This window comes from Pseudomonas sp. N2-3-1-14, assembly GCF_041228395.1.
Classification (GTDB): domain Bacteria; phylum Pseudomonadota; class Gammaproteobacteria; order Pseudomonadales; family Pseudomonadaceae; genus Aquipseudomonas.
In genome coordinates, this window is the sequence record NZ_CP166199.1 from 2,219,287 (window position 1) to 2,680,659 (window position 461,373).

General features: G+C 61.2%; 382 protein-coding genes, 1 tRNA gene, 22 pseudogenes and 2 riboswitches (1 of these 407 only partly in view). Of the genes and pseudogenes, 209 read left to right on the forward strand and 196 right to left on the reverse strand.

The features are described from left to right. From AB5I78_RS10385 to AB5I78_RS10395, 3 genes are all read right to left on the reverse strand, one after another. A protein-coding gene (locus AB5I78_RS10385; protein ID WP_369303312.1) for a TonB-dependent siderophore receptor crosses the window boundary here: on the reverse strand, positions 1-2,390 show its 5' portion. 97 nt of this gene lie to the left of the window's left edge; the window shows 2,390 of its 2,487 coding nt (coding positions 1-2,390); it begins with the start codon at positions 2,388-2,390; the stop codon falls past the left edge of the window. A 105-nt stretch (positions 2,391-2,495) separates the two neighbouring features. Then, a complete protein-coding gene (locus AB5I78_RS10390) occupies positions 2,496-3,446 on the reverse strand; it encodes a FecR domain-containing protein (protein ID WP_369303313.1) in 951 nt (316 codons plus the stop codon). Then, positions 3,433-3,948 carry a sigma-70 family RNA polymerase sigma factor gene (locus tag AB5I78_RS10395; RefSeq protein ID WP_242201634.1) on the reverse strand — a complete coding sequence of 172 codons (516 nt, stop codon included), beginning with the start codon at positions 3,946-3,948 and terminating at the stop codon, positions 3,433-3,435. The genes AB5I78_RS10390 and AB5I78_RS10395 overlap by 14 nt, the downstream gene beginning before the upstream one ends. A gap of 171 nt (positions 3,949-4,119) precedes the next feature. Here AB5I78_RS10395 and AB5I78_RS10400 point away from each other — a divergent pair, with 171 nt between their 5' ends. Then, a complete protein-coding gene (locus AB5I78_RS10400; RefSeq protein WP_369303314.1) occupies positions 4,120-4,749 on the forward strand; it encodes a LysE family translocator in 630 nt (209 codons plus the stop codon). A gap of 9 nt (positions 4,750-4,758) precedes the next feature. On the opposite strand, the gene inhA is transcribed toward AB5I78_RS10400, so the two are convergent. Next, on the reverse strand, positions 4,759-5,439 hold the full coding sequence (gene inhA, locus AB5I78_RS10405; RefSeq protein ID WP_145163298.1) for an isonitrile hydratase: 681 nt from the start codon (positions 5,437-5,439) through the stop codon (positions 4,759-4,761). An 89-nt stretch (positions 5,440-5,528) separates the two neighbouring features. Between inhA and AB5I78_RS10410 the strand changes: the two genes are divergently transcribed. Next, on the forward strand, positions 5,529-6,497 hold the full coding sequence (locus AB5I78_RS10410; RefSeq protein ID WP_145163300.1) for a GlxA family transcriptional regulator: 969 nt from the start codon (positions 5,529-5,531) through the stop codon (positions 6,495-6,497). A gap of 140 nt (positions 6,498-6,637) precedes the next feature. Here the strand turns inward: AB5I78_RS10410 and AB5I78_RS10415 are convergent, their stop codons facing one another. From AB5I78_RS10415 to AB5I78_RS10435, 5 genes are all read right to left on the reverse strand, one after another. Beyond that, positions 6,638-7,543 carry an alpha/beta fold hydrolase gene (locus AB5I78_RS10415; protein ID WP_369303315.1) on the reverse strand — a complete coding sequence of 302 codons (906 nt, stop codon included), beginning with the start codon at positions 7,541-7,543 and terminating at the stop codon, positions 6,638-6,640. Between the two features lie 70 nt (positions 7,544-7,613). Further along, positions 7,614-8,195 (reverse strand): GNAT family N-acetyltransferase, encoded by a 582-nt coding sequence (locus tag AB5I78_RS10420; protein WP_369303317.1) that lies wholly within the window; start codon positions 8,193-8,195, stop codon positions 7,614-7,616. Beyond that, on the reverse strand, positions 8,192-8,671 hold the full coding sequence (locus AB5I78_RS10425) for a cysteine hydrolase family protein (RefSeq protein ID WP_369303318.1): 480 nt from the start codon (positions 8,669-8,671) through the stop codon (positions 8,192-8,194). Before AB5I78_RS10425 ends, AB5I78_RS10420 begins: the two co-directional genes overlap by 4 nt. Positions 8,672-8,913: 242 nt before the next feature. Next, the gene (locus AB5I78_RS10430; protein WP_369303319.1) at positions 8,914-10,740 is read right to left on the reverse strand and encodes a glycoside hydrolase family 15 protein; all 1,827 of its coding nucleotides are present in this window, start codon (positions 10,738-10,740) and stop codon (positions 8,914-8,916) included. Continuing rightward, complete coding sequence (locus tag AB5I78_RS10435; RefSeq protein WP_242201621.1) at positions 10,733-11,533, reverse strand: glucose 1-dehydrogenase; 801 nt, start codon at positions 11,531-11,533, stop codon at positions 10,733-10,735. The genes AB5I78_RS10430 and AB5I78_RS10435 overlap by 8 nt, the downstream gene beginning before the upstream one ends. Before the next feature lie 157 nt (positions 11,534-11,690). On the opposite strand from AB5I78_RS10435, the gene AB5I78_RS10440 reads away from it, so the two are divergent. The 11 genes from AB5I78_RS10440 to AB5I78_RS10490 all read left to right on the forward strand — a co-directional run bounded on the left by AB5I78_RS10440 (position 11,691) and on the right by AB5I78_RS10490 (position 23,347). Continuing rightward, positions 11,691-12,440 (forward strand): helix-turn-helix transcriptional regulator, encoded by a 750-nt coding sequence (locus AB5I78_RS10440; RefSeq protein ID WP_369303321.1) that lies wholly within the window; start codon positions 11,691-11,693, stop codon positions 12,438-12,440. 108 nt (positions 12,441-12,548) lie between these two features. Then, positions 12,549-14,000 (forward strand): efflux transporter outer membrane subunit, encoded by a 1,452-nt coding sequence (locus tag AB5I78_RS10445; protein WP_369303322.1) that lies wholly within the window; start codon positions 12,549-12,551, stop codon positions 13,998-14,000. Continuing rightward, positions 13,997-15,124: an HlyD family secretion protein gene (locus AB5I78_RS10450; protein WP_369303323.1), complete on the forward strand. Its 1,128-nt coding sequence runs from the start codon at positions 13,997-13,999 to the stop codon at positions 15,122-15,124. The genes AB5I78_RS10445 and AB5I78_RS10450 overlap by 4 nt, the downstream gene beginning before the upstream one ends. Then, on the forward strand, positions 15,114-16,634 hold the full coding sequence (locus AB5I78_RS10455; protein ID WP_369303324.1) for an MDR family MFS transporter: 1,521 nt from the start codon (positions 15,114-15,116) through the stop codon (positions 16,632-16,634). The genes AB5I78_RS10450 and AB5I78_RS10455 overlap by 11 nt, the downstream gene beginning before the upstream one ends. A gap of 94 nt (positions 16,635-16,728) precedes the next feature. Beyond that, complete coding sequence (locus AB5I78_RS10460) at positions 16,729-17,229, forward strand: sigma-70 family RNA polymerase sigma factor (RefSeq protein ID WP_242201612.1); 501 nt, start codon at positions 16,729-16,731, stop codon at positions 17,227-17,229. Positions 17,230-17,252: 23 nt separating this feature from the next. After that, positions 17,253-18,206 (forward strand): FecR domain-containing protein, encoded by a 954-nt coding sequence (locus AB5I78_RS10465; RefSeq protein WP_369303325.1) that lies wholly within the window; start codon positions 17,253-17,255, stop codon positions 18,204-18,206. A 97-nt stretch (positions 18,207-18,303) separates the two neighbouring features. Further along, positions 18,304-20,709 carry a TonB-dependent siderophore receptor gene (locus tag AB5I78_RS10470; protein WP_369303326.1) on the forward strand — a complete coding sequence of 802 codons (2,406 nt, stop codon included), beginning with the start codon at positions 18,304-18,306 and terminating at the stop codon, positions 20,707-20,709. 195 nt (positions 20,710-20,904) lie between these two features. Beyond that, positions 20,905-21,813, forward strand: coding sequence for a hypothetical protein (locus AB5I78_RS10475; RefSeq protein WP_369303327.1), 909 nt, complete (start codon positions 20,905-20,907; stop codon positions 21,811-21,813). A gap of 99 nt (positions 21,814-21,912) precedes the next feature. Continuing rightward, positions 21,913-22,260: a type III secretion protein gene (locus tag AB5I78_RS10480; protein WP_369303328.1), complete on the forward strand. Its 348-nt coding sequence runs from the start codon at positions 21,913-21,915 to the stop codon at positions 22,258-22,260. Positions 22,261-22,437: 177 nt separating this feature from the next. Beyond that, complete coding sequence (locus AB5I78_RS10485; RefSeq protein WP_242201602.1) at positions 22,438-22,800, forward strand: hypothetical protein; 363 nt, start codon at positions 22,438-22,440, stop codon at positions 22,798-22,800. Beyond that, complete coding sequence (locus AB5I78_RS10490; RefSeq protein ID WP_242201599.1) at positions 22,793-23,347, forward strand: type III secretion effector protein; 555 nt, start codon at positions 22,793-22,795, stop codon at positions 23,345-23,347. The genes AB5I78_RS10485 and AB5I78_RS10490 overlap by 8 nt, the downstream gene beginning before the upstream one ends. Before the next feature lie 26 nt (positions 23,348-23,373). Here AB5I78_RS10490 and AB5I78_RS10495 read toward each other — a convergent pair whose 3' ends face one another. Continuing rightward, positions 23,374-24,525 (reverse strand): MFS transporter, encoded by a 1,152-nt coding sequence (locus tag AB5I78_RS10495; protein WP_369303329.1) that lies wholly within the window; start codon positions 24,523-24,525, stop codon positions 23,374-23,376. A gap of 182 nt (positions 24,526-24,707) precedes the next feature. Between AB5I78_RS10495 and AB5I78_RS10500 the strand changes: the two genes are divergently transcribed. From AB5I78_RS10500 to AB5I78_RS10520, 5 genes are all read left to right on the forward strand, one after another. Beyond that, complete coding sequence (locus tag AB5I78_RS10500; RefSeq protein WP_369303331.1) at positions 24,708-25,694, forward strand: diaminopimelate epimerase; 987 nt, start codon at positions 24,708-24,710, stop codon at positions 25,692-25,694. 301 nt (positions 25,695-25,995) lie between these two features. Further along, positions 25,996-28,014 carry a type VI secretion system tip protein VgrG gene (locus tag AB5I78_RS10505; protein ID WP_369303332.1) on the forward strand — a complete coding sequence of 673 codons (2,019 nt, stop codon included), beginning with the start codon at positions 25,996-25,998 and terminating at the stop codon, positions 28,012-28,014. After that, positions 28,014-28,850, forward strand: a complete 837-nt coding sequence (locus AB5I78_RS10510) for a DUF4123 domain-containing protein (RefSeq protein WP_369303333.1) — start codon at positions 28,014-28,016, stop codon at positions 28,848-28,850. Before AB5I78_RS10505 ends, AB5I78_RS10510 begins: the two co-directional genes overlap by 1 nt. After that, the gene (locus AB5I78_RS10515) at positions 28,843-29,622 is read left to right on the forward strand and encodes a hypothetical protein (protein WP_262206265.1); all 780 of its coding nucleotides are present in this window, start codon (positions 28,843-28,845) and stop codon (positions 29,620-29,622) included. Before AB5I78_RS10510 ends, AB5I78_RS10515 begins: the two co-directional genes overlap by 8 nt. Positions 29,623-29,636: 14 nt before the next feature. Next, complete coding sequence (locus AB5I78_RS10520) at positions 29,637-31,793, forward strand: lipase family protein (RefSeq protein ID WP_369303334.1); 2,157 nt, start codon at positions 29,637-29,639, stop codon at positions 31,791-31,793. Positions 31,794-31,802: 9 nt separating this feature from the next. On the opposite strand, the gene codA is transcribed toward AB5I78_RS10520, so the two are convergent. The 5 genes from codA to AB5I78_RS10545 form a co-directional block, all read right to left on the reverse strand. Further along, positions 31,803-33,038: a cytosine deaminase gene (gene codA / locus AB5I78_RS10525; RefSeq protein WP_145163338.1), complete on the reverse strand. Its 1,236-nt coding sequence runs from the start codon at positions 33,036-33,038 to the stop codon at positions 31,803-31,805. A 27-nt stretch (positions 33,039-33,065) separates the two neighbouring features. Further along, entirely contained in the window at positions 33,066-34,283 is a 1,218-nt protein-coding gene (locus AB5I78_RS10530; protein ID WP_369303335.1) for a PucR family transcriptional regulator, read from the reverse strand. Then, positions 34,280-35,548 carry a cytosine permease gene (gene codB, locus AB5I78_RS10535; RefSeq protein ID WP_242201511.1) on the reverse strand — a complete coding sequence of 423 codons (1,269 nt, stop codon included), beginning with the start codon at positions 35,546-35,548 and terminating at the stop codon, positions 34,280-34,282. The genes AB5I78_RS10530 and codB overlap by 4 nt, the downstream gene beginning before the upstream one ends. A gap of 384 nt (positions 35,549-35,932) precedes the next feature. Further along, positions 35,933-36,289 (reverse strand): 6-carboxytetrahydropterin synthase QueD, encoded by a 357-nt coding sequence (gene queD / locus AB5I78_RS10540; RefSeq protein ID WP_003173033.1) that lies wholly within the window; start codon positions 36,287-36,289, stop codon positions 35,933-35,935. A gap of 76 nt (positions 36,290-36,365) precedes the next feature. After that, positions 36,366-37,445, reverse strand: coding sequence for a patatin-like phospholipase family protein (locus tag AB5I78_RS10545; protein WP_145163344.1), 1,080 nt, complete (start codon positions 37,443-37,445; stop codon positions 36,366-36,368). Positions 37,446-37,604: 159 nt separating this feature from the next. On the opposite strand from AB5I78_RS10545, the gene AB5I78_RS10550 reads away from it, so the two are divergent. Genes AB5I78_RS10550 through AB5I78_RS10565 form a run of 4 tightly spaced genes read left to right on the forward strand, consistent with a single transcriptional unit; the run spans position 37,605 to position 40,205 of the window. Continuing rightward, positions 37,605-37,907, forward strand: coding sequence for a PepSY domain-containing protein (locus AB5I78_RS10550; RefSeq protein ID WP_145163346.1), 303 nt, complete (start codon positions 37,605-37,607; stop codon positions 37,905-37,907). After that, positions 37,907-38,221, forward strand: coding sequence for a PepSY domain-containing protein (locus AB5I78_RS10555; RefSeq protein WP_145163348.1), 315 nt, complete (start codon positions 37,907-37,909; stop codon positions 38,219-38,221). Before AB5I78_RS10550 ends, AB5I78_RS10555 begins: the two co-directional genes overlap by 1 nt. Beyond that, positions 38,221-38,889, forward strand: a complete 669-nt coding sequence (locus tag AB5I78_RS10560; protein WP_106580083.1) for a response regulator transcription factor — start codon at positions 38,221-38,223, stop codon at positions 38,887-38,889. The genes AB5I78_RS10555 and AB5I78_RS10560 overlap by 1 nt, the downstream gene beginning before the upstream one ends. After that, positions 38,886-40,205, forward strand: coding sequence for a sensor histidine kinase (locus tag AB5I78_RS10565; protein ID WP_369303336.1), 1,320 nt, complete (start codon positions 38,886-38,888; stop codon positions 40,203-40,205). Before AB5I78_RS10560 ends, AB5I78_RS10565 begins: the two co-directional genes overlap by 4 nt. Before the next feature lie 146 nt (positions 40,206-40,351). On the opposite strand, the gene AB5I78_RS10570 is transcribed toward AB5I78_RS10565, so the two are convergent. Next, positions 40,352-41,107 carry a methyl-accepting chemotaxis protein gene (locus AB5I78_RS10570; RefSeq protein WP_370004744.1) on the reverse strand — a complete coding sequence of 252 codons (756 nt, stop codon included), beginning with the start codon at positions 41,105-41,107 and terminating at the stop codon, positions 40,352-40,354. Between the two features lie 102 nt (positions 41,108-41,209). Then, positions 41,210-42,499, reverse strand: a pseudogene (locus AB5I78_RS10575) (HAMP domain-containing protein); the annotation flags it as partial. A gap of 244 nt (positions 42,500-42,743) precedes the next feature. Here AB5I78_RS10575 and AB5I78_RS10580 point away from each other — a divergent pair. From AB5I78_RS10580 to AB5I78_RS10590, 3 genes and pseudogenes are all read left to right on the forward strand, one after another. Then, positions 42,744-44,063: a Na+/H+ antiporter family protein gene (locus AB5I78_RS10580; protein WP_178119720.1), complete on the forward strand. Its 1,320-nt coding sequence runs from the start codon at positions 42,744-42,746 to the stop codon at positions 44,061-44,063. Between the two features lie 102 nt (positions 44,064-44,165). Continuing rightward, positions 44,166-44,987 (forward strand): annotated as a pseudogene (locus tag AB5I78_RS10585) (cache domain-containing protein); the annotation flags it as partial. Positions 44,988-45,089: 102 nt separating this feature from the next. Then, complete coding sequence (locus AB5I78_RS10590) at positions 45,090-45,845, forward strand: methyl-accepting chemotaxis protein (RefSeq protein WP_370004746.1); 756 nt, start codon at positions 45,090-45,092, stop codon at positions 45,843-45,845. A 173-nt stretch (positions 45,846-46,018) separates the two neighbouring features. Here AB5I78_RS10590 and yegQ read toward each other — a convergent pair whose 3' ends face one another. Beyond that, entirely contained in the window at positions 46,019-47,332 is a 1,314-nt protein-coding gene (yegQ, locus tag AB5I78_RS10595; RefSeq protein ID WP_369303339.1) for a tRNA 5-hydroxyuridine modification protein YegQ, read from the reverse strand. Positions 47,333-47,683: 351 nt separating this feature from the next. Between yegQ and AB5I78_RS10600 the strand changes: the two genes are divergently transcribed. Beyond that, positions 47,684-48,751, forward strand: a complete 1,068-nt coding sequence (locus AB5I78_RS10600; protein WP_106580092.1) for an AI-2E family transporter — start codon at positions 47,684-47,686, stop codon at positions 48,749-48,751. A gap of 19 nt (positions 48,752-48,770) precedes the next feature. On the opposite strand, the gene AB5I78_RS10605 is transcribed toward AB5I78_RS10600, so the two are convergent. The 3 genes from AB5I78_RS10605 to AB5I78_RS10615 all read right to left on the reverse strand — a co-directional run bounded on the left by AB5I78_RS10605 (position 48,771) and on the right by AB5I78_RS10615 (position 49,827). Then, positions 48,771-48,953 (reverse strand): hypothetical protein, encoded by a 183-nt coding sequence (locus AB5I78_RS10605; RefSeq protein WP_106580093.1) that lies wholly within the window; start codon positions 48,951-48,953, stop codon positions 48,771-48,773. 91 nt (positions 48,954-49,044) lie between these two features. Further along, a complete protein-coding gene (locus AB5I78_RS10610) occupies positions 49,045-49,239 on the reverse strand; it encodes a hypothetical protein (RefSeq protein WP_145163363.1) in 195 nt (64 codons plus the stop codon). A gap of 234 nt (positions 49,240-49,473) precedes the next feature. Beyond that, the gene (locus AB5I78_RS10615) at positions 49,474-49,827 is read right to left on the reverse strand and encodes a hypothetical protein (RefSeq protein WP_053255424.1); all 354 of its coding nucleotides are present in this window, start codon (positions 49,825-49,827) and stop codon (positions 49,474-49,476) included. Between the two features lie 156 nt (positions 49,828-49,983). Between AB5I78_RS10615 and AB5I78_RS10620 the strand changes: the two genes are divergently transcribed. Continuing rightward, on the forward strand, positions 49,984-50,802 hold the full coding sequence (locus AB5I78_RS10620; RefSeq protein ID WP_369303340.1) for a shikimate 5-dehydrogenase: 819 nt from the start codon (positions 49,984-49,986) through the stop codon (positions 50,800-50,802). Between the two features lie 118 nt (positions 50,803-50,920). Here the strand turns inward: AB5I78_RS10620 and AB5I78_RS10625 are convergent, their stop codons facing one another. Further along, positions 50,921-51,571, reverse strand: a complete 651-nt coding sequence (locus AB5I78_RS10625) for a YceH family protein (RefSeq protein ID WP_369303341.1) — start codon at positions 51,569-51,571, stop codon at positions 50,921-50,923. A gap of 125 nt (positions 51,572-51,696) precedes the next feature. Between AB5I78_RS10625 and AB5I78_RS10630 the strand changes: the two genes are divergently transcribed. Beyond that, positions 51,697-52,206, forward strand: a complete 510-nt coding sequence (locus AB5I78_RS10630) for a DUF1993 family protein (RefSeq protein WP_053255427.1) — start codon at positions 51,697-51,699, stop codon at positions 52,204-52,206. 63 nt (positions 52,207-52,269) lie between these two features. On the opposite strand, the gene sstT is transcribed toward AB5I78_RS10630, so the two are convergent. Continuing rightward, positions 52,270-53,490, reverse strand: a complete 1,221-nt coding sequence (sstT, locus tag AB5I78_RS10635) for a serine/threonine transporter SstT (protein ID WP_106580097.1) — start codon at positions 53,488-53,490, stop codon at positions 52,270-52,272. Between the two features lie 239 nt (positions 53,491-53,729). Here sstT and AB5I78_RS10640 point away from each other — a divergent pair, with 239 nt between their 5' ends. Continuing rightward, positions 53,730-54,887: an MFS transporter gene (locus AB5I78_RS10640; protein WP_369303342.1), complete on the forward strand. Its 1,158-nt coding sequence runs from the start codon at positions 53,730-53,732 to the stop codon at positions 54,885-54,887. A 4-nt stretch (positions 54,888-54,891) separates the two neighbouring features. On the opposite strand, the gene nhaR is transcribed toward AB5I78_RS10640, so the two are convergent. Continuing rightward, positions 54,892-55,794 carry a transcriptional activator NhaR gene (gene nhaR / locus AB5I78_RS10645; RefSeq protein ID WP_145163373.1) on the reverse strand — a complete coding sequence of 301 codons (903 nt, stop codon included), beginning with the start codon at positions 55,792-55,794 and terminating at the stop codon, positions 54,892-54,894. A 134-nt stretch (positions 55,795-55,928) separates the two neighbouring features. On the opposite strand from nhaR, the gene AB5I78_RS10650 reads away from it, so the two are divergent. The 4 genes from AB5I78_RS10650 to mnmH all read left to right on the forward strand — a co-directional run bounded on the left by AB5I78_RS10650 (position 55,929) and on the right by mnmH (position 59,190). After that, positions 55,929-56,180: a hypothetical protein gene (locus AB5I78_RS10650; RefSeq protein WP_145163375.1), complete on the forward strand. Its 252-nt coding sequence runs from the start codon at positions 55,929-55,931 to the stop codon at positions 56,178-56,180. A gap of 27 nt (positions 56,181-56,207) precedes the next feature. Beyond that, positions 56,208-56,957: a TerC family protein gene (locus AB5I78_RS10655; protein WP_106580101.1), complete on the forward strand. Its 750-nt coding sequence runs from the start codon at positions 56,208-56,210 to the stop codon at positions 56,955-56,957. 95 nt (positions 56,958-57,052) lie between these two features. Next, positions 57,053-58,087, forward strand: a complete 1,035-nt coding sequence (gene selD, locus AB5I78_RS10660) for a selenide, water dikinase SelD (protein WP_369303343.1) — start codon at positions 57,053-57,055, stop codon at positions 58,085-58,087. Beyond that, positions 58,087-59,190, forward strand: coding sequence for a tRNA 2-selenouridine(34) synthase MnmH (gene mnmH, locus AB5I78_RS10665; protein WP_369303344.1), 1,104 nt, complete (start codon positions 58,087-58,089; stop codon positions 59,188-59,190). The genes selD and mnmH overlap by 1 nt, the downstream gene beginning before the upstream one ends. Before the next feature lie 129 nt (positions 59,191-59,319). Here mnmH and AB5I78_RS10670 read toward each other — a convergent pair whose 3' ends face one another. Further along, positions 59,320-60,375 carry a permease gene (locus AB5I78_RS10670; RefSeq protein ID WP_145163381.1) on the reverse strand — a complete coding sequence of 352 codons (1,056 nt, stop codon included), beginning with the start codon at positions 60,373-60,375 and terminating at the stop codon, positions 59,320-59,322. A 58-nt stretch (positions 60,376-60,433) separates the two neighbouring features. Then, positions 60,434-61,135, reverse strand: a complete 702-nt coding sequence (locus tag AB5I78_RS10675; RefSeq protein WP_145163383.1) for a histidine phosphatase family protein — start codon at positions 61,133-61,135, stop codon at positions 60,434-60,436. A 251-nt stretch (positions 61,136-61,386) separates the two neighbouring features. On the opposite strand from AB5I78_RS10675, the gene AB5I78_RS10680 reads away from it, so the two are divergent. From AB5I78_RS10680 to hemB, 3 genes are all read left to right on the forward strand, one after another. After that, positions 61,387-62,085 carry a glutathione S-transferase N-terminal domain-containing protein gene (locus tag AB5I78_RS10680; RefSeq protein WP_145163385.1) on the forward strand — a complete coding sequence of 233 codons (699 nt, stop codon included), beginning with the start codon at positions 61,387-61,389 and terminating at the stop codon, positions 62,083-62,085. Between the two features lie 17 nt (positions 62,086-62,102). Next, on the forward strand, positions 62,103-62,945 hold the full coding sequence (locus AB5I78_RS10685) for a PhzF family phenazine biosynthesis protein (protein ID WP_369303345.1): 843 nt from the start codon (positions 62,103-62,105) through the stop codon (positions 62,943-62,945). Positions 62,946-63,061: 116 nt separating this feature from the next. Next, a complete protein-coding gene (gene hemB / locus AB5I78_RS10690; protein WP_242200833.1) occupies positions 63,062-64,036 on the forward strand; it encodes a porphobilinogen synthase in 975 nt (324 codons plus the stop codon). 127 nt (positions 64,037-64,163) lie between these two features. On the opposite strand, the gene AB5I78_RS10695 is transcribed toward hemB, so the two are convergent. The 3 genes from AB5I78_RS10695 to AB5I78_RS10705 all read right to left on the reverse strand — a co-directional run bounded on the left by AB5I78_RS10695 (position 64,164) and on the right by AB5I78_RS10705 (position 70,117). Next, entirely contained in the window at positions 64,164-64,511 is a 348-nt protein-coding gene (locus tag AB5I78_RS10695) for a hypothetical protein (RefSeq protein WP_369303347.1), read from the reverse strand. A 16-nt stretch (positions 64,512-64,527) separates the two neighbouring features. Further along, on the reverse strand, positions 64,528-69,318 hold the full coding sequence (locus AB5I78_RS10700; RefSeq protein ID WP_370004477.1) for an RHS repeat-associated core domain-containing protein: 4,791 nt from the start codon (positions 69,316-69,318) through the stop codon (positions 64,528-64,530). Positions 69,319-69,502: 184 nt separating this feature from the next. Further along, positions 69,503-70,117, reverse strand: a complete 615-nt coding sequence (locus tag AB5I78_RS10705; RefSeq protein WP_262206243.1) for a LysE family translocator — start codon at positions 70,115-70,117, stop codon at positions 69,503-69,505. Positions 70,118-70,263: 146 nt separating this feature from the next. On the opposite strand from AB5I78_RS10705, the gene AB5I78_RS10710 reads away from it, so the two are divergent. Then, the gene (locus AB5I78_RS10710) at positions 70,264-71,349 is read left to right on the forward strand and encodes a DUF1615 domain-containing protein (protein WP_369302734.1); all 1,086 of its coding nucleotides are present in this window, start codon (positions 70,264-70,266) and stop codon (positions 71,347-71,349) included. 222 nt (positions 71,350-71,571) lie between these two features. Here the strand turns inward: AB5I78_RS10710 and AB5I78_RS10715 are convergent, their stop codons facing one another. Genes AB5I78_RS10715 through AB5I78_RS10725 form a run of 3 tightly spaced genes read right to left on the reverse strand, consistent with a single transcriptional unit; the run spans position 71,572 to position 74,154 of the window. Then, positions 71,572-72,753 carry an acetyl-CoA C-acetyltransferase gene (locus tag AB5I78_RS10715; RefSeq protein WP_369302733.1) on the reverse strand — a complete coding sequence of 394 codons (1,182 nt, stop codon included), beginning with the start codon at positions 72,751-72,753 and terminating at the stop codon, positions 71,572-71,574. A gap of 11 nt (positions 72,754-72,764) precedes the next feature. Further along, the gene (locus tag AB5I78_RS10720; RefSeq protein ID WP_017135011.1) at positions 72,765-73,424 is read right to left on the reverse strand and encodes a CoA transferase subunit B; all 660 of its coding nucleotides are present in this window, start codon (positions 73,422-73,424) and stop codon (positions 72,765-72,767) included. Between the two features lie 31 nt (positions 73,425-73,455). Beyond that, entirely contained in the window at positions 73,456-74,154 is a 699-nt protein-coding gene (locus AB5I78_RS10725) for a CoA transferase subunit A (RefSeq protein ID WP_058425579.1), read from the reverse strand. A 188-nt stretch (positions 74,155-74,342) separates the two neighbouring features. Here AB5I78_RS10725 and AB5I78_RS10730 point away from each other — a divergent pair, with 188 nt between their 5' ends. Then, on the forward strand, positions 74,343-75,245 hold the full coding sequence (locus AB5I78_RS10730) for a LysR family transcriptional regulator (protein WP_145163403.1): 903 nt from the start codon (positions 74,343-74,345) through the stop codon (positions 75,243-75,245). A gap of 122 nt (positions 75,246-75,367) precedes the next feature. Here AB5I78_RS10730 and AB5I78_RS10735 read toward each other — a convergent pair whose 3' ends face one another. The 6 genes from AB5I78_RS10735 to AB5I78_RS10760 form a co-directional block, all read right to left on the reverse strand. Continuing rightward, positions 75,368-75,697, reverse strand: a complete 330-nt coding sequence (locus AB5I78_RS10735) for a hypothetical protein (protein ID WP_242200819.1) — start codon at positions 75,695-75,697, stop codon at positions 75,368-75,370. A gap of 610 nt (positions 75,698-76,307) precedes the next feature. After that, the gene (locus AB5I78_RS10740; protein WP_369302729.1) at positions 76,308-77,156 is read right to left on the reverse strand and encodes an NAD-dependent protein deacetylase; all 849 of its coding nucleotides are present in this window, start codon (positions 77,154-77,156) and stop codon (positions 76,308-76,310) included. 8 nt (positions 77,157-77,164) lie between these two features. After that, complete coding sequence (locus AB5I78_RS10745; RefSeq protein WP_145163407.1) at positions 77,165-77,605, reverse strand: CBS domain-containing protein; 441 nt, start codon at positions 77,603-77,605, stop codon at positions 77,165-77,167. Positions 77,606-77,737: 132 nt separating this feature from the next. Next, a complete protein-coding gene (locus tag AB5I78_RS10750; RefSeq protein ID WP_369302728.1) occupies positions 77,738-79,687 on the reverse strand; it encodes a DNA topoisomerase III in 1,950 nt (649 codons plus the stop codon). Between the two features lie 224 nt (positions 79,688-79,911). Continuing rightward, positions 79,912-81,534, reverse strand: a complete 1,623-nt coding sequence (locus AB5I78_RS10755; protein WP_369302727.1) for an MFS transporter — start codon at positions 81,532-81,534, stop codon at positions 79,912-79,914. Positions 81,535-81,636: 102 nt separating this feature from the next. Then, the gene (locus AB5I78_RS10760; protein ID WP_369302726.1) at positions 81,637-83,283 is read right to left on the reverse strand and encodes a GMC family oxidoreductase; all 1,647 of its coding nucleotides are present in this window, start codon (positions 83,281-83,283) and stop codon (positions 81,637-81,639) included. A 155-nt stretch (positions 83,284-83,438) separates the two neighbouring features. Here AB5I78_RS10760 and AB5I78_RS10765 point away from each other — a divergent pair, with 155 nt between their 5' ends. Then, positions 83,439-84,332 (forward strand): LysR family transcriptional regulator, encoded by an 894-nt coding sequence (locus tag AB5I78_RS10765; protein ID WP_145163415.1) that lies wholly within the window; start codon positions 83,439-83,441, stop codon positions 84,330-84,332. A 179-nt stretch (positions 84,333-84,511) separates the two neighbouring features. Here the strand turns inward: AB5I78_RS10765 and AB5I78_RS10770 are convergent, their stop codons facing one another. The 4 genes from AB5I78_RS10770 to AB5I78_RS10785 all read right to left on the reverse strand — a co-directional run bounded on the left by AB5I78_RS10770 (position 84,512) and on the right by AB5I78_RS10785 (position 89,560). Then, complete coding sequence (locus AB5I78_RS10770; RefSeq protein ID WP_369302731.1) at positions 84,512-86,371, reverse strand: DUF3857 domain-containing transglutaminase family protein; 1,860 nt, start codon at positions 86,369-86,371, stop codon at positions 84,512-84,514. A gap of 156 nt (positions 86,372-86,527) precedes the next feature. Beyond that, on the reverse strand, positions 86,528-87,628 hold the full coding sequence (locus AB5I78_RS10775; RefSeq protein WP_369302725.1) for a DNA alkylation repair protein: 1,101 nt from the start codon (positions 87,626-87,628) through the stop codon (positions 86,528-86,530). A gap of 16 nt (positions 87,629-87,644) precedes the next feature. Next, entirely contained in the window at positions 87,645-88,991 is a 1,347-nt protein-coding gene (locus tag AB5I78_RS10780) for a glutamine synthetase family protein (RefSeq protein ID WP_262206233.1), read from the reverse strand. Between the two features lie 11 nt (positions 88,992-89,002). After that, complete coding sequence (locus tag AB5I78_RS10785) at positions 89,003-89,560, reverse strand: helix-turn-helix domain-containing protein (protein WP_369302724.1); 558 nt, start codon at positions 89,558-89,560, stop codon at positions 89,003-89,005. Here AB5I78_RS10785 and AB5I78_RS10790 point away from each other — a divergent pair. The 3 genes from AB5I78_RS10790 to AB5I78_RS10800 all read left to right on the forward strand — a co-directional run bounded on the left by AB5I78_RS10790 (position 89,559) and on the right by AB5I78_RS10800 (position 91,635). Then, positions 89,559-89,966 carry a DUF4440 domain-containing protein gene (locus AB5I78_RS10790; RefSeq protein WP_369302723.1) on the forward strand — a complete coding sequence of 136 codons (408 nt, stop codon included), beginning with the start codon at positions 89,559-89,561 and terminating at the stop codon, positions 89,964-89,966. The genes AB5I78_RS10785 and AB5I78_RS10790 overlap by 2 nt on opposite strands. 90 nt (positions 89,967-90,056) lie before the next feature. Continuing rightward, positions 90,057-90,365: an RcnB family protein gene (locus AB5I78_RS10795; RefSeq protein ID WP_106579940.1), complete on the forward strand. Its 309-nt coding sequence runs from the start codon at positions 90,057-90,059 to the stop codon at positions 90,363-90,365. Between the two features lie 76 nt (positions 90,366-90,441). Then, positions 90,442-91,635 carry an MFS transporter gene (locus AB5I78_RS10800; RefSeq protein ID WP_369302722.1) on the forward strand — a complete coding sequence of 398 codons (1,194 nt, stop codon included), beginning with the start codon at positions 90,442-90,444 and terminating at the stop codon, positions 91,633-91,635. On the opposite strand, the gene AB5I78_RS10805 is transcribed toward AB5I78_RS10800, so the two are convergent. From AB5I78_RS10805 to AB5I78_RS10815, 3 genes are all read right to left on the reverse strand, one after another. Beyond that, entirely contained in the window at positions 91,598-91,870 is a 273-nt protein-coding gene (locus AB5I78_RS10805; protein ID WP_145163427.1) for a DUF1652 domain-containing protein, read from the reverse strand. The two genes, AB5I78_RS10800 and AB5I78_RS10805, sit on opposite strands and share 38 nt — an antisense overlap. 14 nt (positions 91,871-91,884) lie before the next feature. Then, positions 91,885-92,136, reverse strand: coding sequence for a CsbD family protein (locus AB5I78_RS10810; RefSeq protein ID WP_145163429.1), 252 nt, complete (start codon positions 92,134-92,136; stop codon positions 91,885-91,887). A 131-nt stretch (positions 92,137-92,267) separates the two neighbouring features. Beyond that, positions 92,268-93,764, reverse strand: a complete 1,497-nt coding sequence (locus tag AB5I78_RS10815) for a PAS domain S-box protein (protein ID WP_242200794.1) — start codon at positions 93,762-93,764, stop codon at positions 92,268-92,270. A 172-nt stretch (positions 93,765-93,936) separates the two neighbouring features. On the opposite strand from AB5I78_RS10815, the gene AB5I78_RS10820 reads away from it, so the two are divergent. The 11 genes from AB5I78_RS10820 (at position 93,937) to AB5I78_RS10870 (ending at position 109,395) form a co-directional block, all read left to right on the forward strand. After that, a complete protein-coding gene (locus tag AB5I78_RS10820) occupies positions 93,937-94,905 on the forward strand; it encodes a hypothetical protein (protein ID WP_106579945.1) in 969 nt (322 codons plus the stop codon). Positions 94,906-94,947: 42 nt separating this feature from the next. After that, positions 94,948-95,151: a hypothetical protein gene (locus tag AB5I78_RS10825; protein ID WP_369302732.1), complete on the forward strand. Its 204-nt coding sequence runs from the start codon at positions 94,948-94,950 to the stop codon at positions 95,149-95,151. Next, positions 95,114-95,224, forward strand: a complete 111-nt coding sequence (locus AB5I78_RS10830) for an AraC family transcriptional regulator (RefSeq protein ID WP_369302721.1) — start codon at positions 95,114-95,116, stop codon at positions 95,222-95,224. Before AB5I78_RS10825 ends, AB5I78_RS10830 begins: the two co-directional genes overlap by 38 nt. 324 nt (positions 95,225-95,548) lie before the next feature. Then, on the forward strand, positions 95,549-96,169 hold the full coding sequence (locus AB5I78_RS10835) for a hypothetical protein (RefSeq protein WP_145163433.1): 621 nt from the start codon (positions 95,549-95,551) through the stop codon (positions 96,167-96,169). 146 nt (positions 96,170-96,315) lie between these two features. Continuing rightward, positions 96,316-102,015: a dermonecrotic toxin domain-containing protein gene (locus AB5I78_RS10840; RefSeq protein WP_369302720.1), complete on the forward strand. Its 5,700-nt coding sequence runs from the start codon at positions 96,316-96,318 to the stop codon at positions 102,013-102,015. Between the two features lie 120 nt (positions 102,016-102,135). Beyond that, entirely contained in the window at positions 102,136-102,480 is a 345-nt protein-coding gene (locus tag AB5I78_RS10845; RefSeq protein ID WP_145163437.1) for an FKBP-type peptidyl-prolyl cis-trans isomerase, read from the forward strand. A 12-nt stretch (positions 102,481-102,492) separates the two neighbouring features. Further along, positions 102,493-103,095, forward strand: a complete 603-nt coding sequence (locus tag AB5I78_RS10850) for a GNAT family N-acetyltransferase (protein WP_369302719.1) — start codon at positions 102,493-102,495, stop codon at positions 103,093-103,095. Positions 103,096-103,567: 472 nt separating this feature from the next. Beyond that, positions 103,568-104,284 (forward strand): MgtC/SapB family protein, encoded by a 717-nt coding sequence (locus tag AB5I78_RS10855; RefSeq protein ID WP_119735498.1) that lies wholly within the window; start codon positions 103,568-103,570, stop codon positions 104,282-104,284. Positions 104,285-104,585: 301 nt separating this feature from the next. Further along, entirely contained in the window at positions 104,586-105,212 is a 627-nt protein-coding gene (locus tag AB5I78_RS10860; protein ID WP_106579958.1) for a response regulator transcription factor, read from the forward strand. Positions 105,213-105,218: 6 nt separating this feature from the next. Next, a complete protein-coding gene (locus AB5I78_RS10865; RefSeq protein WP_369302718.1) occupies positions 105,219-108,848 on the forward strand; it encodes a transporter substrate-binding domain-containing protein in 3,630 nt (1,209 codons plus the stop codon). Between the two features lie 124 nt (positions 108,849-108,972). Next, on the forward strand, positions 108,973-109,395 hold the full coding sequence (locus AB5I78_RS10870) for a chemotaxis protein CheY (protein ID WP_369302717.1): 423 nt from the start codon (positions 108,973-108,975) through the stop codon (positions 109,393-109,395). Here AB5I78_RS10870 and dkgB read toward each other — a convergent pair. Then, on the reverse strand, positions 109,392-110,210 hold the full coding sequence (dkgB, locus tag AB5I78_RS10875; RefSeq protein WP_369302716.1) for a 2,5-didehydrogluconate reductase DkgB: 819 nt from the start codon (positions 110,208-110,210) through the stop codon (positions 109,392-109,394). The two genes, AB5I78_RS10870 and dkgB, sit on opposite strands and share 4 nt — an antisense overlap. Positions 110,211-110,404: 194 nt before the next feature. Between dkgB and AB5I78_RS10880 the strand changes: the two genes are divergently transcribed. From AB5I78_RS10880 to AB5I78_RS10895, 4 genes and pseudogenes are all read left to right on the forward strand, one after another. Beyond that, the gene (locus AB5I78_RS10880) at positions 110,405-110,800 is read left to right on the forward strand and encodes a carboxymuconolactone decarboxylase family protein (RefSeq protein WP_106579962.1); all 396 of its coding nucleotides are present in this window, start codon (positions 110,405-110,407) and stop codon (positions 110,798-110,800) included. Positions 110,801-110,902: 102 nt separating this feature from the next. Beyond that, positions 110,903-111,690: pseudogene (locus AB5I78_RS10885) on the forward strand (ABC transporter substrate-binding protein); the annotation flags it as partial. 34 nt (positions 111,691-111,724) lie between these two features. Beyond that, positions 111,725-111,913 (forward strand): annotated as a pseudogene (locus AB5I78_RS10890) (ABC transporter); the annotation flags it as partial. 3 nt (positions 111,914-111,916) lie between these two features. After that, positions 111,917-112,045: pseudogene (locus AB5I78_RS10895) on the forward strand (flavodoxin family protein); the annotation flags it as partial. A 234-nt stretch (positions 112,046-112,279) separates the two neighbouring features. On the opposite strand, the gene AB5I78_RS10900 reads toward AB5I78_RS10895, so the two are convergent. Then, complete coding sequence (locus tag AB5I78_RS10900) at positions 112,280-113,359, reverse strand: 3-deoxy-7-phosphoheptulonate synthase (protein ID WP_369302715.1); 1,080 nt, start codon at positions 113,357-113,359, stop codon at positions 112,280-112,282. A gap of 618 nt (positions 113,360-113,977) precedes the next feature. On the opposite strand from AB5I78_RS10900, the gene AB5I78_RS10905 reads away from it, so the two are divergent. Beyond that, positions 113,978-114,727: a carbon-nitrogen hydrolase family protein gene (locus AB5I78_RS10905; RefSeq protein ID WP_369302714.1), complete on the forward strand. Its 750-nt coding sequence runs from the start codon at positions 113,978-113,980 to the stop codon at positions 114,725-114,727. Continuing rightward, on the forward strand, positions 114,728-115,174 hold the full coding sequence (locus AB5I78_RS10910; RefSeq protein WP_369302713.1) for a GNAT family N-acetyltransferase: 447 nt from the start codon (positions 114,728-114,730) through the stop codon (positions 115,172-115,174). It begins immediately after the preceding gene. 34 nt (positions 115,175-115,208) lie between these two features. Here AB5I78_RS10910 and AB5I78_RS10915 read toward each other — a convergent pair whose 3' ends face one another. Beyond that, the gene (locus tag AB5I78_RS10915; RefSeq protein WP_106579986.1) at positions 115,209-115,448 is read right to left on the reverse strand and encodes a DNA-binding protein; all 240 of its coding nucleotides are present in this window, start codon (positions 115,446-115,448) and stop codon (positions 115,209-115,211) included. Between the two features lie 81 nt (positions 115,449-115,529). Between AB5I78_RS10915 and AB5I78_RS10920 the strand changes: the two genes are divergently transcribed. The 5 genes from AB5I78_RS10920 to AB5I78_RS10940 all read left to right on the forward strand — a co-directional run bounded on the left by AB5I78_RS10920 (position 115,530) and on the right by AB5I78_RS10940 (position 119,245). Then, on the forward strand, positions 115,530-115,895 hold the full coding sequence (locus AB5I78_RS10920; protein ID WP_145163455.1) for a helix-turn-helix domain-containing protein: 366 nt from the start codon (positions 115,530-115,532) through the stop codon (positions 115,893-115,895). Between the two features lie 151 nt (positions 115,896-116,046). Beyond that, positions 116,047-116,688, forward strand: coding sequence for a UvrY/SirA/GacA family response regulator transcription factor (gene uvrY / locus AB5I78_RS10925; RefSeq protein ID WP_003190387.1), 642 nt, complete (start codon positions 116,047-116,049; stop codon positions 116,686-116,688). A gap of 1 nt (position 116,689) precedes the next feature. Beyond that, a complete protein-coding gene (gene uvrC / locus AB5I78_RS10930; RefSeq protein WP_145163457.1) occupies positions 116,690-118,513 on the forward strand; it encodes an excinuclease ABC subunit UvrC in 1,824 nt (607 codons plus the stop codon). Positions 118,514-118,545: 32 nt separating this feature from the next. Then, positions 118,546-119,106, forward strand: a complete 561-nt coding sequence (gene pgsA / locus AB5I78_RS10935; RefSeq protein WP_003232771.1) for a CDP-diacylglycerol--glycerol-3-phosphate 3-phosphatidyltransferase — start codon at positions 118,546-118,548, stop codon at positions 119,104-119,106. A gap of 63 nt (positions 119,107-119,169) precedes the next feature. Continuing rightward, positions 119,170-119,245 (forward strand) — tRNA-Gly (locus AB5I78_RS10940). A 128-nt stretch (positions 119,246-119,373) separates the two neighbouring features. Here AB5I78_RS10940 and AB5I78_RS10945 read toward each other — a convergent pair. The 5 genes and pseudogenes from AB5I78_RS10945 to AB5I78_RS10965 all read right to left on the reverse strand — a co-directional run bounded on the left by AB5I78_RS10945 (position 119,374) and on the right by AB5I78_RS10965 (position 122,457). Further along, a complete protein-coding gene (locus AB5I78_RS10945; protein ID WP_369302712.1) occupies positions 119,374-119,676 on the reverse strand; it encodes a YciI family protein in 303 nt (100 codons plus the stop codon). Between the two features lie 31 nt (positions 119,677-119,707). After that, positions 119,708-120,673 carry a TIGR00366 family protein gene (locus tag AB5I78_RS10950; RefSeq protein ID WP_370004493.1) on the reverse strand — a complete coding sequence of 322 codons (966 nt, stop codon included), beginning with the start codon at positions 120,671-120,673 and terminating at the stop codon, positions 119,708-119,710. Between the two features lie 16 nt (positions 120,674-120,689). Then, a pseudogene (locus tag AB5I78_RS10955) lies at positions 120,690-120,881 on the reverse strand (MFS transporter); the annotation flags it as partial. A 252-nt stretch (positions 120,882-121,133) separates the two neighbouring features. Further along, a pseudogene (locus AB5I78_RS10960) lies at positions 121,134-121,268 on the reverse strand (muconate cycloisomerase); the annotation flags it as partial. Between the two features lie 148 nt (positions 121,269-121,416). Continuing rightward, positions 121,417-122,457 carry a zinc-dependent alcohol dehydrogenase family protein gene (locus AB5I78_RS10965; protein WP_369302710.1) on the reverse strand — a complete coding sequence of 347 codons (1,041 nt, stop codon included), beginning with the start codon at positions 122,455-122,457 and terminating at the stop codon, positions 121,417-121,419. 184 nt (positions 122,458-122,641) lie between these two features. Between AB5I78_RS10965 and AB5I78_RS10970 the strand changes: the two genes are divergently transcribed. Further along, positions 122,642-123,124, forward strand: a complete 483-nt coding sequence (locus AB5I78_RS10970) for an Lrp/AsnC family transcriptional regulator (protein WP_242200169.1) — start codon at positions 122,642-122,644, stop codon at positions 123,122-123,124. A gap of 242 nt (positions 123,125-123,366) precedes the next feature. Here the strand turns inward: AB5I78_RS10970 and AB5I78_RS10975 are convergent, their stop codons facing one another. Both AB5I78_RS10975 and baeS read right to left on the reverse strand, forming a co-directional pair. Next, the gene (locus AB5I78_RS10975) at positions 123,367-124,050 is read right to left on the reverse strand and encodes a response regulator (protein ID WP_262206215.1); all 684 of its coding nucleotides are present in this window, start codon (positions 124,048-124,050) and stop codon (positions 123,367-123,369) included. A gap of 3 nt (positions 124,051-124,053) precedes the next feature. Next, the gene (baeS, locus tag AB5I78_RS10980; protein WP_369302709.1) at positions 124,054-125,439 is read right to left on the reverse strand and encodes a sensor histidine kinase efflux regulator BaeS; all 1,386 of its coding nucleotides are present in this window, start codon (positions 125,437-125,439) and stop codon (positions 124,054-124,056) included. Positions 125,440-125,584: 145 nt separating this feature from the next. Here baeS and AB5I78_RS10985 point away from each other — a divergent pair. The 4 genes and pseudogenes from AB5I78_RS10985 to AB5I78_RS11000 all read left to right on the forward strand — a co-directional run bounded on the left by AB5I78_RS10985 (position 125,585) and on the right by AB5I78_RS11000 (position 132,082). Continuing rightward, positions 125,585-126,767, forward strand: a pseudogene (locus tag AB5I78_RS10985) (efflux RND transporter periplasmic adaptor subunit). Positions 126,768-126,769: 2 nt separating this feature from the next. After that, positions 126,770-129,903, forward strand: a pseudogene (locus AB5I78_RS10990) (efflux RND transporter permease subunit). Beyond that, a complete protein-coding gene (locus tag AB5I78_RS10995) occupies positions 129,900-131,294 on the forward strand; it encodes an efflux transporter outer membrane subunit (RefSeq protein WP_369302706.1) in 1,395 nt (464 codons plus the stop codon). The pseudogene AB5I78_RS10990 and the gene AB5I78_RS10995 overlap by 4 nt, the downstream one beginning before the upstream one ends. Before the next feature lie 86 nt (positions 131,295-131,380). Next, positions 131,381-132,082 (forward strand): VacJ family lipoprotein, encoded by a 702-nt coding sequence (locus AB5I78_RS11000; RefSeq protein WP_315975597.1) that lies wholly within the window; start codon positions 131,381-131,383, stop codon positions 132,080-132,082. A gap of 45 nt (positions 132,083-132,127) precedes the next feature. On the opposite strand, the gene AB5I78_RS11005 is transcribed toward AB5I78_RS11000, so the two are convergent. The 12 genes and pseudogenes from AB5I78_RS11005 to AB5I78_RS11060 form a co-directional block, all read right to left on the reverse strand. After that, positions 132,128-133,663 carry a diguanylate cyclase gene (locus tag AB5I78_RS11005; protein WP_369302705.1) on the reverse strand — a complete coding sequence of 512 codons (1,536 nt, stop codon included), beginning with the start codon at positions 133,661-133,663 and terminating at the stop codon, positions 132,128-132,130. 184 nt (positions 133,664-133,847) lie between these two features. Beyond that, positions 133,848-134,049 (reverse strand): annotated as a pseudogene (locus AB5I78_RS11010) (alcohol dehydrogenase catalytic domain-containing protein); the annotation flags it as partial. A gap of 88 nt (positions 134,050-134,137) precedes the next feature. Continuing rightward, positions 134,138-135,778 (reverse strand): AMP-binding protein, encoded by a 1,641-nt coding sequence (locus AB5I78_RS11015; RefSeq protein ID WP_369302704.1) that lies wholly within the window; start codon positions 135,776-135,778, stop codon positions 134,138-134,140. Positions 135,779-135,856: 78 nt separating this feature from the next. Then, a pseudogene (locus AB5I78_RS11020) lies at positions 135,857-136,141 on the reverse strand (methyl-accepting chemotaxis protein); the annotation flags it as partial. Continuing rightward, positions 136,127-137,140: pseudogene (locus AB5I78_RS11025) on the reverse strand (PAS domain-containing protein); the annotation flags it as partial. The pseudogenes AB5I78_RS11020 and AB5I78_RS11025, both read right to left, overlap by 15 nt. A 28-nt stretch (positions 137,141-137,168) precedes the next feature. Next, entirely contained in the window at positions 137,169-138,419 is a 1,251-nt protein-coding gene (locus AB5I78_RS11030) for a GTP-binding protein (protein WP_369302701.1), read from the reverse strand. Continuing rightward, positions 138,416-139,078, reverse strand: a complete 663-nt coding sequence (nthB, locus tag AB5I78_RS11035; RefSeq protein ID WP_369302700.1) for a nitrile hydratase subunit beta — start codon at positions 139,076-139,078, stop codon at positions 138,416-138,418. Before nthB ends, AB5I78_RS11030 begins: the two co-directional genes overlap by 4 nt. A 41-nt stretch (positions 139,079-139,119) precedes the next feature. After that, positions 139,120-139,713, reverse strand: coding sequence for a nitrile hydratase subunit alpha (gene nthA, locus AB5I78_RS11040; protein ID WP_145163493.1), 594 nt, complete (start codon positions 139,711-139,713; stop codon positions 139,120-139,122). Between the two features lie 85 nt (positions 139,714-139,798). Next, positions 139,799-141,313 (reverse strand): amidase, encoded by a 1,515-nt coding sequence (locus AB5I78_RS11045; protein ID WP_262206208.1) that lies wholly within the window; start codon positions 141,311-141,313, stop codon positions 139,799-139,801. Positions 141,314-141,503: 190 nt separating this feature from the next. Continuing rightward, positions 141,504-142,370, reverse strand: a complete 867-nt coding sequence (locus AB5I78_RS11050; RefSeq protein ID WP_369302699.1) for a transporter — start codon at positions 142,368-142,370, stop codon at positions 141,504-141,506. Positions 142,371-142,453: 83 nt separating this feature from the next. Further along, complete coding sequence (locus tag AB5I78_RS11055; protein ID WP_369302698.1) at positions 142,454-143,512, reverse strand: phenylacetaldoxime dehydratase family protein; 1,059 nt, start codon at positions 143,510-143,512, stop codon at positions 142,454-142,456. A gap of 42 nt (positions 143,513-143,554) precedes the next feature. After that, positions 143,555-143,716, reverse strand: a complete 162-nt coding sequence (locus AB5I78_RS11060; protein ID WP_369302697.1) for a hypothetical protein — start codon at positions 143,714-143,716, stop codon at positions 143,555-143,557. 359 nt (positions 143,717-144,075) lie between these two features. Here AB5I78_RS11060 and AB5I78_RS11065 point away from each other — a divergent pair, with 359 nt between their 5' ends. Continuing rightward, positions 144,076-145,011 (forward strand): helix-turn-helix domain-containing protein, encoded by a 936-nt coding sequence (locus AB5I78_RS11065; protein ID WP_369302696.1) that lies wholly within the window; start codon positions 144,076-144,078, stop codon positions 145,009-145,011. A 27-nt stretch (positions 145,012-145,038) separates the two neighbouring features. Here the strand turns inward: AB5I78_RS11065 and AB5I78_RS11070 are convergent, their stop codons facing one another. The 12 genes from AB5I78_RS11070 to AB5I78_RS11125 all read right to left on the reverse strand — a co-directional run bounded on the left by AB5I78_RS11070 (position 145,039) and on the right by AB5I78_RS11125 (position 159,560). Further along, positions 145,039-146,022: a helix-turn-helix domain-containing protein gene (locus AB5I78_RS11070; RefSeq protein WP_145163502.1), complete on the reverse strand. Its 984-nt coding sequence runs from the start codon at positions 146,020-146,022 to the stop codon at positions 145,039-145,041. A 72-nt stretch (positions 146,023-146,094) separates the two neighbouring features. Continuing rightward, positions 146,095-147,573: an aldehyde dehydrogenase family protein gene (locus AB5I78_RS11075; protein WP_369302695.1), complete on the reverse strand. Its 1,479-nt coding sequence runs from the start codon at positions 147,571-147,573 to the stop codon at positions 146,095-146,097. 72 nt (positions 147,574-147,645) lie between these two features. Further along, the gene (locus AB5I78_RS11080) at positions 147,646-148,494 is read right to left on the reverse strand and encodes a VOC family protein (RefSeq protein ID WP_145163506.1); all 849 of its coding nucleotides are present in this window, start codon (positions 148,492-148,494) and stop codon (positions 147,646-147,648) included. A 22-nt stretch (positions 148,495-148,516) separates the two neighbouring features. Continuing rightward, positions 148,517-150,163 carry a bifunctional 3-(3-hydroxy-phenyl)propionate/3-hydroxycinnamic acid hydroxylase gene (locus AB5I78_RS11085; RefSeq protein WP_369302694.1) on the reverse strand — a complete coding sequence of 549 codons (1,647 nt, stop codon included), beginning with the start codon at positions 150,161-150,163 and terminating at the stop codon, positions 148,517-148,519. Between the two features lie 21 nt (positions 150,164-150,184). Continuing rightward, positions 150,185-151,006, reverse strand: coding sequence for an IclR family transcriptional regulator (locus tag AB5I78_RS11090; RefSeq protein WP_369302693.1), 822 nt, complete (start codon positions 151,004-151,006; stop codon positions 150,185-150,187). Positions 151,007-151,009: 3 nt separating this feature from the next. Next, positions 151,010-151,861 carry a fumarylacetoacetate hydrolase family protein gene (locus tag AB5I78_RS11095; RefSeq protein ID WP_369302692.1) on the reverse strand — a complete coding sequence of 284 codons (852 nt, stop codon included), beginning with the start codon at positions 151,859-151,861 and terminating at the stop codon, positions 151,010-151,012. A 232-nt stretch (positions 151,862-152,093) separates the two neighbouring features. Next, the gene (locus AB5I78_RS11100) at positions 152,094-153,539 is read right to left on the reverse strand and encodes a carotenoid oxygenase family protein (protein ID WP_369302691.1); all 1,446 of its coding nucleotides are present in this window, start codon (positions 153,537-153,539) and stop codon (positions 152,094-152,096) included. Positions 153,540-153,574: 35 nt separating this feature from the next. Continuing rightward, positions 153,575-154,756: an MFS transporter gene (locus tag AB5I78_RS11105; RefSeq protein ID WP_369302690.1), complete on the reverse strand. Its 1,182-nt coding sequence runs from the start codon at positions 154,754-154,756 to the stop codon at positions 153,575-153,577. A gap of 15 nt (positions 154,757-154,771) precedes the next feature. Beyond that, on the reverse strand, positions 154,772-155,764 hold the full coding sequence (locus AB5I78_RS11110) for a transporter (RefSeq protein WP_145163518.1): 993 nt from the start codon (positions 155,762-155,764) through the stop codon (positions 154,772-154,774). 348 nt (positions 155,765-156,112) lie between these two features. Beyond that, complete coding sequence (locus AB5I78_RS11115) at positions 156,113-157,423, reverse strand: MFS transporter (protein WP_369302689.1); 1,311 nt, start codon at positions 157,421-157,423, stop codon at positions 156,113-156,115. A gap of 117 nt (positions 157,424-157,540) precedes the next feature. Further along, positions 157,541-158,794, reverse strand: a complete 1,254-nt coding sequence (locus AB5I78_RS11120) for an enolase C-terminal domain-like protein (RefSeq protein WP_242200137.1) — start codon at positions 158,792-158,794, stop codon at positions 157,541-157,543. Between the two features lie 28 nt (positions 158,795-158,822). Continuing rightward, entirely contained in the window at positions 158,823-159,560 is a 738-nt protein-coding gene (locus tag AB5I78_RS11125) for a FadR/GntR family transcriptional regulator (RefSeq protein WP_369302688.1), read from the reverse strand. Positions 159,561-159,812: 252 nt separating this feature from the next. Here AB5I78_RS11125 and AB5I78_RS11130 point away from each other — a divergent pair, with 252 nt between their 5' ends. The 7 genes and pseudogenes from AB5I78_RS11130 (at position 159,813) to AB5I78_RS11160 (ending at position 165,273) form a co-directional block, all read left to right on the forward strand. After that, on the forward strand, positions 159,813-160,580 hold the full coding sequence (locus AB5I78_RS11130; protein WP_369302687.1) for an SDR family oxidoreductase: 768 nt from the start codon (positions 159,813-159,815) through the stop codon (positions 160,578-160,580). A 157-nt stretch (positions 160,581-160,737) separates the two neighbouring features. After that, a pseudogene (locus AB5I78_RS11135) lies at positions 160,738-162,035 on the forward strand (MFS transporter). Between the two features lie 11 nt (positions 162,036-162,046). Next, positions 162,047-163,099 carry an L-idonate 5-dehydrogenase gene (idnD, locus tag AB5I78_RS11140; RefSeq protein ID WP_262206191.1) on the forward strand — a complete coding sequence of 351 codons (1,053 nt, stop codon included), beginning with the start codon at positions 162,047-162,049 and terminating at the stop codon, positions 163,097-163,099. 70 nt (positions 163,100-163,169) lie between these two features. Beyond that, complete coding sequence (locus AB5I78_RS11145; RefSeq protein ID WP_369302685.1) at positions 163,170-164,123, forward strand: sugar kinase; 954 nt, start codon at positions 163,170-163,172, stop codon at positions 164,121-164,123. Positions 164,124-164,252: 129 nt separating this feature from the next. Then, positions 164,253-164,552, forward strand: coding sequence for a hypothetical protein (locus AB5I78_RS11150; protein ID WP_262206187.1), 300 nt, complete (start codon positions 164,253-164,255; stop codon positions 164,550-164,552). Positions 164,553-164,594: 42 nt separating this feature from the next. Then, positions 164,595-164,750, forward strand: a pseudogene (locus AB5I78_RS11155) (DUF4113 domain-containing protein); the annotation flags it as partial. 157 nt (positions 164,751-164,907) lie between these two features. Then, on the forward strand, positions 164,908-165,273 hold the full coding sequence (locus tag AB5I78_RS11160; protein ID WP_106579992.1) for a histone-like nucleoid-structuring protein, MvaT/MvaU family: 366 nt from the start codon (positions 164,908-164,910) through the stop codon (positions 165,271-165,273). Between the two features lie 45 nt (positions 165,274-165,318). Here the strand turns inward: AB5I78_RS11160 and AB5I78_RS11165 are convergent, their stop codons facing one another. Beyond that, positions 165,319-165,459 (reverse strand): DUF2256 domain-containing protein, encoded by a 141-nt coding sequence (locus AB5I78_RS11165; protein ID WP_369302684.1) that lies wholly within the window; start codon positions 165,457-165,459, stop codon positions 165,319-165,321. Between the two features lie 228 nt (positions 165,460-165,687). Between AB5I78_RS11165 and AB5I78_RS11170 the strand changes: the two genes are divergently transcribed. Together AB5I78_RS11170 and AB5I78_RS11175 are read left to right on the forward strand one after the other, a co-directional pair. Continuing rightward, positions 165,688-166,098 carry a phosphate-starvation-inducible PsiE family protein gene (locus tag AB5I78_RS11170; protein ID WP_124528285.1) on the forward strand — a complete coding sequence of 137 codons (411 nt, stop codon included), beginning with the start codon at positions 165,688-165,690 and terminating at the stop codon, positions 166,096-166,098. A 243-nt stretch (positions 166,099-166,341) separates the two neighbouring features. After that, on the forward strand, positions 166,342-166,800 hold the full coding sequence (locus AB5I78_RS11175) for an Hsp20 family protein (protein ID WP_145163542.1): 459 nt from the start codon (positions 166,342-166,344) through the stop codon (positions 166,798-166,800). A 60-nt stretch (positions 166,801-166,860) separates the two neighbouring features. Here AB5I78_RS11175 and AB5I78_RS11180 read toward each other — a convergent pair whose 3' ends face one another. Next, positions 166,861-167,625: an OBAP family protein gene (locus tag AB5I78_RS11180; RefSeq protein WP_242200124.1), complete on the reverse strand. Its 765-nt coding sequence runs from the start codon at positions 167,623-167,625 to the stop codon at positions 166,861-166,863. Between the two features lie 142 nt (positions 167,626-167,767). After that, positions 167,768-168,442: an HAD family phosphatase gene (locus AB5I78_RS11185; protein WP_145163545.1), complete on the reverse strand. Its 675-nt coding sequence runs from the start codon at positions 168,440-168,442 to the stop codon at positions 167,768-167,770. A gap of 435 nt (positions 168,443-168,877) precedes the next feature. Here AB5I78_RS11185 and AB5I78_RS11190 point away from each other — a divergent pair, with 435 nt between their 5' ends. The 4 genes from AB5I78_RS11190 (at position 168,878) to AB5I78_RS11205 (ending at position 171,726) form a co-directional block, all read left to right on the forward strand. Continuing rightward, positions 168,878-169,159, forward strand: coding sequence for a hypothetical protein (locus AB5I78_RS11190; protein WP_178119717.1), 282 nt, complete (start codon positions 168,878-168,880; stop codon positions 169,157-169,159). Between the two features lie 449 nt (positions 169,160-169,608). Continuing rightward, positions 169,609-170,454, forward strand: coding sequence for a DNA/RNA non-specific endonuclease (locus AB5I78_RS11195; protein ID WP_369302683.1), 846 nt, complete (start codon positions 169,609-169,611; stop codon positions 170,452-170,454). Between the two features lie 156 nt (positions 170,455-170,610). After that, on the forward strand, positions 170,611-171,537 hold the full coding sequence (locus AB5I78_RS11200; RefSeq protein WP_262206179.1) for an NADP-dependent oxidoreductase: 927 nt from the start codon (positions 170,611-170,613) through the stop codon (positions 171,535-171,537). 9 nt (positions 171,538-171,546) lie between these two features. Continuing rightward, positions 171,547-171,726 carry a hypothetical protein gene (locus tag AB5I78_RS11205; RefSeq protein WP_369302682.1) on the forward strand — a complete coding sequence of 60 codons (180 nt, stop codon included), beginning with the start codon at positions 171,547-171,549 and terminating at the stop codon, positions 171,724-171,726. 41 nt (positions 171,727-171,767) lie between these two features. On the opposite strand, the gene AB5I78_RS11210 is transcribed toward AB5I78_RS11205, so the two are convergent. The 4 genes from AB5I78_RS11210 to AB5I78_RS11225 form a co-directional block, all read right to left on the reverse strand. Then, on the reverse strand, positions 171,768-172,007 hold the full coding sequence (locus AB5I78_RS11210; RefSeq protein WP_145163554.1) for a hypothetical protein: 240 nt from the start codon (positions 172,005-172,007) through the stop codon (positions 171,768-171,770). Beyond that, positions 172,004-172,261 (reverse strand): DUF6555 family protein, encoded by a 258-nt coding sequence (locus AB5I78_RS11215; protein ID WP_145163556.1) that lies wholly within the window; start codon positions 172,259-172,261, stop codon positions 172,004-172,006. Before AB5I78_RS11215 ends, AB5I78_RS11210 begins: the two co-directional genes overlap by 4 nt. A gap of 101 nt (positions 172,262-172,362) precedes the next feature. Continuing rightward, positions 172,363-172,644 (reverse strand): hypothetical protein, encoded by a 282-nt coding sequence (locus AB5I78_RS11220; protein WP_145163558.1) that lies wholly within the window; start codon positions 172,642-172,644, stop codon positions 172,363-172,365. A gap of 59 nt (positions 172,645-172,703) precedes the next feature. Next, positions 172,704-173,246 carry a cupin gene (locus AB5I78_RS11225; protein WP_369302681.1) on the reverse strand — a complete coding sequence of 181 codons (543 nt, stop codon included), beginning with the start codon at positions 173,244-173,246 and terminating at the stop codon, positions 172,704-172,706. A 169-nt stretch (positions 173,247-173,415) separates the two neighbouring features. Between AB5I78_RS11225 and AB5I78_RS11230 the strand changes: the two genes are divergently transcribed. Both AB5I78_RS11230 and AB5I78_RS11235 read left to right on the forward strand, forming a co-directional pair. Next, on the forward strand, positions 173,416-174,126 hold the full coding sequence (locus tag AB5I78_RS11230; RefSeq protein WP_369302680.1) for a glycosyltransferase family 2 protein: 711 nt from the start codon (positions 173,416-173,418) through the stop codon (positions 174,124-174,126). Positions 174,127-174,162: 36 nt separating this feature from the next. After that, positions 174,163-174,378: a hypothetical protein gene (locus AB5I78_RS11235; RefSeq protein WP_106580020.1), complete on the forward strand. Its 216-nt coding sequence runs from the start codon at positions 174,163-174,165 to the stop codon at positions 174,376-174,378. A gap of 6 nt (positions 174,379-174,384) precedes the next feature. On the opposite strand, the gene AB5I78_RS11240 is transcribed toward AB5I78_RS11235, so the two are convergent. Then, a complete protein-coding gene (locus AB5I78_RS11240; RefSeq protein ID WP_262206176.1) occupies positions 174,385-174,621 on the reverse strand; it encodes a hypothetical protein in 237 nt (78 codons plus the stop codon). Between the two features lie 226 nt (positions 174,622-174,847). On the opposite strand from AB5I78_RS11240, the gene AB5I78_RS11245 reads away from it, so the two are divergent. From AB5I78_RS11245 to AB5I78_RS11255, 3 genes are all read left to right on the forward strand, one after another. Next, complete coding sequence (locus tag AB5I78_RS11245) at positions 174,848-174,997, forward strand: hypothetical protein (protein ID WP_177410134.1); 150 nt, start codon at positions 174,848-174,850, stop codon at positions 174,995-174,997. Between the two features lie 72 nt (positions 174,998-175,069). Further along, positions 175,070-175,303 carry a hypothetical protein gene (locus tag AB5I78_RS11250; RefSeq protein ID WP_369302679.1) on the forward strand — a complete coding sequence of 78 codons (234 nt, stop codon included), beginning with the start codon at positions 175,070-175,072 and terminating at the stop codon, positions 175,301-175,303. A gap of 472 nt (positions 175,304-175,775) precedes the next feature. Next, positions 175,776-176,552, forward strand: a complete 777-nt coding sequence (locus AB5I78_RS11255; RefSeq protein ID WP_369302678.1) for an ABC transporter substrate-binding protein — start codon at positions 175,776-175,778, stop codon at positions 176,550-176,552. Positions 176,553-176,611: 59 nt separating this feature from the next. Here AB5I78_RS11255 and AB5I78_RS11260 read toward each other — a convergent pair whose 3' ends face one another. The 3 genes from AB5I78_RS11260 to AB5I78_RS11270 are packed head-to-tail and all read right to left on the reverse strand — an operon-like array spanning position 176,612 to position 179,340. After that, entirely contained in the window at positions 176,612-177,238 is a 627-nt protein-coding gene (locus AB5I78_RS11260; protein ID WP_119735466.1) for a transcriptional regulator, read from the reverse strand. Continuing rightward, a complete protein-coding gene (locus AB5I78_RS11265) occupies positions 177,238-178,371 on the reverse strand; it encodes an NAD(P)/FAD-dependent oxidoreductase (protein WP_369302677.1) in 1,134 nt (377 codons plus the stop codon). The genes AB5I78_RS11260 and AB5I78_RS11265 overlap by 1 nt, the downstream gene beginning before the upstream one ends. Positions 178,372-178,392: 21 nt before the next feature. Next, positions 178,393-179,340: an ornithine cyclodeaminase family protein gene (locus tag AB5I78_RS11270; protein WP_369302676.1), complete on the reverse strand. Its 948-nt coding sequence runs from the start codon at positions 179,338-179,340 to the stop codon at positions 178,393-178,395. Positions 179,341-179,564: 224 nt separating this feature from the next. On the opposite strand from AB5I78_RS11270, the gene AB5I78_RS11275 reads away from it, so the two are divergent. The 7 genes and pseudogenes from AB5I78_RS11275 to AB5I78_RS11305 all read left to right on the forward strand — a co-directional run bounded on the left by AB5I78_RS11275 (position 179,565) and on the right by AB5I78_RS11305 (position 203,514). Beyond that, positions 179,565-181,286 carry a ShlB/FhaC/HecB family hemolysin secretion/activation protein gene (locus AB5I78_RS11275; protein ID WP_369302675.1) on the forward strand — a complete coding sequence of 574 codons (1,722 nt, stop codon included), beginning with the start codon at positions 179,565-179,567 and terminating at the stop codon, positions 181,284-181,286. 33 nt (positions 181,287-181,319) lie between these two features. After that, complete coding sequence (locus AB5I78_RS11280; protein WP_369302674.1) at positions 181,320-200,051, forward strand: hemagglutinin repeat-containing protein; 18,732 nt, start codon at positions 181,320-181,322, stop codon at positions 200,049-200,051. 1 nt (position 200,052) lies between these two features. Next, positions 200,053-200,250, forward strand: coding sequence for a hypothetical protein (locus AB5I78_RS11285; RefSeq protein WP_145163576.1), 198 nt, complete (start codon positions 200,053-200,055; stop codon positions 200,248-200,250). Positions 200,251-201,124: 874 nt separating this feature from the next. Further along, positions 201,125-201,508, forward strand: a complete 384-nt coding sequence (locus AB5I78_RS11290) for a hypothetical protein (RefSeq protein WP_145163578.1) — start codon at positions 201,125-201,127, stop codon at positions 201,506-201,508. Between the two features lie 361 nt (positions 201,509-201,869). Then, positions 201,870-202,472: a hypothetical protein gene (locus AB5I78_RS11295; RefSeq protein WP_369302673.1), complete on the forward strand. Its 603-nt coding sequence runs from the start codon at positions 201,870-201,872 to the stop codon at positions 202,470-202,472. A 499-nt stretch (positions 202,473-202,971) separates the two neighbouring features. After that, positions 202,972-203,118: pseudogene (locus AB5I78_RS11300) on the forward strand (EndoU domain-containing protein); the annotation flags it as partial. A 9-nt stretch (positions 203,119-203,127) separates the two neighbouring features. Then, on the forward strand, positions 203,128-203,514 hold the full coding sequence (locus tag AB5I78_RS11305; protein ID WP_178119718.1) for a DUF5376 family protein: 387 nt from the start codon (positions 203,128-203,130) through the stop codon (positions 203,512-203,514). A 116-nt stretch (positions 203,515-203,630) separates the two neighbouring features. On the opposite strand, the gene AB5I78_RS11310 is transcribed toward AB5I78_RS11305, so the two are convergent. Beyond that, positions 203,631-203,924, reverse strand: coding sequence for a hypothetical protein (locus tag AB5I78_RS11310; protein WP_369302672.1), 294 nt, complete (start codon positions 203,922-203,924; stop codon positions 203,631-203,633). Between the two features lie 485 nt (positions 203,925-204,409). Here AB5I78_RS11310 and AB5I78_RS11315 point away from each other — a divergent pair, with 485 nt between their 5' ends. From AB5I78_RS11315 to AB5I78_RS11325, 3 genes are all read left to right on the forward strand, one after another. After that, a complete protein-coding gene (locus AB5I78_RS11315) occupies positions 204,410-205,399 on the forward strand; it encodes a hypothetical protein (protein ID WP_369302671.1) in 990 nt (329 codons plus the stop codon). Between the two features lie 2 nt (positions 205,400-205,401). Next, on the forward strand, positions 205,402-205,764 hold the full coding sequence (locus AB5I78_RS11320; protein WP_369302670.1) for a hypothetical protein: 363 nt from the start codon (positions 205,402-205,404) through the stop codon (positions 205,762-205,764). A 186-nt stretch (positions 205,765-205,950) separates the two neighbouring features. After that, positions 205,951-206,313 (forward strand): hypothetical protein, encoded by a 363-nt coding sequence (locus AB5I78_RS11325; protein WP_242200109.1) that lies wholly within the window; start codon positions 205,951-205,953, stop codon positions 206,311-206,313. A 59-nt stretch (positions 206,314-206,372) separates the two neighbouring features. Here AB5I78_RS11325 and AB5I78_RS11330 read toward each other — a convergent pair whose 3' ends face one another. The 3 genes from AB5I78_RS11330 to AB5I78_RS11340 are packed head-to-tail and all read right to left on the reverse strand — an operon-like array spanning position 206,373 to position 210,434. After that, positions 206,373-207,713 (reverse strand): cytochrome c, encoded by a 1,341-nt coding sequence (locus tag AB5I78_RS11330; protein ID WP_369302669.1) that lies wholly within the window; start codon positions 207,711-207,713, stop codon positions 206,373-206,375. A gap of 16 nt (positions 207,714-207,729) precedes the next feature. Beyond that, the gene (locus AB5I78_RS11335; RefSeq protein ID WP_369302668.1) at positions 207,730-209,967 is read right to left on the reverse strand and encodes a molybdopterin cofactor-binding domain-containing protein; all 2,238 of its coding nucleotides are present in this window, start codon (positions 209,965-209,967) and stop codon (positions 207,730-207,732) included. Then, on the reverse strand, positions 209,967-210,434 hold the full coding sequence (locus AB5I78_RS11340) for a (2Fe-2S)-binding protein (protein WP_106580615.1): 468 nt from the start codon (positions 210,432-210,434) through the stop codon (positions 209,967-209,969). Before AB5I78_RS11340 ends, AB5I78_RS11335 begins: the two co-directional genes overlap by 1 nt. 270 nt (positions 210,435-210,704) lie before the next feature. Here AB5I78_RS11340 and AB5I78_RS11345 point away from each other — a divergent pair, with 270 nt between their 5' ends. The 3 genes from AB5I78_RS11345 (at position 210,705) to AB5I78_RS11355 (ending at position 212,643) form a co-directional block, all read left to right on the forward strand. Beyond that, positions 210,705-211,445 (forward strand): hypothetical protein, encoded by a 741-nt coding sequence (locus AB5I78_RS11345; RefSeq protein WP_262206160.1) that lies wholly within the window; start codon positions 210,705-210,707, stop codon positions 211,443-211,445. A gap of 131 nt (positions 211,446-211,576) precedes the next feature. After that, entirely contained in the window at positions 211,577-211,867 is a 291-nt protein-coding gene (locus tag AB5I78_RS11350; protein ID WP_369302667.1) for a hypothetical protein, read from the forward strand. Positions 211,868-212,133: 266 nt separating this feature from the next. Beyond that, a complete protein-coding gene (locus AB5I78_RS11355) occupies positions 212,134-212,643 on the forward strand; it encodes a hypothetical protein (protein WP_369302666.1) in 510 nt (169 codons plus the stop codon). Between the two features lie 49 nt (positions 212,644-212,692). Here the strand turns inward: AB5I78_RS11355 and AB5I78_RS11360 are convergent, their stop codons facing one another. Both AB5I78_RS11360 and AB5I78_RS11365 read right to left on the reverse strand, forming a co-directional pair. Beyond that, positions 212,693-213,319, reverse strand: a complete 627-nt coding sequence (locus AB5I78_RS11360; RefSeq protein ID WP_369302665.1) for a helix-turn-helix domain-containing protein — start codon at positions 213,317-213,319, stop codon at positions 212,693-212,695. Positions 213,320-213,324: 5 nt separating this feature from the next. Beyond that, positions 213,325-213,483, reverse strand: coding sequence for a hypothetical protein (locus AB5I78_RS11365; RefSeq protein ID WP_369302664.1), 159 nt, complete (start codon positions 213,481-213,483; stop codon positions 213,325-213,327). Positions 213,484-213,743: 260 nt separating this feature from the next. Between AB5I78_RS11365 and AB5I78_RS11370 the strand changes: the two genes are divergently transcribed. The 3 genes from AB5I78_RS11370 to AB5I78_RS11380 all read left to right on the forward strand — a co-directional run bounded on the left by AB5I78_RS11370 (position 213,744) and on the right by AB5I78_RS11380 (position 217,654). Then, positions 213,744-215,861, forward strand: a complete 2,118-nt coding sequence (locus AB5I78_RS11370) for a TonB-dependent receptor family protein (RefSeq protein ID WP_369302663.1) — start codon at positions 213,744-213,746, stop codon at positions 215,859-215,861. 321 nt (positions 215,862-216,182) lie between these two features. Then, the gene (locus AB5I78_RS11375; protein WP_369302662.1) at positions 216,183-216,725 is read left to right on the forward strand and encodes a sigma-70 family RNA polymerase sigma factor; all 543 of its coding nucleotides are present in this window, start codon (positions 216,183-216,185) and stop codon (positions 216,723-216,725) included. Then, a complete protein-coding gene (locus tag AB5I78_RS11380; RefSeq protein ID WP_369302661.1) occupies positions 216,722-217,654 on the forward strand; it encodes a FecR domain-containing protein in 933 nt (310 codons plus the stop codon). Before AB5I78_RS11375 ends, AB5I78_RS11380 begins: the two co-directional genes overlap by 4 nt. Position 217,655: 1 nt before the next feature. Here AB5I78_RS11380 and AB5I78_RS11385 read toward each other — a convergent pair whose 3' ends face one another. Continuing rightward, the gene (locus AB5I78_RS11385; protein ID WP_369302660.1) at positions 217,656-219,488 is read right to left on the reverse strand and encodes a sigma-54-dependent Fis family transcriptional regulator; all 1,833 of its coding nucleotides are present in this window, start codon (positions 219,486-219,488) and stop codon (positions 217,656-217,658) included. 366 nt (positions 219,489-219,854) lie between these two features. Between AB5I78_RS11385 and AB5I78_RS11390 the strand changes: the two are divergent. From AB5I78_RS11390 to AB5I78_RS11415, 6 genes and pseudogenes are all read left to right on the forward strand, one after another. Next, positions 219,855-220,948: pseudogene (locus AB5I78_RS11390) on the forward strand (ABC transporter ATP-binding protein). Further along, positions 220,948-222,045 (forward strand): ABC transporter ATP-binding protein, encoded by a 1,098-nt coding sequence (locus AB5I78_RS11395; RefSeq protein WP_369302659.1) that lies wholly within the window; start codon positions 220,948-220,950, stop codon positions 222,043-222,045. Before AB5I78_RS11390 ends, AB5I78_RS11395 begins: the two are co-directional and overlap by 1 nt. After that, the gene (locus AB5I78_RS11400) at positions 222,042-222,908 is read left to right on the forward strand and encodes a carbohydrate ABC transporter permease (protein WP_017137728.1); all 867 of its coding nucleotides are present in this window, start codon (positions 222,042-222,044) and stop codon (positions 222,906-222,908) included. Before AB5I78_RS11395 ends, AB5I78_RS11400 begins: the two co-directional genes overlap by 4 nt. A 10-nt stretch (positions 222,909-222,918) precedes the next feature. Continuing rightward, complete coding sequence (locus tag AB5I78_RS11405) at positions 222,919-223,719, forward strand: carbohydrate ABC transporter permease (RefSeq protein WP_369302658.1); 801 nt, start codon at positions 222,919-222,921, stop codon at positions 223,717-223,719. A 10-nt stretch (positions 223,720-223,729) separates the two neighbouring features. Next, the gene (locus AB5I78_RS11410; RefSeq protein WP_106580628.1) at positions 223,730-224,002 is read left to right on the forward strand and encodes a DUF2160 domain-containing protein; all 273 of its coding nucleotides are present in this window, start codon (positions 223,730-223,732) and stop codon (positions 224,000-224,002) included. A gap of 32 nt (positions 224,003-224,034) precedes the next feature. Further along, positions 224,035-225,777 (forward strand): ABC transporter substrate-binding protein, encoded by a 1,743-nt coding sequence (locus AB5I78_RS11415; protein WP_145163614.1) that lies wholly within the window; start codon positions 224,035-224,037, stop codon positions 225,775-225,777. Positions 225,778-226,018: 241 nt separating this feature from the next. Here the strand turns inward: AB5I78_RS11415 and AB5I78_RS11420 are convergent. Beyond that, a pseudogene (locus tag AB5I78_RS11420) lies at positions 226,019-226,281 on the reverse strand (AraC family transcriptional regulator); the annotation flags it as partial. Between the two features lie 216 nt (positions 226,282-226,497). Here AB5I78_RS11420 and AB5I78_RS11425 point away from each other — a divergent pair. From AB5I78_RS11425 to AB5I78_RS11435, 3 genes are all read left to right on the forward strand, one after another. Next, positions 226,498-227,877 (forward strand): iron-containing redox enzyme family protein, encoded by a 1,380-nt coding sequence (locus tag AB5I78_RS11425; RefSeq protein WP_369302657.1) that lies wholly within the window; start codon positions 226,498-226,500, stop codon positions 227,875-227,877. A gap of 12 nt (positions 227,878-227,889) precedes the next feature. Beyond that, positions 227,890-228,834 carry a methyltransferase gene (locus AB5I78_RS11430; RefSeq protein WP_369302656.1) on the forward strand — a complete coding sequence of 315 codons (945 nt, stop codon included), beginning with the start codon at positions 227,890-227,892 and terminating at the stop codon, positions 228,832-228,834. Between the two features lie 125 nt (positions 228,835-228,959). Beyond that, positions 228,960-230,204, forward strand: a complete 1,245-nt coding sequence (locus tag AB5I78_RS11435; RefSeq protein WP_242200077.1) for a zinc-dependent alcohol dehydrogenase — start codon at positions 228,960-228,962, stop codon at positions 230,202-230,204. 49 nt (positions 230,205-230,253) lie between these two features. Here AB5I78_RS11435 and AB5I78_RS11440 read toward each other — a convergent pair whose 3' ends face one another. Next, entirely contained in the window at positions 230,254-230,685 is a 432-nt protein-coding gene (locus AB5I78_RS11440) for a hypothetical protein (RefSeq protein ID WP_369302655.1), read from the reverse strand. A 355-nt stretch (positions 230,686-231,040) separates the two neighbouring features. Between AB5I78_RS11440 and AB5I78_RS11445 the strand changes: the two are divergent. Then, positions 231,041-232,053 (forward strand): annotated as a pseudogene (locus tag AB5I78_RS11445) (ABC transporter substrate-binding protein). A 1,025-nt stretch (positions 232,054-233,078) separates the two neighbouring features. Here AB5I78_RS11445 and AB5I78_RS11450 read toward each other — a convergent pair. Beyond that, positions 233,079-233,867 carry a helix-turn-helix domain-containing protein gene (locus AB5I78_RS11450; protein ID WP_145163626.1) on the reverse strand — a complete coding sequence of 263 codons (789 nt, stop codon included), beginning with the start codon at positions 233,865-233,867 and terminating at the stop codon, positions 233,079-233,081. Between the two features lie 85 nt (positions 233,868-233,952). On the opposite strand from AB5I78_RS11450, the gene AB5I78_RS11455 reads away from it, so the two are divergent. The 5 genes and pseudogenes from AB5I78_RS11455 to AB5I78_RS11475 all read left to right on the forward strand — a co-directional run bounded on the left by AB5I78_RS11455 (position 233,953) and on the right by AB5I78_RS11475 (position 237,383). Then, on the forward strand, positions 233,953-234,951 hold the full coding sequence (locus AB5I78_RS11455; protein ID WP_262207756.1) for a bile acid:sodium symporter family protein: 999 nt from the start codon (positions 233,953-233,955) through the stop codon (positions 234,949-234,951). A gap of 86 nt (positions 234,952-235,037) precedes the next feature. Then, on the forward strand, positions 235,038-235,400 hold the full coding sequence (locus tag AB5I78_RS11460; protein ID WP_369303444.1) for a type 1 fimbrial protein: 363 nt from the start codon (positions 235,038-235,040) through the stop codon (positions 235,398-235,400). A 111-nt stretch (positions 235,401-235,511) separates the two neighbouring features. Then, positions 235,512-236,699: a sugar transporter gene (locus AB5I78_RS11465; protein ID WP_369303445.1), complete on the forward strand. Its 1,188-nt coding sequence runs from the start codon at positions 235,512-235,514 to the stop codon at positions 236,697-236,699. Positions 236,700-236,808: 109 nt separating this feature from the next. Further along, positions 236,809-236,934: pseudogene (locus AB5I78_RS11470) on the forward strand (aquaporin); the annotation flags it as partial. An 89-nt stretch (positions 236,935-237,023) separates the two neighbouring features. Beyond that, positions 237,024-237,383, forward strand: a complete 360-nt coding sequence (locus AB5I78_RS11475; RefSeq protein ID WP_262207762.1) for a lysozyme inhibitor LprI family protein — start codon at positions 237,024-237,026, stop codon at positions 237,381-237,383. A 79-nt stretch (positions 237,384-237,462) separates the two neighbouring features. Here the strand turns inward: AB5I78_RS11475 and tal are convergent, their stop codons facing one another. Continuing rightward, complete coding sequence (gene tal / locus AB5I78_RS11480; protein WP_369303446.1) at positions 237,463-238,386, reverse strand: transaldolase; 924 nt, start codon at positions 238,384-238,386, stop codon at positions 237,463-237,465. A gap of 244 nt (positions 238,387-238,630) precedes the next feature. After that, positions 238,631-239,575: an aliphatic sulfonate ABC transporter substrate-binding protein gene (locus AB5I78_RS11485; RefSeq protein ID WP_369303447.1), complete on the reverse strand. Its 945-nt coding sequence runs from the start codon at positions 239,573-239,575 to the stop codon at positions 238,631-238,633. Positions 239,576-239,820: 245 nt separating this feature from the next. Here AB5I78_RS11485 and AB5I78_RS11490 point away from each other — a divergent pair, with 245 nt between their 5' ends. Together AB5I78_RS11490 and AB5I78_RS11495 are read left to right on the forward strand one after the other, a co-directional pair. Next, the gene (locus AB5I78_RS11490) at positions 239,821-240,759 is read left to right on the forward strand and encodes an aliphatic sulfonate ABC transporter substrate-binding protein (RefSeq protein WP_369303448.1); all 939 of its coding nucleotides are present in this window, start codon (positions 239,821-239,823) and stop codon (positions 240,757-240,759) included. Further along, positions 240,756-242,081: an LLM class flavin-dependent oxidoreductase gene (locus AB5I78_RS11495; RefSeq protein WP_242200054.1), complete on the forward strand. Its 1,326-nt coding sequence runs from the start codon at positions 240,756-240,758 to the stop codon at positions 242,079-242,081. Before AB5I78_RS11490 ends, AB5I78_RS11495 begins: the two co-directional genes overlap by 4 nt. A gap of 423 nt (positions 242,082-242,504) precedes the next feature. Here the strand turns inward: AB5I78_RS11495 and AB5I78_RS11500 are convergent, their stop codons facing one another. After that, positions 242,505-243,368 (reverse strand): LysR family transcriptional regulator, encoded by an 864-nt coding sequence (locus AB5I78_RS11500; protein ID WP_369303449.1) that lies wholly within the window; start codon positions 243,366-243,368, stop codon positions 242,505-242,507. 102 nt (positions 243,369-243,470) lie between these two features. Between AB5I78_RS11500 and AB5I78_RS11505 the strand changes: the two genes are divergently transcribed. Further along, entirely contained in the window at positions 243,471-244,469 is a 999-nt protein-coding gene (locus AB5I78_RS11505; protein WP_369303450.1) for a quinone oxidoreductase, read from the forward strand. 62 nt (positions 244,470-244,531) lie between these two features. On the opposite strand, the gene AB5I78_RS11510 is transcribed toward AB5I78_RS11505, so the two are convergent. Then, positions 244,532-244,879 (reverse strand): hypothetical protein, encoded by a 348-nt coding sequence (locus tag AB5I78_RS11510; protein WP_369303451.1) that lies wholly within the window; start codon positions 244,877-244,879, stop codon positions 244,532-244,534. Positions 244,880-245,026: 147 nt separating this feature from the next. Continuing rightward, positions 245,027-245,749, reverse strand: a complete 723-nt coding sequence (locus tag AB5I78_RS11515; RefSeq protein WP_369303452.1) for a pirin family protein — start codon at positions 245,747-245,749, stop codon at positions 245,027-245,029. Between the two features lie 180 nt (positions 245,750-245,929). On the opposite strand from AB5I78_RS11515, the gene AB5I78_RS11520 reads away from it, so the two are divergent. Together AB5I78_RS11520 and AB5I78_RS11525 are read left to right on the forward strand one after the other, a co-directional pair. Next, positions 245,930-246,880 (forward strand): GlxA family transcriptional regulator, encoded by a 951-nt coding sequence (locus AB5I78_RS11520; RefSeq protein WP_369303453.1) that lies wholly within the window; start codon positions 245,930-245,932, stop codon positions 246,878-246,880. A 95-nt stretch (positions 246,881-246,975) separates the two neighbouring features. Continuing rightward, on the forward strand, positions 246,976-248,475 hold the full coding sequence (locus AB5I78_RS11525) for a winged helix-turn-helix domain-containing protein (protein ID WP_369303454.1): 1,500 nt from the start codon (positions 246,976-246,978) through the stop codon (positions 248,473-248,475). Here the strand turns inward: AB5I78_RS11525 and AB5I78_RS11530 are convergent. Both AB5I78_RS11530 and AB5I78_RS11535 read right to left on the reverse strand, forming a co-directional pair. Beyond that, positions 248,422-251,184 (reverse strand): winged helix-turn-helix domain-containing protein, encoded by a 2,763-nt coding sequence (locus AB5I78_RS11530; RefSeq protein ID WP_369303455.1) that lies wholly within the window; start codon positions 251,182-251,184, stop codon positions 248,422-248,424. The genes AB5I78_RS11525 and AB5I78_RS11530 overlap by 54 nt on opposite strands. Before the next feature lie 58 nt (positions 251,185-251,242). After that, a complete protein-coding gene (locus tag AB5I78_RS11535; RefSeq protein ID WP_145163655.1) occupies positions 251,243-251,641 on the reverse strand; it encodes a helix-turn-helix domain-containing protein in 399 nt (132 codons plus the stop codon). Positions 251,642-251,845: 204 nt separating this feature from the next. Between AB5I78_RS11535 and AB5I78_RS11540 the strand changes: the two genes are divergently transcribed. From AB5I78_RS11540 to AB5I78_RS11560, 5 genes are all read left to right on the forward strand, one after another. Continuing rightward, on the forward strand, positions 251,846-252,754 hold the full coding sequence (locus AB5I78_RS11540; protein WP_106580719.1) for a LysR family transcriptional regulator: 909 nt from the start codon (positions 251,846-251,848) through the stop codon (positions 252,752-252,754). A 1,432-nt stretch (positions 252,755-254,186) separates the two neighbouring features. Beyond that, positions 254,187-254,777: an antibiotic biosynthesis monooxygenase gene (locus AB5I78_RS11545; protein ID WP_369303468.1), complete on the forward strand. Its 591-nt coding sequence runs from the start codon at positions 254,187-254,189 to the stop codon at positions 254,775-254,777. Then, on the forward strand, positions 254,774-256,612 hold the full coding sequence (locus AB5I78_RS11550; protein WP_369303469.1) for an amidohydrolase: 1,839 nt from the start codon (positions 254,774-254,776) through the stop codon (positions 256,610-256,612). The genes AB5I78_RS11545 and AB5I78_RS11550 overlap by 4 nt, the downstream gene beginning before the upstream one ends. Positions 256,613-256,647: 35 nt before the next feature. After that, positions 256,648-257,265: an isochorismate family cysteine hydrolase YcaC gene (gene ycaC, locus AB5I78_RS11555; protein WP_145166221.1), complete on the forward strand. Its 618-nt coding sequence runs from the start codon at positions 256,648-256,650 to the stop codon at positions 257,263-257,265. Positions 257,266-257,385: 120 nt separating this feature from the next. Beyond that, positions 257,386-258,273 carry a LysR family transcriptional regulator gene (locus tag AB5I78_RS11560; protein WP_369303470.1) on the forward strand — a complete coding sequence of 296 codons (888 nt, stop codon included), beginning with the start codon at positions 257,386-257,388 and terminating at the stop codon, positions 258,271-258,273. A 135-nt stretch (positions 258,274-258,408) separates the two neighbouring features. Here AB5I78_RS11560 and AB5I78_RS11565 read toward each other — a convergent pair whose 3' ends face one another. The 7 genes from AB5I78_RS11565 to AB5I78_RS11595 form a co-directional block, all read right to left on the reverse strand. Then, positions 258,409-259,356 carry a D-isomer specific 2-hydroxyacid dehydrogenase family protein gene (locus AB5I78_RS11565; RefSeq protein ID WP_369303471.1) on the reverse strand — a complete coding sequence of 316 codons (948 nt, stop codon included), beginning with the start codon at positions 259,354-259,356 and terminating at the stop codon, positions 258,409-258,411. 13 nt (positions 259,357-259,369) lie between these two features. Then, on the reverse strand, positions 259,370-260,542 hold the full coding sequence (locus AB5I78_RS11570) for an acyl-CoA dehydrogenase family protein (RefSeq protein ID WP_369303472.1): 1,173 nt from the start codon (positions 260,540-260,542) through the stop codon (positions 259,370-259,372). Positions 260,543-260,685: 143 nt separating this feature from the next. Next, positions 260,686-260,811, reverse strand: a complete 126-nt coding sequence (locus AB5I78_RS11575; protein WP_369303473.1) for a hypothetical protein — start codon at positions 260,809-260,811, stop codon at positions 260,686-260,688. Continuing rightward, positions 260,808-262,172 (reverse strand): LLM class flavin-dependent oxidoreductase, encoded by a 1,365-nt coding sequence (locus AB5I78_RS11580; RefSeq protein ID WP_369303474.1) that lies wholly within the window; start codon positions 262,170-262,172, stop codon positions 260,808-260,810. Before AB5I78_RS11580 ends, AB5I78_RS11575 begins: the two co-directional genes overlap by 4 nt. A gap of 14 nt (positions 262,173-262,186) precedes the next feature. Then, complete coding sequence (locus AB5I78_RS11585) at positions 262,187-263,161, reverse strand: ABC transporter substrate-binding protein (RefSeq protein WP_369303475.1); 975 nt, start codon at positions 263,159-263,161, stop codon at positions 262,187-262,189. A 99-nt stretch (positions 263,162-263,260) separates the two neighbouring features. Next, positions 263,261-264,844 carry a rhodanese-related sulfurtransferase gene (locus AB5I78_RS11590; protein ID WP_242197872.1) on the reverse strand — a complete coding sequence of 528 codons (1,584 nt, stop codon included), beginning with the start codon at positions 264,842-264,844 and terminating at the stop codon, positions 263,261-263,263. After that, complete coding sequence (locus tag AB5I78_RS11595) at positions 264,841-265,452, reverse strand: cysteine dioxygenase (RefSeq protein WP_262207699.1); 612 nt, start codon at positions 265,450-265,452, stop codon at positions 264,841-264,843. Before AB5I78_RS11595 ends, AB5I78_RS11590 begins: the two co-directional genes overlap by 4 nt. A gap of 225 nt (positions 265,453-265,677) precedes the next feature. Here AB5I78_RS11595 and AB5I78_RS11600 point away from each other — a divergent pair, with 225 nt between their 5' ends. Both AB5I78_RS11600 and AB5I78_RS11605 read left to right on the forward strand, forming a co-directional pair. Beyond that, complete coding sequence (locus AB5I78_RS11600) at positions 265,678-266,583, forward strand: LysR family transcriptional regulator (RefSeq protein WP_124417080.1); 906 nt, start codon at positions 265,678-265,680, stop codon at positions 266,581-266,583. Positions 266,584-266,706: 123 nt separating this feature from the next. Then, positions 266,707-267,501 (forward strand): class II aldolase/adducin family protein, encoded by a 795-nt coding sequence (locus tag AB5I78_RS11605; protein WP_369303476.1) that lies wholly within the window; start codon positions 266,707-266,709, stop codon positions 267,499-267,501. Positions 267,502-268,476: 975 nt separating this feature from the next. Here the strand turns inward: AB5I78_RS11605 and AB5I78_RS11610 are convergent. The 3 genes from AB5I78_RS11610 to AB5I78_RS11620 all read right to left on the reverse strand — a co-directional run bounded on the left by AB5I78_RS11610 (position 268,477) and on the right by AB5I78_RS11620 (position 271,776). Continuing rightward, positions 268,477-269,559 (reverse strand): LLM class flavin-dependent oxidoreductase, encoded by a 1,083-nt coding sequence (locus tag AB5I78_RS11610; RefSeq protein ID WP_369303348.1) that lies wholly within the window; start codon positions 269,557-269,559, stop codon positions 268,477-268,479. Between the two features lie 175 nt (positions 269,560-269,734). Continuing rightward, positions 269,735-271,039, reverse strand: coding sequence for an ATP-binding protein (locus AB5I78_RS11615; RefSeq protein WP_369303349.1), 1,305 nt, complete (start codon positions 271,037-271,039; stop codon positions 269,735-269,737). Continuing rightward, a complete protein-coding gene (locus tag AB5I78_RS11620) occupies positions 271,036-271,776 on the reverse strand; it encodes a response regulator (protein ID WP_369303350.1) in 741 nt (246 codons plus the stop codon). Before AB5I78_RS11620 ends, AB5I78_RS11615 begins: the two co-directional genes overlap by 4 nt. A 248-nt stretch (positions 271,777-272,024) precedes the next feature. On the opposite strand from AB5I78_RS11620, the gene AB5I78_RS11625 reads away from it, so the two are divergent. From AB5I78_RS11625 to AB5I78_RS11645, 5 genes are read left to right on the forward strand one after another with little or no spacing between them, the layout of a single operon-like run. Then, entirely contained in the window at positions 272,025-273,056 is a 1,032-nt protein-coding gene (locus tag AB5I78_RS11625; RefSeq protein ID WP_369303351.1) for an isopenicillin N synthase family dioxygenase, read from the forward strand. A 13-nt stretch (positions 273,057-273,069) separates the two neighbouring features. After that, positions 273,070-273,864: a MetQ/NlpA family ABC transporter substrate-binding protein gene (locus AB5I78_RS11630; RefSeq protein WP_369303352.1), complete on the forward strand. Its 795-nt coding sequence runs from the start codon at positions 273,070-273,072 to the stop codon at positions 273,862-273,864. Next, positions 273,861-274,607 (forward strand): methionine ABC transporter ATP-binding protein, encoded by a 747-nt coding sequence (locus tag AB5I78_RS11635; RefSeq protein WP_369303353.1) that lies wholly within the window; start codon positions 273,861-273,863, stop codon positions 274,605-274,607. Before AB5I78_RS11630 ends, AB5I78_RS11635 begins: the two co-directional genes overlap by 4 nt. Further along, a complete protein-coding gene (locus tag AB5I78_RS11640) occupies positions 274,604-275,272 on the forward strand; it encodes a methionine ABC transporter permease (protein ID WP_369303354.1) in 669 nt (222 codons plus the stop codon). The genes AB5I78_RS11635 and AB5I78_RS11640 overlap by 4 nt, the downstream gene beginning before the upstream one ends. Before the next feature lie 41 nt (positions 275,273-275,313). Then, a complete protein-coding gene (locus tag AB5I78_RS11645) occupies positions 275,314-275,481 on the forward strand; it encodes a sigma 54-interacting transcriptional regulator (RefSeq protein ID WP_369303355.1) in 168 nt (55 codons plus the stop codon). On the opposite strand, the gene AB5I78_RS11650 is transcribed toward AB5I78_RS11645, so the two are convergent. Next, the gene (locus AB5I78_RS11650) at positions 275,440-276,852 is read right to left on the reverse strand and encodes a PLP-dependent aminotransferase family protein (RefSeq protein ID WP_369303356.1); all 1,413 of its coding nucleotides are present in this window, start codon (positions 276,850-276,852) and stop codon (positions 275,440-275,442) included. The genes AB5I78_RS11645 and AB5I78_RS11650 overlap by 42 nt on opposite strands. 136 nt (positions 276,853-276,988) lie before the next feature. On the opposite strand from AB5I78_RS11650, the gene AB5I78_RS11655 reads away from it, so the two are divergent. From AB5I78_RS11655 to AB5I78_RS11670, 4 genes are all read left to right on the forward strand, one after another. Then, on the forward strand, positions 276,989-277,828 hold the full coding sequence (locus tag AB5I78_RS11655) for a sugar phosphate isomerase/epimerase family protein (protein WP_369303357.1): 840 nt from the start codon (positions 276,989-276,991) through the stop codon (positions 277,826-277,828). Next, positions 277,825-278,457: a LysE family translocator gene (locus AB5I78_RS11660; protein WP_369303358.1), complete on the forward strand. Its 633-nt coding sequence runs from the start codon at positions 277,825-277,827 to the stop codon at positions 278,455-278,457. Before AB5I78_RS11655 ends, AB5I78_RS11660 begins: the two co-directional genes overlap by 4 nt. Positions 278,458-278,546: 89 nt before the next feature. Then, entirely contained in the window at positions 278,547-279,605 is a 1,059-nt protein-coding gene (locus AB5I78_RS11665) for a diguanylate cyclase (protein WP_145165811.1), read from the forward strand. A 48-nt stretch (positions 279,606-279,653) separates the two neighbouring features. After that, on the forward strand, positions 279,654-280,883 hold the full coding sequence (locus tag AB5I78_RS11670; RefSeq protein WP_369303359.1) for a M20/M25/M40 family metallo-hydrolase: 1,230 nt from the start codon (positions 279,654-279,656) through the stop codon (positions 280,881-280,883). A gap of 969 nt (positions 280,884-281,852) precedes the next feature. Here AB5I78_RS11670 and AB5I78_RS11675 read toward each other — a convergent pair. The 3 genes from AB5I78_RS11675 to AB5I78_RS11685 all read right to left on the reverse strand — a co-directional run bounded on the left by AB5I78_RS11675 (position 281,853) and on the right by AB5I78_RS11685 (position 286,503). Next, the gene (locus tag AB5I78_RS11675) at positions 281,853-282,200 is read right to left on the reverse strand and encodes a hypothetical protein (protein WP_369303360.1); all 348 of its coding nucleotides are present in this window, start codon (positions 282,198-282,200) and stop codon (positions 281,853-281,855) included. A gap of 110 nt (positions 282,201-282,310) precedes the next feature. Continuing rightward, positions 282,311-285,394, reverse strand: coding sequence for an efflux RND transporter permease subunit (locus tag AB5I78_RS11680; protein WP_369303361.1), 3,084 nt, complete (start codon positions 285,392-285,394; stop codon positions 282,311-282,313). Between the two features lie 2 nt (positions 285,395-285,396). Further along, positions 285,397-286,503, reverse strand: a complete 1,107-nt coding sequence (locus tag AB5I78_RS11685) for an efflux RND transporter periplasmic adaptor subunit (RefSeq protein ID WP_262209066.1) — start codon at positions 286,501-286,503, stop codon at positions 285,397-285,399. Positions 286,504-286,603: 100 nt separating this feature from the next. On the opposite strand from AB5I78_RS11685, the gene AB5I78_RS11690 reads away from it, so the two are divergent. From AB5I78_RS11690 to AB5I78_RS11700, 3 genes are all read left to right on the forward strand, one after another. After that, positions 286,604-287,809 carry a multidrug effflux MFS transporter gene (locus tag AB5I78_RS11690; RefSeq protein ID WP_369303362.1) on the forward strand — a complete coding sequence of 402 codons (1,206 nt, stop codon included), beginning with the start codon at positions 286,604-286,606 and terminating at the stop codon, positions 287,807-287,809. A 76-nt stretch (positions 287,810-287,885) separates the two neighbouring features. After that, positions 287,886-288,752: a pirin family protein gene (locus tag AB5I78_RS11695; protein WP_369303363.1), complete on the forward strand. Its 867-nt coding sequence runs from the start codon at positions 287,886-287,888 to the stop codon at positions 288,750-288,752. 135 nt (positions 288,753-288,887) lie between these two features. Beyond that, a complete protein-coding gene (locus AB5I78_RS11700) occupies positions 288,888-290,333 on the forward strand; it encodes a mechanosensitive ion channel domain-containing protein (RefSeq protein WP_369303364.1) in 1,446 nt (481 codons plus the stop codon). Positions 290,334-290,337: 4 nt separating this feature from the next. On the opposite strand, the gene AB5I78_RS11705 is transcribed toward AB5I78_RS11700, so the two are convergent. Continuing rightward, positions 290,338-290,775 carry an Rrf2 family transcriptional regulator gene (locus AB5I78_RS11705; protein WP_119735419.1) on the reverse strand — a complete coding sequence of 146 codons (438 nt, stop codon included), beginning with the start codon at positions 290,773-290,775 and terminating at the stop codon, positions 290,338-290,340. Positions 290,776-290,919: 144 nt separating this feature from the next. Between AB5I78_RS11705 and AB5I78_RS11710 the strand changes: the two genes are divergently transcribed. Both AB5I78_RS11710 and AB5I78_RS11715 read left to right on the forward strand, forming a co-directional pair. Continuing rightward, positions 290,920-291,804 carry an NAD(P)/FAD-dependent oxidoreductase gene (locus tag AB5I78_RS11710; protein WP_369303366.1) on the forward strand — a complete coding sequence of 295 codons (885 nt, stop codon included), beginning with the start codon at positions 290,920-290,922 and terminating at the stop codon, positions 291,802-291,804. A 33-nt stretch (positions 291,805-291,837) separates the two neighbouring features. Further along, a pseudogene (locus AB5I78_RS11715) lies at positions 291,838-291,975 on the forward strand (winged helix-turn-helix transcriptional regulator); the annotation flags it as partial. On the opposite strand, the gene AB5I78_RS11720 reads toward AB5I78_RS11715, so the two are convergent. Beyond that, complete coding sequence (locus AB5I78_RS11720; RefSeq protein ID WP_369303367.1) at positions 291,972-292,559, reverse strand: TetR/AcrR family transcriptional regulator; 588 nt, start codon at positions 292,557-292,559, stop codon at positions 291,972-291,974. The pseudogene AB5I78_RS11715 and the gene AB5I78_RS11720 overlap by 4 nt on opposite strands. A gap of 232 nt (positions 292,560-292,791) precedes the next feature. Here AB5I78_RS11720 and AB5I78_RS11725 point away from each other — a divergent pair, with 232 nt between their 5' ends. After that, positions 292,792-293,379, forward strand: a complete 588-nt coding sequence (locus AB5I78_RS11725; protein ID WP_145165802.1) for a LysE family translocator — start codon at positions 292,792-292,794, stop codon at positions 293,377-293,379. Here AB5I78_RS11725 and AB5I78_RS11730 read toward each other — a convergent pair. Then, positions 293,321-294,214 carry an AraC family transcriptional regulator gene (locus AB5I78_RS11730; RefSeq protein ID WP_262209076.1) on the reverse strand — a complete coding sequence of 298 codons (894 nt, stop codon included), beginning with the start codon at positions 294,212-294,214 and terminating at the stop codon, positions 293,321-293,323. The genes AB5I78_RS11725 and AB5I78_RS11730 overlap by 59 nt on opposite strands. A 154-nt stretch (positions 294,215-294,368) precedes the next feature. Here AB5I78_RS11730 and AB5I78_RS11735 point away from each other — a divergent pair, with 154 nt between their 5' ends. Together AB5I78_RS11735 and AB5I78_RS11740 are read left to right on the forward strand one after the other, a co-directional pair. Further along, positions 294,369-294,908: an N-acetyltransferase family protein gene (locus tag AB5I78_RS11735; protein ID WP_369303368.1), complete on the forward strand. Its 540-nt coding sequence runs from the start codon at positions 294,369-294,371 to the stop codon at positions 294,906-294,908. Between the two features lie 3 nt (positions 294,909-294,911). Next, complete coding sequence (locus tag AB5I78_RS11740) at positions 294,912-295,409, forward strand: hypothetical protein (RefSeq protein WP_369303369.1); 498 nt, start codon at positions 294,912-294,914, stop codon at positions 295,407-295,409. Here AB5I78_RS11740 and AB5I78_RS11745 read toward each other — a convergent pair. The 5 genes from AB5I78_RS11745 to AB5I78_RS11765 form a co-directional block, all read right to left on the reverse strand. After that, complete coding sequence (locus AB5I78_RS11745; protein WP_369303370.1) at positions 295,396-295,821, reverse strand: GNAT family N-acetyltransferase; 426 nt, start codon at positions 295,819-295,821, stop codon at positions 295,396-295,398. The two genes, AB5I78_RS11740 and AB5I78_RS11745, sit on opposite strands and share 14 nt — an antisense overlap. 18 nt (positions 295,822-295,839) lie before the next feature. Beyond that, entirely contained in the window at positions 295,840-296,331 is a 492-nt protein-coding gene (locus tag AB5I78_RS11750) for a GNAT family N-acetyltransferase (RefSeq protein ID WP_369303371.1), read from the reverse strand. 276 nt (positions 296,332-296,607) lie between these two features. Next, the gene (locus AB5I78_RS11755; protein WP_200625150.1) at positions 296,608-296,901 is read right to left on the reverse strand and encodes a fructose-bisphosphate aldolase; all 294 of its coding nucleotides are present in this window, start codon (positions 296,899-296,901) and stop codon (positions 296,608-296,610) included. Positions 296,902-297,449: 548 nt separating this feature from the next. Next, entirely contained in the window at positions 297,450-298,841 is a 1,392-nt protein-coding gene (locus tag AB5I78_RS11760) for an MFS transporter (RefSeq protein ID WP_369303372.1), read from the reverse strand. A gap of 99 nt (positions 298,842-298,940) precedes the next feature. Further along, positions 298,941-299,993 carry a Gfo/Idh/MocA family protein gene (locus tag AB5I78_RS11765; RefSeq protein WP_369303373.1) on the reverse strand — a complete coding sequence of 351 codons (1,053 nt, stop codon included), beginning with the start codon at positions 299,991-299,993 and terminating at the stop codon, positions 298,941-298,943. A 134-nt stretch (positions 299,994-300,127) separates the two neighbouring features. Between AB5I78_RS11765 and AB5I78_RS11770 the strand changes: the two genes are divergently transcribed. The 4 genes from AB5I78_RS11770 to AB5I78_RS11785 all read left to right on the forward strand — a co-directional run bounded on the left by AB5I78_RS11770 (position 300,128) and on the right by AB5I78_RS11785 (position 303,563). After that, positions 300,128-301,045 carry a LysR family transcriptional regulator gene (locus AB5I78_RS11770; protein WP_369303374.1) on the forward strand — a complete coding sequence of 306 codons (918 nt, stop codon included), beginning with the start codon at positions 300,128-300,130 and terminating at the stop codon, positions 301,043-301,045. 446 nt (positions 301,046-301,491) lie between these two features. After that, positions 301,492-302,187 (forward strand): hypothetical protein, encoded by a 696-nt coding sequence (locus tag AB5I78_RS11775; RefSeq protein ID WP_369303375.1) that lies wholly within the window; start codon positions 301,492-301,494, stop codon positions 302,185-302,187. Positions 302,188-302,204: 17 nt separating this feature from the next. Beyond that, positions 302,205-302,828: an SMI1/KNR4 family protein gene (locus AB5I78_RS11780; RefSeq protein ID WP_262209089.1), complete on the forward strand. Its 624-nt coding sequence runs from the start codon at positions 302,205-302,207 to the stop codon at positions 302,826-302,828. 330 nt (positions 302,829-303,158) lie between these two features. Beyond that, positions 303,159-303,563: a hypothetical protein gene (locus tag AB5I78_RS11785; protein WP_369303376.1), complete on the forward strand. Its 405-nt coding sequence runs from the start codon at positions 303,159-303,161 to the stop codon at positions 303,561-303,563. Positions 303,564-303,732: 169 nt separating this feature from the next. Here AB5I78_RS11785 and AB5I78_RS11790 read toward each other — a convergent pair whose 3' ends face one another. From AB5I78_RS11790 to AB5I78_RS11800, 3 genes are all read right to left on the reverse strand, one after another. Next, positions 303,733-304,110 carry a response regulator gene (locus AB5I78_RS11790; RefSeq protein WP_145165790.1) on the reverse strand — a complete coding sequence of 126 codons (378 nt, stop codon included), beginning with the start codon at positions 304,108-304,110 and terminating at the stop codon, positions 303,733-303,735. Positions 304,111-304,133: 23 nt separating this feature from the next. Then, the gene (locus AB5I78_RS11795; protein ID WP_262209092.1) at positions 304,134-305,573 is read right to left on the reverse strand and encodes an ATPase domain-containing protein; all 1,440 of its coding nucleotides are present in this window, start codon (positions 305,571-305,573) and stop codon (positions 304,134-304,136) included. 403 nt (positions 305,574-305,976) lie between these two features. Further along, positions 305,977-307,392, reverse strand: a complete 1,416-nt coding sequence (locus AB5I78_RS11800; protein WP_262209094.1) for a cytosine permease — start codon at positions 307,390-307,392, stop codon at positions 305,977-305,979. Between the two features lie 250 nt (positions 307,393-307,642). Here AB5I78_RS11800 and AB5I78_RS11805 point away from each other — a divergent pair, with 250 nt between their 5' ends. Beyond that, positions 307,643-308,554, forward strand: coding sequence for a LysR substrate-binding domain-containing protein (locus tag AB5I78_RS11805; RefSeq protein WP_145165787.1), 912 nt, complete (start codon positions 307,643-307,645; stop codon positions 308,552-308,554). Here AB5I78_RS11805 and AB5I78_RS11810 read toward each other — a convergent pair. Genes AB5I78_RS11810 through AB5I78_RS11820 form a run of 3 tightly spaced genes read right to left on the reverse strand, consistent with a single transcriptional unit; the run spans position 308,551 to position 311,802 of the window. Then, a complete protein-coding gene (locus AB5I78_RS11810; RefSeq protein ID WP_369303377.1) occupies positions 308,551-309,480 on the reverse strand; it encodes a PfkB family carbohydrate kinase in 930 nt (309 codons plus the stop codon). The two genes, AB5I78_RS11805 and AB5I78_RS11810, sit on opposite strands and share 4 nt — an antisense overlap. Continuing rightward, positions 309,470-310,456, reverse strand: a complete 987-nt coding sequence (locus tag AB5I78_RS11815) for a dihydrodipicolinate synthase family protein (RefSeq protein WP_369303378.1) — start codon at positions 310,454-310,456, stop codon at positions 309,470-309,472. Before AB5I78_RS11815 ends, AB5I78_RS11810 begins: the two co-directional genes overlap by 11 nt. Positions 310,457-310,479: 23 nt before the next feature. Next, positions 310,480-311,802 (reverse strand): MFS transporter, encoded by a 1,323-nt coding sequence (locus AB5I78_RS11820; RefSeq protein ID WP_179677771.1) that lies wholly within the window; start codon positions 311,800-311,802, stop codon positions 310,480-310,482. Positions 311,803-312,107: 305 nt separating this feature from the next. On the opposite strand from AB5I78_RS11820, the gene AB5I78_RS11825 reads away from it, so the two are divergent. Then, positions 312,108-313,184, forward strand: a complete 1,077-nt coding sequence (locus AB5I78_RS11825; protein WP_369303379.1) for a LacI family DNA-binding transcriptional regulator — start codon at positions 312,108-312,110, stop codon at positions 313,182-313,184. Positions 313,185-313,255: 71 nt separating this feature from the next. On the opposite strand, the gene argE is transcribed toward AB5I78_RS11825, so the two are convergent. From argE to AB5I78_RS11845, 4 genes are read right to left on the reverse strand one after another with little or no spacing between them, the layout of a single operon-like run. Further along, positions 313,256-314,401: an acetylornithine deacetylase gene (gene argE, locus AB5I78_RS11830; RefSeq protein WP_369303381.1), complete on the reverse strand. Its 1,146-nt coding sequence runs from the start codon at positions 314,399-314,401 to the stop codon at positions 313,256-313,258. Next, positions 314,398-315,075: a DUF1028 domain-containing protein gene (locus AB5I78_RS11835; protein WP_369303382.1), complete on the reverse strand. Its 678-nt coding sequence runs from the start codon at positions 315,073-315,075 to the stop codon at positions 314,398-314,400. Before AB5I78_RS11835 ends, argE begins: the two co-directional genes overlap by 4 nt. A 10-nt stretch (positions 315,076-315,085) precedes the next feature. Continuing rightward, positions 315,086-315,496, reverse strand: a complete 411-nt coding sequence (locus tag AB5I78_RS11840; protein ID WP_010171793.1) for a RidA family protein — start codon at positions 315,494-315,496, stop codon at positions 315,086-315,088. Positions 315,497-315,519: 23 nt separating this feature from the next. After that, positions 315,520-316,851, reverse strand: a complete 1,332-nt coding sequence (locus AB5I78_RS11845) for a flavin-containing monooxygenase (RefSeq protein ID WP_370004549.1) — start codon at positions 316,849-316,851, stop codon at positions 315,520-315,522. Between the two features lie 205 nt (positions 316,852-317,056). Between AB5I78_RS11845 and AB5I78_RS11850 the strand changes: the two genes are divergently transcribed. After that, a complete protein-coding gene (locus AB5I78_RS11850; RefSeq protein WP_145165779.1) occupies positions 317,057-317,491 on the forward strand; it encodes a GNAT family N-acetyltransferase in 435 nt (144 codons plus the stop codon). On the opposite strand, the gene AB5I78_RS11855 is transcribed toward AB5I78_RS11850, so the two are convergent. Then, positions 317,488-318,090, reverse strand: coding sequence for a response regulator transcription factor (locus AB5I78_RS11855; protein WP_145165778.1), 603 nt, complete (start codon positions 318,088-318,090; stop codon positions 317,488-317,490). The genes AB5I78_RS11850 and AB5I78_RS11855 overlap by 4 nt on opposite strands. Positions 318,091-318,204: 114 nt before the next feature. Here AB5I78_RS11855 and AB5I78_RS11860 point away from each other — a divergent pair, with 114 nt between their 5' ends. Then, positions 318,205-319,818, forward strand: a complete 1,614-nt coding sequence (locus AB5I78_RS11860; RefSeq protein WP_369303384.1) for a hybrid sensor histidine kinase/response regulator — start codon at positions 318,205-318,207, stop codon at positions 319,816-319,818. Here the strand turns inward: AB5I78_RS11860 and AB5I78_RS11865 are convergent. Beyond that, a complete protein-coding gene (locus AB5I78_RS11865; RefSeq protein ID WP_106580162.1) occupies positions 319,808-320,143 on the reverse strand; it encodes a hypothetical protein in 336 nt (111 codons plus the stop codon). The two genes, AB5I78_RS11860 and AB5I78_RS11865, sit on opposite strands and share 11 nt — an antisense overlap. Positions 320,144-320,319: 176 nt before the next feature. On the opposite strand from AB5I78_RS11865, the gene AB5I78_RS11870 reads away from it, so the two are divergent. Further along, on the forward strand, positions 320,320-320,811 hold the full coding sequence (locus AB5I78_RS11870) for a GNAT family N-acetyltransferase (protein WP_369303386.1): 492 nt from the start codon (positions 320,320-320,322) through the stop codon (positions 320,809-320,811). Between the two features lie 517 nt (positions 320,812-321,328). On the opposite strand, the gene AB5I78_RS11875 is transcribed toward AB5I78_RS11870, so the two are convergent. Next, a complete protein-coding gene (locus tag AB5I78_RS11875; protein WP_369303387.1) occupies positions 321,329-321,814 on the reverse strand; it encodes an HIT family protein in 486 nt (161 codons plus the stop codon). Between the two features lie 140 nt (positions 321,815-321,954). On the opposite strand from AB5I78_RS11875, the gene AB5I78_RS11880 reads away from it, so the two are divergent. Beyond that, positions 321,955-322,284, forward strand: coding sequence for a DHCW motif cupin fold protein (locus tag AB5I78_RS11880; protein WP_369303388.1), 330 nt, complete (start codon positions 321,955-321,957; stop codon positions 322,282-322,284). A gap of 3 nt (positions 322,285-322,287) precedes the next feature. Here AB5I78_RS11880 and AB5I78_RS11885 read toward each other — a convergent pair whose 3' ends face one another. From AB5I78_RS11885 to AB5I78_RS11895, 3 genes are all read right to left on the reverse strand, one after another. Beyond that, on the reverse strand, positions 322,288-322,431 hold the full coding sequence (locus AB5I78_RS11885; protein ID WP_369303390.1) for a hypothetical protein: 144 nt from the start codon (positions 322,429-322,431) through the stop codon (positions 322,288-322,290). Between the two features lie 300 nt (positions 322,432-322,731). After that, the gene (locus AB5I78_RS11890; protein ID WP_145165772.1) at positions 322,732-323,199 is read right to left on the reverse strand and encodes a copper chaperone PCu(A)C; all 468 of its coding nucleotides are present in this window, start codon (positions 323,197-323,199) and stop codon (positions 322,732-322,734) included. Next, on the reverse strand, positions 323,199-323,807 hold the full coding sequence (locus AB5I78_RS11895) for an SCO family protein (RefSeq protein ID WP_119735385.1): 609 nt from the start codon (positions 323,805-323,807) through the stop codon (positions 323,199-323,201). Before AB5I78_RS11895 ends, AB5I78_RS11890 begins: the two co-directional genes overlap by 1 nt. Positions 323,808-323,986: 179 nt before the next feature. On the opposite strand from AB5I78_RS11895, the gene AB5I78_RS11900 reads away from it, so the two are divergent. Both AB5I78_RS11900 and AB5I78_RS11905 read left to right on the forward strand, forming a co-directional pair. Continuing rightward, a complete protein-coding gene (locus AB5I78_RS11900; RefSeq protein ID WP_262209123.1) occupies positions 323,987-324,370 on the forward strand; it encodes a DUF2946 domain-containing protein in 384 nt (127 codons plus the stop codon). A gap of 62 nt (positions 324,371-324,432) precedes the next feature. Next, complete coding sequence (locus AB5I78_RS11905) at positions 324,433-324,978, forward strand: putative natural product biosynthesis protein (protein ID WP_145165770.1); 546 nt, start codon at positions 324,433-324,435, stop codon at positions 324,976-324,978. A gap of 92 nt (positions 324,979-325,070) precedes the next feature. Here the strand turns inward: AB5I78_RS11905 and AB5I78_RS11910 are convergent, their stop codons facing one another. The 4 genes and pseudogenes from AB5I78_RS11910 to AB5I78_RS11925 all read right to left on the reverse strand — a co-directional run bounded on the left by AB5I78_RS11910 (position 325,071) and on the right by AB5I78_RS11925 (position 326,928). Beyond that, positions 325,071-325,364 carry a hypothetical protein gene (locus AB5I78_RS11910; protein ID WP_369303393.1) on the reverse strand — a complete coding sequence of 98 codons (294 nt, stop codon included), beginning with the start codon at positions 325,362-325,364 and terminating at the stop codon, positions 325,071-325,073. A gap of 59 nt (positions 325,365-325,423) precedes the next feature. Further along, positions 325,424-325,534, reverse strand: a pseudogene (locus tag AB5I78_RS11915) (KGG domain-containing protein); the annotation flags it as partial. 170 nt (positions 325,535-325,704) lie between these two features. Continuing rightward, positions 325,705-326,181, reverse strand: a complete 477-nt coding sequence (locus AB5I78_RS11920; RefSeq protein WP_242197699.1) for a hemerythrin domain-containing protein — start codon at positions 326,179-326,181, stop codon at positions 325,705-325,707. A gap of 189 nt (positions 326,182-326,370) precedes the next feature. Further along, positions 326,371-326,928 carry an ATP-dependent Clp protease proteolytic subunit gene (locus AB5I78_RS11925; RefSeq protein WP_145165767.1) on the reverse strand — a complete coding sequence of 186 codons (558 nt, stop codon included), beginning with the start codon at positions 326,926-326,928 and terminating at the stop codon, positions 326,371-326,373. A gap of 161 nt (positions 326,929-327,089) precedes the next feature. Here AB5I78_RS11925 and AB5I78_RS11930 point away from each other — a divergent pair, with 161 nt between their 5' ends. Beyond that, the gene (locus AB5I78_RS11930) at positions 327,090-327,296 is read left to right on the forward strand and encodes a PLD nuclease N-terminal domain-containing protein (protein WP_106580146.1); all 207 of its coding nucleotides are present in this window, start codon (positions 327,090-327,092) and stop codon (positions 327,294-327,296) included. A 60-nt stretch (positions 327,297-327,356) separates the two neighbouring features. Here AB5I78_RS11930 and AB5I78_RS11935 read toward each other — a convergent pair whose 3' ends face one another. Both AB5I78_RS11935 and AB5I78_RS11940 read right to left on the reverse strand, forming a co-directional pair. Beyond that, positions 327,357-327,917, reverse strand: a complete 561-nt coding sequence (locus tag AB5I78_RS11935) for a type 1 glutamine amidotransferase domain-containing protein (protein WP_369303394.1) — start codon at positions 327,915-327,917, stop codon at positions 327,357-327,359. 29 nt (positions 327,918-327,946) lie between these two features. Further along, positions 327,947-328,450: a DUF4142 domain-containing protein gene (locus AB5I78_RS11940; protein ID WP_369303395.1), complete on the reverse strand. Its 504-nt coding sequence runs from the start codon at positions 328,448-328,450 to the stop codon at positions 327,947-327,949. A gap of 202 nt (positions 328,451-328,652) precedes the next feature. On the opposite strand from AB5I78_RS11940, the gene AB5I78_RS11945 reads away from it, so the two are divergent. From AB5I78_RS11945 to AB5I78_RS11955, 3 genes are read left to right on the forward strand one after another with little or no spacing between them, the layout of a single operon-like run. Continuing rightward, on the forward strand, positions 328,653-328,865 hold the full coding sequence (locus AB5I78_RS11945) for a hypothetical protein (protein ID WP_119735379.1): 213 nt from the start codon (positions 328,653-328,655) through the stop codon (positions 328,863-328,865). 2 nt (positions 328,866-328,867) lie between these two features. Beyond that, the gene (locus tag AB5I78_RS11950; RefSeq protein ID WP_145165764.1) at positions 328,868-329,299 is read left to right on the forward strand and encodes a DNA methylase; all 432 of its coding nucleotides are present in this window, start codon (positions 328,868-328,870) and stop codon (positions 329,297-329,299) included. Continuing rightward, complete coding sequence (locus AB5I78_RS11955) at positions 329,296-330,024, forward strand: DUF72 domain-containing protein (protein WP_369303396.1); 729 nt, start codon at positions 329,296-329,298, stop codon at positions 330,022-330,024. Before AB5I78_RS11950 ends, AB5I78_RS11955 begins: the two co-directional genes overlap by 4 nt. Here AB5I78_RS11955 and AB5I78_RS11960 read toward each other — a convergent pair. After that, positions 329,989-330,774 (reverse strand): DeoR/GlpR family DNA-binding transcription regulator, encoded by a 786-nt coding sequence (locus AB5I78_RS11960; RefSeq protein ID WP_242197690.1) that lies wholly within the window; start codon positions 330,772-330,774, stop codon positions 329,989-329,991. The genes AB5I78_RS11955 and AB5I78_RS11960 overlap by 36 nt on opposite strands. A gap of 121 nt (positions 330,775-330,895) precedes the next feature. On the opposite strand from AB5I78_RS11960, the gene AB5I78_RS11965 reads away from it, so the two are divergent. After that, positions 330,896-332,056 (forward strand): alpha-hydroxy acid oxidase, encoded by a 1,161-nt coding sequence (locus tag AB5I78_RS11965; RefSeq protein ID WP_262209133.1) that lies wholly within the window; start codon positions 330,896-330,898, stop codon positions 332,054-332,056. 192 nt (positions 332,057-332,248) lie between these two features. On the opposite strand, the gene AB5I78_RS11970 is transcribed toward AB5I78_RS11965, so the two are convergent. Further along, positions 332,249-333,175 (reverse strand): alpha/beta hydrolase, encoded by a 927-nt coding sequence (locus tag AB5I78_RS11970; RefSeq protein WP_106580139.1) that lies wholly within the window; start codon positions 333,173-333,175, stop codon positions 332,249-332,251. Positions 333,176-333,314: 139 nt separating this feature from the next. On the opposite strand from AB5I78_RS11970, the pseudogene AB5I78_RS11975 reads away from it, so the two are divergent. The 3 genes and pseudogenes from AB5I78_RS11975 to AB5I78_RS11985 form a co-directional block, all read left to right on the forward strand. After that, positions 333,315-333,497: pseudogene (locus tag AB5I78_RS11975) on the forward strand (short-chain dehydrogenase); the annotation flags it as partial. Positions 333,498-333,593: 96 nt separating this feature from the next. After that, complete coding sequence (locus tag AB5I78_RS11980) at positions 333,594-334,181, forward strand: NUDIX domain-containing protein (protein ID WP_369303397.1); 588 nt, start codon at positions 333,594-333,596, stop codon at positions 334,179-334,181. A 3-nt stretch (positions 334,182-334,184) separates the two neighbouring features. Next, positions 334,185-334,466, forward strand: a complete 282-nt coding sequence (locus AB5I78_RS11985; RefSeq protein WP_370004559.1) for a hypothetical protein — start codon at positions 334,185-334,187, stop codon at positions 334,464-334,466. Between the two features lie 97 nt (positions 334,467-334,563). Here the strand turns inward: AB5I78_RS11985 and AB5I78_RS11990 are convergent, their stop codons facing one another. After that, the gene (locus AB5I78_RS11990) at positions 334,564-334,878 is read right to left on the reverse strand and encodes an SCP2 sterol-binding domain-containing protein (protein WP_016969749.1); all 315 of its coding nucleotides are present in this window, start codon (positions 334,876-334,878) and stop codon (positions 334,564-334,566) included. A 56-nt stretch (positions 334,879-334,934) separates the two neighbouring features. Then, positions 334,935-335,645, reverse strand: coding sequence for a histidine phosphatase family protein (locus AB5I78_RS11995; RefSeq protein WP_145165760.1), 711 nt, complete (start codon positions 335,643-335,645; stop codon positions 334,935-334,937). Positions 335,646-335,838: 193 nt separating this feature from the next. On the opposite strand from AB5I78_RS11995, the gene sohB reads away from it, so the two are divergent. Further along, positions 335,839-336,864, forward strand: coding sequence for a protease SohB (sohB, locus tag AB5I78_RS12000; RefSeq protein ID WP_369303398.1), 1,026 nt, complete (start codon positions 335,839-335,841; stop codon positions 336,862-336,864). A gap of 63 nt (positions 336,865-336,927) precedes the next feature. Here the strand turns inward: sohB and AB5I78_RS12005 are convergent, their stop codons facing one another. Then, complete coding sequence (locus AB5I78_RS12005) at positions 336,928-337,203, reverse strand: DAK2 domain-containing protein (RefSeq protein WP_370004750.1); 276 nt, start codon at positions 337,201-337,203, stop codon at positions 336,928-336,930. Positions 337,204-337,870: 667 nt separating this feature from the next. On the opposite strand from AB5I78_RS12005, the gene AB5I78_RS12010 reads away from it, so the two are divergent. Beyond that, positions 337,871-339,436, forward strand: a complete 1,566-nt coding sequence (locus AB5I78_RS12010; protein WP_242197678.1) for a TerC family protein — start codon at positions 337,871-337,873, stop codon at positions 339,434-339,436. On the opposite strand, the gene AB5I78_RS12015 is transcribed toward AB5I78_RS12010, so the two are convergent. Together AB5I78_RS12015 and AB5I78_RS12020 are read right to left on the reverse strand one after the other, a co-directional pair. Then, positions 339,417-339,749, reverse strand: a complete 333-nt coding sequence (locus AB5I78_RS12015; RefSeq protein WP_145165757.1) for a co-chaperone YbbN — start codon at positions 339,747-339,749, stop codon at positions 339,417-339,419. The genes AB5I78_RS12010 and AB5I78_RS12015 overlap by 20 nt on opposite strands. A gap of 96 nt (positions 339,750-339,845) precedes the next feature. Beyond that, entirely contained in the window at positions 339,846-340,094 is a 249-nt protein-coding gene (locus tag AB5I78_RS12020; protein ID WP_369303399.1) for a hypothetical protein, read from the reverse strand. A 571-nt stretch (positions 340,095-340,665) separates the two neighbouring features. Here AB5I78_RS12020 and AB5I78_RS12025 point away from each other — a divergent pair. The 8 genes from AB5I78_RS12025 (at position 340,666) to AB5I78_RS12060 (ending at position 347,211) form a co-directional block, all read left to right on the forward strand. Next, positions 340,666-341,514 carry a transporter substrate-binding domain-containing protein gene (locus tag AB5I78_RS12025; RefSeq protein WP_065929539.1) on the forward strand — a complete coding sequence of 283 codons (849 nt, stop codon included), beginning with the start codon at positions 340,666-340,668 and terminating at the stop codon, positions 341,512-341,514. Between the two features lie 52 nt (positions 341,515-341,566). Then, entirely contained in the window at positions 341,567-342,229 is a 663-nt protein-coding gene (locus tag AB5I78_RS12030) for an amino acid ABC transporter permease (RefSeq protein ID WP_106580127.1), read from the forward strand. An 11-nt stretch (positions 342,230-342,240) separates the two neighbouring features. After that, entirely contained in the window at positions 342,241-342,903 is a 663-nt protein-coding gene (locus AB5I78_RS12035) for an amino acid ABC transporter permease (RefSeq protein WP_122541442.1), read from the forward strand. Beyond that, the gene (locus AB5I78_RS12040) at positions 342,900-343,682 is read left to right on the forward strand and encodes an amino acid ABC transporter ATP-binding protein (protein ID WP_119735365.1); all 783 of its coding nucleotides are present in this window, start codon (positions 342,900-342,902) and stop codon (positions 343,680-343,682) included. The genes AB5I78_RS12035 and AB5I78_RS12040 overlap by 4 nt, the downstream gene beginning before the upstream one ends. A gap of 14 nt (positions 343,683-343,696) precedes the next feature. Next, positions 343,697-344,086, forward strand: a complete 390-nt coding sequence (locus tag AB5I78_RS12045; protein ID WP_078742925.1) for a RidA family protein — start codon at positions 343,697-343,699, stop codon at positions 344,084-344,086. 106 nt (positions 344,087-344,192) lie between these two features. Beyond that, entirely contained in the window at positions 344,193-344,957 is a 765-nt protein-coding gene (locus AB5I78_RS12050; protein WP_145165755.1) for an IclR family transcriptional regulator, read from the forward strand. Positions 344,958-344,965: 8 nt separating this feature from the next. After that, entirely contained in the window at positions 344,966-346,174 is a 1,209-nt protein-coding gene (locus AB5I78_RS12055; RefSeq protein ID WP_145165754.1) for an amino acid deaminase, read from the forward strand. Positions 346,175-346,302: 128 nt separating this feature from the next. Next, positions 346,303-347,211 (forward strand): sugar kinase, encoded by a 909-nt coding sequence (locus AB5I78_RS12060; RefSeq protein ID WP_369303400.1) that lies wholly within the window; start codon positions 346,303-346,305, stop codon positions 347,209-347,211. Between the two features lie 128 nt (positions 347,212-347,339). On the opposite strand, the gene AB5I78_RS12065 is transcribed toward AB5I78_RS12060, so the two are convergent. The 18 genes from AB5I78_RS12065 to gloB all read right to left on the reverse strand — a co-directional run bounded on the left by AB5I78_RS12065 (position 347,340) and on the right by gloB (position 373,579). Beyond that, positions 347,340-347,615 carry a peptidylprolyl isomerase gene (locus AB5I78_RS12065; RefSeq protein ID WP_106580121.1) on the reverse strand — a complete coding sequence of 92 codons (276 nt, stop codon included), beginning with the start codon at positions 347,613-347,615 and terminating at the stop codon, positions 347,340-347,342. A 50-nt stretch (positions 347,616-347,665) separates the two neighbouring features. Next, complete coding sequence (locus tag AB5I78_RS12070; protein WP_145165752.1) at positions 347,666-350,203, reverse strand: PAS domain-containing sensor histidine kinase; 2,538 nt, start codon at positions 350,201-350,203, stop codon at positions 347,666-347,668. Positions 350,204-350,343: 140 nt separating this feature from the next. Next, positions 350,344-352,299 (reverse strand): acetoacetate--CoA ligase, encoded by a 1,956-nt coding sequence (locus AB5I78_RS12075; RefSeq protein ID WP_369303401.1) that lies wholly within the window; start codon positions 352,297-352,299, stop codon positions 350,344-350,346. 97 nt (positions 352,300-352,396) lie between these two features. Continuing rightward, positions 352,397-353,170 carry a 3-hydroxybutyrate dehydrogenase gene (locus tag AB5I78_RS12080; RefSeq protein ID WP_369303402.1) on the reverse strand — a complete coding sequence of 258 codons (774 nt, stop codon included), beginning with the start codon at positions 353,168-353,170 and terminating at the stop codon, positions 352,397-352,399. A gap of 7 nt (positions 353,171-353,177) precedes the next feature. After that, positions 353,178-354,569, reverse strand: coding sequence for a GntP family permease (locus tag AB5I78_RS12085; protein WP_145165749.1), 1,392 nt, complete (start codon positions 354,567-354,569; stop codon positions 353,178-353,180). Positions 354,570-354,857: 288 nt separating this feature from the next. Then, the gene (locus tag AB5I78_RS12090; protein WP_369303403.1) at positions 354,858-356,264 is read right to left on the reverse strand and encodes a sigma-54 interaction domain-containing protein; all 1,407 of its coding nucleotides are present in this window, start codon (positions 356,262-356,264) and stop codon (positions 354,858-354,860) included. A gap of 145 nt (positions 356,265-356,409) precedes the next feature. Beyond that, complete coding sequence (locus tag AB5I78_RS12095; RefSeq protein WP_369303404.1) at positions 356,410-357,981, reverse strand: ABC transporter ATP-binding protein; 1,572 nt, start codon at positions 357,979-357,981, stop codon at positions 356,410-356,412. A gap of 10 nt (positions 357,982-357,991) precedes the next feature. Then, positions 357,992-359,014 carry an ABC transporter permease gene (locus AB5I78_RS12100; protein ID WP_178119753.1) on the reverse strand — a complete coding sequence of 341 codons (1,023 nt, stop codon included), beginning with the start codon at positions 359,012-359,014 and terminating at the stop codon, positions 357,992-357,994. Beyond that, positions 359,014-360,072, reverse strand: coding sequence for a microcin C ABC transporter permease YejB (locus tag AB5I78_RS12105; RefSeq protein ID WP_262209148.1), 1,059 nt, complete (start codon positions 360,070-360,072; stop codon positions 359,014-359,016). Before AB5I78_RS12105 ends, AB5I78_RS12100 begins: the two co-directional genes overlap by 1 nt. Continuing rightward, the gene (locus tag AB5I78_RS12110) at positions 360,072-361,934 is read right to left on the reverse strand and encodes an extracellular solute-binding protein (protein ID WP_369303405.1); all 1,863 of its coding nucleotides are present in this window, start codon (positions 361,932-361,934) and stop codon (positions 360,072-360,074) included. The genes AB5I78_RS12105 and AB5I78_RS12110 overlap by 1 nt, the downstream gene beginning before the upstream one ends. A gap of 130 nt (positions 361,935-362,064) precedes the next feature. Next, positions 362,065-362,346 carry a peptidylprolyl isomerase gene (locus AB5I78_RS12115; RefSeq protein ID WP_010210937.1) on the reverse strand — a complete coding sequence of 94 codons (282 nt, stop codon included), beginning with the start codon at positions 362,344-362,346 and terminating at the stop codon, positions 362,065-362,067. A gap of 1,348 nt (positions 362,347-363,694) precedes the next feature. Continuing rightward, on the reverse strand, positions 363,695-365,308 hold the full coding sequence (locus AB5I78_RS12120) for an ABC transporter ATP-binding protein (protein ID WP_369303223.1): 1,614 nt from the start codon (positions 365,306-365,308) through the stop codon (positions 363,695-363,697). A 1-nt stretch (position 365,309) separates the two neighbouring features. After that, positions 365,310-366,329 (reverse strand): ABC transporter permease, encoded by a 1,020-nt coding sequence (locus AB5I78_RS12125; protein ID WP_106578708.1) that lies wholly within the window; start codon positions 366,327-366,329, stop codon positions 365,310-365,312. A 1-nt stretch (position 366,330) separates the two neighbouring features. Continuing rightward, positions 366,331-367,404 carry a microcin C ABC transporter permease YejB gene (locus tag AB5I78_RS12130; protein WP_119741592.1) on the reverse strand — a complete coding sequence of 358 codons (1,074 nt, stop codon included), beginning with the start codon at positions 367,402-367,404 and terminating at the stop codon, positions 366,331-366,333. Further along, positions 367,405-369,237 (reverse strand): extracellular solute-binding protein, encoded by a 1,833-nt coding sequence (locus AB5I78_RS12135; protein WP_369303224.1) that lies wholly within the window; start codon positions 369,235-369,237, stop codon positions 367,405-367,407. Continuing rightward, positions 369,234-371,063 (reverse strand): extracellular solute-binding protein, encoded by a 1,830-nt coding sequence (locus AB5I78_RS12140; RefSeq protein ID WP_145165965.1) that lies wholly within the window; start codon positions 371,061-371,063, stop codon positions 369,234-369,236. Before AB5I78_RS12140 ends, AB5I78_RS12135 begins: the two co-directional genes overlap by 4 nt. A gap of 237 nt (positions 371,064-371,300) precedes the next feature. After that, the gene (locus tag AB5I78_RS12145; protein ID WP_145165966.1) at positions 371,301-372,713 is read right to left on the reverse strand and encodes a transglycosylase SLT domain-containing protein; all 1,413 of its coding nucleotides are present in this window, start codon (positions 372,711-372,713) and stop codon (positions 371,301-371,303) included. 98 nt (positions 372,714-372,811) lie between these two features. Further along, positions 372,812-373,579, reverse strand: coding sequence for a hydroxyacylglutathione hydrolase (gene gloB, locus AB5I78_RS12150; RefSeq protein ID WP_369303225.1), 768 nt, complete (start codon positions 373,577-373,579; stop codon positions 372,812-372,814). A 65-nt stretch (positions 373,580-373,644) separates the two neighbouring features. Here gloB and AB5I78_RS12155 point away from each other — a divergent pair, with 65 nt between their 5' ends. The 5 genes from AB5I78_RS12155 to AB5I78_RS12175 all read left to right on the forward strand — a co-directional run bounded on the left by AB5I78_RS12155 (position 373,645) and on the right by AB5I78_RS12175 (position 378,810). Beyond that, complete coding sequence (locus tag AB5I78_RS12155; protein ID WP_242197634.1) at positions 373,645-374,403, forward strand: class I SAM-dependent methyltransferase; 759 nt, start codon at positions 373,645-373,647, stop codon at positions 374,401-374,403. Between the two features lie 84 nt (positions 374,404-374,487). Next, entirely contained in the window at positions 374,488-374,940 is a 453-nt protein-coding gene (gene rnhA / locus AB5I78_RS12160) for a ribonuclease HI (protein ID WP_029291380.1), read from the forward strand. 79 nt (positions 374,941-375,019) lie between these two features. Continuing rightward, positions 375,020-375,760, forward strand: coding sequence for a DNA polymerase III subunit epsilon (dnaQ, locus tag AB5I78_RS12165; RefSeq protein ID WP_369303254.1), 741 nt, complete (start codon positions 375,020-375,022; stop codon positions 375,758-375,760). Positions 375,761-375,963: 203 nt separating this feature from the next. Beyond that, on the forward strand, positions 375,964-378,219 hold the full coding sequence (locus AB5I78_RS12170; RefSeq protein ID WP_145165970.1) for an Orn/Lys/Arg decarboxylase N-terminal domain-containing protein: 2,256 nt from the start codon (positions 375,964-375,966) through the stop codon (positions 378,217-378,219). 9 nt (positions 378,220-378,228) lie between these two features. Beyond that, the gene (locus tag AB5I78_RS12175) at positions 378,229-378,810 is read left to right on the forward strand and encodes a GNAT family N-acetyltransferase (RefSeq protein WP_119741603.1); all 582 of its coding nucleotides are present in this window, start codon (positions 378,229-378,231) and stop codon (positions 378,808-378,810) included. Here AB5I78_RS12175 and AB5I78_RS12180 read toward each other — a convergent pair. Continuing rightward, positions 378,807-379,700: a LysR substrate-binding domain-containing protein gene (locus AB5I78_RS12180; protein WP_145165971.1), complete on the reverse strand. Its 894-nt coding sequence runs from the start codon at positions 379,698-379,700 to the stop codon at positions 378,807-378,809. The two genes, AB5I78_RS12175 and AB5I78_RS12180, sit on opposite strands and share 4 nt — an antisense overlap. A 156-nt stretch (positions 379,701-379,856) precedes the next feature. On the opposite strand from AB5I78_RS12180, the gene gspG reads away from it, so the two are divergent. Both gspG and AB5I78_RS12190 read left to right on the forward strand, forming a co-directional pair. Further along, positions 379,857-380,306: a type II secretion system major pseudopilin GspG gene (gspG, locus tag AB5I78_RS12185; RefSeq protein ID WP_369303226.1), complete on the forward strand. Its 450-nt coding sequence runs from the start codon at positions 379,857-379,859 to the stop codon at positions 380,304-380,306. An 85-nt stretch (positions 380,307-380,391) separates the two neighbouring features. Further along, positions 380,392-380,736 carry a hypothetical protein gene (locus tag AB5I78_RS12190; protein WP_145165973.1) on the forward strand — a complete coding sequence of 115 codons (345 nt, stop codon included), beginning with the start codon at positions 380,392-380,394 and terminating at the stop codon, positions 380,734-380,736. Between the two features lie 60 nt (positions 380,737-380,796). On the opposite strand, the gene AB5I78_RS12195 is transcribed toward AB5I78_RS12190, so the two are convergent. Further along, a complete protein-coding gene (locus AB5I78_RS12195) occupies positions 380,797-381,033 on the reverse strand; it encodes a hypothetical protein (RefSeq protein WP_106578721.1) in 237 nt (78 codons plus the stop codon). 227 nt (positions 381,034-381,260) lie between these two features. Between AB5I78_RS12195 and AB5I78_RS12200 the strand changes: the two genes are divergently transcribed. Further along, positions 381,261-381,818: an NADPH-dependent FMN reductase gene (locus AB5I78_RS12200; protein ID WP_369303227.1), complete on the forward strand. Its 558-nt coding sequence runs from the start codon at positions 381,261-381,263 to the stop codon at positions 381,816-381,818. Between the two features lie 107 nt (positions 381,819-381,925). On the opposite strand, the gene AB5I78_RS12205 is transcribed toward AB5I78_RS12200, so the two are convergent. Beyond that, positions 381,926-382,555, reverse strand: coding sequence for an FMN-dependent NADH-azoreductase (locus tag AB5I78_RS12205; protein ID WP_369303228.1), 630 nt, complete (start codon positions 382,553-382,555; stop codon positions 381,926-381,928). A gap of 94 nt (positions 382,556-382,649) precedes the next feature. Between AB5I78_RS12205 and AB5I78_RS12210 the strand changes: the two genes are divergently transcribed. Continuing rightward, positions 382,650-383,504 carry a LysR substrate-binding domain-containing protein gene (locus AB5I78_RS12210; RefSeq protein ID WP_369303255.1) on the forward strand — a complete coding sequence of 285 codons (855 nt, stop codon included), beginning with the start codon at positions 382,650-382,652 and terminating at the stop codon, positions 383,502-383,504. A 19-nt stretch (positions 383,505-383,523) separates the two neighbouring features. Here the strand turns inward: AB5I78_RS12210 and poxB are convergent, their stop codons facing one another. The 3 genes from poxB to AB5I78_RS12225 form a co-directional block, all read right to left on the reverse strand. Further along, complete coding sequence (gene poxB, locus AB5I78_RS12215) at positions 383,524-385,248, reverse strand: ubiquinone-dependent pyruvate dehydrogenase (protein WP_369303229.1); 1,725 nt, start codon at positions 385,246-385,248, stop codon at positions 383,524-383,526. 246 nt (positions 385,249-385,494) lie between these two features. Next, positions 385,495-385,989 (reverse strand): DUF934 domain-containing protein, encoded by a 495-nt coding sequence (locus AB5I78_RS12220; protein ID WP_145165977.1) that lies wholly within the window; start codon positions 385,987-385,989, stop codon positions 385,495-385,497. Next, positions 385,973-387,631: a nitrite/sulfite reductase gene (locus AB5I78_RS12225; protein WP_017136919.1), complete on the reverse strand. Its 1,659-nt coding sequence runs from the start codon at positions 387,629-387,631 to the stop codon at positions 385,973-385,975. Before AB5I78_RS12225 ends, AB5I78_RS12220 begins: the two co-directional genes overlap by 17 nt. A gap of 423 nt (positions 387,632-388,054) precedes the next feature. On the opposite strand from AB5I78_RS12225, the gene AB5I78_RS12230 reads away from it, so the two are divergent. Continuing rightward, positions 388,055-389,134, forward strand: coding sequence for an ABC transporter substrate-binding protein (locus AB5I78_RS12230; RefSeq protein WP_369303230.1), 1,080 nt, complete (start codon positions 388,055-388,057; stop codon positions 389,132-389,134). A 6-nt stretch (positions 389,135-389,140) separates the two neighbouring features. Here AB5I78_RS12230 and AB5I78_RS12235 read toward each other — a convergent pair whose 3' ends face one another. After that, entirely contained in the window at positions 389,141-389,356 is a 216-nt protein-coding gene (locus tag AB5I78_RS12235) for a DUF2970 domain-containing protein (RefSeq protein ID WP_145165989.1), read from the reverse strand. 141 nt (positions 389,357-389,497) lie between these two features. Between AB5I78_RS12235 and AB5I78_RS12240 the strand changes: the two genes are divergently transcribed. After that, positions 389,498-396,484, forward strand: coding sequence for a dermonecrotic toxin domain-containing protein (locus AB5I78_RS12240; RefSeq protein WP_369303231.1), 6,987 nt, complete (start codon positions 389,498-389,500; stop codon positions 396,482-396,484). Positions 396,485-396,488: 4 nt separating this feature from the next. On the opposite strand, the gene metH is transcribed toward AB5I78_RS12240, so the two are convergent. Further along, positions 396,489-400,199 carry a methionine synthase gene (metH, locus tag AB5I78_RS12245; protein WP_145165981.1) on the reverse strand — a complete coding sequence of 1,237 codons (3,711 nt, stop codon included), beginning with the start codon at positions 400,197-400,199 and terminating at the stop codon, positions 396,489-396,491. A 165-nt stretch (positions 400,200-400,364) separates the two neighbouring features. Here metH and AB5I78_RS12250 point away from each other — a divergent pair, with 165 nt between their 5' ends. From AB5I78_RS12250 to nfuA, 3 genes are all read left to right on the forward strand, one after another. Beyond that, positions 400,365-402,671, forward strand: coding sequence for a fatty acid cis/trans isomerase (locus tag AB5I78_RS12250; protein WP_369303232.1), 2,307 nt, complete (start codon positions 400,365-400,367; stop codon positions 402,669-402,671). Positions 402,672-402,735: 64 nt separating this feature from the next. Continuing rightward, positions 402,736-403,758 (forward strand): acyltransferase, encoded by a 1,023-nt coding sequence (locus AB5I78_RS12255; protein ID WP_242197609.1) that lies wholly within the window; start codon positions 402,736-402,738, stop codon positions 403,756-403,758. 59 nt (positions 403,759-403,817) lie between these two features. Further along, complete coding sequence (gene nfuA, locus AB5I78_RS12260; RefSeq protein ID WP_017136914.1) at positions 403,818-404,402, forward strand: Fe-S biogenesis protein NfuA; 585 nt, start codon at positions 403,818-403,820, stop codon at positions 404,400-404,402. Between the two features lie 195 nt (positions 404,403-404,597). Here the strand turns inward: nfuA and cobM are convergent, their stop codons facing one another. From cobM to AB5I78_RS12280, 4 genes are all read right to left on the reverse strand, one after another. Then, on the reverse strand, positions 404,598-405,344 hold the full coding sequence (cobM, locus tag AB5I78_RS12265; protein WP_369303233.1) for a precorrin-4 C(11)-methyltransferase: 747 nt from the start codon (positions 405,342-405,344) through the stop codon (positions 404,598-404,600). 69 nt (positions 405,345-405,413) lie between these two features. Beyond that, a complete protein-coding gene (locus tag AB5I78_RS12270) occupies positions 405,414-405,806 on the reverse strand; it encodes a cobalamin biosynthesis protein (protein ID WP_262206479.1) in 393 nt (130 codons plus the stop codon). Then, positions 405,803-406,510 (reverse strand): CbtA family protein, encoded by a 708-nt coding sequence (locus AB5I78_RS12275; protein WP_369303234.1) that lies wholly within the window; start codon positions 406,508-406,510, stop codon positions 405,803-405,805. The genes AB5I78_RS12270 and AB5I78_RS12275 overlap by 4 nt, the downstream gene beginning before the upstream one ends. Positions 406,511-406,521: 11 nt before the next feature. Next, complete coding sequence (locus AB5I78_RS12280; RefSeq protein ID WP_032875937.1) at positions 406,522-406,710, reverse strand: CbtB-domain containing protein; 189 nt, start codon at positions 406,708-406,710, stop codon at positions 406,522-406,524. Between the two features lie 97 nt (positions 406,711-406,807). After that, a riboswitch (cobalamin riboswitch) is annotated at positions 406,808-407,015 on the reverse strand. Between the two features lie 897 nt (positions 407,016-407,912). After that, positions 407,913-408,117: riboswitch (cobalamin riboswitch) on the forward strand. A 92-nt stretch (positions 408,118-408,209) separates the two neighbouring features. On the opposite strand from AB5I78_RS12280, the gene cobW reads away from it, so the two are divergent. From cobW to AB5I78_RS12320, 8 genes are all read left to right on the forward strand, one after another. Continuing rightward, positions 408,210-409,277, forward strand: a complete 1,068-nt coding sequence (cobW, locus tag AB5I78_RS12285) for a cobalamin biosynthesis protein CobW (protein ID WP_106580323.1) — start codon at positions 408,210-408,212, stop codon at positions 409,275-409,277. Between the two features lie 3 nt (positions 409,278-409,280). Then, a complete protein-coding gene (gene cobN, locus AB5I78_RS12290; RefSeq protein WP_369303235.1) occupies positions 409,281-413,042 on the forward strand; it encodes a cobaltochelatase subunit CobN in 3,762 nt (1,253 codons plus the stop codon). 311 nt (positions 413,043-413,353) lie between these two features. Beyond that, on the forward strand, positions 413,354-414,352 hold the full coding sequence (locus AB5I78_RS12295) for an ATP-binding protein (RefSeq protein ID WP_106580321.1): 999 nt from the start codon (positions 413,354-413,356) through the stop codon (positions 414,350-414,352). A gap of 53 nt (positions 414,353-414,405) precedes the next feature. Further along, positions 414,406-415,008, forward strand: coding sequence for a VWA domain-containing protein (locus AB5I78_RS12300; RefSeq protein WP_369303257.1), 603 nt, complete (start codon positions 414,406-414,408; stop codon positions 415,006-415,008). Between the two features lie 218 nt (positions 415,009-415,226). Further along, positions 415,227-428,132 carry an amino acid adenylation domain-containing protein gene (locus AB5I78_RS12305; protein WP_369303236.1) on the forward strand — a complete coding sequence of 4,302 codons (12,906 nt, stop codon included), beginning with the start codon at positions 415,227-415,229 and terminating at the stop codon, positions 428,130-428,132. Continuing rightward, entirely contained in the window at positions 428,129-439,453 is an 11,325-nt protein-coding gene (locus AB5I78_RS12310; RefSeq protein ID WP_369303237.1) for an amino acid adenylation domain-containing protein, read from the forward strand. Before AB5I78_RS12305 ends, AB5I78_RS12310 begins: the two co-directional genes overlap by 4 nt. A gap of 524 nt (positions 439,454-439,977) precedes the next feature. After that, positions 439,978-441,129 carry a macrolide transporter subunit MacA gene (macA, locus tag AB5I78_RS12315; protein WP_242197590.1) on the forward strand — a complete coding sequence of 384 codons (1,152 nt, stop codon included), beginning with the start codon at positions 439,978-439,980 and terminating at the stop codon, positions 441,127-441,129. A gap of 3 nt (positions 441,130-441,132) precedes the next feature. Next, complete coding sequence (locus tag AB5I78_RS12320; protein WP_106580317.1) at positions 441,133-443,091, forward strand: MacB family efflux pump subunit; 1,959 nt, start codon at positions 441,133-441,135, stop codon at positions 443,089-443,091. Between the two features lie 56 nt (positions 443,092-443,147). Here the strand turns inward: AB5I78_RS12320 and AB5I78_RS12325 are convergent, their stop codons facing one another. Together AB5I78_RS12325 and AB5I78_RS12330 are read right to left on the reverse strand one after the other, a co-directional pair. Next, positions 443,148-443,825, reverse strand: a complete 678-nt coding sequence (locus AB5I78_RS12325; protein ID WP_262210235.1) for a response regulator transcription factor — start codon at positions 443,823-443,825, stop codon at positions 443,148-443,150. 232 nt (positions 443,826-444,057) lie between these two features. Further along, positions 444,058-445,305 (reverse strand): methionine gamma-lyase, encoded by a 1,248-nt coding sequence (locus AB5I78_RS12330; protein WP_369303238.1) that lies wholly within the window; start codon positions 445,303-445,305, stop codon positions 444,058-444,060. Positions 445,306-445,428: 123 nt separating this feature from the next. On the opposite strand from AB5I78_RS12330, the gene AB5I78_RS12335 reads away from it, so the two are divergent. Together AB5I78_RS12335 and AB5I78_RS12340 are read left to right on the forward strand one after the other, a co-directional pair. Further along, positions 445,429-445,899 carry an Lrp/AsnC family transcriptional regulator gene (locus tag AB5I78_RS12335; RefSeq protein ID WP_145164653.1) on the forward strand — a complete coding sequence of 157 codons (471 nt, stop codon included), beginning with the start codon at positions 445,429-445,431 and terminating at the stop codon, positions 445,897-445,899. Positions 445,900-446,021: 122 nt separating this feature from the next. Then, positions 446,022-446,459 carry a carboxymuconolactone decarboxylase family protein gene (locus AB5I78_RS12340; protein ID WP_369303239.1) on the forward strand — a complete coding sequence of 146 codons (438 nt, stop codon included), beginning with the start codon at positions 446,022-446,024 and terminating at the stop codon, positions 446,457-446,459. A 4-nt stretch (positions 446,460-446,463) separates the two neighbouring features. Here the strand turns inward: AB5I78_RS12340 and AB5I78_RS12345 are convergent, their stop codons facing one another. After that, positions 446,464-447,234 (reverse strand): helix-turn-helix transcriptional regulator, encoded by a 771-nt coding sequence (locus AB5I78_RS12345; RefSeq protein ID WP_369303240.1) that lies wholly within the window; start codon positions 447,232-447,234, stop codon positions 446,464-446,466. Positions 447,235-447,331: 97 nt separating this feature from the next. On the opposite strand from AB5I78_RS12345, the gene AB5I78_RS12350 reads away from it, so the two are divergent. Further along, positions 447,332-448,462, forward strand: coding sequence for an MFS transporter (locus AB5I78_RS12350; protein ID WP_369303241.1), 1,131 nt, complete (start codon positions 447,332-447,334; stop codon positions 448,460-448,462). Here the strand turns inward: AB5I78_RS12350 and AB5I78_RS12355 are convergent. Together AB5I78_RS12355 and AB5I78_RS12360 are read right to left on the reverse strand one after the other, a co-directional pair. Then, complete coding sequence (locus tag AB5I78_RS12355) at positions 448,452-450,611, reverse strand: TonB-dependent siderophore receptor (protein WP_369303242.1); 2,160 nt, start codon at positions 450,609-450,611, stop codon at positions 448,452-448,454. The genes AB5I78_RS12350 and AB5I78_RS12355 overlap by 11 nt on opposite strands. Positions 450,612-450,709: 98 nt before the next feature. Continuing rightward, complete coding sequence (locus AB5I78_RS12360) at positions 450,710-451,606, reverse strand: helix-turn-helix domain-containing protein (protein ID WP_369303243.1); 897 nt, start codon at positions 451,604-451,606, stop codon at positions 450,710-450,712. A 139-nt stretch (positions 451,607-451,745) separates the two neighbouring features. Here AB5I78_RS12360 and AB5I78_RS12365 point away from each other — a divergent pair, with 139 nt between their 5' ends. The 3 genes from AB5I78_RS12365 to AB5I78_RS12375 are packed head-to-tail and all read left to right on the forward strand — an operon-like array spanning position 451,746 to position 455,508. Then, on the forward strand, positions 451,746-453,104 hold the full coding sequence (locus AB5I78_RS12365; protein WP_145164641.1) for a glutamine synthetase family protein: 1,359 nt from the start codon (positions 451,746-451,748) through the stop codon (positions 453,102-453,104). Between the two features lie 23 nt (positions 453,105-453,127). Continuing rightward, positions 453,128-454,216: a polyamine ABC transporter substrate-binding protein gene (locus AB5I78_RS12370; RefSeq protein WP_145164639.1), complete on the forward strand. Its 1,089-nt coding sequence runs from the start codon at positions 453,128-453,130 to the stop codon at positions 454,214-454,216. Then, positions 454,213-455,508: an NAD(P)/FAD-dependent oxidoreductase gene (locus tag AB5I78_RS12375; protein WP_369303244.1), complete on the forward strand. Its 1,296-nt coding sequence runs from the start codon at positions 454,213-454,215 to the stop codon at positions 455,506-455,508. Before AB5I78_RS12370 ends, AB5I78_RS12375 begins: the two co-directional genes overlap by 4 nt. Before the next feature lie 118 nt (positions 455,509-455,626). Here the strand turns inward: AB5I78_RS12375 and AB5I78_RS12380 are convergent, their stop codons facing one another. Further along, on the reverse strand, positions 455,627-456,520 hold the full coding sequence (locus AB5I78_RS12380) for a LysR substrate-binding domain-containing protein (RefSeq protein WP_145164635.1): 894 nt from the start codon (positions 456,518-456,520) through the stop codon (positions 455,627-455,629). 113 nt (positions 456,521-456,633) lie between these two features. Between AB5I78_RS12380 and AB5I78_RS12385 the strand changes: the two genes are divergently transcribed. The 3 genes from AB5I78_RS12385 to AB5I78_RS12395 are packed head-to-tail and all read left to right on the forward strand — an operon-like array spanning position 456,634 to position 458,892. Then, positions 456,634-457,638 carry an aldo/keto reductase gene (locus tag AB5I78_RS12385; RefSeq protein WP_262206303.1) on the forward strand — a complete coding sequence of 335 codons (1,005 nt, stop codon included), beginning with the start codon at positions 456,634-456,636 and terminating at the stop codon, positions 457,636-457,638. A gap of 16 nt (positions 457,639-457,654) precedes the next feature. Continuing rightward, positions 457,655-458,452 (forward strand): SDR family NAD(P)-dependent oxidoreductase, encoded by a 798-nt coding sequence (locus tag AB5I78_RS12390; RefSeq protein ID WP_145164631.1) that lies wholly within the window; start codon positions 457,655-457,657, stop codon positions 458,450-458,452. Positions 458,453-458,481: 29 nt separating this feature from the next. Next, on the forward strand, positions 458,482-458,892 hold the full coding sequence (locus AB5I78_RS12395; RefSeq protein ID WP_369303245.1) for an SRPBCC family protein: 411 nt from the start codon (positions 458,482-458,484) through the stop codon (positions 458,890-458,892). Positions 458,893-459,018: 126 nt separating this feature from the next. Here the strand turns inward: AB5I78_RS12395 and AB5I78_RS12400 are convergent, their stop codons facing one another. Continuing rightward, entirely contained in the window at positions 459,019-460,413 is a 1,395-nt protein-coding gene (locus AB5I78_RS12400) for a HAMP domain-containing sensor histidine kinase (protein WP_242197549.1), read from the reverse strand. Next, positions 460,391-461,074, reverse strand: coding sequence for a response regulator transcription factor (locus AB5I78_RS12405; RefSeq protein WP_003219726.1), 684 nt, complete (start codon positions 461,072-461,074; stop codon positions 460,391-460,393). The genes AB5I78_RS12400 and AB5I78_RS12405 overlap by 23 nt, the downstream gene beginning before the upstream one ends. Positions 461,075-461,373: the final 299 nt, after the last annotated feature.

Sequence of the window (461,373 nt, forward strand, 5' to 3'; positions counted from 1 at the left end):
AAAACATTGTTACCGTTGAGCGCCACGGTCCAGGTGTCGTCTACGCGATAGGCCAGGCGCGCACTCCACACCGCATAACCGGCCTGTTCGAGCTTGATGCCTTGCACGCGGTAGTTGCTGCTCTGGGCGTTGACGCCGGTGCCCACGCTCCATTTCGACAGCGCGCCATCCAGTTGGTAGTCACCCCACATGCGCAGCATATGCCGGGGCACGTAGCTGTTGGACACGCCACCTTCCACGGCGCTGTCGATGTTCTTCAGGGTTTTGGTCTGGGTATAGGTGTAGCCGCCAAACACCTGCAGGCGCTCGAGCAATTCACCACTGACTTCGGCTTCTACACCCTGGGCGCGGGTCTTGCCGGTGTCGCTGTAGCAATAACCGTCGGAGGACGTCGGGCAGACGCTGAGGTAGTCGGTTTCAGCCGTGTTTTTCTGCACGGCGCGAAACAGCGCAAGGGAGCTGTTGAGGCGCCCCTCGAACCATTCGCCCTTGATCCCCAGCTCGTAGTTGTCACCGATCTGCGGCTTGAGTGCCGCGCCGTCGACCGTGGCGTAGGAACTTTGTGGCTGGAAGATATCGGCGTAGCTGGCGTACACCGAGAGGTGTTCGTCGAGGTCATAAATCAGTGCGGCAAACGGTGTGACTTCGCCGGTTTCCCGGGTGCGCGCGTCCTGCACGGCCCATTCGCCCCAGGCCAGGTTGTTGGACTGGCGGCGGTTCTCATACCAGCTCACGCGGCTGCCGACGATAAATAACAACGGTTCGGCCAGGCGCAGGCGCAACGTGGCGTAGGTGCCGTATTGGGTGGCGGTTTCCTTGACCGTGCCGCCGCGGTACATGTTGGGCCAGAAGGTATCGTTGGCGGGTTCCGCAAGGTGGTGGTCGGGCTGGTAGATGTTCACGCGCGTCGGCAGGTTCTGGATTGCATACACATCATCCTGGGTGCCCCGGCTGCCGTTGGCGCCAATGATCAGTTCGTGTTCGAGGCCGAAGGCTTCGAACTTGCCGTCCAGGTAGGCGTCAAGGCCGAAGTCGCGGTGGTCGTAATCCATCAAGGCTGCGTAGGAGTTGGCCGTCGGTGCCGGGTTGCCATAGGCGATGGTGCCTTCGCTGGCGGCGTATTTGATGTCTTGCAGGTTGCGGCTGTGCACGGCCGCCACGTTGAGTGTCCAGTCATCGCTGAAGTGGTGGGTGAGGTCGGCGAAGAACGTGGCGCGCTGGCTTTGCCAGTCGTTCCAGGATTGGCCCAGGCAGGTGGAGCGGCTGAGCTTGGCGCTTTTGCCGTCGCTGTAGCGCGGCAAGCCGCCCCAGCAGGGCGAGGCATCAACGTCTTCATAGCTGGCGCCGACGCCCAGGGTGGTGTCGGCGTCGAGGTCGAAATCCAGTGCCGCGTAGACCGCCTGGTCCTGGCGCTTGGCGATATCCATATACGACCCGCGCGTTTGCTGGCTGACGGCCGCGCGGCCGCGCACGGTGCCACTGTCATTCAGTGCGCCGCCGGTGTCGAGGTCGGCGCGGTAGTTGTCCCAGGTGCCGGCGGACAGCGACAGGCTGGTGGTGGGTTTGGCTTGGGGCCGCTTGCGCACAAAATTCACCGCGCCGCTGGCGGTGCCGGCGCCCTTGAGCATGCCGGCTGCACCCTTGAGCACTTCCACCCGGTCATAAATCGCCATGTTGGCGGTAAAGCTGTCGGCCTGTACGTAGTCCTTGCCCATGTCCAGAGGCACGCCGTCGTACTGGTACTGGCCGAGCATCTTGAAACCCCGGGAGTAGAAATACTTGCCGCCCATGGGCGACTCATAGGTGGTGATGCCCGGTGTGCGCTCCATGACGTCATCGATGGTGGTGACGTTCTGATCGTCCATCAATTGACGGGTCATCACACTGACCGATTGCGGGGTTTCTCGCAGGCTGTGTTCGCCTTTGCCGATCGTCACCGCACCGGTGGTGTAGGCGCCGGTGCCGTCGGTTGTGGCCCCTGCGCGGGCGCCGGTGACGGTGGTGGCGCTCAGGTTGAGCGCGCCGGATTCGGCCATTTGCGGCAGCAACAGCCAGGTGCTTGCACCCTGGCGCTGAGCTTGCAGGTGTTGCCCGCGCAGCAGCTGGTTCAACGCTTGCTCGCGGTCAAGGTTGCCGGTCAGGCCCTGGCTGGACTTGCCGGCGACGCTGGTGGCGTCGTACGACAGGCTGATGCCGGCCTGGCGGGCGAACTGGTCCAGCGCGTTGGCCAGGGCGCCTGGAGCGATGTGCCAATCGCGCGCCTGATTATCGACGGCAGGTGTGTCGGCCATCACGGCCGAGGGCAGGCCACCTCCGCTGAGGCAGGCGCCGAGCACGGCGGCCTGCACCGTGCGCTTGAGGGAAGAACGTTGGGAGGGAAACGCTTGCATGACCGCGGAATGCTCCTGAAGGAAGTGGACAGAACCGGCCTGTTGATCGGCCTTTCCTTACAGGTCGAGCGGCAATGAGCATTCACCTCATTTATTTTTCAGTACTTACACGCGAGGGGCGACGGTGACCCAGTAGCGGCTGCGGTAGTGAATGCTCACCGGCAACGATTGCGCCACCAGGCTCAACACCTGATCGGTGTCGTCCAGTTGGTACGTGCCCGACACGCGCAGGCTGGCTACCGCTTCGCTGCAACGCACCAGGCCGTTGCGGTAGCGGCTCAGTTCGGCGAGGAAGTCGTCCAGGCGCATGTTGTGGGCGCTGATCACACCTTCGCTCCAGGCCCAGGGATCCAGGCCGTTGGCAATCGATGGGCGAATGCCGTGGCGGTCGAACAGTATGTGTTCACCTGCTTTGACGATGTGGCGGGCGTTGGATGAATGCTTGTCGACATACACCGCCACGGCGCCTTGCTGCACATCGAGCAAGGTGCCTTGAGAGGCCTCGCGCAGCAGAAACCGCGTGTCGAGGGCGCGCAGAAAACCATCGCGAGTCTGTACCCACAACGGCCGGCTGTCGGCACTGCTATTGACCCGTATCTCGCCCTGAAGCAGCTGCACCTGACGCCGCTCGGCAGTGAAGGCGGTGTCGATCGCGCTGGCGCTGTTGAGCTGCACCTGGCTGCCATCGCTCAACGTGACCCAGCGCCGTTCGCCGGTGGCCGTGCGGTAGTCGGCCAGCAAGGCGGGCAGGGGTGTGTAGTCGCGACCGAGCCAGGCCAGCCCGGCGGCGCCAGCCATCAGCCCCAACACTTTCAAACCTTCCCGGCGACTGATGCGTCGGCGCGCGCCATCCAGCGCATGGTGGCCGACGCGAGCGGGAACCTGGGCAAATTCATCATGCATGCTCGCTACGCGTTGCCACACCCGCTGATGCTCGGCGCTGGTCTGCAACCACTGCTCGAACGCGGCGGTGCTGGCGTCATCGGCGACGTTGAAACGCAGCTTTATCATCCACTGGATAGCCTGGTCGAGCAGGCGCGGGTCAACGTTCGGCATACCGCAACCGGTAGCAGGCGTGCAGCGCTTTGGACAGGTCGCGCTCAACGGTGGCTTTGGACACGCCCAGGCGCAAGGCGATTTGCGCACACGTCAGGCCATCCAGTTGCGCCAGCAAAAAGGCTTCGCGTACGCGTGGCTTGAGCTGGTCGAGCAAGCGGTCGATGCGCTCCAGGCTGTCGAGGATCAAAAGCCGGGTCTCCTCTGACGGCACTTGCAGTTCCGGGAAGTGCGCGAGGCTCTCAAGGTAGGCGCGTTCCAGTTCGCGGCGCCGGTATTGGTCGATCATCAGACTGCGCGCGATGCTGCTCAGGTAAGCGCGCGGCTGCTGCAAGGTTTGCTGTTTGCGCGCGATGAGCAGGCGCATGAAGGTTTCCTGCGCCAGGTCGGCAGCGTGTTCACGGCAGCCGGTGCGCCGGCTTAACCAGCCGCGCAGCCACGAATGATGAGCCTGGTAGAGCTGGCCGAGGGTGGCAGGGTCCAGAGGGGGGTCGCTCGACATGGGCATCCTGCGCAACAGTCTCAATTGATAATGTTTCGCATTCTAGACGCTGGTTGTGGTCACGAGCAATCGCCCGGTGCCGTCATAAGCAAAGAATGTATCCAGCACAATTTTTTGTGCGCGCAAGGCTGGCCGATTAGCCTGCAGGCTTTTACGGCGCAGGGCTTGAGCATGATCGATCTTTCAACCTTGTTGGTGTTTTCAGGGGCAGTGGTGTTGCTGCTGCTATCGCCGGGGCCGAACATGGCGTTTGTTATCAGCCATGGCGTGAGTTATGGCTGGCGCGGTGGCGTGGCCTCGAGCCTGGGGATTTGCGTCGCGGACCTGCTGCTGACCGCGTTGACCGCCACCGGTGTCACGGCACTGGTCGCCAGTTGGCCGCCGTCGTTTGATGTGATTCGTTATGCCGGCGTCATTTACCTGCTGTGGCTGGTGTTCAAGACCTTGCAGAAAAGCCCGAGCCTGGACGCTGCCCAGGTGAAGCGCGTGCGCCTGGGCCGTGTGTTCGCACAGGCCATGCTCAACAGCCTGCTCAACCCCAAGGCACTGTTGTTTTTCATGGTGTTTTTGCCTCAGTTCGTCAGGCCGCAGGCCGGTTCCATCACGCTGCAACTGCTGATGCTGGGCGGCGTTCTGACGCTGATTGCCGGTGTATTTCACGCGATGCTGGGGATTTTTGGCGGCGCGCTCAGGCGCTTTTTTGCCGGCCGCGCACAGAGCGCCAGGCTCCAGAAATGGGGCCTGGCGACGGTGCTCATGCTGCTGGCCGCGCGGCTGGCGCTGATGTCTCGGCCAGCTTGACAGGGCACCTCAACCCAACCGAGCTGCCGCCCGTGCCACGACCTCGCCGCGCACGCGACGCGATTCGGCCGTACGCTTCCTGGCTTCTTCCAGTACGTGCGCGGGCGCGGTCTGCGGGCTGCCCGAATCGAACGGCGGGGCGGGCGCGTATTCGATCTGCAACTGCACCAGTTGCGCCGCGGCCTCGCTGTAGAGTTCGGCGGCCAGGGTTAGGGCAAAGTCGATTCCTGCCGTAATCCCGCCACCGGTCAGCAGGTTGCCGTCACGCACCACGCGCGCTTGCACCGCAATGGCGCCGAGTGGGGCGAGCAGGTCGTGATAGGCCCAGTGCGTGGTGGCCCTGCGACCGCGCAGTAAACCCGCCGCGCCGAGTACCAGCGAACCGGTGCACACCGAGGTCACGTAGCGTGCGGTCTGTGCCTGGGCTTTGAGGAAATCCAGGGTTTGCGGGTCTTCCATCAAGGCGCCGACGCCGGCACCGCCGGGCACGCAAATCACGTCCAGGCGCGGGCAGTCGGCGTACGTCATGGTCGGCGTAAACACCATGCCGGTGCTGGAGGTGACCGGCGCCAGGTCTTTCCACACCAGATGCAGTTGCACATCCGGCAGCGAACCCAGCACGTCGTAGGGGCCGGTGAGGTCCAATTGCTGGATACCGGGGAACAACACAAAGCCAATCTGCAAGGTCATCGATGAAGCTCCGATAAAGGGGTGGACGGCCTCACTCTAGAGGCCTAGGCTTTGGCGCATACGCCATTGAGCCCACAGATTACGCCAACATGACCCGAACCATTCACGTACTCGCCTTCAATAACGCCCAGGTGCTCGACGTGACCGGGCCATTACAGGTGTTCGCCACCACCAATGACCTGGCGCGCCAGCGCGGCCAGCCCTTGCCTTACGCGGTGTCGGTGATTGCCGCCCAGGCGGAACCGGTGATGACCTCTGCGGGCCTGGCCTTGGTGGCCGAGCCGCTGCCTGCGGCCGACGCGCCGTGCGACACGCTGGTGATCGCCGGCGGCTGGGGCGTGTATGGCGCCGCCGAAGATGCCGCGCTGGTCGATTGGGTCACGCAAAAAGCCCGGCACACCCGACGCATGACCTCGGTGTGCACCGGGGCTTTCCTGCTCGCCGCCAGCGGTTTGCTCGATGGTTGCCGCGTGGCCACCCACTGGACACGCTGCGAGGAACTGGCGCGCAAATTTCCGTCGCTGACGGTGGAGGCCAATCCGATTTTCATCCAGCAAGGCTCGGTGTGGACGTCCGCCGGCGTGACGGCCGGTATCGACCTGTGCCTGGCCCTGGTGGAAGAAGACCTGGGCCGCGCCGTGGCTCTGGAAGCGGCGCGGCACTTGGTGGTGTTCCTTAAACGCCCCGGTGGGCAAGCGCAATACAGCGTGGCGTTGTCCCTGCAAAAGGGCGACAGCCGCTTTGCCGACTTGCACGCCTGGATGGCCGAAAACCTCACCCTCGATCTGAATATTCCCACCTTGGCCGCCCAGGCCGGCATGAGCGAACGCAGCTTCGTGCGGCACTACCGCGCCGAAACCGGCCAGACCCCGGCGCGCGCAGTCGAACTGATCCGTGTAGAAACTGCGCGTCGGCAGTTGGCCGACAGCACGGCGTCGATCAAACGTATCGCGGTGCAGTGCGGTTTTGGCTGCGAGGAAACCCTGCGGCGCAGTTTCCTGCGGGCACTGGAAGTCACGCCCCAGGCTTACCGTGAGCGCTTCTGCGCACCGACTTGAACAAAAACGTACACATTTTGCAGCGGGCTGGGCCTGTACATTTCCCACGGCATCATCGAAGCGGCGGCACGGTTTGGGCAAAAAGCGTGGAGGGGCAGGGCAGCGTGTTCAGTTTCAGGATCAAAGCTGCCCGGTAACGTTCAGGCCCGATCCAGCAATTCACAGATTGCCCTGAGGGTGGCCTGTGGCGCTTCCTGAGGAATGTTGTGGCCCACACCGGACAAGACTTCGCGTCGATAAAAACCGCTGAAATGTTCCTCGTCGTCATCCACCGCCGGGGCCGGGCCTACGCCGTCATCAGCGCCGCACAGCGAAATCGTCGGCACCGAAATCGGCGGCTGCGCGGCCAGTGCCTGCTCGATCGCCTCCAGCGCCGGGTCGCCCGGCGCGTAGGTGAAACGGTGGCGATAGGAATGAATCACCACGTCGACAAAGTCCGGGTTGTCAAACGACGGCGCCGTGCGGCCATACAGCCTCGGCCCCTCAGCCCAGGTCGGCGACCACAGCCGCCACAACAACTCGCAGAACTCACGGCGATTGGCGCTCAGGCCGTCCACGCCACGCTGGGTGTGAAAGTAAAACTGGTACCACAACCGATGCTCCGTTTCCGGCGCGCTCGGTTCAAGCGACTTGGCAATGTCCTGGATGTTGTAGCCATCCCCGGTCACCAACCCGCGCACTCGGTGCGGCCATAGAGCGGCGACGATACACGCGGCGCGTCCGCCCCAGTCGTAACCGGCGAGCGTGGCCTGCGCGAGGCCAAGGGCATCCATGAAATCCAGCAGGTCCTTGGCCAACGCCGCCTGTTGGCCGGAGCGCATCACCTGCGCGTTGATAAACCGCGTCGGGCCATAACCGCGCAGGTAAGGCACCAACACCCGACAACCGCGTTCGGCCAGGGCCGGCGCGATCTCATCGTAGCCCCGCGGGTCGTAAGGGAAACCATGCAGCAGGATCACCGGTTGGCCGTCTTCGGGGCCGTGGGCTTCGTAGGCGATTTCCAGCATCGGCGTACGGACATATAGCAGCGGGGCGAGCGTAGTCATGAGGGGCACTTATCGACTGGCCAAAGTAGCGGCCACTCTAGCTCAAACCCGTGACGGTACGGGGTGTAAATCAAGGCAGTCGTCTGACTTGTCCAGCCCGACCTGGCGCAACCCGATGCAATGCCTGCGTCAACAACCCCAACACCATCAGATCATGCCGCTGGCCATTCCAGAACCCGGCTTCTCGCAACGTCCCTTCGGCGATGAAGCCCAGGCGTTCCAACAACGCCAGTGACGCGGTGTTTTGCGGATGCACCAAGGCTTCAACCCGATGCAAGTGCATGTGCGCGATGCCCCAATCGAGCATCGCCCGCAACGCTTCGCTCATCAAGCCCTGGCCACGGGCGGCGGGCGCCAGTTCACAGGACAGGGCGCAGCTGTGCCAGGCGCGATTCCATTTGAACAGGCCGCAACTGCCGATCAGTTCGCCGTCCCGTTCAATCCCCCAGCGTGTGCCGGGGTTGGGCTGGGTGCGCCACTGGGCGAAGGTGTCGATCAGCGCGTAGGCCTGGGCGAGGTCGATCATCGGGTCGGCGCCAAACCAGCGCATGTTGATGGTGTCGCGGTGGATGGCAAACAGGGCCGGTGCGTCGGTTGCGCGCAGTTCGCGCAGGCGCAGGCGCTGGGTGGCAAGCGTCGGGAATGGGTTCATGAGCCGGTCGTCGCCATCACCTGAGCCCGATCAATCACGCATCCAAAATGGTGCCGCCACAAATCCACGCCCAGTGTTCCCGACCGGTCCAGCGACGAGCCCACGGTCAAATCGCTGATCAGCGTCGGCTGCAAGCCGGCGTCAAATAACGCGAACCCGGCCGCCAGCACGCACGTATCGGTTTGAATGCCACACACCAGCACGCGCTCCGGCGCCAGGCTTTTCAGGTAGACCAGCGTTTCGGGTGTCGGCGCATAGCCGTGTTTGATGAAGATGCGCTCGGCTGCGATCAGGCTGTCGTCATCCGGCGCGGGTTGCCAGCCCAGTTGGCGGGCAAAGGGGGTGATGCTTTCGTCGTGGCGCTCCACAGTGGCCACCGAGGGTAGGCGCCCGAGCAGGGCGTTGATGCCATCGACCAGCCACGCGGGTGGATTGAAGGAAGGTTGCACGTCGATGATCAACAATACCTGGCGCATGAGGTTCCTGAACGCAGCTCGGGGGATGCCCATTGTGCACGCTGTGGGGTTCAGCGAGGCGCCTCAGATCAAAATCAACAGCTGGAGGCTGAACCCGATCACCTGTGGGAGCGGGCTTGCTCGCGAATGCGATGTGTCAGCCTCTGCATGCAGTCACTGACACTCCCGCTTCTCGACAAACCCGTTCGCACAGGTGGCCCTCAGTGTCAGGTAGATAGGCCTCTGCTGCGCGTCAAGCCTGCTCACGGTTGCCAGGTGGTCTTTTCCCCGCTGAGCTTGCGGTCCAGGAAGGTCGCCGCGCTGATCAGCGCCAAATGGCTCAACGCCTGCGGCGTATTGCCCAGGTGATGCGCCTGGCTGTCGAACTCTTCGGCGTACAAGCCCAACGGGTTGGCGTAGCGCAGCAGTTGTTCGAATTCCAGGTGGGCCTTCTCCACTTGCCCGGCGCGCGCCAGGCATTCGACGTACCAGAACGAACACGCGGCGAATGCGCCTTCGGTGCCTTGCAACCCGTCGATCTGGCTGTCGTCGTTGCGGTAGCGGTAGACCATGCCGTCACGCACCAGGCTTTTCTGGATTGCTTCCAGCGTCGACAGCCAGCGTGGGTCGGTCGCCGCAACGAAGCGCACCAGCGGCATCAGCAGCATCGAACCATCCAGCGCAGTACTGCCGATGTGCTGCACGAAATGCCCGCGCTCTTCATTCCAGAAGTTGCTCCAGATATCCGCGTAGATCGCCTGGCGTGTCTGGTCCCAACGCGCAAACGGGGCGGGCAGCGAGCGCTTGGAGGCCAACCGGATTGCACGGTCCAGCGCCACCCAGCACATCAGGCGCGAATGCAGGAAGTGATGCTGCTCACCGCGCATTTCCCAGATGCCCACGTCTTGCTGGTTCCAGATTTCGCACACCTGATCTGCTACTTCCACGGTGTGTTTCCAGCCTTCATGGGAAATCGCTTCACCGTATTTGTTGACCAGATACACCGCATCCATCAGCTCGCCGTAGATATCCAGCTGGACCTGGTCAAACGCTTCATTGCCGATGCGCACGGGCTTGGCGCCGCCGTGGCCGCTGAAGTGATCAAGCGTGGCTTCCGGCAGTTCCTGGCGCCCATCGATACCGTAAAGAATATTGATTTTGGTCGCCTGACCGCAGCAGTCACTGACGCGGCCTTTCAGCCAGCGCATGTAGGCATTGGCCTCTTCGATGAAGCCCAGACGCATGAAGGCGTAAACGGTAAACGAGGCGTCGCGGATCCACGTGTAGCGGTAGTCCCAATTGCGTTCGCCGCCGGGGGTTTCCGGCAGGCCAAATGTCGCGGCGGCGATGATTGCGCCGTGCTTGCGTGAGGTCAGCAGCTTCAAGGCGAGTGCCGAGCGGTTGACCATTTCGCGCCAGCGCCCACGGTAATTCGACTGCGCGATCCAGCCGCGCCAGAATTTCAAGGTGTGCGCCAGCGCCAGGTCGGTGCAGCCGTTGTTGACGCGGGGGTCATCCTGGCCGCCGAGCACGAACTCAGCGCCTTCTTCCTGGCCCAGGGTGAAGCTGGCCACGGCGGCATCATCTTCGATCTGCATCGCGTGGCTGCCCGCCAGCCGCAGGCCAGGCAGGCCGTCGGCGGTAAAAGACACGATACCGTCGGCGAGGCTGGCCTGGGTTGGCGTGCGCGCATAGTCGTGGCGCACGGCGCAGCGCAGCTGGATGTTTGCGCTGCCGCTGACCACGCGCACGCGGCGAATCAGCAGCGGCAGGTCGTCGATTTCTTCACTGATGACCAGCAGGTCGGTGATTTCCACCACGGCTTCATCGCTCAGCCAGCGGGTTTGCAGCACGTTGGTATCGGGCAGGTAGATTTGTTCACGCCGTGCGTTTTTCAGTTCGGGTGAAAGTTGAAAAACACCTGCCTCAGGCGTGTCGAGCAGCGAACAGAAGATTGACGGGCTGTCGAATTCCGGCCAGCAGAAAAAGTCGATGCTGCCGCGGTCATTCACCAAGGCCGCGCTGCGCATGTCGCCAATAATGCCGTGGGCATCGATGGCGCTTTGGGGTTCGTTCTTGAAATCAACCATTGCCACGAAACTCCGGATAAAGGCTCATGCCACCGTCAATGAACAGGGTGCTGCCGACCACGTAGTCGGACGCGTCGCTGGCCAGCCACACCACCGCGTTGGCCACGTCTTCGACGTCGCCGACGCGGCCATAGGGAATTAACTTCAACAGCTCTTTTTCTGCCGCACCCTCGGTGGCTGCGCGGTTGATCGCCGTACGAATGGCGCCCGGCGCAATGCCATTGATGCGGATGCGTTGTTCGCTGACTTCCTGGGCGAGGGTGCGCATCAGCATCTCCACGCCGCCCTTGGAGGCGGCGTAATTCACATGCCCGGCCCAGGGAATGATCTGGTGCACCGAACTCATGTGGATGATTTTGCCGGCGGCACGCGACACGCCTTCGCGCACGCCCTGGCGATTGAAAATCCGCACGGCGGCGCGGGCACACAGGAACTGGCCGGTCAGGTTGACGCCGATCACGGTGTTCCAATCGTCGAGGGTCATGTCGACCAGGTTGGCGTCTTTTTGCAGGCCGGAGTTGGCCACCAGAATGTCCAGGTGGCCGAAGGCATCGAGGGTCTGGGCGAATAAACGTTCTACGTCGGCTTCCTTGGACACATCGCCACCGATGGCAATCGCCTGGCCGCCGTTGGCGTTGATCTGCGCGGCAAGGGCTTCGGCCGGCGCCGCCTGCGAGTTGTAATTGAGCACCACGGCCGCACCGGCCTCGGCCAATGCCTTGGCGGCGCCTGCACCAATGCCGGAACTGGCGCCGGTGACCAGGGCCACTTGTTGCTGCAACGAGATCTGCATAGCCCACCCACCGTTTTAAGAGAGTCTTTGCAGCTGACTGGCGGCGCGGGGCGGAAGTTCACCGGTTGTCTCAAATGCGACGATGGCTGTCTGTTTCGCTCGTTTTTGCCAGCGTGCTTTTCGCTAGACTCAAGGCCCGTTGATGCGAGCGCCGCCTATGACTGCCCAATTGCCGCCCAGGCCATGGCTTGAAGCCTATGCCGACAATTACCGTCATGATGAGGTGGTGCTCCCGCATTGCCATGCCCAGGCGCAACTGATTCATGGGGTGGCGGGGGTGATGGTGGTCAGTACCGCGCAGGGCAGTTGGCTGGTGCCGTCCGGGCATGCGCTGTGGGTGCCGGCCGGTACGCCGCATGAAATCCGCATGGCCGGTGACGTGCACATGCGCACGTTGTTCCTGGCGCCGGATGCGGAGCCCGGGTTGGGGCGGGTGTGCCAGGTGATTGAAGTGTCTGCGCTGCTGCGCGAATTGATCGTCGCGGCGGCCTTGATTGCAGGGCAGAACACCCCGCGCATGCTCGCGTTGATCGAGCTGATCCGCATGGAGTTGCTCAGCGCGCCCGTGGTGGCCATGCATGTGCCGGTGCCGGCGGAGGCGCGCCTGGCCAAGCTGTGCACGCATTTTATCCGCCACCCAGCCGATGACAGCAGCCTGGAGTCGTGGGCCGACCTGTTGAACATGAGCGCGCGTACCCTGAGTCGGATTTTTCAGCGTGAGCTGGGCATGAGCTTTGGCGAGTGGCGCCAGCGTGCGCGGCTCGCCCTGAGCCTCAAACTGTTGGCCCAGGGCGTGCCCATTCTGGAGGTGGCGCTGGAGCACGGTTACCAGAGCCCGAGCGCGTTCAGCGCGATGTTTCGCCGGGCCATGGGTTACCCGCCGAGCCATTTCCGGCCAGGGCCTTGAGCCACACTGCGCAGTTGTCCGTTCAGCGACGATAGATGGCCTGAGCGCGGGCGAATCCCCAAGGTGAGACGCTTACGCTGCAAGGCCCTTTCCTGAACGAGCCTTGTGATGCCCAGCTCTGTTTTTGACCGCCTCCACCGCTTGGCCATTGTGGGTTTGATCAGCGCGCTGACCGGGTGCAGCAACGCGCCTTCGACGCGGGTTACGGCGCAGCCTGCAGCAACCTTATCCCTGGAAACCGCCGAGCCGCTGCCGGCGCGTTGGTGGCAGTTGTACCGTGACCCGCAACTGGATGCCTTGGTGGAACGGGCACTGCGCGAGAACAAAAACCTTGAGGCCGCCGGCGCGCATGTCGATGCGATGCTGGCGCTGTTGCAGCAGGTCGAAGGTGAGCGCCGCCCGTCCACCGAGTTGTCCTATGGCCTGGCGTATGGCCGCAGCCGCGATGACCAGACCTTGGCCCAGGCGACGGGCCAGTCGGCGGGCGGGCAGTGGAGCCACACCCCTGAGTTTGCCTTGAGTTATACGCTGGACCTGTGGGGCGCCGTGCGCTACCGCATTGCTGCGGCGCGTGCCGATGCACAAACCGCACGTGCGGTGGAGGATGAATTGCGGGTGACCGTGGCGGCGCAGATCGCCCGGGCCTATGCGCAGGCCTGCGTCTATACGCATCAGGCCCAGGTGCAGCGTGATTCGGTGCGCCTGTTGGCGCGCAGCCTCGACGTCACTCAGCGTTTGCAAAAGGCCGGCGCCGCCAATGAGCTGGAGGTGGCACGCCTGCAAGGCCTGCTGGAGGAAACCCGCGCGCCGTTGGCGCTGTTCACTGCGCGGCGCCAAAGCGCGCTGTATGAACTGGCGGTGCTCAGTGGTCAGCCGCCGGAACAGGTCAGCGCTCACAGCTGTAAGCAAGGCCCGCGATTGCAGGCGCCATTGCCGGTCGGCGATGGCTGGGCGCTGGTGCAACGCCGTCCCGATATCCGCCGCGCCCAGGCCCAGGTGCGTGCGGCCACCTCGGCCATCGGCCTGGCCCGCGCGCAGGTGTATCCACAAATTACCTTTGGCGCGATGCTCGGCTCGTCGGCCGCCAGCCTGGGCAAACTGGGGGACGCCAACGCCGTGGTGTATGGCATCGGCCCCTTGCTGTCCTGGCAGTTTCCCAACCGGCAGATCGCCTTTGCGCGGGTCACCCAGCGGCAGGCCGAAGCGCATCAGGCGCTGGCGCAATTCGACGCCACCGTGCTCGACGCGCTAAAGCAGGTGGAGCAAGCGTTGGTGCTTTACCAAGGCGAACAGCAGCGCCGCCAAGCCCTGGTCGCCGCCCTGGGGCAAAGCCGGCGGGCGTTCGACCTGGCCAACCGCAGCTTCCTGGCCGGTGGCCTGGATGCGCTGCAGTTGCTGGACAGCGAGCGCAATCGCGTCAGCCTCGAAACACGCCTGGCCCAGGCCGACCTGCACCTGATCAACCGCCAGATCGACCTGTTCCAGGCGCTGGGCGGCGGTTGGCAGCGTCCTGATCAATCCCCTTCCTTACCCGTAGCCACCCTTGGAGCCCGCCGATGAATCAGGCCGTTGAAGTCATCCCGCCCACGTTGATGCAACGTCACCGCCGCACGTTGGTGGTGACGGCGTCGGTGGCTGCATTACTGGGCATCGCCGTGTTTGGCAGCTATTGGTGGAAAACGGGGCAGTTCCTCGAAGAGACCGACGATGCCTATGTGCGTGCCGATTGGGTCGCCGTCAGCCCACGGGTTGCCGGCTATATAAGCCAGGTGCTGGTGGACGACAACCAGTGGGTCAAGGCCGGAGACGTGTTGGTGCGTATCGATGAGCGCGATTTTATCGAGCGTCTCAACAGTGCCCAGGCGCAGTTGCAGCAAGCTGAAGCGGCGGTCACCGCGCAACAGGCCAACCTGCAGACCCTTGACGCGCAATCCGGCGAGCAACAACAACGTATTGTTCAGGCCCAGGCCGCGCTGGCCAGCGGTGAGGCTGAAGCACAACGCGCGCGCCTTGATTACCAGCGCTATCGCGACCTGGTGGCGCAGCAGGTCGCCAGTGCCCAGCACCTGGAAACGGTGAGTGCCAGCCAGGCCCAGGCGCAGGCGGCGCTGGCCCAGGCACGTGCTCAGGTGCTGCGTCAGCAGGCGCAGTTGCAGGTGCTGAAGGCGCGCCGCCAACAGGCCCAGGCCCAACTGCAAGAACGTCAGGCCCATGTCGGCGAAGTTCGCGCCGCCGTGGGCTTGGCGCGTAACGCGCTGGAGGACACGGCGATTCGTGCGCCGTTTGACGGCGTGGTGGGCCAGCGCAAGGCGCGCCGCCAGCAATACGCACTGCCGGGTTTGCCGCTGCTGGCCGTGGTGCCGGTCGCGCAGGCGTATGTGAGCGCCAACTTCAAGGAAACCCAGCTGCAGCGCATGGCGCCTGGGCAATCGGTGGACATTGCCGTGGACAGCTTCGCCGGCCGGCACTGGCGGGGCGAGGTGGAAAGCATCGCCCCAGGCTCCGGCGCAGTGTTTGCGTTATTGCCGCCCGACAATGCCACCGGCAACTTCACCAAGATCGTCCAGCGTTTTCCCGTGCGGATCCGCCTGCTCCCGCAGGAAAGTGACGGCCCACGCATCCTGCCGGGCATGTCGGTGATTGCCACAGTCGACACGCGTGGGGCGCCTGCTCATGGCGGTTGATGTGCGGTCACCGCAGGTGTCGTTGCGCGCGTGGGTGGCGGTGATCGGCGGGCTGTTCGGCTGCTTCATGGCCGGGATGAACGTGCACGTCACCAGCGCCGCGTTGCCGGAAATCGAAGGCGCTTTGGGCGCGACGTTCGAGGAGGGTTCCTGGATCTCCACCGCGTACCTGGTGGCGGAAATCATCATGATCCCGCTCACTGCGTGGCTGGTGCAGGTGTTTTCACTGCGCCGGGTGATGCTTTTAGGCTCGGGCGTGTTTCTGCTGGCCTCGGTGGCGTGCTCGCTGGCGCCGAACCTGCAAGCCATGATCATCATTCGGGTGATACAGGGCGCGGCCGGCGCGGTGCTGATCCCATTGTCTTTCCAACTAATCATCACCGAGCTGCCGCCCAGCAAAGTGCCATTGGGCATGGCCCTGTTCAGCCTGGCCAATAGCGTGGCCCAGGCTGCGGGCCCGTCGATGGGCGGCTGGCTGACGGACGTGTATTCGTGGCGCTGGATCTTCTACCTGCAATTGTTCCCCGGGATTGCGCTGCTCGCGGCGGTGGCCTGGTCGATTGATCGCCAGCCCATGCACCTCAAGCTGTTGCGCCAGGGCGACTGGTGGGGCATCGCCTGCATGGTGATGGGCCTGGGTGCGCTGCAAATCGTGCTGGAGGAGGGCGGGCGCAAGGACTGGTTCGGTTCGCCGTTTATTGTGTGGATGAGTGTATTGGCCGTGGTCGGGCTGCTCGGGTTTATCGCGCGCCAACTGTGGGGCGCGCATGCGTTTATCAACCTGCGCCTGTTGGGGCATTACAACTTCGGCGTGGCCAGTGTGGCGATGTTTGTGTTCGGCGCGAGCACATTCGGCCTGGTGTTTCTGGTGCCCAACTACCTGTCGCAATTGCAAGGCTACAACGCACGGGAGATTGGGCTGAGCCTGATCCTCTACGGGCTGGTGCAACTGGTGATGGCGCCGTTTTTGCCGCGATTGATGAAATGGTTGAGCGCCAAGCTGCTGGTGGCGTCGGGCTTCGCGATCATGGCATTGGGATGCTGGATGGGCGCGCACCTGTCCGACGACAGCGCGAGCAATGTGATCGTGCCGTCGATTGTGGTGCGCGGCGTCGGTCAGCCGCTGATCATGGTGGCCTTGTCGGTGCTGGCCGTGCAGGGGCTGGCGAAGGCCGAGGCGGGGTCGGCCTCGGCGGTGTTTTCGATGCTGCGCAACTTGGGCGGCGCCGTCGGTACGGCGCTGTTGGCGCAACTGGTGGTGGTGCGCGAGCGCGTGCATTCAGCGCGGATCAATGAGTCGGTGACGCTGTTCGACTCGGCCCTGCAACAACGCCTGCCGGACGCGGGCGTGTTGCAAGCGCAGTTGCCGGACCATCAAGCGACGTTGCAACTGCTCGACCAGAGCATTCATCACCAGGCGTTTCTGATGGCCTACAGCGATGCGTTTTATCTGGCCGGTGTGGCATTGGCGTTGTGTGCGCTCGCCGCGCTGATGCTGCGGCGCGGGTGACATACGCCGAGAACGGCGCGGGACGACGGGAAGCAATTGCTCCACTTAATAGGAAGCATTACTATTCACGCCCCGCCTCCCCAGTGCTCACTCGATGACTCCTCAGCCGCCCCGCAGAACAGGCTTTTTCGAGCACTACGAAGAGTTGATCGGAACCTGGACACGCCGCCTGAGAAACCGTCAGCAGGCCGAGGACTTGGCCCACGACACCTTCGTGCGGGTGCTTGAGTCGCGTTCCAGCGAGGTTGAGCAACCGCGCGCCTATTTGCATCAAACCGCGCGCAACATCGCCGTTGATGCCTATCGCCGCGAAGACCGGCGTGAGGCGCTGGCGCTGGAAGCCATTGATCAGCGTTCGCCGCACAGCGGCGATCCGGAGCATTTCATGCACGCGATCCAGTTGGCGGACTCCATCGAGCGGGCCCTGGCCGAGTTGCCGCTCAACTGCCGCAAGGTATTTATCTGGCAGAAAATCGAGGGCCTGACCCAGCAGGAAATCGCCGTGCGCCTGGGCCTGTCTAAAAACATGGTGGAAAAGTATATGATCCGCACCTTGCGACATCTGCGTGACCGCCTGGATGCGATGGCCCCATGACCCGCTTTGACACAGGACCTTCCATGATGGATAGCCGCGCTCGCGACGAAGCCGCGCAATGGTTTGTACGCCTGCAAGAGGCCGACTTGAGCAGCGCAGAACGCCAGCGCTTCGACGCTTGGCGCAACGAGCGCCCCGAGCATCAATACGAATTCGATGTGCTGCAAGGAATGTGGAGCGCCGCGGACCTGCTGCCCAAGGCGCGTTTGCAGGCGTTGTGTGAGGCGCCGGTCGAGCGGCCCCGACGCCGCGCCGTTGTGCGTTATGCCGTCGCCGCCAGTGTGGTGGCGATTGCCCTGGGCCTCGGGCTGTTCAGCGGGTTGGATCAGCCCACACCCTACAGTGCGCAATTCAGTACGCGCGTGGGTGAGCATCGCCAAGTGGCCTTGCCGGACGGCTCGGTCATGGACCTGAACAGCCGCAGCGTGGTCGCGGTGCACTACGAAAAGGGCCGGCGCGGAGTAGAGATCAAGCAAGGCGAAGCGATGTTCAGCGTCGAGCATGACACCCGTCGCCCGTTCATCGTGGTCGCCGGGGCAGGGCACGTGACGGTCACCGGCACACGGTTCGATGTGCGCCGTGACGACGACCAGACCCGCGTGGTGGTCGAGGCCGGCACCGTCAAGGTACAGGGGCGCTCGACGGATCAGAGGGTCACGCTCACTGCAGGCCGCGGCACGCATATCGATTCCCAGGGGCAGGTCGCAGCGGCTTACGCGGTGAATGCCGATGAACTGACCGCCTGGCGCAGCGGAAAACTGGTGTTCAACAACGCCACCCTCGGCGAAGTGGCCCGTGAAGTATCGCGCTATCGTGAACAGCCCTTGCGGGTCAGCACGGCGGCGGTGAGCAACCTGCGCTTGACCAGTGTGTTCAACGCCCGCGACACCGACGCCTTGCTCAAAGCCTTGCCGCACATACTGCCGGTTGCCCTGCGCAGCTTGCCCGATGGCAGCCAGGAAATTATTTCCCGCTGAGATTCAGGTTTTTTCCGAGTTTTTCGTCTTCTCCTGCAACTGCAACTGGTTTGCATTAACAGCCGCACACTCTTGCGATCACAGGACTAGGTTCGACGTGAAAAAACTGACCGTCTACAACAATAAAATTTCCCGCTGGGCGCCCCTGGCGCTGGCGCTTGCCGTCAGTGCCGCGCTGCCTGCGGCCTATGCTGGCGACGGCATCCACATCCGCGCCCAGCCTTTGGGCGCAGCGTTGAGCCAGTTGGGCCAGCAGACTTCCCTGCAAGTGTTTTTCAACCCGGACATGGTCGCCGGCAAGCAAGCGCCTGCGGTGGACGGTAACCTCTCGCCCGAACAAGCCCTGCGCCAGCTGCTGCAGGGCAGCGGCCTGGATTACCAGATCGACGCCGGCTCTGTGACCCTGCGCCCGCAAAGCACCGGCACCGGTGAAGCGGGCTCGCCGCTGGAGCTGGGCGTCACTGACATCAAGGTGGTCGGCGACTGGTTGGGCGATGCGAACGCTGCCGTCGTGCAGAACCACCCTGGCGCGCGCACGGTGGTGCGCCGTGAAGCCATGGTTGAGCAGGGCGCAATGAACGTCGGTGACGTGCTGCGCCGCATCCCTGGCGTGCAGGTGCAGGAATCCAACGGCACCGGTGGCAGTGATATTTCCCTGAACGTCGGTGTTCGTGGCCTGACGTCGCGCCTGTCGCCACGCTCCACCGTGCTGATCGACGGCGTACCGGCGGCGTTCGCCCCGTATGGCCAGCCTCAACTGTCGATGGCGCCGATTTCCGCCGGCAACCTGGACAGCATCGACGTGGTACGCGGCGCCGGTTCCGTGCGTTATGGGCCGCAGAACGTCGGCGGTGTGATCAACTTCGTCACCCGCGCCATTCCCGAGACGTTCTCCGGGGAAGTCGGCACCACTTTGCAGACGGCTGAACACGGTGGCTGGAAACACGTCGACAACGCCTTTGTGGGTGGCACCGCCGACAACGGGATTGGCGTCGCGTTGCTCTATACCGGCGTCAACGGCAACGGTTACCGCGACAGCAACAACGCCAATGACATCGACGACGTGATCCTCAAGACGCACTGGGCGCCGACCGATCAAGACGATTTCTCGCTTAATTTCCACTACTACGACGCCAGCGCCGACATGCCCGGCGGCTTGACCCAGAAGCAATTCGACGCCAATCCGTACCAGTCGGTGCGCGACTACGACAACTTCAGCGGCCGCCGCAAGGACGTGTCGTTCAAGTACATCCGGCAGATCGATGACCGTACCCAGGCCGAAGTGCTGACCTACTACACCGACAGCTTCCGTGGCAGCAACATCGCCAACCGTGACCTGAAAACCATCGGCTCCTACCCGCGCACCTACTACACCTTCGGCATCGAGCCGCGTGTGTCGCATGTGTTCGACGTGGGCCCCAGCACTCAGGAAGTCAGTCTCGGTTACCGCTACCTGAAAGAAGGCATGCATGAGCAAGCCAGCAGCTTGAACCTGGTCGACAATGTGCCGACGCCGGGTGGCCAAAACGATGGACATGTTTATCAGGACCGCACCGGCGGCACCGTCGCCAATGCGTTCTATCTCGATAACAAAATCGATATCGGCAAATGGACCGTCACCCCGGGTATCCGCTTTGAAAACATCGAAACCCGTTGGCATGATCGCCCGGTGGTCGCCCTGAACGGCGTGCGCACTGTGGAGAAAAATCGCAAGATCGAGAGCAACGAGCCCTTGCCGGCGTTGAGCGTGATGTACCACATCTCTGATGCCTGGAAGCTGTTCGCCAACTACGAAACCTCGTTCGGCAGCCTGCAGTATGCGCAGATCGGGCAGGGCGGCCGGGTCAACCAGACGGCCGATGGCCTGAACCCGGAAAAAGCCAAGACCTACGAGGTCGGCACGCGCTACAACGACAGCGTGTGGGGCGGCGAAGTGACGTTGTTCTACATCGACTTCTCGGACGAGTTGCAATACGTCAGCAACGACGTGGGCTGGACCAACCTGGGCGCCACCAAGCACCAGGGCATCGAAACATCGGCCCACTACGACCTGTCGAACCTCGACCCGCGCCTGGACGGCCTCACCGCCAGCGCCGGTTTCACCTACACCAAGGCCACCTCTGAAGGCGATGTACCGTTCAAGGGCCGCGACTTGCCGCTGTATTCGCGTGAAGTGGCAACGGCGGGCCTGCGTTACGACATCAATCACTGGACCCATAACCTGGACGTCTATGCCCAGTCCGGGCAACGAGCGCCGGGCACTGGCACTACCTACATCACCCAGGGCACTGCCGATGGCCAGTACGGCAATATTCCTGGTTATGTGTCGGTCAACGTGCGCAGCGGCTATGACTTTGGTGCGCAACTGTCGAACCTGAAACTGGGCGTGGGCGTGAAAAACGTTTTCGACCAACAACATTACACGCGCTCGAGCGACAACAACGCCGGGTTGTACCTTGGCGAACCACGTACCTTCTTCGTACAGGCAAGCGTCGGGTTCTGACCTGCCGCTGACACGAAAAATCGCAGCCCTGGGGCTGCGATTTTTTTTGCGCCTTTCCTACAGGTAGTTAAGCGACCTGCTGCCGGGTCAGGAACCTATTCCGACAGAGGCGCCACACAGGGGGAAACCTGAACGACTTCGACGTCACGCTGGCGTGGCAGGTTGGTAATCGATCCCCTTGCACTGGAGGCACTTATGTCGGTATCGGCTCTCGATACGTCTGTTTCTGTTTCATCAACCACTGACACGGCGCTGGCTGATTCCAAGCCCGAAGCCAGGGCCAACCGCTCGTTTTCTGTTGCGCCGTCCTACGACAGCCACAGTGCCGGGAACGTCAGTTATAACCTGTCGGTCAACGTTTCCGGGCCGGTGTTTGGCGCTCATCAGCAAGCAGCCCAGGGTCACACTGATCATCATCATTGGGCGCCGGCGATGACTCACTCTGCCTCGCAACAGGGTTTCATGCAGCAGTTTCAACACGCAATGGGCCATTGGTTTGGTCGTCAGCGCGCCGACGCGCATGCTCATCATAACGGCGTACCGCCAACGCCTGTGCCGTTTGGGTCGGGTAAACCAGACCTCGTCTACGCCCATAAAAGTAATGACCAACTGGCGCAGTTGCTGCTGAACAACTTCGCGGCGTTCACCGGATCAAGTCACTCCAAAACCCTGAGTGCTCGCACCCTTAAAGACATGGCGGCAAAACAGCTGGGCAGTGATCCCAAACTGAATGAAAACATTCGCACAGCCAGAGAGGTATTGCGACGTACCGGCATGATGGACGCCCTTGGCAGTCGAACCGACCTGCACGCCCTGGCTAAACTCATTCGTGACGACAACCCTTTCAAATACAAGGATGACAAACAAATAGCCCAGGAAATGCTCAACCATTTCAATCAATTGAAAGATTACGTTGGGCACGAAATCAACATCAAAGACCTTCAGACACTGGGCAAAACCCCCATGACGGGCATCCCTTCGATCGACCATTTAATCCAACTGAGTAAAGCGTTTACCGGCCGCGGCGATTCGCTGAAGAAAATGGACGCAGACGCGGATGGCCGGATCAACGTGTTTGAAATTCTGGTCGCACTGTCCCGCTGATTGAGTACGCGCGATGCAATCGGCGCGGCGAACGCTTCGTGGCGCTTGCTGCGTTGAATGGCCCCAACGGCTTGGCGCACTCGGTGGTCTTTTCAGAACATGAATCAGGACCTGGATATGACTTCAACTTCGTTTCAACCCTGCCCAAGGGGTGGCCTCGACACCTTCGCCAAGGGCGCCGACGTTGAGCGCTCAACATCAGTGGCGGGGCAAGAGCTGCCGAATGACGTTCTGCCTGCGGCCCCGCCGAACGGGTACGCGGCAGAAGTGCAGCGCATGAAAGCGTTCGCGGGGCAGTGCAAGTTCCGGGCACCGGTCGCCGATGATTTCGCCCGCGGCATGCTTGCGCCTGGGGAGGCGAGCCGCAACGAAAGCAAATGGTCGGGCGCCTGGGCTGTGTTGATCAATGGCCTGAAAACTGTCTGGCGTGGGAGAACGTCGGGTTGACCCAACGCCTCAGGGTTTTTACATGCTGTTATTGGTATTCAGCCGCTGCCCGGAACTATCGTGCCCAACTCGCCACACATCGGTTGCTTGCTCCTACGCAATTAACCCACTGATCCGGAACACCTCGGTGTTGAATTTCAGGCAAGCGCAGATCAGCAAAAGGTCGGGAGATGACGTATGACAATTGAGGGTGCATTACCGCGCATGCTGCCAACGGCCATGGGCGGCCCGCAGGTTCGCTGGCCTTCGCCGCCGCCTGTGGCACAGCCGTTTTGCGAGGATCAATCGGTTGCGCAAGACCTGCCGCCGCCGCGGCGGCACGGCTTGCGCGCAACCTTGCCGTCGTTGCGGCACCAGGCGCTGCAGAACGCGCCAGCGGCTCGCGCAGACACCACGCTTCCGGGCCCGAGCTTCACCGATAGACAGTTGGCGCTCGAGTTGCGAAAGAACTTTGACGTGTTTGAAAACTACAGCGAGGGGGGTTGTGTGACGCCGTCTTCGCTGCGCCAATTTGCAGCCGAAAAGCGTGAGGGTGAATGACGTGCGCGACCGCATGATCCTGGTGGTCAGGGAAATTCTCAAGCGCCCGCTGCTGAGCGACGCGATCATCGATTGCGACGGCTATATCACCCGCGACAGCCTGGAAGCCGCGTGCGCATTGCGCGGCAACAGTTCACCCAACGCCTTCAGCCAGGACCCTTTCCATGGCCAGGGCAATGCCAGCGTCGTGCAGGCGCTGCAAGGTCACTTCAAACAGTTGAGGGACACGCTCAAGGACCGCACCGTGTTCTTTGAAACCTTTGAGTACGTGGATATTTCGCTGCTCAAAGTGGTGATGAATGACCCCGATGACAGCGACTCACTGGGCAGGCCGATTCTTGAACCCACCACCGGATTGCCCAGAAAGAAATACAGTGAACACTGTGTGTACACGGCAAAAAACATCATCGAGCGCCCAGGTTTATTGCGCGCGTTGCAGCGCGCCAGTAACCAGCGCTTGTTTGGCCGCTCCAGGCACGAGGGCTGGCTGTGCAACAAAAGCCTGGAGCGCTGGCTGGAACAGCACCAGATGCACAAGGCCCGGTAGCGTCCAGGCCGTGTGTGGCAGGCGATTTACACCTTGAGAACTTTGCCGCTGATGGCCACGCCGGCCAGCAACATCGCGACCAGCACAAAGGCGATGCTCAAGCTGCTGCCGTGGGCGATAAAGCCGATCATGGCCGGGCCGGCTAGAATGCCGGCATAGCCCAGGGTCGTAATGGCCGGTACCGCGATGTGTTCCGGCATGACTTTTTGCTTGCCGACGGCGGTGTACAGCACTGGCACGATGTTCGAGCAACCGGCGCCCACCAACGCATACCCCAGAAGCGCGGTTTCCCAGGCCGGGAAAAGCGTGGCGAGCAGCATGCCGGCGGTGGCCAGCGAGCCGCCGATGATAATCACACGGGTGGCGCCCAGCCGCCGCACAATGGCATCGCCGGTCAAGCGTCCCGCGGTCATGGTCAAGGCAAATGCCGCATAGCCGAGGCCGGCATAAGCCTCATCCAGGCCGCGCTCGGCGCTGAGGAACACGGCACTCCAATCCAGCACCGCGCCTTCAGCCAAAAATACGATGAAACACAGGCAGCCAATAAACAGCACCACCCCGTGAGGCACTGCAAATGCCGGGCCCGAGCTTTCGCTGCCGTAGGGCAACAGATGTGGCCCGGCCTTGAGCAGCGCCACCGCCATGATCACGATCACCACCAGGGTTGCCTGCAACGGCGACAGGCCCAGGCCGAGCAACCCGGAGACCCCCGCCGCGCCGACGATGCCGCCAAGGCTGAACAAGCCGTGAAAGCCCGACATCATGGTTTTGCCGCTGGCGCGCTCAACGATGACGGCTTGCAGGTTGACCGTCGAATCCACGGTGCCCAGGCCGGCGCCAAACAGAAACAGCCCGGCCATCAGCAGCGGGATCGAGCTGACCGTCGCGAGCATCGGCAGGGCCAGGCAGATCATGATCGTGCCGCCCGTCAGCACGCGTCGGCAGCCGTAACGTGAGGCCAGCGCACCGGCCACCGGCATAGCGATGATCGAACCCACTCCCAGGCACAACAGCAGCAGACCCAGCGTGCCCTCGTTGAGTTGCGCGCGTGCCTTGGCATACGGCACCAGCGGCGCCCAGGCGGCGATGCCGAAGCCGGCGATGAAAAAAGCGATACGGGTCGACATTTGTTCCAGTCGCCCGGGAACCACGGGCGCTGGAGTGGGAATGGCAGTCATGAAAAATCCTTGGTTTTGCATTCAGCGAACGATGTCCGGCGCGACATCCTTGCATATCAGGCGCTCTCGAGCGAGCCGGGTTCCCTGCGGATGACCCGGTCGACAGTTCTGTAATACGCTGCCGCCCACTGTGCAGGCAATTGGACGGACAAGCCGATGAAGATTTTCACGCGGGTGGCAAAATGACCCAGTTCTATGACGCGCGGGGCAATATCTATGCGGTGGTCAGCCCGGCCTATCTGCGCAGCCGCGGTGTTGATGTGCCCGAGCGTGCTGACTTGGCGGCGCACACTCGCAAAGACTGGGCAACGTCGGCAATCACTTCCGAATGCGGCTGGGGCGCGTTGCCCCGACCCGCCAATGCGAAGGCGCACCGTTGCGATGGTTTGCTGGTCGGGCCATTTCAAACCGCGCCGCCGTTCGACCTGCTGATCGTCAATACGGATGGCTCCCTCGCCGAACGCAGCGGCAACGGTCTGACTATTTTTGCGCAGGCGTTGGCCGATCAGGGCTTGATGGTTCAGGCGTGTGAATTGCGCGTGCACCATGACCAGCCGGCCACGGCGTCGCCTGTTGCAACCCGCGTGGAGTCGGCGTTGTACGAAGAGGTGGCAGGTTTCTGGCTGGCATTGGGGCTACCAATGTTCGGCCCCGACGCAGTGGCTGCTACGGGTGTTGATGCGGTTGCGGTCAGGGAGCGTGAGTTCAGTCACGTGGCCGCGCTGGCTGCAGTGAACCCGCAATGGGCCTGCAGTCAGTTTGTACGTGTGGGCAACCCTCATTGCGTGACGCTCGTCGAGCATGCCAGCGCGTTACCCGACAATCAGTCGATGCAACAGCCGGAACTGTTCGGGTTGTTGCAGGCGATTGCCTTCGCACCGCCGCTTGGGCGTGGTCAACCGTGTCGTGCCGGAATCAATCTGCAATGGGCTGCCCGATCTTCGGACAATCACGTGATCGCGCGGGTGTTTGAGCGGGGAGAGGGGCCCACCGCGTCCTCGGGGACCAGCGCCAGTGCCGTGGCGTGCGCGGCATGGCGAGCAGGTTGGGTCACGGACGGCGTAGTGGCCGTGGTCATGCCAGGTGGCACAGCACCCGTACGGTTGCAGAGCCAGGGTGAAACAGTGCTGAGCGTCAGTCTATTCGGGACTGCAAGGGCTCAAACCTGATCGTGATAGAGCAGCTGATAGCTTGGGTGAGTGTCAGCTGTTTCTTTATTAGTTAGTTATGCTTGTAAAGTTAGTGTGGGAATTTTCTTGTTGTCTGTAGTTGCGTTATTAATGCGCTGTCATGTTTCGTAAAAGACACTTCCGACCCCTATGTACGAAACTTCTTTTTTGTTTTTGAACGGCCGCATTTCGCCTGAAATCGCTAAGCTTCACTGCGTTAAGGCGCTTTTTCCCAGCCGTTCGATCAACATCCGACGGGAGAAAGCCTTTCAGTCAACGCTTTGATGATGGGTAACTACGGATGGTGAGTGCGTTAATGTCGTCACGTTTCAAATTGATACTTCCAGAGGTTGCCAGCGACTTTCAAGTGCTCGCTTTTAAAGGCAATGAAGTTATTGACCAGCCTTATTTCATTCAACTGCAGCTCGTCAGTGAAAACGCCTCGCTGGACCTTGAGGCGCTGCTCCATCAGCCTGCCTATCTTGACTTCGGCGCGGCGGACGCAGGACTGCACGGGCAAATCCACGCCATCGGCCGCGATGATCCGGGCGCGCGGCTGACCCGTTATCACCTCACCCTGGCTCCCCGGCTGGCATGCCTGGCCCACCGGCGTGACCAGCGGATTTTCCAGCAGCGCAGCGTGCCGCAGATCATCGCTGCGGTGCTCGAGCATCACGGCATCCTTGCCGACGCCTATTGCTTCGAACTCGGCCCGGTGGTCTATCCGCCACGCACGTTCTGCGTGCAGTACGCCGAAACCGACCTGCACTTCATTCAGCGCCTGTGTGAGGAAGAGGGCATTCACTACCATTTTCGCCACAGCACCAACAATCACGTGCTGGTGTTTGGGGACGACCAGACGGTGTTTCGGCGCTTGCCTGTGCAGCGCTATTGTCCAGTGCGTGACCACGTCGACGAATCGGGGATGATCCAGGGTTTCGAGGTTCGTCTGGAAACTCGCACTCGGCATACGGCTCGTCGCGATCATGATTTCGAGCACCCGTTGTTGCGCCTGCACGACACGGCAGGCGCTGCCTCGGCGCAACCTTTGGAGGATTATCGCTACCCTGGCGGCTTCGGTGACCGTGCACGGGGCAAACAATTGGCGCGTCGAAGCCTGGAACGCCATCAAAGCGACCGGCATCACGCGCTGGGCCGCAGTGAACAAGCTGCCTTGAGCTGCGGCCATTTCCTCGAACTGCGCGATCACCCCGATCCGGCCTGCAACGATCTTTGGTTGATCACGTCAGTGCGTCATGAGGGTTATCAACCCCAGGTACTTGAGGAAGCGCTGGTTGAGACGGACGTATTTCAGGGCTACCGCAACCGGTTCACCGCAACACCCTGGCGCGCGCCTTATCGGCCGCGCCTGAAGCACCCGAAGCCGACCATCAATGGCAGCCAGACCGCCACGGTGACAGGGCCGGCGGGCGAGGAGGTGTACTGCGATGCCTATGGCCGGGTGAAGGTACGGTTTCATTGGGATCGCCTGGAAAACGCCGATGACAAAAGCAGCTGCTGGGTACGGGTAGCGTCCGGTTGGGCGGGGGATGGCTTTGGCGCAATGATGATTCCGCGCGTGGGCATGGAGGTGCTGGTGACCTTCCTGGAGGGCGACCCCGACCGGCCATTGATCAACGGCTGCCTGCCCAATGCGCTGCACATGCCGACCTATCCTTTGCCGCAGCACGGCACCCGCAGTGTCTTGCGCAGCCGCAGTTCGCCAGGCGGCGGTGGAGCCAACGAACTGCACCTTGAAGATCGCCGTGGCGAGGAGCTCATCTACCTGCGCGCCCAGCGTGATCTGGAGCAGCGAGTGGGTCACGACAGCCGCTTGGAGGTCGTCGGAGAGCGCCACGAAATCATCCGGGGACTGAGCACGGCTCACCTGCAAAGCGGCGAGCGTCGTCATATCGAGGGTGATCGCAATGTCGAGCTCAAAGCGCATGATCACCTGGACGTGCAGGGCGACAGTCAGACACGGGTAGGGCGTTTGCTGGTCATTGAAGCCGGGCAACAGATCCATCTCAAGGCAGGCGCCAGCCTGGTCATCGATGCGGGCGCGCAACTGAGCCTCAGGGCCGGGGGCGAGTATGTGCTGGTTCAGGCCGGCGGTATTTTCACCAGCAAACCCATTACCGTCGGCGGCTCGCCACCCCCGAATTCATCCGCGAGCGCCTTTTCAGCAACAGCCAGGCCGAAAATGGCGGTCGCACAAGGCGTCGTCATGGGGTTGGCCCGGCAGTTGGGGGCAGATTTTTGTCCTGTGTGCGAGCAATGCCGCGAAGGCCAGTGCGACATCAAGCGGAGGGCTGCTTGATGCAGAGCATGCCTGGCCGCTGGATGGCCCAACAGCAACAAGCGGGCCGCCGACTGTGTCTGATCCTTGACGGCAACCATGATGCACGCCAGCCGCTGCTGGCGGCCCGTCATCTGTCGCAGTATTGCAGTCTTTACGGTGAGAGCGCCGTGGCCGAACTGGCAGCGGTTGGTCCGGTGATTCTGCTATTGGATCAGGCAAGTGAGCCTGCGCTGTTCGACCTGCTGCAGCACCCGCAGGCCGACTGGGGTTGGTTGGCAAGCCTGCCCGACGACGACCTGGCCGGTGTGGTCCGACATTGGCGCGAGCGCATGCTGGTAGGGCTCGAGGGTGGCCAGGCGTTGTATCGCTTTCACGACAACCGAACGCTGGCTCGCGTGTTGGCTCATCTGCCGAGTGAGCACTGGCCAGTGTTCCTCGGCCCGCTGATCAGCGTGTGCTACTGGCACGAGGGCCAGTGGCACCACAGCGATAATCCGGCCCCCGGTGAGTATCCGGTGCCAGTTGCGGCACCCTGGCTCAACACCCCCAACCCCCATACGGCGGCCATCCTGCACGCCAATGTCCTGCGCTACCTGCTGACCGAGCACAGCGAAGACCTCGCCGCGCTGGTTGAATTCCAGGACCCTCGAATCTGGTTATCCCAGGTATTGGAACAGGCCCGTGCGTGGCAATGGCGTGAGCCGCAACAGCTTGAATTCCTGGTAGTGCGCAGGTTGGAAGAGGCAACGCGAACCTGCGTGATTCAGTGGCAGCCACTGCACGCAGAAACGCCTGGAGACCACTTCGAACGAGTGTCCGCGCAGTGGCGCAGGTTGGGAGGCAAGCATGAATAAGCGCCTGCGTGGTGCATTGGTCGGGCTTGGTGCGGTGTGGCTTTCGGGGTGTGCGGTGGGGCCGGTCAATCACTTTACGTTGGAGGTGGATTTGCCTGCGGAGTTTGAACTTAAAACTGCCGCTAATTACAGTCCAGCCTCGGGCGAGACCTGCACGCTGCCGACACGTCGCGGCAACCGACCAGAACGAAAGGTCTTTTTTGCTGACTTCAAACCTGTGGCCAGCCGTGTGAGTTATGAGCTGCCGCTGAGTGAAACCATCGAGGGGTGTCGTTCAGTGTTGCACAGCGTTCAGTTTGGTTTTTATGCGAAGTGGGGAAAGCGAGATTCGGACATAGGCGGTGACACCGCGAGTATCGCTATTCAAGATCGCTTACCTGCACATTTTCCTAAGATGCCTGAGGCTGGGGTTCAGGAGTTTCAAGGGCAATGCAGGTGGTATTTCCGGACGGTGGGCCCTCTGCATGCAATCAGAAAAATTCTGCAGTGCAATTCGTTGGACAAAATGGGGCTGCCGCAGGAAACGAAGGCTGGTGGTGGTGCGCAACGCGATCAACTGGAAGGGAAAAAACTTCGATTGGTACTGATTGTTACCGATGACGAATTACCCGCTTTTGACCGCAGATGGATAGAGGTTCCAGGCGGATGGAAGCGTTGCAAAGGTAAAAGTTTTGACGATCAGATTGCCGCCTGCGACAGCAATGTCACAGATTTCAAACCTATAAAAATGCCGGATGGACGTCTATGTGATGTCTACCCAACGTGCAGTTAACAAGGAGTGGACTCATGAAACAGGAAGCATGGAAGCAGCCATTTTTCAGCGGCAACATGCCTGCTTGCGCATTGAAAGGACATTGGGCGAGCATTTGCCTGGTAGACGAAACTGGAAGTGGAAAAGCCTATGGGGGACTTCGATACAGCATTTACGACACTGCAGGGCGGCAGTACGACGGTAGGTTAAATGCAGAGGGGTTCGCAAAGTTACAAGGCTTTTACTGTGGTCCAGTGGTTCTCAGGTTTGATGATTTGTATGCTGGAGCGGAAACGCCATATCACCAATTGCGAACGCGCGTTGCGTACCAACTTCCTATAACCGAACTTCAAATCCGTGCCGAAAAGACCCGGTTTTCTACCAGCGATGGTCAACGTATTGAAGTCAATCCGGCGCAGTCCCGAGCTGACCGGTTTTATCAGGTTGAAGTACGGGACCTGGTCCGCCATGTTGCCCATCTTCCTCCGTTGACTTCCAGAACTAATCGGCCTGAACGTCATGCTTTGAAAATGATGGCCGACCTCGGGTTCGGTCCGCCCCTACCGACTTTGTCAGGTGTTGTGTTATTCCCCAATCAAAACACCGTGCTTGAAGTCAGACCTTTACGGGCCCTGCGTCCCATGCTGTCTATCGAAGACAACTTCTGTGCTTTGAACCTGTATCAGCTCGCTCTGATGTCTGCCTTGAGTTACTGCGATTTTGGCCAGCAACCACCGAATAAGCCGGTCGATGAAGTGTGTTTTCCGTTGGATCCAAGCATTGGAAATCTGTTTGCTGAAAAACTGTCGGTCTTTGAGAACGCCTGGCGAGTTGATCCCGCACAAGTACAGCGTTTCTATCCGATGTATGAAGAGGTTCCCTACTCTAGACGTTTCGAGATCATTCCGTTCGATCCTGGGCAGTATCCACAAAACCGTCTGGGGTTGGAGGGCGAGCAGGAACACCCTGAGAGCCTGCATTTTTTTAACGATGAGAAATATGGTACCGACACTCAAGCCTTCATCACACACCACGATGAGGTGGTTCTGATCTCAGTAAGAGGTACTGTCAGTGGTGCCGATATCTTGCGGGATGCAAACGCCCATCAGGTGGATTTTGCCGAAGGTGTCGGTCAGGCTCACGAAGGGTTCTACCTTGCTTATCGAGCAATGCGTAGTTTCGTGCTGCATTACCTCGACCAGTTTTACGATGGCCAACGCATCGTAATCTGCGGCCACAGCCTCGGCGGCGCCATCGCCTTGCTCCTGGCAGAAGGATTGCGACGAATCCCCGACACTCGCTACAACATTCTCCTCTACACCTATGGCGCACCCCGCGCCGCCGACGCCGAGTTCACCGAAGGCGCGTCAGCCCTGGTCCACCATCGCATCGTCAACCACAACGACCCGGTGCCCAGCGTGCCGGCCACGTGGATGAACACCACCGCAAAACTCTGGGTTCCAGGCGCGGTGGCATTGTTCAGCGCACCCGGTCCGGGTGGGCTTCTGTTTGCCGCCGGCCTGGTGCGTGTGGGTGGCAATCCCTATCAGCATCACGGTGAACAGCAGCACTTCATGCCGATCAAGCTGGCCGATGGCACGCATTCTTCGGTGTTATGGAAGCCTGGTTGCGAGTCCATCCTGCAGGCCGGTTGTAACCATGCCTTGCAGCTTCAAGGCGATATGCCCAGCCGCGCCAACGTGCTGAAACAACTGTTTCAGGCCAGCCAGCACTTCATGACGGCCAGCTACATCCCTGCGGCCTGGGCCACATTGCGTCGCTGGCAACAAACCGTGGATAGCCAAGGGCCTCTGGTCACGCACAGAGAGTTTGAGTTGCTCGACCATGCGCTTGAGAGCATGACTGCGCAGTTACGCGACAAGAACCGTGAGCTTGACCGTCGCCGCCCCACAAACCAGCGTGGCTATGGGCACGAACATAGCCAGGCGTTGAACGCAGAAATTGACCGGTTGCGCACCAGTCGCCAACGGTTGGAGTCTTTGCGCTGGCGGCGCCTGGACGCGCGCGACGTGTATGGCAGTCACGCCAATCGCGCGCACCTGCAACCCAGCCTGAAGCGTTGGTTCAGCCACCGTGAAAACCGTGAGCTGGCGCAAGTTGCCAGTATTCCTGCGCCGATTCATGACGGTTCAGGCAAGGTGCATCCGCTCGACCTCGACTCCATTGTGTAGCCACACCGTTTACAAAAACTCCACCTGCGCCGGTTGCCGTTTCATCAGAACTTTGCCATTGCGGATTGAGTACAGCGGCAGGCCCTGGCTGCGAATAACTTCGTAGTCGCTGTTTGCCGACAAGATCAGCAAGTTGGCCGGGCGCCCGGGCTCCAGGCCATAACGCTCGCCCAGGGCCATGGCCTTGGCACTGTTGTCGGTGACCAGGTCCAGGGCACTTTGCAGATTGCGGTAGCCGAGCATATGGCAAATGTGCAAACCGGCTTCCAGGACCCGCAGGATGTTGCCGTTGCCCAGGGGGTACCAGGGGTCGACGATCGAGTCCTGGCCAAAGCACACGTTCATGCCGGCTTCGAGCAGTTCGTTGACGCGGGTCACGCCGCGGCGTTTCGGGAAGCTGTCGAAGCGGCCTTGCAGGTGAATGCTTTCGGTGGGGCAGGACACGAAGCTGATGCCTGAGTGCCCCAGCAGGCGAAACAGTTTGGCGCAATACGCATTGTCATAGGAGCCCATCGCCGTGGTGTGGCTGGCGGTAACGCGTGCACCCATGTCGCGGCTGCGGGCTTCTTCGGCCAGCACTTCGAGAAAGCGCGAGTGAGGGTCATCGGTTTCGTCGCAGTGCACGTCCACCAGGCAACCCGTGCGTTCGGCCAGGTCCATGAGGAATTTCACCGAGCTCACGCCTTGGTCGCGGGTGTATTCAAAGTGGGGAATGCCGCCGACCACGTCGGCGCCCAGGCGAATGGCTTCCTCCATCAACTCGCGGCCATTGCGGTAGGACTCGATGCCTTCCTGGGGGAAGGCGACGATTTGCAGGTCGATCAGGTGCGAGCTGTCTTCGCGTACCTCAAGCATGGCTTTGAGTGCCGTGAGCTCGGGGTCAGTGACGTCGACGTGGGTGCGGACATGCTGAATGCCGTGGGCGGCCAGGGTCTGGATGGTTTTCTTGGCGCGAGTCTTGGTGTCTTCCTGGGTGATCGTGGCTTTACGCTCGCCCCAGCACTCGATGCCTTCGAACAGCGTACCGCTCATGTTCCAGCGCGGTTCACCAGCCGTAAGGGTGGCGTCGAGGTGAATGTGCGGTTCAACAAAAGGCGGTATGACCAGGTTGCCGGCGGCGTCCAAATCGCCGGCGCCTAAAGCAGGTGCCTCGGTTTGCGAAGTGATGCTGGCGATCCGGCCGTGTTCCAGGTGCAGATCATGCAGGCCTTCACGGTTGCGCAGGCGGGCGTTGATGATATGCATGGGCAAGTTCCTCTTGGCTAAAGACAATCAGGCAGTCAGCCGCCAGATCATCAGGGCAATTCCGATGTCCAGGCGGTCATATGAGTTGCCCAGCGTCAGCCCGCTCAGGGCTTCGATACGCTGGACGCGGTGCGTCACCGTGTTGCGGTGCAGGGCCAGGCGCTGCGCGGCGGCCACAAGGTTACCATTCTCGTGAAACCAGGCTTCCAGGGTCGGCATCAGGCAGGGGCCATGGTGGCGGTCGTGGCGCAACAACGGGCCCAGGCGTTCATTGAGAAACTGGTCGAGCAGGGCGCGATCACGCACGCCACTGAGCAGTTTCAACACGCCCAGTTCGTCATACACACAAAGCCCGGCGCGGTCGCTGAAGCGCCGCGCCGCCGCCAATGCCTGGCGTGCTTCATCCTGCGCCTGAGCCAGGCGCGCGGGTGGGTGTGCAGCGGCGCTGAGGCCGATAAACAGTTTCAAAGGGGCCAGCCGCAGGTTCAAGGGGTTAAGCCAGGCAGCCAATTGTTGGCGATTGGCCAACGCTTGCACGGCATCGGTGGCCGGCAGCAGCAATGTCCAGTGCCCAGCCCTGCCCACTATCGGCAACGCGGCATGATGCTGCGCCGAGAACTGGCGCAATCGACGGGCGATACCGTCGTGCTGCCGGGCCAACTGCGCTTCTGCCTGCGCGGTATCACCCTGGGCAAATAATGCCTCGCCACCCTCCAGTTGCAACTGGACAATCTGCCAATGCCCGGCCAGCGACATGCCCAGTTGCGCGGCCCGATGCAGCAACACTTCAAGGGACTGATAATCACCGGCGAGCAAGCGTTCCAGCACGTCGTGTCGCGAACGGCCCAGTTGCTCGGACTGGATCAGCGCCGAACCAATCGCTTGGGTCACCAGCACCATTTTCAGCGAGTAAGGCTGCTCGATCAGCGGCATCCCGGCCGTTTCGGCGGCGTCCAACAGGCGCTGGGGGATCGCCTGAATATAGGCCGGCCCTGTGAGAATCACCAAACCGGCAACCTGACGCTGGCACGCTTCCTCCAGCAAGCGCAGGAGGTTGGGTTCATCGCGTGGGTGATTGATGCCGGTGACGAACACCAGCTCGCCGCCCAGCACCCACTCGGCAATCCCGCTGTTTTCCGCGACATACGGCCAGCGCACCGCGTTATCCAGGCCGCTGTCACCTGCGCGCAGGCGCATCGATTCAAGGCCGGGCAGGGCCAGTACATCAGCGACGGTAAGGCTCATGCCGGGGCATCAGCCAGCGGGGCACGCACACGCAGCACGGCGGTCAGCACGATGTAGGTCAGCGACGCGGCGACAATCCCCACCAGTGGCGCCACCCACGGCGAGTGGAACGCCAGCACCGTGCCCACCGCGTACGCCACCAGCCCAGGCCAATTGAATGCCGGCAGGCGCGTCTCGGCCAGACGCGGGTACTGGCCGCGATAGCGATAAAAGAAGTCTGCCATTATCACGCCGCCAATCGGTGGGATCACCGTGCCCAGCAAAATCAGGTAGGGCACCAGCATGTCGTACATGCCGAGCAGCGCCAGCAGGGTGCCGATGACCGCCCCGGCCAGGGTCACGGTCTTGCGGCGGCGGGTCCGCAGCAAGTTGCAGCCGGCGACGGCAAAGTTGTAAATGGTGTTGTCCTGGGTGCTCCAGATATTGAGCAGCAACATGGCCATGGCCGCCATGGCGAAGCCTTGCAGCAACAACACTTCCACCACGTCTGGCTGCTGATAGACGATGGCGCCATAGGCCCCGATCAGTACCATCAAACCATTGCCGATAAAAAAACCGATCAGGCTGGCCAGCACCGCGACCTTGGCTGAACGGGAAAACCGCGTCCAGTTGGTGGCCTGGGTCGCGCCGCTGACAAAGGTGCCGAACACCAGCGTGATCGCGGTGGACAAATCCAGCTCGCCCGTCGGCACGACTGCCAGCAGGCCGTCCAGCCCGCCGACTTTTATCGTGGCGACCCACATCGACAGAAACAGCAAGATGCCCATGGCCGGCACCGCGATGTAGGACAGCACCTCCAGCCCGCGATATCCCACGTACGCCGTGGCGCAGAACACCATGCCGAACAGCACCATCAGGCCCAATACGCTGCCCTGGCTCAGCTCGAAATACTTGCCCAACACCACGGCGGCGGTGGCCGTGCCCCAGGCGTACCAGCCGATCTGGGTGAAGCCGAGGATCAAGTCGCTGAGCTTGCTGCCGACCTCGCCAAAGCAGAAGCGGCCCATCAACACTGAATTCAAGCCACTCTTGAACGCGATGTAACCCAGGCCCGCGGCGTAAATGCCCAGCAACAGGTTACCGAGGGCCACAACGCCAAGCATGTCGGTAAAACTGAAGGCTACGCCCAGCTTGCCGCCGGCAAACATGGTCGCGGTGAAAAACGTGAACCCCAGCAGCACCATGGCGGTGGACGCCAGGCCCTTGCGCGCATGCATCGGCACTTCGCTGAGGGGGTAATCGTTGCCTGGTTCTTGCTGAGTCATGGCCCTGCTCCCTGAATGAGTGACGCAGGCCTGTTGCACCGCGCGTGCCAAATCGGCAGAAGTGACAGGCGCACGGAAGATGCTGTGCACCGTGCACAGTATTTATAGCCATATTGGGGAGAATCGCAGGGAACAGTGGTCTTTGTGCCCAGTCAGGCACGAAAGCGGTGCAGCGGTGATACAAATTGGATCAGCATCTTGCGCCGTGGCTTGGTCGTGGACACGCGGCGCGAGCCATGCGCTATGGCGCGACGGTTTCCAAGCTCGCAAGCCGTGTGCGCGGCCAATCTCGAACCGCGTAGCACAGCCCTCCGGCATCGGCCGGGGACGGCGGCCGGCGCATAAAAAAACCACCGCAAGGGTGGTTTTTTTCACCGCGTGGGCTTACTCGCCGCGGTAGATGCAGCCGCTGGTGCAGGTCTCATGGATGCGAATCGCGCTGAGTTCCGGCAGCAAAGGTTTGAGCTCATTCCAGATCCATTTGGCCAGCACCTCGCTGGTTGGGTTTTCCAGGCCTGGGATGTCATTGAGGTAGTTGTGGTCGAGGCGTTCATAGAGCGGCTTGAAAATCGCCTTGATCTCCGAGAAGTCGCGAATCCAGCCGGTATGCGGATCGAGGTCGCCGCTCAGGTGGATCGCCACCTTGAACGAATGCCCATGCAGGCGCCCGCATTTATGGCCGTCCGGTACGTGGGGCAGGCGGTGGGCGGACTCGAAGGTAAACTCTTTGAAGATTTCCACAGTATTTTCAGCTCGGTCAGGTATCTGGCAGGCGGCGAGTTTAACAGCTTGATCCTTCGCCGCGCATACCGCTTGGTCATAGCGCCAGCAAGTGCTCGCCCAATGTGCCGTTATCCGCCAGGTCGAGGAACTCATCGCCTAACCGTCGGCTCTCGCTCATCGCGGTTTGCCAGTACTTGTTGCGGCTCGGGTCATCGCCCATGAAGCGCTTGAAGTCGCTGCGGTCCGGCAGTTTGCCGTGGGGCAGGCGGGCGAGGTAGTCCCTGGACGGGGCCAGCAGCAACACATCCTGCAAACCCTGTTGATTACTGCGCCGCCACGGCAGGCCCTTGTCGAACCAGCCGGGGATGACCCGGTCGGTGAAGTGCGGATACAGCACGATGTCATCGCCGTGGTAGGGCAGGTCGAGGTGATAGTCGAGCAGGCCGCCATCGCGGTAAGTGCCGGCGCCCGCGCCGGGCAGGTCGCGTACGCCTTGCATCACCATGGGGATCGAGCCGGACGCCAGCAGTGCCTGGCGCAAGTTGCGCAGGTCCAGGTCGAGGAAGCGCGACGGGAAGTCCTTCAGCGGATGCACCGGCGGCGCCTGGCGCGGGTCGTGGATGATCAGCCGTTCGAAGTGCCGCGCCAGCCGCGCACGGCCGCGCAGGTTGTCGGCAATGACCGACGACAGGCCCAGACCGAGCCGACCGCGATGGTCATCGGCGAGCAGGCCGTGGCTTTTGACCACCATGATGTTCAGGCGATAGTCGGGGTTGTCCAGCACCCGCGCGTCGCGGCCTGCGAGCAGGTCATCGAGCATGCGCTGGCAGCTGCGGCTGACCTCGGCCATGGTCACGCCCTTGGCAAAGCGTTGTTCGTTGTACAGGCGGCCGAGGTCGAGCAGGCCTTGCACCGGGTCGGGCAGGCAGGCGCTGGCAAACCGCCAGGAGCCGATGGAGGCGCCGATCAGCGCACGCTCGCGTGGCGCGCGCGGCAGCCAGTCGCCGAACAAGGCCAGGTCCAGGCCCTGAATGCCCAGTGCCTTGGGGCCGCCGGCCGCGCCGGGCAGGATACCGACATCCGCAGGTTTGAGGCCTTGTTCGCGAATGCGCGCAAAGGCGCGTTTACCGGCCTTGAGCGTCAACGCGGGAAATTTGATGTGGATGGCTGTCATACCAGTCTCTTTTCAAGCGAGCGGGGCAGTATAGGAAAACTCGCGGGTGATGGGTAAAGAGGACGATTGAAAAATGCCATGGTGGCAATTCAGTTTCAGTTAAGTTGCAGCGGGTACGTTGGCCTGCGTAGGAAAAACATCCTGAAACGGAGATTTGCCATGAAGCGCCTCACAGCGCTGGTCGCCGCCGGTATCATCGCCTGCACCTCGGCGCAGGCCCGGGCAGTGGACCCTGACAAGCCACTGACAGTGCCCGGCACTGTTACAATTGTCGCCTTTGATCAGCTGGAAGCCACGGCCCTGGCACTGCACCCGGGTTCGACCCTGCTGGACACCGACCTGGACGAGGCCTACGGCAAGTACTTGTACCAAGTCGAACTGGAAGATGCCGACGGCATCGAGTGGGAAGTCGAATTGGACGCGCTCAGCGGGCACGTGCTCAAGAATCATCAGGAAACGTAATGAAGGTATATCGACGCGCCAGCGGTTTGATGGTGCTGGTGCTCCTGGCTTTTTGTTCCAGCCTGGCGGCCCGCGACCTCAACCAGGATGAAGCCTTGGCACTGCGCCAGCAGGGCGTGATCCTGCCGCTGGAGCAACTGTTGCAACAGGCCATGTCGCGCTACCCCGGCTCCCGGTTGCTGGAAGCCGAGCTTGAAAAAAAACACGGCCAATATGCCTATGAAGTGGAGCTGGTGACCACCGAAGGCGTGGTGCGCGAGATCAAGCTGGATGCCACCACCGGCGTGCTGCTCAAAGATAAGGAAGACGACTGATGCGCCTGCTTCTGGTGGAAGACAACGTTCCCTTGGCCGATGAACTGCTGGCCGGCCTGCAGCGCCAGGGCTATGCCGTCGATTGGCTGGCCGATGGTCGCGATGCCGCCTATCAGGGCCGCAGCGAACCCTATGACCTGATCATTCTCGACCTGGGCTTGCCCGGCCTGCCGGGGTTGGACGTGTTGGCGCAATGGCGCGCAGCCGCCCTGGCCACGCCAGTGCTGGTTCTCACCGCCCGCGACTCCTGGGCCGAACGCATCGAGGGGCTCAAGGCCGGTGCCGACGATTACCTGAGCAAACCCTTTCACCCCGAAGAACTGCACTTGCGTGTCCAGGCGTTGTTGCGCCGCTCCCATGGCCACGCCAACCAGCCCACCTTGCAAGCCGCCGGGTTGCACCTGGATGAAGGCCGCCAGTGTGTACTGCGCGACGGCGAAGAAATCCAGCTGACCGCCGCCGAATTCCGCCTGCTGCGCTACTTCATGCTGCACCCGGAACAGATCCTGTCGAAAAGCCACTTGGCCGAGCATCTTTATGACGGCGAGACCGAGCGCGACTCCAACGTGCTGGAAGTTCACGTCAACCACCTGCGTCGCAAGCTGGGCCGTAGCGTGATTGAGACCCGGCGCGGCCAGGGTTACCGCTTTGGCGCCAGCCCTGCATGAGGTCGATTCAGCGGCGCCTGAGCCTGGGGCTGATCAGCGTGATGGTGGTTGTCGGCGTGGTATTGGCGCAAACCAGCCTGTGGTTGTTCGAGGCCGGCTTGCAGCGCTACCTGGAAGCGGGCTTGCGCAACGACAGCGAAAACCTGCTGGTGGCGCTGGTGCGCGGGCCGAACGGTGTGCAACTGGATGAACAACGTTTGTCGCCGGCCTATCAGCGGCCGTTTTCCGGGCATTATTTCCGTATCGATTTCGCCGACACTCACTGGCGTTCCCGTTCGTTGTGGGACCAGGAGTTGCCCCGGCTGCCGGAAGCCGGGCTCAAGGGCAACCTGCAGCTGGGCCCGGAAGGCCAGCAACTGCTGGTGTTGCGCGCGGACTACAAGCGTTTTGGCCAGTCGATTTCCATCAGCGTGGCCCAGGACTACACGCCAGTGCGGGAAAGTTTCCGTCTGATGCGTCAGATCGGCCTGGTGATGGGCCTTGCGGCATTGCTGCTGGTGCTGGTCCTGCAACGGGTCACGGTGCGCCGCGCCTTGCGCCCGCTGGAAACCGCCCGCGAACAGATCGCTCAACTGCAACAAGGCCAGCGCTCACAGCTCGACACTCAAGTGCCGCTGGAACTGGAACCACTGGTGGCGCAGATCAACCACCTGCTGGCTCACACCGAAGACAGCCTCAAGCGCTCGCGCAACGCGTTGGGCAACTTGGGGCATGCGCTGAAAACACCGTTGGCCGTGCTTTTAAGCGTGGCTTCCAGTGAACAGCTCAAGGCCCATCCCGAACTGGGCAAGCTCTTGCGCGAACAGCTGGAGCAAGTGCAGCAACGCCTGAATCGCGAACTCAATCGCGCACGCCTTGCCGGTGAAACCTTGCCGGGTGCCTTGTTCGACTGCGAAAAGGAGCTGCCGGGCCTGCTCGCCACATTGAACATGATCCACGGTGAACACCTGGACTTGAGTTACCACGTCACGCCCGGCCTGCAATTGCCCTGGGACCGCGAAGACCTGCTGGAACTGCTCGGCAACCTGCTGGACAACGCCTGCAAATGGGCGGATGCGGAAATACGCTTGAGCATCAGCGAAACGCCGCACAGCTATTTGCTGGCCGTTGAAGATGACGGGCCGGGCATTCCGCAGAGTCAGCGCGACCAAGTGTTCAGCCGGGGCACGCGCCTGGATGAGCAGATCGACGGCCATGGCCTGGGGCTGGGGATTGTGCGGGATATCGTCGAGGTGTGGGGCGGGGTGTTGCAGTTGCAGGAGAGTGAGCTGGGTGGCTTGAGGGTGCTGATCGAATTGCCCAAACGCCAGGCCTGATAGACCACAAAATATAAAATGTGGGAGCGGGCTTGCTCGCGAATGCGGAGTGTCAGCCGACAAATTCGGCAACTGACACACTGCATTCGCGAGCAAGCCCGCTCCCACATTGGACCTGCTCAAGGGTCAGAATCTGTGCAACTCACTCACACCCGAAACTGATCCATCAACCCCTGCTGCTGATTCGCCAGGCTGTTCAGCGCTTGGCTCACTCGCGCCGATTCATTTGCCTGCTCCGACAGCGACTCGGTCACGTCCCGGATCGTCGCCACGTTGCTGTTGATCTCCTCGGCCACCGCGCTTTGCTCTTCGGCGGCGCTGGCGATTTGCAGGTTCATGTCGCTGATCACCGTGACTGCCTCGCCAATCTGGCGCAGCGCGGTGACCGCCTGGCCGACCTGCTCGACACTGCCCTGGGCCTGGCGATAGCTGTTGCCCATGGAGCCGACCACATCGGTGGTGCCGTTTTGCAGCAGTTCGATCACCACACGGGTTTCTTCCACCGATTCCTGGGTGCGCCGTGCCAGGTTGCGTACTTCGTCGGCAACCACGGCAAATCCACGGCCGGCCTCACCCGCGCGGGCGGCTTCGATGGCGGCGTTGAGTGCCAGCAGGTTGGTTTGCTCGGCAATGCCTCGAATCACTTCCAGCACCGAACCGATTTTCTCGCTATTGGCCGCCAAGCCTTCGACCTGAGCCATGGCGGTGCTCATGTCCGCCGCCAGGTGCCCGATGTTGGTGGTGGTGCGGTCGATCACGGTCAAGCCCTCGCGGGTGGCCTGGTCGGCGTCGCGCGCGGCTTGTGCGGCTTGGGCGGCGCTGCGGGCCACGTCCTGGGCGGTGGCGCTCATTTCGTGGGAGGCGGTGGCCACCTGATCCACCTGGCGGTATTGCTGTTCCATTCCGGCGCTGGTCTCAGTGGCAATTGCGGCGGACTGGTCGGCCGTGCCGCGGGCGTCCTGCACTGAGCGTTTGACCTGGGCAATGATCGGTTGCAGTTTGTCGAGGAAGCGGTTGAACCAGCCGGCCAGTTGGCCCAGTTCATCCTGCTTGTCGTAGGCCAGGCGACGGGTCAGGTCGCCTTCGCCGCTGGCGATGTCTTCCAGCATGCGCGCCACGCCAAGGATCGGCCGGGTCACGCTGCGCGCCATCAGCCACACCAGAATCAAGCCGACCACGGCGGCGAGCAGGCCCAGGCTCAGTTCCAGCAGGGTGCCGCGAGTGTTATCGGCATCCAGTTGCGCCTTGAGCGCTTCGGCGGGGCCCACCAGGACTTTTTCCGGCACATCCAGCAACACCCCCCATGGCTTGCCGCCGGGAATCGGTGCGAACGGCGCCAATACCTTGAGTTGATGGTTGTTGCGCACGCTGCGGATTTGCGTACTGGCCGCCAGCGCGTTGATCAATTGCGCGCCGCTGGCCGTGTCGACTTTATCCAGGCGCTGGCTGAGTTTGCTCGCATCCGGGCTGTAGCCGGCGAGCAAACCGGTGGGGCTGAGGATGCTGACTTGCGTCTGGCCGTCATACAGCTTCTGGCTGGCCTGCTGGCTCACGGCCTGCAGGCTGTTGAGGTTGATGTCCACCGACAGCGAGGCGATGACTTTGCCGTTGACCATCAGCGGAAACACGATGCTGGTCATCAGCACGTTTTGCCCGTCGATCACATAAAAGTACGGCTCGATCACGCAAGGTTTCAGGGTGGTGCGCGGGCAGGTGAACCAGGCGTTGGCTTTCTCGCCGCTGGGGCCGACGCTGGTGTCGGACATGTCGCTTTCGGGCAGTGACATGGAGGTCAATTTGCCTGGCGTCGGTTGCGACCAGTACAGGGCAAAACGGCCTTTGTCATTGCTGCCCAGTTCCGCCTGATTGGCGAACAGCTCATCCTTGCCGTCCAGCGCATTGGCTTCAAACACCAGCGACAACCCGAGCAGGTCCGGGTTGGCCTGCAGCGCGGCCTTGACCTGGCGGGTCAAGTCTTCGCGGGTGTCGAAGGCGTCGAGGAAGCGTTTTTCCGCCTGTTCGCGCAAAAACAATACCTGACGGGCAAAACCATGGCCGTACTGGTAGGCGTCCATGAATTGCTGGCGAATGCCCAGCGCCTGCACTTCACCCTGGGCCTCGATGCGCGCCTGGGCGGACTCGTCGAGCATCTGCATGCTCGAGGCTTTGACCTGCTGCGAGCTGTGCTCCATGCGATACAGCGACAGACCCACCAGCAGGGTCACGATCCCCAGCAGGCACAGGCCGGCGAGCAGGGTGATTTTCCATTGAATGGACAGCTGTCTGAGGAACATCGAGGAGCATCCTTAACCTGAAAATACAGAGAGCCTCTGTATCGGCCGCTTTTGATGCTTCTTTATTATTTAAACGTTCAATTGAGCGCTGAAAACGACGCCGTTTTTTGACATGCGCGCCCGCCTGCTGCAAAGTGCGCGCCCTCTAATAAGACCTCCTAAAGCCTGCACGCTGGCAGCCAACCCCATGGCCGCCCGGGTGCGGGCATGCCTGTTTTTATGTTTCTGTCTTGAGGTAACCATGATTAACGCAGTCATCGCCGCGGTCGGCACCATGCTGGTGCTCAGCTTGTCCCGCGTGCATGTGGTCATCGCCATCATCGTCGGCGCCCTGGTGGGTGGCTTGACCGGTGGCCTGGGCATCGAAGCCACGCTCAAGGCCTTCAATGGCGGCTTGGGCGGCGGGGCGACCGTGGCGTTGTCCTACGCCTTGCTCGGCGCTTTCGCGGTGGCGATTGCCAAGTCCGGCCTGGCCCATGCACTGGCAGACAAGGCGCTGATGCTGGTCGATCGTCAGGAAGCCAGCGGCGGCAGCCACGTCAAATGGTTGCTGATCGGTCTGTTGTGGGTCGTGGCGATTGCTTCGCAGAACATCCTGCCAATCCACATCGCGTTTATTCCGCTGCTGGTGCCGCCGTTGTTGTACGTGCTGACCAAGCTGCAATTGGACCGCCGCCTGATCGCCTGTGTGATGACCTTCGGCCTGATCACGCCGTATATGTTCCTGCCGGTGGGCTTCGGCAACATCTTCCTCAACCAGATCCTGCTGGCCAACGTGGCCAAGAGCGGCGTCGACATCAGCCAGGTCAACGTCACCCACGCCATGGGGTTGCCGGCGCTGGGCATGGTGGTTGGCCTGCTGGTGGCAGTGTTTGTCAGCTATCGCAAAAAGCGCGTGTACGACCTGGAAAAAATCGAGCGCGTCGAGCAAGTGGCTGTGCAGTACAACCCGCTGACCCTGCTGGTGGCCGGGCTGGCGATTGCCTCGGCGTTCATCATTCAGCTGTGGCTGGACTCGATGATCATTGGCGCCCTGGCCGGGTTCCTGATCTTTTCGGTGTCGGGCATCGTGCGCTGGCGCGAAACCGACGACCTGTTCACCGAAGGCATGAAGATGATGGCCATGATCGGCTTCATCATGATCGCCTCCTCGGGGTTTGCCGAAGTACTCAAGGCCACGGGTGACGTGCGTTCGCTGGTAGAAACCTCGGCGGCCTTCATCGGCCATAGCCGTGGAGTGGGCGCGTTGCTGATGTTGCTGGTGGGGCTGCTGGTGACCATGGGCATCGGCTCGTCGTTTTCCACGGTGCCGATCCTCGCCGCGATTTTTGTGCCGCTGTGTGTGCAACTGGGCTTCAGCCCGTTGGCAATTGTGTGCATCGTCGGCACCGCAGGCGCACTGGGCGATGCGGGCTCGCCGGCTTCGGACTCGACCCTCGGCCCGACTTCCGGCCTGAACATCGACGGCCAGCACCACCATATCTGGGACACCGTGGTGCCGACGTTCCTGCACTACAACATCCCGTTGCTGGCATTCGGCTGGCTCGCTGCGATGACCCTTTGATGATTTGAAACACCTCCCGCGCCACGGGTTTCCAGTGGCCTACAGATCCGTTGCAATTGGCCGATAGCCTCTCCAGGTCGCCACTAATAAGAGAGAAAAGCCATGCGTCTGAGTCTGAAGGCCAAAGTCCTGTCCCTCGCCGTAGTGCCGGTGTTGCTGTTTGCCGTGGTCATCAGCCTGACCACCGTGTGGATCCTCCAGGGCCAGGCACACAACGAGGTGGATGAAACCCGCCAGCGCCTGCTCAGCGACGCCAAGGCCACCCTGCAAAGTTATGTCGAGGTGGCCATGACCACCATCAAACCGCTCTACGACGCCGCCGCCCCTGGCGACACCGCCGCGCGGGCCGAGGTGGTCAAGTTGCTGTCCAACACCCGCTACGGCAAGGACGGCTACTTCTTCGGCTACGACTCCGAGACCATCCGCCTGTTCAAGGGCAACAGCCCCGACGGCGTGGGCAAAAGCTTCAAGGACAACCGCGACCCCAACGGCGTCTACGTCAACCGCGACCTGGTCAAGGTCGGCAAGGACGGCACCCACTACCTGCAATACAGCTCGACCCAGCCGGGGCAGACCGAGTTGGTGCCCAAGCTTGGCTACACCGAATACCTGCCCAAGTGGGACATGGTGATTGGCACCTCGGTCAACCTCGACGGTATCGAAGCCCAGGTGGCCGTGGTTGAGGCCAAGGTTGAGAAACGCATGGAAGGCGTGTTGCTGAGCATCCTCGGTGTGGCCGTGGTGGTGTTGCTGGTGATTGCCGCCGTGGGCATGGTGACCGCCAATACCATCCTGCGGCCGTTGAACTTGATGAAAGCCAACCTCGACGATATCGCGGCGGGCGAGGGCGACTTGACCCGCCGCCTGGCCATCACCAGCCAGGATGAACTGGGCGATCTGGCGGGTGCGTTCAACCGCTTTGTCGACAAGATCCACGGCCTGGTGCGCCAGATCACCGAGATGACCTCGCAACTCACCGGGTTGGTCGGGCAGGTGTCCGAGCAAGCCCAGCGCTCGGAAACCGCGATGGAGCGCCAGCGTCACGAAACGGACCAAGTGGCCACCGCCATTAATCAGATGTCCTCCGCCGCCCATGAAGTTGCGCGCAGCGCTCAGGGCGCCGCCGTCGCCGCGCAACAGACCGACGCCGAGGGCCAGGCCGCCAAGCGCGTGGTGGACGGCAGCATCGCGCAGATTCATGCGCTGGTGAATGACATTCGCAGCAGTGGTGTGTCGCTCGACAGCTTGCAACAGGACGTTTCGTCGATTGTCAGCGTGCTGGGCGTGATCCGTTCGATCGCCGAACAGACCAACCTGCTGGCACTCAACGCCGCCATCGAAGCCGCGCGGGCAGGCGAGGCCGGGCGTGGTTTTGCGGTGGTCGCCGATGAAGTGCGAGCGTTGGCCAGCCGCACTCAAACCAGCACCCAGGAAATCCAGGGCATGATCGACCGCCTGCAAAAAGGTACCGAAGCCGCCGTGGACGCGATGCGCCGTTCCAGCGATGCCGGCGACGGCACCTCGGCCCAGGCCAACCAGGCCGGCGCCTCACTGGACACCATGGCGCAGCTGATCGGCACCATCAACTCGATGAACGCGCAGATTGCCAGCGCCGCCGAAGAGCAAACTGCCGTGGCCGAAGAGATCAACCGCAGCGTGCATCAGATCGCCGTGGCGGTCGACAGTGTGGCTGATGAAACCCAACTGGGCGCCCAGACCTCTCGCAGCCTGGCGGATTTGGGCCAGCGCCTGGGGCAGTTGGTCGGTCAGTTCAGGATCTGATCTTTCATGGATTTAACCTATGTTTAACTGACGTACATACGAATATACCTCTCACACGCGGGGCCGCCGCCACGGTGATCGATGGCGTGTGCCGGGACGTCAGCCAAGCGTAGGGCGATGGTTATCCGACGTTCACCAAAGGCCGCTAGATGCGTATTCTGCGTGGCGACGCGTTAGAGGTCGCGCATCAGCAGGCCGAAACGCAGGTCCATTGCGGCCGGGAGCGGCACGTACACGGTGTGCCCGTCGCCCGGCGCGACCTCAATGGCTTCACCCTTGGCGTTGTGCAGCACGGCCAGGTCGAAGTGAAAATTCCCGGCGGGCGTCATCAATTCCAGATGATTGCCCACGGCAAAGCGGTTCTTCACCATGACCTCGGCCAGCTCGCCACGGCGCTCGCCGGTCAACTCCCCGACAAACTGCTGACGTTCCGACACCGAGCTGCCGTGCTGGTAATTCTGGTACTCGTCATGCACGTGGCGGCGCAGGAAACCTTCGGTGTAGCCGCGCTGGGCGAGTGATTCCAAATCGGTCATCAGCCGCCGGTCAAAGGCGCGACCGGTCACCGCATCGTCGATGGCCTGGCGATACACCTGGGTGGTGCGTGCGCAGTAGAAGTGCGATTTGGTACGGCCTTCAATCTTCAGCGAATGCACGCCCATGTGGGTCAGGCGCTCCACGTGCTGCACCGCGCGCAGGTCCTTGGCGTTCATGATGTATGTGCCGTGTTCATCCTCGAACGCGGGCATTTGCTCATCCGGGCGATTGGCTTCCTGCAGCAGGAACACTTGATCGGTGGGCGCGCCGATGCCCAGGGTTGGCTGACACGTTTGGACGATGTCGCCCGTAGCGTTTTCCACCGCTGGCGTGGCCTGATACTTCCAGCGACACGCGTTGGTGCAGGTGCCTTGGTTAGCGTCGCGCTTGTTCAGGTAGCCCGACAGCAGGCAGCGTCCGGAATAGGCCATGCACAGGGCGCCGTGCACGAACACTTCCAGCTCCATGGTCGGCACGTGTTGGCGGATTTCGTCGATCTCTTCCAGTGACAGCTCGCGCGACAGAATCACCCGGCTGACGCCTTGTTGCTGCCAGAACTCGACGCTGGCCCAGTTCACCGTGTTGGCCTGCACCGACAGATGAATGGGCATCTGCGGAAAATGCCGGCGTACCAGCATGATCAGCCCAGGGTCGGACATGATCAGCGCATCCGGGCCCATGCCGATCACGGGGGCCAGGTCCTTGAGGAAGGTTTTCAGCTTGGCGTTGTGCGGCGCGATGTTCACCACCACGTAGAAGCGTTTGCCCTGCGTGTGGGCTTCCTGGATGCCGAGCGCCAGGTTGGCGTGGTCGAATTCATTGTTGCGCACACGCAGGCTGTAACGCGGCTGGCCGGCGTAGACCGCATCGGCGCCGTAAGCGAAGGCGTAGCGCATGTTTTTCAGGGTGCCGGCGGGGGCGAGCAGTTCGGGGGCGATGACAGATGGCATGGGTTCGCGTCGCAAAAGGTCGCGAGGGTAGTGGAGCTTGATCTGGGATTTATTGATCCAGATCGTCCTTTGTTGATTTTGTATCGTGGTGTATCGGCAGGTGGGTTTCGACATAGGCGCGATACGTCGGGGGATTCCAATGGTGCATCCCCACAGCCACTTCGGCGAAGGCCGCTAGGACGCTCAGGAGCAGATGATTCAGACGCTGTTGAGTGAAGCAAAGGCGCAGGCTCCCGGGCAATGAGTGATGCGGTCTATGCTTGTGCGATAAGCGATGGCACTCCCAGCATTCGCAGCGGACTAAGCAACAGGGCCTGCACGGGGCCTTGGCTTTTCTGACATGGACCGGACATGAATCAAACCAACCTGCAATTCAAAACCCTGCTGTTGCTGCTGGCCCTGGTGACCATCGCTTTTATCTGGATATTGCTGCCGTTCTACGGTGCGGTGTTCTGGGCGGTGATCCTCGGCATTATCTTTGCCCCGATGCAGCGGCGCCTGCAACAGCGGTTCGGCTGGAACCGCAACCTGACGTCCCTGGCGACGCTGACGGTGTGCCTGATCATTGCGATTTTGCCGGTGATCATTACCAGTGTGCTGCTGGTGCAAGAGGGCGCGACCCTGTACAAAAATATCGAAAGCGGCAAGTTGGATGTGGCCGGGTACATCGAGCAATTCAAGAACGTCCTGCCGCCATACTTCCAGCACCTGCTGGACCGTTTTGGCATGGGCAACCTGGAAGGCTTGCGCGAAAAGATCGTTAAGAGTGCGATGCAGGGCAGCCAGTTCTTTGCGACCCAGGCGTTCAGCTTTGGCCAGGGCACGTTTGATTTCCTGGTGAGCTTTTTCATCATGCTGTATCTGCTGTTTTTTCTGCTGCGCGACGGTCCGGAGCTGGTGCGCAAAGTGCGCACGGCGGTGCCGCTGGCCGAGCCGCAAAAGCGCCGTTTGCAGCTCAAGTTCAATCGCGTGGTGCGGGCCACGGTCAAAGGCAACGTGCTGGTGGCCGTCACTCAAGGCGCGCTGGGCGGTTTGATTTTCTGGTTTCTGGATATCCCCAGCGCGTTGCTCTGGGCGGTGTTGATGGCGTTTCTGTCGCTGCTGCCAGCCGTGGGCGCGGGGATTGTGTGGGGCCCGGTGGCCATCTACTTCCTGTTGAGCGGTTCGATCTGGCAGGGCGTGGTGCTGGCGGTGTTCGGCGTCTTCGTGATCGGCTTGGTGGACAACGTGCTGCGCCCGATCCTGGTGGGCAAGGACACCAAGATGCCGGATTACCTGATCCTGATCTCGACCCTGGGCGGGCTGTCGGTGTTTGGCCTGAACGGGTTTGTGATCGGGCCGCTGGTGGCGGCGTTGTTTATGTCGAGCTGGGCGCTGTTTGTCGAAAGCAAACCGCGGGTCAAGCTGCCGCTGCCTTAGCGGTTACAGACGGCGAGCTTCAGGCGTGCAGCCTGAAGCTCGACGCCTGTTGAAGCTGCTTTTCGGCGGCCGATAACGACGTGAGCGGGCCGCTGATGGGCTCGCCATCGCGCACCAGGTACCAGCAAGCCAGCAGCCCCAGCTTGCGAAGGGGGGCGGGAACGGCGCTGCCGATAACGGACATGATCTGAACAGTGGGCATAGAGACCTCCAATTGCTATGGAGGCCACCTTACGGCGCTGCGGGCCGAAGGAAAAATCAACCGGCTCGATAGTCGTCATCAACACAAGACGTCAATCCACCACTTGATCGAGCATGATCACCACTTCCTGCTCACTGAGCAGCCCTTTGTGCACCAGGTTTTCCGCCAACAACGCCAGGAACTTCGCGCTGCGATGGCCTTCAAGGTGCTTGAGCTCTGTGAGTGCGCTGTAGACCTTGCTGGACGTGCACAGGCCGGCGGTGCGGTGCGGGTTTTGCGTGGGCATGGTCAGTCGTCCTTAATTGTTATTGGCTGGACAGAATCAATAGTGAGAGGGCTTGGTGACACAAACATGACAGCGCAAGCCAGGTTCGAGCAAGTAGACATTAGCCATAATGATGTGCGATTACGCCTCGAGCATTGTCCTCACAGCGACCTTTGCAGGGTAAATCCGGACCTTTGAGGCAAAAAAAAGGCCCCGCGTGTAAGCGGGGCCTGATCCTGTGATGTCAATTGCGTGTTACCAGCCGCGGCCGTAATAGCCATGGGGAGGGCCGTAGTAACCGCGTGGTGGGCCGTAATAAACCGGCGCCGGGCGATAATAAACCTGCTGTTGCACATACACCGGTGGCGGCGGAGCGTAGTAGACCGGAGGAGGCGCGGCATACACCGGTTGCGGCTGAACGTAAACCGGTTGCTGCACATAGACCGGCTGGGATTGGCTGGCAACCACCGAGCCGACAACGGCTGCGCCGACTAAAGCACCCAATACGGCCGGGCCACCCCAACCACCACCGTGGGCGGAGGCTTGGCCTGCCATAGCGAGTGCGCCGATAAGCAAGGCGATTTTGGGGATTTTACGGATCATGGTCATTCCTCGGTTAGCCCCTGCGCTTGTGGTCTGCAATCAATAGACTCAAGGATTGTCGCGGGGATACTTTTAAGACAACGTATTTCTGAAAAACAGCACAGCCGATAGGTAAAGGTTGTGTAAGGTCTGTACCCAATTGCTTACTCAAAGGAGTTTTCCATGCAGATGCACCCCAACAAGGACACCCAACTGTGCATGTCATTGTCGGCGCGTCCCGGGAATTTTGGCTTGCGTTTCCATAACCATCTGTATGAACAGCTGGGTCTGAACTTCTACTATAAGGCCTTCAGCAGCCAGGATTTACCCGGCGCGATCGGCGGTATACGCGCACTGGGCGTTCGCGGTTGCGGCGTTTCCATGCCATTCAAGGAAGCCAGCCTTGCGTTGGTCGATGAGCTCGACGACTCGGTCAAGGCCATCGCCTCCCTCAACACCATCGTCAACACCGACGGCCATCTCAAGGCCTACAACACCGACTACATCGCCGTCGAACAACTGCTGAAAAAGCACGCGGTACCGAAGGAATCCACCTTTGCCCTGCGCGGCAGCGGCGGAATGGCCAAAGCCGTGGCGAGTGCCTTGCGCGACGGTGGTTACGCCCATGGCGTGATTGTGGCGCGTAACGAAGCGGCCGGTCGGGCCCTGGCCCAAAGCCTGGGGTATAAATGGCAGGCAGAGCTGGGTGACTTGCGCCCGCAGATGTTGGTCAACGTGACACCGATCGGCATGACCGGTGGGGCAGAGGCGGATCAACTGGCGTTTGAAGCAGAAGCTGTGGATGCCGCCGATACCGTCTTCGATGTCGTGGCGATTCCCGCCGAAACGCCGCTGATCGTGCGCGGTCGGGCCAAAGGCAAGCGAGTGATTACCGGGCTCGAAGTGATCGCGATCCAGGCGTTGGAGCAATTTGTGCTGTACACCGGCGTGCGGCCCACGGATGAACAGTTTCAAGCCGCAGTGGCCTTCGCCCGAGCCTGAAAACCACTGGAGCTAATGTGGGAGCGGGCTTGCTCGCGAATACGGTGTGTCAGTCGACGAATGTGCCAACTGAACCACCGCCTTCGCGAGCAAGCCCGCTCCCAAATTGTTGATCGAGTTATGCCTGTTCCAGTTGTGCCAGGCGTTCTTCAAGCGCTGCGATTCTGGATTCAAGCTCTTCGATACGATCCAGAGAAACCGCCCCCGTCGACCGCTCCACCGGATTGCCCCGTGCCGCCAGAATCACCTCAATATCCGCCGGATCCCCCAGCGCGTGGGTATAACGGTCTTCCCGCTGCCCGGCCTGACGCGGCACCAGCACCGCCAGCCCGCGCGCAATCAAACGCTCCAGCTGGTGCACGACTTGCTCGGCGTCTTCAAAGTCATGCATGCGCCCGCTGCGAGTCAGCAGTTCATTGACCGTCTGCGGCCCGCGCAGAAACAGCAGCCCGATCAGTATCACCTGGGCCGGCACCAGCTCCAGTGCCTTGTCCACGCGATGCTCCCAGCGGTCGGCACGGCTGCCCATCACCAGGCGGGTAAAACCCTGGCCTTCCAGCGCGCGCAGGCTTTGGCCGACCTGGCCCTGGCTGAGGTTCGTCACCGGTTCGCGGCTGGTCTTCTGGTTGCACGCCAGCACCAGGGCGTTAAGGGTCAGCGGGTAGGTTTCCGGGTTGGTCGCCTGTTTTTCGATCAGGCAGCCCAGGATGCGGATTTCCGTGCTGTTCAGGCGCGGCTCAGGGGTCTCGGTGTCGTGCTCGGCGGTCATCGCGCTTTCCCTATGCAGTGAACCCACTAGCCTAATCCTGAAAAAATAAAAGACAAGCGGCACGCGCGGCTGGCATGTCTATAATCGCCGCTGGTTCCAAACCCTGCCATTACCGTGAGACTGTCATGACTATTTCCCTGTACGCCGCCTCCATCCCGGTCTTCAAGCAAATGCTCAACGCCTTGAGCGATGTGCTGAACAAGGCCGAAGCCCACGCCACCGCCAAGAACATCGAGCCAAACGCCTTGCTGCAAGCGCGCCTGTTTCCGGACATGTTCCAGCTGGTGCGCCAGGTCCAGATCGCTGTCGACTTCGCCAAAGGCGTTTCCGCGCGTCTGGCCGAGATCGAAGTGCCGAAGTACGAAGACAGCGAAGTGACCTTTGCCGACCTGCAAGCACTGATCGCCAAGGTGCTGGCATTTGTCGACACCATCAAGCCTGAGCAAATCGACGGCAAGGAAGGCATCGAGATCATCACCCGCCCAGGCACGCCGAAAGAGAAGCGCTTCAGCGGCCAGTCCTACCTGCTGACCTACGGCCTGCCGCAGTTCTTCTTCCACGTCACTACCGCTTACGCTCTGCTGCGTCACAACGGTGTGGAAGTGGGCAAGCGTGATTACATGGGCGCTTTCTAAGCCCATAAAAAAAGCCCGGGGTTGTTCTTGATCGAACGCCCCGGGCTTTTTCATGCCTGACGGTTAAGCCAATTGCTCATCCTTGCCCAGGCACGCCGCAGCAGTAAACAGCACATCGGTGGACGAGTTGAGTGCGGTTTCCGCCGAGTCCTGCAGCACGCCGATGATGAAACCGACGGCCACCACCTGCATGGCAACTTCGCTGGGAATACCAAACAGGCTGCACGCCAGTGGAATCAATAGCAGCGAGCCGCCGGCCACACCCGACGCACCACAGGCACAGATCGCCGCGACCACGCTGAGCAGCACGGCGGTCGGCAGGTCGACGGCAATGCCGAGGGTGTGAACCGCTGCGAGTGTCAGCACGGTGATGGTGATTGCCGCACCGGCCATATTGATGGTGGCACCCAGCGGAATTGACACCGAGTAGGTGTCTTCATGCAAGCCCAGGCGTTTACTCAGCGCCAGGTTCACCGGAATATTCGCCGCCGAACTGCGCGTGAAGAAAGCGGTGATGCCGCTCTCACGCAGGCACATCAGCACCAGCGGGTAGGGGTTGCGGCGCAGTTTCCAGAACACGATGGCCGGGTTGACCACCAGCGCCACGAACAGCATGCAGCCGATCAGCACCATCAGCAGGTGGACGTAGCCGAGCAGGGCGCCGAAGCCGGAGGTGGCCAGGGTTGAGGCCACCAGGCCGAAGATGCCAAGCGGTGCGAAGCGAATCACCATGCGCACGATCAGCGTCACGCCGTTGGACAAATCCTCCAGCACGGTGCGGGTGGTTTCACCCGCGTGACGAATCGCGATGCCCATGCCGATGGCCCAGGCCAAAATGCCGATGAAGTTGGCGTTCATCAGTGCGCTGACCGGGTTATCCACCACGCTGAGCAGCAGGCTTTGCAGCACCTCGCCGATGCCGCCGGGCGCACTGACGCTGGCATCGTGGGTGGCGAGCACCAGCATCGAGGGGAACAACGTGCTGGCAATCACTGCGACCACGGCGGCAGCGAACGTGCCCAGCAGGTACAGGAACAGGATCGGCTTGATATGGGTTTCCTGGCCGTGTTTATGACTGGCAATCGATGCCATCACCAACACGAAGACCAGAATCGGCGCCACGGCCTTGAGCGCGGCGACAAACACCTTGCCGATAAAACCGGTGGCCTTGGCCGCCTCTGGCGCGAACAACGCCAGAAGGATACCGGCGACCAGGCCGAGGATGATTTGCGTGACCAGGCTGACGCGAGCCAGTCGTTGCAGCAGGGAAGGGGCAGCAGTCATAAACACATGTCTCTATTTTTTTGAAGGCACAGCGGCGCACGCAGAACGGGCTGTAGGACGCGGGGCGCGGAGTCTAGCACGCTGTACAAAGTGTTCCGTGCGATGCGGCATTCGGTCACCCGCGGCGGCGGGCCTTGGCTAAATCCCGACATACTCTGTTAACATTCCCGCCTCTCACCTTTCCTATCCGTCAGCGAGCCCTTCGGGCTGTCGTTGATGTCGTCGTTTCTGGAGTTTTCATGCTGTTTCCCATCCTGCTGCTGTCGGCCGCCGGCTTTACCGTGCTGACCACAGAATTCATTATCGTCGGCCTATTGCCGTCCATTGCCCGGGACTTGGATGTCAGTGTCTCCCAGGCCGGGCTGCTGGTGACCTTGTTTGCCTTTACCGTGGCGGCGTTTGGTCCGTTTCTTACGGCGTACTTCGCGCGCTTTGGGCGCAAGCGTCTGTTCATCAGCATTCTGATCATGTTTGGCGTGGCCAATACGGTGGCCGCGCTGGCGCCGAATATTTGGGTAATGGCAGTGGCACGGTTGATCCCCGCGTTGGGGCTGCCGGTGTTCTGGGCCCTGGCCAGTGAAACCGCAGTGGATATCGTCGGCCCGGAATACGCCGGGCGCGCCATCGAAAAGATTGGCTTTGGCATCGTCTGCGCCACCGTGTTCGGCATTCCAGTGGGCACGTTGATTTCGGACATGTTCGGCTGGCGCACCGCGTTCGCGATCCTCGCCGTGGTGGCGTTGGCCAAGGCTTTGCTGCTGTTTATCTACTTGCCGGTGACTAAGCCGAAAAACGATCAAGTCACCCTGCGCTCGCAGTTCAAGATCCTGCGCAACCCGGTGATGCAGGGCCATATTTTGTTATCGATCCTGGTGTTCAGCGGCATGTTCACTGCTTACACCTACTTGGCCGACATCCTCGAGCGCCTGGCCGGGTTCGACGGCACCCTGGTGGGCTGGTGCCTGATGGGCTTTGGCGCGGTCGGCCTGCTCGGCAACTCCCTGGGCGGGCGCGCGGTGGATCGCCACCCATTGATCGCCTCCATGGTGTTCTGCGGGTTCATGATCGCCGGCATGGTGGCCTTGGTTCCGGCGATTCATTCAACGATTGGCCTGGCAGCGGCGATGGCCGTGTGGGGCGTGACCCAGGCGGCGATGTTCCTGGTCAGCCATGTGCGGTTGATGAAGGCCGCGCCCCATGCCCCGGCGTTTGCCGCGTCGTTGAATATTGCTGGCGCCAACCTTGGGATCGGCTTGGGCGCGATGGTCGGCGGGCATGTGATCGACACCTTTGGCCTTGGCAGCCTGGGTTTTGCGGCGTCCGGTTTTATTCTGGTGTCGATCTTGCTGGCGCTGTGGCTGATGACCGTCAAGCAGCCGCTCGCATCCAACGCCTGAACCCTCAGGGCAGGGCGGTAAACAGCTCGCGTCTCGCCCCTTCGGTAATCGCCACAATGCCGGGGTGCTTGATTTTACGTTCCACCGAGATCGCGTAAAACGACTCGGTGACCGCATCGGTCTGGCCGATCAGCGCCACGCCATACTGGCGCACCACCTCATCGGCAATCACGCTGGGGGCAATAAAAATGCCGCTGCCGGATTGCCCGAATGCCTGCATCAAGGCGCTGTCGTCGAACTCGCCGATGATCTTCGGTTGGATCTGCTGCTCGGCAAACCAGCGCTGCAAACGGCTGCGCACCACCGTCTCGGCTCCCGGAATCAACAGCGGCGCGCCCTGCAAGCTTTGTGGGAAATCGCCGCCATACCTGTCAGCCAATGCCTGGGTGGCGAAAAAACTGATACCGCATTCGCCCAGCTTCTGGCTGTAGCCCTTGATGTCCAGGTGTGTGGGCATGGGGCTGTCGGAAATCACCAGGTCCAGGCGCTGGATCGCCAGGTCGGCCAGCAGGCGGTCAAGTTTGTCTTCGCGGCAGGTGATGCGGATTGGCTCGCTCAGCTCCATGGTCGGCGCGATCAGCCGGTACACGATGGATTTAGGCACCACGTCCGCGACTCCGACCCGAAACAGGATCTGCTGTTCGTTGGGCTCTGCGCGCAACAGCGCCTCCAGCTCATTACCGGTCTGGAACATTTGCTCGGCGTAGGGCAGGGCGCGGCGCCCGGCCTCAGTCAGTTCCAACTGACGCCCGACGCGCTGAAACAGCGCGATACCGAAGGTTTGCTCAAGCAGACTGATCTGACCGCTGATGGTCTGCGGCGTGAGGTTCAATTGCTCACAGGCGCGCACGATGCTGCCGGTCTTGGCCACCACCCAGAAGTAATGCAGTTGTCGGTAATTGAGCATCACGGTCTACACTTCGTAAAAAACGAAGTATATGTCAAAAAAATACGAATTTTCCTGAACTGTCCGCCTGCATAGAATGCCTCGCTATCGAGGGGCCACCATTTGGACCCGCTGGTTCTAACGAGGAATACATGATGAAACTCAATTCCCTGGGCGCCGCATCGTTGCTTGCGCTTTCATTGGTAGTGGTCAGCGGTTGTGATCAGGTTGAAAAGAGCGCCCAGCAAGTGCTGGGCAAGGCCACCGAATCTGCCAAGCAAGCCATCGATGAAACCCACAAGGCTGCCGAACAAGCATTGAGTGAAGCGACGCAAGGCTTGATCAGCCCGGAAAAAAACCAGGAACAGAACGAAAAAGAATCTGAATCGGGCAGCAAAGAAGCTTAATTTCCCGCACAACGTCAGGACTGACCTATGGATTACCTCTTACAACTGGCCGCCAGCCCCACCGCCTGGATCGCGCTGGCCACCTTGATCGTGATGGAAATCGTGCTGGGCATCGATAACCTGATCTTTATCTCGATTCTCACCAACAAATTACCCGAGAAGCATCGGGCCAAGGCACGCCGTATCGGTATCAGCATGGCGTTGGTACTGCGCTTGGGCCTGTTGAGTACCATCGCGTTTATCGTGCAGTTGACGGCGCCGGTGTTCGAAATCTTCGGCCAGGCGTTTTCGTGGAAGGACATGATCCTGATCGCCGGTGGCCTGTTCCTGGTGTGGAAGGCGACCACCGAAATCCATCACAGCATGGACCCGGAGCCCGAGGCGAAAGAAACCGTCAGCAATGCCGTGACCATTGGCTTTGCCGCGGCCATCGGCCAGATCCTGCTGCTCGACCTGGTGTTCTCCATCGACAGCATCATCACCGCCGTGGGCATGACCGAGCACTTGCCGATCATGATCATTGCGGTGGTGGTTTCGGTGATCGTGATGCTGGTGGCGGCCGAACCGCTGGCCAAGTTCATCAACGACAACCCGACTGTGGTCATGCTGGCCCTGGGCTTTTTGATCATGATCGGCATGACGCTGATCGCCGAAGGCTTCGGCGCCCATGTGCCAAAAGGCTACGTGTATGCGGCCATGGCGTTCTCGGCAGCGATTGAGTGCTTGAACATTGCACGACGCAATCGCCACCAGCGTTTGCTCGCCGCGAGGCAGTAACGCCAGAAACACACAAAGCCGGCTGAGCGCACAAGCGCCCAGCCGGCTTTTTGCTGTCTGATAGAATCCGCGCACTTGTTACCTTGAGGTCCACCATGAACGAGCCGATTCGCCTTACCCAGTACAGCCACGGCGCGGGTTGCGGCTGCAAGATTTCACCGCAGGTGCTGGAGGTGATCCTTGCCGGCAGCGGCGCGCAGAACCTCGACCCCAACCTGTGGGTCGGCAACGCCTCGCGCGACGACGCGGCGGTGTACGCCATCGACGACGAGCGCGGCGTGGTCTCCACCACTGATTTTTTCATGCCGATTGTCGATGACCCCTTCGACTTCGGCCGTATCGCCGCCACCAACGCGATCAGCGACATCTACGCCATGGGCGGCGACCCGTTGATGGCCATCGCCATTCTGGGTTGGCCGGTGAATGTACTGGCGCCGGAAGTTGCCCGCGAAGTCATCCGTGGCGGCCGTTCGGTGTGCGACGCCGCCGGTATTCCGTTGGCCGGCGGGCACTCCATCGATGCGCCGGAGCCGATCTTTGGCCTGGCCGTCACCGGCATCGTGCAAAAACGCCACATGAAGCGTAACGACACCGCCACTGCCGGCTGCAAGCTGTACCTGACCAAGCCTCTGGGCATCGGTATCCTGACCACCGCCGAAAAGAAGGGCAAGCTGCGCGAAGCGGATATCGGCCTGGCCCGTGACTGGATGTGCACGCTCAACAAACCTGGCAGCCGGTTCGGCAAGTTGGCCGGCGTAACCGCGATGACCGATGTCACCGGTTTCGGTCTGTTGGGTCACCTGGTGGAAATGGCTGACGGCAGTGGTCTCACGGCGCGCATCGAATACCAAAAGGTCCCACGCCTGGGCGGGATCGAGGACTACCTCGATCAGGGCTGCATGCCCGGTGGCACCTTGCGCAACTTCGACAGTTATTCGAGCAAGCTCGGGCGCCTGCAGGAACTGCACAAGCGCGTACTGTGCGATCCGCAAACCAGCGGCGGCTTGCTGATTGCCGTTAGCCCTGAAGGCGACGCCGAATTCCACACCGTGGCCGCCGAACTGGGCCTGAGCCTTGAGCCCATCGGCGAACTGGTTGAGCGACAGACCCACGCGGTAGAGGTGTTTTGATGGCAACTGACATCACCGACTACCGCGACATCTTCCTCAACGACCGGCCAATGATGGATACCCGCGCGCCGATCGAGTTCACCAAAGGCGCATTCCCCGGAGTGGTCAACCTGCCGTTGATGACCGACGACGAGCGCCAGCGGGTCGGTACCTGTTACAAACAGCAAGGCCAGCAAGCCGCTATCGTGCTGGGGCATGAACTGGTGTCCGGGGCGATCAAGGCCGAGCGTATTGAACAGTGGGCGCAGTTTGCCAAGGCCAACCCTGAGGGCTATTTGTACTGCTTTCGTGGTGGGCTGCGTTCGCAGATCGTGCAGCAATGGTTGAAGACCGAAGCCGGTATCGAGTACCCGCGAGTCGGCGGTGGCTACAAGGCCATGCGTACTTTCCTGCTGGAAACGCTGGAGCAGGCGACTGCGCAGTGTGATTTTGTACTGCTTGGCGGTATGACCGGCACCGGCAAGACCGAAGTGCTCGGCCAATTGCGCAACGCATTGGACCTGGAAGGCCACGCCAACCATCGCGGCTCCAGCTTTGGCAAGCGCGCCACCGCGCAGCCGTCCAACATCGACTTCGAAAACCGCTTGGCTGTGGACCTGCTGAAAAAGCGCGCGAGGGGTATCGAGCAATTCGTGGTCGAGGACGAAAGCCGCATGATCGGCAGTTGTGCGCTGCCGTTACCCTTGCACCAGAGCATGCAGACGTTTTCGATGGTGTGGTTGGAAGACAGCGTTGAAGGCCGCGTAGAAAGAATCCTGCGTGATTATGTGGTCGACCTCTGCGCTGAGTTCATTCAAGTATTTGGCGAAAACGGCCAGGCACTGTTCGCCGAGCGCCTGACCCAGAGCCTGGCCAATATCCATAAACGCCTGGGTGGCGAGCGCTTCCAGCGGCTGCAGGCGATCTTGCAGGATGCCCTGGCGGAACAGGCCCGCAGTGGTGCCGTGGACCTGCACCGGGTGTGGATCGAGGGTTTGCTGCGCGAGTATTACGACCCGATGTATGCCTTCCAGCGAGAACGCAAAGGCGCGCGGGTCGAGTTTGCGGGCGAGCAGAGCGCCGTGGTGGAGTACTTGCGCGAGCGCAGTGGCAAGTCAGAATAATCAGCGGTGGCTAAGGGCCTCTTCGCGAGCAAGCCCGCTTCCACATTTGACCGCGTTTATCCTGTAGGAACGTGGTCGAGATGTGGGAGCGGGCTTGCTCGCGAAAGCGCCCTGAACCTCACCCGAACTCTACAGGATGACCGCCCCGATCAACCCGCACATCACGCCCACCACCATAGTCAGCACGGCCACCGTCACCAGCACCCGCGCATCGAAATCCTTGCGCAGCATCAACAGGGACGGCAGGCTCACGCTCGGCAGTGTCATCAGCAAGGCCACGGCCGGGCCGGTGCCCATGCCCAGGGTCATCATGGTTTGTACGATAGGGATTTCGGCGGCCGTAGGAATCACGAACAGCGTGCCGACGATTGCCAGTGGCACCAGCCACATCAGGCTGTTTGCCATGGCCCCATCGACATGGGGAAACAGCCAGACCCGCGCGGCGCCCAGTACCAGCACGGCAATGATGTAGATCGGGATCGTGCTCCAGAACAGCTGCCACAGGGTACGCAACCAACGGCTCAGGAACGGTTGCGATTCGCTCAGGCTGGCGTCGGCGACCGCGTTCAATGCGGCTTCGGGCACTTGATCGGGCCGGGCAATCCGCTGTGCCACCAACGACACCCCGACCACCAGCACAATCCCCGCCACCAGCCGCAATGCGGTAAAGCCCCAGCCCAATACAAAGCCCATGAACACCAGCGTTGCCGGGTTCAACACCGGGTTAGCGATCCAGAACGCCAACGCCGCACCCACCGACACGTTTTGGCGGCGCATGCCCGCCGCCACAGGTGCTGCGCAGCAACTGCACATCATCCCCGGCAGGGCGAACAGTCCACCACGCAGGGTCGAACCCAGCCCGGCGCGGCCAAACAGGCGCAGCAGCCAGTCACGGGGAATCAACACTTGCAGCAGCGAACCCAGAATTACCGCCAGCACGGCAGCTTTCCAGATCGCCAGGAAATACACCTGGGCGTAGGCCAGCGCGGCCGTCAGGGGCGCGGTTTGCTGGTCATTGAGAATCGAGGCGCCGATGCTGTGGTTATCCGCCGCGACGAATGCCTTGAGGTAGTAGGGCGACCACTTCACGTAGTAGAGGCCAATGCAGGCCACCAGCAGGAACAGCGCTGGTTTCCACCAGAACGACCAGCCCCGGTTGGGCTGGGTGGAGACGAGGTTGGGCATGGTGCTGATCCGCAGATGATTCAATAGCGACGCATCATACGCTTGTGCCGCGCCGGCTTCAGATATCTGCGCTGACCTGAGTTGCATCCGGGCATGTCTGCTGGCCGTTATCCAGGCCTTGCTTGTAGTTGCGGCTCAGCAGCGACGCCTTGCCGTTGTGCCAGGTCAACGTCAGTACATACAGCGTGTCGAAGTCACTGCCCGACCAGTCTTCGGTGATGGTGTGTTTTTCGCCCGAAGCCTCACTGGCCACTTTGTTGATCAGCTCCGGCAGGTAGCCGTGCGACCAGGCGGTGTAGATGATCGCGTTGTGATACTTGTCTTCCACCAGTTCGTCGGCGAGGGCGCTGGTGTCGTTGGCCGAGAATTTGATGTTCACTGGCAGGCCCAGCTTGATCGCGCTGGGGCTGATGGTCATCAGCGGCCGAATGTAACTGTAGGAATTATCGTGCTCGCCTTCCTCGACATTACGCGTCGGGTTGGGCGCAAACACGAAGTTTGCTTTGCCGAATTTCTCCGGCAGCACGGTGGCCAGGTTCATCGCGCGGTTCAGGCCCTGGCAATTGAGCTGGCCGAGGCCGCCGACGGGTTTTTCGCCGTGGCGCAGGAATACCAGGGTTTGCACGCCATCCACCGGGCCGGCGCTGCTGATGCGCGACTCCAGGCTCAGGCCGATGGCGCCGCCTGCCAACAGCAGCGGCAGCATGATGTACGAATAACGTTTAAGGCGTTGCGCAAGGCACAGAGGCTTGATTGTCATTAGGTTCGAGTCTTCAGTGCATCGGATTAAGGCGGACAAGCCGGGACCCAGCGACGCATCCGGCGTCCTGCGGTTTTTCCGTGTCGTTGTAACAGGGTGTCTCCTTTCACCGTAATGGCGCACTTAAGAGTGCGTATCGGCATTTTGGTTCGCCTGCGCGCACGATAGCGTGGTTATGTTGCGCAATGATGACCCATGCAGGACGGCGTTGGGGTGGCTATCATGGGGGCTTTCCGCCTGGGGATTTCCCGATGAATGCACTCGCCGCTTTCCCGATCAACAGCAAATGGCCCGCCCAGCATCCGGAGCGTTTGCAGCTGTATTCGCTGCCCACGCCCAACGGCGTCAAGGTGTCGATCATGCTTGAAGAGCTGGGCCTACCCTACGAGGCGCACAAGGTCAATTTCGAGACCCAGGACCAGTTGTCCCCGGAATTTCTGTCTCTGAACCCCAATAACAAGATTCCCGCGATCATCGACCCCAATGGCCCGAGCGGTCAGCCTTTGGCGTTGTTCGAATCCGGTGCGATCCTGATTTATCTGGCGGAAAAAACCAGCCAGCTGCTTTCCGAAGACCCGGCCACCCGCTATGAAACCCTTCAATGGCTGATGTTCCAGATGGCCGGTATCGGCCCGATGTTCGGCCAGGTCGGTTTCTTCAACAAATTTGCCGGCAAGGCCTACGACGATAAACGTCCGCGTGATCGCTACGTCGCCGAGTCCCGGCGATTACTCGAAGTGCTGGAAAAACGCCTGCTGGGCCGCACCTGGATCATGGGTGACGAGTACAGCATCGCCGACATCGCCACCTTTCCGTGGATTCGCAACCTGATCGGCTTCTATGAGTCCGGCGATCTGGTCGGCATCGCCGACTTTCCTAATGTGCTGCGCGCGCTGGACGGCTTTGTCGCACGTCCGGCGGTAATTCGTGGCTTGAACGTACCTGCGTGACCCTAGAGTGTCGAAGTATGCCGACCTTTGATTTCAAGCAACTGGATGTGTTCAGCAGCGTTTCGCTCAAAGGCAACCCACTGGCGGTGGTGCTGGGCGCTGACAGCCTCACTGACCAGCAGATGGCCGATTTTGCTAACTGGACCAACCTGAGCGAGACCACGTTTTTGCTGACGCCGCGTGATCCTCGGGCTGACTATCGGGTAAGAATTTTCACCACGCTCACAGAGCTGCCGTTCGCCGGGCACCCGACGCTGGGCAGTTGCCATGCCTGGCTGCAGGCGGGCGGCGTACCGAAGGGCGACGAGATCATCCAGGAGTGCGACATCGGCCTGGTGCGTGTCCGTCGTGAAGGCGGCGAGTTGGCGTTCATTGCGCCACCGTTGTTGCGCACCGGTCCGGTGGATGCACCTCTGCTTGAGCGCGTGCGCCTGGGGTTGGGCCTGGCGCCCGAAGCCATCGTGAGCAGTCAATGGGTCGACAATGGCGCGGGCTGGCTGGCGGTGATGTTGGCCGATCGCGACCAAGTGCTTGCTTTGCAGCCGGACTACTCGCAACTGCATGGTCTGGCGATTGGCGTCATTGCAGCTTGTGACCCGGCGCGCGACGCCGTGGACACGCACTTCGAAGTCCGCGGCTTTATCGCCGGCGACGGCGCTCAGGAAGACCCCGCCACTGGCAGCCTGAATGCCGGCATTGCCCAATGGTTGTTGAGCGAGGGGCTGGCGCCCGACTGTTACGTGGTCAGCCAAGGCACGGTCATGGGGCGCGCCGGGCGTATACGCGTCGAGCGCCACGACGATGAAATCTGGGTCGGTGGTGCGGTCGCAGTGTGCATCGACGGGCGAGTACAGCTCTAGATCAATGAATTGTTACGGGCTGCGCAATACACTATTGGCCCCTTGGCGTTTGTGCTGCCGGGGCCAAGGGGCATAAGCTTTCGCCCCAACTATTTCTGCCGCTATTCAGGACAGCCATGACCAGCCAGTTCCCCCAAGCCCGTCCACGCCGCCTGCGCCGCTCTGCGGAGCTGCGTGGCTTGTTCCAGGAAACCGAATTCACCCTCAACGATTTGGTACTGCCGATTTTCGTCGAAGAAGAAATCGACGACTTTGTGCCGATCACCAGCATGCCGGGTGTGCAGCGTATTCCTGAAAAGAAACTGGCCGCTGAGATCGAGCGCTATGCCCGCGCCGGGATCAAGTCAGTGATGACGTTCGGCGTGTCCCACCACCTGGACGCCAACGGCAGCGACACTTGGAAAGAACGCGGCCTGGTCTCGCGCATGTCCTCGATCATCAAGGACGCCGTGCCGGAAATGATCGTGATGTCCGACACCTGCTTCTGCGAATACACCGACCACGGCCACTGCGGCGTGATGCACGGCGCCCACGTCGACAACGACGCGACCCTGGTCAACCTCGGCAAACAAGCCGTGGCCGCCGCCCGCGCCGGTGCTGATGTGATCGCACCGTCTGCCGCGATGGACGGCCAGGTCCAGGCAATTCGCCGCGCCCTGGACGACGCTGGCTTCACGCATATTCCGATCATGGCCTACTCCACCAAATTCGCCTCGGCCCTCTACGGCCCGTTCCGCGAAGCCGGCGGCAGCGCGCTCAAAGGCGACCGCAAAAGCTACCAGATGAACCCCATGAACCGCCGCGAAGCCGTGCGCGAATCGCTGCTCGATGAGCAGGAAGGCGCAGACGCGCTGATGGTCAAGCCAGCCGGCGCCTACCTCGACATCATCCGCGACATCCGCGAAGCCTCGCGTTTGCCGGTGGCGGCGTATCAGGTGAGTGGTGAGTACGCGATGATCAAGTTTGGTGCCCAGGCAGGGGCGATTGATGAGGCGCGGGTGGTGCGCGAGACGTTGGGGTCCATCAAGCGCGCGGGGGCGGATTTGATTTTTACTTACTTTGCGATGGATTTGGCGTTGGCGGGGATTTAATTCCGGTCGGTGACCCTGTGGCGAGCGGGTTTGTTCGTCACGGGCCTGGGATTGCTGTAAAGCACCGCGCTGGCAAACAATGAGCGTTGCGAGATGATGTTGAGGTTATAAAAAACAATCGAGGCTTTCAATGTGTGCTTCTGTAATCCGTAAGACGGTTCAAGAGTATCTGCATGAACGCTCTTTGATCGTATACAGGTGTGCTGAAGTAAGTTGCCATCGTTTTAAATACAGAATCGAAGCTGTCGTTGATAGATAAGTAGTGGTCGATCGAATCGATAAACCACTCCTGTTCAATCTTTGTATATGACAAAAACTCAGGTTTGGTCAACTCATCAAATAGCTCTGAAAGCTCCTTTTCATTATTTATATCTTTTGATGCAATAAGCTTTTCTCTTTCTAGATCGTCAGTATTTTCAATATCATAGGTAAATAATAAGCCGCGAATTATTGACATGCTGGGTTCTTTTTTCACACTTTTCATGGTTTTCTCACTCCGTATATGCTGTTTTAGGGTTGCCTTGGCTGTTGAGTATTACTCGGGCGTTGCGCTTTTGGCCATACTGCATGCCATCGGCGGAATATCCATCGCCAATTACCCTCCCCATGTTCATGGGTCTCAATGATGCGGCATGACCGTTTCTTCTGAAAATGAGCTGTGCTCTAAATATAGCGTTCAATTGATCCTTATGACTGAGATATCGAGTCGCGGCAGGTGGATATTTAGGCTGACCTATATTCGGACCTGATGTATAGACTTCGATAATTCCTGTTGTCGGGTTTCTTGCTGTTTGGAGTCTTTCCAGTTGAGATTCGAGTGTTGTCTGGGCGCCGTGTTTTTCCAAGAAATGCGCGCCTGGTGTCAATTTCTCTAGCTCATCCAATCGCCTGTACGCGTTTGCCTCTGTAAGTTCATCAATCCTCGCCTGTCGCTCTGCACGCGACATTTGTGGTGTTGCTGGCTCTGCGTGGTTAACGCCTACCGGCGGCTTTTTGTCGATAATACTTGGCGCGCAGCCATCCCCGCCGGGGCATGTATTCAATCCCAGTGGATCGACCCACCCCGTAGGGTTCGGCGCGTACCGGTACGCGTTGATCCCACCCGCCAGCTTCACCGGGTCGGGCGTCAGGTAACGACCAATATCTGGATTGTAGTAGCGATGGCGGTTGTAGTGCAGTCCGCTTTCCGGGTCGAAGTATTGACCCTGGAAACGTAGCGGGTTGTCGATTTTGTTGATGTCTAGGCGGCTGATCTGGCCATAGGCGCGGTAGTGCGCGGACCAGACGATTTCTCCGTCGGGGGCGGTGAGTTCCTGCGGGGTGCCGAGGTGGTCAAGTTGGTAGTGGTAAGGCTGGGTATCTTTTGGGCCGAAGCCTTCCAGCAATGCTAACGGCCGAAAGCTGTCCGGCTCGTAGAGGTAACTGCGATGACGATCCGCGTAATGTTCCGCAACCAGCTTGTCGCCTTGCCAGAAAAACTCCGTGGTTAGGTCGTCGACGGTTTTGCTGATGCGCCGACCAAACGGGTCGTAGCAGTAGCTCGCGGTTTGGCCATTGGGTTGAGTGATACCAATCAACCGATGCTGGCAGTCGTAGCGGTACTCGGTAACGAGTTGCTGACCCTTACCGCGCCTTTGTCGGATCAGATTGCCGAACGCGTCATAGTCGTAATGATGATCGCCCTGCATCACCAACCGATTCCCCGCCACGATGTCCGGACCGGGGCGGTCCTGCATCAGCAGGTTGCCCGCCGGGTCGTGGCCAAAGCGCTCTTGCACGTCTTGCGAGTGATCGGCCCGGGTCAGACGGGCGAGGGGGTCGTAGTGGTAGTGGTGATCGCCTTTGCGCGTATCTAGCAGGCGGGTCAGGTTGCCGGATTTGTCGTAGTCGTAGTGGCGGCGGTAGAGCTTGTGTTCCTCTTGACTCACCGCGTGGGCGTGTAGACGGTTTTGGTCGTCATAGTCGAAATGGCTGAGCAGTTGGCCTTGTTGGCGCTGGCGTTCTTTTCCGTTGTTGAACAGGTGAGAGGTGAGGGTTTTGCCGTTCAGCTCGACGGTGGCGAGGTGGCCGCCTTTGTCGTGGTTGAAGGTGAGGCGGTTGTTGTCCGGCAGGCGCAGGGTTTTCAGTTGGCTGCAGGCGTCGTAGCCGTAGCGTAAGGTGCCCCAGCCCTGGTGGTCGGCGGTGAGGCGGTTTTGGCTGTCGTATTCGTAGGCTAGCGCCCAGTGGCCGTCGTCGACGCTGAGGAGGTTGCCTTGGCGGTCGTAGGCGTAATCGATCACTCCACTGTCTGGGAGGGTTTTTCGTACGAGGCGGCCGGAAGGATCTCGCTCATAGCGGGTGACTAACTGACTGCCATCGTCGCCGTGTTCGGTCTTTTCCAGCAGGTTGCCGTTGAGGTCATACACGTACGCCGTGCGCTGACCGTCGAAACCAATTTCCTGCTGGATCAGCCCGTTGGGGTGGTAATCAAGTCGGTAGGTCTCGCCGACTTCGTTTTCGATCTCGGTCAGCAGCAGCCGGGCGTTGTCGTAGCGGTATTTAACCTGGGAGCCATCGGCATTGAGGCGGCGGCTGACCAGGTGCAAACCGTCGGCATATTCGTAGCGGGTGACATGCCCCAATTCGTCACGTTCGGAGGTGATTTTTCCGTAGGGGTTGTAGCTGTATTCTCGCGCTGCACCGCCTGGAAGTACGACACGAACCAATCGGCCCACCCCGTCCCATTGATACTGCGTCAGCGCGCCATGCTCATCCTCGCGCGCAACTTGCCGCCCTAGATCGTCATAGCGATAACGCTTAACCCCACCATTTGGCAGCTGTTCCTCAACAAGCTGCCCACGCTCATTCCAAACCAGCCGATGACACCCGTTATCCGGATACCAAACCCCAATCAGCTGCCCGTATTTGTCGTAGGTATAGTCCGTAATGTGGCCGTCAGGATCTGTCTGACGCGTAACATCGCCTTGGTCATTACGCTCATACTTCCAAACCGCTCCACCCCGCCGTACAACCCGTACGAACCCGTTGTCATGCTCGTAGGATGTCGGTTCATCCTCCCCCGGAAACAACGCCACCAAACGTCCGGCGTCGTCATACTGATACGCCGTCACCGCCCCCAGCGGGTCCTGCTCAACCGTCAGCCGACCCTTGTCGTCGTAGGATTTGAAATGCTCCGCACCGTCCGGATCAATGCGCTGCACCAGCCGCGCGCGCTGGTCGTGGACATACACTTCCTGACTGCCATCAGCGTTGTGAACCGTAACCCTGCCGTTGTCATCCCAGACATAGCGCGTGTCCATCTGCGAAAAGCTGGCCCAATGCCGAACACAGCGCGCCGCCTTGCCAGACCGTTCCCACGCCCACAAGAAACTCGCGCCACCGGCCAGCTGCCGCTCAAGAATGACGTGCTGATCGTCGTACCGATAAACCTCACTTTCACCTACAGCATTGGTCGCGGAAACCAGTCGCCCAGCGTCGTCATAGGCGTAGGAAACGACGTTCTGCTCCGTCACCCACACATACGGGTCACGGCCTTTGGCGCGATGAACCTGATAGTCCACGGCCACAATGCGCCCGAGTTCGTAGCGCAAAAACAGCGACCGACCCGCGCCGTTATCCAGCCGCTCAATGCGCCCCACGCGATCACGAGAAATCAGCAGCCGGTTGTCATACGCATCACTGATCGCCGTCAGTACACCATCGCGAAAGTGATAAAAGCGTGATGCCTGAGCCAGCACCAACTCATCGGGCAGGGCACCCAAATAGATCGCCGCTTCGGCCAAGCTGTTGGTGATTGCCGATCGAGCGGCGGTAGGCAAGGGCAGGGCAGTCGACCGATTCTCATGATCCGTCCAAACCACCGAATCACCCGTCACCACCAGCCTTTGCGCCAGCGCATGACTCCAGCCAAACCCCAACCCGCAATCCACTTCCACCGCACTGGTGCGATACAACCGCGTCCACTCAAACGGCAAAATCCCGTCCAGCGCGCCATCGGTAAGGGTCAGCAATTCTTCGCCGGTGACCATCGACACCGGGCAGCCATTGGTGGCGGTTTTGTCGGCAGGCGCCGCCGCATCTCCCTGGGGATTCTTCGCAGCAACAGGCACATCATCGACGTGTTCCTGGCGCACCAACGCGGTCTGCTGTTTCTTGGTACGAACCGCCGGCACTGGGTTGGAAACCAACTGATCCCCAGCCTTCAACGGTGCAACCGGCACCGTCTTGATTGGGGTTGCGGCACTCCGTCCCAGCAACGGCTTAACCACCTTGGCATGCGGCTCCAACCGGGGCATCACCAGCTTTTTAGCCAGCAACTCCAACAACTCCGACGTCCGCTCAGACTTGATATGCCCCAGCACCTTCGTACCCAGGCGCACCGCCACACCCACGCCTGCTGTCGCCCAAATCAGCAGCAGGTTGATCAACACCTCGCCAGTGATTTCCCCCATCAATTCATGCATTTCTTTCGGCGGCAGCATGCGCATCCAGCTGACCATTGCCGACACGTAAATGAACAACAATGGCTCATCGCTGAGCACCAGCAGGCCGTCGGCGATTGCGTCGTTGCCGAGCTTCAGCAGTTCATCAAGTTCAGTTTGGGAGATGTATTGCAGCAACTTCTCGCTGCTGGGCTTGATGTCCGCCAGTAAATCAACCAGTTGAGTTATGTTGTCCCACAGGCTGTAAAGCGCTTTGCCCATGCCACTTAGAAACGCCGTTTCCACCATCCTGCGCTGGTCTTGCGCGATAGCGTCCGTAAAGTCTTTCCAACGTGCCTCAAGCGTGCTGTTCCATTCGTCGCGCAGGCGCGCTTCCAGTTCCGCGATCACCGACTGATAAGACGCATACAGCGCCTTGACGTGATCCTTGGAAACGTTGGGATAAAAACTGATTCGGTACTGCTGGTTGCGATCACACTCGGTGATTTCAAGAATGCCGCTGGGGCCGATGGTTTTGTGGATCGGCTCGCCCAGCGGGCCACCGTTGGGGTTGACGCGTTGCAGTATCACCGGCGTATCGCCGATGGGCACAAACTGCGTGCTTTGGAACATGTGCACCAGGGTCAACGTGCCGTTGGCCTGGCAGGTGGCGACGGTGCTGCTGGGAAAAATGGAGGGGGCTATGGGCGCGACCAGCGTCACTTCATCGCCAACCTTGAACACCTGCTCGACATCCAGCGCCGAAAAGCTCCAGAAGCTTAAAGCCCAGTCGTCAAAGGTGTTCAGGCAGCCCCGGAAATCACGTAAGACGCCTTCAACATCCGGCGCTTTGACGTCCATGGGCCTCAGGGCCAGCCGGCCAATAGCCGGGTTCAAGCGACAGCCCCGTCAATACGTGTTCCAACACAAAAAACCATCTGCAATCCCTCGCGCTGTGTGATCAGGCGAAGGACTTTGCCGAGGTTTTTAGGTGGTATCTGTAGAGCTTATCCGGGTGTTGCGTGGGATGTTTCGGTAGTCCTTGTCAGCGCTGCGCAAATGCCAGGTTCAAGCCCAATCCTGCAAAGGCTGCCGCAAAACTTCGGCGCAGCCAGTTCTGCACGCGCGGCGATTCGATCACGGCGCGGCGAAAGCCATTGGCCAACAAGCCATAGATGACGAAAACCGCAAACGTCATCGCCATGAATACCGCGCTCAGTACCAGCATTTGCACGGCGGGCGAGATGTTGCCTGGGGTAACGAACTGGGGCAGAAAGGCCAGGAAGAAAATCGTCAGTTTGGGGTTGAGGATGTTCAACAGGAAACCACGGATCATCAGGCTGCGCGCTGTGGTTGCAGTCGGTGCGTCATTCATCGCGAAGGCCGAGCGATCACGCCAGGTGGCGTAGGCTAGGTAGAGCAAGTAGGCAACGCCCGCATACCTGAGCACTTCGAACGCCAACGCGCTGGTGTGCAGCAGGGCGGAGAGGCCGAGCACCGATGCCAGCAAGTGGGGCAGGATACCTGCGGTACAACCCAGCGCAGCAAATACGCTGGCGCGCTTGCCGGCGGTGAGGCCGGTGGAGACGGTAAAGATCACACCGGTGCCGGGGATCAGCACGACGATCAGGCAGGTGACGAGGAAGTTCACACTGAGCATGGCATTCAAACTCCTTGTAGGAATGGTCGATGACAGATCCTGTCACGTTAGTTTGTGATTGGCGAGTACGGCAGGTCGGCGAACCCCGGTTAGACTTACCTGTCGATATCCGCAATGCCCGGCCCGTCGTTACTCAAGGAAGCCCCATGTATTCAAGCCGCCTGATCCTGTGCCTCACCACGTTGCTGGTGCTGGCCGGTTGCTCCACTTCACGCAGTCCGCAACAGCCGGAGCGTAGCGAGGCCGAGGTGAAAGCGCAGATCGTGCGCCTGCTGCCGGCGACGGTGCCGGACCGTGGTGGCTGGGCGCAAGACATCTACACCGCCTTCGACACTCAGAAAATCTACCCCAGCACCGAAAATATCTGTGCCGTGCTGGCAGTCACCGAGCAAGAGTCCACCTATCAGGTCGACCCGCCGGTGCCAAACATGGGCAAGATCGCCCAGGATGAAATCCTGCGCCGTGCCGGCAAGGTCCATGTGCCGGCCTTTGTGGTGCGCAGCGCACTGCAATTGCGCTCGCCTACCGGCAAGTCCTACGCCGAGCGTTTGAGTGCTGCACGCACGGAGAAGGACCTGAGTGGAATCTTTGACGATTTCATCAGCGTGGTGCCTCTGGGTAATACCTTATTTGGCGGTTTCAACCCGGTGCATACCGCAGGCCCGATGCAAGTCAGCATCGACTTTGCACAGAAACAGGCCCGGGGTTATCCCTACACAGTGGACGGCACGATTCGCCGTGAAGTCTTCACGCGGCGCGGCGGCATGTATTTCGGCATCGCCCACTTGCTGGGCTACCCGGTCAGTTATGACCAGCCGCTGTACCGCTTTGCTGACTTCAACGCCGGTTGGTACGCCAGCCGCAACGCTGCGTTCCAGGCTGCCGTCAGTCGCATTACTGGCACCGAGCTGGCGTTGGATGGCGACTTGATTCGCTATGGCTCATTGTTGCCGGGCACCACTGAGTTGGCGGTGCGCTCCCTGGGGGCCAAGTTGGACATGCGCAATCCGACCATCCGTAGCCAGTTGGAGAAGGGTGAGCAATTGGACTTTGAGGAGACCACCCTCTACAAACGCGTATTCGCGCTGGCTGATAAAGCGGCCGGCAAGCCAATGCCACGGGCGATACTGCCGGGCATCGTGCTGAAAAGCCCGAAGATCACCCGCAACCTGACCACCGCGTGGTTCGCCAAGCGCGTGGATGACCGGTATCAGCGCTGCATGAAGCGCTGATTATTGTCGCTGGCGGGCGTGTCGTGGCGAGCGGCTTGTTGTGGCGAGCGGGCTTTCTGTGGCGAGCGGGCTGGCCCCGCGTTGGGCTGCGAAGCAGCCCCCAGTCAAGCAGAACGCGGTATGTCAGTCATCACTCGGTGCCTGGTTCTGGGGCCGCTTCGCAGCCCAACGCGGGGCAAGCCCGCTCGCCACAACGGGCCTTTTCTCATGTTGCTCTTTGAATCAGTTGCGCTCGAGGGCGAGGGCTACGCCCTGGCCGCCACCGATGCACAGCGTCGCCAGGCCTTTCTTGGCGTCGCGCTTGATCATTTCATGCAGCAAGGTCACCAGCACGCGGCAACCCGAGGCACCGATCGGATGGCCGATGGCGATGGCACCGCCATTGACGTTGACCTTCTCGGCGTCCCACTCCAGCTCTTTGCCCACCGCCAAAGATTGCGCGGCGAAAGCTTCGTTGGCTTCGATCAGGTCAAGGTCGCCCAGGCTCCAGCCGGCTTTGTCCAGGCAGCGGCGAGTGGCTGACACCGGGCCGATGCCCATGATGGCTGGATCGACGCCGGCGTTGGCGTAGCTGGCGATACGCGCCAACACAGGCAGGCCGAGGGCTTTGGCCTTATCTGCACTCATCAACAACACTGCAGCGGCGCCGTCGTTGAGGCTGGACGCGTTGCCGGCAGTGACGCTGCCGTCTTTCTTGAATGCAGGTTTGAGTTTGGCCAGGGATTCGGCGGTGGTACCGGGGCGCGGTTGTTCATCCACGGCGAAGGCCACTGGGTCGCCTTTGCGCTGGGGGATCAGGACCGGGGTGATCTCATCCACAAACCGACCGGCTTCAATAGCCGCAGCGGCTTTCTGCTGGGAAGCGGCGGCGAACGCGTCCTGGGCTTCACGGCTGATGCCGTACTTGTCCACCAGGTTCTCGGCGGTGATGCCCATGTGGTAGTCGTTGAACGCATCCCACAGGCCGTCGGTGATCATGCTGTCGATCATCTTGGCGTGACCCATGCGCAAACCGGTGCGCGCAGCAGGCAATACGTACGGCGCCAGGCTCATGTTCTCCATGCCGCCGGCAATGATGACCTCGGCGTCGCCGCAACGAATCGCCTGGGCGCCCAGGTGCAGGGCCTTGAGGCCCGAGCCGCAGACCTTGTTCAGGGTCAGCGCTGGTACTGCGTGGGGCAGCCCGGCGAGGATCGACGCCTGACGCGCCGGGTTCTGACCGCTGCCGGCGGTGAGTACCTGGCCGAGGATGACTTCATCCACTTGCGCCGGGTCCAGGCCGGTCTGCTCCAGCAGGCGACGGATCACGGCCGCGCCCAGTTCCGGTGCCGGGATACTGGCCAGCGAACCTTGAAAGCTGCCCACGGCGGTGCGGGTGGCAGCAACAATCACTACGTCTTGCATGGAATCTGTCCTCACTGGAAGTGCATTTCTGGAACGTGGTCCGGGACGATCAGTTTACCGGCGGTCTTGCTCACAATCTCTTCAACGCTGACGCCAGGTGCGCGTTCCTTGAGGACAAAAGCGCCATTTTCGATCTCGAGGTAAGCCAGGTCCGTCAATACACGCTTGATGCACTTGGCGCCGGTCAGCGGCAGGCTGCACTGGCTGAGCAACTTGGACTCACCGTCCTTGGACGCGTGGGTCATGATCACGATGATGTTTTCTGCACCGGCCACCAGGTCCATGGCGCCGCCCATGCCTTTGACCAATTTGCCGGGAATCATCCACGAGGCGATGTTGCCTTGGACGTCCACTTCAAACGCACCAAGCACGGTAAGGTCGACGTGGCCGCCGCGAATCATCGCGAAGGACTCGGCAGAGGAGAAGATCGAGGCGCCGATGCGTGCCGTCACGGTCTGCTTGCCGGCGTTGATCATGTCGGCATCGATGGTTTCTTCGGTCGGAAAAGGGCCCATGCCGAGCAGGCCGTTTTCCGATTGCAGCATCACTTCCATGCCTTCGGGAATGTAGTTGGCCACCAGGGTCGGAATACCGATGCCGAGGTTGACGTAGAAACCGTCCTGCATTTCGCGTGCGACGCGTTGAGCCATTTGTTCGCGGGTAAGAGCCATTGTTTGTCTCCTTATTATTTGGGCTGGCGGATTATTTGCGGACAGTGCGCTGTTCGATGCGTTTCTCGAAGGTGCCGCAGATGATCCGGTCGACGTAGATGCCTGGGGTGTGGATCTGCGCCGGGTCCAGCTCGCCCGGTTCGACGATTTCTTCAACTTCGACCACGGTGATCTTGCCGGCGGTGGCGGCCAGCGGGTTGAAGTTCTGGGCGGTGTGGCGGTAGATGACGTTGCCGAAATGGTCGGCTTTCCAGCCTTTGACGATGGCGAAGTCACCGGTGATGGACTCTTCCATCAGGTAGGGGCGGCCATTGAATTCGCGGGTTTCCTTGCCTTCGGCGACGGGGGTGCCGACGCCGGTGGCGGTGAAGAAGGCCGGGATGCCGGCACCGCCTGCGCGCATTTTTTCTGCCAGGGTGCCTTGGGGCGTCAATACCACTTCGATTTCGCCGCTGAGCAGTTGCTTCTCGAACAGGGCGTTTTCACCGACGTAGGACGCGATCACTTTGCTGATCTGCTTTTGCTCCAGCAGCACGCCGAGGCCAAAACCATCGACGCCGCAGTTATTGGAGACCACCGTCAAGTCGCGGGTGCCTTTGCGCTTGATCTCGGCGATGAGGTTTTCCGGAATGCCGCACAGACCAAAACCACCGGAGAGCACGGTCATGCCGTCTTCCAGGCCTGCCAGTGCTTCTTCATAGGACGCCACGCGTTTATCGAAACCTGCCATATGCACCTCTTTTATTGTGTGTGGGCCAGCCAATGACACGAGTGTTGCGCCGACGGATTGATTTGTTAAGTTGTTTTTTAAGGTTGATTGGTTTGAAAAACAGCATAATCGGCGTTATGCCGCATACTTAAAGCATAGACATGCGGCAACCTCACTTGCAGCATTTGACTGGCAGCGTGGAGCTTCCTATGACCGTTAAACAGATGCGTGCCTTTCTCGCCGTGGCCCAGAGCCTGAGTTTCGCCGCTGCTTGCGAGCGCCTGCACCTCTCTCAATCGGCACTGAGCCTGACCATCAAAGGGCTGGAGGAGGGTTTAGGTGGGCGCTTGTTCAGCCGCAATACGCGCAATGTTGCGCTGACGCCTGAGGGTGAGTCGTTGCTACCTCTGGCGCGTCGCTTGATCGCCGATTGGGACAACGCCGAGGACGAGCTGCGCCAGCGTTTCACCCTCCAGCGTGGCCGGGTCACCGTGGCGGCGATGCCGTCGTTTGCGGGCAACTTGCTGCCACCGATCCTGAAGATATTCCGTGCTCGTTACCCGCAGGTGAACGTGACGGTGCATGACCTGATCAACGAGCAGGTGCTCGAGATGGTACGTGACCGTCAGGTGGAATTGGGCGTGGCGTTCGAGCCGTCCGAGGGTTCGTCACTGGCGTTCACCCCGTTGTACCTGGACCGGTTTATTGCGGTAGTGCCCGGAGATTCACCGTTGGCCCAGCGAAGCGAAATCGATTGGCAAACCTTGCTGGAGCAACCGTTCATTACCCTGCAGCGGCCTTCCACGGTACGGGTGATGCTCGAGGAGCACCTGGGCGCGTTGCAAATGAAATTGCCGGTGGCGCTGGAGAGCCATCAATTGGCGACGGTGGGCAAGATGGTCGCCAATGGCCTTGGCGTCAGCGCCGTACCGGCCTTGTGCGCGAAACAGATGGAAGAGGCGGGCGCCCATTGCATCACGTTGAGCGATCCGGTGATCGAGCGACCGATTGGTGTGTTGACCAAGCCGGGCCATGAATTGTCGGCAGCTGCGCAGGTCTTGTTCGATATCTTTCGCGATGAAGCCGCTAAAGGCCGATTCCCATCGTTTTGATTACGACGCAAAACAAATGTGGGCGCTGGCTCGTCGGCGATGGCTATTTAAAACTCAACATTAACGTTGAATATTAAACCGCTATTGCCGACGGGCCAGCGCCCACAGTGGTCGAGTATTACTTAGTAGTAGCGGTCGATTACTTTAACGTTCGAGCTGTCTTTGAAAGATGCCCAGGCAGTGTTAAGTGTGTCGAATACCTGTTCGATAAAGTTTTGATCCGCAGCCGCCTTCTTGCCGACATAACCCTGGCCGCGGCGGTACATTTTCAGGCGCGCCGCCAGGTTACGGTTATTTTTATCGAACTCTTCCTCAAGGGTGTGGGGCGCCACGCAGTCGATATGGACTTGACCCGATTTTTCGACCCACAGGATATGGTCGTCGAGTGTGTCTTTCTGCGCTGCGAACATCTCAGCCAATTCATCGATAGTTGGTTGGTTGTTCAGATTCATAATGTAAGCCCCTTGACCAGTTGGCGATCTATCAGTTGATTCCGTTAAAACTGCTTAGTTGTCTCCGGCTCAGAAAGCCGGGCGTCAGTGACTGTCTGCCGAATACGGGCAGGGTCTTGAACCTGATGCATGTAGTTTTGCTGATGAGCGGCTACGCAATGGTTTCATCGCGAAGACAAGCAGCGTTTTAGCTTCTTGTACCGATCCTTGCGGGCCGGTCAGCTTCATCAATCTGCCTTGTGGGCAGTGCACATCCGGAAAAAACAGCTCGGCGGTCAGACGAGCTTGTTCAAAACACGTGTTACCAACGCTCCCGATCCGGGAGACGTCTCGATAATGCAAGGGTAAAAAGGTTACGTCAACGGTTATGTAGTGATTTTTTTCGAGCACTACATAAATCATTGTAGGGACGGGGGAATGCGGAAAAACGTGACTTGGGCGTCATTTTTTGTGCGGTTGGTCGAAGGGGCGAGGTCATCAATTCAGTATGGAAACCTGTGGGAGCGGGCTTGCTCGCGAAGTCGATGGGTCAGCCGGAACGCTTTTGACTGACGCACCGTCTTCGCGAGCAAGCCCGCTCCCACATACAGTCCTGTTCGCATTGTTGGTGCTACTGGCTCAATCGCTCGACCAGCAACGGCAGCAACCGCTCGCAGGATGCCTCGATCTTCACCTGCAACAACTCATCCCCGCGTGTCTTGCCCAGGTTGATGGCAATCACCGGCTTGCCTTGCTCCACCGTCGCCTTGCACAGGCGAAACGCCGAATAAGCCATCAGCGAAGAGCCCACCACCAGTAACCCCTCAGCCTGCTGTACCGCGGCCATTGCTTTGGCCGCCGTGGCCTGGGCGACGTTCTCACCAAAAAACACCACATCGGGCTTCAGCCGTTGGCCGTTGCAGTGCGGGCAGTGAGGGACTTGAAAGCGTTCTTCAAAGGCAGGATCGAGCAGCGTATCGCCGTCGGGCGCTTGCACGGCATCGATGCCGGCCAGGTAGGGGTTCTGATCTTCCATCACCCGCTGGATCACATCGCGCTCGCTGCGCTGCTGGCAATCCAGGCACAGCACTCGATGCAGGCTTCCATGCAGCTCGATCACATCATGGCTACCGGCCTGGTCATGCAAGGTATCGACGTTCTGCGTAATCAGCCCGCTGATGCGTTCGCGTTTTTGCAGCGTGGCCAGCGCCAGGTGAGCCTTGTTCGGCTGCGCGACCCGCACCCGTGGCCAACCCAGCATCGCCCGCGCCCAGTAGCGGCGCCGCGCTTGCGGCGTGGCCAGGAATTCCTGGTACATCATCGGCGCCTTGCCCCGGCGCACGCCTTCGCTGTCGCGATAATCAGGAATGCCCGACGACGTGCTGATGCCCGCACCGGTCAGCACCACAAAGCGCCGTTCGGCCATCGCCCGGTGCAGGGTATCGAGGTGGTCTTCTTGATGTTCCAGCGTGTCGAGCATGGGGTCCCCTATTCGCCGCGGATGTACTGCTCCAGTTGTTTGATCAGATCAGCCTGCTCGGCAATGGCTTCCTTGACCAGGTCACCGATGGACAACAGGCCGATCAGCTTCCCATCTTCGACCACGGGCAGGTGGCGCAGGTGACCGTCCGTCATGATGTTCATGCACTTGTCGACGCTCTGGTGAGTATCGACGGTAATCACTGGCGAGCTCATGATTTCACTCACGGCAGTGGTCGCGGAGGAGCGGCCCTTGAGGATCAGCTTACGCGCGTAATCCCGTTCACTGATCACCCCCACGACTTTGCCTTCGTCCACAACCGGCAAGGCGCCGACGTTTTTGGCAGCCATCTGGATCAATGCCTCCATCACCGTCTGGTGCGACTTGATGGTGTGGACCTCCTGGTTCTTCTGGTCCTTGGCTTTGAGCACTTGTGCGACGGTTTTCATGGCGGCCACTCCGGTGTTGTTGTTAGGAAGTCAGCAGGTCCCTTACAGAATCCTAGACGGGCTACGGGGCTGCAAGGTCCAAAGCGGCGTTAAACCCGTCGAAAAACGTCATTCGCTGGATTTTTTCGTCTTTCACCCGGCATTTGTCGGCTTTTTCCCCCGCTTGGTACCGACCGTTGTCTTGCGTGGCGCCGTCTTGCGCTTCTTTTTCCATGGCGTGGCGCCTCGGCCTGCCGGGCTGGCCGGGCCGGTGATGGTCATGCGCATACCATTGCAGCGCGCCACTTGCTTGCTCATCCACGCCGCCTGCTTGGCGACGAATTCTTCCAGGCTCATTTCACCGCTTTGCACCATGTCCAGCGCCTGTTCCCAGATCGCAGTGGTGCCCGGGTCGGCAATGGCTCGCGGTACGGCGTCGATCAGGCTGAATGCGGCCGGAGTGGCCGAGAGTGCCTTACCGTTTTTGACCAGGTAACCACGGTCCAGCAGCCCCTGGATAATTCCGGCGCGGGTGGCCTCGGTGCCGATGCCGGTGGTGTCCTTGAGTTTTTGCTTGAGCAGCGGGTCTTCCACCAGCTTGGCGACGTTTTTCATCGCCTTGATCAGGTCGCCTTCGGTGAAGGGTTTGGGCGGCTGGGTCCACAGGTCTTTGAGATTGACCTTGGCCACCGCGTAGTCCTGGCCCTGCACCAGCGTCGGCAAGGCTTGCGGCGCGGGTGCCTCGCGCCCTTTTGCCGGGGCCAGTGCTTCGGGCAATGCGCGTTTCCAGCCTGGCTCGATGACAACCTTGCCGACTGCGCGCAACGCTTGGCCTGCGCAGTCGAAATCCGCCTGGGTGCGATCGTATTCATGGTTAGGCAGGAACTGCGCCAGGTAACGTGCGCGAATCAGGGTGTAGACCGCACGGTATTTACCAGTGAGCTGCCCCACATCTTTACCGGCCCCGGTGGGAATGATGCCGTGGTGCGCGCTGACCTTGGCGTCATTCCAGGCCCGCGAGCGGCGCAGGGGATCGATGTGCGGCATCAGCTCGTTTACTGCCGGGTCCGCACGCCCCAGCGCAGCTAAAATCTTCGGCGCGTCGCCGTGCTGGCTCAACGGCAGGTAGCCGCAATCACTGCGTGGGTAGGTGATGACCTTGTGGGTTTCGTAGAGTGACTGGGCGATATCCAGGGTTTCCTGGGCACCGAGCCCCAGTTTTTTGGAACAGATTTCCTGCAGGGTACCCAGATCGAAGGGCAGGGGCGCCACCTCGCGCATGCGCTCGGTGCGCAACTTCACCAGCCGCGCAGCGGCGGCGTTGCGCATGGCATCGGCAGCGTCGCGGGCCAACTGTGGGTTAAGGCAGCGGCCCTGGTCGTCACACGCATCATCCGTGGCGCGCCATTGGGCGGTGAAGGTCATGCGCTCATGGCGCAGATCGACATCGATGGCCCAATAAGCCACCGGCACAAAGTCAGCGATGCTGCGGTCGCGGTCCACTACCAGGCGCAAGGTTGGTGTCTGCACCCGGCCCACCGGCAACACGCCTTGATAGCCGGATTGGCGCCCGAGCAAGGTAAACAGACGGCTCATGTTCATGCCGATCAGCCAGTCGGCGCGCGAGCGACCCAGCGCCGAGTGATACAGGCTGAAGGTTTCGGCGCCCGGCTTGAGCGCGGCCAGGGCTTTGCGAATGGAGGCGTCATCCAGCGCCGACAGCCATAGCCGCTGGATCGGGCCGCGATAACGGCAATGCTCGACCAGCTCCCGGGCGATCATCTCGCCCTCACGGTCGGCGTCGGTGGCGATCACCAGGTCCTGGGCTTCTCCCAGTAAACGCTTGACCGCCTTGTACTGGCTGGCGGTCTTGGGCTTGACCTGCATCTTCCATTTTTCCGGGACGATCGGCAGATCGGCCAGCACCCAGCGCTTGTATTTGGCGTCGTAGGCATCGGGCGGGGCGGTTTCCAGCAGGTGACCGATGCACCAGGTGACTGTGACCCCATTGCCCAGCCAGCAACCGTCGCCGCGCCGGCTGGCGCCGAGCACGGCCGCGATATCTTTGGCCTGGGAGGGTTTTTCACAGAGGTACAGCCGCATGGTCATCACGTCAGATCGGGTTGATGCCTTGCAGGATGCTGAGTCAGAGGGATTTGAGCAACTATTATCTGTATGGATGTACAGCAAAGTGTGTGAGTGCCACAACACGAAAGTGGGAGCGGGCTTGCCCGCGAAAGCGGTGGCTCAGTCAACGAATGTGTCGACTGGCACACCGCCTTCGCGGGCAAGCCCGCTCCCACAAGGGGTCTTAGGCGTCTTGAAGATCAGTTGTTATTGATGTCCACATTTCGGGTTTCTTTGAGGCAGAACAACCCCACGATCAGACTCACGCCAGTCACCACCACCGGGTACCACAGGCCATAGAAAATGTCGCCGGTGTACACCACCAGGGCAAATGACACAGTCGGCAGGAAGCCGCCAAACCAGCCGTTACCGATGTGATAGGGCAGCGACATCGAGGTGTAGCGGATACGCGTCGGGAACAGTTCCACCATCAACGCTGCCAATGGGCCGTAGCACATGGCGGCGATCAGGATCAGCACCACGATCAGCACCACCACCATGACCTTGTTGACCTGAGCCACATCCGCCGAAGACGGGTAGCCGGCGAGTGTCACCGCACCGCGCAGGGCCGCTTCGTCGAAACCGTCGATGCGCACGTCACCCACGCTTACCTGCACCGGGCTGCCGGCCGGGGCCGCAGAACTGCTGTACGGCAAGCCTTGCTTGACCAGGAAGGTCTTGACCTTGTCGCACGGGCTGTCAAAACGCGCCTTGCCCACCGGGTCGAACTGAAAGGTGCACGTGGCCGGGTCGGCCAGCACGGTAATCGGCGCCTGATGGCTGGCCTGGTCCATCGCCGGGTTGGTGTAATGCGCCAGGCCCTTGAAGATCGGGAAGTACAGGGCGGTAGCCAGCAGCAGACCGAGCATCAGCACCGGTTTGCGCCCGATTTTGTCCGACAGCCAGCCAAACAGAATAAAGAACGGCGCGCCGATCACCACGCTGATAATCAGCAGCATGTTGGCCAGCGCCGGGTCCATTTTCAGGAATTGGGTGAGGAAGAACAGCACATAGAACTGCGCCGCGTAGAACGTCACTGCTTGCCCGCCGTTGATGCTGAACAGCGCGATCAGCACCACCTTGAGGTTTTCCCATTTGCCGAACGACTCGCGGATCGGCGACTTGCTCGCCTTGCCTTCCTCCTTCATTTTCAGAAACGCCGGCGACTCGTGCAGGCTCATGCGGATCCAGGTGGAAATGCCCAGCAGCACGATGGAAAACAGGAACGGAATCCGCCAGCCCCACACTTCAAACTGGTCACCGGTGAAGTAACGGCAAGCCAGCACCACCAGCAGCGACAGCAGCAGGCCGAGGGTGGCGGTGGATTGAATCCAGCTGGTGTGCAGGCCGCGTTTGCCGGCCGGCGCGTGCTCGGCCACATAGGTGGCTGCGCCGCCGTACTCACCGCCCAACGCCAGGCCTTGCAACATGCGCAGCACGATCAGGATGACCGGCGCGGCAATGCCGATGCTGGCGTAGGTCGGCAGCAGCCCGACACAAAACGTGGCCACGCCCATCAGGATGATGGTGACGAGAAAGGTGTACTTGCGTCCGATCATGTCACCCAGGCGACCAAACACCAGCGCGCCGAACGGCCGCACCACGAAGCCGGCCGCAAAGGCCATCAAGGCAAAGATGAACGCCGTGGTGTCATTGACCCCGGCAAAGAACTGTTTGCTGATCACGGCCGCCAGAGCGCCGTAGAGGAAAAAGTCATACCACTCGAACACCGTCCCCAGAGACGAGGCGAAGATGACTTTTCTTGATTCGCTGCCGGTGCTCGCACGAACGGCCGAGCCCAGGGGTTGAGCATGTTCTGACATCGGGTAACCCTCACAGTGATTATTTATTGTTGTTCCACTGTCGGCGCCAACCTCGGCGCCGGTTGTCTCTGTGCAGGCGCCGGCCAGCCGGACGCCTGCAGGTCACGCGGGTGTGGTCATTTCTCTTTCCGGGGCAAGATTCCTTGTGTTCGGCGAAAGGATCAACTGCGCAGCCTTCTCCGCAATCATCAGTGTAGGTGAGCAGGTGTTACCCGACGTGATGCGTGGCATCACCGAGGCATCGGCGATGCGCAAACCCGGCACGCCATGTACGCGCAGTTGGGCATCGACCACGGCGTCTTTGTCGCTGCCCATGCGGCAGGTGCCCACCGGATGGAAAATCGTCGTGCCGATACGCGCGGCGGCTTCGTGCAGTTCCGCTTCGGTCTGCAATGCATCGCCCGGCAGGTATTCCACCGGCTTGAACTGGCTCAAGGCTGGCGCGGCGACGATGCGGCGGGTCAGGCGAATCGCGTCGGCGGCCACGCGCAAATCCTGCGGATGGCTGAGGTAGTTGGGCCGAATCAACGGCGCATCTGCCGGGTTGGCCGAACGGATGTCGATACGGCCGCGGCTTTGCGGGCGCAGGTCGCAGACCGAGGCGGTAAACGCCGGGAATGCGTGCAAGGGTTCGCCAAAACGCTCCAGTGACAGCGGCTGCACATGGTATTCAAGGTTGGCCGAGGTCTGTTCCGGACCGGAGCGGGCAAACGCGCCGAGCTGACTGGGCGCCATCGACAGCGGGCCGCTGCGGTCATACAGGTAGCGCAGGCCCATGCCCATTTTGCCCAACAGGGTGCCCGCGATCTGGTTCAGGGTGCGCGCGTTTTCCAGCTTGTAGATCAGGCGCAGTTGCAGGTGATCCTGCAGGTTGCCGCCCACGCCGGGCAGCTCATGCACCACGTCGATGCCCAATGGTTTGAGCACATGGGAAGGGCCGATCCCCGAGCGTTGCAGGATGCCCGGCGAGCCCACGGAACCGGCGCACAGCACGATTTCCTTGCGCGCTTTCCAGCTCATCTGCTGGCCGTTCTGACGCCCGAGCACCTGGGAGGCACGGCCGTTTTCCAGCACCACGCGGTCCACTTCGACCTCGGTCAGCACGGTGAGATTGGGCCGCTGGCGGATCGGCTTGAGAAACGCCTTGGCCGCATTCCAGCGCACGCCGGCCTTCTGATTGACCTGGAAGTAGCCGCAGCCCTCGTTATCGCCCCGGTTGAAATCGCTGATCGGCGCGATGCCGCTTTGCGCCGCAGCATCGCGAAAGGCATCCAGGATCGGCCAGTGCAGGCGCTGTTGCTCAACGCGCCACTCACCGCCGTCGCTGTGAAATTCCGAACCGCCGGCGAAGTGGTTTTCGCTTTGCTTGAACAGTGGCAGCACGTCTTTCCAGGCCCAGCCCGGGTTACCCTCGGCTGCCCAGCCGTCGTAGTCCTGGGCCTGACCGCGCATGTAGATCATGCCGTTGATCGACGAGCAGCCGCCCAGCACCTTGCCGCGCGGGTAACTCAACGCACGGCCTTGCAGACCTTCCTGGGCTTCGGTCTTGAAGCACCAGTCGGTACGCGGGTTACCGATGCAAAACAGGTAGCCGACGGGAATATGAATCCAGGGGTAATTGTCGCGGCCGCCAGCTTCGAGCAGCAGCACGCGGTGGGCGGGGTTGGCGGACAGTCGATTGGCCAGCAGGCAGCCTGCGGGGCCGGCGCCTACTACCACGTAATCGTATTCAGCAGCTGCAATGGGCATCTGAGGTCTCGCTTGTTTTTCTTATTGGCTCCATCCTAGTTGTTAGTTTTCGTCTTAAAAATGTTAGTTTTTACCCAGCTGCTGTGCGTTTTTAAACAGTGCCTATAGCCACTGCGATGAGCGCAGCTGCTGACTGTCCACGCAAGGGAGGCGATATGTTCGACTGGAATGACCTGCGGTTTTTTCTCGAATTGCAACGCAGCGGCCGCTTGCTCACCGCGGCCCAGCGCCTGAAAACCACGCACGCCACTGTCGCCCGGCATATCGAGGCCATCGAAAAGAGCCTGGGGACTGCGCTTTTTGTGCAGCACGCGCAGGGCTACGAGCTGACGCCGTCCGGTGAAGCCTTGCTCAAACACGCCGAGGCCATGGAAAACGTCGCGTTGCTGGCCGAAGACGAACTCACCCATTCCGCTGCGCCCCTGGGCAAGATCCGCCTCGGCGTGGCCGAAGGGTTGGGCGTGATGTTTCTTGCCAGCCGCATGGGTGGGCTGTTTGACCGTTACCCAGGCTTGGAAGTCGAACTGGTGGCCGTGCCGCGCTTCGTCAGCATTCTCAACCGGGAAGCGGAAATCAGCATTCACCTCGAACGCCCCAGCGTCGACCAGCTTGTCACGCGCAAACTCACCGACTACCGCCTCGCGCTGTACGCCAGCCGCGCGTATCTGGACCGCAACCCGCCGATTGAAAAGCGCGAAGACCTCGCCGTGCATGCATGGATCGATTACGTCGATGACCTGCTGTTCAGCCAGGAACTCAAATTTCTCAGCAGCTTCTGCCGCAACCCCAAAGTGGTGTTCCACAGCACCAGCGTGATCGCCCAGCACCAGGCGGCGCGCTCGGGGTTGGGCATCGCTGTGTTGCCGTGCTTTATGGCGGCGGGTGACCCGGACCTGGTGGCGCTGCTGCCGGCGGAGGGCATTCAGCGCAGCTACTGGATCAGCTCGCGCCGGGAGCTGCACAAGTCAGTGCGGCTGCGGGTGTTGTGGGATTACGTGGTGGAGTTGTGCGCAAGGGAGCAGGGGTTGCTGCTCGGCGAATCCAGCTGAAGAAACCGGATCAGCCTGCAACACGGCATCCCTCAGATGGCATGAAATCCAAATGTGGGCGCTGGCTTGCCTGCGATGCAGACGCCTCGGTAGATCAGGCATAACCAGTTGCTGCCATCGCAGGCAAGCCAGCTCCCACACAAGCCAGCTCCCACATTGAATTTGCGTTTACGTTGCCTTCAGAGCTTCATCACCTGATGCACCTGCTCGGCACACGCCCGCGCCTCGTCAATCATTTTGCCAAACGCTTCGCTGGCGACCTCGGCGTGGGTCAGCCAATGCGTTTTCTGGCTCAGGCGATAGTGATACCGCAGCCCGTCGTCCGTACGCTTGCCGTCCAGGTCCAGGTCGTACCAAGGCGAGCGCACCTGGCAGCCGGGGATGGCTTTTTCCATCTTGCCGCCGGTCAGCGTGAAGCTGTAGTCGTAGGTCTGCGGGTTGCCCAGGTACAGGTCGGCCTGTTGATGGTGACGGCGGTAGTTGATGAAGCCATCCCAGCGCCCTTTGAGTGACTCATCGGTATAGACGTAGTCATTCGCGAGTTTTTCCAGGGCATGCTGGTCGTTCAGCGTGGCGCGGACGGTGTAGCCGTCGTGCACCACAAAGGTCGTGGGTTGGCGGGTGATCTGGCAGTCGCTGATCTCGTTGCCAAAATGCGCGCAGAGGTTCTGGTCGGTGGCGGTGGTGCCTTGTTGGCGGTCAGCCACGCTCATTTGCATCAGCGGCAGGCGGCCGAAGGTGATGGTCGCCTGGGTGGCACCATTGCCCTTTTTGTCAAAGTGCACCTGTTTGTCCAGACGCAGAGTGGTTTCGGGGCGCTCCAGCGGGATCTGTTCTTCGCGCACCTGGCCCTGAGCGTTGTTGACCAGCACCCAGCGGTCCTGGATGTCGGGCAAGGTCTGGCCTGGGGCAAACACCGGGTTGGTTGGGTCGAGCCACCAGACCTGGCCGTCCACTTCGGCGCGCACGATCGCGTGGTTCGGTGCGTTGGTGCCGGGGATCAACAAGGCGTACGCCACGTCGCCGCGGCTGACCCAGGCGGTTTCAGCCTTGATGCCGCTGGCCTTGAGCATCGCCGTCAGCAGGATCGCGAGGTCTTTGCAATCGCCGTAGCCGTGCTGCTCGATTTCCGCGAGGTTGAACGGCACGTAGCCACGCTCTGTCGCGCGCCAGTCGCCCAGGTAGCGGTAGTGATCGTTGATGTGCTGCATCAGCGCGGCGACCTGTTCCGCCGGCGCCAGGCCACTGGCCGCGGCCACAGCGGCGGCGGCTTGCGCAGGCAGCCTGGCGGCAAGTATCTGGTTGTAGCGCTGGGCAAAATCACCGAAGTACGCCTGGCGATCCAAGGTGCTGCCCACTTCCAGGCGCGGAATGCGCTGTAGCGCAGCGCTGGACGATTCGTTGATGTAGTTGAGGTAGGTCGGGGCTTTTTGCACCACGTCCAACGTCTTGCCATTGGCCGACGGGGTTACGGTGAAACCGTCGAACAGCTCACTGCGCCACTGAATCGGCCGTTCGGCGGTAAAGCGCGCCTTGACGTGGTCGCGACGGAACGCGCTGGGGCCGAAGGTGAGGGCATAGTGAAACTGACTCACCAGCGGTTTGGCCGCGCGATGTTCGCGCACGGTGTAGCGAATCTGTGTGCCCACGCGCAGGTTCGGGAAGGCCAGGGAGGTCTGCTTGTCGCGGCTGAAACCCTGGTCCGGGTTGGGCGCGGTGCGGGTGTCGATTTGTGCGGCGTCCAGTGCGACCGGCTTGGCACCTGGCTGGGTGGACTGCGCGCTGATGACCTCGAAGGTGTCGCCTTCGGCGTAATCGAAGTCAATGCGCGAGAGCATTTCGCGGCCGTTGGGTGTGAGGATCGTGTAGTGCTGGGTGGTGGTGCAGTCGGTGCTGGCGTCGCGGTTGAAGTGGCAATGCAGCTCGGTGTCACTGGCCAGCGGGGCTTCGGCCATGGGTTGCAGGGCGGCGTTAACAGAATGGGTAACCAGCCCCAGGCTGATGACAATCAAAGAGCGGTGAAACGAAAAACGGTGCAAACGGTGCATTGGCGCCTCGGGTGACACATTGAAACAACTGCCCAACGGGCAGTGAGAAGGCGCCGGATGATAATGGATCGCAACAACAAAAACCAGGATTGTTCGACAATTTATCTGGCTGAAAGGCCCGTACTAGAGCCTTTTGCTTGATTTGGGTCAAGGTTTGCGCAGTTCAAACTCCGCGCTGCCGAGCTGCTCGCCGTTGACCAGCACACGCACCCGATGCGTGCCCGGGTAGTGCTTGCGCGTGGTCAGTTCACGAATAGGGTGTTCGCGCCGAATGTTGTGGTGTTCGCCCGCGTCCAAGGTGAATGCCTTGAGCTTGAACACCTTGGCCGCACTGTGGCCGGCGCTTTTTACATAGTCGATGGCGTAATCCACCACCAGTTTTTGTGGGGCGGCCGCGGTGGATTCGAGGCTGAATGACAGCGTGATCCGTTCCCCCATGTTGATCACGGCTGGCGTGACGGCCAGGTGATGCATCTTCACCTCGGCCTTGGCCCCGGCGCCGATGATCGTCAGTGCGCGGGTGTTGCCTTGCTTGATCAGGTTGCGTAAGGCGTGGCGAGCGATCCAGGCGGTGTGCGGGTTGTCCAGGTTCCAGCCTTCGATCAGACCGAGTACCCATTCCGGATGGTCCTTGGTGATGTCGTTGAGGTGGTTGGCCACCGACTTGCGCACGTACAGGCTGCTGTCGGCGTTGAGGTTGTCGAGGATCGGCGCGCACAGTTCGGGGTTGGCCTGCACCTCGGCCAGGCGAAAAGACCACGGCAGGCGAGGGCGCGAGCCTTCGCTGGCCAGGCGGCGCACGTGTTCGTTGGCATCCAGCGACCATTGCTGCATGACCGCCAGGGTGCGCTGGAAGTCGTTCAGCAAGAAAGGGCGGATGGCAAATTCGGCAGAGCCAAAAGTGGTGAAGTATTTCAGCGCGGCCATGGACCGCCTGAAGTCACCCTGGCCGTAAGTTGCCACGTAGTGCGGCAGGCACAGGCAGACAAACGCGCTGTTCAGGCGCGGGGCAAGGGCGTAAAGCAGCTTGAGCGTTTGCGCGTAATCCAGCGCGATCACGGCGTGCAGGCTTTCGCTGACCCGCGCCATGCGCTGCATCACCGACAACTCGGCAAGCCCGGCACTGGCGTGCTTGAGAAAACCCTTGGCGTCGAACGCCGGGTACACCGCCGACATCTCGCGGGCGATGTGCTGCAGGCGTTCGGCGTTGAAGATTTCCTTGAGCGCTGGCGCGCTTTGCTCGGGCATCGGTGGTTCCTGGGGGTTAGAGAAACCAGCGGTATTCCCGCGCGTTGATCTCGTGTTGAAAAGCCAGATGGTCCTGGCGTTTGTTCTCGCAATACACGTCGACAAATTCTGCGCCGAGCTTATCGCGCACCACCGGCTGATGTTGCATGGCGCGCACGGCGTCGAGCATCTCAAGGGGAAATTCGGTGCCGCTGAGGCGGTCTTCGTTCAAGGGCGCGATGGGTTCCTGCCTGGCTTCAAGGCCATGCTCAAGCCCTGCCAGGATCGCCGCCAGAACCAGATACGGGTTGGCATCCGCACTGGCCAGGCGGTGCTCGATGCGCAGGTTGCGCGGGTCTGACTCGGGAATGCGCACGCACGCATCGCGGTCTTCAAAGCCCCAGCTGGCACGGGTCGCTGCGTTGACGGTGCCACCCAGGCGGCGGAAGGCGTTGTGGTTGGGCGAGAAGATCGGCATGCAGTGCGGCAGCAATTCCAGGCACCCGGCCACGGCATGGCGCAGCGGTTGTTGCTGGTGCGCGGCGAGCAGATTATTGCCCGCCGCGTCGTAGAGGCTGACATGCACATGCATGCCGCTGCCGGGAAATTGCAGGTAAGGCTTGGCCATGAAGCTGGCACGGTAACCGTGCTTGAGTGCCACGCCACGCGTGCTGCGGCAGAACAGGGCGGCCCAGTCGGCGGCACGCAGGCCGTCATCGAGGTGGCCGAAATTGATTTCGAACTGGCCCGGGCCGATTTCGGCGGTGATCACCGTGATGTCGATGCCCTGGTCCTTGGCGGTTTGCGCCATGTCGTCGAGCACCTCGCTGAAGCGCGACAGCCGCTCGATATGCAAGTTGGGCTGGTCATCGGCGTCCTCGCTCAGCGGGTCGCGGGCGAATTGCGGCAGGCCGTTGTCGAGTTTTTTGTCGAACAGGTAGAACTCCAATTCGAAGGCCACCACCGGATGAATGCCCTTGTGCTGCAGGCGTTCGAGCACCTTGGCCAGCACTTCGCGCGGTTCGAACTCGATCGGCGCCTCGGTGCCGTCCGAGGTGATCAGCATCTGCCCCAGCGGCTGCGACTCCCAACTCACCGGCTTGAGCGTGCCTGGCACCAGACGGCGGTTGGCGTCCGGATCGCCGTCGTGGAAGCAATAATCACCAATCTTGAACAGCCCGCCCTGCGCGCCGAGCAGCACGGCGTTTTGCGGCAGCTTCAGCGGGCTGCCGGCGGCGACTTTTTCCAGCATGTCCACCGGGTAGCGCTTGCCGTAGAAATGCCCCGGAATGTCCAGGGCGATCAGGTCGACATAACGCACCTCGGGGTGGTTCTGGCGAAAGCTCCGTACTTCGGCCAGCAACGTGGAAGACTGGTTTTTCACGGGTGTTGCTCCTAGTTGTAAACCCACAGCACGCGGGCGGGCAGGTCAGTCAGGTTGGCGTAACGGCAATGGGCGAAACTGGCCAGGTGGAAGCTGTCGCCAGCGCCAAGGGTGACCGCGTCCGGCTCGCCTTCCACCCACAGCGTCAACTCGCCCTCCAGCACAAAACCGGCCTGCTCGGCGCGGTCGCTCATGGTGTGTTCACCGCTGTTGGCACCGGGCGCGAGCAGGCTGTCGAGCATCGAAAAGGCGCCGTTCATGCTCGGCGAGACCAGAATGTCGGTGATGCCGTTGGCGTAATACACCGTGCGCCGCTCGTTGGGGCGCGTGACCCAGTCCACCGCCTTGGGTTTGGGCAGGCTGTAGAAGTACGTGGTGGGCACGTCGAGGGCGTGGCTGATGGCGGTCAAGTCCGCCACGGTGGGGCGCGACAGTCCACGTTCGACCTGTGACAGGAAACCCACCGAGCGCTCGATTTTTTGCGCAAGTTGCGCCAGGGTGAGTTTCTTGTGTTTGCGCAGGTCGTGGATCAGCGCGGCCAGGGTGGCGAGTTCTTGTTGTTGGGTCATGAAATTTATGTCGAGAAATTTCATGAAAAATTACAGGATTAATTTCATGGGGGCAAGGCTGATGGATCTTGAAGCGCATCTGTTTTCGTTAGAGCAGGCGCTGCAGCAGAGCACTACACGCAGCGATGCCGCGCAGCTTGAACGTTTGCTGGCGGATGACTTTGTCGAATTTGGCGCCAGTGGCAATGTCTGGGGCAGTAAGGCCGAAGTGATTGCCGGGTTGCAGGATGAGGCTATCAGTGCGCGCCGCATGATGGAGTTTGCGGTGAAAGCACTCAGTGACAGGGTGGCGCTGGTGACTTATCGCGGTTACCGCGACGGCGTCGGGGAATCGTTGCGCAGTTCAGTGTGGCGGCAGGAAGAAGGGCAGTGGCGGATGGTGTTCCATCAAGGCACGCCGGTGTAACCCCTCGCCACAAGGATTGAAGGCGGGCTGAATGATTCCGCGCGCCTGCGGTCCGAACCTGGGTACGCATCATTCATTGAAGGAGCACCCATGAAGTCCAAAACCCTAGCTGCTTGCCTGTTGCTGACCGCGGGCCTGTCCACCGCCAGCTTTGTCGTGCAGGCCGGTGATACCCCGCAGGAAACGGTGAAGCCTTCGAGCATCAACGCACGCGATTTGAAAGAAGGCGACCGCGCCCCGGACATGCTGATGCGCAAGGAGTCGGCGGTCAGCGACTGGAAGAAACGCGGCCTCAAGCAACCCGAAGAAGACAGCCAATGGGCCCGCGTGGGTGACAAGTTCGTGCTGCTCAAAACCACCAACGGCACGATTCTCGAGATCACGCCCGTCAAGAAATGACCGGTCTTTTTTGCCTGCTCTTGCGTTAAGGTAACCGACCCTACAGGTCGCGTTACCTCAAACGGATGAGAGCAGGATGCTTGCCACCATAAGAAACTACCCGCGCACCGTTAACCTGTTGCTGTCCGCCACGTTACTGCTGACGTTGGCCAAGGCCATTACCTTTCCCTACCTGGTGATTTACCTCACCCGTCACTTCGGCCTCGACATCACTCATGTCGGGTTGGTGATCGGCAGTTCGCTGATTGTCGGCTCATTGCTCAGCGTGTATGGCGGCTTTCTGGTGGACCGCGTGAACAGCTACAGGCTGTTGTTGGGCTTGAGCGCGCTGTTTGTGCTGGGGTTTATCGGCACCGTCGTGGCTCAGGGCATTTGGCTGTTCTACAGCTGCCTGATCCTGATCAACCTGGCCTATGCCGTCATCGACATCGCCATCAAGGCCGGCTTCGCCAGCTTGCTGCCCGAAGACGCGCGCAGCGAAGTGTTTTCCATCAAGTACACCCTGACCAATATCGGCTATGCCGTCGGCCCGTTTTTTGGCGCGATGGTGGCCAAGGTGGATATCAGCTTGCCTTTCGTTCTCTCGGCGCTGCTGGGCCTGGGGTTTTTCCTGCTGTACTGGCGCTGGGGTGATCGCAGCCTGGCCAGCGTCGATGCCACGCACAAACCGCTGGCGTTTCTCGCCGTCGGCCGCGTGCTGCTCAGCGACCATCGCCTGGTGTGTTTCACCTTCGGTGGCGTGCTCAGTGCAGTGGTGTTCGGTCAGTTCACGGCGTATCTGTCGCAGTACCTGGTGACAACCACCACCGCGCAATATACCTACACCGTGATCAGCGCCGTGCTCACCACCAACGCCGTCCTGGTGATTGCCCTGCAGTATGTGATTGGCCGGCGCATTTCGCACCGCCACCTGAGCCAGTGGCTGATCGCTGGCCTGGGCATGTTTATGCTGGGTGTGATTGGGTTTGCCTTGGCCACCAGCGTGCTGTGGTGGGTGCTGGCGATGGCGGTGTTTACCGTGGGGGAGATCATCGTGTTTCCGGCCGAGTACATGTTTATCGACCGAATTGCCCCTGACCACCTGCGCGGCATGTATTACGGGGCACAGAACCTGTCCAACCTGGGCGCCGCGCTGGGGCCGGTGTTGTGTGGGCTGGTGTTGGCCAGCCTGCCGGCCCACTACATGTTTTACATGCTGGGGGCGTTTACCGTCGGTGGCGGGGTGTTCTATTTCATGGGTGCGTCGCTAAAGGCAAATCATCCAACGTAAGCTTGCCGACGTTGTTGCTTTGCAATTCGTAGCGCAACTCTTCCACCATCTTTTCCACTTCCTGCGGGGTCTGCAGCCGGTTGGTGCTGATCCCGGTCACCACCAGGTCGACCCGGCCGGTTTGGGCGTCGAACACCTTGAGGGTCAACGAAGCATCCCGGCACAAGGTGAACTCGCAGGTCAGAGGCGACAGGCCTTCTTCGATGCAATTACGCAATTGAGAAAGGGTGAACATCTTGCTCAGGCTCCTCAACGACGGCGCAGCAGCAGGCCTACCAGCAGGCCTGCACCGGCGACAACGGCGACGGTAGCCAGCGGTTTATTGCGGGCGAAATCACTGACTGTATCCAGCGCGTCGCCATAGGTCTGCTGCAGTTGCCCGGCGGCCTGGCGCGCAACGCCTTCGGCTTGCAACTGCTCATCACCGGTCAGGTCGCCAAGAAAACCCTGGGCCTTGCCTGCAACTTTCTCGACGGCGCCTTTGACTTGTTCGCTTTTCATAGTGCATTCCTTCAAGAGATCAAACCAATACGGCACGGGACTCAAAGCCCTGTGCCCACCCTTCAAGGTTAAGCACCTCGTTATGCGCAAATAAGGCGAATTTGCACCGGTCTTACTAGTGCATTTGCACTTTATTTTTTGCTTTTTACCCGTAATTCCCCGGCAAACAGCCCGCGTTCACGGGCCCACACGATCGCCGCACTGCGGCTATGCACCCCCAGCTTGGAGTACACCGTGGCCACATGGTTACGCACGGTGTTCGGCGCCAGTTTCAGGCGCGAGGCAATCTCCTTGTCGGCCAGGCCTTCGCAGATCAAACCCAGCACATCGCGTTCACGGGCCGTCAGGTCGGTGAAGGCCACGTTTGGCAAATTGGGGCTGTTGACGCTCTTGGCGTTGGCCAGTTTCTCGATCAGCGTCTGGCTGAACCAGGAGGCGTCCTGCATCACTTCCTCGATGGCCGCCACCAGCTCCAGCTCTGAGCGTTTGCGTTCGGTGATGTTCATCATCACCAGCAAATAGCACGGCACATCCTGGATCAGCACGGTGTCGGCGGAGACCACGCAATCGATCACCTCGCTGCCTTTTTTGCGCACCTTGAGGTCCAGGCCGTCGAGGTTGCCGGCTTTTTCCAGCGTCGCAAACAGTTGCGCGCCTGCCTGGGGACTGTCGATGAAGTGAATCTCGTCGATGGTCTTGCCGATCAGCTCTTCACTGGTGTAGCCCGTGATGTTCATGAACGCTTCGTTGATATCCACCACCTGCCGGTTGGCGGCGCTGCACACCAGGGTCGGCACCGGCGTCAGACGGAACGATTTGGCAAAGCGCTCCTCGCTCTGGCGCAGGGCAATTTCCGCCTTGCGCCTTGGCTCCAGGTCGGTGAAGGAAAACAGCATGCAGTCTTCCTCGTTCATGTCCAGCGGCTGGCCCGCGACGATCACCAGCTTGCTGCCGCCTTCGGGCAGGCGCAGCTCGGCCTGCATCTGCGGGATGGTTGCACCTTCGCCCAGGCGCTGGACGGCCAGGTCCTTGCGCTCGGCCTGCTCCAGCACGTCCAGTTCATACACCGAGCGACCGATGACCTGATCGCGGCTGTAGCCGGTCATTTCCAGAAAACCCTGGTTGACCTTGATATAGCGCAGGTCGCTCAAGCGGCAGATCACGGCGGGCGCCGGGTTGGCGTTGAAGGTTTTCTCGAAGCGCTGCTCGGCGCTGGCCCACTCGGTGGCGTCGCTGAGGATCAGCACCAGCAGCTCGGGTTCGCCCTGAGTGTCGGTCAGTACCAGGCTGCGCAAGCGGTGCACCCAGCTGCGGTTTTCGTCGGCGGCGGGGGTGACTTCCACCACCACATCGCTGAACTCTTCACCGGCGGCCACGCGGCTGAGCGGGTAGCTGTCCAGCGGCAGCGGATGGTTGTTGCGATAGCGCAGCGCGAACCGCTTGGCGTATTGCGCAGTATTGACACCCAACGCCTCGACCTCGCTGACCCCGTGCATGGTCAACGCCGCTTCGTTGGCCCAGAGGATGGTCTGGTCAACCTCGGCCAGGATCACGCCGTCGGACAGTCCGGAGATGATCTGCTGCAATTGGCGGCGGTTGGTTTCTTTGGCAAGAACGTCCTGGGTCATGGTCTCTCCGGGGTATGGGCGCATGGCAGTTACGACACTCGGGCTTGAGGATAGTGCAGAGAAATTGCCCGGCGCGGGGTGCGAATGCACCAGAAGGCCTGGTGCATTTGCGCGAGGACGGCCGTCCCTGCGCTCGCCAGACTAAAACGGTCAACCACTCAAAGGATTAATCATGACCACTGTCTATGAAACCAATCGTTCACCGTTTCGCGTGTCCTGGAGTTCTGTGCTGGCCGGTAGTGCAATTGCCCTGGTGACCTACCTGGTGCTCAGCGTGCTGGGCACGGCCATCGGCGCGAGCGCGGTCGACCCGATGCAAGCCGGTAACCCGTTGCGTGGCTTCGGCACGGGCGCCGGGATCTGGCTGTTCGTGTCGACGCTGGTCGCCATTGCCGTCGGTGCGTTTGTGGCGGGGCGTACCGCGCCGGATCGCGGCGGCCTGCATGGCGTGCTGACCTGGACGCTGACCACGCTCTTCACCACCTGGCTGCTGGCGGCGCTGGCCTCAAGCGTGGTGGGCACGGCAGGCAATGTTGTCGGCAAAGGCCTGTCGGCTGCCGGCAGCGGCATCGCCGCCGCAGCGCCAGGCATCAGCGACAGCGTCAAGCAGCAACTGGACGAGCAGGGCATCCACCTGGATTGGAACAGCCTGCAAGGCCAACTCGACACCTTGCTCAAGCAAAGTGGCAAGCCTGAACTGGACCCGGCCAACGTCGAGCAGAAAACCGACCAGGCTGCCGCCGATGGCAAGCAGACGGCCACGGATGCCGCGACCAACCCGGCCCAGGCCGGTGATCAGCTCAAGCAGTGGTTCGAGCGCGTGAAAGCCTCCGGTGAACCTGCGTTGAATGCGGCGGATAAAGACGCGCTGGTCAACATCGTTGCGGCCCGTACCGGCAAGAGCAAAGAGCAGGCCACGCAAATCGTCGACAACTATGCGCAGGCTTATCAGCAAGCCATGCAAAAGGTCGATGAGCTCAAGCAACAGGCCGAGCAGAAGGCCCGTGAAGCAGGCGAAGTCGCCGCCAAACAGCTCTCGCGTGCAGCCTGGAGCACCCTGGCCATGCTGCTGTTGGGCGCGGCCCTGAGCTTCTTCGTCGGCCGCACGGCGTTGACCACACGCCGCGTACCTTTGGCTTAACCGTGTCAGCGGCAGGGACGCCGCTTTTCACTGACACCAAACATGCGAGTGTCAGCGCTCCATTCCCGTGCAGTGCCTGAGCATGGCGTGTTGGGCTTCAAGGACGAAGACAGCGGGCGCAGCACGTCGGTGCTCGACCGCCAGTTCGTGTGCGTGCCGCCGCAACGCAGCCATTCTTCCTCATCACTCACTGCTGCGGCATACGCGCATGTCGGTTCTGGAGAACGCCAACAGCGTCGGCTATGAATCGCCGTCGCACCTGGCCCATGTGTTTCGGTGTGTGCTGGGTAGGTCGCCGGATGAGTGGCGGCGCTGCTGACATGCCTGGGTCACACTCGCCCCCACAGTTGATTGGGTTCCTTCAGTTCGATTGCCAATCTTTCATGGCCCGATTCCGCGCATGATCCGGCCGTCGCAGATTTCCCTGCGGTTTCGCCGGGACGCGGCGGGGCAGGTTCAAGGGTGCTGGCTGGGTGGGCCGGTGGAATTTGCCGAGGCGCATTCGTGAACATTCGCGACGACATCACTGCTGTGGGCCAGGTGTAGTCCGCTCCCACAGGTTAAAGGGCGAAGCCGATAACCTATGTGCCTGAATGAATGCGTAAAATAGCGGCCTTTTACGCGAATCACGCAAAGGTGCCCCTTGAGCGCAGGCAAAGCCGTCGGACTGTTACTCCTCACCTCAATGCTGGCGGCGTGCGGCACCTCGCCGCCACGCACGCCGAATGACCTGTGCGGCATCTTCCGTGAAAAGGGCGACTGGTACGACGCCGCCAAAGTCACGCAAAAGCGCTGGGGTGTGCCGATCCAGGTGCCGTTCGCGATCATGTACCAGGAGTCCGGTTTCCATCAGGATGCCCTGGCGCCGCGCAAATACCTGCTGTGGATCATCCCCTGGGGCCGCGTCTCTACTGCCGCCGGCTATGCCCAGGCCAAGGATGAAGTGTGGAACGACTACCGCAAAAGCACGGGCCGCAGCGGCGCCAGTCGCCAGGACTTCGACGACGCTATCGATTTTGTCGGTTGGTACATGGACAAGACCTACACCATCAACGGCGTGTACAAATACGACGCCTACGGCCAGTACCTGAACTATCACGAAGGCTGGGGCGGTTACCGCCAGCGCACTTACGCCGCCAAAGCCTGGCTGCCGCCGGTGGCCAGCAAAGTGCAGGCGCGCTCGCAGATGTATGCGGCGCAATATGCAGGCTGCAAGGATGATTTGGGGCGGGGCTTCTGGAGCCGGTTCTGGCATTGGCTGTAAAGCACGCCGCGGCCCTGCCACTCAGATAAGGCTCAACGATATCGTCGTGGCGCGGGAACACGCGCCCTCGCCACTATCTATCTAACACCGCGCGTACCGGCCGTTCTCCATGCTGATGCCTCTTTCATCGTATGGAGCCACGACCAATGAGCACCGCCGTTTCTGCCACACCCGTTCCTTCTTTCAGCGAGATCAAGGGTTACCTCAACCAGATCGGCCATCACGTGTTCGAGCAGCCGGCGCCGCTGTTGCCCGAGCAACCTGTCGGCGCCGAGCAGGCGTATTTGCAGCGTTTGCACCGCACGCTACGAAGCCACTGCGAGGCGCTCGCCGCCACGCTGCGTGCGCTGTATCAGCCCCTGGAAACCGCCGACCTGCAGCATGCCGACGGCAAGGCATTGCTGGCGCGTCTGCGGCGCGAGTTGAACGCTCAAGTGCAAGCGATGCAAGGGCACAGCGTGATCAACGGCAAGGGGCTGCGCAGTTTCCTCAGCAACGAAGCAGGCATTACCGCGTTGGAACAGGAGGCACAGCGTGACCTCAACGACCGGCTGCTGCACCCGGAGATGGCGCGCCAGATCACGCAAATCTCGCTGGGCCCGGCGTTTCGTCCCGGCCTGTATGCGCTGACTTTTACCTACCAGGCGCGGCGCATTGAGTTCGCCGGGGCGTTTGTGCTGACCACGCTCAAGCATCCGCGGGTGAGCACGCTGACCGGCGGCGAATCGGTGGGCAACGTGCTGATGTTCAACCCGCTGCGCGGGATCGAATCTTTCAACTCGCTGGAAGAACTCGACCGTTACCTGCTGAACGCCATGGACAACGCGGCGTGGCGCAGCGAAATCATGGCGTTGCTGCCCAGACGCTACCAAGCCCTGGGCCCGGCCGGCGTCTGGCCGCTGGCGCTGGAACCGATCGACGCTGAGCCGCTGTTCGAGCACACGGTTGACGCGTTGACGGCCAAGCGTGAGCAGGATATCGACTGGGCGCTCGACCTGGTGGGGAACCCGGGGCGCACGGCACGCGAGGTGGTGGCTGACCTTGATCTGGCGATCCAGACGACGCTGCCCGACCTCGGTCCGCGCCTGGCATTGCACGCCCAGCGCTTGCTTGACCGCTGCTTGCGCTACAGCGCCCCGGATTGGTATCGCAGCGCCAATACTGCGCAACGAACCCTGCTGGCCCAATTGCTGGCCAGCTATAACCAGGCGCGCGCGACGATGCTCGACCTGCTGGGCCCGGCCGCCACGCCGTCGGCGCTGGCGCGTTATCAGGTGGTCGAGCACTTGGCCGACGAGCTGCAAATCCACGACCTGGACCCCGATCTGCTGCAGGTCAGCACCGGGCGTAGCGTAGCGGGTGTGGGCGACTACGAGCAGCAACAAAGCCTGACCCTGCTGGCCTTGCGCGGGTTGCACAAGGGCGATGAGGCGCCAGGGTCGGACTTCCTCACCAGAACCACGCTGACCTATGGCCAGACGCCGCTGAACGCTGAGTATCAGGACCTGACGCCGGCCTACCTGGCGAGTTTGCTGGGCCGCCTGCAACCGCGCCTGGCGTTTGCCACGGTGCTAAAAGAAAGCCACAGCAGCCCGGTGGTCAAGCAGGCGATCGAATCGATGTTCGACCACCGGCTCAACGCCCTGGCGTACACGGCAGTGTTGCAACACCATTTGAGCGAGGCCGACTACGCATTGATTCAGGCTCTGCGTGAGGGCCGCGGCGAAAACCTCAGCGCCGCTACCGTGTCGCTGCACGAGGCACAGCTCAATGGGTTGTGGCTGCTGCGTCAGACGGACGCCAAGGGTGAAGTCAAACGCCTGTTGCTGTGCACGCCCGAGGCCCCCAGCGCGACGCAGTTCCAGGCGTTTGACACCGAGGCCAGCTGCAAGGCGTACCTGCTTGGCTGGTGCACCCAGCCCGCCATGAAGGGGTATGTCCTCAGTACACTGTCGCTGCGTTTTCGCCCCTCCATGCAACGGATTCTCACGGGCCTGAGCCTCAAACCGCATGCACAGGAGTACCACGAGGTCAGGTTCACCTTTGTTGCCGATTACGCCGCCGGTCTAAAAGCCCTGGCGCAACACATGCTGGCTACGATGGGCGACGATCTCACGTTCGCCACGCCGCTGTGGTTCAGTTCGGCCAGCCAGGCGCAGCGCCAGACGCTCACCGGCCTGGCGCAGGACACCGAGGGCGCCTTGCGCACTTACCATGCCGATCCGCACGGCCAGGCGCTGTTCCCGACCTTTGCGAGCTTTGTGCATGAACAGGCCAGAATTCGCCTGAACGCGCTGCTCGGGCGTGCCGCGCAGGACGTCGACCCCAATACGGTCCACGTCCATTACCCCCAGGCGTTTCCCGGGCTTACGACGCCGGACTCCGTCACGTACACCCGATTGCTGCGCGACGGTTATCACGACAGCGTGGGGTTTCTGGACCCCAAGTTTGAAACCTCGGCGACCTTTACCGGCCCAGCCGGCGTCGACCTCAGCCGCTTGACGCCTGAAGCGGTGTCGCGCTCGGTGCGGGGCGTGTGGATCGGCCAGCGCTATGTCGACCACGTGCGCAACACCCTGCAAAGCCCCAGCAGCCCCGGCTATGTGTTCCGACGTAACGCAACGCTGGCCATCAGCCAATTGCAGATGCGCAACGCTGCCCTCGAATCACGCTTGCAAGGCCATATCTCCCAGGCTGACCTGGACTGGCTGAACACCTGCCTGCAGAGCCTGGGCAATGCCTCCGACCAGGTGCGCGAAAGTTACCAGGTGCACCGGCTGTTTGTGGACGGCGAATGGGTGATCGACACCTTCCTGTTCAAGCGCGGGCATGACCCGGTGCTGCTCTACACGCCGAATGCGCCGGATGGCGTCACCTTTCGCCACGCGCGGCTGTTCAACTATGTGTTGAAACACGTGGATGGCATGGTCGGTTACCTCGCCGAGCGGGTGGGCGCGCAGGCAAAGGCCCGCGTGCATGGGTTTCTGGAGAACGCCAGAAAGCAACTGCCGCAGACCCTAAACCGCAGCCATCCCAGCCCTGGCCGGTATGACCCGATCAGTCGCGAGACGGTAGTGCTCAACCTTCGCCAGGCGCTGTACGACGCCAAGCTGCAGCGCAAGATAGACGACGTCGAGGCAACCTCCGTCAACCGTGCGCACATGATCATGGACCTGGTGTGGAGCGTTATCGAACCCCTCGTTGCCATCGCCACCGCGCCTTACCCGGTGCTGAGCCTGAGCCTGGGCATGTCGCTGGCTTTCAAGGATGGGATGCTCGCCCTGCACGCGTACAACCAGGGGCAGATGGGTGAAGCCTTCGGGCACTACCTTGGCTACCTGCTCAATAGCGCCGGCGCGGTATTCACTGATTTGCGCCCGGCGCTGATCAGCCCGTTGGGCAAGCCGATACGTCCGCTGCTGCATACCGCGCCGCAGGAACAAGCGTTGTCGTTGATCAAACAACTGGAGGCGCCAACGCCGGCCTTCGATGATCTGCAAGCGGTGATGTTCCAAGGCCAGGCGTTATGGACCCGCAAAACGCCCGACGCTCTGGGGCGTTTCCTGCTGCTCAGGCAGGATGCTGCAACCGGGAAATTGCAGTCCACCGGCCGGCTGGTCCATCGTAATACTCAAGGCCAGTGGATGCGTGCCGGTGTTGCGGGTGGCGCACCCAAATATGAAAAACTGCCCGTCGCCGTCAGCCCGCTGGAGCGTTACGAAACCCCGCAGGCGTTGTTGAAAGACCTGGAGCATGTGGTGACCCCTGGCGCCGTGGAGGCGGCCTTCGCGCGCATCGCCGACCCGTATGGCGAGCAGATCGCCAGGGACATCATGGGCAAGCAGCTGTTCCACCTGCGCGCGCCGTATGGCACGGCAGTGGACAACCTGACCCGTGACGCCAACGCTTACTTTGATGCCTTGGCCCCGATTGTTCCCCGGGCCGATGTACTGAGTGTTGAGCCTGACGCCCTGCATGAAGTCATCCTGCAAAAGCTGCTCAGTGAAAGCAAAGGGCTGGTGATCGGCGCGAGCGTGGATTCGATTGCCAGCAAGCAGTTCCTGATCGACACCCTGCAAGCCTTGCACGACCACGGCGTGCGGCGTCTGTACATCGAGTACCTGCCCGCCGATGTGTTTCGGGCCAAGCTGGAAACACGCCACACCGCCAAGGCGTCGAAGAGCCTCGACACGCACCTCAAGAGCGTCGATAAAGCGTTGGGCATGCCCAAGGACAGCGCCTATTCCTATCAGGCGCTGGTGCAGGCGGCGTCTGACCACGGCATTGAGGTGAGGGCGCTGGATGCATCCACCTCCTACTATCTGGACGATGCATTGGCGGGGGGCAGCACCTCGGTGCTCACGCCTCGCGAGAACCGTCTGCGCAACTTCTATTCCCACAAGGTGATCGCCGCCGACGTGGCGGCCAACCCTGACGACGCTTGGGTGGCACTGGTGGATCACCGACGCATGAATACCCATGAGCAAGTCCCCGGCCTGGCCGACCTGCACGGCGCCGTGAGCCTGCGTGTCGAGGATGTCAGCGTCGGCACGCCGGTCGGGGTGTGGAAAGACACGCCCGGCTCGATTCCCGATGATGCGTTGGCCAAGGCTGATTTCAAGCTCACCCTGCAGACCGCTTACACCCAACCCCAGGCGCAGGCGTTGCCGCCCCCGTCGCAGCACCGCTACAGCGTGTTCGAGATGCCCTCTGCGCTGCGTGAAGCATTGCGCACGCTGAAAGATTCGCCAAAGGGTCTGGATTCGCGGTATTTCCCCGGCAACCCGGCGCTTCGACCGGCCTACACGGCCTTCCAGCGGACTCGCGAACGTCTCGACGCGGCGGCCGGCGCGCATTTCAAAGACCACGTGCCACCCGCTGCGGCGCCGCAGCCACAGCTGTCACCCGGCCTCACCGCGCGTGAGTTCTTCGAGCGCGCCTATGCCCATTCAAACGGGGTATTGATCGGCGAGGCGCACAGCATGCAATCGAGCAAGGCGCTGTTGATCAAGGAACTGAAGACCATGAAGGTCAAGACGCTCTATGTTGAGCACCTGCTGACGGACCTGCATCAGGCGGACCTTGATGCCTTGTACCAAGGCAGTCCGATGTCCAAGGCGCTCAAGGACTATCTGCGGATACAGGACCGTGGGCATATGTTGGGCTATAAAGGGCCGCACACTTACACCGCGGTGATCGAAACTGCCGCCAAGTACAAGATTCGCGTGCGTGCGCTGGATTGCTTCGCCAGTTACTGCGTCGATGGCATGCCGGATAAAGGAACGTCGCGCACGGCGATGTTCAGCTATTTTGCCAATGAGGTCATCACCCAGGATCAAGCTGCACATGGCCCGCATCGCTGGGTGGCGTTGATGGGCAACACCCACACCGACACGTTCCTGGGCGTGCCTGGCCTGGCAAGGTTGCAGGGCGCCATCAGCCTGCATGTCAACGATGTGGCGCCCGGCCAGCCTGTTGGCTTGCGGGCGGGAAAATGGGAGGCGGCCAACAGGCCCCTGCGCCCTGATGAATGGGTGGCCATGCGCAGTGACTTTGCCCTTGATGTGGCGGTGGCCGGCCGCAAGCCGCCGGAGGCGTTCAAGCCCGCCGACCGCTCACGCCTCACGCACGCCGGGCATTTTTTGATCGAGCGCCCGGCGCCCGACCAGACGCTGCTGGTGCATCGTTCGCGCAGCGGCGACATTGTCACCACGCCGATTCAAGTGGACGAGCGCGGGCACTTCTTTATTGATCGGTGGGAGCCGCTCCAGCACGAGCGCTATCTTTATCAATTTCATTTGATCGAGGCGCTGCAACTCCACATGGGCTTGCGCCCGGCGCCTTGAATGGCTGCGAGCGGGCAGGGGGGCATTGCTGTCCGCACTCCGTTGGGCCGTGCGCAGGTGCTTGCCAAACGCCGGTGATTCTGGGAAAACGCCCACCTTCTGGTATTCAACGAGCATCCCATGAGCAACCAAGACCTTCAGATCACTGACATCCGCCTGGGCGACGGTAAAACCGTGGTCAAGGGCGCACTGATCACCACTCAATACACCGGCACCCTGGAAGACGGTACGGTGTTCGATTCGTCCTGGGAACGCGGCAAGCCGTTTCAGTGTGTGATCGGCACCGGGCGCGTGATCAAAGGCTGGGACCAGGGCTTGATGGGCATGCGCGTCGGCGGTGTACGCACATTGTGTGTACCGGCGCACCTGGCGTATGGCGAGCGTTCGATGGGCGCGCACATCAAACCCAACAGCAACCTGCGCTTTGAAATCGAGTTGCTGGAAGTGCTGACGCGCGATGACTGAAGGAAAGTGAACATGGACGTTGATGTTGAGGCGTTGCCGGGCTGCTCCGTCGCGGGCATCCGGGTGGTTGAATTGCTGGGCAGAGACGCGGCTGAGCTGCAGCATTTTTTCGAACAGGCGCCGGCCTATTTCATCGCGGTCAATGGCGAGCCGGCCGGGCCGACTGAAGCGCGCGAAGAACTGCAGGGCTATTTGCCGGCAGGGTGGCGCTGCAGCCGGATGTACTGGCTGGGTTACCGCGATGCGCAGGATCAGTTGGTCGCCGTGGTGAACATTGCCGCGGATTTGCTCGCTGCCGGGGTTTGGCATATCGGATTGCTGCTGGTGCATACGCGTTTGCACGGCACCGGGCTTGCGCGACAGTTGCATGCCGATCTCGAATCCTGGGCTGCGAGCAAAGGCGCCCAATGGCTGCGGCTGACGGTGGTGGTCGGCAACACCAGGGCCGAGCGGTTCTGGCCCAAGCTTGGGTATGTGCCGGTGCGCACCCGCGAGGGAATTACGATGGGGCGGCAGGTGAATACGGTGTCGATTCAGCTCAAGGCATTGGCGGGTGGGCGGATGGATGAATACCTGGAAAAGGTCGAGCGTGATCGGCCGGGTACGCCGTCATAACCGATGTACATAGACCTGATCTGCAGTGACCATTTCCCTCCCACCTTTGATCGGGATGACGCCTGGAAAACGCTTCCTGAACTCGCGCTGAAGAAGCGGCCTGTTGGTCATCGGTAAACTTTCCTACGGTTTACTCACGCGAAAACGCGGCGTAAACTCCGCGCGTTTTCATCAATAGCGGAGACCCTCAGTGGGTACTTGTTCGAGTGACAGTTGTCGGCCGGTTTCAGTAACCGGCACATCCTTGGCAAGATAACGCGCATTCTTCCTGTGCCGTTGTCTCGCCTGAAAAAAGCGAGAAGCGGCATTCCGGCAGCGGCCAGTCCTGGCACCTGCCTGCATCCCTCTCATCGACGCTGACCAGCACCTGAAAGCATTCAGGCTGCTACGGACGCGCCTGCCTTTTACGGTGGGCGGGCCAAGGGTATCTGTATCCGTCAGTTTGGCTGGCAATAAACAGGGAGGATTTCCTATGCAAGCAATCAACAACATCAACCTCAATTCCTTGGTCGATACTGTCGTCAGCCTCAGCGCGGCGTTTATCCTCGGTGGCTTGATCGGCTTCGAGCGTCAGTACCGCCAGCGCACGGCGGGTTTACGCACCAATGTGCTGGTGGCCGTGGGTGCGGCGATTTTTGTCGACATGGCCAACCGGCTGGGCGGCGCTGAAGGCGCGGTTCGGGTGGTCGCGTACGTGGTCTCGGGCATCGGCTTTCTGGGGGCTGGCGTGATCATGCGCGAAGAAGGCAACGTGCGCGGGCTCAACACTGCCGCCACCCTGTGGGCCTCGGCAGCCGTGGGCGCTTGTGCGGGCGCCGACCTGATCCTCGAAGCGCTGCTGGGCACGCTGTTTGTACTGGCGGCCAACACGCTGCTGCGCCCGATCGTCAACAACATCAACCGTCAGCCTCTGGACGTGGTGTCGGCAGAGGTGACCAACATCCTCTATGTCATCGCGCGGCGCAGCCAGCAACAGGCGGTGATGGTGTTGCTCGAAGCCGAGCTGGCGCGCTGCAACTACCCGGCGAGCGACGTTGACGTCCGGCCGTTTGGCAGTGAAGAGGTGGAGATCGAGGCCACCCTGGTCGCGACCTCGGTAGACGGCGACGAACTGGATGCGCTGGTAGCGCGTATTTCCACATCGACCCTGGTGGTGCAGGCGTTCTGGAGCCCGAGCACTACTGATTAACCGGCGCACCTCACGCATGACCAGGCGCTGGCTTGGTCATGTTTCGTGAGGAAAAGTCCTACATACGCTTGGGACTATCCCTTCGGATGAAACGTCATTTCGTTGCTAAGGTTGCGCGCTTGCAGCTAGCCGGCGGCATCGGTTTGGCTGTACGTGTTCGGCCGGCTTCAATCGAAGGGACCAGGAACAGCCTGGTTATTGTCCTGAGTAGGTGCAGCACCGCTGGTCGGCACTGTCATTTCTCACAGGTACCTGTGTCCCGTGTGATGTGTAAGGGTACTTATCCTCTCAGGGGAGTTTTATGACTAAAGCGCTAATAGTTGATGATCATCCGTTTATCCGTAAAACCGTCCGGCATCTGCTGACGCTGGAAGGTTTCACCGAAATCGATGAAGCGGGCAACGGTGCGGACGCTGTGCAGAAGGCCAGAGAGGGGCGTCCGGCGTTGATCATTCTTGATTTGGCGATCCCGAAGCTGGGGGGGCTTGAGGTGATCAGTCGGGTCAAGGCGTTGGGCCTGCCGTGCAAGATTCTGGTACTGACCTCGTACCTTCCGGAGTTTTTTTCGGCGCGTTGCATGCGTGCCGGCGCCATGGGGTTCGTGGCCAAGACCGGTGAGCTGGATGAGCTGCAAAAGGCTATCAAAGCGGTGATGTCCAACTACAGTTGCTTCCCCAGTTTGCCGAGCAGTTCGGTGCGCCGTGACGATCTGCAGTCCACGGAGCAGGAACTGGTGCAAGCCCTGTCAGATCGCGAGTTGGCAGTGTTGCAGATGCTGGCCCTGGGCTTGGGCAATAACGAAATTGCCAATCAGATGTTACTCAGCCACAAGACCATCAGCACCTACAAGACGCGACTCAAGGAGAAGCTGCGCATGTCGTCTGTGGTCCACATGGCCAAGTTTGCACAGCGTAATCATCTGATCTGATCAGACATGATCCTTGCGCCGATGCGACGGTTCATCATCACGCTGTTGATGGGCTTGCTGCCGATGATGGCCAGTGCCCTTGATCAGCCGCAAAATCTGCGCCTGCTGGGGCACTCCAGCCTCAATGGTCACTCCGTAACGCTGGGCGAGGCTGACTGGCAGTGGTTGCGGGGGCGGCGTGTGTTGTTGATGGGGGTTTCCGCGCCCGACTACGGGCCCTTCGAACTGACCAACAACAACGACGAAATCGAAGGCATCACGGCGGACTATGCCGGGTTGCTCGCCCAGGCGCTGAACATCAGCGTTGAGGTGCGGCGCTACGATACCCGCGATGAAGTGCTCGAAGCCCTCAAGCAAGGCGCCATTGATCTGCTTGGGACGTCCAATGGTTTTGAGGCGGGCGACCCGCAATTGGTGCTTTCGCGTTCCTACGCCAATGACCAGCCGGTGCTGGTTACCCGCACCGGCGACAGCCAATCGTTGAGTGTCGGCCTCGCAGGCAAGCGCATCGCGATGCTCTATCACTACATGCCGCCCGACGTGGTAGAGGCTTTTTACCCCAAGGCTCACGTGGAGTTGTTTCCGTCTATTTTCGAAGCCATTGGCGCCGTCGCGTTCGGTCGCGCCGATGTCTACCTGGGCGATGCCATCTCTGCCAATTACCAGATCAACCGCAACCACTTGAACAATGTGCAAATGGCGGATTTTTCCACGTTGGAATCCAATTCCTTCGCCTTTGCCGTGCTCAGGGACAACACTCGCTTGCTGCGCATTATCAACACTGCGCTGAGGGCGATCCCGGCGAACGAACAGATGGAAATATTGCGTCGCTGGAACGGTGACAACCTGGGCCTGCTCGGTGCCGAGCGGTTGCACCTGAGCACCAGTGAGCAGCGTTGGCTGGAGAAACACCCGCGGGTCAGGGTGGTGGCGTCCGAGCAGATGCTGCCGTTGGCGTCCTTTACGGCGCAAGGGCGACTGGAGGGCTTGAGTGCCGATGTTCTGTCGCGGATCAGCTTGCGTACCGGCTTGAAGTTCGATGTCGTTTCCGGCGGCTCGATGCCTCAGCAGATTGACGCGGTCAGTACAGGCCGGGCCGACATGATGGCGGTGGTGACCCCCAGTATCGAAGGCTCTGATCAGGTGCGCTTTACCCGGCCTTACCTGACCAACCCGGTGGTGCTGGTCACCCGCAATGACGACCCCGGCACGATGACCCTGGAGGACATGGTCGGCAAGCGCCTCGCGATCAGCAGTGGCAATGCTGTGCGCGATGTCATCCACCGCGATTACCCAGGGATTAACTTTGTGGCGGCGCGCAACCCCACCGAAGCCATGGCGCTGGTGGCCAACGGGGCTGCCGAAGGGGCGGTCAACTCATTGATCAATGCGCGTTACCTGATCGCCCAGCAGTACCGCGACCGCTTGCGCGTGACCAGTACCGTCGGCGCCGAGCCGGCACGCATGACGTTCGGGGTCAATCGTGGCCAGTTGGAGTTGTACTCGATACTCGACAAAGCGTTGCTGAGTATCCCTCCGCAGGAGATGGATGAGCTGGTCAGCCAATGGCGCACGGATGTGATCATCGAGGACCATTGGTTGCGTCACCGCAGTGCGATCATTCAAGGCTTTGGCCTGGCGGCGTTGTTGCTGCTGATCACTTCCGGCTGGGCTATTTACCTGCGCAGCCTGATCCGCAAACGCGCGCAGGCGGAACGGGCCTTGAGCGACCAGATGCGTTTTATGGGCGTATTGATCGACGGCACGCCCTATCCGATTTACGTGCGCGACCGCCAGGGCCGGCTGATGGCGTGCAACAGCGCTTATCTGGACGTGTTCGGCTTCAAGTCCGACGCAGTGATCGGCAAGACGGTGATAGAAGCCGACAGCGGCAACCCTGCGCAGTCGCGGTCCTTCCATGAGGATTACCTGCGGTTGATGGAACGCGGCGAGCCGCAGATCAATGACCGGCTACTCACGTTGCCAGGTGGCAAGGTGCTGACCATTTACCACTGGATGCTGCCGTACCGCGATGGGGACGAAAACGTGGTGGGCATGATTGCCGGTTGGGTGGATGTGAGCGAACGCCAACGTTTATTGGGCCAGTTGCAGGAAGCCAAGGAAGACGCCGATGCCGCCAACCGCGCCAAGACCACGTTTCTGGCCACCATGAGCCATGAGATTCGCACGCCGATGAACGCGGTGATCGGCATGATTGAACTGGCGCTCGCCAATGCCGAGCAGGGGCGCGTCGACCGCGATGCCCTGGAGGTCGCCTCGGTTGCGTCGCGCGGCATGCTCGAGCTGATTGGCGATATTCTGGATATTTCCCGGATCGAATCCGGTCACTTGTCGCTGACCCTGGCGCCGGCCAATCTGCATGAACTGCTCACCTCGGTGGCGCGGGTGTTCGAGGGGCTGGCGCGGACCAAAGGCCTGGCGTTGCAGGTGGAACTCGACCCGCTGATTGATTATCCGGTGCTGATCGACTCCTTGCGGTTCAAGCAGGTGGTGTCCAACCTGCTGAGCAATGCAATCAAGTTCACGGCCCAGGGCCAAGTACGTCTGGGCGGGCGCAGTGCACCGGGGTCTGACACTGGCTATCTGGAACTGGTGTTATGGGTGGAAGACACCGGCATCGGCATCAGCAGTGAAGACCAGCAGCGTCTGTTCAACCCGTTTTTCCAGGGTAGCAACACCGAACAATCAGCGCGCAGCGGCTCGGGGCTGGGGCTGGTGATCAGCCGCAGTCTGTGTGAAATGCTGGGCGGCACGTTGCAGTTGAGCAGTGTGCCCGGGCAGGGCACGCGAGTGGACATGACGTTGACGTTGGCCAGGGCCACCGCAGTGCCGGTCGAGCGTGCTGGGCCGGCGCCTGTGGTCCGACCGGGCCGTGTATTGAGCATCTTGGTGGTGGACGACTACCCGGCCAATCGCTTGCTGCTGGCGCGCCAACTGCGCTTTCTGGGGCATCGCATCACCCTGGCCGAAGACGGTGTGCAAGGGCTTGAATGCTGGCAAGCCGAGCAACCGGACGTGGTGATCACCGATTGCAACATGCCCCTCAAGAATGGCTACGCCCTGGCGCGCGATATCCGCGCGCAGGAGCGTGCGCAAGGCTTGGTACCGTGCTTGCTGCTGGGCTTTACCGCTAACGCGCAACCGGAGGAAACCGAGCGCTGCCGACAGGCAGGCATGGATACCTGTTTGTTCAAACCTGCCGGCCTTGAGGACTTGCGCTCGGCACTGGCCGCGCTTGCGACCAGCCCTGGGGTATCTGAGGTTGAGCGGACATTTGATGTGAGCGCCCTGATCACGCTGACGGGTGACGATGACGCGGCGCTCAATGAACTGTTGATACCGTTGCTCGAAAGCCTTGAGGCAGACCGCGCGCTGCTGCCGGTGCTGCACCGCCAGTTGAATTTTCACGAACTGCATGACCTCGCCCACCGCGCCAAGGGCGGCGCACGGCTGGTCAAGGCGCAGACGCTGATAACCCGTTGTGAAAGGCTTGAGGAAGTGTGTCAGCGCCAGGAGCGCGACGCACTGGGCATGGCGGTTGAAGCGGTAGGCGAAGCCCTCGACGATCTGCATCGGCGCTTGAGCAGCTTTACGCTCGGTGCTGAGCGCGGTTGAGCGCCGTTCAGTGGATTTGGGAGAACTCCTACATGAAGGAGGAACATACCTGATTTTGTCTTCGGGATATGTCTGGAAAATGGGCCACGCTCACTGACGAGCACAGCCTGCCCAGGGGTTTGCCATGCCGAACAAAGCACTGACCATCCTGATTGCCGATGAACAGCACCTGCAGCGGCTGTACATCGAAAAAATGCTCAACCAGCTGGGGTACCACCGGATTGTTCCGGTGCAAACCCTTGAAGAAGTCCAGATTCTTACCGCCATCCCGGCCGAGCCATTCGACGTACTGATCATTAATGCGGGGTTGACCGCCCAGGCCGACGGGCCGCAGCCCCAGGTGCATCATGTACTGGTCTACGACCACCAAACCCTGGATATTCCAGGCGGTGTACCGCCGACGCTGCTGGTCCGGCTGCCGGGCATGCCGGACACCGTCAACCTCGAGCACTTCATGGACATCATCGACCCACCCGAGGCCCACCGTGGCCTGCGGGTATTGCCGTGGCTGCGGGAGTTATCCCGCACGCCGGCGGCCGGGGTTTAGTCCCACTTCGGGGCGATGCCTTTAGGGCTGGTCAGGCGATGGCCGCGCTCCAGGCCGGCGATCTGTGCCATGTCGGCAGCGCTCAAAGTGAGTTGCAGGGCCTTGAGGTTGCTGTCCAGATTGGCACGTTTGGTGGACGACGGAATCACCGCATAGCCCAATTGCATGGCCCACGCGAGGGTCACTTGCGCCGCCGTGGCCTGGTGGCGTTCGGCGATCTGCTGGATTACCGGGTCTTTGAGCACTTCGCCGTAGGCCAGGGTCATGTACGACGTAATCTGAATACCGTGGGCGATGGCGAAATCCACCACCTTCTGGTTTTGCAGGTAGGGATGCAGTTCGATTTGGTTGGTGGCGATGTTTTCGGCGCCCACCGCGGCAATCGCCTGCTTCATCAGGTCGATGGTGAAGTTGGAAATACCGATTTGGCGCGTCAGGCCCAGGCGCTTGGCTTCCAGCAACTGGCCCATGAATTGGGCGACAGGCACCTGGTCTTCCGGCGACGGCCAGTGGATCAGGGTCAGGTCCAGGTAGTCGGTTTTCAGTTTGCGCAGGCTTTCACGCAGGCTGGGAATCAACTGGCCTTCGGCGAAATTGGCAATCCAGATCTTGCTGGTAATGAACAGTTCGTCACGCGGCACGCCGCTGTCGGCAATGGCTTGGCCGACATCCGCTTCGTTCTCGTAGATCTGCGCGGTATCGATGACGCGGTAGCCCAGTTCCAGGCCCGTGCTCACAGAGTCGATTACCACTTGGCCTTGCAGGCGGAAGGTGCCAAGGCCGAAGGCGGGAACGTTTTGCGTAGGGATAGACATCTGTAACTCCTGAAGGGGTGTGAACAATGGAGTCGAGTATCCCCTCGACGTTCCTTCGGAAAAACCGCCGAACCCGAAAAGGACTTTTTACCAGAAGTCACGAGTCTCGCCCGCAATAAAAAATGCGGCTTCACTTGCCACAGACAGCTGCCGCACGGTATTCCAGAACACCCACTGTCAGCCCGGAACATGCCATGACCCAACACTTGACCGAATACGCCGACGCCAGCCCCGAGGTGCGCGCGGTGTATGACGACATCATGCAGACGCGCAAGGTTGACCAGGTGAATAACTTCTGGAAATGCCTGGCCGCCCACCCGCCGACCCTGCGCCGCACCTGGGAAAGCCTCAAGGAAATCATGGCCCCCGGCGCACTGGATCCGCTGACCAAGGAGTTGCTCTACGTGGCCGTCAGCGTGACCAACAATTGCCCGTATTGCATCGCCTCCCACACGGCTGCCGCGCGCAAGGCCGGTATGACTGACGCGATGTTCGGCGAGTTGCAGGCGGTGGTCGGCATGGCCAATCAAACCAACCGCCTGGCCACCGGTTATCGCGTGCCGGTCGATGAGGTATTCAAGTGGCCGTGACATCGCTCAGCGGTCGAACCACGCCGTCCATTAGCGCAAGCGGCTCAAAACCTTGGCGGCGTAATCACCCAGATGACTCGCGTCTCTACCTTGCCCGGGTTCGGGCAAGTCGATGTGATCAATAAAGTCGACCTGAAAACCGTGGCGTTGCTCAAGCGCAACCCAGGTTTGGTGATTGAAGAAACCAAGGGCGCCCAGCACTACACCTTCCCGATGCTGTGCGACAGCAACGAGTTCAACAACAACGGCATTCGCATGGCCATGAAGCACGCGATCAACCGCGAAACCCTGCTGGCGTCGGTGCTGCACGGTTATGGCCTAGTGGGCAATGACCACCCTATCCAGCCAGGCAGCCGCTTTATCAACGCTGCGCTGGAGCAGCGCCGCTACGACCCGGACAAGTCGCGCTTCTACCTGCGCAAGGCCGGGGTGGAGTCGCTCAAGGTGCGCCTGCAAGCTTGCGACGCTGCCTTACACCGGCGCGGTGGACGCCTCGGTACTGTTCAAGGAACAGGCGCGCCAGGCCGGTATCGACATTGACGTGGTGCGCGAGCCGGCCGACGGCTACTTCTCCAATGTGTGGATGAAGCAGCCGTTCACCACCTCGTTCTGGTACAGCAGCCTGACCGCCGACCGCATGTTCAGCATCGGCTACGCCAAAGGCGCGGCCTGGAACGAAACCCTCTGGGACAACGCGCGCTTTAACCAACGGCTCACGGCGGCCCGTGGCGAGATGAACGCGCCGCTGCGCCAAGAGATGTACAACGAAATGCAGGCCCTGTGCCGGGACGATGGCGGCGCGTTCGAACCGCCTCAGCCACGGGCCGCTGACCGCGCCGTATGGTGAATTGGATGGGCTGCGGCTGATCGAGCGGTGGTGGCAGGCCTAGGGATCGACCAGCCAATGAACATCCAGTGTGGGAGCTGGCTTGCCTGTTCATCACCCACGACGTCGCCACGGTGCGCGCGATTGCCGATGAGGTGGTGGAGATGCAGCGGGGCAGGGTGGTTGACCAGGGCAGCTGCAGCGCGATTTTTACTCCGCCTTACCAGGACTACACCGGCCTGCTGTTTTCATCGGAACCGGAAATGGACCCGGGCTGGCTCGATCATTTCAGTGACTTGTACGCCATGCAGTGGAGCCCGGTGGCGTCGGCGGCGGATTTTTCCACGCGCGAGAACCCTGACTATCTGGTGTATGCCCTGGAGCAACGGCTGGGGGTGAAGAAGCAATCGATTGCAGCGGCGGGATTTTCTGCTGGGGTATGCGCAGAAACTGCAAGGGCTGGCGAGTGAGCAGCCCTTGGTGTTTGCGAAACTGGCGCAGTTTGATGAGGCGTTGTATCCACTTTCCCGACCCAAACACCGTACAAGTGTGGGAGGGGGCTTGCCCCCGAATGCGGTCTATCAGTGCCAGGTTTTCTGACTGATCCACCGCCTTCGCAGGCAAGCCAGCTCCCACATTTTGATCTCCATCCGTCAGTCAGCTTTGTGGTGTTCCCGCAACCGCTCAGCCGCACCACGCAACAGCTGCTCGGTGCCACTCCAGCCCAGGCAACCGTCGGTCACCGACACGCCGTATTTCATCGACGCGCTCAACGGCTGGCAACCTTCGAACAGATGGCTTTCGAGCATCATGCCGATCAGCGAGGTGTCGCCTTGCAGGCGTTGTTCCAGCACGTCGTTGAACACTGCCGGCTGACGCAACGGGTCTTTGCCGCTGTTGGCGTGGCTGCAATCGACCATGATCCGCGCCGCGACTTTGGACTTGGCCAAATCGTGTTTTACCTGGGCCACACTTTGCGCATCGTAGTTTGGCCCACGGTGGCCGCCGCGCAGCACCAGGTGCGTGTCGGGGTTGCCTGGGGTCTGGATGATTGCCGGATGGCCCTGGCTGTCGACGCCGAAGTGGCGGTGCGGGTGTGACGCCGAGCGCATAGCGTCACAGGCAATCGCGACGCCGCCGTCGGTGCCGTTCTTGAAGCCTACCGGCATGCCCAGGCCGCTGGCCATTTCGCGGTGGATCTGCGATTCGGTGGTGCGTGCGCCAATGGCGACCCAGCTGAGCAGGTCATCGAAGTAGCCGGCGGCCATGGGTTGCAGCAGCTCGGTGGCGACCGGCAGGCCCAGGCGCAGCATTTCACGCATCAGTTCGCGCGACAGGGTCAGGCCTGCGGCCATGTCATCGCTGCCGTCCAGGTGCGGGTCGTAGGCCAGGCCTTTCCAGCCGATGGTGGTGCGCGGTTTTTCCACGTAGGCGCGGATCACCAGCAGCATCTGGTCGCTGACTTCAAGCGCGAGTTTCTTCAGATTGCGTGCGTATTCCATGGCCGATTCGGGGTCGTGGATCGAGCACGGGCCGACAATCACCAGCAAACGGGCGTCTTCACCGTTGAGGATGGCGCGCACGGCTTGGCGATGGGCGTAGATCTGTTCGTTGAGGAACGGGCTGAGGGGCAACTGGTGCTTGAGTTCAAGCGAGCTGGGCAGGCGCTGGGTCAGGGCTTCATTGGCGCTGGACAGGTTGGCAACAGGCAAGGCGGCGGTAGCAGAGTTCATATTCAAGGCTTCCTGGGCAAGCGGCGGGCGATTCCCGCGCGCTCTGCCCTACTGGGGTGTTCGACAATTGGCCGTATTGGCTACGTGTGTTGGCTTGCCACCAATAGGTGACCGATCGGAGGCGGCAGGCTGTCCCGAACGGAGCTTGCTAAATCGCCATGCAGTGGAGGTGTCGTAGCGGTAATAGGTGGCGTAGTTCATGTCGTGAGTCCTTTTAGTGTTCGGTGTGAAGCAAAATGAGTAAGGGCTGAAAAAACAAAACCCCGGTCGGGGAGCCGACCGGGGGTTAGATTTCTCTGGCAGGCGACCCCTTGAGTAGTGGGCGCCGATTTCAGGTATCAGGCGCGCCAGTGGCTAAACCAATACCCAAAATAAAAGCTGACCAGTGCGCTCAAACCGTTCACGCGGGTAGCCGACACCGAGCGCGAGGCGCTGGCAGCAGGGCAAACCTGAGTGTGGGTGAGTTGCAACATGGTGTGTCTCCAAATGATGCGGGGAGCTTACTAGAGGCACGCGGGTGGATTCAATCAGTAATTTCTATCGCCTGAGGTACTTACGGCTATGGGGTGAGTATCGATATGCTGCTGACACTTAGATATTGATGGCTTGGACGCGACCATGACTGCCTTGACCCTTGCTGCCGCTCAGACCACTTCAATCGCAGGCGATGTGCCGGCCAATATCCAGCGGCACCTGGCGTTCATGCAGGCGGCGGCGGAGCACGGTGTGCAGTTGCTGGTGTTTCCAGAGCTGTCTCTGACCGGCTATGAGCCGGCGCTGGCCGCTGAACTGGCGATTGCGCCAGAGGATGCACGGCTTGCGCCACTGCGTGAGAAGGCGCAGGCGCTGCAGTTGACGGCGGTGGTGGGGATGCCGATCCGTTTGGCGCCCGAGGCGGGCGTGTTGATCGGCGCGCTGGTGTTGGCGGCGGACGGGTCGCTGGCGGTGTACACCAAGCAGCATTTGCATCCGGGTGAAGACGTGGCGTTTGTCGCAGGGCAGGGCGGTGCCGCCCTCGAATGGGCGAATGACCGTATTGCGCTGGCGGTTTGTGCAGACTTTTCCCACGCCAGCCATCCACGTGAGGCCGCGCAGGCCGGCGCCAACGTGTACGCCGCCGGCGTGTTGATCAGCGAGGGTGGCTACACCGCGGACAGCGCGCTGCTCCAGGGTTATGCCGCCGAGCATCGCATGCTGGTGTTGATGGCCAACCATGGCGGGCCTTCAGGCGGCTGGGCCTGCGCAGGGCGCAGCGCCGTCTGGGCCGCGGACGGCAAGGTGCTGGCCGCCGCACCGGGCACTGGCGACGCGTTGGTGCTTGCCCGCCGCGATGGCGGCCACTGGTCTGGCCACGTGGTTGCGCTGTAAATGACGTTTCACCTGCGCGCCGCGACTGTCGATGACTTGCCATTCGCGCGGAGGCTGACCCACCAAGCCATGGGGGGTTACTACCTGCAATACGGTCTTGTGTGGTCTGACTATGGCTTTGACGTGGGCTGGGGCAGCCGCGAGAACTGGATGATCTGCAAGGACGACGCAGTGCTGGGGTTTATCAGCCTGAGCCGTGACAACAGTGCTCTGTACATTCGCGAATTGCACTTATCCGAAAACTACCGCAAGCAGGGCGCAGGCAGCTGGGTTCTCGAGCAGATGGCGCTCAAGGCGCGCGCACAGGGGCTGGGTCTTTTACGCTTGACGGTGTTCAAAACCAATCCGGCGCGCAGGTTGTATCAGCGCCTGGGGTTGAGCATCGTTGGGGAAGAGGGTTGCTTCTGGCGCATGGAGCGCGAGTGTCGGGCAGGTCCATCGGACTAAACAGGCACGTCTTGCCACTAGGCGCAGACTGCAGTCAGGAAACGATTTCCGGGTCGCGGTTCAGGGCTACCGGCTCATCCACGATAATCCCTTCTTTCATGCCCAACAGGACCGCCACCTTGTGGGCTTCCCCACGCCGTCCTTTTTTACGCCCGGCGAGCACTTGATAGGTTGTGGCCGGATCAACGCCGTGCTCACGGGCAAACGCTTGAACTGACTTCCCTTGATGTTCCAGCCAGGCCTTGGCTTGTGCAGCAGTGCGAATACCGGGCATAGTTCAAAACCGTTCAAGTTTGTTTAAAACGAGATGAGTGTGTCACCTCTTGGGGTGTGCCAGACAGGATCATACATCCAAATGAGTGGAATCGGTTCGCGTTTAAGACAGGAAAGAGAACGTCTTGGCCTGTCGCAGAAAGTTTTTGGTGAAATCGGCGGCGTCGAGGCAAATGCCCAAGGCAAATACGAAAGCGGCGGCCGCGCACCCAAGGCGGACTACCTGTCACGCGTGGCTCAGCGTGGTGTAGATGTTTTATATGTGCTGACGGGAAGCCCGACGCCTATGCAGCTGGAAAACCTCAGTCAGTTGGAAGAAAAAATCCTGGAAAATTACCGGGTCATGCTCAAGGAAGATCAGGACGCTATCCGCCGACTGACCTCCACACTGGCGGAACACTCCGTGTCGCAGAACGGAAAACACAAGTCGGCTCTCACGCAAAGCTGACCTTTTGCTCAGTAAAATCGGCTGTCCGGCGCAAGTCGGGCACCGATAGCGTGCGTAAACTCTATATATATGACGCTTGCAGCTAGGTCTGCGCCATGGTTTTTTGCTAAGGTGTTCAGCAACCTATAAGACCATATCGCGAGGTGTCTGCTTGATTAGGGTGCTAGTAGTCGATGACCATGATCTCGTTCGTACAGGCATTACACGAATGCTGGCTGACATCGATGGCCTGCAAGTAGTCGGTCAGGCCGAGTCAGGGGAGGAGTCCCTGATCAAGGCCCGGGAGTTGAAACCCGATGTGGTTTTGATGGACGTCAAGATGCCTGGGATCGGCGGTCTTGGTGCCACTACCAAATTGTTGCGCAGCCATCCGGACATTAAAGTCGTGGTGGTGACCGTGTGCGAGGAAGACCCTTTTCCTACACGTCTGCTACAGGCAGGCGCGGCCGGTTACCTGACCAAAGGCGCAGGCCTGGCGGAGATGGTGCAAGCCATTCGCCTGGTATTTGCCGGCCAGCGTTATATCAGCCCGCAGATTGCCCAACAGTTGGCTATCAAATCTTTCCAGCCCACCAGCGACTCGCCGTTTGATGCGCTGTCGGAGCGGGAGATCCAGATCGCCTTGATGATCGTCGGCTGCCAGAAAGTGCAGACGATTTCCGACAAGCTCTGCCTGTCGCCCAAAACCGTTAACACCTACCGCTATCGCATTTTCGAGAAGCTCGCCATCAGCAGTGATGTTGAATTGACCCTGCTCGCGGTGCGCCACGGCATGGTGGACGCCAGCGCCTGACATGACCACACCGTTTGATCCAAGTGCCTTTCTCTCAACGTGCAGTGGCCGCCCCGGCGTGTACCGCATGTTCGACAGCGAGGCGCGCCTGCTTTATGTGGGCAAAGCCAAGAACCTGAAAAACCGTCTGGCGAGCTACTTTCGCAAGACCGGCCTGGCGACGAAAACCGCTGCCTTGGTGGCGCGCATCGCCCAGGTTGAAACCACCATCACCGCCAATGAAACCGAAGCGCTGCTGCTTGAGCAGACGCTGATCAAGGAGTGGCGGCCGCCCTACAACATTCTGCTGCGCGACGATAAATCCTATCCCTACGTGTTTTTATCCGACGGCGACTTCCCGCGGCTGAGCATTCACCGCGGCGCGAAGAAGCAGAAGGGCAAGTATTTCGGGCCGTACCCCAGCGCCGGTGCAATCCGCGAAAGCCTGAGCCTGCTGCAAAAGACCTTTTTTGTGCGCCAGTGCGAAGACAGCTTCTACAAGAACCGCACACGGCCTTGCCTGCAGTACCAGATCAAGCGCTGCAAGGCGCCTTGTGTCGGCCTGGTTGATCCGGCGGAGTACGCCGAGGATGTGCGCCATTCGGTGATGTTCCTCGAAGGGCGCAGCAATGCGCTCACCGATGAGCTCTCCGGCGCCATGGAGCAGGCTGCCAGCACGCTGGATTTCGAGCGGGCCGCTGAATTGCGCGACCAGATCTCTCTGTTGCGCCGTGTTCAGGACCAGCAAAGCATGGAGGGCGGCAACGGGGACGTCGATGTGATCGCCGCGTTCGTCAACCCGGGCGGCGCCTGTGTGCATTTGATCAGCGTGCGTGGCGGGCGAGTGCTGGGCAGCAAGAACTTCTTCCCGCAAACCGGGATCGACGAGGAAGTGGCTGAAGTCATGGCCGCCTTTCTTGGTCAGTACTACGTCAGCAGCCCCGAGCGCGATTTGCCCTCGGAGTTGATCGTCAACGTGGTGCATGAAGACTTCCCCACACTGATCGAGGCCATCCACGAGCTGCGCGGCCGTGAGCTGGACATCAGCCACCGCGTGCGCGGTACCCGTGCCCGTTGGCAGCAATTGGCGGTCACAAACGCCGAGCAGGCCCTGAGTGCGCGTCTGGCCAATCGGCAGCATGTGGCCGCACGCTTCGACGCCTTGGCTGAAGTGCTTAACCTGGACGAGCCGCCGCAACGGCTGGAGTGCTACGACATCAGCCACTCCAGCGGCGAAGCCACTGTGGCGTCCTGTGTGGTGTTCGGGCCGGAAGGGCCGATCAAATCCGATTACCGGCGCTACAACATTGAAGGCGTTACCGCCGGCGATGACTATGCTGCGATGCACCAGGCCCTGACGCGACGCTTCAGCAAGTTGAAGGACGGCGAGGGCAAACTGCCGGATATTCTTCTGGTGGACGGCGGCAAGGGCCAGTTGTCCATGGCCCGTGACGTGCTCAACGAACTGGCCGTGCCCGACCTGATCCTGCTCGGCGTGGCTAAGGGCGCCACGCGCAAGGCCGGCTTCGAGACGTTGTACTTGAATGATGCCGCCCATGAGTTCACCTTGAAGGGCGACTCACCCGCGCTGCACCTGATTCAACAGATCCGTGACGAGGCCCACCGTTTTGCCATTACTGGCCACCGTGCCCGTCGCGGCAAAACCCGTCGAACCTCAACCCTGGAAGGGGTGGCGGGCGTTGGCCCGACACGCCGGCGCGACCTGCTTAAACATTTTGGTGGCTTGCAGGAGCTGTCCCGTGCCAGCATTGACGAAATAGCCAAAGCACCCGGTATCAGTAAAAAGCTCGCTGAGTTGATTTATGCAAACCTGCACAGCGAATAGAATGCCTTCTCACCTCGTAGCCAGTTGTGCCGATGAATATCCCTAATCTGATTACCGTTCTACGCGTCCTGCTCATTCCGATTTTCATTTTGTTGTTCTATTTGCCGTACGAATGGAGCTATGCCGCCTCCAGTTCAGTGTTTGCCTTTGCAGCCGCGACCGACTGGCTTGACGGCTACCTGGCGCGTCGCCTGGAACAGAGCACGCCCTTTGGCGCATTCCTTGATCCGGTGGCCGACAAACTGATGGTGGCCGTGGCCCTGGTCCTGTTGGTGCAGGAGCACGGCAACCTGTGGCTGACGCTGCCGGCCGCCGTGATCATCGGCCGCGAGATCGTCGTCTCGGCCCTGCGCGAATGGATGGCCGAAATCGGCGCGCGCGCCCACGTGGCGGTCTCCAACATGGGCAAATGGAAAACCGCTGCGCAAATGCTCGCGTTGGTGATCCTGCTGGCCAATCCGTCGGACTTCTCCTTCTGGGTGCTCACCGGCTACGCCTTGCTGCTGATCGCCGCGGGCCTGACGTTGTGGTCCATGCTTCAGTATTTGCGTGCTGCCTGGCCACATCTGCGCACCACCGTTGAAAAGAAATAAAACTTTTTTGAATCAAGGGGTTGACGGGGGTTCTGGATTCTATAGAATGCACACCACCAAGACGCGGGAATAGCTCAGTTGGTAGAGCACGACCTTGCCAAGGTCGGGGTCGCGAGTTCGAGTCTCGTTTCCCGCTCCAAACACAAAGAAAAAGCCACTCTTACGAGTGGCTTTTTTTTGCCTGGGATTTACGCATACGTCGGCGCTTGGCCCGCTATTTGTCGTGCCTGGCCAAGCACTGTCCAGGGGCACCTGATGGTGCCGTGGTCACTCGGTCAGCAGGTTTTTGCCGAGCACGTAGCTTTTTCGCCAACGAGTGATCTGTACGTTGAGAAACAGCCCTGCCTGGTAGAACGGGTCGCCCTCGATAAACGCCTGTGCCTGTTCGCGGGTATCCAGTTCGACGATGTAGAACCCACCGCCCAGGTCGCTGGCATCGTCATGCAACTTGGCGCCACACGCGATCAACAGCGCCGCGTGGCGGTCCAGGTACGCCAGGTGGCTGGGCCGGTGGCGGCTGCGGACCGCCTGGCTGCCAGGCTTGTCCCATGTTTCGATTACAAATGGCATACGCAGACTCCTGAAAATGATGACTCGGGATTCACGGGTGGCCCAGGCATCCCCACAGCAGGACGGTGCAAATGTAGATGGCACCGACCCAGAACATACAGATCACGGTGTAGCCCATCACATCCTTGAGTTTCAGCCGTGACAGGGCGAGGGCCGGGAGGATCCAGAACGGCTGCACCAGGTCGTTCCAGGCGTTGCCCAGCATCACCGCCATGGAGGTCTGGGCCAGTGAGCTGTTCAGGGCACGGGCAGCTTCGATCATGAAAGGGCCCTGAATCGCCCAGTGGCCGCCGCCGGAAGGGGCGAAGAAGTTGATCAGGAACGAGCTGAGCAAGCCCCAGAAGGGCAAGGTCTGCTGGTTGGCCACGTCGACAAAGACCCTGGAGACACTGTCCACCAGGCCCGAACCGGCCATGATCGCCATGATCCCGGCGTAGAAGGGGTACTGGAGAATGATCCCGGTAATGGTCTTGATGCCCTCATTGAGCTTGGCTATGTACTGGGCCGGGGTGCGCAGCAGCAGGATGCCGAGGAACAGGATCAGAAAGTTGACCTTGTTCAGATCGAGGTTGGCTCCGCGCAAAAAACTCACGGCGACGTAGCCCAGACCCAACAGGCCCACCGCCAGGCTCAGCAGCCTACTGTTGTTGAGCCGAGTGGCCACGGTGTTGTCGGCGAACAGCCCGTCCACGCTCTGGCCGCTTTCATCCTTGGCGATGTACTGGCTGGCGTCGATCTCGGTCACCTGTTCCCCCTGCCGGGGGTGCAGGGCTGCATTGAGCAGAGGCAACGTCACCAACACCACCAGAGCTGTGAGCAAGATCGGCCAGGAAAAAATCGTTTCGCCCAGGCCTATCAGGCCCATGCTTTTCTGCATCGGATGCCCGGGAGTGGAGATAAGGACCGGGATGGTCGCCGACAACCCCAGGCCGTAGTCCCAGATCGCTGCCGGCGACGCCGCAAGCCACCGAGGCGGCGGCAAAGCCAAGCATGCCAAGCATGAAAATCCGCCGTGGCCCGTACCTGTCCCCTAAACGCCCGCCGAGGATCAGGAACAGCGCAAAGGCTGCGGCGTAGATCGACACTGACGCCTGCATCAGGCCATCGCTGGCTTTCAGGTCGGCCTTGATAAAGGGCAGGGCGATATTGACGATGAAGTAATCCAGGGGCGGCAGGAACGATCCACCAGCAGGATCACCAGGCATACCCAGCGTCTGGCCCCGGTCTGGGTTACGGGCGGCTCCGGTGTCAGCATTGGCGCGCCTGCTGTCCGATGTTTTCCCGAGCGCTGGCGCCCAGCTCAAGCAGGCTCAGGTCCATGGGGCTCAATGGCTCGAAGAACGCTCGCCCCGGATGAGCGCCCAGGCGTTGCTCGACTTCGGCATGCAGGGCTGGGTCGTCCAGGCCGAACCAGTCGGCGCTGCCCAGTTTGAGCGTCGCTCCCTGGTGTTTTCGTCGATGCCGTCGCTGCAGCGGATCCGCAGGATCACGGTAGTTTGGGTTTCGATGGTATGCATCGCCAGCCGGTGTGGCCTGAGGGTCGGCAGCTCGACGAGGTGAGCTTCGACCCGTTCAATAGAGATGGGGTGCATGGAGGCGGTCATTCCTTGAGCTGCGTGTTGATGGGGTCCTGATGAACTGGATGGTGTTGCTTTGGTTGGGAGAGGTCAAATACCCCAGGAGGTGGTGACCAATACTTAATGGGTATTGTGGCCTGGGTACTGTTGCGTCCTGCCTGAGCTAGAACTCGGTCACAACCGTTACGCCGGCCGTCTCGAAGCGATCCATGTTCATCAACGCGTCGATGGACTGCTCCAGGCTGATGGTTTTACCCACGAGTTTTTCCGGGGCGAGTTTTCCGCCGGTGATCATCTGGACCATGGCGTCATAACGATGGGCTTGCATGCCGTGGCTTCCGTAGATCTCAAGCTCGTGCGCGATGACTTTGCTCATGGGGATCGCCGGTGTGGCGTGGTCGGCGAGCATCAGGCCTACCTGGACGTGTTTGCCTCGACGGCGCAGGTTGTTGATGGAGTTGAAGCACGTGGTGGGATGGCCCAGTGCATCCAGTGAGACGTGGGCGCCACCCTGGGTGATTTCCAGCACGGCTTCGGTGACGTCCGCAACGGCTTGTGCGTTCACGGTTGCAACGGCACCGAGCGAGCGCGCCAGTTCGAGTTTTTCCTGGGAAATATCGATGGCGATGACGTTCGCGCCGAGGGCGTTGGCGATCATCACTGCGGACAGGCCGACGCCTCCGCAGCCGTGCACCGCAACCCACTGTCCGGCGCTGACTTTGCCTTGGTCAACGACGGCGCGGAATGATGTGGCGAAGCGACAACCCAGGCTTGCAGCGGTGGCAAAGTCCATGCTCTCAGGGAGTGCCACGACGTTCAGGTCGGCCTGATGGATACCGACGTATTCAGCAAACGAACCCCAGTGGGTAAAGCCCGGTTGAAACTGCGTAGTGCAGACCTGCTGGTTACCGCTGTTGCACTCGGGACACGCGCCACACCCGCCGACGAAGGGCACCGTCACACGGTCGCCGACCTTCCACCGGGTAATGTCGCGGCCAACCTCGGCCACGATGCCGGCAAGCTCATGCCCGGGAACATGCGGCAACTGGATGTCCGGATCATGGCCTTTCCAGCCGTGCCAGTCGCTGCGGCAAACCCCCGTGCCCCTCACCTGTATCACCACACCGTGACGCTCCGGCGTCGGGTCTTCGACGTCCATCAAGCGCGGCGGTTTGGAAAAGGCTTCGTAGACAACTGCTTTCATGAAAGTAACCTCTACCTGGATAGACACGGCGCTGTATTCGATGGCTTTCTTGCGCGGGGCTGCTCGAATCAGCGGTGATCCATTATGTGCAAATGGGGTGAAATTGCTTTTCAGATTGCGATTGATAGTTTGCGCCAAATGAAATTAATCTCCGTGAGCTGGCACATAATTGAAAGGATCAACCATGCTCGAGCGTTTGGATAAGGTGGACATTGCAATATCAGAGCGATTGCAGCGAGATGGGCGACTGTCGAATGTCAAATTGGCGGAGCAACTTTCCCTCAGCGAAGCATCCTGTTGGCGTAAACAAAAGCGCCTTGAGGAATGCGGGGTGATTGAGGGGTATCAAGCCATCCTGAATCGCAGAAAGCTGGGCCTGGGGGTGATGGCTTTTGTTCAGATTTCCTGCAGTGATCACAGTGAAGAGGCCACGGAAAAGTTTGAAAAAATCATCGCCTCGGCGCCTCAGGTACTCAGTTGTCACAACACAACGGGCGAGGCGGATTTTTTACTTCAAGTCGTCGCCAGGGATTTGGACAGCTACAGCAGATTCGTCGAAAAGGTGCTGCGAAAGCTCCCGGGCGTTTTGAGTATTCGCTCGAACCTGTCGCTGCGAGAAATGAAGACCACGCAGCGTTTTCCGCTGGCCGAACTCCTGAGTATCTGAGGGCCTGCGGCGCCCGGCCTCGCCTGCGCGCACAGCCCTACGACGCGAAAGTTGAATACCCAGGTAAACGGCGATAGCCGGGAAATCAGATGCTTCTTTGACGTCTTGGAGCCGGTATTGCTCGAAGCCCTATGCGTTGAAAATGTCGAAGATTAAATCGTCGGCGCGCGATCCGAAATGGACGCACCGAGGGGCTTGCCCAGACATCGCATTCACGCCAAGGCCGTCTCTTCGACGGGACCTCAGGCGTCGGCAAGCTGAAACCGATAGCCCACTCCATACAATGACTCGATGGGCGTTTCTCCAGGGCACGCCTGCTCCAGCTTGCGTCGCAGGTTGCGGATATGGCTGTCCACCGTACGGTCGGTGACCACGCGGTGGTCGGAGTAGATCTTGTCCAGCAGTTGGTCGCGGGAAAACACCCGCCCGGCGGAGCGTGCAAAGGTGCTGAGCAGTCGCAGCTCAAGGGGGGTGAGGTCCAGCGCGATACCGTCGAGTGAGGCGCGGTACTGCGTTTCGTCGATCAGCAGGCGCGGTGGGGCGCTGGTCAGCAGTTGGGGACCGCGGCGCAGGATGGCCTTGATCCGGGCAACCACTTCGCGCGGGCTGAAAGGCTTGCAGATGTAGTCGTCGGCGCCCAGGTCCAGCCCCAGCAGGCGGTCCACCTCTTCGACGCGGGCGGTGATCATGATGATGGGCACGGCACTGAACACCCGCAGGTCCTGGCAAACTTGCATACCGTCACGGCCGGGCAGCATCAGGTCGAGCAGGATCAGGCGTGGTGTGTGGGCGCGCACGGTCGGCACCACCTGCAAGCCGTTGTCCAGGCACAGGGTCGGATAGCCTGCCGCGACCACATAATCCTGCATCAATGCGGCCAGCTTCGGTTCGTCTTCGACAATCAGGATCGGGCTTTCGTCGTTCATGAGTCAAATGTTCCTTGGCAGGCGCAGGGTCAGCCAAAGCCCCCCAAGCGGGGAGTGCGCGGCGTCAAGGCTGCCGCCGTGGGCGAGGGCGATGCTGTGACAAATCGCCAGCCCCAGGCCGGCCCCGCCACTGCTACGGTTGCGCGACGATTCGCCACGATAGAAGCGCTCGAACAGGCGCGGCAGTTGTTCGGCCGAAACACCAGGGCCGGAGTCGAGGAGCTCGAGGCACACCTCGGCGCGATCCTGGGAGGCGCGGATGTGTATGACCCCCCCCGGATCGGTGTAGCGCACGGCGTTCTCCAACAGGTTGGAAAACAATTGCTGCAAGCGATTGGCGTCGGCGAACAGCTCCAGCGGTTGGGATGGCAAGTCCAATTCGACGCGCAGGTACCGGGTATTCAAACGCTCCTGAAACATCGACACGCTGGCTTGCAACAAGTGATCCAATGAACACACGCTCTTGCGGTAGGTCAGTGCGCCGATATCCGCCAGGGACAACTCATACAGGTCATCCACCAGTTTGCTGAGCATGCTGACCTCGCCTTGCAACGACTTCATCGAGCCTGGGTTCAGGGTGCGTACGCCATCCTCGATGGCCTCCAGCTCGCCACGCATTACCGACAGCGGGGTGCGCAGCTCGTGCGAAACGTCGGCCATGAACTCGCGACGCATCTGTTCATTGCGCTCCAGGGTGTAGGCGAGCTGGTTGAAATCACGGGCCAATCGGCCCACTTCGTCATTGGAGGCCACCGCCACCCGACTGCTGTAGTCACCGCTGGCCAGACGGTGGGTCGCTGCGGCCACCCGTTTGACCGGTTCCAGCAGCGTTCGGGCGATCCACCAGGCAATCAGCATCGCCAGCAGCAGCGAAAACGCGCCCATGACCAAACTGGTGCGTAACTGGTATTGCTGGAACCGTTCGCCGCCGGCTTCGGTTACGCTCTGGAACGGGGTCACGGCCAGCCAGCCCACGGTTTCGTCGCCCACGACAACCGGGCGCAACAGCGCGTCGTCGCCAATATCCGGGTAACCGTTCACGCGTTTTTTGTGTTTATCCAACAAGGCGATGCGAAATAGCGCGCCTGTCAGGTCGGAGGCCAAAGGCGTGCGCAGGTCGTTCTTCGCCGGATCCTCGCCAAGTTCGGGCCGCATGATGTCGAACCAGCGGTCCGGCTGGTTGCGCAGGAACTCCCAATTGCCTTCGCGCGCGTAGGCGCTGGCCAGGCGCGGCAGCACGGGCGCCATGCGCTCCAGCGCCTGCTCATTGAGGTACCCGAGAAAGCCCCGCCCGAAGCTCCAGCTGGTCGCCAGGCCCATGCTCAGGATGACCAGCAACACACCGGCCAGTACCGCAATAAACAGCTTGGTGGAGATACTCAACTTCATGGAGGCGGGCCGTCGGGAATGGATGGTGACCATTTAGGCCCTGGCGAGCGAAAGATTCAACCCGGCGGGGCAATCTTCAATTTTCCTGCACATTTGCCTCGCAGCATGGCGCTGACTCAAGTCATCCCGTCTTGCAGAGGCTGCTATGTCGACGAAAATAATCGCCAAATTCCTGGTCACCGCCGCGGTGCTCCTGTCCTTGATCATTTTGGTCATGCTGGGCGGCTGCTCCGGCGGCGAGCCACTTCCTGAGGCGGTCACACCCAAGGTCTCGGTGATCAGCATAAAACCCCAGAGCCAAGTGCTGACCACCGAGCTGGCGGGGCGCACCCAGGCCTTCATGGTGGCGCAGATTCGTCCGCAAGTCGGTGGCATCGTCCAGCGGCGGCTGTTTGTCGAGGGCGCGGATGTCAAGGCCGGGCAAGCGTTGTACCAATTGGATGCGGCGCCCTACAACGCCGCGCTGGCGCAGGCCCAGGCGAGCCTGGCCAAGTACCGCGCCACGCTTAAATCGGCGCAGGCCACCGCCAGGCGCGACGCCGAACTGGTGAAGATCAATGCCATCAGCCAGCAAGACAACGAGGACGCGCAGGCGACGTTGCTCACCGCGGCCGCCGACGTGCAAGTCGCCGCAGCTGAAGTCGAGACCGCCCGGATTAACCTGGCTTACACACGTATTACCTCGCCGGTCAGCGGGCGCATTGAAACGTCCACTGTGACCCCGGGGCGCTGGTGGTGGCTGATCAGGACAGCGCGTTGACCACGGTGCAACAACTCGATCCGATCTATGTGGATGTCACCCAATCGACTACGGAACTGCTGCGGCTCAAGCGTGACCTGGCCAGCGGGCCTTGCAGTCCAACGGCGAAGGGCAGGCACGGATCAGTCTGAAGCTGGACGATGGCACCGCCTACAACCATGAGGGGCGGCTCAAGGTCAGCGGCGTCAGTGTCAACGAGGGCACGGGCACCGTGACCCTTCGCGCAGAGTTCGCCAACCCGGACCACCTGCTGCTGCCGGGCATGTATGTGCGCGCGGTGCTGGAGCAGGCGCGCAATGATCAGGCCATTCTGATTCCGCAAAAAGCGGTAAACCGCAGCGCCAGTGGTGTGACCACCGCGTTGCTGGTGGTTGACGGCAAGGTTGAACAACGCGAGCTGACCATCGATCGCGCGGTGGGTAACCAGTGGTGGGTCACCGCGGGCCTGAACGCGGGGGACCAGTTGATCGTCGAAGGCGGGCAAAAGGTTCGTGTCGGCGCCGCCGTAAACGCGCAAGACGCCACTACCCAGGCGGCTACGACGCCGACTCCTGTGAAGGCGGGTTGAACATGGCGCACTTTTTTATTGATCGACCGATCTTCGCCTGGGTGATCGCCATCGTGATCATGCTCGGTGGTGGCTTGTCCATCAGCCAGTTGCCGTTGGAGCAGTACCCGGACATCGCGCCGCCCACGGTCACGATTTCTGCCACCTACACCGGGCCTCGGCCAAGACCGTGGAGGACTCGGTGACCCAGGTCATCGAACAGCAGATGAAAGGCCTGGATAACCTGACCTATATGTCGGCCACCAGCAGTTCGGCAGGCAGTGCCAGCATCAGTTTGACCTTTACTGCCGGCACCGACCCGGACGTCGCCCAGATGCAGGTGCAGAACAAGCTGCAACAAGCGGAGTCGAGACTGCCGCAAACGGTACAAAGCGAAGGCCTGACCGTGACCAAGGGCGGCTCGGATTTCTTGATGATTGTCGCCCTGGCATCGGATGACCCCAGTGTCACCGGTACCCAGATCGGCGACTACATTTCCACCACCTTGCTGGACTCCATCAGCCGAATAGACGGCGTTGGCGATGTGCAGACGTTGGGGTCGGGCTACGCCATGCGTATCTGGCTGGATCCCGCCCTGTTGGAAAAGTACGCGTTGATGCCCTCGGACGTCAGCAGTGCACTGGAGGCGCAGAACACTGAAGTTTCCGCCGGGCAGCTCGGCGCCTTGCCGGCGATCAAGGGGCAGCAGTTGAACGCCACGATCAGCGCCCGCAGCAAACTGCAGACCGTTGAAGAGTTTCGTAATGTCGTCGTCAAGTCCAACAGTGATGGAGCTGTCGTTCTGCTGGGCGACGTCGCAACCCTGGAGTTGGGCAGTGAAAGCTACGACATCAGTTCGGCCCTCAACGGCAAACCCGCTGCGGCCATGGGTGTGCAACTGGCGGCTGGCGCCAATGCGCTGAATGTCGGTGAGGCAGTCAAGGCCAAGCTCAAGGAGATGGAGCCGTTCTACCCGACAGAAATGCAGCTTAAAAACGTGATTGCCTACGACACCACGCCGTTTGTCAGCCTGTCCATCGAGGAAGTGGTCAAGGCCCTGGGCGAGGCCATCGTGCTGGTGGTGCTGATCATGTTCCTGTTCCTGCAGAGCCTGCGCGCAACGCTGATACCGGCGATTACTGTGCCGGTGGTGCTGCTGGGCACGTTCGGTGTGCTGGCGTTGTTCGGCTATTCGATCAACACCTTGACCATGTTTGCCATGGTCCTGGCGATCGGTTTGCTGGTGGACGACGCCATTGTGGTGGTGGAAAACGTCGAGCGGTTGATGGGCGAGGGGCTGTCGCCGGTGGCCGCCACGCGGCAATCGATGAGTGAAATCAGCAGTGCACTGGTCGGTATCACCCTGGTGCTGAGTGCAGTGTTTATTCCCATGGCGTTTTTCGGTGGTTCCACCGGGATTATCTATCGGCAGTTTTCGGTGACCATTGTCTCGGCCATGGTCCTGTCGGTGCTGGTGGCGATGACCCTGACACCCGCGCTCTGCGCGTCGTTGCTCAAGGCGCGTGGCGGCCAGGCGCATACGGCTCAGCGCGGGTTCTTCGGCTGGTTCAACCGCACCTTTGAACGGGCCAGTGCCGGTTATGAGCGCTGGGTGGGGGCGGTGTTGCGCCGTTGGGGACGCAGCCTGCTGCTTTACGGCGTGGTGCTGGTGGTCATGGCGGTGGGCTACATGAGCCTGGCCACGTCGTTCCTGCCGGATGAAGACCAGGGGATCCTCCTGGCACAGATCCAGTTACCGGTCGGCGCGACGGACAGCCGCACACAGGCCGTGATCAAGCAGTTCGAAGACTACATCCTGAAACAGCCCGAAGTCGAAGCGATGATCAGCATCAGCGGGCTGGGGATGGGCGGCAACAGCCAGAATACCGCACGGGCGTTTATTCGCCTCAAGGACTGGTCCGAACGCGGTGGCTCTGGTGAGGGTGCAGCCGCCATTGCCCAGCGGGCGACCATGGCGCTGTCGAGCATCGGCGATGCCGATGCGTTTGTCATGCAGCCGCCGACCGTGCGCGGCCTGGGCCAGAGCTCGGGGTTCGACCTGCAACTCAAGGACCTCGGTGGCCTGGGCCATGATGCGTTAGTGGCGGCTCGCGAGCAGTTCCTGGAGTTGGCCAGGAAAGACCCCCGCTTGCTGGGCGTGCGCAGCAACGGCCTGGACGATGCGCCGCAGCTCAAGGTCAGCATTGACGACCGCAAGGCCGGGGCCTTGAGCTTGAGTACCAGTGACATCAACACCACATTGTCGACGGCGCTTGGCGGTACTTACGTAAACGACTTCCTCAACCAGGGCCGGGTGAAAAAAGTCTATGTACAGGGCCAGGCAAACTCGCGCATGCAGGCGGCGGACCTTGATCACTGGTTTGTGCGCAACAGCAACAATGAAATGGTGCCGTTTTCGTCCTTCGCCAGCAGCTCCTGGAGTTACGGCTCGCCGTTGCTGGAACGCTACAACGGTAACGCCTCCCTGGAAATCGTGGGTGATCCTGCGCCAGGGGTGAGCTCCGGGGACGCGATGAACGCGGTGGAAGCGATTGTCCGGCAATTGCCCCAGGGCATCGGCTACGAGTGGACCGGGCAGTCCTATCAACTGCGCCTGTCGGGCTCCCAGGCGCCGCTGCTCTACGGCGTCTCCGTGTTGTTTGTATTCCTGTGCCTGGCCGCGCTCTATGAGAGTTGGTCGGTGCCGTTTTCGGTGATCCTGGTGGTGCCCCTGGGGGTGATCGGTGCGGTGCTGGCGACCCGTGTCGCCGGGTTGAGCAACGACGTGTATTTCCAGGTCGGGTTGTTGACCACCGTGGGCCTGGCCGCGAAAAACGCGATCCTGATCGTTGAGTTTGCCAAGCACTTGCAAGAGCAGGGCAACAGCGTGATCGACGCGACGCTGATCGCCGTGCGCCAACGCCTGCGGCCGATCCTGATGACCTCCCTGGCGTTCATGTTCGGCGTGTTGCCGCTGGCCTTGAGTACGGGCGCAGGCTCCGCCGGGCGCCAGGCCATCGGGACCGGGGTGCTGGGCGGCATGTTCAGCGCGACGGTGCTGGGGATTTTCTTTGTGCCGCTGTTTTTCGTGCTGATCCGCCGCCGTTTTGGCCGCGTGCACAGCGCTAACCAATCTGCCCCGACAGGTGATGCATGATCAAGTCACACTGGCCTTTGCTGGCCGCCATGGCCCTGGGCGGTTGCGTCAACCTGGCACCGCAGTATGAGCGTCCCGCTGCACCGGTGTCCGAGCAATGGCTGCCAGCAGCCAGCCTGCCAACAGGGCAGGCTGGGGCTGATATCAAATGGCAGCAGTTCTTTACCGACAGCCGCCTGGCGCAGTTGCAGGTATTGGCGCTGGCCAATAACCGCGACTTGCGTTTGGCCAGCCTGAACGTTGAGAAGGCCCAGGCGCAGTACCGCATCAAGCGTGCGGACCTGTTTCCCACTGTCGACGCGAGCGTCAGCGGCACCCATAGCCGTACACCGGGGTCGCTGTCCAACTCCGGCGCGGCGGCTACCACTCACGATTACAGCGCTCAATTGGGGCTGAGCAGTTATGAGCTGGACGTGTTTGGCCGGGTTCGCAACCTGCGGGATGAGGCGCTGGAAGACTACCTGGCGCTGACGGAAACCCGGCGCAGCACGCAAATCAGTCTGGTGGCCGAAGTGGCCACGGCCTGGCTGACCCTGGCCGCCGACAACGAACGGCTGCTGCTGGCCCAGCAAACCTTGACCAGCCAGTTGGCCACCTACGACCTGACCCAGCGCAGCTACACCTTGGGCGGCGCTTCTGCGTTGTCCGTGGCGCAAGCCCAGACCACGGTCGAGTCGGCACGGGGCGATGTGGCGTCCTACGAGAGCCAGATCCTGCAGGACCGCAATGCCTTGCGCCTGTTGGTCGGCAGTGATCTGCCCGAGGCGCTCTTGCCGGGGACGCACCTGGAATCGGCGGCGGTGCTGGTGGAGATTCCGGCGGGCCTGCCCTCCAGCTTGCTGCAACAACGCCCGGACGTGCTCTCGGCCGAACATACGCTCAAGTCCGCCAACATCGATATTGGCGCGGCCCGTGCGGCGTTTTACCCGAGCATCAGCCTGACCGCCAACGCCGGCTCGTCCAGTGCGGCATTGGCCGGCCTGTTCAAGTCCGGCAGCGGTGCCTGGACCTTTGCCCCGAGCATCAGCGTGCCGATTTTTGACGGCGGGAGTAACCGCGCGACCCTGGATTCGGCCAAGGTAGAACGCGAGATCCAGGTGCAGACCTATCAGCAAACCCTGCAGACCGCCTTCCGCGAAGTGGCCGATGCGTTGGCGGTGCGCAGCACCCTGGATCGCCGTATCGCCGCGCAACAGGCGCTGACCGACGCCAGCCGCAAAAGCTTCGAACTCTCGGATGCCTTGTATCGGGGCGGCTCGCAAAGCTACCTCGAAGCCCTGGATGCGCAACGCTCGCTCTACAGCGCACAGCAGGACCTGATCACGCTGCGCCTGACCGAGCAGAGTAATCGCATCACGTTGTACAAAGTGCTGGGGGGCGGTTGGAATTAATGGCCCTGCCACGTGCACACATCACCGCAGCGAAGGAACGGCTTGCGCGCATCAAATCAGATGACTTCTTTGAGTGGGGAATAACCATGTGTGCCTTTCGTTCCAGTGTAAGCCGTTGCGTCCAGGTGCTTGCCTGCGCCTGCTTCATCACAATCTCACCGCCTTCGCGTGCGGACGCCGACGCAGATCCATGGGAAGGTATTAACCGACCTATTTTCTCATTCAACGACACGTTGGATACCTATGCACTCAAACCACTCGCCCAGGCCTACCAATTCGTCACTCCCCGGGTTGCTCAAGACGGCATTCATCATTTTTTCAATAATCTGGGGGAGGTCAAAAATCTGTCCAATAACTTACTTCAAGCCAAGTTTCATAGTGCCGGCGTGGATACGAGTCGCTTTTTACTCAACAGCACGATTGGCCTGGCGGGGTTGTTTGACGTCGCGACGCCCATGGGGCTGCAGCGCAGTGACGAAGATTTCGGTCAAACCCTCGGTTACTGGGGGGTAAATAGCGGCCCTTACCTGGTACTGCCGCTCCTGGGGCCAAGCACACTGCGCGATGCGCCTGCCATCCTTCCCGATGCCTACACCAATCCGGTCCGCTACATCGGCGACGTTCCTACCCGTAATAGCCTTTACGGCGTGAGCCTGATCGACGGACGGGCTCAATATCTGACGTCCGAAAAGCTCATTACGGGCGATAAGTACAACTTCATTCGAAGTGTCTATTTGCAAACCCGAGCGTTCAAGATCAACGGGGGAGCCGTAAAGGACGACTTTTGATCGGGACGTGACCCACCAGGTCGTGATAACCCTGCATCCGGCTTGTTACGCATTGGCAAGCTGGACTTGATCACGACCCTTTGATTTAGCACTGTACATAGCGCTGTCCGCGCGCCGCATGAAAGCATCAAATGACTCCGATGGCACCCACGCCGCGACGCCGAAGCTACACGTTACCTGGCCCGCCTCCTCAAAGGGCAGGGCGCTGACGAGGGCTCGAAGCTTTTCCGCCAGCCGCTTTGTGTCGTGCAGTTCGCTACCCGGGCAGATCAAGGCAAACTCTTCGCCACCTGTTCTGCACAGTAGATCGGATTTGCGCGTTGCCGAACGTATTCGTGTACACAATGCCTTCAGCACGTTGTCACCGCATTGATGCCCTCTGCTGTCGTTGATGCGTTTGAAGTGATCAACGTCGAACATGATCAGCGATAGAGGCTGGTAGTGGGTGTTAGCTTCAATGAGCAGGCGTTCCATCAGCTCTTCGAAGTGCCTGCGGTTATACACGCCCGTCAGGTGGTCGGTAATGTTCAATAAACGCAGGGCTTGCGTGCGCTCTTCAACAAGAGACAGGGCCCGCGCGCGCTGCGTGATCAGCAAGTACACCATCAACGTCATCAGCAGCGTCAATCCTGTTCCGAACACGGCAATCAGACTGATAAACGATGCGTGACTGTTGGAGCTCAAAAATGCTGCGGTTGGCCGAAACCGCATCAAGTAGTGTTGGTCGGCTACTTTCAACACGCGCTGAGCGTAAAGCGGCGATGGTGCAGCTGGCGATAAGCTCTGATAAATGTTGTCTTCCTGATGCTGTGTGTCGGTCAATGACAGCGTCACGTTCAGTCGTTGCAGACTGGGTAACGGAATGCTTTGTTCCATCAAGGAGGCCAAGCGCATTGTCGAGACGATGAAGCCCTGCAAACCTTCATCGTTCACTGGCGCCTCGGAGGACTCTTTGAATACGGGAGCGACAAAGAAAACCCCGGCCTGGCCATTGCTCATTTTCAACGGTTCCGACACGACCATTTGATGTGTTTCTCGTGCCTTCTTCAACAGGGCCTCGCGATCCGGGCGGGCGATGACATCCATGCCAGGGGTAACCTTCACGTCATCGCGCTTCGATAAATAGAGCAAGACCATGTGTTCCGGGCGGCGGGTGAGGGGGGCTTCGGCACCGGTGATTGGATTGATCTCATGATACGCAAAGTCACTCGTACCATTGAGCAGCGCCTTGGTGTGAAACACTTGTAGATCCTGCTCGAGAATCCTCGGTACCCAACCGTACGTTTCGCCCTCTTCGACGAGAGGCGTGACGAACCCCATAAACTCCTTTTCCGTGACATCGTCGGCGTTGATGAAGAAACGCCTGACGGTGTCCAGTTTCAAGTCTTGAACAGTAAAACGTCGCTGCAAGCGACTGAATCGTTCGTCAACCTCCAGTTGGAACGCAACGGCAACGGTGCGCTGCTCTGACCCGTGGTAAAGAATCAGTACCAAGCTCGTTACGGCCACCCCAGCCAGGCACACAAGAATGCAGAGGGTCACGTCGGATGCTTTAAGGGCGCTCTTACGAAAAGGCATCATTTCGTGTTCCTTACTCATCGCCAAAACGAACTGCAACCGCCTGAAGGGCTTTCTCGATTATCGGCACACCTGCCAATATCTTTATAGATCAGGTGCGGCAATACGGCGTTTATAGAGTAAGCGAGGAGCCCACACACCTGTACATTGCCGGTGGCAGGTGAATGAGTCTAGAACGCGGTCACGCCGGCTGTGCGACGAGGTTCAGGTCGGCCTGGTGTATACCGACGTACTCGGCAAACGACCCCCAATGAGTGAAGCCCGGTTGAAACTGGGTAGTGCAGACTTGCGGGTTACCGCTGTTGCACTCGCGACACGCGCCACATCAGCCTGCAAAGGGCGACCGTCACACGGTCGCCGACCTTCCACCGGGTGATGTCCCTGACAACTCCAGGGCTCTGCGCTGGAATTCCGTGCGGCTTAGCACAACACTCGCGCCGTGCTGTACACACGTAGCCGCTCCCGACGGCCCTGGCCTTATTTGTCGAGCGCCTGCTGCCTTGCCATTTCCTGGCTGCGCAGAATGAACCGCTGCAGTTTGCCACTCGGTGTCTTGGGCAGTTGTTCAACGAACTCGATTTCCCGTGGGTACGCATGTGCGGCCAGGCGCTGTCGCACATGCAGGCGCAAGACTTCTGCCAACTCGGCGCTTGGCAGGTACTGACGGTTCAGTACGACAAACGCCTTGATCAGCTCGGTGCGTTGCGGGTCGGGTTTGCCGATGACGGCGGTTTCAACCACCGCCGGGTGTTCAATCAGCGCACTTTCCACATCGAAAGGCCCGACGCGATAACCGGACGTGGTGATCACGTCGTCGTTACGGCCGACGAAGCTGATACTGCCGTCGTCATTGAGCTCCACGATATCGCCGCTCAAGTAATAGCGGTCGACAAAGGCCTTGGTGTGCATACCGAAGTAGCCGTTGAACCAGCACAGGGGCGAGCGCTCGCGATCCACCGCCAGCACGCCTGGCCGGCCAGTCGGCAATTCGCGATGTGCGTCATCCAGCACGACAATCCGGTACCCCGCAACCGCATAACCGGCCGAGCCCTCACGTACCGGGTGGCGCAAGCCGTGGTGATTGCACAGCACCATGCCGATTTCAGTCTGGCCGTAGTGGTCGTGGATGACCACACCGAGTTCTTCGGCAAACCACCGAATGACTTGCGGGTTGAGCGGTTCGCCGGCGCTGCTGATGACACGCAGGTGGCCACGCACGGCGTCGGCGAACTCAGCCCCTGCTGCGATCAGCAGACGATAAGCCGTCGGCGAGCCGGCCAGGTTGCTGATCGCATACTTGGCGATGATCCGGCAGGTACTGTCCACCGCAAAAGGGCCGTCATAGAACAGCGTGGCACGGCCACACGCCAGCGGGCCGGTCACTGCGTAGTACAAACCATAGGCCCAGCCGGGGTCGGCGAGATTCCAGAAATGGTCGTCCTCTCGCAGGTCAATCGAATCACGCATATAGCCCTTGAAAGCCAGAATGGCGCTTAACGGTACCTCCAGCGGCTTGGCCGGCCCTGTGGTACCCGACGTGCACATCAGCAGGAACGGTGCGCTGGCGTCCAGCAACTCAGGCGTGCAATCCGCCTGTTGACGACTCAGGGCGGCCCAGAAGTCGTAATCACCCGGGTGCCGTGGATCAGCGCCGGTCACGATGATAGGGGGGCAGTCAGTGACCTCGTCGAGCTTGGGGCGATTATGGGCATCGGTCACGATCCAGCGTGCCTCGGAGCAGCCCAACCGCTGCTCGATCGCCTTTGGGCCGAATGCAGTGAAGAGCGGTTGGTAGACCGCGCCGATGCGCCAGGTACCCAAAATGGCAATCAACAGTTCAACCGTGCGTGGCATCAGGCCTGCTACACGTTCGCCCGGCTTGACCCCTTGCTCTCGCAGAAAGTTGCCGAAGCGCGCAGCCTGTGCCTGCAGTTCGCTGAAGGTGTAGTGCGTGGCGTGGCCATCCCGGGTTTCGCAATACAACGCCACGGCATCACCGTCGGCGTGCCGATCGCAGCATTCGATGCATGCGTTCAAGGCGGCCAGCTCGCCGTGCAAATCCTGGGCGGCCAGTTGTAGATAATCGAAAGATCTCACTGCTGAGTCGTAATCGCGCATAACGTACCTGATTATTATTGTTGGAATATGCCCTGTGTGCACTGGCCCAGTGCACGCGCTTTCAAGGTGTTAGCTGTCCATCATTTCGGCTGCTTGCTGTGTGGCCTGGCTGGTTCGGGTGGCCAGCTTGCGCACTTCATCGGCGACCACGGCAAACCCGCGCCCGGCCTCGCCTGCGCGCGCCGCCTCAATGGCGGCGTTCAACGCCAACAGGTTGGTTTGGCTGGCAATGCCCTGGATGGTGGCGACAATCTGGGTCAACTTGCTGAGGGTTTCCTGCATCACCCGATGTTGTTCCGCCTGAGCCTCACGCATCGTGCTTTCTTCATGGTGGGCATGGATATCGGTGATGGCGCCCACCACTCTTTGCGGTGAACCGTCCTGTGCGCGGCGCGTTTGCCCCCGGCCGCGAAACCAGCGGTAAGCGCCACTTTTATGTTTGAGTCGATAATCCACATCAAACGGGGTCTTGCCGCTGCGGTCATCAACGTGGGCGACAAACGCTGCGATTGCCCGCGCGCTGTCCTCGGGATGCAGGCGCGAGGTCCAGCTTTCCAGGGTGTTGGGGAATTCTTCAACCGTGCTGCACCCCAGCAGCCGGCGCATTTGCGAAGACCACCAAATGGTATTTGTCGGGTTCGCAGGGTCGCCAGCCACGACCTCGATGTCCCAGAGCCCGTCATGCAGCATCTCCCGGGAAATGTCGAAACGTGTGGCCGCCAGTTCGAGCGCTTCGGTGTGCAGGTGCTGGTCGTGAATGTCACGCAGGATCCCACCGATGGCGAGCGGTACGCCTTGCGTATCGCGACATGAATCGCCGCTGATCCTGCACCATCGATAGTCACCGTCTGATGCGGACTTCATCCGCACCTCGAGCGCAAAGGGCGTCCGCCCGTTGCGGTCGGCAAGATGCCTGGCAAGCGCCTCCAGGTGCGGTTGCCGATCAGCCGGGTGTAGCTGTTCGCTCCAACGGCCAAGCTGATCAATACCTTGGGCCTGGATCGATGCAGACCCCGTCCACTCCATCCTGGACTCCGCCGCGGGTGCGGCGGCGCCCTCCAGGTCCAGCGACCAGAACAGTTCATCTGCGCCTCGGGTGATCAGTGCCCAGCGTGCTTGCAACTGGCGCAAATGTTTGTCGCGGTCAGCCAGGCGCTCGTCCAATTGGCTGACGTGCAAGGTCAGTGCGCGCGTTTGCTCCTTCAGGGCTTGTCGCTCCTGCAGCAGTTGCTCGACGCCTGCAAGGATGCGGCGCAATAACGGGTGGTTCGACGATAACGGCGTGCTCGCCTGGTCAGGCTGCTCCAGCCTGTCGGCAAGTGGCGCCAGTACCCAGCGGGTGGTTCGGCTGAAAAAAAGCATGGAACACCTCTACCTCGATCAAATGGGTTCAGCCTGCAAGCGAGGGCGTCGGGCATGTCGACAAGGCCCGGGCGTCAAAGGCTGTCGCCCCCGGCAGGGCTTGCCAGGCCGACGGGCCGGCGGCGATTTCCCGAGCACTCAGCAGGCAGTGGTCGAGTTCGCGCTGCAACGTGTGGGTATCCAGATCCTGGCCGATGAAGACCAGCTCTTGCCGGCAATCCCCGACAATGCTGTCCCACTTGGCCATGATGCTTTGCAACCGATATTCATCCCGCGGCCATTGCGACGGCTCGATGAAGTTCCACCAGTGGCCGACATAGTCCCACTGGAACTGCTTGCCGCTCTGCACCAGCAGGCCGGTTTCCCGGTGTCGGCTGGCGAGCCAGAAGTAACCTTTGCTGCGCAGCAGACGCCCGTTGCACCAGGGCCGCTGGAGAAAGTCGAACAATCGCTTTGGGTGAAAAGGCGCGCGCTCGCGGTACACCCAGGACGTCACGCCATAGGTGTCCGACTCGGAGGCCGGTGCGTCGCCGGCCTCCATTTTCTTCATCCAGCCCGGCGACGCCGCAAGGCTGGGCAGATCAAACAGATGGGTATCGAGGATGCTGGATAACTCAACGTTACCCTCAACCATCGGCACGATCCGCGCGGTCGGGTTAAGGCCGGCGAGGATCGCGTGCACGGCCTGGTAGCCAGGCTCATCGAGCAGGTCCAGTTTGTTGACGAGAATGACGTTGGCATACTCCACCTGCTCGATCAGAAGGTCCGCCAGAGGGCGCTTGGGTGTGTCCTCCTGCGCGTCGTCGCGTGCCACGGTGTCCGGCGACGCCAGCAACGCCTGAAAACGACTGCCATCGACCACCGTCACCAGCGTATCGAGCCGTGCCAGTTCGCTGAGGCTGAAGCCCTGTGCGTCCAGGAAAGCGAACGTCTCCGCCACGGGCATGGGCTCGGAGATCCCGGTGGATTCAATCAGCAGGTAATCGAAACGCTGCTGGCGTGCCAGGGCACTGATCTGTTCGAGCAGATCGGCGCGCAGCGTGCAGCAGATGCAACCATTGCTCATCTCGATCAACTCATCGCGGCCACGGTGCAGTGATACGTCGCGCTGCACCTCTTCGGCATCGATGTTGACTTCGCTCATGTCATTGACGATGACCGCCACCCGCAGGCCTTCGCGATTGCGCAGGATATGGTTGAGCAGGGTGGTTTTGCCGGCGCCGAGGAAGCCGGAAAGTACCGTTACCGGCAGTCGGCCCGCCTGGGCGCCGTCAATCATGTGTTCACCGCAGGTTGGCTTGCGGCCTTATCCAGGTAGCTTTCGAACAGGTCGACCACCACCAAACCCTCATCTGCGGCGTCCCCCCACAGGTCCTGAGTGCGAAACTCGACGTGGTAGGTGGGCTGATGCGCCGCGCTCAGGTCGCCATGGCCAATCGCGTCCGGGAATGGCCACTGCGCGGATGTGCGGTGCAGGACCACGCCTTCTTTGCCACGCACATAGGCGGGCATGCGGGTATGCCCGGCCACATACTCGTCTCGCACGAGCACTCGGTCGCCCACCTCAAAGTGCGCTCGACCGGTGATCGCCGGGCGACCTTCAGCATGAGCGGGATTCGCCAGCTTGAAGTGAGCACCCAGGGCCTGATCGAGTTCCGCCTGGGTGATGACGCCTGTTTCGACCAGCAGGGTGGCGGTCGCGATGACATAGCGTTCGTAGTACTGGGTGCCGACATGTTGACGAACATCCAGGCGTTCGACGGCGTGGCGTATTTCGTCCACGCTGAACTTTTTCAAGTGATCGGCACCGACAAACATCAGGCTGTAGGCCAGGTGCTCCCAGTCCTGCTTGAACACCTGTTTGTAGCTCAGGCTGTTGATGGTATGAGGGACCTTGCCAAAGCCTTGAAAACCACCGAGATCGTGAAAACCATCCATCGTGAATACCTCTGAAAAGTGAAAGAAACAAAGCGCCCCGGTTACGCTACGTGCGGTAGCGCCACGCCGATAAGGACATCCTTGGTGATCAATTTTCGAAGCGCTTCTTCATCCATGGATTCGCTCCCCTGCGGCCGCACAGGCAGCACCAGGTAGCGGCTTTCGGCGCTGGTGTCCCACACCTTGATGGTGACCGAGGCCGGCAGGTGCGTGCCCAATTCCCGCAGGACGGTGCGCCCTTCGCGAACCAGCCGCGCACGGAATTCGAAGCCCTTGTACCACTCCGGCGGCAAGCCGAGCACAGGCCAGTTGGTGCAGGAGCACAGGCTGCACACAATCACGTTTTTCACGCTGGGCGTGTCTTCCAGGGCAACGATGTATTCACCCTGCGGGCCGGTGTAGCCAAACTGGGCGCACGCTGCGGTGCCGTCCTTGAGCAGCAGTTCACGAAACTGCGGGTCCACCCAGGCCTTGGCCACAATCCGAGCACCATTTTCCGGGCTCCATTCGTGCGCCATCAGCTGTGTCATGTGCTCGATGTAACCGTCGGGGATCAGGTCCTTTTGCTTGAGCACTTGCAGTAACGCCTGTGCTCGTTCACCCGGGGTTGACGTGTTTTTTTCAGGTGTGGTCATGAGTTGATTCCTCATCGTTGATCTTCCAGGCAGCGCCTGACGGCTTATTCTTTTTGCGCTGCTTCTTTTGGCGCTGCAGGACCGGCTAAGAGTTTTTCCAGTCAACAGACGCTTCGAACGCCGCGGCAGCCTGGTAAATCGTGCCTTCGGCATAGTGCTTGCCCACCAGCATGAGCCCGACAGGTAAGCCGTCTACCAGGCCGCAGGGAATCGACATGGCCGGATGGCCGGTGATGTCCTGGGCGGAGGCGTTGCCGATCATTTCCAGGGCTCGGGCCACATACTCGGTGATCGAGCAACCCGGCTCCGGGTGGGGCTGGGCAATGATCGGCACGGTAGGCATCACCAGCAGGTCATAGCGCGCCAATGCCGCGTCATAAGCGGAGCGTGCCAGGCGCCTGAGGTTTTGCGCCTTGGCGTAGAAACGGCCGTTGTAGCGCTCGACACCGTATTGACCGACGAACATGCACAGCTTGAGAGAGGCCGACAGGTCATTGGCCTGATCGCGCCATCCGGCTTGCTTGTCCAGCAACCCGACGTCATACAGCCCTTGCCAGTTAAAGCCGGCCCCATTGCCGTGCATCATCTGCATCGTCAGGCCCTCACAGCCGATGGGGTGCCACAGCGAACCGGCAATCTTGTGTTCCGGTACCGACACCTCCTCGACCTGCGCGCCCAGCTGCGAAAACCGTGCGATGGCATTGCGTACAGACGAAGCCACGCGCGGGTCCTGGTTGGCCAGTTCGAAGCCTTCGCGCAGGATGCCGATCCTGAGACCGCTCACGCCGCGCTCCAGGTAATCGCTGTACGTGTCGACCTGCGGGGCGGCTTGTCGCGGATCGAGCCCGTCCGCGCCGGCCATCACCTCCAGCATCAAGGCGTTGTCGCGCACATTGGCGGTGATGGGGCCGGCATGATCGATGGTCGCTTCGATGGCCATGATTCCGGTGTAAGGCACCAGGCCGTGGGTCGGCTTCATGCCGTAGGTGCCGCAGAATGCGGAAGGAATCCGGATGGAGCCGCCCTGGTCGCCGCCGACTGCCAGGTCGACCTCGCCCGCGGCAACCAGCGCCGCGCTGCCGGAAGACGATCCACCCGAGGCAAACCCATGGCGATAAGGGTTGTGCACCGGTGCGGGGTCGGAGGTGTGACTGCCACCGGACAGGCAGTAATGCTCGCACGTGGCCTTGCCGAGGATGGTTGCGCCCGCATCCAGCAATCGGGTGACGACGGTGGCGTCGAACGCTGGAACGTGGCCCTCCAGCGGCTTGGCACCATTCATCATGGGCACGCCAGCCAGTGAAATATTGTCCTTGAGCGCGACCGTTTTACCGGCCAGTTTGCCTTCACGGGCGCCGCTGACTTCCGTGCGCAAGTACCAGGCGTTCAATGGGTTGTGTGCGGCCGATGGGCGATAGCCCGAGCTGCGTTCGTAACGTACAGGCGGGATAAAGTCGGGCAACTCGTCAATCAGGTCGTAAGCGTCGAAGCTTGACTGCATAAGAAGCAAGTATTCATCAGCTTGCTCGGGGCTGAGCTGCATGTGCAGGCTGCTCGCGATATCCAATAGCTGCTCAAGGGTGGGGCGAACGATTGCCATGGTGGGGCGGTCCTTATCGTCAGTGGCCGAAGAGCACTGTGTACTCGTCAATAATCAGTGGGCTTGGTGTTCAAGATAGTCCGCGCCTGCGGTCGCAGGCTTGGTTGAAAAAGACATCGACTTGGCTGAGCCGGACAGCCCTGCGCCAAGGCAGCAGAGGTCTGCGATGGCTGTCCGGTGGACGCTTGCGTCAAAAGATGCGGGCGTAACGCAGGTTCATGCGAAAGTCTTCCTTGGCGCCATAGTCCACCGAGAGATCCTTGCCCAACTGCAGTTGGATCTGGTCCTTGGGGGTGACGAATTTGGTGGCCGTCAGACGGAAGTTGGTTGTGCCCAACTCGTTATCCTGATTGACGTGCTCGACGTTCGTCTCGCCTCCCCAGGTGCGCCCGACGCCGATAGCAAATGCGGTGGTGGCGTCCGGCATGTAACGGCCCATGATCTGTGCTGCGTAGGAAACGTCTTGCTTCATACGGTCGGCATTTGCACCATAATCAGTGTTGTCGCCATACCAGGTAGCGCCGCCGACCAGGTCCATTGCCCATTGTTCTGTGAAGTGCTTGACGTAGGCACTCTGCAGTTCGAACTTCCAGCGGTTCTCACCGATATTCAGCGCGTCATTCTTGTCGTAGGTGCCGGTGGGTACGTACAGATAGGGAGCGACACTGAGGGTGTCGCGGGCTTCGTTGAGCCGCCACTTGACCGGCGCGGTCAGGATCAAGTCGCCGACGCCACGGGTACTGCCCAGCGTCGAGGCATCACCTGCACTGGAGACGTGCCCGAACGGCAAAAGGAATTGCGGGTCGATGGTGACCGTGTCACTGAGCGCGTAGACATGGAGCAGGCGCAGAATGCCGACGTCTGAGCTCAACCTGTAGTCAGAGCTGACCTTGTGCCCGTTGGCGTAGGCCGAGTCCGTGGTGGAGTGCTGGTAATAAATCGCACCGATGGTCGCGCCGACCGGGTATTGCTCATAGTCGCCAGGGGCTACTTCACCGGCGTTCGCGTGAAGTACGGGCAACAGGGTGGAGAGTGTCAGCAGGCGAATCTTATTCATCTTTTATTCCTCGCACAGGGAGACCGGGCCACCCGGGGAGGGTGGCAAGGAAGCCGAAATTGGGCTGTAAGCGCCGATGGCGCTCAGGCGGTTGGCGACAGCGCGTCGCGCAACATGCCGGTCTGCGAGTGACAGTTGATGTACTCGAATACCTGGCTCTTGGCGTCTGACACGGACACTTCGTGGTACAGCCGTAACTTTTTCAAACCCGCGGCCACGCGGAAGAACGTCACGAAAATACGCAGGTGGGTAGGGTGGGATTCGGCCCAGCGTTCGAGTTTTTCCACCGAGCGCCAATGGCCGATGTTGTAGCTCAGGTCGAGAAAGTTGCCGTCCATGTCGATATTGCGCACGAACCTGTTGCTGTAGCAGCCCAGGGGTTGGCCGTTGTCACGCAGGAAGTCCATGCCGTCCTGCAAGGTCGGCAAAATTTCGTCGAGGTACAGCGAGCGTTCGTCCGCCTCGGCATCCGCCCAATCCTGGCCTGAACGAATCAGGGTGAGGTTGTCATGCCCCAGCACCACGACCCGGCCGCCTTTGGCAGGGTCACCCGCGACCACTTTCAGCTCAGTGGTGGGCTTCATCCAGTCGGTCTGGGAGATCGGGAAGCGGTCGCGCATCGAGCCCCAGTAACCGTGTTCTTCGATCTCGCCACTGGTGGTATCCATGACTGCGCCGACACCGGGCAAGTTTTCCTGGAAGGCGTACAAGGTCTCGAACTGCTCGGCGCGCGGGGCGGTGATTTCGCGGAAATAGCCCAGGCCGTCACTGAGCCGATCCGGCGAACTCCACCAGTCATTGACCTGGGATGAGCGCAACCAGCGACAGTGGGCGCCAGGGTCTTTCCAGTACCCGACCACAATCAAATTATCAAAACCGCTGCTGTCGGTGTGGTGGGTCAAATCATGGGTTTGCGGGCCATCGGCCAGGCTGAAGCTGCCGACGATATGGCGCATTGCCTGCAATGCAGCCTTGCGCTGGACCTCGCCACGATATTGCACGCCGAGATAGGCCATCACCACCTGTTCCAGCTGTTCGTCAGCGCGCGCGACCCACATCGGGAACGGCGGTTGATACTCGTCGGGCACGCGGCGGGACAGGGTGCGTGGGCATTTGAGATGTGTGTCGATTGCAGATTCCATGTTGAGCTCCTCGTTATTTTCGTTCAGGCCTACGGGTGGGCGTCAGCGCTTCGGCGGCAGGTCGCGCTTGGCGACCTGCCATCGGTGCAGCAGCGTCATGGCCCCCCATTCAATCAACCAATAAGCCGACTCTTCAGGTGCGAGGTCGCGCCTTTGCAGAAGCCAGGAGGAATCAGCCATTCGTTGTGAATAGGGTCGATGCATGGCATGCCTCATCAGCGGTGGGGTGAGCTGCTGTGAGGTGGAAATTAGGCTGGGCGGCGAGGGCGCGCTTTGTTCGACGAGACAACCGTTTGGTTGGAAAAGACAATGCTGAACTGCAATTGCACCTGTGGTCCGCGTTGGTGCACGTGAGCCAACCGCGTGACGTGCGGTGCTTCTAAATGGGGATGACGGCGAAGGCGATAGCACCGAAGCCTGGCGAACGTCTCGATGGAAATCGCACGGCGGCACCTGAAGAGGCCTGCGGCTGCGCTTGGCCTGCTAATTGCTTTTGAAGGCTGGATATTGGCCGCAAATCAAACCTATCAAGCGTCAATTGCATCGTTGTTGAGGTCAGTGCCATGAACCCAAGCACGCAGTATTCGACCCTTGCCGTAGCGGCGCCCCGTCGCTTTGATTACTGGAAAGAGGTGGTTTGCCGCCATTGCCTGTCGGCAGATAGCAAACCCTTGTCCCAGAGCAGTTTTGACGGAGCGCTTGCCATCAACACTGTCGGCGATCTGGACATCTGTTCGTTGTCATCGCCGCTGCATTACTGGGAACGCTCCGAGCGGCACCTGCGCAGCGGACCGGCTGAAGACTTATGGTTGGGCTTCTCCCGAAATGGCCATGGACAAATTGAGCAAGGCGGAAGAAAAGCCAACCTGGCAACCGGAAATTTGTTTCTTTATGACGCAACTCAAGCGTTTCGATTCAGCTTCGGTGGTACCGAAAACCACCTGGTCCGTATTCCGCGAGCCTTGTTGACCGAGCGTCTGCCACGGATCGCCGATTACACGGCGATGGTCCTCGACGACCGGCGCCCCGGCGTCATTCCACTGCGTGAAATGTTGCGACAGGCTGCGAGCGCACCGACGTCGTTGCAGGATGAGCACATCTCGAATCTTTATTCAGGCGCATTGATTGACCTGCTGGTGATCAGCCTGGAACTCCAGGACCTGAAGACAACCCACCAGGAGCTGGACCTCTACGGCCGCATCATGAAGTACATTCAACGGCACCTGACCGAGCCGGACCTGTCGATTGAAGTCATCGCGCAAGCCCACAATGTGTCCACGCGAACCGTTACGCGCGCCTTCGCGCGGTACCAGAAAACCCCGGTTGCAGAGATTTGGAAAGAGCGTCTGAATGCCAGCCGTGAGGCGATCGAGCGCGGCCAGGTGCGCAGCGTGTCCCAGGCGGCGCTGGACTTCGGGTTTTCTGACTTCTCCCATTTCAGCCACGCGTTTCGCAAGGCCTTTGGTGTTGCGCCCAATACCCTCTTGCGTCGAAGTTGAGGCGCTTGATGCGCAAACGGCTGGCGACTAACCCCGGCTTTCGCTGGCCGTTTCCCGGAACAATCGGGGCGACATGCCAAATGTCGATTTGAAGTGCCGGCTGAAGTGCGAGCTGCTGCCATAGCCCCACGCATAGGCGATCTCGGTCAGTGAACGATGGGCTTGTTCGCGGTTGCGCAGGTCCTCGGCGCAACGGGACAGCCGACGCTGCCAGATGTATTCGCTGACACTGCACCCCAACTCATCCTGAAACGCGCGGTGCAAACTGCGCACCGAGCACTGCTCTGCGTTGGCGATGCGTTCGGTGCTCAGGTCGCGGTCAGCCAGGTGGCGTTCGATATAGGCCTTGAGGCGGTTCTGCTTGAAGAAGCGGAAGTCATGTTCGAGTTGTTTTTCGTCCTGCTTGTTCTTCAGTGCGTTGTCCAGCAGCCCGGCGATACTGTCGCCGATCAGTGCGGCCGAGTGGCTGTTGAGCAACGGATAGTGCTGGTAGGCGTCGCTGATCAGGTGCATCAGCATGCGGCCCAGCCCATTGCGGGCGTTCAGGTGCATGTCGCCGGGGTGTTTCAGTTGCCCGTTGGCGCCCTGGAACAGTAGCAGAAAGTGCTCGCAGCCCTGGGGGCTCGTGACGCTAAAGGGTTTGCCGCAATCGACCAGCAGCATTTCGTCCGGCGCGACGGTGCTGTGTTGCTGGCCTTGGTCGAAATGACTGACCCCGGCGATTTGCAGGATCAGCATGCGCGGCGTGTCGAGCACGTCGAGCGCCTGGCTCAGGTGGCGGGAGTAACGATGGGCGCTGGCGGTCATGCGGCAAAAACGCAGTTGGCCCAGGTCACCGTATTCCAGCCGGCCCTGGAAGTTGCCGTCCTGCAACGGGTCGATGCTGGTGGATTCCAGGCGCTTTATATACTCCGGCGTGCGGCCCAGGTGATCACTCATGAACTCTTTCCACTTCATCAGCCGGTCAGAACAAACGACCTGTTCGGTGGACACACAGGCTAGATTATTCATTGTTTCGCCCTTTTTATTTTTGGTGTTGGCTGACCGGGCGAAGGCTGAGCCTTGCCCGATCCTGGCACGCGATCAGAACGGGTAGTGATGGCCCCCGGCTTGCCAGGTGACCCAATGTGCACGGGTAAATTCGTCCAGAGCGTAGTGGCCGTTGAAGCGCCCAAGGCCGGAGTTCTTTTCGCCGCCAAAAGGAGCATTCGGCTGATCATCGACGGTAATGTCGTTGATATGGGTCATGCCCGCCACAATCCCACGGGCAAAACTCAAGCCGCGCGCCATGTCACGGGTAAACACCGCACTCGACAGACCGTACTCGCTTGCGTTGGCCAACTCCAGGGCATGCGCCTGATTTTCTGCCACCATCAGCGGCAACAACGGCCCGAAGGTTTCATCCCGGGCCAGGGCCTGGTCGGGGCCCACTTCGCCGAACACATGGGCCGGCAGCACCAGGCCGCGCGCCTGGCCGCCGCACAATTGCTTAAGGCCGGCGCGCTCGGCGGCGTCGATTTTACCCAGCAGGCCATCGAGCTGGCTCTGGTTGACCACCGGCCCGATCACCGTGTCGGCCAGGGCCGGGTCACCGGTCTTGAGGTTGCGCACGCGCTCGACCACCAGCGCCGCGAAGTCGGCATACAGCGAGCGGTCGACAATGACCCGGTTGACGCTCATGCAGATCTGGCCCTGGTGCAGGAAGCGCCCGACCACTGCGGCATGTGCCGCTATCTCGATGTCCGCATCCGCCAGCACCACCAGCGGCGCGTTACCGCCCAGCTCCAGCGCCACGCGCTTGATGTGCTTGCCGCCGGTGGCGATACGTCCGACATTGCGGCCCACATCCGTGGAGCCGGTGAAGGAGATCAGGCTCGGTATCGGGTGCTCGACGAACGCATCGCCTATCTCCGAACCTGCGCCGACCACCACGTTCAGCGAGCCCGCCGGGAAACCGGCTTCTTCGAACAGATGGGCAATCAGCAGGCCGCCGGTGACCGCCGTATCGCTGGCCGGCTTGAGTACCACGGTATTGCCCAGCGCGAGTGCCGGGACCACTGAGCGCATGCTCAGGTACAGCGGGAAGTTCCAGGGGCTGATCACACCGACCACCCCCAGAGGCTCGCGGAACACGAAGCTCTGTTCGCCAGGCTTGTAGCTGGTCAGGATCCGGCCCTCGACCTGCATCGGCAGCGTTGCGCACTCGCGCACCAGGCTGAGGGTGAATTGCCATTCCATGCCCGCCTTGATACGGGTGCTGCCGGACTCACGGATCAGCCAGTCGATGATTTCTTCGCGACGGTTCTGGATGACCTGGGCGAGTTTTTCCAACTGCGCGCTGCGTTGGGTCGGTTGCAGCGCTGCCCAATCGGTTTGCGCGCGCCGGGCGGCCTGGTAGGCGTCGTCCAGGTCGGCCACCGAGGCCAGGGGCATTTCCAGCAAGGACTCGCCGTTGAAGGGGTTGCGGTCGTCCAGGCGTCGTGCAGAACGACCTGCGCGCCAGGTGCCGTTGATGTACTGGTCGCCGTTGATGGCGTAGGGCGCGATGATTGGAGTTGTCATTGTCTTACCTTAGAGGCAGGTAGCCGCGTCAATTTAAGGGGAGGAGAGGGCAGGCCCTGTGGTTGAACGTATTCAGCTTCGGATCCAGGCGCGCCCCCAGGAATTGAGGGTGTATTCCTCTTGTGGCCAGACCCCGGGTGGACGGCTGGCTTCGGTGATTTCCAGCTCGGCCGAGAACTCCAGGCGGTTGCGGTCAGCGTCGACCACCATGAAGAACAGATTGTTGCCGGGACCGTGGCGACCCGGGCCGAAGAACAGGGTGATGCGTTCCTTGGCGAAACGGTCGCCCCAGTCGCGAATGTCGTTCCATTCATTGGTTTCGTAGCAATGGTGGTCCCATTCGTTTTTCGAGCCGCGGAAAAACGCCAGCGAATGGTGCTCATCGTCCGAGCGCAGGAAACAGGTGGTGAGCTGGCCGCTTTGCTCGTCCACGACATTGTCCGAGACGGTAAAGCCCACTGTGTTGACGTAGAAGTCGATCATCGCTTCCAGTTCGGTGGTCTGGAACACCACGTGCTGCAGGCGTCCCGGCATGCCCTTGGGGTTGGCCGTGGATGCGTTGCGGGCGACGCCAAAGACGGTTTGCCGTCCCTGGGGATCACGGATTTGAAAGGCGCCCGCTTCCAGCAACGGCGAGTCGAGCGGTTCGACGCTGCACCCTTTGCCTACCAGGCGCGCGTGCAACTCGCTCAAGCGCGGCTGGCTGCCCAGGTCGTACGCCGCGGCGAGCAGGCCGCTGTGGTCGGCGGGCGAAATCAGCATGGCGCGCTGGGGCCCCTGGAGCAGCCAACTGCCGTCGGCTTGCGCCAGGCCGTCCATGTCCAGCAGACGCCGATAGAACTCGACTTGCTGCTGGGGATCTTTGCTTGCCAGGTGCAGATAGCACAGGCGTGCGGGTGTGGAAGTCTGCAAGGTTTGCATAAACACCTCTGGGGCTGAAGGTTCAGGGGTAGACGGGCGCCATGCGTGGCTCAGCCGCGCAGTTGTTCGTCAGGGTGATGCCGAACAGCGTCTGCAATGATTCGGCGGTCTGGTCTTGGGTGGCCATGTCGAAGATGGCGGCGATATAGCGATCCGGGCGTAGCAGCAAAAACTGTTGGCTGTCGCCGAGCACGCCCTTGAGCGCCTCTTCACGGTCTTGCAGCACGGTGCAGCCCGGGAGCGATGGCAGTGTCTGCCAGTGCGCGGGCAGGATCAGGATGCGCTTGGCTTCCAGGTGGTCCCAAAGACCGTGGTGCAGTTGGTCAAGACGCTGGTGGGCAGGGTCGCCATATTGAATAAGCGCAAAACCGTCCCCGAGGCTTGCGTCCAGCAGGTGGGCATGGCCTTGGGCGTCGGTCAGCAATGGTTGAGGAAACATTTGCCCACAGGCCAGCTTTCCCGCCTTGCCTTCGGGCAGCACCAGGCCTTTGGTAAACCGCGGTTTGGGTTTGAAGCGCATTTGCAGGAAATAATCGCGCAGCGGTGGCACCAGGCCTATCAATGCGAAGGCGGCGCTGATCAAACGAGCCCGCAGTACGGTGGCCGGGGCCATGACCACGCCCAGGTTCAGGGCCAGCTTGATCAAGGCCCAGGCATGGTCGCGCCGTTCGCTTTCGTAGGACAGCAGGGCGGTCGCGGCCATTTTTCCCTTGATGACGCCGATCAGCTTCCAGCCAAGATTGTGGGCATCGCGAACGCCGCTGTTCATCCCTTGCCCGGCGTAGGGCGGGGTCAAGTGTGCGGCATCGCCGGCCAGAAAGACGCGGCCCACCTGCCAACGCTCGGCAACGCGGGCATGAAAGGTGTAGACCGTCTTGCGCACGATGGACACCGGGGCATCCCCCTTGAACGGACGAAGCAGTGTGTGCAGGCTCTCGGGGCTCAGTGCCTGCGCATCGGCTTCCCCAGGCTTGAGCTGGAACTCGAAGCGCCGTGTGCGGTGCGGGCCGGGTACTTCCACGACCGGGCGTCTGGCATCGCAGTACACGCGGGTCTGCCAGAACGGGTCGTCGTCCTGGTCGGTATCGACCACCAGCCAGCGTGAGGCGAAGCTGGACCCGACCATCTCGATCCCCAGTTGCTTGCGCACCGGGCTGCGCCCGCCGTCGCAGGCGACCAGGTAGCTGGCCTTGACGTCGAGCAGTTGGCCATCGGCGTCCATGATCAAGGCACGCACGCCGTGCTGATCTTGAGTGAACTCCAGCAGTTCGTGACTGAAGCGTGCTGTCAGGCTCGCAAAACGCTCAAGGCCGTTCTTCAGCGTGCTTTCAAACAACGGCTGGCGAAAGGCGTTACGTTTGGGAAACCCATACACCTTGCCGGTGGGCTCGACCTTGCCAAAGCAACGACCGCCCGGGCGGGTAAAGTAGTGCACGCCGTAGCCGGGCACCACGTCGCGCAGTACGGCGTCATCCAGCCCGATCGCCTGCATGGTGCGCAGGGATTCATCGTCGATCGAGACGGCGCGGGGTTCGGTCACGGTACCGGCCTTGCGGTCGATGATCAGCGTGTCGACATTGGCCTGGCCGAGCAGGTTGGCCAGGGTCAGCCCGGTGGGGCCGGCACCGATGATCAGGACTTGAGTGCTGAAGCTGTTGAGGGTTGTCATTGTTATTCCCTTCCAAAGGTTTCAGTCCGGCTGTCGGGGGGCGTGGGTGAGCGCCGCCATGCGTTGCGAAAGCGCCTGCGCGAGGCTGAGCATCTGTGCCCCTTGTTGCGCTTCCAGGGTGTTGTCGCGCTCTTCGATCGGACGAACGCAGCTGATGCTGCCAACCACCTTGCCGTCGCTGTCGAGGATCGGCGCCGCCAGGCCGTAGACACCGGGATCAATTTCAGCCGCGCTGGCGACATACCCCTGGCGGCGTAGTTGCTGCAGTGAGCGGCGGAACTGTTCCCAGGTGTGGCCCAGGTTGCTGGCGCGGACTTCGTCGGGGTTTTCCAGGAACAGTTGGTTGTGCTGGCGCGAAGTCATGTTGGCGAGGATCGCTTTCGAGGTGGCGCCGAGGAACAGCGGCCTGGGTGAACCACGGGAATAGCTGACCTCACTGAACAACTCGCCCTGTTGGTGGATGCACACCACCTGGTCCTTGAACAGCCGGCAGATCAGCCACACTTGCTGCTCGCTCCAGCGCGGCAGGTCCTGCTCCAGGGACTGTGCCGCGCGCACCAAGGGGTCGCTGAGGCGCAATTGGCGGTCCCAGGTGATAATCCGCGCGCCCAGCGCGTAACGTCCGGCCTCGACTTGAAACAACAGGCTCGCCTCGGCCAGTTCGCGAACGTAGCGGTAGATGGTCGAGCGGGTATAACCGAGCTCCGCGCCCATTACGTCGACCGCCCAGATCGGGCTGGCTTCGGTGAATAAATCCAGGACCCGCAGCATGCGTTCCAGGCTCGAGCCTTTGTTATCGGCGTCCTGTTCCGGCGGGGCTTGTGATTCAGACACTGGCTTCATGGCTTACTGCTCGTCGGCGATGCTGTTGTGCAGGATGCCGATACCGGATATCTCGACCTCGACGGTATCGCCAGGCTTCATCCAGACCGGCGGTTCGCGGAAGGCGCCGACACCACCGGTGGTACCGCTGACAATCACATCGCCGGGCGCCAGTTCGGTGAAGGTTGAGCAGTACTCGATCAATTGGCGCACGTCGAAAATCATGTCGCTGGTGCGGGTGTGTTGCATCACTTCGCCGTTCAGGCGCGTGGTCAATTCCAGGTCCTGGGGGTCGCCGATTTCATCGCCGGTCACCAGCCAAGGACCGAAACCGCCGGTGTTCGGAAAATTCTTGCCAGGCACGAACTGGATCGTGTGCTTCTGCCAGTCGCGGACGCTGCCATCGTTGTAGCAGGCATAGCCGGCCACATAGTCCAATGCATCCGTCGCTTTGACGTGCCGTGCGGTTTTGCCGATGACCACCGCCAGCTCGCCTTCGAAATCCAGTTTGTGCGAAGCCTTGGGGCGAATGATCGGTTGCAGGTGGGCCACCTGGCTGTCGGCGAAACGCGTGAAAATCATCGGGTAAGTCGGCATTTCACGGCCGGTTTCACGCACGTGGGTGGCGTAGTTGATGCCGATGCACAGCACTTTGCCGGGGTTCGCGATAACCGGCAGGAACGTCACGTCTGCCACTGCCACGCGTGGCAGTGGCGCGAGCACGGCTTGGGTCAGTTCTCCCAGGCGGTTGGCGGCAATCGCCTGCTTGAGGTCGGCGCCAAAGGTGGCCTTGACCGATTCCAGGTCAATTATCTGATCACCGTCAACCACACCGTAAGTCGTGCGGCCTTGAACAACGAAGCTTGCGAATTTCATGAAGCGTCCTCTCGGAAAGGGGAACGGGAGCGGGGCAGTAATGGGGTTAATCTAGGCTTGTGCATTAATCCTGTAAAGTGGGATTTATGCATAAATCTCGTATTGCGGAATAAGTGTGGGTTTTGTGTTCGATCATCGAATCGAGATTTCCAACGCCAAGCAACCCGTGCCATTCCAGGGGGTGGATGGCGACGGGTGTGGCTATTGGAGGAGAGGGGAATGCCAGGCCGACTTAACGTGGCACCCAGCAGCCGTGCAGCGACATGCGCATGCGAAACGGGATTTTGATGCGTGCGATAGGGCCCGCTGACATGTCAGCCGAGTCCAGTACCACCAGTTCGCTGCGGCCTTCGGCAATCAGGTTGAGCAGGCAGACCACGTAGCCATCACCTTCCGGTGCCTCAGCCGAGCGTGGAATGAAAATGGGCTCCTGAAAGCATCCGCTGTCACCGGGGAACCAGGCATCGGTGACGCCGGTTGTGAGGTTGAGGTGCGCCAGCAGGTTGAAGAATTGAAACGGCATCGGCCCGTTCGACGGGTTATAGGGCCGCTGCGGATCGAAGGCGAGCAAGAACCCGTGTTCATACTGGCGTCCGATGTAGCGGTCATCGCAGCGGGGAAACTCGCAGGGGTAGTCCGTCAGTGCCTGGGGTTGCAGTTCATCCTGCGAGCTGTGGAGGTCGAACACCCAGCGCATCAGGCTGGCTGCCAGGGTTTCCGGCGGTGGTACGAAGCCGTCCGCTTGGGGGAAGAAATAGAAAATATTGCCGCCGGTGACCGGCATGTCCAGGTAGATTTTTCCGTCTTTGTCGAAGGCATTCAGGGTATGGCCCTGGAAGCCGTCCTTGGGGCCCTTGAACCAGCGCACGTCCCGCGCGTGCCCATGGCGGGGCACCACGGCAAACAGCTGGGGCAGATCGGGCTGCCACTGGAAATGCTGGCCGCCGTTTTTCATGCGTTCGACGTCCACCGTCAAGGGGATCAGTGGGAACACCACGTAATGCTCGGTGACCGCGAAGTCGTGGACCATCGCGGCGTAGGGCGCCTGGAACCAGATCTCATGCAGCAGTTTCCCCTGCGGCGAAATCTCGAAATAGGCCATGTCGGGTGTGCCGTCGCCTTTGGCTTCGTAACTGAAGGCCAGCAGGTTTCCGGTGACCGGGTCGAGCTTGGGATGGGCCGTGAAGCTCGCAGCGTCGATTTGCCCGTCGAAATTCCACTCGCCGAGGGTCTCCAGCGTCTGCGGGTCCAGCGCCCAGGGCATGGCATCCTCCTTGAGTGCCAGCAGAACGTTGTTGTGCGCGATCACCGAGGTGTTGGCGGTGGTGTTGTTTTTTGCCGCGAGCGGGTCGTTGGTGTAGGCGTTGCGGTACACACCATTGAGCGAACGTCCTTCACGGCGTTGAGCGACCAATCGGTCGGTCAACACGTAGCGGCGGCGCAGCGAGACCTTGCCATCGGCAAAGTAAAAGCCGCTGACCAGGGCGTCGCCGTTGAAGAATATGTCGGTGCCCAGCATGGGCGGGTACTGCGGGTCCGGTGACACCTGGTAAAAGGTGCCACGGATCGCCTCGGGGATCGCGCCTTCGACCTCAAGGTCATACACCTCGCCTTCGACGCGGCTGGGTGTGTACAGCGCCCCGGAAAATTCGGGGGTGTTGGGGAATGGAGTATTCATCGCTTCATCTCATGGATCGGTTTCGTTAATGACATTCAGGCCGATTGCGTCGAGAGCGCCTGCCCACAAGGCTTCACGCCTCGACGGAAGCGAGCCACCACCAGGCACGAGATGATCAAGGCCAGCACATAAGCGCAGGCGGCCAGCCAGCCCACCGCGCGAAAGTGCCCATCACCCACCACCAGCGCGGCGCCAAAGGGGCCAAGCCCTTGGCCGACGAAAATCGCGGCGTTGCCCAGGCCCGCCAATCGACCGGAGGGGTCCAGTTCGGCGGCCATCGAAAGCAGGTACGGCAAGCTGAAAAACCACACCATATGAATCAGGCAAGCCGTGGTGGCGAACGCAACGGTACTGTCGCCGTAGACCATGATCAGCGTCGCCAGCAAGGCGGTGCCAAAACTCAACAGTTGCGGGAACAACAAACCCAGGCGTCGTCCGATCATCCCGGAGAGTCCCGCCCCCAGGGCGCCGGCCAGGATGCTGCCACCGAGGATGGCGCCGATCTGCTGGGGCTCCAGTCCCAGACTCTTGCCGATTCGCTCCTGATACACCCACAGGGCGGAATGCCCGAAAAACAGCAGCGCAAACAGTGCGATCAGCAGCATGGAGGTCAGCCCGAACGGCCGGGCTGCACCGTGGGCAATGCGATGGGCGTCTGAGTAGTGCCTGGGTATTCTCCAGCAACCCAGTGCGGCAAGCAGGCTGGTGATGGCCAGCAGGAAAAAGGCACCTTGCACGCCAAACGCCTGCAAGAGCAGGGGCATGGACGTCACCAGCAGCATGCCCCAGAGCAGGTTGCCGATATTGATCACGGCAAATGTCGCGTCTTTTGACCTGCGCAGTGCAGCGGTTGCATACACCACCGCCATGACCGCGCCACCGCTGGCACCGCAGACCACCCTGAAAACCACCAGCCACGCCTGGCTGTGAAGCTGGGTGCTGACCAGGTTGCCGGCGGCCAATATCAACAAGGCAACCAGCGCAAAGCGGCGGCGGTCGACACGTGCCATCAGCAGCGCACATACGCCGCAGGCGATGGCCATCGCGATCAGCTCAGCGGCGAAAATCACGCCGATGGCATTGAGCGGCACACCCAGCTGATCAATCAACGCGCCACCCAGGATCGGCTGGATCTGCAGCGTGCCCAGGGAAATGACCATCATCAGGCAAATAGCGCCCAGTGATTTCTTGCTGTCGATGGAGTTGAGCGCATTCATCAAACATCACCTCAGTCAGAACTTGTGAACGTAGCGAACCTGCACGGCGTAATCGGTTTTGCTGCGGTTTTCCACGCCGGTCTCTTTATAGGTATTGAGCCAGAAGGCCTTGTCCTCGGTTATTTTCCAGAACAGGCCGGGGCCGATGCCGAGCACCTTCTCGCGAGAATTGCTCAGGCGATCGCCGTTGGCCTGGTCATCCGAAATCTGCCTGAAGTAATAGCCGTTGATCCCGACCGAGACCTTCGGGAACACCTCGTACGAGGCCGTGAAGTTGGCCCAGGCCGACTGCCCTGCCTGGGTGTCGCGCACCGGTCGCCCTTCATAGAACTGTGCCGAACTGCTGGCCGGGTCGTCGTTCTTGAAGTTGTACAGGTAGTTCAAGCGCCAACTCACTTCCCAACGCGGTGCCGGCATCAAGGTGGCGGCCCAGTAGGGGTTGAAGGAGAAGTAATTGGAGCCGGGGTTCAAGTCCTTGTGTTTGTCGTACTTGCCGGTGGGCAGGATCGTATCGAAGGCCACGCGCTGCACGAACACGGGCCGGCCCTCGGCGTTGACGATCGGGTCGAACTGGATCTGCGGGCCGACGGTGACGTCACCCAGACCGACCCCGTTGTCCTTGAGCTTGACACCGTTGTCGCCAAAGTCGCCGTCCAGGGAGACCACCGGGACCAACAGGCTCCAGCCCAGGTGCGCGCCGCCACCGATGGTGTTGGGTGAGTAATAGCTGAATTGGTTGATCAGGGTAATGACATTGATTTTCGGGTTATCGAAGTTGCGGTTGTCTTTGCCGGCATTGTCACGAATGCTGCTGGACGTACTGAACTTCAGGTAGGTCTGATGCGTCAGCCCGGGTGGCCCGGCGAAGCCGTCGTAGAAGCTGGTGCCGCCCAGGTTGATACCGCTGGGCTGGCTGACGGAAGGCGGAGGTGGGCCCTCAGCAGCCTGGGCGGCAAGTGATACGAAGCTGAAAGCCAGGCACGCTGGCAAGGATGCGTTCAGTTTCATTGACGTCGCTCTATTATTGGAGTTGTGAGCTGGGGTTGCTTCCCCTGGCGCTTCAACTTTAATTCTTGAGCTTTGCTGTTGCTTGAACGCAGCGGTCAGAGTTGACTGAGAGCGCCAGGTTGATGGCGCTGTGGTTTGTGGCGCGCGTGACGCCTGGTGTGCCTTATGGCATTCAGGAGGGCAGTGATAACAACCAGGCGCTGACTGTTTTGAACGCCGCAAGGCACAGCGCTCGATGCGCTCCACTGGGACCGACTTCGCCCAAAGCAGGGCCGACACCGGAAGTTCGAGGCCCCGGGCTCGCTATCGTTATCCTGGGGCCATCCGATCATTTCAGCGGTGGTCTTATTACCTGCGGTTCTCGCTTACCACCACTAACCCCATGATGACGGCCGCCGCCAGCATGCCTGCGGTCATGAAAATATAGGCCGCTCCCGGATTGCCTGTCAGGCCGATGAGGTAGCCGACGATCCACGAGCCGAGAAATGCGCCCAGCGCGCCACAGGCATTGATCAGCCCGATGGCGCCACCGAATACGTTGGCCGGCAGCAACTCCGGAATCAACGCAAAGAAGGGGCCGTAAGGTGCGTACATCGCCGCCGCCGCAATGGTCAGCAGGCTGAATGACAGCCAGAAGTGCGTCGAACCCAGCAAGTAAGAACCCAGAAAGGCCAAGGCGCCGAGGGCCAGCAGCGGCCAGACGAACAGTTTACGCTGCCCGGTTTTGTCCGAGGCCCAAGAGACCGCCAGCATGGTCACTACTGCGGCCACGTAAGGCACAGCACTCAGCCAGCCGGTGGTGACGATGTCAGACGCCGAGGCCTGCTTGATGATCGACGGCAGCCACATGATGAAGCCGTACACGCCGATGCTCCACAGTGCATGCACCAGACACAGCTTGATCACCAAGGGTGAGGTGAATGCCTGACGGTAGTTGCGCATCACCTTCATGTTTTTTTGTTCGTCGGCCAGTGTGGCGGCCAGTCGGTCTTTCTCCTCGCGGGTCAGCCAACTGACTTCCTCGGGTTTATCCCGCGCCAGACGCCACCAGACAAACGCCCAGAGCACCGCCGGTGCGCCTTCGATAATGAACATTTCTCGCCAGCCCCAGGCGTGGATCAGGTAGCCGGAAACCACCGACATCCATAACACGGTGATCGGGTTGCCGAGGATCAGAAAGGTATTGGCGCGTGAGCGTTCCTTGCGGGTGAACCAGTTGCTGATGAAGATCAGCATCGCCGGCATCACTGCCGCCTCCACCACCCCGAGTGAGAATCGAATGATCATCAGCATCGGGATATTGGTCACCAGGCCCGTGGCCATGGCGCAGAAGCCCCACAGGATCAGGCTGCAGAACACCAGTTTGCGCACGCTGTAGCGTTGGGCATAGATGGCGCCGGGCACCTGGAAGAAGAAATAGCCTAGAAAGAACAGCGAACCGATCAGCGAGGACGTGCCCTTGCTGATGTTCAGGTCTTGCTCGATGCCGGAGGCGGCGGCGAAGCCGTAGTTGGCCCGATCGAGGTAGGCCAGGCTGTAAGTGATGAAGATCAGCGGGATCAGGTAGAGCCAGCGTTTGATCGCAAAGCGCTCGGACTTGGACCCGCGGGTGGCACGGGCGTCTCCTGCCGAGAGAGCAGTCTCTTTGATGGTGTTCATGAATAGCCCTTCATTATTGTTGTAATCGAGGGTGTTGCATTCAGGTGCAGCGGATCAGCGCCGGGGCCTTGGCGCAGACGCCAGGCGAGGGGTGACCGACGTCGCCCCCGGGACCTTTCAGGGACGCGCCGCCGTGCCGTCCGGCAGGCGTGCATTGGTCCAGCTTGGAATGCCGCCCTGGCACGGATAGCGCTTGGCTTTCTCCTCGTCGATGTCCACGCCGATACCCGGCCGGTCACTGAGGTAGGCGTAGCCACGGTCGATTTCCGGGCAGCCAGGGAAGACGTCCAGCAGATTGTCGTTGAGCGGGGTCCATTCCTGGATGCCGAAGTTGGTGGTGCTCAGGTCCAGGTGCAGGTTGGCGGCCACGCCGACCGGCGAGATATCGCCCGGGCCATGCCACGCCGTGCGCACACCGTGGAACTCGGCGAAGGTGGCGATTTTTTTCGCCGGTGTAATGCCGCCGACCGTGCTGACATGGCAACGGATAAAGTCGATCAGGTTGTTCTGGATCAGTGGCTTGAATTCGTTGACGTTGGTGAACAGTTCACCCATGGAAATCGGGGTCGAACTCTGTGTGCGCAGGGTTTTCAACCACTCGATGTTTTCCGGTGCAACAGGGTCTTCGAGGAAAAACAACTGGTGTTGTTCGAGGTTCTTCGCCAATTGCACGGCGGCGATCGGCGACACGCGTTCATGCACGTCGTGAATGAACTCGACACCGAAACCCAGCTTGTCGCGCAGGTGATCGAACAGTTTGGGCACGGCACGCAAGTAGGCATCCGGATCGAAGTAGATACCGTGGGTCTTGTTGCGCGGTGAGATTTTCGGTTGGATGTTTTTCGCCCTGGCCAGCTTGCCGGCGATCAGCTTCAGGTCTTCGGTGCCGGAGCCTCCGTACATGCCCATCTGGCAGCGCACGTGCTGATAGCCTTCTTCCATGGCTGCGCGAATGCTGTCTTCCACTGCGACTTCATCTTCACCGTCACAGTGGCGGTACAACGGCACGCCATCGCGGCAGCGGCCGCCGAGCATCTGGTAGACCGGCAACCCGGCGACTTTGCCCTTGATGTCCCACAGCGCCATGTCCACACCGGACAGTGCATTGTTCATGATCGGCCCGGAGCGCCAGTAACCGCTGACGGCCGCCGACTGCCAGATGTCTTCGGTGCGCAGCGCATCCTTGCCGATCAGGAAGGGTTTCATGTACTGCTCGATGGCCGCCTCGACCGCGAAGATACGCTGGGTAAACGTTGCACAGCCCAGGCCGTAGAGCCCCGGCTGGTTGGTTTCCACTTTTACCACCACCAGATCAATGCCGCCTGGCGCGGTGAGAATCGTTTTTACATTTGTGATTGTTATGGATTCCATCTCGCTCTCCCATTGAGCTGTCGTTTGCTTATGTCTTGAATCCGTCGCCGGCATTGCTGCGTGACTCGATGAGCCGTGCCTCGTTGATCGCGTCTACGTTGTTGGCCATCGCCTCGTTGAGGGTCTCGGCCGCAGCCACGGCGTCATGGTTTTTAATCGCCATGTAGACCTTGATGTGCGCATTGACACTTTCCAGGGTGATCCCCAGTACGCGATTCAACTCTTCGAGGTAATACAGGTAGATGTGCCGGATCGAATCCATGGCATGGATGAAGATCTTGTTGTGCGAGGCCTTGACGATGGCGTAGTGGAAGTCAAAGTCGGCCTGGGAATAGCGCATGTAATCGTCCTTGTTCACCAGCATCCGGTTCAGGGCCGCTTCCAGCAGGGCGATGTCGTCGCTGGTGGCGTGCTTGACTGCCAGTTCCATGCAGCGAAACTCCACGGCCTCGCGAAACACCCGCATGTCTTCGAATTCTTCCTGGGACAGATGCATGATCGGCTGGCTGTCATTGAGCACGCCGTGCTGCTCAAGGTCCTTGATGACGAAGGTGCCCTTGCCCTGATGCGTTACCACGATGCCCAGGCCGCGCAACCGCTGGACCGCGCTGCGCACACTGACCCGACTCACGTCGAAGGTGGCGATCAGCTCGGATTCGGAGGGCAGCTTGCTGCCGGGCGGCCAGAGACCCTCCAGAATGTTGTGCTTCATCTGCTCGTAAACAGCGTTGACGGTGTTTTGCGTTTTGACGATTTCACGGTTCATTTTTGTGGTTTTCAACTCGTCACATAAGTTTGATTCTTTTAGCACCTTCCGCCAATAAATCTAAGAAGTAAATACATTGAAGGGGAGAAAATGGATTTTTTTCTTGATTATTGCGCCGATTCGAGATCAGGATATCCTCAGGTTGTCCCATGAGTTCGTATTTTTACGGCCAACTTATTAGTTAAGTTGTGGCGTCGCCAGGCGTATCGGGGCTTTGTTCCAAGAATAAAAACGCTGAACACCGAGGAAATCATGTCATCACTTTTCGATTTGAGCGGACGCACCGCACTGATAACCGGTTCCACTCGCGGCCTGGGTTTCTCCTACGCACTTGGGCTTGCAGAGGCGGGTGCCACGGTGATCCTCAATGGCACCGACGCGGCGCGTCTGGAAGACGCCGTCGGCCAGCTCACTGCCAAGGGGCATCGCGCCACGGGTCATCTGTTCAATGTCGCGGATGAAGCGGCGGTGGAGGCGATGTTCCGCGAACTCGACAGCCAGGGCGTGCTGGTCGATATCGTGATCAACAACGCAGGTATCCAGCACCGTCAGCCGATGCTCGAGTTGGCGCTGGCCGATTGGCAGCGAGTGTTGGACGTCAACTTGACCAGTGCCTTCATCGTTGGCCGGGCGGTGGCCAAGCGTCTGGTGGCCGCTGGGCGTGGCGGCAAGATCATCAACATCGGCTCCCTGACCAGCGAAGCGGCCCGCGCCACGGTTGCGCCTTATACGGCTGCCAAGGGTGGCATCAAGATGCTGACCAAGGCCATGGCCGCTGAATGGGCGCAGTTCAATATCCAGTGCAACGCCATCGGGCCGGGTTACATCCTGACCGAAATGAACGCGGCCCTGGTGGACAATCCGGACTTCGATCATTGGGTTAAAAGCAGCAACCCGACCCAACGCTGGGGGCGCCCCGATGAGTTGATCGGCACGGCGGTCTACCTCTCATCCCAGGCCTCTAACTATGTGAGCGGCCAAATTATTTATGTCGATGGAGGCTGGCTGGCCACGCTCTGATCGGGGCCGTTCGATAAGGCGAGCATTGCCTGTTCGCCATGCCCGCGGGCGCAAGCACTTACCTGATAAATACAAATAAATAGGTAGAGCGATGAAACCCACACGCGCAAGACTTTCGGTCTTGGCCATGCTGTTTGTGGTCACGGCAATCAACTATATGGACCGCGCCAACCTGTCGGTGGCCGGCTCGGCGATTCAAGGCCAGTTCGCCTTGTCGCCGACCCAGTTGGGCCTGCTGTTTTCGATGTTCACCTGGTTCTACGCCATGAGCCAGGTGCCTGTCGGCTACGTACTCGACCGCGTGGGGCCACGACGCTTGTACGGCAGCGCGATTATCCTGTGGAGTGTGTTCACATTTGTCATGGGCTTCGCTTCCCATCATATGTTCGCCACCGCGTCGGCGTCGTTTGTGATGCTGCTGGTCTGCCGCGCGCTGATCGGCGTCGCTGAAGCCCCATCGTTTCCTTCCAACACCAAGATCATCGCCAACTGGTTCCCCGACCATGAGCGGGCGCGAGCCACTGCGGTCTATTCGAGCGCGCAGTACATTGGCCTGGCGGTGCTGACGCCGGTGCTGTCTTACATCGTCGCCACCTGGGCTGGGAAGCGTCCTTCTACCTCTCTGGGGCAGTGGGCATCGTCTTCGGCATCTATTGGCTGATCGCCTATCGCGATCCCCAGGACAGCACCAAAGCTAATCAGGCAGAACTGGACATGATCCGCGACGGTGGTGGCTATGGTTCGGCGAACCAGCGAGGCAACAGCACCAGGGTCAACTGGCCGGACGTACGCCACGTGCTGCGTCAGCCGACGGTGTGGGGGTTGTTTATCGCTCAGTTCGCCGCGTCCTCGACCCTGTATTTCTTCCTCACCTGGTTCATCGTTTATCTGGAAAAAGGCCTGGGCCTGTCGATTGCCACCGCCGGGATCGGCGCCATGTTCCCGTATCTGATGGCCATGTGCGGCGTGCTGTGTGGCGGCGTACTCAGCGATATGCTGCTCAAGCGCGGTCATTCGCGCACCAAGGCGCGCAAGATTCCGGTGATGTGCGGGCTGGCGGTGACGACCAGCATTTGCCTGGTGAATTTTTTCGAAGACCAGCCGGTGATTGCCATCGCGATTCTGTCCGTGGCGTTCTTCGCCAATGCCTTCTCCAATCTTGGCTGGGTGGTGTGCAGTGACGTCATTCCACGGCACCTGATCGGCACGCTGGGTGGTTTTTTGAATATCTTCGGCAATTTGTCGGGGATCATCAGCCCGATTGTTATCGGGGTGATTCTGGAGCGCACCCACAGCTTTCAGTACGCCATGTTTTACATCGCCGCCGTGGCATTGATGGGGCTGCTCGCTTACACCTTTCTGGTGGGCAAGATCGAAGTCGTCGCGCTGCCAAACAAGCAATCCAAATCCGCACCTGAATCCGACCGCCCGCTGGGCAAACCTTCCCAGGCATGAGGTAAATCGCAATGGCCATTCAAACAATCGAAAACCGCGCCTGTGTCGCCTACGGGATCAAGGACGTACGCCATACATCGCTGCCCCTGGCGTACTCCGACGAGGAGCAGGTCCTGGTCAAGGTCAGCCGCGGCGGGATCTGCGGCTCCGATATTCATTATTACCAGCATGCCAAGGCGGGCATGTCGATCCTCAAGAACCCGCTGGTGCTGGGGCACGAGTTCATCGGGGTGATTGCCGCCGTGCCCACGGGCAGCACGCTGAAGGTGGGGCAGCGGATTGCAGTCAACCCGTCGCAGCCGTGCAACCGCTGCGCACTGTGCCTGGAGGGCAAACAGAATGTCTGCCGCAGCATGAAGTTCATGGGCAGCGCGCAATTCAACCCCCATGTGAACGGTGGTTTTTCCGACTACGTTGCGGTGACTGAGCAGCAATGCGTGCCGTACGCCGACAGCTCCAAAGACAGCGTGATGGTGTTCGCCGAGCCGTTGGCTGTCGCCATTCACGCGGTGCATCAGGCCGGTGACCTGGTGGGCAAAAAGGTCCTGGTCACCGGCTCCGGCCCGATCGGGTGCCTGGTGATGGCGGCCGCGCTCAAGGCGGGTGCCGCCGAAGTGGTTGCCACCGACATGAGCGAGCGCTGCCGCGAACTGGCCCTGCAAATGGGCGCGACGCTCGCCGTGGACCCGACCGACACCGCACGCACCGCGCCATGGGCCGAGGAGGGTGGGTACTTCGATGTCTGCTTCGAAGCCTCCGGTTCACCGGCAGCCATCGCCTCCACGGCAGCGTTCACGCGTCCCAAAGGCACGGTGGTGCAAGTGGGCATGGGCCACAACACGGTCGAGATGCCGCTGGGCCTGCTGCTGGTCAAAGAAATCAAATTGGTCGGCTCGTTCCGTTTTATCGACGAATTCACCACATCGGTGCGTTGGCTGGAGAGCGGCCGTATCGATCCGCTGCCGCTGCTGTCCGCTGAGTTCAATCAGCACCAGGTGGTTGAGGCACTGGAGCTGGCCGGCGACAAAAGCAAAGCGGCGAAGGTGCAACTGATCTTCGCTTGAACACCGTTTTACGCCTCGGCCCTTCCCGTGCGAGGGGCTGTTTATGAACCGCATCGGATAATTGAACGTCATGACTTTCATTGCGCCGCCCCAAGCGACTCTGCGTATTGCCCTGATCGGCGAATGCATGATCGAACTGCAACAACGCTCTGACGGCCAGCTAAACCAGAGCTTTGGCGGCGATACTTTGAACACGGCCGTCTATTTGCGTCGCCTGGCCGCTGCCAAATGGCAGGTGTCTTATGTCACGGCGCTGGGCGATGACAGTTTCAGCGATGCCATGTGCGCCGCCTGGGCCAGTGAGGGGCTGGACCTGTCGCTGGTGCAGCATCTGCCGGGACGCCTGCCGGGGTTGTATTGCATCCAGACTGACGCCCAGGGCGAAAGGCGTTTTTTGTATTGGCGCAACGAAGCCGCCGTCCGCGAGTGTTTTACCCAGGCTGCGGCTGCGCAAGTATTGACGGCGCTGGACGACTATCGCGTGTTCTATCTGAGCGGCATCACACTGGCCGTGCTCGGTGAAGCGGGACTTGATCGCGTGTTGCCGCGATTGATCGCGGCGCGCGCGCGCGGCGCCAAACTGGTATTCGACAATAACTACCGGCCCCGCCTGTGGCGCGACCGTCAGCAGGCGACAGAGACCTATCAACGCCTGCTGCCTCATCTGGATCTGGCCTTGTTGACCCTTGACGATGAGCAGGCCCTGTTCGAGGAGGCCGACGTCGAGTCGATCTTCAAACGCTACCGGCAAATGGGGGTGAATGAGGTGGTGATCAAGCGCGGTGCGCAGAGCTGCCTGCTTCAGTACCAGGGGGCGTTGCACGAAGTCGCTGCGACCAGGGTTGCCAGGGTGATTGATTCTACCGCCGCCGGTGATGCGTTCAGTGCCGCTTACCTGGCCTGTCGGCTGCAAGGAGGCATACCGCAGCAAGCAGCTGCCGAAGGTCATCGACTGGCCGGGCGAGTCATTCAGTACCCGGGGGCAATAATTGCACGGGAGGCAATGCCTGGATTTACGCAATAGACGCCTCGGCGTGTTTTTTCGTTTGGCGCGTGGTTGACCACCACTGGTGCGGTTGAACGGCCGACGCCGGGAACGACCCACTACGCCTGCAAGTCTACCTGTATCTACTCATCGGTAAGGTACAGCGCAATGGATAAGACAATCACCGTGGATCAACTGGCGACGGCCGACCTTGGATCAATCAACGAGATATGGCTGGGCGAGACGCATACCCAGCTGTGCCTATGGCGTGGTGAACAAGTCTTCACTCACGAAATGATGAGCGAGGGCACGCACGACCAGAATGTCCAACGCCTGTGCTTGCAGTTGGTCAACCCTGACGATCAGGCGGCAGTGGCCAGCGTTGAGTTGATCGTGCGCGAACGGTTGAAAAAGATGGGGAAGGAAGGCGAGTTTTATCCGGCTGAGGAGGCGGACACTCACCAATAGTCAGTATTTGGCGTTTGCATTATGGTCACTACGCAGAAGGTCATGGGCGTTCTGGATGCAATCAACGGCCGGTGGAGCAGGGGGACGATGGGCTTGGCCGGCGTGCCTATCGAACCGGATTGGGGCATGCGAAGAGACATGATGAGCCAACGTTTCACGACCCGTGTCGATCAGCTTTGGACTGTTTACTGCCGGTAGATACGGTCCAGGCACGGGATTTCTATTCTCCCGGTAGCTGAACTTACTCTTTCTATGGGATTCAATTCATGACCCCGGACGCGTGTCGACAGGTTTACCAGTTCATGCACATGTCTTTTTTGGTGTAACGTAACAACACATCTAGAAGAGGTTTCCCATGTCTAAACTCGCAGAATTTCGTCAACTCGAAAAACACCTGGCTGAGCAACTTCAAGCGCTCGAAGCGCTTAAAGGCGACGCCGGTCTAAAGAAAGAAATTGAATTTGAAACCAAGCTTCGCGATTTGCTCGCAAAGTATGGCTATAGCCTCAAAGACGTGATCAACCTGCTCGATCCACAATCCAAGGGCCGCGCTACTGCACCGGCGCCAAAAACAGGCACCCGCAAAGCTCGTCAGGTAAAGGTTTATAAAAACCCGCACACTGGAGAAACCATTGAAACCAAAGGTGGTAATCACAAAGGCTTGAAAGAGTGGAAAAGCAAGCACGGCGCTGACACGGTTGAGTCCTGGCTGACCAAGTAAACTTCGCTTGAACACAAAAAGGGCTTAAAGAGCCCTTTTTTTTATTCAGGTTTTAAGTGATTTGCCGCGTCTGCAGCGCTCCGAGCAATAGCGTACTTCGTCCCAGCAACGGGCCCATTTCTTTCGCCATGTGAAAGGAAGCCCACAGGTAGCACAGGTTTTGACTGGAAGCTCTGACTTTTTCAATAGGCGTCCTTGATATTAAATTCGTATGCCCCTACCTGATCAACCCGTGAAACGGTGCGCATCTCAAGAGTCCCGAAACTCAAGACAATAGCTATCTTTTCATGAACTTACTTCGAGCGTCTTACATAAGTCCTCCAAGACAAGAGGAGAGAGGTCGTGTCTAAGCTTCATCCAGAAAATCGTGAGAATAACTCGACATTCAAAAACTTTAAAATCCAGTGGGCGTTGATGAGCGCCTATGAACGCTTCGAGCAACTGGTGGTGCTGACGCTGAGCCTGATCATAGCGCTGGTGATCGTTATCGCCGTGTTGCAACTCTGCAGGAATGTAGTGCCCCTTCTGATAGGGGGAGCCATTGATCCGCTGGATCACAACGCATTCCAGGCACTATTCGGCTCCATTTTCACGGTATTGATTGCCTTGGAATTCAAGCATTCGATAGTGCGACCCGCCCTCAGGCGAAACAGCGTCGTGCAGGTCAGAACGGTACTGATGATTGCGTTGCTGGCCCTGAGCCGAAAATTTGTCATCCTCGATTCGGCCGTCACTCCGGCTTCGACCATCGCGGCGCTAGGTTTCGCGACGCTGGTACTGGGCCTGCTTTGCTGGCTTTTGCGACACCGCGACCTCTCTGAGTAGCATGCGCCGCCCTCAATCAGCTGTCGCATTCGCTCGCTGCGGGCGCGTTCTGGCGAGAGAAAATCGCTTCAGACCTGCGCCTGCGCGGCACGCTGCGCAAGGCTTTCACCCTAGATTTTGAGTTGGAAAATTTTTTTCGAGATGCCCTTGAAAATGTTTTGGTAGTACCTATTTTCGGTTTTACGCGATGCCGCAAACGGGTCGCGTCTTAAATCACTTGGAGAAAACTCAGGAGATTTTGCTATGGCTACTACTCTCTCTTTGGCCCCTCTGTTTCGTCAGTCTGTGGGTTTTGATCGCTTCAACGACCTGTTTGAATCGGCGCTTCGTAGCGAGGCCGGTAACACCTATCCACCTCATAACGTCGAGAAACACGGTGATGATCAATACCGCATCGTGATTGCAGTGGCGGGTCTTACTGAGGAGGACATAGACATTCAGGTTGAAAATGGCGTATTGAACGTTTCTGGTGGAAAACGTGAAAACGACGAGAAGGTGACTTACCTTCACCAAGGGATTGCGCAGCGGGCGTTCCGCTTGTCCTTCCGGCTGGCTGACCATATCGAGGTGCAGGGTGCATCGCTCACCCATGGTCTGTTGGCAATCGAGCTGCTTCGAGTGATTCCCGAAGAAGCCAAGCCAAAACGCATCCAGATCGGTACCGCCGGCAAGCCAGACCAGCGTCAAGTAAGCCTGCAATAATTCCCTTTAAGGCGCTCTTCGGAGCGCCTTTTTCTTATTGGCGTTTAATGCGCGATGAAGTCAGTGCTGATGCGGCGTGTTCGTCGGATCAACGATCTGGAAAACCTTGCCCTGACGCCACCCATCCGCGCCTGGCGCAACGGCCGGGGCCGGTATGTCCACTCGCGCGTTCTTCTTTTGCGCGCTATCGACGCCGAATCGACGATCCCGATCTGCAACCATCTGGGGGTCTGCCTGCCCATCTGCTGTGAAACCCATCATGAGCTGGGGCACGCCCAGGGGCAGGTCTTTATTGAGGTCGGTATGCCAGGTATGCCACGTCTTGCCATAGGTATGGACGAGCTTTTCCATCAATGCATGCTCGGCTACTTCAGGGATGCCAGGCGCTATGAGCTGACCTGATTTCACTTCGTGAACATGACTGTGCCAAAGCGCTTGCTCGGCTTTGGGCAGACCGGCAAACAATTGTTCGCTGATGATGTACTCGACCCCCATCAGTTTGGCGTCCTTGCGATTGCCATCGTAGATCACACACTGGATGACTTCCTCGTTGAGGATGGCGCAGTAATGGTGGGCCTCCATCTGGGCATTCATATGGCCGTTATAAAAATGGAAGCCATCCAGGTAGGCATTCAATGCGTCTATCGGCGGGCGTGATTGAAGCAGTGCGGCGCCTGCATCCAGAGACTGCGTAGTGGGCGATTTGGTATCCCCCGGCGCGACGACGTTAGAGGGCGAGTTGTTGCCCGCACAGGCGGCGAGCAATGGAGCCAGCACCGCCGCGCACAGCGTGTTGATCCCATAGGGTTTGCAGATTGCGCTCATTGGAGAGTCCCTTCAGTCGATTTCATTGTGTGCCTGCCGTGCTGCTTGAATAGCTTTTCGGCACACCATTCGATTACAGCGCTTTGGATATCCATCGGGCAGCGTCATACGGCTGTTAAAAACCTGGATGGGTCGTGGGAAATCACGGCCTGGAGGCGACTTCCTCTAAATGCTGCAAAAGATCTTGCGGGTCCTCGTACACCCTCAGCGCTCCGGCTCTTTCAAGCTCGCTGATATCGTAGCCACCGGAAAGCAAGCCGACGCCTGTCGCCTTGCAGCGCCTTGCCGCAAGCATGTCCCATATGGCATCTCCCACTACCACACAATCCTCAATCGGCACGTTGAGCTTGCGCGCTGCGGCAAGGAAAAGATCTGGATCCGGCTTGCCGTATTTAACATCGTCGCGGGTGATTATATTGATCTCGTTAATATCCAAGCCAAGCGCTTCTAAATTGATCTTGGCAGTAGACAAACCGCCGCTGGTGGCGATGCACCACTGTTTATTTTCTTCAGTCAGTGTTTTTAATAACTCGACTGAACCTGGAAGTGCCGTTATCTGGCCTTTGAGGGCCTCGTAGGCAGCGGCATGTTTCTTACTTAACGTCGCGCCTTGCGCTGCAGTAATGGTTACACCCGTTTCACGCGACAGGGTCTTTAACATGAGCCCTCCGCTCATGCCGATCTTGCGATGAATACGCCACATAGCCAGCGGGATGCCCTCGGAATCAAGAGCCTCTTTCCACGCCGCCACGTTTTGGTAAACGCTGTCGGTGAGCGTGCCATCGAGGTCGAATATAAAAGATGTTTGAGGTCGCATGGCGTGTCTCCAGGTTGATAGCTGTAATGTTCGTGACGGGTAGTTCGTTGGCGGTTTGAGATTAAGCGGTCATTGTTTTTTCAATTCGTTCATTATCAGCGGGCCCGCTGTAACGCGACCCCATTGCCTATCTCCCGTCAATCAAAGCTTGGCGCATACCGTTCTGAAACGTGAGGCCGCCACGCGTTCATTATTTCGTCGGCGACGGGTGGGTGTTCACGCCACACCGGCTGCCAACCAAAAGGGATTGCTCGCCGTTGTGCCGTACGGTCCCGATACAAGATTGCTGAAAACCTGGATCTGCAAAGACGACACCCAATCGGTCAGCCGATTTCGACATAGCAAAAATTTGAACCGCCGCTGAACACGCTTACCTAACGATTAGCTTGTGACGAATTGCACAGGCGATTTGCCAATATCGGCATACTCCGAGAGGTGGGCAACGTGGCTAAAGACGAGAAGAAAAGCAAAGGTGACGCTTCGAAAGCCAGCAAGGAATTGAAAGACAAAAAGTCCTCACCCGCAAAAAAATCCGCAGCAGCATCGGCTCTTTCAAAGTCTTCCGAGAAGAAAGACAAGAAAAAAGAGGCCGAACCGAAGAAATCTGTAAAAGCCGAACCAAAGAAGTCTGTAAAAAAAGCGGATAGCAAGCCAGAAAAGGCGAAGAAGTCAGAAAAATCCGAGAAGTCAGAGAAGTCGCCGAAAAAGAAAAAGTGATACCTGCTAGGGCTTTATGCCCTAGCTTCTTCACGCGGGTTTGTCTTCGATAAAGGCGGCGGCTCAAAAGGCCGCGCGCCAATCCCGAGTTGCCATCCCATCACGCAGGGCTCCCTGCAAAAAACGGCCTGCGTTGCAGCGTCCGTTTAATGAACGCCATCAACCCATCCACGGCAGTCGATAACAGGATGACCAGCCGAAAATCCCGCCTGCATCGCTATTCACCTCTGAGCCCATCGCCTCGATGGCCACCTTGTTTTTTGCTAGGCCGCGTTGAATGACCTCAACGCCTGGTAAGGCAATGTCGAATCCGTTTTTTCAAACGACCTGAAAGCCTTCCTCATATTGAAATGTTTAAAGTGGTTTAATGTTTATGTCGACCCGCGATGGAATCGCAACGGTCGGCTTTCCATTGACCTCTGTCATTGATTCACCCAAGGAGCTACACCATGCAAGGAAGTATGAAGTTCAAGCACCTCGCGTTTCTGTTGATCCCGCTCGTTGCCGCCTGTACCACACCGGATAGAAACCGCGAATCGGCAGTCATTGCCCAGCCTCAGCCACAGCAGGCGTTGCAGTTCGACAACTGCGCGGTGGGCTGTCCGGCCGGCGGCAGCCCTCTGACGTTGAACCGTCAGGCCTACACGCTGAACAACAACGGCTCGACCAAGTTTGCCAACTGGGTCTCGTACAAAATCACCAAGGACACCCCGGCGAGCGGACGCCCGCGCGATTGGAAGACGGATCCGGACATTCCGGCCGGGGAAACGCTCGACCCGGTGGATTACAACGGCGCGAATGTCGCGCTCAAAGTCGACCGTGGCCATCAGGCCAACCTCGCCTCCATGGCGGGCGTGCCTGACTGGCAGACGCTCAATTATTTGTCCAACATCACCCCGCAGAAGTCCGACCTCAACCAGGGGCCCTGGGCGCATCTTGAAGATCAGGAGCGCAACCTCAGCAAGCAGGCGGGCGTCGACCAGGTGTATGTCACCACCGGGCCGCTGTATGAGCATTTTGTCGGCACGCTGCCGGGCACAAACAAAGTGCACACCATTCCCAGTGGCTACTGGAAAATCATCTTTGTCGGCAGCTCGCCCGAAAACGGTGTGTACGCATCGTTTGTGATGAACCAGGAGACGCCCAAAGGCGCCAACTTCTGCGACTACCAGGTCACCGTGAACCAAATCGAAGAGCGTTCGGGGCTGACCTTCTGGAGCAATTTGCCGCAGCCGGTGCAGGCTGCGCTGAAGGCGAAGCAGGGCCAGTTGCCGGGCCGTATCGGCTGTAAATAACCCTCACACAAAGCGCCTATGCGGAGCAAAACGCGTAGGCGCTTTCGCAGGGCAGACCGAACCGTTGGTCTGCATAAACCAACACCCACTGAACCCCGGGTTGCCGACAGTCCTCCACACCCCTGTGTGTTCTGAAAAGACAATGAGGGGTGTGGCATGAAAGCAATCAGGATTGAGCGGTTCGGCGGCCCCGAGGTCATGCAGCTACGCGATGTCGAAGTGCCGGAACCGAAAACGGGCGAAGTGCTCGTGAAGAATTTTTTTGTGGGTATCAACCCGGTGGACTACAAGATTCGCCAGGGCCAATACCCCGAGGTCAAGCAAGACAAACTGCCGTTGACCCTGGGCCGCGAAGTGGCCGGTGTGGTCGAGAAGGTCGGGCAGGGTGTAAGTGATTTCAAACCGGGCGACCGGGTCTTTGCAATGATCGGCGCCGATGGCGGCTACGCCGAATACGCCCGCGTGCCTGCCGCGCATCTGGCGCGCATTCCGGCCGCGCTCGATTGGCCGGTCGCCGCCGGTGTGCCACTGGCGGGCCATACCGCCTGGCAGGCGTTGGTGGAGCATGGCCACATCGAGCAGGGGCAAAAGGTCCTGATCCACGGTGGCACCGGCGGTGTGGGGCACTTCGCCGTTCAATTTGCCAAGGTCAAGGGCGCGCAGGTCTACGCCACGGCATCCACCGACAGCCTGGCGTTTTTGCGTGAGCTGGGCGTGGACCGTGCGATTGACTACAAGACCGAGCGTTTCGAAGACATCTGCCAGGACTTTGACCTGGTCATCGACTTGATTGGCGGCGATACGCAAGCGCGCTCATGGCAGGTGCTGGGCGAGGGCGGGCGGCTGGTGTCGACCCTGACCCAGCCCGATGCCCATCATCCGCAGGCCGCGGGCAAGACCGGTACGCGGTTTACGGCGGCGCCGCGCGGCGAAGAGTTGACCGAGATTGCCGGGTTGATCGAGGCGGGCAATGTGCAGGTCTATATCGCCAGGCAGTTTGAGCTGGCGGCGGCAGTAGAGGCATTAGACTTTCTGGCCAACGGGCATGTGCACGGCAAGGTTGTCCTGCACGTGAGCGATTGAGGAGGCTGCATGGGCGATCAGTTGAAGCGACCTGAAGGCGCCCCTACCGGGCAGAAAGTACGCCCCGAGACGGCGAAACGAAATGACAAATCAGAAGACCCGAATGTCGCCCGGCCCTGGGAGCCTGATGTCAATCAAGGCGCGGTTGCCCTCGGCGGCCCGTCGAAGGATCCAGAGTCGGGTGTATGAGGCCAGCAAGCCAGCCCTGCCGTGACAGGGCTGGCGGCTGACTAGTTGCGCATCGCCCGCTGTATTCGCATCCATTCTTGATGCGCGGCGGCGCGTTGTCTGTCGGCGGTCTGCTTGGCCTGGCTGAAGCGTGCCCAGGTCGCCGTGTCACCGCTGTAGGATTCGATGATGTTGTAGGCCGCCGCTTCGAGTCGATCGGCTTCGAAAAACATCTCGGTGGTGTGCGCGATTTGGTCATCCCACGCCTGTCTCGTGGAGTATTGAAGGGTTTGACGGGTCATTGCGTGAGTTCCTCCATCCATTGAATCTCTGCCGCGCTGTTCCAGCGCACGTGAGTAATTCCATATTGCTCGGCCATCGGCTTGGAAACGCGCTTGAGCGTGTTCTGGCCAAATTTGGGTATCACTGCGACGCCGGCGTCGCAGCTGGCCCAGTGCCAGGCCTGGGCGTTGTCCATCTGCGGCGCGCGAACGATGAAAGACTTCGGCACCCCGTGAAGCTGATACTCGATGGTAAATAGATCGCTCGCTTTCATGAGGCCTCCTGTTGCTCATGAAGTACAGATATTTGGCGTCAAAGAAGATTCAAAAAAGTTGTCTGACAATTCGATGGCCGTGCTGGTGACACCCGCACGTGTCAGTCGTCCACGGTAAAGGTCACCCAACCTGGGCCGTCATTCGCTCTTTCGATTTCCATAATGACGCCGCCAATCGAGGTGCCATCCGGCAGGTTTACCGCGACAAAGTTGGGGTGACCGGGCCATTGCAGGGGCTTGTCGAAGCTCAGGCGCGCAATCGTCGGCTTGCCGCTGCTGGTCAATTGGATGTTCACCGACTCATTGAGGTGTTCGTCTGAGCCGGTTCCCAGGTGGCGTGATGCAGTAATGACGCTGGCAATACCTTGATAATCATAGGACATAACGGGCTACCTTCTGTGGTGACTGCGAATTCAACAGTGTCGATTTTTGACCCTGCTGTTCATTCGATAGTTGCGCGCAAGGCAGACCAATGTGCACACACGGCGCCCGCGTCACCCTGAACCGGGTCTTGCTGTGGAAACGCCAGGCCGGCAATGCTCTGCAGCTGCGCGTCGCTCGGTGCCTCGCGGCCTATATCTGCGTGCTGGCCGGGCGGGTAGGCGCCAACCACCTGAAAGTCTTCACTGCAACCGAGATTGCAATGACCGGTACCGGCGGGAAGCAGCAACACGTCGCCTTGCGTCACCGACACCACGTGGCCATTGGGGCCGCCGAGCATCAGGCGAGCATGACCACGGGCGACGCCCAACACCTCATGCCCTTCGCAATGGTAGTGATGGTAGTCGTAGACCCCGTCCCGCCATTGTGGCGGCCAGCCGTTTGCCGAAAACGTCTGTTCAAACAGCGCCGCCGGATCACGTCCTGTTACGGGGATGGCGTTTGGGTAAATGATCACCGGCAAGCGCGGGTTGTTCGGCACCCAGCCGTTGCGTTCGAGCAGCAAGGTTTTGACCCTGCCCGCAGATGGATGCGCGTCTTTCATGCCGTGTTCTCCTGCACGCAATAACAGTGCAAAGCCGCTGAGCGCCAGTGTGGCGCGCCGATAAACTATCTGAGCGGCCACGGCCTAAGGACGTTCCAGAAACTTTAAACCTTCGTGATAAGCGAGGTGTCGATAGCTGGAGACACTTCGCCAGGTAGAGGGAACGTCAATGATAGGGATTGTGATACCTGCCCATAACGAGCAAAGGCACATCAGTGATTGCCTGGCTTCGGTGCTGCTTGCCATTGAACATCCGGCATTGCAAAACCAGCGCGTCGAGGTCCTCGTGGTGCTGGACGACTGCTCGGACCAAACCGGCGCGCGGGCAACCGCACTGGGCGTGGCAACGCTTGACGTCTGCTTTAGAAACGTTGGCCAGGCCAGGGCGGTCGGCGCAGAGCAACTGCTGGAGGCCGGTGCCCAATGGCTGGCCTTCACCGATGCCGATACGCTCGTGCCGCAGGATTGGCTGGTGCGCCAGCTCGCGTTCGGCACCGATGCGGTGTGTGGCACCGTCGAAGTGGACAGCTGGAGCGAGTACGACGAAGTCGCACGCTCTCGATACCTCGCCCTCTACCAATTTGTCGAAAACCATCGGCATATCCATGGCGCCAACCTGGGCCTGAGTGCAGACGCCTATCGCAACGCCGGCGGGTTTCAGCATTTGGTTGCCCACGAGGACGTGCGCCTGGTGGCTGACCTGGAAAGGACCGGCGCGCGGATTGCGTGGACGGCCACAAACCCGGTGATCACCAGTGCGCGGCGTGATTACAAATGTCGCGGCGGGTTCGGCGAATACCTGGCTTCGCTCATGCCTGGCACGGGCCACGTGGTGAGCGAGCCCTGCGCGAGTGCAAACGTCACGCTTGGGGCCGGGTGACCTCGGGTGCTTATCGACTGGGTGCAATGGCCCGCGATGGTCGTGACGGTGATCTCGGCCTGGTTCATCGGCTCTCAACGGCCTCGCCGGCGCATGTTCGCGTTTTGGGGCTTCATCCTCAGCAACGCCTTATGGGTGGCTTGGGGCTGGCACGCGAATGCCTATGCGTTGATCGTGCTTGAGTGCACGCTGCTGGGCATGAACGCGCGCGGCTTCAGGAAAAATCTGCGCACACACCGGGCGTCTGAATGACCCGGATTACTGATTCTGGAAGTTCTTTTTAAACCCGCGCAGGTTCATCAAGCCCAGGCAGATCTGCAGCACGATCAGCGCATAGGCATCAGCGTAAGCGCCCCAGACAACCCACAGAACATTGCTCAAACAAAAGCACACGAACCCCGCCATTCTGCGAGAGGGGCGCTGAGAGCCGATCAGCCATGCCGCTAGAACCGTCACCAGCATTGCTGGCCACTGCACCCAATCCAGATTACTCAAACCCGCTCCCTTAATTGCCAGACCTTTAAATAGGAAGAGGGCAGGTGAGATGAATGATTCAGTTTTTTTAACCCGCGTAACGTCCTAACCACTCGTCAGCTATTGAGCCTAATAGTTGAACGAGCGCGGCTGCGCTCCGGCCAGATAAATCATGTGTGGACCGATAACAGTCTGACGCCTGGCAAGGCCTTGCGCTTTCACCCCCCTCACTAACAGGTAAACGATGATGAAGACGTTATATAGATGCTTGGGGCTGTGCAGTGTGTTGATGCTGCACGGCTGTTTTGACAGCGCCAATAACACCACCAAGGACAACACCAGCGGTAGCAAGTCCTCGGTGCAGATGCAGGAAGGCAAGTCACAGGAAAGTCAGTAAATTCCGTGAGGGTCCAGGCTGTCGCGAGCAGCCTGGACTGCACCGCTTACAATGATAAAAAGGGTGATCGCGATGAATTGCCTCATTTGTGTGAGGGTGGCCGAACGGTTTTCCTGTGAAGGCCCCTGGGAAGAACGCGACTGCCCGGACTGCGGGCGTTATCGGGTGGCAGACGAACTGATCCTGGCGTTGATGGACAACGGCCAGATCTTCGATATTGCCAAGACGCGTGACTGGCTGCACAGCCGGCGTGCCGAGGGCACTACACCGTGCATTCAATTGCATGAGGCGCTGCTTGTGTTGTGAGGGCCACGGGCTTTAGCCGCTGTGGTCATGCCCCGTATCGCAGTCTGATTACAGGCTGCTTTGCCGTGCCCGCCGGAGCAGGTCGCGCGCGTGGTCCACATGCAACAGCAGGTTCATAGGCCTCTCATCGATGATGATTTGCGCCACGATCAGCCCATTGTTCATCGGCGCAGTCACCCGCCAGTACCTGCCAGCCACCCACGTGCCACCTCAGCACATCCAGCAGCTACAGGTCAGTTTGAGTGCCAGCTGCACTTGCAGCGCGCGGCGTTATTGTGCGCAACCCCGTGCATTTCCATAGGAGGTCTTGCTTAGGAACGATGGAGGCGGGCGTTTTTTTACCTGAGGGAAGGCGGATTGACGTTCGATACGAAAAAGTCCAGTATGGAATTATAAGTACAAAAAAATGCGTCAACCCTGCTTTTATTTCTTCACGCTTGCCAAACCAACAATAACTTGCGAGACCTCAATCATGAAGAAACACACGCTTATCACCGCCCTGGCCCTCAGCCTGCTCGCTTCCAGCCATGTGCTGGCGGCTGAAAAAACCTTGCGCATCGGCATTGAGGCGGCGTACCCACCGTTCGCTTCCAAGACCCAGGATGGCAAGATCGTCGGGTTCGACTACGACATCGGCAACGCCTTGTGCGCGCAGATGAACGTCAAATGCGTGTGGGTCGAGGGCGAATTCGACGGTCTGATTCCTTCCCTCAAAGTGAAGAAAATCGACATGGCCCTGTCGTCCATGACCATCAATGAAGACCGCAAGAAGTCGGTGGACTTCACCCACAAATACTATTTCACCTCCTCACGCCTGGTGATGAAGGACGGCGCAGCCGTGGATGACCAGTACGCCAGCCTCAAGGGCAAGACCGTCGGTGTGCAGCGCGCCACGACCACCGACCGTTATGCCACCGAGGTGTTCGAGCCCAAGGGCATCAACGTCAAGCGCTACAGCAACAACGAAGAAATCTACATGGACCTGGCGTCGGGGCGCCTCGATGCGATCTTTGCCGACACCATCCCGCTGAGCGATTTTCTGTCGATGCCACGTGGCAAGGGCTATGCCTTTGTCGGCCCTGAACTCAAGGACCCGAAATACGTGGGCGAGGGCGCCGGGATTGCGGTACGCAAAGGCAATACCGAACTGGTCGGCGAGCTGAACGCGGCCATCGACGGTATCCGCGCCAATGGCGAGTACCAGAAGATTTCACAGCAGTATTTCAAGTCCGACATCTACGGCGACTGACGCCTCAAGCCGGCGTGCCGACTCCCCGCAGGGGCCGGCACGCCGGCTCGTGCGACGGGTCAGCCCTTCAATTCCTTGAGGTGTTTGTAAACCGTCGCCCGTCCCATGCCCAGCACATTCGCCACATAGTTCGACGCGCTCTTGCCCTTGAACGCGCCTTCGGCATGCAGCGCCAATACCAGCTCGCGCTTGTGGTCGCGCGTCAGCAAATTCAGGCTCAACTGGCGTTCGCGCATCCACGCATGCAGGAAGGTGTTGATCCGTTCCTGCCAGTCGTCACGAAACAGCGAGTCCGGCTGCGGGATCAGCTTGCTCGGCGACAGAAACAGGTCCAGCGCCGCCTTCGCGTTTTCGAACAGCGAGATATTCAGGTTGATGCACAGCACGGCAAGCCGGCGCCCTGTGTGGTCGTGCAGCACGGTGCTCAGGCTGCGGATTTTCTGACCGTCCCAGTTGAGCTTTTCGTACGGGCCGATGTTCACTTCGCTGACGTCATCGCTGAGCATGTCCTCCAGCGACGAGTCGTCACCGATAGCGCGTTTGGACAGGTTGTTGGCGATGTAATCGACCTTTTGCGTGCGCAAGTCATGCAGCACCACTTCGGCATGGGGGAAGAACAGCGTGGCGATCGCATCGGCGATCGCGCGAAAATTCTGCATGACTTTTTCTTGCTCGGCGGTGTTCATCAATGCGGCTCCAGGCGGACGGGCGAGAGCATACCAGCGTCCAGGCCGAACCGCGTCAGTGGCTCCGGCAACGGGTTACCGCGCACCAGGGCCGCGCTCGCCTGGCCCATGGCCGGTGACGTCTGGATGCCATAGCCGCCTTGCGCCGCCACCCAGAACAGCCCCGGAACCTGCGGATCAAACCCCGAGAGCAAATCACCGTCGTGGACAAAGCTGCGCAGGCCGGCCCAGGTGCGGGTCGGGCGGCGGATGGTCAGGGTGGTGGCTTCTTCGATCTGGTAAATGCCCATGGCAATGTCCAGCTCCTCAGGCTGCACATCCTGTGGCTCGACCGGGTCGGCGTTGGCCGGTGAACCCAGGAACATCCCGGCGTCGGGTTTCATGTAGAAGGCTTCGTCCAGCGCCACCAGCATCGGCCAGTGATGGGTGTCCACACCCTCGGGCCCGGCGAAGATGAACGCCGAGCGGCGCTTGGGTTGCAGGCCGATGGGCGCCGCGCCGGCCAGCCCGCCGATATGATCAGCCCAGGCGCCGGCGGCGTTGATGATGACTGGGGCGGTGTAGGTCGCGTCCTGGGTGCGCACATGCCACAAGCCGTCGGCATCACGGCTCAAGCCCAGTACGTGGCTGTCGGTGCGCACGTCGCCGTGGTTGCGACGGATGCCGCGCAAATAGCCCTGGTGCAGGGCGTCGGTATCGATGTCGCTGGCGGTAGGGTCAAAGATCGCGCCATGGACTTTCTCCCGCTGCAGGATTGGCAAGCGTGCACAAGCCTCGTCGGCACTCAGCCGCTCGACTTGCGGCACGGTGGCCTTGGCGCTCAGGTATTGGCTGTTGAGTTCCACCGGGTCGCCAATGAAATCCACGGTCATTTCACCGCGGGGCGTCAGCAGTGGATGTTCGCAAAAGCCAGGCGGCGGGTTGTCGAAAAATTCACGGCTCGCCAGGGTCAGCGCGCGCACTTGCGGGGTGCCATAGGCGGCGGTGTAGAGGGCGGCCGAGCGCCCGGTGGAGTGATAGGCCGGGTGGTTTTCGCGCTCCAGTACCAGCACCTTGCCGTGCTGCGCCAGCCAGAAACCGGTAGAGGCGCCAGCAATGCCGCCGCCGATAATGATGAAGTCTGCAGAGTTCATGATCGTTTCCTCAAAAGGCGGTTAGCGCTGGATCTGATACAGGGCATTGGCCAGTGCAATGTCTTCCAGGCCCAGGCCGATGGAGCGGAAAAACACATGGCGGTCGTAGTCCGGGCGCTGCGCCATGTCGCTGAGCAGCTCAGGCAAGTCGCCGACGATGGTGCGCTTGTCCCAACCGTGCCGTTCGCCGGCGATCAGCATTTCACCGGCCGCGCCTGGGGTGGTCTGGCGATAGTCGCAGAACACGTGCATGTGCTCCAGGCATTCGGGCGGCACTTCATGGGCGCGCGGCGCGTTGGTGCTGATGGAGGTGATCAGCGTGGGTTTGCGTAAGCGTGTCGGGTCGATCACAGGTGTTGCCGAGGAGGTGCAGAGCAGGATGACGTCGGCGTCTTCCAGGGCGGCGTCACAGCTCGTGGCGAGGGTCAGTCGCGGGTCCAGGCCCTTGAGGTGGGTGAGGGTGTCGGCATTCGCGCGACCAAGGCGCGGCGAATACAGGCTGATGTGCTGCCAGTCGCGCAGGTTCTGCACATAGCGCACGTGCGCCTGCGCAACCTTGCCGCTGCCGATAATCGCCAGGCGCCGCGCGGCCGCCGGTGCCAGCGCATCCACCGCCAGCGCGGTGGTGGCTGCGGTGCGCGCGGTGGTTAGTTCGGCGGCATCGCAAAGCAACAGAGGCTGGCCGGTGCGCATCGACATCAACAGCGTCCATGCGGTCACCAGCGGCCCTTGCTCACGCACGATGTAGGGCGAGGTCTTGACCCCGTACACCCCGTCTTCGGCCAGCACGCCCAAGTAGTTGATAAAGTCGCCGGCGCCCTGAGGGAACTCCACCAGCTGTTGCGCCGGCTGTACCGCAAGCCCTGCGGCCAGGTCGCGAAACAGCTTGCGCAGGATGTGAGGCACATCGATTTGCGCAAGTAATTCGTGGGCCTGGGCTTGGTTGATCACGTGAGGCGTGCTGGGCATGGCTATCTCCTCGGATAAACTGATTTGTCCATTATGGACTTATAATTCTGTTGAGCAATATCCGTATCAAAAAAGCTACAGCGCTGCCTCCCGGTAAGTTGTGATACGCACTGAATCAATGCATCAGGACTGATACAAATGGGTACATTTAATTGACGCCAGCATTTCGCCATCCTATTATCGCCGCCGATTAGTGGCTCAGTGCCATATAGAGGGATCTAGAAATGTGGCGTTTGGAACGTCGGACAGGGCTTGGCCTGCTGTCCGCTTTTTTTTGCCTGGGCGTTGCCGGATTAGCGCAAGCTGCCCCCCCGCAGGCCACCCCGGGCATCACCGACCTGATTCGCGACCGCCAGGACCGGCTGCTCGAAGACCAGCAGCGGCGCCTCGAAGAACTCAAAGACTTGCCCGGCAAATCCGCCGCGCCTGCAACGCCGACCGCGCCCGTGGATACCCGTTGCTTCCCGATCAAAACCATTGAACTCGCCGGCGCCGATGCGCTGCCCGAAGGTGAGCGTGACGCGCTGATCAAGCCCTATATCGGCGAATGCCTGGGCGTGCCGCAGCTTAATGAAGTGCTCAAGGTCATCACCGACCGTTACTTGGCCAGAGGCTTGGTGACCAGCCGTGCCTACCTGCCACAGCAGGACCTTTCCAGCGGCAACCTCAAGATCCAGGTAGTCGAAGGCAAGCTCGAAAGTTTGAAGGGCGTCGAAGGCAGCGGCATCACCGACCGCCAGTTGGCGATGAGTTTCCCAGGCAAGACCGGCGAGTTGCTCAACCTGCGCGAAATCGAACAGATGGTCGACCAGCTCAACCGCCTGCCGTCGAACCAGGCGCAGATGGAGTTGGCGCCAGGAAAGGCCGTGGGTGGTAGCGACGTTCTGGTCAAAAACACTCCGCAGAAACCGTGGCGTGTCGGCTTGTCGCGCCATAACGGCGGCCAGCGCAGCACCGGCGAGCAACAGTGGGGTGCGAGCCTGGATTGGGACAACCCGCTGGGGTTGGCCGACCAACTGTCGCTGCGCGGCGGCCATGATGCGATCAGCGATCACCAGAAAACCTCGCGCAACTCGATGCTCAATTACAGCCTGCCGTTTGGCTGGTGGAACCTCACGTACACCTACAGCGAGAGCGAATACCGCTCCCAGGCCCAGGCGAATAATTTCAAGTTCAAGCAGACCGGCGACAGCCAGAACCACCAGTTGCGCCTGGAGCGCGTCATCTATCGTGACGCGCTGAGCAAAACCTCCCTGAGCACTGGCGTGGCCTACCTGCGCACCAACAACTTCATCGAAGACAGCAAGCTCGCCCTGAGCAGCAACCGCCTCAGCGAAGCGCAGTTCGGCATCAACCATGGTCGGCGGATTGGCAGCTCGTTCCTCAACATCGACCTGGGCATGCAGGACGGCATCGGCGCCTTCGACGCCCAGGCCAACCACCACCCAAAACCGGGCCAGGCCGATGCGCGCTACCGCAAATACACCGCCACGGTGAGCTACTTGTACCCATTCCAGCTGTGGGGCGAGTCGCTGAGCTTCAGCAGCTTGATGACCGGCCAGCACAGTGAAGACGTGTTATTCAGCCCACAGCGCATGAGCCTGGGCGGGCAATCGTCGATTCGCGGCTACAAAGACCAGATGCTCGCCGGTGACAGCGGCGGCTACTGGCGCAACGACCTGCGCTGGAGCCGCCCGGTGACCTGGGCCTGGCTGCAGCCGGTGTTCAGCGAATACGGCACCAGCCTCGGCTACGACCAGGGCGTGATCAGCCACGGCCGCTACAACGCCGAGCAGCATGGGCGCATGAGCAGCAATTCTCTGGACCTGTTTGCCCGTGGCAAGAACGTCGCGGCCAGCGTGACCTTTGCTCACTCCTTGGAACGACCGGCTGCGATCACGGAACGTGAAGCGCCGATCTATTTCCGCCTGGATTTTTTCCTTTAAATTTTTAACCGCCCTCGGGCATTGAGACATGACATGGACGTTCGCCAGTTCGCCTTCCTCGCGCGCCAGCCTTCTGCTGCCGTAAAAAGCCGCTCCCACTTCCTGGGGCTGCCTAAACGTGGGTTAGCGTTGATCCTGGCCAACGCGATGTTCTGGCAGCCGCTGCTGGCCCAGGCCGACGGCATCGTGGTCAGCGCGCCGGGCACCACGCTCGGGCAAGCGGGCAATGGCGTGCCCATCGTCAACATCGCCGCGCCAAACGGCAGCGGGCTGTCGCACAACCAATTCCATGACTACAACGTCGGCGCCAATGGCGTCATTCTCAACAACGCCACCGACCGCACCCAGTCCACCCAACTGGGCGGCATCATCGTCGGCAACCCGAACCTGCGCGGCACCGCCGCCAACATCATCCTCAACGAAGTCAACGGCGGCAGCCCCAGCCAACTGCGTGGCTATACCGAAGTGGCGGGGCAGTCGGCCCATGTCATCGTTGCCAACCCGTACGGCATCAGCTGCAACGGTTGCGGCTTTATCAACACCCCACAAGCCACGCTGACCACTGGTAAAGCGGTGATCGAAAACGGCCAGATCAGCCGCTACCAGGTCGACCAAGGCAACGTCGCCATCGAAGGTGCCGGCTTGAACGCCAGCAACGTCGACCAGTTCGAAATCATCACCCGCGCCACCACGATCAACGCGCAGATCCAGGCGAAAAAACTCACCATCGTCGCCGGTCGCAACGACGTCGATGCGCGCACTTTGAACGCCACGGCGCGTGCGGCGGATGGCAGCCAGACGCCGGATCTGGCGATTGACTCCTCGGCGCTGGGTGGCATGTACGTGGGCGCTGTCAAGCTGATCGGCACCGAGGCCGGTGTGGGCGTGCGGCTGTCGGGTGACATGGTTGCCGGCGGCGATATTCAGATTGATGCGGCGGGCAATGTGGTGATGGGCCAGACCACCGCAGGCACTGCTGTCGCTGTCAAAGCGGCCAGCCTGGAAGCCAAGGGGGCGGTCTACGCCGGTACTGATCTGTCGGTAAAAACTCAAGGCGCACTGACCAGCCAACAAACCCTGGCTGCCAAGGACAGCATCGCATTGGACGCCGGTGGCCGATTGACCAACAACGGGATCATCGAAGCAGGCGTCAACACCGATAACAGCCGCAATGCCCAGGGCGATTTGCGCTTGACTGCGCAGGCCATCGACAACACCGGCAAAACCGTGATCGCCAGCCGCGACCTCAGCGTCAACACCGGTGAACTCGCCAACCAGGGCGGCACCCTGAGTACCCAACGCAATGCGCAATTGACTGCGACAAACCTGGACAATCAGAACCAAGGCCGGATCCTTAGCGCTGGCAGCTTGGGCTTGAACGCCAGTCAGTTGCTCAACAGCCAGGGCGGCCTGGTGACCAGCACCGGGCCGCTGACGGCCACGGTCGGCCAGTTGACCAACCGCAACGCAGAGCTGTCGAGTCTTGGCCAGGCCAGCTTGCAAGTGGCAACGCTGGATAACGTCGCCGGTCTGGTGTCGGCCGGCCAAACCTTGAGTGTGAAGGCGAGCGGTGCCATCAATAGCCAGGGCGGGCGAATCGCTGCACGCCAAGCCGTGCAATTGCAGGCCGCTTCACTGGACAACAGCCAAAAGGGCGTGCTCACCAGCCAAGGCACGCTGGGTGTTGAACTGAGTGGCACCCTGGCTAACCAGCAGCAGGGACGGATCGAGTCCACCGGTGGTGCGCAGGTCAAGGTCGGTGCGTTGGATAACCAGCAGGGCGGTGTGCTCACCAGCAGCCAGACCCTGGATCTGACGGCAGGTGCGGTCAATAACAGTGGCGCAGGCCAGATCGCCAGCGCCCAGGGCTTGAACGCGAATCTCGGCAGCCTTGATCAACAGGAGGGCGGCCGCTTTTACAGCAACACCGACCTGAACCTCAACCTCAACCAGGGCCATCTGGATAACCGCAGCGGGCTGATCAATGCCACCGGGCAATTGACCCTCGACAACCTCAACAGCGTAGACAACCGCCAGGGCGAAATCTCCAGTGCGCGGGCCTTTACCGTTGCGGCGCGTACCGTCGATAACGCTGCCGGCAACTTGCTCAGCGACCAGGGGCTGACCCTGCAGATTGCGCAGACCTTGAATAACAGTGCGGGATTGATTGCAGCTACCGGCTTGCAGATCGATGTCGCCAGCCTGGTCAATGACCAGAACGGCAGCGTGAGCAGTCGCGGTACGCTGAACGCCCGTGTGGCGGGCATGCTGGATAACCGTGGCGGTAGTCTCAGCGGCGCCGGTGCAAGCCAACTCAGTGTGGGCAACCTGAACAATGGCGGTGGTCGTCTGTCCAGCCAAGCCAGTTTGAGCCTGGACCTCAATCGCGGTCATCTGGATAACCAGGGCGGCGTGATCAGCGCGCCCGGTCAGTTGTTGCTGAACCACTTCAACAGCGTCGATAACCGCAACGGAGAAATCTCCAGCGCCACCGGCTTCACGCTGCAAGCTGACACTTTGGATAACCGCAGTGGCAAGGTCTTGAGTGAGCAGTCGCTGACCCTGGCCGTTGCTCAGGCCTTGAGCAATGCGGCAGGTCGGGTGAGTGCGGCGTCGTTGCAGGTGCAAGCTGGCAGTCTCGACAACAGCAGCGGCCACTTAGTGGCTCGCGACAGCTTGAATCTGGGCGTTGGTGCAGCACTGCTCAACCACAGCGGGGAGATCCTGAGCCGTGATGTACGGCTCACGGCAGGTGCGTTGGATAATGCCCAAGGTCGGGTGCAGGGCGACAATCTGCTGAAGATCGACAGCGGCGCACTGAGCAATCGCAATGGCACGCTTGCCAGCGGCCAAACCCTGGAACTGACCGCCGCCAGCCTGGACAACAGCCTTGGTAAACTCACCAGCAACGCCGTACTGACCGCTGCGATCGCCGGCAACCTACTTAACCAGAGCGGGCTGTTTACCGCCGGCGCGAACCTCCAACTGAGCAGCGCCGACTTTAGCAATCAGGGCGGCCAGCTAAGCGCCGGCGGCACCCTGCAACTGCGTGCCGGGCTGGTGGATAACAGCGCGGGCGGGCGCATCAATGGCAAGGCCCTGAGCGCCAGCGTGACCGGCCTGGACCAGCACAATGATGGCCGTCTCTACAGTCAGGGCAACGTGAGCCTGGACCTTAACCGTGGCCATTTGAATAACCAGGGTGGCGTGATCAACGCGCCCGGCTCGCTACTCTTGAGCAACCTCAGCAGCGTCGACAACCAAGCTGGGGAAATCTCCAGCGCCAGCGGTTTCAGCCTGCAAGCGGACAGCCTGGATAACACCCGCGGCAAGGTCTTGAGCGAGCAGGCGCTGACCCTGCGTATCGCCCGTGCACTGCAGAACGCCAAAGGCCTGGTCTCGGCCGCAAGCCTGGACGCCCGCACCGCAAGCCTGAGCAACCAGGACGGCACACTGCGTGCCCGTGATGGCTTTAACCTGAGCGTCGACGGCCTGCTGGACAACCGCAGCGGCAAGTTGCTGGCCAGTGATCTTTCGTTGGCGGCAGGCGGTCTGGACAACAGCAACGGTCAGGCTCAAGGCGACCACACCCTGGCGATCAACAGCGGGGCGCTGACCAATCAGCACGGCACCCTGGCCGCGGGCAGCCACTTCACGCTCACTGCAGCGAGCCTGGACAACACCGAAGGTAAGCTCACCAGCGACGGCGCTTTGACCGCCGCAATTTCCGGGCACTTGCTTAACCAGGTCGGCCTGTTGGCGGCCACTGGCAACCTCAGCCTGAACCTGGGCAGCCTCGATAACCAACGCCAGGGACGCATCAGCAGCAAAGCCGACCTGACCCTGGCCGGCAACACCCTCGATAACCGCGCCGGCAACCTCGTGGCGGTCGGTGTGTTGAAACTCAACGCAACCACCCTGGATAACCGTCAGGGCAGCGTGTACGCGAACAATCAGCTCCACCTGTTGCTGGGCGATGCCCTGAACAACCAACAAGGGACCTTGCGCGGTGACGCCAAGCTGGACCTGCACGCCGGCCAGGTGGACAACAGCGATGGCGGACGTATCAGCGGTGGCCAGTCGCTGAGCGCCAGCGTGACCGGGCTGGATCAGCACAATGACGGCCGGCTGTTCGGCCAGGGCGATGTAAGCCTGGACCTCAATCGCGGCCACCTGAACAATCAGGGCGGTGCCATCACCGCACCGGGTCAGTTGCTGCTGAGCAACCTCAACAGCGTCGCCAACCAAGGGGGTGAAATCTCCAGCAGTCGTGCGTTTACCCTGGTTGCCGAGACACTGGACAACAGCAACGCCAAGGTCCTCAGTGAACAGGCGCTGACCCTGCGCATTGCCCGCGCGCTGGACAACACCAAGGGCCTGGTGTCGGCAAAGACGCTGGAACTGCATGCCGGCAGCCTGAGTAACCTGGGTGGCACGGTCAGTGCCACCGAAGGCGTAGCGCTGCAGGTCGACGGTGCGCTGGATAACCGCAACGGCAAGCTGCTCGCGCGCACCGCCTCGGTCAATGCAGGCTCCCTGGACAATCGCCAAGGCTTGCTCCAGGGCGATGCCACGCTGAACCTCAACAGCCTGGGCGCCGTGGATAACCGTCAGGGCACGCTGTTTGGTGCGCAAACGTTCGACATCGCCGCCGCGAGCCTGGATAACAGCGGCGGCAAGTTGACCAGTGATGCTCGGTTGACGGCGCGCATTGTCGGGCAGTTGCTCAACCAGACCGGTCAGTTAACAGCGGGTGCCAACCTGCAACTGGCTGCCGCCAGCCTCGACAACAGCGCCAAGGGCAACATCTACGCCAAGGACCATCTGCAGCTCTCGTTCAGCGGCGAGTTGAACAATGCGCAAGGCACGCTCAACAGCGACGGCACTCTCGCTCTCACCGCAGGGCAGGTAGACAACAGCGCCGGCGGGCGCATCACCAGCCAGCAGCAACTCACCGCATCCGTTACCGGCCTTGACCAACACGGCGACGGGCGCCTCTACAGCCAGGCGGGCGTAAGCCTGGACCTGAACCACGGCTACCTGAACAACCAAGGCGGCTTGATCCATGCTCCGGGCGCGTTACTGCTGAGTAACCTTGCCAGCGTGGATAACCAGGGCGGGGAAATGTCCAGCACCCAGGCGCTGACGTTCACCGCCGATAACCTGGATAACCGTCGCGGCAAGTTGCTCAGTGAACAAGGGCTGGTGGTGCGTATCAGCAAGGCTCTTGACAATACCAAGGGCCTGGTTTCCGCCACCGGGCTGGATCTGCGGGCGAACAGCCTGGTGAATGCCGAAGGTGCCCTCAAGGTTCGCGACGGCCTTACCGCCTACGTCGAATCGGCACTGGACAACCAGCAAGGCGAAATCCTCGGCGCCACCACTACCCTGACTGGCGCGTCACTGGATAACAGCCATGGCCTGATCCAGGGCGACAAGCTGCTCACCCTTAATCACTCGGGCTCGGTATCTAACCGCAATGGCCGCCTTGTCACGGGCCAGGCGTTGAACTTGACGGCTGCGAGCCTGGACAACACCCAGGGCACGCTTACCAGCGACGGCACCCTGAACGCCTTGATTAGCGGGCAGTTGCTCAACCAGGCCGGGTTATTTGCCGCCAGCAGCCAATTGCAATTAACCGCCGCCAGCCTGGATAACCAGGCCAAAGGCCGTCTAACCGGCAAGAGCGACCTGAGCCTGACCGTCGGCCAATTCGACAACCGCGGCGGCAGCGTTGTGGCGACGCAGCAGCTGCAGCTTAATGGCACGACGCTGGATAACCGCGGCGGCGGCCTGCTCAACTCGGGCAAGGCCATGACCCTCGAGGTGGACGCCCTGGACAACCGCGCCGGGGAAGTCTCCAGCGTCACCGACCTGACGCTCGCCGGCAGCCAGTTTGACAACAGCGCGGGCGGCCACTTGCTGGCCAACGGCGAGATGCAACTGACCTTGCAGCGCCTGGATAACCAACTCAAAGGTATCATTTCCGGGCAGCGATCGATCAACCTGAACGCCGCGCAACTGGATAACAGCGGCGAGGGCAGCCTGTACGCCAAGGGCAACCTGTCCATGGCATTGAGCGGTTACCTGAACAACCAGCAAGGTGCTCTGCGCAGCGACGGCGGCTTGAGCGTACACGCGGCCAGCCTCAACAATGACCGCGGGCGCATCAGCAGTGCCGCGCCATTGGTACTGGCAACCACAGATGCAATCAGCAACCAAAAGGGCGAGTTGCTCAGTGCCGTCGCCTTGACCTTGACCAGTGCCAGCCTCGACAACCAGGGTGGCAAGATCATCGGTGACGGTGCCGTGCAGGTCACCACCGGCGCCTTCAACAACCAGCAAAGCGGACGCCTCACCAGCGCCGACCGCCTCGACCTGGCAGCCGGGCAGGTGGACAACCGTGGAGAGGGCCGCATCGCCAGCGCCAGAGCCCTCACCGCTAGCCTCTCCGGTCTCGACCAACGGAACGGCGGCGAGCTTTACAGCCTCAGCGCCCTGACCCTGGACATGAACAAGGGCCATCTGAACAACGCCGGTGGCTTGATCAATGCGCCTGGCCCGCTGGTGCTCAAGAACCTGTCGAGTGTCGCCAACCAGGGCGGCGAGATCTCCAGCAAACAAGCCTTCAGCCTGGCGGCACAAAGCCTGGATAACACCGGGGGCAAACTGCTGAGTGACCAGGCCCTGAGCCTCAAGATCGAGCAGGCGCTGATCAACCTCAAAGGCCAGATTTCAGCGGCCGGGCTCACGGCGCAAGCGGCGAGCCTGGATAACAGCGATGGGGAGTTCAGCAGTACCAGGGACCTGACCCTGACGTTGGCCGGTGAGTTGCTGAACGTCGACGGCGAAGTTTCCAGCGCTGGCGCCAGCGTGGTCAACGCCATCACCTTGAACAACCGCAATGGTCAGGTCATGGGCGATGTGAGCCTCGACCTCACGACCCTGGGCGCGTTGACCAACCAGGGCGGCACCGTGGGCGCCGGCCAGCGCTTGCAGGTCGCTTCGGCGAGCCTGGACAACAGCCAGGCCGGTAGCCTGGTCAGCGACGGCAGCCTGACAGTGGACGTTGCCGGCTTGCTGGACAACCAGGCCAAAGGCAGTGTGTTGGCCAAAGGGATCGTGGATATTCAGGCGGCAAGCCTGGATAACCGTGGCGGGCGTGTTTCCGGGCAAAACCTGCTGACCGTTCGCGGCAACAGCCTGGATAACCGCACTGGCGTGATCCGCGCCAATCAGGACTTGAACCTGCACCTCGGCCAGTTGGACAACCGTGAGGGCGTGCTCAACAGCAAGCAGGCCCTGGGCGTTACCGGCCAGTCGCTGAGCAACCAAGGCGGCTTGATCAGCGCCGTGGGGCCGGTGCATTTGAGCCTGGATAACGTCAATAACGGCAAAGGCCGTATCGCCAGTCAGAGCGACCTGGACGCCACCCTCGGCGTGTTGAACCAGCAAGGTGGCGAGCTGGTTGCCCAAGGCAATCTGACCCTTCGCGGCACCACCCTCGATAACCGCGACGGCGGTTTGGTAGGGGCCACAAAAGCGCTGAAACTCAAGGTCGACAGCGTGGATAACCGCGCCGGTGAAATCTCCAGCCAGATAGACGCCGAGCTCAGCGGCCAGTCCCTGGACAACAGCGGCGGCAAGCTGCTGGCCGGGACCACCCTCCAATTGACCGTGGCCCAAGTGATCAACCAGGCCAAGGGGCTGGTGTTCGCCCAAGAGGCGCGGTTTACCGGTACGCGTCTGGACAACGCCCAAGGCACCTTTGCCAGCCAACGTGCGCTGACAATTCAGCTGGCAGCGGGGCTGGACAACACCCATGGCAGGCTCAGCAGCGAAGGCACCCTGACGCTGGGTGGTCAACGCATCGACAACACCGGCGGCAGTATTTCCAGCGCCGGCACATTGGGCATCACCAGCGCCAGTGATTTGCTCAACCAGGGCGGTATCGTCGAAACCGCCCAAGGCCTCATGCTGACTAGCACCCGCCTTGACAACAGTCAGCAGGGCCTGCTCAAAAGCCAGGGCGCCGCGACCCTCAACACCGGGCTGTTCGACAACACGCTGGGCGGCCGCCTGATCAGTGCCGACCGCCTTGACCTCACGGCCACCCAGCTCAACAACGGTGGCCGCATCGCCAGCGCCGGCACCCTGAGCGCCAGCCTTGCCAGCCTTACCCAACAGGGCGGCGAGCTGTTCAGTAACGCGCAACTGAACCTGGACATGAACCACGGCGAGGTGAACAACGCCGGTTTGATCAACGCGCCGATCCTGGTGCTGAAAAACCTCGGCAACCTCAACAACCAGAACGGCGAGATCTCCAGCCAGAACGCCTTCACCCTGGCCGCCCGCAACCTCGACAACAGCAACGGCAAGCTGATCAGCAACCAGGCGCTGACCCTGCGCGTCGAGCAGGCCCTGGCCAACGTCAAAGGCCTTGTCAGTAGCGCCAGCCTCATCAGCCGCAGTACAAGCCTGGACAACACCGACGGTCTGCTCAGCAGCCGTGGCGGCCTGGATATCAGCGCCAGCGACCTGATCGATAACCAGCGCGGCACATTGATTGGCGACGGCGCCTTGCTGCTGACCGCCGCGAACCTGGACAACCGTGGCGGCGAGATCGCCGGCAACGCCGAACTGGCCGTCAACGTCAACCGCCTCGACAACCGCAAAGGCCAATTGATCGGCACCCAGACCCTGCACGTCAGCGGCGCCAGCCTTGATAACCGGGGCGGTCTGGTAGGCGCCACAAAAGCGCTGAAACTCGACGTAGGCACCCTCGATAACCGCGCCGGCGAACTGACCAGCAACGCGGACCTCAGCATAACCGGCCAGCGCCTGGACAACAGCGACAGCGGGCAGGTGTTCGCGGCCAGCGGCCTGAACCTGGCGGTCGAGCAATTGCTCAACCGCCAGGGCGGCAAACTCAGTGGCCAGCGCCTGTTGCTGACGGGCACCGGCCTGGACAACACCGGTGGCAAAATCCTCAGCCAGCAACCGTTGCAGCTGACGCTGGGCGGTGACCTGGACAACAGCCAGGGCCTGCTGAGCAGTGAAGGCACCCTCGACGTCAAGGCACGCAGCCTCACTAACACCCAGGGCAGCCTCTCCAGTGCCCAGGGGCTGAATGTCGGCGTCGCTGGCCAGTTGAACAACCAGAACGGTGAACTGGTCACCGACGGCGCCTTGGTACTGAGCAGCGCCAGTTTAGGCAACCAGCAAGGCAGCATCAGCGGCAAGGGCGCGGTGGCGGTCAGCACCGGCGTTTTGAATAACCAGAGCGGCCGCCTCAACAGCGGCGACACCCTGAACCTGACGGCCAGCCAAGTGAACAACGGCGGCAGCATCGGCAGCGCCAAGGCCCTGACCGCCAGCGTCACCGGCCTTGACCAGCAGGGCGGCAAGCTCTTCAGTAATAGCAGCCTGAGCCTCGACCTGAACAACGGTCAGTTGAACAATCAGGGCGGGCTGATCAACACGGTTGGTCCATTGCTGCTCAATAACCTTACGACCGTCAGCAACCAGAACGGTGAAATCTCCAGCGCCCAAGCTTTCACCCTGGCTGCGCAAAGCCTGGACAACAGCAACGGCAAACTGCTGAGCAACCAGGCCCTGACCCTGCGCCTGAACCAGGCCCTAGCCAACGTCAAAGGCCTGATCGGCGCCGCCAGCCTCAACGCGCACGCAGGCGCCGTGGACAACCGGGGCGGCACCTTGACCAGTCGCAGCGACCTGCAACTGACCAGCGACGGCCTGCTCAACAACCAGGACCAAGGCCTGATCAGCGCCACTCAAATGCTGACCCTGCACAGCGCCAACCTGAACAACCAGAACGGCAGCCTGCTCGGTGCAGCGGGCGTCACCCTCAGTGCCATGGCCCTGGACAACAGCGCTGCCGGCCTGATCAACAGCCAGGGCAGCCTCAACCTGAGCGCCGCCAGCCTTAACACCGGCAGCGGCGGTGAGGTTTCCGCCAAAGGCGCGATGGACCTGAACCTCAGCGCACTGGCACTGGCCGGCGGCCGCGTGGTGGGCGAACAGCGCGTGATCCTTGACCTGAACAACAGCGACCTGGACAACCGCAACGGCCTGATCCTCGCCAAAGGCCCGCTGACCCTCAACCGTCTGCGCGCCTTCAACAACCAGAACGGCGAACTGTCCAGCCAGCAAGACCTGGCCCTGAACACCGGCACCCTGGACAACGGCGGCGGCAAGTTGATCAGCAGCCAGGTGCTGACGGTCAACGCGGCCAACCTGATCAACCAGAACGGCCTCATCTCAGGTTGGCAGGGCCTGAACGTCGGCGGTGGCAGCCTCGACAACCGCAACAACGGCACCTTGTCCAGCCGCAACGGCGCGGTGGATGTGCGCCTTTCCGGCGAGATGCTCAATGGCGGTGCCGGTGCACTGGTCAGCCAAGGTGCATTGAGCGTCAGTGCCGCCAGCCTCGACAACAGCGGCGGTATTCTCTCCAGCGGCGCGGGGCAAAGCCTCGTCGTCAGCGGTTTGCTGAACAACGCCAACGGTGGCCTGATCGACAGCGGCACCGACCTTGACGTGCAAGCCGCCACCCTGGGCAACCAGGCCGGCACCGTCAATGCGCAGCAAACGCTGGCCGTCACCGGCACAGATCTGCACAACCAGAGCGGCACACTGGCCAGCAATGGCCGCCTGACCCTGAGCCTGCTGGGCACCCTCGACAACACCAATGGCAAGCTGGCCAGCGCTGGCGCATTGCTGTTGCAACGCGCGGTTCAGGTCAACAACCAGGGCGGCCAGATCGCCAGCCAAGGCCTGCTGACCCTGCTCGCCGGCGGTATCGATAACCGCCAGCGCGGCACCATCGCCGGCAAGGACCGCCTGGCAATCACCAGCACCGGCCTGCTGCAAAACGACGCCGACGGCTTGATCTACAGCCAGGGTGCCGACCTGCAGGTGAAGGCCGTTGGCCTGAGCAACCGTGCGGGTGTGGTGCAGGGGCAGAGCGGTTTAAGCCTGGACGTCAGCGGCGACCTTGATAACGAAGGCGGCAAGCTGCTGGCGCAGACCGGTGACGTGAGCGTCAAGGCCAACACCCTGAATAACCAGGCGGGCACACTGGCCAGCCTCAAGGGCCTGCTGGATGCCAACGTCGGTGACAGGCTGCTCAACGGCTATAGCCTGGGCAACAAGGCTGGCGTGATTCAAGGCCAGCGTTTGAACCTGGTGGCCGGCAGTGTCGACAACCAGCACGGCCGCATCGCAGCGCAAAATGGCGACGCAGTGGTCAACGCCAACTATTTCGCCAATGCCTATGGCGGCTTGTACGCCAAAGACCTGCTACGCGTCAGTGGGGTAGGACTGGATAACAGCTCAGGCCAAGTGGCGGCGAATCTAATTGAGCTGGGGCTCAGCGGCCAACTCAGCAACCATGCGGGGATTATCGAAAGCGACACCCTGCTCAACGTGCGCGCCAACAACGTTGATAACCAGGGCGGCCAATTGCGCGCCATGGGCGGCAGCGGCAAGACCGATTTCCAGATCGCAGGCCTGTTCGACAATCGCAATGGCCGCCTCGAGAGCCGTACCAGCGACCTGACCCTGAATGCCGCAGGCTTCCAGAACCAGGGCGGCAGTTTGCTGCACAGCGGAACAGGGACCTTTGATATTGCCACCGCCAACCTTATCGATGCCGGTGGCAACGTGGTGACGCGAGGTGGCCTGACCCTGGCCGCCGACCACTGGACCAACAGCAGTGTGATCCAGGCCGGGCGCTTGACGGTGAACGTCAATACTTTGAATCAGACCGCCAGCGGGCAGTTGCTGGCGTCTGACAGTCTTGTCGGCAGTGGCGGTAACTGGAACAACGATGGCTTGATCGCCAGCGATGGCACGGCGCAATTAACGCTGGCCGGCAGCTATGGCGGTAATGGGCGTTACAGCAGCGTGGGTAACCTGGGCCTGAGTGCCGGGTCAGTGAACCTGAGCACGGCGGCGAGTGTTGCCGGCGGACAAGACAGCACGATCAACGTCGGCGGGCAGCTCACTAACGCCGGGCGCCTGACTTCCGCTAACACCATGGCCCTCACAGCCGCAGAGGTCAGCAATACGGGCACGCTGGCCACGGGTGCCAACCTGACCCTCAGCACCAACACCCTGGTTAACAGCAAGGGTTTGATCACCAGCGGCGGCGACATGCAGTTGCTGGCCAATAGCTTCACCAACGCCTATGCCGATGTCTATGGGCTGGGTGACGTACTGATTGGCAAAGACACGAACCAGACCAAAGCCGATCTGCTGGATAACCGTTCAGGCACTATCGAGAGCGCTAAGAACCTGACGATCAATGCCATGACCGTCAATAACGTCAGGGACGTGCTGGAGTATTCGGCACATGAAAAAAGCTCGGTGAAGATCACCGAACTTGATTGCAACCTGATCCCGGGCGCCGGTTGTGACTTCCGTAGCAAAGGCCGTCGAAACGGCCTGTGGCAGATCGATGAAATCGATAGCTTGAACGTTACCCGCAGCAGCGTGGCTTCGGGGCTTAGCAGTGGCGCTGACATGCAGATCAACGCCCAGACCCTCAACAACCTGAGCAGCACCATTGCCGCGACGGGCAACCTCACCGCCAACGCGACCACCATCAATAACCAGGGCGTGCAAGCCCAGGCGATCAAGACCACTCGGACCTACTGGAACTTTGTCTCGCAGATTTTCCAGGCCTTGCCGGCGGCTGCCAACTTCAACGCTAAAAATAGCCCCACGCCATCGGCGACCGTCGAGGCAGACCTCAGCTATTTCCTGAGCCTCATGGGCGGCGGCAAGCTCTCGCAAACCATCACCACCCTTAAAAGCGATGGCCAGTCCTACGATGCAATCATCCAGGCCGGTGGCAACGTTGCGCTTAATGCCGCCCAGAACATCAACAACAGTGTGGTTCGTCCTTACTATGCCTATGTAGCGGCGGGCCGCACCAAGACTGACACAGGCGCGGGTAGCGGCTACTCGACAGCGATCGCCATCAACTCGCAGTTGCCACCTGATTTGGCTCAACAGCAAGTCAACCCCATCGCGCTTCCGGGCTTCAGCCTGCCTACCGGCCAGAACGGTTTGTTCCGACTGAGCGGGCAGGGCGCCAGCAGCGGGCAGGCCGCTCAAGCCAATGCAGGGCCGCAAAGCTGGACCCTTGGCGCTGCGAGCGTCGGTTTGGCGCAACGCCAGCAAAACCTTCCCGAAACCCAAGGTCGGACGATCCAGTTGGAGGAGGTCACCCAACTCGCCGCCAACAACCGCCAGGTCTCGGTGACGGCCCGCGAGGCCAGTGGAATCAATGCCAGTGCCAGCGCCATCAACGTTGCCGGCGTGGGCAGCGCCGACGTAGGAACGCTGCAACCTGGCCGCACCAGCGGTGGCACGATCAGCCATGTCGATGGCATCGATGCCCAGAACGCCGTTGACGGCTCCCGGCCAGCGGTCGATGTGTCGCGTCCGAACGTCGACCTTTCTGGCCTGACACCCGCCGAGCGTGATGCCCGAATTGTGCTGACCACACCCGATGGCACACCGTCTGGCAGCGCTCGCCCCGACCTGAACGTACCGGGCCTGTCGACCGTGGATCGCGATACCCGCGTTGTGGCCATTGCGCCGGGGAGCTCACGCCCCGACCTCAGCCTGCCAGGCCTGACGCCGCTGGCCCACGATGCACAGGTTGCCGTCGGCACACCACCGCCGTCCGTGGTGGTTCCGGTAGCGCCGGTGCCGCATGAGACCCAACCGGTCATCAGCCCGGTTGAACAACCCGCTGCCGCGAGCACCGGCAGCCGACCTGCCGTGGTCGTCGTCCAGCCCGCCGAAGCACAACCGACACCGGTGGCCAGCCAGACCGTCAACCGGGTGCAGGGCCTGCCAGACAAAAGTGCGGTTTCACAGCCGCATAAATACTTGATCGAAACCAACCCGGCACTCACCGACATGAAGCAATTCATGAGCTCGGACTACCTGCTGTCCGGCCTGGGCTACAACCCGGACGAGAGCGCCAAGCGTCTGGGCGACGGTTTCTACGAACAACGCCTGATCCAGCAAGCCGTGGTCGCGCGCACCGGCCAACGCTTTCTCGACGGGCAAACCACCGACGAAAAACTGTTCAAGCACCTGATGGACAACGCCATCGCCAGCAAGCAAACGCTGAACCTGGCCGTGGGGGTAAACCTGACTTCCGAGCAAGTGGCAGCGTTGACCCACGACATCGTCTGGCTGGAAAAGAGCGTGGTCAACGGCGAAGAAGTGCTGGTGCCGGTGCTGTACCTGGCCAACGCCAACAACCGCCTGGCACCCACCGGCGCACTGATTGCGGGCAACGATGTCAGCCTGATCGCCGGGCAAGACCTGAACAACGTCGGCACCCTGCGCGCTAGCAACAACCTGTCGGCCAAGGCCGGCAATGACCTGATCAACAGCGGCCTGATCGAAGCAGGTAACCGCCTGGACCTGCTGGCAGGCAATAACATCGTCAACAAGGCCGGCGGCATCATCGCCGGCCGCGACGTGACCATGACCGCCGTGAATGGCGACGTGATCAACGAACGCACCATCACTGGCCACGACAGCAGCGACGGCCTGATCAGTGAACACAGCGACTTCCTCAACAGCGCGGCGCGTATCGAAGCGGCCAACGACCTGAGCATCAGGGCCGGACGCGACTTCTCCAACCAGGGCAGCGTGCTGCAAAGCGGACGCGACACCACGATCCAGGCCGGGCGTGACCTGAGTTTCGGGTCGGTGGAGCAGGTGAACAGCAACGCCAACACCAGCGCGCGCAACAACAGTAGCTCAGTGACGCAGAACGGTTCATCGGTGACGGCGGGTCGCGACCTGTCAGCGGTGGCGGGCCGGGATTTGACTGCGATTGCCAGCCGGATTGATGCCAAGCGGGATGTGGCAATGTCGGCTATCGAGAACCTGAGCCTGGTTTCGGCGGCGGATGAGCAGCATTCGGCGTTGAACCTGAAGAAGGTGAAGGCGCAGGAAGATCATGTGAGTCAGGTCTCGACCACGCTGAGTGCGGGTGGGGATGTTTCGCTGAGTGCTGGTAAGGACTTGGCACTGAGTGCCAGCCGTGTCCAGGGTGGCGCAAATGTCGCTCTGGAAGCACAGCGTGACCTGAACATCCTCTCGGCACTCGACGAAGACGCTTCGTTCTACTCGAAAAAGAGCAAAGGTTCGTTTGGTCGCAGCAAAAGCGAGCAACGCGAGAGTTATGACAGCACCAACGTGGCCTCCGTCGTTGAAGCCGGCAAAGACCTGACCATCAATGCCAGCAAAAAAGCCGATGGTGGCATGAACATAGAAGGCGGGCGTGACGTAACCGTGATCGGCAGCCAGTTGAAGGCCGGCGGCGACATGCTGCTGGGCGCCACGGGCGATATCGCCGTGCTGTCGGGTGTCGAGGAGCATGGCTCGTACAGCCAGAAGAGCAAGTCCGGATTCCTCGGGCTTTCAAAAAGCGGCAAGAGTCAGTTGATAACCACCGCCAGCCAAGTGGGTAGTGAGTTGGAAGCGGGCCATGACGTGGTGGTGGCTGCGGGTAATGACGTGCGGTTGCGGGCCAGTGAGATCAGTGCCGCGAACGACACGGAGTTGCGCGCAGGTCTGGTGAACAGCACCGGCGACATCAACTTGGTTTCGGCAAATGACACCGCTTACAGCCGTAGCGAGGAATACAAAAAGAAATTTGGTTATGTGGAGAGGCCGACTTCGGTAGCGATCTCTTCGGCGAAAAAGGCTGGACGTGAAGCGCAGAGCAGTACCAGCGTGGGCAGCCAGGTCAATGCTGAACGTGACGCCACCTTGCAGGCCGAACGCGACATCAACCTGATAGGCAGCGGCATCAGTGCCGGGCGCAACGTCAGCCTGAACGCCGGGCGCGACGTCAACGTGGTCGAGGCTCAGAGCACCAGCAGCGAACGAAGCTGGGAGAAGAAAAAACAGACTGGCTCCAGTATTTCCAGCAATGGCAATGGCTTCAGCGTTTTTGCAGGCACCGAAGGCACCACGAAAAATAACCGATTGGAGCATGAGGTCGCGTCAGGCAGCCATATCAGTGCCGGCCAGGACGTTGCGATCAACGCCAAACGCGATATCAATCAGCGAGGCTCCGACCTTGATGCAACCAATGATATTGACCTGACGGCCGGGAGAAATATCAACATCGATGCCGCCCGTGAAAGCACCCTCACCGAGCAACTGCGACAAAAAGAGAGCAATGGCCTGGGGGCTTCGATCAACCATAACTACGCCAATACCAAGGAAGCGGTGAGCGGTGCGGGCAAGGGCGAGGACAATGTCAGCAAAGGTTCGAGCACGCTCAAGGCCGTGGATTCGGTCGGCCAGTTTGTTAATGGCCCGACGGGTGATGCCAAGTTTGGTAATAGCAAACAGAGCAATAGCCAACAAGTGGTCGAGCAGACCAACAGGTCCTCGACGCTCAATGCTGGCAAAGACCTGAATCTCAACGCCGGCAACGACGTCGTGGTGAAGGGTAGCCAATTGGACGCCGGTCGCGACATCAATATTAAAGGGCGCGACGTGACCCTTGATATCGCCAAAGGCAGCGTCAGTGAGGAAACCACCAACACCCAGAGTTGGGGCGGTATTCATGGCGGCACCAGTGGCGGGATCAAGGTCGGTGTCGGTGGCAGTTATGGCACCGCTACGGGCGACAGTGCCCAGGGCACCTCTACGCCTACGCAACTTGATGCTGGTCGCGATATCAACCTCAAGGCAAGTAATGACCTCAACCTGATTGGTACACAGGCCAAGGCGCAACGAGATATTGAGCTGAATGCCGGCAAGGATTTGAATATCCGTTCGGCGCATAACGACAGCACCAGCGAGAACAATCGCCACAGTGGCGGCGGGGAGGCGGGTCTTACCTTTGGCTCCGATGGCATCGGCGTTTATGTCAGTGTGAGTTTGGGCAAAGGCAACCTGGAACGAGAAGGCCAACGTCAACAAGAGGCATACCTCTACGCAGGCGACCGCCTGGGGTTCAACAGCGGTAAGGACACCAACATCGGCGGTGCCAACCTACGGGGTGATGAAGTAGTAGGCCGTGTCGGCGGCAACCTCAACGTTTCCTCGGTGGCCGATACCGGCAAGGTCAACGGCAAAGAGTTTGACATCAGTGTTACGGCCACGATCGGCCCGGGAGCGGGTGTCAGCGGCTCGGTCGGCTATGGCCAAACCACCGGCAAGACCGACTGGGTTGAAGAACAAACCAGCATCACCGGCAAAAACAAAGTCGATATCCGTACCGAGAACCATACCCAGGTCGACGGTGCTGTCATCGCTGCCGACAACGGCAACCTTAAACTGGACACCGGTACGCTGGGCTTCAGCGATATCGCCGGGCAGGATAAAGAGCACGGTTACTACCTTAACGTGGGCGGGACTTACAAAGCCGGTAGCAATGACAGTAAAGGCAGCACCGTACAAGACAGTAGCCAGACAGGTAAGGGCAAGGAAGGCAAAACGGGTTGGAGCGTTGAAGGCTGGAATTACGAAAAAGAACGAGAGCAGATTGTCCGTGCCACGGTGGGCGCAGGTGAAATTGTCGTACGCAAGGATGCCGAAACGGGCACTGACTCCACGAACGGTTTGAACCGGGACGTGAGCAAGGCTTATGAGATCACTAAGGATGAGGAAAAGCGCACAGATCTGTATGCAAGCAGTTCCTCGATTGAGGCTGTACTCAAGCCGGGAGAAACGCTGAAGCAATGGTCTGACGGTTTACTGAACTACGACAAAACAGCCCTGGACAACTTTAACAAGGCGGCAGGGGCACTGAATGCGGTGGTCAATCGCGTGGATACCATGTTGGGCCGCCCCATGGATGCTCGCGCAGAAGCCATGGCCGGTAAAGACCTGGCGGAAAGCACGCTCGAAGCGCTGATACTTTCAGGAATGAAACCCAAAGCTGCTATGGCGAAGATGGGAGACCCTGAGTTTATTGATAGCGTTCTCAGGAGCGTGGCGTCGTTAAACGGTATCGAACCTCGCGTTCTTGAGGATGCCAAGCAACTGATTGAATCGAGTACACAGGCGTCTGACCCCAAGGCGTTAGTATTGCCAACGCAGGAAGTCAACCCATCAGGGATTAGTGAGCTTCACGATGTCATCGTTAAACTGGGTGCGATACAGGCTTATAAAAACGCTAACCCAGAAAGTGCGGAAGCTCTCGCCTATGTAATGGCTGCGGCTCAAGGCCCGAAAGGGGTTGCCCAATTTATTGTCATGAAAGCTGTTGAGGGGACAGCGGCGGGGCAAGTAATATCAGAAAATATGGACAAGGCAAGCGCCTTCGTAGGGAAACAGGTCGCCGAAGTTATAGAAGGCTATGAATTAAATCCCACGTTTCAAGATGAAAAATATCTGATCGGCGGTGGCGAGCTGCTTGCCAGTGTTTTGTTTGGGGTGATGCCTGCACGCAAAGGCAAGGGCGGGAAGGAATCAGATTCAAAGGGGCCTCGACCCCTTGCGGAACCTGTCTATAAGACGAATAAGGAGGCTAAGCAGGCTGCGGAAGCTTTAGGGTACAAAAAAATTAATGAAACAGTGCACGGTGGGCAGGCTGTTTTTAAGCGAGGTAATCGATATATTACTAGAGATCTAGACGGCCATAACGGCGGTGCTTGGAAAGCAGCTAAGTCGGTTAAGGATCTTGGCTCTAGAGAAACAAGATCCGGAACGTTTGATGTGAATATGGAGCGCATAGGTGATTGATATGAATGAATCTAAAGTCCCAGATTGGATTACGCGCGGGAAAACTATTTCTCAACTAATTAAAGAGTTGAAAACCTTTGAAAATCAAAATCTCATGGTTGAAATTTCCGTTGACGGGGGGGCGACTAAGAAACCAATAAGTCTCGTCGGAAAAGAGGATGGTGTGTGTGTCTTATTAAATTGCGAGTCTGAGGAATAGTCAAAGTTTAATGTTGTGGGGCGGCCAGCAATAACATGAAGCTGGAGAAAAGGGGACATGGAGAAAAGGGGGCAGATTTATTTGATTTTTCGATTGTTTTCGAATAAATAAATCGGTCCCCTTTTTCGGTGTTCAGTATCCGTTGCAAGGGCAAACTCCCGATTCTTATACGAAGCTTGGAAATGGGCATGTTGTTGTCTACGGTCCTGAGGGGTGTGCACTATATAATGTGTCTAGCTCTCGGGTTAAGGTGGTCATTTGAACAGGCTGGTTGAGACCGAATCTAGTATGTTGGAACAAAGTACATCGCGTAGAGACGTTGAACGATACAGAAATATTTTTCCAATAAGTCAGTTCTTTTCAAAGTGGGAGGATGCACCGGGCCGATCCGTATTCAAAGTGGGCCTGTCGGAAGAAGATTATCGTCTTTGTCATTTATTTGCTGAACAGATCACTAGATATTGGAAGCGCGCGTTATCAGATGCCTTTCCAGAGAAGGTATTTCAGTTTGAAATTGCTGACGATCTTCTCGATGAATATGGCGTCTGTCTGACATTCTGGCAGTTGTAGTTTAAAGAACGCACAGGATGCGTAGAAATATGGGGCAGGCCACGGTTTTGTAAGGGTAATCAAAATTGCTCTTTGAAACATGTGAGTGGTGTCTGACTCCTATTTCTTACTATTTCTTACTGGTGACTTGTAGGTGACTTCGACTCAAGCCTGATTTGGGTTTACTGGTAAAGGTGTTTTGTCCCCTATTTTTCTGGGCAACCTGACATGCATCCTAAGCCCCACTATCATGTGCGAGAGGTGGAGCTAAAACAAAATGTCAAAGGTGCCAGGCCTGCGCGCATCCAGATTACTAGGAGGGAATATGCGGTCACTTGAAATTAGCTTTGAGGGCATTGAGAAACTTTCCATTATTCCAGATTTTGATTTCTATAATCTAAATCTTGTGCTGGGGCTCAGCTTGCAGCGAGAAAATATGGGGCGCGCAGTTGTTACTTACAAGGTTACCCTGAAGATGCTTTATGAGTCCGAGCAGTCGGCGTTTGAAGTTGTTTTAGGGTTTACAGGGGTTCGTCGTTTAGCAGTTCCTGATGTGTGTGGGAGTTTGTACTTGAGCGAAGTTGAAGTGGATGACGTCTCAGCTGATCAGCTTGAAGGAGTTAAATATAGTCTGAAAGACTATGGAGGCACAGGGTTTGAAGTGCTTGCTCGGGAATTTTCAGTTGTCAGCTGCAAGCAACACTTGTGAAACGAGAGTTAAGCGCGAAACGGGGGCAGATCACAGTTCTGTAAAGGTAATCAGCATTGCTCTTTGAAGCATGTGAATGATGGTCTGACCCCTATTTCTTCCCAACCACCGTAAGATATCTTGAGGATAAGTTAGGTGTGAAGATCGGCGAGTTCACTGATTTTTGTAAAAATAAGGCTGGCGCTTGCGCGGAGGTATCTGCCGCAGACTCGCTTGTCAGGCAAGGGGTGGATCCCGCTAGCATAAGGTTTACTGAGGCAGTTCGCACTCGAGAGGTCTGGGGGAAGGATTGTATTCCTGAAGGGGCGATAATTTCACCTTGTGAAAATTGCAGTGTAAGTTGGCCTCGAGGAGATCTATAATGATTGTTTTAAATGAAAGTTGGCGACCTGGATTTGGAACAATATTTACGTGGTTTGCCATAGATAAAAATGGAAGGATCGCTGTAATGGTGAATAATTGTTACGGAGAACTGCCGCAAATTTTGTTAAGGCTCGAAAATGTAGATGCTCAACTTGATAGGCTATCTGAGTTTGTTTGGGGCGAGTCTTCTGAGTTCTTAAGTTGTTTTCCCGATAAATGCGGTGAACTTAAGGTTGACCTTTATTCTGCCTGGCGATATCAGAAAAAATTCTCGAAGGAACGTTTGGTTGAGTACCTGGAGTCTGACCTGTTGGAATCAAAGTCCTTTGCAGAGGCAAATCTATCAGTCAATAAAGGCTTTTATGTCTATCATGGCGTAGAGGGCGATGATGTCGGTGTGGACTATCCTATTGGCTATGAAGGGCAGACTGTAATGGGTGACTATTTCAGGTATTTGGTTCCTACAATATTCGGTGGCATTGATGATATTCCGGAGCCTTTACGTCAGGTGTTGGTGAAGTCTGATAGTTTTGACTTTGCGAGTGATCAGTTGTTGAGGAATGATCAAGTGAGCTATCACTTTTCTCGTATGCTCTACTAGGACCGGAAAAGGGGATGGATTTGAGTGTCACTTACTTGATTTTTTTCGGGTGTCCATTTTTCCTAACCTCGGCTCTTCCGCCGAACGCGTCTGTATCAGTATTGAGTAAGGCTAAGGCCTTCGTTTTATGGTGCGAAGCTCAATCCGTCCCGGCCGGTTTCCGATATGTTTCCTGGCGATCAACTTGAGTAAAACCTGCACACCTTTCGCCTTATTCGTCAGTGCCGTACTGCCTAATCGCAAAGAATAATTGAAGTCTATGTTTGAAGCTAAGCTCACGTGGCAAACAATCAGCTAATAGGGCTAAATTGGCCATTTTAAAGAAAAGGGGACAGATTTATTTAATCGGGAAAACGGGTCAGGAAAACGGGGTCAGACCACGGTTTTGTAAAGGTAATCAAAATTGCTCTTCGAAACATGTGAATAGTGGTCTGACCCCTATTTCTTCTATTTCTTCTCTTAAATAAATCTGTACCTTTTTCAATAGTTTCCCGATTCTTGGACCGCAGATCGAATAAAAGTTGAAGTGGATGGAGCCTTCCACAATAGAACAGTTGTCGGAAATAAGTGGACCGAAATAACCCCTAGCGGTGTCCAAGTCGAGGGATATATGAGTCCGAAAACTACCGTCTATCCAAAGCTTTAGGTGCATAAAATGAAATTGCATTTTTCATGGGAAGAGTCAGCAGGAGCTCTGTCGCCGGTTTGTAATTCAAACATGGTCAACAGAGATGGCGTTAGCCCGTTAGCGTGCCTCTTAACTGATGATGGCGGGCAATTATTTTTAGACACTGTGCCGTGGTTGGATGAGGGACTGGATAGAACAAGATTAGTTAAGGAGGATAAGGTTGATTTTGTAGACTGGAGTCGCGATGCCTGGGGGGCTGAATTGACTAAAGAACATATAAAAATCTATTCGCTCCATGATGAAAGTTACTTCGAGCTAATTGCTATCGACTCATTTGAAATAGCACTATTAGAGTGGTTGGACTTTATTAAACTGAAACCAGCGGTGGGAATAATTCAGGAGGTTGAAATCTAAACTGCCATTTGGCAGTTGGAGTTGACAGGAAAACGGGGTCAGACCACGGTTTTGTAAAGGTAATCAAAATTGCTCTTTGAAACATGTGAATGGTGGTCTGACCCCTATTCTATTTCTTATTTGGTGGGGTTCAGGCACTCGATGGAGCGGTCTACGGTGGTCTTGGCCATTTCCAGCAAATGCCACACCGCCAGAATTTTCACCCGCTCGGGGCTGGGCAGTAGCTCACTGCAATTGAGTGTTGTGGCCGAAGCGCTGTCGAGCAAGCTGGAAGTGTAGAGCAGGGCGTCTTCGAAGCTCAGGTCTTCGATTTGAACGCCTTGGGCTGGCAGGTAATGGTCGATGGCGCGGTTGAAGGCGGCGCGGTCTTTAGTGGCGTTGCGGGGTGGATCGGGGACGACTTTTTTCATTTTGCAGCTCCTGGGTGATCAAGGAACCGACACATTTCGCGACTAAACGTAGGGTGGCGGCTGTACGCAGGTTAGTCGACCGGTCAGGAGCATCCGGCGCGCCCGAGGGCGCCCTGCGCACAGCCACCATTAAAATTTATGGGACGATGCGCCTACTCCTAAATCCGAGCGACTAGACCCGATCACTGATAAGCAGTGACGGACCGCAGACTAGCCATCGATTCGAGCAGGCACAAGGCGGCAGGAATTGTCTAGGAAACGTCCTGCAATTTAAAGAGACACGCCCTGCTGGCCCTTCAAAAACCATGACTGAATGCCACTAACCCGCCCATCAACGGTGGTGGTGAATGGCTTTTTGTTGGTGCTTTTCCCCTGCGACGTAGGCAGCTTCTGAAATATCGCTCAGCCTACCCAGGCTTGTGTGCGGGGCGTATCCGCTTGCTTATATTCCGACGCCAACTTCATTGCATCCAGGGATGTGAGGCATGGCGCAGGGCTATATCAACGACCGCACCACGGACTACAACGGCTTGAAATTCCGGTTGATGGGCAGTGCCCCTAGTCGGCAGCGTTCCGACCATTTCGACGTGCTGAACAGGCACCTGCGGCCTGGGCTGGTGATGCCTGGGCAGTTGGTGATCGTTCCCGACCCCTACAGCGTGACCTGTTCGATGGAAGAGGCCTGGCTGGTACGCCGGGCCGAGGCAATTCGTCGTGAGTTGGACGCTGGCGCCGGACCCCAAGTGGTCAATAACTATGACCTGCTACAGAGTTTTTTGGGGTACGGCTCGTTGGGCGTGGGCAGCGCGACGTCAGCGTGGGCCCGGCATCTGGATGAAGTGGCGCAGACACTGGAGGCGATTGAGCAGCTGCATCAGCGCCTGAAAAACACTGGTTTGGACCGTGAGGCGTTTCTTCGCCAGCGTAAGGCGTTGTTCGGGCTGCTGGACACCCAGCTGCACGGTGCGGCGCGATTTGGCACCGGATTGCAGGGCAATCAGGCGCTGAAGAAGGTGTTGGGGATTTCTACCAAAAGCTATCTGCAAAAGGGCGAGATCGCCGGGTATGCGCAGCGGATGCGGGATATTGCGCAAACGTCGAAATGGTTGGGCAAGGGCTCGTATGTGGGATTGGCACTGGACGTGGGCGTGGCAGGGCTGGAAATCAAGGAGGCGTGTGTGGCGGGGCGGGAGGCGCAGTGTCGGCGGGCGAAATATGTGGAGACGGGGAAATTGATGGGAGGGGTGGCGGGGGCTTATGGCGCAGGGAAGCTGGGTGCAACATTAGCCCGTAGCGGCTGTAGGGTTCTTTTGGGCATCGCGGCTAAAGGTAACGGTGCGCTGGCCTGCGCAGTGATCGGCGGCGCTGCGGGCGGGTATGCGGGAGGAAACGTATTCGGCACTGGCGGTGCGTTTCTGGGCGGGAAGATCGAAGAGATCGACGGTGATTTGATCTTTCAACCAGAGGGCGCTTAAGCATGGATTTTCAACTCATCCTGGCAATCTTTTTATTTGCAGGGGCGTTTGTTGGCGCGGGACTCACTTTATATGCTGAGTGCACAAAGCTCGAAGCCCTGGAAAGCTACTTCAGCCAGAACAAAGTGATCTGCGACAACAAACGCTTTTGGGGCAGAAATCAGCATATCGACAGGTTTCATCGCATGCTCGTGATCAATGGCCTGTTGGGAATGCCTAAATTTCACATCAAAAGAGGGGAGGTAACCGAGGCTGAACTGGCATCCGTGCCCTTGTCCCTCAAACGTTGGGCGTTGTGGCCGTATCGTTTTGGAATGGTATGGTTTGCCGGCTGTATGCTTTGGTCCATTTTGTATGGCTGGTAGCCCGGGACGCACGGCGGTCCGGGCTGCATTCTCACGGGTGCTTGACACTGGCGTCGCGGCTAAAGAAAACGGTGCGCTGGCCTGCGCAGTGATCGGCAACGTATTCGGCACTGGCGGTGCGTTTCTGGGCGGGAAGATCGGAGAGATCGACGGTGATTTGATCTTTCAACCAGAGGGCGCTTAAGCATGGATTTTCAACTCATCCTTGCAATTTTTATGTGTGCAGGTGTGTTCGTGTTCTCGGGGCTCACTCTATACGCTGAGTACACAAAGCTCGAAGCCCTGGAAAGCTACTTCAGCGAGAACAAGGTGATCTGCGACAACAAACGCTTTTGGGGCAGAAATAAGCACATCGACAGGTTTCATCGCATGCTCCTGATCACTGAACTGTTGGGAATGCCTAAATTTCATATCAACAGAGGGGAAGTAACCGAGGCTGAACTGGCGGCCGTTCCTTTGTCCCTCAAACGCTGGGCGTTGTGGCCGTATTATTTTGGGATGATAGTGGCTGCCAGCGGTGTCCTCTGGACCCTTTTGTACGGTTGGTAGGCCGGGGGACGCACCGCGCCCCGGGCTGCATTCCCACGCGGGAGCGTGGGAGCCCTCTCTCAGCGCATATGCAAAATAATCGGGCTGCTGCTCGCCGGGTCCGTATGCCCGCGCAGCTTGTTCACCGCCGCTGCATCGACCGCACCGCCGTTGTTGCCCCACGTACCCCGCACGTAAGTCAGCACCTGCGCAATTTCCTCATCCGACAATTGCTCCCTGAACGCTGGCATCCGGTAAGCATCCGGCACACCGGCGGTGACGATCCGTTGTGAGCCATTGAGCGTGATGTTGATCGCCGAGGCATTTTCCTTGGCCAGTGCCGAAGTCGCGCCTGCCAGCGGTGGCATCCACTCGGGCTGGCCCTTGCCATTCAGGCCATGGCAGGAAGCGCAGCGCGTCGCGTAGGTGTGGGCGCCCGGTACGTCCGCGACCGCGTTGACCGCCTGATACTGCCACGGCGAACCGTCCCGCTGCGGGTCGCCAGGCAGTGACTTGAGGTAGCGGGCGATGGCGTTCAAATCTTCATCGCTCATGAATTGCGTCGAGTTGTTGAACGCTTCGGTCATCGAGCCATACACCACCGCATGCTGGTTGCGCCCGGTCTTGAGGAACCGCACGATCTCGTCCTCGCTCCAGCGGCCCAGCCCGGTGTTGTGGTCCTGGCGCAGGCTCGGTGCATACCAGCCGTCGAGCAGGCCGCCGGCCAGGTAGGGCGCGCCGGACTCGTCCAGTGCTTTCTCGTTAAAGGCCAGGCCGCGCGGCGTGTGGCAACTGCCGCAGTGCCCCGGGCCTTGGACGATGTAGGCGCCACGGTTCCACAGCGCGTCCTGGGCGGGTTTGGCCGCGTAGGTGGCGTTGGGTGCGAACACGCCGTTCCACAGGGCGATGGGCCAGCGCATGTTCAGCGGCCAGGGAATGCCGCTTTCGATGTTGGGCTGATTGGCCGGCTCCACGCCTTGCATGAAAAACGCGTACAGCGCACGCATGTCGTCATCGCTGAGCTTGGCGTAAGACGGGTAGGGCATGGCCGGGTAAAGCCTGCGCCCACCCGGCGCGACGCCGTGGCGCACCGCGCGGTCGAAGTCGGCCGGCGTGTAGGCGCCAATGCCGGTGTTGCGGTCAGGCGTGATGTTGGTGGCGTGAATTGCCCCCAACGGCGTGGCCATCTCCAGGCCGCCAGCGAACGGCGCCTTGCCCGGCAAACTGTGGCAGGCCACGCAGTCACTGACGCGGGCGACGTACTCGCCGCGGCTGACCAGTGCCGGGTCGGCTTTGGCGGCAGGTTGTTGATCAAAAGGCGAGGCGGGCTCGCGGGTCACGTACCAGGCCAGTACGCCTGCGGCGACCGCGCCGGCCAGCACCAGCCAGCCTGCGGTTCTAGCCAATCGTTGGTTGTTCATGCGCGTTCCTTGTCGGTCAGGCGAAAGTGTATCGGCTCAAAGGCAGGCTACGAATGCGCTCGCCGGTCAGGTGCGCGACTGCATTGGCCACAGCCGGCGCCACTGCAGGTAACGGCGGTTCGCCGATGCCGCCCATCTTTTCGCCACTCTCGACAATCTTCACGTGCACCTGAGCCATGCGCGACAGCGGCAGGATCGGGTACAGGTCGTAGTTGCGCGCCCGTGGTTTGCCGTCCACGTACACCGCTTCCTCCAGCAAGGTTTGCGACAAGCCCAGGGCCACCGCGCCATTCACTTGCGCTTCAACAATCGCCGGGTTGACGATGCTGCCCGGGTCGATGGCTTCCCAGATGTGGTGCACCTTGACCTGGCTGTTTTCGATCGACACTTCGGCGACCACCGCAGCGTGGGAGCCGAACGGTGAGGCCATGGCCACGCCGCGTGCACGGCGGCTGCCGTCCTCTGCGGTGTAGGGGCCACGCTTCCAGCCGCCGGACAACTCGCCCACCGCCTGTAGCAGCGTGGTCAGCCGCGGGTTATCGCGCAGCAAATGCAGGCGCAGCTCGTAGGGGTCTTGGCCGCCTTTGTCGGCCAGCTCATCGAGGAACGCTTCATAGAAGAAGTCATTCAGCGAATTGCCCACCGAGCGCCAGTAGCCGAGCATGGTCGGGCCTTTGACGTAGATCTGCGCGATGCGTTTGTTGGGGATCGCATAGCTTTTGCCCGACAGCCCTTCGAGGGCCGTGGGGTCGATTTTGTCGCCCTGTTTGCCGGCGATGGCTTCGCTGGGACCTTCGGTGGCACTCACCGCTTCAATGGCCACCGGCAACCCTTGTGCGTCCAGCGCGGCGCGGAACTTGACCACAGCGACCGGGCGCAGCACGTCGCGTAGAAACTCCTCTTCACGGCTCCAGATCAGCTTGACCGGGCGACCGACTGCCTTGGCCAGCGCGATGGCCTGCGGGTAAGGGTTTGCCGAGTCATACAAAAAGTGCCGGCCGAAAAAACCGCCCAGCAGCGGTGAGTGCAGGGTGATCTTCGCCGGGTCGAGGCCGGTGCGTTTGGCGATATCGGCGCGGAACATATCCGGCGCCTGGTTCGGCAGCCACACCTCCAGCGTGCCGTCGGGGTTGAAGCGTGCCAGGGCCGACGGCGGCTCCAGCTGGGCGTGGTTGACGTACTGGTTATGGTAAGTGGCTTCGACTTTGGTTTTGGCGTTGGCCAGCGCGCCGGCTACATCACCTTCATTTTCATCGTCGCGGGTGGGGCCTTGCTGGGCGGCGAGGAAGTCACGGTACTTGTCGCTGGAAAAATCCGCCGGCATCGCGCGTACGGTCGAATCTGCAGCGGCTTCCAGCCATTCGACCTGGATCGCCTCCACCGCGCGCTTGGCGTGCCACCAGCGCTCGGCCACCACGGCCACGGCGCCGGGCAGTTGATGCACCGAGTGGACGCCCTTCATGGCTTCGACCTGTGCCTGATTGCGCAGGCTGCCCACGGTCATGCCCAGGCGCGGCGCGTGCTGGACGGCGGCGTGGAGCATGCCGTCAACTTTCAAGTCGATGCTGTATTGCGCCTTGCCGGTGGATTTGTCGTAGGCATCCAGGCGTTTCACCGGTTTACCGATCCAGCGGAATTGGCTCGGGTCGCGCAGGGTGATGGTGGCCGGGTCGGGCACCGGCATGTCCAGGGCGCGCCCGGCCAGCTCACCGTAGCCCAGCGAGCGGCCGGAGGCGGCATGCACCACGCGGCCGGGTGTTGTGGTCAGTTGCGCGACCGGCACACCAAGCTGCTCGGCGCCGGCCTGCAGCAACATCGCGCGGGCCAGGGCGCCGAGGCGGCGCATGGTCGGGTAACTCATGCGCACCGACATGCTGCCGCCGGTGATGCGCATGCCGTTTTCCATCACCACATACGCATCGCCGGGCGGCGCGGCCTCGACAATGAAGGTGGCGGGGTCGGCGTCCAGCTCTTCACCGACAATCTGCGCCATGGCGGTGTGAGTGCCCTGGCCGCCTTCCATGAAGGGGCTGAGCAACCGCACGGTGCCATCAGGGCGAATCTCTAAAAATGCCGGCACCTGGGTGCCGCGTTCTGCTGCGTTGGGCGTGGCGGCGTAGGCCCTGGGCGTGCCCAGCGGCAGGCCGAAGCCAATGACCAGCGCGCCCACGGCGGTGCTGGCCAGGAAGCGGCGCCGGGACAGGTTGATCGGTTCGCCCAATGGCGTGTCGAGGACGGCGTTGCGCGTGTTCATCAGGCGCTCTCCTGCCGGGCAGGCTGAACGGCCAGGTCATGCACCGCTGTGCGAATGGCGTTGTAGGTGCCGCAGCGGCACAGGTTGATCATCGCCGCCTCGATCTGCGCATCGCTGGGCGCCGGGGTGTGCTTGAGCAGCGCAGTGGCGGCCATCACTTGCCCGGACTGGCAGTAACCGCACTGCGCCACCTGATGCTCGACCCAGGCCGCGACCACGCGCTTGCCCACGTCATCGGCTTCGATCGCCTCGATGGTGGTGATCTCGTGGCCAACCACACCCGCCACTGGCGTGACGCACGAGCGCACCACGTTGCCGTCCACCAGCACCGAGCAGGCGCCGCACTGGGCCAGGCCGCAGCCGTATTTGGTGCCGGTCAGCCCCAGGTCATCACGGATCACCCAGAGCAGCGGCGTATCGGCGTCGGCATCGACCTCGTAGGATTTCTGGTTGATACGTAATTGCATGGTTCACCTGCTGATCATCGGTTGGTGTGGCTTTTTTTATAAGTTGCCCATCGTTGCACTCTAGACCACGGCGCAACAGCTATCGATCCAGTCATCGACAACTCGGAGGATCAGGCAAGAATTCGACAGGATTGCACCACTGTGCATGCTTTTAGCCTGTAGGCCTTTGCTGATCCAGGCCGGTGCGCCGCACTTTTTTTCATTCTTCTGATCTATCCCTGTCACGACCGCGCTCATTCTGCGCGTGGACAGCAGCCAGACCCGGTGCCGATGGATCGAACGTCAATTGCTTTTATCACCCGCTGGCCGCTGCTGATCGCAGCGGTGTTTATGCTCTGTGCCACCGGCTGCAGCCAGCAACAGGGCCGCGATATCGCCAGGCAGTTGCGCGATGGCAAGCCCGATGAGTTTTTTCAGACCAGCGTCGACCGCATGGCAACCCTGAGCATGCGCGACAACCTGCAAAGCCTGTACGTGCTGATGAACAAGCTCTACCTGCGCAACCCCAACCAGTGGCGCCAATCGGGTTATACCGATGCCGTGAGTGCCGCGCGGGAAATTCGCCGGGCCATCGAGAACCGGCAACCGCTGCCTGCCCTGGGGGACCGTCGGGACCTGGTGGCATTGAGCTATTCGCTGAGCCCGGAGTTTCGCGGCGACCGGGTCGGGGCGTTTATCTATGCCATCGGCAGCATGCTGGTGACTGCACACGGTGGGCGCACGCAGTTTTATGTCACCGACTCGATCAACCCGCAATTTGTCAGCAATGCCGCGCGCAATATCGAGAAAGCCACCTGGCTGCTCAGCCAGCGTCAGGACGCCAATGGCGTATTGCTGCTGTTCTCCAATGAAATCTCGGAGGAGGGCAGCAACCTCAGTTTCGCCGTTGAGTTCGGCAAAGTGGTTGCGCGCCTCGACCTGCTTGCCCAGATGCTTGACGAGCGTTACCGGCGCGTTGCACTCAATTACGCGCAGAGCTTGCTGCTGATGAATTTTTTGCCCGTGCAGTGATGCGGGGACCGATCATGCGGTGCGGCATTTCCCTTTCATATGTGGGAAACGGCCTATCTTGCCCCCCTTTGCTTGAAACATACCCACGGTCGGCAATAGCCTCGGACTTTTCTTAACGATGAGTGCCTACCTTGGGAAAGCGCAAAACGGTTTGGCCTACTGATCGCGAAATCCGCCTGCGATTTATCCTGTTTGCCGTGATCGATGTGGCAAGTGCTCAAGGCGTCCCCGCTGACGTGCTATTGCCCGCCCACAAACTGCTGCGCGACGCGCCGACAGAGGCGCAGTTGCGTGACGCGCTCGCGAATGTTCTGGCGTGTGACGAAATGCTTGGGTTCAGATTTGCGCAGGGCACGGAGGCGGATGATTTGCTGCGCTCGCTGGCGCCGACGGCCGATGAGACCGGTGCGGGGTTTATTTGAAGCGGGTTAGATCGTTTATTTCCTTACGATAGGTCTCAAGAGCCTAATCGCATATCTACAGCGACGTTTATCTGCCTATACAAGAGGCCAACGACGTCGCGGCGTCGCTTGCTCTGTCATCACAGCGTGCGCAGCTGTTGCGCTCAACGAAGCTTGTCCCCGAACAGCCAATTCTGCTGCTCTGCCGCCGTCTTGCGCCGCTGCCCGGCGTCTCTAGAATCGGCGCCAGAGCTTAGCCATTTCCTGTCGATTACGGAGTTTCGAACATGATGAATGCAATGCAGATGCCGATGAACACCTCCATGCCAATGATGCCGATGATGATGGGCATGCCGATGATGATGGCCACCATGCAGTGCGAAATGGCCGGCGACGCCATGATGTGCACCATGAAGCCCGCAGCCGGTATGGACATGGCTCAGTTCAAGACTAACGCCGAAATGATGGCGATGATGATGAACTGCGGCATGCCGATGATGATGCAGTGCGCCAACCTGTCGATGATGTGCCTGTCGGCCGACGCCATGAAGATGAACATGGAAATGCCGAACATGATGCCGATGATGGCCATGGGCATGTCGATGCCGATGATGAAGTGCATGATGGAATGCACCCTGATGGGCGACAGCCTGCAGTGCAAAATGATGCCGATGCCGGGCATGAGCATGGCCATGATGGAAAACTGCTGCATGCTGATGAACAAGCTGATGAATGACTGCGCCATGCCGATGATGATGAGCTGCAATGGCATGCCGATGATGTGCTGCACCTGCTGATAGCACCCGCAGAATAAAAAACGCCCCGATGAATCGGGGCGTTTTGCATTCAGTCCAGGCGTTCCGGGTAGGTGATCACCAAAAACGCCACCGCCTCGCTGTCCGCCGGGTTGCGGTAGCGGTGGGGCTGGTCGGCGTAGAACAGGATCGAATCGCCGGTGGAGAGCAGGTAGCGTTCGTCGTTGACGCTGACTTCCAGCACGCCCTGAGCCACCACCAGGTTTTCCTGGATGCCCGGGCCATGGCCTTCCGAGACTTCCTCGCCGAGGGCGCGAAGGCGGATCTCGTAGAATTCGGACTGGCGGGCCGTGTCGTAGGGGAACAACGCGCGGCTGACAAACGCACCATCGGCGCTCACCAGGCGTTTGCTCTGCTGCGCCGGCAACACCTCGACGCCTTCAAAAGCGCGGTCTTCCAGAAAGGCCGCCACTGACACCTTCAACCCCTTGGCAATTTTGCACAGCACCTTGATCGACGGCACGCTGCGGCCCGACTCGATCTGCGCCAGCATTGCCCGGCTGACGCCGCAGGCGCGCGCCAGGCCGTCCAGCGACAGGTGGCGTTTGCTGCGCAGGCGCTGCAGGTTCTGCGCGACACACAGGCTGGTGTCGTCGTCATCGGTGCCAGGTTTTGGAAGCGGTTCGGGTGACTCGGCAAGTACCTGCAGAAAATTCATCGGCCTTACGCCCGGCGCGTATCACTGGAGGGCGCCGCCTGGGCGGTCAACACAGCAAGCCCGGCGCGTGCCGCGTACATCGCCCACATCAGCTCGGCCGCTGCACGTGCCTGGCGGCGCTTACGGTGGAGGGTGAAGTCGATGACGGTGGCAGATGTTTGCATGGGCGCGATCTCTTGGGGCCTGGTGATTCACGTAGGTGACTCAGTGGCTCCACAGTACTGCGTGGCGGTTATTTCCTTAAATACTGAGTTTGCATGTGTTAATTCGATTTTGGACTTAACCAACACGGGCCGTCCGAAGCTGTTGTGGGAAGGGTCTGGTCCGTTAATAAGGCGTGACTTGGTAAGCCTGCGTGGCTTCCCACCCCTGTTCGCGTGCTCGGCCCAGGCCTGTCTCGCCCCCAAATTCCAAGGATCTGCCCATGCTGTTGCGCCAACCTCCGCTCCTTTTTGCCGCCTTGACCCTCAGTTCACTGGTGCAGGCCGAAGACCTGCAACTGGCACCGATCGAGGTCACCAGCAGCGAGGTCAGCGCAGGCGAAGTAGCCCAGGCGCAACTCAAAAGCGTGCCCGGTGGCACCAACTACATCGACATGAGCAGCGTGCAGCAGGGCCGGGTCAGCACCAATGAAGACGTGTTCAAGTACCAGGCCGGGGTGTACGCCAAGGCGGCCAACAATGAAGGCGTGAAGCTTTCGATACGCGGTTCGGGCTTGAACCGCAGCCCCGGTTCGCACGCCTCTGGCCTGTATGAAATGTTCGACGGTTTGCCGCTGACCGGCCCAGGCGGCACACCCTACGAACTCAAGGACCCACTGTGGCAAAGCCGCGTCGAAGTGCTGCGCGGCGCCAATGGCTTTGACCAGGGCGCGCTGGCTTTGGGCGGGTCGGTGAATTACGTCACCCGCACGGGTTACGACGCACCCAAACTGCAGGTGCGTTATGAAGCAGGCAGTCGCGGTTATGCCCAGCGCGAGATCAGCTCCGGCCAGGTGCTGGGCGATGCCGACTATTACATCAGCCTCACCGACTCCGAATCCGATGGCTACCAGCACCAGAGCGCCGGTACCGGCAAGGGCATCGCCGCCAACTTCGGCTACCGTTTCAATCCGGACCTGGAAACGCGCTTCTATTTTCGCTACCGCGAAACCACCAACGAAACCCCCGGCAAGCTAACGCGTGAGCAGATCAGCCACGATCCGACGGCCGCCAACAGCCTCAACGCCGCCCGCGATTCCAAGCGTTTGCAGCCCGGTTCGACCTGGATCGCCAACAAGACCACCTTGCAATTGGATGACAATTCCCGCGTCGAGGTCGGGCTGGCCTATCACGACTATCCGATGGACTTGCGCGAGGGCACCAATCGCCTGAAAGTCGCCTACACAGACGTCAGTGGCACGCTCAATTACATCCGCCAGGACCTGCTGTTCGGCCACGACAGCAAGACCACGGTAGGGCTGCGCAGCACCCAGGCGATGCCGAATAACGGTGCCTCGGAATACGTGCGCACGCCTGCCGGTAATACGGCTATTTACGCGCCCGGCACCAAGACCCGCGACTACAGCTATCTCGGCGCTGACACCGTGCTGCATGTCGGCAACGACTTGGAACTGGTTCCGGACCTATGGCTGACCACCGGCCTGGCCGCGATCTACACCCGCCGCGAAACCCAAGTCACTTATCCAGAAGGTCAGGCGCCGTTGAGCCAGCACGACTGGGATTACGCCCCGCGTATCGGCCTGCGCTATGACTTCAACGCGCAATTGCAGGTGTATGGCAACCTGAGTCGCTCGGTCGAGCCACCGCACGCGTGGTCGATGATCTGGGGTTCCAATAAATACTTTCCCACCGGCAGCGGCCCGGCCACCGGCTTGCAGCGTGAAGGCGTGAGCCTGCGCAATCAGACCGCTACCACTGTGGAAGTCGGCGGCCGTGGCGAACAGTGGTTCGGCCAGTGGGACCTGGCGCTGTACCGCTCAGAAGTGCGCCACGAACTGCTTACCGTCGAAACGCAGGCGCAAACCGCCACCACCAACGCGATTGTCGCCGAAGCCAACGCCAGCCCCACCGTGCACCAGGGTGTGGAACTGAGCCTGCTCAGCCCGCTGTGGGACGGCGGCGGCAATGGCCAACTGGCCTTGCGCCAGGCCTACACGTTCAGCGACTTCCACTACCGCGACGACGACCGCTTCGGCGACAACACCCTGCCGGGCATCCCCAAGCATTACTACCAGGCGCAACTGCGCTACAGCCACCCGACGGGGTTCTACACCAGCCTCAACACCGAGCATTCCTCGCGCGTGGCGGTGGACTACGCCAATTCCTACTACGCGGCGGCCTACACCACCCTCGGCGCCACCTTCGGCTACGACGCGCCCAAGCAGGATTGGCAAGCCTGGGTCGATGTGCGCAACCTCACCAACCGGCGCTACGCCAATACGGTCACGCCGGGCTATGACGACAAGGGCCTGGATGTGGCACGGTCCACACCGGCAGACGGGCGAGGCATTTATACCGGCGTGTCGTGGAGTTGGCGTTAAGCAACACTTGTATGACGAGCGTGCTTCTTGTGGCGAGCGGGCTTGCCCCGCGTTGGGCTGCGCAGCAGCCCCAAAACCAGCGACCGCGTTCTACCTGCCAAAACGCGGTGGGCCTACTGGGGCCGCTGCGCGCCCCAACGCGGGGCAAGCCCGCTCGCCACAGGAAGTCCGCTCGCCACAACAAGTGCGCTCGCCATAACTACCAGCAAGTAACGCCCGAAAACAGCACTGGCGCAGACCTGAGCCCCCCTTGCCCTCATACCGTTTTGCTGGCATTGTTCGCGCAATTGGTAATATTTCCCATTTGAGAAGTTTTTGCGCATGCATGACATTCCGGCCGCGCCGGGCGATGGCGCCCGTCAGCAGACCCTCACGGCAATGTACCGCGAGCACCACGGCTGGTTGCACGGCTGGCTGCGCAAAAAACTCGGGTGTTCGCAGCACGCCGCCGACCTGGCCCACGACGCGTTCATCCGCGTCCTGATGCTGGCCGAACCCCACAACATCAAGGAACCGCGGGCCTTTCTCGCCACCACCGCCGGGCGTTTGCTGATTGATGGCGCGCGGCGCCGACGCATCGAAAAGGCCTACATGCAAGCCCTGGTGATTGAGTGCGAAGACGCCGGCATGCCCGATCCGGCGGCAATCCACGTGGCGTTGCAGGCCCTGGAGCGCATCGCCGAGATGCTCGCCGGCTTGCCCGCCAAGACCCGCGAAGCCTTTCTGTTAAGCCGCCTCGACGGGCTGACGTACAGCGAAATCGCGTGCTGCCTGGACGTGTCGCCCAGTACCGTCAAAAACTACATTTCCACGGCGCTGGTGCATTGCTACCACAGCCTGCACGCGGCGGACCCGCTGTCGTGAGCACTGAACACATCATCCAGCAAGCGGCGAACTGGCTGACACGCCTGCACGACGAAGACGTCAGCGACGCCGACCGCCAGGCCTTCAACACCTGGTGCCAGGCCGACCCGCGCCATGCCGTCGCCATCGACCGCATGCGTGCGCTGTGGGGCAATTTCGACGCCGTGCCCGCGCGCCCGGCGCGTATCGCCCTTAACCGTGCCTTCGCCCCACGACGCTCGCGTGGCGCACAGGTGCTGGGTTTACTCGGCGTATTACTCTGCGGCTGGGTCGGTCTGGAGCGCGCGCCGGTGTGGATGGCCGACCAGCGCACCGGTGTCGGTGAACGCCGTCAGGTCGCGCTCGAGGACGGCAGCCGCTTGCAGCTCAACAGCAATTCGGCCGTGGACGTGAAATTCGACGGCCACCAACGCGTGATCCAGTTGCTGCAGGGCGAGCTATGGGTCGAGGTGGCCAAGGATGCGCAACGGCCGTTCGTGGTGCGCACCGATCAAGGCACGGCCACCGCCCTGGGCACCCGCTACCTGGTCAAGCGCGCCGCGGACGGCACCACCGTGGTCACGGTGATCGAGTCCAGCGTGGCGGTCAAAGGCGAGGGCGCAGAGGGCGTCAAGGTCGCAGCCGGCCAGCGCGCGGTGCTTGACCATGGCCGCGCCCAGTCGCCGCAGGCGATTGGCAACACCGACCCGGACGCCTGGACGCGTGGCCTGCTCAAGGTCAATGACCAGCCCTTGAGCGATGTGCTGCAGACCCTCGCCAGCTACCGCCATGGCCTGGTGCGGTTTGACCCACAGGCCCTGCAAAACCTGCGGGTGTCCGGTGTGTTCAAGCTCGACGACACCGCGGCGGCGCTCGCGGCACTGGCCGATAACCTGCCGATCAAGGTGGAGTACTTCACGGACTTGCTGGTGGTGGTCAAACCGCGTTAAGTCAAGGTTCATGCTGGCGCAGGCGCTTGTACAACGTGTTGCGGCTGACGCCCAACTCCCGCGCCAGGTGGGAAATATTGCCGCCAGCGGCCTTCAAGCGTTGCGTGAGGTCGATGCCATCTTCCACACCCTGGCTGGCAGGCAACGGCGCTGGCACGTTCAAATCCACAAAAAAATCATCCGGCAGGTGCTCGGGGCGCACCGGTTGTTCTTCGGCCATGGCCAGCGCTACCTGCAGCACGCTGCTGACCTGGCGCAAATTGCCCGGCCACGGGTGTTGCTCGAACAACGCCAGCACCTCGGCACTCAGCCCGGCCCATTGAGTTGGCTCGCGGTGCTGCTGCCACAACTGCTGGAACAGCGCCTGCTTGTCGGTACGCTCACGCAACGGCGGCAGCTCCAGGGTCAGCCCGCCGATGCGGTAGTACAAATCCTCGCGAAAGCGCCCGGCCTGCACCCATTCGCGCAACGCGCGGTTGGTGGCGGAGATGATCCGCAAGTCCACCGGGAACAGCTCGCTGCTGCCCACCGGCTGCACGCAGCGCTCCTGCAGCACCCGCAGCAAACGGGCCTGGGTCGGCAGCGGCATATCGCCGATCTCATCCAGAAACAACGTGCCTTTGTCCGCCTTGCGAATCAGGCCGATGCTGCCTTTCTGATTGGCGCCGGTGAAGGCGCCTTTTTCATAGCCAAACAGCTCTGACTCGACCAACTCCGCCGGAATCGCCGCACAGTTCACCGCGATAAACGCCTGCGCGCTGCGCGAGCTGGCCTGGTGCAGGGCTTTGACGAACACCTCTTTGCCGACGCCGGTCTCGCCGTGGATCAGCAGCGGAATGTCTTTTTCCAGCAGACGCTCGGCCTGGCGCACGGCTTTTTCTACACGCGCGTCGCCAAAGTGCAGGGTGTTGAGGCTGATCGAGGTCGGCTTCAGCTCGGCAGGCTTGCCCGGCTTGGGCTCACTGAAGACCCGCGCCTGTATCGGCATCTTCTTCGGCCGCTTCAATAAACACTGAAACCGATTGCGTCCCGCCGCCTGCAGCGAGAACGGCAAGCCTTCCGGCTGGTTCAGCAACTCCAGCAACGAGACCTTGAACAAACTGTCGATCAGCACCCGCGACAAACTGATGCCCAGCAAGTTGTCCGCACGGCGGTTGGCCGACAGCACTTGCCCGCTCTCATCAAAAATCAGCAGCCCGGCCCACTGGCTGTCGAGGTTGTTCAGGCCGGTGTTGAAGGTCAGCTGGAAATGCTCATCGCGAAACACGTTGAGGATCAGCCGGTTTTCCACGGTCTGGCTCATCATCTTGACCATGCCCAGGGTGTGGGAGGGCGGTAGATAGCTGTCGCTGGACACATCCAGCACCGCGATGATTTCGCGCTGGGCATCAAAGATCGGCGCCGCCGAGCCGGTCATGAAGCGGTTGGCCTTGAGGAAATGTTCGTCGTGCTCGATATGCACCGCCTGGGCACAGGCCAACGCGGTGCCGATCGCATTGGTGCCGCTGCTGCGCTCCCTCCAGCTGGCGCCGGCGCTGAAACCGCGCGCCAGTTTCGGCTCGATAAAGCGCTGGGTGCCCCACGAGGTCAGGACCTGGCCCTGGTTATCGGCCAGCATGATCAGGCAATTGGAATTGCTCAGGATGTTTTCGTAGTAGGGCAGCACTTCCTGGTGGGTGGTCTGCACCAGTGAATGCTGGCTCTCCAGCAATTGGCTGATGCCCTCGGCGGGCAGTTGGTCAAAGCTGGGCGTGCTCTGGTGGTCCAGGCCAAACGCGCGGCAGCGACGCCAGGAATCCTGGATGAGGGTGTCGTGAGCCAAGGGTTCGGCCATGGAGGCGACCTTCTTTTTTATTGTTATTGGGCGTGCACAATCTGGCTGAAGAAACAGGGTCGAAATGTGGGAGCGGGCTTGCCCGCGAATGCGGTGGGTCAGTCAATACAGATGCCGACTGTTCTACCGTCATCGCGGGCAAGCCCACTCCTACCTTTGATTCGCGTCGCCCATCAATTGTTGTTCACAACTGTTCATTGTCAACCCCGCGCCTGTTCAGTTGTTCAGCCCCAGGTGTTCACCTGTGTTCATGCTCGAGCGGCGTATTCGGCCCATGTCCTTACAGATCAATCACCTGCCAGTTCTGGCACGAAACTCGCTCTGAGTCGTTGCCAGATTCATTCCAATAATAAAAAAGGGCGTGTCATGTCATTGACCCTGGAACATGTCTCCCGCGTCGTCGAAGGCCAGACCTGGATCGACGACGCCAACCTGCGTTTCGAAGCCGGTTCCTTCAACGTCTTGCTGGGCCGCACCCTGTCCGGCAAGACCAGCCTGATGCGCCTGATGGCCGGCCTGGACAAGCCCGACAGTGGCCGCATCCTGATGAATGGCGTGGACGTCACCCACAAGCCGGTGCGCCTGCGTAACGTGTCGATGGTCTACCAGCAGTTCATCAACTACCCGACCATGACCGTGTTCGAGAACATCGCCTCGCCGCTGCGCCAGGCCGGTGTGTCCAACGAGCTGATCCACAGCAAGGTGCTCGAAACCGCGAAAATGCTGCGCATCGAGAAATTCCTCCAGCGCCATCCGTTGGAGCTGTCCGGTGGCCAGCAGCAACGCACGGCCATGGCCCGCGCGCTGGTCAAAGACGCTGAGTTGATCCTGTTTGATGAACCGCTGGTGAACCTGGACTACAAACTGCGCGAAGAACTGCGTCAGGAAATGCGCGAGCTGTTCAAGGCCCGCCACACCATCGCCCTCTACGCTACCACCGAACCCAATGAAGCCCTCGCCCTTGGCGGCACCACCACGATTCTGCATGAGGGCCGGGTGATCCAGAGCGGCAAGGCTGCCGAGGTGTACCACCAGCCGCAGACCGTGCTGGCCGCCGAATTGTTTTCCGAGCCGCCGATCAACCTGATGCCGGGGCGGATCAGCGGCAATGAAGTCAGCTTCGCCAATTTTGTGCACTTCCCGCTCAACGTCGACCTGCGCCCCATCGGCGAGGGCGAGTTCCGCTTTGGCGTGCGCCCCAGCCATATCAGCCTGGTGCCGAGCAACGACGATGACCTGGAACTGGCCGTGACCGTGGAAGTGGCCGAAATCAGCGGCTCGGAAACCTTCCTGCACGTGCGCAGTGAGCATTTCCTGCTGGTGCTGCACCTGCCGGGCGTGCACGAGTACGACGTCGATGCGCCGATCCGCGTGTACATCCCCACCCATAAACTGTTTGTGTTCGATGGCCAGGGCCGCTTGGTCCAGGCCCCGGGCGCCGCGTAGCGAGGGTTGCCTGATGGCCGAGATCCATTTGCAGAACCTCGCGCACAGCTACAGCCCTACACCCGCCGGCCCTGAAGACTACGCGATTCGGGAAATGAACCACGTGTGGGAGCAGGGCGGCGCCTACGCCTTGCTCGGGCCGTCCGGGTGCGGCAAGTCGACCTTGCTGAATATCATCTCCGGCCTGCTCAACCCTTCGGAAGGCCAGGTGCTGTTCGACCACAGGGTGGTCAACGAACTCACCCCGGAACGCCGCAACATCGCCCAGGTGTTCCAGTTCCCGGTGGTGTACGACACCATGACGGTGTTCGACAACCTGGCCTTTCCGCTGCGCAACCAAGGCATGCCCGAGGCGAAAATTCACAGCAAGGTGCAGGAAATTGCCGAAGTCCTCGACCTGCAAACCCTGTTGAGCAAAAAGGCGCGCAACCTCACCGCCGATGAAAAGCAGAAAGTCTCCATGGGCCGGGGCCTGGTGCGTGACGACGTGTCGGCAATCCTGTTCGACGAACCGCTGACGGTGATCGACCCGCACCTGAAGTGGAAACTGCGGCGCAAGCTCAAGCAGATCCACGAGCAGTTCAATATCACCATGGTCTACGTGACCCACGACCAGCTTGAAGCCTCGACCTTTGCCGACAAGATCGCGGTGATGTACGGCGGGCAGATCGTGCAGTTCGGCACGCCGCGCGAGTTGTTTGAGCGGCCCAGCCATACGTTTGTCGGCTATTTCATTGGCAGCCCCGGCATGAACCTGATTGAAGTGCAGGCCGAGGCGGGCGGGGTGCGGTTTGCCGGCACGCTGCTGCCGTTGCCCGAGGCGATGCAGCAGCGCATCCGCGACGGCGACTTCAAAAAACTGCAGGTGGGCATCCGTCCGGAATTTATCCACGTGTGGGACGAGTACAACCCTGACGCGCTGCAGGCCGATGTCACGCATGTCGAAGACCTTGGCACCTACAAGATCATGACCCTCAACCTCGACGGCGCGCCGTTGAAGGTGCGCCTGGCCGAAGACAAACCGGTGCCTCAGGGCAGCGCCTCGATCAGCTTCCCGGCGCAGTGGCTGATGGTCTACGCCGATGACTACCTGCTGGAGGTGCAGCCATGAACAAGGTGCAGAACAACAAGGCCTGGTGGCTGGTGTTGCCGGTGTTCCTGTTGGTGGCGTTCAGTGCGGTGATCCCGATGATGACCGTGGTCAACTACTCGGTGCAGGACATCTTCGACCAGTCCAGCCGCTACTTTGTCGGCGCCGACTGGTACAAGCAGGTGCTGCTCGACCCGCGCTTGCATGACTCCTTGCTGCGCCAGTTCATCTACTCGGCCTGCGTGCTGCTGATTGAAATCCCGCTGGGTATCGCCATTGCCCTGACCATGCCGACCAAGGGCCGCTGGTCGTCGCTGGTGCTGATCATTCTGGCGATTCCGCTGCTGATTCCGTGGAACGTGGTGGGCACCATCTGGCAGATCTTCGGCCGTGCCGACATCGGCTTGCTCGGTTCAACCCTCAACGCCATGGGCATCAACTACAACTACGCGGCCAACACCATGGACGCCTGGGTCACGGTGCTGGTGATGGACGTGTGGCACTGGACCTCGCTGGTGGCGCTGCTGTGTTATTCGGGGCTGCGCGCGATCCCGGACGTGTACTACCAGGCCGCGCGAATAGACCGTGCATCGGCCTGGGCGGTGTTCCGGCATATCCAGTTGCCGAAGATGAAAAGCGTGCTGCTGATCGCCGTGATGCTGCGGTTCATGGACAGCTTCATGATCTACACCGAGCCCTTCGTCCTCACCGGCGGCGGGCCGGGGAATGCCACCACCTTCCTCAGTCAGACCCTGACCCAGATGGCTGTCGGCCAATTCGACCTGGGCCCGGCGGCGGCGTTCTCGCTGGTGTACTTCCTGATCATCCTGTTGGTGTCCTGGCTGTTCTACACCGCCATGACCCACTCCGACGCCAACCGCTGAGGCCGCCAACATGAGCAAACGCAAGGTCATACCGCTGCTGGTCTACATTCTGTTCCTGCTGGTGCCTATCTACTGGCTGCTGAACATGTCCTTCAAGAGCAACACCGAAATCCTCGGCGGGCTGACCCTGTTTCCGCAGGCTTTCACCCTGGCCAACTACAAGGTGATCTTCACCGACCCGAGCTGGTACACCGGCTATATCAACTCACTGTATTACGTGAGCCTGAACACGGTGATTTCCCTGAGCGTGGCGCTGCCCGCAGCCTACGCCTTCTCACGCTACCGCTTCCTGGGCGACAAGCACCTGTTCTTCTGGCTGCTGACCAACCGCATGGCGCCGCCGGCGGTGTTTTTGCTGCCGTTTTTCCAGCTGTATTCGTCCATCGGCCTGTTCGACACACACATCGCCGTGGCCCTGGCGCATTGCCTGTTCAACGTGCCGTTGGCGGTGTGGATTCTGGAAGGCTTCATGTCCGGCGTGCCCAAGGAAATCGACGAAACCGCCTACATCGACGGCTACAGCTTTCCCAAGTTTTTCGTGAAGATTTTTATCCCGCTGATCGGCTCAGGCATCGGGGTAACCGCGTTTTTCTGCTTCATGTTTTCCTGGGTCGAGCTGTTGCTGGCGCGCACGCTGACCTCGGTCAACGCCAAGCCCATCGCGGCGGTGATGACCCGCACGGTCTCGGCCTCGGGTATCGACTGGGGCGTGCTGGCGGCGGCGGGGGTGTTGACCATCCTGCCCGGCATGCTGGTGATCTGGTTTGTTCGCAACCACGTGGCCAAGGGCTTTGCCCTGGGCCGGGTCTGAGGAGTCGATGATGGAATGGATGGCCTGGACCACTCCCACCGCGTTGTTCTTTGCGGCCATTGGCGTGCTGCTGGTGGGCATGACCACCTGGGAACTGCGTTCGCCGAGCATCCCTCGGCGCGGTTTTTTACCGATCAGCACCACCCGTGGTGATCGCCTGTTTATCGGTCTTCTCGGCAGCGCCTACCTGCATTTACTGGTGATCGGCGTTACCGACTGGAGCATCTGGGTGGCGTCCGCGCTGTCCCTGGTATGGCTGTTGAGTGTGATGCGTTGGGGCTAGTGCCCTTGTGAATAAACCACCAGGAGGTCTCTATGTTGAATAAAAACAATAAGCTGCGACATAGCATTTCATTGGCCGGCGTGCTGGCCCTCAGCGGTTTGAGCGCCACGGCCTGGGCCGATGCGTACGAAGACGCGGCGAAAAAATGGATCGGCAGCGAGTTCAAACCGTCCACCCTCACCCAAGACCAGCAGCTCGAAGAGTTGAAGTGGTTTATCAAGGCGGCAGAACCGTTTCGTGGGATGAAGATCAACGTGGTGTCGGAAACCCTCACCACCCACGAGTACGAATCCAAGGTGCTGGCCAAGGCCTTCAGCGAAATCACCGGCATCAAGCTGACCCACGACCTGCTGCAGGAAGGCGACGTGGTGGAAAAGTTGCAAACCCAGATGCAGTCCGACAAGAACATCTATGACGGCTGGGTCAACGATTCCGACTTGATCGGCACGCACTTTCGCTATGGCAAGACCGAGTCGATCACCGACCTGATGGCCAACGAAGGCAAGGACTTCACCTCGCCGACCCTGGACATCAAGGACTTTATCGGCCTTTCGTTCACCACCGCGCCGGACGGCAAAGTCTACCAACTGCCCGACCAGCAATTCGCCAACCTCTACTGGTTCCGCGCCGACTGGTTCGAGCGGCCGGAGCTGAAAGCCAAGTTCAAGGAAAAATACGGCTACGACCTCGGCGTACCGGTGAACTGGTCGGCCTATGAAGACATCGCCAAATTCTTCAGTGAAGACGTCAAGGAAATCGACGGCAAACGTATTTATGGGCACATGGACTACGGCAAGAAAGACCCGTCACTGGGCTGGCGCTTCACCGATGCCTGGTTCTCCATGGCCGGCGGCGGCGACAAGGGCCTGCCCAACGGCTTGCCGGTGGACGAGTGGGGCATTCGCGTGGAGGACTGCCACCCGGTGGGCTCCAGCGTGACCCGCGGCGGCGACACCAACGGCCCGGCCGCGGTGTACGCGACGCAGAAATACGTGGACTGGATGAAAGCCTACGCGCCACCGGAAGCGGCGGGCATGACCTTCTCCGAATCCGGCCCGGTGCCGTCCCAGGGCAACATCGCCCAGCAGATCTTCTGGTACACCGCGTTTACCGCCGACATGACCAAGCCGGGCCTGCCGGTGGTGAATGCCGACGGCACGCCGAAATGGCGCATGGCGCCATCGCCGGTCGGGCCTTATTGGGAAAAGGGCATGAAGAAGGGCTATCAGGACGTGGGCTCCTGGACTTTCCTCAAGTCGACGCCTGAGAAGCAGAAACTCGCGGCCTGGCTCTACGCGCAGTTCGTGACCTCGAAAACCGTGTCGCTGAAGAAAACCATCGTTGGCCTGACGCCGATTCGTGAGTCTGACATCAACTCCCAGGCCATGACCGACCTGGCGCCCAAACTCGGTGGCCTGGTGGAGTTCTACCGCAGCCCGGCACGGGTCGAGTGGACCCCGACCGGCACCAACGTGCCGGACTACCCACGCCTGGCGCAACTGTGGTGGAGCAACATCGCCGCCGCCGCCAGCGGCGAGAAAACCCCGCAGCAGGCGCTGGACAACCTGGCCAAGGAGCAGGACGCGATCATGACGCGCCTGGAACGCTCCAACGTGCAGCCAATATGCGGCCCGAAAATGAACCCCGAGCGTGATGCCCAATACTGGTTCGACCAGCCCGGCGCGCCGAAGCCGAAACTGGCCAATGAGAAACCCAAAGGCGAAACCGTGAGCTACAACGACCTGCTCAAGTCGTGGGAGGCAGCGCGTAAGTAACAGTATCTGTGGCAAGCGGGCTTGTTATGGCGAGTGGGCTTACCGTGGCGAGCGGGCTTGCCCCGCGCTGGGTTGCGAAGCAGCCCCAAAACCTGACGACCGAATGCTGTCTGGGTGAACTCGGCGTCTTTTATGGGGCTGCTTCGCAGCCCAACGCGGGGCAAGCCCGCTCGCCACAACAAGCCCGCTCGCCACGGTAAGCCCGCTTGCCACAGCAAACCCACTCGCCCCAATGGGCCGCTCAGCCCACTGATTTTGTGTCTACTGCCCCCCCTTTTTTCGCCGCCAAAATCCGCGCCGTGTCCCGCGCGGGCGGCAGCCCGAACACCCGCGCATAGTCGCGGCTGAACTGGGTCGCGCTTTCGTATCCGGTTGGGCAAAATCCTGGCGAATCCATTGGATGGCCTGGCTGACGCGCGCCATGGCAGTGTCCGGTGCGGCGATGTCGGACAACATCCAGCCATGGGGGCCTTGCAGTACGAGGAAGAGAATCTCCCGTTCGTACGCAGCCAACGTAGTCGTAAAGCCTGGAGTTGGTCTACAACCCCCTGGCATCTCTCGAGTGGTGCCGAATAACCGCTGATCCGCAGCCATGCAATGCCGATTGAATTTTCCCCACAGCCAGATGCTCTGCACTTTAGAAGCGCGCGTTTTGAGCGCTCTTGCGGGGCTTTCTGGTGAGAAAGCCGAGTTGTATCGGACTTTGTGGAAACTGCCATCATGACGCTTCTTACAGCGCTGTCGGGCCAACCGGCCACCCTGACTGACTCGGCCGACGGCCGCCATCAACGCGTGTACCAGCAGCTGTACAACGAGACGGAGGGTTGCGAGGCGCTGGCACGGGAATTCTTGCTGGCGCAATTGGCCCAGGTGCAGGACGTGCCCTGCGAATTGCCCGACACGCCCGAACAACTGCCCGCGTGGGTCGAGCAGCGCTGCGCCGCCGTGGCCCGCGACTACGCCGACTACCTGGAGCAACGCCAGCAGGGTCAGCCACGGCGCTACTTCCAGAACAAGGCCCACGCCTTGTACGTGTTGCAATGCCTGGCGCCGACCAAACAGGTCGATGGCGCCTGGCTGTACGGTTTACTGCGCTATTGGCAGGACCAGCGCTTCGATGGGCTGCTGACCACCTACCTCGAAGAACTGGGCGACGGCGAAGCGGCGCAAAACCATGTGGTGATCTATCGCAAACTGCTCAGCGAGCACGATGCCGACAGCGAAGCCGGCCTCAATGATGACGACTACCTGCAAGGCGCCTTGCAACTGGCGCTGGGCCTGTGTACCGAGGAGTTTCTGCCGGAGGTGATCGGTTACAACCTGGGCTATGAGCAATTACCCCTGCACCTGCTGATCACCTCGTACGAGCTGAGCGAGCTGGGCATCGATCCCTATTACTTCACCCTCCACGTCACCATCGACAACGCCAGCAGCGGCCATGCCTGCAAGGCCGCGCAAGCGGTGTTGAACCTGCTGCCGCTGGGCGAGGGCAGGGAGCAGTTCTACCGCCGCGTGGCCCGCGGTTATCAGCTCAATGACCTCGGGCCGGGCACCACGGCCGTGATCGAGCGCTTCAACCTGCAGGAGCAAGTGGTGGCCATGCTTGAGCGTAAGCGCACGTACGGTCAGCACATGCATTCCGATTACTGCCGCTTCGAGGGCAAAACCGTCAATCAATGGCTGGCAGAGCCTGGGCAGATCGCTGAGTTCCTCCAGGCGCTGCAAGACAAAGGCTGGATCAAGCGCAACCAGGACCCTGCCGACAGCCGCTTCTGGCAACTGATCGAGGGCGCCGGTGCAGCGATGTTCGGCGTGTTCAGCGGCGCTGAAAAGCAGCTGCTGCACGACTGGATTGCCGGTGACTGGGTCAGCGGCGAGCGCGTGCCGCCTGCACGGCCGGGGCGCGGCAGCCGTTTCTCCCGGGAGCAGCATCGCCCGGCCGATCCGGACACCCAGGCGCTGGTTGAGTCACTGTGCAAACTGGCCGATGAACAGCAGCTCGATGCGCTGATTCCGTGGATGTCGGCGCGGCGCCATTGCGCCCCGGCCGGGCTTTACGCGACGCGGCGCTTTATCCAACTGCGCGCGCGTCTGCGCTGAGGAGTGTGGTTCATGTCTGCACAGCAGCTCGTTGATCGCACCTTGTTGAACCTGGGCCGCGGATTGAAGGAGAACGGCTACCGGTTTATCACGCCGACGCCCCTGACCCATGAACGGGTGTGCCAGCGCCTGGCAACACCGCTGGCGATGACGATGCGCGATGTGTTCGGCTGGTCGCTGCCATTTGATAACGCGTTGTTGCCTGAGGCCTTTCGCGAAGAATTGCAGCAAGCGCAGGTGATCGAAAAACACGACGCTTTATGGCGCAGCACCGTGCGCTGGTCGAGCCTGGACGAGTTGCTGTTCGCCCACTCGCCGTACCCGACCACCCAGGCCGACGCGGTGTTTTTCGGCCCCGACAGCTACCGGTTTGCCCACGTGATCCAAGCCCATCTGCAACAGCGTTTCGACCCTGTGCGGCGGGCGGTGGACATCGGTTGCGGCGCGGGTGTCGGTGCATTGGTCATCGCCCGCGCCCGGCCTGACGCTGACGTGCTGGCGGTGGACATCAATCCCCGCGCTTTGCGCATGACCGCGGTGAATGCCGAACTGGCGGGCCTGGCGAATGTCAGCGCGTACCACAGCGACATACTGGCCAGCGTCGACGGCGAATTCGACCTGATCGTTGCCAACCCGCCCTATATGAATGACCAGCATCAGCGCGCCTACCGCCATGGTGGCGGTGCCCTGGGGGCGCAGTTGTCGGTGCGTATCGTCAGCGAATCCCGCGAGCGCCTGGCTCTGGGCGGCAGCCTGGTGCTCTACACGGGCGTGGCGATGGTGGCCGGCGCCGATGCCTTTCTGGAGGCGATCAAACCGCTGGTGGCCAGTGCTGACTACGGCTGGACCTACCGCGAAATCGACCCTGACGTCTTTGGCGAAGAGCTGGAAAAAACCGGCTATGAGGGCGTCGAGCGGATCGCCGTGGTGGCGCTCACCGTCACCCGACTGCGCTGAAGCTTGGTGCGCATCAGCGGCTACCACTGATCGGCTGTGGCCCTACCTCGACGGAACGCTCGCAGGTGTCGCGCCCCTTAATCAATAAGCCTTTCAACACCTTCTCAACAACAGGAGTGCAGAGCATGCGAGCGATGACTTTCCAGGGCGCGCACAAAGTGCAGGTCGATACGGTGCCCGATCCGATCATTGAGCAACCCGACGACATTATTTTGCGCGTCACCGCCACCGCCATTTGCGGCTCGGACTTGCACCTGTACCGCGGCAAGATCCCGACCGTCGAGCACGGCGACATCTTCGGCCATGAGTTCATGGGCATCGTCGAGGAAACCGGGCCGGCGGTGACGGCCGTGCAGCGCGGCGACCGCGTGGTGATCCCGTTCGTGATTGCCTGTGGCGACTGCTTCTTCTGCCAACTGCAACAATTTGCCGCCTGCGAAACCACCAATGATGGGCGCGGCGCGATCCTGAATAAAAAGGCGATCCCGCCGGGGGCCGCGTTGTTCGGCTACAGCCGTCTGTATGGCGGCATTCCCGGCGGCCAGGCCGAGCTGGTGCGAGTGCCGAAAGCCAACACCGGGCCATTCAAGGTGCCTGGGTTGCTGGCGGATGAAAAGGTCCTGTTCCTCTCGGACATCCTGCCCACGGCCTGGCAGGCGGTGACCAACGCCGGCATCGGCAAGGGCTCCAGCGTTGCGATCTACGGCGCCGGCCCGGTAGGCCTGCTCAGCGCGGCGTGCGCGCAGATGCTTGGCGCCGAGCAGATCTTCATGGTCGATGACCATCCCTATCGCTTGGCCTACGCGCAGAAAATGTACGGGGTGATCCCGATCAACTTCGAAGAAGATGACGACCCCGCCGACACCATCATTCGCCAGACCGCCGGCATGCGCGGGGTCGATGGCGTCGTGGACGCCGTGGGGTTCGAAGCCAAGGGCAGCACCACCGAGACCATCCTCACCACGCTCAAGATCGAAGGCAGCAGCGGCAAGGCCCTGCGCCAGTGCATCGCTGCCGTGCGCCGTGGTGGGGTGGTCAGCGTGGCCGGGGTGTATGCCGGGTTTATTCACGGGTTTATGTTTGGCGACGCGTTCGACAAGGGGCTGACGTTCAAGATGGGCCAGACCCATGTGCAGCGCTTCCTGCCGCAGTTGCTTGAGCACATCGAGCTGGGGCATCTGAACCCCGAGGCGATCGTCACGCATCGGTTGTCGCTGGAGCAGGCTGCGCGCGGCTATGAGTTGTTTGACAAGGCCGAGGAGGAGTGCCGCAAGGTGATCCTGCTGCCGGGCATGGATGAGCGGCCGATTGTCGAACCGCTGGAAGAAGTGACGCCTGATTTACGCCTGCAGGGCGTTCCAGGCTTCTAAACCAAACACAGCGCAAACCGGGAGGGGGCAAGCCCCTCCCGCATTCACGTCAGGCTGCCGCCTGCGGTTGGATCTGCAGCACGCCGTCCACGTCCTTGACCAGGCCACTGGCCACAAACAACGGCGCCACGCGCTTGTGCAACTGCGGCTCGACGAACTCCTTGACCGTGTCCAGCGCCAGCTCGCCACTGAGCGGCAGCTCGGCCTTGGTGTACGACAGCCAGGCTTTTTTCAGCATCGTCAGCACATCACTGCCCGCAGTCGAGGCAAAGCGGCGGTGGCTGGGTTTGCCGTCGAAGTTGAAGCTGTGCTGGTACGCGTAGCCGGTTTCGTCACCGTTGCTGGTGGCGCAGCGTACGCAGGTGCATGGGCCGTCGCCGAACGCGCTGCGCAGGTAGGCGTTGAAGTCCACCACGGGCTTGAGTGACAGGCGCTTATCCACCTCGAACATGTCCCCGGTCATTTTATCGTCAGTGTTCAACGTCCATTTCCTCGCAGGTCGGCAGGTGCATTTCAAAGCGCGGCACAATACCAGCCGAGCGGCGCCCATGGGGATTTTTTGCGCGAAAGGAACTCGCTTCAGGGTCGACGTCCATTCGCCAATAGCCTTGTTAGCGTTTCCCCAATCAACCTCCGTCGATGGCGACGCAGCGCAAACGCGTAAAATCCTGGAAAACCTCGACCACGTGCTGGCAGGTTTTGGTGTCGGACGCTCGAACATCGCCGCCGTTCAGCGCTGCTGATTTATTGCATAAGAATAGAGCTATATATTCTTTTCGTGTCTTAAAAAACGCCGCTAGGCTTCATCACCTTCCCGAAAACGCGGCAGATTCCCCATGACTTTCAAGCGTTCCTCCCTGACCTTATTGGTTGCGTCGCTGGCCGCTGCTGGCAGCTTGCTCAGCCCGGTGCCCAGGCCGAAGGCAAAATCAGCATCGCCCAGCAGTTCGGCATCGGCTACCTGATCCTCGATGTGGTGCGCGACCAGCACTTGATCGAGAAACACGGCAAGGAGCAGGGGCTGGATATCCAGGTGGAATGGAACAGCATCTCCGGCGCCACGGCGATGAATGAATCGCTGCTGGCGGGTGCGCTGGACGTGGTCTCGGCCGGTGTGCCGCCGATGCTCACCCTGTGGGACCGCACCAAGGGCAAGCAGAACGTCAAGGCCATCGCCTCGCTCGGTTCGATGCCCAATTACCTGCTGACCAACAACCCTAACGTGAAGACCCTCAAGGACTTCACCGAGAAAGACCGCATCGCCGTGCCCGCTGCCGGTGTGGGGTTTCAGTCGCGCACCCTGCAGATCGAAACCGCCAAGCAGTTTGGCGATGCGAACTACAAGAAATTCGACGATATCTCCATCAGCCTGGCTCATCCTGACGCCACGGCGGCGTTGATTGCCGGTGGTTCGGAGATTAACTCGCACTTCTCAAGCCCGCCGTTCCAGTACCAGGAGTTGCTTAACCCTAACGTGCACAAGGTGCTCAGTTCCTACGACATCCTTGGCGGGCAGGCTACGTTCAACGTGCTTTACACCACTGAGAAATTCCACGACGAGAACCCCAAGACCTATAAGGCGTTTTACGACGCGCTGGCTGAGGCCGAGACGATCATCAAGGCCGATAAGCCGGCCGCGGCGAAGGCGTATATCCGTGTGGAGCAATCCAAGCTGCCATTGGACCTGGTGGAGAAAATTGTCCAGGACCCGGAGATCGATTTCACCATCGTGCCGCAGCGGACCTATATCTATGCCGAGAAATTGCAGGAGCTGGGGGTGTTGAAGAACAAGGCGGCGAGCTGGAAGGATTACTTCTTTGAAGAGGCTCATGGTGGGGATGGGAGTTGAGTGGTTGCTGATGGCGGGCGTTTTTTAGGGGGCATATCCGTTGCTGCGGTAACGGCGGCTGGCGGTTCCGCTCTTACAGCGGGTCACTTTTGGCAAACGCCCCAAAAGTAACCAAAAGGTCTTTGCCCCACCACTCGGCACCTCGCCTAGGCTCGGTGTGCCCTCACTCCGGCTTGAATCCGTGGGCCGCCGCGACGGGCCATCCATGGCCCAACGCGGCTAACCCGGCGTCCTGCCGGGTTACCCACGGATTCAAGCCTGCGTTCGGCCAGCGTGGTTGACGGGGCCTGTCAGATCACAAGCAAGATCAAAAGCAAAAGCACGGCGGCCTGAAAGCCGACCTGAGTGGTAGAAGCAAAAGCGGATCAAAAGCAGATCAACACACCTCTATCTGATGTACTGAGCTCCAAATGTGGGAGCGGGCTTGCCCGCGAATGCGGTGGTTCAGTGACACCTAAGCTGACTGACCCACCGCCTTCGCGAGCAAGCCCGCTCCCACAATTTCACCGAGTTCAACTGCCAGCACCGCACTGCTTTGCTTTTCTGTGGGAGCTGGCTTGCCTGCGATGCAGGCACCGCGGTCCATCAGGTACACCGGGTTGATGCCATCGCAGGCAAGCCAGCTCCCACATTTGATTGAGTTCAGCTTCCAGAATCAGGTCGGCTGTCAGGCCGCCTCGGTTTTGCTTCTACCACTCAGGTCGGCTACTAGGCCGCCGTGCTTTGCTTTTGATTTTGATCTTAGGCGCCCCGTTAAACCACGCTGGCCGAATGCAGGTTTTGGAGCGTGGGTAAACCGGCAGGACGCCGGTTTAGCCGTGTTGGGCCATGGATGGCCCATCGCGGCGGCCCACGCTCCAAAGCCTGCGTGAGGGCACACCGAGCCTAAGCGAGGTGCCGAGTGGTGGGGCAAGAGCCTTTTGGTTACTTTTGGGCTCTTTTCAAAAGTGACCCGCTGTAAGAGCGGAACCGATATTCGCCATCACCCAAATAACGGATATGTACCCAATAACCCACCCCAAACATCACCGAAAAAACTCCCCCGGTGTCGCATCAAACTGCTGCCGAAACGCCGCAATAAACGCCGAAGTCGACTCATACCCACACCCCAACGCCACATCCGTAACCCGCTCCCCCTGCTCCAGGGCCGGCAACGCACTCAGCAACCGCAACCGCTGACGCCAAGCGCGAAACGTCAGCCCGGTATCACTCAGAAACAACCGACTCAACGTCTTCTCACTCACCCCCAGCCTGCGCCCCCAATCCCCCAAGGTCGTCTGCTGCTCCGGATGCAGGTTCAAGCTGCGATAAACCTGACGCAACCGCGGGTCCAGGGGCAAAGGCAGCATCAAATCCACCTGCGGCGCAGCGGCCAACTGGTCGAGCACCACCTGGGCCAGCCGCCCATCCGGCCCGTCCTCGGCATATTCCACCGGCAACTCACTGAAACTGCGGATCAACTCGCGCAACAAACTGCTCACCTCCAACACCTGACACCGCTCGGCCGCCCAGGCGGTAACACTGCAATCCAGGTACAGGCTGCGCATTTCCGTGTGCGGCGAACTGAACACCCGGTGCGGCACGCCCGCCGGGATCCACACCGCGCGCTGGGGCGGGGCGACGAAGCGGCCGACGCTGGTCTGGATCTCCAGCACCCCGGATATCGCGTAGGACAACTGCACCCACGGGTGGCTGTGCTGGCGGGTCAGCGCACGATTGGGCAGTGACTCCGTGCGCCCATACACGGGCCGCGGCAGGCTGGAAAGCCCGGGCACACTGCGCCGGACGGTCTTGTCATGTCCTTTAGGCGGCATTTACTGGCTCATTGGCGTTAGTCGGTAACAAGCCGTTACGTTAGAGTCGCATCGATGCTCTTGGCAACCCCTGGAAGATTTGCTTATGACCCGTCCACGTTTTCTGCCTGACAACTTCACCCTGACCCTGATTGCCACGGTGATTCTCGCTTCCCTGCTGCCCGCCAGCGGCCAGACCGCCGTGGCCTTTGGCTGGGTGACCAACCTGGCCATTGCGCTGCTGTTTTTCCTGCACGGCGCCAAGCTGTCGCGCCAGGCCATCGTCGCCGGTGCCGGGCACTGGCGCCTGCACCTGCTGGTGTTCAGCCTGACCTTTGTGCTGTTCCCCTTGCTCGGCCTGGCGCTCAAGCCGGTGCTGTCGCCGCTGATCGGCAAAGACCTGTACATGGGCATGCTCTACCTGTGCGCCTTGCCGGCCACGGTGCAATCGGCGATTGCCTTTACGTCGCTTGCGCGCGGCAACATTCCGGCGGCGATCTGCAGTGCGGCGGCCTCCAGCCTGTTCGGCATCTTCCTCACGCCGCTGCTGGTGACGCTGCTGCTCAACGTGCACGGCGACGCGGGCTCCACCGTCGACGCGATCCTGAAAATCAGCGTGCAATTGCTGTTGCCGTTTATCGCCGGGCAAATCGCTCGTCGCTGGATCGGCGATTGGGTCGGCCGGAATAAGTCCTGGCTGAAGTTCGTCGATCAGGGCTCGATCCTGCTGGTGGTTTACGGCGCGTTCAGCGAAGCGGTCAACGAAGGCATCTGGCACAAGATCCCGCTGTGGGAGTTGGGCGGCCTGGTGGTGGCGTGCTGTGTGTTGCTGGTCCTGGTACTGGTGGCGTCCACCGTGCTGGGCAAGGCCTTTGGCTTTAACCAGGAAGACCGCATCACCATCTTGTTCTGCGGCTCGAAGAAAAGCCTCGCCACTGGCGTGCCGATGGCGCAAGTGCTGTTCGCCGGCGCGACCATGGGCGTGTTGATTCTGCCGCTGATGCTGTTTCACCAGATCCAGTTGATGGTGTGCGCGGCGCTGGCGCAGCGCTACGCCAAGCGGCCGGAAAGCATCCCCGAGATGATGGGGCAGGTGGATCCGTGATCCAGATCACACCCTAGGCCGAATCACCTCAAGTTAACGCCCGGCCAGACGACTTCCTGGGTGAGAGCCCAATAAGGAGTGTCGGCATGAGCGTTAAAGGTATTTCGGTGTTTGCAGGCCTGTTTTGCCTATGGGCCAGTGCCTGTGGTGCGGCACAGACCGTGGGGCAGGGCACTATCCAGTTCACCGGCGCAATCGTTGAGCCTGGGTGTGCGACAAATGCGCGCAGCGGCGCGGTGATGGAGTTGACCGGCTGCGCCAGTTTTAACCGCGGCAGCCGCTTCGAGGTGCGCAGTCTGGCGCCGGTGGCCAGCGTCGATGCGGCTCGGGTGAAGCTGGTTGCCGACAGTGGCGCCGGGCGTTATTACGACCAGCGCTACCTGCTGGTGGACAGCGCCGGCACGCCGATTGTGTCGGGCAACTACGTGATCACCATGACCTTGCCCTGAACCTCAGAGCGACGATCCGCGCAAACAGCGCGGCGAGAAACCTATAGAATGCTCGGCGGCGGCGCTGTTCTGCGTGGCCGTTGGATCATCGCCAGAGTACCTCGCCCGCCAATGAGCATTTCAGCCGCAACCCCCCAAGCCAACTGGCAACCGGTCATCGCCCTTGCTTTGGCCGCGTTTGTGTTCAATACCACCGAATTCGTACCGGTCGGCCTGCTCAGCGCCATCGGCGCCAGCTTCGACATGCCCATCGCCAGCGTCGGCCTGATGCTCACCATCTATGCCTGGATCGTGTCGCTGACGTCGCTGCCGGTGATGCTGCTGACGCGTAACGTCGAACGGCGCAAGTTGCTGATCGTGTTGTTCGGCTTGTTTATCGCCAGCCATATTCTCTCCAGCGTTGCCACCAGCTTCGGCTTGCTGATGGTCAGCCGCATCGGCATCGCCTTGTCCCACGCGTTGTTCTGGTCGATCACCGCATCCCTGGCCGTGCGCCTGGCGCCGGAGGGCAAGCAGGTGCAAGCCCTCGGCCTGCTGGCCACCGGCACGTCACTGGCGATGGTCCTGGGCATTCCGCTGGGCCGCCTGCTCGGCGAAGCCATGGGCTGGCGCACCACGTTTCTGGTGATCGCCGCCTTTGCCGCGGCCCTGGTGTTCTGGCTGGCGCGCACCTTGCCGCTGCTGCCGAGCCAGAACTCCGGCTCGCTGCGCAGCCTGCCGTTGCTGTTCAAGCGCCCGGCGCTGTTGGCGCTGTACGTGCTCACCGCCATGGTGGTGACCGCGCAATTCACCGCCTACAGCTACATCGAACCCTTCGTCGAAGGCGTCGCCGGCCTGAGCGGCAACGTGGTCACTCTGTTCCTGCTGGTGTTCGGCGGCGCGGGTATCATCGGTTCGCTGCTGTTCAGCCTGGTGCACCGTTTCAACCCGCACCTGTTCGTGGTCAGTGCGGTGTTCCTGCTTGCTGCGTGCCTGGCGCTGATGCTGCCCTTGAGCGGCGCCGAGTCCTACCTCGTCGGCCTGAGCGTGTTCTGGGGCATGGCGATCATGGGCTTTGGCCTGGCCATGCAATCCAAAGTGCTGGTGCTGGCACCCGACGCCACCGACGTGGCCATGGCGATGTTCTCCGGCATCTACAACATCGGCATCGGCGGCGGCGCCCTGATGGGCAGTTGGGTCGGCAGTCACTTCGGCTTCGCCTGGATCGGCGCGGCGGGCGGGTTGCTCGCGGCAGTGGCGCTGATCGGCTACTGCCTGGCGATTCACCGGTATGGGCAGGGTGTGGCGCGTAGCAACTGATGCGTTGGTCAATGATGACTTGAAAAAATCAAAGGATTGAACCCGTGAGACACCTCGTCGCCTATATGGATGCCGTGGATCAGTCTAAAAACGTGCATTGATCCGTCAACCGGCCCGCAGCACCGGCCCGGCGCTGTTTGCCCGCAGCGAATACCTGTCGCAGCTCTGGCTGGCGCCGATCGTCGGCGCACTACTCGGTGCGCCGCCCGCCCGTAAGTTGGGTGGCCGCGACTGAACGGTGCTCGGTGTCGAAGAACTTTTTCGCCGGCGGCGGGCCTATCTATAACGCCGCCGTTTGCCCACTTTTTTCGGAGTCCACCGCCGATGTCACGTCTATTGCTCAAACCCGCACTCTTTACCGGTATTTGCACCCTGATGCTCAGCCTTTCAAGCCAGGCCGCCAGCTTTGATTGCGCCAAGGCCAAGGCCGCTGACGAAATTGCCATCTGCGCCAACCGCAGCTTGAATGACCAGGACGTAACGATGGCGTTGCTCTACGACCTGAACAAGCACTTCATGGCCATGGGCGGGCGCGGCTCATTGATGGACGGGCAGGCGGACTGGCTCAAGCAGCGGCGCGCGTGTGGCGCGCGGCTGAGTTGCCTGAGTGACGCCTACACGCAACGCATTGGCATGTTGCGCGGGTTTATTGATGAGCGGGTGATGACAAAGGGGCCGTTCTGAATCACAGCGAAGACTCAGCCTTTGGGTGATTGCCGTGGCGAGGGCGCAGGCTCTCTCGCCACAGCAATCGAGCGTCCTGTTACAACGCCGCCAGCACCGCCTCCAACTTCTCCTGATCGCGCGCGAACTGCCGGATGCCTTCGGCGAGTTTTTCCGTTGCCATCGCATCTTCATTCGACGCCCAGCGGAACTGCGCTTCGGTCAGTTGCTGACGCACTTCACCTTCAGCGCCCGGCACCAGTTTGCGTTCCAGCGTGCCGTTGTCTTCATCGAGTTTGTGCAGCAGGTCCGGGCTGATGGTCAGGCGGTCACAACCTGCCAGTTGCTCGATCTGGCTGAGCGTGCGAAAGCTTGCGCCCATGACCACGGTCGGGATGGCGTTGGCCTTGTAGTAGTTGTAGATGCGTGTGACTGATTGCACGCCCGGGTCTTCGGCGCCGGTGTAATCCAGGCCCGTGCTTTTGCGGTACCAGTCGTAGATGCGGCCTACGAATGGCGAGATCAAAAATACCCCGGCATCAGCGCACGCCACGGCCTGGGCGAAGGAGAACAGCAGCGTGAGGTTGGTCTGGATGCCGGCTTTTTCCAGGCGCTCGGCAGTGCGGATGCCTTCCCAGGTGGACGCCAGCTTGATCAGCACGCGCTCGCGACCGATACCGGCCTGGTCGTACAGGGCGATCAGCTGGTTGGCCTTGGCCCACAGTGCGTCTTCGTCAAAGGACAGCCGCGCGTCGACTTCGGTCGAGATGCGCCCGGGAATCACCTTGAGAATGCCCGCACCGACCGACACGGCGAAGTGATCGCAGGCCAGGCCTACGTCGCCCTTGGACAGGCTCACGGCAGTGCGCAGCAGCTCGGCGTATTCCGGGATGGCGGCGGCTTTAAGCAGTAACGACGGGTTGGTGGTGGCGTCGACCGGACGCAAGCGGCTGATGGCTTCCAGGTCGCCGGTGTCGCAGACCACGGTGGTGAATTGCTTGAGTTGTTCGAGCTTGGACGTCATGAGCGGCGGTCTCCAGGAAGTGGGATGTGGCGCAGCGCTGGGCGGCACGGGACACCCGTTGTACCACTTCCCGGGCGGCTTGTTTACCCGCGCGCCACGCCTTTACGCCTCTGGGAAGCCGACTTTCTGCGGCCATCGGTTCTGGAAAACCTGCACATCCAGTTGTTTGAACAACCCTCCATGCGTAAACGGTTCGGCCGCCAGCCACGCGCGCACATGGGCCTCATCGTCAAAATGAAACTTCTCACGGCTTCCAGGTCTGCACATCCTGCGCATCCACCGCCTTGGGCAACAAGCCGGCCTTGAAGAAGGCATCTGCGATCTTCTGCTGCTCACCCAACTGTTCGACCGTGACCGGTTGCACCTCGTAACTGCGGTGCGCGTTGGCGGCTTCCACCGTGGCCACATCCAGGCTGCCCCACAGTGGGCCGAGTACTTTCGCCGCGTCCTGCGGGTTGGTTTTTACCCATTGACCGGCTTTTTCCAATTGCTCATACACCCGTTTCAAGACCTCGGGATGCGCTTTGGCGTAAGGCGTGCCGGTCAGGTAATAGCGCTTGTAACTGGCAAGGCCTGCGCCGTCGGCCAGGGTGCGGGTCGGCAGTTGACGCTGCACGCTGGTGAGGAACGGTTCCCAGGTGACCCAGGCGTCAACCTTGTTGTTCTCAAAGGCCGCGCGACCATCGGCCGGCGACAGATAGGCCGGCTCGATATCCGAGAACGCCAGGCCGGCTTTGGCCAGTGCGGCGATGAGCAAGTAGTGAGTGCCGGCGGCCTTGGTCACCGCGATTTTCTTGCCTTTCAAATCTGCCAGCTGCTGGATCGGCGAGTCCTTGCGCACCACGATGGCCTGGGCTGAAGGCGAGGGCGCTTCCTGGGCGAAGTAGGTGAGTTTGGCCTGGGCGGCCTGAGCGAAGATCGGCACGGTGTCAGCCACGTCGGCGCTGATGTCCACGTTGCCCACGTTCAATGCTTCGAGCAGCGGCAGGCCGCTGGGGAATTCATGCCAGCTCACGTCGATGTTGTCGGCCTTGAGGGCTTTTTCAAGCGTGCCCTGGGTTTTCAGCAGGGTGATCAGGGTCGAGGATTTCTGGTAACCGATGCGCACGGTTTCCTGAGCCTCGGCGCTCACCGCAACCGAAAAAGCCAATAGCCCGAGGACAACGGCGAGGGGACGACGAATAGACATGGCGCGCTCGATCTTCAGCGAAATAAGGCCAAGCTTAAAGTTCTAAAAAGCATTCGATAAATACTCTTTCGGTCTGAGCTTAGGGCGCTTTTCACGCGTTCCGACGAATTGGGCATAACCATAGAATTATAGGGTTCTTTCATAATTACCCGTCGTTAATATAATCGAGTTCGCTTGTCTGCCAGGTCTTATGTGGTCTTTTTGCATAAGCAGCTTCCTTCAACTCACCTATGCCAAGGCCTTCCATGACGTTGAAACAACTCATTCTCGCCGCCAGCCTGCTGTTTGCCGCAGCGGCGGCCCACGCCGAGCAGACCCTGGACATCAGCTACCAGCGCTCGTCGACGCTGTGGATCCTGCTCAAGCAAAATGGCCAGCTCGAACAGCGCCTAAAGCCCTTGGGATTCACCGTCAATTGGCATGAATTCAGCACCGGCCTGCTCAGCTCCTTGAACGCCGGCAGTGTCGATTTGCACGCGGACGTGGCTGACGCCTTTGCGCTGTTCACCCAGGCCGCCGATGCGCCGCTGACGTATTACGCCCAGGAAAACTCGTCGCCCGGCGCCCAGGCGATCATCGTCCAGGACGCATCCCCGATCCACAGCATCGCCGACCTCAAGGGCAAGACCGTCGCCGTGTCCAAGGGCTCGGGCAGCAACTTTCTGCTGATCTCGGCGCTGCACAACGCCGGCCTGACGCTGGCCGATATCACCCCGCGTTACCTTGAGGCACCCGACGGTGGCGCGGCGTTTTCAAATGGCAGCGTGGATGCCTGGGTGATCTGGGACCCGTTCTTCGCCACTCAGCAGCTTGAGCATCACGTGCGTGTGATCGCCGATGGCAACGACGGGCTGGCCAACTACAACCGCTTCTACCTGGCGACCACACAATTTGCCAAGGCGCACCCGGAGGTGCTGCAAATCACCTTCGATACCCTGCGCGAAACCGGCCAATGGGTCAAAGCCCATCCCAAGCAAGCCGCTGACATCCTTGCGCCGCTGTGGGGCAACATCCCACCGGCCACGGTGGAGCGCGCCAATAGCCGACGCAGCTACGACATCATCCCGGTCAAGGTGCAAAACCTTGCCGAACAGCAACGCATCGCCGACGCCTATTACGCCGCCAAGCTGATTCCCAAGCCACTGAACGTCGCCGATATCACCGTGTGGACCCCCAAACCATGAGCCGCCAGATCCATTTGTCAGCCTTCCTCCTGAGTGGGCCGGTGGTGCACAGCCACGCCGTGTGGCGCCACCCCGAAACGCTCGGCAATTACCTCGACCCCGACTACTACTCGCGCATCGCCAAGGTGGTGGAGGAGGGCCTGTTCGACTTCCTGTTCTTCGCCGACCGCCTGGCCGTGGGCGACCAGATGGGCGGCTCGCGCGAGTTTGCCTTGCGCTACGGCGCCCAGGACGCCACACGCCTGGACCCGTTGCCGATTCTCTCTTACCTGATAGGCCAGACCCGCAAGCTGGGCCTGGGCGCGACGCGCTCCACCACCTATTACGAACCGGCGCACATCGCGCGCGAATTTGCCACCCTCGACCACCTGTCCAAGGGCCGCGCGGCGTGGAATATCGTCACGTCGATGAACGATAGTGAAGGGCGCCTGTTCGGCAAGGACAAGCACCTGGAACACGACCTGCGCTACGACCGCGCCGATGAGTTTGTCGAAGTCGCATTGAAGCTCTGGAACAGTTGGGGCAAGGACGCCCTCAAGCTGGACCGCGAACGCGGCGTGCTCGCCGACCCGGCCTTGATCACGTCGGTGCAGCATCAGGGCGAGTGGTTCAAGGTCGAGGGCCCGCTGAATATCCCGCGCACGCCCCAGGGCCGTCCGGTATTGATTCAGGCCGGCTCGTCCGGGCGCGGTCGGCGGTTTGGCGCACGCTGGGCCGAGGCGATTTTCACCATTCACCCGCATTTGAACGCGATGCGCGCCTTTCGCGATGACGTGCGTGCCCAAGTGGTGCAGCAAGGCCGCGACGCCGACAGCTGCAAGGTGTTGACCGCGGTGATGCCGTTTATTGGCGGCAGCGAGGCCGAAGCCCGCGCCAAACGCGATCGGCACAACGCCCTGGCGCGCCCCGAGCTGGGGCTGGTGACACTTGCTTCGCAGCTCAATGTGGACCTGTCGCCGTTCCCGCTGACGGCCACCCTGGCCGAGGTTGCCCGGTCGCCACTGATCCCTGCCGCTGCGGCGGAAAAGCTGTTGATGCAAGGGCCTGAAATTACCCTTGAGCAACTCGGCCGCATCTTCGCCAGCAGCGTGCGCGTGCCGCAACTGGTGGGCACTGGCGCGCAGATCGCCGACCAATTAGCGGAGCTGTTCGAGCAAGGCGGCTGCGACGGGTTTGTGATCTCACCGGGTTACCTGCCGGGTTCGTTCACTGAGTTTGTCGAGAGCGTGATTCCGCACTTGCAGCGCAAGGGGTTGTTTCGTACCGCCTATGAAGGCTCGACACTGCGCGAGCACTTGGGACTGGCGGATCTGGCAACCTGAAACCGCCTCCTGTGAAGAGCCGGGCTGTCGTGGCGAGCGGGCTTGCCCCGCGTTGGGCTGCGAAGCGGCCCCCATCAAGGCCACCGCGCGCTGACTGGTAGACGGCGGTGTCAGGTTTTAGGGGCGCTTCGCGCCCCAACGCGGGGCAAGCCCGCTCGCCACAACAAGCCCGCTCGCCACAATTTGACCGACTTCAGCCTCCACCACCGCACTGCTTTTGCTTTTCTGTGGGAGCTGGCTTGCCTGCGATGCAGGCACCTCGGTCCATCAGGTACACCGGGTTGATGCCATCGCAGGCAAGCCAGCTCCCACCTCTGACCGAGTACAACCGACACTCATCTACCTGATGCACAGAGCTATGTGCAAACCCTGCGCCTGGAACGCGCCAAGCAGGTGCTGGAGTCAACGCCACCGCCGGCTGATTCAACGCCGCAGCTGCGCTTCACCTTCGATGCATGCCACCAGAAACTCCATCACCACCTTTACCGACGGCGAGCGGCGCATATCCGGGTACACCGTCAGCCAGATATCGCGGACTGGCCCGTCGCCGGGTGTCGGCAACCTGGCCAGCAGCGGATCATGGTCGCCCACCAACGTTGGCAACACCACTGCGCCGACGTGCGCGCGCGCGGCCGTCTGTTGGGTGATCAACTCGCTGGCGGCAAACACGATCGGGCGTTGGCCGCGCAGTTGGTGCAGCCACGCCTGTTGCGGCAGGTGATCACGGCTGCTGTCGTAGGCGATGAAGGTCCATTGGGCAGCAGGCAGCTGCGTGAACGCGGGCGCGCCATAAAGACCGAAGCGCACCACGCCGACCTTGCGGCGCACCAGCGCCTCTTCGTCGGGGCGCACCGTGCGCAGGGCGATATCGGCCTCGCCCTTGTCGAGCGCAGCCAGTTGAGTGGACGGTATCAGCACCAGGTTCAGCTGGGGGTACTGGGCCCGCAACCGCGCTATGTGAGGCGCGATGCAGTGGTTGGCGATGGACGGCGGGCAACTGACTCGCACAGTGCCGGCCAGTTCGATGGAGGCTACCCGCGACAGGCGCAGCACGTCGGTGGCCATCTCGCCCATGCCTGCGGCCAGCTCGGCCAGCGCCAGGCCTTGAGCCGTGAGTGGCCGGCTGCGTGGCAGGCGGTCTACCAGTTTTACGCCGAGGGCTTTTTCCAGCGCATCGACGCGGCGCCCGACGGTGGCGTGTTCCACCTGCAACTCGCGGGCGGCCGCCGACAGCGACTGGGTGCGGGCCAGAACGGTGAAGTAATACAGATCCTGCCAATCGAACATCGGGTTATTTCCGCACAGAGGCTGGGAAGGGTTGGGGAATATTCCTACCGAGCGTGTCCTTTTACCATGGCCGCTTCCCAGTGCAAACGGAGTTGTTACCCGATGAAAGCCATCATCCTGCAAGCCTACGGCGGTCCCGAAGTCGCCCAATTGCGCCACGACGTTGAAAAACCCCAGGTCACGCCGGGGCATGTGCTGGTCAAGGTGGCCTGCGCCGGGATCAATTTCATGGACATTCATACCCGCCAGGGCAAATACGCACACTCTTCGACGTACCCGGTGCGCCTGCCGTGCACCCTGGGCATGGAAGGCGCCGGTGTGGTGGCCGAAGTCGGTCCGGGCGTCAGCCACTTGGCTGTGGGCGACCGCGTGGCCTGGTGCATCGCCTGGGGTGCGTATGCCGAGTATGCGAATGTGCCTGTCGAGAAAATTGCGCAGATCCCGAACGCAATCAGCTTCGATCAGGCCGCTGCGGCGATGTTTCAGGGCTGCACCGCGCACTACCTGATTGACGATGTGGCGCGGTTGCAGGCGGGCAGTACCTGCCTGGTTCATGCCGCGTCCGGCAGCATCGGCCAATTGCTGGTGAAGATGGCGCGTCGGTTGGGGGCAACGGTATTGACCACCGCCAGCAGCGTCGAGAAATGTGCGATTGCCTTGCAGCAGGGCGCCCATCAAGCCTGGACCTATGAGCGATTTGCCGATCAGGTGCTGCAAGCCACGGGCGGGCGAGGGGTGGATGTGGTGTTTGATTGCGTCGGCAAAAACACCTTGCGTGAGAGTTTTCGCGCCTGTCGCACGCGCGGTTTGATCGTCAACTACGGCAATGTCTCGGGCTCGTTGACAGACCTGGACCCGATGGAGCTGGGGGAGGCGGGCTCGTTGTTCTTGACGCGCCCACGGCTGGCTGACCACATGGCCGATGGCGCGACCGTGCAACGGCGTGCCAACGCCGTGTTCGCGGCGATGCTGGAAGGCGCGCTGACGGTGGACATTGAAGGGCATTACAGCCTGGGGACGGTGCAGCTCGTTCATGCCCGTATCGAGGCGCGGCAGCAGATCGGCAAGGCGGTACTGTGGGTGGACTGCGACCTGCGTTAACCGCAGGCGAAAAAAAACCGGCTGATCAGGCCGGTTTGGGGTGCCCCGCAAACAGTGCGGGGTTACGCGTTGTGCCCTTGCAGACGATCCGCACCGCCTTCAGCCAGGCCGCGTTCCTGCAAGCGATCCGCACCGCCTTCAGCCAGGCCACGTTCCTGCAAGCGATCAGCACCGCCTTCAGCCAGGCCACGTTCCTGCAAGCGATCAGCACCGCCTTCAGCCAGACCGCGTTCCTGCAGACGATCCGCGCCACCTTCAGCAACACGACGGTCCAGCAGACGGTCAGAACCGCCTTCGGCTACGGAGTTACCTTGCAGGCGATCCGCGCCGCCTTCAGCGACAACCGGGTGAGCAAAAGCGTTTGCAGCAAGTACCGAGAAAGCGAGGCTAAGCAAGAGTTGGCGTTTCATGGTGGTGTGCTCCGAGTGTTCTAGTTGGGTGCCGTTTGGCATGGGTTTGATGTTACGCGTTGGTTTTTTTAAGAGAACTTCATTGAGCTGATGGTGACTATCGACGCCAGCGATGACCCGTTTTGGGGCGGGTCATCGCGGTGACGGTCAAGGCATCTGCGGCCGTTCCTGAGGGCGCAGGTCGAACACCAGCACCTCGGCATCCTCGCCGCGGCTCAGGCTGATCTGCCGTTCATCGCGCACGCGGGCGCCATCGCCTTCCTGCAAGCGCTGGCCGTTGACTTCAACACTGCCTCGGGCCACGTGGATGTACACATGGCGATCCGGCGGCACGTCCAGCGTCGCGGCTTCGTCGCCGTCGAACAGCCCGGCATACACCCGCGCATCCTGGCGCACATTCAGCGAACCCTCGGCACCTTCCGGCGAGATGATCAATTGCAAGCGCCCACGTTTCTGCGCCTCGCTGAAGTGCTCCTGTTGATAGCGCGGCTCGGCGCCGACTACATTCGGCACGATCCAGATCTGCAGGAAGTGCACGCCCTGGCGTTGGCTATGGTTGAACTCACTGTGCGCCACGCCGCTGCCAGCGCTCATCAACTGCACATCGCCTGGGCGAATCACCGAGCCGGTGCCCAGGGTGTCCTTGTGTTCCAGGGCGCCTTCGAGCACATAGGAGAAAATTTCCATATCGCGGTGCGGGTGCTGGCCGAAGCCTTTGCCGGCGGCGACGCGGTCATCGTTGATTACCAGCAGGTCAGAAAAACCCTGCTCGGCCGGGTTCCAGTAATTGGCGAACGAGAAGGTGTGAAACGACTTCAACCAACCGTGATTGGCGGCGCCGCGGTCCGAAGCTTTGCGAAGGGTCAGCATGGTCTTGTCCTCAAGTGAGAGCGGGCTGCGTCATGCAGGGCTCTTGCGTTGAGAAGAAGGTTAATGGTTATCGTGAAATTCATTAAGAAGCTGAAATATGAATAACTGTCTCTCTGAGGTTGACAGTAAAAGGCATGCCATAATGTCGTCTCGACTTCCTTCTCGATGGACTTTCTCTGCATGAAAACCGTGGCCATGGCGCTGTTTCCGGACTTTTTGCTGCTCGATATGGCCGGTCCACTCGAAGTGTTTTCCATCGCCAATCGCTACCTGCCGGCGACCGCTCACTATCAGATCCTGACCATTGGCACCGAGCCTGGCCCACTGCGCGCCTCCAATGGTGTGCAGGTGCAACCCGACCTGTTACTGGAGCAGGCCCACGACGCCTATGACCTGTTGCTGGTGCCGGGCGGCCCCGGTGCCTATAACGAATGCCATCCTGCGCTGCTGCCCTGGCTCAAGGCCGCCGCACCCAGGGCGCGACGCTTTGGCTCGATCTGCACCGGCGCCTTTGTGCTGGGGCATGCCGGGCTGCTCGACGGCCACCGCGTGACCACCCACTGGCATTACACCGAACGCCTGATCAAGGGCTTCCCCAAGGCTATCGTCGAGACCGATCGTATTTATTTGCAGGATGGACGCTTGATCACCTCCGGCGGGGTGACCGCCGGCATCGACCTGGCGCTGTCGGTCGTCGCCCAGGACCATGGCAAACAGGTGGCGGTGGACGTGGCCAAAGTGTTGCTGGTGGTGATGAAACGCCAGGGCGGCCAGGCCCAGTTCAGCCCGATGACGGCGGCTGTGGCGCCGTTGGAAACGGCGATCACCCGGTTGCAGAACCAGGTACTGGCGCAGCTGGATCAGCCCTTTACCATCGACTCAATGGCCGCGTTGGCGGGCATGAGCGCGCGGCACTTCACGCGGCTGTTTGCCAAGGAGGTGCAGATGACGCCCATGGCGTTCCTGCAAGGCGCGCGCATCGACCGCGCCCGGCAGTTACTGGAAACCACCGACCTGCCACTCAAGACCGTGGCGTTTCGCGCCGGGTTTGGCAGCGTGCGGCACATGCGTTTTCTGTTCAGTGAAAAGCTCGGCCTGAACCCTACGCAATACCGACAACAGTTCAGTTAGCGACAGGATGTCTGTTTCGCGCACCTGATTGGCCGTGGCGCTCCCCGTGCCAGCATTGTCCTGTCATGGCGAGCTGGCAAGATAGCCACAGGCCCATGGAAAAGGATGCGCAAACGCCCAAGGCCGGGTGTTCCAGCGCTTTGACCCGCATGCACAACCCACACGCAGTCAGCTTTGGCCCCTACACCTTTCACCGCCAACAGCGCCTGGTCAGCAAGGCTGGCCTGCCGGTGCCGCTGGGTGGGCGTGCGCTGGATATCCTTGCGGTACTGCTGGAGACACCTGGGCAATTTGTGCGCAAAGACACGCTGATTGCCCGGGTCTGGCCGAGCAGCGTGGTGGAAGAGAACAACCTGCGCGTGCACATCGCGGCCCTGCGCCGTGCGCTGGACGGGCAGCGCTATATCCTCAATGAACCCTTGCGTGGCTACTGCTTTGTTGCGCCGGCCAGCGCCGCATCGGCGTTGCCCTGGCACAATCTGGCCGTGCGACTCAGCCCGGTGCTGGGCCGTGATGAGCTGTTGGGCACACTGGTGCGGCGCTTGTACAGCCAACGGCTGATCATGCTCACCGGCTGCGCTGGTATGGGCAAGAGCACCGTGGCCCTGGCCCTGGCTGAACGCGTGTTGCCGCGTTATCGCGACGGCGTGTGCTGGGTGGATCTGGCAACGGTGCAAGGGCCAACCCACCTGCTGCCTCATCTGGCCGCCACGCTGAACCTGCAACCCTGCGGCTGCGCCAAAGCACTGGCCGAGCAGTTGGCGCTGCGCCAGCTGTTACTGGTACTCGACGGCGCCGATGTGTTGCTCGGCGCCTGCCGCCACCTGGTGCGCACGCTGCAGGCACACGCGCCGCAGGTGACGGTGGTGTTGACCAGTCGTGAAGCCTTGCAGGTGCCCGGCGAATGGGTGCAACACGTGCCCAGGCTGGCGCTGCCGATGCCCTCGGCCTGGCGCGGTGTCGAACAGGCGATGGCCGCCGCGGCGGTCCAGTTATTTGTCGCACGGGTGCGTGCTGGTCAGCAGGGTTTTGTGCTGCGTGCCCAGGATTTGGCGCCACTGCGCGACATCTGCCGGCGCCTCGACGGTATTCCCCTGGCCCTGGAACTGGCGGCGGCCCAGGTCGATGCCCTGGGCATACGGGGTGTGCACGAGCAGTTGCAAAGAGGCTTGCAGGTGTTGACGCGCGGCCGGCGCACGGCAGTGGAACGGCACCAATCCGTGATCGCGGCATTGGACTGGTCGTATCAGCGCCTGAGCCTGCCGCAGCGCTGGCTGTTCCTGCAGTTGGCGCTGTTCAAAATGGCCGTGACCTTGCCGCGCTTGAGCGAGCTGGTGGCAGGCACCGAGCTGGAACACGCCGACCTGTCCTACCTGCTGTCGCGTCTGGCGGCCACCTCGATGCTGGCGGTGGAACCGGGCCCTGGCCCTGCGCGCTACCGCCTGCTCAACAGCGTGCGCAGCTACGCCCTGGCGCTACTGCGCGACCCGCTGCAAGTCGCGCAATTGCAAAAGGGCTATGGGCATTACCTGGGCTCCCGTTCAGGCCGGCCGTTTGTCCTGCAACTCGTCGAGCAGGCGGCGTACGCAGACTAGGTCGTGGGTGGCAAAGCCTTCGTTGAATTGCTTGTAGAGAGTGTTCAACAGGTCGCGCGCCGCCTGCCGCCGTCCTTGGCGTTGCCATAGGCTTGCCAGCGACATTGCGCTGCGTAATTCCCAGGCCAGCGCGCCTTGCTGATGCGCCAGGGCCAGCGCCTCCAGCAGTAGCGTTTCGCGCGCGTGAAGGTCAGGTAACGCCTCGGCCCGCACGCGCAGAATCTCGGCGCTGCACCAACCGGCCGCGCCACTTCTGGCGCGCTCAAACACTTCATCATCTACGTCGATGGCGTTGAACGTCACCAGTGTGTCCCGGACCAGACCCAGCCCTTGCAAATCCGCCTGCGGCGCCGTGCCCGCGTAGTGCTGCGCCCAGGTGTGAAACAACTGCACCGAGTGTTTTTGTGCCTGTTGCAGCAACAAATCGAGCAACGAGCGCGCCGCAGCGCTATCGCCGTTGTAGCGGGCGATCACCACGCCGGCCAGGGCCAGCGTGTAGCAGATCGAGGTGCCGTGGTTGATCTGCAGCGCCAGCTCCAGCGCCTGGTTGGCGGTACGCCAGGCACGCTCTGCAAAACCGCGCAGCCACAGGATGCGCGCAAGCATCGTCAACGACGCCACACTCTGGTCGTATTGCACGCCGAAGCCATGGGTAAACCGATTGAGATGGCCGCTGTGGGCCATGCGCTGCATCACTTGTTCGGCGTTGTGCAGCGCCAGTGCCTGGTTGCCGGCAAAGTGTTGTGCCAGCACCCGCAGGCGCTGGGCGCTGAGGTCCAGCAAGGGCTCGGATTGTGGGCCGAGCTGATCGAAGTGCAGGCTCTGTGCCAACGCCTCGCGATAGTTGCCGCTGCACAAATTGACCGCCATATGGCCCGACACCGCTCGTAGCTGGCCGGTGAGGTCGTTGCTCGCTTGTGCCAGGCGCAGCGCGCCGGCAAAGGCTTGAATGGTCTGTGGCGTGCTGCCCTGGGCGTGGTAGGAAAAACTGCCCAGCGCCAGCTGCAATTCCATCTGCAGGTGCTTGCTCGGCGCGGTTGACCGCGCCAGCCGCGCCAGGGCCTTGCCCACGTACAGCCCGTGCTCGTGCAGCAGCGACAGTTCCTGCCACAACGGCATCGCACTGACCGTAAGGCGAATACCCAACAGGTGCGCACCCACCTCGCCCAGGCACCAATCGAGGGCGGCGCGAATGTCTTCGCGCAGCGGGGCATAGCGGCTGATCCACACCTGGGTCGCGATCAGTTCCCAGTCCTCCCGGGCCTGTTCCATCAGCGCCAGGCAGCGCGCCGCGTGGCGCTCGCGGGTGGTCTCAAGCTCCGCGGCCATGCTGAGTTTTTCCAGCGCGTAGGTGCGGGTGATGTCGAGCAGGCGATAGACCACGTCGTCATCGCCAGCCTCGACGTTGAGCAGCGACTTGGCCACCAACTGGGTGATCGAGCCCAGCACCTCGTTCGGCGCGATGCGCTCCCCGGCGATCACCGCCGCTGCGCTGGTCAGGCTGAACCCGCCACGAAATACGGCCAGGCGCCGCAGGCAAATCTGCTCGCAGGCCGTCAGCAGCTCGAAACTCCAGTCCAGCGTGGCGCGCAGGGTTTGCTGGCGGGGCAGGGCGCTGCGCCGGCCACGCACCAGCAGGCGAAAGTTGTCTTCCATTTGCACCAGCAGCCCCGGCAGGCCGAAGCGCTGGATCTGCGCCGCCACCAACTCGATCGCCAGGGGAATGCCGTCCAGGCGCTGGCAGATATCAATGGCCAGCGGCAGTTGCGCTTCGCTGAGTTCAAAACGGTCTTGATGGGACATGGCGCGTTCGATCAGCAGCTGCAACGCCGGGTAGCCGAGGGCCTGGGCACGGTTGCCGGAGGCGGGCGGGCAGGCCAGCGGTTCGAGGCGCTGCACGTATTCGCCTTCGGCCCGCAGCGCTTCGCGGCTGGTGGCCAGGATATGCACGTGGGGCGCGTGGCGCAGCAGGGTTTCGCTGATCAGGGCGATGTCGTCGAGCAAGTGTTCGCAATTGTCGATCACCAGCAACAGCTGACGCGCGTGCAGGCTGCGGGCGAAGGTCAGCAGCGGCTCATGCGCTTGGGGCGTGAGGTCGAGCAGCGCGGCGAGGTTGGGCAGGATCATCGACGGCGCGCTCAGCGGTGCCAGGTCCAGCAGGCGAATGCCGTCGCGGTAATGCCCGATCAGCAACTCGGCCACCCGCAGCGCCACGGTGGTCTTGCCGATGCCGCCTGCGCCGGTCAGGGTGATAAAGCGTTGCTGCGGCAGTTGCTGCACCAGCGCATCGATCAGCGCCTGGCGACCGATCATCCGCGTGCGCCGCAGTGGCAGGTTATGGCCCTGGCTGTGGGGCGGGCCGTCGGCAGGAATCGTCATCGGTTCGATGCTCAGTGGCGCAACAAAACTGTAGCCGCGCTGGGCCACGGTGACGATGTAGCGCTGGCCGGCCTGGCCGTCGCCGAGTGCCTTGCGCAACGCCGCCATGTGCACCCGCAGGTTGCCGTCTTCCACCACCGTTTTCGGCCAGACCCGCGCGATCAGTTCCTGCTTGCTCACCACATTGCCGGCCTGCTCCAGCAGGATCAGCAGAATCTCCACCGCACGCCGTCCCAGGCGCAACGGGCGACCGGCCTCCAGCACCAGGCGTTGGCGCGGGTGGATGCGGTAAGGGCCGAAATGCACGGCCTGGTCGCTGAGGTCACTCATGGTGGCCCATGCTCGGAAAAAAGGGTTTGGCCAGCATATTCCAGGTGCGTACAGACCACTAGGCCGCAATCACGTGCGGCTTGTGACGCAAGTGGTGGTTTCGCCAGGTCATCGGGTTGACGCCTTCGCTGCGCGTGAACATGTGGCAGAAGTGCGCCTGGTCGCAAAACCCGCATTCCAGGCTGATTTGCGTGAGGCTCAAGGAAGAGCCGGTGATCAGTTCCTTGGCCCGCTGGATACGCTGTTGGCGAATCCACTCCTGCGGCGACAGCCCGGTGGTGCACTTGAAGGCGCGGGAGAAGTGGCTGCGCGACAGCGCGCACGCCTGCGCCAGGTCGGCAATTGCCAGGCTTTCGCCGAGGTTGGCAAGGATCAGTTGTTTGGCAATGCGCTCGCGTCGGGGGCATAGGCCGCCGGTCGCGGAGAAGCGCGGAGCACAGTACTCAAGTCGGGCCATGACAAATATCCGTAGTCGATGGGAGCGTTCCCGGTGAATGGATCCAGTGTAGACCGCTTCATTTTTGGCGCCGGACCGTCTGGCTGACGAGTTAATCGTTGTTAATTTCGCCAGGTCATGGCGCGGAAAAGACAGCACAGGCGTGCAATCGCCGCATGGCGGTCTCTGCTTATCTGGCGGCCTGAAAACCGTTTGGAAGCCGCCATGAACCGCAACGACTTGCGCCGCGTCGACATGAACCTGCTGGTGATTTTCGAAGCATTGATGTTCGAGAAGAACCTGACCCGGGTCGCCGAGAAGCTCTTTATGGGCCAACCGGCGGTGAGTGCGGCGCTTGGGCGCTTGCGGGATTTGTTCGACGACCCGCTGCTGTTGCGCAATGGGCGGGGCATGGAGCCCACGCCACGGGCGCTGGCGATACTCAAGGAGTTGCAACCGGCCATGGACACCATTTCCGGCGCGGTCAGCCGCGCCAAGGATTTCGACCCTTCCACCAGCTGCGCGGTGTTTCGTATTGGTTTGTCGGATGATGCGGAGTTCGGGTTGTTTCCGCCGTTGCTCAGTCAACTGCGTGAGGAGGCGCCGGGGATTATCGTGGTGGTGCGTCGGGCCAACTACCTGTTGATGTCGGCGTTGTTGGCCAGTGGGGAGATTTCGGTGGGGGTGAGTTACACCACGGAATTACCGGCGAATGCCAAGCGCAAGAAGCTGCGCGATATTCCGTGCAAGGTGCTGCGTGGGGATGACGGGGAGGCGCCGCTGACCTTGGATGATTACTGCGAGCGGCCCCATGCGATGGTGTCGTTTTCGGGGGATTTGAGCGGCAATATCGACCTGGACCTGGCGCGGATCGGCCGGGCGCGTCGGGTGGTGTTGGCGGTGCCGCAGTTCAGTGGGTTGCGGGCGTTGTTGGCGGGCACGCGGATTATTGCGACGGTGCCGGATTATGCGGCCTGTGCGTTGACTGAGGGGACGGTGTTACGGGCGCAGGATCCGCCGTTTGAGATTGAAGCGGCGGAGTTATCGATGGTGTGGAGTGGGGTGCATGATAATGACCCGGCGGAGCGGTGGCTGCGGTCGCGTATCAGTGAGCATATGTCGCGGGCGGTTTAGGCGTGGCGGCCTCTGGGCCGACCAGGTGGAGGTGGGTTGGGTGCATATCCGTTGCTGCGGTCAGGGCCACTTAGGGTTCCGCTCTTACAGCGGGTCACTTTTGGCAAACGCCCCAAAAGTAACCAAAAGGTCTTTGCCCCACCACTCGGTGCCTCGCCTAGGCTCGGCATGCCCTCGCTCCGGCTTGAATCCGTGGGCCGCCGCGATGGGCCATCCATGGCCCAACGCGGCTAACCCGGCGTCCTGCCGGGTTACCCACGGATTCAAGCCTGCGTTCGGCCAGCGTGGTTGACGGGGCCTGTCAGATCACAAGCAAGATCAAAAGCAAAAGCACGGCGGCCTGGTAGCCGACCTGAGTGGTAGAAGCAAAAGCGGATCAAAAGCACAGCAACACATCTCTATCTGATGCACAGAGATCCAAATGTGGGAGCGGGCTTGCCCGCGAATGCGGTGGATCAGTCAGCTCATGTGTCACTGGCACACCGCCTTCGCGAGCAAGCCCGCTCCCACAATTTCACCGAGTTCAACTGCCAGCACCGCACTGCTTTGCTTTTCTGTGAGAGCTGGCTTACCTGCGATGCAGGCACCTCGGTGTATCAGTAACACCCAGTAGATGCCATCGCAGGCAAGCCAGCTCCCACCTTTGACCGAGTACAATCAACACCCATCTATCTGATGCACAGAGCTCCAAATGTGGGAGCGGGCTTGCTCGCGAATGCGGTGGGTCAGTTAGCTCATATGTCACTGACCCAGCGCCTTCGCGAGCAAGCCCGCTCCCACAATTTGACCGAGTTCAGCCGCCAGCACCGCACTGCTTTGCTTTGCTTTTCTGTGGGAGCTGGCTTGCCTGCGATGCAGACACCTCGGTGTGTCAGGCATAACCAGTAGATGCCATCGCAGGCAAGCCAGCTCCCACATTGAATTGAGTTCAGCTTCCAACATCAGGTCGGCTGTCAGGCCGCCTCGCTTTCGCTTTTGATCTAACCACTCAGGTCGGCTACTAGGCCGCCGTGCTCTGCTTTTGATCTTGATCTGCTTTTGACGTTGATCTTAGGCGCCCCGTTAAACCACGCTGGCCGAACGCAGGCTTGAATCCGTGGGTAACCCGGCAGGACGCCGGGTTAGCCGCGTTGGGCCATGGATGGCCCGTCGCGGCGGCCCACGGATTCAAGCCGGAGTGAGGGCACACCGAGCCTAAGCGAGGTGCCGAGTGGTGGGGCAAGAGCCTTTTGGTTACTTTTGGGCTCTTTTCAAAAGTGACCCGCTGTAAGAGCGGAACCCATAGCGGCCGTTACTCAAATAACGGATATGTACTCCATAAAAACCTTCCCCCAAGGCCGCCACGTCAAACAGCACATACATCCAATTCCAACCCCCCCAATGCCCCCCAAACTCCCCCCATCGCACAACCCTCCAGGGGGGAATCAACACCATGGACCCAACACCCAAAACCAGCCCCGACGAAGTCGTCACCCTGGTCGTCAAACACCTGATCAAACCCGGCCGCGAAGCCGACTATGAAGCCTGGCTCCGGCGCATCGTGCGCATCGCCGGCGGACGCCCTGGCCACCTCGGCGTCGACGTCGTGCGCAGCAAACAAAACCGCCTGGCGCTGTTCACCTGCGTCCTGCGCTACCGCTCCACCGACGACCTCGAACGCTGGCTCGACTCCCCCGAGCGCCAAGCCCTGATCAACGAAGCCACGCCCATGCTCGCCGACGGCGACAACACCGAAATCGGTGCCGTCAACGAATTCTGGTTCGCCCCCCTGGCCGACAGCGCCGCCAAACCTCCGCGCTGGAAACAAGCCGTGGTGACCTTGTTTGTCATCCTGCCGCTGACCCTGCTGATCCCGATCATCTGGGCCCCGGTGTTACGCCTGCATCCGTTCCTCTCCAACTACGTGGTCGCCACCTTCCTGGTCACCCTGACCATCGTGCTGCTGGTGGTCTACCTGCTGATGCCGGCCGCCACCCGCCTGTTCGCTCCCTGGCTTGAAGCCTCTGTAAAGGAAACCCTATGAACGCCGATCTGATTCTGTTCAATGGCCAGTTCCACACCGTGGACCGTGAAAACCCGCGCGCCACCGCCGTTGCTATTCACCAGGGCCGCTTCGTCGCGGTCGGCACCGACGCCCAAGCCATGGCGTTGCGTGGCAGTGCCACGCAGGTCATCGACCTCAAGGGCCGCACCGTCATCCCCGGCCTCAACGACTCGCACCTGCACCTGATCCGTGGCGGGCTGAACTACAACCTCGAACTGCGCTGGGAAGGCGTGCCGTCCCTGGCCGATGCGCTGCGCATGCTCAAGGATCAGGCGGACCGCACGCCCACGCCGCAATGGGTGCGCGTAGTCGGTGGCTGGAACGAATTCCAGTTCGCCGAAAAACGCATGCCGACCCTGGAAGAGCTGAACCAGGCCGCGCCGGACACGCCAGTGTTCGTGCTGCACCTGTACGACCGTGCCTTGCTCAACCGCGCTGCCCTGCGGGTGGCCGGCTACACCAAAGACACGCCGAACCCACCGGGTGGCGAGATCGTGCGTGACAGCAACGGCAACCCCACTGGCATGCTGGTGGCGCGGCCCAACGCGATGATCCTCTATGCAACCCTGGCCAAGGGCCCGAAATTGCCGCTGGAATATCAGGTCAACTCGACCCGCCAGTTCATGCGTGAACTCAATCGCCTGGGCCTCACCAGCGCCATCGATGCCGGCGGCGGTTTCCAGAACTATCCCGATGACTACGCGGTGATCGAGCAACTGGCCAAGGACGAACAACTGACGGTGCGCATCGCCTACAACCTGTTCACCCAAAAGCCCAAGGAAGAACTCAGCGACTTCAAGCACTGGACCGGCAGCGTCACCCTGCACCAGGGCGATGACTACCTGCGCCACAACGGCGCCGGCGAGATGCTGGTGTTTTCGGCGGCGGACTTCGAGGACTTCCTCGAACCGCGCCCCGACCTGCCGCTGACCATGGAGCAGGAACTGGAACCGGTGGTGCGGCATTTGGTCGAGCAGCGCTGGCCGTTCCGCTTGCATGCCACTTACAACGAATCCATCTCGCGCATGCTCGACGTGTTCGAGAAGGTCAACCGCGACATTCCGTTCAATGGCCTGCCGTGGTTTTTCGACCACGCCGAAACCATCACGCCGCACAACATCGAGCGCGTGCGTGCTCTTGGCGGCGGTATCGCGATCCAGGATCGCATGGCGTTCCAGGGCGAATATTTTGTCGAGCGTTACGGCGCCAAGGCTGCCGAAGCCACGCCGCCGATCAAGCGCATGTTGGCTGAAGGCGTGCCGGTCGGGGCGGGCACCGATGCCACGCGGGTGTCGAGCTATAACCCGTGGACCTCGTTGTATTGGATGGTCAGCGGCCGCACCGTCGGCGGCCTGGAACTGCACGCCGAAGGGCTGCCGCGCCTCACCGCGTTGGAGCTGTTCACCCACGGCAGTGCCTGGTTCTCGTCGGAGCAGGGCAAGAAAGGCCAGATCAAGGTCGGCCAGTTGGCGGACGTTGCCGCGCTGTCGGCAGACTTTTTCAGTGTCGATGAAGAAGCCATCAAATGGATTGAGTCGGTGCTGACCGTGGTCGGCGGCAAGGTGGTGTACGGCGCCGGCGACTTCGAAGATTTCGCACCGCCACGCGTGCCGGTGCTGCCGGACTGGTCGCCGGTGGTCAAGGTGCCGGGGCACTGGCGCCCAAGCTCACCGTTACAAGCTCAGGTCCATCAATGCAGCGGCCCGTGTGGCGTGCATGCCCATGGCCATGAAAAAGCGCGCCTTTCCAGCGTGCCGGTCAGCGACTTCCAGGGTTTCTGGGGCGCGTTTGGCTGCTCGTGCTTTGCCTTCTAAAACTCCCCCTCTCAATCAAAAACAGGAGCTATCCCATGACTTACAAACGCTTGAACAAAGACGACGCCGTGGTGCTGCTGGTGGACCACCAGACCGGCTTGATCTCGCTGGTGCAGGATTTCTCGCCCAACGAATTCAAGAACAACGTGCTGGCGCTGGCGGATGTGGCCAAGTTCTTCAAGCTGCCGACCATCCTCACCACCAGCTTTGAAACCGGCCCCAATGGCCCACTGGTGCCGGAGCTCAAAGAACTGTTCCCGGACGCGCCGTACATCCCGCGCCCTGGCCAGATCAACGCGTGGGACAACGAAGATTTTGTCAAGGCCGTCAAGGCCACCGGCCGCAAGCAATTGATCATCGCCGGTGTGGTGACCGACGTCTGCGTGACGTTCCCGACCCTGGCCGCGCTGGCTGAAGGCTTCGAGGTGTTTGTGGTGACCGACGCGTCCGGGACGTTCAACGAGGCCGTGCAACGTGCATCGTGGGCGCGCATGAGCGCAGCGGGTGCGCACCTGGTGAACTGGTTCGCGGTGGCCTGCGAGCTGCAGATCGACTGGCGCAACGACATGGAAGGCCTGGCCAACCTGCTGTCGCCGCGCATTCCCAACTACCGCAACCTGATGAACAGCTACTCGGCGTTTACTGCCAAGTAACCCGACAGACAGCACACCACTGAACCCTGTGGGAGCCGGGCTTGCCCGGCTCCCACATTTGATTTGTGGTGCCATGACTGACCGGTTATAAAACAGCAAAATGTCCACCGAGAAGCGACAATGAACCCCTTCGAAGACATGCGCCTGTTCTGCCAGGTCATGGAGTCTGGCAGTTTCACCGCCGCCGCCGAGCAACTGGGCCTGTCCAAGCAATTTGTCAGCCGCCGCCTGATTCAGCTGGAAGAGCGCCTGGGCGTGCGCCTGCTCAACCGTTCCACGCGCCGCCTGGACGTCACGCCGCTGGGCCAGAGTTATTACGAATCCGCCTTGCGCCTGCTCAGTGACGTCGAGCAAGTGGAGCAGGGCATCGCCGGCCAGAACAGCGAGCCGCGCGGTACGCTGCGCCTGAGTGCGCCGCTGTCGTTTGCCATGGCTCACCTGGGCTGCCTGTTGCCGTCATTTCTGCAGCGCTACCCGCACGTGTCGGTGGAAGTCGACCTCAGCGACCGCCCTGTTGACCTGATCGGTGAAGGCTACGACCTGGTGTTGCGCATCGGCACCCTTGAAGACTCGACCTTGATCGCGCGGCGTATCGCCAGCGTCGAGCGGGTGTATTGCGCCAGCCCCGAGTACCTGGCCCTGCGCGGCACACCGCTCAAGCCCGACGACCTGACCGACCACGATTGCCTGCCCTACGGCCACGGCCGCCAGGTGCAATGGCGCTTCCAGACCAAGGGCAAGCTGCAGTCGGTGAATGTCAGCGGACGCATGCGCGTGAACAACGGCGAGTTGTTGCGCGACACGGCGATTGCCGGGTTGGGTGTTACTTACCTGCCGACGTTTATCGTGGCTGAGGCGCTGAAGGATGGGCGCTTGGTCACACTTCTGGAAGACTTCGCCCCCGACGCCCTGACCTTGTCGGCCGTTTACCCGCAGCACCGGCAGAGCTCCAGGCCCGTGCAGGCGCTGGTGGAATTCTTGCGTGAACGCCTGGCGGGTGGTTGCTAAATCATTCCAGAACCCGGTGAAGATCAAATGTGGGAGCTGGCTTGCCTGCGATAGCGATGTATCAGTTGAAACTATGCCAACTGAACCACCGCTATCGCAGGCAAGCCAGCTCCCACATTTTGATTGTGGTTCGGCTCAGAGATCGACGAGGTTGGCCAGCGTCGAGCCCTGCACGTAACGCACAAGATTCGCCAGAAACGTATCGGCAATCTCCTCTTGGCTGTTGGTCGAAATCGCCGAGGTATGCGGTGACAGCCTCACCCGTGGATGGCTGTACAACGGATGCCCATCTGGCAGCGGTTCCGGCTCGGTCACGTCCAGCGACGCCAGGCCGATCTGCCCGTTGTCCAGCGCTTCCAACAACGCCTCCTGATCAAGCAAACCACCGCGCGCGATGTTGATCAGGTGCAACCCCGGCTTGGCGCTGCCGAGCACATCGCGGTTGACGATATGCCGCGTGCTCTCGGTCAGCGGCGCCGCCAGTACCAGATGGTCGGCACGGGCGAACAGGTCGTGGATATCCCGCGCGGCTTCGACGCCGTCCACGTCAAAAGAGGCATGGCTTTGACGCAACGCAACCACGTTGATGCCGAGTGCCAACGCCTTTTGCGCAAGGCTTTTACCAATCGCGCCAAAGCCGAGAATACCCAGGGTCGTGCCCTTGAGCGGACGCAATGGCGTGAAATTCCACTGGGCATCCTTCACCCAGATAGCCGGCAAACGCTTGGACGCGGCAAAGATCGCCGCCAGGGCGAACTCGGCGAGGTTATCGGCGGCGCTGCCACGCGAGGTGGTCACCGGTGGGCCGTTGAACAGCCACTGCGGGTAGAAGTCGATGCCCGAGGAGACCAGATGCACCCACTGCGCGCCATACGGCCAGCCTGGCGGCGGGGTGTCCGGCGCGGTGTAGCCGCGCACGTTGATCGGGCGCAGCAAGAGGATATTGGCCTGGGGCGGCAAGTCACTCGGCACACCAACAGGCACGCCGATCACCTGGGCTTCAGGATGAATCGAGGCGAGGCGTTCGCGGATTACCGCGTTGTAATCTTCGTCCAGCTGGCTGGCAATAATCACCTGACTCATGAGCGCTCCTTATTCATTTTGGGCCACGTTGGGCGAACACAGCTTTGCCGACGCCTTGCAGCACGGCGTCGTTTTGTGGGGTATGCACGCGGCTGCACAGCACATCGCGGTAATGGCGTTGCAGCGGGCTGTGGCGTGACAGTCCGGGGTTGCCCGAGGCTTCGATGGCCAACTCGACGGCGCGGATCGCGTTGCCGGTCACCAGGTACTTCAACTGCGCGGCATTCGCGGCCGGTGTGTGGCCTTCAGCGGCGGCGTCCAGCAGGCTGCGGTTGGCAAACAGCAACGTGTCGATATGGCCGACGGTTTCCTGAAACCGCGGCAAGGTCGACAGCGCTGCGCCCAGATTGGATGGCTTGCGCTCCTCCAGCCATTGCACCAGCCAGTCCCGTGCGGCCTGGGCCACGGCGTCATACACCGAGGACAGCAACACCGACATCCACAGGAAACCATCGCCATCCAGCTCTGGCTGCGGTGCGCTCCAGGGGCTCACGCTGACGGCGTGGTCCAGCGGCACCAGCACGTTGTCGAGCAGCACTTCATGGCTGCAGGTGGCGCGCATGCCCAAGTGATCCCAGGTGTCGATGATGCTCACGCCGGGGCTGTCTTTAGGCACCAGCCAGGCGCCCACCAGCGGGTCGGCGTCATCGCTGCGCGCCCATACGCTGAACCAGCTCAGGCCGTGGCTGCCGGTGGAGTAAATCTTGCGCCCACTGATGCGCCAGCCTTCGGCAGTGCGCACGGCGGTGGTCGCCGGCAGGCCGCCACGCGCCGGGGTGCCGAGGTCGGGTTCGACACGCAGGGCGTTGATCAGCGCGCCGTTGCGCACCGCGTCTTCGGCGACTTGCACACGCAAGTGCTGGGGCCAGGCTTTGCTGTCTTGCAAGCGCGTGTGTTGCAGGTACTGCATCACCAGGATCAGCGCGGTGGAGGGCTCGCCCTTGGCAATCGCGCTGATCGCCTTGCGCGCCTGGGGCAAGCTGGCACCGCCGCCGCCCAAGGCCTTAGGCACGGTGAGGGCGACCAGGCCGTGGTCATGCAACAGCGTGAAGTTATCGTGGGGGAAGGCGCCGCTGGCGTCGTACAGGTGCGCAGTACTTGCCAGCTCGGCGCTGAGGCGTTCGAGCAGGGCTTCGAAGTTGGCGACTTCCACGGAGCGTAAGGACGGTTGGGAAAAGTGGCTCATGGTTGCTTCACTCGATTCGATAGGTGTACGCCGATTCCTGTGGGAGCTGGCTTGCCTGCGATAGCCATTCCAGGCTGACAGTGTTGGTGGCTGAAACACCGCGATCGCAGGCAAGCCAGCTCCCACATTGAATCGGTGTGATTTCAGATAGCGATACGCACAGGCTGTTGGCCCAACAAGCGCTCCACCACCTGCAACGCCGCCGGCGCCCAGGTGGCCACACGTTCGGCATGCAGCTCAGCTAACTGACGGTTCAGGGACTCGTTCATGCCAGCGCCGCCTGTTGCTCTTCGACCTCGGTGGCGACGCTGTAACGGTTGGCCGGCACGTCCAGGCCAAGGTTGTCGCGCAGAGTGTGGCCGGTGTATTCGGTACGGAACAAGCCGCGCTGTTGCAGCACCGGCACCACCAGCTCGGTGAAGTACTGCAAGCCATCCGGCAGCACCGAGTTGATGATGAAACCATCGCTGGCGCCGGTTTCGAACCAGGTCTGGATCGCATCGGCGACTTGCTCCGGGGTACCGACAAAATCGCGTTTGGGCCGCGAGAAACGCAGGGCCACTTCGCGCAGGGTCAGGCCTTCGTCCTTGGCCAGTTGCTTGATGCGCTCGGACCCGCCTTTCTGGCTGTTGGCGCCCAGGTCGCCGAGTTCCGGGAAGGGTTCGTCCAGCGGGTATTGGCTGAAGTCGTGGTCGTTGAACGGGCGGCCGAGGGCGACAATCGCATCTTCCACGGTGACCAGGTCCACGGCCTGCTGATAGCGGCTTTCCACCTCGGCGGCGTCACGCCCGACAATCGGGCGGATACCCGGCAGGATCGACAGGCTACTGGCGTCACGCCCGAAGCCTTTGGCGCGGCGCTTCAAATCGGCGCTGTAGGCTTTGCCTTCTTCAATGTGCTCGACGTGCACGAAAATCGCATCGGCGTTTTGCGCCGCAAAGTTGCGCCCATCTTCCGAGGTGCCGGCCTGGAAAATCGCCGGCTGGCCCTGGCGCGAACGCGCGATGTTGAGCGGGCCTTTGACCGAGAAAAACTCGCCTGTGTGGTTCAGCGCATGCAGCTTTTGCGGGGTAAAAAACTCGCCGCTTTGCTTGTTGTACGCAAAGGCGTCGTCCTCCCAGGAATCCCACAGGCCCTTGACCACGTTGAGGTGTTCCTTGGCGATGCGATAGCGCACGGCATGCGGTGGGTGCTCGGCCTTGCCGAAGTTGTCGGCGGTGCCGCTGAGCCATGAGGTGACTACGTTCCAACCGGCGCGGCCGCCGCTGATGTGGTCCAGCGAGGCAAACTGACGTGCCACCTGATAAGGCTCGGTGTAGCTGACCGTCACCGTGGCGACCAGGCCGATGTTTGTGGTCAGCGCGGCGAGGGCCGAGAGAATGGTCAACGGCTCGAAGCGATTGAGGTAATGCGGGCTGGATTTGGCGTGGATATGCAGGCTGTCGGCGATGAACACGAAATCGAATTTGGCGCCTTCGGCCAACTCAGTCTGCTGCTTGTAGAAAGCAAAGTTCGTACTGGCATTCGGTTGCGCCTGCGGGTGACGCCATTCGCCCCAGCCGTGACCGACGCCGTGCACCATGGCGCCCAGCTTCAAATGGCGTGGTTGCAATTGATCTGGCTTGCTCATGTGTCGCTCCTTGCTTAGCGCGATGCTTGGGGAGTGGGAAAACGCTCGGCGTTAAAGCTCTTGTCGAAACCCTGCGACACGTCGATGTGCTTGGGCAGCAGGCCTTCCTTCTGATAGGTGTCGGCCGTGGCTTGCAGGCCGCTGATCACGCTGTCGTCGATTACCACCGGGCTTAGATGAGTGTCTTTGGCCACCTCGACGTGCACCGCCAACGGCAGGCCGGTGATTTTCGATTGGGCGGCAGCGTATTCATTGGGGTGCGCATTGGCCCACGCATAAGCGCGATCGACGCGGGCGACGAAGTCGTCCAGTTGCGCGCGTTTTTCGCTGATGGCCTGGTTGGTAGCCGCAAAATACAGGTGGTTGCTCAGCAGCTGGTTGCCGCTGACCAGCACCCTGGCCTGGCTTTGTGAGGTGACCACCGTGGTGTACGGGTCCCACGTGGCCCAGGCGTCGACGGTGCCGTTATCGAGCACCAGCCGCGATTCGGCGGGCAGCAGGAAAATGAATTGCACATCCTTGGTGGTCAGCCCGGCGCTGGCCAGGGCCTTGATCGCCAGGTAGTGGCCGATGGAACCGCGCCCGGTGACGATTTTCTTGCCCTTGAGGTCGGCCACCGTCTTGATCGGTGAATCCTTGGGCACCACCAGGGCGGTGGTGTTGCGCCCTTCGGCGTGGATGATGCTGACCACTTTGAGCGAGGCGCCGGCGCCCAGAGCAAACACATACGGCGCATCGCCGAGCGCGCCGACATCCACGGCGCCGGCATTCAGGGCTTCGCCCAACGGCGAGGCGGAGGGGAATTCCGACCATTGGATGATGTAGGGGACGTTTTGGGTTTCGCCCGAGGCTTCCAGCAGGGCCTTGATGGTGGATTTCTGATTGGCCACGCGCAGCGGTTGCAGGTCGGCGGCCTGGGCGGTGGTGAGCAGGCCAAAGGCGAGGGCGGTGCCCAGCAGCAGGCGTTTGAACGCAGGGGTAAAGGTCATGAGCGGTAGATTCCAGACAGTTCGAAAAGGTGTGGGTTACCTCCGCCTGGAAAGGGGTCGGTGCGGCCTGCCCCGGTCCGGGGCAGGCGTGAAGGTGGCTCAGATCACATAGAAACCATGGGTGCCGTCGCGGGCCAGCTGGTCGACCAGGCCAAACTCCCAATCCAGGTACGCCTGCATGGCTTCCTTGGGGCTGTCGGTGCCTTCGTAGGGTCGGCGGTAGCGGTCGATACGCGGTGAAGCCAGGTGGGTTTCACCAGTTTCCAGCGGCAGTTGCTCGGCGATCCAGTGGGTGGTGCCGCCTTGCAGCAGGAACACCGGCTTGCCGGTCAGCGCCTCGACTTCGGCCACCGCCAGGCGCGCCAGCTGGCTGGTGCCGCAGGTCAGCACATAACGTTCGGCAGGCGGCACCTTGGTCAGCGCTTCGGGCAATTGCGCACGCAAGACCCAGTGAGCACCGGGGATATGGCGCTTGACGTAATTGACGCTCGGGGTGAAATCCAGCACCGCCGTGTCGCCGTGGGCGAGCCACTGCGCCAGGGTGTGCGGGCTGATCAACTCGGCTTGCTGCGGCGCCGGTACGGGGGCTACCCAGGCACCGGTTTCGCTGAAGTGCGCCGTTTGCAGGTCGTCGAGCACATGCACTTCCCAGCCCAGTTGCGCGAGCCAAGAGGCGGACATATTGGCGCGCACACCGTCGTCATCCGCCAGCACCAGACGCGCACCGCGCACGCTGGCGACGTGATCGGTTTCCTGCACCAGCTGGCCGCCCGGTGTGGAGCGGGCGCCGGGCAGGTGGCCGGCTTCGAATTCTTCCGGGGTGCGCACATCGAACAGGTACGTGGTGCGGTGCGGTTCCTGCTGCCAGCGTTGCAGGTCAGCCAGGGTGGCGCGGCCGACGCGAGCTTTATCGGCCACGCGGCGCGCATCCCGGGCGGCGATCTGGCGGTGTTCTTCGCGGGTTGGCGCAAAGCGCCGCGACTGGCCGTGGGCGAGTTTTTGCCCGGCCAGCGTCCAGCCGATGGTGCCGTTACGCAGCGCCGACACCGGGTTGGCGATGCCAGAATTGATCAACGATTGAGTGCCAATAATGCTGCGCGTGCGCCCGGCGCAGTTGACGATGATGCGTGTGGACGGGTCCGGCGCCAGTTCACGGGCGCGCAGCACCAGCTCGGCACCGGGCACGCTGATGCCGGTGGGGATGCTCATGGTCTGGTATTCGTCGAAGCGACGCGCGTCGAGCACCACCACGTCGGCTTGGTTGTCGAGCAGGGCCTGGACTTCTTCGGCGGCCAGGGACGGCGTATGGCGCTCGCTCTCGACCAGCTCGCCAAACGCCTTGCTCGGCACGTTGACGTCGATAAACAGCTCACCACCGGCCTTGCGCCAACCGTCCAACCCACCTTCAAGCAGGCCGACCTGGGTGTAGCCCAGCGCAACCAGGCGCTCGGCTGCACGCTGCGCCAGCCCTTCACCGTTGTCGTAGACGGTGACCTGGGTATCGCGGCGTGGAATGCGCGCGTACACCTCAAGCTCCAGTTTGGACAGCGGGATATTTGCAGCGAACAGCGGGTGCGACTCGGCAAACGGCGCTTCTTCGCGCACATCGACCAGGGCGACTTCTTCACGGTCCAACAGGGCCTGACGGATCTGGGCGAAGCTGCGGTTCGATACGGTGGTCATAGGGCAGGGCTCTTTTCTTTGGACACATCCCAGATGTTCGGGAGGTAGGCGTTGGAATAACCGGAGATAAACAGTTTCTCGCTGCCGTCGGGCTGATACACCGCGCGGCGCACCGCGCCGATATTGGCGCCGTACACATGAATGCTGATCGACACCTGGTCGCTGTGGGCATTGCTGACCTGATGGATATCGCCGACCTTGGGCGACACGGCCTCGACCTGACCCGGCACCAGCTGAATCGGCTTGCCCTCGGCAACGAGGCGGCCGTCGGGTGCGCGTTCAAAGCCCTGGGAAAATTCCGAGCCGCGCAGCATGCCGATCAAGCCCCACACCCGGTGGTCATGAATCGGCGTACTTTGCCCCGGCCCCCACACAAAGCTGACGATGCAAAAGCGCTGGCGCGAATCGGCATGCAGCAGAAATTGCTGGTAACGCGCGGGGTCGGGTTGGGCGTATTCGTCGGGCAGCCAGTCATCGTGGCTGACCAGTTGCGCCAAGAGCTTGCCGCCACGGTGCAGCAGGTCGCCTTCGCGTGGATTGCCGTCGATCAATTCCGCCAGGGCGCCTATAAAGGCTCTGAGTCTCTCGGGGTGTCGGGCCTGGGTCATGGCACTTCCATCGCTGCTTTAACGGGGAGGGTTTGATGGGTTTATATAAGCATAATGTTTATGGTTAATATGCTATTTTTTAATGATTAGCTTATAGCTTTAGGTAATTTAGAACCGGTCTGCATAGCGTTAGACGTTATCGATCACAGCGTGGACTATCCATGCAGCGTTCCTGCAACTATGCTTCGCACACATCTTAATGACTGTTCTCTATGTGCGGCCCAAATGAAAATTGACGATATCGATGCCTTTGTCGAAGTGATTCGTTGCCAGTCCATCAGCCATGCCGCCGAGTCGTTGCAACTGACCCAGCCGGCCATTACCCGCCGTGTGCAGAACTTCGAGCAGGCGCTGGGCGTGGAGTTGTTCGACCGCAACACCAAGCCCCTCAAGCCTACGCTGATCGGTACGCGCGTTTATGAACAATGCCGGCTGATCCTGCGTGAAATGGATGCCCTGCGCGAACTGGTGGCCACCGATGCGCCGCCCACTGGCGTATTGCGCCTGGGCGTGCCGCAGACCATTGGCGACGTGGTGCTGCTCGATGCGCTCAAGCACCTGCGCACCGAATACGCCGACCTGCGCACCCAGGTCGCCACGGGTTGGGGCAGCCAACTGGTCGGCAAGATCGAGCGCGGTGAACTGGACGCGGCGGTGGCGCTGTTTCCGGCGGGCAAGATTTTCCCGGACAACATCGTCGGTGAGTCCATCGGCAAGATGGAGTTGGTGGTGGTGTGTGCCAAGGCGCAGTTGCCGAAGAAGCCGTGCAAGTTGGCCGATGTGTACCAGAACGGCTGGATTCTGAACCCGGATGGCTGCGGTTTCCGCGCCGGCTTGCAGCGCACCTTGTCTGACCAGGGGTTGGCATTGCGGGTGAACCTGGAAACCTTCGGCACCGAATTGCAATTGGGGCTGGTGGCCGACGGTTTGGGCCTGGGGCTGGTGCCGCGGCCTTTGCTGGAGCGCAGCGCTCACCGTGAGCAGCTGGCGGTCATGCCGCTCAAGGATTTCAAGCCGGTGATGGATTTGTGGCTGATCTATCCGCATTTTCTCGGCAACCTGCAGGGGCCGGTGGATGCATTCGGCAAGCTGGTCGCGGACTCGCTGCACAAGATCCGCAACGCCGCCTGAGTGAGGGATGTGGTTTTTATAAAAAAAAATAATAATTAGCTTAGATTAAAATGTGCTTTTTATTATTTTTCGGCATCCCCTAGGCTGCCTGGGAGTCCTTAAGGCCATCCAGGAAGTTTTGCCATGAGCAGCGTCACCTCTCTATCCAGCGTTTCCAGCAACGTCCGCCAGCGCGTGTCGCCTGAAGAGTGGGAGGTGCGCGTCAAACTGGCTGCGGCCTATCGGCTGGCGGCGTTGTACAAGTGGACCGATCACATCTACACGCACTTCTCGGCCCGCGTGCCGGGTCCGGATGAGCATTTCCTGATCAATGCCTTTGGCTTGTTGTTCGATGAAATCAGCGCGTCCAACCTGGTCAAGGTTGACCTTGACGGCACGATTGTCGACGACCCTACGGGCCTGGGCATCAATTACGCAGGCTATGTGATTCACAGCGCCATCCACGGTGCGCGGCATGACCTGCAAGCGGTGCTGCACACGCATACCCGTGACGGTATTGCGGTGTCGGCGCAGAAGGACGGTCTGTTGCCGATTTCCCAGCACTCCATCGCGTTCTCCGGGCGTATCGCGTACCACGGCTATGAAGGCGTGGCGCTGGACCTGGACGAGCGTGAGCGGTTGGTGGCGGACCTGGGGGACAAGAGTGTGATGATTTTGCGTAACCATGGGTTGTTGACGGCGGGGGTGAGCGTTGAGCATGCGTTTCAGCAACTGCAGGGGCTGGAGCGTGCGTGCAATATCCAGGTGGCGGCGCAGGCGGGCGGCAATGCGCAGTTGATCTTCCCGCCGGCGCAGGTGGTGGCCAAGGTTGAAGAGCAGGCCAAGGTGTTCAGCAACGGGGCCGGGCCGGGTGTGGCGCGGCATTGGAATGCGTTGGTTCGGCAGTTGGAGCGTACGGATACCGAGTATAAAAACTGACGTTGGCGGCGGTGTACGGGCTTGTTTGGGTAGATTGGGGGCATATCCGTTGCTGCGGAAACGGCGGCTTAGGGTTCCGCTCTTACAGCGGGTCACTTTTGGCAAACGCCCCAAAAGTAACCAAAAGGTCTTTGCCCCACCACTCGGTGCCTCGCCTAGGCTCGGCATGCCCGAACGCAGGCTTGAATCCGTGGGCCGCCGCGATGGGCCATCCATGGCCCAACACGGCTAACCCGGCGTCCTGCCGGGTTACCCACGGATTCAAGCCTGCGTTCGGCCAGCGTGGTTGACGGGGCCTGTCAGATCAAAAGCAAGATCAAAAGCAGAGCACGGCGGCCTGGTAGCCGACCTGAGTGGTTGAAGCAAAAGCAGGGCAACAGCACAGCAACACACTTCTATCTGATGCACAGAAATCCAAATGTGGGAGCGGGCTTGCTCGCGAAAGCGGTGGTTCAGTCAGCTCATGTGTCACTGGTCCACCGCCTTCGCGAGCAAGCCCGCTCCCACAATTTGACCGAGTTCAACTGCCAGCACCGCACTGCTTTGCCTTTCTGTGGGAGCTGGCTTGCCTGCGATGCAGGCACCTCGGTGTATCAGTAACACCCAGTAGATGCCATCGCAGGCAAGCCAGCTCCCACCTTTGACCGAGAACAAACGACACCCATCTATCTAATGCACAGAGATCCAAATGTGGGAGCGGCCTTGCCCGCGAATGCGGTGGGTCAGTCAGCTCATGGGTCACTGGCACACCGTTTTCGCGAGCAAGCCAGCCCCCACCTTCGACCGAGTACAAACGACACCCATCTATCTGATGCACAGAGCTCCAAATGTGGGAGCGGGCTTGCCCGCGAATGCGGTGTGTCAGTCAGCTCATGTGTCACTGACCCACCGCCTTCGCGGGCAAGCCCGCTCCCACAATTTGACCGAGTTTAACTGCCACAACCGCAGTGCTTCGCTTTTCTGTGGGAGCTGTGTTTACGCGACCTGCTTGGCCTGCTCGCGCTCTGCGACCAATTGGCGGGTGAGTGGAATCAAGCGCTTGCCGTAGGCGATTGCATCATTGAGCGGGTCGAAGCCGCGAATCAGGAAGGTGGTAATCCCCAGGTCGTAGTAATCCAACAGGGCTTCAGCGACTTGTTCGGCGGTGCCCACCAGTGAGGTGGAGTTACCTTGGGCGCCGAGCAGGCCGGCAATCCCGGTCCACAACCGCTTGTCCAGCCGTGAGCCTTGCGCCGCTGCTGCCAGTAAGCGGCGTGAGCCTTCGTTCGGCGGTTCCCGTCGCACGAATCCGTTCTTCTCAGCCAGCGCCGTGGCCTGTTGCAAGATTGTCTCGGCACGCGCCCACGCCAGTTCCTCGGTCTCGGCGAGGATCGGGCGCAACGACAAACTGAAGCGGATCGTGCGCCCATGCTTGGCCGCTTCGGCGCGCACCTGAGTCACCACTTCGCGCACTTGCTCATAGGTTTCACCCCACAGCGCATACACGTCGGCATGTTTGCCCGCCACCGCAATCGCTGCCGCGGAAGAACCGCCGAAATACAGCGGAATGTGCGGCTGCTGCGGCGACTTCACCGTCGAGTGCGCGCCTTGCACCTGGTAGTACGTACCCGCGAAATCGAAGGGTTGCTCGCTGGTCCATTCCTGGCGCACCACGCTGAGGTACTCGTCGGTGCGCGCGTAGCGTTCGTCCTTGCCGATGTGGCTGCCATCGGCGCGCAGTTCGCGGTCATCGCCACCCGTGATGATGTGCACGGCGGTGCGCCCGCCGTTGAAAACATCCAGGGTGCTGAACTGGCGGGCAGCCAGCGTGGGCTGGGCGAAACCGGGGCGGTGCGCGATCAGGAACTGCAGCTTTTGGGTCACGCTGGCGGCATGCGCGGCGATCAGCGTGCTGTCCGGGCTGTTGGAATGGAAGGCTACCAGGGCGCGGTCGAAGCCGGCATCTTCGTGGGCGCGGGCCACGGTTTCGACGTAGTCCGGTTGCAGGGTCGGGCCGCTGCGTGGGTGGATCTCAGAGGCGTGATGGCCGCCGATGTAGCCGATGAATTCAATGCTCATGGTCAGTCCTTGTCAGGTACGGGATCAACACCTCCTCCGGGCGTGGGGTCGGTCACTCGGCTCAAAAGTAAGGGCGGGAGTCGGGTCTGTAAAATGCCTGTTGGTTCTAACCTAAGTATTAAAATATTGAATTATCATTAGATTTATTTATTAGTAACGTGCATTAAGAGCCGGGCTACAGGCTCAGGCGAATCTGCGCACACAGCCCACCGCCCGCGCGATTGCTTAAGGTCAGCGAGCCACCGATCGCCACCACCAGTTGCTGCGCAATCGCCAGGCCCAGCCCGGTGCCGCCGGTGCCGCGATTGCGTGAGCTTTCTACCCGATAAAACGGCTGCATGACGTGCACCAGTTCGTCCTCGGCAATCCCGGGGCCGCGGTCCAATACGCTGATCGACAGCTGCCCGGTTGGCGTCGAGCCGACTGCCAGTTCTGCGCTGCCGGCGAATTTCAGCGCGTTGTCCAAGAGGTTCACCAGCACCCGCCGTAAGGCGTGAGGGCGGGTGTCGAGCACCAGCGCACTTTTACCGGTGATGCTGACCTGCTTGTGCATGTCTTGATAATCAAACACCAGGCTGTCCAGAAACGCGTCGAGATTGATGCGATGACGGGCTTCGGTAGCGCCGTGCACGCTGCGCGCGTAGGCCACGCCTTCGCGCACCAGGTGTTCCATTTCCCCCAGGTCACTCCAGAGCTTGTCGCGGTCGGCAGAATCTTCCATGAACTCGGCGCGCAGTTTCATGCGGGTAATCGGCGTTTGCAGGTCGTGGGAAATCGCCGCGAGGATCTGCATGCGTTCCTTGAGGTATTCGGCGATGCGTTGTTGCATCTGATTGAACGCTGCCGCTGCGTGGGCCACTTCGGTCGGGCCGTGTTCGTCCAACGGCGTCGGATGAGCGTTCGGGTCGAGGGTTTCCACCGCGCGGGCCAGGCGCGTCAGCGGGCGAATCGCCAGGCGCACGGCCAACCAGGTGCAGCCGAGCAACAGCGCCAATTGCAGGATCAGCACCACCGGCAACCAATAGGCCACGGGCAGGGCGGCCGGGCGTACGTCGAGGGTGATCGGGTTGCCGTCGGCCAGGGTCAGGTGCGCCTGGAAGTGCTTCTGCAGGCCGGGAATGGTGCGAAAGGTCAGCGCGTACTGCTCGCCCAGCGCATCCGCAATCGAGGTGGCGGCCATCGGCACGTCGTCACTGCTCATCGGCTCACCGGTCTCGCCGGCATTGAGCAGGTAATGGTAGTTCTGGCGGTCGATACGCGGCAGCCAACTGGCCCGCTCGTTGGCCGGCAGGCGGTCGAGGATTGCCACCGAGGTCGACACGTCGTTCTCCAGGTTGCCGAGCATCGCGGCGCGCGCGCTGATATAGCGCTCGTAGAACTGCGCACTGAACGACAACCCATGGGCGCACACCAGGCTGATCAGGAAGATCAGCGACAACTGCGACGCCAGCGTGCGCGGCCAACCCAAGCGCCATTTCATCGCGTGGCTCCAAGGATTTCCACCGCCAGGGAAAACACATAACCCTCGCTGCGCACGGTCTTGATATACGCCGGTTCACGTGCGTCATCCAACAGGCGTTGGCGCAGGCGGCTGACCAGCAGGTCGATGGAACGGTCAAACAGATCCGCGTCACGGCCTTGGGTCAGGTTGAGCAATTGGTCGCGGTTGAGCACGCGCTGCGGGTGATCGAGGAACACCCGCAGCAGGCGGTATTCGGCGCCGCTCAAGGCCACCAGCGTGTCGTCTTCGTCGAGCAGGTGGCGGGCGGTGGTGTCCAGGCGCCAACGGCCAAAACGAATCAGCCGCCCGGTTTCACTCACCACCAGGTTCGGCGGCAGCATGCGCGTGCGCCGCAACACGGCGTTGATCCGCGCCAGCAGTTCGCGGGCGGCGAAGGGTTTGACCAGGTAATCATCGGCGCCCATTTCCAGGCCGATGATGCGGTCGGTTTCATCGTTGCGCGCGGTGAGCATCAGCACCGGCGTGGCTTTGTGCTTGCCCACCCGCAGCTCTTGGCACAGCTGCAAACCGTCGTCGCCGGGCATCATGATGTCCAGCACGATCAGGTCAACCGGGGTGGTGTCGAGGAAACTGCGCATCTGGCGGCCATCGGCGACCACTGTGGTGCGCATGCCGTTTTTCTTCAGGTAATTGCCCACCAGCTCGCGGATCTCGCGGTCGTCATCGACGATCAGGATATGGTCGACATGGTCCATGCTGCGTTCCTCGTTAAATGCTCATGGGCCGCAGTCTAGCCATCGCCGCAGGGTTTGCCTTGTGCCCTTTGTATTGCAGTGTATCTGGCGATAACGAGATACACAGCGAGGCAAAAAAACCGACAGGCCAGCGTCCGGCGTCGTTCACCTGCATGCCTAAGCTAATGCTAAAAAGGTATTTATTAAGGTTTTTTAAGATCGTTTAGCTTGGTTGCTCCAACCCAAGACGCTTATGGAGTGAGCCGCCGATGCTGCAATCAGTCACCACCTTGCCGCTGCTGGATCTGTCGCAGCTTGACGGCACGCCTCAGCAACGCGGCGAATTTCTCGATGCGTTGCGCGCTGCCGCGCGGCAGATCGGCTTTTTCTACCTGACCGGCCACGGCATCGACCCGGCGCTGCTGGCTCAGGTGCAGCAGCAGGCGCGCGCATTTTTTGCCTTGCCCGAGGCCGACAAACTGGCGGTCGGCATGCTCAACTCGCCACACTTTCGCGGCTACAACCGCGCCGCGTCGGAGATCACCCGCGGCCAGCCAGACCTGCGTGAGCAGTTTGATGTCGGCGCCGAACGCGAGCCACTGAACGCGGATCGACACCCGGCCGCGTGGGCCCGCCTGCAAGGCCCGAACCAATGGCCAGCCGCCTTGCCCGAACTCAAGCCGTTGGTTTTGGCCTGGCAGCAGGCAATGACGCAAATGGCGTTGCGCTTGCTACGTGCCTTCGCCCAGGCCTTGTCGTTGCCCGAGCAGGCCTTTGACGCGCTGTACGGTGACCAACCCAACGAACACATCAAGCTGATCCGCTACCCCGGCCGCCACGTGCAACAAAGTCGCCAGGGCGTGGGGGCACACAAGGATTCCGGCTTTTTGAGCTTTCTGCTGCAGGACGAGCAGGCCGGTTTGCAGGTGGAAGTGGAGGAGGGCCGCTGGATCGACGCGTCGCCGCGCCCCGACACGCTGGTGGTGAATATCGGCGAACTGCTCGAGTTGGCCAGCAACGGTTATTTGCGCGCCACCGTGCACCGCGTGGTGTCGCCGCCGGTGGGCAGCGAGCGTTTGTCCCTGGCGTTTTTTCTCGGTGCGCAGCTGGATGCGGTAGTGCCGGTGTACGACTTGGCACCCGAACTGCTGCGCGATGCCCACGGGCCGACCAGCGACCCGCGCAACCCGTTGCTGCGCGATGTCGGCTGGAATTACCTCAAGGGCCGTCTGCGCTCGCACCCGGATGTCGCCCAACGTTTCTATGCCGACGCCACACTTCCCCACGCACTGTCCGCCTGATCAGGAGATCACCATGCTGAAGACATCTGCACTTACCCTGGCGGCGTTGCTGGCCTCATTGAGCGTGTCGGCCGCCGATGCGTTGCGCGTCGCCGCCGACCCGATTCCCCATGCACAGATCCTCGAGTACGTGCAGAAGCTTGACCCGAGCCTGAACTTGAAGATCATCGAGATCCCCAGCGGCGTGAACTCCAATGAGTTGCTGGCCCATGGTGATGTCGACGCCAATTACTTCCAGCACCTGCCGTTTCTCAACGCTCAGGAGCAGGCGCTCGGGCAGAAGTTCGCGGTGGCCGCTACGGTGCATATCGAACCGTTGGGCATTTACTCCCATCGCCATACCGGCTTCGCCCAGGTGCCGGACAAAGGCACGGTGGCGGTGCCGAACAACGTCACCAACCTCAGTCGCGCGCTGTACCTGTTGCAAGCCAATGGCCTGATCACGCTCAAGCCGGGTTTCAATGACGCGTCCAGAGAGCAGGCCACGCCCAAGGACATCGCCGAGAACCCCAAGCATCTGAAGATTCTGGAGATCGAGTCGCCGCAAATTCCGCGCGCGCTGGACGATGTGGACCTGGCGGTGATCAATGGCAACTTCGCCCTGGAAGCCGGGTTGGTGCCGGCCAAAGACGCCTTGGGCCTGGAGAAAGCCGAGGGCAACCCTTACGCGAATATCCTGGTGACCACACCAAAACTCGCGGATGACCCGCGCATCAAGCAACTGGCCAAGGACCTGCGCTCGCCGCAGGTGGCCAAGTTCATCAGCGAAAAATACGCGGGCTCGGTGATCCCGGTGGCGGTCGAATGATCGTCGTCGAGGGCGTCAGCAAAACCTACGCCGACGGCCAGCCGGCGGCCCTGGATAACGTGTCGTTGCGGATAAACGACGGGTCGATTTTTGGCATTGTCGGCCGCAGCGGGGCGGGTAAAAGTACCTTGCTGCGCTGCCTTAACCTGCTGGAGCGGCCCACCTCCGGGCGCATCCTTTTGGACGGCCAGGACCTGACCCAACTGAGCGACAGGCAACTGCGCGAGCAACGCCAGCGCATCGGCATGATCTTCCAGGGCTTCAACCTCCTGCATTCACGCACGGTGGCGGGTAACGTCGCGGTGCCGCTGGAAATCGCCAAGGTGCCCAAGGTTGAGCGCGCGGCGCGGGTGGCCGAGTTGCTGGCGTTGGTGGGCTTGAGTGACAAGGCTGAGGCGTTTCCTTCGCAGCTCTCCGGCGGGCAGAAACAACGCGTGGGCATCGCCCGTGCATTGGCGGCGCGTCCGACGTATCTGTTGTCGGATGAGGCCACCAGCGCGCTGGACCCGCAAACCACCGCGTCGATTCTTGAGTTGTTGCGCGACATCAACCGGCAGTTGGGCGTGACCATCGTGTTGATCACCCATGAACTCGAGGTGGTCAAGGCCATCTGTGACAGCGCGGTGTCGCTGGCCGATGGACGTGTGGTGGAAAGCGGCACGCTGCTGCAGTTGCAAGCCGACCCGGCATCGCACCTGGGCCGTTCGCTGGCGCCAAGCCCGCCGGTGGTGAGGGCCGTATGAAAACCGACTGGAACGAGATTGTTCGACTGCTGCTCAACGCCACCGGCGAAACCCTGTACATGGTGCTGCTGGCGGGCATGTTCACGCTGTTGATCGGCTTGCCGCTGGGCGTGGTGCTGTTTATCAGCCGACGCAGCGGCTTGTTGCCTTTGCCACGGCTCAACCGGGCGTTGGGCGCCGTGATCAACCTGGGACGGTCATTGCCGTTTGTGGTGATGCTGATCGCGTTGATCCCACTGACGCGTCTGATCGTCGGCACCACATTGGGCAGTACGGCGGCCGTGGTGCCCATCACGATTGGCGCTTTTCCATTTTTTGCGCGCATCGTCGAGACCGCCCTGGATGAAGTGGACAAGGGGCGCATAGAAGCCATCGTTGCCATGGGTGGTGACGTGCGTCATGTGATCCTCAAAGTGCTGCTGCCGGAAGCCTTGCCCGCGCTGGTGGCCGGGGTGACGCTGACGCTGGTGATGCTGATCGGCTTTTCCTCCATGGCTGGCGTGATCGGTGGCGGCGGGCTGGGCGACCTGGCGATTCGTTATGGTTATCAGCGTTTCAACAACCAGATCATGGTGGTCACGGTCATCGTTCTGGTGGTGCTGGTGCAGGGCGTGCAAAGCCTGGGGGATCGCTGTGTGAGGTCGCTGGCGCACCGCCGATCCTGACTTTGCCCCAGGGCGAAAAAGCCCCGCGGTCGGTCCGTAACATGGCCCTGATGTTTTCCGAGCCGCGCTCATTGCAACTGCTCGATTATTTGAAACGCGTCGGCCCCAGCGAAGCGCCGGCGTTGATCAATGGCGAGACCGGCACCGGCAAGTCCATTACGGCATGCTCAAGGGGCGCGCACGGCCTTGAGCAGCAGCGTCTCGAATAGCTGCTGCGCGCGTGGTTCATCACTGTGGGCGACATTAAAACGCATCGCATTGAGGTGCGCCGGGTCGTAACCGAACAAGGCGCCCGGCGCCAGAACCATGCTGTGTTTCAACGCTTGCTGGGCCAGCAGTTCGCCGTCCACTCCCTGCGGCAGCCGCGCCCAGATAAACATCCCGCCCTCGTACGCCATCGGCAGCTCGCACCCGCAACGCTTGAGCCATTGCTCGACGCGCCCGCCGCACTCCGTCAACCGTTGCACCATGCGCTTGCGGTGCTTGGCGTAGCTGCCTTCGCTGAGCATGCGATAGACCAGCTGTTCGAACAGCTCTGAGGTCACGCCGCCGCTCATCAACTTCATGTTGGTCAGGTTCGCCGCCAGTTGCGGTGCGGCCACCACATAGCTGACGCGGGTGTTGGCGCTGAGGATCTTGGAGAAACCTGACAGGTACGTGACCTGGTCCAGCCCGGCGAGAGCGGCCAGGCGCGGTGGCGGGTTGGGGTGCAGGTCGCCGTAGAGGTCATCCTCGACGATATGGCAGTGGTAGTGCTGAGTCAGTTGCAGCAGGCGAAACGCCTGGCTGGGGCTGAAGGAGTGGCCGGTGGGGTTGTGCAGCACGCTGGTGGTCAGGTACAGACTGGGGCGGTGTTCGGCCAGCAGCGCCTCAAGGGCGGCGAAGTCAAAGCCGTCGGGGCGGCGCTCGAGGGTCACCACTTTTACGTCGTGCAAGGCCAGGTTGGCGTGGAAGTTGAAGTAGCACGGCGCGTCCAGCAGCACGGTGTCGCCGGGGCGTGCGAGCAGGCGCATGAGCATGTCCAGGCCTTGCACGGTGTTGGGCGTGGTGATGATTTGTTCCACCGGCACTGACAGGCCTTCGCTGTGCAGTTTTTGTTGCAGCGCCTGGCGCAGCGGCAACAGCCCGGCCGGCGCGCCCAGCCCGGCGATGCGCAACGACGGCGCGCGCACCACGCTGCGCAGGGCTTGGCGGATGGCGTCGTTGTTCAGCCAGTCCTCCGGCAAGTGCCCGCTGCCGGGGCGCAGCTCGCCGCCGGCGGTGACCAAGGGGCGGCGCAATACGCTGAGCAGGTCTTGGGGTAACAGGTCGACCCAGGTCATCGAGGCGGGGCAGGCGCTGTCCATCGCCACAAAGTAGCCACGACCCTGGCTGGAGGTCAGCAGGTTGCGCCCGCGCAGGCGGTCCAGTGCTTCATTGAGGGTGAATTTGCTCACGCCCAGGGTCTGGGTCAATTCACGCACCGACGGCAATTTGCTGCCCGGCGCCCATTCACCGTGCTCGATGGCGTGGCTGAACGCGTCGACAATCTGCTGAACCTTGGGTGTGCCGTCAACAAAGGCGATGGCGGATACAAACATAAACCGTCCTGGTATTTGCCGGTGATTTTACCGGCCATTGTTACCGGTAAAGTTCGGCCGGATTAGGCCTCACTTTACCTGCCCTGTGCAAGGCTGCCGCTCTAGACTGCGGGCCATCAATGACAGGGATTACGTGATGGAAAGCCAACTGATCAACCCCGGCGCGCCGTTCTGCCTGGGGGTGGCCCAGCATAAATACCTGGGGGCCGAAAAGGGCCTGCAAAGCGCCATTGAAGGGGGCTACAGCCACTGGTACATCGACGCCAGCCTGTTAGGTGAAAGAGTCGAGGACTGGACTGATGCGCGCATCGCCCGCCTGCAGGAAAAGATTGCGGTCAGCGGTGTTCAGCCGATATTTCACAGTAACTTCAAGGCGCCGCTGGGCAGCGATGTCGGTGCTTTTCGTGCGGCTGCGGTGGAGTACGTGGAACGAGAGGTCGATGTTGCCAGCCGTCTGGGCGCGCCGTTGATCATCCACGGCGGCTGCATCGTCGGGCCGCAAAGGGTGCTGGAGGCCAGGGACATTGCCCTGGAGCATTACCTCAAATCGGTCAAGGAGCTGGCGCAATATGCCGAGGCCAAGGGGACGGATATCTACCTGGAGAGTCTGTCCAACTACGTCAACTACCGGATTTTCACCCACGAAGCGCAATTCGCCTTTGTGTTCGAACACCTGCAAGCGCACAGCAATGTGTACTGCTTCCTTGACGCCGGCCACGCCCGCCTAGACAGCGGCTTGCCCGCGCAAGTGGTGCGCAAGTACCCCGCGCTGATCAAGGGCATTTCCTTCAGCAACCACAAGGAGGGGCACCACGCCGACAACTGCGTGTACGCCGAGGTGCTGCAGGCTATCGTCGAGACGAACTGGAAAGGCCTGGTGGCCTTTGAAACCTGTCACCACAGTGCGCAGGCCGCCCTGGCCGAGTTGGCGCGCGCCTTCGCCGTTGTTTCTTCCAATCCGGGTTTGGGCTCATGACAAGTACGTTGACGCTTTCTTCGTTTCTCTACTTTCTGCTGTTTTGCGCCGCCATGACCTTCAGCCCCGGCCCGATGACCCTGTTGCTGTTGAGCCTGGGTTTGAAGGACGGCCTGCGCAGCTCGATCCCGGCGCAGATCGGCGCCAGTGTGGCGTACCTGATCTCGATCCTGATCTTTGCCGTGGGCTTTTCGGAATTGATCAAGGGCAACCTTGCCATCACCCAGACCCTCCAGTTGGTGGGTGTGGCCTACATCCTCTACCTTGCCTACCGGCAGTGGACCAGCAGCGGCGTATCGATCAACCGGGACGCTGCCGCGCAGGGCGCGCGCAGCCTGTTCGGCAAGGGCTTGCTGACCGGGTTTTCCAACCCCAAGACCCTCATCATGTTCAGCGCCGTGTTCCCACAGTTTGCCGGGGCGGGAGGGCACAGCCGCGCGGCAGATATCGCCATCCTCGGGCTTACCTTTTTGTCGTTGCAGTTTGCCAGCGGCTGCCTGTATTGCTATTTCGGCCAGCGCATCAAGCACGTGCTGGAAAACCCCAGGCGACGGGTGTTGCTGCAACGGGTCACGGCAGTGCTGTTGCTGGGTGTGGCGCTGATGCTGGCGCGCGGTTTTTCGCACTGAGGGGCGCTACCCGCAGGCTTATGAGCGGTAGTGGCGATTTGACGTCGCCCTGATAGACTCCAGGCATTCATCCAGGATCACATCAAGCCATGTCAACCGCCGGAGGAAATGGACTTCCGCTCGCTTCACGGTTGTATAAGTCGCGCACGCTGGGGCTGACGCTCGGCTTTGTGTGCGTGGTGTTTGGCATGTTTCCCCTGCATCCCCCGCTGTGGGTGTGGGCGTGGATGCTGATCAACGCCTTTGTCTGGCCGCACATGGCCTATCTGTGGTCGCGCCGCGCCAGCAACTCACTGCGCAGTGAGCGCCGTAACCTGCTGTTTGATTCCTTTTGCGGCGGGTTCTGGGTCGGTGCCATGCACTTCAACCCGCTGCCCAGTGTCACCACGCTGTCGATGATGACCATGAACAACGTCGCCATTGGCGGGCCGCGCTTTATGCTGGCGGGCTGGGTGGCGCAGGCCTTGGGTGTTGGCGCGTCGTTGCTGGTGTTCGCCCCGGCGTTCATCGCCGTCACCACTGAAACCCAGCTTTACGCCTGCTTGCCGATTCTGATGGTGTACCCGCTGGCCCTGGGCTGGATCTGCTATCGCCAGGCCGTGACCCTCGCCCGGCACAAACGCGAGTTGCTGGCGCTGAGCCGCACCGACAGCCTGTCTGGCCTGCTTAACCACGGTGCCTGGAAGGACCACCTGGAGATCGAATTTCAACGCTGCCGCACAGAGCAGGTGGGCGCGGCCATTGCGCTGATCGACATCGACCATTTCAAGACTATCAATGACACCTACGGCCACGTCACTGGCGATATCGTGTTGCGCCAACTGAGCAAAGTGCTGCGACAGAACCTGCGCACCGCCGACCTTGCCGGGCGCTATGGCGGCGATGAGTTCTGCGTGATCCTGCCGGACATGCCCCTGCACCGCGCCACTGAAGTGATGGACGCCTTGCGCGATCGCTTCAACGCCTTGGCGTACACCCAAGACCCGACACTGCGCGCCAGCTTGAGCATTGGCCTGGCGCCGTATCAACCTGCGCATGCGGATTCGACCAGTTGGCTCAACGACGCCGACCAGGCGTTGTATGAGGCCAAGAGCAGCGGGCGCAACCGTGTGAGTTCAGTGCAAGGGAGTTGGTTGCGATCGGTCTAGTGGGGTAGGGTGTCGGCGCGCCCCCAACAAAAAAACAAGGATCGGTCCATGCTCTTCACCTTCTCCCGTACCCTCCTGGCCGCGACCCTGGCCTTGTCCTTCGCTGCGCCGGCCTACAGCGCCGAACCCCACAAACAGATCCAGGCCGGTGCCGAACAGTACAAGGCCCCCGCCCTGAAACTGCTCGAGCGTCTGGTGAATATCGATTCGGGCTCCGGCTACGAGCCCGGCCTGACCCAAGTGCGCGACATTGCCGTAGACGAATTGAAGCAGCTCGGTTTCAACATCGAGCTGGTGCCGGACAAAGCCGCCAACAACAGCCATGTGATCGCCACCCTCAAAGGCACCGGCAAAGCCAAGATTTTGCTGATGGCCCACATGGACACGGTGTTCAAGGAGGGCTCGGCCGCCGAACGCCCGTTCCACATCAAGGACGGCCGCGCCTATGGCCCCGGTGTGATGGATGACAAGGGCGGCATCGTCGCTGGCATCTATGCGCTGAAGGTGCTCAAAGACCAGGGCTTCAAGGACTACGCACAAATCACCTTCCTGCTCGACGCCAGCGAAGAAACCGGCTCTGACGCCGCCTCCGAACTGATCCGCACCACCGCCAAAGGCCACGACGTCACCCTCAACCTCGAGCCCGGCCGCCCAGCCGACGGCCTGGTGGTATGGCGCAAAGGCAGCGCCACCGCCGTGGTCGAAGTCAAAGGCAAAGCCGCCCACGCTGGTGTCGCCCCGGAACTGGGCCGCAACGCCGCGATGGAAGCGGCGCACCAGATCCTGCAACTGGGCAAACTGGGCGACGAAGAGAAGAAAACCACCATCAACTTCACCGTGCTCAAGGCCGGCGACCGCGTCAACGTCATCCCCGACCAAGCGACGGCCAAGGCGGACGTACGTGCGGCATTGCCGGAAGAGTTCGACCGGATCGAGAAGGACCTGGCCCGTGTTTCGGCGAATAAGTTGATTCCGGACACCGAAGTGAAGACCAGTTTGCTGCGCGGTTTACCACCAATGCCGCAGACGCCGGAGTCGGACAAGTTGGTCGCAATCGCCCAAGGGATTTACGGGGAGTTGGGGCGTAAGTTGACCATCGAAGGCAGCGGCGGGGCAGCGGATGCCAGTTTGTCTGCCGGGGTTGGAACGCCGACGTTGGATGGGTTCGGGATTGTCGGTGGCAACATCCATACCCCAGAGGAATATGCGGAAGTGGAGAGTGTAGCGCCGCGGATTTACCTGCTTAGCCGGATGATTATGGAGCTCTCGAAGCGATGATTGGGGCGCCGGGTTCACTCATTTTTTGAGGGTGAACCTGGGTATCGGGTGAGTAGGTTTGTTGTGATGAACCGGCTTATTGTGATGAGAAGGCTTATCGTGATGAGAAGGCTTATTGTGGCGAGCAGGCTTGCCCTGCGCTGGGCTGCGCAGCAGGCCCGAAACTTGCGACGCGGACTTGGCTGTAGAACCGCGTCGCCCTTGTTGGGGCTGCTGCTGCGCAACACAACGCGAGCAAGCTCGCTCGCCACAGGTAAAGATCGAATGGTCTATTTAGAGGTAGTCTTTCAACACTTTTCAAGGCTGTATAAAGTATAAATTAGATGTGGACCCTTCGATTTTTTTGGCTTTTCCCTCTTTTAGGTACTCAGTGAATTCGCGTTCCAAGAATTCTTTATTGGTGTATTTTTTGTATTTATGTGGCAACTCGCACGCGTACATGTACAGTCGCCATGCGTCGAAGCCGTCGACTCTTCCGTCAGGGCCGTAATCAAAGTCGATACATATTTCGGATAAGTAAACACAGCAACCAATTCCATGTAGTTCGTAGGTTACGCCGGCGGTGACTGGCCCTCGCTGGGGGATTTTTTTAGAGCGCCATAGACCCAGGATATTTTTGACTCCGAATGAGTCCTCAAGTAGAGCTGTTGCGCTTTTCACTCGCGCTAGATAATCGGTGATCAAATTTTCTATGGAGTGAGTCTTTATTGTTCTTGATCGAATCAATCTGCGGGGTCCTATTATTATAGTTTGATTTTTATGGGTTTGGAGGAAATGATAGATTTGAAAAATAAATGTCACCCTCAAAAGAAATGCATGCGATCCAATCAGATTATCGCTGTAGAAAGTATGTGTGCTGCGAGGCTGTCGAAGTATATGTAATGTTAGGGGCAGGTCTTTAATGGTCTTGTATTGGTTTTTCAGAGGCTGCTTCTCTCTTATAGTGTTTAAGTCGTTCGAGTAGGGCATTCATGGGAGTCGATGGTTTGCAACACCACTGGCGTGTTGCCGAGGGGTACAAATCGGGAATCCATGGAACATGTGCACCAGAGTCAGGGTGCCGACTTGCGTGCAGGCCGCAACGGCCGAGCTGGGCAGGATGGAGCGGTTGATCGGCGCGACGAGTGCCGCCTCATCCCCGACTTTGAAGACCTGATCGACATCCAGTGCCGAAAAGCTGACGTAGCTTTCGACCCAGAGCTCGTAGGTATTGAGGCAGCGTTTGAAATCGCTGAGAACGGATTCGACGTCTCGCGTCTCGGAATCCATCACGGCCAGTACCAGAAGGCCAATGTGTTGGCGGGTGGCGGCGATCAAAAGACAGCCCTAATAACCGGGGCTTTAACGGAAAAAACCATCAGCAATCCCTCGCACTGTGTGATCAGGCGAAGGACTTTGCCGAGGTTTTCAGGTGGTATCTGTAGAGCTTATCCGGGTGTTGCGTGGGAGGTTTCGGTAGTCCTTGTCCTCTCTCGCCCAAGCACCAGACTGCACAGCGCCGGCAGGAACAACAGTGTCAACACCGTACCCACCAGTACCCCGCCAATCAGCACATAAGCCAGGGACGACCAGAACACCGACAGCGTCAGCGGGATAAATGCCAGGGCCGCCGCCAGTGCCGTCAAAATCACCGGTCTTGCGCGGCGCACGGTGGCTTCGATAATCGCTTCGCGAATCGCCATGCCGTGCTCCTGGTTCTGGCGGATCTGGTCGGTAAAGATCAGCGTGTTGCGCATCAGGATGCCGCCAATCCCGATCAAGCCCAGAATCGCGTTAAACCCGAACGGCTGGTTGAACAGCAGCAAGGTCGGCACCGCGCCGATCAGGCCCAGGGGCGCGGTGGCGAAGACCATGAACATTACGCCGAACGAGCGCACCTGGAACATGATCACGGTGAGGGTCAGCAAGATCATGATCGGGAACAGCGCTGCCAGCGCGACATTGGCCTTGGCGCTTTCTTCCACCGGGCCGCCGATGTCGATCTGGTAACCGGCCGGCAGCTTTGCGATCAGCGGTTGCAGGTCTTTGTACACGGCCATTTCCACGTCGGGCGGTTGTACGCCGTCGATGATGTCGGCGCGCACTTCCACAGTGCTTGCGCGGTTGCGGCGCTTGAGGATCGGCTCTTCCATGACCGCCTGAAAATGCCCGACCTGGGCCAGCGGCACCGAGGTGCCGGCGCTGTTGGTCAGGGTCATATTGTTGAGATTGCCGAGGTCTTCGCGCTGGTTGCCCTGGGCGCGAGCGACCACGGAGACGGTGCGATTGCCTTCGCGCACTTCAGTGATCGAGTTGCCGCTGAGCAAGGCATTGAGCTGCGATTTGACCTCGTTGGGGGTGAAACCCAGCAGGCGCAGGCGGTCCTGATCCAGCACCAGGCGATAGCCGCTGGTGCGCTCGCCCCAATCGAGAAAGGCGTCCTTGGTCAGCGTGTTGGCGGCGACAATGCGACGCACATCTTCGGACACCCCGCGCAGCACATCCACATTTGGCCCGGACACACGAAACACCACGGGAAACGGCACGGGCGGGCCGAACAGCAATTGCGTGACACGCACGCGCGCAGCCGGGAATTCACCGGCCGCTATGCGCTCACGCATGCGCAGCTTTAGCGCATCGCGGGCATGCGAGTCCGGGGTTTGCACAATCAGCTTGGCAAACGCTGGGTCGGGTAACTCGGGGTTCAGCGACAGGAAAAAGCGTGGCGCGCCGCCGCCCACATAGGTGTCGACCAGGCTGGTCTGTGGCTCTTGCAGCAGGGCTTTCTCCAGCTGCGCCGCTACCGCCTCGGTGCTTTTGAACGCGCTGCCGGGCGGCATGTACACCTCAAGGATCAGTTCGGAACGGTCGGAATTGGGGAAGAACTGCTTCTTCACCACGCCCATCCCTAAACCGCACAGCACAAAGGCCGCCATCACCAAGCCAGTTACCCACCAGCGCCTGCGCACACAGGCTTGGACGACATTCCGCAGTTTCTGGTAGTAACGGCCGGCGTAAATGGCGTCGTGGCCGCCCGGCACCGGTTTGATCTGCGGCAGCAATTTCACGCCCAGGTACGGTGTGAACACCACCGCCACCAGCCAGGATGAAATCAGCGCAAAGCCGACGATCCAGAAAATGTTGCCGGCATATTCCCCGGCGCCCGAGCGCGCAAAACCCACCGGCAGAAAGCCGATGATCGTCACCAGCGTGCCGGTCAGCATCGGCGCGGCGGTGGAGCTCCAGGCAAAGGTGGCGGCGTGAATCCGGTCGAAGCCTTCCTCCAGTTTCACCACCATCATCTCGATGGCGATAATCGCGTCGTCCACCAGCAAACCCAGGGAAATAATCAGCGCGCCCAGGGTAATACGGTCGAATTCACGCCCGGTCAGCAGCATGATCACAAACACCACGGACAAGGTCAGCGGCACTGCGGCGGCCACCACCAGGCCCACGCGAAAGCCCAGCGCCAGCAGGCTGATGACCATCACCACGGCCAGGGCGACGAAGAATTTGAGCATGAATTCATTCACGGCCAGGCTGATGTTTTTTGCCTGGTCGGAGACCTTGGCGAAGTTCACGCCCAGCGGCAGACCGGCCTGAATGTTGGCTTCCTGGGCCTTGAGACTTTTGTCCAGCTCCAGGCCGTTCCAGTGCTTTTCCATGATCACGCCGAGCATCAGCGCAGGGTCGCCCTGATGGCGAATCCGGTAGCTGGGCGGGTCTTCATACCCACGGCTGACGGTGGCCACATCGGCAATGCGCAGCACGCGACCGTTGACTTCCAGCGGCACGTTTTCGATCAGCGCGAGGCTGTCGAAGGCGCCGTCGATACGGATATAGGCGCGGGCGCCGGCGGTTTCGACGAAGCCCGATGGCGCTACCGCATTCTGCGCGGCGAGGGCGGCGAAGATCTGATCGGGCTTGATGCCCAGGGTAGCCAGGCGCTCGTAGGAAAACTCGACAAAGATCCGCTGTGCCTGCTCGCCGAGGATGTTGACCTTTTTCACGCCCGGCAGGTTGAGCAAGCCCTGGCGCAGTTCTTCGGCCATTTGCACTTGCTGGCGATGTGGCAGGTGCTCGGCTTCCAGTGCGTAAAGGGCGAAATACACGTCGGAATATTCATCGTTGAAGAACGGCCCGATTACGCCTTTGGGCAGTTTCGCCGCTTCATCGCTGAGTTTTTTACGGGTCTGGTAGAACAGGTCCTGGATTTCACTGGGGCGCGTGGATTCTTTGTAGGTCATGCGCATCGACACAAAACCCGGCTGGGCGATGGTCTCGACGCGGTCGTAGTAGTCCAGTTCCTGCAGACGCTTTTCCAGGCGGTCGGCGACTTGCTCCTGCATTTCCTGTGCGGTTGCGCCGGGCCAGGCGGCGGTGATGGTCATGACCTTGACGGTAAATGAAGGATCTTCGGCGCGCCCCAGTTGGCCGAACGAGAAGATGCCGGCGGCGAGGATCGCGATGATCAGAAACAGCGTGACTGCGCGGTGTTTCACCGCCAGTTCGGAGAGGTTGATGCCGCGCATGCTCAGTGGTCCTGTTTGCGATTGAGGGCCAGTACCTGGGCGGGCAGCAGGCGTACCGCGTCACCGCTGTGCAGCAAGTGCGCGCCCAGGGCGACGATGGTCTGGCCGGGTGTGAGGCCGCTGTCGAGCAGGGCGTCTTCCTGGCCGAGACTGGCGACTTTGACGGGCGCGAAGCTGACGGTGTCATCAGCACCAATCAGCCACACGCCGGTGCCTTGCCCGGCGTCCTGCAACGCGCCGATGGGCACGCGGGTTTGCTGGGCCTGGCCATCGCCTTGCAGGCGGACGGTGATGGTCGAGCCAAGGGCGAAACGGTCAACGGCGCCGTGCAACACGTAGCGCGCGCGGTAGGTGCGGGTGGTCGGGTCGGCGCTGGCGGACAGCTCGCGCAGGGTGGCAGTCACGGCCTGGTCCGGCGCGCCGAAGGGGAACGCCAAGGCTTTTTGTGAGGCTTGGTCGCGTTGGTTTTCCGGCAGGTTGACGATGGCTTCGCGAGCGCCGTCATGGGCCAGGCGCGCGACGATTTGCCCTTCGGCGACGACTTGGCCGCGGTCCACGCGCACGTCGGTGATGATGCCGTCGCCGTCAGCCTTGAGCACCGAGTAGGTGCGGCGATTTTCGATCTGGCTGGCGTCCGATTGCGCCGAAGCCAGCTCGGCTTCGGCGACGCGCAGGTTGGTCGCCGACTGGTCGAAAATCTGCCGCGACACGGCGCCGGTGCTGGCCAGGCGCTGGTAGCGGTTTTCATCATCGCGGCGCTGGCGCACTTGCGCCTGGGCCGCGTTCACGCGGTTCTTGGCCGAGCGCAGGGCCAGCTCGAAGTCGCCGATGTCCAGCACCAGCAAGGTATCGCCACGGGAAACATGCTGGCCGGGGTCGACCTTGCGGTCTATGACCTTGCCACTGACCCTGAAGCCCAGGTCGCTTTCTGTGCGCGCAGCCACCACGCCGGTGTAGGCGCTTTGCTGGGTGCCGGCGGCTTCGACTTTGGCCGCGAGCACGGGGCGGGGCGGCGGTACTTCGGCGGCGGTGTCGGCCTTGCTGTTGCAGCCGCCGAGGAGGATCAACAGGGCTAAAGGCGTGAGAAGACGCAGGGGAAGAGGGGTCATGACGGGCTCCGGGATAACCAGTGAATAAAAAATTATGGACATAATTTTTTACGCATATTATGGTCGAAATATAAATTAATCCAGCCCCCGGATACTCCCCATGGCAAACGCCCCGGCCCCCTCGCGAAGCTTGTTGTTTTTACTGGTGGCCCTTACGGCGCTGGGTGAAGTGTCGACTCAATTGATCATCCCAGGCCTTGGCGCCATCGAGCAGGCGCTGGCGGCGCCAGCCGGTTCGGCGCTGATGGCGTTGTCGGCGTTTGTTGCTGCATTCGGCCTCGGGCAGTTGCTGTTCGGGCCGTTGTCGGACCGGATCGGCCGTCGTCCGGTGCTGATCGGCGGTCTGGCGCTGTATGTGCTGGCGACCTTGGCGATGCTGCTGGTCAACGACATCGGCCAATTCATTGCCGCCCGCGTGTTGCAAGGCCTCGGCGCCTGCGCCGCATTGGTGTTGGCGCGCACCGTGGTGCGTGATGTGTGGCAAGCCGAAGCGGGGCCGGCCCTGGCGCTGACCATGATCGGCATGCTCTACGCCATTGTCGTCGCGCCGATGATCGGCGGGCTGCTGATCAAGCTGCTGGGCTGGCACGCGCCAATTGTTTTGGCCCTGATCATCGGCAGTGTGGTGCTGGTGTTGGCTGTGCTGTTCTTTCGCGAGAGCAACCAATACCTCGATCCCACGGCCGGCCATTGGCGTACCCTCGGCGGGCAATACCTGGATTTGCTCAAGGGCCGTCAATACCGGGCGTACGCCGTGGCATTGGCGTGCACCTATGGTGCGATGTTCTCGGTGATTGCGGGGTCGTCGGCAGTGTTTATCAACCTGCTGGGTTTCAGCAGCCTTGAATACGGCATCAATTTTGGCGTGATTGTGTCGATGCTGATCGTCGGTTCCACCTACACCCGGCGCAACATCATGCGCCTGGGGCCGCAGCGGATTGTGGCGATGGGCGTGACACTGGTGGCCATCGGCGGCCTATCGGCGGTGCTGATTTACGAGCTGTTCGGCCTGTCGGTGCTGGGCCTGGACCTTCCGGTGGCACTGGTGACCCTGGGCGGTGGCCTGGTGCTCCCCGGCTCGGTCACGGGCGCGGTAATGCCCAACGCGCACCGTGCGGGCCTAGCCGCTGGGCTGATGGGGTTTTCGCAGATGTTTGGCGCGACCTGCAGCGGCCTGTTGCTGAGCCATTTGCGCGATGGCAGTGCCACGCCGATGATCGTCATCGAGGCCAGCTTTGCGGTGTTGGCGTTTGTCGCGTTCCACCTGCTGCGCCAACGTCCGGTCAAGGGACTGTCCTATACGTAGGACGATCAGGGCTGCTTTTGCCGGCTAGTGTTCAGAGGCCGACGGACTTATGGTGTAGGCACTTTGGAGGTACACCATGAAAAAAATCATCGGCATCTACACCAGCCCCCGCGCCCATTGGGTCGGTGACGGCTTTCCGGTGCGCACGCTGTTTTCCTACGACGCGATGGGCAAGCACATCAGCCCATTCCTGTTGCTGGACCACGCCGGCCCCGCCGATTTCAGCCCCACCGAACAACGTCGCGGTGTAGGCCAACACCCGCATCGCGGCTTTGAAACCGTGACCATCGTGTACGACGGCGAAGTCGAGCACCGTGATTCCACCGGCGCCGGCGGCACGATCGGTCCCGGCGATGTGCAGTGGATGACCGCCGCGCGAGGCATCATTCATGAAGAATTCCATTCCGAAGCCTTTGCCCGCAGCGGCGGGGCGCTGGAAATGGTGCAGCTGTGGGTCAACTTGCCGGCCAAGGACAAAATGGCCGACGCCGGTTACCAGACCATCGTTGACGGCGACATTCCGGTGCTGCCGTTGGCCAATGACGCCGGGCAATTGCGCCTGATCGCCGGTGAATTTTCCGGTACTCAAGGGCCGGCGCGTACGTTCACGCCGATAGACGTGTGGGACTTGCGGCTCAACGCCGGTAAAGCGGTCACGCTGGACCTGCACGCCGGGCGCAATACTGCGCTGGTGATCCTGCGTGGCACCGTGCTGGTCAATGGCGAGGAAGTGGCACGCCAGGGGCAACTGGCGTTGTTCGAACGCGACGGTGATCAACTCACCCTGGAGTCCAATGACGATGCCAAGGTGTTGCTGCTCAGCGGTGAACCGATTGATGAACCCATCGTCGGCCATGGCCCGTTTGTGATGAACACCGAGCAGGAAATCCACCAGGCATTTGCCGACTACCAGTCCGGTCGTTTCGGGCAAATGCACGCCTGACTGCACACCGCAAAACCTGTGGGAGCGTGCTTGCTGTGGCAAGCCCGCTCGCCACAGCAAGCCCTCCCAATACATTTTGTTTGCTGCCTTCCCGATTCATGCGATCTTCTGAGCATTCGCCCTGGAGTCGCCTGGATGCCCTCATTTATCGCTGATCACCCGATGTTGTGCGCCGTGGCGCTGATCTTTATCGACATTGCCGTGTGGCGGCTTATTTCCGTCAACCTCGCCAACTGGAAGCTGGCGGCGCGGTTGGCAATCTTTGCCGTGTACAGCGCCGTGCTGTTCAACGACGGCATGAACCCCATGCAACTGGCACCCTATACCGACAACACCGCCTTGCACCTGGCGGCTACTGCCTTGCAGATCGGCTGGTGGCTGTTCGCCGCACGGACCCTGACGGTATTGCTCGGTGCGGTGATGATGCAACGGGTCGGCCATGGCGGGCGCTTGCTGCAGGATTTGATGGGCGCGGTGATTTTCCTGATCGCGATCATCGCCGCCATGGCCTACGTGCTCGACCTGCCGGTCAAGGGCGTACTCGCCACTTCCGGCGCGGTGGCGATCATCGTCGGCCTGGCATTGCAAAGCACCTTGAGCGACGTGTTTTCCGGGATCGTGCTCAACACCACCAAGCCGTATCAGCTGGATGACTGGATCTCCATCGACGGCACCGAAGGCCGCGTCACCGATATCGACTGGCGTGCCACACGCCTGCAAACCTCTCAGGGCAGCATGGCGGTGATCCCCAATTCCCTGGCGGCCAAGGCCAAGATCATTAACTTCTCACGCCCCGCCGACATGTTCGGCCTGGCCGTCAGCCTGCAAGTCAGCCCGCATGCGCGCCCGCAAATCGTGATCGAGGCGCTCGAGCGCGCCATGCAAGGGTGCCGGCCGCTGCTGGCCAACCCCGCGCCAAGCGTGGCGTTCAAGACCTCCGCCAGTGGCGGCGTCGAGTACGAAATCAGCGGCTTTGTGCCGGCCATGACCCTCAAGCGCGAAGTGCGCAACCAGCTTTACGATTTGGCTTTCAGGCACCTGCAGGCGGCGGGTGTGGGGTTGCTGTCCGCCACCGAAAGCGGCGCGCCGCCGGCGTTGTCCGGCGCACGCGCGTTGCTGGAGCGTTCGTCGATTTTCTCCACGCTGCGCCAGGAGGAGAAGGACACCTTCAGCCAGAACATGACGCTGCACACCTATCGCGCTGGCGAGATGATCCTGCCGGCGGGGGAGGTCAGCGATCATTTGTTTATCGTCGAGTCCGGCGTGGTCTCGGTGATGCTGATCAAGGGCGGTCACAAATTCGAAGCCGGGCGCATGGGGCCGGGCGAAGTGATTGGCGAGGCGGGGATTCTGTCCGACCAGGCGACGCTGGCGGACTTTTCCGCCAAGACTTTCTGCACCCTGTACCGCATCGAGAAGGAATACCTCAAACCCTGCCTGGACGCGCGGCATGACATCAGCGAAGCGATGAAGGCGCTGCTGGATTTTCGCGTGCACGCAGCGCAGGCCATGACCCAGGAAGCGCCGGTGGTGCCGGTCAAAAAAGGCTTTTTGCAGTGGTTGCGCAATCGCGGCTTGTAAGCACTCAGGGCGCCATCGCGACGCGGTAGCGCTGGTCAAAATCATCCGCCAACTGCGCCAGCGTTACATCGCCCAAGCGCGCCATCAATAGCGCCTGCGCCTGGTCGAACGCGTCCGTCAGGGCGGCGTTTACGGCCTGTTCCACCAGGCACTGCGGGTGGTCGGTGGACAGGCCAATGGCGAATATCGACGGCGTGCCCAGCGCGTTGTGAATATCCAGCAAGGTGATGTCGCTCAAGGGTTTGCCCAGCGTCCAACCGCCCTGATGGCCTTTTTCCGAGCGCACATAGCCCTTTTCCTTGAGCAACCCCAAGGTGCGTCGCACCACCACCGGGTTGGTGCCGAGCATCTGCGCGATGGTTTCCGAGGTGGCGCGCTCTTCATGGCGGCCCATATGGATCAGCACATGCAGCATGCGCGAGAGGCGGGTGTCGTTTCTCATCAAATAATCCCCAGTCGAGTCGGCGCAAAGTATCGTTCGTAACCTGAAAAGTTGCGAGACGCTTGACGCGGTATTTTTACGTAACTTATGGTGTGTCGTGAAAGCGCACGGATAACCCTGTGCGCAACACACGAGGTCACGTTCATGGTGCACGACGTCATTATTGTGGGCGGCAGCTATGCCGGCCTGTCCGCGGGCCTGCAATTGGCGCGGGCGCGGCGCAAGGTGTTGATGATCGATGCCGGTCAGCGGCGCAATCGGTTTGCCGCCACCTCCCACGGTTTTCTCGGTCAGGACGGCCAGTCACCCGATGTCATCGCAGCCGAGGGCCGCAGCCAACTGATGGAGTACCCGACGGTCACCTGGGTGCAGGACAGCGTGTTGACGGCCGTCGCGCAGCAGGGCGGTTTCAGTGTGCGCACCCAGTGCAATGGCGAGTTCAAGGCCAAACGCCTGATCCTCGCCACCGGCGTGGTCGACGAGCTACCCACCCTCGAAGGCCTGCAGGAACGCTGGGGCACACGCGTGTTTCATTGCCCTTACTGCCACGGTTATGAACTCGATCAAGGCCGCATCGGCGTATTGGCCACCTCGGCATTGGCGATGCATCACGCGCTGATGTTGCCGGATTGGGGCGCCACCACCTTGTTCACCAATGGCGTATTCACCCCGGATGCCGAGCAACAGGCGCAGCTGGATCGACGTGGCGTGATGGTGGAGCGCGCACAGGTTGCGCGCATCAGCGGCGAACGCGCCGATGTGGAACTGGCAGACGGGCGGGTCATTGCGCTGGACGGCCTGTTCACCCAGTCGCGCACCCGAATCAGCCCGTTAGCCGAGCACCTGGCCTGCGAGTTGGTCGACGGCCCGACCGGGGCTTATGTGCACACCAACGACATGCGCCAGACCTCGGTGGCCGGCGTCTTCGCCTGTGGTGATGTCGCCCTGGCGGGCGGCTCCGTAGCGCTGGCGGTGGGCGAGGGCGTACGCGCCGGCGTCGGCGCGCACTTCTCGTTGATCAACGGGTGAGGTAGGCCGCGCTGTCGGTGGACAGCGGCGCACAGTGAATATCAACTGACCGACAAAGGCCGCGCGCTGATGCCGGTGCTCGTCACGTTGGCCCAATGGGGCGGGGCGCACACCGAGCCTGAGCATGACGGTGCGCTGGGCGTTGACGACATCGTCGCGCAGGTGAGCTAGGCGGGTTGGCCATCCACCAGTTGCTGGAACAGGGGCGTCAGCAAGTCGATCAACACCTGCGGGTCGGCCTTGGCCAGCGGCGACAGCTCGAGCATCTGGCGCATCACCTGAACGCCTGACACCAGTGCCATTATCAACGCTGCGCGCTCCTGGTGATGCGCGCCCTTGAGCGCGGCGGCCAGGGTTGCCTGGTGGCCATTTTCCAGGTGCTCGCGGCCAATCATGGCGGCGCGTTTGCTCGATGCCGACTGCAGCATGATCAGGAAACCTTCCAGCGGCGTGCTGCCGGCTTCGGTGATGCTGACCAGCGCGGTCGCCAGGGTACGACCGAAATTTGCCGAGCTCAGGTTGCCTTGCGTCAGGGGGAACGGGCTGGCCAGCGCCTGGGTGATCACCTCGGCAAACAGCTGCTCCTTGGAGGCGAAGTAGCGGTTGACGAGCATCACGGTGACCCGCGCGCCGGCGGCGATGTCGCCCAGCCCGGTGCCATCGTAGCCGGATAGGGCAAACGCTTTGCGCGCAGACAACACAATGGCTTCGCGGGTGACGGCGGCATCGCGCCGGCGGGGAATGGGGTTGGGCATTAGCGTCCTGATGGCGGGTCATTGTGGGCGCGCAATTGGCGCGCGCCGACAGGGTACAGGGTCTATTTGCTGTCGAGGAAGCCCAACAGTGCGGCATTGCACAAACCCGGGCCCTGCACCGCGGGTAATGGATCAATGCATCCAAGGCCCAGGGGCATTTTGTTCAATACCGCATTCAGTGGGTCGTTTACCGTGGTGCCATCTTCGCTTGGCATAACAAAAAGGAACCGCAATGAGCTTGATCCTCTCCATGGCCGCCTTCGCCCTGGCCACCTCCATCACGCCGGGCCCCGTCAATGTGGTCGCGCTCAGCTCCGGCGCGCGCTTCGGCTTTGCCGCCAGCCAGAAACACGTGTTCGGCGCCGCCGTCGGCTTCACCCTGCTGCTGGTGCTGATCGGCCTGGGCCTGCACGAAGTGTTGGTGCGCTGGCCGATCCTGACCCAGTTGATCCAGTGGGGCGGTGTCGCGTTTTTGCTGTACATGGCCTGGAAGTTGGCGGTGGACGATGGCCGGCTCGACGCCGACGGCACCGCCACCGCGCCGTCGATGCTTTACGGCGCGATCATGCAATGGCTCAACCCCAAAGCCTGGCTGGCCTGCGTGGCAGGGATGGGGTTGTTTGTGGCGGACGGCGACGCGGGCCAAGTGTGGCTGTTTGCGGCGCTCTACCTGGTGATCTGCTACCTGTCGGTGGCGTGCTGGGCATACGCCGGGACGTTCTTGCGACGCTACCTGAGCAACCCGCAAGGCGTACGCCTGTTCAACCGCTCAATGGCCGCGTTGCTGGTGGCCAGTGTGGGTTATTTGCTGATGGCTTGAGCAAGTCGCGGTACTGCCCCGGCGTAGCAGCGAAATGCTGTTTGAACGCGCGCTGAAAATGCGCCTGGTCGGCAAACCCTGCCGCCAGCGCCACGTCAGCGATCAACTCGCCGTTGCGCAATTGCGTGCGGGCAAACTGGATACGCCGGTTGACCAGAAAGGCATGCGGCGTCAGCCCGTAATACTGTTTGAACGCACGGATCAGATACGACGGCGACAGCTCGGCCGCCAGGCAAATCTCTTCGAGCTTCAACGCCTCGGTGCAGTGCGCGCGGATGTACTCGGCGGCGCGCTCCAGCTTGTGGTTGATCTCCCGCACCGGCGTTAACGAAGGGTTCAAACGCTGCTGCACCTCGGTAAAAAAACTCACCAGCGCGCTCTGTTTTTGCAGCAGTTCGGCGTGCTCATCCAACAGCATTGCGTACAGCTCGATCAGACCGTTGAACAGCACCGGGTCGCGGGTGTGGGGCGTGTTGAACGGCCGATAGCCCTGATCGGTACTGAAACCCAGCTGGTATTGCAGGTCGGTCAGCCAAGGCGTGTCGAGGTAAATCATGTGATACGACCAAGGCTGGTCGTAGATCGGATTGCACGCATGCACATCGCCGGGGTTCATCAACACCACAGTGCCAGCGCTGATTTCAAACGTCTGCGCGCCGTAGTGGTAATAACTGCGCCCGGTGGTAATCGCACCGATGGAAAAATGCTCGTGGGCGTGACGGGTATAAGTGACTTTGCGCCCGTCGGCGATGGTCCGTGCTTCGATGAACGGCAAACGCTCATCACGCCAGAAGCGCGGCGCTTGCGCGGGGTCAGCAGAGGTGTTCAGCGACATGGCGGTGGCTCCATCCCTTGAGGAACGAAGGGCGATCATTACACAGACCGCCAGGGCCGTCAGCCTGGAAGTCCCATTGGCGTATGGAATACGCCGGCCAAGGTCCATTTATGCTAAAACCCTGCTCACGCCGTTTTCAGCCCTAGAGCCGCACATGACATCGTCTTCGCCCATCCAGATTCGCGCTGCCAGCCCCCAGGATGCCCTATGCATCGGCGTGCTGGGCATGCAGGTATTTCTCGACACCTACGCGACCGAAGGCATTCGCAGCGCCATCGCCACCGAAGCGCTGCAAGTCTTTGCGCCGGCTACCATCTCGCGGCTGATGACCGAACCCGGCAGTGCTCTGGTGGTGGCAGAAACCAACGGCCACCTCGTCGGTTTTGCTCAAATCAAACTGCGCGCCGAGCACGCAATGCTTCCATCCTCCAACGTTGCCGAGCTACAACGCCTGTACATCCAGGAGCGCTTCACCGGCCGGGGTATCGGCTATCAACTGCTGCAAGCGGCCGAGCAACACGCAGCGCTGGCCGGGGCTTCACTGTTGTGGGCCACGGTGTGGGTCGGCAATGAACGGGCACTGGGTTTTTACCCGCGGCGCGGCTACGAACTGCTGGGCTCGCCGACCTATACGTTCCAGGGGGAAACCCACGAGAACCGGTTGTTTGGTAAAGCCCTGAGCGCAGGCGGGTGAATGATGAGCGAGGCTGAAGCCGCCTTGGGTGTAACCGTCGCCTACCTCAGGGGTGCCCTGGACATCGGCGTTATCGATGTGGCAGCGGTGATTCAATGGGCGGATGCGACATTGGCGACACTGCAGCACCCTCCGTATGCGCTGATAGAACTCGCGCTCATGACCAGGTCGAGTCGCGAGGAGGTCATGTGGCAGCTATTGCAAGTCGCCGCGCCGGCCATGGCCGAAGACGAAATGCTGCCTTATGTGCTGTCGGTTGCGCACAGCCGACTTCTCCGCGACCCCGCCTTCGGGCGACGCCTGGCCGAGGGCATCTATCGCCTATGGGTCCGGTCAGGCTACGACTTACCCGGCACCCTGCAGGCGTGCGGGTATTTTGATGATGCGTACGGCCTGGCGGATAGCGGGGTGCATGGGCATGCCGAAGCCATCGACCGCGAGCTACTCGAATTCACGCAACACTTTGCCGGCCTCGACTGGCAAGCCATCAAAGCGCCTTAGACAAAAACACCCGGCTGCTGCCCGCAGGCATGCACGGTACCTCGCCAAACCGCACCCACCCTTGCTTCTGGTAAAACGCCGGTGCCTGAAAACTGAGGGTGTACAGCACCGCACTCAAGCAACCCCGGCGCCGGGCTTCGTCTTCAAAGGCTTGCAGCAATTGGCTGCCCAGGCCCGAGCCGCGCAGGGCATCGGGCAAGTGGAACAGGTCGAGAAAGGCCATGCCCAAGGAGGTTTTGCCGGTGATGCCGCCGAGGATCTGCCGGGTGTCCGGATCTCTGACCAGCACCGTCAGTGGCTGGCGGTCGTTGGCACCGGTGATCGCTTCATTGAACGCGGCGAGACCATTGCCGAGCAGGCGCTCGGCGTCGGGGTTGGGCTGGTCGCTGATTTCAATACGCAAAGCAGTCATCACCGCAAACTCCCTTGGTTAGAGCGCCATCACCATCTCATGCCACGCCATCCCGCCATGGTCAGAAGGCGAAGGCTGCACATAGCTGTAACCCATGCGCGTGTACAACGGCACATGCTGCTCCTTGCACATCAAGTGAATCGTCTGCTTGCCCATGGCCTGCATGCGTTGCACAAACTCGGTCATCAAGAGCTTGGAATAGCCCTTGCCCTGCTGCGCCGGGTCAACCACCACCGACATGATCACCACATTCGGCGCCTCGCCCGAATGCCCCACCAACTCCTTGAACGCCTCGTCCGACATTACCACCTGATGGGCGCAGCCAGAGTTGATAAAACCCACCACCTCGCCATCCGCCTCCAGGATCAAAAAGCCTTCGGGGTACTGCGCAATGCGCGTAGCGATTTTCTCCAGGGTCGCGGCCTCATCGCCTTCGTAAGCGCTGATTTCGATGTCAAAGCAGCGCGCGGCATCGGCGGGGAGGGCGTTACGGAAGGTGAGGGCAGGCATGGGGATTTCCTGGGATGTTAAGCGAAAGGCCACATCATAAAGAAACATCAACTGCCTGACACGGATTGTGGCGAGCGGGCTTGCCCCGCGTTGGGCTGCGAAGCAGCCCCAGTCAAAACAAACGCGGTACGCCAGGCAAATTGAGGGACTGGTTTCGGGGCTGCTGCGCAACCCAACGCGGGGCAAGCCCGCTCACCACAAAAAAAGGTGGGCTTGAACCGACCGCCGAAAACCAGAAAACCCGCCGAAGCGGGTTTTCTCACAACTCACCTTTCATCAAGCCACAGCAGGCACATCAAACCCGCGCTTCTCAATCACCGAAAACACATCTGCCACATCCTGCACCATGATCCTGGCGGTATTGGCGACGGTATTGATGTCGTGCTCGGCATAGTCGGACACATTGGAGCAGGCCATCAGGTGCAGGTAGGCGAGGGCGGCGTTGAGTCGTTCGCTGGCGCAAGCGTGGAGCTCGCTGAGCGGGGCGTCGCTGTCGATGAGGAGGACAGGGTATTCGGTTGCGGTTTGGGACATGGGGGTGAAGCGGCGGGGCGGGTGTTGAGTAGTCATGGTAATAGTCCTTAAAAAAGAAAAATTGCCACCTTATGCTGCGAAACAAATGGGTGGCAGCTGTGCGCGGGTTCGCAGACCGGGGGACTATTACCATAACCCGGCAGACCCGAAGGCCTCCCACGCACAACCGCCATAAAACGAGAGGCAGCCGTGAATCGACTGCGTCGGGTTTGACGGTACTGGTAATAGTTTTAGGGCTGCGAAACCCTGTCGCTGACCTGGGTCGACGACGGGCCGAACTATAATGCGACACTGGTTAGGGCGCAACCCGGAGGATATGTCACACCTCGAGCCATCAATTTCACCCATCCATCATTTAGGAAATCTTGGCTGGATCGCGGACGTGCTCATCCATTTGCGCTCTATTTAGTCAGTCTTTTTCTTCGACGTTTGTCAGCAAGATTGCGCACATTATTGGCGGAATGTGGCTGGTTGATTACTAGCGCTACCGGGCGAAAATAGCCGAGGGTTCGTCAACGTTAACGGCCGCAAACGGCCAAAAGCAGTCTTCGCACTCACTGCATGCAAACGCTGCCATACCCGATTCAATTCTTTGTGATTTTTATGGCAGCTTGGCGTAGCTGATGGTATTTGGCGTCTACTGTTTGAGCGTTTCGCTTACCGAGGTCTGCTGTAGGCGTTCGAGATGTCTCTGGTGCGCACCATGCTGCGATACCAGCCAGCAGCGTGCAGACACAGGCGATTCCACCTACGATCAGCGGGATGTTGGCTGTGCCAGGGCCTGCGATCAGGGCAAACAAAGCGGGTAGCATCGCAGTGATGAACAGCCCGCTATTCTGCGAAATGGCCATCCCAGATACCCGGTAGCGCGTTTCAAATTGCTCTGGGAAGAAAGATGGGAACACCGCGTTGTAGCCTTGGTAGATTATTCCCCACATCAGCAATGATGCAGCGAAAGCAAGCGGCAGGTTATGCACGCTTATTGCGTAGAGATATGCAAAGGACATCAGCCCGCAACCAAAGGCGCTTGCAATGATCAGCGGTCGGCGACCGATCTTGTCAGAGAGATTGCCTACAAAAGGAATACAGAGCACGGCCACGATGTTGCCAACTACAGGAATCCAAAGGTAAACACTTTTATCGAAGCCGATGCCGTATGCAGGTTGCACAGCGTAAGCCGCTCCGAACACAGTCGTAATGACCGGAATGACGTTCATCAACGAAACGCCCACCACAATCAGCATACCTCTCCAGCTGTATTTGAAGGCGCCAACTATCGGCGATTCCAGTTTTTCAGCCTTGAGTGTTTGTTCTACGAATGCTGGGGGCTCCTCAACCTCCCTGCGAATGATAAACCCAGCGATCAGCACTACCGCGCTGAGAAGAAATGGAATACGCCAGCCCCAGCTGTTGAAGGCTTCATCGGACATGAAATAGGCCAGAGGCAGGAAGATTGCTGCGGCAAAAACCTGGCCTGCTTGCACCCCTTGAAGCGTGTAGCTACCGAAGTATCCCCGTCTGCCTTGCGGCGAATGCTCCAGGATCATAGAGCTGGCCCCTGATATCTCCCCCGCTACAGCAAACCCCTGAACCAGTCGCAGCACCACGAGCATGGTGGGTGCCCAGATACCAATTTGTTGGTAAGTTGGTAGCAGGCCAACCGCCAAGGTTGCGAATCCCATCAGGAACATACACACCAGCAGTACGTTCTTGCGGCCACGGGTGTCCCCCCAATGACCTAAGAAGAATGCGCCGATAGGGCGAGCGATGTATCCAACCCCGTATGTTGCCATAGCCGCAACGATGGCGATCTTAGGGTCGGTTGAGGGGAAGAAGATCTGTGGAAAAATCAACGCTGCTGCTTGGGCATAGATGAAAAAGTCGTAGTACTCCAAAGCAGAGCCGATCCAACCACTCGCCGTTGCTTTCTTGGCTTGCTTGGAACGGTGCTGTTCTATCTCTGTTGCTGTGGTCATCTGAATACTCCAGTTATTGTTTTTATAGATCTGGCAGAGCAGGAGAAACCGCCTCTGATGCATGTAAGGCAGGGTATGGCCAGGAGCCATGCATTGAACTTAAATTGGGTCGATTTCGATGATCGAACCGCTTCTTGCGGCCTCTGAGATTGCCTCAGTGATGATGAGATTCCGTAGTCCGTCGCGCACGGAGACCAGAGGCAGTTCCGTGCCCCGTATGACGTTGCAGAAGTGATCCAGTTGGATTTCAAGCGGGTCTTTTCGGTTAATGCTGGCGACCCCCGTACGAAAGGGTTTCCACCATGACCGATCTTTGGGGGCTGCGTAGTATTTGAGGCGCATTGTTGGAACTGACAGCGAGCCATTTTTCCCACTGATGACATAGCAATCCTCATCCTCGTAGGACGGATAGCTCGTATTCTCCTGTGATGTTTGTTCCCAGCTGCGGGCGCACCCAGCGCTGTCGGAAAGCAGGAATGAACCTAGCGCGCCATTCTCAAAGCGCAGGCCGATACACACGGTATCTTCAACAGGAAATCCACGTGCGGCATTGGATTGCATCGCCTGGACAGCAACAATTTCGCCGCATAGTGAACGCAGGTTGCCGATCTCATGGATCATATTGATCAGGATGGGGCCACCGCCTTCCTGGCGTCGCCATACAGCAGAATCGAAATAGTCATCCGGTTTGTAGAACAAAGCGCTGCCCTGTACAGCAACGAGATCTCCCAGGATATCGTCACGTATGACCTCGCGAGCCCTCGCAAGTATTGGGCTGTGCGCACGATGATGCCCTACAAGCAGCTTGGCGCCAGTGGCGTCAGCGACCGCGAGTAACCGCTTGCCTTCCTCAACGTTGTGCGCCACCGGTTTCTCGATTAGAGCGGCAACACCAACCTTAATGCATTGCAAGGTCTGTTCGACATGTAGCGCGTTTGGGGTAGCGAGTATGACACCATCAGGCTTGTCCTCGGCGAAGCAGGTAGCAAGGCTTGAATACTGGCAGACCCCAAGTGAATCCAGGTAGGCGGTATCAATTTCGAACGGATCGATAACTGATGCTAGTTCACAGGAAGAATTCGCCCGGATGAGTTCAATATGGCGTCGACCGATGAGGCCGGCACCGGCTACCGCAATTCTGATTTTGGACATGCTTTAATCTTCGCAAACGTTATTGTTTTAAATCTCGACGTGATAAAGGTCGTGATTCGATCTGCTAGGATCAAGGCTACTATCAACCGGTAGGGCTATAATTGGGCCATATGGAAAATAAGAATTCTCCCATAGTGAACAATGATCCCTTCCTCAGGGATTTGCTTCTGTTCTCCGTTATCGCGAAACGTGGCAGTTTTATCGCAGCCGGGACCGAACTCGGAATCTCTCCCGCCCATGTCAGCAAGCGCGTGTTGGCGCTGGAGGAAACGCTGGGTTGTAAGCTTTTTAACCGTACAACCAGGCGTGTTTCGATCACTAAAGATGGCGAGACAATGCTCGTTTGGGCGCAAACGATCATGGATAACGTCAATGGGATGCTTGAGACATCACTGGGTGATCGTATCGAGCCTAAGGGAATGCTGCGTATCAGTACCAGCCAGCGACTGGGTCGATTTCACATCGCCCCAGTGCTTGCATTGCTTCGCAAACGCTACCCGAAGCTAGAGGTATGGCTGGAGTTAGTTGACCGTCGAACTGACCTCATTGGCGAGCAGTTCGACATCGACATCCGAGTTGGAGAAGTTAACGAACAGAATCTGATTGTCCACAAGATCGCGGATAGTCAGAGGATTCTCTGTGCTGCACCGAGCTACCTGAAGGAAAGAGGCAATCCAGCAGCCCTAAACGATCTTCAACGCCACGATTGTCTGCTTTTTCGCGGTAGGGATCAGAGCTTTGGCGTATGGCGCTTAGAGGGGCCTAATGGCCTTGAGTCGGTGAAGGTCACAGGGCCAATGGCGTCTAACCACAGCGATATCGTCCGAGAATGGGCACATGAAGGTTTCGGAGTCATCATGGCATCGACCTGGGACGTTGCGCCGAGCATAAGAAACGGGAAGCTTGCCCGCATTTTGCCTGCTTATTTTCAGCCAGCAGACGTGTCCGCAGTGACCACGATTCGGGCTTCTGGGTCGATGAAAATCAGGGTATGTCTGGAGTTTCTAAGCGCGCACTTAAGCTCAGGGCCTTACGCATTGCGAAATAAATAGTTGACTCACCTGGCACTTTTTCTTCGGTACGACCTGTAGCCGATTTCGAATTCATAGCCGGTGAAGTAATAGCTGATGCCCTAGTGGTCGCATTCGGCCAACTTACGACCGGCAGCTTTTGGCCGCAAGCTGCCAGTCGCGAACGGCAGCCATCGCCAAAACCGAACCTTGCCCCCACTTGCTAAGAGAACGGGATCAGTAGTCAGCCCCTAGCAACCACTGGCTTTCAATTCAACATGCCTATGGCCCCGCCCAAGGTGCTGATTATCCTATCGATGACCCGGGACGGTCTCATGGCCAACTAACGCCGACCGAATCCGATGCCCGAACACGCTCAACTCGGCCAAGCGTGCTCAAAAACTGCACAGGCATCCACTCGCTCACACTGCTAATCTGCGGCCTTTACGCTTGTCACGTGAGTCGCAAAAAGGACGGTTTACATCGCCATGGACATTCAACTTATCAAGCAACGCCTGGCCCGCCCTGCAGTGAAGTTCGTTGCTGGCGGCTTTCGTCCCTCTGGCACCGATGAAGAAAGCTGGCTGGGCCATGTCTTTCTGTTCCGACCTGATGAAGGCGTGCCGACCAATCAGGCGGGGCAGCCATTGCTTCCCTATGCGCAATTTTTTCTGCCCGCCATGCCCTTCAGCAGTCCCCTGCTGGAAGGGGTTCGTGTGTTGACGGTGTTTATTTCAAATCCGCTTCCCGAGCCCTTTGAGCCGATGGGGAACAACTGGGTTATCCGTGAATATGCGGCGGATGATGTGTTGGTTCGCAAGGCGCTGCGGGTGGACGGTTCATTTCTCAAACCCTTCCCACTCAACGCGCAAGCGGTGCCGGAGGACTTTCCACTGTGGGATGGCGGCGGTGTGCCGGCCGACCTTGAGCAAGCCATACTTACGCTGGTACGCGCGGGCGAGGTGCCCAGCTACTACGACCTGGTCACTCACACCTACGAACACAAGATCGGCGGTTACCCCTCGTTCTGCCAGTCGGGTGTTGACCCGGGTGAAGGCTTCGAGTTTGTGTTCCAGATTTCGTCCGACGCGAAGATCAATCTGAACGTCGTCCACAGCGGGAGCCTGATGTTCTGGAAGCACATCGAAACCGGTGAATGGGCACTTTATTATGATTTTTACTAAGGTTTTGCGAGCCCTCGATGACTGACTACCGTGGATTGATTCTTGACGACACCCGTGAAGGCGCCTCCGAGCAGGCCATCTCGCACCTGGAGGCGCTGCTCGGTGCGCGCCTGCCGGACGATTACCGGCAGTTTCTCAAGGTGTGCAACGGCGGCACCGTGGATTACGACGTGCTGGCCACTATGAGTAATGGCGATAAGGAGTTGCTGAGCTTTTCGCTGTATGGGCTGCAGCCCGGCGAAGGCTATGAATCCAACCCTTATGAACTGGAGCAACTGCGCAAGCAACCTGGCTTCCCGGCTACGGGGGTGTTACCGATCGGCCGCGATGGCGGTGCGAGCCTGTTGCTGCTCGACCTGCGCGAGGGGCGTCAGGAGGTGGGCGCGATGGTCGCGGGTTTACCCGCATGGACGGGGCGTCGCCAGCAAGGCGATGAGTACGTGGTGTTGGCGGACGGCTTCAATGCCTACCTGGACATGCTGCACCTGTCGCAGGAACGGATTGCCGAGCATATCAATCACTTCGTCATCAGCGCGGATACGATCGAGGCGACACTGGCGTGGCTGGATCAAGGCAGCCCGGGTTGGCGCGAGCGCTATCGGGACGTCTGGAATGCACGGGTTGTGGACAGGCCGATCTGATACAAGCATGCGGGCGAAGCGGGCGCTTTGAATCCCCTATCCAGGCGCTGCGCATGGAGCTTCTTGAAGGAAGTTTGTCAGCGCGGCCTGATGATTGCCGGTATCGAACAGGGCAGATGGAATTACCGTGATAGGTGAAAATGTCGTCGAGCTTATTGAATAGGTTTGTTGCCTGCAAATGCCCTGATTGTTGATGAGTGTGAAGTCAAACTTGAACAGTTCGGGCGCGGTTCACACCCTGAACGCACAGGGTTGCTATCGAGCGCCAACACTACCGAACGGGCCAACTATTTTTCTGACCATCACGGGCATCTATAACAGTGAGACGGTATGAATAATCAACTCGCCATTTTGATCAGCGACTACCAGGCAAGCGTCGGCGTTGCAGTAGCCATGATGCAGCGGTCTGGCATCCCGCTGCCCGCGACGAATATGGATTGGGTGGTAAATAACATTCCTCAGCACGGCGAGCTTGAAGGCGGCATTCGTTACTTCAAGCACGGCTACGGCTGCGCGGTCAGCCTCCCCACGGGCACGGTGGACTTCGACTTCGGGGCCCACGGTGAGATCGATGGCTTCGACGTGTGGCGACTTGCTGATTTTGCAGGCGACAAGTTGTCGGCGTACGGTTTTGCTGATGAGGATGCACTCAAAACGTGCTTTGACGCAGAGGTGGCGGCCGGTGCTCTTATGTATTGCGGGTACATCCTTTACTACTTGGCGGATGCCACCTGACAACTCATGTCGACACAGTCCATTTTAAGTTCTCAGACAAAGCGTCGCAGACTTCACCTGGCCTGCCGCGTGTCGTTCTACGCCGCTTATAACCTTGCAGTGCGATGGTCAGCTTCAGTTAAAGGCAACTGGGCGGGCAAATACGTTCAATGCCCACCCACGTCATGCCTCAGAGAACGACTGATTGATCAGAGGACAACAGCTTCCTGACTTCGGCAATGATCAAATCGATATTGAAGGGCTTTGGCAACACAACATCAAACAAGTCCGATCGCTGCATGCCAATGTGCGCCTGAGCGCCGCTCATCAAAATGATCGGTAAATGATTAGCTGAAGGAAGGGCGCGGACAGCGGTGGCGAACTCCTGGCCGTCCATCACCGGCATCATGAAGTCGGTAATGATCAGGGCAGGGCGTTCTCTGTCCAGCACCTCGAGTGCTTTTCGGCCGTTGCTGGCCGTTACCACCATGAACCCCTCATCCTCCAGCGCGAAGCTGAGAATATCAGCGATCAAATACTCGTCGTCGACGACCAGAATGGTGGTCATGTTAGTTCAACCCACTCGAAAGCTTAAGAAATTGAACCAGGTGATGACTCAGTGATAACTGAAGGTTCATGTCTTGAAGCCTTTCTCAGAAAAACATTTTGATCTTGGATGACGACCTCAAATCGCGAGGGGTCATAAGCGCTATCTCGTACCTTAAGAATGGATAACGTCCTGCTTAGTTCAGCCCGATTCTCAGAGAACCGCATCAGCATCAGGTTATCGACGATGCTGGACAGGTCAGAGCTCGGTGCGCTGATCTCGGAGCCAAACAGATCGCGCATTTCCCAGGATGCAAATACCGTCACGCCCCTGGACCGCAGCTCGTTCATCAGGGCGCTGAAGAAGTCAGTAATCCGCGCCGGATTTGTCGAGACTCGCGTCATGCCACTGAGGCTATCGATGAACAGGCGCTTGATGCCCTTTTCCTCAACGATGCTCAGCAGTCGTGCGCCCAGCCCATCCAGCAGGCCTTCGGTGGTTGGCTGCCAGGCAATGCTCAGCGCGCCGCTGTCTTCCATGGCTTTGATATCGATACCCAGTGATTGGCCCTTGAGCCGCAACCGTTGTGGGCTCTCGTAGAAGCCAAAATGCAGCCCTGGCATATCCACCGTCGACTCGGACAGAAACTTCAGACCCAGCGTCGTTTTACCAATCCCGGAGGGCCCTATGACAAGAGACACACTGGAACTGTAAAGGCCTCCGCCCAAGATGCCATCCAGTGAATCAACGCCACTGGCGATGCGCGTCATGTCGGCGCTGTCGGGGGCGGACGGGTGGCTGTAAAGACTTTCGAGGCGGGGATAAACCACCAAGCCATGCTCGGTAATTTCGCACTCATGAAGACCGGTCATTGCTCCGCTGCCACGGGTTTTACGCAGGTGGATACGACGCGCCGAGCGAGTGCCATACAGCTCTTCGCCCATCTCGATGACGCCATCCACCATGGTGTGCTCAGGGCTTCCGTCATCAAGTCGGGAGCTGGTCAGAAACAGCACCGTGCAACCGGCGAAGGCGGCGTGCCCTTGCAGTTCTGAAATGAATTTTTTGGTGTCTATGGGCGAGTCGGCTTTAGAGCGCGCGTTGAGCAGCCCGTCTACTACCATCACCGTGGCTTTCTGGCGGCTTATCTCACGCCGAAGCAGCTTGACGACTTCATCCAGACCGTCGTTTTCCAGCGTGTCGAAGGCGCTGACAAATTGAATTTCGGCACCGACTTTGGATGAATCAAAAAAGCTCAACGTAGAAAGAAATTGAAAAAGACGGTCATGTGACTCTGCCAGCAGCGTGGCGACCAGAACCCGGCCCCCATTGTTCGCGTGATGGAACCCAAGCTGATTGGCAAGGATCGTTTTTCCAGACCCTGGGCGTCCTTGAATAATATATGAAGCACCCTCGACCAATCCGCCCTTGAGCAGAGCATCGAGCCCTTCTATTCCGCTTTGAAGGCGTTTTAGCTTTTCCACAATGCGACCCTGATCCGAAAAACAATCTGTTTAAACCAAGCTGATGGAGGGAATGCTACTCCATTTCGGCTCGGGAGCCATTAGGGTTAAATGGAAAGTTGTCGCGCCAGTCGCCGTTGTTATGTCGCAAGAACCCCTCACGAGTGGCAACTTATGGCCCAAAGCGGACTAAGCAGCCGGCTGCGTTTCAGCGGCGTTGCCAGACTGAACCACCCATCGGATCGAACTAAGGTCATCGTTGGCCACCACCCCTCAACGCACTAATCAAACGCCACGCAAGCGCACTTGCACAGCCTTCATTCCTGCAGCCCCGGCCGAAACGAAAAAACCACCCATACCGCAGCCGCAAAGCCACGATAGGGATGGTCCATTCAGTGCTCTAAAAATACTTCAGCCTTTTACCTCAAACCCCGCCCACCAACTTGCCCCCCTCCATGCGTCGCTTATACGCACTGTCGCGACTCGCCAACCAAAAATACAACGGCGACGTCACCACCAACCCCACCACCCAGGACAAATCCGCGCCATTGATGTGTGCGGAAATCGGTCCTACATACAGCGGCGTATTCATAAACGGAATCTGCACTGCAATCCCGATGGCATACGCCAGCAGCGCCTGTGGGTTGTACTTGCCGTAGATCCCGCCATCCACGCGGAAGATCGAGGCGATGTCGTACTTGCCTTTGTGAATCGCATAGAAGTCGATCAGGTTGATCGCCGTCCACGGCACCAGTACCACCAGCAACACCAGCACCATGTCGACAAAGTGGCCGATGAAGTCTTTGGAGGCAAACACCGCCGCCATCGCGCAGGCAGCGAGGACAAGAATCGAGATCACCGCACGGCTTTTGGCGGTAGGAATCCAGCGATACGCAAAGGTCTGCACCAAGGTGATGATCGACAGCACCGCGCCGTAGAGGTTAAGGGCGTTGTGGCTGATCACGCTGAGCAAAAACAGCACCAGCATCAGTGGGCCGATGGCGCCGGTGGCGAGTTTGACGGCGTCCATGGTGTCCATGCCAACCGGGGTGGCGAGCACGGCGACGGCGCCGAAGATGAAGGCCAGGCTGGAGCCAAGGGCAGAGCCCAGGTAGGTGGTCCAGAAGGTGGACGCCACGGGGACGTCGGCCGGCAGATAACGGGAGTAGTCCGACACGTAGGGTGCGAAGGCGATTTGCCAAAGCGCCGCGAGGGACACGGTGGCCAGCCAGCCGGAAATGTTGAAGCTGCCACGGGTCAGAAAGTCCGTGGTTTGCACGTGGGTGAAGATGTAGCCGAAGCCCAGCACGATGCCGGCGCCGAGCACCCAGGTGCCGATGCGGTTGAGCACGTGGATGAAGCGGTAGCCGATGATGCCGATGATGCCCGACCCGATGGCGCCGATGACGATGCCGACCGGCACGGGCACGCTGTCGACCACGCCGTGCAGGGATTTACCGGCCAGCACGATGTTGGAGGCGAAGAAGCCGATGTACATGACGCCGGCGATCACCACCACCAGCAGTGCGCCGAGGGAGCCGAACTGGGCGCGGCTCTGGATCATTTGCGGGATGCCCATCTGCGGGCCTTGGGCTGAGTGCAACGCCATCAGCACGCCGCCGACCAAGTGGCCGACGAGAATGGCGACGATGCCCCACACCAGGTTCAAGTGAAACAGTTGCACACCCAGCGCGCCGGTGACGATGGGCAACGGCGCGATGTTGCCGCCGAACCACAGGGTGAACAGGTCTCTTACCTTTCCATGGCGATCTTCCGGAGGCACGTATCCAATCGTGTGTTTTTCGATAAGCGGGGCGCAGGATGCTGCAGTGGTAACCATGACGAGCTCCAAGGCAAGGTGAGTACGTTGACGTACTTCGCTGTGCGACGCGTGGGCGACGCTTTGTTGTTGGAGTGATCATCTGCAATGGGCGCAGGGAGGTAAATTAGTAAGTTTGTTGCTATAGACCTTAAAAAAAGTATCTCGCCGGATTTTTTGCTCGGGTATGTTGCAGGGGCTTGAAGCCGTGCGAAAAAGCCGATTTTCGCGCACTTGTTTGGGGTGAAGTCCCACGTTTCTGGAGGTCCCGATGGCTGCCTATAACCTGCGCCAGCTCAGATATTTTGTGACCACGGCCGAGTGCGGCAGCGTCGCCGAGGCCTCGCGCAAGCTGTATATCGCGCAGCCGTCGGTCTCCACCGCGATCAAGCAGCTGGAAGACAGCTTTGGCGTGCAGTTGTTTATTCGCCATCACGCCCAGGGTGTTTCACTCACGCCCAGCGGCGCGCGGTTTTATCGCAAGGCGCTGGAGCTGTTGCGGGTCGCGCATGAGTTCGAGCAGAACGCCTTGGCCGACAATGATGTGGTGGCGGGGCAGATCGACATCGGCTGCTTTGAAACGGTGGCGCCGTTGTACCTGCCGCGTTTGATCGCGGGCTTCAAGGCGCGCTGGCCCGGGGTGGAAATCCGTATTCGTGATGGCGAGCAGCAAGAGCTGGTGCAGGCCCTGACGGCGGGCAGTATCGATGTAGCGATGCTGTTCGAGCATGACCTGGGCGGCACGATTGAAACCACGCCGCTGATGCCGCCGCAACAGCCGTATGCCTTGCTGCCGGCGGATCACCGTTTTGCGCAGCAGGCCAGGGTATCGCTGGCGGACCTGGTGCTGGAGCCCATGATCTTGCTGGATGTGCTGCCCAGCCGTACCTACTTCGTGAGCATCTTTGAAGAGCGCGGGCTGACGCCCAATATCGTGTTCAGCTCGCCGTCGATCGAGATGGTGCGGGGCATGGTGGGCCGGGGGTTCGGGTTTTCGATTCTGGTGACCAAACCCTTTACCGAATACACCTACGATGGCCAGAAGGTGGTGTGTGTGCCGTTGGCGGAGACGGTGACCGGCTCAGGGTTATCGGCAGTCTGGCTGCGTCGCGCGCCGCTGACCAAGCCGGTGCAACTGTTCGTGGACTACTGCCGCGAAGAGCTCGCGCGGCTGCTGGCTTAGTACGGCGACGTTTCTGCGCCCAGGCGCGCCTCCAATTGCGCCAGGGTCGGCGCGCCTCGGTGCCCGCCAAACACTTCGCATTTGATCGCCGCAGCAACGCTCGCGGCGCGCACGCGCTCGGCCAGCGTCCAGCCGTGCGCCAGGCCGTACGCATAGGTGCCATGCCAGACATCCCCGGCGTTGAGCGTGTCGATTGCGCGAATGTGGGGTGTCGTGAAGTGCTGCACCGCAGTGCTCGACCCTTCGCGCTGCCAGATCAGCGAGCCGCGTTCGCCCAGGGTGACGCCGATCACCTTGGCTTTGCAGCGCGACGCCAGGGCCAATAACGCCTCTTCGGGCGGGACGTTGCCAGCCAGCAACTGCAAGGCCGGTTCGGAAAACAGCACATGATCTGCCAGGGGGATCAGCGCGTTAAGGTCTTCCACGGCGGCGACGTCGGCATCCAGCAGGGTTGGCACGCCCAGCCGCCGGGCGGCGCTGAACGCTGCGTGAGCCCCTTGCAGCCAGCGCATGTCGGCCATTACCGCCGCCGCGCCCGCGATGTCCTCGAGTGGCAGCCAGGCGGCGTCGGCTTCCAGTGCGGGGTCGATGAACGGCACGACGAGCCGCTCGCCGTCACGGTCCACCAGGATGGTCGAGAACGGCGTGCGCCCTCCAGGCACTTGGCGAATCCATGCGGTGCAGACGCCGGACTGGCTCAGGTCCTCAATGAGCATCGTGCCGGTGGCGTCGTCGCCGATACGCGCCCACAGGGCAACCGGGCCACCCAGGCGCGCAATGCTTACCGCGGCGGCGGTGGCCATGCCTGACGCGGCCTGGACCGCCTGGCGGGGGAGAATCTTGGTACCGCGCGACGGGATGTGATCGACGCTGAAAATGGTGTCCCACAGCGCGCAACCCACGCAGATGACACGGTTATCCGCCATGGCGCGGTTCTCCCGGCAGTGTCGCCTGCGGGGTATCGAGCGCGCGGATTCGGGCGCGAAAGTGTTCGGTGCCCGCGACGATTTTATCGAGCACGGCGTCCAGGGCCCAATGGCGTTCGCGCACGTCGTAGTCGATCACCCGGCAACGTATGGACGCAAAGGTGCCGATCCGCTGGTGGTAGATTTTCGCCAGGGCCGGGTAGCCCATGCCTTCTGTGGTAGCCGCCAGCACCAGAAAGGTCGCGAGCTCTTGCGCCAGTAGCGGATGTTGTGCGCCATGCAGGCGCAGCCACCGATACAGGTCGGGGTGGAAGTTGGTAAACACGCCATTGAAGCCCGCGGCCCCGGCTTGCATGGCGTCCCAGGCGATCGCCGCATTGGCGTTGAGAATGCGCAGCGACGAGCCCTGCGCCAAGGCAACGCGCCGCTTGACCACTTGCAGGTCGCAGCTCACGTCCTTGAGCATGATGAAGCGCTGGCTGTCGATGCAGGCCTGCAGCTCCTCGTCACTGAGCAAGCGCCGGTAGGGTGCCGGGCACTCGTAGAGGCCCAAGGGCACGTCAGCGGGCAGGCGTTCGAGCAGGGTGTGCAGGTTATCGAGAAACACCTTGCTGCCCTGGCGTTGCGGGTCGAGGTGGTTGGTCACCAGCACCACTGCGTCGGCGCCACTGGCGGCCATCGCATTAAGCTCGTGCACCTGGGTGTCGAGGCAGTCGCTGATATGACCGGACACCGCCACCGGCACTCGCCCGGCCACTCGCTCAACCACATGCCGGGCAAGTTGGGTGCGCTCGTCGAGGCTGAGCCATTGCATCTCACTGGACTGCGCCACGGCGAACAACGCGTCGCAACCAAGGCCCAGGTACCACTCGATCAAGCGGTCGACGCCGGGGAAGTCGATGTGGCCAGTCTCGTCAAAGGGCGTGAGCATCACCGGCACGATGCCTTCGATGACAGGTTGGGCAGGGCGGGGCATAGAGGCGTCCTCTGGATGAATGTTCATGGGTGAGCCGCCACGGCGGTGACCGCGCAGGCTGGCGGGGTATCAGGGATGGGGTGGCGTACCAGGAACAGGTACGACAGGGCGCCGATCATGGCGATGGCGGCGCCGGTCAGCAGTGCGGGCACGAACGACCAGGTCTGGGCGATATAGCCGGTCATGATCGGCGCGAGTGCGCCGCCCAGGAAGCCACCGAAGTTCTGGATCGCCCCCAGTGAAGCCACGCGATTGGCTGGCGCGACGGCGGTGGCCAAAGACCAGGCGCACGCCGAGGACGCGTTGGCCAAAAAGATCACCACGCAAATGCAGGCCACGGCGATGACATTGCTCTCCACCAGCGCGGCCGGGATGGTGAAAATCACCATGCCCACCATCGCGACGACCATTGCGTTGCGGCGTCCCAGCACCGCGGTTTCGCTGCGCCTGGTGATGCGGTCGGACACCCAGCCGGCGACCAGCGCGCCGATAAACCCGCAGAGGAACGGAATGGCAGCGGCCACGCCGCTCATCTCCAGGCTCATGTGCCGGGCGCTGCGCAGGTAGCCGGGCAGCCAGGTCAGGTAGACCCAGTTCAAGTACACCGAGCCCATGAAGCCGAGCATCATGCCCCAGGTTGTCGCGTGGCAGAACAGTGCGCGCCAGTCAGCAAACGTGACCTTGGGAGTGGTGACGTGGGGTTCATCGCTGTACAGGTAGCGACGTTCCTCTTCGGTGAGCGTGTCCTTGACCGGGTCGCGATAGACCACCAGCCACACCACGGCGACCAACAGCCCGGCGGCGCCGGTGAGGTAGAACGCCCAGCGCCAGTCGAGTGCCGCGATCAGCGCCGAAAGGCACAGCGGGGCCAGTGCGATACCCAGCGGCGAGGCTGAGTTGAAGATGCCGGTGGGCGTGCCGCGTGAACGCAGTGGAAACCAGTTGCTCACCACCCGCGCGGCAGACGGGAATTGCGGCGACTCGCCGATCCCCAGCAGCACGCGGGCGAGCAAGAACCAGCCGAAGCTCGACATCAGGCCGCCAGCCGCCTGGGCCAGGGACCACAGCACCAGGCCGCCGCCCAGCAACCAGCGTGGCCCGATGCGGTCAACCAGGGCGCCGACGGGCAGTTGGCAAAGCGCATAGCTCCAGGAAAAAGCCGAGAGCAGGATGCCCATTTCGCCCAGCGACAGATCAAGATCGGCGCGCACAAATTCATTGGCAACGGCCAGCGTGCCGCGGTCCAGGTAGTTGATGATGCCGCTGAGCACCAGCAGGCTGAGGGCGAGGGTTTGCTGGCGCCGAATGCGCGGTGGCGCAACCGGGTGTGCAGGTGTCTGACTCATGATGGATGTCTCTTTTTATTGTTTTTGACAGCGTGCGCTGACCCGGCACGTTGGCCCGGCTTCCCGGCTGACGTGGCAGCACATGGCATTATGTAATCGTTTGTCATCCTGACAAAAATCGTCCCTGGGCCTTCGAATCGTTAACGCAGAGTGCCCAATATAAACAACGATGTTTAAAATGTTTATTTTTTGTCTAGCGCTTACATCCTAGGTTTTCAGTTTGCTGGCTGTCAACGATTCATTGACTGTGCCGAGGTGCCCGCTTAGGTTGTGCGTAACGCTTACTTTTTGACATGAAGCCACCTATGCCTGCTGCAACCACCACGCCCCGCGACACGCCTCATGCGCACATTACCCAGGAACCGGTGCTCGCCGATGTCGCCCGGATCGCCAATGTGTCCACCGCAACCGTTTCGCGCTATTTGAATGAGCCGCAACGCGTCAGTGAGAAAACCCGCGCCAAGGTACGCGCGGCCATCGACCAACTGGACTGGGTGCCCAACGCGGCGGCGCGTTCGTTGGTTTCCAGGCGCTCGTACACCATCGGTGTGATCGTGCCGACCCTGGAGCACGAGAAATTTCACCAGCAGTTGCAGGCGTTCCAGAACCGTTTGGGCGCTCAGGGGCTGGCGGTGTTTGTCGCCTGCTCGGCGTATGACCCGGGCGAAGGTTATCGTCAGGCCAGAGGCATGCTGGCGCGTGGCGTCGATGCGCTGGCACTGCTTGGGGATGATTACCCCGATGCGTTATTTGATCAGCTGGATGCCAAAGGCACGCCGTATGTGGTCACCTTTGGCAAGCGCGCCGGTGCGCGGCATCCCTGCGCCGGGTTTGACCATGGGCAGGCCTACGCAATGATTACCCGGCGCCTGCTGGCGCTGGGGCATCAGCGGTTTGGCATCATTTTCCAGTCGGTCACCGACAACGGCCGCATCCAGGCCCGGCTGCAGGCCGTGCACGCCACCCTGGCCGAGCAAGGGCTGGCCCTGCGGCCTCAGCATCAGGCCATTCGCGCCCAGAGCCTGAACGAGGGGCGCGTCGCGTTTGCCCGCTCCAGCCTCCAACACATCATGAGCCAACAACCGGCGCCCACCGCGATCATTTGCGGTAACGACATGCTTGCCATCGGCGCATTGCTGGAAGCCCAGGCGCTGGGCATTGCGGTGCCCGGTCAATTGTCCATTTGCGGGTTCGACGACATCGAGATCGCGGCCCACAGTCGGCCTGCCTTGACCACCGTTCAGGTGCCCGACCGGCAGATCGGCGAAATGGCCGCGCAGTACCTGATTGATCGTCTTGCCGGGCTTGCCTGTGAGGCGCCGCCGATGCTGGAGGTGCAACTCATTGAGCGCGAGTCGACGGGCTCGGCGCCTGGCCCCTGAATACACCCTTGAAGGTGAGAGGGGACTTGCTCTCCCTCACCGTTGAGGTGCGGGTTTGACAGCCCGGTGGCTCAGGCGCGAATCGAGTCCAGCATCCGTTGCAGCATGGCATCGCAGCCTTGCAACTGCGCCACACTGACAAACTCATCCGGCTTGTGCCCCTGGTCCATGCTCCCGGGCCCACACACCACCGTGGGAATACCCACCGCATCAAACAACCCGCCCTCAGTGCCGAACGCCACGGTGCCGAAATCCCGCGAACCGCTGAACGCGGCGATCAGCTCTGCTGCCTGGCTGCGCTCATCGGTCACCAGCCCCGGATACGCCGACAACTCGGTAAACCGGATCGCACTCTGCGCACTCACCGCCTGCATACGCGGCAGCACCTGCTGTTCGGCGTAGGCCCGCAGCGCTGACGCCACGTCGCCTGGGTCCTGCGACGGCAAGGCGCGAATCTCAAAATCAAACCGACAGTCTGCCGGCACGATATTCAGCGCCTTGCCACCCGAAATCACCCCGGTCTGCACCGTGCTGAACGGCGGATCAAACCGCGGGTCCTGCTGCTCGCGTAGTCGCTGGCCTATTCGCCCCAGCTCACCGATCAACTCGGCGGCATGCTCAATCGCATTCACGCCAGACGGCGCATACGCCGAATGGCAGGCCTCGCCATGCACATCACAGCGCATCGCCAATTTGCCTTTATGGCCGAGCACTGGTTTGAGTTCGGTGGGCTCGCCGATGATGCACAGCATCGGCTTCACCGGCCGCTGCTCCAGCACCGCCAGCAAAGAGCGCACGCCCAGGCAGCCGACTTCCTCGTCATAAGACAGGGCGATATGCACCGGCAGGCGCAAGTCGGCTTCCACCAACGCCGGCACCAGCGCCAGCACACAGGCGATGTACCCCTTCATGTCCGCCGTGCCGCGACCGAACAGCTTGCCGTCGCGCTCGGTCAACTCAAACGCCGGCACAGTCCACGGCTGGCCATCCACCGGCACTACATCGGTGTGCCCCGACAGCACAATGCCCGGCAGTTGCGTGGGGCCGACACTGGCAAACAGGTTGGCCTTGCTGCGCTGCGCGTTGTAGACCAGTTCGCTGGTCACCCCGAATTCGGCCAGGTAATCGCGCACGAACGCGATCAACTGCAAGTTCGATTCGCGGCTGGTGGTGTCAAAGCCCACCAGCGTCTGCAGCAATTGGCGGCTGGTGCTCATCGCTCGTCCCCGGCCACGCCGTAGCCGGGCGAGCGGTCGGGGGCGAGCGCGCGGTCGATGTAGTCCTGCACTTGTGGGCGGTAGGCGTCCCACAGTTTTTGCAGTTCGCCGATCGGCTGTTCATCGGTCCAGTCCACCCGCAAGTTGATGATCGGCCACGTCAGTTCGCCCACCACCACCAACGCGGCAGAGTGCACCGGGCCGGCTTCGCCACCGGCAGCGATGGCCGCGTGCATGGCGGCCAGCAGGCGGTCGGCGAGTTGGCCTTCGCCTTGCTCGAAGGCCGTGACCATCGCCTCGATCACCGCGCGGTCAGCGAGCATATTGCCCGCTGCCACGCATTGTTCGCCCGCCACCGCGTGGTGCGTGCCGAGGGTTTCGCTGCCGCTGAAATGCACGCTGCGGCCCAGATGATCAATCGCCGTCAATTGCCGGTACTGGCTGTAGCCGTTGCGGGTCAGGGCCTGGTCGACGGCCTCGGCCGGCGCGAGGCCTTGTTCGAGCAGGTCGAGCACGTCCGGGCCCAGGGCCGGCAGCGTGATGTTCTGGGTCGAGACCGCGCCCACACCGGGCCGCAGCCACGGGCAACGCGCGCCCACGGCGATACTCGATGAGCTGATGGCGATGCCCAGCTGGCCGGTGTCTGCGCAGCGCGCGACGATTGAAAAGGTCATGTGCGGCTCCTTATTCGGGGATGACGGCGATCACGTCAATTTCCATCAGCCACTGCGGCTGGCCGAGGGCCGACACCACCAACCCGGTGGAAATCGGGAACACGCCTTTGAGCCACTTGCCGACCTCCTGGTACACCGGCTCGCGGTAGCGCGGGTCGATCAGGTAGGTGGTGGTCTTGACGATGTGGCTCAGGTCGGAACCGGCTTCTTCAAGCAGTTGCTTGACGTTGCGCATGGCTTGCTCGGCTTGCGCGCGCGGGTCGCCAAGGCCAACCAGGTTGCCGTCAAAATCAGTGCCTACCTGGCCGCGCACGTACACGGTATTGCCGGCGCGCACAGCCTGGCACAGGTCGTTGTCCAGGCTCTGGTTGGGGTAGGTTTCCTTGGTGTTGAACATGCGAATGCGAGTGTGAGTAGGCATCAAAAGACTCCAGAAAAAAGTGATCAGGCGCTGACAAATGACGGTTGAACAACCGGTGCGGGTTCACGGTACTCAAGGTATTGGCGCTGGATGGCAATGTGGTCGGCCACGTACTTGGCGTCATGCCAAACGCCCCAGATAAACGACGAGCCACGGCGCGATTGCCAAGGCAAACCGAGGAAGTAGATCCCCGACTCGGGGGCCACGCCGCGCTGGTGCTGCGGCTTGCCGGCGGCGTCAAAGGCATCGACCTTCAGCCAGCTGTAATCCACGGCAAAGCCGGTGGCCCAGATGATCGAGGTGATACCGGCCTCTGCCAGGTCCAGTTCCAGGATCGGCTGTTTGATGCATTCGGCGTCGGGGAACACGCGGCGTGCTTCGGGTTCCACCGGCAGGTCGAGGCCATTGCGCTCGATGTAGGCATCCGCCGCATCCAGCAGGGCCAGGTAGTTCTCATCGCCGCGTGCCAGGTTTTCCACCAGGTTCGCCTGGAAGGTGGCGGTACTGCCGTTGAAGGATTGGGTCAGGCCGACGAGGGTCATGCCTTGTTGGGCCAGCTCACGAAAATCGATGGTCTTGCCGCCGTGGGCGCCGCTCACTGCAATGGTCACGTGCTCGCGGCCAGGCTTCATCGCGGCTTGATCCCATTCGCCCAACACGCCCAGCCACCAGCAGAAATCGCGGTTGCGGTAGGCCCGCGGCGGGCGGTCGTGGGCGCCGACCGACAGGTACACCTGGCGGCCGGAGCGTTGCAATTCATCGGCGATCTGCACGCCGGACGAGCCGGCACCCACGACCAGCACGGCACCGGCGGGCAGATGCGCAGGGTTGCGATAGTCGGCGGAATGAATCTGGTGCAGCCCGGTGTCTTTGGGCGCAATCGCTGGAATCACCGGTTTCTGGAACGGTCCGGTGGCGGCGACGACGCGATTGGCTTCGATCACGCCTTCGCTGGTGTGCACGGTAAAGCCCGGGCGGCCGACATTGCGCACCACAGAGCTCACTTCCACGCCGGTGCGGATCGGCGCGTTGAATTTGCGCGCATAGGCTTCAAAGTAATCGGCCACGCGCTCTTTAGGCGCGAAGCCATCGGCGGCGACGTCATCAAATTCAAGGCCTGGAAAACGGTCATGCCAGGCCGGCCCATTGGCCACCAGCGAATCCCACCGCCCGGTGCGCCAGCGCTCGGCGATGCGGCTGCGCTCCAGCACCAGGTGCGGCACACCGTGCTTGCTCAGGTGCTCGCTCATGGCCACGCCAGCTTGACCGGCTCCCACGACCAGGGTGTCTGTTTTTGTTATTGCTTGCGTCATGTGTCTGTCCTTGCGTAATGCAGTTGGATTCAGCTTGGGCATGGCGTCAAGGCTAGGGGGAGGGCGATTTTTAATAAAATATTATTAAGCTGGGAACAGAGCATAAATATCGGATGCAGAGCGGTGTGCGTAACGCCACAGATCAAATGTGGGAGCGGGCTTGCCCGCGATTGCAATCTGCCGGGTGATAGCGTCATATCTGACCCAACGCCATCGCGGGCAAGCCCGCTCCCACAAGGTTTATGCCATGCCCGCGCTTCGCGCAATGACCCCTGCCGACTACGATGCCGTCCTCGCCCTCATGCAAAACACCCCTGGCATTTCCCTGCGCGATGCCGACTCCCGCGAGGCCACCGAACGCTACCTGGCGCGCAACCCTGAGATGAGTTTTGTCGCTGAAGCTGACGGCCGGGTGATCGCCTGCGTGATGTGCGGCCATGACGGTCGCCGTGGGTATCTGCAACACCTGCTGGTGCTGCCGGACTATCGCCGCCAAGGCATCGCCCAGGCGCTGGTTGAGCGTTGCCTCGGTGCGCTGGAGCAACTGGGCATCGGCAAATGCCATCTCGACGTGTTCAAGACCAACACCCATGCCGCCGCGTATTGGCAAGGGCAGGGCTGGACGCTGCGAACGGACATCGACCGTTACTCCTTCACGCGCCCCGGCAACGAAAACGCCTAGAGTTCTGCTGAGTACTTAACGGCCGCCGCCGCGCGCGAGGGCACCTTCAAGCTGCGCAGCAGCGACGACACGTGAATGCGCACTGTGAACGGCGAGATCGCCAGGGCTTTGGCGATTTCCTTGTTGGTCTTGCCCTGGGCGATCAGGCGCAGCACTTCTTGCTGGCGCGCGGTGAGGGTGGGGGTGCCCAAGGGCAGCAGGCCGGAGGGCGCGAACTTGACCAGCACTTCGCCGTCGCGAATCGCCAGGAGGGCCTGGCCGATTTCGTCCGGGGTGATGTTCTTGCCGATAAACCCGTCGGCACCCAGCGCCATGACCTGCTCGATCAGCGCCGGGTCATCCACCATCGACACCACGATCAAGGTGGTGCGCCGCAAGTGCTGGCGCAGCTCGGCCAGCTGGCTCATGCAGGTCAGGCCGGGAAAGCGCAGGTCGAGGATCAGTGTGTCGACATCGCTGCTGTCGCGGGTCAAGGCGTGCACCGCGTTCAGGTCGCCGGCCTCTTGCACCACGGCCTCGGGCAGCAGGCGCTGCACGGTGCGCAGCATGCCTTCGCGAAACATCGGGTGGTCGTCGGCTATGATGATTCGGCCAGTCATGGTGTGCGCCTTCCTTGGGCAAGAGAGTGCTGTGACATGCTACTTTAGCACCGCGCCACAGGGACGCTGCTGGCGCGTACCGGACAGATCGATTGCCGCACAAGGACGTCATCCATGAGTCATGAGACCAACTCCGAACTCGATCAGGCCAACCTGCGCATCGTGGTGGCCGCCATCGCGATTGTCTACATCGGCGCGCTGGGGTTCTTTCCCGGTCAGTCGGTGGACACCTACGTGCCGGTGATCCTGTACATCGTGGCGTTCCTGCTGGCCTCCATCGCGCTGCGCCAGGTCATCGCGCGCTGGCCCGGGCACTACCCGGCGCGGCGGGTGCTGGGCATGATCCACGACTACACCGGCACCTCGTTCGGGCTGGTGGTGGGCGGTGAAGCGGCATTGCCGCTGTATGCCGTGATGGTGTGGGTCAACCTGGGCAACGGCATGCGCTACGGCTCGCGCTACCTGGCGATTGCCACGGGGCTGGCGTTGCTCGCGCTGCTGATCGTGTACCGGCTGACGCCCCTGTGGCAGGCGCAACCGTTCATGGTGCTGATGCTGATGATCACCAGCACGGTGATCCCGGTGTACGCGCATATTTTGCTCGAACGCACGCGCAAGGCTTCTGAAGAAGCCATCGCGGCCAACCTGGAAAAATCGCGGTTCCTGGCCCAGGCCAGTCACGACCTGCGCCAGCCGATCCACTCCATCGGTTTGTTCACGGCGTGTTTGCGTGAAGCAAAGCTTGGGCATGACGAACAGCGGTTGGTGGACAATATCGACCGCTCGCTGCTCAACGTGTCGCAGCTGTTCCGTTCGATTCTCGACCTCTACACCCTCGACAACGGCCGGCTGTTGCCCAAATACCAAGTGATTCACCTGGGCGAATTCCTCGCCGACCTGGTGCACCAGCACGCCGAGGCGGCGCACTGGGCCGGCGTGGAACTGCGCCTGCGGCCGTGTGCGTATTGGGTGCAGGTCGACCCCGCGATGTTGGCGACGATGGTGCAAAACCTGCTCTCCAATTGCTTCAAATATGGCGCGCAGCGCCCGGTGCTGATTGGCGCGCGCGTTCGCGACGGCGGCGTGTCGGTACAGGTGCATGACCAGGGGCGGGGCATTGCCGAGGAACATCAGGCGAAGGTCTTCGAAGAGTTTTATCGGGTGCGCCAACTGCGTGACAAGGACGTCGAAGGCGTGGGCCTGGGGCTGTCCATCGTCAAGCGGCTGGGGCAGTTGATGGGCGTGCACGTGAGCCTGCGTTCGCGGCTGGGCCATGGCACCTCCGTGAGCCTGTACGGCCTGGCACTGGCGACGGCGCCGCGCCAACCGGCTGCGCGAGACGACCCGCGCCAGGCCGGCTTGCTGACGGGTCTGAAAGTCTGCCTGGTGGAAGATGACCACAACGTGTTGTTGGCCACCCAGGCCCTGCTGGAGCGCTGGGGCTGCGAGGTGCAGGCCGAATCCAGCGGGCAGGGCCTGGTCAGCGACTGCGACATCATCGTCGCCGACTATGACCTGGGCAACCACGCCACCGGCATCGAGTGCATCGATGCCCTGCGCCAGCAACGCGGCTGGGCGGTGCCGGCGCTGATTTTGACCGGGCACGACGTGGAAAAAATCCATGCTGCCCTGCATGACCGCAAGATTGCGATTCTGTCCAAACCGGTGCGGCCTGCAGAGCTACGCGGCACCCTGCGTGACCTCAGCCAGCCAAGCGTCACTGCATGAACGGTGCGGCCTGACCGCCTTTGGCGCCTTTGGGCATGCACCAGGCGCTGGGTTTCATCAGGCCAAAGCTGGCCACGGTGAACAAGCCGCCGCTGGCACCGCTGGGCACGGTGCAGTTGTAATCACCGGACGCGGTACTGGCGATGTAGTAGGTGGTCATGGAGTCATTGCGCACGTTGGAGATACGCTTGACCGGCTCACCGAGGTTGGTTTCCGACAGCGTCTTGAGATGGTCTTCATTGGGCTTGACGTTGCTGCAACCGGCGACACCGATGATCAGGGCGCCAAGCAGGGTGAGACGGGTAACGCAGGCGTGCAGGTTCATGAGGCTTCTTCCTTGGGATTGTCAGGGTTTTTCCAGCGCGCAAGGCACCCTCGCGCAACAGGCGTGCGGTGCCGGGGGGAGCGGTGGAAGTGCCGTGGAATATAGCGCCGACGGGCAAAGGGGTCGATTAGCACAAGTGTGCTAATGGCACGATGAGGTCATGGACGGAGAGAAGCATGCTGCAGATTAAACGCGCCACCCAAGCGGACGCCCAGGCGGCGTTCGACATTCGCCTGTTGGCCATCCGCAGCCAATGCATCGGCGCTTACAGCCGCGAACAGATGCTGCTGTGGACCCGCGGCCGCGCCGAAGATGGCTACAGCGCGCTGATGGACAAACCGTTTTACCTGGGCTGGGTGAATGGCGAGCCCGTGGTCACCGGGATGCTCGACCCGGATAACCACGAAGTGGGCGCGCTGTTTGTGCTCCCTGAATTCGCCGGACGCGGGTATGGCAAGGCGATGCTTGATCACTTGGAAAACCTCGCGCGGGAACTGGCCATTGAGTACGTGGTGCTGGATTCGACGCTCAACGCGGCGAGCTTTTACAGAGCATGCGGTTATGTGGGCGACAAACAAGCGGTGTATCACTCGCCGTCGGGGCTGACCCTGGCCTGTATACCGATGACCAAGCGACTGATTGCTGAAGACGCGACTAGCTCCGGCTAACACAGGCAACCCCTGTGGGAGCTGTCGAGCTCCGGCGAGGCTGCGAAGGCGGTGGTTCAGGCAACAATTATTTCAGCAGTGCCGCCGCCTTCGCAGCCTCGCTAAAGCTCGACAGCTCCCACAGGGGATTGGGGGCGGGCTTGAAGGGGTGTGCGCAGCCGATCAACTGAGGCCTCGGCGGCGTCTGGGCATGGACGCGGTCCGTGTGGGAGCTGTCGAGCCCCAGCGAGGCTGCGAAAGCGGTGGTTCAGGCAACAATTATTTCGGCAGCGCCGCCGCCTTCGCAGCCTCGCTGAAGCTCGACAGCTCCCACAGGGGATCGCGGGCGGGGTTGGAGAGGGCGTGCGCAGCCGATCAACCGAAGCCTCGGTGGCGTCTGGGCATGGGCGCGGTCCGTGTGGGAGCTGTCGAGCCCCGGCGAGGCTGCGAAAGCGGTGGGTCAGGCGACCGTTGTTTCGGCAGTGCCGCCGCCTTCGCAGCCTCGCTGAAGCTCGACAGCTCCCACAGGGGATTGGGGTCAGGCTTGGAAGGCCGTGCGCAGTCGCTCGATAACCTGCTTAACCGAGTCCCCCCGAACCGCCGGCGGCGTTGGGCTTTCGCCAAACTCGCGCCACACAAACAGTGTCAACTCGGCGCCGTCGGTCAGCGTCTGCGCTGGCGCCTGTGCGCCAAAACCTTGCAGCACGCGGTAGCGCGGGTCCTGCCAAAACGCCTGCTCGACCCAGTCGTACACCGGGATGAAGTGAAAGTGCAGCGGGAAGCCGGGCATGTGCCCATAGCGGCTGATGTACAGCCATTTGGGCTGCAGCTGCGCCTCGATCACCCGCTGGGTTTTAGCCAGCAAGCCGCCCAGCTCAGCCAGCGCGGCTTCCGGCATGTCGGCGAGCGAGTCGATTGGTGCCTTGGCACCCAGCATCAGGTAGCCCGGCAGCTTTGAGGCCAGGTGATGATTGAGCCGCCAGTGCTCGGTGTCGTGAAGGATGAAAGCGGGGTCGATCGGCATAAGCACGCGTCCATGAGAGCCGGGCGGGCAGGATAACAAGCGCGAGCCCCTGTATCCCACAAAAGCCGGCGATCTGTGTCTATCGCTGCGCGCGGCGGGCGGATAGGGTCGAGCGACGTTAACTGACGACCGAGCCCATCATGCAACTGACCGCTGTCCCGTTTGCCACCACCGACTGGTCCACTCTCGAACCCGAACTGCACCCAGGCGTCACCGGCAGTGCCCTGTGGCGCACCTGCCACTTCGGCACCACCCGCGTGCGCATGGTCGAATACACGCCCGGTTACCTGGCCGATCACTGGTGCTGGCGCGGGCATGTGTTGCTGTGTCTGGAAGGGGAGTTGCACACGCAATTGGAAGACGGCCGCGAGTTCATCCTGACGGCCGGGATGAGTTACCAGGTGGGCAATGACATGGAAGGGCATCGCTCATCCACCCTCACCGGCGCGAAGCTGTTTATCGTGGATTGAGCCTCACCCTTTGCGATACACCCCAGCAGACGCCCGCGGCAGGTTAATAAAGTTCTGCAGCGGCGCCGACGAGTTGAACACGCGCCGCACCAGGGTCATCGGCGCCAGCAGCTTGGGGCTGGCGTTGCTGATCCGGCAGTACGCCACGCTCTCGCGATGCAGAATCAGGCTATCGGGTCTGTTTGCAGATATAGAGAAAGTGTTGAGGGCAGAGCTTTTGGATATGGCGTTGGCGGGGGCTGGCAGGGGCCGGTTGTGGCGAGCGGGCTTGTGTGGCAAGCCGGCTTGTTGTGGCGAGCGGGCTTGCCCCGCGTTGGCGCGCGAAGCGCCCTGAAACCAGGCGCCGCGCTTTCACTGATGTACTGTGGTGGATTGACTGGGGCCGCTGCGCAGCCCAACGCGGGGCAAGCCCGCTCGCCACAACAAGCTCATTCGCCACGCAGTGGCTTAGTGCATCGTGCTGTGGTCCATACCGTCCAGCCCACGGGCTGGCGCTTTGACTTCAATCGACTGTTTCTCGCCCTTGGCGTTCTCCACCGTCAGGGTCAGCGGCACCTGGTCGCCTTCCTTGATCTGCCCGGTCAGGCCCATCAGCATCACGTGGTAACCGTTCGGGTCGAGCTTGACCGCTTTGCCTGCAGGCAGCGCGACCGAGTCCACCGGGCCCATGCGCATTACATCGTCCTTCATGCTCATTTCATGGATCTGCACGTCCTTGGCCACCGGCGTTGCCACGCTGAGCAGTTTGCTGTCGGTGTCGGCGGTGACGGTCATGAACGCGCCGCTGGACGGCTGGCCCGGCACAGAGGCGCGAACCCACGCGTCGGTCACCAGCACCTGGGCACTGGCGTGCGCCGCAAGGCCCAGCAGGGACAGGCCGATCAGGGTGCGCTTGAGGTGTTGAACAGCAGTCATTAGCAGACCTCCATGACGGTGAGCAGGTCTTCTGCGCACTCTTTAGCGGTAAGGGATGCCGACAGGCCCAGGCGCAGGTTGCCGCGGGTGTCGAAGACGAAACTGGTGGCCGTGTGCGACAGGGTGTAGGTGTCGCCGGCGGGGATCTTTTCATAAAAGATCCCGAACTCCTTGGCGGCCACGGCGATTTCTTCCGGGGTGCCGTAGAGCGCTTCGAAGCTTGGGTCGAAGGCCTTGACGTACTTGTCGAGAATCGCCGGGGTGTCGCGCTCGGGGTCGAGGGTGATGAACACCACTTGCATGATCTCGCCGTCGCGGCCCATCAGCTTCTTGGCCTGGGCGGCGCGGGCCAGGGTGGTCGGGCACACGGCCGGGCACTGCGTAAAGCCGAAGAACACCACCGGCATCAGGCCACGGAACGAGCTCAGGGTGACGGTTTCGCCGTCGGTGTTCTTGAGCTTGAAGGTGCGGCCCATGATCTTGTCACTGAGGTCCTTGCCGTACTTGAAGTTCAGCTTGGGGCTGTAATCACAGCCGCCCAGCAGGCTGCCCAGGCCCAACAGGCCCATACCGGTCAGCACTTTGCGGCGGGTGAATAACGTACTCATCAACTGTGCATCCTGTGAAACGCCTGGATGACTCTGCAACGGCATGGCAGGCTTTGAAAAGGAGTAATGATGCGGGTGCACAGTCTACCAACCCAGGTCAGCTCACGTAATCTGCGACGTTCTGCCACAGGGCGCGCCGTGCTTCATCCCTTTGGGGCTTCAGTGGTAGAGTCGCCGCCATGAAATTGAGCCACCCCGACCGTTCGCTGATCGCCTGGGCCCTGTACTTCTGCGTGCTGATGAACCTGTTCGTCTGCGGTTTGGGCCATGGGCAGATGCTTGGCGAGCAACTCAACGGCATCGGTGGTGCGTTCTGCTCGGTGGACGGTAGCCAGGCGCCACTTTCCGACAAAGGGTTGGATAACCCAGCGTCTGGCAACATCTCGAACTACTTTGCCTGCCCGGTATGCGCTGCCGTGACCGTGGCCATCGTGTTCCTCATCGGGCTGGCCTGGCTGTTGGGCCTTGGACACACCCCACGTCCTGCCCATGAGCGGCGCAACAAGGCGCCGCCGCGTTATTCCTGGCCCTCGGCCAACCCCCGCGCTTCCCCCGCATTCTGACGTGTGCCTTGGGCTTCCTGTGTTCAGGAGGCGTTCTATCGTCACGACTGTGAGTGTATTTCATGATCTCTGTATTGCCTGCAGGCGCCAGCCGCCTGGTCAGCAAGGCATCCCGGCGTATGCGCGCCGAACCGACACTGGCTGATTACCCGAGCAATTCGCGCTGCTTCGTGCACCTGGATGCGCGTTTATTGCCGTATTGGCACACCTTGTTCGACATCTGCCCGGCCTTGCTCAAGCTGGATCCACCGGAAGGGTTGAACCTGTTTCGCAGCTTCATGACCTGGGCCTATCACAACCAGCCGCCGCTGGACTGGACGTATCACCTCAACGTTTGCCGCTGGCTGCTCGCCTCGGGGTATCGATCACAGATTGATGAGGAGCCCATCGAGGCTTTCATGGCGGCCGCGGCGGCGCGCTGGATCACTACCGATCAAAGCCAGGCGCAGGGCGTGGTCGTGGGATGGCGAGGGGCGAGGATTTTCGATTGGAAGGGCAGTGCGTTGGCAAGCGTCGAACATCAGCCATTGCCAGCCCCGTTGGACGACTTCGGCTGGTGCCCGTTGAACCGTCAGGGTGATTTCAGCGGTTGGTTGCCAGTGCCCTGAGTCCTTGAGAGGCCACGGCGGGTCCCAGGCCACGCCGTGGCCATGGGCGAAAGGCAAGCGGCGAGGCGTTTCGCCTGGCCCTTGTTAAGCGGCTAGTTGCTGCTGCTGCTGCGCGGAGTCTTTTTCTGAGTCTTTTTCGCGGGTTGCTTGTGTGAAGTTCCGCTCGTCGAGGCCTTCTCTTTGGGCGGCGTTTCAGCCTTTTTGTCACTGTCGGAGGGGCTGCTCGGATAGGTGCCTGGCGGCAGCGCGGAACCTGCTGCGCTGCTGCCGCTCAGCGAGTTGGCGGCGGGGGCAATGGCATCGCCAAAGGCGGCGAAAGCGGGGCTTGCCAGCAGCGCTGAAAAGCCGACGATGAGCAACATCCTGTGGGAAATACTGGTCTTCATGACTCAATCCCCTTGCTTGGGCCGAAGCCCGGGAAACCCGGGCCCCGGTGGTGCTTCAATCAAGACTTCTTAGCGCCGCCGCCGGAGCTGTGGGCTCCACCTTTTTTGCCGGCTTCAGAAGCTTTCTCACGGTCGTTGGCAAAATTGCCGCCGGAGCCTTGACCGCCACTTTTCTTGGCAGTATCTGGCTTGGCTTTACCGCCTGCACCTGTCGTGGTTTTTCCGCTGGTAGCCATTTCAAAATCCCTCTTCAATGAATGAATCAACGGTGTCGCTTAATTGGGAATGCTCAATCGAAATCAAAGTTTGAAATAGTTCGCGGGCATGCGACGAACGGGCATCAGGCCGCGATCGGCTTGGCGCCCAGGGCTTTCTTGTGCGCGGCTTTCATCGCTTCCATTTCTGCACCAAGGGCTTCGAGCACAGTCTTGCCCAACAGCTTTTTGGCCTGCGGGAACATCTCGGATTCCTCTTCTTCGATGTGGTGCTCCAACAGTTCCTTGACCACTTTGACGCGCCCGGAAAATTCAGTGGTGGAAGGCTCGGTCTGTTTCAGGTCGGGCAGCACCAGGGCGTCGACGGTGCGGTGCTCTTCCTTGGCCTCGTGGTACATGATGTCCTGCTCTTTACCGCCGGCCTTGCGGAAGGCGGGGTAAAGGATCTCTTCCTCGAGGCGGGTATGCAGGCTGATTTCCATCTCGAGTTTGGCCAGCAATTCAGTGCGTTTCTTGACGCCACGCTCGGTGGACTCGCTCAGTTGGGTCAGCAGCGCCTTGACGCGTTCGTGGTCAGCCTTGAGAAGGTCGATTGCATTCATGGTGGAACCTCACGGATAGCATTCGGGCGTGTCGAAGTGCACGCCTCGTTCCTTGGAGGTTGCATCAGTTGTACCAACTTGGATAACTTAAATAAAACCTTATTAATCAATGAGATAGAAAAGCATGCAAGGCAACGCATTCGTGCACCTTGCATGGTTGGGCAGCCAGCAGATTGCAATACACCGCTTCTAGGCGCCGCTGACTTTCCAATGCTTGATGTCTTCGGCAAACACCACCTGCTGCACCTCGTGGGCGATGCCATAGGCCAGCGATTCATGCGCGGCGATGACTTTTTCCTCAGCCGACAGGCACTTGAAAATATCCAGCTGGGTTTCGGCTTGAGTGGTCTCCAACTCATAGATTTTCACGTAGCGCGCCAGGTCGTTATCCAGGCTCGACAGGTATTCACGCAGACGCTGGTGGTCCACTGAACTCTGGCTGAAATACCAGTTCATCGGGTGAATCAAAAACCGTGAGTGCGGCGTGGTGATGCGTCGGTTCGCCGCCAGGAACATGATGATGCCCATGGATTCGATGTTGCCCGCGTTGATCGCGCACAAGGGCACCGGCAACGCCTTGAGAAAGGTGTAGAGGGTGAAGCCGAAATTGGTGCTGCCACCGGTGGTCGACAGGTTCAGCAGCAGGGAACTGGCGCCTTCGCCGATAGCATCCAGGCAACAGTCGCGAAAGCGCTCGGTGGTGCTCTGGTCGATCTGGCAGTGAAAGTGGATAACGTGCTCGGTCATCCTGAACCTCCTTAATTCAGTGCAGGCGAGGTGATTCAGTGTTGAGTCTAGAAGGTCGCGCAGGATTAGCTGCAACCGTTGGGCGTGAGCCCTTGCTGAAAATCGAATGGAACCCTCAGGCCATCTGCTTGACCTAATGCATAGACCTCAGGAGGTGAGCTATGCAATTGGAAACTATCTGGATCATTCTGGCCGTGATTCTGCTGATCTTGGAATTATGGGCGATCAACGTCGTATTACGCAGCACCGGTGGCTGGGAGACCAAAGGGCTGTGGTTGATCATTCTGATTTTCGTGCCGCTGTTCGGGCTGATTGTCTGGGCCTTGTTCGGGCCAAAACGTGAGATGGCTGAACAGCGCAAAAGCTGAGCCCATTGAAGACCGCAAACAGGCGCCCATTGGGCGCCTGTTTACGTTCAAGCGGGTGGTTTAGCCCGCAATAGCTTTGGCAATCGCTTCGTTGAACGCCGGCAAGTCATCCGGGGTACGCGAGGTGATCAAGGTCCAGCCATTGGCCTTGCATTCCTTGACCTGGGCATCCACCCAACCGGCGGCGCCGGCGTTTTCAAGGTCGATCCGCACGCTTTTGTACGAGGTCAGGGTTTTGCCCTTGATCACGCCTGCATCGATCAGCGTCCATGGCCCGTGGCAGATCGCCGCGATGGTTTTGCCGGCCTTGACGAAGTCGTTGATCAGGCGCAGCGCGTTGGCATCCTGGCGCAAGGTGTCAGCGTTGACGGTGCCGCCAGGGATAACCAAGGCGTCGTAGTCGCTGCTTGCCACGTCCGACAATTGCACGTCGGATTCCACGGTTTTGTCCTTCTCGGTGTCACCGACGAAGGTCTGGGTGGTGCCGCCTTTGCTGGACGCGTGAGTCACCGTGGCGCCATAACCGCGCAGCGCTTCGAGTGGCTTGACCAGCTCATCGCGTTCGATACCGGTATTGGAGGTGATGATGAGGATTTTCTTGCCGTTGAGTTGCGAACTCATGGTCGAGTGTCTCCTGGGTCAGGGATGGTTTAGTGGTCGTGTTTGGCTTGCAGCTCCTTGGCCATTTTCAGGTGGGCTTCAAGGGTCGGCAGGATCTTGGCGGCGAAGGCTTTCAGCTCGGCGTTGTCCGAGGAAGCGGCTTCTTTCTGGAACAATTCGACGGTTTTTTCATGAGCGGCGACCTGGTTGTTGGCGTAGGCCTTGTCGAACGACTCGTCGCGCATTTCGAGGATGGCTTTTTTGGCCTTGTCGGTCAGGGCGGCGTCATCGGGTACTTCGATATCCAGCTTTTTCGCCAATGCCGTCAGTTCCTGATTGGCTTTGGTGTGGTCGGTGACCATGTGCTGAGCAAAAGTCTTTACGTCGGCCGAGCTGCTTTTTTCCAGGGCCAGCTTGCCGGCTTCCACCTCGGTGATACCGCCTTGGGCGGCGTCGTCGACAAAGCTGTTGGACGTTGCGGCCATGGCCGTGGAAATCGAGCCCGCAACCAGCACAAAGGTCAGGCCCATTTGTTTCATCAGCAGAGTAGTCATGGTGGATCTCCTTGAAATCAACAGTGGCGTGATGCCGTACCTGACTGTTGAGGGGGAGCCTCGGCAAAAGGTTTAAATTAATTCGCGGTTTTTTCTCCGGTGGTCATGCACGCCAATTTCCTTGAACTATCGAAATTCGACAGGCTCTGCTGCATAAGCGCCCGCTATTTTTTGTGGGCCTTCAACTGCTTGGAGACAAACTGTGACTGCCGATAAAACCCCAACCCCGATCAGTTCCGAAGACGCCCAGAAAGGCACCGACAAAGCCGACAAGGGCCACACGCTGGAACGCCCGAACCCAAAAACCGAAAGCGTCGACAAGGTGCTCACGCCCACGTCGATCAAGGACATCGAACGCCAGACCGACGCCATCAACGAGCAAGCCGCCAAGGCTGAGCGCAAGTTGGGCCACTGAGCATGGCCAGGTCGATTACCGCTGCGCAGTTGGGCATTGAGTTAAGGCCTGAAGACGACGCCAGCCTGTTCAAGTGGTTTATCGCCAGCTTCCTGATGGGCAAGCGCATTCAGGCGCCAATTGCTGCGCAGGCGTACAAGGTGATTGTTGAAGAGCAAGGCCGCGATACCGCGCGCAAGTTGCAGCACTGCACCTCCAGGGAGTTGGTGTCGATGCTTGGGCGCGCGCATTACGTGCGCTATGACGAAACCACGGCGCAGCGTTTGCTCGACCTGAGTGCCAAATTGAATGCCGAATATGGCGGCAAGATCAGCCATATTCGCAGCGCCAGCGAAGACCGTCAGGCCTTCGAAAAACGCTTGGGTGAATTTGCAGGCGTCGGGCCCAAGACCATCGAGATTTTCATGCGCGACGCCGCCAAGGTGCTGTTTTGAAGGCAGCGCTGTATGTGGGCTGCGCGGGGTGGAGTTTGCCGCGTGAACAGTGGCCGGCTTTTGCGGGCGAGGGCACACACCTGCAACGTTACGCATCGCGTTTCAACGCAGTGGAAATCAACAGTTCGTTTTATCGCCCGCACCTGCCCAAGACCTATGAGCGCTGGGCGCAATCGGTACCGCCGGCGTTTCGTTTTTCGGTCAAGGTGCCCAAGCGCATCACCCATGAATTGCGCTTGCAGCGCTGCGAAACCGCGCTGGATGAATTCCTCGAGCAGTGCCTCAGATTGGGTGAAAAACTGGGCTGCCTGCTGATTCAACTGCCACCGTCTTTCAGCTATGAAGCGGCGATCGCCACACCGTTTTTCACGGCGTTACGCCAACGATTTGCGGGTGCCGTGGTTTTGGAACCGCGTCACGCCAGCTGGCTTGAAGCCGAGGCGTTATTGCAGGATTTACACATAGGCCGTGTGGTCGCCGACCCTCCGGTCATCGACGCGGGCACCGGCTGGCAGGGCGTGCAGTATTGGCGACTGCACGGCTCACCGCGCATCTATCACAGCGCGTATGGGCCGGAACGCGTGCAGGCATTCTCGCAGCAACTGAACCAATACGTCGCCGCAGGCATTCCCACCTGGTGCATCTTCGACAACACCGCCAGCGGTCATGCCACTGCCGATGCCTTGTACCTACTCAACCTCCACGCGCAGCACTTCCAGCCCTAACTGCTCATAGGCTTCGACACTCGGTACGTGCCACTCGGTGATCAGCGTATGGATGCGGCTGCACGGGCCCACCACAAAGGGTTCCACCGCGCCGAGCTTGTCGGCCATGGTCACCGCCACCACGTGCGAGGCACTGTCGAGCAAGGCTTGCTTGACCGCCACTTCGTCGAAATGCAACGAGCTGATGCCCACTTGCGGATGCAACGCGCACACACCGGTAAACAGCAGGTCGGCCTTGATGCTCTGGATCAGGCGCACGGCTTCGTGGCCGCTGGTGGACAAGGTGGCAGGGTTGAGTTGGCCACCCGCCAAAATCACTTTCACATCCGGGTGGTCGGCCAGGGCGATGGCAATCATCGGCGACGGTGTGACCACCGTCAGGCGGATCGCACGTGGCAAGGATTGCGCAATCTGCAGCGTGGTCGAGCCGGAATCGAACAACACGATCTGGCCGTCTTCCACGCGATCGGCGGCCAGGCGCGCGAGGTGGCGTTTGACCTCATTGGTCTCGCCCACACGGGTGAAGAAGTCTTTGCCGGTGTCTTTGGGCCGGGGCAGGGCGCCGCCGTGCACGCGTTGCAACAGGCCGGCGGCGGCCAGTTCACCGAGGTCGCGGCGGATGGTGTCCTGGGACACGGCAAAATGCTCCACCAATTCGGATGCGGTGACTTTGCCATCGCGCTCCAGCAGCAACAGGATTTTCTGTTTGCGCAACGAAGGCAGGTCGATGGCTTGATGAGTGCTCTGCATGTTTGTGCGTCTTTTTGCGGGTTTGTGCGAGATTAGGCCTCTGCCGATATAAACGCAATGACTGGTTGCGCGGCTGATCGGCGGTTACTCTCTGGGCTCAGTTCAGGGAGAGGTGACCTAGATGTCGTTGATCACAACCATCGAAGACTTACGCAAGCTGGCGCAAAAACGTGTCCCACGAATGTTCTACGACTACGCCGATTCCGGTTCCTGGACTGAAAGCACCTATCGGGCAAATGAAAGCGATTTTGCCCGCATCAAATTTCGTCAGCGCGTGGCGCGCAACATCGATGAACGTTCGATCCGCGCCAGCATGATCGGCCAGGACATGGCCATGCCGGTCGCGCTGGCGCCCACGGGGCTTGCGGGCATGCAGCATGCCGATGGCGAGATCCTGACCGCCCGCGCCGCCGCGGCTTTTGGCCTGCGCTACACGCTGTCGACCATGAGCATCTGCTCACTTGAGGACATCGCCGAACAGGTCGGCCAGCCATTCTGGTTCCAGTTGTATGTGATGCGTGATCGCGGGTTTGTCGAGCAATTGATCGAGCGCGCCAAAGCGGCGGGTGTGGATGCGCTGGTACTGACCCTCGATCTGCAGATCCTCGGGCAACGCCACAAGGACTTGATCAACGGCTTGTCGGCGCCGCCAAAACTGACCCTGCCGAATATCCTCAACATGGCAACCAAGCCGCGCTGGGTGATGGGCATGCTGGGCACCAAACGCCGTGGTTTCGGCAATATCGTCGGCCACGTCAAAGGCGTGGCGGACATGAGTTCGCTGTCGTCATGGACCGCCCAGCAGTTCGACCCGCGCCTGAGCTGGGACGACGTGGAATGGATCAAGAAATGCTGGGGCGGCAAGCTGATTATCAAGGGCATTCTCGATGTGGAGGATGCGCGGCTGGCGGCTAATTCCGGCGCCGATGCCTTGGTGGTGAGTAACCACGGTGGCCGCCAGCTGGATGGTGCACCGTCGAGCATCAGCCAGCTGCCGGCAATTGTCGAGGCGGTGGGTAAGCAGATTGAAGTGTGGCTCGACGGCGGCATTCGCTCCGGCCAGGACGTGCTCAAGGCGATGGCACTGGGCGCCAAAGGCACCATGATCGGTCGACCGCACTTGTACGGTTTGGGCGCCATGGGCCAAGCGGGCGTGACCAAGGCCCTTGACATCATTGCCCGTGAGTTGGATGTGTCGATGGCGCTGTGCGGCTATAACGATATACGCGATGTGAATCGCGATATTTTGCTGCCAGGCACCTTTCCCGAAGGGGTTTGCTGAGCAAAAAGATCGTAAAAAAGTAAAAAGAGTTGTCCACGAAAACCGTGGGTATCTCTGTGGATAACTTTGCGAAGGCCCGGCAGGGTTGGCGATTTAACCCTCGGTTAATATTTGATCAACTTGCGGCGCGGGCCAGTATGGGCAGGGTTTACGCTTGACAGCCAAGCGTGAACCCAGTGCCGAAAAGTACTTTCAAGAGTCGCCGTTGCGACCTGTGGAGTGCGTCACCACCTGCGCCGGCATCTGCGCTTGCATGAGTTTTTCCAGCGCTTGCCCATAATTGCGCCCGGCCAGGCTCATGCTGTTGTTATGCGTGGCGCCAGGCACCAGCAGCAGCCGTTTGGGCTCCTGGGCGGCGTCGAACAGTTGTTGGCTGAAACGCGGTGGCACGTAGGGGTCGGCCAGGCCGTGCACCACCAGCAGCGGCATGTGCACGCCGGCAATTTTGTCGATGGAGTCGAACTTCTGCGACAGCAACCAGCGCACCGGCAGTGAGGTGTTGGCCACGGCCGCGGCCGCGTCCCCCAGCGAGGTGAACGTGGATTCGATCACCAGGCCACGCACGGGCACCGGTGTCTGTTGACTCAACTGCGCTGCCAGGTCGATGGCCACCGCACCACCCAGCGAGTGCCCGTAGATCAGACGTTTGCTCGGGTCTGGCTGCAGCACCTGAAAGCGCTCCCAGGCGATGCGCGCGTCTTCATACACACTGGTTTCCGAAGGCAAGTCACCGTGACTCTGGCCGAAACCGCGGTAGTCGATGGCCAGCACCGAAAAGCCCAGTGCGTGCAGTTGTTCAATGCGAAACAGCTGGCCGGTGAGGTTCCAGCGCACGCCGTGCAGGTACAGAATCGCCGGAGCATCCTGCTTGTCGGCCGGGTACCACCAGCCGTGCAGGTTCTGGCCTGATTTGAAACTGGCGGGTTTTATATCGAATTCCTGCACGGCCTTGGGCAAGCCGGTGTACCAGCCGGCGGTACCCGGTTCAATGCGAAACACCAGCTCGCGTTCCTTGTGTTGAAGCACAGCGCAGCCTACCGGCAGGCCGATGATCAGGATGGCCATGCACAGCAGGGGAAACCAGCGCAGGCCCAGGCGAGACAGAAAACGAGATGACATGAAGGTTCCAGGACAAAAGCGAAGCTCGGGTTTTACCAGATGGCTTTAAGGGGCAGGAATTAATTCGACAGCCGTGAATGGGGATTGCTTGCAAAGTGTTACAGCATTGAACGACGCGTGCCTGGGTTGTTTGGGTGACCAGGACACGGGATACATCCTGCGGGCCAGCAAGGGCCAATTCACGGCGACGCGGTTCACTGAGAACCCTGGGGTGGATCACCCGCGCGATCTGGCACGGATCAAGGCCGCCAGCGCTGAAGAAGTGGCGGCCGCGCGGCCGCGCATCAAGCAACCACTGGCTCAGGCCGTGACCCCTTACTGAACCCGACACGCCGCGCGCCTGTCTGCACAAGCGTTTCGCTTGACGCTGACATTGGCGCCGCGACATGCTCGCGCTCCTTTGAGCAGAGGCCAGGCCATGGACAATAGCCCCGTTCGCATCACCGCCGAAGAAACCCTGTCGGACAATTGGTATCTTCTGAAAAAATACACCTTCGACCTGCGCCGCCAGGATGGCAGTTGGCAAGCCCAGACCCGTGAAGTGTACGACCGCGGCAACGGCGCAACGATTCTGCTGTACAACCGCGCACAGCGCACCGTGCTGCTGATCCGCCAGTTCCGCATGCCCACGTTCGTCAACGATTACCCCGGCTACTTGATCGAAGCGGCCGCCGGCCTGTTGGACAACGCCACCCCCGAAGAGCGCATTCGCCTCGAAGCCGAAGAAGAGACCGGCTACCGCGTCGGCCCCGTGGAGAAAATCTACTCGGCGTTCATGAGCCCCGGTTCGGTGACCGAGCGCATTCACTTCTTTATCGGCGAGTACCAGGCAGCGGACCGCGTTGGCGATGGCGGCGGGCTGATCGACGAGGGTGAAGACATCGAAGTGCTGGAGCTGAGCTTTGAACAGGCGCTGGCGATGGTGCAGAGCGGTGAGATTGTCGATGGCAAAACCATCATGCTGTTGCAGCACCTTGAATTGCGCATGTTGAAAGAAGGGTGGTGATGCGTGATGCGCGCGTGGGCGTTGCTATGGGTACTGGCGGCCGGCAGTAGCAGCGCCGCTGACGCGTTCTACACCTGGGCTGACCCTGTGCCGCCAATGCCCGGCAAACTGCTGCGCAGTGAAGCATTGACGCCGCAGCAGAGCCTGGCGTCGGTCGGGCTGAACCTGCGGATTCTGTATCGAGAGCTCGATCACTCCGGGGCGGTGAATGGCTCTTTGGGTGATTCGACAGGGTTTGTTCGGCGGGCGTTTCCGGGGGAGGCTATCAAGGGCAATTGTGGCTGATGAGGTGCGGGTATGGCCGTTGTCCGCTCGCGCAAACAACAAATCCCGCCATGTGGCGGGATTTGTCGGGGTGAAGCGCGCTACTCAATCAGCGTGATCAGGCCGGGAACAGCTCGCTCAGCTTCATTGCCAGCATCATGTCGCCTTCGGTGCGCAGTTTGCCGCTCATGAAGGCCTGCATGCCGTCGGTGTCGCCGCTGACGATGCCTTCCATGGTTTCGCCGTCGGTGACCAGAGTGACCTGGGCGTCAGGGTTTTCGCCTTCGAGCAGTTCGCAGGTGTTGTTCTTGACCACCAGCGAGAAGTTCTGGGTGTCGTCGATACGGAAACCGAACACCAGGTCCAGGCCGTCGGCAGCGGCTGGGTTGAATTTGGCTTTCATTGCTTCTACAGCTTTGGCTACGTCAGTCATGGTTTCGATCCTTAAGGGTAGAGTCCAGTGACCTTGGGGTCACGGTTGGCCGCAGCTCATCGGAAAGTGATGAGCTGCGGCGCCTTCAACAGTTGCAAGTGGGTATGACTGTTGAAGGAAGCCAGCGCCACCTCGCGTCCACGGAATTTCAGCTGGTTGAGCGAGGTGTTAACAATTTGCCAATTGAGTTCGAACGCCTGGGCGGCAGGCATTCGGGTAATCAAGTGAAGCAGGGCGGTGATCGTGCCGCCGGAGGTGAACACGGCGATCTTGTCCGTGTTCCGGGCGGTTTCGAGAATTCGTTGCAGGCCGCCTTGTACGCGTTCGACAAACCCCAGCCAGCTTTCCAGCCCCGGTGGGTCATAAGTGCCGGCCAGCCAACGCTCGATGATCAACGCGAAGATGCGCTGGAATTCGCTGCGGTTGTGCGCCGCATTGCGCAGGATCTCCAGGGCTTCGGGTTCGGTGCTCAGCAGGTCGGGGAGCAGGGCGCGGATGATCGCCTCGGCGTCGAATTCGTTGAAGGCGCTGTCGATGTCCAGCGAAGGTACCGGCAGGCCACGGGCTGCATATTGATCGAACACGGACGTGGCGGTGTGCTGCTGGCGGCGCAGGTCGCCCGATACACAGCGCTCGAACGTGAGGCCCAGGTCTGCCAGGTGGCGACCGAGCACTTGCGCTTGTTCCACGCCGACGGGCGACAGGACGTCATAGTCGTCTGCACCGAAAGAGGCCTGGCCATGTCGAATCAGATAAATGCTGCCCACGTCCGTTTTCCCGGTACGTTGAAAGTCTGGCGAGGTTATGAGGATGCCGGAGAGCTGTCAATGAAAAAACATACGCTTGTTTTAAAAGCCCGTTAGAGCCCGCTTGCTGGCGGTTTGATCACTGGCTCGAACGCGGTGCCGTCGGTATGCTGGGCCCATCCGCGCCTGGCGCAGTGCATTTTTAAGGAGACATATGGATTTTCTGGCCGAATACGCGAGCTTTCTGGCGAAGACCGTCACCCTGGTGGTCGCTATTGTGGTGGTACTGATCAGTTTCGCGGCGTTGCACAGCAAAGGCCGTCGCAAGTCCGCCGGCCAATTGCAGGTCAGCAAGCTCAATGATTTCTACAAGGGCCTGCGTGAGCGCCTGGAGTCGAGCCTGCTCGACAAGGACCAGCTCAAGGCCCTGCGCAAAGCCGAAAGCAAAACCGAAAAGAAGAAAGGCAAGAAGAAACCCGAGGCCAAACCCCGGGTGTTTGTGCTGGATTTCGACGGCGACATCAAGGCCTCGGCCACCGAGAGCCTGCGCCATGAAATCACCGCACTGCTGAGCCTGGCCACGCCGAAAGACGAAGTGGTGCTGCGCCTGGAAAGCGGCGGCGGCATGGTGCACAGCTACGGCCTGGCCTCATCCCAACTGGCGCGTATTCGCCAGGCGGGCGTGCCATTGACCGTGTGCATCGACAAGGTCGCGGCCAGCGGCGGCTACATGATGGCGTGCATCGGCGAGAAGATCATCAGCGCACCGTTCGCCATCCTCGGCTCGATCGGCGTGGTAGCGCAGTTGCCCAACGTCAACCGCCTGCTGAAAAAACATGACATCGATTTCGAAGTGCTGACGGCCGGTGAATACAAACGCACCCTTACCGTGTTTGGCGAAAATACCGAGAAGGGCCGCGAGAAGTTCCAGGAAGACCTGGACATCACCCATCAGTTGTTCAAGAACTTCGTGTCGCGCTATCGCCCTCAGCTAGCAATCGATGATGTCGCGACCGGGGAAGTGTGGCTGGGTGTTGCAGCCCTCGACAAGCAACTGGTCGACGAACTGCAAACCAGCGACGAATACCTGGCCACCAAGGCCAAGACCGCCGAGGTGTTCCACCTGCACTATGCCGAGCGCAAAAGCCTGCAAGAGCGGGTCGGCCTGGCGGCCAGCGGTTCGGTGGACCGAGTGCTGCTGACCTGGTGGAGCCGCTTGACCCAGCAGCGGTTCTGGTAATTCCAGACTGCAGGTCAAGCTTTTGTGGGAGCGGGCTTGCTCGCGAAAGGGCCATCCGGGGCGCTACACCCAGCGCGGTTGAACCGAATCCGCCAACCGCGTCAGGATCAAACAGCACGACACCGCGCCTGCGTCGAGCACGCCCAACGAACGCTCACCCAGCCGACTCGCGCGGCCGATTTTCGCGACTAAGTCCTTGGTCGAATCGCCCCCTTGCGAGGCAGCGGTTTTCATGGCTTGCAGCGCATCGTTGAAGGAGGCGCCGCCGGCATGCGCACGCTCGGCGGCGTGCAGCGAACAGGCCAGCGGTTCGATGAGGATGGCTTCGTCGGGGGCGATGGATTTCGGGACTTTGTGGATTGCGCATACGATTTTGGCGCTGGATGATGCGACGCGTAAACGCTGAGCGAGGTGTGGGCGCGGGATTACTGTGGCGAGCGGGCTTGCCCCGCGTTGGGGTGCGAAGCAGCCCCAGTTGAGGCGACTCGGAGTATCAGGAGAATTCGGTCAGCAGGTTTTGGGGCTGCTGCGCAGCCCAACGCGGGGCAAGCCCGCTCGCCACAGGTGGCCCTGCACCACAGGTAGCTCTGCTTTACAGATAGCCCTGCTTCACAGTTAGCTCTGCTTCACAGATAGTCCTGCTATCACAGGTAGCCCTTCTCCACGGGTAGATTTGGCCCATAGGTGGCTCTGTCCACCGGTAGTCCTGCTCCACTGGTATCTGTGCTCTAGAGTGGCCTATTTCGAAGTGTGTGTTGGGGTTACAGATTTTGTAATAGTTTTGCGTTGTAGGAAGTTTAGGTTTCGATTGTACGATTCAAGTCCTTTTTCCACTGCAGGACTTGCATGAACACCCTCTCGGAGCCTCCCAGTCGTCTTTCCCCAAGACATCCGCTGCTGCTGTTCCCGCTGAAGCACCCCGTATTCCGATTGCTACCCTTGTCCCGGCCCACTGACCGCGCCTTGCCGTGTCCGGCATTCAGACATCTATAACGAGACTCTATAAATGGAATGGTTAGCGGATCCAACGGCTTGGCTCGGCTTGTTGACCTTGATTGTGCTGGAACTGGTGCTGGGCATCGACAACCTGGTGTTTATCGCGATCCTGGCGGACAAGCTGCCGCCGGAGCAGCGCGACCGGGCGCGGTTGATCGGTTTGTCCCTGGCGCTGCTGATGCGCCTGGGCTTGCTGGCGAGTATTTCCTGGATGGTGACCCTTACTCAGCCGCTGTTCGAGGTTTTCGGCAAGGGGTTTTCCGGCCGTGACCTGATCATGCTGTTTGGCGGTGTGTTCCTGTTGTTCAAGGCCACCATGGAATTGCACGAACGCCTCGAAGGTCATGTGGCCCAGCGTGCGGGCAATGCCACCTATGCGATGTTCTGGCCGATCGTCGCGCAGATTGTGGTGCTAGACGCAGTGTTCTCCCTCGACGCGGTGGTGACTGCCGTAGGCATGGTCGACGAGCTGGCGGTGATGATGATCGCAGTGATCGTGTCCATCGGCCTGATGATTGTCGCGAGCAAGCCGCTGACGCGTTTCGTCAATGCGCACCCGACGGTGATCATGCTGTGCCTGAGTTTCCTGATGATGATCGGCCTGGTGCTGACTGCCGAAGGCCTGGGTTTCCATGTGCCCAAGGGTTACTTGTACGCGGCGATGGGCTTCTCGATTGTGGTGGAGCTGTTCAACCAGCTGGCCCGCGCCCGTCGCAAAAAGTCGGTACAGGGCACATTGCCGGTACGCCAGCGCACTGCGCATGCGGTGATGCGTTTACTGGGGGGCCGCAGTCTGGCGGTGGAGGGCATGGATGACGACGTTGCCGACCTGATGGGCGAGCCGGATGCGACCCAGGGCCCGCTGTTTGATCGACGCGAGCGCGTGATGATCAGTGGCGTGTTGCAGTTGGCCGAGCGTCCGATCCGCAGCTTGATGACGCCGCGGGCCAAGGTCGACTGTATCGATCTGGCGGACGATGCCGACACTATCCGCCGTAAATTGATGCATTCGTCCTACTCCCGGCTGCCGTTGATCCGCAACGGTGCTGTCGATGAGCCATTGGGCTTTGTGCACAAGAAGGAGTTGCTCAAGGAATACCTGGCCGGCCACGAGCCGAACCTGGAGCACCTGGCGCGCCGCGCGGTCAACCTGCTGGAGAGTTTTTCGATCCTCAACGCCCTGGAGCAAATGCGCCAGGCATCCACCCATATCGCGTTTGTGATCAACGAATTCGGCGATTTCATGGGCGTGTTGAGCATGACCGACATTCTTGAATCCATCGCCGGTGAATTGCCGGACGCCAGCGAAATCGAAGGGCCGGATATCGTCGAGGAGGGCGCAGGCTTTCGCGCCAATGGCGCCTTGACCCTTAATCAGGTTCGCCAGCGCACCGGCTTCAAGGCCGTGGCCACCGACGATTACCAGACGCTCGCAGGTTTGGTGATGAGTCTGCTGGACCGCTTGCCGCGAGTGGGCGACAGCTTGGAGCACGAAGGCTGGCACCTGACAGTGGCGGCGGTGGAGGAGCGGCGGGTGACGCAGGTGCTGCTGGTGCCTAGGGCGCGTAGTCTTTGAACACCTGATCCAGAAGTGCTTCCTGTTCTTCCGGCGCGCCAATGCCCTTGAGGTTTTCGACCTCAAGGGCATTTTTGTAGACCACCAGGGTAGGCGTGCCGTCTACGCCGTCGATTCTCGGCGTCCGGGCGGTGTCCAGGATCATGCTCTTCACTCGGCCGGCGTACTTTTCGGCGATGCTATTAAAGCGTGGGTGAACTCCCAGGCACGCCTGGCAGGACTGGGAAGTAAACAGCACGATCACCAGCGGGTGCTGATTCAGAACCTGCTGGTAGTCGCTGAGGGTATCAATCACCGCATTGGCAGCACCCATGATGATCTCCTTGTGCACCTGGCCGATGGGGCCTGCCGGATACGCTAGATCGCGAGATCACCACCGTCTACTGTCAACCTTCACAGGTAGACAGGCTCATGCATCGTCGGCACGTTCCGTTCGTTCACGTGCCTTGCGCGCCTGGCTCGCGCATTTCTTGTATTCCTCATTGTCCCTGGACGCCTTCGCCCGACGATAGCCATGGTGGTTCTGGCTGGTGTAATCGGTGCTGAAGGCTTCCTTGAGCTTCTGCAGTTCTTCTTTGCATTCACGGCGATCATTACTGGCCGAAGCCGTACCGGCCACCAGACAGCCCAGCAACACCACCATAAGGCTTACCTTCATCACGCCACGCTCCCGCACACAGACATCCCACCAGCCTAGCCCAGCACAAAAAAACAACCAGAGCCTCGCCAAGAAACCCTGGTGAGTTGCGGCAAACCGGCTAGCTGTAGTGAGCGGTCTTCTCATAGTGAGCAAGCTTCCTGTGGCGAGCGGGCTTCTTGTGGCGAGCGGGCTTGCCCCGCGTTGGAGTGCGAAGCGCTCCCAATCCAGCCGCCGCGCTGTACCTGAAAACCCGCGTCGCCAGGTTTTGGGGCCGCTTCGCAGCCCAACGCGGGGCAAGCCCGCTCGCCACAAGAAGCCCGCTCGCTCAGCACCGCCACGGTGCACGGTAACGCTACCGTGGTGCACGGCATCCAAACTGTCACCGCCACGTGTGGCCTTGCGTAGCAACACATCCACGGCTGCTGGCACAGCGCCTTACCGCAGCTCAATATTTATCCAATTGATTTAAAACAACTTTGTCCCCTTCATGTTTTTCTGCGGCCGCGTGTGGCACACTTTCTGCTGTCTATTCCGTTGTTACATACTAAGTTCCGGTATAGCGGAATACACAACTCCTGGAGTGCTTGTCATGCATCACCGACCTTCCGTGTTTAAAGCGTGTGTTTTTCTCTTCGCCGCATCGGCTTCCCTCGCAAGCGTAGTGCACGCGGCGGACAGCAAGCTCGATGATGTGCTCAAGCGTGGGCATCTCATCGTGGGTACAGGCAGTACCAATGCGCCGTGGCACTTCCAGGGAGCGGATGGCAAGTTGCAGGGTTTTGATATCGACATCGGCCGCATTGTGGCCAAAGGCTTGTTCAACGACCCGAGCAAGGTCGAGTTTGTGGTGCAGTCTTCCGACGCACGTATTCCCAACCTGCTGACCGATAAGGTCGACATGAGTTGCCAGTTCATTACCGTCACCGCCAGCCGTGCGCAGCAGGTGGCCTTTACCTTGCCGTACTACCGCGAAGGCGTGGGCCTGCTGTTGCCGAACAACAGCAAGTACAAGGAAATCGAAGACCTGCAAGCCGCCGGCGACGGCGTCACCGTGGCCGTGCTGCAAAACGTCTACGCCGAAGAGCTGGTGCACCAGGCGCTGCCCAAGGCCAAGGTTGATCAGTACGACAGCGTCGACCTGATGTACCAGGCCGTGAACTCCGGCCGTGCCGACGCCGCCGCCACCGACCAGTCGTCGGTCAAGTACCTGATGGTGCAGAACCCAGGCCGCTACCGCAGCCCGACCTACGCCTGGAGCCCGCAAACCTACGCGTGCGCGGTCAAGCGTGGCGACCAGGACTGGCTGAACTTCGTCAACACCGCGCTGCATGAAGCCATGACCGGCGTGGAGTTCCCGACCTACAAAGCCTCGTTCAAGCAGTGGTTCGGTGTGGATTTGCCAGAGCCTGCGATCGGTTTTCCGGTTGAGTTCAAGTAAATCGTAAACCCTGGGGCGTCGCTGACGGCGCCCCAATCAGGTACTGCCGACCATGAACTATCAGTTGAACTTTGCCGCCGTGTGGCGTGATTTCCCCAGCTTGCTGGCGGGGCTCGGCCTGGGCCTTGAGCTGGCGCTGCTGTCGATTGCGATTGGCTGTGTAATCGGCTTGATGATGGCGTTCGCCATGCTGTCCAGGCACCGCGCGTTGCGCATCATCGCCTCCGTGTACGTGACGGTGATCCGCAATACGCCGATTCTGGTGCTGATCCTGTTGATCTACTTTGCACTGCCGTCACTGGGGATTCGTCTCGACAAAATTCCGTCCTTCATCATTACGCTGTCGTTGTACGCCGGTGCCTACCTCACCGAAGTGTTCCGCGCCGGGCTGCTGAATATTCCCAAGGGGTTGCGCGAAGCCGGCTTGGCCATCGGCCTGGGTGAGTGGCGTATCCGCGCCTACATCACCGTGCCGGTGATGCTGCGCAACGTCTTGCCGGCGTTGTCGAACAACTTCATTTCGCTGTTCAAGGACACCTCGCTGGCGGCGGCGATTGCCGTGCCGGAGCTGACCTATTACGCCCGCAAGATCAACGTCGAAAGCTACCGGGTGATTGAAACCTGGATGGTCACGACTGCGCTCTACGTGGCTGCCTGTTACCTCATTGCCATGCTGCTCCGTTACCTGGAACAGCGTCTGGCGATCCGTCGTTAAGGAGGGTTTCCATGTACGAGTCCCCCAGCTGGCTGCATGAGTTGTGGATCGCCCGGGATACCCTGTGGGCGGGCTTTCAGGCCAGCGTGTATGTGTCTGCGCTGGCCATTATCTTTGGCACGCTGATCGGCATCGTCGCCGGGTTGATCCTGACCTACGGCAAATTCTGGATGCGCGCGCCGTTTCGTCTGTATGTCGACCTGATCCGTGGCACGCCGGTGTTTGTGCTGGTGCTGGCGTGTTTCTACATGCTGCCGGCGCTCGGTTGGCAGATCAGCGCGTTCCAGGCCGGCGCCGTCGGGCTGACGCTGTTCTGCGGCTCTCACGTGTCGGAGATCGTGCGCGGCGCGCTGCAAGCCATTCCCCGTGGGCAACTGGAAGCGGGCAAGGCGATTGGCCTGACGTTCTACCAGTCGCTGGGTTACGTGCTGTTGCCTCAGGCGTTGCGCCAGATCCTGCCGACCTGGGTCAATTCCTCCACGGAAATCGTCAAGGCCTCGACCTTGCTCTCGGTGATCGGCGTGGCCGAGCTGCTGCTGAGCACCCAGCAAGTGATCGCGCGCACCTTCATGACCCTGGAGTTCTACCTGTTCGCCGGGTTTCTGTTCTTTGTCATCAACTACGCCATCGAGTTATTCGGGCGCTACATTGAAAAGCGGGTGGCCTTGCCATGAACCAACCTCAAACCAACCAACCGCTTTTGAACATTCGCGGCCTGCGTAAACAGTACGGACAGGTCGAAGTGCTCAAGGGTGTCGACCTGTCCATGCAGCGCGGCAACGTGGTGACGTTGATCGGCTCCAGCGGCTCGGGCAAAACCACGCTGCTGCGCTGCGTCAACCTGCTGGAAGAATTCCAGGGCGGGCAGATCACCCTGGACGGCGAGTCCATCGGCTACAGCGAAATCGCCGGCAAGCGTGTGCGCCACCCCGAGCGGGTGATTGCCCAGCACCGCGCGATGACCGGCATGGCGTTCCAGCAGTTCAACCTGTTTCCGCACCTCACCGCGTTGCAAAACGTCACCCTCGGCCTGCTCAAGGTCAAGAAGATGGGCAAGGACGAAGCCGTGGCCCTGGCCGAAAAATGGCTGGACCGCGTCGGCCTGCTGGAGCGGCGCAATCACTTCCCGGGCCAGTTGTCCGGCGGCCAGCAACAGCGCGTGGCGATTGCCCGGGCGATTGCGATGAACCCCAGCTTGATGCTGTTCGACGAAGTCACCTCGGCCCTCGACCCGGAGTTGGTGGGCGAGGTGCTCAGCGTGATCAAGGGCTTGGCAGAGGAGGGCATGACCATGTTGCTGGTCACCCACGAAATGCGCTTTGCCTACGAAGTGTCGGACAAGATCGTATTCATGAACCAGGGCCGCATTGAAGAGCAGGGCAGCGCGAAGGACATCTTCGAACGCCCGCAATCGCCGCGCCTGGCGGAATTTTTGAAGAACATTCGTTTTTAATCAGGAGCAACTTTATGAGCATTACTCGTTACGGCACCGGCAGCACCGCCGGCGGTGGCCAACCGCGTCCTTTCGCACGTGCAGTGGAAGCGGACGGCTGGCTCTACGTCTCGGGCCAAGTGCCGGCAGTGGACGGTGAAATCATCAACGGCGGCATCGTCGAGCAAACCCGCCAGACCATGCGCAACGTGGTGGCGATTCTCGAAGAGGCCGGCTACGAATTGAAAGACGTAGTGCGCGTTGGCGTATGGCTGGAAGACCCGCGCGACTTCTGGAGTTTCAACAAGGTGTTCGGTGAATACTTCACCCCCGAACACGCCCCGGCGCGCGCCTGTGTGCAGGCCAACATGATGGTCGACTGCAAGGTTGAGATTGATTGCGTGGCCTACAAGAAAAAAGGCTAAATGCCCCTCTCTTGACATCCACTGAAGATCAAATGTGGGAGAGGGCAAGCCCCCTCCCACAAGGGATCTCTGCCAGACCCTAGAATTTCGACCGGACCGAACTGCCATGACCGAAGACACCATCAAACGCCGCGCCAAAGGCCTGGACCGTGCATTCGATATCCTCGATTTTCTCAAGGAGATCGGCCAGCCCCTGCGCCCGAATGATATTGCCAGCGGCATCGGCAGCCCCAAATCCACGGTCTACGAATTGGTCGCCTCGTTGCTTGAGCGGCGCATCCTGGAAACCGTGGGCAAGGACGGCCACGTCTACCTTGGCCGCCAACTGTACTTCCTCGGCCAGGCGCACCTGCGCCACTTCGACCTGACCCGCGAGGCCGATCACGCCTTGCAGGAGATCGTCAGCCAAACCCACGAAACCGCGCAGATGTGCCTGCTCAACGGGCGTAAATACACGGTGGCGCTGATGCGCGAAGGCGAGCGGCATTTCCGCATCTCGTCGGACATCGGCGAAAACGCACCGATCCCGTGGACTGCTTCCGGGCGTCTGCTGCTGGGGCACTTGAGCGACCAGCAGATTATCGACCTGATCGACTGCGACGATTTCATCCTGCCGGACGGCCAGCGCCTGCCGCTGGAGACGTTTCTGGCGCAGATCCGCCAGGCCACGCTCGATGGGTTCTTCTCCTTCGACAGCGTGGCCGACACCTTCACCCATTGCTTCGCCGCCCCGGTGCGGGACGCGCAGGGCATCAGCATTGCGACCTTGTGCATCGTTGCCCCACGGGCCGACGCGATCAAAAACTACAACGACTATCGCCGGGTGTTGATCGACAGCGCCAACAACCTGGCCCGACGCATCAACGAATAGGAGTGTTTATGACTGCCCTCAACGCCGTTGAAAAAGGCGCCGCCGCCGTTGGCGCCCACCTGGTCCGCGACGTCAGCCTGCCGGCCCTGGTGCTGCACCGCGACGCCCTGGAACACAACATTCGCTGGATGCAGGACTTCGTCAGTAACAGCGGCGCGGAACTCGCGCCCCACGGCAAAACCAGCATGATGCCGGCGTTGTTTCAGCGCCAGATCGAGGCGGGCGCCTGGGGCATCACCCTGGCCAATGCGGTGCAGACCCGCGCTGCCTATGCCGGGGGCGTGCGTCGCGTGTTGATGGCCAACCAATTGGTCGGCGCGCCGAACATGGCGTTGATTGCCGATCTGCTCGCCGACAAAGACTTCGACTTCCATTGCATGGTCGATCACCCGGACAACGTCGCCGACCTGGGGCTGTTTTTCGCCGCGCGTGGCCTGCGTTTGAACGTGATGATCGAGTATGGCGTGGTCGGCGGCCGTTGCGGCTGCCGCAGCGAACAGGAAGTGCGCGAACTGGCCAAGGCGATCAAGGCCCAACCGGCGCTGGCCCTCACCGGCATTGAAGGCTACGAAGGCGTGATCCATGGCGAGCACGCCATCAGCGGCATCCGCGACTTTGCCGCCAGCCTGGTGCGCCTGGCGGTCGACCTGCAAAACAACGGCTCTTTCGACCTGCCCAAACCGATCATTACCGCCTCGGGTTCGGCCTGGTACGACCTGATCGCCGAGTCCTTCGAAACCCAAAACGCCGCGGGGCGTTTCTTAAGCGTGTTGCGCCCGGGCAGTTACGTGGCCCACGACCACGGTATCTACAAGCAAGCGCAATGCTGCGTGCTCGACCGTCGCAGCGACCTCAATGAAGGCCTGCGCCCGGCGCTGGAAGTCTGGGCGCACGTGCAATCGATGCCCGAGCCAGGCTTTGCGGTGATTGCCCTGGGCAAGCGCGATGTGGCCTACGACGCCGGTTTGCCGGTGCCGCTCAAGCGCTACCGGGCCGGAATTGTGCCGGCCGAAGGCGATGACGTCACCGCCTGCATCGTGACGGCGGTGATGGACCAGCATGCGTTCATGACCGTGGCACCGGGGGTTGAGTTGCGCATCGGCGACATCATTTCGTTCGGCACCTCGCACCCTTGCCTGACCTTCGACAAGTGGCAAGTGGGCTGCCTGGTGGATGAGCAGTTGCAGGTGATCGAGTCGCTGCATACCTGCTTCTAGACCGCGTCGCGCTTATCGCGGGCAAGCGCGCTCCCACATTTGATTGCATTTCAACTGAAGGAATGCGGTCGAATGTGGGAGCGGGCTTGCCCGCGAAGAGGCCCTCCAGAACAGCGAGAGACCAAGGCATGAACCCACAACCGCGCATCGCCCTGATCGGCGAATGCATGATCGAACTCCAACACCGCGCCGATGGCAGCCTTCAACAAAGCTTCGGCGGCGACACCCTGAATGCAGCGGTGTACCTGCGCCGCGAGCTGGGCGACATCGGCACGGTCGACTACGTCACCGCCCTGGGCGATGACAGCTTCAGCGATGCGATGTGCAAGCAGTGGGCCGAAGAGGGCCTGGGCCTGGGCATGGTGCAGCGCCTGCCCGGGCGGTTGCCGGGGTTGTACTGCATCCAGACGGACGCGAACGGCGAACGCAAGTTCCTCTACTGGCGCAACGAAGCCGCCGTGCGCGACTGCTTCACCACACCGGCCGCCGCGCCGATCCTGGCGGCTTTGCCGGGTTATGACGTGGTGTATTTCAGCGGTATTACCCTGGCAGTGCTGGGAGAAACCGGGCGTACGCGGTTACTGCAAACCTTGATCGAAACGCGCAAGCGCGGTGGCAAGGTAGTCTTCGACAACAACTACAGGCCGCGTTTATGGTCCAGCGTCGAGGCGGCGCGCGCGGCGTATCACGCCGTGTTGGCCGAGGTGGATATCGCCTTGCTGACCGAGGACGACGAGCGTGTGTTGTTTGGGTATGCCGACAGCGAGCAGGTGTTTGCGGCGTACCCGGCGATTGCAGAGGTAGTGCTCAAGCGCGGCGCGGATGAATGTTTGATCCGTTGCGCGGGCGAGCGCTTTGCCGTGCCGGCGTTGAAGGTCGAGAAGGTGGTGGACACAACGGCGGCGGGGGATTCGTTCAGTGCAGCGTATCTGGCCAGCCGGTTGAAAGGTCAGTCGCCAGAGGCGGCGGCCTTGGCTGGGCATCGGTTGGCCAGCCGGGTTATCCAAGTACCTGGTGCACTGATCCCCAAAGCCTAGGCCGATCCCTTGTGGCGAGCGGGCTTGCCCCGCGTTGGGCTGCGCAGCAGCCCCAAAAAAAACGGGAGCGCTACGCACTCCAACGCGGGGCAAGCCCGCTCGCCACAAAAAAACCGGCGGTATCTCTATCAGTCGCGGTAAAACACCTGCACCAAGTGATACCCAAACTTGCTCTTGATCGGCCCATGCACCACTTTCAGCGGCTTCTTGAAGATCACCGCATCAATCGCCCCGACCATCTGCCCTGGCCGCACTTCACCCAAATCACCGCCGCGCTTGCCGGACGGGCAGGTCGAGTATTTCTTGGCCAGCACATCAAACGCTTCGCCCTTGGCGATACGCTGCTTGAGCTGTTCGGCTTCTTCACTGGTTTTCACCAGGATGTGACGGGCTTGGGCTTTCATGTTGTTACCTGGCAACGGTCAAACGTAAGGGCGCGCGATTATGCCTGAACTCATTCATCGACGCTGATCATGCTGCGGATTTTGGTCGCCAGCAGCTCAACCGAGAACGGCTTGGCCACCATGTCCATGCCGTCTTCCAGGAAGCCCTGGCGCTCGGCGGCTTTTTCGGCGTAACCGGTCATGAACAACACGCGCAGGCCGGGCCGGTGCTGGCGGGCGATTTCTGCCAGTTGGCGGCCGTTCATGCCCGGCAGGCCGACGTCGGTCACCAGCAGGTCCACGCGCAAATCCGACTCCAGCAGCGGCAGCGCCGTGCGTGAATCCGCCGCCTGGTGCGCGGTGTAGCCCAGTTCAGCCAGCACATTGACCACCAGCATGCGCACCGCGGGGTCATCCTCGACGACGACCACCGCTTCACCGGCCAGTGCCAGCGGCGCTTCACTCAGGTGCTGCGGCAGGTTGCTTTCCAGCGCGGTGCCATACAGGCGCGGCAGGTACAGGCGCACGCAGGTGCCCTGGCCGGGTTCGCTTTGAATGGTCACGTGGCCCCCCGATTGCTGGGCAAACCCGTAGATCATCGACAGCCCCAGGCCGGTGCCCTGGCCTATAGGCTTGGTGGTGAAGAACGGGTCGAAGGCCTTGGCCAGAATTTTCGGCGCCATGCCGCTGCCGTTGTCACTTACGCCGAGCATCACGTAGTCGCCGGCCTTGACCGGTTCGAGGGTAGTGATGTCGGTGCCGTCCAGGTAGCTGTTGGCGGTTTCAATCACCAGTTCGCCGCCGTCGGGCATTGCGTCGCGCGCGTTGATTACCAGGTTAAGCAGGGCGTTTTCCAACTGGCTGGCATCGGTATTCACCGGCCAGATGTCCTTGCCCAGCTGCACCTTGAGTGAGATATGCGCGCCTTTGGTACGGCGGAACAAGTCTTCCAGCGACGCCACCAGCGTGTTCGGGTCCAGCGGGCGGCGGTCGAGCGACTGGCGCCGGGAGAACGCCAGCAGCCGGTGGGTGAGGGCGGCCGCACGGTGAGCGGAGGAGACCGCCGCGTCGGTAAACCGGCCGATCTCATCGCTGCGCCCGGCGGCGATGTAGCGCTGCATCAGGTCCAGGCTGCCGATAATCCCGGTGAGCATGTTGTTGAAGTCATGGGCGATGCCGCCGGTCAGTTGACCCACCGCTTCCATCTTCTGCGCATGGCGCAGCGCGTCTTCGGCGCGCTCGCGTTCGAACATCTCGTTTTGCAGGCGCTGGTTGGCCTCGGCCAGCGCCTGGGTGCGCTGGGCCACGCGTTCTTCGAGGTTCTCGTTGAGGTGGCGCAGGGCTTCTTCGGTGAGTTTGCGTTCGGTCTCGTCGATCACGAAGATGTAAAAGCCATTCACCGAGCCGTCATTGCTGAAGCGCGGCAAGTACTTCATCAGTGCATGGCGCGGCCGGCCGTCGTGGTGGGGCGTCACGGTCATGAAGCTGCACGCCTTGCCCTTGAGCGCGGCCTCGATCTTGTCTTCGCGCCCGGCATACACCTCATCGCCGAGCACTTCGCGGATGCTCTTGCCGTACAACTCCTGGGGCGTCATGCCGTACCAGTCGAGGTAGGCGCTGTTGTTCAGGCGAAAACGCTGTTCGTGGTCGACGTAACCGATCAGCACCGGCATGGCGTTGATGATCAACTGCAGCTCGGTCTGGCTTTGACGCAGGGCCTGCTCGGTGTGTTTGCGTTCGGTCAGGTCCAGTGCTGCGCCTAAAAAGCGTGCCGGGCGGCCTTGATGATCCTTGTAACAGCGCCCGCGCGCGAACACCCAGCGCACCTGGCCGTCGGCTTGCAGCAGGCGGTATTCCTCGGCGTACTCGGTGCCGAAGGTGATGCAATGCTTGATGCTGCGCGCCACCGTGCCGCGGTCTTCGGGGTGTACGCCTTGCAGGTAGTCGCTGATGGGCAGCAGGCCGGCGTCACTCGGGTCGACGCCGTGCAGGTAGGCGAAATGGGCATCGGCGATAAAGCGGTCTTCGCCGATGTCCCAGTCCCAGGTGCCGACCGCATCGGTTGCCGCCAACGCCAATTGCAGGCGTTGCTCGGTGCTGTGCTGGGCCTTGAGGCTGTCTTCGGAGCGCTGCTGCAGCTCGAGGGCTTTGCTGCGCCGTTCGTTGGTTTCGATGGCGGTGACCAGAATGCCGGCGACGGTCCCGCTTTCATCGCGGACCGGGCTGTAGGTCAGGTCGAGCCAGATCTCGGTATCGCGGTGGTTGCGTTGCAGTACAAAGCGTTGCTCGCTGAACGTGCGCACCTGGCCGCTCAGCACGGCGTCGTAGACTGGCGCGGTGAAGCCGGCCAGCTCCGGCCAGGTCTCATGCGCCGGCTGGCCCAACGCGCCGGGGTGCTTGTTGCCCGCAAGCCGCGCAAAGCCGTCGTTGTAAAGCTGCGTGAGCAGGGGGCCCCACAGCAGCAGCATTGGCATCGGTGAGTGGACCACGATGTCGACCGCTGTGCGTAGACTTTGCGGCCAGTCGTTGGCCTCACCGAGGGGGCTTTGCGCCCAGTCCAGCCGCGCAATCAATGCAGCGGCTTCGCTACCGGTGGATGTTCCATTCATGAAAAAGCCCTACACCTGACACTTTGAAGTACAACAAAAGCCGATTATCCCGCGAGAGGGGAGCGGCTGACTACCCCTCGAAAAATAGCATGCATTGGGGCTTTGTCTTCAATTGAGTGCTTTTGCGCTGAAACCTTTCATCATTCGGCCAGCTCAGGGCGCTGGCGAAACTGCTCCAGCGCTTGCGGATTCGCCAGGGCGTCGGTGTTCTTCACCGGCTCACCGTGCACCACATTGCGCACCGCCAACTCGACAATCTTGCCGCTGATGGTGCGCGGAATATCGGTGACGGCGAGGATCTTCGCCGGCACGTGACGCGGTGTGGTGTTGGCGCGAATCACCTGGCGAATCTGCTGCTCCAGGGCCTCATCCAGCTCGATACCGTCAGTCAGGCGCACAAACAGCACCACGCGCACGTCATCCTGCCAGCGTTGGCCGATGGCCAGGCTTTCCAGCACCTGCGGGACTTTTTCCACCTGGCGATAAATTTCCGCCGTGCCAATGCGCACGCCACCGGGGTTGAGCACCGCGTCGGAGCGACCGTGAATCAGCCAGCTGCCCGTCGGGCATTGCTCGGCGTAGTCACCCTGGGCCCACACGCCGGGAAACTGGCTGAAGTACGAGGCGCGCAGTTTGTGCTGCTGCGGGTCATTCCACAGGCCAATCGGCATGGCGGGAAAGTGCCGGGTGCACACCAGTTCGCCTTTTTCGCCGATCACCGCTTTGCCCTGCTCGTTCCACACTTCGATGGCCATCGCCAGGCTCTTGCACTGCATCTGCCCGCGACGCACCGGCAGCACCGGGTTGCCGATCACAAAGCAGGAGACGATATCGGTGCCGCCGGACATCGACGACAGGCACAGCTCGGCCTTGATCTGGCGGTACACGTAGTCGTAGCTCTGCGGCGACAGCGGCGAGCCCGTCGAGATCAGGCCCTTGAGGCTGCCCAGATCGTGGCTCAGGCGCGGCTGCAGCCCGGATTTTTCCAGGGTGGCGAGGAATTTGGGGCTGGTGCCAAACACACTGATTTTTTCGGCGTCGATCAGGTCGATCAAGCGTTCCGGTCCGGGGTGAAACGGCGAGCCGTCGTACAGCACTGCCGTGGCGCCGAGGGCCAGCACCGACACCAGCCAGTTCCACATCATCCAGCCGCAGGTGGTGTAGTAGAACAGGCAATCTTCGCGCGACAGGTCGGCGTGCAGGCCGTGTTCCTTGAGGTGGGTGAGCAGCACGCCGCCGGTGCCGTGGATGATGCATTTGGGCACGCCGGTGGTGCCGCTGGAATAGAGGATGTACAGCGGGTGAGCGAACGGCACCGCGACAAATTCAGGCTCGCCGCCGGGTGTGTAGAAGTCGTCCCACAGCGCGACTTTGGCCTGGGTCTGATAGTCCGCGACGCGCGCTTGAGGCCGCGCGTAAGGCACGATAATCAACTGTTCGAGGGACGGCAGGCGCGCGAGGATCTCATTCAGTTTGGCCGTTTGGTCGATGCCCTTGCCGGCGTAGCGATAACCCGCGCAGGTGATCAGCACCTTGGGTTCGATCTGGCCAAAACGGTCGATCACGCCTTGGGTGCCGAAGTCCGGCGAGGAGCAAGACCAGATCGCGCCGAGGCTGGTGGTGGCGAGCATGCCCACCAGGGTTTGCCAGGTGTTGGGCATGCACGCGGCCACGCGGTCACCCACGCCGACACCGGCTGCGCGCAGGCTGTGTTGCAGGCCGGCAACGTGTTCGGCCAATTCGGCGTAGGTCAGCTGTTCGCGTTGGCCGTCCTCGCTGATCGCGACCACCGCCGGGTGATCGTCGCGACGGCGCAGCAGGTGTTCGGCAAAGTTCAGGGTGGCGCCGGGAAACCACTGGGCGCTGGGCATCGGAGTGCCTTCGATCAGCGTCGCGGTGGGCGGGCTGCGAAACTGCACGTCGAAGAACGCGACGATGGCCTGCCAGAAGTCGGCACGCTGGTCGATGCTCCACTGGTGCAGGGTGGGGTAGTCGGCCAACTGCAGGCTGTGGCGTTGGTTGATGAAGCGCCGGAACTGGTCCATCCGCGTGTTGCGGATGCGCTCGGGGGAGGGTTGCCAGAGGATTTCGGACATGAGGAAGTCTCTTGTTCTTGTACAAATCTTGCAGCCAACACAGATCGAATGTGGGAGCAGGCAAGCCAGCTCCCACATTCGATCGTCAGCGTCTTTTTTATTGGGCCAGCCAGCCGCCATCGATATTCCACGCGGCACCGCGCACCTGCGCACCCGCCTCACTGCACAAAAACAGCACCAACTCACCCAGCTGAGGCGGCGTCACAAACGCCAGCGATGGCTGTTTCTCCGCGAGCAAGTCGTGCTGCGCCTGCTGCGGGTCCACGCCTTTGGCTGCGCGGTCATCAATCTGCTGTTGCACCAACGGGGTCAGCACCCAGCCTGGGCAGATGGCGTTGCAGGTGACGTTGCTGGTGGCGGTCTCCAGGCCCACCACCTTGGTCAGGCCGATCACGCCGTGCTTGGCCGCCACATAGGCCGCCTTGCCCACCGAGCCGACCAGGCCATGCACCGAGGCAATGTTGACGATGCGCCCCCAACCCTTGGCTTTCATGCCCGGCAAGCTCAAGCGGGTGCTGTGGAACACCGACGACAGGTTGATCGCGATAATCGAGTCCCAACGCTCGACCGGGAAGTCCTCCACCGCCGACACATGCTGAATGCCGGCGTTGTTGACCAGAATGTCGACGCCGCCGAATTCACGCTCGGCGTAGGCGATCATGTCGGCGATCTGCGCCGGGTCGCTGACGTCCGCCGGGTGATGGCCGACCTTGCCGCCAAATGCCTGCACCTGAGCGATCACCGCGCTGGCGTCGCCGAAGCCGTTGAGGATCAGGTTGGCGCCGGCCTCCGCCAGGCTCAGCGCGATGCCCAAACCGATGCCGCTGGTGGAGCCGGTAACCAGGGCGGTCTTGCCGTTCAATGTCGTCATGAAAACCTCACACAATGCCGGTGGCGTAGAAAGTACCGATCACCACGAACACCGCGAGGGTCTTGATAATCGTGATGCCGAAAATGTCTTTGTAGGCTTCGCGGTGAGTCAGCCCGGTCACCGCCAGCAGCGTGATCACCGCGCCGTTGTGGGGCAGGGTGTCCATGCCGCCGCTGGCCATGGCCGCGACCCGGTGCAGCACTTCAAGGGGGATATTGGCCGCATGGGCCGCCGAAATAAAGCTCTCGGACATCGCCGCCAGGGCGATGCTCATGCCGCCGGAGGCAGAACCGGTGATGCCGGCCAGCAGGGTTACGGTGATCGCCTCGTTGACCAGCGGGTTGGGGATGCCCTTGAGCCAGTCCGCCAGTACCAGAAAGCCCGGCAACGAGGCGATCACCGCACCAAAGCCGTATTCCGACGCGGTGTTCATCGCCGCCAGCAGCGCGCCGCTGACCGCGCTCTTGCTGCCTTCGGCGAGCTTGCTTTTGATCGCCGACCAGCCGCACACCAACACCATGACGATGCCCACCAGCAACGCCGCCTGCACCGCCCAGATCGCGGTGAGCTTGGCGATCTCAGTGGTCACCGGCGCGCTCATGCCCGGCAGGCTGAGGCTGTGGGTCTTGCCGTACCACTGCGGGATCCAGTGGGTGAACAGCAGGTTCATCACACCCACCAGCAGCAGCGGCGACAGCGCGATCCATGGGTTGGGCAGCGCCAGGTTGTCGGCGGTTTCCGGCTCGTTGCGCAGCTCGGTGCCATAGCCTTCGCCGGCACGCTGGGCCTTGTTGCGCTGGCGCGCCAGGTAGAGCATGCCGGTGCAGAACACGAACACCGTGCCAATCAGGCCCAGCCACGGCGCGGCCCAGGCGGTGGTGTTGAAGAAGGTGCTGGGGATGATGTTCTGGATTTGCGGCGTGCCGGGCAGGGCGTCCATGGTGAACGAGAACGCGCCGAGGGCGATGGTCGCCGGGATCAGGCGCTTGGGGATATTGCTCTGGCGAAACATCTCTGCCGCAAACGGGTACACCGCAAACACCACCACGAACAGCGACACGCCGCCGTAGGTGAGCAGGGCACAGACCAGCACAATCACCAGCATCGCCTGGCGCGTGCCGAGCAAACGGATGGCGGCAGCCACAATCGAACGCGAAAAGCCCGACAGCTCGATCAGCTTGCCGAACACCGCGCCGAGCAGGAACACCGGGAAATACAGTTTGATGAAACCGACCATTTTCTCCATGAACACCCCGGTAAACGCAGGGGCGACGGCGGACGGGTCGGTGAGCAGTACGGCGCCAAGGGCGGCAATGGGGGCAAACAGGATCACGCTGTAGCCACGGTAGGCCGCCAGCATCAGCAGCGCGAGGGCTGCCAGGGCAATGATCACACTCATGGTGTGTCTCCAGATCGAATTGTTATTTTTGTGGGGTGAGGCGTCGGAGAGGGGCTATAGCGAGATGTGTGCCAGTTTATTAACTTGTTGAAATATAAGAATATTATTTTATTTATGATCGGTGATTCTGGAATTAATCTCTATTTAGAGACAGGTGAATATCCAATGTGGGAGCGGGCTTGCTCGCGAAAGCGATGTATCAGTCGGCTCATTAGCTGCTGAACCACCGCTTTCGCGAGCAAGCCCGCTCCCACATTGGAACGTCTTTATAGTGAGAATCGTGTCTCTTTATTGAGACTGGGCAATACCCAGCGCCACCATCTTCTTGTACAGCGTCGACCGGCCCAGCCCCAAACGCTTGGCTGCCTCCACGACGTTGCCTTCACACGCCGCCAACGCCGACTCAATCACCTGCCGATCAAACCGCTCCCGCGCCGCTGCGAACGTCTCGCCTTGAACGGTCTCTACGGCGCCACGCGCCACCGGGCTGAACGTGCCAATCGCCGCACGAATCTCCTCAGCATCCAACACCAGGTCATCGCTCAGCAGGGCCGCGCGCTCCAGCACATTGCGCAGCTCGCGGATATTCCCCGGCCACGCATGCTGCGCCAGCAACGCCAGTGCCTCGCGGTCCAGTTCATGCTGGCTGCGCAGCTCCTCCAGAATCGCCTCGCTCAACGCCGGGATGTCATCCAGGCGTTCGCGCAACGGCGGCACCTGGATCGGCAACACATTCAGCCGGTAATACAAATCCGCGCGAAACTCGCCGCGCTTGATCGCCGCTTCCAGGTCCGTGGACGTGGCCGCGATCACCCGCACATCGCTGTGCAGCATTTCGTTGGAACCGACCGGTTCGTATTCCTTTTCCTGCAACACCCGCAGCAGTTTGCTCTGCAGCGGCAGAGGCATGTCGCCGATCTCGTCGAGAAACAGCGTGCCGCCCTGGGCAATCTGCAGTTTGCCGGGACGGCCCTTGCGGTCGGCCCCGGTAAAGGCCCCCGGCGCAGTGCCGAAGAATTCGGCTTCAAGCAGGTCCGCGGGAATCGCCGCGCTGTTGATGCTGACAAAAGCTTTGTGTGCACGCGGCGAGGCGCCGTGAATCGCCTGGGCCAGCAGTTCTTTGCCGGTGCCGGTTTCACCCAGCAACAACACCGGCGACTGCGCATTCGCACTGCGCCGCGCCCGGCGTTTGACGTCCAGGCTGGCCGCGCTGGTGCCGATAAAGTGCGCGAAGTTGTATTTGCTCTGCCGCGAGCGCAGCAGCGAGCGGGTGGACGCCAGCTCCTGCTGCATGCTCAGGTATCGCTCGATCAGCGGCGAGAGGTTGCGCAACTCATCGAACAGCGCAAAGCCAATCGCGCCGATCACCACGCCGGCATCATCGTGAATGGGCAGGCGCATCACCACCAGCGGGCCCTTGGGCGTGTCCTGGATGTCCAGCAAAATCGGCTGGTCATTGCGCACCACCTGGCGCAGCAGGCTGTTGGAAATCACCTGCTCGCAGGGTTGGCCGATGGCTTCGTCGGCGCTCTTGAGCCCGAAACGCTTGGCGTAGCGCTCGTTCATCCACACGATATTGGCGTCGCGATCGACAATCACCGTGCCTTCGCTGGACTGCTCGATGATTTCGAACAGCGACTGGATGGCCAGGCCGCGAACCTGTTGGTAGTCCTTGAGGCTGTCGCTGATGTTCATATTTATGCCGTCAACACAAATGGAGGGTGGAGTCGCAATCCTGTTGGAGCGGGCTTGCTCGCGAAAGCGGTGTATCAGTGCCGCAGGTATTGGCTGACACACCGCCTTCGCGAGCAAGCCCGCTCCCACAGGGGAGAAAGTGCTCCTACAAGGGGATGTGCGCCGCCGCCAGCAGCTCTTTGGTGTACGGATGCTGTGGCGATTCGAACACGCTATGGCTCGCACCGCGCTCCACCACCTTGCCGTCCTTGACCACAATCATGTCATGCGCCATGGCGCGCACCACGGCCAGGTCATGGCTGATAAACAGGTAGGTCAGGCCGTATTTCTCCTGCAACTCACGCAGCAACGCCACCACCTGTTTTTGCACCGTGCGGTCCAGCGCCGAGGTCGGTTCGTCCAGCAGCATCAGAGCCGGCTTGAGCACCAGCGCGCGGGCGATGGCGATGCGTTGGCGCTGCCCACCGGAAAACTCGTGGGGGTAACGGTGGCGGCTGGCGGGGTCGAGGCCCACGTCCTTGAGCACCTGCACCACTTGCGCATCGCGCTCGGCCAGGCTGCACGGCGCATGCACTTCCAGGCCTTCGCTGATGATCTGCTCCACCGACATGCGTGGGCTGAGGCTGCCGTAAGGGTCCTGGAACACCACCTGCATCTGCTTGCGCCACGGGCGCATTTGCTGATTATTCAGCGGGTCGAGCGCTTCACCCTGGAAGCGGATGCTGCCGGTGGAATCGAGCAGGCGCAGGATCGCCTGGCCCAGGGTCGATTTGCCCGAGCCAGACTCGCCGACAATCCCCAGGGTCTTGCCGCGCTGCACGCTGAGGCTGATGCCGTCCACCGCGCGCAGGTAGGTCTTGCGCCGAAACAGCCCGCCGCTGAGGGGGAACTGCACCGACAGGTCATCGACCTGCAACACCGTTTCACGCTCATCACTGCACAGCGCCTCGCCGGCCGGCTCGGCATCCAGCAACAGGCGGCTGTACGGGTGTTGCGGTGCGTTGAACAGCGTCTGGCAGTCGGCCTGCTCGACAATCTCACCGCCGCGCATCACGCACACGCGCTGGGCAATGCTGCGCACCAGGTTGAGGTCATGGCTGATCAGCAGCAGTGACATGCCCAGGCGTTGTTGCAAGGATTTGAGCAGCAGCAGGATCTTGCGCTGCACGGTCACGTCCAGCGCGGTGGTCGGTTCATCGGCGATCAACAGTTCCGGCTCACACGCCAGGGCCATGGCGATCATGACGCGCTGGCGCTGGCCGCCGGAGAGCTGATGCGGATAGGCCTTGAGGCGCTCCCTGGGCTTTTGGATACCCACCAGCTCGAGCAATTCAAGGATGCGCGCCTGCGCCGCCTTGCCGCCCAGGCCCTTGTGCAGCAGCAGGGTTTCGCCGATCTGTTTTTCAATGCTGTGCAGCGGGTTGAGCGAGGTCATCGGCTCCTGGAAGATCATTGCAATGCGGTTGCCGCGCAGCTTCTGCAACGTGGCGGCAGAGGCGCCGATCAGTTCCTGGCCGCGATACTTCACGGAGCCCGTGGTGTGCGTGCCGGCTTCGGGCAGCAGTTGCAGGATCGAATGCGCCGTCACGGACTTGCCCGAGCCCGACTCGCCGACCAGCGCCAGGCATTCGCCCTGGCGCACGTCCAGGCACAGGTTGCGCACCACGGTCTGGCCGCTGAAGGCGACACTGAGGTCGCGGATTTCAATGAGGTTCATAGGCAGTCACTCATGAGCGGGGGTCGAAGGCATCACGCAATGCCTCGCCGATAAAAACCAGCAACGACAGGATCAGCGCCAAGGTGAAAAACGCCGTCAGGCCCAGCCAGGGCGCCTGCAGGTTCTGCTTGCCCTGGGCGATCAGTTCGCCCAGCGACGCGCTGCCTGCCGGCATGCCGAACCCGAGGAAATCCAGGGCGCTCAAGGTGGAAATCGCCCCGGTCAAAATAAACGGCAGGTAGCTCAAGGTGGCGGTCATGGCATTGGGCAGGATATGCCGGCCAATGATCTTGCCATCGCCCAGGCCCAGGGCCCGTGCGGCCTTGACGTATTCCAGGTTGCGCCCGCGCAGGAACTCGGCGCGCACCACGTCCACCAGTGCCAGCCAGGAAAACAGCGCCATGATCCCCAGCAGCCACCAGAAATTCGGCTCGACGAACCCTGACAGGATGATCAGCAGGTACAACACCGGCAGCCCGGACCAGACTTCCAGAACGCGCTGGCCCAGCAAGTCCACCCAGCCGCCGTAATAACCCTGCAAAGCGCCGGCGGCAATGCCGATGGCGGCGCTGATGGCCGTGAGCGCCAGCGCGAACAGGATCGACACGCGCGCGCCAAAGATCACCCGCGCCAGCACATCGCGGGACTGATCATCGGTGCCCAGCCAGTTCACTGCCGAGGGCGGGCTGGGGGCAGGGCGGCTCAGTTCGTAATTGGGCGTGTCATCGCTGAACGGGATCGGCGGGAACAGCATCCAGCCGCCGTCCTGCTTGATCAGCTTTTGCACGTAGTCACTGCGGTAGTCGGCCTGGAACGGCAGTTGCCCGCCAAACTGCTGCTCGGTGTAACGCTTGAACACCGGGAAATACAGCTCGTTTTTGAAACTGAGCACCAAGGGCTTGTCATTGGCGATCAGCTCGCCGCCCAGGGTCAGGATAAACAGGCCGATAAACAGCCACAGCGACCACCAGCCGCGACGGTTTTTCTTGAAGCGCTCGAAACGCCGACGCGCCACCGGAGACAAATCAAGCATCAGGCGTTCCTCGCGGCGAAGTCGATACGCGGGTCCACCAGGGTGTAGCAGAGGTCACCGATGAGTTTTATCAAGAGGCCAAACAGGGTGAAGATAAACAGCGAGCCGAACACCACCGGGTAGTCCCGGGACACGGCGGCTTCATAGCTCATGCGGCCCAGGCCGTCGAGGGAGAAAATCACCTCGATCAGCAGGGAACCTGCGAAAAACACGCTGATAAACGCCTGGGGAATCCCCGAGATCACCAGCAGCATGGCGTTGCGAAATACGTGGCCGTAGAGCACGCGCCGTTCGCTTAAACCCTTGGCGCGGGCAGTGACCACGTATTGGCGGGTAATTTCATTCAAGAAAGAGTTTTTGGTCAGGATGGTCAGCGTGGCGAACCCGCCGATCACCAGCGCGGTGACCGGCAGCACCAGGTGCCAGAAGTAGTCGGCAACCTTGCCCACGGTGCTCAGCTCGTCGAAATTCTCCGAGACCAGCCCGCGCACCGGGAACCAGTTCAGCGACGTACCTCCGGCAAACACCACAATCAGGAACATCGCAAACAGGAACGCCGGCATTGCGTAACCGATGACGATGGCGGTGCTGCTCCACACGTCAAAACTGCTGCCGTGGCGCACCGCCTTGCGAATTCCCAAGGGGATCGACACCAGGTAGGTGATCAACGTGGCCCACAGGCCGAGGGAAATCGTCACCGGCATTTTTTCCAGGATCAGGTCGATCACCGTCGAGCCGCGAAAGAAGCTGTTGCCGAAGTCCAACTGCGCGTAGTTCTTGAGCATCAGCCACAGGCGTTCCGGGGCGGGCTTGTCGAAGCCGTATTGTTTTTCGATGTCCTTGATCAGTTTCGGGTCCAGGCCGCGGCTGGCGCGGGAGCCGCTGATACTTTCGCCGGAACCGCCGCCGATGCCGCCGCCGCCAATCCCTTGCAAGTGCGCGATGGCCTGTTCAACCGGGCCGCCCGGTGCGGCCTGGACGATGACGAAGTTGACCAGCAGGATGATCACCAGCGTCGGAATGATCAGCAGCAGGCGCCGCACGATATAGGCAAACATCAGCGGGTCCCTCCACGTTTTTTCAACTCGGCGTTCATTTGTTCATTGGTCAGTGGCGTGGGGCTGATTTCCCACCAGGTTTCCAGGGCCTCGTCGTTCCTGGCCTCGATCGCCGGCCGGCCGAAGCGGTTCCACCACGCGGCCGAGGTGCCGGGCGGGTAGTAGTTGGGAATCCACAGGTAATTCCATTGCAGCACGCGGTCCAGGGCATGGGCGTAGGTGAGCATCTGCGCCTGGGTCGTGGCCTTGACCAGGCCGCTGATCAGCGTGTCGACGGCCGGGTCTTTAAGCACCATGTAGTTATTGGCGCCGGGATCGTAAGCCGCCTGCGAGCCGAAGTAGTTGTACAGCTCCAGGCCCGGCGAGGTGGTGACTGGGAAGCCGACGACGATCATGTCGTAATCACGGGCCATCATGCGGTTCACATACTGCGAGGAGTCGATGCGGCGGATATTCAGGGTGATGCCGATCTGCGCCAGGTTGCGCTTGTACGGCAACAGCAGGCGTTCCAGGCCGGGCTGGGCATTGAGGAAGGTGAACTCCAGCGGCTCGCCGTCGGCGTTGACCAGCTTGTCACCCTTGGGTTTCCAGCCCGCCGCTTCCAGCAGCGCCAGGGCTTGCAGCTGTTTGTCGCGAATCATGCCGCTGCCGTCGGTGACCGGCGCCTTGAACACTTGGGTGAACACCTCAGCGGGCACTTGATCGCGCAGCGGTTCAAGAATGGCCAGCTCTTCCTGGGTTGGCAACTGGCTGGCGGCCAGCGGGCTATTGGAAAAATAGCTCTGCTGACGAATGTACAGGTTGCGCATCATCTGCCGGTTGGCCCATTCAAAATCCCACAGCATCGCCAGGGCCTGGCGCACGCGGCGATCCTTGAACATCGGCTTTTGCACGTTGAACACATAGCCCTGGGCCGGTTGCGGCATCTCTTTGGCCAGGTGCGCGCGTTGCAGGCGGCCGTCGTCCAGCGCCGGGCCGTTGTAGCCGATGGAATAGCCGGTGGCGGAGAACTCACGGTTGAAGTCGTAGGCGCCGCCGCGCAGCACCTGACGGGCCACTTCGGTATCGCCGAAGTACTCCAGGCTCAGGTGATCGAAGTTGTACAGGCCACGGCTGACGGGCAAGTCCTTGCCCCACCAGTCCGGGTCGCGGGTGAAGGTGATGGTGCTGCCGGAGTCGATCTTGCTGACCTTGTACGGGCCGCTGCCCAGCGGGGCTTCGTAGCCGCCGCCGTTGGCGAAGTCGCGGGTTTTCCACCAGTGCTCGGGAAACACCGGCAAGGTGGCGATATCCAGCGGCAGGGTGCGGTTTTCATTGCTGGAAAAATCGAAGCGCACCTGGCGCTCGCCTTCGACTTCGACGTGCTTGACGTCGGCGAACAGGGTGCGAAAGCGCAGGCTGCCTTGGGTCATCAATAGATCGAAGCTGTAACGCACGTCTTCGGCGGTGATCGGCGTGCCGTCGGCGAAGCGCGCCTTGGGGTTCAGGTAGAAGCGCAGGGACAGGCCGTCGTCAGCGCGTTCCATCTTCTCGGCGACCAGGCCGTAGACGGTGTAGGGCTCATCCAGGGAGCGCTGGGCCAGCGGGGCGTAGAGCCAGCCGTCGACCTGGGAGACGCCGATGCCTTTGTCGATGTACGGCAGCACATGGTCAAAACGCCCGATCTCGATGGCCGAGCGCCGCAGGCTGCCGCCTTTGGGGGCGTTGGGGTTGGCGTAGTCGAAATGGCTGAAGCCGGCGGGGTACTTGGCCGGTTCGCCGTAGACCGTGAGGTAGGTCTGCGGGGCCGCGATCACAGCGGTGCTGGCCAGCAGCAGGGCCAGGGCGGAGCTGCAGAGTTTTATGGAAAAAGCCAATCGCATTGTCAGCCTTGAGCGCCGGGTGAAGAAGAATAGAGATGTGTACGTTATCGACTTAAGCCTTGCCAGTCATCACATGCACAACGGCCCACCAAAAGGCGGGCCGTTGTTTATAGCATCAGCACAGACTGGATCAGTCCTGGCGGCTGGTGACTTCCAGCAGGTGGTAGCCGAACTGGGTCTTGACCGGGCCTTGCACGGTGTTGACCGGGGCGCTGAAGACGACGGTGTCGAATTCTTTGACCATCTGGCCTGGGCCGAACGAACCGAGGTTGCCGCCGTCGCGGCTGGACGGGCAGCTGGAGTTGGCTTTGGCGATTTCTGCGAAATCGGCGCCGCCTTCGATTTGGGCCTTGAGTTCGTTGCACTTGTCTTCAGTGGACACGAGGATGTGACGGGCGGTGGCTTTGGCCATGGGGAGTAACTCCTTGAATTAAAAAGGGTGAGCGTACCGGATTCAGGCGGTTATTTGTTGGCAAAGTTCCGTTGGGTTTGGGTTGGGTTTGGGTTGGGGGCATATCCGTTGCTGCGGTAACGGCCACTGGCGGTTCCGCTCTTACAGCGGGTCACTTTTGGCAAACGCCCCAAAAGTAACCAAAAGGTCTTTGCCCCACCACTCGGTGCCTCGCTTAGGCTCGGCATGCCCTCACTCCGGCTTGAATCCGTGGGCCGCCGCGACGGGCCATCCATGGCCCAACGCGGCTAACCCGGCGTCCTGCCGGGTTACCCACGGATTCAAGCCTGCGTTCGGCCAGCGTGGTTGACGGGGCCTGTCAGATCAAAAGCAAGATCAAAAGCAGAGCACGGCGGCCTGAAAGCCGACCTGAGTGGTAGAAGCAAAAGCAGGGCAATAGCAGATCAACACACCTCTACCTGATGCACTGAGCTCCAAATGTGGGAGCGGGCTTGCCCGCGAATGCGGTGGGTCAGTCAGCTCTTGTGTCACTGGCACACCGCATTCGCGAGCAAGCCCGCTCCCACAATTTCACCGAGTTCAGCCTCCACCACCGCACTGCTTATGCTTTTCTGTGGAAGCCGGCTTGCCTGCGATGCAGGCACCTCGGTCTGTCAGTGAAACCCAGTAGATGCCATCGCAGGCAAGCCAGCTCCCACCTTTAACCGAGTACAACCGACACCCATCTACCTGATGCACAGAGCTCCAAATGTGGGAGCGGGCTTGCCCGCGAATGCGGTGGGTCAGTTAGCTCATATGTCACTGGCACACCGCATTCGCGAGCAAGCCCGCTCCCACAAGTTGACCGAGTTCAGCCGCCAGCACCGCACCGCTTTGCTTTTCTGTGGGAGTTGGCTTGCCTGCGATGCAGGCACCTCGGTCTATCAGTGAAACCCAGTAGATGCCATCGCAGGCAAGCCCGCTCCCACATAGAATTGGGTTGAGCTTCAAGGATCAGGTCGGCTGTCAGGCCGCCTCGCTTCCGCTTTTGATCTAACCACTCAGGTCGGCTACTAGGCCGCCGTGCTCTGCTTTTGATTTTGATTTTAGGCGCCCCGTTAAACCACGCTGGCCGAACGCAGGTAGTACGGAGCGGGTAAACCGGCAGGACGCCGGTTTAGCCGCGACGGGGCAGGGACGCCCCGTCGCGGCGGCCCGCGGAGTAATGCCTGCGTGAGGGCACACCGAGCCTAAGCGAGGTGCCGAGTGGTGGGGCAAGAGCCTTTTGGTTACTTTTGGGCTCTAAAAGTGACTCGCCGTAAGGGCGAAACCAACCTCAGCCATCACCCAGTAACGGATATACACCCCGTCACCCCGAGACCCCAGCAGGCACCAAAAACGCCGCCTCCAACAACTGCCGCGTATAAACATGCTGCGGCTCAGCAAAAATCGCCGAAGCCTCCCCCTGTTCCACCACCTGCCCATGCTTGACCACCATCAACTGGTGACTCAAGGCCTTCACCACCGCCAAGTCATGGCTGATAAACAGATAGGTGAGGTTGTACTTGGCCTGCAAACTGCGCAACAACTCCACCACCTGCCGCTGCACCGTACGGTCCAGCGCCGAGGTCGGCTCATCCAGCAAAATCAGGCGCGGCTTGAGCACCAGCGCACGGGCAATGGCAATCCGCTGCCGCTGCCCCCCGGAAAACTCATGCGGATAACGGTGCCGCGACTCCGGATCCAGCCCAACCTCACGCAGCGCCGCAATAATCGCGGCCTCCTGCTCAACAGCCGTGCCCATCTTGTGAATCCGCAACCCCTCGCCAACAATCTCGCTGACGCTCATCCTCGGGCTCAAGCTGCCAAACGGGTCCTGAAACACCACCTGCATTTCCCGCCGCAACGGGCGCACCTGCTGCTGAGTCAGCCGGTCCAGCTGCTGGCCCTCAAAACGAATCCCGCCTTTGCTGGCGATCAAACGCAGAATCGCCAGGCCCAAGGTGGATTTGCCCGAACCGCTCTCACCGACAATGCCCAGGGTCTGACCCTGAGGCAGGCTGAAATTGATACCGTCCACCGCCTTGACGTAATCCACGGTGTTACGCAAAAAACCTTTTTTGATCGGAAACCACACCTTCAGGTCATCAACTTCCAGCAAGGGCGGCCCGACTTCGTTGGCCGCAGGCCCGCCACTGGGTTCCGCCGCCAGCAACTCCTGGGTGTAAGGATGCTGGGGCGACTGGAACAGCGTCTCGCAGTCAGCCTGCTCGACGATGCAACCCTTCTGCATCACGCACACGCGGTGGGCGATGCGCCGCACCAGGTTCAAGTCATGGCTGATCAGCAACAACGCCATGCCAAGGCGCGCCTGCAACTCCTTGAGCAACTCAAGAATCTTCAACTGCACCGTCACGTCGAGGGCCGTGGTCGGTTCATCCGCGATCAACAACTCCGGCTCGTTGGCCAGGGCCATCGCGATCATCACCCGCTGCCGCTGGCCGCCGGACAGCTCGTGAGGCAAGGCCTTGAGGCGCTTGTGCGGCTCGGGAATGCCCACCAGCTCAAGCAATTCCAGAGTACGTCGGGTGGCGACCTTGCCAGTGAGCCCCTTGTGCAGGCCGAGCACTTCGTTGATCTGCTTTTCAATCGAATGCAGCGGGTTCAACGAGGTCATCGGCTCCTGGAAGATCATCGCAATACGGTTGCCGCGAATATGCCGGATGGTTTTTTCTTTGAGCGTCAGCAGGTCTTGCCCGGAATAGGTGATGGTGCCGGCCGGGTGGCGGGCCAGCGGGTAGGGCAGCAGGCGCAGGATCGAGTGGGCAGTGACCGATTTGCCCGAGCCGCTTTCGCCGACCAGGGCGAGGGTTTCGCCGCGTTTGATATCGAAATTGACGTTATTGACCACCCGGTGGTGATGGTCGCCGGTGACGAACTCGACACAGAGGTCGCGGACTTCGATCAGATTGTCCTGATTCATCTCATTTCCTCGGGTCGAAGGCATCGCGAGCGGACTCGCCGATAAACACCAGCAAACTCAACATGATCGCCAGCACGGCAAAGGCACTGATGCCCAGCCACGGCGCTTGCAGGTTGGATTTGCCCTGGGCCACCAGTTCGCCCAGTGACGGCGAGCCGGCTGGCAGGCCGAAGCCGAGAAAATCCAGCGCGGTGAGGGTGCCGATGGCGCCGGTGAGGATGAACGGCATGAAGGTCATGGTCGACACCATGGCATTGGGCAGGATGTGCCGGAACATGATCGCGCCGTTCTGCATGCCCAGCGCGCGAGCCGCGCGCACGTATTCGAGGTTGCGCCCGCGCAGGAATTCGGCGCGCACCACATCGACCAGGCTCATCCACGAAAACAGCAGCATGATCCCCAGCAGCCACCAGAAGTTGGGCTGCACAAAACTGGCGAGGATGATCAACAGGTACAGCACCGGCAAGCCGGACCAGATCTCCAGAAAACGCTGCCCGGCGAGGTCGACCCAGCCACCGTAGAACCCCTGCAAGGCGCCGGCGATCACGCCGATGATCGAGCTGAGCACGGTGAGGGTCAGGGCGAACAGCACCGACACGCGGAACCCGTAAATCACTCGCGCCAGTACATCGCGGCCCTGGTCATCGGTGCCCAGCAGGTTGACCGACGAGGGCGGGGCGGGCGCCGGTACTTTCAAGTCGTAGTTGATGCTCTGGTAGCTGAACGGGATCGGCGCCCACAGCGTCCAGGCGTCCTTGGCCTTGAGCAGTTCCTGGATGTACGGGCTCTTGTAGTTGGCCTCCAGCGGGAATTCGCCGCCAAAGGCGGTTTCCGGGTAGCGCTTGAGCGCCGGGAAGTACCAGTCACCGTCAAAGTGCACGGCCAAGGGCTTGTCGTTGGCGATCAACTCCGCGCCCAGGCTCAGTACAAAGAGGATCAGGAACAGCCACAGCGACCACCAGCCACGCTTGTTGGCCTTGAAACGCTCGAACCGGCGGCGATTGAGGGGGGACAGGTTCATCTCAATGCTCCCGGCTGGCAAAGTCGATACGCGGATCGACCAGGGTGTAAGTGAGGTCGCCGATGAGTTTCACCACCAGCCCCAGCAAGGTGAAGATAAACAGCGTGCCGAACACCACCGGGTAGTCGCGGTTGATCGCCGCTTCAAAGCTCATCAGGCCCAGGCCGTCGAGGGAGAAGATCACTTCCACCAGCAACGAGCCGGTGAAGAAGATGCCGATAAAGGCGGATGGGAAGCCGGCAATCACCAACAGCATCGCGTTGCGAAACACATGGCCGTAGAGCACGCGGTGGTGGGTCAGGCCCTTGGCCTTGGCGGTGACCACGTACTGTTTGTTGATCTCGTCGAGGAAGCTGTTTTTGGTCAGCAGCGTCATGGTCGCAAAGTTGCCGATCACCAGCGCCGTGACGGGCAGGGCCAAATGCCAGAAGTAATCGAGGATCTTGCCGCTCCAGCTCAGTTCGTCGAAATTGTTCGAGGTGAGCCCGCGCAAGGGGAACCAGTCCAGGTAACTGCCGCCGGCAAATACCACGATCAGCAGGATCGCAAACAGGAACGCCGGGATCGCATAACCGACGATGATTGCCGAACTGGTCCACACGTCGAAGTGGCTGCCGTGGCGCGTGGCCTTGGCGATCCCCAGCGGAATCGACACCAGGTACATGATCAGCGTGCTCCATAACCCAAGGGAAATGGACACCGGCATCTTTTCCTTGATCAGGTCGATGACTTTGGCGTCACGGAAGAAGCTGTCGCCGAAATCCAGCCGGGCGTAGTTCTTGACCATGATCCACAACCGTTCCGGCGCCGATTTGTCGAAGCCGTACATCTTCTCGATTTCCTTGATCAGCGCCGGGTCCAGGCCCTGGGCGCCGCGGTAGCTGGAACCGGCCACCGACACTTCGGCGCCGCCGCCGGCGATACGGCTGGTGGCGCCTTCAAACCCTTCGAGCTTGGCGATCATCTGTTCCACCGGGCCACCGGGAGCGGCCTGGATGATGATGAAGTTGATCAGCAAAATCCCGAACAGCGTGGGGATGATCAGCAACAGGCGGCGAACAATATAGGCCAGCATTTAATCGCCTCCGCTCGCCGGATCGGCGCTTGTGTCCAGGGTAACGGCTGGTTTTACGTCAGGTTTGGCCCACCAGGTGGCGATGCCGACGTCGTAGCGTGGCGGGACTTTGGGGTGGCCCAGGTGATCCCAATAGGCCACACGGAAGGTTTTGATGTGCCAGTTGGGGATCACGTAGTAGCCGAACTGCAATACCCGGTCGAGGGCTTTGGCGTGGGCCACCAGGCTTTTGCGCGAGTCTGCATCGATCAGCTGTTCGACCAGTTGGTCGATGACCGGGTCCTTGAGGCCCATGTAGTTGCGGCTGCCGGGTTTGTCGGCACTGGAAGAGGCCCAGAATTCGCGTTGTTCGTTACCCGGTGAGGTCGATTGCGGGAAACTGCCCACCAGCATGTCGAAGTCGCGAGAGCGCAGGCGGTTGATGTACTGCGAGACGTCAACGCGGCGGATCACCAGATTGATGCCCAGGTCCGCCAGGTTGCGTTTGAACGGCAGCAATACGCGTTCGAAGTCGGTCTGGGTCAGCAGAAACTCGATGGTCACCGGTGTGCCGGTGGTGTCGACCATCTTGTCGTCGACGATCTTCCAGCCAGCCTCCTGCAGCAACTGGTAGGCCTCGCGCTGCTGGGTGCGGATCATGCCGCTGCCGTCGGTCTTGGCGGGCTCGAACGCCTGGGTGAAGACTTCGGCGGGAAGCTTGTCGCGAAACGGCTCCAGGATTGCCGTTTCATCCGGGCCCGGCAGGCCGGTGGCGGCCATTTCCGAGTTTTCAAAGTAACTGCGGGTGCGCGTGTAGGCGCCGTTGAACAGCTGTTTGTTGCTCCACTCGAAATCCAGCAGCAGGCTGATCGCCTTGCGCACCCGCACATCCTGAAACATCGGCTTGCGGGTGTTGAACACAAAACCCTGCATGCCGGTGGGGTTGCCGTTGGGGATTTCTTCCTTGATCAGCCTTCCCTGGGTGACGGCCGGGATGTTGTAGGCGTTGGCCCAGTTCTTCGCGCTAAATTCCAGCCAGTAGTCGAATTGCCCGGCTTTCAAGGCTTCGAGCGCCACGGTGCTGTCGCGGTAATAGTCAGTGATGCGGTTATCGAAGTTGTAGAAACCCTGGGTGACCGGCAGGTCCTTGGCCCAGTAATCCTTCACGCGCTCATAGCGAACCATGCGCCCGGCCTTGACCTGCGCCACCTTGTACGGCCCGCTGCCCAGCGGTATTTCCAGGTTGCCCTTGGCAAAGTCACGGGTGGCCCAAAAATGCTTGGGCAATACCGGCAACTGGCCGAGGATCAGTGGCAACTCACGGTTGTTGGTGCGTTTGAACTTGAACAGCACGCGCAGCGGGTCTTCGGCCACCACTTCATCGACGTCGGCGTAGTAGGTGCGGTAGAGCGGCGAGCCGTCCTTGAGCAAGGTCTGGAAGGTGAAGACAACGTCTTCGGCGCGGATCGGGTGCCCATCGTGAAAGCGCGCTTCGGGGCGCAGGTAGAATCGCACCCAGCTGTTGTCGGGGGCCTTTTCGATCTTGCCGGCCACCAGCCCGTATTCAGTCACAGGCTCGTCCAGGCTTTGCATGGCCAGGGTGTCGTAGATCAACGGCAGGTTGTCTGCGGGCACGCCCTTGCTGATGTAGGGGTTGAGGCTGTCGAAGCCGCCCATGCTCGATTCGCGAAAGGTGCCGCCCTTGGGCGCGTCGGGGTTTACGTAGTCGAAGTGCTTGAAGTCGGCGGGGTACTTGGGCGGCTCGTTGTAGAGGGTCAACGCGTGTTGCGGCGCGGCGTGGGCCGCGCTGCACAGCAACAGGCCGCTCAGGAATGCGTTGCGCAAATTCATCATTGGGCTTTCTCCGAAGCTTTCAGCCACCACGCGCTCAGGCCCAGGCTGTAAGGCGGCGTGGTGACAAAGGCGAACCGGTTGCGGTACGCCAAGCGATGATAGTTGAGGTACCAGTTGGGAATACTGTAGTGCTGCCACAGCAGCACCCGGTCCAGCGCGCGGCCGGCGGCCAGTTGTTCTTCGCGGGTCTGCGCCGCCAGCAGTTGTTCCAGCAGGCGGTCGACCACCGGGTTGGCGATGCCGGCGTAGTTCTTGCTGCCCTTGATACCGGCCTGGCTGGAGTGGAAGTACTGCCACTGCTCAAGGCCCGGGCTCAAGGTCTGGTTGAGGGTGATCAGGATCATGTCGAAGTCGAACTGATCCAGGCGCTGTTTGTATTGCGCGCGGTCAACGGTACGCAGGCGTGCGTCGATGCCGATGCTGATGAGGTTCTCGACATACGGCTGCAGGATGCGCTCCAGGTTCGGGTTGACCAGCAGGATCTCGAAGCGCAGCGGTTGCCCGTCACTGTTGAGCAGGCGCTGTCCCGACAGCTTCCAGCCGGCTTCGCCCAGCAACGCCAGGGCGCGGCGCAGGGTGTCGCGCGGAATGCCGCGACCGTCGGTCTGCGGCAGGCTGAAGGCTTGCGTAAACAGGTTGGGCGGCAGCTGGTCGCGGTACGGCGAGAGCATCAGCCACTCATGGCCCACCGGCACGCCAGTCGCGGAAAACTCGCTGTTGGGGTAGTAACTCAGGGTGCGTTTATAGGCGCTGCTGAACAGGGTGCGGTTGGTCCATTCAAAGTCGAACATCAACCCCAGGGCCTCGCGCACCTTGGTCTGGGCAAAGGTCGGCCGCCGCGTGTTCATGAACAGGCCCTGGCTCTGGGTCGGGATCTGGTGGGCGATCTGCGCCTTGATCACGTCGCCGCGGTTGACTGCCGGGAAGTTATAGCCGGTGGCCCAGTTCTTGGCCTGGTGCTCGATATAGATATCGAATTCGCCGGCCTTGAAGGCTTCGAACGCCACGTCGCTGTCGCGGTAGAACTCCACTTCGACGTTGTCGTAGTTGTAGAAACCCTGGTTCACCGGCAGGTCTTTGCCCCAGTAATCCTTGACCCGCTCGAACACCAACTGCCGGCCAGGCGTGACCTTGGTGATGCGATAGGGACCGCTGCCCAACGGCGGCTCAAAGGTCGTGGCCTTGAAGTCGCGGTTTTTCCAGTAGTGCTGGGGCAATACCGGCAGCTCGCCCAGGCGCAGGATCAGCAGCGGGTTGCCGGCACGCTTGAACACAAAGCGAATGCGATGGCGGTTGAGGATATCGACCCGCGCCACTTCCTGCAGGTTGGTGCGGTATTGCGGGTGGCCTTCGGTCAGCAGCGTGCGATAGGAAAACGCCACGTCATAGGCGGTGATCGGCTTGCCATCGTGGAAACGTGCTTCGGGGCGCAGGTTGAACACCACCCAACTGCGGTCCTCGCTGTATTCCACCGACTGGGCGATCAGCCCGTAGCTGGAGGTGGGTTCATCGCCGGACGGCGCGTACTGGCCGGTGCCGACCATCAACGGCTCGTTCAGCTCATTGACGCCGTATTGCAGGAAATTGGGCGTGGAAACCGGGCTTGAGCCCTTGAAGGTGTAGGGGTTGAGCGTATCGAAGGTGCCAAATGCCATGACCCGCAGTGTCCCGCCTTTTGGCGCTGCAGGGTTTACCCAATCGAAGTGGGTGAATTTGGCCGGGTACTTGAGTGTGCCGAACTGCGTATAACCGTGGCTCTCGGTAATCGTCGCGTTCGCCGCAAAGCTCAAGGCCAGACTTATTAGTAGAAGGAGGGGACGCTTCAAGTCAGAGATCCGATCCAGGCGGCTTGGGCTTTATGATCGGTACAGTAACAGCTTGTTCCGGCTGGAAAAAGGCTGTTGGAAAGCTCCTGGTCAGGGGCTGATAAGGTATTGAACAGTGTGCAGAACAAATGTGGGAGCGGGCTTGCCCGCGATAGCATCAACTCGGTGCAACTGATGCACCGAGGTGTTTGCATCGCAGGCAAGCCAGCTCCCACACGGGCCAGCGTTTACGCAGGTTTACCTTGGCCCGGAAACCACCAGCATCTGGCCTGGCTTGAGTGCCTGGCCGGTGCGCGGGTTCCAACGCTTGAGGTGTTGCATCTCAACGTTGAAGCGCTTGGCGACGATGTACAGCGAGTCGCCTTTTTTGACCTTGTACTGCACCGGCTTCTTGCTGTCAGCCTTGGCCACCAGCTTGCGCGTATCCTGCATCACCAGGGTCTGACCGACCTTGAGGGCCTGGCCGTTGAGCTTGTTCCAGCGCTGCAGGTCATGCACATCGACCCTGTTCGCCTTGGCGATCAGCGTGAGGTTGTCGCCACTGCGCACTTTGTAGCTGCGGCTGCGCCCGGCCACGCGCGCGGTCTCAACTTCGTCGAACACCTGCTTTTTCGGGCGCATGGCCAGCAGTTCTTCGGGCTTCATCATCGAAAGCGTGCTGGTGAGCAGATGCGCCTTGGAACTCGGCACCAGCAAGTGCTGAGGGCCGTCGAGGGTGGTGCGTTGTTTCAGGGCCGGGTTGAGCTGGAACAGTTCGTCTTCATCGATTTCAGCCAGCGCGGCAACCCGTGACAGGTCCATGCTTTGCTTGACTTCAACCACTTCGAAGTACGGGGTGTTGGCGATCGGGCTCAGGTTGACGCCATAGGCCTCGGGGGCCAGCACCACCTGGGACAATGCCAGGAACTTGGGCACGTAGTCCTTGGTTTCCTGGGGCAGGGGCAGGTTCCAGTAGTCGGTCGGCAGGCCGAGCTTTTCGTTACGCTCGATGGCCCGGCTGACCGTGCCTTCCCCGGCGTTGTACGCCGCCAGGGCCAGCAGCCAGTCGCCGTTGAACATGTCATGCAGACGTGTCAGGTAGTCCAGGGCGGCGGTGGTGGAGGCGGTGATGTCGCGGCGCCCGTCGTAGGCGCGGGTCTGGCGCAGGTTGAAGTAGCGCCCGGTGGAGGGAATGAACTGCCACAAGCCGACTGCATCGCTGCGCGAGTAGGCCATTGGGTTGTAGGCACTTTCAATCACTGGCAGCAGCGCCAGCTCCAGAGGCATGTTGCGTTCTTCAAGGCGTTCGACGATGTAATGAATGTAGAGGCTGCCGCGTTCTCCGGCGTTCTCCAAAAAGGACGGGTTGCTGGCGAACCACAAACGCTGTTGCTCGATGCGCGGGTTGACGCCCAGGCCGTCCTGCAATTGAAAGCCCCGTCGCATGCGTTCCCAGACATCCTGGGGCACTTCGGGGCTGGGCTTCTCTGAGAGCCAAATAGGTTTTTGCTTGATCTTGGCGGCAAGATTGGGTTTGGGTTGCACGGTGGATTGTGCAGCGAAATGAGTCGATTGGCAGCCCGCCAGAGTAGCGGACACAGCCACCGCCACGGCTTGAGCCAGGCGGGTCAATGCGTCTGAAGAAATGGATTTACGAATAGATGACGACATTGGCTGGAAGTAAGTTCCGGGCAAAAATGTCGGGCGATTCTAGAAAGCGCTTTGGTTCCGGTCAACCATTCAGAAAATCCGTATCAGATTGGATCCGCTTAGAACTTATCTTTCCACGCCCTCAAGCTAGCAAACACCTCGGCCCCAGAGCGGTTATCGCGCCCATTCCGTTCGTCCGCTTTTTGTTTAACGGATGTTTCGGCGGTACGCAAAAAAGGGTTAGTACGTTTTTCCAGGGCGAGGTTGGACGGCAACGTCATCTCGCCGTGGGCCCGCAATTGCTTGACCTGCTCGACCCGTTCGGCAATATCGGCGTTGTCAGGCTCCACCGCCTGGGCAAATTTGAGGTTGCTTTGTGTGTATTCGTGGGTGCAGTACACCAGGGTCTCGGCTGGCAGGGCGGCAAGGCGTTTCAGCGAGGTGTACATCTGTTGCGGCGTGCCTTCGAACAGACGGCCGCAGCCGGCGGCAAACAGCGTGTCGCCACAGAACAGCAAGCCTTGATGGTAAAAGGCGATATGGCCGAGGGTATGGCCCGGTACGCTATAAATGTCGAAGTCCAGGCCCAGTACGCTGACACGGTCGTTGTCCTGCAACGCGACGTCCCGCGCCGGGATGTTCTCGTTTGCCGGCCCGTAGACCTTGGCGTTTGTCACACGTTTGAGTTGCTCGACGCCGCCGACATGATCATGGTGATGGTGGGTGATCAGGATGTCGCTGAGGGCCCACTGCGGATTTTGTTCGAGCCAGGCCAGCACCGGCGCGGCATCGCCGGGGTCGACCACGGCGCAGCGCAGGGTTTGCGGGTCTTGTAACAACCAGATGTAGTTGTCGGTGAAGGCGGGTAGGGCACTGATCTGTATCATTCTTCGATTCGCCAAGCTGAACACATTGGTGCATCTTAGAACGTCTAGGCGAGTTGGAGAATGCAATGACTGATAAAGCGTTCGCCCAGGCCGATCCTGAGTGGCTGGCCCTGATCGGCGCAGCCCGTGAATGGCTGTCCGGGCCGATCGGGCAATTTTTGCTGGATGAAGAACGGCGCATGCTCGAAGACGAGTTGGGCCGGTTCTTTGGGGGCTATCTGGTGCATTACGGTCCGTCTGCGCAGACGCCGCCTTCTGCGCCGCAGGTGCAGCGCAATGTGCGCCTCGGTGCGCCGTTGCCGGGTGTGGAGATCGTCTGCGAGGAGCAGGCCTGGCCTTTGAGCGAGCACGCCGCCGACGTGGTGGTGTTGCAGCATGGCCTGGATTTTTGCCTGTCGCCCCATGGTTTGTTGCGCGAAGCCGCGAGCAGTGTGCGCCCGGGGGGCCATTTGCTGATTGTCGGCATCAACCCCTGGAGCAGCTGGGGTCTTCGCCATGTGTTCGCCCATGATGGCCTGCGCCAGGCACGCTGCATCTCGCCGTCGCGGGTGGGCGACTGGCTGAACCTGCTGGGCTTTGCGCTGGAGAAACGCCGCTTCGGGTGCTATCGTCCGCCGCTTGCGTCGGCCAAGTGGCAAGGCCGTCTGGCGGGCTGGGAGCGCCGGGCGGGCGCCTGGCAATTGTCGGGTGGCGGCTTCTATTTATTGGTCGCGCGCAAGATCGTGGTCGGGCTGCGGCCGGTGCGTCAGGTGCAGCGCCAGCCCATGGGCAAGCTGGTGCCGATGCCGATGGCCAAGGTCAATCGCAAGCAAAGCGAACCGTAAACCTCTTTTTGATGACCGCCGAATTTTTCGGCCTCGGGATACTGTCGGTCGATGATCGCCAGCCCGTTTTGATGGATGCAACCGATGACCGATAGCGTAGAACTCTTCACCGATGGCGCCTGCAAAGGCAACCCCGGCCCCGGCGGCTGGGGCGCCTTGCTGGTGTGCAAGGGCGTGGAGAAGGAATTGTGGGGCGGCGAAGCCAATACCACCAACAACCGCATGGAGCTGATGGGTGCCATTCGTGGCCTGGAAGAGCTCAAGCGCCGTTGTGACGTGCTGTTGGTGACCGACTCGCAGTACGTGATGAAGGGCATCAACGAGTGGATGGTCAACTGGAAAAAGCGCGGCTGGAAAACCGCAGCCAAGGAACCGGTGAAGAACGCCGACCTCTGGCAGTTGCTCGATGAGCAATGCAATCGCCATAACATCACCTGGAAATGGGTGCGTGGGCACATCGGTCACCCCGGCAACGAGCGCGCCGACCAGTTGGCCAACCGGGGTGTGGATGAAGTGCGCGGCTACAAACAGAGCTGAGCCGACTGACGTGTTAACATCGCGCCCTTTGACGCACACCACAGTGCATACCACCGTTGAGAGCTGAACCCTGATGGCCATCCGATCTGTTGTACTCGATACCGAAACCACCGGCATGCCGGTGACCGATGGTCACCGGATCATCGAAATCGGCTGTGTCGAATTGATGGGTCGCCGTCTTACCGGGCGTCACTTCCACGTCTACCTGCAACCGGACCGTGACAGTGACGAGGGAGCGATCGGCGTCCACGGCATCACCGACGAGTTCCTCAAGGGCAAGCCGCGCTTCGCCGAAGTGGCTGACGAGTTTTTCGAATTCATCAACGGCGCCCAGCTGATCATCCACAATGCGGCGTTCGACGTCGGCTTCATCAATAACGAATTTGCCCTGATGGGGCAGACCGAGCGTGCGGATATTTCCCGGCATTGCTCGATCCTCGACACCTTGATGATGGCGCGCGAGCGTCACCCGGGCCAGCGCAACAGCCTGGATGCCTTGTGCAAACGCTACGGCGTCGACAACTCCGGCCGTGAACTCCACGGCGCCTTGCTCGACTCCGAGATTCTGGCCGACGTTTACCTGACCATGACCGGCGGGCAAACCAGCCTGTCCCTGGCCGGTAACGCCTCCGACGGTACCGGCTCGGCAGAGGGCTCGGGTAATCGCCCTTCGGAAATCCGCCGCTTGCCGGCTGATCGCAAGCCGACCACCATCATCCGTGCCAGTGAGCAGGATCTGGCCGAGCACGCGGCGCGGCTGGAAGCGATTGCCAAGTCGGCGGGCGTGCCGGCGTTGTGGTCGCAGCTGACCCAGCAATAGCCTCGGTCGAACACGGTTAAAAAATGTGGGAGCTGGCTTGCCTGCGATAGCGGTAGGCCAGCCAACATATCTGTGACTGATCCACCGCCATCGCAGGCAAGCCAGCTCCCACTGTTGATTTGCAGCGCCTTGGAAATCTTCATTCGCCACATCCGCTCCCAGCTTCTACCCTGAGTACATAGCCCTGGGGACTGCCCGCACTCATGTACAAAGACCTGAAGTTTCCTGTTCTGATTGTGCACCGTGATATCAAGGCCGACACCGTTGCCGGTGACCGGGTTCGAGGCATCGCCCACGAGCTGGAACAAGAAGGCTTCAGTATTTTTTCTGCAGTGGATTACGCCGAGGGCCGCCTGGTGGCTTCTACCCATCACGGGCTGGCGTGTATGTTGATCGCCGCTGAAGGTGCCGGGGAAAATACCCACTTGCTGCAAAACATGGTCGAACTGATCCGCCTGGCGCGGGTGCGGGCGCCCAACCTGCCGATCTTTGCCCTGGGCGAGCAAGTCACTCTGGAAAACGCGCCCGCCGATGCCATGAGTGAGCTCAACCAGTTGCGCGGGATTCTTTATCTGTTTGAAGACACCGTGCCGTTTCTGGCGCGACAAGTGGCTCGCGCGGCGCGCACTTACCTGGATGGCTTGCTGCCGCCTTTCTTCAAAGCCCTGGTGCAACACACCGCTGACTCCAATTACTCCTGGCACACGCCCGGCCATGGCGGCGGCGTGGCGTATCGTAAAAGCCCGGTGGGGCAGGCGTTTCATCAGTTCTTCGGCGAAAACACGCTGCGTTCGGACTTGTCCGTGTCGGTGCCGGAACTCGGCTCGCTGCTCGATCACACCGGGCCCTTGGCCGAAGCCGAAGCCCGCGCCGCGCGTAACTTTGGCGCCGATCATACGTTCTTTGTGATCAACGGCACCTCCACGGCCAACAAGATCGTCTGGCACTCCATGGTCGGCCGTGACGACCTGGTGCTGGTGGACCGCAACTGCCACAAGTCGGTGCTGCACTCGATCATCATGACCGGTGCGATCCCGCTGTACCTGTGCCCGGAACGCAACGAACTGGGGATCATCGGCCCGATTCCCTTGAGCGAGTTCAGCCCCGAGTCGATCCGCGCCAAAATTGCAGCCAGCCCTCTGACGCGTGGCCGGCCACCGAAAGTGAAGATGGCGGTAGTCACCAACTCCACCTATGACGGCCTGTGCTACAACGCCGAGCTGATCAAGCAACAATTGGGCAACAGTGTCGAGGTGTTGCATTTTGACGAAGCCTGGTACGCCTACGCGGCGTTTCACGAGTTCTTTGCCGGGCGTTACGGCATGGGCACTTCACGCACGCCCGACAGCCCTCTGGTGTTTACCACGCACTCAACCCATAAGCTGCTGGCGGCCTTCAGCCAGGCCTCGATGATTCATGTGCAGGACGGCGGCGCGCGGCAGCTGGACCGTGATCGTTTCAACGAAGCATTCATGATGCACATCTCTACCTCGCCGCAGTACAGCATCATCGCGTCGCTGGACGTGGCCTCGGCGATGATGGAAGGCCCCGCCGGGCGTTCACTGCTGCAGGAAATGTTTGATGAGGCGTTGAGTTTTCGGCGCGCCCTGGCCAACCTGCGCCAGCACATCGCCGCCGAGGACTGGTGGTTCTCTATCTGGCAACCGCCCTCGGTGGCGGGTATCGATCGGGTTGTCACCGCGGACTGGCTGTTGCATCCGCAGGACGACTGGCACGGATTTGGCGATGTGGCCGAAGACTATGTGCTGCTTGACCCGATCAAAGTGACCCTGGTGATGCCCGGCCTGAACGCTGGCGGCGCCTTGAGCGACTGCGGGATTCCCGCCGCGGTGGTCAGCAAGTTCCTCTGGGAGCGCGGGTTGGTGGTGGAAAAAACCGGCCTGTATTCCTTCCTTGTGCTGTTTTCCATGGGCATCACCAAAGGCAAATGGAGTACCTTGCTCACCGAACTGCTGGAGTTCAAGCGCAATTACGACGCCAATGTCAGCCTGGCCAGTTGCTTGCCCTCGGTGTTTAAACAAGGGCCGGCACGCTATCAGAACCTCGGTTTGCGCGACCTGTGTGACCAGTTGCACGGCTGTTATCGCAGCAATGCCACGGCCAAACACCTCAAGCGCATGTACACGGTGTTGCCGCAAATCGCGATGAAACCGGCTGACGCCTACGACCAGTTGGTCAGGGGCGAAGTGGAGGCGGTGTCGATTGACGCCTTGCCAGGTCGCATCGCAGCCGTGATGCTGGTGCCTTATCCGCCGGGCATTCCGTTGATCATGCCGGGTGAGCGCTTTACCGAGTCGACCCGATCGATCATTGACTACCTGGCGTTCGCGAGGACGTTCGATAGCAGTTTTCCCGGTTTTGTCGCCGATGTTCATGGGTTGCAACACGAAGACGACGGCGGTGGTCGTTGTTACACCGTCGATTGCATCAAAGGGTAAAGGATGTTTATGCAAGCTGTAATGAACCCGAAGTACCCGGGGCTCAGCGTACGGGTCGCCGATGAAGGTTTTGATGCCTACGTGTGGGGCAATGATTTCAGTTTTGAGGTCAGTGCCTACGGCGTGCCGGAGATGGGCAAACGCGTCGACCAGTGGGCCGTTGAGCGCATCCTGCCGTACCGCAAATGTTATGGCATCGACCCGGAAGAGTTCGCCAGTTTTCGCGATGCGCCTGACAGCGCGATCTTCATGGCGTACCTGGATGACCGTGCGGTGGGGCATATCGTGGTCAGCACCAACTGGAACGGCTTTGCCCACGTCGACGAGCTGGCGGTGGCCTTGCCTGCGCGCCGTCATGGGGTGGCCAAGGCCTTGCTGGACGTGGCGCAATTCTGGAGTCGCAAGAAAAACCTGCCGGGCATGATGCTGGAAACCCAGAACAACAACCTCGGCGCCTGTCGTCTGTATGAGCGTTGCGGCTATGTCATGGGCGGGATTGATCAGCTGCGTTATCGCGGCATCGATCCGCAGACCCGTGAAGTGGCGATTTTCTGGTACCGGTTGTTCAAGACCGAGCTCGAACAGGTTTAACTCGCCAGCAGGCTATCGGCCTTCTGCGTGACAATGTCCAGCAACGCATTGAGTGCCGGTGACGTCTCCGCGTCCTTGAGAGTCAGCGCGTACAGGCTGACCATGATCGGCGGCGACACCGGGCATGCATCCAGCCCAGCCTCGCGCGCACCGGACGCGGTGAACGGGTCGACAATCGCCAGGCCTTCGCCGGCTTCCACCATGCTGCGCATCATCTGGTAGGTCTGCACCCGCGTCTGCACCACCGGCAGCGGGCGCAGGGCCTGCAGCTTGGCGTCCAGCAAGCGGCTCAACGGGTCATGCCCTTCAAGCCCGATCAGCGATTGCCCGGCCAGGTCCTGCAAGGCGATGTACTTTTGTTTGGGTTTCAGCCAGCCATGGGGGGCGAGCAATTGCAGCTTGCCCTCGGCCAACACGCTGCTCTGGATTTGCGGGTGTTGCGGGTCATGCAGGCTCAGGCCCACATCGGCTTCGTGCAGCAGCAGGCTTCTGACGATCTCGCGGGTCGGCTGGCTCGACAGGTTGCACGGCGTGTCCTGGAAGCGCCGGCGCAGTACGGCGATGCTTTGCGGCAACAACTGATTGGCCAGCGGCGGGGTGCACAGCGCGCGCAAGGCCGGAGCGTGATGGAGTTTCAAGCGGCTGGCCAGGCGTTGCACCGGCTCCAGCGCCTCATAGAGGTGACTGATGTGTGCCTGCAGCTCGAGTGTTTCGCGCGTCGCTTGCAAACGCCCGCGCACACTGGCAAACAGCATGAAGCCCAGTTGCTGCTCGGCATCCTTGAGCGTTGCGTCTACATCGCCCACGGGAAGTTGCAACCACTCGGCGGCCGTGCCGAGGTGTCCGGTCTGCAAGATGGCCTGAATCACTTCGATATGACGTAAACGCATCGCCGGAGTCTAGGGTCAGTGGGGCGGGGATTCAATGGCTGGGAAAAAAACAGCGCGGGCCTTGATGCGAGTCGTCTAACGTTCACCTTGCGTGCGCTGCAACGAGCGGGTCATATAAAGAGCGTATCAACCGAGGTTCAACAGGGAGCCCTTCCAATGCCCGGATACACCGCAGTCACAGGCAAACCGCAACCCCAGCAAGGTTTTACACGCTGGGCGGTGCTGGTGGTACTGGTCATCATTGGCTTGCTGGCCCTGGCGGTGGGGCCGCGCTTGTTTGGTGATGTGACGCTGGCAGAGATCGCGACGGCCAAGGCCCAGGTGGCCGAGCTGGGCAAGGCGGTCGAACAGTTTCACCAAGACACGGGTCGCTACCCCACCGATGAGGAAGGTCTGGAGGCGTTGACCACGCCGCCTGCGCAGGACGCCAAGTGGAAAGGGCCCTACGTCAGTGACGAGTTGTTGACCGACCCGTGGGGCGTTGCCTATCAGTACCACTACCCGGCGACGCAGCCCAACACGGCGTTCGACCTGTTTTCGTTCGGCAAGGACCGCACGCTGGGCGGGTTCGGCGATAACAAGGACATTACCTACGGCGACAACTGATTCATCTGGCATTAGTCATCGACCTGATTAGAATGGCTGCGCTGATCAATAACGACCAATACAACAAAAACAGGTCTGGTCTCGAATGCCTATTCCCTCACGTTTCTTCGGGGTAACGGCCAAGCAACTCCTGGTGCTGGTGACCGTGGGGTGCGTGGCTGCTTATCTCTTCGATAATCACGATGAACACACGCCGGAAAGCCGCGCACTCGAGGCGTTTATCCGTTCCCAGGAACAGGTGGATGCGCAGGTGGGGGCGGTGCTGGAGGTCGTGTTGATCAGGCAGGTGGTGGCCTATCCCGCTAACGGCGCGCCGGGCTACAAGCGTTCGCTGTATGCGGTTGAGGGCGAGCGGGGGCGTTTGATGGTGACGCTCAAGCAGGTGGAGGGCGAGCAGGGCGTGGAAGTGACGCAGCTACGCCGGCCGTGATCACCCAGCCCAGTCAATGCCATCAATGGCCAGGACTGAGCAGGTCGATAAGCCGAGATCTTATGACGCGAGGGTCGTTTGCGATTCGCGGACGATGATGGTCCCCGACTGGATCAATTTGAATTCATCGCCTTCCAGTTTCTCTACACGATCGCCAATGGCCAGCTTGTAGGTAGTGGTAGGCGCCGAGCCAGCCAGGTCGCCTTGCACCGGGTTGGATTCCTGGAACTCATGCACCGAATACACGCGTCCTTCCGCGTCTCTGGCATGGAACTGTCCGACAAGTACTGCAGCCATCTGTTTAGAACCTCTGGAGATAAACACTCGATTTGCGGTTCTGTAGACCGTCATGGAGCGGGGTAGTTTACCTATGGAAAAAAAATACTATTCGCTGATGTTTTCAGAGTCTTCCTACGCAAGTCACTGCTCGGCAAACGTCTGCGGAATTATCAAAACCTTCTGGTGAACCTGCGGCGAAGACTTTATAACTGCAAGCTCCTTAGTCAAACGTCGGGAAAACCTCCATGAGCAAGGTCTACACGATTGCCGTCCTGGTTGGCAGCTTGAGAAAAGACTCGATCAACCGCAAGGTCGCCCTGGCCCTGGCCGATCTGGCCCCTGCCACTCTCAAATTGAACATTGTGGAAATTGGCGATTTGCCGCTCTACAACGAAGACCTCGAGGGAGCATCGCCGCCCGCAGCCTACAGTAGTTTCCGTCAGCAAGTACGCTCATCCGACGCGGTGTTGTTTGTGACGCCCGAATACAACCGTTCCGTGCCCGCACCGTTGAAGAATGCCATTGACGTAGGGTCTCGTCCTTACGGGCAAAGTGTCTGGGGCGGCAAGCCGGGGGCGGTCATCAGTGTGTCGCCCGGAGCGATTGGCGGCTTTGGCGCCAACCATCACCTGCGCCAGTCGCTGGTATTCCTTGATGTGCCGTGCATGCAGCAACCGGAAGCGTACCTGGGGGGCGCGGGCAGCGTGTTTGATGACGCAGGAAAACTCTCGGAAAAGACCAGGCCGTTCCTGCAGGCGTTTATCGACGCCTACGGCAAGTGGGTAGAAAAGCAGTCCGACTGATGCGTCTGCCTGTGTAGGAACCTGCCTGCCGGCGATTGGCCCTCACGCCTGGCGCTGCCAATCACATCGCCTTCGCCGGCAAGCTGGCGCCTGCCGCCGCCCCGTGGTCAAGCGAGGCGGTCTGCCAGCGCCAGCGCCTGCTCGGTGGCTGCCTGGCGAGACGCCTGATCCACTTCTGGCCCCAAGATAGTTTTTTCCACAAACAGTGAGTGCACATCGGTCACGCCGATAAACCCCAGCCAGGCCTCCATGTACGGTTTCTGAAAGTCCATCGCCTGTGCGTCAGGCGCTGAAAAATCCATGCCCCGCGCATACACATTCACCGCCGTTTTGTCATGCAGCAACCCGCGCAACCCATGCTCCGGGCTGAACTCGAACAGCACGCCTTTCTGCGAAACCACGTCGATAAAGTGCTTGAGCTTGTAGGGCAGCGCGAAATTCCACAGTGGCACCGAGAACACCAGCAGGTCGGCCTGATGCAGATGGGTCGCCAGCGATCTCAGCGCGTCCCAGGCTGCCGCCTGTTCCTCGGTCAATGCTGTGCCGCTGAGGCCGGCGTATTTGGCCTCCATGATCGGACCATCGAACTCCGGCAGGTCAAGAGCCCAAAGGTCCAGCGTCACCACGCGGGTGTCCGGGGCGTTGTGCTGATAGCGCGCGATAAAGTGTCGGGCGATTTCCAGCGACGCGGAGCGCTGTTTGCGCGGCGAGCATTCAATGTGCAGAAGAGTGGTCATGACAGGCCTCGGGAATGATGACCTGAACATTGCAACATAGCGCTCGATGAAATATAAATCGTATTTTCATCGTCTATTGATCACCTATCAGAATATGTTTGATGCCTTGCTGCTCAAGACCTTCGTCGCGGTCGTGGACGAAGGCGGCTTCAGTCGCGCCGGTGAGCGCCTGCACCTGACGCAATCGGCCGTCAGCGGGCATTTGCGCCGCCTCGAAGAACAGGTCGGCAAACCGCTGCTGACGCGCACCACGCGTTCCCAACAGTTGACGCCGGATGGTCAGCGGTTGATCGCCTATGCGCGCGGCATCCTGGCGCTGCATCGTGATGCCTGGGCAGAACTGACGCGTTCGGCGTTTGAAGGAAGCCTTCGCGTAGGTGTGTCGGAGGAGTTCGCCGAGGCGTGTTTGCTGCGGGAGCTGCAGGACGTTGCCGCGCAGTACCCTGGCCTGCATATCAGCGTGCAGGTGGGCATCCCTGGTTCGTTGCTGAGTTTGATGAAACAGGGCGAGCTGGATGTGGTGGTGGGTTCGTTGTGCGAGTCCAGTGAGCCGGGCCTGGCGTTATGGCGCGAACCGTTGGTGTGGGCCTGGTCGGTACAACCGCTGGCGGCATTGCCGACGCCGTTGCCACTGGCCCTGTTCCCCGAGCCCTGTCCGTACCGCGAGGCGGCGCTGTCACGGCTTGCTCAAGCTGGAATTGCTCAGCGTACGGCCATGCAGTGCGCCAGCTATGCGGCGTTGCACGCCGCGGCATCGGCCGGTTTTGCCGTGGCCCCGATGGCGCAAAGCCAAGTGGGCCCAGGCTTGGCGGTCCTCGGCGCCGAGCACGGGTTGCCCGCATTGCCCGATGCCGAGTTTCGCCTGTTCAGCGCCCCGGATGCCGACCCGCGCATGGTCGAGGTCGTCACCCAGGTGGTGCTCCGCTATGGCGCTGCCCGGCGCCACTGAAACACCCCGCGACTGAAGCTCAGCGCAACCAGTTGGTGCGCGCCAGTTCGATCACTTCGTCGCCACGCCCGCTCATCACTGCCTTGAGCATGTACAGGCTGAAACCCTTGGCCTGTTCCAGCTTGATGCTCGGCGGCATGACCAGTTCCTGCGTCGCCGTGACCACGTCCACCAGCACCGGGCCGTCATGGGCCAGGGCGCGACGCAGGGCCGGCTCGAGGTCTTCGGATTGCTCCACGCGGATGCCCAGGATGCCCATGGCGTTGGACATCGCCGCAAAGTCAGGGTTTTTCAGCTCGGTGCCGGTGTCGAGGTAGCCGGCGGCTTTCATTTCCATGGCGACGAAACCCAGTGATGAGTTATCGAACACGATGACTTTTACCGGCAGTTTCAGTTGCGCCAACGAGATGAAATCGCCCATCAGCATGGCGAAACCGCCGTCGCCGGACATCGAAATCACTTGGCGTCCGGGAAAGGCCGCCTGGGCGCCGATGGCCTGAGGCATCGCATTCGCCATCGAACCGTGATTGAACGAGCCGATCAGGCGGCGCTTGCCGTTCATCTTCAGGTAGCGCGCGGCCCACACGGTGGGCGAGCCGACGTCGGCTGTGAAGATGGCATCGTCGTCCGCCAACTCACTGAGCAAGCGTGCGACGTACTGTGGGTGGATTGGCCGGTCGGCCTTCGAGGGTTCTGCCAGGTCGTCCAGGCCTTGGCGGGCTTTTTGGTAATGCTTAAGCGAGGTCTCGAGAAAGCTGCGATCGGTTTTGCGCGTCAAGCGTGGCAGCAGCGCGTTGATGGTTTCGCTGACGTCGGCGGCGATGCCCAGGTCCAGCGTGGCCCGACGCCCGAGCGCCTGCGGATTACGGTCGACCTGGATGATTTTTGCGTCGGTCGGGTAGAACTGGCGGTAGGGAAAGTCGGTGCCGAGCATGATCAGCGTGTCGCAGTTGAGCATGGCGTGGTAACCCGAGCTGAACCCGATCAGGCCGGTCATGCCCACGTCAAACGGGTTGTCCCATTCCACATGTTCTTTGCCGCGCAACGCGTGCACCACCGGTGCGCCGAGGGCATCGGCCAGGGCCACGACCTGGTCATGGGCACCGGCGCAACCGCTGCCGCACAGCAAGGTGACTTTCTCGCTGCTCTGCAGGATTTCGCTGAGGCGTTGCAGGTCCTGTTCCGCCGGCAAGGTGCGCGGCGCATGCAGGGCCGGCCACGGCTTGAGGGTGTTTTCCACTTCCAGCAACGACACGTCGCCTGGAATGACGACCACCGCTACGCCACGGTTAAGAATCGCCGAGCGCATCGCGCGGTGCAGCACTTGGGGCATCTGCGCAGGGTTGGTCACCAACTCGATAAAGTGGCTGCACTCCTTGAACAGCTCCTGTGGATGGGTTTCCTGAAAGTAGTTCAAGCCGATTTCGGAGGAGGGGATTTGCGCAGCAATGGCCAGCACCGGCACGTGGTTGCGATGGCAGTCGAACAGGCCATTGATCAAGTGCAGGTTGCCCGGCCCGCAGCTGCCGGCGCACACCGTCAATTCGCCGGTGGCGGCGGCCTCGGCACCGGCGGCGAACGCGGCCACCTCTTCGTGGCGCACGTGCATCCACTCGATGCTGTCCATGGTGCGCAAGGCGTCGGTCAAGCCATTGAGGCTGTCGCCGGTCAGGCCCCAGATGCGCTTGATGCCCGCCTGTTCAAGGGTGGTCGCCAATTGCTGGGCCAGGTTGATTTTCGCCATGAAAAACTCCAATCGTCAGTGAGGTTAAAAACTGCTGATCAATAGGGGACAGTTCGATCACGGCGGATGTTCATCCTTTAGTGTGAAGATTGCGTCATCGTGCGCCCACAGTGGTGCTTTGGTGTTGCTGACATTGCATGTGCAGTCACGATTGCAACCCCCCACAGTCCTCGTGGCTCGCTCATTGCTGTACCGAGCGGACATAAAAAAGCCCTGGCATGCCAGGGCTTTTTCATGGGCTAACGCTTAGCGACGACGAAACAGCGGCAACGGCTCATCCGTGGCTGCCTGGTACGTCACCGAGAAATCCTTGAGGCTTTCCAGCGCTTCGTACGGGTCTTTGTCGGCACGCAAGGCGAAGGCGTCGAACCCGCAACGGTGCAGATAAAACAGCTGGTCGCGCAGCACGTCGCCAATCGCGCGCAGCTCGCCCTTGAAGCCGTAGCGGTCACGCAGCAGGCGCGCGTTGGAGTAGTTGCGCCCGTCGGTGAAGGCCGGGAAGTTCAGGGCGATGACCTGGAAGTGCTCCACGTCGGCGCCGATCTCTTCGGCTTCTTCATCGGCGTCCAGCCACACACCCAGGCCGCCGTCGCGGGCCTTGAGGGCATGGCCGTGCTCGCGCCACAGGGCCAACGGCACGATCAGGTCGTCGCAGTTGGAAATGCCGTCGAAGCTCGCGTCCTTGGGCAGCAGGTGCCAGGTTTCGTCGAGGACTTCGTTGTTCTTAATGATTCGCTGCATAGACGCGCTCCTTGAACAGGTCGATGCCGATGCGCTGGTAGGTGTCGATGAAACGCTCATCTTCGGTGCGCTGTTCGATGTACACATCGATCAGTTTGCCGATCACCTCGGGCATGGCTTCCTGGGCGAAGGACGGGCCGAGGATCTTGCCCAGGCTCGCATCGCGGCTGGCACTGCCGCCCAGGGACACTTGGTAGAATTCTTCGCCTTTCTTGTCCACGCCCAGGATGCCGATGTGGCCGACGTGGTGGTGACCACAGGCGTTCATGCAACCGGAGATGTTCAGGTCCAGCTCGCCGATGTCGAACAGGTAGTCCAGGTCGTCGAAACGGCGCTGGATCGATTCGGCAATCGGGATCGATTTAGCGTTGGCCAGGGAGCAGAAATCGCCGCCCGGGCAGCAGATGATGTCGGTCAGCAAGCCGATGTTCGGCGTGGCGAAACCACCTTCGCGCAGCTCGCCCCACAGGGTGAACAGCTGGCTTTGCTCCACGTCCGCGAGAATGATGTTCTGCTCGTGGGAGGTGCGCAGTTGGCCAAAGCTGTAGCGCTCGGCCAGGTCGGCAACGGCGTCCAGCTGCTTGTCGGTGATGTCACCCGGCGCAACGCCGGTGGGTTTGAGCGACAGGGTCACGGCGACGTAGCCCGGCTTTTTATGCGCCAGGGTGTTGCGGGTGCGCCAGCGGGCGAAACCTGGGTGCTGCTGATCGAGTGCAGCCAACTCGGCGTCCTGATTGCTCAGGGCCTTGTACTCAGGATCGACGAAGTGCTTGGCCACGCGGTGTACTTCGGCTTCGGTCAGCGTGGTTTGGCCACCGCGCAGGTGTTCCATTTCGGCGTCGACTTTCTGCGCGAATACCTCAGGGGTCAGCGCCTTGACCAGGATTTTGATCCGGGCCTTGTATTTGTTGTCACGACGGCCGTAGCGGTTGTAGACCCGCAGGATGGCGTCGAGGTAGCTCAACAGGTCTTGCCAGGGCAGGAATTCATTGATGAACGCGCCAACGACCGGCGTACGGCCCAGGCCACCACCGACCAGCACGCGGAAACCCAGCTCGCCGGCCGCGTTGTGCACCGGCTCAAGGCCGATATCGTGCACTTCGATGGCGGCGCGGTCCGAGGTCGAGCCATTGATGGCGATCTTGAACTTGCGCGGCAGGTAGGCGAACTCAGGGTGGAAGGTGGTCCACTGACGCACGATTTCACACCACGGACGCGGGTCGATCAGCTCATCGGCCGCCACACCGGCGAATTGGTCGGTGGTCACGTTGCGCAGGCAGTTACCGCTGGTCTGAATGGCGTGCATCTGCACGGTGGCCAGCTCGGCCAGGATGTCCGGCACGTCCTCCAGCGCCGGCCAGTTGAACTGTACGTTCTGGCGGGTACTGATGTGGGCGTAGCCTTTGTCGAAGTCGCGGGCAATCTTGGCCATCATGCGTGTCTGACGGGAAGTCAGTTGGCCATAAGGCACGGCAACCCGCAGCATCGGCGCAAAGCGCTGAACATAAAGGCCATTTTGCAGGCGCAGAGGGCGGAACTCTTCTTCGCTCAGTTCACCTGCTAGGTAGCGTCGGGTCTGATCACGGAACTGCTTGACGCGGTCCTCAATGATGCGCTGATCGTATTCGTCGTATACGTACATATAGGTCCTGTTCTCGGCAAATCTGCGCGCACGGCCGCGCACTCCCAACGGAGCCGGCGCACGATACCAGTTTGCGTTTATGCGCAAAAGTGATGTTTGAGTATATGCAAATAACCAAAATGCCTAATGAGAAGGGTTATCGCGATACCCACATTTGTCATGCGGGCAATCATCAACTTTACTGTGAGCGTGTTTGAGTGCAATCACCTATAAAACCGATAAGAGGCGATGCAATGAGCAATTCGACCAAAGCCCGTAAACCCGACAGTACCGTTGATGCCTGGGCGATTTTGTTTTTGATAATCCTGGTGGTTGGAACCGCCGTGTTCTGGGTTAGCCACCAATAAACCAGCGTTGATTGGACCTCGATTGACTGTCGTATTGCCACTATCATGGCGGTCAACGTTCAAGGTTCTGACAACTATGTTGAAGGTTTTTATTACGTGTGTGTGGTTGCTGGGATCGACGTTCGGGGCCACGGCCCACGCCGCGTCGGTGGTGTTTCTCAACCCTGGCACGTCCACGGAAACCTTCTGGGTCAACTACGCGCAATTCATGCAGGCCGCTGCCAAGGACCTCGGCCTGGATTTGCGCGTGCTTTATTCCGAGCGCGATCCGCGTAACACCCTGGCACAGGCCCGGGAAGCGCTGCAAGGCAGCGAGCGGCCTGATTACCTGGTGCTGGTGAATGAGCGATACGTCGCCCCGCAGATTCTGCGCATGGCCCAGGGCAGCCCAGTCAAGCTGCTGATCGTGAATAACGCCCTGACCAGCGACCAGGTGCAATTGCTCAATGCACACAGCTATCCCAACTGGCTCGGCAGTCTTATCGCCAATGATGAGGATGCCGGTTACCTGATGCTCAAAGAGCTGCTGCGTCAGCATGGCCCCGTCGCACCCGGCCAAACCCTCGATCTGCTGGCGTTTTCCGGGGCCAAGACCACGCCGGCGGCGCAACTGCGCGAGCAGGGTTTACAGCGGGCTCTGGTCGATTTTCCCTACGTGCGTTTGCGCCAGCTGGTGTACGGCGAGTGGAGCCGCCAGCGCGCGTTCGACCAGGCCACACAACTGTTCAAACGTTATCCGCAAACCGCTCTGGTGTGGTCGGCCAATGATGAAATGGCGCTGGGCGCGATGGAGGCGCTGCAAGCCACTGGGCGTACGCCGGGCAAGGAGGTGCTGTTCAGCGCCGTCAACAGTTCGCCCGAGGTATTGCGGGCCCGCCTCGATGGGCGCTTGAGCGCATTGGTGGCGGGGCACTTCACCCTTGGCGGCTGGGCGATGGTGCTGCTGCATGACGATGCGCTGGGGCTGGATATCCGCCAGAACGGCGTGAATGAACGCAGGCTCGATCTGTTTGAGTTGATCGGCCCGGACCTTGCCCAGCGTCTGCTGGACATCAACGCGGCGCAGGTCTACGGCGTGAATTTTCGGGCATTGTCGGCCCAGGGCAAGCCCGCCGGTTACGTTTACCCGTTCGGTTTGCAGCTGTTAACGCCTTGAGCGCACTCAAACGCCTGCCAGGTGCAGCACCAGCTTGACGATGGCGAACAAGGTCAGCGCAAACACCGCCGTGAACACAATTCCCATGATCACGAAGTGGCTGGGCTTGCCGTGAGTAAAATCGCGCGCGCGGTTCTTCCCGCTTTGCACCCCGAAGGCTGCGGCCATCACGCTGTGCAGCATTTGCCAGAAAGTAGGGGGCTTATTGGGTGAGTCGTTCATAAAACCCTCGTCATGCGGATTCGGTCGATCCTGAGCAAGCATAGTCAATTCCCCGCAGCGGGCGATAAAAGTGCACCGCTTCGCGGGGCCGCCAGCGTGATTTTCTGATGCTTCCTCAAGACGCATCAGGAATCTGCTCACATGCCTGCCCCCTCACTTCATGTTCCCTTCATCAAGACCCGTTTGCCCGGATGGATCAAACACCTGGCGGCGCCGGATATCGAGGCCCTCAACCGCGCCCGCGACCCGGTGCAGCGCTTCAAGAGCGCCTACCCCGAGGCCTTTGCCGCCGCCAGCCCAGCATTGCGCCAGGCCCTGGACCACAGCGGCCGCCGGCGCCAGGCCTCCAGCCAGGCCCTGGCAGCAACGCTGAAAGACTTCAAAGGCGTCACCGAGTTTGCCGAGCCGTTGCTGGCCGAGGCATTGCACAAGACATTCGGCCAAACACCCGACGTCAACACCACCGTGCTGTTCCACCTGCACGCGCCCAACCGGGTCGAACAGCAGTCCCTGTTGCAAGCCGCGCTGCGCAACTTCGAAGACGGCGAACGGTTTGATGAAACCGCGTTGCAGGAAACCAGTGCGCTGGCCCCGGCGGGGTCGCTGGACACCCTGGCGTACGATGAAAGCGAGCGTTATCCCTTTGCGAAATGGCGTTACCGCCTGCGCGACAAGCTGTCGATCAAGCCTGAGGATTTCGCCAGCCTGTGCCGCGAGCTGGACCTGGGTCAGCAGTACCAGCAACACCTGAGCGGCGTGTTTGAGACGCCAGCCACTGCGGCGCAGGTGCGCCGGCAGATGATCGAGGCAAACAAGGACACGCTGCGGGTACAAGCCCACATCGCTCGCCTGCGCTCGACCCTCAGCCCCACGGCCTACGCCACGTTGCTGGCGATACTCGATGCCCATCCCGCACCGAGCCTGGATGGCAAGCCGGTGGCTTACAGCCAGTTGAACCTGTTGGGGGCGCAGGTGAGCGAGGTGCTGATCATCGGCGCCAGCGCGCGCAAGCCGTTGCCGGGCGTGGTGACGCTCATCGACGTTTTCCTGCCGGCGGCCGAGTTGCTCAGACCCCAGGTGGGCGACAGTCGAATCATCGTGTGGATCCCCGGCGATCCGCGTAACCCCGTCAGGGAGTACGCATCGCTCAAGGCGTTCACCGCGCAGTTGGCGCTCAACCTGCGCTCGGTGGACTACCAGCGTTTTTTTACCGGCTTCTTGGCCCAGGATGAAGCGCAGACGTTCCTTCGGCGGCTTAGAAGCCAATTGAAGACCACGCGTTGGAACCCGAACCCGCTGCCCCCAGGGCCCAATTACAACCCTGCGGCCTACGCCCACGGCATGTACGAAGAAGTCTGGAACGACAACGTCAACCTGCGGCCCGAAGAGACCTTCATCAACGTCGAGGTGTTCGGCCATCTGTACGAACGGCACCTTGCACGCCTCAGGTCCAACGCGAAGTTGCTGGCGGTGCCCACCGCGCAGGTCGATCACGATGCCTGGGTCAATCGCCTCAAGCACTGGGCCGAATGGGGCTTGAACCTCCTCAATGTGGCGGCGTTTTTGGTGCCGGGCCTGGGCGAAGTGATGATGGCCGTCACCGCCATACAGATCGGCTATGAGGTTTATCAAGGCGTGGAAGCCTGGAACGCTGGCGACAGTGACGAGGCCTGGGCGCATCTTGCCTCGGTGATGCAGAACGTCGCGTTCATGGCCGCGCTGGGTGCCGTGGCGGGCAGGGCGCCGCCGGTTGTGCCGTCGCGCTTCGTCAACGGCATGAGCCGGGTGGTCACGCCGTTCGGCAAACTGCGCTTGTGGCATCCAGACCTTGCGGCCTACAAAAGCAGCGTCTCGCTCAAGGGGCTTGAACCCAACGCGTTGGGGCAATACCCGGTAGCAGGCAAAACCTACATTGCGCTGGAGGGCAATGTTTACGAAAAGACCTTCGACCCGGTGCGCAAGCAATGGCGGATCAAGCACCCGACTGAGATCGACGCCTATCAGCCGATTGTGCAACACAACGGGCACGGTGCCTGGCGGCACACGCTGGAGCGGCCGTTGACATGGCGTCGCAGCACATTGCTGCGCCGCTGCGGGCTGCACATGGAGCCATTTTCCGATGCGCAACTGGAACAGATCGCCGACGTCTGCGGGATCAGTGATGACCAATTGCGCAAACTGCACATGGATCAACAGGCGCCGCCGCCGGAGGTGTTGGAGATGGCCCGGCTGTTCGAGGCAGACCGCCAGGCGGACGAGGTGATCAGGCAAATCCGCGAAGGCGCCTGCGTGGAGGGCCTCTGCCAGTTCATGGTGCCGCTGGCCGTGGACATGCCGGGCTGGCCGGTCGAGGAGGTGGTGGAGGTGTTCAGCGGGCCCGAGCCCTGGGGCACTTCCCAGCGGTTTGGCGCAGCGTCGCCGGGCAGCACAAGGCCCACGATCAAGGTCACCCAGGCGCAGGTCGATACCGGGCAATTGCCGGCGCACGTGCTGGCAGCCCTCAATGACGAGCAAATCAGCCGTTTGCTGGGCCGCGAAAGCATCCAGGCCGGCGCCGACCAGGTGCAGGTGTTCAGAGAGCGTCTGGCCGATCAGGCGCAGGCCCGCAAGAAGGCGCTGTTCGACAGCCTCCAGAGCCGACGGGCGCCGCCAGACACCGACACTCGCGCACTGCAGCGCAGTTTTACGTCACTCTCGCCAGAAGCCGCGCAGCGGGTACTGGCCAGTGCCAGCGCTGCTGAGTTGAGCCAACTGCGCAGCAGTGGCCGGGTGTCTCTGCGCCTGGCCAAAGCCATTCGCGTGCACCTGCATCAGGGCAGTCTGAGCCGCGCCCTGGCAGGCGTGTACCGCGAAAACCTGGCCTCTGCGGCCAGTGATCGCTTGGCGCTGCACAGCCTCGAGCAACTGCCCGGTTGGTCGACGGCTATTCGCATCGAAGAACGGTCCCTGGGCATCAAAGGGCCGCTGGTGGACAGCATCGGCGCAGAACAGGCCGCAACGCGTTATTACCTGATCAAGGCGGATGAGAGTTTTCGGCTGCTGGATGCCGAGGGCAGGGCACTCAATAGCCTTCCCCGGTACGGTCGCAATCTGTTTGAGTCGCTGCTGCACGCGCTGCCTGATGCGCTGCGCGAGTCTTTGCAGGGCGAGCCGGCTGAGGCGTTGCGCAAGCAGGTGGCGGACTATGCGTGCAGCCACCGCGAGGCGATGTCGCGCATCCTCAAGCGCGAGCCGCTCAAGGCCGGCGCCGGTCGCCGGGTACGAAGCCCGACCGGTCAACCGGGTTATGCGGCCAGCGGTGATGCGGTGGGGTTTGCCGACGAGCCGTTGGTTGCCAGGGTGCGCGATATTTATCCCAATCTGGATGATCAGCAGGCGTTGCAGTTCGTCAGGAGTCGACTGCTTGCCGGCGATTCCGATCAGCAGGTGTTCCACCTGTTGGAGAACCGACGCAGAGAGTTCGAGGGCTTGCGCGCAGCATTGGACACCTGGGTCGAAGGCGCCGTGCCTGCCTATCCTCGGGGGGCCAACTGGCCAACCCGGCGCGATATTGCCGAGCGGCTCATTGCCGGCTGGAGAAACGGTGTGTACCGCGGGCAGGCGCCGTTGTTCGAACTCGATCTGTTGGGCACCGAGCCGTTACCGACCTGGGCTGCCGATTTTTCCCATGTGCGCAAGGTGCGAATCAGCAGTTCACAGCTCGCCGCAGGTGCACTTTCCGAACAGTTTGGCGCGCTCGAAGCCCTCGATATTTCCATTGATTCAGCCAACATGGCTGCATTCGCCGACGTGCTGGCGGGGCTCACCGGCATTACCGAGCTCAAGCTCGAGCTGCCGACGTTTTTCGGCGAGTATTCGCCGGCATTGACCCAGGCGCTTCAAGGCATGAGCCAGCTGGAGCAGTTGCACTTGACCGGCAGCCTTCCGGCCCTGGATTACCGTGCGCTGCCGCGTTTGCGTACGTTGCGGCTGGCCGGCAACCTGCGCGAATGGCCGGCAGGGCTGCTGGCGCTTGAGGGGCTTGAGTCGGCCGACCTGACCGGCGTGCAGCTCGCCGCACTGCCCGACGAACTGTTCACGGGGCATGAGCGTTTGTGGCGCCGCTTGAGGTTGAACTGGAAGGCCCTGGAACCGCAGGCGTTCCGACAGGCCTTTGACTACGTGCAGGGCAATCCGGCGCATCTGGTGGACGAACCTTACATCGTCGCGCAGTACTGTGAACAGCGCCTGGAAGCGCTGGTGCCGCATGTCCCGACCTTCGCCGCCAGTGCACTCGCCGCGTTCCATCAGGACGGCCTGGCGGGCCGTGCGTTGCTGAATAAGGTCGAGGCGCTGCACGAGGCGTATCGCGCCTGGGATGCGCCGCTGGTTGAATGGCAAAGCCGCGATGGGGCGCGCATCGAGGGCGAGCAAATGCCCTCCCACCATCGCCAGACGCTGGCGGACCGGCTGCGCGTGTGCTGGCGTGACGCGCTGGCTGCCCGGTACGCGACCCGCGAACCGGTGGCGGGCCCGTCGCGAGGCCGTGGCGAGCCGATGAGAGAGACATTGGACTTGCGCGAATATGGTGCGCCGGGCGATTTGCCGGCGCTGGGCAATACGCTGTTCCCGCACATCCGGCGTTTGATCCTGGCCGGTGCAAAGCTCACGGCGGTGCAGGTGAATGCGTTCGTGGGCCGGTTTGTGCAGTTGCGCGAACTGGATCTGAGTCACAACCGCCTGACCGAGCTGCCTCAGGCCCTTGAGACGCTGGAACACCTGAGCGACCTGAGTCTGTGTGGCAACGAACTGACGATCACCACGCCTACCCAGACGCGGCTCAACCGCCTCAAAGCACTGCGACGGCTGGACTTGTCGATGAACCGCGTTGGCCGGCTGAGCGTCACGTCGCTGACAGAACTGGTGTCGCTGAACCTGGGGCAGACCGCGATCGTCGACTGGCCCGAGGGCGTGCTGAACCTGCCGCGCCTGGGTTTCCTCGACCTCAGCCACAGTGCTGTCACCGGCATTCCCGAAGCGGTGCTGGCCGGGCACGATGTGCTGCTGGCCGGCACCAGCCTGCGCGGTTGCCGCTTGAGCCCTACGGCGCTGGCCGTGGCGCAGGCTTTTGCCCGCCGCACCAGCGCCGGAAGACCCATGGCGAGCATGTTTGACCGGCCGTTCGGGATTGATCGAAACGTACTCGCGGCCGGGATGACCGGCGGCGATCCCATGTTCTTCCCGGTAGAAGTGTCACAGCACCCGGACCTGATAATGCCGTTGGCATTGGCGCCCAAAGACACCGAGGCGTCACTGACCTCGGCCGAGCGCCTGCAACGCCTTGATCCACAGCTTGATGCCACCCAGGCCGGCAAGCGAATCGACACATGGCTGGCGCAGGACGTGAGTGCCACGCAGATCGAAACGGCGTTGCGCCAGTGGCAGGCGCAGCACACCCAGATGATCGAGCGGCTGAATGGCTGGATTGACAGGCCCGCCGTGCGCAACCGTAACGAGTGGGTCAACGCGACCGATCGCCGGCGCGCCGCTGATCGGCTGCTGGGCTGCTGGCGAGAGACGCTGAGCGACGTGCGAGGCATCCAGGCGCCCGCCAATGACGCTGCGCTTGACTTGAGCGGCCTGATCCTCGGCGACCTGCCGGCGCTGCCGGTTACCTTCAACCATGTGCGGGCGCTGGACCTGAGCGGTGTGCGGCTCACCACCGCCTCGAATGATTTTCTACGCGCCTTCCCGCGCTTGAACCGCCTGATGCTCAACGGCAACCGCATGGGCACGTTGCCCGAGGCCCTAACGCAGATGGCAGACCTGACCGAACTGGGCATCCACGACAACGCGCTGGCGGCCAACGTGCCGTTGCAGAGCCAACTGCGTGGCTTGCCGCGCCTGCAAGTGTTGGACCTGGGGCGCAACGCCCTGAGCACGTTTGACCTCACCGGTCTTGACCGCCTGCAAAGCCTGGATCTGAGTCGCAACCGGTTGTCCGAATGGCCCACCGGCGCGTTGCAAGCCCCCGCGCTGACCCGCCTCGATCTCAGGAACAACTACCCGATAGCCGTGATCCCTGCCGACGCATTTGAGCCGCAACATGCTGCCTTGATGGCCGGTACCGATTTGTCCGGCAACCTGCTGCTTGAGGAAGCGTTGATCCGCCTGCGCGAGTATCAACGCGAAACCGAGCGTGGGCTGGGTTTCAGTGCCGAGGAAATTGACGATCAGTTGGCGGGGTACGGGGCCGAGTCCGATGACGAACAACCTGATGTTCACCCTGAGCTGGAGCCGGCAGCGGTGCAAAAGGCACGCTGGTTTGACGGCGTGTCCGTCGACTCGGAGAAGCACGCGATATGGGACACGGTCATCGCCCGTGACGACAGCGGTGATTTCTCCAACATACTGGCGCAACTGCGTAATACCCGCGACTTCGAACTCGACCGCGCCGACCTGGCCGGGCGGGTTTGGCAGGTGCTGGAGGCGGCCTACGGCGATGCGGCCTTGTGCGAGCGGCTGATGGGCATCGCGCGTGCTTCCAGGCTTACGGTGACCTGCGGGGATGGCCGCATGCTGTTGTTCAACGCGCTGGAAGTCGAAGTCTATGAGTTCAATGCCCTGCGTGCCATCGACCCCACCGACAAGGGGCGCGCCCTGCTGAAACTGTCCAGAGGGTTATTCCGCCTTGACCAGCTGGAGGCGGTGGCGAGCGTGCGGATCCGCGAAAACCCGGGCACCGACCCGGCTGAAATACGCCTGGCCTACCGCATCGGCCTGGCCCGGCGCCTGGCCTTGCCCAGGCAACCTGCAAGCATGCTTTACGAAGGTCTTTCCGGAGTACGGCCAGTCGACCTGGAGGCGGCCTATACGACGATCATGGCCCGCGAACAGACACCGCTGTTCATCGAGCAACTGACGGCGCGCGCGTACTGGGTCGATTATCTGCAGCAGCAGTACCCGGACGCGTTCGCCCGGCTGCAGCAGACGCTGGCAGACAGCGCCTCTGCGCTGGAGGATCGCTACCCCGACATGAATTCGGCGTACCTGCAGCAGATGGAGGCGTTGCAGAAGGCCAACAAGGTGCAGCGCCAGGCCTTGATAAACGCGCTGTCAGCGCGGGAGATCGCCGCGCTGGGCCATTAGCCGATCAGTTGTCGTAACCCAGGTTCGGCGCCAGCCAGCGCTCGGTCACAGCCAGGTCCTGGCCTTTGCGCGCGGTGTAGCTCGTGACCTGATCCTTGTCGACCTTGCCCACGGCAAAGTACTGCGCCTGCGGATGGGCGAAGTACCAGCCACTGACCGCCGCCGCCGGGAACATCGCGTAGTGCTCGGTGAGGAACACGCCGCTGCGCCCGGCGTGCATTTCGCGCGCCTGGGGGTCCAGCAATTGGAACAGCTGGGCCTTCTCGGTGTGATCAGGGCACGCCGGGTAGCCGGGAGCAGGGCGGATGCCGCTGTATTGCTCCTTGATCAGCGCCTCGTTGTCCAGCTGCTCGTCCTTGGCGTAACCCCAGTGCTCTTTACGCACTTGCTGGTGCAGCCACTCGGCGCAGGCTTCGGCGAGGCGGTCGGCCAGGGCCTTGACCATGATCGAGTTGTAGTCGTCGCCGGCGTCCTGGTAAGCCTTGGCGACTTCTTCGGCGCCGATACCGGCGGTGGTGATAAAGCCACCGATGTAGTCGGTCACGCCGCTGTCTTTTGGCGCCACGAAGTCGGCCAGCGAGAAGTTCGGCTTGCCGTCGGTCTTGATGATCTGCTGGCGCAGGTGATGCAGCTTGGCAATCGGCTGGCCATCGTCGCCGTAGACTTCCAGGTCATCGTCCTGCACCTGGTTGGTCGGCCAGAAACCGAACACCGCGCGAGCGCTGATGAGTTTTTCGTCGATCAGCTTCTTGAGCATTTCCTGGGCATCGGCGTAGAGCGCGGTGGCCGCTTCACCGACCACTTCGTCTTCGAGGATGCGCGGGAACTTGCCGGCCAGGTCCCAGGAGATAAAGAACGGCGTCCAGTCGATGTACTCGGCCAGCACCTTGAGGTCGATATTGTCCAGCACCTTGGCGCCGGTAAAGGTCGGCTTGACCGGGGTGTAGGTGCTCCAGTCGAACTGCGGTTTCTTGGCGATGGCCGCCGGGTAGCTCAGGCGCTCGGTGCGGGCGCTGCGGTTGGACGTACGCTCGCGCACGTCGATGTATTCCAGGCGGGTTTTCTCGACGAAGCCGGCCTTCAGCTCCTTGGACAGCAATTGCGTGGCCACGCCCACTGCGCGCGAGGCGTCGGTGACGTAGATCACCGCGTCGTTGCTGTACTTGGGCTCGATCTTAACTGCCGTGTGCGCCTTGGAGGTGGTGGCGCCACCGATCATCAGCGGCAGGTGGAAGTCCTGGCGCTGCATCTCGCGGGCCACGTGCACCATCTCATCCAGCGACGGCGTGATCAGGCCGGACAGGCCAATGATGTCGCACTTCTGTTCCTTGGCCACCTGCAGGATCTTCTCCGCCGGCACCATCACGCCCAGGTCGACAATGTCGTAGCCGTTGCAACCGAGCACCACGCCGACGATGTTCTTGCCGATGTCGTGTACGTCACCTTTAACGGTGGCCATCAGGATCTTGCCCTTGGCTTCCGGCTTGTCGCCTTTTTCCAGCTCGATAAACGGAATCAAGTGGGCCACGGCCTGCTTCATCACCCGGGCGGACTTCACCACCTGGGGCAGGAACATTTTGCCGGCGCCGAACAGGTCACCGACGATGTTCATGCCGGACATCAGCGGGCCTTCGATCACTTCGATCGGGCGCGCGAACGACTGGCGCGATTCTTCGGTGTCTTCAACGATGTGCGTGGTGATGCCTTTGACCAGCGCGTGTTCCAGGCGCTTGTTGACGTCCCAGCCACGCCATTCTTCGGTCTCGGCTTCTTTGACGCTGCCGTCGCCCTTGTACTTGTCGGCGATGGCCAGCAGGGCGTCAGTGCCTTCCGGCGTGCGGTTGAGCACCACGTCTTCCACCGCATCGCGCAGCTCGGCCGGGATCTGGTCGTAGATCTCCAGCTGGCCGGCGTTGACGATACCCATGCTCAGGCCATTGCGGATCGCATACAGCAAAAACACCGAGTGAATCGCCTCACGCACCGGGTTGTTGCCACGGAACGAGAACGACACGTTGGACACGCCGCCCGAGGTCAGCGCGTACGGCAGCTCGTCGCGGATGTAGGCACAGGCATTGATGAAGTCGACGGCGTAGTTGTTGTGCTCCTCGATACCGGTGGCGACCGCGAAGATGTTCGGGTCGAAAATGATGTCTTCCGGCGGGAAGCCGACTTCATTGACGAGGATGTCGTAGGAGCGTTTGCAGATTTCTTTCTTGCGCGCTTCGGTGTCGGCCTGGCCGGCTTCGTCGAAGGCCATTACCACCACGGCGGCGCCATAGCGCTTGCACAGCTTGGCGTGGTGAATGAACTGCTCGACGCCTTCCTTCATGCTGATGGAGTTGACGATGCCCTTGCCCTGAATGCACTTAAGGCCGGCTTCGATCACTTCCCACTTGGAGGAGTCGATCATGATCGGTACGCGAGAGATGTCCGGCTCGCCGGCAATCAGGTTGAGGAAGGTCACCATGGCCTTCTTCGAATCGAGCATGCCCTCGTCCATGTTGATGTCGATCACCTGCGCGCCGGCTTCCACCTGCTGCAGGGCGACTTCCAGGGCTTCGGTGTAGTTGTCTTCACGGATCAGGCGGGCAAAACGTGCAGAGCCGGTGATGTTGGTGCGCTCGCCGACGTTGACGAACAACGAGCTGCGATCAATGGTGAACGGCTCCAGGCCCGACAGGCGGCACGCCTTGGGAATGTCCGGAATCGGGCGCGGTGCATAGCCGGCCACGGCCTTGGCGATCGCTTCAATGTGGCCCGGCGTGGTACCGCAGCAGCCGCCGACGATGTTGAGGAAGCCGCTCTGGGCGAACTCTTCGATGACCTTGGCGGTTTGCGACGGTAACTCGTCGTATTCGCCGAATTCGTTGGGCAGGCCGGCGTTCGGGTGCGCGGAAACGTGGGTATTGGCCTTGTTCGACAGCTCTTCCAGGTACGGACGCAGTTCGCTGGCGCCCAGCGCGCAGTTGAGGCCCACGGACAGTGGCTTGGCGTGGCTGACGGAGTTCCAGAACGCTTCGGTGGTCTGGCCCGACAGGGTACGGCCGGAGGCGTCGGTGATGGTGCCGGAGATCATGATCGGCAGTTCGACGTTCAGTTCTTCGAACACGCCTTGCACCGCGAAGATCGCGGCCTTGGCGTTGAGGGTGTCGAAAATGGTTTCGATCAGGATCAGGTCGGCGCCGCCTTCGATCAGGCCTTTGGTGGCTTCGGTGTAGTTTTCCACCAGCTCGTCAAAGGTCACGTTGCGGTAGCCGGGGTTGTTCACGTCCGGCGACAGCGAGCAGGTACGGCTGGTCGGGCCCAGCACGCCGGCGACAAAACGCGGCTTGGCCGGGTTTTCCAGGGTCTTGGCGTCGGCGATCTTGCGGGCCAGTCGCGCACCTTCTACGTTTAATTCGTAGGCCAGTTCTTCCATGCCGTAATCGGCCATGGAGATGCGCGTGGCGTTGAAGGTGTTGGTTTCCAGAATGTCGGCGCCGGCGTCCAGGTAGGCCTTTTCGATGCCGCCGATCACGTCCGGACGGGTGATCACCAGCAGGTCGTTGTTGCCCTTGACGTCACTCGGCCAATCGGCAAAGCGTTTGCCCCGGTAGTCGTTTTCCTCAAGCTTGTAGCTCTGGATCATCGTGCCCATGCCGCCGTCGAGGATCAGGATGCGTTCCTTGAGGGCTTGGTGAAGGGCTTGCAGACGAGCACTACGATCGGACATGGGACTACTCTGGTCAGGCATTTCGGAGGGCGTGAATCATAGCAAACCTGTGCCGATTTGGAGCATGTCCAGGTTTTGCATGAATATCGTTCATGTTGGGGCAGGGCCTGGCCCGGTAGACTGCTGGCACTTTTATATCGCACGCATTGAATCGGGACCGGATACATGTCACTTCGCCTCATCATCAGCGCCGTCCTGGCCTTGATAGCCAGCAGCGCTCATGCACAGGCTTTACCGCTAAACAGTCCCGTCCCGGCGATTTCTTATACCCGCGACGTTCAGCCGATCTTCACCGAAAAGTGCGTGGCCTGCCACGCCTGTTACGACTCAGCCTGCCAGCTCAACCTGGGCAGTGCCGAGGGCGCGGCGCGCGGCGCGACCAAAGTGCCGGTCTACGACGGCGAACGCAGCCAGGCCGCACCGACCACCCGGTTGTTCGCTGATGCCTTCGGCAAGCAGGCCTGGCAGCAGAAGGGCTTCTACTCGGTGCTGGACGCCCAGGGCAGCCAGGCCGCATTGATGGCGCGCATGCTGGAGTTGGGCCATAACGCGCCACTTGAACCCAATGCCAAACTGCCCGACGAGATCATGCTGGGCCTGAACCGCCAGAACCTGTGTGCCATGCCCGGCGAGTTCAATGCCTACGCCGGCGCGCATCCCAAGGAAGGCATGCCGCTGGCCGTCACCGGCCTGACCGACCAGCAATACCAGACGCTGCAGCGCTGGCTGGCATCCGGCGCACCGATTGATGAGCAAGGCCTAGCGCCCAGCGCCAGGGAAGCCTTGCAGGTGCAGCAGTGGGAAAACCTGTTCAACCAGCCCGGCGCCCGCGAAAGCCTGGTTGCGCGCTGGTTGTATGAGCATTTGTTCCTGGCGCACATCTACTTCGAGAACGGCGAGCCGGGGCATTTCTTCCAATGGGTGCGCTCACGCACGCCGAGCGGCCAGCCGATTGATCTGATCGCCACCCGTCGCCCCAACGATGATCCAGGCACCCAGGTTTATTACCGCCTCTGGCCGGTGCAGGGCGTGATCGTGCACAAAACGCACATCACGTACCCGTTCAGCGCGGCGAAAATGGCCCGCATCAAGGCGCTGTTCTACGCCGGTGACTGGCAGGTCAACGCCCTGCCGGGCTATGGTCCGGGGCGCCGGGCCAACCCGTTCGAGACCTTTGAGGCGATTCCGGCCAAGGCGCGTTACCAGTTCATGCTCGATAACGCCGAATACTTCGTGCGCACCTTTATTCGCGGGCCGGTGTGCCGTGGGCAGATCGCCACGGACGTGATCCGCGATAATTTCTGGACCCTGTTCCAGGACCCGGACCACGACCTGTACATCACCGATGCGCGTTATCGCGGCCAGGCCACGCCATTGCTGGCGATGCCGGGGCAGAACGACGACGTGGGCAGCGTGCTCGGCCTGTGGCTGGCCTATCGCGACAAGCGCAACCAGTACGAGGCCTTGCGCCGTGACAGCTACGCAGACTTGCCGCCGCCGAGTTGGTCGAGCCTGTGGGCGGGTAACGACAATGCCTTGTTGAGCATTTTCCGCCATTTCGACAGTGCCTCGGTGACCAAGGGCCTGATCGGCGAGGTGCCGCAAACGATGTGGTTGTTCGATTACCCGTTGCTGGAACGCACTTATTACCAGTTGGCGGTGAACTTCGATGTGTTCGGCAACGTGTCGCACCAGGCCCAGACCCGGCTGTATTTCGACCTGATCCGCAATGGCGCCGAGCAGAACTTCCTGCGTCTGATGCCGGCCGATACCCGCGATGATTTTATGGACGATTGGTACCAGAACAGCGGCAAGCTCAAGCTGTGGCTGGACTATGAAGCGATTGATGATGACAAGCCGAGCGGCTTGCACCTGGATGAAAAGGACCCGAAGCGCGATTTTGCCAAGCAGTTGCTGACGCGTTATGGCTATTTGAATGCCAGCCCGGATCCGATCAACCGCTGCACCAGTGCCTATTGCTCGCGCGACGGGATTGAGCCGGCGCTGCAGGATGCGGAGCAGGCGCTTAGTCGCCTGACGTCGAGGCCGGCGGCGGGGCTCAAGGTGATCGACCAGTTGCCGGAAGCGAGCATGCTGCGCGTTGAAACGGCCAGCGGCAAACGCGTGGTTTACAGCATGCTGCGCAACCGGGCGCACAGCAATGTGGCGTTTTTATTGGGCGAGGCTTACCGCTATCAGCCGGGGCTGGATACCCTGACCATCTACCCCGGCGTGATCAGCAGCTACCCGAACTTCATGTTCAATATTCCGGCGCAGGAAGTGCCCGAGTTTGTGGCGGCGATGGAGAATGCCAAGGACGCCAAGCGCTTCGAGACGATCGTCGATCGCTGGGGCGTGCGCCGCAGCCATCCGCTGTTCTGGCAATATTTCCACGACTTGTCGCAGTACATCCGCGAAACCACGCCGGTGGAAGAAGGCGTGCTGGACATGAACCGCTACGAGAATCTTTGATCGACCTTTGACCGTCCGCCATGGTCCCAACTTCATCTAGATGAGTTGGGAAGGGCGGCAAACAATGTTGATCTCGGTACAGGCGTTGCGCGCGCTGGCGGCCTGGACGGTGGTAGGGCACCACTTCATGCAGATTTTCTTCGGGTTCAAGGCGGACACGGCCTTGGGCAGGTTATTTGTCGAAAAGGGCGCCGCGGGCGTGGACGTGTTTTTTGTCATCAGCGGCCTGGTGATTTTCCTTTCGACCCAGGACAAGGACCTGCCGCCGTGGCGCTTCCTGTTGTACCGTCTGCTGCGCATCGTGCCGGCCTACTGGTTCTACACGCTGCTGATGGCGTTACTGGTGGTGGTCGCCCGGCCAATGTTGCCGGACCAGAGCGTCGATGCCGCCCACGTGTTGATGTCGCTGTTGTTTATTCCTTCGCAAAACCCCGGTGGTTATGGCGTTTACCCAACCCTTAACGTCGGTTGGACGCTGAACTACGAGATGCTTTTTTACCTGCTGTTTGCCTGGGCCTTGCTGTTTCGTCGGCAATGGCGACTGCTGGTGGTGGCGGCGTTGCTGTTTGCGGTCTGCGAGGCCTGGACCTCGTTTGGCTGGATCAGTGAGTTCTATCGCTCGGACATTGTCGTCGAGTTTCTGATGGGCATCGGCATCGGCATGCTCTACCGCAAGGGCTGGATTCGCCCGGGGTTATGGCTGCCGCTGCTGGGAATCGCCGCAGCGCTGCTGGCGATCTATCATTGGCCGGCTTCGCCCCGCGCCTTGACCTGGGGCCTGCCGAGCGCGGTATTGGTGGTGGCGTGCGTGGCGCTTGAGCGATTCTTCGTCAACTATCGTCTGCTCAAAGTGCTCGGGGACTGCTCCTATTCGGTGTATTTGCTGCACGTGTTAGTGCTTTCGGCCGGTGGCTATCTGGCCCAGCGTTACGGCCTGAACCCTTATGCCGTGCTGGCCGTGTGCGTGGTGATCATCGGCCTGAGCGCCATGGGCAGCTACCGATGGCTGGAGCAGGGCAGTTATCGCGTGCTCAAAGGCTGGTTTGATGGCGACGAACGGTCGAGTTTATCCCGACAAAAACACTAGGACTTTGTACCTCTGTAATGATTTGGCGTAAACTGCCCGCAAGCCTGTGAGGAGTTTCCATGACTGCCATAACCATTACCGACGCCGCCCACGATTACCTGGCCGACCTGCTGTCCAAGCAGAACACCCCAGGTATCGGCATCCGCGTCTTTATCACCCAGCCCGGCACCCAATACGCCGAGACTTGCATCGCCTACTGCAAGCCCGGAGAAGAGAAACCTGAAGACACCGCCCTGGGGCTGAAAAGCTTCACCGCCTACATCGACAACTTCAGCGAAGCCTTCCTCGACGACGCCGTGGTCGACTACGCCACCGACCGCATGGGCGGCCAGTTGACCATCAAGGCGCCCAACGCCAAGGTGCCGAATGTCAACGCTGACAGCCCGGTCAACGAGCGCATCAACTACTACCTGCAAACCGAGATCAATCCGGGGCTGGCCAGCCACGGCGGTCAGGTCAGCCTGATTGATGTCGTCGAAGACGGCATCGCCGTCCTCAAGTTCGGCGGCGGTTGCCAGGGTTGCGGCCAGGCGGACGTGACCCTGCGTGAAGGCATCGAGCGCACCTTGCTCGAGCGCATCCCCGAGCTCAAGGGCGTACGTGATGTGACTGACCACACGCAGAAAGAAAACGCCTACTACTGAGTAAGGTGTTCGCTGCGAACAAAAAAACGGCGCCCCGTGAGCGCCGTTTTTTTATGCTTAAAATTCAGTATCTTGCGCAATCTACTTAACAAAGTAGATCAACTGTGGGAGCTGGCTTGCCTGCGATGACGGCAGATCAGTCGACATGTCCGGTTACTGACACACCGCTATCGCAGGCAAGCCAGCTCCCACCCTTCAGGGGCGATAGAGGTGCGCGTGGCCTGCACGGTACAGCGAGGATTCACTGAAGCTGTCATTCGCCAGCACCCGCCCAACCACAATCAATGCCGTGCGCCGGAAACCCTTCGCGGCCACTTTCTCGGCAATATCACTCAGCGTACCCACCACCCAATCCTGATCCGGCCACGTCGCCCGGTGCACCACGGCAATCGGGCAATCTGCGCCATAGTGCGGCAACAGCTCGGCGACGATCTTCTCCAGGTGATTAACGCCCAGGTGAATCGCCATGGTCGTGCCGTGGCGCGCCAGGCTGTCGAAATCCTCACCGGGCGGCATGCGGGTTTTGTCGGCATAACGGGTCAGGATCACGCTCTGGGCGATGTCCGGCAGGGTCAGCTCGGTCTCCAGCAGCGCCGCGCAGGCCGCCACCGCCGTGACCCCTGGAATGATCTGGAAGGGAATGCCCGCCTCACGTAAATGGCGGATCTGCTCGCCAATCGCCCCGTACAGGCTGGGGTCGCCGGAGTGCACGCGCGCCACATCCTGGCCCTTGGCATGGGCGGTCTTGATCAAGTCGATAATCTGTTCCAGGTGCAATTCGGCGCTGTTGACCACCTGTTCCGCCTGATGACCGTCCAACACCGCCGCTGGCACCAATGAGCCGGCATAGATGATCACCGGGCAACTGCGGATCAACCGTTGGCCTTTGACGGTAATCAATTCCGGGTCGCCGGGGCCTGCGCCGATGAAGTAGACGGTCATGGGAATTCCTGTTGAAAAACGGGCGAGCATGAAGATTGCTCATGATCGAGAAGGGCGATTATCGGGTTTTTAGTCGGCACAGGCCAATGCAAAGGTGGCCTGGGCGACTTTTTTGCGCGTGATCAGCAGGCGGGCGGGGCGGTGGGAGAGCTGTTCAGCCAAGGCCAGGGCGGCACTTTCGGCGATGCCGTAACAGCCGGTATGGGCAAACGCCACCGCAGATCTGTGACTGAGGCGCGGTTCAAACACCGCCAATTGCGTTGCGCTGAAACACTGCAACGGCAGGTTCAATACCTGCGCCAAGGCAAGCAGCCCCGGTTCATCGCGCTTGCGGTCGATACTGGCCAGCGCGGTGATGCGCTGGCGCTCGATACCGCCCTCGGCAAGGGCGGCGTCAAACAGGCCGAGCAGGGTGTGAACATCACACCCGCGCTGGCAACCCAGCCCGACCACCAGCGTCATGCCGAGTATTGATCGTCGCGATTGCGGCGAAACAGCCAGGCGCTGATCAGGCCCAGTGCCAGCCAGAAGGCGACGTTGGTCAGTTGCGAGGCGATCTTGAACTGGGCTTCCAACGCTTCTGGAGCCAGCATCGAATGCACTTCAGGTTGCGGCGCGCCGATCACATGCGGCACGGCCAGGATCGCCACGCCCAACACTTTGAGCAGCCAGTTGCGACCAAACACCAGCAGCGCGATACCCGCCGCCGTGGACGCCGCAGTACCGATCCACCAGATCTGCCGCTGCGCCAGGTCGGCGGCAGCGGTGCCCGGCAACTCCGGCGGCAGGCCCAGGGTCGGTGCCAGTACAAACGTCGCGTAACCGGCCAAGCCCCACAGCAGCCCTTGAGCGGTGCGGGTTGGCGCGCGCAACGTGTAAAGGCCGGCCAGCATCAATGCGAAACCGACCGCAACCACCAGGTTACCGCCAGTGGTGGACAGCACGCGCTGCCAGCCGTCTTCCGGTTCCCAGGCTTCGGCGTCGTGGGTGTGAGCGGCGGCGCCTTCAGCGTGTACATGGGGCACGACTTCGGCAGCGGCAGGCGCGTTTTCAAAGGTTTCCGCCTGCAGAATCAGCGGGGCGACCCAGAAGCTTTGCAGCAGGGTCAGCAGCAGGGCGGCGAGCAAGCCGGTGAAGCCTGCGGTTTGGGCGATACGCTTGATCATGTCGGCAGGTCTCAGTGGCACGGGAACGCGGCGCTGTGGCGGGTATCGTGGGCAGCGTTGTGCACCGCCTCGATATGCGAGAAACCGGCGAAATACACCAGGCACGCGCCGAGGATCGACGCACCAATGGCGGCGGTCAGGCGTTGGCTCAGGGTGGCGGTGCTACTGGCGGAGTGCGAGGTGCTGCTGATGATCGACATGGGCGCGTCCCTTCGGGTTTCGGGGTGAAACGAGCGCATGAAAACCCTGCGAGCCGGGCACGCAGGGTTCTGAACAGCGCCCGCCCACCGCGGGTTTGTTATCTGAATTTTTTCGGGCCGGTCTCCGGGCTTGCGAGGGACGCTGGGTCTAAAAAGCATCGCCTTCCCATGCCGTACAGGCACAGTGGTTATGACGCTTCGCTCGCTTACCGTTGCGGGGGCAGCACCGGACTTCTTATGTGCAGGCATAAGTCACCGGTTTCCCGTTTCACCCTGTGAAGGGCACCCGAAACAAGGTGTGTAGGAGAGCATGGGGGTGGGAGGGGAGTCAAATGGGATGTCTGGTGTACATATCCGTTGCTGCGGTAACGGCCACTTAGGGTTCCGCTCTTACAGCGGGTCACTTTTAGCAAACGCCCGGAATGCTGGCCCAGCCAAAAGCAACCAAAAGGTCTTTGCCCCACCACTCGGTGCCTCGCCTGCGTTCGGCCAGCGTGGTTAACGGGGCTTGTCAGATTAAAAGCAGAGCAACACATGATCCATCTGATCAACTGAGATCCAAATGTGGGAGCGGACTTGCCCGCGAATGCTGTGGTTCAGTCAGCCAATGTGTCACTGACCCACCGCCTTCGCGAGCAAGCCCGCTCCCACAAGTTGACCGAGTTCAACTGCCAGCACCGCAGTGTTTTGCTTTTCTGTGTGAGCTGGCTTGCCTGCGATGCAGACAACTCGGTGTATCAGGCATAACCAGTTGATGCCATCGCAGGCAAGCCAGCTCCCACATTTGATTGAGTTCAGGTTCCAGAATCAGGTCGGCTGTCAGGCCGCCTCGGTTTTGCTTCTACCACTCAGGTCGGCTACTAGGCCGCCGTGCTTTTGCTTTTGATCTTGATCTTAGGCGCCCCGTTAAACCACGCTGGCCTCACGCAGGTTTTGGAGCGTGGGTAAACCGGCAGGACGCCGGTTTAGCCGTGTTGGGCCATGGATGGCCCGTCGCGGCGGCCCACGCTCCAAAGCCTGCGTGAGGGCACACCGAGCCTAAGCGAGGTGCCGAGTGGTGGGGCAAGAGCCTTTTGGTTACTTTTGGGCTCTTTTCAAAAGTGACCCGCTGTAAGAGCGGAACCCATAGCCGCCCTCACCGCAGCAACGGATATGCACACCATCCACCCAACCCCATCATTGACCATCCCCCACGCACTGCGTAGCCTTGGCACCCTCGAGGTTCTTCGGCCCACGCCGAAGCTAAGAAGGGAACGCGGTCCAAGCCGCGGCTGCCCCCGCAACTGTAAAGGGTTCAACTGACTGCCACGCCACTGCCCTTAACCAAGGCGGGAAGGCGCAGCCAGCGCCGGTCGCAAGACCCGCAAGCCCCAAGCCAGGAGACCTGCCTCGTAACCGATTTTCTACTTCAACCGGGCGGGGTGATCCGGTGACGAAATCCGCTCCTGCGCGCCGCCGCAGGGCCTATCGTCCCGTATGCCCGCCCCAAAGGGCATCCGATGAAAACACTGGCCAAACTCCCCGTCACCATCGTTACCGGCTTTCTCGGCTCGGGCAAAACCACCTTGCTGCGCCACATGCTCGACAACGCCCAGGGCCGTCGCATCGCCGTGATCGTCAACGAGTTCGGCGAGTTGGGCATCGACGGTGAAATCCTCAAACAGTGCTCCATCGGTTGCACCGAAGAAGAAGCCAACGGCCGCGTCTACGAACTGGCCAACGGCTGCCTGTGCTGCACCGTGCAGGAAGAATTCTTCCCGGTCATGCGCGAACTGGTCGCCCGTCGCGGCGACCTCGACCACATCCTCATCGAAACCTCCGGCCTGGCCCTGCCAAAACCGCTGGTGCAGGCCTTCCAGTGGCCGGAAATCCGCAGCGCCTGTACGGTTGACGCCGTGATCACCGTGGTCGACAGCCCGGCCGTGGCCGCCGGCACCTTCGCCGCGTTCCCGGACCAGGTCGACGCCCAGCGCAAACTCGACCCGAACCTGGACCACGAGTCGCCACTGCACGAGCTGTTCGCCGACCAACTGGCCAGCGCCGACCTGGTGATCCTCAACAAGTCCGACCTGATCAGCCCTGAAGACCTGGCCCGCGTGCGCCTGGAAGTCGCCGAAGAGCTGCCGCCCGCGGTGAAAATCATCGAAGCCAGCAGCGGTCGCCTGCCACTGGACGTGCTGATCGGCCTGGGCGCCGGCTCCGAAGAACACATCGACGGCCGCCACAGTCACCACGATCATCACCACGACGGTGAAGACGACCATGACCACGATCACGACGCCTTCGACTCCATCTCCATCGACCTGCCGCAAGCCGACGAAGCGCTGCTGCTCGACGCCCTGACCCAGCTGGTGGTGCAACACGGCATCCTGCGCGTCAAAGGTTTTGCGGCAATCCCGAACAAGCCGATGCGCCTGTTGATTCAGGGCGTGGGCACGCGTTTTGACAAACACTTCGACCGCGCCTGGGGCGCCGACGAAGCGCGCATCACGCGCCTGGTGCTGATCGGCCAGGAACTGGATGCGGCGGGCCTCGAAGCGCAACTGCGCGCCGCCCTCAGCGTTTAACCCATGCACCTGCTCAGGACCCAGCCCGGTGGTTTCGTCTCGGACGACAATATTGCCGACTTAGGCCAAACCCCCGCTGAACTGGTGATCCTGTGCAGCGGCGATTCCAGCCTGGCGCTGCTGGCCGAAGCGGCTCAGCAGTTGCCCGACGACTACCCCAGCGTTCGCCTGGCCAACCCGATGCAGGTGCAAAACCATGCCTCGGTCGACCTGTACGTCGATGAGGTGCTGCGTCACGCCAAGGTCATCCTGATTTCGCTGCACGGCGGCATCGGTTATTGGCGCTACGGCATTGAACGCCTGGTGGAGCTGGCCGAGCGCGGCGTGCAGCTGATCCTGGTGCCGGGTGATGATCGCCCAGACCCGGAACTCAGCGGCTTGAGCACCGTAGGCGCTCAAGCGCGTGATCGCCTCTGGCACTTCCTGCGCCAGGGCGGCCTGGGCAATGCGCTGGATTTCTATCGCTGCCTGGCGAGCAGCTACCTGGGCCGCGACTACACCTGGGCCGAGCCGCAAACCCTGCCGCGCACCGCGATTTATCACCCGCACAAAGCCAACGCTCGCCTCAATGATTGGCTGGCGGACTGGCAGGCCGATTTTCCGGTGGCGGCGGTGCTGTTCTACCGCTCGCATTTGCAGGCGGCCAATACCGGTTTTATCGACGTGTTCTGCCAGCGTTTGCAGGCGGCGGGCCTCAACCCGTTGCCGATGGCGGTGGCCAGTTTGAAAGAGCCCGGCTGCCTTAAAGTGGTCGAGGACTTGCTGGATGAAGTGCAAGCGGCGGTGATTCTGAATACCACCGGCTTTGCCCAATCCAGCCCCGAAGCGCCGCACCTGCGCCCGTTTCGTCGCAATGTTCCGGTGATCCAGGCGATTTGCGCCCAGGACAACCAGCCCGGCTGGGAGGCCAGCGAACAAGGCCTCGGCCCGCGCGACCTGGCCATGCACATCGCTTTGCCGGAGCTGGACGGGCGCATCATCAGCCGGCCGATCAGCTTCAAGGACCTGGCCTGGCGCAGCGAGCGCAGCCAGTCCGACGTGGTGTGCTACCGCGCCGCGCCCGAGCGCATGGATTTTGTCGCCGAACTGGCGCGGCGCTGGGTTGAACTGGCGCGGGTGCCGAATGCGCAAAAGCGTATCGCGCTGATCCTCGCCAACTACCCGACCCGCGACGGCCGCATCGGCAATGGCGTGGGGCTGGACACGCCGACAGCAGCGCTGAACATTCTGCGCGCGCTGCACGCCGAAGGTTACCCGGTGCCGAGTGAGTTGCCTGCCAGCGGCACCGCGCTGATCCATGAACTGCTCGGCGGCGTCACCAATGACCTCGACAGCCTCGACCTGCGCCCGTGCCATCAAAGCCTGGGCCTGGACGACTACGAGGCGATGTTCAAGCGCTTGCCCGAGGCCAATCGCCAAGCGGTCATGGAGCGCTGGGGCACGCCGCACAACGACCCGATGTGCCGCGACGGGCGCATGATGATCGCCGGCCTGCGCCTGGGCCAGACCTTCGTCGGCATCCAGCCCGCGCGCGGCTATCAGGTCGACCACAGCGCGGTGTACCACGACCCGGACCTGGTGCCGCCGCACGGCTACCTGGCGTTTTACTTCTGGTTGCGCCACACCTACGGCGCCCACGGCGTGATCCACGTCGGCAAGCACGGCAACCTCGAATGGCTGCCGGGCAAAGGTGTGGGGCTGTCGGAAAATTGCTGGCCCGATGCGCTGCTGGGGCCGCTGCCGAACATCTACCCGTTTATCGTCAACGACCCGGGCGAGGGCGCCCAGGCCAAGCGCCGCACCCAGGCGGTGATCATCGACCACCTGATGCCGCCGCTGACCCGCGCCGAAACCTACGGCCCGTTGCGTAACCTTGAGCTGTTGGCGGACGAGTACTACGAGGCGCAATTGCTCGACCCGCGCCGCGCCCTCGAGCTGCAAAAAGACATCCTCAAGCTGGTGCGCGAAACCCGTATCGACCAGGAACTTGAGCTGGATAACGACGCCGACGCGGCGGTCTGGCTGCCGCGCCTGGACACCTACCTGTGCGACTTGAAGGAGTCGCAGATCCGCGACGGCCTGCATATCTTTGGCGAGTCGCCCGACGGCCGCCTGCGCATCGACACCTTGTTGGCCTTGCTGCGCATCCCGCGCGGCGATGGCCGTGGCCCGCAATCTAGTTTGCTGCGCGTGTTGGCCAAGGCCTTCGAGCTGGGCTTTGACCCGCTCGATTGCGCCCTGGCCGAGCCCTGGACCGGGCGCCGACCCGAGGTCTTGCAAAAGATCGATCAGCAGCTGTGGCGCACCGCCGGTGATACCCGCGAGCGCCTGGAGTTGTACGCCGCGCGTTTGATCGAGCAAGCACTGGAAGGGCCGCTTGAGCAGCTTGAAGAGCCCGGCTGGGACGACGTGAAGTCGGTCATCGAGAGCCTGCGCATCGTCGTCGCGCCACGCCTGGATGCCTGCGGGCCGGCGGAAATGCGCGGCTTGCTGGATGCCTTGAGCGGTCGCTTCGTACCGGCCGGCCCCAGCGGCGCGCCGAGCCGTGGACGCCTGGACGTGCTGCCCACCGGGCGCAATTTCTTCAGCGTGGATGTGCGCAACCTGCCCACCACCACGGCCTGGCGCATCGGCTTCCAGTCCGCCAACCTGATCCTTGAACGGCACCTGCAGGACCACGGCGATCATCTGCGCCAACTCGGCCTGTCGGTATGGGGCACCGCGACCATGCGCACCGGCGGCGACGATATCGCCCAGGCCATGGCGCTGATGGGCGTGCGCCCGGTCTGGGCCACGGGCAGCCAGCGCGTGGATGACTTTGAAATCCTGCCGATCAGCCTGCTGGACCGTCCGCGCGTTGACGTAACGCTGCGCGTGTCCGGGTTCTTCCGTGATGCCTTCGCCAACCTGATCCGCCTGTTCGACGCCGCGGTGCAGGCGGTGGCGGCGCTGGATGAACCGGATGACATGAACCCGCTGGCGGCCAAGGTGCGCAGCGAACGTGAAGCACTGCTCAGCGCCGGCCTGGATGAGAACGCCGCTGCAAAACAAGCCGGCTGGCGCATCTTCGGCGCCAAGCCGGGGGCTTATGGCGCTGGCGTCCAAGGTGCGATTGACGCGCGGCTGTGGCAGAGCCGCGAGGATTTGGCCGAGGTCTACTTGAACTGGGGCGGCTACGCCTACGGTGGTTCCGATGAAGGCACCGCCGCCCGCGAACAGTTCGCCCAGCGCCTGAGCCAGGTGCAGGCGGTCCTGCAAAACCAGGACAACCGCGAGCACGACCTGCTCGATTCCAACGACTACTACCAATTCCAGGGCGGTATGCTCGCCGCTGTGGAAACCCTGAGCGGCGACAAGGCCGCCAGTTACCATGGCGACCACAGCCAGCCGGACTTGCCGAAGATCCGCACCTTGAAGGAAGAGCTGAACCGGGTGATCCGTGCCCGCGCCGCCAACCCCAAGTGGATCGAAGGCGTGAAGCGCCATGGCTATAAAGGTGCGTTCGAAATGGCCGCGACGGTGGACAACCTGTTCGCCTTCGATGCCACCACGGCGCTGATCGATGACCACCAATACGCGTTGCTTGCCGACGCTTACCTGCTTGACGCTGACACCCGAGCCTTCGTGCAGCAGCACAACCCTGACGCGTTGCGCGACATGACCGAACGCATGCTCGAAGCCCAGCAACGCGGCCTGTGGCAAGAGCCCGGCGCATACCGCGAGGCGTTGGAAAACCTGTTGCTGGATATAGAAGAAGACAGCTAGCGTACGACCACCGACTGTCGCGGCGAGCAGAATTGTTGTGGCAAGCAGACGTGTAGCAAGCGGGCTGGTTGTGGCGAGCGGGCTTGCCCCGCGTTGGGCTGCGAAGCGGCCCCAAAACCGCACACCCGGTTCTTCCAGGAAAACCGCGTTGGCTGTATTAGGGCTGCTTCGCAGCCCAACGCGGGGCAAGCCCGCTCGCCACAACAAGCCCGCTCGCCACAACAAGCCCGTTCGCCACAACGAGCGGTAGACACGACCAGCCCGGCCACCTCAGGGGATTGCCTGTGCCGCAGAATTTAACGAGAACATGCATGACCGACATTCCACATTTCCCGCTGTCCGCCGTGGTCGGCGCCGATGAACTGAAACTGGCGCTGTGCCTCACCGCCATCGACCCGAAAATCGGCGGCGTGCTGATCGAAGGCCCGCGCGGCATGGCCAAGTCGACCCTGGCGCGTGGTCTGGCCGACCTGCTCGCCAGCGGCCAGTTCGTCACCCTGCCGTTGGGCGCTACCGAAGAACGCCTGGTCGGCACGCTGGACCTGGACGCCGCATTGGGCGAAGGCCGCGCGCAGTTTTCCCCTGGCGTACTGGCCAAGGCCGATGGCGGCGTGCTGTACGTCGATGAAGTCAATTTGCTCGCCGATCACTTGGTGGACCTGCTGCTGGACGTCGCCGCCAGCGGCACCAACCTGATCGAGCGCGATGGTATCTCGCATCGCCATTCAGCGCGCTTCGTGCTGATCGGCACCATGAACCCGGAGGAGGGCGAGTTGCGCCCGCAACTGCTCGACCGTTTTGGCTTCAACGTGGCGTTGAGCGGGCAAACCCTGCCCGCCGAGCGTGGGCAAATCATTCGTCGGCGCCTGGATTTCGACAGCGACCCCGCCGCATTCTGCGCCCAGTGGGCCGAGCAGCAAGGCGCCTTGCGTGAGCGCTGCACCCAGGCGCGGGCGCGGCTCGACAGCATTGAGCTGGATGACCAGTCTCTGGCGCAGATCACCGAGCGCTGTTTCGCCGCCGGTGTCGATGGCTTGCGCGCGGACCTGGTGTGGTTGCGCGGCGCACGCGCCCATGCCGCCTGGCGTGGCGCCACCGCCATCGCCGAGCAAGACATCGAAGCCGTGGCCGAATTTGCCTTGCGCCATCGGCGGCAAGAGCAATCCCCACCGGCGAGCCCGCCCAATCAAGGCCAGGCGCCCAAACCTTCCGATTCTTCACCCGGCCAGGGCCAGTGGGGAGACATGCCCGCGCCAGCCTTGCCCACGGGCGCACGCCGGGAAGTACCTGCCTGGCCAAAAAAGCCTTAGGCATTCGCCCTCGTCCTGACGCGGGGGCGGATGCCCGACCCAAGGCGGGGCGACTGGACAAAGGCAGGCACGGCAAGGCGCGCAGTGCAAAACACGGCACGATCAACTGGCCGGGCACCTTGCTCGGCGGGCGGCCGCACGGCCGCGAGGATCTGCGCTACCACCTGCGCACCCGCGCGGCCCACGAGTTGTGGCTGGTGATCGTCGATGCCTCGGCCTCCACGCGGCGCCATGGTGCGTTGACCGACGCCAAAGGCCTGCTCGCGCAGCTGTTCGACGACGCGTACCGCCAACGCGCACGCATGGCGTTACTCACGGCCAGCGGCCAGTCGCCCACATGGCAAGTGCAGGGTTTGAAGGCCGCCAAAGGCTTGACCGGATGGCTGGCGCAACTCGGCGCGGGCGGCGGCACGCCGTTGCTGGCGGCGTTGTCTGAAGCGGGGCAGTGGCTGCAGGCGCGACGCCAGCGTTACCCCGCCGAACGACAGCGTCTGCTGGTGATCACCGATGGCCGGCTCAAGGATATTGCCGGTTTGCCAGCGCTCGATTGCCCGGGGCTGCTGGTGGATATCGAGCGCGGTCCGATCACACTCGGGCGAGCAGCACAGCTGGCGCTGGCGCTGGATCTGGACTATCGGCACATCGACAGTCTGTAGCGTTAATAAACTGAACTCTGCGCGATTTGCGCTTGTCCCCGCTTCCCATGTCACCCCCGCCTGCCAAATCCCTTAATTTTCCAAGCCTGCCGGAAGCCTCTTCAGGCTTGCGGCTGCGCCTGCTTTTTACAGGTGCCCAGCACACAGCACACCCGATCCTAACGGCAGCTGAAAACGGACTTTCTCCTTCACCGTGACTTATCAGGCAGGTTACCCCCATGCAGTTCAGCGAATTATTGGCAGCGATTTCCACCCACGCGATCCGTTTGCAACTGGAAGAAGGCGACCTGATCATCCTGGGCGACGACGAAGCGCTGGATGATGCGCTGTGGGATCAACTGATCGCGCACAAGCCGCGCTTGCTGGAGTGGGTGGCCGAGCAGGGCGGCGACTGGCTGAGCCCGGCCTACCGCATTACCCCGGACATGCTGCCGCTGGTCAGCCTCGACCAGCCGGCCATCGACCGTATCGTCGCGGCCATCCCCGGCGGCGCGGCGAATGTGCAGGACATCTACCCGCTGGCGCCGCTGCAGGAAGGCATGCTTTACCATCACCTTTCGGCGCAGCAGGGCGACCCTTACGTGCTGCACGCGCAGTTTGTGTTCGACAGCCGCGCACGCCTGGACGCCTTTGCGCAAGCGTTGCAATGGGTCATTGACCGTCACGATATCCTGCGCACCTCCATGGCGTGGGAGCGCCTCGGCGAGCCGCTGCAAGTGGTATGGCGCAAGGCAAACCTGGTCTGCGAACAAGCGCACTTCAATGGCGGCGATGCCCTGGCCCAACTGCTCGCGCGCTACGACGCACGCACCTACCGCATGGACCTTGGCCAGGCGCCGCTGTTGCGCCTGGTGTTTGCCGACGACCCGGCCAACAGTCGGGTGGTGGCGATGCTGCTGTTCCACCACACCATCCTCGACCACACCGCCCTTGATGTGGTGCGCCATGAAATCCAGTTGTACCTGGCCGGCGAGCAAGCCCAGGCGGGTGCGCCGGTCGCGTTTCGCGGCTACATCGCCCAGGTGCGCCACGGCGTCAGCGAGCAGGCGCACGAGGCGTTCTTCCGCGACATGCTGGCCGATATCGATGAGCCGACCTTGCCCTTCGGCTTGCAGGATGTGCAAGGCGACGGGCAGGGCATCGACGAGGCACGCATCGCCGTGGACAGCGCCCTCAGCCGGCGCCTGCGCAGCCTGGCGCGACCATTGGGCGTGAGCGTGGCGAGCATGATGCACCTGGCATTGGCGCGTGTATTGGGCGTGGTGTCCGGTCGTGACGCGGTGGTGTTCGGCACGGTAATGCTTGGCCGTATGGGCGCAGGCGAGGGCGGTGAACGGGCCCTGGGCATGTTCATCAATACCTTGCCGTTACGCGTGGATGTGGGCGAGCAGGGCGTGCGCGCCGGGGTCAAGGCCACCCACGCGCGTCTGACGGCTTTGCTCAACCACGAACATGCGTCCCTGGCCCTGGCTCAGCGTTGCAGTGGTGTGGCCGCGCCGACGCCGCTGTTCAGCGCCATGCTCAATTACCGTCACAGCGCCGCTACCGATATGGCCGCCGTCATCGACGTGGCCGAAGGCATCCAGGTGCTCGGCGCCGAGGAGCGCACCAACTACCCGTTGACCGTCAACGTGGATGACCTGGGCGAAGACTTTGCACTGACGGTGATGGTCGATGCCGCCATCGGCGCACAACGTGTCGCGGCTTACCTGCACACCGCGCTGCACAGCCTGGCCGATGCGTTGGAGCAGCGACCGGATCAGCCGCTCAGCGGCCTGAACATCCTGCCTGACACCGAACGCCACCACCTGTTGCACCGCCTCAATCAAAGCCCCGCGCACTACGCCGACACCGCCCTGATCCATCAGCAAGTCGAAACCCATGCCGCCGCCCGGCCCGAAGCCATCGCCGTGCGCTTCGACACGCAGCGCCTGACCTACCGCCAACTCAATGAACGCGCCAACCAGGTCGCCCACCGTCTGCTTGCGCAGGGTGTGCGCCCGGATGACCGCGTGGCGATCTGCGTTGAACGTGGCCCCGAGATGATCATCGGTCTGTTGGGCATCCTCAAGGCCGGCGCCGGTTATGTGCCGATTGACCCGGCTTACCCGCTGGAACGCATCGCCTACACCCTGGCTGACAGCGAACCGCTGGCCGTGCTGGTGCAAGCCAACACCCGCCACCTGGTGGGCGAGCTGGCGCAGATCGACCTCAACAGCCTGCGCGGCGAATCCATCGTCAACCCGCGCATCGCTCTCAGCCCGGCGAGCCTGGCCTACGTGATCTACACCTCAGGCTCCACCGGCCTGCCCAAAGGCGTGATGATCGAACATCGCCAGGTCGCACGGCTGTTCACCGCCACTGACCACTGGTTCGGTTTCAACCGCAATGATGTATGGGCGCTGTTCCATTCCTTTGCGTTCGACTTCTCGGTGTGGGAAATCTGGGGCGCGCTGATGCACGGCGGCCAATTGCTGATTGTGCCGCAACTGGTCAGCCGTTCGCCGGATGAGTGCTACGCGCTGATCTGCGACGCGGGCGTGAGCATTCTCAACCAGACGCCCAGCGCGTTCCGTCAGTTGATTGCGGCCCAAGGCGCCCAGTCGCACTCCTTGCGTCAGGTCATTTTCGGCGGCGAAGCCCTTGAGCCGGGCATGCTCAAGCCGTGGTACGCCCGCGCCATCAACGCCGGTACGCAACTGGTCAACATGTACGGCATCACCGAAACCACCGTGCACGTGACCTATCGCGCGCTGGAGGCCGCGGACGCGCAGTTGGTCGGCGTCAGCCCGATTGGCGTGCGCATTCCCGACCTGCAGCTGTACGTGCTGGATGAGCGTCGCGAGCCGTTGCCGTTTGGTGTGGTCGGCGAGCTGTACATCGGCGGCGCCGGGGTGGCGCGGGGTTACCTCAACCGTGACGCGCTCAATGCAGAGCGCTTCCTGGCCGACCCGGCCACCGGCCTGCGCATGTACAAGACCGGTGACCTCGGCCGCCTGCTGGCCGACGGCAGTGTCGAGTACCTGGGCCGCAACGACGACCAGGTGAAGATCCGTGGTTTCCGTATCGAGCTGGGCGAAATCCAGGCGCGCCTGGCCACCGCCGACGGCGTGCGTGATGCGGTGGTGATTGCCCGTGAAGACGCACCGGGCGACAAACGCCTGGTGGCCTACGTGATCGCCGAGCGTGAACTGGGTGCTGCCCAGCTGCGTGATCACTTGCTGCTCAGCCTGGCCGAGTACATGGTGCCCAGCGCGTTCGTACTGCTGGATCAATTCCCGCTGACCACCAACGGCAAACTTGACCGCAAGGCCTTGCCCGCCCCGGACGCCGACGCGCTGGCGCGGCGTGACTATGCCGCCCCGCAAGGTGCGGTTGAAGTCGCCATCGCCAGTATCTGGCAGCAGTTGTTGAAGCTCGACAAGGTCGGCCGCGACGATAATTTCTTTGAACTCGGCGGCCACTCGCTGCTGGCGGTCAAGCTGATCGAACGCATGCGCCAGGTGGATTTGAGCTGTGATGTGCGCGTGCTGTTCGGCCAACCCACGTTGGCCGCACTGGCCGCGGCAGTGGGCGGGCAGCGGGAAGTGCAGGTGCCGGCCAACCTGATCGTCGACCCCTGCGCGCGCATCACGCCAGACATGCTGCCTCTGGTGGCCCTGGACCAGGCCGCTATCGACCACATCCTCGAAAGCGTGCCCGGCGGCATTGCCAACGTGCAGGACATCTACGGTCTGGCGCCGTTGCAGGCCGGCATTCTTTACCACCACCTGGCAACCACCGAGGGCGACCCCTACGTGTTGCAGGTGCAGTTGCGCTTTGCCGACCAGGCGGCGGTGGATGCGTTTATCCAGGCGCTGCACAGCGTGATTGAACGCAACGACATCCTGCGCACCGGGATTGTCTGGGAAGGCCTGGATGAACCGGTGCAGGTGGTGCTGCGCCAGGCGCCCTTGGCGGTTGAGCGCATTGACGCGCACGGCCTTGATGCACTCGCGCAACTGCAGCAACGCTTCGATCCACGCCATTATCGCCTCGACCTGTCGCGTGCTTCACTGATGCACTTTGGCTACGCCGAGCAGCAGGGCGGTTACGTCGGCATTCTGCTGCTGCACCACATCCTGCTCGACCACACGGCCTTGCAAGTGCTGGTCGAAGAAATGAGCGCCAGCCTTGCCGGCACCAGCGCGCAGCTGCCGGACGCGGTGCAGTACCGCAACTACGTGGCCCAGGCGCGCTTGGGCGTGACGCAGGCGCAACACGAAGCCTTCTTCACCAACATGCTGGGCGATATCGACGAGCCGACGCTCGCGTTCGGTTTGCAGGATGTGAATGGCGACGGCAGCGGCATCGTCGATGCGCACGTGCCACTGGAGCCGGCGCTCAGTCACGGCCTGCGCGAACAGGCGCGGCAACTGGGCGTGAGCACCGCCAGCCTGGTGCACCTGGCCTGGGCCCAGGTGTTGGCCCAAGTCTCCGGCCAGCAGGACGTGGTGTTCGGTACCGTGTTGCTGGGCCGTATGCAGGGCGGTGAGGGCGCCGACCGTGCGCTGGGGATGTTCATCAATACCTTGCCGCTGCGCGTCAGCCTTGGCGCCGTCAGCGTGCAAGCCGGCGTGCGCGCCACCCACGCGCGCCTGGCGCAGTTGCTTGGGCATGAGCATGCCTCGCTGTCGCTGGCACAGCGTTGCAGCGGCGTACCGGGTTCACTGCCGCTGTTCAGCACGCTGCTCAATTACCGCCACAGCGCGCCGGGTGAAGCCCCGGGAGACAGCCCGTTTGCGGCGTCCGGGATCGAGATTCTCAGTTCGCAAGAGCGCAGCAACTATCCGCTGGTGCTGAACGTCGATGACCTGGGCAGCGGGTTTTCCCTGACCGTGCAGGGCGTGAACAGCCTGGATGTACAGCGCGTGGGCGCCTACATGCTCACCGCGTTGAGCCATCTGGTGACCGCGCTGCAACAAGCGCCGACCACGCCCTTGCAGGCCGTGTCGATCCTGCCGGCTGCCGAACGCCACCAACTGTTGGTGGCTTTCAACGCCACCGCGCGTGACTACCCGTCGCAGCTCACGGTGCACCAACTGTTCGAAGCTCAGGCGCTGGCCCGTCCCGACGCTGTGGCGGCGGTGCAGGGCGCGCTGTCGTTGAGTTATCGCGACCTCAATCGCCGTGCCAACCGCTTGGCCCATCACCTGATCAGCCAGGGCGTGCAGCCGGGCGAAAGCGTGGCGATCGCACTGCCGCGCTCGCTGGATTTACTCGTGTGCCAACTGGCGATCCTCAAGTGCGCAGCGGTGTATGTGCCGCTGGACGTCAATGCGCCGGTCGAGCGCCAGGCCTTCATGGTGCAGGACAGCGGTGCGCACCGCGTGCTCAATACCCTGGCCGACCTGAACCTGGACGCGCAGTCGCCGCGCAACCCCGACCTGGCCCAGTCGGCGAAAAGCGTGGCGTACATCATGTACACCTCCGGCTCCACCGGGGCACCCAAAGGCGTGCAAGTGCCGCACCGCGCGATCTCGCGCCTGGTGCTGAACAACGGCTATGCCGATTTCAATGAGCGCGACCGCGTGGCGTTCGCCTCCAACCCGGCCTTCGATGCCAGCACCCTCGACGTGTGGGCGCCGTTGCTCAACGGCGGTTGTGTGGTGGTGGTCGAGCATGCGGTGCTGCTGTCCCAGGCGGCGTTTGCCTCGCTGTTGCAGGAGCAAGCCGTCAGCGTGTTGTGGATGACCGCAGGCCTGTTCCATCAATACGCCGATGCGTTGCTGCCGGTGTTCCGCCAACTGCGCTACCTGATCGTCGGCGGCGATGTGCTCGACCCGCAGGTGATCAGCCGTGTGCTCCAGCACGGCAAACCCCAGCATCTGCTCAATGGCTATGGCCCGACCGAGGCCACCACGTTCTCCACCACCTTTGAAATCACCGCGCCGGCTGCGGGCAGTGTCCCGATTGGCCGCCCCATCGCAAATGCCCAGGCCTACGTGCTCGACGCACGCCAGCAACCGCTGCCGCTGGGCGTGGTTGGCGAGCTGTATATCGGCGGCGCCGGGGTGGCCAACGGGTATTTGAACCAGCCGCAATTGACGGCGGAAAAATTCATCCCCAACCCCTTCGGCGAAGGCCTGCTGTACCGCACCGGCGACCTGGCCAGCTGGCAGGCCGACGCTACCTTGCTGTACCAGGGGCGTAACGACCTGCAAGTCAAGATCCGCGGTTTTCGTATCGAGCCGGGTGAAATCGAAACCTGCCTGGCCGCGTTCCCCGGCGTAAAAGACGCGGTGGTGCTGGCCCGCGAAGACGAGCCGGGCGACAAGCGCCTGGTGGCGTATTACACCGCCCAGGCACCCTTGGACATCCAGGCACTGCGCGCTCATCTGCAAGGCCGGTTGCCGGACTACATGGTGCCGTCGGCCTACGTGTGGCTGGCACTGTTGCCACTGACCGCCAACGGCAAGCTCGACCGCAAGGGCTTGCCCGTACCGGATCAAAGCGCGCTGCTCAGCCGCGGTTACGAGGCGCCGGAGGGCGAGGTGGAAACCTTGCTGGCGCAGATCTGGCAGGACGTGCTCAAGCTCGAGCGTGTCGGCCGGCATGACCATTTCTTCGAGTTGGGCGGGCATTCGTTGCTGGCCGTGAGCCTGATTGAGCGCATGCGCCAGGTGGGCCTGAGCGCGGATGTGCGTGTGCTGTTCAGCCAGCCAAGCCTGGCGGCGCTGGCAGCGGCAGTCGGCAGCGGGCGTGAGATCGAGGTGCCGGCCAATGGCATTCCAGCCGGCTGCACCCGGATAACGCCGTCGATGCTGACCCTGGTGCAACTCGACCAGGCAGCGATCGAGCGCATCGTCGCCACGGTGCCGGGTGGCGCGGCCAATGTGCAGGATATCTACCCGCTCGCGCCGCTGCAGGAAGGCATTCTTTATCACCATATCAGCGCCGAGCAGGGCGACCCGTACCTGCTGCAGTCGCGCATGGCGTTTGACCGCCTTGAGCGTTTGCACGCCTTCATGGGCGCGCTGCAACAGGTCGCGGCCCGTCACGACATCCTGCGCACCGGCGTGGTCTGGGAAGGTCTGGACAGCCCGGTGCAAGTGGTCTGGCGCGAGGCCCGCCTGGTGGTGCAAGAGGTTGTTCTGGACCCGGCTGACGGCGGCGTCATCGAGCAACTGCACGAACGTTTCGATGCCCGCCACTATCGCCTGGACATCACCCAGGCGCCGCTGCTGCGCATGGTCTATGCCCAGGACCCGGCGAATAATCGGGTCGCGGCGATCCTGTTGTTCCATCACCTGGCGCTCGACCATACCGCCATGGAAGTGGTCGGCCAGGAGATGCGTGCGTTCCTGTTCAACCAGGCCGAGGCACTGCCCGACGCTGCACCGTTTCGCAACTACGTGGCCCAGGCGCGCCTTGGTGTCAGCGTGGCGGAGCACGAGCACTTTTTCCGCGACATGCTCGCCGATGTCGATGAGCCGACCTTGCCCTTTGGCGTGCAGGACGTGCAGGGCGACGGCCGCGCTATCGAAGAGGCCGAACAGCCGCTGGACGCCGCGTTGGCAATGCGGGTGCGTGAACAGGCGCGGGTGCTGGGGGTGAGTGCGGCCAGCCTGATGCACCTGGCGTGGGCGCAAGTGCTGGGGCTGGTGTCCGGGCGTGATGAGGTGGTGTTCGGCACGGTGCTGATGGGGCGCATGCAGGCGGGTGAGGGCGCTGACCGTGCGTTGGGCATGTTTATCAACACCTTGCCGCTGCGCGTCGATGTAGCGTCCGCTGCTGCTGCGGCCGTCAAGGCCACGCATACCCGCTTGAGCGCGCTGCTGGGGCACGAGCATGCGTCGCTGGCCCTCGCCCAGCGTTGCAGCGGCGTACCGACGGCCGTGCCGTTGTTCAGCGCCTTGCTCAATTACCGTCACAGCAGCCCCGGCGAAATGGCCCGCGATGGTCATGGCATCTGGGAAGGCGTGCAACTGCTGGGCGGTGAGGAGCGCAGCAATTACCCGCTGACCCTCAGCGTCGATGACTTCGGCACAGGCTTTGGCCTGAGCGTGCTGGCACTGCCGCAGATCGGCGCCCAGCGCCTGTGTGGCTACATGCACCGCGCCGTGGAGCAGTTGGTCGTGGCGTTGGAAAGCGCGGTGAGCACCCCGCTTAATCAATTGCCAGTGCTGCCGCCGGCAGAGTGCGAAACCCTGCTACGCGAATTCAACGCGACGGCCGCGGACTTCCCGACCGGGCACACCGTGCACGGCGCCTTCGAAGCCCAGGTCGAACGTCAGCCCCACGCGATTGCCGTGCAGCAGGACGGCGAAGTCCTGACCTATCAGCAGCTCAATCAGCGCGCCAACCAGGTGGCCCATCACCTGTTGACACTCGGCGTGCAGCCGGACGACCGCGTCGCGATCTGCTGTCGCCGTGGCCCGCACATGCTGGTCGGGCTGCTGGGCATTCTCAAGGCCGGCGCCGGCTACGTGCCTGTCGACCCGGCTTACCCCGCCGAACGTATCGCCTACCTGCTGCAGGACAGCACGCCGGTAGCGGTCTTGGCCGAGGCAAGCACCCGTGACCTGCTGGGTACGCACGCCACTGTCGACCTGTTCGACGAGTGCTTGCGGCACCACGCCGTCAGCAACCCGCAACTGGTCGGCCTGACCCCGGCGCACCTGGCGTACGTGATCTACACCTCCGGCTCCACCGGCCAGCCCAAAGGCGTGATGGTGGAACACCGCACCGTGGAAAACCTGGTGCACTGGCATTGCGAGGCCTTTGGCCTGGACGCGCGCAGCCACACCAGCAGCGTCGCCGGGTTTGGCTTTGACGCGATGGCCTGGGAGGTCTGGCCGGCACTCTGTGCAGGCGCGACCTTGCACGTGCCGCCCGCGAAGGTCGGCAATGAAAACATTGACGAATTGCTCGCCTGGTGGCTGGAGCAGCCACTGGACGTCAGCTTCCTGCCCACGCCAGTGGCCGAGTACGCCTTCAGCCAGAACCTGCACCACCCGACCTTGCGCATTCTGTTAATCGGCGGTGATCGCCTGCGCCAGTTCACCCAGGAGCGGCGCTTTGCGGTAATCAACAATTACGGGCCTACCGAGGCCACGGTGGTCGCCACCTCCGGCCGTGTGCGCGCCGGGCAGGCGTTGCATATCGGCCGGCCCATCGCCAATGCCAGCGTGTACGTGCTCGACGCACAGTTGCGCCCGGTGCCGGTGGGTGTCGCCGGTGAGCTGTATGTGGGCGGCCGTGGCGTGGCGCGGGGGTATTTGAACCGCCCGCAGATGAGCGCCGAACGTTTCCTGCAGGACCCGTTCAACCCTGGGCGGATGTACCGCACCGGTGACCTGGCGCGTTGGCTGCCCGACGGCAATATCGAGTACCTGGGCCGTAACGACGACCAGGTCAAAGTGCGCGGTGTGCGCGTCGAACTCGGTGAAATCGAAAGCCGCCTGGCCGCGCTGGACGGTATCGCTGAGGCCGTGGTGCTGGTGCGCGAGGGGCGTCTGGTGGCCTGGTTTATCGAAAAATATCCGCTGGCGATTGAAACCTTGCGTGCGCAACTGCAGCAACAGCTGCCCGACGCGCTGGTGCCAGCAGCCTACGTCAGGCTCGACACGCTGCCGCTGACCGCCAACGGCAAGCTGGACCGCAAGGCCTTGCCGCAACCCGATCAAGCCGCGTTGCTGAGCCGCGACTACGCAGCGCCGGAAGGCGCGGTGGAAACCACCCTGGCGCGGATCTGGGCTGAGGTGTTGCAGGTGGAGCAAGTCGGCCGGCATGACCACTTCTTCGAACTGGGCGGTCATTCGTTGTTGGCGGTCAGCCTGATCGAACGCATGCGTCAGGTCGGCCTCAGCGCTGACGTGCGGGTGCTGTTCAGCCAGCCCACCCTCGCGGCGTTGGCCACCGCCGTGGGCAGTGGCCGCGAAGTGCAGGTGCCGGCCAACCGCATCGCCGCCGACTGCCAGCGCATCACCCCGGACATGTTGCCGTTGGTGGAGCTCGACCCGTCAACTCTCGACGACGTCGTCAGCCGTGTACCCGGCGGCGCTGCCAATGTGCAGGATATTTACCCGCTGGCGCCGTTGCAGGAAGGCATTCTTTACCACCACATCACTGCCGAGCAGGGCGACCCGTACTTGCTGCAGTCGCACTTGGCGTTCGACAGCATTGAGCGCCTGAATGCCTTCGCTCAGGCGCTGCAACAGGTCATCGATCGCCATGACATCCTGCGCACCGGCGTGGTCTGGGAAGGCCTGGCGCAACCGCTGCAAGTGGTGTGGCGCAAGGCTGAACTGCCGCGTGAAGAGCTGCACCTGCGAGGCGATGTACTGGCTGGCCTGCATGAGCGTTTCGATGCGCGACGCTATCGCCTGACGCTCAGCCACGCGCCGTTGATCAGCCTCAAGTACGCCCGGGACCCGGCCAACCAGCGGGTAGTGGTGGTGTTGCTCTACCACCATATCGCCCTCGACCACACCGCATTCGACGTGGTGCTGCGCGAAATGCAGGGCCACTTGCTCGGCCACGCAGCGCCAACAGCGGCGCCGATGCCTTACCGCAACTACGTGGCCCAGGCGCGTCTGGGCGTAAGCGAGCAGGAACATGAAGCGTTCTTTCGCCAGATGCTCGGGGATGTCGATGAACCGACCTTGCCGTTCGGTTTGCAGGATGTGCGCGGCGACGGCAACGCGATCGAAGTACACCGCTTGCGCCTGGACAGTGACCTCAACCGCCGGCTGCGCGCCCAGGCGCGCTTGCTGGGCGTGAGCACGGCGAGCCTGTTCCACCTGGCGTGGGGCCAAGTGCTGGCGGCCACCTCGGGTCGCCACAGCGTGGTGTTCGGCACGGTGCTGGTGGGTCGCATGCAAGGCGGCGAGGGCGCCGACCGCGCGCTGGGGGTGTTCATCAATACCTTGCCGCTGCGCCTGGACATCGACGCACAAGGTGCGCGCGCTGCGGTGCGAGCCACCCATGCACGGCTTACCGCGCTGCTGGGGCACGAACACGCGTCGCTGGCGCTGGCCCAGCGCTGCAGCGGCGTGGCGGCCCCGGCGCCGTTGTTCAGCTCGATGCTCAACTACCGCCATCGCGGCGCCGCCACGCGCTCGGCCGAGGCGCAGCAGGCCTGGGAAGGCATGCAGACGCTGGTCAACGACGGGCGCACCAACTACCCGCTGACCTTGAACGTGGATGACCTGGGCGATGGTTATGACGTCACCGCCCTGGCGCAAATCGACGCGCAACGCGTGTGCGGTTACATGCAGACCGCTTTGTCAGGGCTGGTTGAAGCCCTCGAGCAGGCGCCGCATCAGCCGCTCAATCGCCTGCCGATTATGGGCAGTGAGGAACGGCAAAAGCTGCTGGTGGAATTCAACGCCACCGACGTCAACTACGACCTCGACCAAACCCTGCACGGCCTGTTCGAAGCCCAGGTCGAGCGCACGCCGCAGGCCGTGGCGGTCAAGTCCGGCGATCAGTACCTGACCTACAGCGCGCTGAACGAACGCGCCAACCGCCTGGCCCATCACCTGCGTGAACTCGGTGTGCAGCCGGATTCGCGTGTAGGCATCTGCGTGGAGCGTGGCCTGGACATGGTCATCGGCCTGTTTGCGATCCTCAAGGCCGGCGGCGGTTATGTGCCGCTGGACCCGGCCTATCCTCGCGAGCGCCTGGCCTACATGCTGCAAGACAGCGCGCCGGTGGTGGTGCTTGCGCAAGGCGCCACCCGCGCGTTGCTGGGTGAGGTGCCGGTGGTCAACCTGGACCACGCCACCTGGCAGCACCAGCCCGCTGGCAACCCCCACGTGCCAGGCCTTACCGCCCGGCACCAGGCCTATGTGATCTACACGTCCGGCTCCACCGGCCAGCCCAAAGGCGTGATCAACGAGCACGCCGCGGTGGTCAACCGCCTGCTGTGGATGCAGGACGCGTACGGTCTCACGGCCAGTGATAGCGTGCTGCAGAAAACCCCGTTCAGCTTCGACGTGTCGGTGTGGGAGTTCTTCTGGCCGCTGTTTACCGGCGCACGCCTGGTCATGGCGCGCCCAGGTGGCCATAAAGAGCCTGAGTACCTGTGCGAAGTGATCGAGGCCGAACAGATCACCACACTGCACTTTGTGCCCTCGATGCTTGACGTGTTCCTGGCCCACGGTGATGTCAGCCAGGCGGCCGGGCTGGTGCGCGTAATGTGCAGCGGCGAAGCCTTGCCGGGCAGCCTGGTGCGGCGCTTCAAGCAGCAACTGCCGGGTATCGGCCTGTACAACCTGTACGGCCCCACCGAAGCGGCCGTGGACGTGACCGCCTGGAACTGCGCGCGTCCCGAGGTGCCGGACAACACGCCGATCGGCAAACCGATTGCCAACACGCGCATGTACCTGCTGGATACGCAATTGCAGCCGGTGCCATTGGGCGTGGTCGGCGAGCTGTTTATCGGCGGCGTGCAAGTGGCGCGTGGCTACTTGAATCGCCCGGAGCTGACTGCCGAACGCTTCCTCAAGGACCCCTTCACCCATGGGCGCCTGTACCGCACCGGCGACGTTGGCCGCTACTTGCCCGACGGCAATATCGAGTACCTGGGCCGCAACGATGACCAGGTGAAAATCCGCGGCCTGCGCATTGAGCTGGGGGAAATCCAGGCGCGACTGCTCGAACATGTGCAGGTCAACGAGGCTGCGGTGGTGGCCCGCGAGGACCGGTTGGTCGCTTATTACACCGGCGTACCTACCGACATCGAGCAGCTGCGCGCGCACCTGCTGCAGCACCTGCCGGACTTCATGGTGCCGGCGCTGTTCATGCACCTTGACGCGCTGCCGCTGAGCCCCAACGGCAAGCTCGACCGCAAGGCCTTGCCTGCGCCGGGCATGGACGCGCTGATCGTGCGCGAGTACGCGGCGCCGCAGGGTGATACCGAGATCCTCCTGGCCAGGCTGTGGGCCGAGCTGCTCAACGTCGAGCGGGTCGGGCGCCATGACAACTTCTTTGAACTGGGCGGGCACTCGCTGCTCGCCGTGAGCTTGATCGGACGCCTGCGCCAGGAAGGCCTGGAAGCCGATGTGCGGGCGTTGTTCGAACAGCCGACGCTGGCCGGCTACGCCGCCATAACCGAACGAATGGAGATCGTCCTGTGAGCATTTCTGAGCTGTTGGCGACGCTGAAAACCAAGGATGTGCAACTGGCGCTCAAGGGCGAGCAGTTGTCGGTGCAGGGCAATAAACAGGCGCTGAGCGACCCGGCGATTCTTGCCGCGTTGCGCGAGCACAAGCCGGCGTTGATCGAGTTGATCAAGGCCGGCGAGTATTCGCCGACCAAGGCCGGTGAAGTGACGGTGCCGGCCAATGGCATCCCGGCGGGCGCCGAGCGCATTACCCCGGCCATGCTGACCCTGTCGAGCCTGAGCCAGGACGAGATCGACCGCATCGTCGCCACCGTCGATGGCGGCGTGGCGAATATCCAGGATATCTACCCGCTGGCGCCGTTGCAGGAAGGCATTCTGTTCCATCACGTCAGCGCCGAGCAGGGCGACCCGTACGTGATGCAGTCGCAGTTTGCGTTCGACAGCCTGGCGCGTTTTGAGGCCTTCGCCCACGCCCTGCAAAGCGTGATGAACCGCCACGATATCCTGCGCACCGGCGTGGTCTGGGACGGGTTGCAGGAACCGTCGCAGGTGGTCTGGCGCCAGGCGCAATTGCCGGTGCAGGTGTTGGAACTGGACCCGGCTGACGGCGATATCGCCGCGCAGCTGCACGCGTTGTTCGATGCCCGCCACTATCGCCTCGACGTGACCCAGGCGCCGTTGCTGCGCCTGGTGCGTGCCGAAGATCCGGCCAATCAGCGCATCGTCGCGACCTTGCTGTTTCACCACATGGCCCTCGACCACAGCGCCCTGGAAGTGGTGTGCCATGAAATGCAGGCGTGCCTGCTGGGGCAGGGCGCAGCGCTGGGCCAGGCGGTGCCGTTTCGCAACTATGTGGCGCAGGCGCGGCTGGGGATCAGCGAGCAGGAGCACGAAAGTTTCTTCCGCCAGATGCTCGGCGACATTAGCGAGCCGACCTTGCCATTTGGCCTGCAAGACGTGCAAGGCGATGCCCGCGGGATTGCCGAAGTCAGCCTGCCATTGGCGCCGGAGCTGGGCCAGCGCTTGCGTGCGCAGGCCCGGCAACTGGGCGTGAGCGCCGCCAGCCTGTTCCACATGGGCTGGGCGCAGGTGCTGGGTGTGCTGGCCGGTAAAGAGCACGTGGTGTTCGGCACCGTATTGATGGGCCGCATGCAGGGCAGCCATGACACCGATCGGGCACTGGGCATTTTCATCAACACGCTGCCGTTTCGCGTGGACGTGGGCGCCGAAGACGTGCGCGCCGGGGTCAAGGCCACCCACGCGCGGCTGACCACCTTGCTGCGCCACGAACACGCCGCGTTGGCCCTGGCCCAGCGCTGCAGCGGTGTGGTCGCGCCGACGCCGCTGTTCAGCGCGTTGCTCAACTACCGCCACAGTGCCCCGGCCGCCAGCGCTGCCGCCGTGTCGGCCTGGCAAGGTATCGCGGCGCTCAGCGCCGAAGAACGCACCAACTACCCGCTGACCTTGAGCGTGGATGACCTCGGCGAAGGCTTTGCCCTGAGCTTGCTCGCCAGCACCCAGGTGGACCCGCAGCGCGTCTGCGCCTACCTGCAAACCGCGCTGGAAAACCTCGTGACTGCGCTGGAGCAGGCGCCACAGACACCGCTCAATCAGGTCTCGGTCGTGCCCGCCGCCGAGCGACAACAACTGCTCGAGCAGTTCAACGCGACCCACGCCGACTTCCCTCAAGGCACCACGCTGCACGGGCGTATCGAAGCTCAGGCGGCCTGCACGCCCGAGGCCATCGCCGCCGTGCAGCAAGGCCGCCAACTGACCTACGCCGAACTGAACCAGCAAGCCAACCTGTTGGCCCATCACCTGCTGGCGCTGGGGGTCAAGCCCGACGACCGCGTGGCCATCGTCGCCCGCCGTGGCCTGGATACCCTGGCCGGGTTGCTGGCGATCCTCAAGGCCGGCGCCTGCTATGTACCGGTGGACCCGTCCCACCCGGCCGAGCGCCTCAACTATTTGCTCACCGACAGCGCGCCGGTGGCGGTGCTGACGCAACAGGCGCTGCTGGACCGACTGCCCGCGCTGCAAGTGCCGGTGATCAACCTGGACCGCTTCACCCGGCAGCATCATTCGGCGAACAACCCCACGGTCGATGTCACGCCCGCTAACCTCGCCTATGTGATCTACACCTCCGGTTCCACTGGCTTGCCCAAAGGCGTGATGGTCGAACACCACACCGTGGCCAACCTGGTGGACTGGCATTGCCGCGCCTTTGACCTGTGTGCCGGGCGCCACACCGCCAGTGTCGCCGGTTTCGGCTTTGATGCGATGGCCTGGGAAGTGTGGCCGGCGCTGTGTGTCGGCGCGACCCTGCACCTGCCGCCGGCCAATGACGGCACCGAAGACATCGACGCCTTGCTCGCGTGGTGGCGCGCGCAGCCGTTGGACGTGTGCTTTTTGCCCACGCCGGTGGCCGAGTACGCCTTCAGCCAACAGATCGAACACCCGACCTTGCGCACCTTGCTGATCGGCGGTGATCGCTTGCGCCAGTTCGCGCGGGCCCAGCGTTTTGAGTTGATCAATAACTACGGGCCCACCGAGGCCACGGTGGTCGCCACGTCCGGCAAGGTGGAGGCGGGCCGGCCACTGCATATCGGCAAGCCTGTTGCGAATGCCACGGTGTACTTGCTCGATGAGCAGCAACGGCCGGTGCCGCTGGGGGTTGCCGGTGAGCTGTATGTGGGCGGCAAAGGCGTGGCGCGCGGTTACCTCAACCGTCCGGAGCTGACGGCCGAGCGCTTCGTGCAAGACCCATTCAACGCCGGGCGCATGTACCGCACCGGCGACCTGGCGCGCTGGCTGCCGGACGGCAATATCGAGTACCTGGGGCGTAACGACGACCAGGTGAAGATCCGTGGCGTGCGCATCGAGCTGGGCGAGATCGAAACCCAACTCAACCAATTGCCGGGCATTCAGGAAGCGGTGGTGCTGGTCCGTGAGGACCGGCTGGTGGCGTACTTCACCGAAAACCCGCCGTTCGCTCCGCTGGCCGTTGGCGATATCCGTGCCCACCTGGTGGCGCATCTGCCGGACTACATGGTCCCGGTTGCCTACGTGAAGCTTGAGGCATTGCCGCTCACCGCCAACGGCAAACTCGACCGCAAGGCCTTGCCCGCGCCAGACATGGCTGCGGTGTTTACCCGCGAGTACGAGGCGCCCCAGGGCGAGATCGAAAGCGTGCTGGCGCAGATCTGGGCCGATGTACTGCACGTGGCGCGCGTCGGGCGTCGCGACCATTTCTTTGAATTGGGCGGGCACTCGCTGCTGGCAATGCGCATGGTGTCCCAGGTGCGGCAGCGTCTGGGTGTCGAGCTGATCCTCGGCGACCTGTTTGCCAATGCCGAGCTGGCTGCGGTCGCCGAAGTCCTGGCCCAATCGGGGCGCAGCACCTTGCCGGATATTCTCCCGGCCAGCCGCGATGAACCCGTGCCACTGTCCTTCGCCCAGCAGCGCCTGTGGTTCCTGGCACTGATGGAAGGCGCCAACACCGCCTATAACATCCCCATTGGCCTGCGTCTGCGTGGGCAATTGCATGTCGAGGCGCTGCAACGGGCGCTGGCGCGGATTGTGGCGCGCCACGAAACCCTGCGCAGCCGCTTTGCCCAGCACGGCGACGACGCCCAGGTGCTGATTGTGCCGGCCGAAGACGTGCTGCCGCTGCAAGTGCAGGACCTGCGCCGCCACCCGCAACCCCAGCAGGCGCTGGATGCGTTGATCCATGGCGAAGCCTCGGCGCCTTTCGACCTGGAGCGCGGTCCGCTGCTGCGCGGGCGGCTGGTGGTGATGGCCGACGATCACCATGTGCTGTTGCTGACCTTGCACCACATCGTCTCCGACGGTTGGTCGATGGGCGTGCTGACCCGCGAGCTGATGGCGCTGTACCAAGCCTTCAGCCACGGCCTGCCCGACCCGTTGCCGCCGCTGGCGATCCAGTACGGTGACTTCGCCGTGTGGCAACGCCTGTGGCTGAGCGGCGAGGTGCTGCAGCGCCAGAGCAGCTATTGGCAACAGGCGCTGGCGGGCGCGCCGGCCTTGCTCACGTTGCCCACCGACCGCCCGCGCCCGGCGCAGCAGGATTACGCCGGCAGCAGCGTCGAAGTGCGCCTGGATGAACGCCTCACCGCCGGGCTCAAGGCCTTGAGCCAACGCCATGGCACCACGCTGTACATGACCTTGATGAGTGCCTGGGCCTCGTTGCTGGCGCGGTTGTCCGGGCAACACGACCTGGTGATCGGCTCGCCGGTGGCCAACCGCACGCGCAGCGAGGTAGAAGGGCTGATCGGCCTGTTCGTCAACACGCTGGCAGTGCGCATCGACACCTCCGGCGAGTTGAGCACCGAGGCGCTGCTGGCGCGGGTCAAGGCGCTGACGCTGGAAGCCCAGGCCCATCAGGACCTGCCGTTCGAACAGGTGGTGGAAATCACTCGGCCGCCGCGCAGCCTGGCCCACAGCCCGTTGTTCCAAACCCTGTTGACGTGGCAGGACAGCAGCGCACCGACCCTCGCATTGGGCGACCTGGCCCTGGAAGGCATCGTCGAAAACAGCCACTTTGCCAAATTCGACCTGTCGCTGAACCTTGGCGAAGTGCAGGGCAGCATTCTTGGCGCGCTGGAATATGCCGTGGCGCTGTTTGATGAGTCGACCGTGCAGCGTTACGTCGGCTACTTCAAGCGCGTGTTGCAGGCGATGGTCGAGAACGACCAGGCGGTGCTTGAGCATGCATCGCTGGTCGATGACCGTGAGCGTCAGCAGCTGCTGTTTGAGTTCAACGCCACCGAGGTCAATTACAACCTCGACCAGACCCTGCACGGGATGTTCGAGGCGCAGGTCAAGCGCACCCCGGACGCGATTGCGGTCAAGGCCGGCGAACGGCAGCTGACCTATGCCGAGTTGAATGGGCAGGCCAATCAGTTGGCCCATCACTTGCTGGCGCTGGGTGTGCAGCCGGATTCGCGGGTGGCTATTTGCGTGGAGCGCAGCCTGGACATGGTCGTGGGCCTGTACGCCATCCTCAAGGCGGGCGCCGCGTATGTGCCGCTGGACCCGGCCTACCCGCTGGAGCGTATTGCCTACATGCTGCAGGACAGTGAGCCGGCAGTGGTGTTGGCTCAAGGCTCCACGCGCGAGTTGCTGGGCGCGGTGCCGGTGGTCGATCTGGACCACCCTTGCTGGCAGCATCAGCCGCTGGATAACCCGACTGCAGTGGGCGTGACGGCGTATGTGATCTACACCTCCGGGTCCACCGGCCAGCCCAAGGGCGTGATCAACGAACACGCCGGGGTGGTCAACCGCCTGCTGTGGATGCAGGACGAATATGGCCTCGAGGCGCAGGACTCGGTGCTGCAGAAAACCCCGTTCAGCTTCGACGTGTCGGTGTGGGAATTCTTCTGGCCGCTGTTGACGGGCGCGCGGTTGGTGATGGCGCGCCCTGGCGGGCATAAAGAGCCCGAGTACCTGTGCGATGTGATCGAGGCTGAGCAGATCACCACGCTGCACTTTGTGCCGTCGATGCTGGACGTATTCCTGGCCCATGGCGATGTGCGCCAGGCGGCCGGGCTGGTGCGTGTGATGTGCAGCGGCGAAGCCCTGCCGGGCAGCCTGGTGCGGCGCTTCAAGCAGCAGTTGCCGAACAGTGAATTGCACAACCTCTATGGCCCGACTGAAGCGGCGGTGGACGTCACGGCATGGAATTGCGCGGGCGCGGTGACGCCGGACAACACGCCAATCGGCAAGCCCATTGCCAATACGCGCATGTACCTGCTCGACAGCCAGTTGCAGCCGGTGCCGTTGGGGGTGGTTGGCGAGTTGTTTATCGGCGGCGTGCAAGTGGCGCGCGGTTATCTGAATCGGCCTGAGCTGACGGCCGAGCGTTTCCTGAATGATCCATTCACCCGCGGGCGCATGTACCGCACCGGTGACGTCGGGCGCTACTTGCCGGACGGTAATATCGAATATTTGGGCCGCAATGATGACCAGGTGAAGATCCGCGGTTTACGCATCGAACTGGGCGAGATCCAGGCCCGCCTGACCGAGTATCCGTCGATCAATGAAGCGGCCGTTATCGCCCGCGAGCAACGCCTGGTGGCTTACTACACCGGCGCGCACTGCGAAATCGACGTGCTGCGTAGCCATCTGCTGCACCACTTGCCGGAGTTTATGGTGCCGGCGATTTTCGTCCATCTCGACGCCTTGCCACTGAGCCCCAACGGCAAGCTCGACCGCAAAGCCTTGCCGGCGCCAGGCCTGGATTCGGTGGTGGTGCGCGAGTACGAGGCGCCCCAGGGTGATACCGAAATTGCCCTGGCCAGCCTGTGGGCCGAGCTGCTCAACGTGGAGCGTGTGGGCCGTCACGACAACTTCTTCGAGTTGGGCGGGCACTCGTTGCTGGCCGTGAGCCTGATGGGGCGCATGCGCCGCCTTGGGTTGTCGGCGGATGTGAAGGTGCTGTTTGCCCAGCCGACCTTGTCGGCGTTGGCGGCGGCGCTGGGCAGCGGGCGTGAAGTGGCGGTGCCGGCCAATGGCATCGCACCCGGCTGCACGCACATCACCCCGGACATGCTGCCCCTGATCCAGCTGGATCAGCCGGCTATCGAGCGCATTGTCGCCCGCATCCCCGGCGGGGCGGCCAATGTGCAGGACATCTACCCGCTGGCGCCGTTGCAGGCCGGCATTCTCTATCACCATCGCGCCGTACTCGAGGGCGATGCGTACCTGCTGCAGGCGCAGTTTGCGTTCGATAGCAGGGCGCGCTTGCAAGCCTTTGCCCAGGCGTTGCAGGCGGTGATCCAGCGGCATGATGTGCTGCGTTCCTCTTTCCATTGGGATGGCCTTCATGAGCCGGTGCAGGTGGTTTGGCGTGAAGCCTCGTTAAGCGTCGAAACAGGGCCGTTGCCGTCGCGCCTCGACCTGGCTCAAGCGCCGCTGATGCGCCTGGTTTACGTGCAGGAACCGCAACGCGTGGTGGCGACCTTGCTGTTTCATCACCTGGTGATGGACCACATCGCGCTGGACATCCTGCAGCACGAAATGCAGGCGTTTCTGTTGGGTCGCGACGCGGCGTTGGGCGCTGCAGTGCCGTACCGCAATTACGTGGCCCAGACCCGTTTGGCGGTTAACGATCACGAGGCGTTTTTCCGCGACATGCTCGGTGAGATCGACGAGCCCACCGAGGTCGAAAACCTGGGTGTCGATGAACAAGCGCAGCTGACCATCGACCCTCAGTTGAGCCAGCGCCTGCGCACCCAGGCCCGTCAAGCGGGCGTGAGCGCCGCCAGCCTGATGCACCTGGCCTGGGCCCATGTGCTGGGCAAGGTCAGCGGCCGCGAGCGTGTGGTGTTCGGTACCGTAATGCTTGGCCGTCTGCAGGGCGGCGAAGGCGCCGAGCGCGCCATGGGCGTGTTCATCAACACCTTGCCGCTGAGGGTCGATCTGGGTGAGCAGTCGGTACGTACGGCGTTGCGTGCGACTCATGCACGCCTGACCCAACTGCTCGGCCATGAGCACGCGCCGCTGGCGCTGGCCCAGCGTTGCAGCGCCGTGCCGGTGGCGACGCCGCTGTTCAGCGTGCTGTTCAACTACCGCCACAGCGCGGCGCAAACCGGCGGCGTGGCGCAGGCCTGGCAGGGTATCGAGTTGCTCAAGGCCGAGGAACACACCAATTACGGGCTGTCGGTGAGTGTCGATGACCTCGGCGACGGGTTCAGCGTGCACGCCATGGGGCCGGGTGCCCGACGTTTGTGTGGCTACCTGCACCATGCACTTGAACACGTGGCGCATGCGCTGGAGCACAACCGTGAAATCGCCATCAGCCGCCTGCCCATACTGCCCAGCGCCGAAGTCCAACAGCTGGCGGGCTTCAACGCCACCGCGCGCGCATTCCCCCGCGAGCACACGGTGCAGCGCCTGTTCGAAGCCCAGGCGCAGGCGCGGCCTGACGCGGTGGCGGCGTTGCATGGCGAGCAGGCAGTGAGCTACGGCCAATTGAACACCCGCGCCAATCGCCTGGCCCATCACCTGTTGAGCCTGGGCGTGCGTCCCGCCGACAACGTGGCGATCCTGCTGCCGCGCTCGCTCGATCTGCTGGTCAGCCAACTGGCGGTTCTCAAATGCGCGGCGGCCTATGTGCCGCTGGATATCCACGCGCCCGCCGAGCGCCAGGGCTTTATGCTGCAGGACAGCGGCGCGAGCTGGCTGTTGACCCGCAGCGACGCGTCCATCGATTACGCCGCCCGGCGTCTGGACCTGGACACCCTGACCCTTGACCCGCAACCGAGCCACAACCCGGACCTGTCACAAACCTCGGACAGTGTGGCGTACATCATGTACACCTCCGGCTCCACCGGTACGCCCAAGGGCGTGTTGGTGCCGCATCGCGGTATCACGCGGCTGGTGCTCAACAACGGCTACGCCGACTTCAATGCGGCCGACCGCATTGCCTTCGCCTCCAACCCGGCGTTCGACGCCAGCACCATGGACGTGTGGGGCGCGTTGCTCAACGGTGGGCAGGTACAGGTGATCGACCACGCGACCTTGCTCGACCCGGCCGCGTTCGGCAGTGCGCTGCACGGCGCGACTGTGCTGTTCGTCACCACGGCGCTGTTCAACCAGTACGTGCAGCTGATTCCGCGCGCGCTGGCCGGCTTGCGCATGTTGCTCTGCGGCGGCGAGCGCGCCGACCCGGCGGCGTTCCGCAGCCTGTTGGCGCAGGCGCCAGGGCTGCGTTTGGTGCATTGCTACGGGCCGACGGAAACCACCACCTATGCCACCACCTATGAAGTGCAGGCGATTGCCGATGACGCCGACAGCGTGCCCGTCGGCCGGCCGATTTCCAACACGCACATTCACGTGCTGGATGCCTGGTTGCAGCCGGTGCCGGTGGGGGTGACCGGTGAGATCTGCATCGGCGGTGATGGCGTGGCCAAGGGTTATTTGAACCGCCCTGAGCTGACCGCTGAAAAGTTTGTCGACGATCCCTTCAACGCCGGTGCCCTGATGTACCGCACCGGTGACCTTGGTCGCTGGACCCAGGAGGGTTTGCTGGAGTGCATCGGACGCAATGACGACCAGGTGAAAATCCGTGGTTTTCGCATTGAGCTGGGCGAGATCGAAGCGCGCCTGGCGAGCTTTGCGGGTATTCAGGACGTGGTGCTGCTGGCGCGTGAGGACGTGCCGGGTGACAAGCGCCTGGCGGCTTACTTCACCTGGGCTGCCGAACCTGTCGACCTCGACAGCGTGCGGGCGCACCTGCAAGGCCAGCTGCCGGACTACATGCTGCCATCGGCCTATGTACCGCTGGCGCATTTGCCGCTGACGGCCAATGGCAAGATCGACCGCAAAGCCTTGCCAGTTCCGGCGCTGGACGCGTTGAATCGCCGTGATTTCGAAGCGCCTGGCGATGCATTGGAACAGCAACTGGCCAACCTGTGGGCCGAAGTCTTGAAGCTGGAGCAGGTTGGGCGCCATGACAGCTTCTTCGAGCTGGGCGGGCATTCGCTGCTGGCAATCCGGCTGGTCAACCTGATGGAAGAGGCCGGGTTGCAGGTGTCCCTGGCCGAGCTGTTCCAGCATGCCAGCGTGGCTGGCGTTGCGGCGATGCTGCAGCAGCGCACGCAGGCGCCGGCGCGCGAGACGTCGGTGATTACCGTGCGCAGCAGCGGCTCGCAGCCGCCGCTGTTTCTGCTGCATGAGTTCAGTGGCATGGACGTGTACTTCCCGGCGCTGGGCCAGCACCTGCCCGGCGACTATCCCATTTATGGCCTGCCGGGCGCAGCGCTTGGCGAAGTGCATCTGAACACCATGGAAGGCCTGGCCGCGCGCCTGGTCGGGTTGATTCGGCGCATCCAGCCTCACGGGCCATACCGGCTCGCGGGCTGGTCGTTTGGCGGCGTGCTGGCCTACGAAGTGGCGATGCAATTACTCGGGCTGGATGAGGCGGTGGCCTTTCTCGGTTTGATCGACAGCTACGTGCCGCGCATGACCGATCAGGGCAAGGCGCGCTGGAGCGGGCCGGATGCGCTCAAACGGCATTTGCTGTTGCAGTGCACGGCGTATTGGAAAGCACAGGGAGGTGTGGATGAGCTGGCGAGCCTTGAATACTTGGAGGCGGGCATTGGACAGCTGGACTTTGCGGGTCTGCTGCAACGCTGTCGCGATCAAGGTTTGCTATACGCGCAAATGGCAGCGGCTGCGGACGCGGACCTCTTGAGTTTTATCGAGCGGGAGGTCGGGCATGGGCATGCGCTGGCGCATTACAGCCTGTTCCCGTTGCCGGTCGCGGTGCATTTGTTCAGCGCGCAAGAGCGGCCCACCGAGTTGTCGCGGCGCAGTGTTTCACTGGGGTGGGAGGACGCGTTGGCGCCTGGGCAGTTGCGCCGGGTGCAGGTGCCGGGTGATCACCAGAGCATGATGCAGGCGCCGCATATTCAGGCGCTGGGGCGGGCGATGAGCGAGGCGCTGGCCGTGTGTTCGCCGGTGGCGCAAGTGGCGCACCAACCGCTGCTGCGCATTCAGAGCGGGCGGGCAGGGTATGCGCCGGTGTTCTGCGTGCCGGGTGCGGGCGATAGCGTCACCGGCTATGTGGGGTTGGGCGAGGCGCTGGGGCGTGACTGGCCGCTGTTCGGCTTGCAGCCGCGTGGGCTGGATGGCCAGGCGGTGCCGCATAGCCAGGTCGAAGCGGCGGCGCAGTGTTATCTGGCGGCGCTTGCGCAGGAGTGCCCGCAAGGCCCGGTGCACCTGGTGGGGCACTCGTTTGGCGGCTGGATCGCGTTGGAGATGGCGCTGCGGTTGCAGGCGATGGGCCGTGAGGTGGCGTCGTTGACGGTGATTGACAGCGAAGCCCCGGGCGGCACCGGGCGGCCTTACACCACCACGGCGGCGTTGTTGCGGTTGATCGAGGCGATGCAACTGGCCGCCGGCAAGTCGCTGGGTATCGACCGCGCGGACTTTGCCGAGCGTGATGAAGTGGCGCAGCGCCAATGGCTGCATGCGGGCATGGTGGGCGTGGGGCTGTTGCCGGTGCGCTCTGTGGTGGATGCCATGGACGGGCCGGCGCGTACCTATGCAGCGGCGTTGCGCACGGTGTATCAGCCGCATCAGCGTTACAACGGCGTGGTGAGGTTGGTGTTGGCCGAGGACCCTTCGCTGGATGCGGCGGGCAATCAGCGCGAACAGAGCCTGATGATTGAGGGATGGCGACGGCAGGGCAGCGGGCTGGAGGTTTGGTATGGGCCGGGGAACCACTTTACGTTGCTCAAAGCGCCGAATGTTCAAGGGTTGGCACGGTGGTGGCGTGAGGGTGTGGCGATTGGGGAGGTGGTGTCGTGAGTGGCATACACCGAACTGAAGGTGGGAGCTGGCTTGCCTGCGATAGCGGTGCGGCAGTGTACCTATCCATTGCTGCGGTCACGGCCACTTATGGTTCCGCTCTTACAGCGGGTCACTTTTGTAAAGACACAAAAGTAACCAAAAGGTCTTCGCCCCACCACTCGGCACCTCGCTTAGGCTCGGTGTGCCCTCATGCAGGCTTTGGAGCGTGGGCCGCCGTGATGGGCCATCCTTGGCCCAACGCGGCTAACCCGGCGTCCTGCCGGGTTACCCACGCTCCAAAGCCTGCGTTCGGCCAGCGTGGTTTAACGGGGCGCCTCAGAGCAAGATCAAGGTCAAAAGCAAATCAAAAGCCGCTTGATCTGTTCCTGACGCGTGGAGCTCCTAAGGTGGGAGCTGGCTTGCCTGCGATAGCGGTGTATCAGCCCGGCATAGGGTGACTGACACTCAGCAAGCACAGGCAATCCAGCGCCCACACCAGGCCGTTTTCGCTTCAGACCCTCTTCATCTTTTTATGGTCATTTATGGATAAGTCAACGTTTCGCAAACTCGGAATGCTCGCGGTATTGGCGGTTGCCATCGGCCTTGTCGTGTATACGGTGCAAGCGCCCGCCGACACACCGCAATACCTCACCGCCACGGCTGAACGGGGTGATATTGAAAATGCCGTGTTGGCCACGGGCGTGCTCGAAGGCATCAAACAGGTTGACGTCGGCGCCCAGGTTTCGGGGCAGTTGAAGTCGCTCAAGGTCAAGGTCGGTGACAAGGTCAAAAAAGGCCAATGGCTCGCCGAAATCGACCCGCTGATCCTGCAAAACACCTTGCGCAAAGCCCAGGTCGATGAAGAGAACCTGCAAGCCCAGCGCCGCGCCACGGCGGCGCAGCTCAAGCAGGCCAAGTCTGTCTACGAGCGCTACAAAGGCTTGCAGATCGACGAGTCGGTGTCGCGTCAGGATTTTGAAGACGCGCAATCCACCTTCCAGGTGCAGCAAGCCAACCTGCTATCCCTGGATGCGCAGATCAAGAGTGCGCACATCCAGATCGACACTGCCAAGGTCAACCTGGCCTATACCCGCATCGTCGCGCCCATTGACGGGGATGTGGTCGGCATCGTCACCCAGGAAGGCCAGACCGTGATCGCCAACCAGCTTGCGCCGGTGCTGCTCAAGCTGGCGGACCTGGACACCATGACCGTCAAGGCCCAGGTGTCCGAGGCGGATGTGATTCACATCAGCCCCGGCCAGCAGGTGTATTTCACCATCCTCGGCGAGGCCGACAAGCGCTACTACGCCAAGCTGCGCGGGACCGAGCCGGCGCCGCAGAACTTCCTCGAAACCCAGACCGCCGGCACGCCCAAGCAGAACACCGCGGTCTTCTATAACGCGCTGTTCGACGTGCCCAACCCTGACCATCGCCTGCGCATCGCCATGACCGCTCAGGTGCGTATCGTGCTCGACACCGCCCAGGCCGCGCTGATGGTGCCGGTGGCGGCACTCGGCTCGCGCAACGCCGATGGCAGCTACCCGCTGCGTGTGCTGGATGCCAAGGGCAAAGCCGTGTCGCGGGATGTGAAGACCGGGATCAACAACAACGTCAAAGTGCAGATTCTGGACGGCCTGGTGGAGGGCGATAAGGTCGTGATAGGTGACGCAACGCCTGTTGTGGCGGGGAACTGACGCATGACCCAGCCACTGTTGGAACTCAAGGGCATCACCCGCAGTTTCATGGCCGGCGAGCGCGAATTCATCGCGCTCAAGGGCATCGACTTGACCATCCATGCCGGAGAAATGGTCGCGATCATCGGCGCCTCGGGCTCGGGTAAATCCACCCTGATGAACATCCTCGGCGGTCTGGACTACGCCACCGCCGGCAGCTACAAAATCAATGGCATCGAAACCCGCTCGCTCGGCGATGAGCAACTGGCGGAACTGCGCCGCGATTACTTCGGTTTTATCTTCCAGCGCTACCATTTGCTCGCGCACCTGAGCGCCTTGCACAACGTGGAAATGCCGGCGATCTACGCCGGCACGCCAGAGACGCAACGCCACAGCCGCGCCCGGGATTTGCTCACCCGCCTGGGCCTGGCGGGGCACACCAGCCACCGGCCGAGCCAGCTTTCCGGCGGCCAGCAACAGCGCGTGAGTATCGCCCGCGCGCTGATGAACGGCGGTGAAGTGATTCTCGCCGACGAACCCACCGGCGCCCTCGACACCCATAGCGGCAAGGAGGTGATGCGCATCCTTGCCGAGCTGCACGCCGCCGGGCACACAGTGATTATCGTCACCCACGACCCCAAGGTGGCCGCCAATGCCCAGCGTATTGTCGAGGTGTGTGACGGCGAGATTGTCAGCGACAAGGCCAACGACAGCGTTGGCCTGGAGGTGCCCGCCGAGGCGCCCATCGAGACCCGGCGCAGCGGCGCACGGCGTCTGGTGGCGAGCCTGGGGTTGTTCAAGGAAGCATTCAACATGGCCTGGGTCGCGTTGATTTCCCATCGCATGCGCACCCTGCTGACGATGCTCGGGATTGTCATCGGCATCACCTCGGTGGTGTCGATCTCGGCCATCGGTGAGGGCGCCAAGCGTTATGTGCTTAAAGACATCCAGGCGATCGGCAGCAACACCATCGATATCTTTTCCGGCACCAGTTTTGGTGATAGCCGCGCATCCGCCATCGAAACATTGATGCCCTCGGATGTGGAGGCGTTGAACCAGCTGTATTACGTCGACAGCGCCACGCCGGTGGTGGGCCGCAACCTGCTGCTGCGCTTTGGCAATATCGACCTGGATGCGCAGGTCAATGGCGTCAGCGACCGCTACTTCAAAGTGAAGGGGTTGAAGCTGGAAGCCGGGATTGCCTTCAGCGAAAGTGACGCGCGGCGCCAGGCCCAGGTGGTGGTGATCGACCACAACACCCGACATCGCTTGTTCGGACCGAATGTGGACCCCTTGGGCCAGGTGATCCTGGTCGGCAATCTGCCGTGCACGGTGATTGGTGTAACGGCCGACAACAAAAACATGTTCGCCGCCAGCAAGGCGCTGAACGTGTGGGTGCCTTATGAGACGGCGGCGGGGCGTCTGTTGGGCCAGCGCCATCTGGACAGCATCACCGTGCGCATCAAGGACGGCCAGCCGAGCAAAGTGGTGGAAGAAAACGTCAATAAACTCATGCTGCAACGTCACGGCACCAAGGATTTCTTCACCAATAACCTCGACAGCATCATGCAAACGGTGCAGAAAACCAGCCGCTCGCTGGCGCTGCTGTTGTCGCTGATCGCGGTAATTTCGTTGCTGGTGGGCGGTATCGGGGTGATGAACATCATGCTGGTGTCGGTGACCGAGCGCACGCGCGAGATTGGTATTCGCATGGCCGTGGGCGCGCGGCAGTCGGACATCCGCCAGCAGTTTCTGGTGGAAGCGGTGATGGTGTGTTTGATCGGCGGGATGATCGGGATCTCGTTGTCCTTCGCGATCGGCTATCTGTTTTCGTTGTTTGTGAAGGAATGGGAAATGGTGTTTTCCCTCGGCTCGATCATTACCGCGTTTGCATGTTCGACCCTGATCGGCATTGTGTTTGGCTTTGTACCGGCCAGGAATGCGGCGCGGCTGGACCCGATTGAGGCGTTGGCCAGGGACTGACGGCAACTATCAGATGTGGGAGCAGGCACGCCAGCTCCCACAGGTTTTTGGGTGATTCACAGGGTTGTAAGCGTGCCTTCCTCGGTCGCGTACATCCACCGCAACAACGAATGCCGCCCGCTGATGCCCAGCTTGATCGCCGCGCGTTTGAGGTAGCTCTCGATGGTATTGACCTTGAGTGCCAGTTGCTCTGCCAATTGTGGTGCAGTGCGCCCGGCCAGCAGGCCGACACACACTTCGAGTTCGCGGTTGGAAAGCGTCAGGCCCGATTGCACCAGGCGTTCTTCAATGCGCCGGCGCAGGGTTTCGATGCCCTGGTTTTCCGGCATCACCGGTTCGCTGGTCGGGCGGCAAGGCTGGATCGCAGTGATGTGTTTTTCGACCATGGGCAGCAGCAGCGTGGAGAAGTCCTGCAGCATGCTGCGTTCCTGCGGCGAAAAACTTTCTGACTGGTGCGAGCGGTACACCGACAGTACATAGCGCACATCGTCCCTGCGGCGCGTGAGGTGCAGCTGGGCGGCGGGTTGTTCTTCACCCAAGGCGGCTACCGAATCGGTGTAGACCGGGCTGATCCTGCGGCGGGTGTGGCCTTCGGCACTGACCCGCAATTGCGTGATATGGGTGGCGTCCACTGCCAGTTGGGTCAGGATGAGGTCATGCAGCATGCGTGGGAAATGGCGACTGCCGGTGCTGGCGATGACCTTGCCTATATGTGGGAACAGGTGTGAGTTCATCAATTCGTCCATGAGTTTCCAGTGCAGGTATTCAGCCTTATCGCGACGGGATTTAATAAGGTAACCAGGGTGAATAACCTGCAGTGATAATGCACCCGTCGAGCACCTATGCTAGTACAGCCTGACGAAAGCATGGGGATCCAATCTGGAAAAAATCAGATTAAAAACGCATAACGGTGGTCAGACCAGTCCGACCACCGTTTGTAGGAAAGCGTTACTGGGTGCCTAAGGCTTATTTCACGCTGTGCTCTTCTACCAGGACCCGACGGGGTGACACGGTGCGGGTGCACTTGGCCAGGGCTTGATGGATATCCTCCAGCAGGTCGGCGATGTCCTCCAACCCGACCGATAAACGCACCAGGCCTTCGCTGATGCCGTGTTGCGCACGTTCTTCGGGCGTGTAGGTGGAATGGGTCATGCTGGCCGGGTGCTGGGCCAGTGATTCGGCATCGCCCAGGCTGACCGCACGGGTGAACACGTTGAGGGCGTTCATGAAGCGGCGCCCGCTTGCAATGCCGCCCTTGAGTTCAAAGGCGATCATGCCGCCGGACTGCTTCATCTGCCGCGCCGCCAATTCGTATTGTGGGAAAGAGCGCAACCCGGGGTAGGTCACCCACTGCACGGCCGGGTGTGCCTGCAGCGCTTCGGCCACCGCCAGGGCATTGCTGCAATGGCGGTCCATGCGCAGGGCCAATGTCTTGAGACCGCGCATCAGCAACGACGCATCCTGCGGTGACATCACCGCGCCGGTCAGGTCCTTGAGCCCTTGCAGGCGAATGCGCTGCGCCAGGGCCTGGTTGCTCACGGCGATGCCGGCAGTGATATCGCCATGGCCACTGAGGTATTTGGTCGCCGAGTGCACCACTACGTCGGCGCCCAGTTCCAGAGGCCGTTGCAGGTAGGGCGTGCAGTAGGTGTTATCGACCACCACGGTAACGTTGGGCTGCTGGTGGGCAAGCGCGGCGACCGCCGCAATGTCCACCAGGCGCAGGTTGGGGTTGGCCGGCGTCTCGCAGTAGATCATGCGGGTCGCGGGGGAAAGCGCCGCACGCAAGGCGGCCAGATCGGTCAGGTCGACGTGGCGCACCTTGATGCCGAATTCGCCGATGCCATGGTGCAGCAGGGCGAACGTGCAGCCGTAGAGGGTCTGACTGACTATTACCTCATCGCCCGGACGCAACAGGGTCCAGAACGTCGCGGCAATCGCGCCCATGCCGGAACTGAACGCCACGGCGGCCTCGCCGTTTTCCAGGGTGGCCATGCGCGATTCCAGCAGCGCCAGGGTCGGGTTGGAGATACGCGTATAGAAGTGGCCGCTGGCTTCACCGGCAAAGCAGGCAGCGCCGTATTCAGCCGTGGGGAACGCGAACGTGGCAGACAGATAGATCGGCGGCACCAGGGCGCCGTGGTGGTCCTTGGGGTCATAGCCGTGGTGGATGGCGCGAGTGGAAAAGCCGAATGCATTGTGTTTGTTGTTCATGTCGCACGCTCCTTATTTCCTACGATGCTATGCTCATAACCAAAGATGAACGTTGCAAAATTTGCTGGAAATGCCCGGGTTAAGGGCCGAAACGTCGATAAAAACAATGAATAGAGGCACGTTATGCCCGTGAGTCTGGATCGCACCGATAAAGCACTGTTAAACGCGTTGCAAGGCAATGCCCGGCTGACGGTGGCCGAGCTGGCTGACCGCGTGGCCCTGACCACCTCACCGTGTTGGCGCAGGGTGCGCAGCCTGGAAGAGAGCGGGGTGATCAGCGGCTACCAGGCGATCCTGTCGCCCAAGGCGCTGGGGTATGGGGTGACCGCGTTTGTGAGCATCATGATGGAAAGTCATACCCAGGACATTGCGCGCGCCTTTGAGCAGCGGTTGTTGGAAATTCCCGAGATCGTGGCGTGCCATAACGTGTCCGGGCGCTATGACTTCTTGCTTGAGGTGGTGGCCAAGGACCTCGAGTCGTTCGGCGAATTTGCGCGCGAGGTGTTGCAAACGCTGCCCTGCGTCAAGGAGATCTATTCGAGTTTTTCGTACAAGTCGGTCAGGCGGCTGCGGGTGATTCCGTTGCCGGGTTGATCGTTTTACCTTCCCGCACGGGCGCCACATTGGCCACCCAATCTTCCCCGCAATTGGATATTTCTCCGGGCACTCACGGTGACTACTCTGGCCACCAATCCCCACCGTTCTGGAGTATCACCATGCAAGCCCGTACCGATTTCTACACCGCTTCCCCGGACGCCATGAAAGCCATGCTCGCCCTGGAAGGCGCCGTCGGCAAACTGTCCCTCGAACTCCCATTGCTGGAACTGGTGCGCCTGCGCGTCTCGCAAATCAACGGCTGCGCCTTCTGCCTCGACATGCACACTGCCGACGCCCGCAAGGGCGGCGAAACCGAGCGCCGCCTGTACACCCTGTCGGCCTGGCGTGAAACGCCGTTTTTCACCCCACGTGAGCGTGCCGCCCTGGCCTGGGCCGAAAGCCTCACCCTGCTCAGCCAGACCCACGCCGCAGACGAAGACTACAACGCGCTGGCCGCCGAGTTCAGCGCCCAGGAGCAGGTCGATTTGAGCGTGGCCATCGCCACCATCAACAGCTGGAACCGCCTGGCCGTGGGCTTTCGCAAGATGCCCAAGTAAGCCTTCAGCTTGATTTGAAATACCCGCGTGGCGTGGTGCCGGTCATGCCCTTGAAAAAGGCGATCAACGCACTGTCACTGGCAAAGCCCAGCGCGAACGCGCAGTAGCCCAGGCTGCGCCCGGTGGCGAGCAGTTCGATGACCCGCATCAAGCGCCACTGCTGGCGCCATTGCTGATACCCCAGGCCGGTTTCCCGCAGGAAAATCCGGCCGATGGTCTTGGTGCTGGCGCCAATCTGTTTTTCCAGCGCTTGCAGCGTTGGCGGCAACCTGTCGAGATCGGCCAGCAACGGGGCCAGGCGCTTGTCGTGCGGCAAGGGCAGGAGCATCGGTTGTTCAGCGGCCTGCCGGATTTCATCCAGGCACAATCCCAATAGATGGGCATGCCGGCCGGCGTGCCAATCGGTCTCGAACGGCGCCATCGCCATGGGTTCCAGCACCGCCCGCAGCAAGGCGCTGACTTCGATGACCCGCACCTGTTTGGGCAACTGATCAGCCAATGCCGCGCTCAGGTAGACAGAGCGGTAATCCACGGTTTTGTGCATCACCGCGCGGTGGGGCACACCGCAGGGGATCCATGCCGCGCGGGAGGGCGGCAGCAGGCACAGTTGGTTGTCCAGGGTGATGCGGGTGCAGCCCTGTTGGGTAAACAACAGTTGCCCACGCTGGTGCCGATGCAGGCCGGAGTCATGGTCGCCGAGCAGTGCGGCGATGCCGATGACCGGCGCCGGGAGGCGGTCGGGGTCGAAAGACGCGTCGGCGGCAAGCCAGGCCATAGGTTGTCCGATTTGATCGATAAAATGGCGAAGTTTGGATAATACCCCAGTTGCCGGTCCTTAAACTCCTGGCGTTGTTTATACGAAGGAGTCGTCAATGAACGTTCAAAACCTGTTGGTGCTGACTGTGGCGTTGCTGATGTTTCCGCAATTGGCCCAGACCCTTTACAGCCCGGCCCTGGGTGATATCGGCGAAGCGTTTGCGGTTGGGCCCGAACGGGCAGGGCAGACCCTGTCGGTGTATTTCCTGGCGTTCGCATTCGGGGTGGTGGTGTGGGGCCGGCTGTGTGATCGCTGGGGGCGGCGGCCGGTGATGTTGGCCGGATTGGCCCTGTATGTGGCGGCGTCGGTGCTGGCCTTGAGTGTGACCACGTTCAATGCCTTGTTAGTGGCCCAGGCGCTGGCGGCGTTTGGTGCAGCGGTCGCCTCGGTGGTGACGCAAACCGTGCTGCGCGATCGCTTCCACGGTGCGCAGTTGGCCCAGGTGTTTTCGATAATGGGCATCGCCCTGGCTGCGAGTCCTGCGCTGGGTTTGTTCAGTGGCGCGACGCTGGTGGCGTACTACGGATATCGCGGCATGCTGGCCGGGTTGCTGCTGGCGGCGCTGACGTTGTGGGGCTGGTGCCTGTGGGCCTTGCCCGAGACGCGTCCTGCCTCAGTGTCGACGGCGTCGCTGCCCGAAACGCTGGGCCTGATGCTCAGGGACGCAGGCATTTGGCGCTCGGTCGGCCTGGTGGCGGCGTTCAATATTGCGCTGTTCGGCTATTACAGCGTGGGACCGTTTATCTTCGCGCGGCTGGGTTTGTCCGCTGCCGAGTTCGGCTACAGCGGCGTGCTGCTGGCGCTGGGTTCGGGGCTTGGGGCGTGGCTGAACAAGCGGTTGCTTAAGCGTGGCATGAACGGTGAGCAGTTGGTGCTGAGCGCCGCTGGCGTAGCCGCACTGGGGGGCTTGCTCGTCGTGCTGCTGCAAGACAGCTGGCTTTTTGTATGGCCGATGCTGTTGGTGGTGCTGGCATTCGGCATGGCAATCCCGAATGTGTTGGGTGCCGCGCTGGTGCGCTATCCCGACCGGCTTGGCACGGCCGCCGCAGTGTTCGGCTTGCTGTATTACTTGATGATCGGCGCCGGGCTTGGGCTGGTGGCCTGGGCCCAGAACCTGGGCTGGAGCCTGTTGATCTGTGGCGTGGCGGCGCTGTGTCTGGCAGCGCCGCGGGTGTTCAGAAGTTGACCGAAGCACTCAGGCGCGCCGTCAGCGGCGCGCCCTGGAACAGGTAGTCATCGCCCATGTATTCGCCGGCGTCGCGCCAGTAACGTTTGTCGAACAGGTTGTCGACGCTCAGGCGAAACACGGTTTCATAGCCCTCGACGTTGGTGGTGTAGCGGCTGCCGACATTGACCACTGCATAATCCCCCACTTCAACATTGCCGGTGCGGTTGGCGTATTTCCTGGCGCTGTATTGCACACCGCCGAGCAGCGCCAGACCGTTCACCCACGGCAACGCGTAGTCGGCGTACACGCTGGCGCGCAGCGTGGGCACGTTGATCGCCTGATGACCTTCGTATTCCGGCGTGCCGCTGTTGCTCACGCGCGCGCGAATCGCCGCCACGCTGGTTGCGATTTGCAGGCGGTCGGTGGCCCAGCCGTTGGCGGAGAGTTCCAGGCCGGTATTTTTCTGTTGGCCTTGTTGCACGTAGGTGAACTTGCCATCTTCCGGTTTGGCGTACTGATAGGCCTGATGCGTCTGGAATACGGCGGCGGCGAAGCTAATTCGGCGCCAGTCGTATTTCACGCCGGCTTCGATTTGCCGTGACACGGTTGGAGCCAGAGTTTCGTCGGCGTTTTCAGCGAACCAAGGCGCCGTGCCGCCCAGCGACAGGCCTTTGCTGTAGCTGGTGTACAGCGAGATGTTTTCCACTGGTTTGTAAATCAACGAAGCTTGAGGAAGGAACACGTATTGCCGGGTGTGGCGAGCCTGGTTGCCATTATCGTCATAGGCTTTTTCATCCAGGCGCACTTCGCGGCCGCCAAGAATGGTTTGCCATTGCTCGTTGAAGCGAATGCGGTCGGTGACGAACAGCCCGTACTGGCGGCTGTCGAGGTTGCGGTGGCTGTCTTTCAGCGGTTCGTCGGTGGGCGCGAAGGTCGGTGCGTCTTCGTTGATATTGCCGCTGCCGATGTACGCGTTGACCGCTTCGCGCTTGTCGATCACCCGGCGAAACGCGCTGCTGCCCACAGTCAGCTCGTGGCCCAGGCCGCCGGTGTCGAACAGCCCGGTCATTGCAGCCTGCACTTCATCGTCACGGCGGGTATCGTCGGGGCTGCGATAGTCGTAGACGTCGTAGTTGCCTTCGGGGCTGAAATGGTTGGGCACGTTCGATGAACTACAGCTGGTCGAGCCATAACAACCCCAGGCAAACGCGCTGTAGTCATCAATCACCACCTTGCTGCGCGCGGCGCTGATAGTGCCTTTCCACTGATCGCTGAAACGGTATTCGAACTTGCCATTGAGGTTCAGCGAGTCGATGCCCACCTGTTTGGAACCGCTCTGGTGCCCCAGCAGTTTTTTCGGCGAGGCATCGTGGGGCACCTCGGTTCCGCCCAGCAACTGATAGCCAGGCACTGAACGCTGTTGCTTGTTCTGGTATTCCGCATCCAGCTGCAGCACGGCGTCGGGGCTGATCGTCCAGTCGAACGCCAGGGACACGAAATCGCGCTGACCATTGGCGTGCTCCACATAGCTGTTGAGGTCTTCATGGGCCGCGTTGGCGCGCAGGCCGAACTGCTGCTCGCTGCCGAACCAGCCGCCGACATCGGTGGCGATGTAACCGCTGCCGCGATCGTCGGTGGACACTGTGACCGAGCGCGCGTCCTGCGGGCGTTTGGTCACGTAGTTGATCACACCGCTGGGCTCGGCAATACCGCTCTGCACACCGGCCAGGCCCTTGAGCACTTCCACTTGCTGCTTGTTTTCGAGGGCGACGTTCTGCTCGCCGGTGACGGTACGACCATTGATCTTGTAGCTGCTTGCCGCATTGAGCGAGAAGCCGCGCACCACGAAGTTTTCGTAATAGCCAATCGGTGCGTAGCTGTCGCCGACCGAGGCATCGTTGCGCAGCACTTCGCTGAGCAGTCGCGCTTGCTGGTCCTTGATCAGCGCGGCGTTGATCACCGTGATCGAGGCCGGGGTGTCCAGCAATGGCGCTTCATCGAAGCCGCCGACCGATGCGGTTTCACTGCGGTAGCCGGCCTCGTCCTGGCCCTCGACGTTCACCGCCGGCAGCTCTATTTCAGCCGCCAGGCTGCTACCGATGCCGCCGCTGAGCAGCAGGCCGAGGGCGAAACGTGAGTGAACGGCAGGACGAAAACGCAAAACCATGGGGGCAGGGCCTTAAAGCGCAGGACGGGGGGGCGCATAAGCTAGGGGGAAGTGCGGGGTTTTACAAGTTATCGCAAATGGTTCTGCCGTCCCGCCTTTCAGCTGGAGCGCTTCAGGGTTTCACTGGGCAGTTCCTTGAACAATGCGCGGTAGCTATTCGAAAACCGCCCCAAATGCCAGAACGACCAGTTCATCGCGACCTCGGCCACGGTGGTGTCGGCTGAGGTCAATAACTCGCGCCGCGCCCCGTTCAAGCGGCGCAGACGCAACCACTGCGCCGGGCTCATTCCGGTGTAGGTCTTGAAACTTTGCTGTAACTGGCGCAGCGGCACGCCGGCGATTTGCGCCAATTCCAGCAAGTTGACGGTTTCATCCGGCGCATCCGCTGCCCACTCGCCGATGCGCGCCATCAGCAGGCGTTCGTCGCTGCGTCGCTGCAATGAGCTGCTGTCCAGGCACGCGCAGGCGTTGTCGAGGATGAACAGGCAATCGTCGAGCAACTGCTGGGTGAGGGCGTCGCGGCTGATCGGGTCGAGTGTGGCGGACAACCGCGTCAGGGTGCCACTGAGCCAGCGGGTGAACAGCGCGTTCTGCTGGCAGGTCAGCGGCGCCATGAACAGGCCTTCAAGTCGGGCCACATCCAGGCCCTGGCGCTGCACGAACTGCGGGCCGAACACCACGGCCACTTCGCGGTAGTTTTCCGGGGTGATCCAGGTGTTGCGGCTTTCGCCATTGAGCAGGTACAGCGCGTTGTCGCTGCCATCGAAACAGAACGCCAATGCACCGGGCGGCGCGTTGAAGTTCTGCTCCACGCGCGTGTTCATGCACTCTTCGTACACCTGCACGCCTTGCAGGTCGAGGTAACGGATCTGCCCGGCAAAATGCCCTGGGGACATCTGCTGGTACTGCTGCACCCAACCGGGTGTCGCACTGCATTGAGCGGCCACATCACCGGTGGTGAAAGCCTGTACGCGCAAAGCTGTTGCCTGTGTCATGGGTAACCTGGGCGCACTCTATTGGTGCGTTATGGTGGGTGCAAAGTGGATAGATGCCGGCGTGCGGCGGCATCAAGATAGACCTCAATGCGCCGCGAGTACAAGCAGGCGCATGCATCCAACCCATGACGAGGTCCTTATGAACGCCCCCTTCGATCAGCTGTCCGCCTGGCTGAAAGAACACAAGATTACCGAAGTCGAATGCGTGATCAGTGATTTGACTGGCATCGCACGCGGCAAGATTGCGCCCACCAACAAGTTCCTGCATGAGCGAGGCATGCGCCTGCCGGAAAGTGTGTTGCTGCAAACGGTGACCGGGGACTTTGTCGACGACGATATCTATTACGACCTGCTCGACCCGGCCGACATCGACATGATCTGCCGCCCGGTGTCCAACGCCACGTACGTGGTGCCGTGGGCTATCGAGCCCACCGCGATTGTGATCCACGACACCTATGACAAGCAGGGCAACCCGATTGAGCTGTCGCCGCGCAACGTGCTGAAAAAGGTGCTGCAGCTGTACACCGAGCAAGGCTGGCAGCCGATTGTGGCGCCGGAAATGGAGTTCTACCTGACCCAGCGCTGCGAAGACCCGGACCTGCCGTTGAAAACCCCGGTGGGTCGCTCCGGTCGCGCCGAAACCGGCCGCCAGTCATTTTCCATCGACGCCGCCAACGAATTCGATCCGCTGTTCGAAGACGTCTACGACTGGTGCGAGCTGCAGGGCCTGGACCTCGACACGCTGATCCACGAAGACGGCCCGGCGCAGATGGAAATCAACTTCCGCCACGGCGATGCCCTGCACCTGGCCGACCAGATCACCGTGTTCAAACGCACGCTGCGCGAAGCGGCGCTCAAGCACAACGTGGCCGCCACCTTCATGGCCAAGCCGGTGGCCGACGAGCCGGGCAGCGCCATGCACCTGCACCAGAGCGTGGTGGACATCGCCACCGGCAAGCCGGTGTTTGTCGATGCCGACGGCAAGATGAGCCAGCTGTTCTTGCACCACATCGGCGGGTTGCAGAAGTACATCCCAAAGCTGCTGCCGATGTTCGCGCCCAATGTGAATTCGTTCCGCCGCTTCCTGCCGGACACCTCGGCACCGGTCAACGTCGAGTGGGGCGAAGAAAACCGCACCGTCGGCCTGCGCGTGCCCACTTCCAGTCCCGACGCGATGCGCGTGGAGAACCGTTTGCCGGGCGCCGATGCCAACCCGTACCTGGCGATTGCCGCCAGCTTGTTGTGCGGCTACCTGGGCATGATCGAAAAGATCGAGCCCAGCGCCCCGGTGGAAGGCCGCGCCTACGAGCGCCGCAACCTGCGCCTGCCGTTCACCCTCGAAGACGCGCTGGCGCGGATGGAGGATTGCGACACGGTCAAGCAGTACCTGGGCGAGAAGTTCGTGCGCGGCTACGTGGCGGTCAAACGCGCCGAACATGAGAATTTCAAGCGGGTGATCAGTTCCTGGGAACGTGAGTTCCTGCTGTTGAGCGTCTAAAAAAACTCAAAAGGGGTGTCGATATGCGTCTTGTGAAAAAGCTTCTCCCGCTGGCCCTGGTGGCCGCGTTCAGCAGTGCCAGCCAAGCCGCGCCGACGGTCAGCGTCTATAACTGGACGGACTATATCGGTGAGACCACCTTGGCTGATTTCCAGGCCAAGACCGGGATCAAGGTGGTCTACGACGTGTTCGATTCCAACGAAACCCTGGAGGGCAAGTTGCTGGCGGGGCGCACCGGCTATGACGTGGTGGTGCCGTCCAACCACTTCCTGGCGCGCCAGGTGAAGGCCGGCGCGTTCCTCAAGCTCGACCGCTCGCAGCTGCCCAACTTCAAGAACCTCGACCCCAAACTGCTCAAGCTGCTGGAGAAAAACGACCCGGGCAACGCGCACTCAGTGCCGTACCTGTGGGGCACCAATGGCATCGGCTACAACGTCGACAAGGTCAAGCAGGTGCTGGGTATCGACCACATCGATTCGTGGGCGGTGCTGTTCGAACCCGAGAACATCAAAAAGCTGCACGAGTGCGGCGTGGCTTTCCTCGATTCGGCGGACGAGCTGTTCCCGGCGATCCTCAATTACATGGGCAAGGACCCGCGCAGCGAGAACCCCGAGGACTACAAACAGGCCGAAGCCAAGCTGCTGACCCTGCGCCCGTACATCACGTATTTCCATTCCTCCAAGTACATCTCGGATCTGGCCAACGGCGATATCTGCGTGGCCTTCGGGTATTCCGGCGACGTGTTCCAGGCCGCCAACCGCGCCAAGGAAGCCAAGAACGGCGTGAATATCGCCTATTCGATTCCCAAGGAAGGCTCCAACCTGTGGTTTGACCTGCTGGCCATCCCGGCCGACGCGAGCAACCCGAAAGAGGCCCATGCCTTTATCAACTATTTGCTCGACCCCGAAGTGATCGCCAAGGTCAGTGCCTCGGTCGGCTACGCCAATGCCAACCCCGCCGCCAAGCCGTTTATGGCGCCGGAACTGGTGAACAACCCTGAGGTGTACCCGCCCCAGGAAGTGCTCGACAAACTCTACATTTCCACCACGCCGACTCCGGCGACCATGCGCCTGATGACCCGCGCCTGGAGCAAAGTGAAGACCAACAAATGATTTCATCCAGTGACCACGCCCGGTCCTATTACCGTGCTTCGGCCAATGCCATGCCTGAGCGTCCATCGCTGGGCACCGACCTGAGCGCCGATGTGTGCGTGATCGGCGGCGGTTTTACCGGGGTCAATACGGCCATTGAACTGGCCCAACGCGGGCTCTCGGTGATTCTGCTGGAGGCCCGGCGCATCGGCTGGGGCGCCAGCGGGCGCAACGGCGGGCAGTTGATTCGCGGCATCGGCCACGACGTGTCGGGGTTCGCCAAGTACGTGGGCGAGGAGGGCGTGCGTTACCTGGAGCGGGCCGGGATTGATTCGGTGGCGCTGGTGGGCGAGCGCATTCGTCAGCACAGCATTGACTGCGATCTGCGCTGGGGCTTTTGCGAGCTGGCCAATACCACCGCGCAATTCGCTGCGTTCAAGGGCGAGCAGCAGAGCCTGGCGGCGCTTGGGTATGCCCATGAAACTCGGCTGGTCGAACCGCAGGACATGCAGCAGGTAGTCGGTTCGACGGTCTATGCCGGTGGCTTGGTGGACATGGGCTCTGGGCACCTGCACCCGCTGAACTTGGTACTCGGCGAGGCGAAGGTGGCCGAGTCGCTGGGGGTGCAGATTTTCGAGCGCACCCAGGTGCTCGAACTGATCCACGGCGACACCGTGCAAGTGCGCTGCGCCGCTGGCACGGTACGCGCCGCCCATCTAGTGCTGGCGTGCAATGCACACCTGGATGAACTGGAACCGCGCTTGAGCGGCAAGGTGCTGCCGGCGGGCAGCTACATCATCGCCACCGAGCCGTTGTCCGAGGCTGTCGCCAAGCAATTGATCCCGCAGAACCTGGCGCTGTGTGACCAGAAAGTCGGGCTGGATTACTACCGACTTTCCGCAGACCGGCGTCTGTTGTTCGGCGGTGCCTGTCACTACTCCGGGCGTGATCCGGTGGGCATCGCCGCGTACATGCAACCCAAGCTGCTCAAGGTATTCCCGCAGCTGGCGAACACCGCCATCGAGTTCCAGTGGGGCGGCAAGATCGGCATCACCGCCAACCGCTTTCCGCAAGTCGGGAGGCTCAAGCAATACCCGAATGTGTTCTATGCCCAGGGCTATTCCGGGCATGGGCTGAACGTGACCCACTGGTGCGCAAAGCTTTTGGCCGAAGCCATTCATGTCGGCCATAGCCAGGGCCTGGACATTTTCAGCCAGGTGCCGCACATGACGTTTCCGGGCGGCAAGGCCTTGCGCTCACCGCTGCTGGCGCTGGGGATGTTGTGGTTCCGGCTGCGGGAGAGGGTGAGCTGATGCGCCGCGATTCAAATGTGGGAGCGGGCTTGCTCGCGAAAGCGCAGTGTCAGTTGGTTTATTCGGTACTGACTCACCGCATTCGCGAGCAAGCCCGCTCCCACCTGTTTGATCGCCATCAGCCTTGGGGTTCGGTGAGCACTTTGCGGAAGGTTTCCACCAGCGGGCGCAGATTGATCCGATGCCACGCCGCCCACAACGGTGTGGTGTAGGTCAGCCACGGCAGCTCACGCAGCACCACGCCGGGCGGGGCATTGCGGCTCAAGCCTTTTTGCACCATCGCCACGCCCAAGCCCGAGGCCACCAGGCCCAACGCGGTGAACGGTTCGCTGGCTTCCATCGGGATTTGCGGGGTAAAACCGGCCCGGATGCAGGCCGCGACAAAGTCATCAGCCGGGTGGGCGCCGGCTTTGCGTTGCACGCCAATCCATTCCTGATCGGCCAGGTGTTCGGGCAGCAGTTCGTTGTGTTTGGCCAACGGATGATGCTCAGGCAGGGCCAGCAGCATGGGGTCGTCCAGCACTTGCAGCGCGGTCAGGTCCGGGTCATCGGCGGCCGGTGGTTCGCTGACCAGGGCGATATCCAGGCTGCGCTGGCGCAGGCCTTCGAGCTGTTCGAGCGACGGCAAGTTGTACAGCTTGATGTGCACGGTGGGGCGGTCGTCTCTCAACACGCGCAAGGCGTTGGGCAGCACGCCGGCATGCATCGCGTTTTCGATATAGCCGATGCACAGGCCGCCTTCTTCACCGCGACCCAGGCGTTTGCCCAGGGACTCCAGGCGATTGGCGTGGGTCAGCAGCGCCTTGGTTTCGGCCAGAAACGTCTGGCCGTCGCGCGTCAGGCGGATGCGCTGCTGGCTGCGTTCGAACAGGGTCAGGCCCAAACGCTCTTCGAGCTGGGCGATCTGCCGGCTCAAGGGCGACTGGGAGATGTGCAAACGCTCGGCGGCGCGGCCGACGTGTTCTTCTTCGGCAACAACTTCGAAGTAGCGCAGTTGGCGCAGATCAATCATGTAAGACCTCGCAGGACTCAAGTTGGTCGCAGTATGTCTTGGACGGTCCGATCTACGCAATCTAGGATCGGCTCAACGGTCACAGCGACCCTGAACCCGATTGAGGAACCACCATGAGCTTGAAAGACACACTGCCCGGCCAGCTGGGCTTTGGCACTGCACCGCTGGGCAATATGTTCCGCGCCATTCCCGAAGACGAAGCCCAGGCCACCGTCGAAGCCGCCTGGAACAGCGGCGTGCGTTACTTCGACACCGCGCCGTTCTACGGCTCGGGGTTGTCGGAAATCCGCCTGGGCCAAGCCTTGTCGCAGTACAACCGCGATGACTTCGTGCTCAGCACCAAAGTTGGCCGCGTGATTCTCGACGAAGTCGAAGAAAGCGCCCGCGACCTCGGCGAAAAAAGCGGTGTGTTCGAACATGGCCGCCCGAACAAGATGCTCAACGACTACAGCGCCGACGCCACGCTGCGCTCTATCGAAGACAGCCTGAAGCGCCTGCAAACCGATCGTCTGGACATCGTGTGGATTCACGACATCGCCCAGGATTTCTACGGCGACCAGTGGCTGGACTACTTCAACCAGGCCCGCACCGGCGCCTTCAAAGTGCTGACCCGTTTGCGTGAAGAAGGCGTGATCAAGGCCTGGGGCCTGGGCGTGAACCGCGTCGAGCCGTGCGAGCTGACGCTGGACCTGACCGAAGCGCAGCCCGACGGTTTCCTGCTGGCCGGCCGCTACACCCTGCTGGACCACGAGCGTGCCCTGCAACGCCTGATGGATGCCGCGCTGGCGCAGAACGTCGAAATCGTCGTCGGTGGGCCTTACAGCTCGGGCATCCTGGCGGGCGGTGCGCACTTCGAATACCAGAAGGCCAGCCCGGCGATTATCAGCAAGGTCGAGCAGATCAAGGCGATTGCCCAGGCGTTTGGCGTGAGCGTGAAAGCCGCAGCGCTGCAGTTCTCCCTGGCCCACCCGGCGGTGGCCGCCGTGATTCCGGGTGCCAGTCGTCCGGGGCGGATTGCCGAAGACGTCGCGGCGTTGTCAGAGAAGATTCCGGCAGCCTTCTGGCAGGCCTTGCGCGACGCACAGTTGATGTCGGCCAGCGCACCGCTGCCGCGCTAACTTCAGGAGTTCTCAGATGAAAATCGATGTAAGCGGCAAAGTAGCCATCGTCAGCGGCAGCACTGCCGGGATCGGCCTGGGCATCAGCCAGGCCCTGGCGCAATCCGGCGCCACTGTGGTGGTGATCGGGCGGGAAGCGGGCAAGGTTGACGACGCCCTAGCGAGCATTCGTCAGGCAGTGCCGGGCGCGGATCTGCGCGGGCTGGTGGCGGACCTCGGCACAGCGCAAGGCGCAGAGAAACTCTTTGCGGCCGAACCGCGCGCCGACATCCTGGTCAACAACCTGGGCATCTTCAACGATGTGGATTTCTTCGACGCACCAGACAGCGAATGGACGCGCTTCTACGAGGTCAATGTGATCTCTGGCGTGCGCCTGGCGCGGCATTATGTGCCGGGCATGGTCGAACAGGGCTGGGGGCGGGTGATCTTCCTGTCGTCGGAATCCGGGGTGGCAACGCCGGCGGACATGATCAACTACGGCGTGACCAAAAGTGCCAACCTGGCGGTCTCCCATGGTTTGGCGAAGCGTCTGGCCGGCACCGGTGTGACGGTCAATGCGGTGCTGCCGGGGCCGACCTTTACCGACGGCCTGGAGCAGATGCTCAAAGACGCCACCGCCAAGTCCGGGCGCAGTGCGCGGGAAGAGGCGGATGTGTTTGTGCGCAATGCGCGGCCCACGTCGATCATCCAGCGCGCGGCAAATGTGGATGAAGTGGCCAACCTGGTGGCGTACATTGCTTCACCCTTGTCTTCTGCCACCACGGGCGCCGCATTGCGCGTCGACGGTGGTGTTGTCGACAGCATGGCGATCTGAATTCTTGTAATTTTTTTGGAGTATTTATTGTGGCGACAGCTTCTTCGGTGATTGAGGTTCCGGTTTCGGCCGATCAGGTCTGGCAATTGATTGGCGGCTTTAACGCGCTGCCCGATTGGCTACCGTTTATCGTCAAAAGCGAGGCGAGCGACGGCGGGCGTGTGCGTCACTTGCAAACCGCGGACGGCGGTGTGGTGGTCGAGCGCTTGCAGAGCTTTGATAACGTGGCGCGCACTTACAGCTACACCATCGAGCAATCGCCGTTTCCGGTGAGTGCTTACCTGGCGACGTTGCAGGTTGAGGCGTTGACCGATGCGTCGGCGAAAGTGACGTGGTCCGGCGTGTTCACCCCGGCGGCGGGGACCACGGAGGCGGCGGTGGAGGAGTTGTTCGCCGGCGTGTACAGCGGCGGGCTTGAGGCGCTGCGCGCCAACTTCTAACAGGCGACACACGCCTGATGTGGGAGCGGGCTTGCTCGCGAAAGCGGTGGGTCAGTCAATGCTTGCGGTGACTGACACTCTGCATTCGCGAGCAAGCCCGCTCCCACATTTTTACCGAGGTGATCTTCAGGCTTCGGGCATCAATTGCTGCCGACACTCCAGCAGCAGGCATGCGCCCCCGCATCGGCTGTTGCCGACTTCCAACTTGAACCCATGCAGGTTGATGATCGCCGCGACAATCGACAAGCCCAACCCGAACCCGCCTTGCTGGTCGCTTTCATCCACGCGATAGAAGCGCTGGAACACCGCGTCGCGCTCCGCAGCGGGAATGCCCGGGCCTGAGTCGTGCACTTCGATCCGCGTGCTGCCGGCATCATTGACGCCACGCAGGATCACTTCACCATTGGGTGGCGAGAACTTGATCGAGTTGCTCAACAGGTTGGCCAAGGCTTCGAACAACAGTGCGCGGTCGCCGGTAATCCACGGCAGCGAGTCGGGCACTTCGAGGCGCAGCTGCAATTCGCCTTCTTCCGCCAGCGGCAGGTAAAAGTCATGCAGTTCGCGCAACAGCGGCAGCGGGTCCATGACCAGGAAACCCGAACGGCGCTGGTGGTCTTCCAGCTCCGAGATGCGCAACAGCCCGCGAAAGCGCGCCATCAGCGTATCGGTTTCGGCAATCGCATCGTCCAGTTTCACCGCGTAGACGGAGTTTTCCTCTGCCTCTTGCTTGATGCGGTAGAGCTGCGCGCGCAAGCGCGTCAGCGGCGTGCGCAGGTCGTGGGCGATGTTGTCGCACACACCCTTGACCTCGTTCATCAGCTTCTCGATGCGGTCGAGCATGGCGTTGACGATGGCGGCGAGCATGTCCAGTTCGTCGCGTCGGTCAGACAACGGCAGGCGGTGCGTCAGGTCACCGGCGACGATGGCCTCGGCACTGGCCTGAATCCCGCGAATGCGCCGCAGCGGGCGACGGCGTAACAAATGCCAACCGGCAGCACCGGGGATAATCGTCAGGGAGAGTGCCCACAGCAGCGCATGCCAGATGATCCGGGTCACGCCAAACAGCGAACCGTTGGCGCGCACGAGTACCAGCCAGCGGCCGTCTTCGGTGTGAGTGGCCACCGCATCGCAGCTGTCCTTGGGCAGTTTCGGGTCGTCAGAGTCGACACAGTTGGCCAGGGCGTGGATCTTGCCGTCCAGCGGCAGGTCCGGTGGCACTGCGCGGATCGGCCCGCTCAAGGGGCGAAATTGCTCATCGAACAGGCCGTAGGCGTCCACGCCTTTCATGTCAAAGGTCATGCTGGTGGTCAGGGCTTCCACCAGTTCTTCACCGTCGAAGCGTTGAAACAGGTGCTGACGCTGCATCAGCGAGTGACGCGACAGATCACCCAGGTAACCCGACACCTCGTAATACAGCACCCCCATGAGGATGCAGCTCCAGGCGACGAACAGCGAACTGTAAAGCGCCAGCAAGCGGCTGCTGGAGGAGCGCCAGCCTTTAGAGGGGTTCAGCAATGACATAACCGGAACCTCGTACCGTGCGGATCAGCGGCGTGAGGCCCGGCGGGTCGATTTTTTTGCGCAGGCGACCGATGTGCACGTCGATCAGGTTGGTGCCCGGGTCGAAGTGATAACCCCAGACTTCCTCGAAGATCATCATGCGCGACAGGATCTGCCCGGTGTTGCGCATCAGGAATTCGAGCAGTTTGTATTCGGTGGGCAGCAGGCTCAGCGGCTGTTCGGCGCGGCTGGCTTCGCGGCTGATCAGGTTCAGTTCGAGGTCGGCCACGCGCAGGGCGGTTTCGAACTCCTTGACCGTGCTTTTGCGCCGCAGCAGCACTTCAACGCGGGCGGCCATTTCGTCGGACGCAAACGGCTTGGTCAGGTAGTCATCGCCGCCGGCCCGCAGGCCGCGTACTCGCTCGTCAACATCGGAAAGGGCGCTGATCATCAGGATCGGCGTCGACACGCCAATGGTGCGCAGGGTCGTGACGATGGCCAGGCCATCGAGTTCCGGCAGCATACGGTCGAGGGTGATCAGATCGTAGTCACCACTCACAGCGCGGACCAGGCCTTCACGGCCGTTGTCCACCCAATCTACATCCAGTCCATGGCTACTCAGCTCGGCGACGATCTCGCGGGCTGTAACGGCGTCATCCTCGATGGTCAAAATACGGGTCATAGGATTACCTGGTGAGCGATTCACACTAGAAGTGGGGGCATTTTGCCAAGAAATGCCTGAACGCTTCCTAAATTAAACTTCATCTTGGCAAAACTGACACAACTTTCATGCCGGCCAGCGTCCACACGGGCCGTGGGCGTTGGGGGATTGCATAAAGCACGCTGTTTTCGATCATTTCTTGCAACTTGCATGGTTTAAGTTAGTTCAATTTTTGTATCTCATTGAAATATAAGAGATTTATTTTTTAGTCCGGCTGGCATGGTGCCTGCACTGTCCCTTTTGAGAGTTGTAACACTATT

Bases quoted from the DNA above. Each gene is read 5' to 3' on its own strand.
- AB5I78_RS10390 (WP_369303313.1), bottom strand. From the start codon at position 3,446: ATGCCGAACGTTGACCCGCGCCTGCTCGACCAGGCTATCCAGTGGATG.
- AB5I78_RS10395 (WP_242201634.1), bottom strand. From the start codon at position 3,948: ATGTCGAGCGACCCCCCTCTGGACCCTGCCACCCTCGGCCAGCTCTAC.
- AB5I78_RS10400 (WP_369303314.1), top strand. From the start codon at position 4,120: ATGATCGATCTTTCAACCTTGTTGGTGTTTTCAGGGGCAGTGGTGTTG.
- inhA (WP_145163298.1), bottom strand. From the start codon at position 5,439: ATGACCTTGCAGATTGGCTTTGTGTTGTTCCCCGGTATCCAGCAATTG.
- AB5I78_RS10410 (WP_145163300.1), top strand. From the start codon at position 5,529: ATGACCCGAACCATTCACGTACTCGCCTTCAATAACGCCCAGGTGCTC.
- AB5I78_RS10415 (WP_369303315.1), bottom strand. From the start codon at position 7,543: ATGACTACGCTCGCCCCGCTGCTATATGTCCGTACGCCGATGCTGGAA.
- AB5I78_RS10420 (WP_369303317.1), bottom strand. From the start codon at position 8,195: ATGAACCCATTCCCGACGCTTGCCACCCAGCGCCTGCGCCTGCGCGAA.
- AB5I78_RS10425 (WP_369303318.1), bottom strand. From the start codon at position 8,671: ATGCGCCAGGTATTGTTGATCATCGACGTGCAACCTTCCTTCAATCCA.
- AB5I78_RS10430 (WP_369303319.1), bottom strand. From the start codon at position 10,740: ATGGTTGATTTCAAGAACGAACCCCAAAGCGCCATCGATGCCCACGGC.
- AB5I78_RS10435 (WP_242201621.1), bottom strand. From the start codon at position 11,533: ATGCAGATCTCGTTGCAGCAACAAGTGGCCCTGGTCACCGGCGCCAGT.
- AB5I78_RS10440 (WP_369303321.1), top strand. From the start codon at position 11,691: ATGACTGCCCAATTGCCGCCCAGGCCATGGCTTGAAGCCTATGCCGAC.
- AB5I78_RS10445 (WP_369303322.1), top strand. From the start codon at position 12,549: ATGCCCAGCTCTGTTTTTGACCGCCTCCACCGCTTGGCCATTGTGGGT.
- AB5I78_RS10450 (WP_369303323.1), top strand. From the start codon at position 13,997: ATGAATCAGGCCGTTGAAGTCATCCCGCCCACGTTGATGCAACGTCAC.
- AB5I78_RS10455 (WP_369303324.1), top strand. From the start codon at position 15,114: ATGGCGGTTGATGTGCGGTCACCGCAGGTGTCGTTGCGCGCGTGGGTG.
- AB5I78_RS10460 (WP_242201612.1), top strand. From the start codon at position 16,729: ATGACTCCTCAGCCGCCCCGCAGAACAGGCTTTTTCGAGCACTACGAA.
- AB5I78_RS10465 (WP_369303325.1), top strand. From the start codon at position 17,253: ATGATGGATAGCCGCGCTCGCGACGAAGCCGCGCAATGGTTTGTACGC.
- AB5I78_RS10475 (WP_369303327.1), top strand. From the start codon at position 20,905: ATGTCGGTATCGGCTCTCGATACGTCTGTTTCTGTTTCATCAACCACT.
- AB5I78_RS10480 (WP_369303328.1), top strand. From the start codon at position 21,913: ATGAATCAGGACCTGGATATGACTTCAACTTCGTTTCAACCCTGCCCA.
- AB5I78_RS10485 (WP_242201602.1), top strand. From the start codon at position 22,438: ATGACAATTGAGGGTGCATTACCGCGCATGCTGCCAACGGCCATGGGC.
- AB5I78_RS10495 (WP_369303329.1), bottom strand. From the start codon at position 24,525: ATGACTGCCATTCCCACTCCAGCGCCCGTGGTTCCCGGGCGACTGGAA.
- AB5I78_RS10500 (WP_369303331.1), top strand. From the start codon at position 24,708: ATGACCCAGTTCTATGACGCGCGGGGCAATATCTATGCGGTGGTCAGC.
- AB5I78_RS10505 (WP_369303332.1), top strand. From the start codon at position 25,996: ATGGTGAGTGCGTTAATGTCGTCACGTTTCAAATTGATACTTCCAGAG.
- AB5I78_RS10510 (WP_369303333.1), top strand. From the start codon at position 28,014: ATGCAGAGCATGCCTGGCCGCTGGATGGCCCAACAGCAACAAGCGGGC.
- AB5I78_RS10515 (WP_262206265.1), top strand. From the start codon at position 28,843: ATGAATAAGCGCCTGCGTGGTGCATTGGTCGGGCTTGGTGCGGTGTGG.
- AB5I78_RS10520 (WP_369303334.1), top strand. From the start codon at position 29,637: ATGAAACAGGAAGCATGGAAGCAGCCATTTTTCAGCGGCAACATGCCT.
- codA (WP_145163338.1), bottom strand. From the start codon at position 33,038: ATGCATATCATCAACGCCCGCCTGCGCAACCGTGAAGGCCTGCATGAT.
- AB5I78_RS10530 (WP_369303335.1), bottom strand. From the start codon at position 34,283: ATGAGCCTTACCGTCGCTGATGTACTGGCCCTGCCCGGCCTTGAATCG.
- codB (WP_242201511.1), bottom strand. From the start codon at position 35,548: ATGACTCAGCAAGAACCAGGCAACGATTACCCCCTCAGCGAAGTGCCG.
- AB5I78_RS10545 (WP_145163344.1), bottom strand. From the start codon at position 37,445: ATGACAGCCATCCACATCAAATTTCCCGCGTTGACGCTCAAGGCCGGT.
- AB5I78_RS10550 (WP_145163346.1), top strand. From the start codon at position 37,605: ATGAAGCGCCTCACAGCGCTGGTCGCCGCCGGTATCATCGCCTGCACC.
- AB5I78_RS10555 (WP_145163348.1), top strand. From the start codon at position 37,907: ATGAAGGTATATCGACGCGCCAGCGGTTTGATGGTGCTGGTGCTCCTG.
- AB5I78_RS10560 (WP_106580083.1), top strand. From the start codon at position 38,221: ATGCGCCTGCTTCTGGTGGAAGACAACGTTCCCTTGGCCGATGAACTG.
- AB5I78_RS10565 (WP_369303336.1), top strand. From the start codon at position 38,886: ATGAGGTCGATTCAGCGGCGCCTGAGCCTGGGGCTGATCAGCGTGATG.
- AB5I78_RS10570 (WP_370004744.1), bottom strand. From the start codon at position 41,107: ATGGAACAGCAATACCGCCAGGTGGATCAGGTGGCCACCGCCTCCCAC.
- AB5I78_RS10590 (WP_370004746.1), top strand. From the start codon at position 45,090: ATGGAGCGCCAGCGTCACGAAACGGACCAAGTGGCCACCGCCATTAAT.
- yegQ (WP_369303339.1), bottom strand. From the start codon at position 47,332: ATGCCATCTGTCATCGCCCCCGAACTGCTCGCCCCCGCCGGCACCCTG.
- AB5I78_RS10600 (WP_106580092.1), top strand. From the start codon at position 47,684: ATGAATCAAACCAACCTGCAATTCAAAACCCTGCTGTTGCTGCTGGCC.
- AB5I78_RS10605 (WP_106580093.1), bottom strand. From the start codon at position 48,953: ATGCCCACTGTTCAGATCATGTCCGTTATCGGCAGCGCCGTTCCCGCC.
- AB5I78_RS10610 (WP_145163363.1), bottom strand. From the start codon at position 49,239: ATGCCCACGCAAAACCCGCACCGCACCGCCGGCCTGTGCACGTCCAGC.
- AB5I78_RS10615 (WP_053255424.1), bottom strand. From the start codon at position 49,827: ATGACCATGATCCGTAAAATCCCCAAAATCGCCTTGCTTATCGGCGCA.
- AB5I78_RS10620 (WP_369303340.1), top strand. From the start codon at position 49,984: ATGCAGATGCACCCCAACAAGGACACCCAACTGTGCATGTCATTGTCG.
- AB5I78_RS10625 (WP_369303341.1), bottom strand. From the start codon at position 51,571: ATGACCGCCGAGCACGACACCGAGACCCCTGAGCCGCGCCTGAACAGC.
- AB5I78_RS10630 (WP_053255427.1), top strand. From the start codon at position 51,697: ATGACTATTTCCCTGTACGCCGCCTCCATCCCGGTCTTCAAGCAAATG.
- sstT (WP_106580097.1), bottom strand. From the start codon at position 53,490: ATGACTGCTGCCCCTTCCCTGCTGCAACGACTGGCTCGCGTCAGCCTG.
- AB5I78_RS10640 (WP_369303342.1), top strand. From the start codon at position 53,730: ATGCTGTTTCCCATCCTGCTGCTGTCGGCCGCCGGCTTTACCGTGCTG.
- nhaR (WP_145163373.1), bottom strand. From the start codon at position 55,794: ATGCTCAATTACCGACAACTGCATTACTTCTGGGTGGTGGCCAAGACC.
- AB5I78_RS10650 (WP_145163375.1), top strand. From the start codon at position 55,929: ATGAAACTCAATTCCCTGGGCGCCGCATCGTTGCTTGCGCTTTCATTG.
- AB5I78_RS10655 (WP_106580101.1), top strand. From the start codon at position 56,208: ATGGATTACCTCTTACAACTGGCCGCCAGCCCCACCGCCTGGATCGCG.
- selD (WP_369303343.1), top strand. From the start codon at position 57,053: ATGAACGAGCCGATTCGCCTTACCCAGTACAGCCACGGCGCGGGTTGC.
- mnmH (WP_369303344.1), top strand. From the start codon at position 58,087: ATGGCAACTGACATCACCGACTACCGCGACATCTTCCTCAACGACCGG.
- AB5I78_RS10670 (WP_145163381.1), bottom strand. From the start codon at position 60,375: ATGCCCAACCTCGTCTCCACCCAGCCCAACCGGGGCTGGTCGTTCTGG.
- AB5I78_RS10675 (WP_145163383.1), bottom strand. From the start codon at position 61,135: ATGACAATCAAGCCTCTGTGCCTTGCGCAACGCCTTAAACGTTATTCG.
- AB5I78_RS10680 (WP_145163385.1), top strand. From the start codon at position 61,387: ATGAATGCACTCGCCGCTTTCCCGATCAACAGCAAATGGCCCGCCCAG.
- AB5I78_RS10685 (WP_369303345.1), top strand. From the start codon at position 62,103: ATGCCGACCTTTGATTTCAAGCAACTGGATGTGTTCAGCAGCGTTTCG.
- hemB (WP_242200833.1), top strand. From the start codon at position 63,062: ATGACCAGCCAGTTCCCCCAAGCCCGTCCACGCCGCCTGCGCCGCTCT.
- AB5I78_RS10700 (WP_370004477.1), bottom strand. From the start codon at position 69,318: ATGGACGTCAAAGCGCCGGATGTTGAAGGCGTCTTACGTGATTTCCGG.
- AB5I78_RS10705 (WP_262206243.1), bottom strand. From the start codon at position 70,117: ATGCTCAGTGTGAACTTCCTCGTCACCTGCCTGATCGTCGTGCTGATC.
- AB5I78_RS10710 (WP_369302734.1), top strand. From the start codon at position 70,264: ATGTATTCAAGCCGCCTGATCCTGTGCCTCACCACGTTGCTGGTGCTG.
- AB5I78_RS10715 (WP_369302733.1), bottom strand. From the start codon at position 72,753: ATGCAAGACGTAGTGATTGTTGCTGCCACCCGCACCGCCGTGGGCAGC.
- AB5I78_RS10720 (WP_017135011.1), bottom strand. From the start codon at position 73,424: ATGGCTCTTACCCGCGAACAAATGGCTCAACGCGTCGCACGCGAAATG.
- AB5I78_RS10725 (WP_058425579.1), bottom strand. From the start codon at position 74,154: ATGGCAGGTTTCGATAAACGCGTGGCGTCCTATGAAGAAGCACTGGCA.
- AB5I78_RS10730 (WP_145163403.1), top strand. From the start codon at position 74,343: ATGACCGTTAAACAGATGCGTGCCTTTCTCGCCGTGGCCCAGAGCCTG.
- AB5I78_RS10735 (WP_242200819.1), bottom strand. From the start codon at position 75,697: ATGAATCTGAACAACCAACCAACTATCGATGAATTGGCTGAGATGTTC.
- AB5I78_RS10740 (WP_369302729.1), bottom strand. From the start codon at position 77,156: ATGCTCGACACGCTGGAACATCAAGAAGACCACCTCGATACCCTGCAC.
- AB5I78_RS10745 (WP_145163407.1), bottom strand. From the start codon at position 77,605: ATGAAAACCGTCGCACAAGTGCTCAAAGCCAAGGACCAGAAGAACCAG.
- AB5I78_RS10750 (WP_369302728.1), bottom strand. From the start codon at position 79,687: ATGCGGCTGTACCTCTGTGAAAAACCCTCCCAGGCCAAAGATATCGCG.
- AB5I78_RS10755 (WP_369302727.1), bottom strand. From the start codon at position 81,534: ATGTCAGAACATGCTCAACCCCTGGGCTCGGCCGTTCGTGCGAGCACC.
- AB5I78_RS10760 (WP_369302726.1), bottom strand. From the start codon at position 83,283: ATGCCCATTGCAGCTGCTGAATACGATTACGTGGTAGTAGGCGCCGGC.
- AB5I78_RS10765 (WP_145163415.1), top strand. From the start codon at position 83,439: ATGTTCGACTGGAATGACCTGCGGTTTTTTCTCGAATTGCAACGCAGC.
- AB5I78_RS10775 (WP_369302725.1), bottom strand. From the start codon at position 87,628: ATGCCCGAGCAAAGCGCGCCAGCGCTCAAGGAAATCTTCAACGCCGAA.
- AB5I78_RS10790 (WP_369302723.1), top strand. From the start codon at position 89,559: ATGAAATTTATGTCGAGAAATTTCATGAAAAATTACAGGATTAATTTC.
- AB5I78_RS10785 (WP_369302724.1), bottom strand. From the start codon at position 89,560: ATGACCCAACAACAAGAACTCGCCACCCTGGCCGCGCTGATCCACGAC.
- AB5I78_RS10795 (WP_106579940.1), top strand. From the start codon at position 90,057: ATGAAGTCCAAAACCCTAGCTGCTTGCCTGTTGCTGACCGCGGGCCTG.
- AB5I78_RS10800 (WP_369302722.1), top strand. From the start codon at position 90,442: ATGCTTGCCACCATAAGAAACTACCCGCGCACCGTTAACCTGTTGCTG.
- AB5I78_RS10805 (WP_145163427.1), bottom strand. From the start codon at position 91,870: ATGTTCACCCTTTCTCAATTGCGTAATTGCATCGAAGAAGGCCTGTCG.
- AB5I78_RS10810 (WP_145163429.1), bottom strand. From the start codon at position 92,136: ATGAAAAGCGAACAAGTCAAAGGCGCCGTCGAGAAAGTTGCAGGCAAG.
- AB5I78_RS10815 (WP_242200794.1), bottom strand. From the start codon at position 93,764: ATGACCCAGGACGTTCTTGCCAAAGAAACCAACCGCCGCCAATTGCAG.
- AB5I78_RS10820 (WP_106579945.1), top strand. From the start codon at position 93,937: ATGACCACTGTCTATGAAACCAATCGTTCACCGTTTCGCGTGTCCTGG.
- AB5I78_RS10825 (WP_369302732.1), top strand. From the start codon at position 94,948: ATGCGAGTGTCAGCGCTCCATTCCCGTGCAGTGCCTGAGCATGGCGTG.
- AB5I78_RS10830 (WP_369302721.1), top strand. From the start codon at position 95,114: ATGTCGGTTCTGGAGAACGCCAACAGCGTCGGCTATGAATCGCCGTCG.
- AB5I78_RS10840 (WP_369302720.1), top strand. From the start codon at position 96,316: ATGAGCACCGCCGTTTCTGCCACACCCGTTCCTTCTTTCAGCGAGATC.
- AB5I78_RS10845 (WP_145163437.1), top strand. From the start codon at position 102,136: ATGAGCAACCAAGACCTTCAGATCACTGACATCCGCCTGGGCGACGGT.
- AB5I78_RS10850 (WP_369302719.1), top strand. From the start codon at position 102,493: ATGGACGTTGATGTTGAGGCGTTGCCGGGCTGCTCCGTCGCGGGCATC.
- AB5I78_RS10855 (WP_119735498.1), top strand. From the start codon at position 103,568: ATGCAAGCAATCAACAACATCAACCTCAATTCCTTGGTCGATACTGTC.
- AB5I78_RS10860 (WP_106579958.1), top strand. From the start codon at position 104,586: ATGACTAAAGCGCTAATAGTTGATGATCATCCGTTTATCCGTAAAACC.
- AB5I78_RS10865 (WP_369302718.1), top strand. From the start codon at position 105,219: ATGATCCTTGCGCCGATGCGACGGTTCATCATCACGCTGTTGATGGGC.
- AB5I78_RS10870 (WP_369302717.1), top strand. From the start codon at position 108,973: ATGCCGAACAAAGCACTGACCATCCTGATTGCCGATGAACAGCACCTG.
- dkgB (WP_369302716.1), bottom strand. From the start codon at position 110,210: ATGTCTATCCCTACGCAAAACGTTCCCGCCTTCGGCCTTGGCACCTTC.
- AB5I78_RS10880 (WP_106579962.1), top strand. From the start codon at position 110,405: ATGACCCAACACTTGACCGAATACGCCGACGCCAGCCCCGAGGTGCGC.
- AB5I78_RS10900 (WP_369302715.1), bottom strand. From the start codon at position 113,359: ATGAACTCTGCTACCGCCGCCTTGCCTGTTGCCAACCTGTCCAGCGCC.
- AB5I78_RS10905 (WP_369302714.1), top strand. From the start codon at position 113,978: ATGACTGCCTTGACCCTTGCTGCCGCTCAGACCACTTCAATCGCAGGC.
- AB5I78_RS10910 (WP_369302713.1), top strand. From the start codon at position 114,728: ATGACGTTTCACCTGCGCGCCGCGACTGTCGATGACTTGCCATTCGCG.
- AB5I78_RS10915 (WP_106579986.1), bottom strand. From the start codon at position 115,448: ATGCCCGGTATTCGCACTGCTGCACAAGCCAAGGCCTGGCTGGAACAT.
- AB5I78_RS10920 (WP_145163455.1), top strand. From the start codon at position 115,530: ATGAGTGGAATCGGTTCGCGTTTAAGACAGGAAAGAGAACGTCTTGGC.
- uvrC (WP_145163457.1), top strand. From the start codon at position 116,690: ATGACCACACCGTTTGATCCAAGTGCCTTTCTCTCAACGTGCAGTGGC.
- pgsA (WP_003232771.1), top strand. From the start codon at position 118,546: ATGAATATCCCTAATCTGATTACCGTTCTACGCGTCCTGCTCATTCCG.
- AB5I78_RS10945 (WP_369302712.1), bottom strand. From the start codon at position 119,676: ATGCCATTTGTAATCGAAACATGGGACAAGCCTGGCAGCCAGGCGGTC.
- AB5I78_RS10965 (WP_369302710.1), bottom strand. From the start codon at position 122,457: ATGAAAGCAGTTGTCTACGAAGCCTTTTCCAAACCGCCGCGCTTGATG.
- AB5I78_RS10970 (WP_242200169.1), top strand. From the start codon at position 122,642: ATGCTCGAGCGTTTGGATAAGGTGGACATTGCAATATCAGAGCGATTG.
- AB5I78_RS10975 (WP_262206215.1), bottom strand. From the start codon at position 124,050: ATGAACGACGAAAGCCCGATCCTGATTGTCGAAGACGAACCGAAGCTG.
- baeS (WP_369302709.1), bottom strand. From the start codon at position 125,439: ATGAAGTTGAGTATCTCCACCAAGCTGTTTATTGCGGTACTGGCCGGT.
- AB5I78_RS10995 (WP_369302706.1), top strand. From the start codon at position 129,900: ATGATCAAGTCACACTGGCCTTTGCTGGCCGCCATGGCCCTGGGCGGT.
- AB5I78_RS11000 (WP_315975597.1), top strand. From the start codon at position 131,381: ATGTGTGCCTTTCGTTCCAGTGTAAGCCGTTGCGTCCAGGTGCTTGCC.
- AB5I78_RS11005 (WP_369302705.1), bottom strand. From the start codon at position 133,663: ATGATGCCTTTTCGTAAGAGCGCCCTTAAAGCATCCGACGTGACCCTC.
- AB5I78_RS11015 (WP_369302704.1), bottom strand. From the start codon at position 135,778: ATGCGCGATTACGACTCAGCAGTGAGATCTTTCGATTATCTACAACTG.
- AB5I78_RS11030 (WP_369302701.1), bottom strand. From the start codon at position 138,419: ATGATTGACGGCGCCCAGGCGGGCCGACTGCCGGTAACGGTACTTTCC.
- nthB (WP_369302700.1), bottom strand. From the start codon at position 139,078: ATGGATGGTTTTCACGATCTCGGTGGTTTTCAAGGCTTTGGCAAGGTC.
- nthA (WP_145163493.1), bottom strand. From the start codon at position 139,713: ATGACCACACCTGAAAAAAACACGTCAACCCCGGGTGAACGAGCACAG.
- AB5I78_RS11045 (WP_262206208.1), bottom strand. From the start codon at position 141,313: ATGGCAATCGTTCGCCCCACCCTTGAGCAGCTATTGGATATCGCGAGC.
- AB5I78_RS11050 (WP_369302699.1), bottom strand. From the start codon at position 142,370: ATGAATAAGATTCGCCTGCTGACACTCTCCACCCTGTTGCCCGTACTT.
- AB5I78_RS11055 (WP_369302698.1), bottom strand. From the start codon at position 143,512: ATGGAATCTGCAATCGACACACATCTCAAATGCCCACGCACCCTGTCC.
- AB5I78_RS11060 (WP_369302697.1), bottom strand. From the start codon at position 143,716: ATGCATCGACCCTATTCACAACGAATGGCTGATTCCTCCTGGCTTCTG.
- AB5I78_RS11065 (WP_369302696.1), top strand. From the start codon at position 144,076: ATGAACCCAAGCACGCAGTATTCGACCCTTGCCGTAGCGGCGCCCCGT.
- AB5I78_RS11070 (WP_145163502.1), bottom strand. From the start codon at position 146,022: ATGAATAATCTAGCCTGTGTGTCCACCGAACAGGTCGTTTGTTCTGAC.
- AB5I78_RS11075 (WP_369302695.1), bottom strand. From the start codon at position 147,573: ATGACAACTCCAATCATCGCGCCCTACGCCATCAACGGCGACCAGTAC.
- AB5I78_RS11080 (WP_145163506.1), bottom strand. From the start codon at position 148,494: ATGCAAACCTTGCAGACTTCCACACCCGCACGCCTGTGCTATCTGCAC.
- AB5I78_RS11085 (WP_369302694.1), bottom strand. From the start codon at position 150,163: ATGACAACCCTCAACAGCTTCAGCACTCAAGTCCTGATCATCGGTGCC.
- AB5I78_RS11090 (WP_369302693.1), bottom strand. From the start codon at position 151,006: ATGAAGCCAGTGTCTGAATCACAAGCCCCGCCGGAACAGGACGCCGAT.
- AB5I78_RS11095 (WP_369302692.1), bottom strand. From the start codon at position 151,861: ATGAAATTCGCAAGCTTCGTTGTTCAAGGCCGCACGACTTACGGTGTG.
- AB5I78_RS11100 (WP_369302691.1), bottom strand. From the start codon at position 153,539: ATGAATACTCCATTCCCCAACACCCCCGAATTTTCCGGGGCGCTGTAC.
- AB5I78_RS11105 (WP_369302690.1), bottom strand. From the start codon at position 154,756: ATGAATGCGCTCAACTCCATCGACAGCAAGAAATCACTGGGCGCTATT.
- AB5I78_RS11110 (WP_145163518.1), bottom strand. From the start codon at position 155,764: ATGAAACTGAACGCATCCTTGCCAGCGTGCCTGGCTTTCAGCTTCGTA.
- AB5I78_RS11115 (WP_369302689.1), bottom strand. From the start codon at position 157,423: ATGAACACCATCAAAGAGACTGCTCTCTCGGCAGGAGACGCCCGTGCC.
- AB5I78_RS11120 (WP_242200137.1), bottom strand. From the start codon at position 158,794: ATGGAATCCATAACAATCACAAATGTAAAAACGATTCTCACCGCGCCA.
- AB5I78_RS11125 (WP_369302688.1), bottom strand. From the start codon at position 159,560: ATGAACCGTGAAATCGTCAAAACGCAAAACACCGTCAACGCTGTTTAC.
- AB5I78_RS11130 (WP_369302687.1), top strand. From the start codon at position 159,813: ATGTCATCACTTTTCGATTTGAGCGGACGCACCGCACTGATAACCGGT.
- idnD (WP_262206191.1), top strand. From the start codon at position 162,047: ATGGCCATTCAAACAATCGAAAACCGCGCCTGTGTCGCCTACGGGATC.
- AB5I78_RS11145 (WP_369302685.1), top strand. From the start codon at position 163,170: ATGACTTTCATTGCGCCGCCCCAAGCGACTCTGCGTATTGCCCTGATC.
- AB5I78_RS11150 (WP_262206187.1), top strand. From the start codon at position 164,253: ATGGATAAGACAATCACCGTGGATCAACTGGCGACGGCCGACCTTGGA.
- AB5I78_RS11160 (WP_106579992.1), top strand. From the start codon at position 164,908: ATGTCTAAACTCGCAGAATTTCGTCAACTCGAAAAACACCTGGCTGAG.
- AB5I78_RS11170 (WP_124528285.1), top strand. From the start codon at position 165,688: ATGAGCGCCTATGAACGCTTCGAGCAACTGGTGGTGCTGACGCTGAGC.
- AB5I78_RS11175 (WP_145163542.1), top strand. From the start codon at position 166,342: ATGGCTACTACTCTCTCTTTGGCCCCTCTGTTTCGTCAGTCTGTGGGT.
- AB5I78_RS11180 (WP_242200124.1), bottom strand. From the start codon at position 167,625: ATGAGCGCAATCTGCAAACCCTATGGGATCAACACGCTGTGCGCGGCG.
- AB5I78_RS11185 (WP_145163545.1), bottom strand. From the start codon at position 168,442: ATGCGACCTCAAACATCTTTTATATTCGACCTCGATGGCACGCTCACC.
- AB5I78_RS11195 (WP_369302683.1), top strand. From the start codon at position 169,609: ATGCAAGGAAGTATGAAGTTCAAGCACCTCGCGTTTCTGTTGATCCCG.
- AB5I78_RS11200 (WP_262206179.1), top strand. From the start codon at position 170,611: ATGAAAGCAATCAGGATTGAGCGGTTCGGCGGCCCCGAGGTCATGCAG.
- AB5I78_RS11205 (WP_369302682.1), top strand. From the start codon at position 171,547: ATGGGCGATCAGTTGAAGCGACCTGAAGGCGCCCCTACCGGGCAGAAA.
- AB5I78_RS11210 (WP_145163554.1), bottom strand. From the start codon at position 172,007: ATGACCCGTCAAACCCTTCAATACTCCACGAGACAGGCGTGGGATGAC.
- AB5I78_RS11215 (WP_145163556.1), bottom strand. From the start codon at position 172,261: ATGAAAGCGAGCGATCTATTTACCATCGAGTATCAGCTTCACGGGGTG.
- AB5I78_RS11220 (WP_145163558.1), bottom strand. From the start codon at position 172,644: ATGTCCTATGATTATCAAGGTATTGCCAGCGTCATTACTGCATCACGC.
- AB5I78_RS11225 (WP_369302681.1), bottom strand. From the start codon at position 173,246: ATGAAAGACGCGCATCCATCTGCGGGCAGGGTCAAAACCTTGCTGCTC.
- AB5I78_RS11230 (WP_369302680.1), top strand. From the start codon at position 173,416: ATGATAGGGATTGTGATACCTGCCCATAACGAGCAAAGGCACATCAGT.
- AB5I78_RS11235 (WP_106580020.1), top strand. From the start codon at position 174,163: ATGGTCGTGACGGTGATCTCGGCCTGGTTCATCGGCTCTCAACGGCCT.
- AB5I78_RS11245 (WP_177410134.1), top strand. From the start codon at position 174,848: ATGAAGACGTTATATAGATGCTTGGGGCTGTGCAGTGTGTTGATGCTG.
- AB5I78_RS11250 (WP_369302679.1), top strand. From the start codon at position 175,070: ATGAATTGCCTCATTTGTGTGAGGGTGGCCGAACGGTTTTCCTGTGAA.
- AB5I78_RS11255 (WP_369302678.1), top strand. From the start codon at position 175,776: ATGAAGAAACACACGCTTATCACCGCCCTGGCCCTCAGCCTGCTCGCT.
- AB5I78_RS11260 (WP_119735466.1), bottom strand. From the start codon at position 177,238: ATGAACACCGCCGAGCAAGAAAAAGTCATGCAGAATTTTCGCGCGATC.
- AB5I78_RS11265 (WP_369302677.1), bottom strand. From the start codon at position 178,371: ATGAACTCTGCAGACTTCATCATTATCGGCGGCGGCATTGCTGGCGCC.
- AB5I78_RS11270 (WP_369302676.1), bottom strand. From the start codon at position 179,340: ATGCCCAGCACGCCTCACGTGATCAACCAAGCCCAGGCCCACGAATTA.
- AB5I78_RS11275 (WP_369302675.1), top strand. From the start codon at position 179,565: ATGTGGCGTTTGGAACGTCGGACAGGGCTTGGCCTGCTGTCCGCTTTT.
- AB5I78_RS11280 (WP_369302674.1), top strand. From the start codon at position 181,320: ATGGACGTTCGCCAGTTCGCCTTCCTCGCGCGCCAGCCTTCTGCTGCC.
- AB5I78_RS11285 (WP_145163576.1), top strand. From the start codon at position 200,053: ATGAATGAATCTAAAGTCCCAGATTGGATTACGCGCGGGAAAACTATT.
- AB5I78_RS11290 (WP_145163578.1), top strand. From the start codon at position 201,125: ATGCGGTCACTTGAAATTAGCTTTGAGGGCATTGAGAAACTTTCCATT.
- AB5I78_RS11295 (WP_369302673.1), top strand. From the start codon at position 201,870: ATGATTGTTTTAAATGAAAGTTGGCGACCTGGATTTGGAACAATATTT.
- AB5I78_RS11305 (WP_178119718.1), top strand. From the start codon at position 203,128: ATGAAATTGCATTTTTCATGGGAAGAGTCAGCAGGAGCTCTGTCGCCG.
- AB5I78_RS11310 (WP_369302672.1), bottom strand. From the start codon at position 203,924: ATGAAAAAAGTCGTCCCCGATCCACCCCGCAACGCCACTAAAGACCGC.
- AB5I78_RS11315 (WP_369302671.1), top strand. From the start codon at position 204,410: ATGGCGCAGGGCTATATCAACGACCGCACCACGGACTACAACGGCTTG.
- AB5I78_RS11320 (WP_369302670.1), top strand. From the start codon at position 205,402: ATGGATTTTCAACTCATCCTGGCAATCTTTTTATTTGCAGGGGCGTTT.
- AB5I78_RS11325 (WP_242200109.1), top strand. From the start codon at position 205,951: ATGGATTTTCAACTCATCCTTGCAATTTTTATGTGTGCAGGTGTGTTC.
- AB5I78_RS11330 (WP_369302669.1), bottom strand. From the start codon at position 207,713: ATGAACAACCAACGATTGGCTAGAACCGCAGGCTGGCTGGTGCTGGCC.
- AB5I78_RS11335 (WP_369302668.1), bottom strand. From the start codon at position 209,967: ATGAACACGCGCAACGCCGTCCTCGACACGCCATTGGGCGAACCGATC.
- AB5I78_RS11340 (WP_106580615.1), bottom strand. From the start codon at position 210,434: ATGCAATTACGTATCAACCAGAAATCCTACGAGGTCGATGCCGACGCC.
- AB5I78_RS11345 (WP_262206160.1), top strand. From the start codon at position 210,705: ATGGATCGAACGTCAATTGCTTTTATCACCCGCTGGCCGCTGCTGATC.
- AB5I78_RS11355 (WP_369302666.1), top strand. From the start codon at position 212,134: ATGATGAATGCAATGCAGATGCCGATGAACACCTCCATGCCAATGATG.
- AB5I78_RS11360 (WP_369302665.1), bottom strand. From the start codon at position 213,319: ATGAATTTTCTGCAGGTACTTGCCGAGTCACCCGAACCGCTTCCAAAA.
- AB5I78_RS11365 (WP_369302664.1), bottom strand. From the start codon at position 213,483: ATGCAAACATCTGCCACCGTCATCGACTTCACCCTCCACCGTAAGCGC.
- AB5I78_RS11370 (WP_369302663.1), top strand. From the start codon at position 213,744: ATGCTGTTGCGCCAACCTCCGCTCCTTTTTGCCGCCTTGACCCTCAGT.
- AB5I78_RS11375 (WP_369302662.1), top strand. From the start codon at position 216,183: ATGCATGACATTCCGGCCGCGCCGGGCGATGGCGCCCGTCAGCAGACC.
- AB5I78_RS11385 (WP_369302660.1), bottom strand. From the start codon at position 219,488: ATGGCCGAACCCTTGGCTCACGACACCCTCATCCAGGATTCCTGGCGT.
- AB5I78_RS11395 (WP_369302659.1), top strand. From the start codon at position 220,948: ATGGCCGAGATCCATTTGCAGAACCTCGCGCACAGCTACAGCCCTACA.
- AB5I78_RS11400 (WP_017137728.1), top strand. From the start codon at position 222,042: ATGAACAAGGTGCAGAACAACAAGGCCTGGTGGCTGGTGTTGCCGGTG.
- AB5I78_RS11405 (WP_369302658.1), top strand. From the start codon at position 222,919: ATGAGCAAACGCAAGGTCATACCGCTGCTGGTCTACATTCTGTTCCTG.
- AB5I78_RS11410 (WP_106580628.1), top strand. From the start codon at position 223,730: ATGGAATGGATGGCCTGGACCACTCCCACCGCGTTGTTCTTTGCGGCC.
- AB5I78_RS11415 (WP_145163614.1), top strand. From the start codon at position 224,035: ATGTTGAATAAAAACAATAAGCTGCGACATAGCATTTCATTGGCCGGC.
- AB5I78_RS11425 (WP_369302657.1), top strand. From the start codon at position 226,498: ATGACGCTTCTTACAGCGCTGTCGGGCCAACCGGCCACCCTGACTGAC.
- AB5I78_RS11430 (WP_369302656.1), top strand. From the start codon at position 227,890: ATGTCTGCACAGCAGCTCGTTGATCGCACCTTGTTGAACCTGGGCCGC.
- AB5I78_RS11435 (WP_242200077.1), top strand. From the start codon at position 228,960: ATGCGAGCGATGACTTTCCAGGGCGCGCACAAAGTGCAGGTCGATACG.
- AB5I78_RS11450 (WP_145163626.1), bottom strand. From the start codon at position 233,867: ATGCCGCCTAAAGGACATGACAAGACCGTCCGGCGCAGTGTGCCCGGG.
- AB5I78_RS11455 (WP_262207756.1), top strand. From the start codon at position 233,953: ATGACCCGTCCACGTTTTCTGCCTGACAACTTCACCCTGACCCTGATT.
- AB5I78_RS11460 (WP_369303444.1), top strand. From the start codon at position 235,038: ATGAGCGTTAAAGGTATTTCGGTGTTTGCAGGCCTGTTTTGCCTATGG.
- AB5I78_RS11465 (WP_369303445.1), top strand. From the start codon at position 235,512: ATGAGCATTTCAGCCGCAACCCCCCAAGCCAACTGGCAACCGGTCATC.
- AB5I78_RS11475 (WP_262207762.1), top strand. From the start codon at position 237,024: ATGTCACGTCTATTGCTCAAACCCGCACTCTTTACCGGTATTTGCACC.
- tal (WP_369303446.1), bottom strand. From the start codon at position 238,386: ATGACGTCCAAGCTCGAACAACTCAAGCAATTCACCACCGTGGTCTGC.
- AB5I78_RS11485 (WP_369303447.1), bottom strand. From the start codon at position 239,575: ATGTCTATTCGTCGTCCCCTCGCCGTTGTCCTCGGGCTATTGGCTTTT.
- AB5I78_RS11490 (WP_369303448.1), top strand. From the start codon at position 239,821: ATGACGTTGAAACAACTCATTCTCGCCGCCAGCCTGCTGTTTGCCGCA.
- AB5I78_RS11495 (WP_242200054.1), top strand. From the start codon at position 240,756: ATGAGCCGCCAGATCCATTTGTCAGCCTTCCTCCTGAGTGGGCCGGTG.
- AB5I78_RS11500 (WP_369303449.1), bottom strand. From the start codon at position 243,368: ATGTTCGATTGGCAGGATCTGTATTACTTCACCGTTCTGGCCCGCACC.
- AB5I78_RS11505 (WP_369303450.1), top strand. From the start codon at position 243,471: ATGAAAGCCATCATCCTGCAAGCCTACGGCGGTCCCGAAGTCGCCCAA.
- AB5I78_RS11510 (WP_369303451.1), bottom strand. From the start codon at position 244,879: ATGAAACGCCAACTCTTGCTTAGCCTCGCTTTCTCGGTACTTGCTGCA.
- AB5I78_RS11515 (WP_369303452.1), bottom strand. From the start codon at position 245,749: ATGCTGACCCTTCGCAAAGCTTCGGACCGCGGCGCCGCCAATCACGGT.
- AB5I78_RS11520 (WP_369303453.1), top strand. From the start codon at position 245,930: ATGAAAACCGTGGCCATGGCGCTGTTTCCGGACTTTTTGCTGCTCGAT.
- AB5I78_RS11525 (WP_369303454.1), top strand. From the start codon at position 246,976: ATGGAAAAGGATGCGCAAACGCCCAAGGCCGGGTGTTCCAGCGCTTTG.
- AB5I78_RS11530 (WP_369303455.1), bottom strand. From the start codon at position 251,184: ATGAGTGACCTCAGCGACCAGGCCGTGCATTTCGGCCCTTACCGCATC.
- AB5I78_RS11535 (WP_145163655.1), bottom strand. From the start codon at position 251,641: ATGGCCCGACTTGAGTACTGTGCTCCGCGCTTCTCCGCGACCGGCGGC.
- AB5I78_RS11540 (WP_106580719.1), top strand. From the start codon at position 251,846: ATGAACCGCAACGACTTGCGCCGCGTCGACATGAACCTGCTGGTGATT.
- AB5I78_RS11545 (WP_369303468.1), top strand. From the start codon at position 254,187: ATGGACCCAACACCCAAAACCAGCCCCGACGAAGTCGTCACCCTGGTC.
- AB5I78_RS11550 (WP_369303469.1), top strand. From the start codon at position 254,774: ATGAACGCCGATCTGATTCTGTTCAATGGCCAGTTCCACACCGTGGAC.
- ycaC (WP_145166221.1), top strand. From the start codon at position 256,648: ATGACTTACAAACGCTTGAACAAAGACGACGCCGTGGTGCTGCTGGTG.
- AB5I78_RS11560 (WP_369303470.1), top strand. From the start codon at position 257,386: ATGAACCCCTTCGAAGACATGCGCCTGTTCTGCCAGGTCATGGAGTCT.
- AB5I78_RS11565 (WP_369303471.1), bottom strand. From the start codon at position 259,356: ATGAGTCAGGTGATTATTGCCAGCCAGCTGGACGAAGATTACAACGCG.
- AB5I78_RS11570 (WP_369303472.1), bottom strand. From the start codon at position 260,542: ATGAGCCACTTTTCCCAACCGTCCTTACGCTCCGTGGAAGTCGCCAAC.
- AB5I78_RS11575 (WP_369303473.1), bottom strand. From the start codon at position 260,811: ATGAACGAGTCCCTGAACCGTCAGTTAGCTGAGCTGCATGCCGAACGT.
- AB5I78_RS11580 (WP_369303474.1), bottom strand. From the start codon at position 262,172: ATGAGCAAGCCAGATCAATTGCAACCACGCCATTTGAAGCTGGGCGCC.
- AB5I78_RS11585 (WP_369303475.1), bottom strand. From the start codon at position 263,161: ATGACCTTTACCCCTGCGTTCAAACGCCTGCTGCTGGGCACCGCCCTC.
- AB5I78_RS11590 (WP_242197872.1), bottom strand. From the start codon at position 264,844: ATGACCACCGTATCGAACCGCAGCTTCGCCCAGATCCGTCAGGCCCTG.
- AB5I78_RS11595 (WP_262207699.1), bottom strand. From the start codon at position 265,452: ATGACCCAGGCCCGACACCCCGAGAGACTCAGAGCCTTTATAGGCGCC.
- AB5I78_RS11600 (WP_124417080.1), top strand. From the start codon at position 265,678: ATGAAAATTGACGATATCGATGCCTTTGTCGAAGTGATTCGTTGCCAG.
- AB5I78_RS11605 (WP_369303476.1), top strand. From the start codon at position 266,707: ATGAGCAGCGTCACCTCTCTATCCAGCGTTTCCAGCAACGTCCGCCAG.
- AB5I78_RS11610 (WP_369303348.1), bottom strand. From the start codon at position 269,559: ATGAGCATTGAATTCATCGGCTACATCGGCGGCCATCACGCCTCTGAG.
- AB5I78_RS11615 (WP_369303349.1), bottom strand. From the start codon at position 271,039: ATGAAATGGCGCTTGGGTTGGCCGCGCACGCTGGCGTCGCAGTTGTCG.
- AB5I78_RS11620 (WP_369303350.1), bottom strand. From the start codon at position 271,776: ATGGACCATGTCGACCATATCCTGATCGTCGATGACGACCGCGAGATC.
- AB5I78_RS11625 (WP_369303351.1), top strand. From the start codon at position 272,025: ATGCTGCAATCAGTCACCACCTTGCCGCTGCTGGATCTGTCGCAGCTT.
- AB5I78_RS11630 (WP_369303352.1), top strand. From the start codon at position 273,070: ATGCTGAAGACATCTGCACTTACCCTGGCGGCGTTGCTGGCCTCATTG.
- AB5I78_RS11635 (WP_369303353.1), top strand. From the start codon at position 273,861: ATGATCGTCGTCGAGGGCGTCAGCAAAACCTACGCCGACGGCCAGCCG.
- AB5I78_RS11640 (WP_369303354.1), top strand. From the start codon at position 274,604: ATGAAAACCGACTGGAACGAGATTGTTCGACTGCTGCTCAACGCCACC.
- AB5I78_RS11645 (WP_369303355.1), top strand. From the start codon at position 275,314: ATGGCCCTGATGTTTTCCGAGCCGCGCTCATTGCAACTGCTCGATTAT.
- AB5I78_RS11650 (WP_369303356.1), bottom strand. From the start codon at position 276,852: ATGTTTGTATCCGCCATCGCCTTTGTTGACGGCACACCCAAGGTTCAG.
- AB5I78_RS11655 (WP_369303357.1), top strand. From the start codon at position 276,989: ATGGAAAGCCAACTGATCAACCCCGGCGCGCCGTTCTGCCTGGGGGTG.
- AB5I78_RS11660 (WP_369303358.1), top strand. From the start codon at position 277,825: ATGACAAGTACGTTGACGCTTTCTTCGTTTCTCTACTTTCTGCTGTTT.
- AB5I78_RS11665 (WP_145165811.1), top strand. From the start codon at position 278,547: ATGTCAACCGCCGGAGGAAATGGACTTCCGCTCGCTTCACGGTTGTAT.
- AB5I78_RS11670 (WP_369303359.1), top strand. From the start codon at position 279,654: ATGCTCTTCACCTTCTCCCGTACCCTCCTGGCCGCGACCCTGGCCTTG.
- AB5I78_RS11680 (WP_369303361.1), bottom strand. From the start codon at position 285,394: ATGCGCGGCATCAACCTCTCCGAACTGGCGGTGAAACACCGCGCAGTC.
- AB5I78_RS11685 (WP_262209066.1), bottom strand. From the start codon at position 286,503: ATGACCCCTCTTCCCCTGCGTCTTCTCACGCCTTTAGCCCTGTTGATC.
- AB5I78_RS11690 (WP_369303362.1), top strand. From the start codon at position 286,604: ATGGCAAACGCCCCGGCCCCCTCGCGAAGCTTGTTGTTTTTACTGGTG.
- AB5I78_RS11695 (WP_369303363.1), top strand. From the start codon at position 287,886: ATGAAAAAAATCATCGGCATCTACACCAGCCCCCGCGCCCATTGGGTC.
- AB5I78_RS11700 (WP_369303364.1), top strand. From the start codon at position 288,888: ATGCCCTCATTTATCGCTGATCACCCGATGTTGTGCGCCGTGGCGCTG.
- AB5I78_RS11705 (WP_119735419.1), bottom strand. From the start codon at position 290,775: ATGAGAAACGACACCCGCCTCTCGCGCATGCTGCATGTGCTGATCCAT.
- AB5I78_RS11710 (WP_369303366.1), top strand. From the start codon at position 290,920: ATGGTGCACGACGTCATTATTGTGGGCGGCAGCTATGCCGGCCTGTCC.
- AB5I78_RS11720 (WP_369303367.1), bottom strand. From the start codon at position 292,559: ATGCCCAACCCCATTCCCCGCCGGCGCGATGCCGCCGTCACCCGCGAA.
- AB5I78_RS11725 (WP_145165802.1), top strand. From the start codon at position 292,792: ATGAGCTTGATCCTCTCCATGGCCGCCTTCGCCCTGGCCACCTCCATC.
- AB5I78_RS11730 (WP_262209076.1), bottom strand. From the start codon at position 294,214: ATGTCGCTGAACACCTCTGCTGACCCCGCGCAAGCGCCGCGCTTCTGG.
- AB5I78_RS11735 (WP_369303368.1), top strand. From the start codon at position 294,369: ATGACATCGTCTTCGCCCATCCAGATTCGCGCTGCCAGCCCCCAGGAT.
- AB5I78_RS11740 (WP_369303369.1), top strand. From the start codon at position 294,912: ATGAGCGAGGCTGAAGCCGCCTTGGGTGTAACCGTCGCCTACCTCAGG.
- AB5I78_RS11745 (WP_369303370.1), bottom strand. From the start codon at position 295,821: ATGACTGCTTTGCGTATTGAAATCAGCGACCAGCCCAACCCCGACGCC.
- AB5I78_RS11750 (WP_369303371.1), bottom strand. From the start codon at position 296,331: ATGCCTGCCCTCACCTTCCGTAACGCCCTCCCCGCCGATGCCGCGCGC.
- AB5I78_RS11755 (WP_200625150.1), bottom strand. From the start codon at position 296,901: ATGACTACTCAACACCCGCCCCGCCGCTTCACCCCCATGTCCCAAACC.
- AB5I78_RS11760 (WP_369303372.1), bottom strand. From the start codon at position 298,841: ATGACCACAGCAACAGAGATAGAACAGCACCGTTCCAAGCAAGCCAAG.
- AB5I78_RS11765 (WP_369303373.1), bottom strand. From the start codon at position 299,993: ATGTCCAAAATCAGAATTGCGGTAGCCGGTGCCGGCCTCATCGGTCGA.
- AB5I78_RS11775 (WP_369303375.1), top strand. From the start codon at position 301,492: ATGGACATTCAACTTATCAAGCAACGCCTGGCCCGCCCTGCAGTGAAG.
- AB5I78_RS11780 (WP_262209089.1), top strand. From the start codon at position 302,205: ATGACTGACTACCGTGGATTGATTCTTGACGACACCCGTGAAGGCGCC.
- AB5I78_RS11785 (WP_369303376.1), top strand. From the start codon at position 303,159: ATGAATAATCAACTCGCCATTTTGATCAGCGACTACCAGGCAAGCGTC.
- AB5I78_RS11790 (WP_145165790.1), bottom strand. From the start codon at position 304,110: ATGACCACCATTCTGGTCGTCGACGACGAGTATTTGATCGCTGATATT.
- AB5I78_RS11800 (WP_262209094.1), bottom strand. From the start codon at position 307,392: ATGGTTACCACTGCAGCATCCTGCGCCCCGCTTATCGAAAAACACACG.
- AB5I78_RS11805 (WP_145165787.1), top strand. From the start codon at position 307,643: ATGGCTGCCTATAACCTGCGCCAGCTCAGATATTTTGTGACCACGGCC.
- AB5I78_RS11810 (WP_369303377.1), bottom strand. From the start codon at position 309,480: ATGGCGGATAACCGTGTCATCTGCGTGGGTTGCGCGCTGTGGGACACC.
- AB5I78_RS11815 (WP_369303378.1), bottom strand. From the start codon at position 310,456: ATGCCCCGCCCTGCCCAACCTGTCATCGAAGGCATCGTGCCGGTGATG.
- AB5I78_RS11820 (WP_179677771.1), bottom strand. From the start codon at position 311,802: ATGAGTCAGACACCTGCACACCCGGTTGCGCCACCGCGCATTCGGCGC.
- AB5I78_RS11825 (WP_369303379.1), top strand. From the start codon at position 312,108: ATGCCTGCTGCAACCACCACGCCCCGCGACACGCCTCATGCGCACATT.
- argE (WP_369303381.1), bottom strand. From the start codon at position 314,401: ATGAGCACCAGCCGCCAATTGCTGCAGACGCTGGTGGGCTTTGACACC.
- AB5I78_RS11835 (WP_369303382.1), bottom strand. From the start codon at position 315,075: ATGACCTTTTCAATCGTCGCGCGCTGCGCAGACACCGGCCAGCTGGGC.
- AB5I78_RS11840 (WP_010171793.1), bottom strand. From the start codon at position 315,496: ATGCCTACTCACACTCGCATTCGCATGTTCAACACCAAGGAAACCTAC.
- AB5I78_RS11845 (WP_370004549.1), bottom strand. From the start codon at position 316,851: ATGCCCAAGCTGAATCCAACTGCATTACGCAAGGACAGACACATGACG.
- AB5I78_RS11850 (WP_145165779.1), top strand. From the start codon at position 317,057: ATGCCCGCGCTTCGCGCAATGACCCCTGCCGACTACGATGCCGTCCTC.
- AB5I78_RS11855 (WP_145165778.1), bottom strand. From the start codon at position 318,090: ATGACTGGCCGAATCATCATAGCCGACGACCACCCGATGTTTCGCGAA.
- AB5I78_RS11860 (WP_369303384.1), top strand. From the start codon at position 318,205: ATGAGTCATGAGACCAACTCCGAACTCGATCAGGCCAACCTGCGCATC.
- AB5I78_RS11865 (WP_106580162.1), bottom strand. From the start codon at position 320,143: ATGAACCTGCACGCCTGCGTTACCCGTCTCACCCTGCTTGGCGCCCTG.
- AB5I78_RS11870 (WP_369303386.1), top strand. From the start codon at position 320,320: ATGCTGCAGATTAAACGCGCCACCCAAGCGGACGCCCAGGCGGCGTTC.
- AB5I78_RS11875 (WP_369303387.1), bottom strand. From the start codon at position 321,814: ATGCCGATCGACCCCGCTTTCATCCTTCACGACACCGAGCACTGGCGG.
- AB5I78_RS11880 (WP_369303388.1), top strand. From the start codon at position 321,955: ATGCAACTGACCGCTGTCCCGTTTGCCACCACCGACTGGTCCACTCTC.
- AB5I78_RS11890 (WP_145165772.1), bottom strand. From the start codon at position 323,199: ATGACTGCTGTTCAACACCTCAAGCGCACCCTGATCGGCCTGTCCCTG.
- AB5I78_RS11895 (WP_119735385.1), bottom strand. From the start codon at position 323,807: ATGAGTACGTTATTCACCCGCCGCAAAGTGCTGACCGGTATGGGCCTG.
- AB5I78_RS11900 (WP_262209123.1), top strand. From the start codon at position 323,987: ATGAAATTGAGCCACCCCGACCGTTCGCTGATCGCCTGGGCCCTGTAC.
- AB5I78_RS11905 (WP_145165770.1), top strand. From the start codon at position 324,433: ATGATCTCTGTATTGCCTGCAGGCGCCAGCCGCCTGGTCAGCAAGGCA.
- AB5I78_RS11910 (WP_369303393.1), bottom strand. From the start codon at position 325,364: ATGAAGACCAGTATTTCCCACAGGATGTTGCTCATCGTCGGCTTTTCA.
- AB5I78_RS11920 (WP_242197699.1), bottom strand. From the start codon at position 326,181: ATGAATGCAATCGACCTTCTCAAGGCTGACCACGAACGCGTCAAGGCG.
- AB5I78_RS11925 (WP_145165767.1), bottom strand. From the start codon at position 326,928: ATGACCGAGCACGTTATCCACTTTCACTGCCAGATCGACCAGAGCACC.
- AB5I78_RS11930 (WP_106580146.1), top strand. From the start codon at position 327,090: ATGCAATTGGAAACTATCTGGATCATTCTGGCCGTGATTCTGCTGATC.
- AB5I78_RS11935 (WP_369303394.1), bottom strand. From the start codon at position 327,917: ATGAGTTCGCAACTCAACGGCAAGAAAATCCTCATCATCACCTCCAAT.
- AB5I78_RS11940 (WP_369303395.1), bottom strand. From the start codon at position 328,450: ATGACTACTCTGCTGATGAAACAAATGGGCCTGACCTTTGTGCTGGTT.
- AB5I78_RS11950 (WP_145165764.1), top strand. From the start codon at position 328,868: ATGGCCAGGTCGATTACCGCTGCGCAGTTGGGCATTGAGTTAAGGCCT.
- AB5I78_RS11960 (WP_242197690.1), bottom strand. From the start codon at position 330,774: ATGCAGAGCACTCATCAAGCCATCGACCTGCCTTCGTTGCGCAAACAG.
- AB5I78_RS11965 (WP_262209133.1), top strand. From the start codon at position 330,896: ATGTCGTTGATCACAACCATCGAAGACTTACGCAAGCTGGCGCAAAAA.
- AB5I78_RS11970 (WP_106580139.1), bottom strand. From the start codon at position 333,175: ATGTCATCTCGTTTTCTGTCTCGCCTGGGCCTGCGCTGGTTTCCCCTG.
- AB5I78_RS11980 (WP_369303397.1), top strand. From the start codon at position 333,594: ATGGACAATAGCCCCGTTCGCATCACCGCCGAAGAAACCCTGTCGGAC.
- AB5I78_RS11990 (WP_016969749.1), bottom strand. From the start codon at position 334,878: ATGACTGACGTAGCCAAAGCTGTAGAAGCAATGAAAGCCAAATTCAAC.
- sohB (WP_369303398.1), top strand. From the start codon at position 335,839: ATGGATTTTCTGGCCGAATACGCGAGCTTTCTGGCGAAGACCGTCACC.
- AB5I78_RS12010 (WP_242197678.1), top strand. From the start codon at position 337,871: ATGGAATGGTTAGCGGATCCAACGGCTTGGCTCGGCTTGTTGACCTTG.
- AB5I78_RS12015 (WP_145165757.1), bottom strand. From the start codon at position 339,749: ATGGGTGCTGCCAATGCGGTGATTGATACCCTCAGCGACTACCAGCAG.
- AB5I78_RS12020 (WP_369303399.1), bottom strand. From the start codon at position 340,094: ATGAAGGTAAGCCTTATGGTGGTGTTGCTGGGCTGTCTGGTGGCCGGT.
- AB5I78_RS12025 (WP_065929539.1), top strand. From the start codon at position 340,666: ATGCATCACCGACCTTCCGTGTTTAAAGCGTGTGTTTTTCTCTTCGCC.
- AB5I78_RS12030 (WP_106580127.1), top strand. From the start codon at position 341,567: ATGAACTATCAGTTGAACTTTGCCGCCGTGTGGCGTGATTTCCCCAGC.
- AB5I78_RS12035 (WP_122541442.1), top strand. From the start codon at position 342,241: ATGTACGAGTCCCCCAGCTGGCTGCATGAGTTGTGGATCGCCCGGGAT.
- AB5I78_RS12040 (WP_119735365.1), top strand. From the start codon at position 342,900: ATGAACCAACCTCAAACCAACCAACCGCTTTTGAACATTCGCGGCCTG.
- AB5I78_RS12045 (WP_078742925.1), top strand. From the start codon at position 343,697: ATGAGCATTACTCGTTACGGCACCGGCAGCACCGCCGGCGGTGGCCAA.
- AB5I78_RS12050 (WP_145165755.1), top strand. From the start codon at position 344,193: ATGACCGAAGACACCATCAAACGCCGCGCCAAAGGCCTGGACCGTGCA.
- AB5I78_RS12055 (WP_145165754.1), top strand. From the start codon at position 344,966: ATGACTGCCCTCAACGCCGTTGAAAAAGGCGCCGCCGCCGTTGGCGCC.
- AB5I78_RS12060 (WP_369303400.1), top strand. From the start codon at position 346,303: ATGAACCCACAACCGCGCATCGCCCTGATCGGCGAATGCATGATCGAA.
- AB5I78_RS12065 (WP_106580121.1), bottom strand. From the start codon at position 347,615: ATGAAAGCCCAAGCCCGTCACATCCTGGTGAAAACCAGTGAAGAAGCC.
- AB5I78_RS12070 (WP_145165752.1), bottom strand. From the start codon at position 350,203: ATGAATGGAACATCCACCGGTAGCGAAGCCGCTGCATTGATTGCGCGG.
- AB5I78_RS12075 (WP_369303401.1), bottom strand. From the start codon at position 352,299: ATGTCCGAAATCCTCTGGCAACCCTCCCCCGAGCGCATCCGCAACACG.
- AB5I78_RS12080 (WP_369303402.1), bottom strand. From the start codon at position 353,170: ATGACGACATTGAACGGCAAGACCGCCCTGGTTACCGGCTCCACCAGC.
- AB5I78_RS12085 (WP_145165749.1), bottom strand. From the start codon at position 354,569: ATGAGTGTGATCATTGCCCTGGCAGCCCTCGCGCTGCTGATGCTGGCG.
- AB5I78_RS12090 (WP_369303403.1), bottom strand. From the start codon at position 356,264: ATGAACATCAGCGACAGCCTCAAGGACTACCAACAGGTTCGCGGCCTG.
- AB5I78_RS12095 (WP_369303404.1), bottom strand. From the start codon at position 357,981: ATGAACCTCATTGAAATCCGCGACCTCAGTGTCGCCTTCAGCGGCCAG.
- AB5I78_RS12100 (WP_178119753.1), bottom strand. From the start codon at position 359,014: ATGCTTGATTTGTCTCCGGTGGCGCGTCGGCGTTTCGAGCGCTTCAAG.
- AB5I78_RS12105 (WP_262209148.1), bottom strand. From the start codon at position 360,072: ATGTTTGCCTATATCGTGCGGCGCCTGCTGCTGATCATTCCGACGCTG.
- AB5I78_RS12110 (WP_369303405.1), bottom strand. From the start codon at position 361,934: ATGCGATTGGCTTTTTCCATAAAACTCTGCAGCTCCGCCCTGGCCCTG.
- AB5I78_RS12115 (WP_010210937.1), bottom strand. From the start codon at position 362,346: ATGGCCAAAGCCACCGCCCGTCACATCCTCGTGTCCACTGAAGACAAG.
- AB5I78_RS12120 (WP_369303223.1), bottom strand. From the start codon at position 365,308: ATGAATCAGGACAATCTGATCGAAGTCCGCGACCTCTGTGTCGAGTTC.
- AB5I78_RS12125 (WP_106578708.1), bottom strand. From the start codon at position 366,329: ATGAACCTGTCCCCCCTCAATCGCCGCCGGTTCGAGCGTTTCAAGGCC.
- AB5I78_RS12130 (WP_119741592.1), bottom strand. From the start codon at position 367,404: ATGCTGGCCTATATTGTTCGCCGCCTGTTGCTGATCATCCCCACGCTG.
- AB5I78_RS12135 (WP_369303224.1), bottom strand. From the start codon at position 369,237: ATGATGAATTTGCGCAACGCATTCCTGAGCGGCCTGTTGCTGTGCAGC.
- AB5I78_RS12145 (WP_145165966.1), bottom strand. From the start codon at position 372,713: ATGTCGTCATCTATTCGTAAATCCATTTCTTCAGACGCATTGACCCGC.
- gloB (WP_369303225.1), bottom strand. From the start codon at position 373,579: ATGATACAGATCAGTGCCCTACCCGCCTTCACCGACAACTACATCTGG.
- AB5I78_RS12155 (WP_242197634.1), top strand. From the start codon at position 373,645: ATGACTGATAAAGCGTTCGCCCAGGCCGATCCTGAGTGGCTGGCCCTG.
- rnhA (WP_029291380.1), top strand. From the start codon at position 374,488: ATGACCGATAGCGTAGAACTCTTCACCGATGGCGCCTGCAAAGGCAAC.
- AB5I78_RS12170 (WP_145165970.1), top strand. From the start codon at position 375,964: ATGTACAAAGACCTGAAGTTTCCTGTTCTGATTGTGCACCGTGATATC.
- AB5I78_RS12175 (WP_119741603.1), top strand. From the start codon at position 378,229: ATGCAAGCTGTAATGAACCCGAAGTACCCGGGGCTCAGCGTACGGGTC.
- AB5I78_RS12180 (WP_145165971.1), bottom strand. From the start codon at position 379,700: ATGCGTTTACGTCATATCGAAGTGATTCAGGCCATCTTGCAGACCGGA.
- gspG (WP_369303226.1), top strand. From the start codon at position 379,857: ATGCCCGGATACACCGCAGTCACAGGCAAACCGCAACCCCAGCAAGGT.
- AB5I78_RS12190 (WP_145165973.1), top strand. From the start codon at position 380,392: ATGCCTATTCCCTCACGTTTCTTCGGGGTAACGGCCAAGCAACTCCTG.
- AB5I78_RS12195 (WP_106578721.1), bottom strand. From the start codon at position 381,033: ATGGCTGCAGTACTTGTCGGACAGTTCCATGCCAGAGACGCGGAAGGA.
- AB5I78_RS12200 (WP_369303227.1), top strand. From the start codon at position 381,261: ATGAGCAAGGTCTACACGATTGCCGTCCTGGTTGGCAGCTTGAGAAAA.
- AB5I78_RS12205 (WP_369303228.1), bottom strand. From the start codon at position 382,555: ATGACCACTCTTCTGCACATTGAATGCTCGCCGCGCAAACAGCGCTCC.
- AB5I78_RS12210 (WP_369303255.1), top strand. From the start codon at position 382,650: ATGTTTGATGCCTTGCTGCTCAAGACCTTCGTCGCGGTCGTGGACGAA.
- poxB (WP_369303229.1), bottom strand. From the start codon at position 385,248: ATGGCGAAAATCAACCTGGCCCAGCAATTGGCGACCACCCTTGAACAG.
- AB5I78_RS12220 (WP_145165977.1), bottom strand. From the start codon at position 385,989: ATGCAGCGAATCATTAAGAACAACGAAGTCCTCGACGAAACCTGGCAC.
- AB5I78_RS12225 (WP_017136919.1), bottom strand. From the start codon at position 387,631: ATGTACGTATACGACGAATACGATCAGCGCATCATTGAGGACCGCGTC.
- AB5I78_RS12230 (WP_369303230.1), top strand. From the start codon at position 388,055: ATGTTGAAGGTTTTTATTACGTGTGTGTGGTTGCTGGGATCGACGTTC.
- AB5I78_RS12235 (WP_145165989.1), bottom strand. From the start codon at position 389,356: ATGAACGACTCACCCAATAAGCCCCCTACTTTCTGGCAAATGCTGCAC.
- AB5I78_RS12240 (WP_369303231.1), top strand. From the start codon at position 389,498: ATGCCTGCCCCCTCACTTCATGTTCCCTTCATCAAGACCCGTTTGCCC.
- metH (WP_145165981.1), bottom strand. From the start codon at position 400,199: ATGTCCGATCGTAGTGCTCGTCTGCAAGCCCTTCACCAAGCCCTCAAG.
- AB5I78_RS12250 (WP_369303232.1), top strand. From the start codon at position 400,365: ATGTCACTTCGCCTCATCATCAGCGCCGTCCTGGCCTTGATAGCCAGC.
- AB5I78_RS12255 (WP_242197609.1), top strand. From the start codon at position 402,736: ATGTTGATCTCGGTACAGGCGTTGCGCGCGCTGGCGGCCTGGACGGTG.
- nfuA (WP_017136914.1), top strand. From the start codon at position 403,818: ATGACTGCCATAACCATTACCGACGCCGCCCACGATTACCTGGCCGAC.
- cobM (WP_369303233.1), bottom strand. From the start codon at position 405,344: ATGACCGTCTACTTCATCGGCGCAGGCCCCGGCGACCCGGAATTGATT.
- AB5I78_RS12270 (WP_262206479.1), bottom strand. From the start codon at position 405,806: ATGACGCTGGTGGTCGGGCTGGGTTGCCAGCGCGGGTGTGATGTTCAC.
- AB5I78_RS12275 (WP_369303234.1), bottom strand. From the start codon at position 406,510: ATGATCAAGCGTATCGCCCAAACCGCAGGCTTCACCGGCTTGCTCGCC.
- AB5I78_RS12280 (WP_032875937.1), bottom strand. From the start codon at position 406,710: ATGTCGATCATCAGCAGCACCTCGCACTCCGCCAGTAGCACCGCCACC.
- cobW (WP_106580323.1), top strand. From the start codon at position 408,210: ATGAAAACACTGGCCAAACTCCCCGTCACCATCGTTACCGGCTTTCTC.
- cobN (WP_369303235.1), top strand. From the start codon at position 409,281: ATGCACCTGCTCAGGACCCAGCCCGGTGGTTTCGTCTCGGACGACAAT.
- AB5I78_RS12295 (WP_106580321.1), top strand. From the start codon at position 413,354: ATGACCGACATTCCACATTTCCCGCTGTCCGCCGTGGTCGGCGCCGAT.
- AB5I78_RS12305 (WP_369303236.1), top strand. From the start codon at position 415,227: ATGCAGTTCAGCGAATTATTGGCAGCGATTTCCACCCACGCGATCCGT.
- macA (WP_242197590.1), top strand. From the start codon at position 439,978: ATGGATAAGTCAACGTTTCGCAAACTCGGAATGCTCGCGGTATTGGCG.
- AB5I78_RS12320 (WP_106580317.1), top strand. From the start codon at position 441,133: ATGACCCAGCCACTGTTGGAACTCAAGGGCATCACCCGCAGTTTCATG.
- AB5I78_RS12325 (WP_262210235.1), bottom strand. From the start codon at position 443,825: ATGAACTCACACCTGTTCCCACATATAGGCAAGGTCATCGCCAGCACC.
- AB5I78_RS12330 (WP_369303238.1), bottom strand. From the start codon at position 445,305: ATGAACAACAAACACAATGCATTCGGCTTTTCCACTCGCGCCATCCAC.
- AB5I78_RS12335 (WP_145164653.1), top strand. From the start codon at position 445,429: ATGCCCGTGAGTCTGGATCGCACCGATAAAGCACTGTTAAACGCGTTG.
- AB5I78_RS12340 (WP_369303239.1), top strand. From the start codon at position 446,022: ATGCAAGCCCGTACCGATTTCTACACCGCTTCCCCGGACGCCATGAAA.
- AB5I78_RS12345 (WP_369303240.1), bottom strand. From the start codon at position 447,234: ATGGCCTGGCTTGCCGCCGACGCGTCTTTCGACCCCGACCGCCTCCCG.
- AB5I78_RS12350 (WP_369303241.1), top strand. From the start codon at position 447,332: ATGAACGTTCAAAACCTGTTGGTGCTGACTGTGGCGTTGCTGATGTTT.
- AB5I78_RS12355 (WP_369303242.1), bottom strand. From the start codon at position 450,611: ATGGTTTTGCGTTTTCGTCCTGCCGTTCACTCACGTTTCGCCCTCGGC.
- AB5I78_RS12360 (WP_369303243.1), bottom strand. From the start codon at position 451,606: ATGACACAGGCAACAGCTTTGCGCGTACAGGCTTTCACCACCGGTGAT.
- AB5I78_RS12365 (WP_145164641.1), top strand. From the start codon at position 451,746: ATGAACGCCCCCTTCGATCAGCTGTCCGCCTGGCTGAAAGAACACAAG.
- AB5I78_RS12370 (WP_145164639.1), top strand. From the start codon at position 453,128: ATGCGTCTTGTGAAAAAGCTTCTCCCGCTGGCCCTGGTGGCCGCGTTC.
- AB5I78_RS12375 (WP_369303244.1), top strand. From the start codon at position 454,213: ATGATTTCATCCAGTGACCACGCCCGGTCCTATTACCGTGCTTCGGCC.
- AB5I78_RS12380 (WP_145164635.1), bottom strand. From the start codon at position 456,520: ATGATTGATCTGCGCCAACTGCGCTACTTCGAAGTTGTTGCCGAAGAA.
- AB5I78_RS12385 (WP_262206303.1), top strand. From the start codon at position 456,634: ATGAGCTTGAAAGACACACTGCCCGGCCAGCTGGGCTTTGGCACTGCA.
- AB5I78_RS12390 (WP_145164631.1), top strand. From the start codon at position 457,655: ATGAAAATCGATGTAAGCGGCAAAGTAGCCATCGTCAGCGGCAGCACT.
- AB5I78_RS12400 (WP_242197549.1), bottom strand. From the start codon at position 460,413: ATGTCATTGCTGAACCCCTCTAAAGGCTGGCGCTCCTCCAGCAGCCGC.
- AB5I78_RS12405 (WP_003219726.1), bottom strand. From the start codon at position 461,074: ATGACCCGTATTTTGACCATCGAGGATGACGCCGTTACAGCCCGCGAG.